At 60.6% G+C, this 450,105-nt stretch carries 434 protein-coding genes, 9 tRNA genes and 10 pseudogenes (2 of these 453 only partly in view); 250 read left to right on the top strand and 203 right to left on the bottom strand.

Annotated features, from left to right (window positions below; all coding sequences use genetic code 11):
• Both radC and map read right to left on the bottom strand, forming a co-directional pair.
• On the bottom strand, positions 1–254 hold the 5' portion of the coding sequence (radC, locus tag CUJ84_RS08230) for a RadC family protein (RefSeq protein WP_105008124.1). Its footprint begins 574 nt before the window's first position; only the first 254 of its 828 coding nucleotides appear in the window; its start codon is at positions 252–254; its stop codon lies off the left edge, out of view.
• Between the two features lie 7 nt (positions 255–261).
• Positions 262–1,098, bottom strand: a complete 837-nt coding sequence (gene map, locus CUJ84_RS08235; RefSeq protein WP_012757260.1) for a type I methionyl aminopeptidase — start codon at positions 1,096–1,098, stop codon at positions 262–264.
• A gap of 248 nt (positions 1,099–1,346) precedes the next feature.
• Here map and CUJ84_RS08240 point away from each other — a divergent pair, with 248 nt between their 5' ends.
• From CUJ84_RS08240 to CUJ84_RS08245, 3 genes are all read left to right on the top strand, one after another.
• Complete coding sequence (locus CUJ84_RS08240) at positions 1,347–2,006, top strand: TetR/AcrR family transcriptional regulator (RefSeq protein ID WP_105005833.1); 660 nt, start codon at positions 1,347–1,349, stop codon at positions 2,004–2,006.
• 130 nt (positions 2,007–2,136) lie between these two features.
• Positions 2,137–2,310: a hypothetical protein gene (locus tag CUJ84_RS38280; protein ID WP_003539039.1), complete on the top strand. Its 174-nt coding sequence runs from the start codon at positions 2,137–2,139 to the stop codon at positions 2,308–2,310.
• Positions 2,307–2,639, top strand: a complete 333-nt coding sequence (locus CUJ84_RS08245) for a DUF6105 family protein (protein WP_105005834.1) — start codon at positions 2,307–2,309, stop codon at positions 2,637–2,639. Before CUJ84_RS38280 ends, CUJ84_RS08245 begins: the two co-directional genes overlap by 4 nt.
• On the opposite strand, the gene ruvX is transcribed toward CUJ84_RS08245, so the two are convergent.
• Positions 2,576–3,070 carry a Holliday junction resolvase RuvX gene (gene ruvX / locus CUJ84_RS08250; protein ID WP_027684896.1) on the bottom strand — a complete coding sequence of 165 codons (495 nt, stop codon included), beginning with the start codon at positions 3,068–3,070 and terminating at the stop codon, positions 2,576–2,578. The genes CUJ84_RS08245 and ruvX overlap by 64 nt on opposite strands.
• A gap of 179 nt (positions 3,071–3,249) precedes the next feature.
• On the opposite strand from ruvX, the gene CUJ84_RS08260 reads away from it, so the two are divergent.
• The 4 genes from CUJ84_RS08260 (at position 3,250) to CUJ84_RS08280 (ending at position 6,230) form a co-directional block, all read left to right on the top strand.
• The gene (locus CUJ84_RS08260; RefSeq protein WP_105005836.1) at positions 3,250–3,954 is read left to right on the top strand and encodes a metal-dependent hydrolase; all 705 of its coding nucleotides are present in this window, start codon (positions 3,250–3,252) and stop codon (positions 3,952–3,954) included.
• A gap of 69 nt (positions 3,955–4,023) precedes the next feature.
• Positions 4,024–4,311 (top strand): Asp-tRNA(Asn)/Glu-tRNA(Gln) amidotransferase subunit GatC, encoded by a 288-nt coding sequence (gene gatC / locus CUJ84_RS08265; protein WP_105005837.1) that lies wholly within the window; start codon positions 4,024–4,026, stop codon positions 4,309–4,311.
• Between the two features lie 57 nt (positions 4,312–4,368).
• Positions 4,369–5,850: an Asp-tRNA(Asn)/Glu-tRNA(Gln) amidotransferase subunit GatA gene (gene gatA, locus CUJ84_RS08270; protein ID WP_105005838.1), complete on the top strand. Its 1,482-nt coding sequence runs from the start codon at positions 4,369–4,371 to the stop codon at positions 5,848–5,850.
• A gap of 104 nt (positions 5,851–5,954) precedes the next feature.
• Positions 5,955–6,230, top strand: coding sequence for a hypothetical protein (locus tag CUJ84_RS08280; RefSeq protein WP_105005839.1), 276 nt, complete (start codon positions 5,955–5,957; stop codon positions 6,228–6,230).
• A gap of 50 nt (positions 6,231–6,280) precedes the next feature.
• Here the strand turns inward: CUJ84_RS08280 and CUJ84_RS08285 are convergent, their stop codons facing one another.
• On the bottom strand, positions 6,281–6,538 hold the full coding sequence (locus tag CUJ84_RS08285; protein WP_011651684.1) for a YjhX family toxin: 258 nt from the start codon (positions 6,536–6,538) through the stop codon (positions 6,281–6,283).
• A gap of 310 nt (positions 6,539–6,848) precedes the next feature.
• Here CUJ84_RS08285 and CUJ84_RS08290 point away from each other — a divergent pair, with 310 nt between their 5' ends.
• Positions 6,849–7,358: a GNAT family N-acetyltransferase gene (locus CUJ84_RS08290; RefSeq protein WP_105005840.1), complete on the top strand. Its 510-nt coding sequence runs from the start codon at positions 6,849–6,851 to the stop codon at positions 7,356–7,358.
• 13 nt (positions 7,359–7,371) lie between these two features.
• Here the strand turns inward: CUJ84_RS08290 and CUJ84_RS08295 are convergent, their stop codons facing one another.
• Positions 7,372–7,674 carry a DUF1294 domain-containing protein gene (locus tag CUJ84_RS08295; protein ID WP_105005841.1) on the bottom strand — a complete coding sequence of 101 codons (303 nt, stop codon included), beginning with the start codon at positions 7,672–7,674 and terminating at the stop codon, positions 7,372–7,374.
• Positions 7,675–7,803: 129 nt separating this feature from the next.
• Between CUJ84_RS08295 and gatB the strand changes: the two genes are divergently transcribed.
• Positions 7,804–9,306, top strand: a complete 1,503-nt coding sequence (gene gatB / locus CUJ84_RS08300) for an Asp-tRNA(Asn)/Glu-tRNA(Gln) amidotransferase subunit GatB (RefSeq protein WP_105005842.1) — start codon at positions 7,804–7,806, stop codon at positions 9,304–9,306.
• Positions 9,307–9,309: 3 nt separating this feature from the next.
• The gene (locus tag CUJ84_RS08305) at positions 9,310–9,810 is read left to right on the top strand and encodes a GNAT family N-acetyltransferase (protein WP_105005843.1); all 501 of its coding nucleotides are present in this window, start codon (positions 9,310–9,312) and stop codon (positions 9,808–9,810) included.
• Here the strand turns inward: CUJ84_RS08305 and CUJ84_RS08310 are convergent.
• Positions 9,807–10,412 carry a hypothetical protein gene (locus CUJ84_RS08310; RefSeq protein WP_105005844.1) on the bottom strand — a complete coding sequence of 202 codons (606 nt, stop codon included), beginning with the start codon at positions 10,410–10,412 and terminating at the stop codon, positions 9,807–9,809. The two genes, CUJ84_RS08305 and CUJ84_RS08310, sit on opposite strands and share 4 nt — an antisense overlap.
• 59 nt (positions 10,413–10,471) lie before the next feature.
• Here CUJ84_RS08310 and CUJ84_RS08315 point away from each other — a divergent pair, with 59 nt between their 5' ends.
• The 3 genes from CUJ84_RS08315 (at position 10,472) to CUJ84_RS08325 (ending at position 11,994) form a co-directional block, all read left to right on the top strand.
• Positions 10,472–10,936, top strand: coding sequence for a GNAT family N-acetyltransferase (locus CUJ84_RS08315; RefSeq protein ID WP_105005845.1), 465 nt, complete (start codon positions 10,472–10,474; stop codon positions 10,934–10,936).
• A 103-nt stretch (positions 10,937–11,039) separates the two neighbouring features.
• Complete coding sequence (locus CUJ84_RS08320) at positions 11,040–11,438, top strand: NADH:ubiquinone oxidoreductase subunit NDUFA12 (RefSeq protein ID WP_018496759.1); 399 nt, start codon at positions 11,040–11,042, stop codon at positions 11,436–11,438.
• A gap of 115 nt (positions 11,439–11,553) precedes the next feature.
• Positions 11,554–11,994, top strand: a complete 441-nt coding sequence (locus CUJ84_RS08325; RefSeq protein ID WP_105005846.1) for a DUF2155 domain-containing protein — start codon at positions 11,554–11,556, stop codon at positions 11,992–11,994.
• An 87-nt stretch (positions 11,995–12,081) separates the two neighbouring features.
• Here the strand turns inward: CUJ84_RS08325 and CUJ84_RS08330 are convergent, their stop codons facing one another.
• From CUJ84_RS08330 to CUJ84_RS08355, 6 genes are all read right to left on the bottom strand, one after another.
• Entirely contained in the window at positions 12,082–13,011 is a 930-nt protein-coding gene (locus CUJ84_RS08330; protein ID WP_105005847.1) for a DUF2167 domain-containing protein, read from the bottom strand.
• Positions 13,012–13,087: 76 nt separating this feature from the next.
• Entirely contained in the window at positions 13,088–13,702 is a 615-nt protein-coding gene (gene aat / locus CUJ84_RS08335) for a leucyl/phenylalanyl-tRNA--protein transferase (protein ID WP_105005848.1), read from the bottom strand.
• 7 nt (positions 13,703–13,709) lie between these two features.
• A complete protein-coding gene (accC, locus tag CUJ84_RS08340; protein WP_027684882.1) occupies positions 13,710–15,065 on the bottom strand; it encodes an acetyl-CoA carboxylase biotin carboxylase subunit in 1,356 nt (451 codons plus the stop codon).
• A 4-nt stretch (positions 15,066–15,069) separates the two neighbouring features.
• On the bottom strand, positions 15,070–15,534 hold the full coding sequence (gene accB / locus CUJ84_RS08345) for an acetyl-CoA carboxylase biotin carboxyl carrier protein (RefSeq protein WP_027684881.1): 465 nt from the start codon (positions 15,532–15,534) through the stop codon (positions 15,070–15,072).
• A gap of 20 nt (positions 15,535–15,554) precedes the next feature.
• Positions 15,555–15,992, bottom strand: coding sequence for a type II 3-dehydroquinate dehydratase (gene aroQ, locus CUJ84_RS08350; RefSeq protein WP_011651695.1), 438 nt, complete (start codon positions 15,990–15,992; stop codon positions 15,555–15,557).
• Positions 15,993–16,254: 262 nt separating this feature from the next.
• Positions 16,255–17,013 carry a DsbA family protein gene (locus CUJ84_RS08355; RefSeq protein ID WP_027684879.1) on the bottom strand — a complete coding sequence of 253 codons (759 nt, stop codon included), beginning with the start codon at positions 17,011–17,013 and terminating at the stop codon, positions 16,255–16,257.
• Positions 17,014–17,224: 211 nt separating this feature from the next.
• On the opposite strand from CUJ84_RS08355, the gene CUJ84_RS08360 reads away from it, so the two are divergent.
• The gene (locus CUJ84_RS08360) at positions 17,225–18,382 is read left to right on the top strand and encodes a pyridoxal phosphate-dependent aminotransferase (RefSeq protein ID WP_105005849.1); all 1,158 of its coding nucleotides are present in this window, start codon (positions 17,225–17,227) and stop codon (positions 18,380–18,382) included.
• 39 nt (positions 18,383–18,421) lie between these two features.
• Here the strand turns inward: CUJ84_RS08360 and CUJ84_RS08365 are convergent, their stop codons facing one another.
• Both CUJ84_RS08365 and CUJ84_RS08370 read right to left on the bottom strand, forming a co-directional pair.
• The gene (locus tag CUJ84_RS08365) at positions 18,422–19,762 is read right to left on the bottom strand and encodes a DUF2778 domain-containing protein (protein ID WP_105005850.1); all 1,341 of its coding nucleotides are present in this window, start codon (positions 19,760–19,762) and stop codon (positions 18,422–18,424) included.
• Positions 19,763–19,968: 206 nt separating this feature from the next.
• Positions 19,969–21,804 (bottom strand): PHA/PHB synthase family protein, encoded by a 1,836-nt coding sequence (locus CUJ84_RS08370; protein ID WP_245457555.1) that lies wholly within the window; start codon positions 21,802–21,804, stop codon positions 19,969–19,971.
• A gap of 148 nt (positions 21,805–21,952) precedes the next feature.
• Between CUJ84_RS08370 and CUJ84_RS08375 the strand changes: the two genes are divergently transcribed.
• The 5 genes from CUJ84_RS08375 (at position 21,953) to recJ (ending at position 27,481) form a co-directional block, all read left to right on the top strand.
• Positions 21,953–22,366 carry a hypothetical protein gene (locus tag CUJ84_RS08375; protein WP_105005852.1) on the top strand — a complete coding sequence of 138 codons (414 nt, stop codon included), beginning with the start codon at positions 21,953–21,955 and terminating at the stop codon, positions 22,364–22,366.
• A 221-nt stretch (positions 22,367–22,587) separates the two neighbouring features.
• Complete coding sequence (locus tag CUJ84_RS08380) at positions 22,588–23,805, top strand: LL-diaminopimelate aminotransferase (protein WP_105008125.1); 1,218 nt, start codon at positions 22,588–22,590, stop codon at positions 23,803–23,805.
• A 61-nt stretch (positions 23,806–23,866) separates the two neighbouring features.
• The gene (locus CUJ84_RS08385; RefSeq protein ID WP_105005853.1) at positions 23,867–25,192 is read left to right on the top strand and encodes a homoserine dehydrogenase; all 1,326 of its coding nucleotides are present in this window, start codon (positions 23,867–23,869) and stop codon (positions 25,190–25,192) included.
• Positions 25,193–25,352: 160 nt separating this feature from the next.
• Complete coding sequence (locus CUJ84_RS08390) at positions 25,353–25,598, top strand: hypothetical protein (RefSeq protein ID WP_105005854.1); 246 nt, start codon at positions 25,353–25,355, stop codon at positions 25,596–25,598.
• Between the two features lie 80 nt (positions 25,599–25,678).
• Complete coding sequence (recJ, locus tag CUJ84_RS08395; RefSeq protein ID WP_105005855.1) at positions 25,679–27,481, top strand: single-stranded-DNA-specific exonuclease RecJ; 1,803 nt, start codon at positions 25,679–25,681, stop codon at positions 27,479–27,481.
• Positions 27,482–27,529: 48 nt separating this feature from the next.
• On the opposite strand, the gene CUJ84_RS08400 is transcribed toward recJ, so the two are convergent.
• Together CUJ84_RS08400 and CUJ84_RS08405 are read right to left on the bottom strand one after the other, a co-directional pair.
• A tRNA-Glu gene (locus tag CUJ84_RS08400) sits at positions 27,530–27,604 on the bottom strand.
• 175 nt (positions 27,605–27,779) lie between these two features.
• Positions 27,780–27,855, bottom strand: a tRNA-Ile gene (locus CUJ84_RS08405).
• Positions 27,856–28,216: 361 nt separating this feature from the next.
• On the opposite strand from CUJ84_RS08405, the gene CUJ84_RS08410 reads away from it, so the two are divergent.
• A complete protein-coding gene (locus CUJ84_RS08410; RefSeq protein ID WP_245457539.1) occupies positions 28,217–28,972 on the top strand; it encodes an FkbM family methyltransferase in 756 nt (251 codons plus the stop codon).
• A gap of 212 nt (positions 28,973–29,184) precedes the next feature.
• Here the strand turns inward: CUJ84_RS08410 and CUJ84_RS08415 are convergent.
• The 4 genes from CUJ84_RS08415 to gloA all read right to left on the bottom strand — a co-directional run bounded on the left by CUJ84_RS08415 (position 29,185) and on the right by gloA (position 31,280).
• Positions 29,185–29,259: transfer RNA gene (locus CUJ84_RS08415), tRNA-Glu, on the bottom strand.
• 73 nt (positions 29,260–29,332) lie between these two features.
• Positions 29,333–29,407: transfer RNA gene (locus CUJ84_RS08420), tRNA-Glu, on the bottom strand.
• Positions 29,408–29,605: 198 nt separating this feature from the next.
• Positions 29,606–30,673 carry a YcbK family protein gene (locus tag CUJ84_RS08425; protein ID WP_105005856.1) on the bottom strand — a complete coding sequence of 356 codons (1,068 nt, stop codon included), beginning with the start codon at positions 30,671–30,673 and terminating at the stop codon, positions 29,606–29,608.
• Between the two features lie 166 nt (positions 30,674–30,839).
• Positions 30,840–31,280 (bottom strand): lactoylglutathione lyase, encoded by a 441-nt coding sequence (gloA, locus tag CUJ84_RS08430; RefSeq protein WP_105005857.1) that lies wholly within the window; start codon positions 31,278–31,280, stop codon positions 30,840–30,842.
• 195 nt (positions 31,281–31,475) lie between these two features.
• Here gloA and CUJ84_RS08435 point away from each other — a divergent pair, with 195 nt between their 5' ends.
• Together CUJ84_RS08435 and CUJ84_RS08440 are read left to right on the top strand one after the other, a co-directional pair.
• Positions 31,476–32,054, top strand: coding sequence for a cold-shock protein (locus tag CUJ84_RS08435; protein ID WP_003539135.1), 579 nt, complete (start codon positions 31,476–31,478; stop codon positions 32,052–32,054).
• A gap of 1 nt (position 32,055) precedes the next feature.
• Positions 32,056–32,544 (top strand): DUF192 domain-containing protein, encoded by a 489-nt coding sequence (locus CUJ84_RS08440; RefSeq protein ID WP_105005858.1) that lies wholly within the window; start codon positions 32,056–32,058, stop codon positions 32,542–32,544.
• A gap of 60 nt (positions 32,545–32,604) precedes the next feature.
• On the opposite strand, the gene CUJ84_RS08445 is transcribed toward CUJ84_RS08440, so the two are convergent.
• Together CUJ84_RS08445 and CUJ84_RS37885 are read right to left on the bottom strand one after the other, a co-directional pair.
• A tRNA-Pro gene (locus CUJ84_RS08445) sits at positions 32,605–32,681 on the bottom strand.
• 184 nt (positions 32,682–32,865) lie between these two features.
• Entirely contained in the window at positions 32,866–33,078 is a 213-nt protein-coding gene (locus CUJ84_RS37885) for a hypothetical protein (RefSeq protein WP_017964110.1), read from the bottom strand.
• 305 nt (positions 33,079–33,383) lie between these two features.
• Here CUJ84_RS37885 and CUJ84_RS08450 point away from each other — a divergent pair, with 305 nt between their 5' ends.
• Both CUJ84_RS08450 and CUJ84_RS08455 read left to right on the top strand, forming a co-directional pair.
• On the top strand, positions 33,384–33,689 hold the full coding sequence (locus CUJ84_RS08450) for an ETC complex I subunit (protein WP_105005859.1): 306 nt from the start codon (positions 33,384–33,386) through the stop codon (positions 33,687–33,689).
• Between the two features lie 57 nt (positions 33,690–33,746).
• A tRNA-Arg gene (locus CUJ84_RS08455) sits at positions 33,747–33,823 on the top strand.
• A 37-nt stretch (positions 33,824–33,860) separates the two neighbouring features.
• Here CUJ84_RS08455 and CUJ84_RS08460 read toward each other — a convergent pair.
• The gene (locus CUJ84_RS08460) at positions 33,861–35,048 is read right to left on the bottom strand and encodes an IS481 family transposase (protein ID WP_425349269.1); all 1,188 of its coding nucleotides are present in this window, start codon (positions 35,046–35,048) and stop codon (positions 33,861–33,863) included.
• Between the two features lie 239 nt (positions 35,049–35,287).
• On the opposite strand from CUJ84_RS08460, the gene CUJ84_RS08470 reads away from it, so the two are divergent.
• Positions 35,288–35,863, top strand: a complete 576-nt coding sequence (locus tag CUJ84_RS08470; protein WP_105005860.1) for an AAA family ATPase — start codon at positions 35,288–35,290, stop codon at positions 35,861–35,863.
• Positions 35,864–36,093: 230 nt separating this feature from the next.
• On the opposite strand, the gene CUJ84_RS08475 is transcribed toward CUJ84_RS08470, so the two are convergent.
• The gene (locus tag CUJ84_RS08475) at positions 36,094–38,148 is read right to left on the bottom strand and encodes a right-handed parallel beta-helix repeat-containing protein (RefSeq protein WP_105005861.1); all 2,055 of its coding nucleotides are present in this window, start codon (positions 38,146–38,148) and stop codon (positions 36,094–36,096) included.
• Positions 38,149–38,898: 750 nt separating this feature from the next.
• Here CUJ84_RS08475 and CUJ84_RS08485 point away from each other — a divergent pair.
• Entirely contained in the window at positions 38,899–39,738 is an 840-nt protein-coding gene (locus CUJ84_RS08485) for an isocitrate lyase/PEP mutase family protein (protein ID WP_105005862.1), read from the top strand.
• A 320-nt stretch (positions 39,739–40,058) separates the two neighbouring features.
• Here the strand turns inward: CUJ84_RS08485 and CUJ84_RS08490 are convergent, their stop codons facing one another.
• Together CUJ84_RS08490 and CUJ84_RS08495 are read right to left on the bottom strand one after the other, a co-directional pair.
• Positions 40,059–40,349 (bottom strand): DUF982 domain-containing protein, encoded by a 291-nt coding sequence (locus CUJ84_RS08490; protein WP_018241867.1) that lies wholly within the window; start codon positions 40,347–40,349, stop codon positions 40,059–40,061.
• 140 nt (positions 40,350–40,489) lie between these two features.
• Positions 40,490–40,837, bottom strand: coding sequence for a hypothetical protein (locus CUJ84_RS08495; protein WP_105005863.1), 348 nt, complete (start codon positions 40,835–40,837; stop codon positions 40,490–40,492).
• A gap of 454 nt (positions 40,838–41,291) precedes the next feature.
• Here CUJ84_RS08495 and CUJ84_RS08505 point away from each other — a divergent pair, with 454 nt between their 5' ends.
• Entirely contained in the window at positions 41,292–41,471 is a 180-nt protein-coding gene (locus CUJ84_RS08505; RefSeq protein ID WP_003559012.1) for a hypothetical protein, read from the top strand.
• 139 nt (positions 41,472–41,610) lie between these two features.
• Here CUJ84_RS08505 and CUJ84_RS08510 read toward each other — a convergent pair whose 3' ends face one another.
• Positions 41,611–41,922 carry a hypothetical protein gene (locus CUJ84_RS08510; RefSeq protein WP_027684863.1) on the bottom strand — a complete coding sequence of 104 codons (312 nt, stop codon included), beginning with the start codon at positions 41,920–41,922 and terminating at the stop codon, positions 41,611–41,613.
• Between the two features lie 162 nt (positions 41,923–42,084).
• Entirely contained in the window at positions 42,085–42,528 is a 444-nt protein-coding gene (locus CUJ84_RS08515; protein ID WP_027684862.1) for a DUF3597 domain-containing protein, read from the bottom strand.
• Between the two features lie 504 nt (positions 42,529–43,032).
• On the opposite strand from CUJ84_RS08515, the gene CUJ84_RS08520 reads away from it, so the two are divergent.
• Positions 43,033–43,695, top strand: coding sequence for a hypothetical protein (locus CUJ84_RS08520; protein WP_245457540.1), 663 nt, complete (start codon positions 43,033–43,035; stop codon positions 43,693–43,695).
• A gap of 100 nt (positions 43,696–43,795) precedes the next feature.
• On the opposite strand, the gene CUJ84_RS08525 is transcribed toward CUJ84_RS08520, so the two are convergent.
• From CUJ84_RS08525 to CUJ84_RS08540, 4 genes are all read right to left on the bottom strand, one after another.
• Entirely contained in the window at positions 43,796–44,569 is a 774-nt protein-coding gene (locus CUJ84_RS08525) for an amino acid ABC transporter ATP-binding protein (RefSeq protein ID WP_064654243.1), read from the bottom strand.
• Between the two features lie 35 nt (positions 44,570–44,604).
• Entirely contained in the window at positions 44,605–45,759 is a 1,155-nt protein-coding gene (locus tag CUJ84_RS08530) for an amino acid ABC transporter permease (protein ID WP_105005864.1), read from the bottom strand.
• A gap of 1 nt (position 45,760) precedes the next feature.
• Positions 45,761–46,963, bottom strand: coding sequence for an amino acid ABC transporter permease (locus tag CUJ84_RS08535; RefSeq protein ID WP_105005865.1), 1,203 nt, complete (start codon positions 46,961–46,963; stop codon positions 45,761–45,763).
• Positions 46,964–47,067: 104 nt separating this feature from the next.
• Positions 47,068–48,093, bottom strand: a complete 1,026-nt coding sequence (locus CUJ84_RS08540) for an amino acid ABC transporter substrate-binding protein (RefSeq protein WP_018241875.1) — start codon at positions 48,091–48,093, stop codon at positions 47,068–47,070.
• Positions 48,094–48,456: 363 nt separating this feature from the next.
• Here CUJ84_RS08540 and CUJ84_RS08545 point away from each other — a divergent pair, with 363 nt between their 5' ends.
• Positions 48,457–49,647 (top strand): cystathionine beta-lyase, encoded by a 1,191-nt coding sequence (locus tag CUJ84_RS08545; protein ID WP_105005866.1) that lies wholly within the window; start codon positions 48,457–48,459, stop codon positions 49,645–49,647.
• A gap of 33 nt (positions 49,648–49,680) precedes the next feature.
• Here the strand turns inward: CUJ84_RS08545 and CUJ84_RS08550 are convergent, their stop codons facing one another.
• On the bottom strand, positions 49,681–50,835 hold the full coding sequence (locus tag CUJ84_RS08550) for an FAD-dependent monooxygenase (protein ID WP_105005867.1): 1,155 nt from the start codon (positions 50,833–50,835) through the stop codon (positions 49,681–49,683).
• Positions 50,836–50,862: 27 nt separating this feature from the next.
• Complete coding sequence (locus CUJ84_RS08555; protein WP_003539274.1) at positions 50,863–51,108, bottom strand: zinc-finger domain-containing protein; 246 nt, start codon at positions 51,106–51,108, stop codon at positions 50,863–50,865.
• Positions 51,109–51,265: 157 nt separating this feature from the next.
• On the opposite strand from CUJ84_RS08555, the gene CUJ84_RS08560 reads away from it, so the two are divergent.
• The 6 genes from CUJ84_RS08560 to clpA all read left to right on the top strand — a co-directional run bounded on the left by CUJ84_RS08560 (position 51,266) and on the right by clpA (position 57,132).
• Complete coding sequence (locus CUJ84_RS08560; protein WP_105005868.1) at positions 51,266–52,051, top strand: alpha/beta fold hydrolase; 786 nt, start codon at positions 51,266–51,268, stop codon at positions 52,049–52,051.
• A 128-nt stretch (positions 52,052–52,179) separates the two neighbouring features.
• Positions 52,180–53,013, top strand: coding sequence for a serine O-acetyltransferase (cysE, locus tag CUJ84_RS08565; protein ID WP_105005869.1), 834 nt, complete (start codon positions 52,180–52,182; stop codon positions 53,011–53,013).
• Between the two features lie 139 nt (positions 53,014–53,152).
• Positions 53,153–53,356 carry a DUF3126 family protein gene (locus CUJ84_RS08570; protein ID WP_003539277.1) on the top strand — a complete coding sequence of 68 codons (204 nt, stop codon included), beginning with the start codon at positions 53,153–53,155 and terminating at the stop codon, positions 53,354–53,356.
• A gap of 274 nt (positions 53,357–53,630) precedes the next feature.
• Complete coding sequence (locus tag CUJ84_RS08575) at positions 53,631–54,002, top strand: phasin family protein (RefSeq protein WP_018073447.1); 372 nt, start codon at positions 53,631–53,633, stop codon at positions 54,000–54,002.
• 276 nt (positions 54,003–54,278) lie between these two features.
• Complete coding sequence (gene clpS / locus CUJ84_RS08580) at positions 54,279–54,629, top strand: ATP-dependent Clp protease adapter ClpS (protein ID WP_017988219.1); 351 nt, start codon at positions 54,279–54,281, stop codon at positions 54,627–54,629.
• 10 nt (positions 54,630–54,639) lie between these two features.
• On the top strand, positions 54,640–57,132 hold the full coding sequence (gene clpA / locus CUJ84_RS08585; RefSeq protein ID WP_018073448.1) for an ATP-dependent Clp protease ATP-binding subunit ClpA: 2,493 nt from the start codon (positions 54,640–54,642) through the stop codon (positions 57,130–57,132).
• Positions 57,133–57,205: 73 nt separating this feature from the next.
• On the opposite strand, the gene CUJ84_RS08590 is transcribed toward clpA, so the two are convergent.
• The 5 genes from CUJ84_RS08590 to CUJ84_RS08610 form a co-directional block, all read right to left on the bottom strand.
• Complete coding sequence (locus CUJ84_RS08590) at positions 57,206–57,496, bottom strand: Dabb family protein (RefSeq protein WP_105005870.1); 291 nt, start codon at positions 57,494–57,496, stop codon at positions 57,206–57,208.
• 55 nt (positions 57,497–57,551) lie between these two features.
• Positions 57,552–57,983, bottom strand: a complete 432-nt coding sequence (locus tag CUJ84_RS08595; protein WP_105005871.1) for an HIT family protein — start codon at positions 57,981–57,983, stop codon at positions 57,552–57,554.
• A 154-nt stretch (positions 57,984–58,137) separates the two neighbouring features.
• Positions 58,138–59,328, bottom strand: a complete 1,191-nt coding sequence (locus CUJ84_RS08600; RefSeq protein WP_105005872.1) for a GNAT family N-acetyltransferase — start codon at positions 59,326–59,328, stop codon at positions 58,138–58,140.
• Between the two features lie 113 nt (positions 59,329–59,441).
• Entirely contained in the window at positions 59,442–60,161 is a 720-nt protein-coding gene (locus CUJ84_RS08605) for a glycerophosphodiester phosphodiesterase (protein WP_105005873.1), read from the bottom strand.
• Positions 60,158–60,628 (bottom strand): RidA family protein, encoded by a 471-nt coding sequence (locus CUJ84_RS08610; protein WP_105005874.1) that lies wholly within the window; start codon positions 60,626–60,628, stop codon positions 60,158–60,160. Before CUJ84_RS08610 ends, CUJ84_RS08605 begins: the two co-directional genes overlap by 4 nt.
• 136 nt (positions 60,629–60,764) lie before the next feature.
• Here CUJ84_RS08610 and CUJ84_RS08615 point away from each other — a divergent pair, with 136 nt between their 5' ends.
• The 18 genes from CUJ84_RS08615 (at position 60,765) to lpxB (ending at position 79,480) form a co-directional block, all read left to right on the top strand.
• Positions 60,765–61,601, top strand: a complete 837-nt coding sequence (locus CUJ84_RS08615) for a cell envelope integrity EipB family protein (RefSeq protein ID WP_105005875.1) — start codon at positions 60,765–60,767, stop codon at positions 61,599–61,601.
• A 182-nt stretch (positions 61,602–61,783) separates the two neighbouring features.
• Positions 61,784–62,860, top strand: coding sequence for a toxic anion resistance protein (locus tag CUJ84_RS08620; RefSeq protein ID WP_105005876.1), 1,077 nt, complete (start codon positions 61,784–61,786; stop codon positions 62,858–62,860).
• Between the two features lie 14 nt (positions 62,861–62,874).
• Positions 62,875–64,443 carry a substrate-binding domain-containing protein gene (locus CUJ84_RS08625; protein WP_105008127.1) on the top strand — a complete coding sequence of 523 codons (1,569 nt, stop codon included), beginning with the start codon at positions 62,875–62,877 and terminating at the stop codon, positions 64,441–64,443.
• Positions 64,444–64,450: 7 nt separating this feature from the next.
• Entirely contained in the window at positions 64,451–65,068 is a 618-nt protein-coding gene (locus tag CUJ84_RS08630; protein WP_105005877.1) for a 5-bromo-4-chloroindolyl phosphate hydrolysis family protein, read from the top strand.
• Positions 65,068–66,174, top strand: coding sequence for a substrate-binding domain-containing protein (locus CUJ84_RS08635; RefSeq protein ID WP_105005878.1), 1,107 nt, complete (start codon positions 65,068–65,070; stop codon positions 66,172–66,174). The genes CUJ84_RS08630 and CUJ84_RS08635 overlap by 1 nt, the downstream gene beginning before the upstream one ends.
• Positions 66,175–66,352: 178 nt before the next feature.
• Positions 66,353–67,120, top strand: coding sequence for a 30S ribosomal protein S2 (rpsB, locus tag CUJ84_RS08640; RefSeq protein WP_003559062.1), 768 nt, complete (start codon positions 66,353–66,355; stop codon positions 67,118–67,120).
• Positions 67,121–67,360: 240 nt separating this feature from the next.
• Positions 67,361–68,287 carry a translation elongation factor Ts gene (gene tsf, locus CUJ84_RS08645; RefSeq protein ID WP_018241887.1) on the top strand — a complete coding sequence of 309 codons (927 nt, stop codon included), beginning with the start codon at positions 67,361–67,363 and terminating at the stop codon, positions 68,285–68,287.
• A gap of 96 nt (positions 68,288–68,383) precedes the next feature.
• Positions 68,384–69,106 (top strand): UMP kinase, encoded by a 723-nt coding sequence (gene pyrH, locus CUJ84_RS08650; protein WP_105005879.1) that lies wholly within the window; start codon positions 68,384–68,386, stop codon positions 69,104–69,106.
• Positions 69,107–69,157: 51 nt separating this feature from the next.
• Positions 69,158–69,718, top strand: a complete 561-nt coding sequence (frr, locus tag CUJ84_RS08655) for a ribosome recycling factor (protein ID WP_027684842.1) — start codon at positions 69,158–69,160, stop codon at positions 69,716–69,718.
• A gap of 37 nt (positions 69,719–69,755) precedes the next feature.
• Positions 69,756–70,499: an isoprenyl transferase gene (locus CUJ84_RS08660; protein ID WP_018241889.1), complete on the top strand. Its 744-nt coding sequence runs from the start codon at positions 69,756–69,758 to the stop codon at positions 70,497–70,499.
• Positions 70,499–71,329, top strand: coding sequence for a phosphatidate cytidylyltransferase (locus tag CUJ84_RS08665; RefSeq protein ID WP_105005880.1), 831 nt, complete (start codon positions 70,499–70,501; stop codon positions 71,327–71,329). Before CUJ84_RS08660 ends, CUJ84_RS08665 begins: the two co-directional genes overlap by 1 nt.
• A gap of 28 nt (positions 71,330–71,357) precedes the next feature.
• Positions 71,358–72,491 carry an RIP metalloprotease RseP gene (gene rseP, locus CUJ84_RS08670; protein ID WP_105005881.1) on the top strand — a complete coding sequence of 378 codons (1,134 nt, stop codon included), beginning with the start codon at positions 71,358–71,360 and terminating at the stop codon, positions 72,489–72,491.
• A 199-nt stretch (positions 72,492–72,690) separates the two neighbouring features.
• The gene (gene bamA, locus CUJ84_RS08675; RefSeq protein WP_105008128.1) at positions 72,691–75,030 is read left to right on the top strand and encodes an outer membrane protein assembly factor BamA; all 2,340 of its coding nucleotides are present in this window, start codon (positions 72,691–72,693) and stop codon (positions 75,028–75,030) included.
• Positions 75,031–75,080: 50 nt separating this feature from the next.
• Positions 75,081–76,145 carry a UDP-3-O-(3-hydroxymyristoyl)glucosamine N-acyltransferase gene (gene lpxD / locus CUJ84_RS08680; protein ID WP_105005882.1) on the top strand — a complete coding sequence of 355 codons (1,065 nt, stop codon included), beginning with the start codon at positions 75,081–75,083 and terminating at the stop codon, positions 76,143–76,145.
• Positions 76,138–76,605, top strand: coding sequence for a 3-hydroxyacyl-ACP dehydratase FabZ (fabZ, locus tag CUJ84_RS08685; protein WP_027684836.1), 468 nt, complete (start codon positions 76,138–76,140; stop codon positions 76,603–76,605). The genes lpxD and fabZ overlap by 8 nt, the downstream gene beginning before the upstream one ends.
• Positions 76,602–77,420, top strand: coding sequence for an acyl-ACP--UDP-N-acetylglucosamine O-acyltransferase (lpxA, locus tag CUJ84_RS08690; RefSeq protein ID WP_027684835.1), 819 nt, complete (start codon positions 76,602–76,604; stop codon positions 77,418–77,420). Before fabZ ends, lpxA begins: the two co-directional genes overlap by 4 nt.
• A 3-nt stretch (positions 77,421–77,423) precedes the next feature.
• A complete protein-coding gene (locus CUJ84_RS08695; protein WP_105005883.1) occupies positions 77,424–78,305 on the top strand; it encodes an LpxI family protein in 882 nt (293 codons plus the stop codon).
• Positions 78,302–79,480, top strand: coding sequence for a lipid-A-disaccharide synthase (gene lpxB / locus CUJ84_RS08700; RefSeq protein ID WP_105005884.1), 1,179 nt, complete (start codon positions 78,302–78,304; stop codon positions 79,478–79,480). Before CUJ84_RS08695 ends, lpxB begins: the two co-directional genes overlap by 4 nt.
• Positions 79,481–79,511: 31 nt before the next feature.
• Here the strand turns inward: lpxB and gltA are convergent, their stop codons facing one another.
• On the bottom strand, positions 79,512–80,801 hold the full coding sequence (gene gltA, locus CUJ84_RS08705) for a citrate synthase (protein WP_018241898.1): 1,290 nt from the start codon (positions 80,799–80,801) through the stop codon (positions 79,512–79,514).
• 290 nt (positions 80,802–81,091) lie between these two features.
• Between gltA and CUJ84_RS08710 the strand changes: the two genes are divergently transcribed.
• On the top strand, positions 81,092–83,524 hold the full coding sequence (locus CUJ84_RS08710) for a ComEC/Rec2 family competence protein (RefSeq protein WP_105005885.1): 2,433 nt from the start codon (positions 81,092–81,094) through the stop codon (positions 83,522–83,524).
• Here CUJ84_RS08710 and lexA read toward each other — a convergent pair.
• From lexA to choX, 3 genes are all read right to left on the bottom strand, one after another.
• The gene (lexA, locus tag CUJ84_RS08715) at positions 83,505–84,224 is read right to left on the bottom strand and encodes a transcriptional repressor LexA (protein WP_027684831.1); all 720 of its coding nucleotides are present in this window, start codon (positions 84,222–84,224) and stop codon (positions 83,505–83,507) included. The genes CUJ84_RS08710 and lexA overlap by 20 nt on opposite strands.
• Positions 84,225–84,575: 351 nt before the next feature.
• Positions 84,576–85,394 carry an alpha/beta fold hydrolase gene (locus CUJ84_RS08720; protein ID WP_245457541.1) on the bottom strand — a complete coding sequence of 273 codons (819 nt, stop codon included), beginning with the start codon at positions 85,392–85,394 and terminating at the stop codon, positions 84,576–84,578.
• A gap of 10 nt (positions 85,395–85,404) precedes the next feature.
• Positions 85,405–86,343, bottom strand: coding sequence for a choline ABC transporter substrate-binding protein (gene choX, locus CUJ84_RS08725; RefSeq protein ID WP_105005887.1), 939 nt, complete (start codon positions 86,341–86,343; stop codon positions 85,405–85,407).
• Positions 86,344–86,450: 107 nt separating this feature from the next.
• On the opposite strand from choX, the gene betI reads away from it, so the two are divergent.
• From betI to CUJ84_RS08810, 17 genes and pseudogenes are all read left to right on the top strand, one after another.
• Positions 86,451–87,029 carry a choline-binding transcriptional repressor BetI gene (betI, locus tag CUJ84_RS08730; RefSeq protein WP_105005888.1) on the top strand — a complete coding sequence of 193 codons (579 nt, stop codon included), beginning with the start codon at positions 86,451–86,453 and terminating at the stop codon, positions 87,027–87,029.
• A gap of 419 nt (positions 87,030–87,448) precedes the next feature.
• Positions 87,449–88,345 carry a VOC family protein gene (locus tag CUJ84_RS08735; protein WP_105005889.1) on the top strand — a complete coding sequence of 299 codons (897 nt, stop codon included), beginning with the start codon at positions 87,449–87,451 and terminating at the stop codon, positions 88,343–88,345.
• A complete protein-coding gene (kdsA, locus tag CUJ84_RS08740; protein WP_105005890.1) occupies positions 88,342–89,187 on the top strand; it encodes a 3-deoxy-8-phosphooctulonate synthase in 846 nt (281 codons plus the stop codon). The genes CUJ84_RS08735 and kdsA overlap by 4 nt, the downstream gene beginning before the upstream one ends.
• Before the next feature lie 245 nt (positions 89,188–89,432).
• Positions 89,433–90,707: a phosphopyruvate hydratase gene (eno, locus tag CUJ84_RS08745; RefSeq protein WP_105005891.1), complete on the top strand. Its 1,275-nt coding sequence runs from the start codon at positions 89,433–89,435 to the stop codon at positions 90,705–90,707.
• Positions 90,708–90,844: 137 nt separating this feature from the next.
• Positions 90,845–91,165 (top strand): FtsB family cell division protein, encoded by a 321-nt coding sequence (locus tag CUJ84_RS08750; RefSeq protein ID WP_018241902.1) that lies wholly within the window; start codon positions 90,845–90,847, stop codon positions 91,163–91,165.
• A 145-nt stretch (positions 91,166–91,310) separates the two neighbouring features.
• A complete protein-coding gene (gene pdhA, locus CUJ84_RS08755) occupies positions 91,311–92,357 on the top strand; it encodes a pyruvate dehydrogenase (acetyl-transferring) E1 component subunit alpha (protein WP_024320711.1) in 1,047 nt (348 codons plus the stop codon).
• A 15-nt stretch (positions 92,358–92,372) separates the two neighbouring features.
• Positions 92,373–93,764: a pyruvate dehydrogenase complex E1 component subunit beta gene (locus tag CUJ84_RS08760; protein WP_105005892.1), complete on the top strand. Its 1,392-nt coding sequence runs from the start codon at positions 92,373–92,375 to the stop codon at positions 93,762–93,764.
• Between the two features lie 15 nt (positions 93,765–93,779).
• Complete coding sequence (locus CUJ84_RS08765; RefSeq protein ID WP_105005893.1) at positions 93,780–95,138, top strand: pyruvate dehydrogenase complex dihydrolipoamide acetyltransferase; 1,359 nt, start codon at positions 93,780–93,782, stop codon at positions 95,136–95,138.
• 19 nt (positions 95,139–95,157) lie between these two features.
• A complete protein-coding gene (locus CUJ84_RS08770; protein WP_105005894.1) occupies positions 95,158–95,799 on the top strand; it encodes an SGNH/GDSL hydrolase family protein in 642 nt (213 codons plus the stop codon).
• A gap of 2 nt (positions 95,800–95,801) precedes the next feature.
• The gene (locus CUJ84_RS08775) at positions 95,802–96,383 is read left to right on the top strand and encodes a GNAT family N-acetyltransferase (RefSeq protein ID WP_027684823.1); all 582 of its coding nucleotides are present in this window, start codon (positions 95,802–95,804) and stop codon (positions 96,381–96,383) included.
• Between the two features lie 16 nt (positions 96,384–96,399).
• A complete protein-coding gene (gene lpdA, locus CUJ84_RS08780) occupies positions 96,400–97,848 on the top strand; it encodes a dihydrolipoyl dehydrogenase (protein WP_105005895.1) in 1,449 nt (482 codons plus the stop codon).
• 75 nt (positions 97,849–97,923) lie between these two features.
• Positions 97,924–98,178, top strand: coding sequence for a GlsB/YeaQ/YmgE family stress response membrane protein (locus tag CUJ84_RS08785; protein WP_003539329.1), 255 nt, complete (start codon positions 97,924–97,926; stop codon positions 98,176–98,178).
• 36 nt (positions 98,179–98,214) lie between these two features.
• Positions 98,215–98,463 (top strand): GlsB/YeaQ/YmgE family stress response membrane protein, encoded by a 249-nt coding sequence (locus CUJ84_RS08790; protein WP_012757333.1) that lies wholly within the window; start codon positions 98,215–98,217, stop codon positions 98,461–98,463.
• A 46-nt stretch (positions 98,464–98,509) separates the two neighbouring features.
• Entirely contained in the window at positions 98,510–99,481 is a 972-nt protein-coding gene (gene lipA, locus CUJ84_RS08795) for a lipoyl synthase (protein ID WP_012757334.1), read from the top strand.
• A gap of 68 nt (positions 99,482–99,549) precedes the next feature.
• Positions 99,550–100,051, top strand: a pseudogene (locus tag CUJ84_RS08800) (AAA family ATPase).
• 40 nt (positions 100,052–100,091) lie between these two features.
• Entirely contained in the window at positions 100,092–100,688 is a 597-nt protein-coding gene (locus tag CUJ84_RS08805) for an AAA family ATPase (protein ID WP_105005896.1), read from the top strand.
• Positions 100,689–100,697: 9 nt separating this feature from the next.
• Positions 100,698–101,153, top strand: a complete 456-nt coding sequence (locus tag CUJ84_RS08810) for a type II toxin-antitoxin system RatA family toxin (protein ID WP_105005897.1) — start codon at positions 100,698–100,700, stop codon at positions 101,151–101,153.
• Positions 101,154–101,164: 11 nt separating this feature from the next.
• Here the strand turns inward: CUJ84_RS08810 and CUJ84_RS08815 are convergent, their stop codons facing one another.
• Positions 101,165–101,665, bottom strand: coding sequence for a CinA family protein (locus tag CUJ84_RS08815; protein WP_105005898.1), 501 nt, complete (start codon positions 101,663–101,665; stop codon positions 101,165–101,167).
• Entirely contained in the window at positions 101,665–102,882 is a 1,218-nt protein-coding gene (locus CUJ84_RS08820) for a bifunctional 2-C-methyl-D-erythritol 4-phosphate cytidylyltransferase/2-C-methyl-D-erythritol 2,4-cyclodiphosphate synthase (RefSeq protein ID WP_105005899.1), read from the bottom strand. Before CUJ84_RS08820 ends, CUJ84_RS08815 begins: the two co-directional genes overlap by 1 nt.
• Before the next feature lie 145 nt (positions 102,883–103,027).
• Between CUJ84_RS08820 and dusB the strand changes: the two genes are divergently transcribed.
• From dusB to hflX, 9 genes are all read left to right on the top strand, one after another.
• Positions 103,028–104,044, top strand: a complete 1,017-nt coding sequence (dusB, locus tag CUJ84_RS08825) for a tRNA dihydrouridine synthase DusB (RefSeq protein WP_199788795.1) — start codon at positions 103,028–103,030, stop codon at positions 104,042–104,044.
• On the top strand, positions 104,041–105,195 hold the full coding sequence (locus CUJ84_RS08830; protein WP_018241914.1) for a two-component system sensor histidine kinase NtrB: 1,155 nt from the start codon (positions 104,041–104,043) through the stop codon (positions 105,193–105,195). Before dusB ends, CUJ84_RS08830 begins: the two co-directional genes overlap by 4 nt.
• Entirely contained in the window at positions 105,192–106,643 is a 1,452-nt protein-coding gene (gene ntrC / locus CUJ84_RS08835) for a nitrogen regulation protein NR(I) (RefSeq protein ID WP_017964172.1), read from the top strand. The genes CUJ84_RS08830 and ntrC overlap by 4 nt, the downstream gene beginning before the upstream one ends.
• Positions 106,644–107,252: 609 nt before the next feature.
• Entirely contained in the window at positions 107,253–108,242 is a 990-nt protein-coding gene (locus tag CUJ84_RS08840; protein WP_105005901.1) for a potassium channel beta subunit family protein, read from the top strand.
• Positions 108,243–108,474: 232 nt separating this feature from the next.
• Positions 108,475–110,745, top strand: a complete 2,271-nt coding sequence (locus CUJ84_RS08845) for a sensor histidine kinase NtrY-like (protein WP_105005902.1) — start codon at positions 108,475–108,477, stop codon at positions 110,743–110,745.
• On the top strand, positions 110,735–112,099 hold the full coding sequence (locus tag CUJ84_RS08850) for a sigma-54-dependent transcriptional regulator (RefSeq protein ID WP_018241921.1): 1,365 nt from the start codon (positions 110,735–110,737) through the stop codon (positions 112,097–112,099). The genes CUJ84_RS08845 and CUJ84_RS08850 overlap by 11 nt, the downstream gene beginning before the upstream one ends.
• 64 nt (positions 112,100–112,163) lie before the next feature.
• Positions 112,164–113,027 carry a D-amino-acid transaminase gene (locus CUJ84_RS08855; protein ID WP_105005903.1) on the top strand — a complete coding sequence of 288 codons (864 nt, stop codon included), beginning with the start codon at positions 112,164–112,166 and terminating at the stop codon, positions 113,025–113,027.
• Between the two features lie 112 nt (positions 113,028–113,139).
• Positions 113,140–113,382, top strand: a complete 243-nt coding sequence (gene hfq / locus CUJ84_RS08860) for an RNA chaperone Hfq (RefSeq protein ID WP_003539403.1) — start codon at positions 113,140–113,142, stop codon at positions 113,380–113,382.
• Between the two features lie 77 nt (positions 113,383–113,459).
• Positions 113,460–114,785: a GTPase HflX gene (gene hflX, locus CUJ84_RS08865; RefSeq protein ID WP_105005904.1), complete on the top strand. Its 1,326-nt coding sequence runs from the start codon at positions 113,460–113,462 to the stop codon at positions 114,783–114,785.
• A gap of 181 nt (positions 114,786–114,966) precedes the next feature.
• Here the strand turns inward: hflX and mazG are convergent, their stop codons facing one another.
• Together mazG and CUJ84_RS08880 are read right to left on the bottom strand one after the other, a co-directional pair.
• Positions 114,967–115,806, bottom strand: coding sequence for a nucleoside triphosphate pyrophosphohydrolase (mazG, locus tag CUJ84_RS08875; RefSeq protein ID WP_105005905.1), 840 nt, complete (start codon positions 115,804–115,806; stop codon positions 114,967–114,969).
• A gap of 51 nt (positions 115,807–115,857) precedes the next feature.
• Complete coding sequence (locus CUJ84_RS08880) at positions 115,858–116,445, bottom strand: deaminase (RefSeq protein WP_105005906.1); 588 nt, start codon at positions 116,443–116,445, stop codon at positions 115,858–115,860.
• A gap of 268 nt (positions 116,446–116,713) precedes the next feature.
• On the opposite strand from CUJ84_RS08880, the gene cysG reads away from it, so the two are divergent.
• From cysG to CUJ84_RS08905, 5 genes are read left to right on the top strand one after another with little or no spacing between them, the layout of a single operon-like run.
• The gene (gene cysG / locus CUJ84_RS08885; RefSeq protein ID WP_105008129.1) at positions 116,714–118,150 is read left to right on the top strand and encodes a siroheme synthase CysG; all 1,437 of its coding nucleotides are present in this window, start codon (positions 116,714–116,716) and stop codon (positions 118,148–118,150) included.
• A 2-nt stretch (positions 118,151–118,152) separates the two neighbouring features.
• The gene (locus CUJ84_RS08890; protein ID WP_011651871.1) at positions 118,153–118,467 is read left to right on the top strand and encodes a DUF2849 domain-containing protein; all 315 of its coding nucleotides are present in this window, start codon (positions 118,153–118,155) and stop codon (positions 118,465–118,467) included.
• A gap of 8 nt (positions 118,468–118,475) precedes the next feature.
• Complete coding sequence (locus CUJ84_RS08895; protein WP_105005907.1) at positions 118,476–120,146, top strand: nitrite/sulfite reductase; 1,671 nt, start codon at positions 118,476–118,478, stop codon at positions 120,144–120,146.
• A gap of 10 nt (positions 120,147–120,156) precedes the next feature.
• Positions 120,157–120,669 (top strand): DUF934 domain-containing protein, encoded by a 513-nt coding sequence (locus tag CUJ84_RS08900; RefSeq protein ID WP_062943183.1) that lies wholly within the window; start codon positions 120,157–120,159, stop codon positions 120,667–120,669.
• 38 nt (positions 120,670–120,707) lie between these two features.
• Positions 120,708–121,919 (top strand): UbiH/UbiF family hydroxylase, encoded by a 1,212-nt coding sequence (locus CUJ84_RS08905; RefSeq protein ID WP_105005908.1) that lies wholly within the window; start codon positions 120,708–120,710, stop codon positions 121,917–121,919.
• On the opposite strand, the gene CUJ84_RS08910 is transcribed toward CUJ84_RS08905, so the two are convergent.
• The 3 genes from CUJ84_RS08910 to CUJ84_RS08920 all read right to left on the bottom strand — a co-directional run bounded on the left by CUJ84_RS08910 (position 121,887) and on the right by CUJ84_RS08920 (position 125,000).
• Positions 121,887–122,849: an AEC family transporter gene (locus tag CUJ84_RS08910; protein WP_105005909.1), complete on the bottom strand. Its 963-nt coding sequence runs from the start codon at positions 122,847–122,849 to the stop codon at positions 121,887–121,889. The genes CUJ84_RS08905 and CUJ84_RS08910 overlap by 33 nt on opposite strands.
• A gap of 225 nt (positions 122,850–123,074) precedes the next feature.
• Complete coding sequence (locus CUJ84_RS08915; RefSeq protein ID WP_105005910.1) at positions 123,075–124,010, bottom strand: MBL fold metallo-hydrolase; 936 nt, start codon at positions 124,008–124,010, stop codon at positions 123,075–123,077.
• A gap of 240 nt (positions 124,011–124,250) precedes the next feature.
• Positions 124,251–125,000, bottom strand: coding sequence for a cytochrome c biogenesis CcdA family protein (locus CUJ84_RS08920; RefSeq protein ID WP_105005911.1), 750 nt, complete (start codon positions 124,998–125,000; stop codon positions 124,251–124,253).
• A gap of 211 nt (positions 125,001–125,211) precedes the next feature.
• On the opposite strand from CUJ84_RS08920, the gene CUJ84_RS08925 reads away from it, so the two are divergent.
• A tRNA-Lys gene (locus CUJ84_RS08925) sits at positions 125,212–125,287 on the top strand.
• Positions 125,288–125,454: 167 nt separating this feature from the next.
• Here the strand turns inward: CUJ84_RS08925 and CUJ84_RS08930 are convergent.
• The 3 genes and pseudogenes from CUJ84_RS08930 to CUJ84_RS08940 all read right to left on the bottom strand — a co-directional run bounded on the left by CUJ84_RS08930 (position 125,455) and on the right by CUJ84_RS08940 (position 127,251).
• Positions 125,455–126,270, bottom strand: coding sequence for an oxidoreductase (locus CUJ84_RS08930; protein ID WP_105005912.1), 816 nt, complete (start codon positions 126,268–126,270; stop codon positions 125,455–125,457).
• Positions 126,271–126,344: 74 nt separating this feature from the next.
• Positions 126,345–126,480, bottom strand: a pseudogene (locus CUJ84_RS38655) (beta-ketoacyl synthase N-terminal-like domain-containing protein); the annotation flags it as partial.
• 177 nt (positions 126,481–126,657) lie between these two features.
• On the bottom strand, positions 126,658–127,251 hold the full coding sequence (locus CUJ84_RS08940) for a TetR/AcrR family transcriptional regulator (RefSeq protein WP_075223889.1): 594 nt from the start codon (positions 127,249–127,251) through the stop codon (positions 126,658–126,660).
• 99 nt (positions 127,252–127,350) lie between these two features.
• Here CUJ84_RS08940 and CUJ84_RS08945 point away from each other — a divergent pair, with 99 nt between their 5' ends.
• From CUJ84_RS08945 to CUJ84_RS08965, 5 genes and pseudogenes are all read left to right on the top strand, one after another.
• Positions 127,351–128,466 (top strand): efflux RND transporter periplasmic adaptor subunit, encoded by a 1,116-nt coding sequence (locus CUJ84_RS08945; RefSeq protein ID WP_105005913.1) that lies wholly within the window; start codon positions 127,351–127,353, stop codon positions 128,464–128,466.
• Entirely contained in the window at positions 128,466–131,582 is a 3,117-nt protein-coding gene (locus tag CUJ84_RS08950; protein WP_105005914.1) for an efflux RND transporter permease subunit, read from the top strand. The genes CUJ84_RS08945 and CUJ84_RS08950 overlap by 1 nt, the downstream gene beginning before the upstream one ends.
• 63 nt (positions 131,583–131,645) lie before the next feature.
• Positions 131,646–132,314, top strand: coding sequence for a TetR/AcrR family transcriptional regulator (locus CUJ84_RS08955; protein WP_105008130.1), 669 nt, complete (start codon positions 131,646–131,648; stop codon positions 132,312–132,314).
• Between the two features lie 121 nt (positions 132,315–132,435).
• A complete protein-coding gene (locus CUJ84_RS08960) occupies positions 132,436–132,804 on the top strand; it encodes a VOC family protein (RefSeq protein WP_105005915.1) in 369 nt (122 codons plus the stop codon).
• 136 nt (positions 132,805–132,940) lie between these two features.
• Positions 132,941–133,138 (top strand): annotated as a pseudogene (locus CUJ84_RS08965) (IS481 family transposase); the annotation flags it as partial.
• 230 nt (positions 133,139–133,368) lie between these two features.
• Here CUJ84_RS08965 and CUJ84_RS38660 read toward each other — a convergent pair.
• Complete coding sequence (locus CUJ84_RS38660; RefSeq protein WP_105005916.1) at positions 133,369–133,569, bottom strand: hypothetical protein; 201 nt, start codon at positions 133,567–133,569, stop codon at positions 133,369–133,371.
• Between the two features lie 115 nt (positions 133,570–133,684).
• Positions 133,685–133,879, bottom strand: coding sequence for a hypothetical protein (locus CUJ84_RS08975; protein ID WP_105005917.1), 195 nt, complete (start codon positions 133,877–133,879; stop codon positions 133,685–133,687).
• Between the two features lie 255 nt (positions 133,880–134,134).
• On the opposite strand from CUJ84_RS08975, the gene CUJ84_RS08980 reads away from it, so the two are divergent.
• Positions 134,135–134,338 (top strand): CsbD family protein, encoded by a 204-nt coding sequence (locus CUJ84_RS08980; protein WP_018241935.1) that lies wholly within the window; start codon positions 134,135–134,137, stop codon positions 134,336–134,338.
• 71 nt (positions 134,339–134,409) lie between these two features.
• On the opposite strand, the gene CUJ84_RS08985 is transcribed toward CUJ84_RS08980, so the two are convergent.
• Positions 134,410–134,637 (bottom strand): hypothetical protein, encoded by a 228-nt coding sequence (locus tag CUJ84_RS08985; RefSeq protein WP_105005918.1) that lies wholly within the window; start codon positions 134,635–134,637, stop codon positions 134,410–134,412.
• A 146-nt stretch (positions 134,638–134,783) separates the two neighbouring features.
• Between CUJ84_RS08985 and CUJ84_RS38285 the strand changes: the two genes are divergently transcribed.
• Both CUJ84_RS38285 and CUJ84_RS08990 read left to right on the top strand, forming a co-directional pair.
• The gene (locus CUJ84_RS38285) at positions 134,784–134,954 is read left to right on the top strand and encodes a hypothetical protein (RefSeq protein WP_199788796.1); all 171 of its coding nucleotides are present in this window, start codon (positions 134,784–134,786) and stop codon (positions 134,952–134,954) included.
• A 351-nt stretch (positions 134,955–135,305) separates the two neighbouring features.
• Positions 135,306–136,799: an FAD-dependent monooxygenase gene (locus CUJ84_RS08990; protein ID WP_105005919.1), complete on the top strand. Its 1,494-nt coding sequence runs from the start codon at positions 135,306–135,308 to the stop codon at positions 136,797–136,799.
• 19 nt (positions 136,800–136,818) lie between these two features.
• Here the strand turns inward: CUJ84_RS08990 and CUJ84_RS08995 are convergent, their stop codons facing one another.
• Both CUJ84_RS08995 and CUJ84_RS09000 read right to left on the bottom strand, forming a co-directional pair.
• Positions 136,819–137,556 carry a hypothetical protein gene (locus CUJ84_RS08995; RefSeq protein ID WP_105005920.1) on the bottom strand — a complete coding sequence of 246 codons (738 nt, stop codon included), beginning with the start codon at positions 137,554–137,556 and terminating at the stop codon, positions 136,819–136,821.
• A 362-nt stretch (positions 137,557–137,918) separates the two neighbouring features.
• Positions 137,919–138,182, bottom strand: coding sequence for a hypothetical protein (locus tag CUJ84_RS09000; RefSeq protein ID WP_158686912.1), 264 nt, complete (start codon positions 138,180–138,182; stop codon positions 137,919–137,921).
• Between the two features lie 447 nt (positions 138,183–138,629).
• Here CUJ84_RS09000 and CUJ84_RS09010 point away from each other — a divergent pair, with 447 nt between their 5' ends.
• Entirely contained in the window at positions 138,630–138,920 is a 291-nt protein-coding gene (locus CUJ84_RS09010; protein ID WP_105005923.1) for a DUF982 domain-containing protein, read from the top strand.
• 198 nt (positions 138,921–139,118) lie between these two features.
• Here the strand turns inward: CUJ84_RS09010 and CUJ84_RS09015 are convergent, their stop codons facing one another.
• Together CUJ84_RS09015 and CUJ84_RS09020 are read right to left on the bottom strand one after the other, a co-directional pair.
• Positions 139,119–139,766 (bottom strand): glutathione S-transferase family protein, encoded by a 648-nt coding sequence (locus tag CUJ84_RS09015; protein WP_105005924.1) that lies wholly within the window; start codon positions 139,764–139,766, stop codon positions 139,119–139,121.
• A gap of 304 nt (positions 139,767–140,070) precedes the next feature.
• Positions 140,071–140,898 carry a nickel-binding protein gene (locus CUJ84_RS09020; RefSeq protein ID WP_105005925.1) on the bottom strand — a complete coding sequence of 276 codons (828 nt, stop codon included), beginning with the start codon at positions 140,896–140,898 and terminating at the stop codon, positions 140,071–140,073.
• Between the two features lie 438 nt (positions 140,899–141,336).
• Between CUJ84_RS09020 and CUJ84_RS09025 the strand changes: the two genes are divergently transcribed.
• From CUJ84_RS09025 to CUJ84_RS38670, 4 genes are all read left to right on the top strand, one after another.
• Positions 141,337–141,594 (top strand): DUF982 domain-containing protein, encoded by a 258-nt coding sequence (locus CUJ84_RS09025; RefSeq protein ID WP_027684795.1) that lies wholly within the window; start codon positions 141,337–141,339, stop codon positions 141,592–141,594.
• Positions 141,595–141,699: 105 nt separating this feature from the next.
• Positions 141,700–141,870, top strand: a complete 171-nt coding sequence (locus tag CUJ84_RS09030) for a hypothetical protein (protein WP_162039352.1) — start codon at positions 141,700–141,702, stop codon at positions 141,868–141,870.
• Positions 141,870–142,136 (top strand): hypothetical protein, encoded by a 267-nt coding sequence (locus tag CUJ84_RS38665; protein ID WP_105005926.1) that lies wholly within the window; start codon positions 141,870–141,872, stop codon positions 142,134–142,136. The genes CUJ84_RS09030 and CUJ84_RS38665 overlap by 1 nt, the downstream gene beginning before the upstream one ends.
• 144 nt (positions 142,137–142,280) lie before the next feature.
• Positions 142,281–142,559: a hypothetical protein gene (locus CUJ84_RS38670; protein WP_245457542.1), complete on the top strand. Its 279-nt coding sequence runs from the start codon at positions 142,281–142,283 to the stop codon at positions 142,557–142,559.
• Positions 142,560–142,567: 8 nt separating this feature from the next.
• On the opposite strand, the gene CUJ84_RS09045 is transcribed toward CUJ84_RS38670, so the two are convergent.
• The gene (locus CUJ84_RS09045; RefSeq protein ID WP_105005927.1) at positions 142,568–144,064 is read right to left on the bottom strand and encodes an FAD-dependent oxidoreductase; all 1,497 of its coding nucleotides are present in this window, start codon (positions 144,062–144,064) and stop codon (positions 142,568–142,570) included.
• Between the two features lie 44 nt (positions 144,065–144,108).
• Here CUJ84_RS09045 and CUJ84_RS09050 point away from each other — a divergent pair, with 44 nt between their 5' ends.
• Both CUJ84_RS09050 and CUJ84_RS09055 read left to right on the top strand, forming a co-directional pair.
• On the top strand, positions 144,109–144,633 hold the full coding sequence (locus tag CUJ84_RS09050; RefSeq protein WP_105005928.1) for a MarR family winged helix-turn-helix transcriptional regulator: 525 nt from the start codon (positions 144,109–144,111) through the stop codon (positions 144,631–144,633).
• 101 nt (positions 144,634–144,734) lie between these two features.
• Positions 144,735–145,211 carry a DUF2938 domain-containing protein gene (locus CUJ84_RS09055; protein ID WP_105005929.1) on the top strand — a complete coding sequence of 159 codons (477 nt, stop codon included), beginning with the start codon at positions 144,735–144,737 and terminating at the stop codon, positions 145,209–145,211.
• Positions 145,212–145,463: 252 nt separating this feature from the next.
• On the opposite strand, the gene CUJ84_RS09060 is transcribed toward CUJ84_RS09055, so the two are convergent.
• From CUJ84_RS09060 to CUJ84_RS09070, 3 genes are read right to left on the bottom strand one after another with little or no spacing between them, the layout of a single operon-like run.
• Positions 145,464–146,105 (bottom strand): ThuA domain-containing protein, encoded by a 642-nt coding sequence (locus CUJ84_RS09060; protein WP_003539493.1) that lies wholly within the window; start codon positions 146,103–146,105, stop codon positions 145,464–145,466.
• Positions 146,106–146,123: 18 nt separating this feature from the next.
• Positions 146,124–147,224, bottom strand: coding sequence for a Gfo/Idh/MocA family protein (locus CUJ84_RS09065; protein WP_105008131.1), 1,101 nt, complete (start codon positions 147,222–147,224; stop codon positions 146,124–146,126).
• 45 nt (positions 147,225–147,269) lie between these two features.
• On the bottom strand, positions 147,270–148,469 hold the full coding sequence (locus tag CUJ84_RS09070) for an ROK family transcriptional regulator (protein ID WP_003539497.1): 1,200 nt from the start codon (positions 148,467–148,469) through the stop codon (positions 147,270–147,272).
• 201 nt (positions 148,470–148,670) lie between these two features.
• On the opposite strand from CUJ84_RS09070, the gene CUJ84_RS09075 reads away from it, so the two are divergent.
• The 6 genes from CUJ84_RS09075 (at position 148,671) to CUJ84_RS09105 (ending at position 154,681) form a co-directional block, all read left to right on the top strand.
• Positions 148,671–149,975 (top strand): ABC transporter substrate-binding protein, encoded by a 1,305-nt coding sequence (locus CUJ84_RS09075; protein ID WP_105005930.1) that lies wholly within the window; start codon positions 148,671–148,673, stop codon positions 149,973–149,975.
• An 84-nt stretch (positions 149,976–150,059) separates the two neighbouring features.
• The gene (locus CUJ84_RS09080) at positions 150,060–150,998 is read left to right on the top strand and encodes a carbohydrate ABC transporter permease (RefSeq protein ID WP_003559249.1); all 939 of its coding nucleotides are present in this window, start codon (positions 150,060–150,062) and stop codon (positions 150,996–150,998) included.
• Positions 150,991–151,839 (top strand): carbohydrate ABC transporter permease, encoded by an 849-nt coding sequence (locus tag CUJ84_RS09085; RefSeq protein WP_003539503.1) that lies wholly within the window; start codon positions 150,991–150,993, stop codon positions 151,837–151,839. Before CUJ84_RS09080 ends, CUJ84_RS09085 begins: the two co-directional genes overlap by 8 nt.
• Before the next feature lie 22 nt (positions 151,840–151,861).
• Positions 151,862–152,935, top strand: a complete 1,074-nt coding sequence (locus CUJ84_RS09090; RefSeq protein ID WP_105005931.1) for an ABC transporter ATP-binding protein — start codon at positions 151,862–151,864, stop codon at positions 152,933–152,935.
• Between the two features lie 420 nt (positions 152,936–153,355).
• Positions 153,356–153,949, top strand: a complete 594-nt coding sequence (locus tag CUJ84_RS09100) for a hypothetical protein (RefSeq protein WP_105005933.1) — start codon at positions 153,356–153,358, stop codon at positions 153,947–153,949.
• Between the two features lie 231 nt (positions 153,950–154,180).
• Complete coding sequence (locus CUJ84_RS09105; protein WP_105005934.1) at positions 154,181–154,681, top strand: GFA family protein; 501 nt, start codon at positions 154,181–154,183, stop codon at positions 154,679–154,681.
• A gap of 170 nt (positions 154,682–154,851) precedes the next feature.
• Here CUJ84_RS09105 and CUJ84_RS09110 read toward each other — a convergent pair whose 3' ends face one another.
• Positions 154,852–155,622, bottom strand: a complete 771-nt coding sequence (locus tag CUJ84_RS09110; protein ID WP_105005935.1) for an alpha/beta hydrolase — start codon at positions 155,620–155,622, stop codon at positions 154,852–154,854.
• Positions 155,623–155,815: 193 nt separating this feature from the next.
• Here CUJ84_RS09110 and CUJ84_RS09115 point away from each other — a divergent pair, with 193 nt between their 5' ends.
• Complete coding sequence (locus tag CUJ84_RS09115; protein WP_018494672.1) at positions 155,816–156,787, top strand: AraC family transcriptional regulator; 972 nt, start codon at positions 155,816–155,818, stop codon at positions 156,785–156,787.
• 218 nt (positions 156,788–157,005) lie between these two features.
• On the opposite strand, the gene kdgD is transcribed toward CUJ84_RS09115, so the two are convergent.
• From kdgD to CUJ84_RS09130, 3 genes and pseudogenes are all read right to left on the bottom strand, one after another.
• On the bottom strand, positions 157,006–157,932 hold the full coding sequence (gene kdgD, locus CUJ84_RS09120; protein WP_105005936.1) for a 5-dehydro-4-deoxyglucarate dehydratase: 927 nt from the start codon (positions 157,930–157,932) through the stop codon (positions 157,006–157,008).
• 32 nt (positions 157,933–157,964) lie between these two features.
• Positions 157,965–158,938: pseudogene (locus tag CUJ84_RS09125) on the bottom strand (mannonate dehydratase).
• Between the two features lie 65 nt (positions 158,939–159,003).
• A complete protein-coding gene (locus CUJ84_RS09130) occupies positions 159,004–159,714 on the bottom strand; it encodes a FadR/GntR family transcriptional regulator (protein WP_018069616.1) in 711 nt (236 codons plus the stop codon).
• Between the two features lie 134 nt (positions 159,715–159,848).
• On the opposite strand from CUJ84_RS09130, the gene CUJ84_RS09135 reads away from it, so the two are divergent.
• The 5 genes from CUJ84_RS09135 to CUJ84_RS09155 are packed head-to-tail and all read left to right on the top strand — an operon-like array spanning position 159,849 to position 164,964.
• Positions 159,849–161,444, top strand: coding sequence for an ABC transporter substrate-binding protein (locus CUJ84_RS09135; RefSeq protein ID WP_105005937.1), 1,596 nt, complete (start codon positions 159,849–159,851; stop codon positions 161,442–161,444).
• A gap of 20 nt (positions 161,445–161,464) precedes the next feature.
• Entirely contained in the window at positions 161,465–162,493 is a 1,029-nt protein-coding gene (locus tag CUJ84_RS09140) for an ABC transporter permease (RefSeq protein WP_003559265.1), read from the top strand.
• Positions 162,490–163,392: an ABC transporter permease gene (locus CUJ84_RS09145; protein ID WP_105005938.1), complete on the top strand. Its 903-nt coding sequence runs from the start codon at positions 162,490–162,492 to the stop codon at positions 163,390–163,392. The genes CUJ84_RS09140 and CUJ84_RS09145 overlap by 4 nt, the downstream gene beginning before the upstream one ends.
• Complete coding sequence (locus CUJ84_RS09150; RefSeq protein ID WP_017994035.1) at positions 163,379–164,224, top strand: ABC transporter ATP-binding protein; 846 nt, start codon at positions 163,379–163,381, stop codon at positions 164,222–164,224. Before CUJ84_RS09145 ends, CUJ84_RS09150 begins: the two co-directional genes overlap by 14 nt.
• Positions 164,221–164,964, top strand: a complete 744-nt coding sequence (locus tag CUJ84_RS09155) for an ABC transporter ATP-binding protein (protein WP_105005939.1) — start codon at positions 164,221–164,223, stop codon at positions 164,962–164,964. The genes CUJ84_RS09150 and CUJ84_RS09155 overlap by 4 nt, the downstream gene beginning before the upstream one ends.
• Positions 164,965–164,986: 22 nt before the next feature.
• Here the strand turns inward: CUJ84_RS09155 and CUJ84_RS09160 are convergent, their stop codons facing one another.
• The gene (locus CUJ84_RS09160; protein ID WP_105005940.1) at positions 164,987–166,039 is read right to left on the bottom strand and encodes a LacI family DNA-binding transcriptional regulator; all 1,053 of its coding nucleotides are present in this window, start codon (positions 166,037–166,039) and stop codon (positions 164,987–164,989) included.
• 188 nt (positions 166,040–166,227) lie between these two features.
• Between CUJ84_RS09160 and CUJ84_RS09165 the strand changes: the two genes are divergently transcribed.
• The 5 genes from CUJ84_RS09165 to CUJ84_RS09185 all read left to right on the top strand — a co-directional run bounded on the left by CUJ84_RS09165 (position 166,228) and on the right by CUJ84_RS09185 (position 173,281).
• On the top strand, positions 166,228–168,750 hold the full coding sequence (locus CUJ84_RS09165) for a hypothetical protein (RefSeq protein WP_105005941.1): 2,523 nt from the start codon (positions 166,228–166,230) through the stop codon (positions 168,748–168,750).
• A gap of 65 nt (positions 168,751–168,815) precedes the next feature.
• Entirely contained in the window at positions 168,816–170,075 is a 1,260-nt protein-coding gene (locus CUJ84_RS09170; RefSeq protein ID WP_105008132.1) for an ABC transporter substrate-binding protein, read from the top strand.
• Between the two features lie 11 nt (positions 170,076–170,086).
• Entirely contained in the window at positions 170,087–171,124 is a 1,038-nt protein-coding gene (locus CUJ84_RS09175) for a carbohydrate ABC transporter permease (RefSeq protein ID WP_105005942.1), read from the top strand.
• The gene (locus CUJ84_RS09180; protein WP_003539547.1) at positions 171,121–172,170 is read left to right on the top strand and encodes a carbohydrate ABC transporter permease; all 1,050 of its coding nucleotides are present in this window, start codon (positions 171,121–171,123) and stop codon (positions 172,168–172,170) included. Before CUJ84_RS09175 ends, CUJ84_RS09180 begins: the two co-directional genes overlap by 4 nt.
• A gap of 31 nt (positions 172,171–172,201) precedes the next feature.
• A complete protein-coding gene (locus CUJ84_RS09185) occupies positions 172,202–173,281 on the top strand; it encodes an ABC transporter ATP-binding protein (protein ID WP_105005943.1) in 1,080 nt (359 codons plus the stop codon).
• A 36-nt stretch (positions 173,282–173,317) separates the two neighbouring features.
• Here the strand turns inward: CUJ84_RS09185 and paoC are convergent, their stop codons facing one another.
• From paoC to CUJ84_RS09210, 5 genes are all read right to left on the bottom strand, one after another.
• Positions 173,318–175,528: an aldehyde oxidoreductase molybdenum-binding subunit PaoC gene (gene paoC, locus CUJ84_RS09190; RefSeq protein ID WP_105005944.1), complete on the bottom strand. Its 2,211-nt coding sequence runs from the start codon at positions 175,526–175,528 to the stop codon at positions 173,318–173,320.
• A gap of 253 nt (positions 175,529–175,781) precedes the next feature.
• Positions 175,782–176,765, bottom strand: coding sequence for an amidohydrolase family protein (locus CUJ84_RS09195; RefSeq protein ID WP_105005945.1), 984 nt, complete (start codon positions 176,763–176,765; stop codon positions 175,782–175,784).
• Positions 176,766–176,781: 16 nt separating this feature from the next.
• Positions 176,782–177,471: a type 1 glutamine amidotransferase domain-containing protein gene (locus tag CUJ84_RS09200; protein WP_029875230.1), complete on the bottom strand. Its 690-nt coding sequence runs from the start codon at positions 177,469–177,471 to the stop codon at positions 176,782–176,784.
• Positions 177,472–177,619: 148 nt separating this feature from the next.
• Complete coding sequence (locus CUJ84_RS09205; RefSeq protein WP_105005946.1) at positions 177,620–177,919, bottom strand: superoxide dismutase; 300 nt, start codon at positions 177,917–177,919, stop codon at positions 177,620–177,622.
• A 29-nt stretch (positions 177,920–177,948) separates the two neighbouring features.
• A complete protein-coding gene (locus tag CUJ84_RS09210) occupies positions 177,949–178,518 on the bottom strand; it encodes a flavodoxin family protein (RefSeq protein ID WP_105005947.1) in 570 nt (189 codons plus the stop codon).
• Between the two features lie 210 nt (positions 178,519–178,728).
• On the opposite strand from CUJ84_RS09210, the gene CUJ84_RS09215 reads away from it, so the two are divergent.
• Entirely contained in the window at positions 178,729–179,634 is a 906-nt protein-coding gene (locus tag CUJ84_RS09215; protein ID WP_105008133.1) for a LysR family transcriptional regulator, read from the top strand.
• A gap of 83 nt (positions 179,635–179,717) precedes the next feature.
• On the opposite strand, the gene CUJ84_RS09220 is transcribed toward CUJ84_RS09215, so the two are convergent.
• From CUJ84_RS09220 to CUJ84_RS09235, 4 genes are all read right to left on the bottom strand, one after another.
• A complete protein-coding gene (locus CUJ84_RS09220; RefSeq protein ID WP_105005948.1) occupies positions 179,718–180,611 on the bottom strand; it encodes a LysR family transcriptional regulator in 894 nt (297 codons plus the stop codon).
• A gap of 114 nt (positions 180,612–180,725) precedes the next feature.
• The gene (locus tag CUJ84_RS09225) at positions 180,726–181,520 is read right to left on the bottom strand and encodes a carboxymuconolactone decarboxylase family protein (protein WP_105005949.1); all 795 of its coding nucleotides are present in this window, start codon (positions 181,518–181,520) and stop codon (positions 180,726–180,728) included.
• A gap of 135 nt (positions 181,521–181,655) precedes the next feature.
• The gene (locus tag CUJ84_RS09230; RefSeq protein WP_105005950.1) at positions 181,656–182,639 is read right to left on the bottom strand and encodes an aldo/keto reductase; all 984 of its coding nucleotides are present in this window, start codon (positions 182,637–182,639) and stop codon (positions 181,656–181,658) included.
• 65 nt (positions 182,640–182,704) lie between these two features.
• Positions 182,705–183,085 (bottom strand): DUF2255 family protein, encoded by a 381-nt coding sequence (locus tag CUJ84_RS09235; protein ID WP_105005951.1) that lies wholly within the window; start codon positions 183,083–183,085, stop codon positions 182,705–182,707.
• Positions 183,086–183,564: 479 nt separating this feature from the next.
• Between CUJ84_RS09235 and CUJ84_RS09240 the strand changes: the two genes are divergently transcribed.
• The 4 genes and pseudogenes from CUJ84_RS09240 to CUJ84_RS38675 all read left to right on the top strand — a co-directional run.
• The gene (locus CUJ84_RS09240; RefSeq protein ID WP_105005952.1) at positions 183,565–184,305 is read left to right on the top strand and encodes an SDR family oxidoreductase; all 741 of its coding nucleotides are present in this window, start codon (positions 183,565–183,567) and stop codon (positions 184,303–184,305) included.
• 342 nt (positions 184,306–184,647) lie between these two features.
• A complete protein-coding gene (locus CUJ84_RS09245) occupies positions 184,648–185,580 on the top strand; it encodes an NAD(P)-dependent alcohol dehydrogenase (RefSeq protein ID WP_105008134.1) in 933 nt (310 codons plus the stop codon).
• Positions 185,577–186,284 (top strand): helix-turn-helix transcriptional regulator, encoded by a 708-nt coding sequence (locus CUJ84_RS09250; protein ID WP_105005953.1) that lies wholly within the window; start codon positions 185,577–185,579, stop codon positions 186,282–186,284. Before CUJ84_RS09245 ends, CUJ84_RS09250 begins: the two co-directional genes overlap by 4 nt.
• A 90-nt stretch (positions 186,285–186,374) precedes the next feature.
• Positions 186,375–186,731, top strand: a pseudogene (locus CUJ84_RS38675) (methyltransferase family protein); the annotation flags it as partial.
• A gap of 273 nt (positions 186,732–187,004) precedes the next feature.
• Here CUJ84_RS38675 and tnpC read toward each other — a convergent pair.
• From tnpC to CUJ84_RS09310, 11 genes are all read right to left on the bottom strand, one after another.
• Positions 187,005–188,624, bottom strand: coding sequence for an IS66 family transposase (tnpC, locus tag CUJ84_RS09260; protein ID WP_105005954.1), 1,620 nt, complete (start codon positions 188,622–188,624; stop codon positions 187,005–187,007).
• Between the two features lie 75 nt (positions 188,625–188,699).
• The gene (gene tnpB / locus CUJ84_RS09265) at positions 188,700–189,044 is read right to left on the bottom strand and encodes an IS66 family insertion sequence element accessory protein TnpB (protein ID WP_105005955.1); all 345 of its coding nucleotides are present in this window, start codon (positions 189,042–189,044) and stop codon (positions 188,700–188,702) included.
• Positions 189,041–189,448, bottom strand: a complete 408-nt coding sequence (locus tag CUJ84_RS09270; RefSeq protein WP_245457544.1) for a transposase — start codon at positions 189,446–189,448, stop codon at positions 189,041–189,043. Before CUJ84_RS09270 ends, tnpB begins: the two co-directional genes overlap by 4 nt.
• A gap of 254 nt (positions 189,449–189,702) precedes the next feature.
• Positions 189,703–190,167, bottom strand: coding sequence for a DUF411 domain-containing protein (locus CUJ84_RS09275; protein ID WP_105005957.1), 465 nt, complete (start codon positions 190,165–190,167; stop codon positions 189,703–189,705).
• Between the two features lie 55 nt (positions 190,168–190,222).
• The gene (locus CUJ84_RS09280; protein ID WP_105005958.1) at positions 190,223–190,510 is read right to left on the bottom strand and encodes a copper-binding protein; all 288 of its coding nucleotides are present in this window, start codon (positions 190,508–190,510) and stop codon (positions 190,223–190,225) included.
• Between the two features lie 23 nt (positions 190,511–190,533).
• Entirely contained in the window at positions 190,534–191,013 is a 480-nt protein-coding gene (locus CUJ84_RS09285; protein ID WP_105005959.1) for a cupredoxin domain-containing protein, read from the bottom strand.
• Positions 191,014–191,045: 32 nt separating this feature from the next.
• Positions 191,046–192,392: a multicopper oxidase family protein gene (locus tag CUJ84_RS09290; protein WP_105005960.1), complete on the bottom strand. Its 1,347-nt coding sequence runs from the start codon at positions 192,390–192,392 to the stop codon at positions 191,046–191,048.
• Between the two features lie 13 nt (positions 192,393–192,405).
• Positions 192,406–193,872: a TolC family protein gene (locus CUJ84_RS09295; protein ID WP_105005961.1), complete on the bottom strand. Its 1,467-nt coding sequence runs from the start codon at positions 193,870–193,872 to the stop codon at positions 192,406–192,408.
• Positions 193,869–194,096, bottom strand: coding sequence for a hypothetical protein (locus CUJ84_RS09300; RefSeq protein ID WP_105005962.1), 228 nt, complete (start codon positions 194,094–194,096; stop codon positions 193,869–193,871). The genes CUJ84_RS09295 and CUJ84_RS09300 overlap by 4 nt, the downstream gene beginning before the upstream one ends.
• A gap of 93 nt (positions 194,097–194,189) precedes the next feature.
• On the bottom strand, positions 194,190–194,603 hold the full coding sequence (locus CUJ84_RS09305; protein ID WP_199788797.1) for a hypothetical protein: 414 nt from the start codon (positions 194,601–194,603) through the stop codon (positions 194,190–194,192).
• A 153-nt stretch (positions 194,604–194,756) separates the two neighbouring features.
• Entirely contained in the window at positions 194,757–195,260 is a 504-nt protein-coding gene (locus CUJ84_RS09310) for a cytochrome b (RefSeq protein WP_105005963.1), read from the bottom strand.
• A 95-nt stretch (positions 195,261–195,355) separates the two neighbouring features.
• Here CUJ84_RS09310 and CUJ84_RS38680 point away from each other — a divergent pair.
• Together CUJ84_RS38680 and CUJ84_RS09320 are read left to right on the top strand one after the other, a co-directional pair.
• Positions 195,356–195,472, top strand: a pseudogene (locus CUJ84_RS38680) (four-helix bundle copper-binding protein); the annotation flags it as partial.
• A gap of 80 nt (positions 195,473–195,552) precedes the next feature.
• Positions 195,553–196,107, top strand: a complete 555-nt coding sequence (locus CUJ84_RS09320; protein ID WP_105005964.1) for a cytochrome c — start codon at positions 195,553–195,555, stop codon at positions 196,105–196,107.
• 143 nt (positions 196,108–196,250) lie between these two features.
• Here the strand turns inward: CUJ84_RS09320 and CUJ84_RS09325 are convergent, their stop codons facing one another.
• Positions 196,251–196,430 carry a hypothetical protein gene (locus CUJ84_RS09325; protein ID WP_105005965.1) on the bottom strand — a complete coding sequence of 60 codons (180 nt, stop codon included), beginning with the start codon at positions 196,428–196,430 and terminating at the stop codon, positions 196,251–196,253.
• A 380-nt stretch (positions 196,431–196,810) separates the two neighbouring features.
• Between CUJ84_RS09325 and CUJ84_RS09330 the strand changes: the two genes are divergently transcribed.
• The 7 genes from CUJ84_RS09330 (at position 196,811) to CUJ84_RS09360 (ending at position 202,152) form a co-directional block, all read left to right on the top strand.
• Positions 196,811–197,020 (top strand): hypothetical protein, encoded by a 210-nt coding sequence (locus CUJ84_RS09330; RefSeq protein WP_105005966.1) that lies wholly within the window; start codon positions 196,811–196,813, stop codon positions 197,018–197,020.
• A gap of 8 nt (positions 197,021–197,028) precedes the next feature.
• Positions 197,029–197,403, top strand: coding sequence for a GFA family protein (locus tag CUJ84_RS09335; protein ID WP_105005967.1), 375 nt, complete (start codon positions 197,029–197,031; stop codon positions 197,401–197,403).
• Positions 197,404–197,663: 260 nt separating this feature from the next.
• A complete protein-coding gene (locus CUJ84_RS09340; protein WP_105005968.1) occupies positions 197,664–198,956 on the top strand; it encodes an efflux RND transporter periplasmic adaptor subunit in 1,293 nt (430 codons plus the stop codon).
• Positions 198,957–198,968: 12 nt separating this feature from the next.
• A complete protein-coding gene (locus CUJ84_RS09345; RefSeq protein ID WP_105005969.1) occupies positions 198,969–199,685 on the top strand; it encodes an ABC transporter ATP-binding protein in 717 nt (238 codons plus the stop codon).
• A complete protein-coding gene (locus CUJ84_RS09350; protein WP_105005970.1) occupies positions 199,675–200,877 on the top strand; it encodes an ABC transporter permease in 1,203 nt (400 codons plus the stop codon). Before CUJ84_RS09345 ends, CUJ84_RS09350 begins: the two co-directional genes overlap by 11 nt.
• A gap of 75 nt (positions 200,878–200,952) precedes the next feature.
• The gene (locus tag CUJ84_RS09355; RefSeq protein WP_105008136.1) at positions 200,953–201,312 is read left to right on the top strand and encodes a VOC family protein; all 360 of its coding nucleotides are present in this window, start codon (positions 200,953–200,955) and stop codon (positions 201,310–201,312) included.
• A gap of 225 nt (positions 201,313–201,537) precedes the next feature.
• Positions 201,538–202,152, top strand: a complete 615-nt coding sequence (locus CUJ84_RS09360; protein ID WP_105005971.1) for a GntR family transcriptional regulator — start codon at positions 201,538–201,540, stop codon at positions 202,150–202,152.
• Positions 202,153–202,202: 50 nt separating this feature from the next.
• Here CUJ84_RS09360 and CUJ84_RS09365 read toward each other — a convergent pair whose 3' ends face one another.
• Complete coding sequence (locus CUJ84_RS09365; protein WP_105005972.1) at positions 202,203–203,015, bottom strand: ferredoxin--NADP reductase; 813 nt, start codon at positions 203,013–203,015, stop codon at positions 202,203–202,205.
• A 346-nt stretch (positions 203,016–203,361) separates the two neighbouring features.
• Here CUJ84_RS09365 and pcsA point away from each other — a divergent pair, with 346 nt between their 5' ends.
• From pcsA to CUJ84_RS09440, 14 genes are all read left to right on the top strand, one after another.
• Positions 203,362–204,090, top strand: a complete 729-nt coding sequence (pcsA, locus tag CUJ84_RS09370; protein WP_003539573.1) for a phosphatidylcholine synthase — start codon at positions 203,362–203,364, stop codon at positions 204,088–204,090.
• A gap of 9 nt (positions 204,091–204,099) precedes the next feature.
• Positions 204,100–205,080 (top strand): quinone oxidoreductase family protein, encoded by a 981-nt coding sequence (locus CUJ84_RS09375; RefSeq protein WP_105005973.1) that lies wholly within the window; start codon positions 204,100–204,102, stop codon positions 205,078–205,080.
• A gap of 39 nt (positions 205,081–205,119) precedes the next feature.
• Entirely contained in the window at positions 205,120–206,688 is a 1,569-nt protein-coding gene (locus CUJ84_RS09380; protein WP_105005974.1) for an ABC transporter ATP-binding protein, read from the top strand.
• A complete protein-coding gene (locus CUJ84_RS09385; RefSeq protein WP_105005975.1) occupies positions 206,678–207,763 on the top strand; it encodes an ABC transporter permease in 1,086 nt (361 codons plus the stop codon). The genes CUJ84_RS09380 and CUJ84_RS09385 overlap by 11 nt, the downstream gene beginning before the upstream one ends.
• Positions 207,760–208,680, top strand: coding sequence for an ABC transporter permease (locus CUJ84_RS09390; protein WP_033182623.1), 921 nt, complete (start codon positions 207,760–207,762; stop codon positions 208,678–208,680). Before CUJ84_RS09385 ends, CUJ84_RS09390 begins: the two co-directional genes overlap by 4 nt.
• A gap of 54 nt (positions 208,681–208,734) precedes the next feature.
• The gene (locus CUJ84_RS09395; RefSeq protein ID WP_105005976.1) at positions 208,735–209,811 is read left to right on the top strand and encodes a BMP family ABC transporter substrate-binding protein; all 1,077 of its coding nucleotides are present in this window, start codon (positions 208,735–208,737) and stop codon (positions 209,809–209,811) included.
• A 144-nt stretch (positions 209,812–209,955) separates the two neighbouring features.
• Positions 209,956–210,918: a galactofuranose ABC transporter, galactofuranose-binding protein YtfQ gene (gene ytfQ, locus CUJ84_RS09400; protein WP_105005977.1), complete on the top strand. Its 963-nt coding sequence runs from the start codon at positions 209,956–209,958 to the stop codon at positions 210,916–210,918.
• A gap of 230 nt (positions 210,919–211,148) precedes the next feature.
• Complete coding sequence (gene ytfR / locus CUJ84_RS09410; RefSeq protein WP_105005978.1) at positions 211,149–212,672, top strand: galactofuranose ABC transporter, ATP-binding protein YtfR; 1,524 nt, start codon at positions 211,149–211,151, stop codon at positions 212,670–212,672.
• Positions 212,669–213,682, top strand: a complete 1,014-nt coding sequence (locus tag CUJ84_RS09415) for an ABC transporter permease (RefSeq protein WP_105005979.1) — start codon at positions 212,669–212,671, stop codon at positions 213,680–213,682. Before ytfR ends, CUJ84_RS09415 begins: the two co-directional genes overlap by 4 nt.
• Positions 213,679–214,647 carry a galactofuranose ABC transporter, permease protein YjfF gene (gene yjfF / locus CUJ84_RS09420; RefSeq protein WP_105005980.1) on the top strand — a complete coding sequence of 323 codons (969 nt, stop codon included), beginning with the start codon at positions 213,679–213,681 and terminating at the stop codon, positions 214,645–214,647. The genes CUJ84_RS09415 and yjfF overlap by 4 nt, the downstream gene beginning before the upstream one ends.
• 16 nt (positions 214,648–214,663) lie before the next feature.
• Complete coding sequence (locus tag CUJ84_RS09425; RefSeq protein WP_024321968.1) at positions 214,664–215,449, top strand: FadR/GntR family transcriptional regulator; 786 nt, start codon at positions 214,664–214,666, stop codon at positions 215,447–215,449.
• 163 nt (positions 215,450–215,612) lie between these two features.
• Positions 215,613–216,974 carry a bifunctional UDP-N-acetylglucosamine diphosphorylase/glucosamine-1-phosphate N-acetyltransferase GlmU gene (gene glmU, locus CUJ84_RS09430; RefSeq protein ID WP_105005981.1) on the top strand — a complete coding sequence of 454 codons (1,362 nt, stop codon included), beginning with the start codon at positions 215,613–215,615 and terminating at the stop codon, positions 216,972–216,974.
• Positions 216,975–217,082: 108 nt separating this feature from the next.
• Positions 217,083–218,909 (top strand): glutamine--fructose-6-phosphate transaminase (isomerizing), encoded by a 1,827-nt coding sequence (gene glmS / locus CUJ84_RS09435; RefSeq protein WP_105005982.1) that lies wholly within the window; start codon positions 217,083–217,085, stop codon positions 218,907–218,909.
• 135 nt (positions 218,910–219,044) lie between these two features.
• Entirely contained in the window at positions 219,045–219,752 is a 708-nt protein-coding gene (locus CUJ84_RS09440; RefSeq protein ID WP_105005983.1) for a DUF502 domain-containing protein, read from the top strand.
• 81 nt (positions 219,753–219,833) lie between these two features.
• Here the strand turns inward: CUJ84_RS09440 and recG are convergent, their stop codons facing one another.
• Positions 219,834–221,939: an ATP-dependent DNA helicase RecG gene (gene recG / locus CUJ84_RS09445; RefSeq protein WP_105008137.1), complete on the bottom strand. Its 2,106-nt coding sequence runs from the start codon at positions 221,937–221,939 to the stop codon at positions 219,834–219,836.
• Positions 221,940–222,031: 92 nt separating this feature from the next.
• Between recG and CUJ84_RS09450 the strand changes: the two genes are divergently transcribed.
• The 3 genes from CUJ84_RS09450 to CUJ84_RS09460 all read left to right on the top strand — a co-directional run bounded on the left by CUJ84_RS09450 (position 222,032) and on the right by CUJ84_RS09460 (position 226,366).
• Positions 222,032–222,337: a succinate dehydrogenase assembly factor 2 gene (locus CUJ84_RS09450; RefSeq protein ID WP_024321973.1), complete on the top strand. Its 306-nt coding sequence runs from the start codon at positions 222,032–222,034 to the stop codon at positions 222,335–222,337.
• Entirely contained in the window at positions 222,334–225,834 is a 3,501-nt protein-coding gene (mfd, locus tag CUJ84_RS09455) for a transcription-repair coupling factor (RefSeq protein WP_105005984.1), read from the top strand. Before CUJ84_RS09450 ends, mfd begins: the two co-directional genes overlap by 4 nt.
• A 64-nt stretch (positions 225,835–225,898) precedes the next feature.
• Positions 225,899–226,366, top strand: a complete 468-nt coding sequence (locus CUJ84_RS09460; RefSeq protein WP_105005985.1) for an OsmC family protein — start codon at positions 225,899–225,901, stop codon at positions 226,364–226,366.
• A 17-nt stretch (positions 226,367–226,383) separates the two neighbouring features.
• Here the strand turns inward: CUJ84_RS09460 and CUJ84_RS09465 are convergent, their stop codons facing one another.
• Both CUJ84_RS09465 and CUJ84_RS09470 read right to left on the bottom strand, forming a co-directional pair.
• Complete coding sequence (locus CUJ84_RS09465; protein ID WP_105005986.1) at positions 226,384–227,055, bottom strand: DsbA family oxidoreductase; 672 nt, start codon at positions 227,053–227,055, stop codon at positions 226,384–226,386.
• Positions 227,056–227,120: 65 nt separating this feature from the next.
• Positions 227,121–228,923: an extracellular solute-binding protein gene (locus CUJ84_RS09470; protein WP_105005987.1), complete on the bottom strand. Its 1,803-nt coding sequence runs from the start codon at positions 228,921–228,923 to the stop codon at positions 227,121–227,123.
• Between the two features lie 284 nt (positions 228,924–229,207).
• Here CUJ84_RS09470 and CUJ84_RS09475 point away from each other — a divergent pair, with 284 nt between their 5' ends.
• Positions 229,208–229,870, top strand: a complete 663-nt coding sequence (locus tag CUJ84_RS09475; RefSeq protein ID WP_017994059.1) for an invasion associated locus B family protein — start codon at positions 229,208–229,210, stop codon at positions 229,868–229,870.
• A gap of 112 nt (positions 229,871–229,982) precedes the next feature.
• Here CUJ84_RS09475 and hspQ read toward each other — a convergent pair whose 3' ends face one another.
• The 3 genes from hspQ to CUJ84_RS09490 all read right to left on the bottom strand — a co-directional run bounded on the left by hspQ (position 229,983) and on the right by CUJ84_RS09490 (position 232,300).
• On the bottom strand, positions 229,983–230,312 hold the full coding sequence (gene hspQ / locus CUJ84_RS09480; protein WP_003539613.1) for a heat shock protein HspQ: 330 nt from the start codon (positions 230,310–230,312) through the stop codon (positions 229,983–229,985).
• 161 nt (positions 230,313–230,473) lie between these two features.
• A complete protein-coding gene (glnA, locus tag CUJ84_RS09485) occupies positions 230,474–231,883 on the bottom strand; it encodes a type I glutamate--ammonia ligase (protein WP_011651961.1) in 1,410 nt (469 codons plus the stop codon).
• 78 nt (positions 231,884–231,961) lie between these two features.
• Entirely contained in the window at positions 231,962–232,300 is a 339-nt protein-coding gene (locus CUJ84_RS09490) for a P-II family nitrogen regulator (protein WP_003579240.1), read from the bottom strand.
• A 343-nt stretch (positions 232,301–232,643) separates the two neighbouring features.
• On the opposite strand from CUJ84_RS09490, the gene CUJ84_RS09495 reads away from it, so the two are divergent.
• Positions 232,644–234,116, top strand: coding sequence for an NAD(P)H-hydrate dehydratase (locus CUJ84_RS09495; RefSeq protein WP_105005988.1), 1,473 nt, complete (start codon positions 232,644–232,646; stop codon positions 234,114–234,116).
• Between the two features lie 477 nt (positions 234,117–234,593).
• Positions 234,594–235,613, top strand: a complete 1,020-nt coding sequence (locus CUJ84_RS09500) for a DUF808 domain-containing protein (protein WP_105005989.1) — start codon at positions 234,594–234,596, stop codon at positions 235,611–235,613.
• 91 nt (positions 235,614–235,704) lie between these two features.
• On the opposite strand, the gene CUJ84_RS09505 is transcribed toward CUJ84_RS09500, so the two are convergent.
• From CUJ84_RS09505 to uvrA, 3 genes are read right to left on the bottom strand one after another with little or no spacing between them, the layout of a single operon-like run.
• Positions 235,705–236,511, bottom strand: coding sequence for a DUF72 domain-containing protein (locus CUJ84_RS09505; RefSeq protein ID WP_105005990.1), 807 nt, complete (start codon positions 236,509–236,511; stop codon positions 235,705–235,707).
• A gap of 24 nt (positions 236,512–236,535) precedes the next feature.
• Positions 236,536–236,997: a GNAT family N-acetyltransferase gene (locus CUJ84_RS09510; protein WP_105005991.1), complete on the bottom strand. Its 462-nt coding sequence runs from the start codon at positions 236,995–236,997 to the stop codon at positions 236,536–236,538.
• The gene (gene uvrA / locus CUJ84_RS09515) at positions 236,994–239,915 is read right to left on the bottom strand and encodes an excinuclease ABC subunit UvrA (protein WP_105005992.1); all 2,922 of its coding nucleotides are present in this window, start codon (positions 239,913–239,915) and stop codon (positions 236,994–236,996) included. Before uvrA ends, CUJ84_RS09510 begins: the two co-directional genes overlap by 4 nt.
• A gap of 283 nt (positions 239,916–240,198) precedes the next feature.
• Here uvrA and CUJ84_RS09520 point away from each other — a divergent pair, with 283 nt between their 5' ends.
• Together CUJ84_RS09520 and CUJ84_RS09525 are read left to right on the top strand one after the other, a co-directional pair.
• Positions 240,199–240,708, top strand: a complete 510-nt coding sequence (locus tag CUJ84_RS09520; RefSeq protein WP_018242013.1) for a single-stranded DNA-binding protein — start codon at positions 240,199–240,201, stop codon at positions 240,706–240,708.
• A 143-nt stretch (positions 240,709–240,851) separates the two neighbouring features.
• On the top strand, positions 240,852–241,397 hold the full coding sequence (locus tag CUJ84_RS09525) for a hypothetical protein (protein ID WP_105005993.1): 546 nt from the start codon (positions 240,852–240,854) through the stop codon (positions 241,395–241,397).
• 22 nt (positions 241,398–241,419) lie between these two features.
• Here the strand turns inward: CUJ84_RS09525 and CUJ84_RS09530 are convergent, their stop codons facing one another.
• Positions 241,420–242,067, bottom strand: coding sequence for a MarC family protein (locus tag CUJ84_RS09530; protein WP_018242015.1), 648 nt, complete (start codon positions 242,065–242,067; stop codon positions 241,420–241,422).
• A 236-nt stretch (positions 242,068–242,303) separates the two neighbouring features.
• Between CUJ84_RS09530 and gyrA the strand changes: the two genes are divergently transcribed.
• Positions 242,304–245,138, top strand: a complete 2,835-nt coding sequence (gene gyrA, locus CUJ84_RS09535; RefSeq protein WP_105005994.1) for a DNA gyrase subunit A — start codon at positions 242,304–242,306, stop codon at positions 245,136–245,138.
• Between the two features lie 186 nt (positions 245,139–245,324).
• On the opposite strand, the gene CUJ84_RS39175 is transcribed toward gyrA, so the two are convergent.
• From CUJ84_RS39175 to CUJ84_RS09540, 3 genes are all read right to left on the bottom strand, one after another.
• Complete coding sequence (locus CUJ84_RS39175; protein ID WP_018445350.1) at positions 245,325–245,459, bottom strand: hypothetical protein; 135 nt, start codon at positions 245,457–245,459, stop codon at positions 245,325–245,327.
• Positions 245,460–245,495: 36 nt separating this feature from the next.
• Positions 245,496–245,651 (bottom strand): hypothetical protein, encoded by a 156-nt coding sequence (locus tag CUJ84_RS38290; RefSeq protein WP_003539654.1) that lies wholly within the window; start codon positions 245,649–245,651, stop codon positions 245,496–245,498.
• Positions 245,652–245,773: 122 nt separating this feature from the next.
• Positions 245,774–246,061 carry a hypothetical protein gene (locus CUJ84_RS09540; RefSeq protein WP_105005995.1) on the bottom strand — a complete coding sequence of 96 codons (288 nt, stop codon included), beginning with the start codon at positions 246,059–246,061 and terminating at the stop codon, positions 245,774–245,776.
• Between the two features lie 136 nt (positions 246,062–246,197).
• Here CUJ84_RS09540 and coaD point away from each other — a divergent pair, with 136 nt between their 5' ends.
• The 5 genes from coaD (at position 246,198) to tgt (ending at position 250,136) form a co-directional block, all read left to right on the top strand.
• Positions 246,198–246,692 carry a pantetheine-phosphate adenylyltransferase gene (gene coaD / locus CUJ84_RS09545; protein ID WP_105005996.1) on the top strand — a complete coding sequence of 165 codons (495 nt, stop codon included), beginning with the start codon at positions 246,198–246,200 and terminating at the stop codon, positions 246,690–246,692.
• 42 nt (positions 246,693–246,734) lie between these two features.
• The gene (locus tag CUJ84_RS09550) at positions 246,735–247,307 is read left to right on the top strand and encodes a peptidylprolyl isomerase (protein WP_105005997.1); all 573 of its coding nucleotides are present in this window, start codon (positions 246,735–246,737) and stop codon (positions 247,305–247,307) included.
• 29 nt (positions 247,308–247,336) lie between these two features.
• On the top strand, positions 247,337–247,846 hold the full coding sequence (locus tag CUJ84_RS09555; protein ID WP_003559389.1) for a peptidylprolyl isomerase: 510 nt from the start codon (positions 247,337–247,339) through the stop codon (positions 247,844–247,846).
• Positions 247,847–247,922: 76 nt separating this feature from the next.
• On the top strand, positions 247,923–249,005 hold the full coding sequence (gene queA, locus CUJ84_RS09560; RefSeq protein ID WP_105005998.1) for a tRNA preQ1(34) S-adenosylmethionine ribosyltransferase-isomerase QueA: 1,083 nt from the start codon (positions 247,923–247,925) through the stop codon (positions 249,003–249,005).
• Positions 249,006–250,136 carry a tRNA guanosine(34) transglycosylase Tgt gene (gene tgt, locus CUJ84_RS09565; RefSeq protein ID WP_105005999.1) on the top strand — a complete coding sequence of 377 codons (1,131 nt, stop codon included), beginning with the start codon at positions 249,006–249,008 and terminating at the stop codon, positions 250,134–250,136.
• A gap of 220 nt (positions 250,137–250,356) precedes the next feature.
• On the opposite strand, the gene CUJ84_RS09570 is transcribed toward tgt, so the two are convergent.
• Entirely contained in the window at positions 250,357–250,605 is a 249-nt protein-coding gene (locus tag CUJ84_RS09570) for a hypothetical protein (RefSeq protein ID WP_245457568.1), read from the bottom strand.
• Positions 250,606–250,936: 331 nt separating this feature from the next.
• Here CUJ84_RS09570 and CUJ84_RS09575 point away from each other — a divergent pair, with 331 nt between their 5' ends.
• Positions 250,937–252,187 carry an acyltransferase family protein gene (locus CUJ84_RS09575; RefSeq protein WP_105006000.1) on the top strand — a complete coding sequence of 417 codons (1,251 nt, stop codon included), beginning with the start codon at positions 250,937–250,939 and terminating at the stop codon, positions 252,185–252,187.
• Positions 252,188–252,662: 475 nt separating this feature from the next.
• On the opposite strand, the gene CUJ84_RS09585 is transcribed toward CUJ84_RS09575, so the two are convergent.
• The 5 genes from CUJ84_RS09585 to CUJ84_RS09605 all read right to left on the bottom strand — a co-directional run bounded on the left by CUJ84_RS09585 (position 252,663) and on the right by CUJ84_RS09605 (position 257,662).
• On the bottom strand, positions 252,663–253,091 hold the full coding sequence (locus CUJ84_RS09585) for a DUF4864 domain-containing protein (protein ID WP_105006001.1): 429 nt from the start codon (positions 253,089–253,091) through the stop codon (positions 252,663–252,665).
• Between the two features lie 82 nt (positions 253,092–253,173).
• Entirely contained in the window at positions 253,174–254,439 is a 1,266-nt protein-coding gene (fabF, locus tag CUJ84_RS09590) for a beta-ketoacyl-ACP synthase II (protein ID WP_105006002.1), read from the bottom strand.
• A 13-nt stretch (positions 254,440–254,452) separates the two neighbouring features.
• The gene (locus tag CUJ84_RS09595) at positions 254,453–254,959 is read right to left on the bottom strand and encodes a winged helix-turn-helix transcriptional regulator (protein WP_105006003.1); all 507 of its coding nucleotides are present in this window, start codon (positions 254,957–254,959) and stop codon (positions 254,453–254,455) included.
• Between the two features lie 38 nt (positions 254,960–254,997).
• On the bottom strand, positions 254,998–255,303 hold the full coding sequence (locus CUJ84_RS09600) for a hypothetical protein (RefSeq protein ID WP_105006004.1): 306 nt from the start codon (positions 255,301–255,303) through the stop codon (positions 254,998–255,000).
• Positions 255,304–255,535: 232 nt separating this feature from the next.
• Positions 255,536–257,662 (bottom strand): calcium-binding protein, encoded by a 2,127-nt coding sequence (locus CUJ84_RS09605; RefSeq protein ID WP_105006005.1) that lies wholly within the window; start codon positions 257,660–257,662, stop codon positions 255,536–255,538.
• Positions 257,663–257,923: 261 nt separating this feature from the next.
• Here CUJ84_RS09605 and CUJ84_RS09610 point away from each other — a divergent pair.
• A pseudogene (locus CUJ84_RS09610) lies at positions 257,924–260,292 on the top strand (alpha-amylase family glycosyl hydrolase).
• A gap of 19 nt (positions 260,293–260,311) precedes the next feature.
• On the opposite strand, the gene CUJ84_RS09615 reads toward CUJ84_RS09610, so the two are convergent.
• Together CUJ84_RS09615 and CUJ84_RS09620 are read right to left on the bottom strand one after the other, a co-directional pair.
• Entirely contained in the window at positions 260,312–260,500 is a 189-nt protein-coding gene (locus CUJ84_RS09615) for a hypothetical protein (protein WP_027684703.1), read from the bottom strand.
• Positions 260,501–260,643: 143 nt separating this feature from the next.
• Complete coding sequence (locus tag CUJ84_RS09620) at positions 260,644–260,946, bottom strand: hypothetical protein (protein ID WP_199788798.1); 303 nt, start codon at positions 260,944–260,946, stop codon at positions 260,644–260,646.
• Positions 260,947–261,091: 145 nt separating this feature from the next.
• Between CUJ84_RS09620 and CUJ84_RS09625 the strand changes: the two genes are divergently transcribed.
• From CUJ84_RS09625 to CUJ84_RS09650, 6 genes are all read left to right on the top strand, one after another.
• Positions 261,092–261,487, top strand: coding sequence for a hypothetical protein (locus CUJ84_RS09625; RefSeq protein WP_105006007.1), 396 nt, complete (start codon positions 261,092–261,094; stop codon positions 261,485–261,487).
• 199 nt (positions 261,488–261,686) lie between these two features.
• On the top strand, positions 261,687–262,517 hold the full coding sequence (locus CUJ84_RS09630; RefSeq protein ID WP_105006008.1) for a metallophosphoesterase family protein: 831 nt from the start codon (positions 261,687–261,689) through the stop codon (positions 262,515–262,517).
• A complete protein-coding gene (locus CUJ84_RS09635) occupies positions 262,514–263,740 on the top strand; it encodes an ABC transporter ATP-binding protein (protein WP_105006009.1) in 1,227 nt (408 codons plus the stop codon). The genes CUJ84_RS09630 and CUJ84_RS09635 overlap by 4 nt, the downstream gene beginning before the upstream one ends.
• Positions 263,733–264,656 carry a carbohydrate ABC transporter permease gene (locus CUJ84_RS09640; RefSeq protein ID WP_105006010.1) on the top strand — a complete coding sequence of 308 codons (924 nt, stop codon included), beginning with the start codon at positions 263,733–263,735 and terminating at the stop codon, positions 264,654–264,656. The genes CUJ84_RS09635 and CUJ84_RS09640 overlap by 8 nt, the downstream gene beginning before the upstream one ends.
• A complete protein-coding gene (locus CUJ84_RS09645) occupies positions 264,653–265,489 on the top strand; it encodes a carbohydrate ABC transporter permease (RefSeq protein WP_105006011.1) in 837 nt (278 codons plus the stop codon). The genes CUJ84_RS09640 and CUJ84_RS09645 overlap by 4 nt, the downstream gene beginning before the upstream one ends.
• A gap of 26 nt (positions 265,490–265,515) precedes the next feature.
• Positions 265,516–266,781, top strand: coding sequence for an ABC transporter substrate-binding protein (locus tag CUJ84_RS09650; protein WP_105006012.1), 1,266 nt, complete (start codon positions 265,516–265,518; stop codon positions 266,779–266,781).
• Between the two features lie 71 nt (positions 266,782–266,852).
• Here CUJ84_RS09650 and CUJ84_RS09655 read toward each other — a convergent pair whose 3' ends face one another.
• Complete coding sequence (locus CUJ84_RS09655; protein ID WP_105006013.1) at positions 266,853–267,821, bottom strand: substrate-binding domain-containing protein; 969 nt, start codon at positions 267,819–267,821, stop codon at positions 266,853–266,855.
• Positions 267,822–268,123: 302 nt separating this feature from the next.
• Between CUJ84_RS09655 and CUJ84_RS09660 the strand changes: the two genes are divergently transcribed.
• Positions 268,124–270,970 (top strand): M16 family metallopeptidase, encoded by a 2,847-nt coding sequence (locus CUJ84_RS09660; protein WP_199788819.1) that lies wholly within the window; start codon positions 268,124–268,126, stop codon positions 270,968–270,970.
• Between the two features lie 14 nt (positions 270,971–270,984).
• Here CUJ84_RS09660 and CUJ84_RS09665 read toward each other — a convergent pair whose 3' ends face one another.
• The 3 genes from CUJ84_RS09665 to CUJ84_RS09675 all read right to left on the bottom strand — a co-directional run bounded on the left by CUJ84_RS09665 (position 270,985) and on the right by CUJ84_RS09675 (position 273,438).
• Entirely contained in the window at positions 270,985–271,665 is a 681-nt protein-coding gene (locus CUJ84_RS09665; RefSeq protein WP_105006015.1) for a GNAT family N-acetyltransferase, read from the bottom strand.
• Complete coding sequence (locus tag CUJ84_RS09670; protein WP_105006016.1) at positions 271,665–272,153, bottom strand: MarR family winged helix-turn-helix transcriptional regulator; 489 nt, start codon at positions 272,151–272,153, stop codon at positions 271,665–271,667. Before CUJ84_RS09670 ends, CUJ84_RS09665 begins: the two co-directional genes overlap by 1 nt.
• A 118-nt stretch (positions 272,154–272,271) precedes the next feature.
• Positions 272,272–273,438, bottom strand: a complete 1,167-nt coding sequence (locus CUJ84_RS09675) for an MFS transporter (RefSeq protein ID WP_105006017.1) — start codon at positions 273,436–273,438, stop codon at positions 272,272–272,274.
• A gap of 216 nt (positions 273,439–273,654) precedes the next feature.
• Between CUJ84_RS09675 and CUJ84_RS09680 the strand changes: the two are divergent.
• A pseudogene (locus CUJ84_RS09680) lies at positions 273,655–274,561 on the top strand (agmatinase).
• Positions 274,562–274,613: 52 nt separating this feature from the next.
• Here the strand turns inward: CUJ84_RS09680 and plsY are convergent.
• Positions 274,614–275,273 carry a glycerol-3-phosphate 1-O-acyltransferase PlsY gene (gene plsY / locus CUJ84_RS09685; RefSeq protein WP_105006018.1) on the bottom strand — a complete coding sequence of 220 codons (660 nt, stop codon included), beginning with the start codon at positions 275,271–275,273 and terminating at the stop codon, positions 274,614–274,616.
• A gap of 158 nt (positions 275,274–275,431) precedes the next feature.
• On the opposite strand from plsY, the gene CUJ84_RS09690 reads away from it, so the two are divergent.
• Positions 275,432–276,940 (top strand): winged helix-turn-helix domain-containing tetratricopeptide repeat protein, encoded by a 1,509-nt coding sequence (locus CUJ84_RS09690; protein WP_105006019.1) that lies wholly within the window; start codon positions 275,432–275,434, stop codon positions 276,938–276,940.
• A gap of 29 nt (positions 276,941–276,969) precedes the next feature.
• Here the strand turns inward: CUJ84_RS09690 and CUJ84_RS09695 are convergent, their stop codons facing one another.
• From CUJ84_RS09695 to CUJ84_RS09720, 6 genes are all read right to left on the bottom strand, one after another.
• Positions 276,970–277,497: a YidB family protein gene (locus tag CUJ84_RS09695; protein ID WP_105006020.1), complete on the bottom strand. Its 528-nt coding sequence runs from the start codon at positions 277,495–277,497 to the stop codon at positions 276,970–276,972.
• 160 nt (positions 277,498–277,657) lie between these two features.
• The gene (locus CUJ84_RS09700; RefSeq protein WP_105006021.1) at positions 277,658–277,999 is read right to left on the bottom strand and encodes a hypothetical protein; all 342 of its coding nucleotides are present in this window, start codon (positions 277,997–277,999) and stop codon (positions 277,658–277,660) included.
• 183 nt (positions 278,000–278,182) lie between these two features.
• Positions 278,183–278,863, bottom strand: coding sequence for a peroxiredoxin-like family protein (locus CUJ84_RS09705; protein WP_105006022.1), 681 nt, complete (start codon positions 278,861–278,863; stop codon positions 278,183–278,185).
• Positions 278,864–278,936: 73 nt separating this feature from the next.
• The gene (locus tag CUJ84_RS09710) at positions 278,937–282,179 is read right to left on the bottom strand and encodes an adenylate/guanylate cyclase domain-containing protein (RefSeq protein ID WP_105008138.1); all 3,243 of its coding nucleotides are present in this window, start codon (positions 282,177–282,179) and stop codon (positions 278,937–278,939) included.
• A gap of 206 nt (positions 282,180–282,385) precedes the next feature.
• Positions 282,386–284,092 carry a biosynthetic-type acetolactate synthase large subunit gene (gene ilvB, locus CUJ84_RS09715; protein ID WP_105006023.1) on the bottom strand — a complete coding sequence of 569 codons (1,707 nt, stop codon included), beginning with the start codon at positions 284,090–284,092 and terminating at the stop codon, positions 282,386–282,388.
• Between the two features lie 415 nt (positions 284,093–284,507).
• Positions 284,508–285,596 (bottom strand): LacI family DNA-binding transcriptional regulator, encoded by a 1,089-nt coding sequence (locus CUJ84_RS09720; RefSeq protein ID WP_105006024.1) that lies wholly within the window; start codon positions 285,594–285,596, stop codon positions 284,508–284,510.
• A gap of 349 nt (positions 285,597–285,945) precedes the next feature.
• Here CUJ84_RS09720 and CUJ84_RS09725 point away from each other — a divergent pair, with 349 nt between their 5' ends.
• From CUJ84_RS09725 to CUJ84_RS09735, 3 genes are all read left to right on the top strand, one after another.
• Positions 285,946–286,908, top strand: a complete 963-nt coding sequence (locus CUJ84_RS09725; protein ID WP_012757474.1) for a sugar-binding protein — start codon at positions 285,946–285,948, stop codon at positions 286,906–286,908.
• 79 nt (positions 286,909–286,987) lie between these two features.
• On the top strand, positions 286,988–288,529 hold the full coding sequence (locus CUJ84_RS09730) for a sugar ABC transporter ATP-binding protein (RefSeq protein ID WP_105008139.1): 1,542 nt from the start codon (positions 286,988–286,990) through the stop codon (positions 288,527–288,529).
• 42 nt (positions 288,530–288,571) lie between these two features.
• The gene (locus CUJ84_RS09735; protein ID WP_105006025.1) at positions 288,572–289,597 is read left to right on the top strand and encodes an ABC transporter permease; all 1,026 of its coding nucleotides are present in this window, start codon (positions 288,572–288,574) and stop codon (positions 289,595–289,597) included.
• A gap of 293 nt (positions 289,598–289,890) precedes the next feature.
• Here CUJ84_RS09735 and CUJ84_RS09740 read toward each other — a convergent pair whose 3' ends face one another.
• The 4 genes from CUJ84_RS09740 to CUJ84_RS09760 form a co-directional block, all read right to left on the bottom strand.
• The gene (locus CUJ84_RS09740) at positions 289,891–290,892 is read right to left on the bottom strand and encodes an IS30 family transposase (RefSeq protein ID WP_105006026.1); all 1,002 of its coding nucleotides are present in this window, start codon (positions 290,890–290,892) and stop codon (positions 289,891–289,893) included.
• 373 nt (positions 290,893–291,265) lie between these two features.
• Positions 291,266–293,416: a mechanosensitive ion channel family protein gene (locus CUJ84_RS09750; protein WP_105006028.1), complete on the bottom strand. Its 2,151-nt coding sequence runs from the start codon at positions 293,414–293,416 to the stop codon at positions 291,266–291,268.
• Positions 293,417–293,657: 241 nt separating this feature from the next.
• Complete coding sequence (locus CUJ84_RS09755) at positions 293,658–294,968, bottom strand: epoxide hydrolase family protein (RefSeq protein ID WP_105006029.1); 1,311 nt, start codon at positions 294,966–294,968, stop codon at positions 293,658–293,660.
• Between the two features lie 159 nt (positions 294,969–295,127).
• The gene (locus CUJ84_RS09760) at positions 295,128–295,571 is read right to left on the bottom strand and encodes a VOC family protein (protein ID WP_105006030.1); all 444 of its coding nucleotides are present in this window, start codon (positions 295,569–295,571) and stop codon (positions 295,128–295,130) included.
• Positions 295,572–295,874: 303 nt separating this feature from the next.
• On the opposite strand from CUJ84_RS09760, the gene CUJ84_RS09765 reads away from it, so the two are divergent.
• Entirely contained in the window at positions 295,875–296,822 is a 948-nt protein-coding gene (locus tag CUJ84_RS09765) for an alpha/beta fold hydrolase (RefSeq protein WP_105008140.1), read from the top strand.
• A 7-nt stretch (positions 296,823–296,829) separates the two neighbouring features.
• Here the strand turns inward: CUJ84_RS09765 and CUJ84_RS09770 are convergent, their stop codons facing one another.
• From CUJ84_RS09770 to CUJ84_RS09790, 5 genes are all read right to left on the bottom strand, one after another.
• Positions 296,830–297,720: a LysR family transcriptional regulator gene (locus CUJ84_RS09770; protein WP_105006031.1), complete on the bottom strand. Its 891-nt coding sequence runs from the start codon at positions 297,718–297,720 to the stop codon at positions 296,830–296,832.
• A 166-nt stretch (positions 297,721–297,886) separates the two neighbouring features.
• Positions 297,887–298,579 (bottom strand): DUF599 domain-containing protein, encoded by a 693-nt coding sequence (locus tag CUJ84_RS09775; protein WP_027684665.1) that lies wholly within the window; start codon positions 298,577–298,579, stop codon positions 297,887–297,889.
• A gap of 96 nt (positions 298,580–298,675) precedes the next feature.
• Positions 298,676–299,647, bottom strand: a complete 972-nt coding sequence (locus tag CUJ84_RS09780; RefSeq protein ID WP_105006032.1) for a biotin-dependent carboxyltransferase family protein — start codon at positions 299,645–299,647, stop codon at positions 298,676–298,678.
• A complete protein-coding gene (locus tag CUJ84_RS09785; protein WP_199788799.1) occupies positions 299,635–300,342 on the bottom strand; it encodes a 5-oxoprolinase subunit B family protein in 708 nt (235 codons plus the stop codon). Before CUJ84_RS09785 ends, CUJ84_RS09780 begins: the two co-directional genes overlap by 13 nt.
• A gap of 111 nt (positions 300,343–300,453) precedes the next feature.
• On the bottom strand, positions 300,454–301,233 hold the full coding sequence (locus CUJ84_RS09790; protein ID WP_105006033.1) for a LamB/YcsF family protein: 780 nt from the start codon (positions 301,231–301,233) through the stop codon (positions 300,454–300,456).
• A gap of 367 nt (positions 301,234–301,600) precedes the next feature.
• On the opposite strand from CUJ84_RS09790, the gene CUJ84_RS09795 reads away from it, so the two are divergent.
• Positions 301,601–302,125 (top strand): PAS domain-containing protein, encoded by a 525-nt coding sequence (locus CUJ84_RS09795; RefSeq protein ID WP_105006034.1) that lies wholly within the window; start codon positions 301,601–301,603, stop codon positions 302,123–302,125.
• Between the two features lie 148 nt (positions 302,126–302,273).
• On the opposite strand, the gene CUJ84_RS09800 is transcribed toward CUJ84_RS09795, so the two are convergent.
• Entirely contained in the window at positions 302,274–303,095 is an 822-nt protein-coding gene (locus tag CUJ84_RS09800; RefSeq protein ID WP_105006035.1) for a universal stress protein, read from the bottom strand.
• A 314-nt stretch (positions 303,096–303,409) separates the two neighbouring features.
• Between CUJ84_RS09800 and CUJ84_RS09805 the strand changes: the two genes are divergently transcribed.
• Positions 303,410–304,672 (top strand): MgtC/SapB family protein, encoded by a 1,263-nt coding sequence (locus tag CUJ84_RS09805; protein ID WP_105006036.1) that lies wholly within the window; start codon positions 303,410–303,412, stop codon positions 304,670–304,672.
• A gap of 57 nt (positions 304,673–304,729) precedes the next feature.
• Here CUJ84_RS09805 and CUJ84_RS09810 read toward each other — a convergent pair whose 3' ends face one another.
• Positions 304,730–305,107: a hypothetical protein gene (locus tag CUJ84_RS09810; RefSeq protein ID WP_105006037.1), complete on the bottom strand. Its 378-nt coding sequence runs from the start codon at positions 305,105–305,107 to the stop codon at positions 304,730–304,732.
• Positions 305,108–305,173: 66 nt separating this feature from the next.
• Positions 305,174–305,851 (bottom strand): hypothetical protein, encoded by a 678-nt coding sequence (locus CUJ84_RS09815; RefSeq protein ID WP_105006038.1) that lies wholly within the window; start codon positions 305,849–305,851, stop codon positions 305,174–305,176.
• Between the two features lie 273 nt (positions 305,852–306,124).
• On the opposite strand from CUJ84_RS09815, the gene CUJ84_RS09820 reads away from it, so the two are divergent.
• Positions 306,125–306,733, top strand: coding sequence for a TerC family protein (locus CUJ84_RS09820; RefSeq protein ID WP_105006039.1), 609 nt, complete (start codon positions 306,125–306,127; stop codon positions 306,731–306,733).
• Positions 306,734–306,769: 36 nt separating this feature from the next.
• On the opposite strand, the gene CUJ84_RS09825 is transcribed toward CUJ84_RS09820, so the two are convergent.
• The 3 genes from CUJ84_RS09825 to metG are packed head-to-tail and all read right to left on the bottom strand — an operon-like array spanning position 306,770 to position 309,936.
• Positions 306,770–307,594 (bottom strand): MBL fold metallo-hydrolase, encoded by an 825-nt coding sequence (locus CUJ84_RS09825; RefSeq protein ID WP_105006040.1) that lies wholly within the window; start codon positions 307,592–307,594, stop codon positions 306,770–306,772.
• Positions 307,595–307,598: 4 nt separating this feature from the next.
• Positions 307,599–308,381 carry a TatD family hydrolase gene (locus CUJ84_RS09830; protein ID WP_105006041.1) on the bottom strand — a complete coding sequence of 261 codons (783 nt, stop codon included), beginning with the start codon at positions 308,379–308,381 and terminating at the stop codon, positions 307,599–307,601.
• Between the two features lie 4 nt (positions 308,382–308,385).
• Positions 308,386–309,936: a methionine--tRNA ligase gene (gene metG, locus CUJ84_RS09835; protein WP_105008142.1), complete on the bottom strand. Its 1,551-nt coding sequence runs from the start codon at positions 309,934–309,936 to the stop codon at positions 308,386–308,388.
• Between the two features lie 234 nt (positions 309,937–310,170).
• Here metG and CUJ84_RS09840 point away from each other — a divergent pair, with 234 nt between their 5' ends.
• A complete protein-coding gene (locus CUJ84_RS09840) occupies positions 310,171–310,959 on the top strand; it encodes a sulfite exporter TauE/SafE family protein (RefSeq protein WP_105006042.1) in 789 nt (262 codons plus the stop codon).
• 31 nt (positions 310,960–310,990) lie between these two features.
• Complete coding sequence (locus tag CUJ84_RS09845; RefSeq protein ID WP_158686913.1) at positions 310,991–311,326, top strand: hypothetical protein; 336 nt, start codon at positions 310,991–310,993, stop codon at positions 311,324–311,326.
• A 113-nt stretch (positions 311,327–311,439) separates the two neighbouring features.
• On the opposite strand, the gene CUJ84_RS09850 is transcribed toward CUJ84_RS09845, so the two are convergent.
• From CUJ84_RS09850 to CUJ84_RS09865, 4 genes are all read right to left on the bottom strand, one after another.
• The gene (locus CUJ84_RS09850; protein ID WP_105006044.1) at positions 311,440–312,465 is read right to left on the bottom strand and encodes a DNA polymerase III subunit delta'; all 1,026 of its coding nucleotides are present in this window, start codon (positions 312,463–312,465) and stop codon (positions 311,440–311,442) included.
• An 8-nt stretch (positions 312,466–312,473) separates the two neighbouring features.
• Complete coding sequence (gene tmk / locus CUJ84_RS09855; RefSeq protein ID WP_105006045.1) at positions 312,474–313,154, bottom strand: dTMP kinase; 681 nt, start codon at positions 313,152–313,154, stop codon at positions 312,474–312,476.
• Between the two features lie 133 nt (positions 313,155–313,287).
• Positions 313,288–314,481 (bottom strand): D-alanyl-D-alanine carboxypeptidase family protein, encoded by a 1,194-nt coding sequence (locus CUJ84_RS09860; protein WP_105006046.1) that lies wholly within the window; start codon positions 314,479–314,481, stop codon positions 313,288–313,290.
• A gap of 71 nt (positions 314,482–314,552) precedes the next feature.
• On the bottom strand, positions 314,553–315,647 hold the full coding sequence (locus tag CUJ84_RS09865) for a septal ring lytic transglycosylase RlpA family protein (RefSeq protein WP_105006047.1): 1,095 nt from the start codon (positions 315,645–315,647) through the stop codon (positions 314,553–314,555).
• Positions 315,648–316,043: 396 nt separating this feature from the next.
• On the opposite strand from CUJ84_RS09865, the gene CUJ84_RS09870 reads away from it, so the two are divergent.
• On the top strand, positions 316,044–316,553 hold the full coding sequence (locus CUJ84_RS09870) for a hypothetical protein (RefSeq protein WP_105006048.1): 510 nt from the start codon (positions 316,044–316,046) through the stop codon (positions 316,551–316,553).
• A 116-nt stretch (positions 316,554–316,669) separates the two neighbouring features.
• Complete coding sequence (locus CUJ84_RS09875; protein ID WP_024322612.1) at positions 316,670–316,873, top strand: hypothetical protein; 204 nt, start codon at positions 316,670–316,672, stop codon at positions 316,871–316,873.
• A gap of 112 nt (positions 316,874–316,985) precedes the next feature.
• Here CUJ84_RS09875 and CUJ84_RS09880 read toward each other — a convergent pair whose 3' ends face one another.
• Complete coding sequence (locus CUJ84_RS09880) at positions 316,986–317,312, bottom strand: GYD domain-containing protein (RefSeq protein ID WP_105006049.1); 327 nt, start codon at positions 317,310–317,312, stop codon at positions 316,986–316,988.
• Positions 317,313–317,601: 289 nt separating this feature from the next.
• Here CUJ84_RS09880 and CUJ84_RS09885 point away from each other — a divergent pair.
• From CUJ84_RS09885 to CUJ84_RS09900, 3 genes are all read left to right on the top strand, one after another.
• Positions 317,602–317,691 (top strand) — tRNA-Ser (locus CUJ84_RS09885).
• A 911-nt stretch (positions 317,692–318,602) separates the two neighbouring features.
• Positions 318,603–319,328 carry a 3-keto-5-aminohexanoate cleavage protein gene (locus CUJ84_RS09890; protein ID WP_105006050.1) on the top strand — a complete coding sequence of 242 codons (726 nt, stop codon included), beginning with the start codon at positions 318,603–318,605 and terminating at the stop codon, positions 319,326–319,328.
• Positions 319,329–320,000: 672 nt separating this feature from the next.
• The gene (locus tag CUJ84_RS09900) at positions 320,001–320,225 is read left to right on the top strand and encodes an alkylphosphonate utilization protein (RefSeq protein WP_010035073.1); all 225 of its coding nucleotides are present in this window, start codon (positions 320,001–320,003) and stop codon (positions 320,223–320,225) included.
• 18 nt (positions 320,226–320,243) lie between these two features.
• On the opposite strand, the gene CUJ84_RS09905 is transcribed toward CUJ84_RS09900, so the two are convergent.
• From CUJ84_RS09905 to CUJ84_RS09920, 4 genes are all read right to left on the bottom strand, one after another.
• Positions 320,244–321,071, bottom strand: coding sequence for a transglutaminase-like domain-containing protein (locus CUJ84_RS09905; protein WP_105006052.1), 828 nt, complete (start codon positions 321,069–321,071; stop codon positions 320,244–320,246).
• A gap of 58 nt (positions 321,072–321,129) precedes the next feature.
• On the bottom strand, positions 321,130–322,050 hold the full coding sequence (locus CUJ84_RS09910; protein ID WP_105008143.1) for a transglutaminase family protein: 921 nt from the start codon (positions 322,048–322,050) through the stop codon (positions 321,130–321,132).
• A gap of 515 nt (positions 322,051–322,565) precedes the next feature.
• Entirely contained in the window at positions 322,566–322,721 is a 156-nt protein-coding gene (locus CUJ84_RS09915; RefSeq protein ID WP_018445292.1) for a hypothetical protein, read from the bottom strand.
• Positions 322,722–322,987: 266 nt separating this feature from the next.
• Positions 322,988–323,281 carry a hypothetical protein gene (locus CUJ84_RS09920; RefSeq protein WP_105006053.1) on the bottom strand — a complete coding sequence of 98 codons (294 nt, stop codon included), beginning with the start codon at positions 323,279–323,281 and terminating at the stop codon, positions 322,988–322,990.
• 347 nt (positions 323,282–323,628) lie between these two features.
• On the opposite strand from CUJ84_RS09920, the gene CUJ84_RS09925 reads away from it, so the two are divergent.
• Entirely contained in the window at positions 323,629–323,883 is a 255-nt protein-coding gene (locus CUJ84_RS09925; RefSeq protein WP_018242084.1) for a GlsB/YeaQ/YmgE family stress response membrane protein, read from the top strand.
• A 79-nt stretch (positions 323,884–323,962) separates the two neighbouring features.
• Here the strand turns inward: CUJ84_RS09925 and CUJ84_RS09930 are convergent, their stop codons facing one another.
• The gene (locus CUJ84_RS09930) at positions 323,963–324,244 is read right to left on the bottom strand and encodes a hypothetical protein (RefSeq protein WP_026188395.1); all 282 of its coding nucleotides are present in this window, start codon (positions 324,242–324,244) and stop codon (positions 323,963–323,965) included.
• Between the two features lie 219 nt (positions 324,245–324,463).
• Here CUJ84_RS09930 and CUJ84_RS09935 point away from each other — a divergent pair, with 219 nt between their 5' ends.
• From CUJ84_RS09935 to CUJ84_RS09955, 5 genes are read left to right on the top strand one after another with little or no spacing between them, the layout of a single operon-like run.
• Positions 324,464–326,356, top strand: coding sequence for a peptidylprolyl isomerase (locus CUJ84_RS09935; protein WP_105006054.1), 1,893 nt, complete (start codon positions 324,464–324,466; stop codon positions 326,354–326,356).
• 8 nt (positions 326,357–326,364) lie between these two features.
• Positions 326,365–327,381: an anthranilate phosphoribosyltransferase gene (gene trpD, locus CUJ84_RS09940; protein WP_105006055.1), complete on the top strand. Its 1,017-nt coding sequence runs from the start codon at positions 326,365–326,367 to the stop codon at positions 327,379–327,381.
• 9 nt (positions 327,382–327,390) lie between these two features.
• On the top strand, positions 327,391–328,203 hold the full coding sequence (gene trpC / locus CUJ84_RS09945; RefSeq protein ID WP_105006056.1) for an indole-3-glycerol phosphate synthase TrpC: 813 nt from the start codon (positions 327,391–327,393) through the stop codon (positions 328,201–328,203).
• A gap of 1 nt (position 328,204) precedes the next feature.
• On the top strand, positions 328,205–328,702 hold the full coding sequence (gene moaC, locus CUJ84_RS09950; RefSeq protein ID WP_105006057.1) for a cyclic pyranopterin monophosphate synthase MoaC: 498 nt from the start codon (positions 328,205–328,207) through the stop codon (positions 328,700–328,702).
• Positions 328,699–329,922, top strand: a complete 1,224-nt coding sequence (locus CUJ84_RS09955) for a molybdopterin molybdotransferase MoeA (RefSeq protein WP_105006058.1) — start codon at positions 328,699–328,701, stop codon at positions 329,920–329,922. Before moaC ends, CUJ84_RS09955 begins: the two co-directional genes overlap by 4 nt.
• Here CUJ84_RS09955 and CUJ84_RS09960 read toward each other — a convergent pair.
• Together CUJ84_RS09960 and CUJ84_RS09965 are read right to left on the bottom strand one after the other, a co-directional pair.
• Positions 329,891–330,595, bottom strand: a complete 705-nt coding sequence (locus CUJ84_RS09960; RefSeq protein WP_105006059.1) for a class I SAM-dependent methyltransferase — start codon at positions 330,593–330,595, stop codon at positions 329,891–329,893. The genes CUJ84_RS09955 and CUJ84_RS09960 overlap by 32 nt on opposite strands.
• 179 nt (positions 330,596–330,774) lie before the next feature.
• Positions 330,775–332,679 carry an adenylate/guanylate cyclase domain-containing protein gene (locus tag CUJ84_RS09965; protein WP_105008144.1) on the bottom strand — a complete coding sequence of 635 codons (1,905 nt, stop codon included), beginning with the start codon at positions 332,677–332,679 and terminating at the stop codon, positions 330,775–330,777.
• A gap of 536 nt (positions 332,680–333,215) precedes the next feature.
• Between CUJ84_RS09965 and CUJ84_RS09970 the strand changes: the two genes are divergently transcribed.
• The 3 genes from CUJ84_RS09970 (at position 333,216) to CUJ84_RS09980 (ending at position 336,666) form a co-directional block, all read left to right on the top strand.
• Positions 333,216–333,590 carry a c-type cytochrome gene (locus CUJ84_RS09970; protein ID WP_105006060.1) on the top strand — a complete coding sequence of 125 codons (375 nt, stop codon included), beginning with the start codon at positions 333,216–333,218 and terminating at the stop codon, positions 333,588–333,590.
• A gap of 343 nt (positions 333,591–333,933) precedes the next feature.
• The gene (locus CUJ84_RS09975; RefSeq protein ID WP_105006061.1) at positions 333,934–334,407 is read left to right on the top strand and encodes a (2Fe-2S)-binding protein; all 474 of its coding nucleotides are present in this window, start codon (positions 333,934–333,936) and stop codon (positions 334,405–334,407) included.
• A 12-nt stretch (positions 334,408–334,419) separates the two neighbouring features.
• Positions 334,420–336,666: a xanthine dehydrogenase family protein molybdopterin-binding subunit gene (locus CUJ84_RS09980; RefSeq protein ID WP_105006062.1), complete on the top strand. Its 2,247-nt coding sequence runs from the start codon at positions 334,420–334,422 to the stop codon at positions 336,664–336,666.
• Positions 336,667–336,914: 248 nt separating this feature from the next.
• Here CUJ84_RS09980 and CUJ84_RS09985 read toward each other — a convergent pair whose 3' ends face one another.
• Entirely contained in the window at positions 336,915–337,808 is an 894-nt protein-coding gene (locus tag CUJ84_RS09985) for a LysR family transcriptional regulator (protein WP_105006063.1), read from the bottom strand.
• A gap of 109 nt (positions 337,809–337,917) precedes the next feature.
• Here CUJ84_RS09985 and CUJ84_RS09990 point away from each other — a divergent pair, with 109 nt between their 5' ends.
• Positions 337,918–339,090, top strand: a complete 1,173-nt coding sequence (locus tag CUJ84_RS09990) for an NADH-dependent flavin oxidoreductase (protein WP_105006064.1) — start codon at positions 337,918–337,920, stop codon at positions 339,088–339,090.
• 36 nt (positions 339,091–339,126) lie between these two features.
• Positions 339,127–339,972: an SDR family oxidoreductase gene (locus CUJ84_RS09995; protein WP_105006065.1), complete on the top strand. Its 846-nt coding sequence runs from the start codon at positions 339,127–339,129 to the stop codon at positions 339,970–339,972.
• 19 nt (positions 339,973–339,991) lie between these two features.
• Here the strand turns inward: CUJ84_RS09995 and CUJ84_RS10000 are convergent, their stop codons facing one another.
• The 5 genes from CUJ84_RS10000 to CUJ84_RS10020 form a co-directional block, all read right to left on the bottom strand.
• Positions 339,992–340,426 (bottom strand): GNAT family N-acetyltransferase, encoded by a 435-nt coding sequence (locus tag CUJ84_RS10000; protein WP_105006066.1) that lies wholly within the window; start codon positions 340,424–340,426, stop codon positions 339,992–339,994.
• 65 nt (positions 340,427–340,491) lie between these two features.
• Complete coding sequence (locus CUJ84_RS10005) at positions 340,492–342,447, bottom strand: DEAD/DEAH box helicase (protein ID WP_105006067.1); 1,956 nt, start codon at positions 342,445–342,447, stop codon at positions 340,492–340,494.
• 99 nt (positions 342,448–342,546) lie between these two features.
• Positions 342,547–344,403: a CHASE2 domain-containing protein gene (locus CUJ84_RS10010; protein WP_105006068.1), complete on the bottom strand. Its 1,857-nt coding sequence runs from the start codon at positions 344,401–344,403 to the stop codon at positions 342,547–342,549.
• Between the two features lie 5 nt (positions 344,404–344,408).
• Complete coding sequence (locus tag CUJ84_RS10015; RefSeq protein WP_105006069.1) at positions 344,409–344,927, bottom strand: FecR domain-containing protein; 519 nt, start codon at positions 344,925–344,927, stop codon at positions 344,409–344,411.
• 139 nt (positions 344,928–345,066) lie between these two features.
• Positions 345,067–346,212, bottom strand: coding sequence for a citrate synthase (locus CUJ84_RS10020; protein ID WP_105006070.1), 1,146 nt, complete (start codon positions 346,210–346,212; stop codon positions 345,067–345,069).
• Positions 346,213–346,296: 84 nt separating this feature from the next.
• Here CUJ84_RS10020 and CUJ84_RS10025 point away from each other — a divergent pair, with 84 nt between their 5' ends.
• Entirely contained in the window at positions 346,297–347,385 is a 1,089-nt protein-coding gene (locus CUJ84_RS10025) for a citrate synthase/methylcitrate synthase (RefSeq protein ID WP_105006071.1), read from the top strand.
• Positions 347,386–347,430: 45 nt separating this feature from the next.
• On the opposite strand, the gene CUJ84_RS10030 is transcribed toward CUJ84_RS10025, so the two are convergent.
• The 4 genes from CUJ84_RS10030 to tpiA all read right to left on the bottom strand — a co-directional run bounded on the left by CUJ84_RS10030 (position 347,431) and on the right by tpiA (position 351,257).
• Positions 347,431–347,901: an SRPBCC family protein gene (locus tag CUJ84_RS10030; RefSeq protein ID WP_105006072.1), complete on the bottom strand. Its 471-nt coding sequence runs from the start codon at positions 347,899–347,901 to the stop codon at positions 347,431–347,433.
• 171 nt (positions 347,902–348,072) lie between these two features.
• Entirely contained in the window at positions 348,073–349,701 is a 1,629-nt protein-coding gene (locus tag CUJ84_RS10035) for a CTP synthase (protein WP_027684626.1), read from the bottom strand.
• Positions 349,702–349,845: 144 nt separating this feature from the next.
• Positions 349,846–350,355, bottom strand: a complete 510-nt coding sequence (gene secG, locus CUJ84_RS10040; protein ID WP_105006073.1) for a preprotein translocase subunit SecG — start codon at positions 350,353–350,355, stop codon at positions 349,846–349,848.
• 131 nt (positions 350,356–350,486) lie between these two features.
• Complete coding sequence (tpiA, locus tag CUJ84_RS10045; protein ID WP_105006074.1) at positions 350,487–351,257, bottom strand: triose-phosphate isomerase; 771 nt, start codon at positions 351,255–351,257, stop codon at positions 350,487–350,489.
• On the opposite strand from tpiA, the gene CUJ84_RS38295 reads away from it, so the two are divergent.
• On the top strand, positions 351,205–351,429 hold the full coding sequence (locus CUJ84_RS38295; RefSeq protein WP_199788833.1) for a hypothetical protein: 225 nt from the start codon (positions 351,205–351,207) through the stop codon (positions 351,427–351,429). The two genes, tpiA and CUJ84_RS38295, sit on opposite strands and share 53 nt — an antisense overlap.
• A 50-nt stretch (positions 351,430–351,479) precedes the next feature.
• Here CUJ84_RS38295 and CUJ84_RS10050 read toward each other — a convergent pair whose 3' ends face one another.
• Entirely contained in the window at positions 351,480–352,379 is a 900-nt protein-coding gene (locus tag CUJ84_RS10050) for a phospholipase (RefSeq protein WP_105006075.1), read from the bottom strand.
• Between the two features lie 219 nt (positions 352,380–352,598).
• Between CUJ84_RS10050 and parE the strand changes: the two genes are divergently transcribed.
• The 3 genes from parE to CUJ84_RS10065 all read left to right on the top strand — a co-directional run bounded on the left by parE (position 352,599) and on the right by CUJ84_RS10065 (position 357,376).
• Complete coding sequence (gene parE / locus CUJ84_RS10055) at positions 352,599–354,701, top strand: DNA topoisomerase IV subunit B (protein ID WP_105006076.1); 2,103 nt, start codon at positions 352,599–352,601, stop codon at positions 354,699–354,701.
• A gap of 201 nt (positions 354,702–354,902) precedes the next feature.
• Positions 354,903–356,042 carry an esterase-like activity of phytase family protein gene (locus CUJ84_RS10060; protein WP_105006077.1) on the top strand — a complete coding sequence of 380 codons (1,140 nt, stop codon included), beginning with the start codon at positions 354,903–354,905 and terminating at the stop codon, positions 356,040–356,042.
• Between the two features lie 116 nt (positions 356,043–356,158).
• Complete coding sequence (locus tag CUJ84_RS10065) at positions 356,159–357,376, top strand: AI-2E family transporter (RefSeq protein WP_105006078.1); 1,218 nt, start codon at positions 356,159–356,161, stop codon at positions 357,374–357,376.
• Positions 357,377–357,395: 19 nt separating this feature from the next.
• Here the strand turns inward: CUJ84_RS10065 and CUJ84_RS10070 are convergent, their stop codons facing one another.
• The gene (locus CUJ84_RS10070; RefSeq protein WP_105006079.1) at positions 357,396–357,854 is read right to left on the bottom strand and encodes a GNAT family N-acetyltransferase; all 459 of its coding nucleotides are present in this window, start codon (positions 357,852–357,854) and stop codon (positions 357,396–357,398) included.
• Between the two features lie 129 nt (positions 357,855–357,983).
• Between CUJ84_RS10070 and CUJ84_RS10075 the strand changes: the two genes are divergently transcribed.
• The gene (locus CUJ84_RS10075; RefSeq protein WP_105006080.1) at positions 357,984–358,406 is read left to right on the top strand and encodes a hypothetical protein; all 423 of its coding nucleotides are present in this window, start codon (positions 357,984–357,986) and stop codon (positions 358,404–358,406) included.
• Here CUJ84_RS10075 and CUJ84_RS10080 read toward each other — a convergent pair.
• The 3 genes from CUJ84_RS10080 to CUJ84_RS10090 form a co-directional block, all read right to left on the bottom strand.
• Complete coding sequence (locus CUJ84_RS10080; RefSeq protein ID WP_105006081.1) at positions 358,403–359,545, bottom strand: DUF2336 domain-containing protein; 1,143 nt, start codon at positions 359,543–359,545, stop codon at positions 358,403–358,405. The genes CUJ84_RS10075 and CUJ84_RS10080 overlap by 4 nt on opposite strands.
• Before the next feature lie 108 nt (positions 359,546–359,653).
• Complete coding sequence (locus tag CUJ84_RS10085; protein WP_105006082.1) at positions 359,654–360,265, bottom strand: flavin reductase family protein; 612 nt, start codon at positions 360,263–360,265, stop codon at positions 359,654–359,656.
• Positions 360,265–360,849 (bottom strand): nitroreductase family protein, encoded by a 585-nt coding sequence (locus CUJ84_RS10090; RefSeq protein ID WP_105006083.1) that lies wholly within the window; start codon positions 360,847–360,849, stop codon positions 360,265–360,267. The genes CUJ84_RS10085 and CUJ84_RS10090 overlap by 1 nt, the downstream gene beginning before the upstream one ends.
• A gap of 114 nt (positions 360,850–360,963) precedes the next feature.
• Between CUJ84_RS10090 and CUJ84_RS10095 the strand changes: the two genes are divergently transcribed.
• Positions 360,964–362,064 (top strand): hypothetical protein, encoded by a 1,101-nt coding sequence (locus CUJ84_RS10095; protein ID WP_105008145.1) that lies wholly within the window; start codon positions 360,964–360,966, stop codon positions 362,062–362,064.
• Positions 362,065–362,331: 267 nt separating this feature from the next.
• On the opposite strand, the gene thrS is transcribed toward CUJ84_RS10095, so the two are convergent.
• The 5 genes from thrS to CUJ84_RS10120 form a co-directional block, all read right to left on the bottom strand.
• Positions 362,332–364,317 (bottom strand): threonine--tRNA ligase, encoded by a 1,986-nt coding sequence (thrS, locus tag CUJ84_RS10100; RefSeq protein ID WP_105006084.1) that lies wholly within the window; start codon positions 364,315–364,317, stop codon positions 362,332–362,334.
• Between the two features lie 123 nt (positions 364,318–364,440).
• On the bottom strand, positions 364,441–364,968 hold the full coding sequence (locus tag CUJ84_RS10105) for a DUF1697 domain-containing protein (protein WP_105006085.1): 528 nt from the start codon (positions 364,966–364,968) through the stop codon (positions 364,441–364,443).
• Entirely contained in the window at positions 364,965–365,393 is a 429-nt protein-coding gene (locus CUJ84_RS10110; protein WP_199788800.1) for a DUF2267 domain-containing protein, read from the bottom strand. The genes CUJ84_RS10105 and CUJ84_RS10110 overlap by 4 nt, the downstream gene beginning before the upstream one ends.
• Positions 365,390–365,794, bottom strand: a complete 405-nt coding sequence (gene yidD, locus CUJ84_RS10115; RefSeq protein ID WP_105006087.1) for a membrane protein insertion efficiency factor YidD — start codon at positions 365,792–365,794, stop codon at positions 365,390–365,392. The genes CUJ84_RS10110 and yidD overlap by 4 nt, the downstream gene beginning before the upstream one ends.
• Positions 365,795–365,799: 5 nt before the next feature.
• Positions 365,800–366,246, bottom strand: a complete 447-nt coding sequence (locus CUJ84_RS10120; RefSeq protein ID WP_105006088.1) for an iron-sulfur cluster assembly scaffold protein — start codon at positions 366,244–366,246, stop codon at positions 365,800–365,802.
• Between the two features lie 307 nt (positions 366,247–366,553).
• Between CUJ84_RS10120 and folE the strand changes: the two genes are divergently transcribed.
• From folE to CUJ84_RS10135, 3 genes are all read left to right on the top strand, one after another.
• A complete protein-coding gene (gene folE, locus CUJ84_RS10125; RefSeq protein WP_003559608.1) occupies positions 366,554–367,168 on the top strand; it encodes a GTP cyclohydrolase I FolE in 615 nt (204 codons plus the stop codon).
• Positions 367,169–367,193: 25 nt separating this feature from the next.
• Positions 367,194–367,646 (top strand): phosphoribosyl-AMP cyclohydrolase, encoded by a 453-nt coding sequence (gene hisI / locus CUJ84_RS10130; protein ID WP_018242117.1) that lies wholly within the window; start codon positions 367,194–367,196, stop codon positions 367,644–367,646.
• A 116-nt stretch (positions 367,647–367,762) separates the two neighbouring features.
• Entirely contained in the window at positions 367,763–368,725 is a 963-nt protein-coding gene (locus tag CUJ84_RS10135; protein WP_105006089.1) for a patatin-like phospholipase family protein, read from the top strand.
• Positions 368,726–368,793: 68 nt separating this feature from the next.
• Here the strand turns inward: CUJ84_RS10135 and CUJ84_RS10140 are convergent, their stop codons facing one another.
• A complete protein-coding gene (locus CUJ84_RS10140) occupies positions 368,794–369,228 on the bottom strand; it encodes a CBS domain-containing protein (protein WP_018242119.1) in 435 nt (144 codons plus the stop codon).
• A gap of 91 nt (positions 369,229–369,319) precedes the next feature.
• Positions 369,320–370,111, bottom strand: coding sequence for a rhomboid family intramembrane serine protease (locus CUJ84_RS10145; RefSeq protein ID WP_105006090.1), 792 nt, complete (start codon positions 370,109–370,111; stop codon positions 369,320–369,322).
• 264 nt (positions 370,112–370,375) lie between these two features.
• Between CUJ84_RS10145 and CUJ84_RS10150 the strand changes: the two genes are divergently transcribed.
• From CUJ84_RS10150 to CUJ84_RS10190, 7 genes are all read left to right on the top strand, one after another.
• Complete coding sequence (locus CUJ84_RS10150; RefSeq protein ID WP_105006091.1) at positions 370,376–371,020, top strand: PAS domain-containing protein; 645 nt, start codon at positions 370,376–370,378, stop codon at positions 371,018–371,020.
• A 124-nt stretch (positions 371,021–371,144) separates the two neighbouring features.
• Entirely contained in the window at positions 371,145–371,756 is a 612-nt protein-coding gene (locus tag CUJ84_RS10155) for a PilZ domain-containing protein (RefSeq protein ID WP_018072182.1), read from the top strand.
• Between the two features lie 642 nt (positions 371,757–372,398).
• Positions 372,399–373,373, top strand: a complete 975-nt coding sequence (gene pip, locus CUJ84_RS10170) for a prolyl aminopeptidase (RefSeq protein ID WP_105006092.1) — start codon at positions 372,399–372,401, stop codon at positions 373,371–373,373.
• 374 nt (positions 373,374–373,747) lie between these two features.
• Positions 373,748–374,353, top strand: coding sequence for a transglutaminase-like cysteine peptidase (locus CUJ84_RS10175; protein ID WP_003559625.1), 606 nt, complete (start codon positions 373,748–373,750; stop codon positions 374,351–374,353).
• Positions 374,354–374,557: 204 nt separating this feature from the next.
• Positions 374,558–375,343 (top strand): hypothetical protein, encoded by a 786-nt coding sequence (locus tag CUJ84_RS10180; protein WP_105006093.1) that lies wholly within the window; start codon positions 374,558–374,560, stop codon positions 375,341–375,343.
• Positions 375,344–375,477: 134 nt separating this feature from the next.
• Positions 375,478–377,076: a serine hydrolase gene (locus CUJ84_RS10185; RefSeq protein WP_105006094.1), complete on the top strand. Its 1,599-nt coding sequence runs from the start codon at positions 375,478–375,480 to the stop codon at positions 377,074–377,076.
• Between the two features lie 113 nt (positions 377,077–377,189).
• Positions 377,190–377,465: a hypothetical protein gene (locus CUJ84_RS10190; protein WP_105006095.1), complete on the top strand. Its 276-nt coding sequence runs from the start codon at positions 377,190–377,192 to the stop codon at positions 377,463–377,465.
• 90 nt (positions 377,466–377,555) lie between these two features.
• On the opposite strand, the gene CUJ84_RS10195 is transcribed toward CUJ84_RS10190, so the two are convergent.
• Together CUJ84_RS10195 and CUJ84_RS10200 are read right to left on the bottom strand one after the other, a co-directional pair.
• Positions 377,556–377,993 carry a DUF1489 family protein gene (locus tag CUJ84_RS10195; protein ID WP_105008146.1) on the bottom strand — a complete coding sequence of 146 codons (438 nt, stop codon included), beginning with the start codon at positions 377,991–377,993 and terminating at the stop codon, positions 377,556–377,558.
• Between the two features lie 61 nt (positions 377,994–378,054).
• Positions 378,055–379,458: an L-serine ammonia-lyase gene (locus CUJ84_RS10200; protein ID WP_105006096.1), complete on the bottom strand. Its 1,404-nt coding sequence runs from the start codon at positions 379,456–379,458 to the stop codon at positions 378,055–378,057.
• A gap of 355 nt (positions 379,459–379,813) precedes the next feature.
• Here CUJ84_RS10200 and CUJ84_RS10205 point away from each other — a divergent pair, with 355 nt between their 5' ends.
• Entirely contained in the window at positions 379,814–380,251 is a 438-nt protein-coding gene (locus tag CUJ84_RS10205; RefSeq protein WP_105006097.1) for a VOC family protein, read from the top strand.
• A gap of 1 nt (position 380,252) precedes the next feature.
• Here CUJ84_RS10205 and CUJ84_RS10210 read toward each other — a convergent pair whose 3' ends face one another.
• From CUJ84_RS10210 to CUJ84_RS10235, 6 genes are all read right to left on the bottom strand, one after another.
• Entirely contained in the window at positions 380,253–381,452 is a 1,200-nt protein-coding gene (locus CUJ84_RS10210) for an acyltransferase family protein (protein ID WP_105006098.1), read from the bottom strand.
• A 438-nt stretch (positions 381,453–381,890) separates the two neighbouring features.
• Positions 381,891–383,525 (bottom strand): FGGY-family carbohydrate kinase, encoded by a 1,635-nt coding sequence (locus CUJ84_RS10215; RefSeq protein ID WP_105006099.1) that lies wholly within the window; start codon positions 383,523–383,525, stop codon positions 381,891–381,893.
• A gap of 52 nt (positions 383,526–383,577) precedes the next feature.
• Positions 383,578–384,306 carry an SDR family oxidoreductase gene (locus tag CUJ84_RS10220; protein WP_105006100.1) on the bottom strand — a complete coding sequence of 243 codons (729 nt, stop codon included), beginning with the start codon at positions 384,304–384,306 and terminating at the stop codon, positions 383,578–383,580.
• A 21-nt stretch (positions 384,307–384,327) separates the two neighbouring features.
• Positions 384,328–385,578: a sugar ABC transporter permease gene (locus CUJ84_RS10225; protein ID WP_199788801.1), complete on the bottom strand. Its 1,251-nt coding sequence runs from the start codon at positions 385,576–385,578 to the stop codon at positions 384,328–384,330.
• Positions 385,575–386,393 (bottom strand): ATP-binding cassette domain-containing protein, encoded by an 819-nt coding sequence (locus CUJ84_RS10230; protein ID WP_105006101.1) that lies wholly within the window; start codon positions 386,391–386,393, stop codon positions 385,575–385,577. The genes CUJ84_RS10225 and CUJ84_RS10230 overlap by 4 nt, the downstream gene beginning before the upstream one ends.
• A gap of 74 nt (positions 386,394–386,467) precedes the next feature.
• Positions 386,468–387,514 carry an ABC transporter substrate-binding protein gene (locus CUJ84_RS10235; RefSeq protein ID WP_105006102.1) on the bottom strand — a complete coding sequence of 349 codons (1,047 nt, stop codon included), beginning with the start codon at positions 387,512–387,514 and terminating at the stop codon, positions 386,468–386,470.
• 283 nt (positions 387,515–387,797) lie between these two features.
• Between CUJ84_RS10235 and CUJ84_RS10240 the strand changes: the two genes are divergently transcribed.
• From CUJ84_RS10240 to CUJ84_RS10255, 4 genes are all read left to right on the top strand, one after another.
• Positions 387,798–388,844 (top strand): LacI family DNA-binding transcriptional regulator, encoded by a 1,047-nt coding sequence (locus CUJ84_RS10240; protein WP_105006103.1) that lies wholly within the window; start codon positions 387,798–387,800, stop codon positions 388,842–388,844.
• A 327-nt stretch (positions 388,845–389,171) separates the two neighbouring features.
• Positions 389,172–389,321 carry a hypothetical protein gene (locus CUJ84_RS37890; RefSeq protein ID WP_158686914.1) on the top strand — a complete coding sequence of 50 codons (150 nt, stop codon included), beginning with the start codon at positions 389,172–389,174 and terminating at the stop codon, positions 389,319–389,321.
• A 243-nt stretch (positions 389,322–389,564) separates the two neighbouring features.
• Positions 389,565–390,329 (top strand): DUF599 domain-containing protein, encoded by a 765-nt coding sequence (locus CUJ84_RS10250; RefSeq protein ID WP_105006105.1) that lies wholly within the window; start codon positions 389,565–389,567, stop codon positions 390,327–390,329.
• The gene (locus tag CUJ84_RS10255) at positions 390,329–391,318 is read left to right on the top strand and encodes a heparan-alpha-glucosaminide N-acetyltransferase (RefSeq protein WP_105006106.1); all 990 of its coding nucleotides are present in this window, start codon (positions 390,329–390,331) and stop codon (positions 391,316–391,318) included. Before CUJ84_RS10250 ends, CUJ84_RS10255 begins: the two co-directional genes overlap by 1 nt.
• A 24-nt stretch (positions 391,319–391,342) precedes the next feature.
• On the opposite strand, the gene CUJ84_RS10260 is transcribed toward CUJ84_RS10255, so the two are convergent.
• Positions 391,343–391,735, bottom strand: a complete 393-nt coding sequence (locus CUJ84_RS10260; protein ID WP_042954308.1) for a MerR family transcriptional regulator — start codon at positions 391,733–391,735, stop codon at positions 391,343–391,345.
• A 63-nt stretch (positions 391,736–391,798) separates the two neighbouring features.
• Positions 391,799–393,214, bottom strand: coding sequence for a magnesium transporter (gene mgtE / locus CUJ84_RS10265; protein ID WP_105006107.1), 1,416 nt, complete (start codon positions 393,212–393,214; stop codon positions 391,799–391,801).
• A gap of 242 nt (positions 393,215–393,456) precedes the next feature.
• Here mgtE and CUJ84_RS10270 point away from each other — a divergent pair, with 242 nt between their 5' ends.
• The 3 genes from CUJ84_RS10270 (at position 393,457) to CUJ84_RS10280 (ending at position 395,244) form a co-directional block, all read left to right on the top strand.
• Entirely contained in the window at positions 393,457–393,951 is a 495-nt protein-coding gene (locus CUJ84_RS10270) for a peptide deformylase (RefSeq protein WP_105006108.1), read from the top strand.
• A gap of 96 nt (positions 393,952–394,047) precedes the next feature.
• A complete protein-coding gene (locus CUJ84_RS10275) occupies positions 394,048–394,557 on the top strand; it encodes a BON domain-containing protein (RefSeq protein WP_105006109.1) in 510 nt (169 codons plus the stop codon).
• 321 nt (positions 394,558–394,878) lie between these two features.
• Positions 394,879–395,244 (top strand): hypothetical protein, encoded by a 366-nt coding sequence (locus CUJ84_RS10280; RefSeq protein WP_105006110.1) that lies wholly within the window; start codon positions 394,879–394,881, stop codon positions 395,242–395,244.
• Between the two features lie 61 nt (positions 395,245–395,305).
• On the opposite strand, the gene CUJ84_RS10285 is transcribed toward CUJ84_RS10280, so the two are convergent.
• Together CUJ84_RS10285 and lipB are read right to left on the bottom strand one after the other, a co-directional pair.
• Positions 395,306–395,950, bottom strand: a complete 645-nt coding sequence (locus CUJ84_RS10285; protein ID WP_105006111.1) for a methyltransferase family protein — start codon at positions 395,948–395,950, stop codon at positions 395,306–395,308.
• Between the two features lie 306 nt (positions 395,951–396,256).
• Positions 396,257–396,976, bottom strand: coding sequence for a lipoyl(octanoyl) transferase LipB (gene lipB, locus CUJ84_RS10290; RefSeq protein ID WP_105006112.1), 720 nt, complete (start codon positions 396,974–396,976; stop codon positions 396,257–396,259).
• Between the two features lie 183 nt (positions 396,977–397,159).
• On the opposite strand from lipB, the gene CUJ84_RS10295 reads away from it, so the two are divergent.
• Together CUJ84_RS10295 and CUJ84_RS10300 are read left to right on the top strand one after the other, a co-directional pair.
• Positions 397,160–397,244, top strand: a tRNA-Leu gene (locus CUJ84_RS10295).
• A gap of 976 nt (positions 397,245–398,220) precedes the next feature.
• Entirely contained in the window at positions 398,221–398,463 is a 243-nt protein-coding gene (locus CUJ84_RS10300; protein ID WP_158686915.1) for a hypothetical protein, read from the top strand.
• Positions 398,464–399,016: 553 nt separating this feature from the next.
• Here CUJ84_RS10300 and CUJ84_RS10305 read toward each other — a convergent pair.
• Entirely contained in the window at positions 399,017–399,433 is a 417-nt protein-coding gene (locus tag CUJ84_RS10305) for a hypothetical protein (RefSeq protein WP_105006114.1), read from the bottom strand.
• 622 nt (positions 399,434–400,055) lie between these two features.
• Here CUJ84_RS10305 and CUJ84_RS10310 point away from each other — a divergent pair.
• Positions 400,056–401,321: an AAA family ATPase gene (locus CUJ84_RS10310; RefSeq protein WP_158686916.1), complete on the top strand. Its 1,266-nt coding sequence runs from the start codon at positions 400,056–400,058 to the stop codon at positions 401,319–401,321.
• Between the two features lie 11 nt (positions 401,322–401,332).
• Here CUJ84_RS10310 and CUJ84_RS10315 read toward each other — a convergent pair whose 3' ends face one another.
• The 8 genes from CUJ84_RS10315 to CUJ84_RS39255 form a co-directional block, all read right to left on the bottom strand.
• Positions 401,333–401,563 carry a helix-turn-helix transcriptional regulator gene (locus CUJ84_RS10315; protein WP_245315120.1) on the bottom strand — a complete coding sequence of 77 codons (231 nt, stop codon included), beginning with the start codon at positions 401,561–401,563 and terminating at the stop codon, positions 401,333–401,335.
• Positions 401,564–402,350: 787 nt separating this feature from the next.
• Positions 402,351–403,295: a hypothetical protein gene (locus CUJ84_RS10320; protein WP_245457547.1), complete on the bottom strand. Its 945-nt coding sequence runs from the start codon at positions 403,293–403,295 to the stop codon at positions 402,351–402,353.
• Positions 403,292–403,666, bottom strand: coding sequence for a hypothetical protein (locus tag CUJ84_RS38695; RefSeq protein ID WP_245457548.1), 375 nt, complete (start codon positions 403,664–403,666; stop codon positions 403,292–403,294). Before CUJ84_RS38695 ends, CUJ84_RS10320 begins: the two co-directional genes overlap by 4 nt.
• Entirely contained in the window at positions 403,659–404,804 is a 1,146-nt protein-coding gene (locus CUJ84_RS10325) for an SH3 domain-containing protein (RefSeq protein ID WP_105006116.1), read from the bottom strand. The genes CUJ84_RS38695 and CUJ84_RS10325 overlap by 8 nt, the downstream gene beginning before the upstream one ends.
• Before the next feature lie 364 nt (positions 404,805–405,168).
• Positions 405,169–406,323: a sulfite oxidase gene (locus CUJ84_RS10330; protein WP_105006117.1), complete on the bottom strand. Its 1,155-nt coding sequence runs from the start codon at positions 406,321–406,323 to the stop codon at positions 405,169–405,171.
• 769 nt (positions 406,324–407,092) lie between these two features.
• Positions 407,093–407,509 (bottom strand): YybH family protein, encoded by a 417-nt coding sequence (locus CUJ84_RS10335; RefSeq protein WP_064248157.1) that lies wholly within the window; start codon positions 407,507–407,509, stop codon positions 407,093–407,095.
• A gap of 302 nt (positions 407,510–407,811) precedes the next feature.
• On the bottom strand, positions 407,812–410,301 hold the full coding sequence (locus CUJ84_RS10340) for an ATP-binding protein (protein ID WP_105006118.1): 2,490 nt from the start codon (positions 410,299–410,301) through the stop codon (positions 407,812–407,814).
• Positions 410,302–410,879: 578 nt separating this feature from the next.
• Positions 410,880–411,122 carry a DUF3422 family protein gene (locus CUJ84_RS39255; protein ID WP_348632677.1) on the bottom strand — a complete coding sequence of 81 codons (243 nt, stop codon included), beginning with the start codon at positions 411,120–411,122 and terminating at the stop codon, positions 410,880–410,882.
• Between CUJ84_RS39255 and CUJ84_RS38705 the strand changes: the two are divergent.
• A pseudogene (locus tag CUJ84_RS38705) lies at positions 411,069–411,216 on the top strand (type 1 glutamine amidotransferase domain-containing protein); the annotation flags it as partial. The gene CUJ84_RS39255 and the pseudogene CUJ84_RS38705 sit on opposite strands and share 54 nt — an antisense overlap.
• Positions 411,217–411,263: 47 nt before the next feature.
• Here the strand turns inward: CUJ84_RS38705 and CUJ84_RS10350 are convergent.
• Entirely contained in the window at positions 411,264–411,518 is a 255-nt protein-coding gene (locus CUJ84_RS10350) for a nitronate monooxygenase (RefSeq protein WP_432444903.1), read from the bottom strand.
• A 230-nt stretch (positions 411,519–411,748) separates the two neighbouring features.
• Between CUJ84_RS10350 and CUJ84_RS10355 the strand changes: the two genes are divergently transcribed.
• The 3 genes from CUJ84_RS10355 to CUJ84_RS10365 are packed head-to-tail and all read left to right on the top strand — an operon-like array spanning position 411,749 to position 413,989.
• Positions 411,749–412,468, top strand: a complete 720-nt coding sequence (locus tag CUJ84_RS10355; RefSeq protein ID WP_105006120.1) for an SDR family NAD(P)-dependent oxidoreductase — start codon at positions 411,749–411,751, stop codon at positions 412,466–412,468.
• On the top strand, positions 412,462–412,965 hold the full coding sequence (locus tag CUJ84_RS10360; RefSeq protein ID WP_105006121.1) for a RidA family protein: 504 nt from the start codon (positions 412,462–412,464) through the stop codon (positions 412,963–412,965). The genes CUJ84_RS10355 and CUJ84_RS10360 overlap by 7 nt, the downstream gene beginning before the upstream one ends.
• 22 nt (positions 412,966–412,987) lie before the next feature.
• Positions 412,988–413,989: an enoyl-CoA hydratase/isomerase family protein gene (locus CUJ84_RS10365; RefSeq protein WP_105006122.1), complete on the top strand. Its 1,002-nt coding sequence runs from the start codon at positions 412,988–412,990 to the stop codon at positions 413,987–413,989.
• 120 nt (positions 413,990–414,109) lie between these two features.
• Here CUJ84_RS10365 and CUJ84_RS10370 read toward each other — a convergent pair whose 3' ends face one another.
• Complete coding sequence (locus tag CUJ84_RS10370; protein ID WP_105006123.1) at positions 414,110–416,950, bottom strand: ATP-binding protein; 2,841 nt, start codon at positions 416,948–416,950, stop codon at positions 414,110–414,112.
• 259 nt (positions 416,951–417,209) lie between these two features.
• Here CUJ84_RS10370 and CUJ84_RS10375 point away from each other — a divergent pair, with 259 nt between their 5' ends.
• Complete coding sequence (locus CUJ84_RS10375) at positions 417,210–417,863, top strand: response regulator transcription factor (protein ID WP_105006124.1); 654 nt, start codon at positions 417,210–417,212, stop codon at positions 417,861–417,863.
• Between the two features lie 20 nt (positions 417,864–417,883).
• Here CUJ84_RS10375 and CUJ84_RS10380 read toward each other — a convergent pair whose 3' ends face one another.
• On the bottom strand, positions 417,884–418,141 hold the full coding sequence (locus CUJ84_RS10380; protein WP_105006125.1) for an MEKHLA domain-containing protein: 258 nt from the start codon (positions 418,139–418,141) through the stop codon (positions 417,884–417,886).
• A 456-nt stretch (positions 418,142–418,597) separates the two neighbouring features.
• Between CUJ84_RS10380 and CUJ84_RS10385 the strand changes: the two genes are divergently transcribed.
• The 3 genes from CUJ84_RS10385 (at position 418,598) to fumC (ending at position 421,691) form a co-directional block, all read left to right on the top strand.
• Positions 418,598–419,524, top strand: a complete 927-nt coding sequence (locus CUJ84_RS10385; protein WP_158686917.1) for a DUF4331 family protein — start codon at positions 418,598–418,600, stop codon at positions 419,522–419,524.
• Between the two features lie 62 nt (positions 419,525–419,586).
• The gene (locus CUJ84_RS10390) at positions 419,587–420,183 is read left to right on the top strand and encodes a HupE/UreJ family protein (protein WP_105006127.1); all 597 of its coding nucleotides are present in this window, start codon (positions 419,587–419,589) and stop codon (positions 420,181–420,183) included.
• 77 nt (positions 420,184–420,260) lie between these two features.
• Positions 420,261–421,691, top strand: a complete 1,431-nt coding sequence (gene fumC, locus CUJ84_RS10395; RefSeq protein ID WP_404943439.1) for a class II fumarate hydratase — start codon at positions 420,261–420,263, stop codon at positions 421,689–421,691.
• 389 nt (positions 421,692–422,080) lie between these two features.
• Here fumC and CUJ84_RS37900 read toward each other — a convergent pair whose 3' ends face one another.
• Together CUJ84_RS37900 and CUJ84_RS10400 are read right to left on the bottom strand one after the other, a co-directional pair.
• Entirely contained in the window at positions 422,081–422,356 is a 276-nt protein-coding gene (locus tag CUJ84_RS37900; RefSeq protein ID WP_158686918.1) for an aldehyde dehydrogenase family protein, read from the bottom strand.
• Positions 422,357–422,739: 383 nt separating this feature from the next.
• The gene (locus tag CUJ84_RS10400; RefSeq protein ID WP_105006129.1) at positions 422,740–423,306 is read right to left on the bottom strand and encodes a VOC family protein; all 567 of its coding nucleotides are present in this window, start codon (positions 423,304–423,306) and stop codon (positions 422,740–422,742) included.
• A 1,001-nt stretch (positions 423,307–424,307) separates the two neighbouring features.
• Here CUJ84_RS10400 and CUJ84_RS10410 point away from each other — a divergent pair.
• The 6 genes from CUJ84_RS10410 to CUJ84_RS10435 are packed head-to-tail and all read left to right on the top strand — an operon-like array spanning position 424,308 to position 432,373.
• Positions 424,308–425,939, top strand: a complete 1,632-nt coding sequence (locus tag CUJ84_RS10410; protein ID WP_105006131.1) for an NAD-dependent malic enzyme — start codon at positions 424,308–424,310, stop codon at positions 425,937–425,939.
• A gap of 14 nt (positions 425,940–425,953) precedes the next feature.
• A complete protein-coding gene (locus CUJ84_RS10415) occupies positions 425,954–427,303 on the top strand; it encodes an NAD(P)/FAD-dependent oxidoreductase (protein WP_105008148.1) in 1,350 nt (449 codons plus the stop codon).
• Positions 427,293–429,023, top strand: a complete 1,731-nt coding sequence (gene poxB / locus CUJ84_RS10420) for a ubiquinone-dependent pyruvate dehydrogenase (RefSeq protein ID WP_105006132.1) — start codon at positions 427,293–427,295, stop codon at positions 429,021–429,023. Before CUJ84_RS10415 ends, poxB begins: the two co-directional genes overlap by 11 nt.
• Positions 429,024–429,033: 10 nt before the next feature.
• Positions 429,034–430,443, top strand: a complete 1,410-nt coding sequence (locus CUJ84_RS10425; protein ID WP_105006133.1) for a cytochrome ubiquinol oxidase subunit I — start codon at positions 429,034–429,036, stop codon at positions 430,441–430,443.
• Positions 430,443–431,426, top strand: coding sequence for a cytochrome d ubiquinol oxidase subunit II (cydB, locus tag CUJ84_RS10430; RefSeq protein WP_348632678.1), 984 nt, complete (start codon positions 430,443–430,445; stop codon positions 431,424–431,426). The genes CUJ84_RS10425 and cydB overlap by 1 nt, the downstream gene beginning before the upstream one ends.
• Positions 431,426–432,373, top strand: a complete 948-nt coding sequence (locus tag CUJ84_RS10435) for an AEC family transporter (RefSeq protein ID WP_105006135.1) — start codon at positions 431,426–431,428, stop codon at positions 432,371–432,373. The genes cydB and CUJ84_RS10435 overlap by 1 nt, the downstream gene beginning before the upstream one ends.
• A gap of 160 nt (positions 432,374–432,533) precedes the next feature.
• On the opposite strand, the gene CUJ84_RS10440 is transcribed toward CUJ84_RS10435, so the two are convergent.
• Both CUJ84_RS10440 and CUJ84_RS10445 read right to left on the bottom strand, forming a co-directional pair.
• A complete protein-coding gene (locus CUJ84_RS10440; protein WP_158686919.1) occupies positions 432,534–432,758 on the bottom strand; it encodes a hypothetical protein in 225 nt (74 codons plus the stop codon).
• Positions 432,759–432,778: 20 nt separating this feature from the next.
• Positions 432,779–433,003: a hypothetical protein gene (locus CUJ84_RS10445; RefSeq protein ID WP_105006137.1), complete on the bottom strand. Its 225-nt coding sequence runs from the start codon at positions 433,001–433,003 to the stop codon at positions 432,779–432,781.
• Between the two features lie 422 nt (positions 433,004–433,425).
• Between CUJ84_RS10445 and CUJ84_RS10450 the strand changes: the two are divergent.
• From CUJ84_RS10450 to tehA, 4 genes and pseudogenes are all read left to right on the top strand, one after another.
• Positions 433,426–433,842 (top strand): annotated as a pseudogene (locus CUJ84_RS10450) (transposase); the annotation flags it as partial.
• Positions 433,843–434,183: 341 nt separating this feature from the next.
• Complete coding sequence (locus CUJ84_RS10455; RefSeq protein WP_105006138.1) at positions 434,184–434,777, top strand: response regulator transcription factor; 594 nt, start codon at positions 434,184–434,186, stop codon at positions 434,775–434,777.
• A gap of 532 nt (positions 434,778–435,309) precedes the next feature.
• Positions 435,310–435,684, top strand: coding sequence for a response regulator transcription factor (locus tag CUJ84_RS10460; protein ID WP_105006139.1), 375 nt, complete (start codon positions 435,310–435,312; stop codon positions 435,682–435,684).
• A 522-nt stretch (positions 435,685–436,206) separates the two neighbouring features.
• Positions 436,207–437,121 carry a dicarboxylate transporter/tellurite-resistance protein TehA gene (tehA, locus tag CUJ84_RS10465; protein WP_245457556.1) on the top strand — a complete coding sequence of 305 codons (915 nt, stop codon included), beginning with the start codon at positions 436,207–436,209 and terminating at the stop codon, positions 437,119–437,121.
• A gap of 142 nt (positions 437,122–437,263) precedes the next feature.
• Here tehA and CUJ84_RS10470 read toward each other — a convergent pair whose 3' ends face one another.
• A complete protein-coding gene (locus CUJ84_RS10470) occupies positions 437,264–439,021 on the bottom strand; it encodes an MOSC and FAD-binding oxidoreductase domain-containing protein (RefSeq protein ID WP_105006140.1) in 1,758 nt (585 codons plus the stop codon).
• 366 nt (positions 439,022–439,387) lie between these two features.
• Here CUJ84_RS10470 and CUJ84_RS10475 point away from each other — a divergent pair, with 366 nt between their 5' ends.
• The 8 genes from CUJ84_RS10475 to CUJ84_RS10510 all read left to right on the top strand — a co-directional run bounded on the left by CUJ84_RS10475 (position 439,388) and on the right by CUJ84_RS10510 (position 448,646).
• Positions 439,388–440,551 carry an HlyD family secretion protein gene (locus tag CUJ84_RS10475; RefSeq protein ID WP_105006141.1) on the top strand — a complete coding sequence of 388 codons (1,164 nt, stop codon included), beginning with the start codon at positions 439,388–439,390 and terminating at the stop codon, positions 440,549–440,551.
• A complete protein-coding gene (locus CUJ84_RS10480; protein WP_105006142.1) occupies positions 440,544–442,100 on the top strand; it encodes an MFS transporter in 1,557 nt (518 codons plus the stop codon). Before CUJ84_RS10475 ends, CUJ84_RS10480 begins: the two co-directional genes overlap by 8 nt.
• A gap of 38 nt (positions 442,101–442,138) precedes the next feature.
• Positions 442,139–443,353, top strand: coding sequence for an adenylate/guanylate cyclase domain-containing protein (locus tag CUJ84_RS10485; RefSeq protein WP_105006143.1), 1,215 nt, complete (start codon positions 442,139–442,141; stop codon positions 443,351–443,353).
• Between the two features lie 82 nt (positions 443,354–443,435).
• Positions 443,436–444,389 (top strand): aldo/keto reductase, encoded by a 954-nt coding sequence (locus tag CUJ84_RS10490; RefSeq protein WP_199788820.1) that lies wholly within the window; start codon positions 443,436–443,438, stop codon positions 444,387–444,389.
• Between the two features lie 60 nt (positions 444,390–444,449).
• Positions 444,450–445,055, top strand: a complete 606-nt coding sequence (locus tag CUJ84_RS10495; RefSeq protein WP_105006145.1) for a TetR/AcrR family transcriptional regulator — start codon at positions 444,450–444,452, stop codon at positions 445,053–445,055.
• Positions 445,056–445,212: 157 nt separating this feature from the next.
• A complete protein-coding gene (locus CUJ84_RS10500) occupies positions 445,213–447,006 on the top strand; it encodes an acetolactate synthase 3 large subunit (protein WP_105006146.1) in 1,794 nt (597 codons plus the stop codon).
• Complete coding sequence (gene mug, locus CUJ84_RS10505; protein WP_105006147.1) at positions 447,003–447,551, top strand: G/U mismatch-specific DNA glycosylase; 549 nt, start codon at positions 447,003–447,005, stop codon at positions 447,549–447,551. Before CUJ84_RS10500 ends, mug begins: the two co-directional genes overlap by 4 nt.
• Before the next feature lie 96 nt (positions 447,552–447,647).
• On the top strand, positions 447,648–448,646 hold the full coding sequence (locus CUJ84_RS10510) for a GlxA family transcriptional regulator (protein ID WP_105006148.1): 999 nt from the start codon (positions 447,648–447,650) through the stop codon (positions 448,644–448,646).
• Between the two features lie 6 nt (positions 448,647–448,652).
• Here the strand turns inward: CUJ84_RS10510 and CUJ84_RS10515 are convergent, their stop codons facing one another.
• Complete coding sequence (locus CUJ84_RS10515; RefSeq protein ID WP_105006149.1) at positions 448,653–448,946, bottom strand: ArsR/SmtB family transcription factor; 294 nt, start codon at positions 448,944–448,946, stop codon at positions 448,653–448,655.
• Between the two features lie 379 nt (positions 448,947–449,325).
• A protein-coding gene (locus tag CUJ84_RS10520) for a 2-oxoglutarate dehydrogenase E1 component (RefSeq protein ID WP_105008150.1) crosses the window boundary here: on the bottom strand, positions 449,326–450,105 show its end. It continues 2,145 nt past the right edge of the window; only the last 780 of its 2,925 coding nucleotides appear in the window; its start codon lies beyond the right edge, outside the window — the gene reads right to left on this strand; the stop codon is at positions 449,326–449,328.

A 450,105-nucleotide genomic window follows, 5' to 3' on the forward strand; every position in this document is an offset into this window, starting at 1 on the left:
AGCAGCAGCTCGAGGATTTCGTAGTCGGCAAGCGCGGTGTCGCCCTGCTCGCGGAAGCGGTCACGCAACCGCTCGCGATGGCCGTGATAATGCTCAGGGACGGCAAGCGAAGCGGGCAGGGCCGTTCTGGCATTTGGTGCGGACGGATTCTGCGGCCATCCGCCAAAAAAAGAGCGTTCGTCGGCGGCAATGGGCTCTTGCGTCTCGAAAGGCAGCTCGTCGTCGGAAGATGTCGAAACGGGGCCTTTCGCCATCGAATCGTCACCCGTTGTGCGATGGCAGACCGGGGCGGTCGAGCCCACCCGGCGACAGCGTGAAGATCTCGCAGCCATCGGAGGTGACGCCGACGGTATGTTCGTACTGCGCCGACAGCGAGCGGTCGCGGGTGACGGCCGTCCAACCGTCAGCCAGCACCTTCACATGCGGCCGGCCGAGGTTGATCATCGGCTCGATGGTGAAGATCATGCCCTCGCGCAGCTCCGGCCCCTCGTTGGCGCGGCCGTAATGCAGGATATTCGGCGAATCGTGGAATAGCCGGCCGACGCCATGGCCGCAGAAATCGCGTACCACCGAACAGCGCTCGGCCTCCGCATAGGTCTGGATTGCCTCGCCGATCGCGCCGGTGCGGGCGCCGGGCCTGACGGCGGCAATGCCGCGCATCAGGGATTCATAGGTGACCTCGAGCAGTCGCTCGGCAGCACGCTTGACGACGCCGACCGGATACATCCGGCTGGAATCGCCGTGCCAGCCGTCGAGCACGAAGGTGACGTCGATATTGACGATATCGCCGTCACGCAGCGGCTTGTCGTTCGGAATGCCGTGGCAGACGACGTGGTTGATCGAGGTGCAGGTCGACTTGGTGTAGCCGCGATAATTTAGCGTCGCCGGATAGGCGCCGTGATCCATGCCGAAATCGAAGACGAACCGGTCGATCTCATCGGTCAGCAGGCCGGGCTTGACGATGTCGGCAAGCGCATCGAGGCAGCGCGCGGTCAGCTGGCATGCCCTGCGCATACCCTCGAATGCTTCAGCGTCATAAAGCCGGATGGCGCCCGTATTCTTCGGGGGCGCAGTAGAGGCTTCGATATAGTTCACCATTGCAGGGCCTTAGCGGAGATTATTAGATTTGTTCATAATGCAGCTATGCCGGGTTCGTCCATCACGATCAACCGCCAGGACGAGATTTCTGAACGGATCCGATCAGTCCAGCGTGCAGCTTTCCACATCCGTTCGGCGGACAATCAATGGTCCGGCTGGAATATCCACAATCTTCCCAAAGGGATAGGATTGATTGCGTGAAGCCTCCCCGCTACTCACCGATTGGTGACAGCGGGGAAGGGTCGATCATGTTGAATGAAGCCGTAAATCTTGAAAATTCACCCGGGGCCGGCGAAGAGCCGGAACGGCGCGTGCGTGATCGCGGCGCCACCGAGCGCGCAATCCTTGCCGCCGCCAAGGGGTTGCTGGCCGAGGAAGGCTTCCAGAATTTCGGCATCAATGCGGTTGCCCGCCGCGCCGGTTGCGACAAGCAGCTGATCTATCGCTATTATGGCGGCCTCGACGGCTTGGTCGAGGCGATCGGCACCGATCTCGGCACATGGGTGAAGGACCGCATCCCGGAAGACGCCGGCGGCATGTTCCTGCTCACCTATGGCGACCTGATGGAGCGGCTGTCGCTTCTCCTCCTCGACGCCTTGAGAACCGATCCGCTGATGCGCCGCATTCTCGCCTGGGAGATTTCGGAAAACACCGAACAGGTGCGGCGCCTGTCCGAAGCGCGTTCGAAGGCGCTCGCCCTGTGGCTCGAGCGCATGCGGGGCTCGCTGGCGCCGCCGAAGGGCGTGGATGCAGCAGCCGTCAACGCCGTCGTCATCGCTGCGATCCAGCATCTCGTGCTGGCGGCCGCAGCCGGCGGGCAGTGCGCCGGCCTGTCGCTGAAGACATCAAAGGACTGGGAGAAGGCGGCGACGGCGCTGAAGCGCATCGTGCGCGGCGTCTACGGCTGATACCCGCCTTATCCACAGGGGGCGGGCGCCGCGTTAACCTTAACAAATGGTTTACATTGCGTGGGGCCGGTTATCCCGACAGTGTGGCGGTGAGCAGAGATGTATGAGTAGAAGCCCCGAGTTGACTCCCATGGGAACCAAGATCGCTAAAGCCGCGTTTCTGGTGACGGCAATGATGTTTTTCGCAGTCTTGGCGCTGGATATCGCAATTCCGACGCTGGTGCTTTGCATCATGGCATTGTCGACTTGGTTGGTCTCCCTCGATCTGCCCGTGGCGCGCAAGCATGGAGGAGAGGCCGCATGAGGTGGTTTCTGATCTTCTGGGCCGGCCCCATCGTCTTTCTGGGCGGATGGTATTGGCTCTCCTATTACGACATGAGTTTCGGCATCTTCATGTTCACGCGGCAGGTCCATGACCTGACCTTCGAGATTTACGGCAAGGCGCTTGGTATTCCGCCGGAGACCATCCCGCCGCTCGTGGCCCGCGCGATCGCGGTGGACAGCCTCGTCGTATTCGCCATCCTTGGCCTGCGGAAGCGAAAGTCGATCATCGCCTGGTGGAGGGCGCGTCAGGCGTTGAATTCATCTCCATCAGACCTTGCCAGCAAGGAAAGCCTGTCGAGCGCGCCCTGAAGGATGAAGCTTGCCGCGGCCGAATCGATCCGTTCGGCCCGCTTGGCGCGCGAGACGTCCATTTCAAGCAGCGTCCGTTCGGCCGCAACCGTCGAAAGCCGCTCATCCCAATAGACGAAGGGCAGCGCCGTCTTCTGCTCCATGTTGCGCACGAAGGCGCGCGTTGCCTGCACGCGCGGGCCTGCTGATCCATCCATGTTCATCGGCAGGCCGATGATAAAGCCTGCGACCTTTTCCGATTGTGCGAAGTCCAGCAGCGCCTGCGCATCGATCGTGAACTTGACGCGGCGGATCACCGTGCGCGGCGTGGCGAAACGCCGCCCGAGATCGGACATCGAAAGCCCGATTGTCTTGGTGCCGAGATCAAGGCCGGCAATTGCCTGTCGCGGGGCAAGCGTCTCGGCCATTTCCTCGATAGTCAGCACCGTCATCGCCGTTTCATCCCGTCAAAACAAATTGAAGTCGCCGCCGCTTTTCTTTGCGGCCGCATAAGATATGTCCTTAGGGCATGACGCCGAAAAGTGTGAGCGGTTTTCGGATGACATCACGCTCTCATTCTTTGATGTGGCATCGAAACCGGTTTTGCATCACGTAATAAAGGAGACATTTCATGAAGATCACCTGGCTCGGCCATTCCGCCTTCCGCATCGAGACATCAAAGGCGAAGATCCTGCTCGACCCATTCCTCAGCTATAACGCCTCCTTTTCCGGCCAGGATATCAAGGATGTTTCTGCAGGCATCACCCACATCCTGCTGACGCATGGCCATGGCGATCATGTCGGCGATACCGTGGCGCTCGCCAAGGAAACCGGCGCCGTCGTTCTCGCCAATGCCGATCTCGCCGCCTGGCTCGGCTCCAAGGGCGTCGACAAGATCGAGATGGGTAATACCGGCGGCACGATCGCGCTCGGCAGCTTCTCGGCAACCTTCACCAATGCGCTGCACTCCTCCGCCCAGATCACCGAGGACGGCGTCTCGCATGCGCTCGGCAACGCCAACGGTCTGATGCTGCATTTCGACGACGAAGCCTCGATCCTTGCCATGGGCGATACCGACATCTTCTCCGACATGGCGCTGATCAACGAATTGCACCAGCCTGATATCGGCTTCGTGCCGATTGGCGACCGCTTCACCATGGGCGGCGCGGTGGCAGCACTTGCCTGTCGGCGCTATTTCAACTTCAAGACCGCGATTCCCTGCCATTACGGCACCTTCCCGATCATCGACCAGACCGCCGAAAAATTCGTTGCCGGCATGGAGGGATCGCAGACGGATGTGAAGGCGATCAAGCCTTCCGAGAGCCTGTCGATCTGACGAAATCCCGTTGCACACGGCGGACATGGCCTTTATAGCGGGTAGGAAAAATCCTATCCGGAGAATGCCATGTCCGTCGATCTTGCCACCGTGAAGCGCGTCGCCCGCCTTGCCCGTATTGCCGTCTCCGAGGACGAGGCAAATCGCATGGTCGGCGAGCTGAACGGCATCCTTGGCTTCGTCGAGCAACTCTCCGAAGTGAATGTCGACAGCGTCGAGGCGATGACGTCGGTTACCCCGATGGCGATGAAGAAGCGGACCGATGAGGTGACCGACGGCAGCAAGGCAGCCGATATCGTCGCCAATGCGCCCGTCACCGACCACAATTTTTTCCTGGTGCCGAAAGTCGTCGAATAAGGCTTCGCGGCCTCTTTCCGACCCTGTTGCCATTTCCAGATCTGAAGCGAAAACACAATGAGCGAACTCACCAGCCTGACCATTGCCGAAGCCCGCCAGAAGCTGCGCGCCAAGGAAATCACCGCGATCGAGCTGACCGAAGCCTATATCTCGGCGATCGATGCGGCCAATGGCCGGCTGAACGCCTATATCAAGATCACGCCGGATCTCGCCCGCGTCATGGCGAAGAACTCCGACGAGCGTATCGCTGCCGACAAGGCAGGCGAGCTCGAAGGCATTCCGCTCGGCATCAAGGATCTCTTTGCCACCGTCGGCGTTCACACCCAGGCCTGCAGCCATATTCTCGATGGTTTCGAGCCTCGCTATGAATCGACCGTCACGCAGAACCTCTGGGATGACGGCGCCGTCATGCTCGGCAAGCTGAACATGGATGAGTTCGCCATGGGCTCCTCCAACGAGACCTCGCATTACGGCGCGGTGATCAATCCCTGGCGTGCCGCAGGCTCCAACCAGCAGCTCGTGCCCGGCGGCTCCTCCGGCGGTTCGGCAGCAGCCGTCGCCGCGCATCTTTGCGCCGGCGCCACGGCGACCGATACCGGCGGCTCGATCCGCCAGCCGGCCGCCTTTACCGGCACCGTCGGCATCAAGCCGACCTATGGCCGCTGCTCGCGCTGGGGCACCGTCGCCTTCGCCTCCTCGCTTGACCAGGCGGGCCCGATCGCCCGCGACGTGCGCGATGCCGCGATTCTTTTGAAGTCGATGGCAAGCGTCGATGCAAAGGATACGACGTCGGTCGATCTGCCGGTGCCGGATTACGAAGCCGCGATTGGCCAGTCGCTGAAGGGCATGAAGATCGGCATTCCGAACGAATACCGTGTCGACGGCATGCCGGATGAGATCGAGACCCTCTGGCGCCAGGGTATCGCCTGGCTGAAGGATGCCGGCGCCGAGATCGTCGACATCTCGCTGCCGCACACAAAATACGCCCTTCCGGCCTATTATATCGTCGCTCCCGCCGAGGCATCTTCGAACCTCGCACGCTACGACGGCGTGCGCTACGGCCTGCGCGTCGACGGCAAGGATATTGTCGACATGTATGAGAAGACGCGTGCCGCCGGCTTCGGCAAGGAAGTCAAGCGCCGCATCATGATTGGCACCTATGTGCTGTCGGCTGGCTATTACGATGCCTACTACATCCGTGCCCAGAAGGTGCGTACACTGATCAAGCGCGATTTCGAACTTGCCTTCGACGCCGGCGTCGATGCCATCCTGACACCGGCAACGCCGTCGTCTGCCTTTGGCGTTGCCGATGAGAACCTCGCCGCCGATCCGGTGAAGATGTATCTGAACGACATCTTCACGGTGACGGTCAACATGGCGGGCCTGCCGGGCATCGCCGTGCCGGCCGGCCTCGACCACAAGGGCCTGCCACTCGGCCTGCAGCTGATCGGCAAACCCTTCGATGAAGAAACCCTCTTCAAGACCGCCCATGTCATCGAGCAGGCGGCCGGCCGGTTTACGCCGGCCAAGTGGTGGTAACGGACCTAACGATCCCGATAGCGGCTGCTGCCCACGAAGTGGACGGCGCCGTCGGGTTTGCCGCATGGTTGGCTAATTGACAGCCGGAACCGGGAGGAGGCCACATGCCGAAACAGGATCTTGCGCAATTGATCGAGGCAGTTGATCGCCTTGCTGCCGGCGGTTTCACCATGGGCGCGGATTGGCAGGCGGTCCACGACATCTGCCAGCACCACGAAGGCGAACAGCCGTTCGACTGGGGGCACGCCCTTTGCCATCGCATCGAGGGCGATGACTGGAATGCCGATTACTGGTATCGCCGCGCCGGCAAGAGGCGCGGTACGGGCTCGATGGCCGACGAGTGGTCGGCGATGCGGACGGAACTCGCTGCAAAGGCTTGAGGCGATACCCCTGACCGCGCCCGTTCGAGACGCGATCAGGGGTGCCACTATTACCTGTTGTTCAGCTGCGACCTGACCAGCCTCAGCCCCCTTTCGGTGATCCGGTAGGGCTGGCCGCCTGAGGACTTGATTGCCCTTAGCCGCTTCAGCCTGCGGAAGAGATCGAGGTCGACGCCGGGATAGAGCCAGCCGTCGCGGGTGAAGCAACTGACCGCCTCGATCTTCCTGTCGTCGTCGCGGGTAATTTCAATGCGGCCGCCCTGGGCCATGAGATGCAGGATGCGCTGCTCCGTGCGAGAAATGTCCATGTGTTGAGATCCGGTGTCGCGCCCGGCAGGGCGCACAAAAACGATCTGGCGCTCATTCGAACGTCAGGGCTTCGTTTTTTCGGGCCCATGCGCGCAAGCGAACTTGCGGGCAGGGCCTTTACCGGGTCTCAGGCAGGCTCAACATAAAACACCTCGATAAGGTTTATTATTCAGCCCGGAAAATTCGGTCAAGAGCGTGGTCTCAGGTCAAAACCAGTCGAAAACCTTAGTTTTGGCCGATCATCCCCTTGGAGGTACTGGTAAATTCCGCGACTCAATGGTCTAGTTGAGGGGTAACGCGGAGGTGTCGTTGATCCACATTCGCAATGCCCGCGACGGTGAAGCGGAGCTATTGAGCGAGATCGGGCTCAGGGCCTGGCAAAATGCGATGGCGTCGATCGGCGAATCGGACGCGATGATCGATGCAGCGCGCAACGCCTTTCGGAACTTCGTGGAAAACGACTGGTTGACCATCACCGTCGTCGAGCAGAACGGCCAGGTCGCAGGCTGGGCGGCGCGCGAGGGATTGGACGAAACCATCTCGGATTTCTGGATCGATCCCGCCTTCACCCGTCAGGGCCTTGGTTCGGCCCTTCTCGTCCGCATCGAAAAGGAGATCGCCGATCAGGGCCTCGAGAAGGCGGCGATGCAGACCCATTCCGGCAATAGCGAAGCGATCGGCTTCTTCCAGAAGCACGGCTACAGCATTCATTGGCTCTCGGTTGCCTACAATCCGAAGCTCGACCGTGACGTGCCCTCCGTTGGACTGACGAAACAGCTCGTTTCGGATAGCCAAGGTGGGTATGGGCTGGAATTTTGATGCTTCAAAAATCCTAAAGAAGGAGAGGGCTCCATTGCGGCAAGAAGGTCAGCACAGCAATCAGTGCGCCGTGCAGGATCAGGATCGCCGCCAGGATTGACCGGAACGGCTCCTTTCTCGTCTTGTGCCGCAGCAACTGCTGTGCAGCCAGCGCGCCAAGGCTGCCGCCGATCAGCGCAAGGATGAGAAGCGTGCGCTCGCTGATGCGCCGCCTGCCGTGGCGCGCCGCCTGCTTGTCCATGAAATAGATCGAGAACACCAAGAGGTTCAGCGCCAGAAACAGCAAGGCCGATTTGATAATATCGATCGTCGTCATCGGGGAACCCTACCGTGGCTCCGTTAACGAACGGCAAAACGGCGATGCGGACCACGGCGAAAGCCTTGCACCGGCACGCCATTTCCTTTACCTCACCAGTGGAAAAGAACAGCCTGCAAAGAGCATCAGATGACCCTTGTCGACGTCCGCACGCCTGATCCGAAACGCTTCATCCCCGGCGCCACCGGCGACTGGGAAATCATCGTCGGCATGGAAGTCCATGCCCAGGTGCTGTCCAATTCGAAGCTCTTCTCCGGCGCCTCGACGGAATTCGGCAAGCCGCAGAATTCGAACGTCTCGCTGGTCGACGCCGCCATGCCCGGCATGCTGCCCGTCATCAACGAGGAATGCGTCAAGCAGGCTGTTCGCACCGGCCTCGGCCTGAAAGCCCAGATCAACAAGCGCTCCCTCTTTGATCGCAAGAACTATTTCTATCCTGACCTGCCGCAGGGCTATCAGATCTCGCAGTTCAAGGATCCGATCGTCGGCGAGGGCAAGATCGTCATTTCGCTCGGGCCGGACCGCCAGGGCCAGTTCGAAGATATCGAGATCGGCATCGAGCGCCTGCATCTGGAGCAGGATGCCGGCAAGTCGATGCACGACCAGCACGCGACCATGTCCTATGTCGATCTGAACCGTTCCGGCGTCGCACTGATGGAGATCGTCTCCAAGCCCGACATGCGCTCGTCCGACGAGGCCAAGGCCTATATGACCAAGCTGCGCTCGATCGTGCGCTATCTCGGCACCTGCGACGGCAACATGGACGAAGGTTCGATGCGCGCCGACGTCAACGTTTCTGTCCGCCGTCCGGGCGCGGATTTCGGCACGCGTTGCGAGATCAAGAACGTCAACTCCATCCGCTTCATCGGCCAGGCGATCGAATATGAAGCCCGTCGCCAGATCGGCATTCTGGAGGAAGGCGGCAAGATCGATCAGGAGACCCGCCTCTTCGATCCGAACAAGGGCGAGACGCGCTCGATGCGCTCCAAGGAGGATGCGCACGACTATCGTTATTTCCCCGATCCGGATCTGCTGCCGCTCGAATTCGACGATGCCTTCGTCAAGGCGCTCGAAGCCGATCTGCCGGAACTGCCTGACGACAAGAAGGAGCGCTTCGTGCGCGATCTCGGCCTGTCGATCTATGATGCTTCGGTGCTCGTTTCCGAGAAGGCGATTGCCGACTATTACGAAGCAGTCGCCGCGGGCCGTGACGGCAAGATGGCGGCAAACTGGGTGATCAACGATCTGCTCGGCGCCCTGAACCGCACCGGCAAGGACATCGAGCAGACGCCGGTTTCGCCGGCCCAGCTCGGCGCCATCATCGATCTCATCAAGGCGGGAACCATATCCGGCAAGATCGCCAAGGATCTCTTCGAGATCGTGCTCACCGAGGGCGGCGATCCCGCCGAGATCGTCGAGGCGCGCGGCATGAAGCAGGTGACCGATACCGGCGCGATCGAAAAGGCCGTGGACGAGATCATCGCCGCCAATCCCGATCAGGTCGAAAAGGTCAAGGCGAAGCCGACCATGGCGGCATGGTTCGTCGGCCAGGTGATGAAGGCGACCGGCGGCAAGGCCAATCCGCAGGCTGTCCAGGCCCTCGTCAAGGCGAAGCTCGGCATCGAGGAATAAGCGGTGTATTTCGTCCGCACTGCCGGCGAGCGCGACCTGGAGAAGGTGCGCGCCCTGCTGGCGGAGAGCTTTCACGCCACCTATGACGGCCTGCATGGCAGAGCCAGGGTGGAGGATCTGATCATCCATCTCTTTTCGCCGGCGGCGCTGAAGGCGCGCCTCGTGCGAAAGGATGCCGAATTCCTCGTTGCCGACGACGGCCGCAATATCGGCGGCATGGGTTATGCGGCAATGTCGCAGGCACTGACGAAGACGGTCATGCTGCATCTCCTCTATGTCAGGCCGGCGCTGCAGCGCCAGGGCATCGGCCGCGATATCTTCGCCGAGCTCGAAACCTGCTTCCCCGATGCGGAGATCATGCGTCTCGAAGTCGAACCGCAGAATGCAGCGGCGATCGCCTTCTATCTCTCGCACGGCTTCACCGAGGTCGGCCGCAACGAGAATAGCGGAGCCGAGCAATCCGGCATTCCGGCATTGGTGTTGGAGAAGCGCTTGGTGGGTTAAGCGCCTGTATCGTTGAATGCCCTGTTGTGGTGGGTGTGGTAGGTCTGGAGCAGTTGCATCAGTCGCTCCCCGCTGACGGTAAGACGACCAGTCGTTTCGATGCGCAGTTGCCTAAGTTCATTCGTCGCACTTGCGGTATGGAATAGTGAGAACACCGGTTTGCGACCCTGAATGCCGTCTGGTCGGCACCAGACAGCGATTGTATCTCCGGTGCCTTCTGCGTCCGTTCCCGGCGATGCGGACAACAGGTTGCCCAGAACGAGAAAAATTGTTCGCAAAATCCTTTGCGCCAGCGTGGGTGCCGCCGCCTCGATGCGTGCGACTGCCGGCCACGGAATTAATTCTTGCATTAGCCGAAGATCTTTGAAGCCATTTGGGCCTATCGCAATAATCGTCTTATTGGATGAAAAGATCAGGACATAAAGATTGCAAAATAGGTAGTACGCAATTGGCGGCCCACAGAGGAGGGACAGGAAAAACGAATTCAAAGTCCTGTCGAAAATCCCGAAGCCGAAGACAATTATCACCAGTGTTGATAGTGCAATTCTAAGCCGAATATCCCTGGCGGAGTATCTGACCTCACGGATATCGCTCAAGAACATCCGTCTTTTTTCCTTCCGCAACAATCATCGTCCGATTTTTACATAGGTAGAAAAGTTTGATGCCACAAGATTTGAATATCCGTGAAGCTCGCAGGGACGACCTGCCGGCGCTGGTGGCTATGTTTTCGGCCGATGCGCTCGGCGGTCATGGCGATACCACGGAAGCTGAAGCCTTCCCGGATTATCTCAGGGCCTTCGCCGTCATCGAGGCTTCGCCCGACCAGGCGCTTTACGTCGCAGAGCGCGGTGGCGAGGTCGTCGGCACGTTCCAGACGATGGTGACGACTTCGCTCACCGGCTGCGGCTCCTCGGCGATGATTATCGAGGCGGTGCAGACACGCGCCGATATGCGCGGGCAGGGGGTCGGCGCGCTGATGATCGAATTCGCCATTGCCGAGGCAAAAGGCCGCGGTATCGGGCGGGTAGCGTTGACCTCGAATGCGATACGCAAGGATGCCCATCGTTTATATGAAAGGCTGGGCTTCAAGCCCTCGCATCTGGGCTTCAAGATGGCTTTGAAATGACCCGTGGCTGTCGTGGAATCGCTGGACAATTCGGCTTGGCGACGGCATAAGCGAGGAAACGAATTCTGGTTTGGCTCGCATCTGGCGGGCACAAGGAAAAGACATGTGGAATCTTCTGGTTCAGACCTTTACCTGGTGGAACAGTCAGACGATGGGCACGCGTTTTGCGACCTGGCGTTTTGGCAAGCGCGTCGGCGAGGATGAATTCGGCAACGTCTACTACGAAGGCGGCATGTCTTCCTACGGTCTGCCGAAGCGCTGGGTGATCTACAAGGGTTATGCCGAAGCCTCCGCCATTCCGCCGGGCTGGCATGGCTGGATGCATCATCGCACCGATGTTCCCCCGTCCAAAGAAACCTACGTCGCCAAGGAATGGCAGAAGGCACATCGTCCCAACCATACCGGTTCGCCGCAGGCCTATCGTCCGCCTGGCTCCATCGCCGTTCCGGGCGAACGTCCGCGCGTCACCGGCGATTATGACGCCTGGACGCCGGGCAACTGAGACGGCCCGACCGGGCGATCCCAAGACCCGGCTTTTGGCCACAATTGACCTTTACCCGCAGGTTGGCCGCGCTTGACCGCGGCCGTGAACTGAAAATGTCTGGAGACGGGTACACATGACGCTCTTCACGCGGAACAAGGTCCTGCGTGCCGCCGGATCGCTGCTGGCGCTCTCGGTCCTGCTTCCGCCAGTTGCGGCAAATGCCGCACGCATCGAAAATCCGGTTGCCGTCTTCTCCGGTCTCGACAAGATCACCGGCCGTATCACGACGTTCGACGTCTATGTCAATGAGACGGTACAGTTCGGCGCGCTGCAGGTGACACCGAAGGCCTGTTATTCGCGCGATCAGTCGGAAGCGCAGAAGATCGACGGTTTCGTCGAGGTCGATGAGATCACCCTCGACCGCAAGATCCGCCGCATCTTCACCGGCTGGATGTTCGCCGCCAGCCCCGGCCTCAATGCCGTCGAGCACCCGATCTACGACGTCTGGCTGAAAGACTGCAAGACGACCTCGGACGTCCCGGCTCCTGACGGCACCAAGGCGACAGCCCGCTAACACCTCTCATCACGCCTTACAGGGCCGCAGGTCTTCTCAGACGCGCGGCGCTGTAACACGTTGAATTACGCAGTAGCCTGGGTGAGCCTATGCGGTGGGTGTCTTGTTCCTGCTGAAAAGGCCCTTGGCAAAGCGAAGCGCACCGGCGAACACGATGAAGACGAGGACGCCGGCCTTTTTGAAGAAGGCGAGGGCGAGCGCCAGCAATCCCACCTTGGCGGCAATCTTGGCGCCCGCGCCCGCAGCAATCATTCCCGCCATCCCATAGGCCGCGATCTTGTCGCCTTCGACGTAGTCGGTATAGGCCATTCCCTTGTCGAACTGCACGAGCTTGGTGACGGACGGAATGACGTCCTCGATCTCCTTCAACTGAGCGAGGCCGGCGACGAAGTCGAATTGGAATACACCCTGGCGGCCGAGCACGCGCACGGAATAGTTCAGCGTGTGCTGTGCCTGCGTGTCATCGCCGAACACCAGATCACGCGCCCAATGCATGGCATGCGCCGATGTGTCGTAGTGCGGCGTGGAAGCCCAGCCGACAAGCGTGATCTTCTGAAAACCCTGCTTTTCGCGTTCGACGTTGTTTTCTCTGATGGAATCTTTGATGTTTTGCAGCAATTCGTCGTAATTCGTCGTGGCGGCGTCGACATCCGAGACGTAGCCGTCGGCGCTGTATTCCACGATTGAGCCCCAGGCCTCGACATCGGTCGGTGCGTATTTCGCCGGGAAGATCATCCCCATCGTTCCCTCCGCCGCCGCCGGAGGATTTCCCCAGATGTCGACGAGCACCCTCTTCGTGTCGGCAGGGCTGAGATAGTAGAAGTCGGCGGGCACGTTCAGCGTTGCCTTGGCTTCAGGCAGCTTGATCACGCCCTGCTGGAAATCAAGCTTCTCCAGCAACGGCTTTTCCGCGTCGGAAAAATCGGTCCTGTTCGGGAACATGTCCTGATATGGGCGTGCGCCGGCTTGACCGGCAAACAAGGTCAAAAGGATCGCGGCTGCAAAATATCGTTTCAAAATTCTATCCCCCGTTGCATTTTGCAAACCTAGCCAAATCGGCTGATAAATCAACGCATGGACGAATTGATCGCGATTAAAACTTAAGGTGCGGCGACTCCATCGCTGCAGAAAGCATCACGGCATAGTCGGCCTTCGGAACGTCGATCGCCCCGAACGTCTTCAGGTGCTCGGTGGTGAACTGGGTGTCGAGCAGGGTGAAGCCCCTTTCCCGCAGCCGGTCGACGAGATGGACGAGGCAGATCTTCGAGGCATCCGTCCGGCGCGAAAACATGCTTTCGCCGAAGAAGGCCGAGCCGAGCGAGACGCCGTAGAGGCCGCCGACCAGCTCATCGCCCTCCCAGGCTTCGACCGTATGGGCATGGCCCATGTCGAAGAGCGTCGAATAAAGTGATCTGATCGTCCTGTTGATCCAGGTGCTCGGGCGCCCGGATGTTTCCTCCGCACAGGCCGCGATGACCTCATCGAACGCGTGATCGAAACGGATCTCGAAGGATTTCTTGCGCACCGTCTTGGCAAGGCTCTTCGACACATGGAAATGGTCGAGCGGCAGCACGCCGCGCAGTTCCGGCTCGACCCAGAAGATCTCCGGGTCGTCGGCGGATTCGGCCATCGGGAAGAGGCCGATGGAATAGGCGCGCAGGAGAATTTCAGGGGTGATGCCTGGTGACTTCCTGCGCGATCCTGCCATTCCCGTCCTATGCCGCCGGTGTGTTGGCGAGGTAGTGTTCCAGCCAGTGGATGTCGTAGTCGCCGTTGGCGATATCCTGGTTGGAGACGAGATCCTGGAACAGCGGCAGCGTCGTATTGATGCCGTCGACGACAAATTCGTCGAGCGCCCGGCGAAGGCGCATCATGCATTCGACGCGGGTACGGCCGTGCACGATCAGCTTGCCGATGAGGCTGTCGTAATAGGGGGGGATCTTGTAGCCCTGATAGGCACCGGAATCGATGCGCACGCCAAGGCCGCCCGGCGCGTGGAAATGCGTGATCGTGCCGGGTGAGGGCACGAAGGTGCGCGGGTGCTCGGCATTGATGCGGCACTCGATGGCGTGACCGGAAAAATGCACTTCGTCCTGCGTCACCGAGAGACCGCCGCCGGAAGCGACGCGGATCTGCTCATGCACCAGGTCGATGCCGGTGATCGCTTCCGTTATCGGATGCTCCACCTGCAGGCGGGTGTTCATTTCGATGAAATAGAATTCGCCATTCTCATAGAGGAATTCGATCGTGCCGGCACCGCGATATTTCAGCTTCTTCATGGCGTCGGCGCAGATCTGGCCGATCTTCATGCGCTGCTCGACGTTGAGCGCCGGCGAATTCGCCTCTTCCCAGACCTTCTGATGGCGCCGCTGCAGCGAGCAGTCACGCTCGCCGAGATGGATGGCATTGCCTTCGCCATCGCCGAACACCTGGATTTCGATGTGGCGCGGTTTGCCGAGATATTTTTCCATATAGACGGCTTCATTGCCGAAGGCGGCCGCCGCTTCCGTGCGCGCCGTCGACCAGGCCTCGATCACGTCGGCCTCGCTCTTGGCGACTTTCATGCCGCGTCCGCCGCCGCCGGCCGTTGCCTTGATCAGCACGGGATAGCCGATTTCGGCGGCTGTCTTCAGCGCATCCTCTTCGGTCTTCACTTCGCCGTCCGAGCCCGGAACGACGGGAATGCCGAGTTCCAGTGCCGTCGTCTTCGCGGTGATCTTATCGCCCATGATGCGGATATGGTCCGCCGTCGGCCCGATAAAGGTGATGCCGTGAGCTTCGAGGATATCGGCGAACTTGGCATTCTCCGACAGAAAGCCGTAGCCCGGATGCACGGCATCAGCGCCGGTGATCTCGCAGGCGGCGACGATCTGGTGGATGTTGAGATAGCTCTCGCGCGAGGAGGGCGGGCCGATGCAGACACTTTCGTCGGCAAGGCGCACATGCATGGCATCCGCGTCGGCGGTGGAATGAACCGCGACGCAGGCGATGCCGAGCTCCTTGCAGGCCCGGAGCACGCGAAGGGCGATTTCCCCGCGATTGGCGATGAGGATTTTCGAAATCATGGGCATGGGCCTATTCGATGACGACGAGGGCTTGGCCGTATTCGACGGGATGTCCGTCATCGACGAGGATCTCGGTTACCTTGCCCGATTTCGGCGAAGGGATCTGGTTCATCGTCTTCATCGCTTCGATGATGATCAGCGTCTGGCCTTCCTTGACGGTTGCGCCGACTTCGATGAACGGACGCGCGCCCGGAGCCGGCGCCATGTAGACGGTGCCCACCATCGGTGCATTGACGACATTGGCCGGGTTGCGGCTGGGAGCTGCGGCAGGTGCGGCTGCGGCTGCCGCAGCAGCGGGCGCGGCAAAAGCCGGTGCCGCGATCGGCGCCTGGACATATTGCGGCGTGCCGGCGCGCGAAACGCGGATGCGCAGGTCATCCTGCTCGACTTCGATCTCCGTCAGATCCGTTTCGTTGAGAATATTGGCGAGATCGCGGATCAGTGCCTGGTCGATACCCGATTTCTTTTCAGCCATGGTGTTGCCCTGTCTTCTTCTTATGCCGTGATGTTCTTCAGCGCGTGGAGCGCCAGGATGTAGCTGTGAGGCCCGAAGCCACAGATCACGCCTTTGCATGCCGGCGCGATCATCGACTTGTGGCGGAATTCTTCCCGTGCATGCACGTTGGATATGTGGAGCTCGACGACGGGAATGGAAATAGCGCGGATCGCATCATGCAGCGCGACCGATGTATGCGTATAGGCGCCTGCATTGATGGCAACGCCGACGGCCTTTTCGTCCGCCTCATGGAACCAGTCGACGAGCGTGCCTTCGTGGTTGCTCTGGCGGAAGTCGATATCGAGGCCGAGTTCGCGGCCTGCGGCCTTGCAATCTGCCTCGATGTCCTTGAGCGTCTTGCCGCCATAAATGCCGGGCTCTCGTTTACCCAGCATGTTCAGGTTGGGCCCGTTCAGGACAAAAATCGTTTGCGTCATCGAATGTTCCGTAAAATGTACGACGGCAACCTATAGACTCCGCGAAGGCTGAATGAAAGCCCTTACGGATTAGCCAGCGGCAATCGCGCCACATTTGTCCACATGGTTGAAACACTTCGATTTTGGCGATTTGATGGGCTGCCGGGAGCTCAAGCATGTCGCGCAAAAGTGTGCAGCGGTTTTGCGACAACGACATGCGCAAACATAAATATCTAAAGCGCGAGGGGCGCAAACTGAAAGATTGCGACGCGTTTTGATTTGCTCAGCAGGCGGTCTTGCCGCAGCTGCGCATGTTCTTGACCTTGGCTTCGAGATCGTCGAGCCCGACGGCGCCCGGCACCAATTCGTTGCCGATCACATAGGACGGCGTGCCGCTGATGCCGAGAGTGGAGGCGAGCTGGTAGGTCGCCTGGACGATTCCGTCATTCGGGCTCTTTGCCATCTCGGCGCGGATCTTGTCCTCCTTGACGCCGAGCGAAGCGGCGACCGCGATCGCTGTTTCGTCAGAGGCACGGCCTTCGGTACCGAGAAGGGCGACGTGGAAATCGGCATATTTCTCCGGTGCCAGCTTGCGGAAGGCATCGGCCACCTTGTGGGCGGCGACGGAATCCGGCCCGAGGATCGGGAATTCCTTGAGGACGAAACGGACGTTCTTGTCCTTCTTCAGCATGGCCTGCATGTCGGGAAGCGCATGACGGCAGTAGCTGCAATTATAATCGAAGAATTCGACGACAGTGACATCGCCCTTGGGATTGCCGAGCGTGACGTCGTTCTTCGAATCGAAGATGTCGGTGGTGTTCTCTTCGATCGCCATATTGGCCTTCACCAGGCGCTGGGCTTCCTGCTTCTTCTGCAGCGCATCCTGGACTTCGAGCATGATCTCGGGATTCTCGATCAGGTATTGCTTGATGAATTCGCCGAACTCCTTCTTCTGCTGGTCGTCGAGCGCTGCCGCCGGAAGCGGAAGGGCGATCGATGCGGCAAGCGCCAGTGCGGTGAAGGTCTTCGGGAAGAATGCCATGATATCCTCGTCATCGGCGGTGTGGTCATCTCTTTGTCGAGAAGACCGTCGCCGGGTTAATGGACTTGAATGCGTCGCGTCAAGGTACGGTGCGTTTGGTTCTGCTCAAACCGGAATTTTTCATCCCCGCGCGGCCCTCGCGGGATTGTGATGAGCCGATTAATGCGGCAATTGTCGGGCCGTCACTGAAGAAGCCGAGCGAGAAACGATCTTGTTTTCCATATCGAAACGCAGCGAAGTCGAACCTTTTCACGCCATGGACGTCTTGGCGGAGGCGACGAAACGGCGGGCGAGCGGCCATCCCGTGATCTCGATGGCGGTCGGTCAGCCCTCGCATCCGGCACCTCAAGCGGCACTCGAAGCGGCTCGCACAGCCCTTGCCGAAGGCCGGATCGGTTATACCGATGCGCTGGGAACGGCGCGGCTGAAATCGGCGCTCGCCTGGCACTACAAGGATCGCCACGGCCTGGAGATCGATCCCACGCGTATCGCCATCACCACCGGTTCCTCGGCGGGCTTCAATCTCGCCTTCCTGTCGCTCTTCGATGCCGGCGATGCGGTGGCGATCGCAAGACCCGGTTATCCCGCCTATCGCAATATCCTCGGTGCGCTGGGTCTGAAGGTCCTCGAAGTGCCCGTAACGGCCGAGACCCATTTCACCCTGACGCCGCAAAGCCTCGAAGCGGCGCAGAAGGAAAGCGGCATGACGCTGAAAGGCGTGCTGCTCGCGAGCCCCGCCAACCCGACCGGCACGGTGACCGGCCGCGATGGGCTGAAGGCGCTTTCGGATTACTGTGCCGCCTATTCCATCGCCTTCATCTCCGATGAAATCTACCACGGGCTGACCTTCGCCGGCGAGGAGGCGAGCGCGCTGGAACTAACCGACGAGGCGATCGTCATCAACTCCTTCTCCAAATATTACTGCATGACCGGTTGGCGAATCGGCTGGATGGTGCTGCCGGAACGCCTGGTGCGGCCGATCGAACGGGTGGCGCAGAGCCTCTACATCTCGCCGCCCGAGCTCTCCCAGATCGCCGCCACGGCCGCTCTGAGCGCCGGCGCCGAGCTCGATCGTTATAAGGCGAGCTATGCCGCCAACCGCGACTTGCTGATGCGGCGACTGCCACAGATCGGATTTTCGATCGCGTCGCCGATGGACGGCGCCTTCTACGCCTATCTGGACGTCACCCGCTTCACCAATGACACCATGGGCTTTGCCAAACGCATGCTCGCGGAAATCGACGTCGCCGCAACGCCCGGTCTGGATTTCGATCCGCTGGAGGGAAATCGAACGTTGCGTCTGTCTTATGCGGGCTCGGAAGCTGAGATCGCTGAGGCGGTGGAGCGAATCGCAGCCTGGTTGAAGTAACGTCCGCTGCCGGACAAGCGGCAGTGCGCTCTCCAATCCTCAGCTGCGTCGCGAAAACAGCGACGCAAAGGTCGAAGACGGTTTGTTGTTCAGCCGAGGAACCACCACGAGCTGCTTGATGTCGCCGCGCTTGTAGGCGGCGAGGAAACGACGGTAGTCCTTGAAGGAGACACAGCCGTTGGAATCGCCGTTCTTGCCGAGCATGTAGGTGTGAGCCAGCAGGCCGACACGGTCATAGATGGCGTCCGAACCCTCGACCGGCGTCAGCCGCAGCGCTTCGACGCCATGGAAAAGGCTCTCGCGCATGGTGAGGACATAGGTGTGCGGCGGCGTCGGTCCGCGCATCTTCTTGTTCACGAAACGCGGGTTGTCGCGCATCTTGCCGAGCCCGGAATGGGCCTCGAGCCGCTCGCCATTCGGCAGATAGACAGTGCTGTTTTCGATGTCGTAGATCGCCACGCCTGCGCGCAGCTTCGGCGAGAAGACCGGCTTGTCGTAGCGCGGCACTGCGTCGTCCTCGTCATCCTCGATCGGCGAATTCGGCTGGGCATAGGCAAGCGCAGGCTCGCCAGAACGCTGCGAGCCCTTGGCGGCCAGCGCCGGTTTGCCGATCAGGCCATCAGGACGTGCCATTGGCAGCGGCACGGAACCTTCGTCCGGCGCCAGCACGAGATCGAAGGGTGGCGCGTCGTCGGCGGCAGCAACGACCACCGGTGCAGGTTCCGATGCGGGAATGGAGGCCGTTCTGACAGGAGGTGTGGTTGGCTCAACCGGAGCCGGTGCGATTTGCCGGGATCCGGCATCGGCAAGCGCAAGCAGGGCCGGGAGTTCGGCTGCGGCGACGGCCTCCTTCGAGGGAACGATGATCCGGTTGCCGTCGTCTTCTTCCGTCTCTGCCGAGGCGAGCTCGACCGGCGTTGGCGCGATCACATCGTCCTTGCGGAATTTGACGCTGTCGGAAATCGCGGCCACGACCGGCTGCTCGGCAGCCATGGCGAGCCGATTGTTTTTGGCGAGAACCGCGAGCGCCGTTGCAGCGGCGGCGGTCTTTTCGGCATGGAATTGAATGAGGCTCGCCGTCAGCGGTACCTTGGGCTTCGCATCGAAGGCGGCCAGCCGGTCGGCCTTGCCGACATGGATCAGGCGCTCATGGCGCGTTGACGGAGCCACCTTCGGCGCAGTGCCGACCTGTGCCAGGCGATCGGACGGAGAAAAGGGAGTGGCTATCGAGTGCATCGTCGCGAAGGTCGCGATCAGCCATGTGGAGGTCAGAAATCCGGCGCCGACAACACCGTAAAGGAAACCGCGAGATCTGCGCCAACGGAAAGCGGATCCGCCAAGAAGGGTGACGTCATCGAACGTCCCGACCGCACACGCCATACTACACTCGTCTTTCAAACTCGCTACGCAGGCCGGCGGCACTGACTGACTTAACTTCGCCGGGGCCGGTACAGGCGCAAATGGGCCGAATTTAGACCATCCACGACGTCCGACTGTCTCGCAAGGATGACGAATTATGGTTTCTAATTTGTTTACGCGGCGTTGCAGTTTCTCACGATGTCTCAAAAAGAGATGCGTGGGGCTTCTCAGGCGCGCTCCATCACATAACTTCCCGGCGCTTCCTCGATCGCGTTCAACGCATCGCCGCCGGGTTTGCGGGCAGGCACGCGTCTGCCGTCATGCGTCTCGATCCAGGCCTGCCAATGCGGCCACCATGATCCTGGAGTCTCCGTCGCCTGGTCGAGCCAGATCTCGTAGTCGCCCTTGGCCGGGCCGCCCGTCCAGAATTGATACTTCTTCCTATCGGGCGGGTTGACGACGCCGGCGATATGTCCCGAGCCGGTCACGACGAATTCCACCTTGCCGCCGAAGAACCGGCTGCCGAGGAAGACTGACTTGGCAGGTGCGATGTGATCCTCGCGGGTGGCGAGATTATAGATCGGGATCTTCACGTCCTTCAGCGACACGGGCTTGCCATCGAGGATCATCTCGTTCTGCGTCAGCGCATTGTTGAGATAGCAATTGCGCAGATAGAAGGCATGGTTTGCCGCCGCCATGCGGGTCGAATCGGCGTTCCAGAACAAGAGGTCGAAGGGCAGGGGATCCTGGCCCTTGAGGTAGTTGTTGACGAAATAAGGCCAGATCAGTTCCGAGGCGCGCAGCATGTTGAAGGCCATCGACATCTTCGTGCCGTCGAGATAGCCGGCCGCCTGCATATGCTCTTCGAGCGATTCAAGCTGCTCCTCGTCGACAAAGACCTTGAGGTCGCCGGCATGGGTGAAATCGACCTGGGTGGTGAAGAGTGTCGCGGTCTTGATGCGCTTGTTCTTCTCCCTGGCATGCAGCGCCAGTGTCGCGGCCAGCAGCGTACCGCCGACGCAGTAGCCGACGGCGTTGACGTCCTTCTCGCCGGTCGCTTTCTCGATTGTATCAAGCGCGAAATCGATGCCTTCGCGGGCATAGGCCGTCCAGTCCTTCTCGGCGTGGCGCGCATCCGGGTTGACCCAGGAAATGACGAAGACCGTCTGACCCTGGTCGACGCACCATTTGATGAAGGATTTTTGCGGGTTGAGGTCGAGAATATAGAACTTGTTGATCCAGGGCGGGCAGATCAGCAGCGGCCGCTTCAGCACGGTTTCAGTCGAAGCCTCGTACTGGATGATCTGGCAGATGTCGTTCTGGGCGATCACCTTGCCTGGTGTCAGCGCCATATCGCGGCCGACGGCGAATTTCGTCATGTCGGTCTGGCGAAGACGAAGGTCGCCATGTCCGGCGGCGATATCCTCGGCCAGCATCTTCATCCCGCGCACCAGATTGGCGCCGCTGGTCGCGATCGTCTCGCGGTAGAGCTGCGGATTGGTGGCGATGAAGTTGGTCGGCGAAAGCGCTGCCGTGATCTGCTTCACGTAGAAGCCGGCCTTGTGCTTGGTGTGCTCGTCGAGGCCATCGGTCTCCCACACCATCTTTTCCACCCAGTCGGTGGTGACGAAATAGACCTGGCGGAGAAAATCGAAGAACGGATTCTTCTGCCAGTCCTCGTCCGAGAAGCGCTTGTCCTTGCGGGTGTCCGGCTCGGCAGGTGTGGGATCGCCCTGCATTCGCTGCATCGAGCGCATCCAGATGCCGAAGAACGAGGACATTAGCTGCGTCTGTGCCTCGAAGGTGCGGCGCGGATCGGAAATCCAGTATTCGGTGACCTTGGAAAGCGTCTTGACCATGTCGGTCATCGGATCGACGGTGCTTTCGGTGATCTCGCCGCGTTCGCGCGGCGCAAGCCAGGCAGACGCTGCTTGTCCGAGATTTTCGAGCGCCCGGGCGAAATTCATCGCCATGGCCTCAGGATCCTTCAACAGATAGGGATCGAGATCGGTCGCGTCGAAGCCGGCCTTGCCGCCATTCTCCTGCTTGCTGTCGGTCACCATTTCCTCCGGCGGCAGCACCACTCTTTTTATCCGTTCGTTGTACATCGTGATCGAACGAGAAAACAAGTTCCACCCGCATCGGCTCATGCTATTGCTTTGTGGCTGCGACAAATTTAACAGTCGAAGCAGTCAAAACTGGATTTGAGGCATGACGAAGAACGGCATTCGGCGCATCGCAACCTTCAACCGCACCGCACTGATCTGCGCCGCGGCGGCGGTGGCCCTTGCCGGATGCAATCTGACGGCGGAACAAAAGGCCGCTGCCGCTGCCAAGCGAGCGGCGCCGACCGCCGTCGTCATGCCGGCCACCAAGGGCGAGGCGGTCGAAGGCGGCCTTGCGAAGTCACCGGACGGCTATCCGAATTTCGGCGCGCCGCTGACGGCCGCCAACGTCCAGATGAGCGACGAGCAGGCTGCCGAACTGCAGCATCAGCTGACGGCACTTTCCGCTCGGCGCAAGGCCGGCACAATCTCGGAAGCCGAATATCAGGCCAAGGTCGCCGAAATGCGGCGCCTCGCCGCCGAGCACGGCACTGATACGCTTTCCGAAATCTCCAAATAGACCTTGCCTTTCAGGCAATTTGGACGCAAAGCCTTCCGGATGGATCGGAAGATACAATTTTCCCGATAAAGCGCGTTATGCGGCCTTTCCGTCAAAGATTTGCCGCGTCGCTTGGGTCTGATGAATACGGCGTTGCGATTCTGAAGTTCGTGTCGCAGCCGCCGGGAGACGGAACGAACTTCGACTGCGGCCCGAAATGCCGCCTTTCCATGGGGAATGAGATGGAAGAGTTTCACAAAGTCCGGCGTTTGCCGCCTTATGTTTTCGAACAGGTCAACCGTTTGAAAGCAAGCGCGCGAGCGGGCGGCGCCGATATCATCGATCTCGGCATGGGAAACCCCGACCTTCCCACTCCCCAGTCGATCGTCGACAAGCTGTGCGAGGTCGTGCAGGATCCGCGCACGCATCGTTATTCCTCTTCCAAGGGCATTCCGGGCCTGCGCCGCGCCCAGGCCGCCTATTACGCCCGTCGTTTCGGCGTCAAGCTCAACCCGGATACGCAGGTGGTCGCCACCTTGGGCTCGAAGGAAGGCTTTGCCAACATGGCGCAGGCAATCACCGCGCCTGGCGACGTGATCCTTTGCCCGAACCCCACCTATCCGATCCACGCCTTCGGCTTCCTGATGGCGGGCGGCGTGATCCGTTCCATGTCGGTGGAGCCGGATGCGAGCTTCTTCGAACCACTGGAACGTGCCGTCAAGCATTCGATCCCGAAGCCCTTAGCGCTGATCCTCAACTACCCCTCGAATCCGACAGCCTTTGTCGCGACTCTCGATTTCTACAAGGACGTCATCGCCTTTGCGAAAAAGCACGACATCATCGTGCTTTCCGACCTTGCCTATTCGGAGATCTACTTCGACGGCTCTCCGCCGCCGTCGGTTCTCGAAGTGCCGGGCGCAATGGACGTGACCGTCGAGTTCACCTCAATGTCGAAGACCTTCTCCATGCCCGGCTGGCGCATGGGCTTTGCCGTCGGCAACGAGCGGCTGATCGCGGCGCTCACTCGCGTCAAGTCCTATCTCGACTACGGCGCTTTCACGCCGATCCAGGTGGCGGCGACGCACGCGCTGAACGGCGACGGCTCCGACATTGCGGAAGTCCGCAACGTCTATAAGCGCCGCCGCGACGTCATGGTCGAAAGCTTCGGCAAGGCCGGGTTCGACGTGCCGCCGCCGGCTGCCACCATGTTCGCCTGGGCGAAGATCCCGGAAAAGTTCCGTCACCTCGGTTCGCTGGAATTCTCCAAGCTCCTGGTCGAGAAGGCCGACGTCGCCGTTGCCCCGGGCATCGGCTTCGGCGAAATGGGCGACGACTACGTCCGTCTGGCACTTGTCGAGAACGAACACCGTATCCGCCAGGCTGCGCGCAACATCAAGAAGTTCATGTCGACGGCTGACGAGACAATGCACAACGTCATCTCGCTGAACGCACACCGCTAATCCAACCGTTGGGCAGCCGCGTCATGCGGCTGCCACCACACAGACATTTCAGGATCGATCCATGGCAGATGCCCTCAAAATCGGCATTGCGGGCTTGGGCACCGTTGGCGCCTCGCTTGTCCGCATCATTCAGCAGAAAAGCAACGAGCTTGCCGTCACCTGCGGACGTCCGATCACCATCACGGCGGTCTCCGCGCGTGACAAGGCGAGGGACCGCGGCATCGATCTTTCCGCCGTCACCTGGTTCGACCGGCCGGAAGAGCTTGCCGAAAAAGGCGATATCGACGTTTTCGTCGAGCTGATGGGCGGCGCCGAAGGAGCTGCCAACATCTCCGTGCGCGCCGCACTCCAGCGTGGTCTCCATGTGGTGACAGCCAACAAGGCGCTGCTTGCCTATCACGGCGTCGAGCTTGCAACGATCGCCGAGGAGAAGGGGTCGCTGCTGAACTTCGAGGCGGCAGTCGCCGGCGGCATCCCGGTCATCAAGGCGCTGCGTGAATCGCTGACGGGCAATTCCGTCTCGCGCATCTATGGCATCATGAACGGCACCTGCAATTACATCCTGACCAAGATGGAGAAGGAGGGACTTTCTTTCGCCGAATGCCTCAAGGAAGCGCAGCGGCTGGGTTATGCCGAGGCTGATCCGGCCTTCGATATCGAGGGCAACGACACGGCCCACAAGCTTTCCATCCTGACGACGCTCGCCTTCGGCAATCAGATCGCGGCCGACGACATCTATCTCGAAGGCATCACCAATATCTCGATCGAGGATATCCACGCTGCCGCCGAGCTCGGTTATCGCATCAAGCTCTTAGGCGTTGCCCAGCGCACCGATACCGGCATCGAGCAGCGCGTCCATCCCACCATGGTGCCGGTCGATTCGGTCATCGCCCAGGTCGACGGCGTCACCAATGCCGTAGCGATCGAATCCGACGTGCTCGGCGAACTGCTGATGGTCGGCCCCGGCGCCGGAGGCAATGCCACGGCCTCGTCGGTGCTTGGCGATATCGCCGATATCGCCAAGAGCCAGCCGGGCGCCCAGCGCGTGCCGGTGCTCGGCCATCCCGCAACGACGCTGGAGCCCTACCGCAAGGCGCAGATGCAGAGCCACGAGGGCGGCTATTTCATCCGCCTGACGGTGCTCGACCGCACCGGTGTCTTTGCCAGCGTCGCAACCCGCATGGCGGAAAACAACATCTCGCTGGAATCGATCGTCCAGCGCTCCAAACAGCATCTGGCGCCATCGCACCACCAGACGATCATTCTCGTCACCCACGCAACGACGGAAGAGTCGGTGCGCAGGGCGGTCGCCTCGATCAAGTCGGAAGGTTATCTCTTCGGCGAGCCGCAGGTCATTCGCATCGAACGGCCGAAAGAGGAAGGCTGAGCCTTTTTCCCGTCCCGGAGGACCTTTGCGCCGCCCTGTCCCTGCAGGGCGGTTTTTTTGTTATCTTTTCAACCTTCCGTTACGGAAGTCTATATTAACAGATACCGAAATATTGATATAACTAAACCTAAGATGGTGAGTCGTCTGGGTGGAGAATTTCATGAGCAAGGACAGCCACGCCGGGAAGGGGTATGGCTACCCGAGCGACGTGCCGCCGAACCATCCTGATTTGCCTGAGGAAATCCTCAAGCCGGCCTACCGCGAAATTCCTCAAGAGGTCTCCGATGAGGCTGATGGCGAGGAAAACACGGAAGGCCGCAACTGGGCCATTCTGCTGACGCTGTTTTCGTTCCTGCTGGTGCAGTTCGCCGGCATCGCCCTGATCATCTGGGCGGTGTTTTGGTAAAAACCCGTGTCTGCAAATCCATCGCTATGTTATCTCCGCTGCTCCTGTAGAAAGAGCAGATGAAGTCAGCGGAGTATGGCATGGCAGATCTCGTCGATCCGGTACAGCGCGCGTTTCTCGGTGTGGAGAAATCCGTGCTCGACAATCGCTGGGTGGCGCGGCTCGACCAGGCAGGGCAGAACCGCGCGCTGGCCATGTCGCAGATCCATGGATTGCCGGATCTGATCGCCCGGGTGCTCGCCGGGCGCGGCGTGACGGTGGACGAGGCGATCGAATTCCTCGATCCGACGATCCGCAGCCTGATGCCCGATCCCCATAAGCTGACCGATTGCGAAAAGGCCGCGACCCGCCTGGTGAGTGCCATTGAGCGTGGCGAGAGCGTCGCGATCTTCGGCGACTACGATGTCGACGGCGCGGCCTCCTCGGCGCTGATGTACCGTTTTCTCAGCCATTTCGGCGTCAGGGCGAATATCTATATTCCCGATCGCGTCTTCGAAGGTTATGGCCCCAATCCGGTGGCGATCAATCAGTTGATCGACAATGGCGCCCAGCTGATCGTCACTGTCGATTGCGGCTCTACCAGTCACGAGGCGCTGGCCGCCGCTGCTGCGCGCAATATCGATGTCGTCGTCATCGATCACCACCAGGTGACACATGAGCTGCCGCCCTGCCATGCCCTCGTCAACCCGAACCGCGAGGACGATCTCTCGGGGCAGGGGCATCTTTGCGCGGCCGGCGTTGTCTTCATGGTCCTGGTCGCAACGCTGAGGCTGCTGCGCGCGGCCGGCAACAAGCGCATCCTGGCGATCGACTTGCTGCAATGGCTGGATATCGTCGCACTTGCGACGGTCTGCGATGTCGTGCCGCTGAAGGGCCTCAACCGCGCCTATGTGGTGAAGGGCCTGGTCGCTGCCCGGCACCAGAGCAATGCCGGGCTTGCAGCACTCTTCCGCAAGGCGGGGCTTGCAGGCCCGGTGACACCCTATCATTTCGGCTTCCTGATCGGTCCGCGCATCAATGCCGGCGGGCGGATCGGCGATGCAGCACTCGGAAGCCGCCTGCTGACGCTCGACGACGCCGGCGAGGCAGAGGTGATCGCGCAGCGCCTCGACGAGCTCAACCGCGAACGCCAGGCGATGGAGGCCGTCATGCTGCAGGAGGCGGAAGCCGAGGCGCTCGCCGAATATGGCGACGGTGAGGGCGCCTCCGTCATCGTCACCGCCCATGAGAAATGGCATCCCGGCATCGTCGGGCTGATCGCGGCACGGCTGAAGGAGAAGTTCAAACGGCCCGCCTTCGCGATCGCCTTCGATCCCTCCGGCCGCGGCACCGGCTCGGGCCGCTCCATCAACGGCTTCGATATGGGCAGGATGGTGCGGGCTGCGGTCGACGAGGGTATCCTCGTCAAGGGCGGCGGCCACGCCATGGCCGCGGGGTTGACGGTTGAGCGCGCCAATCTCGGCAGGCTGAGGACCTTCTTCACGGAGAAGGCCACAAAGACCGTGGCCAGCCTTGTCGCCAACGAGACGCTGAAGATCGACGGTGCGATCGGCGCAAGCGGCGCCACGCTCGAACTCATCGACCGCCTGGAGGCCGCCGGCCCCTATGGCTCCGGCCACGCTCAGCCGCTCTTTGCCGTGCCGGCGCATCGTCTGCGCGACGCCCGCCTGGTCGGCGAGAAACATGTGAAGGTGACGCTGGAGGCAATGGACGGATCGCGGCTCGACGGCATCGCCTTCCGCGCCGCCGATACGCCACTTGGCAATCTTCTCATCAATTCACGCGGCGCCAGCCTTCATGTCGCGGGTTCGCTCGGTGCCGAGCATTACCAGGGCGCGCGCCGCATCCAGCTCCGCGTCACTGACGCTGCGCCGGCAAAATAGAATGGCCGCGCAAGAGGCTGGCGAATGAAGGATTAAGCGGGAAGAAAGTGGCACGCCCTAGGGGAGTCGAACCCCTCTTCCCAGAATGAAAATCTGGTGTCCTAACCGATAGACGAAGGGCGCTTCCTTCGTGGTGCGCCCTTATAGTCAGCACCTTCCGAGGCCGCAAGCGCCAAGGCGCGAAAAAATCATCGTTTTCGGCAATCTTTTGCTGTTGTGGAAAACCACCGCGCCGGATACGCCGAAGCGGAGAAAGATCGAGCCTGCGGGTTGGGTTGGGCAGCATCGTGCAAGCGATTGGTACGCCCTAGGGGACTCGAACCCCCAACCAAGCGGTTATGAGCCGCCGGCTCTAACCATTGAGCTACAGGCCCTCGCGTCGGGTGTCCTGCGCCTTGGTGCCGGAGGCCGGCACCGTAATGCCGGGGCAATGGTTCCCGCAGCACGGGTTCCGCTCTAACGCAAATCCGAGGGAGCCACGATCACTTCGGCCTGCGCGTCGTCCGGACGCCTCGGCCAGACCTCGTCGATCGGCGGTCATTACCGGGACTGCCGCTCCAAGACGCCAGATAGCCAATCCCACCGCCCCCATCATCAACTGGCGAGGTTGAAGGGATCAACGGCTATGTCGGCTTCACCTAAAGAACTAGCCTTGGTGAAATGGCCGCGCAAGGCATCAACTATCGATGATCTAGCCACTGGTTGCCAATTCACGGAGGATGGAAAAGAAGGAGCATGCCGCTCGATGAGCGGATAGCGCATGCGTTCGAGTTACCGGGAGCCTACATGCTTCATATCGCTAATATTGCGCCACCTCGGTTCAGGCTATGGACGCGCGCTTCACGAGAATGGCGCCGTGGTGAGCCCGAGCTTCGGATCCTCGATAGATTATGCCGTCGGAACCAGACTGCAATCGATATAGGTGCGAACTACGGTGTCTATTCTTGGTTCTTGACCAAGTATGCGCGCGATGTCGTCGCCTTCGAACCTCAGCCTCACATGGTAGCTTTTCTGAAGGCTGCGCTTGGTTCGTCGGTTCGGGTCGAGCAGGTCGCACTTTCCGACAGCGATGGCGTTGCAACGATGCGGATCCCCAGTGATCAGCTCATGGATGGCTGCGCCACGATTGAGGAGCAGAATACGCTTTCGACGCAAAATGTCGAAGAAATTTCCGTTCCAACCCGGCGTTTGGACAGCTATCAGTTCGGCACTGTAGGCTTCATTAAGATCGACGTTGAAGGGCACGAACTAAAAGTACTCGAAGGCGCAGAGGCTATATTGAACCGGTATCGCCCAAACCTGCTCATCGAAGCGGAAGACCGACATCGACCCAACGCTGTCGCCAGTGTGATCGACTATCTTAAGCCGTTTGGATATTCTGTATATTGCCTGAAAGATCGAAAATTTCGCTCCCTGTCGATCGACGACATCCAGAAGGGCTCTGCCGGAACGCCTTATAACTACGTCTTTTCTATCCGCGAGGATCTATAAAGAGCCTTTCGTGTGCCCCCCCGTGCTCACCACCCCGACGACCGAGCGGCTGCTAGAAGCATCTGCGCCAGGATATTTTATCGGCCGTTGAGAACGGTTTAAACGCTTCTTGAGCCGCTCTTAAAACCTGATTGGGCTTTTTCAAAGATTCCGCAACCTCGTGTCAAAATTTCGCAAAATTGCGTCCGGCTAGATTGAGACGAGAGGAATAGTGGTACGCCCTAGGGGAGTCGAACCCCTCTTTACAGAATGAGAATCTGTCGTCCTAACCGATAGACGAAGGGCGCAAACCGTTCGTTAAAATAGGCGCGCGCGCCGGCTTCTGCAAGCGGATGCGATGGCTTCTATATGGAGAGAAAGTGGCACGCCCTAGGGGAGTCGAACCCCTCTTCCCAGAATGAAAATCTGGTGTCCTAACCGATAGACGAAGGGCGCTTCCTTCGTGGTGGCGCCCTTATAGTCAGGCATTTTGAATCCCGCAAGCGGGAAATGCGGTTTTCTTTCAAAAAAATGACAAGAAATCCTGCTACGTTGCAGACGCCGATTATTGAAGCTGAATCAATAGGCTGTCGGTTATTTCTTGAATAGAACGAGGCGGCGCTGCCCTAACGTGACGCGAAAAGCGCGCGGCCGTCAGATCGCTCTTGCGGTCGTCAGCGGGGCGCGTTTGCCGCCGCAGCCCCAGTTCCAGTCGCGGGTTTTGCCGGTATCGAGGTGAACCGAATCCGTATGGCAATAGGTGCCGACGCCGCCGCGGTCCGGCAATGAGCGGATATAGGCGGCGATATCCCATTTCGTTACGCCGTCGATCTGGATGTCGGCCGCCTCGCAGCTCTTGTGCATCGATTCGTCAGCGCCGCCGACTAGGCGGTTGTGCTCTTCGTCGCGATAGCCGGAGGTGACGATAAGCGGTCGGCCGAAATGGCTTTCGACCGTCTTGATCACTTTCAAGAGGTCAGGCTTGAAGCAGCCGACCTCGACCTTGTCGTTCTGAAGATGCAGCCCGTTCGGCGCGATACGCGTCATGCCGGGCAGGGCGGCCTTGTGCAGCAGGCCGGAAAGACTGCCGAGCAGGTTCTGCTTCGGCGCGCTGTAGAGCGCATTCATCGTCGAGGCTGGAATGCTGGCCGTCGCCAACGACGCCGTTTGCACGGGCGCAAGCTGCGTGCTGCTATTCTGTGAAGATTGCTGCGGCAGCACCGGTTCTGCCGGCTGTGTGGGCGCGGGCGGCTGGCTGTAGACGCTGCTTCGCGCCGGCGCTGCACCTTCCACCGGCACATAGGCCTGCGGCTGAATGACAGTCGACGTGCTGTTGTTCTGCGGCGCCGGCTGGTGATCGGAAAAGATGCTCATCGCCTGCGCGTTGATCCGGGTCGACTGCAGGACCAGCCCGCCGATATTGGCAGGCGCTGCCGTTGCCGAACCGGCGGGCGGGGCGGCGGCATTCGGATCTTGTGCCACGACCTGAGGCGCGCCCTGGGCGCCGGAGACGTTGACGAGCCGGGGGTCCGTATAGACGGAACGTGGGGCAGGGCTTGCAGGCGTTGCCGTGGCAAACTGTGGTGCTGCGGCTTGCGCCGCCGGAACCACCGCTGCCGAATCGAGCGCCTTCTTGTCCGACGCGCAGCCGGACAGCGCCAGCACCGAGGTGGCGATCAGCAACGCGCCCGTCACGGGCATCCGCATCTGCATGTTACGCAAGCGACAGTCTCCAGTTGATGCGGAAAATCGGCGAAAAACGCTTCTCTTCCGCTTCGAGTCGCCAGGAGATTGCCTGCGGCGCAGGATCGCGGCAAGCGCCGAGGCGCCGGCCGGACCCGAAATCGAAAAAGCCGCAAGCCTCGCAAAAGCCTTGCGGCGAAAACGCTTACCAGGCGCCGGTATTGCCCATCGAAGCCCAGGGTTCGGCGGACGGAAGCGGGTTGCCCTTTTGCAGGATTTCGATCGAGATGCCGTCGGGCGAGCGCACAAAGGCCATGTTCCCGTCGCGCGGCGGTCGGTTGATGGTGACGCCGTTGTCCATCAGATTCTGGCAGGTGGCGTAAATATCGTCGACCTCATAAGCGAGGTGGCCGAAATTGCGTCCTCCGCTATAATCTTCCGTGTCCCAGTTGTAGGTTAGTTCGAGGCAGGGAGCTTTTTCGCTGCGCGCACGGTCGAGATCGTCGCGAGCGGCCAGAAAAACCAGGGTGAAGCGGCCTTTTTCGTTTTCGTGGCGGCGAATCTCCTCCAGCCCGAACAGCGTGGTGTAAAAAGCGAGCGAGGCGTCCAGGTCTTTGACGCGTACCATTGTGTGGAGATAACGCATTCTATCTACTCCTTTATTGGGGCTGGCTTTTTTCAGCGAGCCGAGGTCAGCTTCGGGCAAGACATCTTTATAAAATGTGCAGCTGGGAATAACCGAAAACTAGGACTTGCGCTTATCCGTTACCAAGATGTTAATCTTGATTTGAAGAATCAGTTAACCGTAACAGTGTGACGCGTATTCGAGGGGCTGGCGACAATGGCTGATAGGATTTCATCGAACGAATACTCCGACCTCGACGAGCTATCAGGAGAGGCGGTCGATCTTGTTGAAATCACCGGCGTCGTCAAGTGGTTTGACGTCGCCAAGGGTTTCGGCTTCATCGTGCCCGACAACGGCTTGCAGGATGTTCTCCTGCACGTGACCTGCCTGCGTCGCGACGGTTACCAGACGATCCTCGAGGGAACGCGTATCGTCGCCCTCATCCAGCGCCGTGAGCGCGGCTATCAGGCTTTCAAGATCCTCTCGATGGACCAGTCCACCGCGGTTCATCCTTCGCAGCTGCCGCCGGTACGCACCCATGTGCAGGTCACCGCGACGAGCGGGCTTGAGCGTGCGCTCGTCAAGTGGTTCAACCGCACCAAGGGCTTCGGCTTCCTGACGCGTGGCGAGGGCACGGAGGATATCTTCGTGCACATGGAAACGCTCCGCCGCTTCGGCCTGACGGAACTGCGCCCCGGCCAGGTGGTGCTCGTCCGCTTCGGCGACGGCGAAAAGGGCCTGATGGCCGCAGAGATCCATCCTGACGTTCCGAGCCCGGCCAGCCGGTCTCACTGATATGAGCAGCCTTACCCTGTTTCATGCCATCAGAAGCGCCATATTGGCGCTTTTTTTCATGGTCGCGCTGCCGGCGTTCGCTGACGAGGAGATGCGGTTCGACAAGGAGCCGCTGCTCATCCAGACCGCTGCGGGCAAGGTGCTGCATTTCACCGTCGAGATTGCCTCGACCCCTGATCAGCGCGCCCGCGGACTGATGTTTCGCAAGGTGATGGCCGATGATGCCGGCATGATCTTCGATTTCGACGAGCCGCGGCGCGTCACCATGTGGATGGAAAACACCATTCTGCCGCTCGATATGCTCTTTGCCGACGACACCGGCACGATTCGCCACATCAAGGAAAAGGCAGTGCCCTATTCGCGCGACATCATCGATTCGATGAGCGCAGTGAAATACGTCGTCGAACTCAACGCCGGCATCGTCGCCAAACTGGGAATCAAGCCTGGCGACAGGATCGTCAGCGCCACGACGACGAGGAAGGCGAAGTAGCGGCGCGCATGCGAACTGCGATGCAGCTGTCAAGGAATTCAACAATATCGGGATATTGAATGGTCGGAGTGGAGAGATTCGAACTCCCGACCCTCTGGTCCCAAACCAGATGCGCTACCAGACTGCGCTACACTCCGTGCCGTGAATGGCAGGGGAGATACACGGTTCACTTCGCCGTCGCAACCCATAAATCCAGCGTTGGCCGAAGATTCCTCGCCGGACCTGTGGATGCAAGAAAGAAAAATCTTGATGGGCCGCAGTCTGCTTACCGGGCGCACGACTCCGTTTGCCTGGCGCAATTGGCATCAGGACAAGGCTACCTTAGCCGTGAGCGATCAGGCCGATATATTGAGCGTAGCTGATGGCAAGGTAGAAGAACGCCGTGATACCAGCCCCAATCACAATGGCATTGAACTCCGCCGAACGTCTCATCATGAGTGCAAATCCACTGAAACCAACTGAGCCGTAGAAATAGTGCCGAGGGCTGGCTGCGGCAATCAGGTTGCAATCACAACATGCGACGATCGGTAACATTGCGCAATCCGGCCGGAGTCGCTTGGCCATCAAGAGATGGCTGGCTCGACACAAGGGGAAGAATACCCGCAGCCGCTTGTCCGCGGAAATTCTTTGTTCCCTAGCGCATCGGCTTGTCATGGGATGGAGTCGCCAGCGTCGTCGGGCACCGCCTTTTTCCTTGAAAAAGCGGGGATTCGCGGCTAAGCAAAATTCATCTCTTTGCGTTATCTTCAATGATGATGCAAAAGGCCCGGCACGGGTCGGCAACGAGATTGAGACCATGAAAGGCGGGCGCTGCCCGCATAGTCGGAGACGCTGCAGTCATGTCTGCCAAGATCTATCGTCCAGCCAAGACCGCCATGCAGTCCGGCAAGGCCAAGACCAATCTCTGGGTGCTTGAATACGATCAGGAGTCGGCGCGCAAGATCGATCCGATCATGGGCTACACTTCCTCGGGCGATATGCGCCAGCAGGTGAAGCTCACCTTCGAAACGCAGGAACTCGCCGAAGCCTACGCCCAGCGCAACGGCATCGAATACCGCGTCATCGCACCGAAGGATCCAGTCCGCCAGGTCGTCGCCTATCCGGACAATTTCCGCTATACCCGCACGCAGCCCTGGACGCATTGAGATTTCTGGTCCAGATATGCCGCATCCGGTCGCGCTCATGAGACGCGGCCGCCGGACGGCCCCTTAGCTCAGCTGGATAGAGCACCTGCCTTCTAAGCAGGTTGTCGCAGGTTCGATTCCTGCAGGGGTCGCCATTTTTCAAGGGTCCGTTCTGGACACATAGGTTACGGTTTATTCCTGAGACATAGGTAACACTTTTGGACCGAAAGGGTTCGGCAAAGGTTCAAGCCTGCATGTCTCATCATCGAAGTATCCCAGATCGTAATCCATAAAGCTTGTAAGCCAGATATGGTCTTCGACCTGTTTGATGCCGACGGCCTGACCGGCGAAGACCAGACTGAGATTGATCTTCTTCCGCTTGTAGCAGATGCGTCCGCATGTTGTGACGGTGACTGTCTGGTCGTGGAGCGGGTAGTCGAGATCGGGTAGGCCGCGGTAGGCGCGCGGTGAAGCGTCGTAGCATTCTGCCGGGCAGGCCATGTTGAGCGCCTGGTGGGGCCGCTCGGTGTTGAACTCCTCGACGAAGTCGTCGAAGCGGGCTTGCTGCTGCAGGAAATTGTCTCCGGCCGGCTTGGTTGTCTCAAGTTTCAGTGTCAGATGCATGCGCTCGTGGCGGCCGTTCTGCTGCGGATGGCCGGGCTTGATGCGCTCGATGTCGATACCGAGCCTGAGCCACCAGACGGCGAGCCGCGACAGATTGAACAGTCCGTTGGGGCTGGCGAAAGGCACTCCGTTGTCGGTTCTGATCGCCTTGGGCAGGCCGAACTCCTTGAAGACGCGTTCGAAAACGGTAAAGGCGTAGACTTCCTTGGTCGTGTGCAACGCTTCGCAGGCCAAAAGATAGCGGCTGGCGAAGTCGGTGATCGTCAATGGGTAGCAATAGCGCTTATCGGCAAGCATGAACTCGCCTTTGTAATCGGCGCACCACAGGTCGTTGGGCAGCCCTGGATTGGAGAGGGCTGTTCCTTCAGCCCTGTTGCGCCGCCGCCTACCGTGCTTGACCAGGCCGTTGCGGTCGAGGACGGCATGCACGGTTGAGATCGCCGGTGTGTGAACATCCGGATATAGCCGCGCCAGCCGCTCCCTGATCTTTGGTGCGCCCCAGTTGGGCTTGTCCTGCTTGGTCCGCACAATCAGCTTCTCGATTTGGAAAGGAAGCTGATTGGCGTGCCGGTAAGGCCGTCGCGATCGATCTGTCAGTCCTTCCAGACCGCTGTCGTTATAGCGGCTGATGATCTTGTGACCGGTCTTGCGGGAGATGCCGAATTCGCGGCACAGCGCCGCTATCTTCTCGCCATCCAGAACCCGCGCAACGAATTTGAGACGCTCGTCCATGCGGTTGCACTCCTGCCAAGGCACCTTCGCTCTCCTCGCAAAGGCAAAAAGTGTAACCCATGTCTCCGGTATGAACTGTCACCCCTCTCTCGGGAAGGACAAAGTGTCCATCCATGCAGCATGCCGTTCGCCAAACAGGTAGAGCGGCTTCCGTAAAACGAAGTTGCTGGGCCGTGGACCGTCTATCCGATTGGAACACGCATTTACGGCCATGTCTTCGGGCGACATGATTATCAAGGAAAACTATGTAGGTGTCGCGAAAGATGGGTGTCCGCATCGTGCTCATAGGTTTCCCGGGCGTTGGGAAGTTGACCATCGCGAAAGAGTTGAGCGCCATGGTTTCGGCAAAAATTGTCGACAACCACTGGGTCAACAACCCGATTCTGCGTCTGCTGGATGAGGATGGAACGGCCCCGCTTCCAAAGGGAATATGGGAGTTTACAGGTCGAGTTCGACAAACCGTCCTTGATGCAATCACCGCTTACGCGCCGTCCGCCAATTTCATTTTCACGCATGCCGGCTTGGAGGGTGATGAGCGGAGCCTTCGTACCTTTCAACAGATCGCCGGTGCTGCCGAAGCCTGCGACGCCGTATTGGTGCCGGTGCGATTGCTGTGTGATGAAGAGGAGCTGGCTCGCCGGGTTTCGAACCCCGAGCGACGCCAAAGGTTGAAATCCACGGATGTGGCAGCCTCGAGGGATCGCAGTCGGAGGGCGGGGGTTTTCGATCCACTCCACCCAAACACATTGGTGCTCGACGTCACTTCCGCATCACCGGGAAAAACGGCCATCGCGATCCGAGAGCATATTCTAAAGGTCCTTGGCGACCTGTCAGCCTGAAATTCGTCGGAGTTGATACTCTATTCGCGCTACGATCGTCGATACGCCTGATGGCGGGAGGTGAGGCGTTCTGACGAGCTATCGGTTTACGCAAAGCCGGCCCGAAAGGCCGGCTGACGCCTGTCGAAAAATCGCAGCGCGCGGATGGGGCTCCCTCATCCGCGCGCCGAGGTAGCCGACTTTTGCGGCCAGCGTGTTGTGGCGATCGGACGACCGCCACAACGCTATCGTTACAGGAGAAAATCGCCTGCCCCCAGGTGGACGAGGCCCTTCAGCTGAACCTCGAAGTCATGAATGCCGTCGCCGTTCATGTCGGCCTGGATAACGGTAACATCGCTCGCGGATCCGGCGTGGTCGTCATAGTGCCAAGCGAGCGCGCCAGCCTTGTGATCGAACAAGGCATTCTCCTGTGCCTGGAAATGGAAGGTACCATTGCCCGCCGCAGAGCCATTCGCATCGATCGCCGAGATGTCGATCTTATCGACGCCGTGCTGGAAGTCGGTGATGGCGTCGCGGTTCAAGCCGGACCCGGTTTCCGTCGGTGCCTTCAAGATAAACGTATCCTCACCGATGCCACCGGTCATAATGTCCTTTCCGGCACCACCAATGAGGACATCATTGCCGGCGCCGCCGTCCAGCTTGTCCGCGCCAGCCCCGCCAGTGAGAACGTTGCCGCCGCCGTTGCCGCCGGTCAGTACGTCGTTATAGCTTGAGCCGGTCAAGTTTTCGATGCCGGCGATCTTGTCACCGGTCGCTTGGCCGCCCGATGCGGCCTTAGTCGCCAAGTTGACGTTGACCGCGTCGGAGCCCGCATAGCTGGCCGTGTCATTGCCAGTACCGCCGTCGAGCACGTCCGCGCCGGCCCCGCCCTTCAACACGTCACTACCGCCGAGACCCTTGAAGGTTTCGTTGCCGCCGTTGGACTGGCCGGTTTGCGGTAGGATGTCGTTACCGTTGGTGCCGATGAATTCCTTTGTCGGCGCCGTTGGCGTTGTCGGTTGCGTCGGCGTGGTTGGCGTTGTCGGTTCCGTGGGCGTGGGCGTGGGCGTGGTTGGGGTTGTCGGTTGCGTCGGCGTGGTTGGTGTTCCCGATACCGGGCTGGAGCCCGATTCGTAGGCACCCATATCGACAGTTCCAACGACGCGAGCGTGGTCGTCCAGATCTACCGAGCTGACGCCGTACTTGGCGGTTCCGCCGTCGATCGCTGCCGAGCCCGAGGCGAGGTGGAAGTTGTCGCTCGCTGCCCCCGCGAAATGCGGGTCGATGCCGAGCTTGTTGCCGTTCGCCGTGCTCGGCATAGCGTTGCCGCCGTCGGTCCTGACCGAGGCCTGGCCGGCCGTGCCGTTGTAGGTGTCGTTGTTGGCCCAGACGACGTTGGCGTTGGTATAGCCGCCGTACGACGTGTTATCGACTGCGGTGTTGTTCTTGTTCACCGATGGGTCCGCTACGGCGATGTTGTTGACCCAGGTGTTGTTGCTCGACTGCGCGTTGCTGAGCTCGCCGCGCCAGGTGCCGTCGTTCAGCGGGTCCTGATTGTTGTGGTATGCTGTGTTGTTCTGCACCGTGACGGAGTCGCTCCAGGCAACTTGGATGCCTTTGCCGCCGTTCTCGTAGACCAGGTTGTTGTCGACAAGGGTCTTAAACGTATAGTTCGGATGACCATCCGCCTGTGTGCTCTGAAAATCGTCAATGATGATGCCGTTGCCATCGGTGTGCGCACCCGTCTTCGTGACGTTGTCGTGCGAGATGTTGTTTTGTACGATATTCCGGTAGCCGGTCGTCGAGGTATCGCCGGTGATGTTCCGGTTCTCGTAGATCGAGATGCCCGAGAACCAGCCTGACGACGCGTTATTGTAGGTCTCGTTCCCTACGATCTTGACGAAGTCAGAATAGTTGAACTGAATGCCCGACTCCCCGCTGTCGTGGACCTTGTTGTTGAGAATTGAGACGTGATGGACGTTGTTCGCTTCGATGCCGTCACCGTTGCCGCCCTTGATGTCGAAGCCTTCGATTGTCACGTAGTTGGCGTTGACACTGATCCCGGTATACGAGCCTGCGGGCGGCCGGATCAGTGCTGCGCCAGGCACTTCCGAGCGCAGCGTGATGTCGCCCGCCGCCGAGCCGTCCTTGTCGAAGTTGATGCTCTCGTTGTAGGTCCCTGGCTTCACCACCACCTCGTCGCCGGGCTTAAGGTTCGCCGCCATTGCCTCGCTGATCGTGTGAAAGGGAGACGAGGCACTGCCGTTACCGCCGCTGCTGGTCGTCGCTACGTAGTATGTCGTCATGGTCTTGTTCCTCAACCTTAGCGCTGTCTTTGCCGGTTACTATTTTTAGTTAATCAGGCGTTACGGCGGCAGGTTATAGGGCGACGTTTTGGAGGGCGCAACAGCAACGCGACAGTAAGTGCTTGAGAAACATAGCCATATTGCTGCCACATTATCCAAATCGATCCGAAGTTACGTTTTGAAATATTTGGTGAATTTCGAGTTGCCCAAATTGTGGCAAAATATATGTCTCGCTTACCGCGAATTATTCTTTCTGCAACTATAGCGAAATGCCTCTATTGAAAACATTAGAAAAACCTAGTGGGCGTGACTGGATTCCTCCCGTCAAATGCGGAATCGACATTTTTTTCTGAATTTAGCAATTTTCGGCAGCGTCGCCTTAAAGATGCCCGCCCGCAGCCCTGGATGCATTGAGATTTCTCGTCCATATGCCGCATCCGGTCGCGTTCATGAGTCGCGGCCGCCGGACGGCCCCCTTAGCTCAGCTGGATAGAGCACCTGCCTTCTAAGCAGGTTGTCGCGGGTTCGATTCCTGCAGGGATCGCCATCATTTCAAGTGTCCATACCGAAGACGAAGACATGGGTAATAGCTGGTTTCGGACTCATGTCTGGTCCAGGAGCATGAGACTGACTGAAAGGCGCCCCAAGAGCCATCGTCGCTATTCTCTCCAAAGCAAGTTCGCGGAGCGCGTTCACATTTCGTTCCCGTGGTGCTAGTCTCACCTTCATTGACGGGCGAGGGGAGGCCTTATGGATCAAAGGGGCAAATTTGAGCGACTGAAGGCGCTTCACCAGGGCGACAGGGCTTTTGTCATCCCCAACCCATGGGACGCCGGTTCGGCTCGCCTTCTCGCGAGCCTTGGCTTCGAGGCGCTCGCGACGACCAGTGCGGGTTACGCCTTTTCCAAAGGAAAATTGGATTCATTCGCAAGCCTTGGACGGGATGAGGTCCTTGAGAACGCCGCCGAGATCGTTGGCGCTGTTGTTCTTCCTGTGTCTGCCGACCTTGAAGATGGCTTCGGTGCGTCGCCAGAAACCTGTGCGGAAACCATCCGCTTGGCCTGCGAAACCGGACTTGTCGGCGGATCGATCGAAGACGCAACAGGCAATCCTGCTGCCCCCATCTACGAGCTATCGCAAGCCGTCGAGCGCATCCGTGCTGCCGCGGAGGCTGCACGCGGTCTGCCTTTCCTTCTAACAGCGCGGGCGGAGAATTATCTTTGGGAGAGACCCGATCTGGACGACACCATCGAGCGGCTGCAAGCATTTTCAGCTGCTGGGGCAGATGTGCTTTACGCACCCGGCTTGCCGGATATCGAGGCAATCAGAATCGTTTGTGCGGCCGTGGACAAGCCAGTCAACGTGGTCATGGGTTTGAAAGGACGAAAATACTCTGTTGCCGAACTGTCGAGCGCCGGAGTACGCCGCGTGAGTGTCGGCGGCTCTTTCGCGCGGGCCGCGCTGGGTGCGTTGATGCGCGCCGCTATGGAGGTCAAAACAGCCGGTACGTTTGGATATGCCGACGACGCGCTCTCCGCTGCATTCGCCAGCCAACTGATGTCACAGGAGAAGCGCCAGGACAGGCTGTGAGTTGGGCATAAACCGAAATCGAGAAGCAGAGATTTCCTCAAGGAGCCGCTGCGGCAGTTAGTCTGTCTGCAGTAGGCCGCCCCGGAGTGAACGTCACGGTGACTTTCTTCGCGCGGATGAAACCATCTAACCCGTAACAGGGCCGGCGGCCGCGGCTCGATCTGGGGGGCTCATAGAACCCGGTGCTATCCTGCACTTTCCCCAGCCCTTATACGAGGCAGGCTGCGGCTTTCCGCCATCCGTCCAAGCCCGTGTATTCGGCTTCGGCGATCAGCGTTGGCTGCGCGCCTATTGCGTCCTGCCGGATCCAGGCAGCGATCTCAGTGAACGACCGAGAGGTAGCGGATGCCGGCTTCATCAGCCGCTCTCATCAGCGCTTCCCGCGCGGCGTTTGGGGGCGTGGTGCCGCGGATGGCGTCGAGGCATGTCCTCACCGCCACGACGTACTCCTCGCCATCATCCCCAGGCCATTCGGAAATGAGCATGGTGGCTGCGTCGCCGAGGGTCCTGACGACGCTGTATTTATCTTGGCCGCTCATGAGGATCCTCAGCGCGGGAAACTGATGCGATGTGTACCGATTCATTACATTTGGTCCTTGCATCATAAACATATTAGTAACTCTGCAAGAAGTGTTCCAACCGGAGCTGCTGTATGATCATCGGCGGATGGTTCCGCAAAAACAGTCGCCAACTGAACGGGAGATCGATTCCGATTGAAGGAATTATGCAGTCGCAGAGCGATCAAGCCGATCTAGGTCAACGCACTGCGGAACAGATCCGACTTTAGCTTGGGATGCTTCTCGGACGGATGATAGGCTCCAATCAGGGCTGCCGTTACCATGATCGACACCGAAAGGAATGATGCGACGATGCTCAGCACGGGAACCGGAGACTTTCGACCCGCCCAGAGGAACACAAAGCCAGCCGCGAAAGCAAAGAACCAAAAGACCAGGACTTCGCCCATTATCCTCGCGAATACCTCCATTGCTCCAGAGGACACCGAAACCACGGTGTCCAATCCTCCAAGCCACAACAGGATGTTCATCACCATATCCGCGATGAAGGCCAATACCATCGATCCTATCAAAAGCCGTGACATCTCGTTTCTCCGTTGAAATCTTAAGTTGTTATTTTGTCAGGCGCAGCTTTCGATCGGATTATCTGGATTGTTAAAATGCTTAGGGCTATTGCCGTCTTGTCCGATTGGGCAGCAATTCGAAGCAGTGCTCACACAACCAGGCGGCCGGGAACTTGTTTTAAACACATTGCCGTCCTATTGATTCTTCTATCGAAATTGCTTGTCGAGCTTGGTTTGCGCCGTGGCGTCCCAGCTGAACTTTCCTTTCAAAATCGATTTCTGCGCCGTCCGGCAGCCGCCGGAGGGTGATTGTCATGCCGGTTGAGGGGGAATCGTCATGAACGCAGGCAATTCTTTGATCGACGCAAGCCTCCGCCAAACACCCATCGTCGCTGCCTGATATGCCTTCGGTCTTTGACCGCGGATGTCAGTGGCGGCATTCCGGCTGGGTTTTCCAGCCATTGAGGAGAATTTCATGAGCAAGACCAATGCAGAGGCACTGTTGCGCAAAGCGCAGCGCCAGGTTGCCAATACCAGCGGCGGTGGCCATCTCGGCGGCACCAACTTCGGTCAGGGCAATGATGCCAAGACCTCGTCCGGAAGCGGCAATCGCCCGGCAGGCAAGGGTCGGCCACCAGCTGGCGGCAAACGCTGACGACAGCGCCGCGCGTCCTTTAAGACGCGCAAAGGACGCTGTAGCGCTTTGAATGGCTGCATCGCGATTGAAGACAACCCCGCCAAAATGGCGGGGTTTTTGTTTGAAGGCATATGGCGGTGGAACTGCGCGGCTCTTCTCAGCGATCCAGGAAATGATCGAAGTAGATCTGGGGGATGGGGTAGGCGTAGACGCCTCTGTCGACGAAGCTGCGCCTATAGAGGCAATTTCTGAGAGCCGCATTGTAATACAGACTTCGTGGGTCTGGCGAGCCTCGTCGCCATGAGCTTGCCTCCGGCACGCAGCGTTGCAGTGCCTTATCGTATCGAGCCAGGAGGACCGGGTCGGTATCGACTCGAATGCCGCTATAGGATTGATAATTTGAAGGAGATTCTGCGGCCGAAATACAGGCAAGGCTAAGTGCAACACCAACGACTGCCATCAATCTCATCGGATTTAATTCTCCCCTGATCGATTATCGAAGTATCGAGCCGAACGTTATTGGTTCCAGTGCCTGCGGGCAAGCGGACGCCTCGTTCCGGCGTCCGCATCTGCCCGAGACGTTACCCGCATAGCTGCCGCCACAGAAATGGCGGCAGCTATGCGTCATCGATCAATCCAGGAGATCGGCGGGTACTTTACCGCCATTTTCCGAAAGCCGCTTCATCAGCGCCTTGTGCAGCCACATATTCATTTTTGCGGAATCGTTGCTGTCGCCGGTATAGCCGAGTTCGGCGGCAAGTTCCTTGCGCTCGGTCAGGCTCGCATCCATCCCAACGGCTTTCATCAGGTCGACGATCGAGCGGCGCCAATCGAGCTTCTGGCCGCTCTTCTTCACTGCCGCGTCAAGGATCGGGACGATATCGACTGTGCTTGGAGCGGTGGCCGTGGGGGCCGGCTTGCTCTGCGGGGCAGGGGCCGCAGGCGTCGGACTGGGCGCTGCCGACGGTGAGGCAGGCGCTTGCGCCGGCTCTGTCTTCGGCGCGCCGGCAGCAACGGGTTCGGCTGCTTTCGCCTCTCCGAAGATTGCATGTTTGATCTTGTCGAAAATGCCCATTCTAAACCTCCAGTTCCATCAGATGAGAACAAGCTGAAACATGGACTTCCCGCCTGATATATCCAGACGGAAGGGGAGTTATTTTTAGCAATCTAAATCGGAGGTGGAAAAGTCAATTCGGGGGAAGGGTGTAGTCGATTTGCACGAAAACGCTGCAAATGGATCAATCAAGGCCAATCGTATCACGAACTGAGATTTGCTTGCTGGCTCTAAGTTTCCTGGCGCAATGGGGGAGGAAATACTCCGTCGGCTCTCCAGCCGCTGCGAGATATGTTTGATTTTGGCACAGTCTGTCAGATAATTCGTATTTCAATAACCGTGAAACATCATCGCACGCAGCCGAACCGACTTGCCGCGCCGTGTTATGAAACATTCGTCATCCCTTCACGTTGCCTTGCCATGGACGTCCTGTAGTTGCAGGCGTCTGATCGATCGAAGGCACGCGCGTTCCTCGATTTTCGACTGCCGGGCAGATCGTTCGGCGGAATGGAAACGGAGGAAAACATGACCCATAACCCCAATAGACTCTCCTTTGCAGTGCTCGCATCCGCCTGCGCCCTCCTTGCCATGCCGGTAAGCGTTGCGCGTGCGCTCGATGTCGGCGTGTCGGTGAATGCCGGCGATGCTGTCAGCGCCGATGTCGGGGCTTCGATTGGCGGCGGGAGCGGCATCAGTGCCGATGCCAATGCTTCCGTGGGCGGCTCGAACGGCGTCAATGCCGATGCGACCGCCAATGCCGGCGGCGGCAACGGTGTCGACGCAGACGCTAACGCCCGGCTCGGTGGCGGGCGCGGCGTCGATGCCGATCTGAATGCGCGCACCGGCAGTTCCGACGGAATCGATACCAAGGCCACGGCCTCGGTCGGCAGCGGTAGTGGCGTCGATGACAATCTCGCCATCGGCGGGATAGATGAAGCTGGCGGCAATGCCACGGCTACGCCCGGCACCACCCTCAGCGCGTCGCAGGCACGTACCCTGGAGGTCTTCCGCAGCAGGCCTGTCAATGACCAGCGCAAGATGCTCGTCCGTTGCGCCGACATCTCCGCCTCCGGCGGTGATTCCGGCCTTGCCGGTCTCTGCAGTCTGCTGCAGGCGACAGCTTCCGCTGAACACAAAACCCGCCGAGCCAGCGGCTCGGCGGGTCTTTCAAAGGATGCTTCGATCTAAAGCATGTCGCGCAAAACTGTATAGCGGTTTTGCGACAACGACATGCGTAACAACAAAGACCTAAAGCGCGAGGAGCGAATCTGAAGGATCGCGACGCGCTTTAGTGCAGGATCTGGCTGAGGAACAGCTTGGTGCGTTCGTGTTGCGGATTGTCGAAGAATTCGGCCGGCGAATTCTGTTCGACGATCTGGCCCTGGTCCATAAAGATAACCCGGTTGGCGACCTGGCGGGCAAAGCCCATTTCATGCGTGACGCAGAGCATGGTCATGCCTTCCTCGGCAAGCCCCACCATGGTGTCGAGCACTTCCTTGATCATTTCGGGATCGAGTGCGGAGGTCGGCTCATCGAACAGCATGATCTTCGGGTTCATGCACAGCGACCGGGCGATCGCCACGCGCTGCTGCTGGCCGCCGGAAAGCTGTCCCGGATACTTGTTGGCCTGCTCCGGGATCTTGACCCGCTTCAGAAAATGCATGGCCACTTCCTCGGCCTGCTTCTTCGGCATCTTGCGCACCCAGATCGGCGCCAGCGTGCAGTTTTCGAGGATCGTCAGATGCGGGAAGAGATTGAAGTGCTGGAACACCATACCGACTTCGCGCCGCACCTCGTCGATCTTTTTCAGGTCGTTGGTGAGCTCGGTGCCGTCGACGATGATGCGACCCTTCTGATGCTCTTCCAGGCGGTTGATGCAGCGGATCATCGTCGACTTGCCCGAGCCCGACGGGCCGGCGATGACGATGCGCTCGCCGCGCATGACCTTCAGGTTGATGTCGCGCAGCACGTGGAAATCGCCGTACCACTTGTTCATGTTGACGATCTCGACCGCCACTTCCGTCGCGGAAACGGTGAGTTTTTTCGCTGGAGCTTCAGCCATGACTATTTTCCCTCATTCTTATCGTTTTAGCGTTCTTATCGTTTGTGGCCGGTATCGAGATGGCGTTCCATGAAGCCTGAATAACGCGACATGCCGAAGCAGAACAGCCAGAAGACGAAACCCGCGAAGATCAGACCCGTGATCGGCGTGACGGCGCTTGCCCAGTTGGCATCGGAGAAGTTCTGCTTGACGATGCCAAGCAGATCGAACATGCCGATAATGGTGACCAGCGACGTATCCTTGAACGTTCCGATGAAGGTGTTCACGATGCTCGGGATGACCAGCTTGATGGCCTGCGGCATGATGATCAGCCGGGTCTTCTGCCAATAGCCGAGGCCAAGCGAATCGGCGCCTTCGAATTGTCCCTTCGGGATCGCCTGAAGGCCGCCGCGGATCACTTCCGCCATATAGGCCGAGGTGAAGATCGACACACCGATCAGCGCCCGAAGCAGTTTGTCCACGTTCCAGCCTGTGGGAAGGAAGAGCGGCAGCATGACACTTGCCATGAACAGAACGGTGATCAGCGGAACGCCTCGAATGACCTCGATGAAGGTAACGCAAAGCATCCGGATGACGGGCATCTTCGAGCGGCGCCCCAGCGCAAGCAGAATGCCGCAGGGTAGGGAGACGGCAATACCGACAAAGGACAGGACGAGCGTCACCATCAACCCGCCCCAGAGCGGAGTGTCCACCACTTCGAGGCCGAAGCCGCCGTGAAGAAGCCAGAAGGCGAGGATCGGCAGGACGGCGAACAGAAGAATGGCGTTCAGGCCCTTGCGCGGCGCCGACGGGATGAGCATCGGAACCAGCAGCAGAATGAACAGGATCCCGACGATCGCGGGTCTCCAACGCTCATCGAGCGGATAGCGGCCGAATAAAAACTGATCGTACTTGGCGCTGATGAAGGCCCAGCATGCACCACTCCAGCCGTCAGGCTGGATGCCGCCCTGGATCGTCGTCGCGCAGAATGTGCGGTCCGGCCCGGACCATACGGCCTGGATGAACAGCCAGTTGACGAGATGCGGCACGGCCCATGCGATGAGTGCAAGAGCCAGGATTGTCAGGATCACGTCCTTCGGGGTTGCCAGGAGATTGCGGCGTATCCAGGCGACGGCTCCCCTCTCGCCGGGGGGCGGCGGTTCGGCGGAAAGGATGGACGTTCTGACGAAAGGTTTATCGGCGACCGACATCTTATCTCTCCACCAGTGCCATCTTGGCATTGAACCAATTCATGAACAGCGACGTGAGAATGCTCAAGCTGAGATAGACGATACCCCAGATGCAGACGATCTCGATCGCTTGACCGCTCTGATTGAGGATCGTGCCACCGACGGCAACGAGATCCGAGAAACCGATCGCGATGGCGAGTGAGGAGTTCTTGGTCAGGTTCAGGTACTGGCTCGTCAGCGGCGGGATGATGATGCGCAGCGCCTGCGGCACCACGACAAGTCTCGTCACGCTCGACGGATGCAGCCCCAGCGCGCCGGCTGCCTCGGATTGTCCCTTTGCAACGCCGCGAATGCCGCCGCGAACGATCTCGGCGATAAACGACGCGGTATAGAAGGACAGAGCGAGAAACAGCGACATGAATTCGGGGCCGACGACGGAACCGCCCGTGAGGTTGAATTTTCCGGCAATCGGAACGTCGAAGGTGAGCGGAAAGCCGGAGACAACGAAGACCAGCAATGGCAGGCCGACGATCAGCGCGATCGACGTCCATACGGTGTGGAACGGCTGGCCGGTTGCGGCTTGGCGTTTGTGGGCCCAACGCGCGATGATGATGGTGGCGACAATCGCAATCACCAGGGCGATGCCGACCGCTATCATGCCGGTCTCGAAGATCGGCTTCGGGAAGGCCAGCCCTCTGTTGTTGAGGTACATGCTGAACGGCAGACCCACCGACTCGCGCGGCTGCGGCAAGACGGAGAGAACGCCGAGATACCAGAAAAAGATGACCAGCAGCGGCGGAATGTTGCGGAAAACCTCGACATAGACCGTGCAGAGCTTGGCAATCAGCCAATTGTGCGACAGCCGGCCGATCCCGATCAGGAAGCCGATGATGGTCGCCGTGAAGATACCGGTCACCGCCACCAGCAAGGTATTCAGAATGCCGACGACAAGTGCACGCGCATAAGTCGAGTCACTCGAAAAGCTGATCAGCGACTGGCCGATTTCGAAACCGGCGCGACCGCGAAGAAAGCCGAAACCCGATGCCGTATTGCTGCGGGCAAGGTTCACGGCCGTGTTGTGGGCCACCCACCACACAATGCCCACGAGAATAACGATTGTTAGAACTTGGAAAAATATGCTCCGGTATTTCGGGTCGTACATTGCCGACCGGAAACTCCAGCCGGTGCCATGCAAAGGTGTCGTATCCACAGCCTCATGCGTCATGCCGCGCCAATCCCCTTGTGCCCGTTTTCGGGCTTTCTTTTTGCTTTTTTGGAAGATGGGAGGGCGGCTCGGCCGCCTTCCCGGGATTCCATGCCAAAGCTCGATTAACGAACCGGCGGTGCGTACTGGATGCCGCCCTTGCTCCAGAGAGCATTCAAGCCGCGTGCGATCTTGAGCGGGCTGCCCTGGCCGATGTTGCGCTCGAAGATTTCGCCATAATTGCCGACGCCCTTGATGACGTTGGCAGCCCAATCATTGGTCAGGCCGAGATCGGTGCCGATCTTGGTGTCGGTCTCGCTGCCGAGGAAGCGCTTGATGTCCGGATTCGGCGAATTCTTCATCTCGTCGACATTTGCCTGGGTGATGCCGAACTCTTCGGCATTGATCAGCGCATAAGCCGTCCAGGAAACGATATCGAACCATTGATCATCACCCTGACGGACGGCCGGGCCAAGCGGCTCCTTGGAGATGATCTCAGGAAGGATGACGTGTTCGTCGGGGTTCTTCAGCGTCAGACGCAACGAATAGAGACCGGATTGGTCGGTCGTGTAAACGTCGCAACGACCGGCGTCGTAGGCCGCGTTGACCTCAGGAAGGTTTTCGAAGACGACCGGATTGTACTGCAGATTGTTCGTCTTGAAGTAATCGGCGAGGTTCAATTCGGTGGTCGTGCCCGACTGTACGCAGACTGCGGCGCCGGAGAGTTCGAGAGCCGACTTCACGTTCAGGCTCTTGCGCACCATGAAGCCCTGGCCGTCATAATAGGTGACAGGACGGAAGTTGAAGCCGAGTGCGGTGTCGCGGTTGATCGTCCAGGTGGTGTTACGCGAGAGAACGTCGATTTCACCGGACTGCAGAGCGGTGAAGCGTTCCTTCGCATTTGTCGGCGTGTACTTGACCTTGGTGGGGTCGCCGAACACGGCCGAAGCGACGGCCTTGCAGAAGTCGACGTCGAAGCCGGCCCAATTGCCGGAAGCGTCAGGTGCGGCAAAGCCGGTAAGGCCGGTATTGACGCCGCACTGAACGAAACCCTTTGCCTTGACATCCGTGAGTGTCGTGGCCGAAGCAGCCGAAGCGCCAAGAGCGAAAACTGCTGCGCCGATCGTTGCGGACAGAAGCTTGTTCTTCATTTTTTCCCAACCTTTTCCGTTGTCTTGTATTTTCTTGTGGGAAGTTCCGGCCGAAAAACTCTGCCGCCTCCCCATTTTCTCGACACCCTCCCGGCGCGAGTTGTTCTATCACAGTCGCAAATGTCACCATGGTCAAGTGTCGCGGTCAATAATTGCGGCAAATTTCAGCATTTTGGTAGATTGCGCTGCGTTCGTGGGCACTTGGCTATGAAATAGGCGCCTGATTGCGGAAAAATAACGCGAAAATCGTGGCTTCCACCGCTTCGCTACGTCGCCGGCGATCAATTCCTGGGGGTTGACCTGATATGGCGGGGCGTCCAAAAGTCCGGTTTCGCGTCTCCGTCGCCAAAGGCTATTCCCGACATGAAAGACAAAGACAGCTTGCTGCAGAATGCCGGCATCAACACCCGCCTGACCCATATCGGCAACGACCCTTTCGACTATCACGGATTCATTAATCCGCCGGTCGTGCATGCCTCGACGGTGTTGTTTCCGAATGCGCGGGCGATGGAGACGCGCACGCAGAAATACACCTATGGAACGCGCGGCACACCGACGACGGATGCGCTCTGCGAGGCGATCGACGCGCTCGAAGGCTCGGCCGGAACGATCCTCGTCCCCTCGGGCCTTGCGGCCGTCACCATTCCTTTCCTGGGTTTCGTCGCGGCCGGCGATCATGCGCTGGTGGTCGATTCGGTCTATGGTCCCACGCGCCATTTCTGCGACACGATGCTGAAGCGCCTCGGCGTCGAGGTGGAATATTACGATCCGGAGATCGGCGCCGGCATCGAGGCGCTGTTCCGGCCGAACACGAAACTCGTCCATACCGAGGCCCCAGGCTCCAATACCTTCGAAATGCAGGATATTCCGGCGATCTCGGCAGTTGCGCACCGCCACGGCGCCGTCGTCATGATGGACAATACCTGGGCGACGCCGCTCTATTTCAGGCCGCTCGATCACGGCGTCGACATCTCGATCCATGCATCGACGAAATATCCGTCCGGCCATTCCGACATTCTGCTCGGAACGGTTTCGGCCAATGCCGAGCACTGGGAGCGGCTGAAGGAGGCGAACGGTGTGCTCGGCATCTGCGGCGCACCCGATGATGCCTACCAGATTCTTCGCGGATTGCGCACCATGGGCCTGCGCCTCGAGCGGCATTATGAAAGCGCGCTTGATATCGCAGAATGGCTGGAGGGCAGGGAGGATGTCGCCCGCGTGCTGCATCCGGCCCTGCCGAGCTTCCCCTCTCATCATCTCTGGAAGCGCGATTTCAAAGGCGCCAGCGGCATCTTTTCCTTCGTGCTTGCCGCCGACGGTCCCGAGAAATCCAGAGCAAAGGCGCATGCCTTCCTCGACGCGCTCAGGATTTTCGGTCTTGGTTATTCCTGGGGCGGCTATGAAAGCCTCGCTTTGCACGCCTATCTCAACGATCGCAAGGTTGCCAAGGCGCCGACGGAGGGTCCGGTCATCCGCCTGCAGATCGGCATCGAGGATGTGGCCGACCTCAAGGCCGATATCGAACGGGGTTTTGCCGCGGCAAGCGCGGTCTGATCGGACGCCTGGGGCGCCGCCGCTTGCAACGCTCTATGGCAGACGCAGCGCCCGATAGCCGTAGATCCAGTCGAGATCCGCCGCCAGGCTTAGCGGCGGCTTGAGGCCGAGTACGAGATCGCGGCCGATCCGGATCGGCCCTTTCGCATGGTAGGCGAACCGGTTGAAGGCGCCGCGATGGCGAAGCTTGGCGATGCGTGGCGCCCGATGTCGTTCGAACAGCGCTAGCGCTTCCGTCGCGGATCGGTTTGAAAGAAACGCGGCCAGTTCATAGGCGTCTTCGATCGCCATCGCCGCTCCCTGGGCGGCAAAAGGCATCATCGCATGTGCGGCGTCGCCGATCAGAACCGTTTTTCGGCCGTCCTGCCATGTCCCGGCGGTGGTCTCGAACAGCGGCCAGAACGTCAGCTTCCGGTGTTTTTCAAGCAGCGAGACGATCGCGGCATTCCAGCCGGAAAGGCGCGCCCGCAGCTGCGCCCGCTGTTCTTCCGTCGGCTCGCTTTGCCAGGCCTGCGGCGCGATATTGCCGGCAGTGATCGCCACCATGTTGAAGCTGCCAGTTTCCCTCAGCGGATAGCAGACGAGATGCGCCGAACCGCCGAGAAAAGCCGAAACGCTTGCCCGGTCGAGGAAACCCGGCGCCTCAGTTTCGGCAATCGTAAAACGGTAGGCGATATTGCCGGAAAAGCGCGGCGAGGGGCTGCCCGGAATGGATTGCCGAAGCTTCGACCAGACGCCGTCAGCGCCGATCACAACATCGGCGGCCCGCTCGAAAGGCGGCAGGGTCGAATCCATCCGCACGCCAAGGTGAAGCCGGCAGAGCGGATCGGCCGTAACCGCATCCAAAAGCGCTTTCTGCAATGTGGTGCGGTGCAGGACGCCATAGGGAGCGCCCCAGCGTTCCCGCGCGAATTTGCCGGACGGCACCGCCGCGAGCTGGCGCAGCGAACTGCCCGATATCAGCCGGATGGCGTCCGGCTCGAGCCAGACCTTTGACAGTCCTTCAAGGATACCGAGTTCGGCAAGGATGCGCGAAGCGTTCGGCGAAACCTGCAATCCGGCGCCGACGTCGGTGAGTTCGCCCGCCTGCTCGAAGATCTCCGAACTGATGCCCCGGCGCGAAAGCGCAAGGGCAGCTGTCAGCCCTGATATCCCGGCGCCGATGATGGCGGCATGTTCGACCGGCATTCTCCGTCCGATCCGGATCTGGACTGCCTACGCCGCCTTCACGTGGAAAACGCAACCGGCCGGATTGGTCTGGCTGGGCTTGAGCGCGGAATTGAAGCGATAGAGCGTCGAGCAGTAGGAACAGACCTTCTCGTTGTCGTCGCCCATGTCGATGAAGATATGCGGATGATCGAAGGGAGCCGAAGCGCCGGTGCACATGAATTCCTTGACGCCGACTTCGATAACGCGGTGACCGCCGTCGTTCTGGAAGTGGGGAATGTTGTGGCCGGCCATGTCGCTCTCCGAATGCTTTGAAATGTGCGCGAACCTTATAAGCCTTCGCCGCAAATGTGTAGAGCCAAACCGCCGCGCCGGGCACAGTTTTTAGCCACAGTTTTTGGCTTCACGATGAAAGGCTGCTCGACTATGGTCGCGCCAAAAGGAAGGCCCGATGAACCTGAATACACCCGCATTTTCAAGCTTCACCCATGATGGATTGCAACTCGCCTTCTTCGATGAGGGCGATCCGGCCGGTGTGCCGGTGTTGTTGATCCACGGCTTTGCCTCGACTGCAAACGTCAACTGGGTGCATCCGGGCTGGCTGAAGACGCTTGGCGATGCCGGCTACCGGGTGATCGCCATGGACAATCGCGGCCACGGGGCAAGCGATAAGCCGCACGATGGCGAAGCCTATCGTCCATGGGTCATGGCCGGCGATGCGATGGCGCTGCTCGACCATCTCGGCATTCCCGAAGCCAATGTTATGGGCTATTCGATGGGCGCGCGCATTTCCGTCTTTGCAGCGCTTGCCAATCCGCATCGCGTCCGTTCGTTGGTTCTTGGTGGCCTCGGCATCGGCATGACCGACGGCGTCGGCGACTGGGACCCGATCGCCGATGCGCTGCTGGCGCCCTCGCTGGACGCGGTGACGCATGTCCGCGGCCGCATGTTCCGCGCCTTCGCCGAGCAGACGAAGAGCGACCGGGTCGCCCTGGCCGATTGCATCCGCGGCTCGCGCGATCTCGTCGCCCGCTCCGATATGGCCAAGCTCGACATGCCGACGCTGATCGGCGTCGGCACCAAGGATGATATCGCCGGCTCGCCGCAGGAATTGGCGGCGCTGATGCCCAATGCCGAAGCGCTCGATATTCCGGGCCGAGATCATATGCTCGCCGTCGGCGACAGGGTTTTCAAGCAGGCGGTGCTGGCCTTCTATGCAAGGGTCGCCCATCGCTGACAACATCGTGATGCCGAAAAACCATGCTAAAAAACCATGGCGACGGCACCCATTTATGTTATTGGCGTTTTCCTCTATATATTGGCATTCCGAAAACGGCATTCCGGCTGGCAGCGAGGAGAGCGGCGATGGTCGCAAAGACTGAGATTCGTGCTTTTGACACAGGCCATCCGCTGAAGGTGATGGATCCCATCTGGGACAGCCTGCGCGAGGAAGCCCGGCTCGCCGCCGAACGGGACCCGGTTCTCGCCGCCTTCCTCTATTCGACCGTGATCAACTACCATTCGCTCGAGGAATGCGTCATCCACCGCATCTGCGAACGTCTCGATCACCCCGACATGCAGGCGAACCTGCTTCGCCAGACCTTCGAGGAAATGCTCCTCGACTGGCCTGACTGGAGCTCCATCCTGCGCGTCGATATCCAGGCGATCTATGACCGCGATCCCGCATGCCTGCGCTTCATGGAGGCGGTGCTTTATTTCAAGGGCTTCCATGCGCTGCAGACACATCGTCTGGCCCATTGGCTGCTGAACCGCGGCCGGCGCGATTTCGCACTCTATCTGCAGAGCCGCTCCTCCAGCGTCTTCCAGACCGACATCAATCCGGCCGCCCGTATCGGCAAGGGCATCTTTCTCGACCACGCCACCGGCCTCGTCGTCGGCGAGACGGCCGTCATCGGCGACAACGTCTCGATCCTGCACGGCGTCACGCTCGGCGGCACCGGCAAGGAGGGCGCCGACCGCCATCCGAAGATCGGCTCCGGCGTCATGATCGGCGCCGGTGCCAAGATCCTCGGCAATATCGAGATCGGCTATTGCTCACGCGTCGCCGCCGGCTCCGTCGTATTGAAGGCGGTGCCGCCCAAAAAGACAGTCGCGGGTGTGCCGGCCAAGGTCGTCGGTGAGGCCGGTTGTTCCGAGCCGTCGCGCAACATGGACCAGGTGATCGGCGCCGATATCTGAGCGCCGTTGGAAACAAGGATAGGAAAAGTCGGCGGGATCCGAGCGGGGAGAGCCATGAGCAAACGGCAACCTTGCCTTTACACCGCTGCATTTCCTGTGCAAGAAGCGGCCAATCAAGACCGCTTACGGAGATGACAGAGTGAAGCCAGAAGAAATCAAGAAGCTCGACGCCTATTTCAAGCGCATGTTCAATCCGCAGATGATCGTCAAGGCGCGTCCGCGCAAGGATGATTCTGCGGAAGTCTATCTCGGCGAAGAATTTCTGGGTGTCGTCTATATCGATGACGAGGACGGCGACCGCTCCTACAACTTTTCGATGGCGATCCTCGACGTCGATCTCTGATCGCGTTCGAAAGCTTCAAAAGGACCGAACGGCGCGATCCGTTGGGTCCTTTTTTCGTTTTTTCGATTCGCAACGAGAATTTATTCAAAACTTCCGGTTGCGGCATTCTGATATATTTTAGCAAAATCAGTTAAAGACGTACGTGCCCCGGCGCGCTGCCTTTGTTATGTTATTGTAATGCAACCTTTGGATGTTTTGCAACGCACAAGACTACTTGACTATTTGTGCATTGCAGCTACCCTGCGGCCACCAACAGCCCAACGGAGGATGGCTCATGTTCAACTTTGAAGACGCCAACAAGAAGAGCAAGGAAGCCGTCGACACGGCCCTGAAGACCTATACCGACACGTCTAAGGGCTTTCAGGCAATCGCCGCAGAAGCCACTGAATATTCGAAGAAATCTTTTCAGGACGCGGTGACGCATTTCGAAACGCTGGCCGGCGTCAAGAGCTTCGAGGCTGCCTTCGAGCTGCAGACGAGCTACGTCAAGGCGTATTTTGAAGGCTTTGTCTCCGAGACGACGAAGCTCAGTGAGATGTATGCCGATCTCGCCAAATCAGCCTACAAGCCCTATGAGGCACCGATCGCCGCTGCGGTCGTCAAGACCGCCAAGTCGGTGTCGGCGGCGACGCCTGCGGCTGCTTGAACTGATTTCAAAGGCGCAACCTGCGCTACATATTGAAAAATGAAGACCGGCTACGCATCTGTAGCCGGTCTTTTTGTTTCCACTTTCGCTGCAGCGCCCGCATGGGATCGACCGGGGACTTTTTTGGTCTTTCCCGTGCATGCCGGCCATTTCTTGATTGCAGTGTCTGACAGGGGGCTTAAAATCAGCCTATTATGAACTAAGTTAGTGTTTCAGATATTCGGCGGGAAAAGCACCCTCCCATGCTCCGCTGGATTGCTTGAGGAATGAATGACAATGATCGCAAAGCCGATCCGGATGCAGAACGACAGCGAAAGGAACGGGGACAACGCAAATCGAACCTCGGTCATCACGCGCACCAAGCCGAAGACCAAGAAGCCCAATCTTTATCGTGTGCTGCTTTTGAATGACGACTACACTCCCATGGAATTCGTCATTCATATTCTGGAGCGTTTTTTTCAGAAGGATCGTGAAAGTGCCACCCGCATCATGCTCCATGTCCATAACCACGGCGTCGGCGAATGCGGAATATTCACATACGAGGTAGCGGAAACGAAGGTCAGCCAGGTGATGGACTTCGCCCGGCAGCACCAGCATCCGCTGCAATGCGTCATGGAAAAGAAGTGAGGATCTGAACGTGCCAACATTTTCGCCTAGTTTAGAGAAGGCGCTCCATCAGGCACTGACCTTTGCCAACGAGCGGCACCACGAATATGCGACGCTCGAGCATCTGCTGCTCGCCCTGATCGACGATGCCGATGCGGCCGCGGTCATGGGTGCCTGCAATGTCGATCTCGACGCGCTGCGCAAGACGCTCGTCGAATATGTCGATAACGAACTTTCCAACCTGATCACCGGTTATGACGAGGATTCGAAGCCGACCTCCGGCTTCCAGCGTGTCATCCAGCGTGCCGTCATCCACGTGCAATCGTCCGGCCGCGAAGAGGTGACCGGCGCCAACGTGCTCGTCGCGATCTTCGCCGAGCGCGAAAGCCATGCCGCTTATTTCCTGCAGGAGCAGGAGATGACCCGCTACGATGCCGTCAACTATATCTCCCACGGCATCGGCAAGCGCCCGGGCGTTTCGGAAGCGCGTCCCCCGCGCGGCGCCGAGGACGAAGCCGAAAGCAGCAAGCCGACGGCGCGCGGCGGCGAGGAAGAGGGCGGCCCCAAAAAGCAGCAGGACGCGCTCAAGGCCTATTGCGTCAATCTCAACGAGAAGGCCAAGGGCGGCAAGATCGATCCGCTGATCGGCCGTCACGCCGAAGTGAGCCGCACGATCCAGATCCTGTGCCGCCGTTCGAAGAACAATCCACTCTACGTCGGTGATCCCGGCGTCGGCAAGACGGCGATCGCCGAAGGCCTTGCCAAGCGCATCGTCGAAGGCAAGGTTCCGGAAGCGCTCGCCGATGCAACGATCTTTTCGCTCGACATGGGCACGCTCTTGGCCGGCACGCGCTACCGCGGCGATTTCGAGGAACGCCTGAAGCAGGTCGTCAAGGAACTGGAAGAATATCCGGGTGCCGTGCTCTTCATCGACGAGATCCACACGGTGATCGGCGCCGGCGCCACCTCAGGCGGCGCAATGGATGCATCGAACCTCCTGAAGCCGGCCCTGTCATCGGGCGCCATTCGCTGCATTGGTTCGACCACCTACAAGGAATACCGCCAGTTCTTCGAGAAGGATCGGGCGCTGGTCCGTCGTTTCCAGAAGATCGACGTCAGCGAGCCGTCGATCGAAGATGCGATCGAGATCATGAAGGGCTTGAAGCCCTATTTCGAAGAGTATCACCACCTGCGTTATTCGAACGACGCCATTAAGTCGGCCGTCGAACTGTCGGCCCGCTACATCTCCGACCGCAAACTGCCCGACAAGGCGATCGACGTGATCGACGAAACCGGTGCGGCGCAGATGCTGCTGCCGCCGTCCAAGCGCCGCAAGCTGATCACCGAAAAGGAGATCGAGGCGACGGTCGCGACGATGGCGCGCATTCCGCCGAAGACCGTCTCCAAGGACGATGAAGCCGTGCTTGCCAATCTCGAGAAGGAACTGCGCTCGGTCGTCTACGGCCAGGATATCGCCATCGAAGCGCTTTCGACCTCGATCAAGCTGGCGCGCGCCGGCCTTCGTGAGCCGAACAAGCCGATCGGCGCCTATGTCTTCTCCGGTCCGACCGGCGTCGGCAAGACCGAGGTGGCAAAACAGCTGGCCTCGTCGCTCGGCGTCGAACTCCTGCGTTTCGACATGTCGGAATATATGGAGCGGCACACGGTTTCGCGTCTGCTCGGCGCGCCTCCCGGCTATGTCGGCTTCGACCAGGGCGGCCTTCTCACAGATGGCGTCGATCAGCATCCGCATTGCGTGGTGCTGCTCGACGAAATCGAGAAGGCGCATCCCGACATCTACAATATCCTGCTGCAGGTCATGGACCACGGCACGCTGACCGACCATAACGGCAAGAAGATCGATTTCCGCAACGTCATCCTGATCATGACGACCAATGCGGGCGCATCCGAAATGGCCAAGGCGGCGATCGGCTTCGGTTCGTCCAAGCGCACCGGCGAGGACGAGGAGGCGCTGACCCGTCTGTTCACGCCGGAATTCCGCAACCGTCTCGACGCGATCATTCCCTTCGCGGCGTTGCCGACGGCCGTCATCCACAAGGTCGTGCAGAAGTTCATCATGCAGCTGGAGGCCCAGCTTTCCGAAAGGAACGTCACCTTCGACCTGCACGAGGATGCGATCGCCTGGCTGGCGGAAAAGGGTTACGACGAGAAGATGGGCGCCCGCCCGCTTGCTCGCGTCATTCAGGATACGATCAAGAAGCCGCTCGCCAACGAAATCCTCTTCGGCAAGCTGAAGAAGGGCGGCGTCGTCAACGTCACTGTCGGCCCGAAGGAAGACGGCAAGCCCGGTATCGTGCTCGAAGCCATTTCGGAAACGGCGCCGATCAAGCCGAAGCCCGAAGCCGAGGTCGTGCATCCCGAAGGCGATGATGGGGATGACGGCGAGCTGAAGACGAAGGCGGCCCGCAAGACCCGCGCCAAAGCGGTGCCGCAGGCCGAGCCTGAGGTGCGAGACGCCCCGAAGAAGGGAAGCGCGGTTCCGAAGGTTCCACGCAAGAAGTAAGATACCGTCACCGAATTGGAAAAGGCCGCGTTCTCAGCGGCCTTTTTCGTTTTCGGATCTGCATGCGCCCTTTTCAGAGCCTGGTGTAGTCGATCTCGAGAAAGTCGGCGACCTCGGGCACCCAGCGGTCGCGCACGAAGGAAACATGCAGTGGATGGACGTTATAGACATCATGGCCAGCCTGATCGTCGAACTCCATCGAGAAGCCGAAGGTGAAATCGCTTTTCCGGCTCGTCTGCCGAAGCTGCTCGAAATTCCGCACGCTCGGGATATTGGCAAGCACCAGCGCGTCGGCGAGGAATGACTTTTCTTCAGCCGAGCCGGATTCGTGCTTGAGGCGGAATGCGACGGTGTGGCGGATCATGATCTTGTTCCAAATGATTGTCTGGTGAATTCTCTGAAATCGACAGGTGTTGACCCTACGCCAGCGCTGCCCTGATCTTTTCGGCATTGGCGGCGAGCACGGCACCGTCCTCCATCTTGCCGGAATGCGGCTTGAGGGCCGCGCCTTCATGCCGCGGGATGACGTGGAAGTGCAGATGGAACACCGTTTGCCCGGCGGCCGGTTCGTTGAACTGGGCGATGAACACGCCATCGGCGTCGAAGACGTCCTTCACCGCATTGGCGATCTTCTGGACGACTGATATCGCATGGGTGAGGGTGGCTGGATCGGCATCGAGGAGATTGCGGGACGGCGCCTTGGGAAGGACGAGCACGTGGCCCGGCGCCTGCGGCATCACATCCATGAAGGCGATGGTATGCTCGTCCTCGTAAACCCGGTGCGAGGGGATTTCGCCGCGGAGGATCTTGGCGAAGATGTTGTTGTCGTCATAAGCGGCCGGGCTGGTCATCACGAATCTCCTCGTTTTTCACAGCGCCGTGCGTCTTTTCAAACGCGCAAAGGACGCTGTCGCACTTTGAATTGCTGCATAGTTTTATCCTTAAATCGATTCCGATTTAAGGAATATGCGTCGTTGAGTGGCTGGCGCGGCCGATGCGGCGGCGTCAGTCCTCCTGCAGACGCTCGCCCTTGCGGAAAGGACTGTGCTCGGTCAACAGCTCGCTCATCTGTTCGACATCGGCGCGCTCGCGCGCGAGATAATCGCCGATCGCCCGGCGAAGGCCGGCATGAGCGACATAATGGGCGGAATGCGTCGTCACCGGCAGGTAACCGCGGGCGAGCTTGTGTTCGCCTTGCGCTCCGGCCTCGACCCGCTTCAACCCTTTCGAAAGGGCGAAGTCGATCGCCTGGTGATAGCAGACCTCGAAATGCAGGAAGGGATGGTCCTCGATGCAGCCCCAGTGACGGCCGTAGAGCGTATCGCCGCCGATGAAGTTGATCGCGCCGGCGATATAGCGCCCGTCGCGCTTGGCCATGACGAGCAGGATGTCGTCTGCCATGCGCTCGCCGATCAATGAGTAGAACTTGCGGGTGAGATAGGGCCGGCCCCACTTGCGTCCGCCAGTATCCATGTAAAACTTGAAGAACTGGTCCCAGATGCGTTCCGTCAGGTCGCGGCCGGTCAGCCAGTCGATGCTGATACCGTTTTCGAGGGCGGCGCGGCGCTCCTTGCGCAACGCCTTGCGTTTGCGCGAGGCAAGCGTTTCGAGAAATTCCTCGTGATTGGCATAGCCGTCATTGATGAAATGGAACTGCTGGTCGGTGCGGTGCAGATAGCCGTCCATCTCGAAGACGCCGATCTCTTCGTCCGGCACGAAGGTGATATGGGCCGAGGAGATGCCGAGCCGCCGCACAACCTCCTTCAGGCTTTCGGCGATCGCGCTCTGGATCGGCAGCCGCTGCAGCCCCTCGGCGACAAGAAGACGCGGGCCTGTCGCCGGAGTGAACGGGATCGAGCACTGAAGTTTCGGATAATAACGCCCGCCGGCCCGTTCGAAGGCGTCGGCCCAGCCATGGTCGAAGACATATTCGCCCTGGCTGTGGTTCTTGAGATAGCCGGGCAGGGCGCCGATCAACTCGCCGCGCTCGGTCTCGAGCAGCAGGTGGTGGCCGAGCCATCCCGTCTCTGCGTCGGCCGAACCGGATTCTTCCAGCGACGATAAAAAGGCGTGTGAAACGAAAGGGTTGTAGGCAATCGTAGCGCAGGTCTTCGACGCTCCGGAAAGCTTGGCCCAGCTCTCCGGGGAAATCGCGGTGAAGGAGCGTTCGACGCGAATGGATAGTTCGTCAGTCATGGGACAAATGCGAAGCCTGTGGGAGGATGGTTTCGGCTCTGTCTTACAGCGCCACGCGTCTCCGATTTAAGGAATTATGCAGTCTGCGCATGATCTTGGCCAAAAAGCGAGCGTCAAGCAACCACACGCGGATCGAAGCCTTCGAAGGTCATTTGGTCTGCGTTTGCAAATGTAAGCCGGCGCGCCTCTTCGTCACGCACCGTCCAGGTGATGACAGGAATGCCCTTTTCGCGTTCGCTGGTGATAAAGGGGTTCGGCAGGTCGCCATAATGATAAGAGATGAAATCGAGACCGATCTCCATCGCCTTCGCATGTGTCTTGAACGCCTCCGGCGTGTTGCCGTCGGCCGTCAGCCCGAGCGGGTAGGGTGAGCCAAGCGCCTTCAGATCGCGCAGCAGCCAGTGGTCAAAACTCATCAGCGCCACCTTGCCATCATAGCCTTCGAGCACCTCGAGAACAGCCTCGGCGAAACCTTCGTCCTCGGCCTCGCGGCCCTTGAGCTCCAGCACCAGCGGCACCTTGCCCTTGACGAGGTCGAGGAGCTGGCGCAGCGTCGGCACCTTGTCGCTCGTGCCGCCAATGGCGATCAGTCCGAGTTCCCGGGAGGTGCGCTCGCGGATGTCGCCGTGGAGGTTGCACAGGCGCTGCAGGTCCTCGTCGTGAAAGATCACCGGTACGCCGTCGGAGGCGTAGTGCAGGTCGCATTCGATCGCAAAACCCGCTTCGACGGCGCGCGAGAAGGCGGACAGTGTGTTTTCCCAGACATGCGTGTTGAGATCGTGATAGCCGCGATGGGCGACCGGCAGGTCCCTGATCCAGGCAACATTGGTCATTCTGCGATTTCCATGATAGCGTCTATCTCGACGGCGGCATTCAGCGGCAGGGCGGCCATGCCGACAGCGGCACGCGCATGTTTGCCGGCTTCGCCAAGCACGCCGGCAATCAGGTTTGAAGCGCCGTTGATGACGAGATGCTGCTCGACGAAGTCGGGCGCCGAGGCGACGAAGCCGTTCAGCTTGATGACGCGCCGGATACGGCCGAGATCGCCGCCAAGTGCCGCCTTCGCCTGGGCAAGGATGTTGATGGCGCAGAGTTCTGCGCCGCGCTGGCCCGTTGCAACGTCGACGGTCTTGCCGAGATGGCCCGATACGGCGACCTTGCCGGCTTCGAGCGGCAGCTGGCCGGAGATGTAGAGAAGATTGCCGCTGATCACATAGGGAACGTAATTTGCAGCGGGTGCTGCGGCTTCGGGCAGGGTTATCCCCATCTCAATCAGGCGCGCTGCAATTTCATCGGACATTTTCGTCTCCGCTTTTGTTGTCAATTCTTCAAAAATTATGCATCAAGACTAGAATCTTTAATATGACAGTTTCGAGCCTCGATTTGGCCGAAAGCGTTCTTATAACATCGCGACCGAGTCCAACAGGAGTTAATGAATGTTCCGATCGAGTCTTGTCGCTCTGCTTCTCGCCAGCGTTTCCGCCAATGCATGGGCGGCTGCGCCCGCGGTTAGCGCTGCGATCGCGACCGGCCTCGTCGCACATCGCGCGGTCTACGATCTGGAACTGAAGGACGCCTCGGACCGCTCCGGCATCGCCGGCATGTATGGTCGCATGGTCTATGAGTTCGACGGCAGCTATTGCCAGGGCTTCACCACCAATTTCCGCTTCGTGACGCAGATCGACACCGGCGACAGCGTGCGTGTCAGCGACCAGCAGACCAAGACCTTCGAGAACCTGAAGGACGGCAAGTTCACCTTCGACACCAAATCCTTCACCGACGAGCAGCTCGACAAGGAGGTCAACGGTGCGGCGCAGGATCAGCCTGATGGCGTCAAGGTCGATCTCAGGCAGCCGGCGAGCCGCGAGCTGCAGCTTGCTGAAAGCCGTTTTCCCACTGAACATATGCTCGATGTGATCCAGCACGCCAAGGACGGCAAGCGCTTCTTCGAGGCGCGCGTCTTCGACGGTTCCGATGACGGCGACAAGTCGCTGGCGACGACGACGATCGTCGGCAAGCAGGAGACACCGATCGCCGAGGAAGCCGATGCCGGCAATGCGGGCGCCTTTTCCAAGACGGCCTTCTGGCCGGTGACGATCGCCTATTTCAACGAGAATGCGAAATCCGATGCTTTGCCGGTCTACCGCATGTCCTTCAAGCTCTATGAGAACGGCATCACCCGCGACCTGACGATGGACTACGGCGATTTCGTCCTGACCGGCAAGCTCGCCAAGCTGGAGCTGCTCGACCGCAAGGCCGAGGTTTGCAAGTAGGCTCGCCTGTCATAAAACTGTATCATAAAATTCACTATGGTTCGGCGATCAGCGATGACTGAGTCGCCGTCTGTCGTCCTGCTTTTCGGGTCGGTGCGATCCTAGCGGGCAAGCCATTGCGATGACGTCTATCTTTTAGACCGCGTAGACCATTACGCATCGCAAGCTTGAAAGCCCGAACCATGGCCGATACCGATCTCGCGACTGTTCAAAATGCCGCCCTGCCGGTTGTTGTCGCCGATCCGGCGGAAATTGCCCGCATTTCCGGTAGCATCAATATCACCGACCGCGCCGGCATCTCGGTCTATGGTGACCGCGCCCAGCAGGCGGTCAGCGATTATGCCGACAGGATCCTGCGCGAAGTCCGCAACAAGGACCTCGGCGATGTCGGCCGCCTGCTGACCGACATCATCCTCAAATCGAAGAGCCTGGATCCGGCGTCATTGAAGGATAAGGGTTTCCTCAGTCGCATGTTTCTCTCGGCCAAGGCCCGGCTCGAACGCTTCAAGGCGGAATTCGAGGATGTGGCCGGCCAGATCGACCGGATCGGCCTCGAGCTCGACCGTCACAAGGATACGCTGAGGCGCGACATCGCGCTGCTCGACGACCTGCATGAGGAAACCCGGCAATCGATCATGCGGCTCGAGGCCTATGTCCAGGCCGGCAAGACTTTCGCCGAGCATTTTCGCAGCGTCGAGCTGCCGAGACTGAAGGCGCAAGCCGAGGCGGCGGCAACGGGCCCCGGCGGGGGCATGTTGGAGGCGCAGACTTATCAGGACAGCCTGCAGGCGCTCGACCGGCTGGAAAAGCGGGTCTTCTACCTGCAGCAGGCCCGCCAGCTCGGTATCCAGCAATTGCCGCAGATCCGCATCGTTCAGGCGGGCGACGAAACGCTGATCGAGAACCTGCAGGCGACTTCGGCGCTGACGGTTCCGGCCTGGAAGCAGAAGATGGTGATCCTGCTCGGCCTGACGCGGCAGAAATCGGCGCTCGACCTGCAGAAGGCGGTGACCGATGCCACCAACGACATGATCCGCCAGGCATCCGAGATGATGAAGGATCAGGCGATCGCCATCGAGCAACAGTCGCAGCGCGGCATCGTCGATATCGACACGCTCGCCAAGGCGAACAGGGATCTGATCGACACGATATCAGGCGTGCTGCAGGTTCAGGAGGAGGGCCGGCGAAAGCGGGCGCTCGCCGAGCAGCAGATGGAGCAGATGACGATCGAACTCAAGAAGGCGATGACCCAGGCGTGATCGGCAAGATGACGATGCGAGCACTGCTTTCAGGCCTGGCACTTCTTGCCGCTCTGCCTCTTGCCGGCTGCAATCCCTTCGGTCAGGGGCCGGATTTCTCGATCGTATCGGGGTCGGAGAACACCGTTCTACAGCCGATCGTCGAGGAATTCTGCAAGCAGAAGAACGCCACCTGCACCTTCAAATATGAAGGCACGCTCGATATCGGCCTGGCGCTGCAGAGCGACCAGGGTGTCGCGCAGGATGCGGTTTGGCCGGCCTCCAGCGTCTGGGTCGACATGTTCGACACCAAGCGCCGCGTCAAGAGCCTGACCTCGATCGCTCAGACGCCGGTGGTCTTGGGTATACGCAGATCGAAGGCGCAACAGCTTGGCTGGATCGGCAAGGATGTCTTCATGAAAGACATTCTCGCTGCCGTCGAGAGCGGATCACTGAAGTTCCTGATGACTTCGGCGACGCAATCCAATTCGGGCGCCAGCGCCTATCTCGCCATGCTGTCGAGCGCGCTCGGCAACAAACCGGTGATCGAACCCGGCGACCTCGACGACAGACACGTCCAGGAGAGCGTCCGGTCGCTGCTTTCAGGAGTCGTGCGCTCTTCCGGCTCCTCCGGCTGGCTTGCCGATCTCTACGTCGAATCCGCCGGCAAGGGCACGGTCTATGACGCGATGTGGAATTACGAGGCGGTGCTGAAGGAAACCAACGACAAGCTCGCCGCCCTGTCGCAGGAACCGCTTTACGCGATCTATCCGGCTGATGGTGTGGCCATGGCGGATTCGCCGATCGGTTTCGTCGATCATGGCCGCGGTGCCGAAGTCCAGACCTTCTTCAACGATCTGCTCGCCTATCTGAGCTCGGCCCCGGTGCAGCAGCGCATCGCCGATACCGGCCGGCGCATTCCGCTGACCGGCGTTGCCGCAAAACCGGACCCAAGCTGGAATTTCGATCCCGCTCGGCTCGTGACCGCGATCCGCATGCCGGAGGCGGGCGTCATCCGCCAGGCGCTCACCCTTTATCAGGCAGCACTGCGCAAGCCGTCGCTGACCGCGCTCTGCCTCGATTTTTCAGGCTCGATGCAGGGTGACGGCGAGGACCAACTGCAGAAGGCGATGCGTTTCCTGTTGACACCAGATGAAGCGAGCAAGGTGCTGGTGCAATGGTCGCCCGCCGATCAGATCATCGTCATTCCTTTCGACGGCAGCGTGCGCAACACCTTCATGGCGAGTGGAAACCCGCTGGAGCAGCAAGGGCTGCTGAACGAAATTTCCCGACAGAAGGCCGATGGCGGCACCAACATGTATGCCTGCGCCGAACAGGCCCTGCGGCAGATTGCCCGAACCGACAGGCTCTCGACCTATCTGCCTGCCATCGTCATCATGACCGACGGCAAGTCCGATGATCAAAGCCAGGCTTTTATGCGCGCATGGAACGCGACGGAGCCGCATGTGCCGATCTTCGGCATCACATTCGGCGATGCCGACAAGACCCAGCTCGACAGCCTCGCCAAGCTGACCTCAGCGCGCGTCTTCGACGGCGGTTCGGATCTCGCCACCGCCTTCCGCACGGCGCGAGGCTACAATTAGGACAGGCATGCGCAACTGGCTCGGCAATGACGGCAACTGGATCGTGGCGGGACTGGCGGCGGCAATCACCGTGCCGCTCTTGAGCTTTGTCGCCGGCATGCCCTTCTGGATCGCCGTCATCATAGCCCTTCTGGTCTTTGCCGGCCTCGTCATTCTGCTTGCGCCGCGCCGGCTGTTCGAAGGCCTCGATATCAAGAGCATCGGCAGCGGACGCATCGCCTTTGCCCGCGACCTGCTGGAGGCCGCCGTTCCCTTTGCCAAACGCCTGGAGACTGCAGCGGATGCGATCGGTGACAAGCGGATGGCAGCCGCTGTCCGGCATCTCGCTGAGATTGCCGCCGATGTCTTTCGCAAGGTCGAGGCCAAGCCCGAAAGCGCCAATGCCGTGCGGCGGTTCCTCTCCTACTATCTGCCGCGTGCCGCCGAGGTGGCGGAGGGTTTTGCCGTCATCGAGGCCAAGCGCGTTCCCGACCCCAAGCAACTGGAGGAAGTGCGCAGCGTGCTGGTCAAGCTCGAAGAGGCCTTCGTCCACTATGCCGACAGCCTGGTCGATGAGGAACTCGGCACGCTCGACACCGATCTGCGCCTCATTCAGGCATCGCTCAAAGAGGATATCGGACGCTGATGGCCCTTTCTCGTCGCGCCTTTGGAGTGGGACTGCTCGGAGCCGGCGTCGTCGGCACCGGCGGTTATTTCGCCGTCCGGGATCGGCCGGAATTGCAAGGCCTGCTCGGCAGCCGCACGACGTTGTTCGGCTTCGTCGGCGGTGAGAAGGAGGCCTTCCTCGCCGACCCCGACGTCGTCAGGGCGCTCGGCGGATACGGATTGACGGTGGACAGCCGCGTGGCCGGCTCCGTCGAGATGGTCCGCGAACAGGCGCTGCTGTCGCAGCATCCGCAATTCCTCTGGCCGTCCTCCTCGATCATGGTCGATATCGCCAGGCAAAACGGCATTTCTATCCGCAACGACCGCGTTGTGCTGAACACGCCCATCGTCGTCTATTCCTGGCAGCCCGTTGTCGATGGATTGATGAAAGCGGGATTGGTGACGGTGACGAACGATGGCCATCATCAGCTCGACCTCAAGGCGCTGCTTGATGCGATCCTTGCCGGATCCGACTGGTCGAAGCTCGGCGTCAATTCGCTCTATGGCCGCGCCCGCATCGTCTCGACCGATCCCAACCGCTCGAATTCCGGCTTCATGTTCGCAGGCCTGGTGCTCAGCCTTTTCAGCGGCAATGTCGCGACATCAGGCGACCTCGCAACCTTCGGCGGCAAGGTGCAGGCGATCTTCCGCAACATGGGCTTCAAGTCGCCGTCGTCAGGCAAACTTTTCGATCAGTATCTCGCAGGCGGCCTCGGCGGTGAGCCGATGATCGTCGGCTATGAGAACCAGCTGGTCGAATGGATCCTCGCCGATCCCGCGCGCTGGGACCGCATCAAGGCGAGTGCCGGCGCAAAGCCGGTGGTGCTCTATCCGCGTCCGACCGTCTATTCAGCGCATCCGCTGATCGTCGTCGACGAGAATGCCAACCGGCTGATCGAAGCGCTGTCCAGCCCGAAGCTCCAGGAACTTGCGTGGACGAGGCATGGCTTCCGCGGTCCGCTGGGGACCGCCACCGGCAACGCCGACAGCGCGATTGGCACCTTGCTGCCGGCCGAGGTCGATGCCATCCTGCCGATGCCGGACGCAGGCGTCATGCTGTCGCTGCTGCCGACGCTGGCAAGCTGAGCCAGGTTTTTTCGGCATAAGCCTTGCTTTTGCGCCAAATCGAATGTATGGGCACCGGCATTCCACACGTAAGGCATGGGATCGTCCGGGAGAAATCCGGGCTGTTCCGACCGGTGGCATCCTCGAAGAGGGTGCTGTTCGCCTTGCGGAGGTTCAACCGGAAAAGGAGTAACAAGGCATGGCATTGCCTGATTTTTCTATGCGCCAGCTTCTTGAGGCAGGCGTTCACTTCGGCCACCAGACGCATCGCTGGAACCCGAAGATGAAGCCGTACATCTTCGGCGATCGCAACAACATTCACATCATCGATCTGGCCCAGACCGTTCCGATGCTGTCGCGCGCCCTTCAGGTCGTCAGCGACACCGTTGCCCGCGGCGGCCGCGTTCTCTTCGTCGGCACCAAGCGCCAGGCGTCTGAGATCATTGCCGACAGCGCCAAGCGCTCGGCCCAGTACTACGTCAACTCGCGCTGGCTCGGCGGCATGATGACGAACTGGAAGACGATCTCCAACTCGATCCAGCGCCTGCGCAAGCTCGACGAGATCCTGAACGGCGAAGCCCAGGGCTTCACCAAGAAGGAACGCCTGAACCTCGAGCGCGAGCGTGAAAAGCTCGACAAGGCCCTCGGCGGTATCCGCGATATGGGCGGCACGCCTGACCTGATGTTCATCATCGACACCAACAAGGAAAAGATCGCGATCGACGAAGCCAAGCGCCTCGGCATCCCGGTTGTCGCCATCATCGATTCGAACTGCGATCCGGACCTGATCGACTATCCGATCCCGGGTAACGACGACGCATCGCGCGCGATCGCTCTTTACTGCGAGCTGATCTCCCGCGCCGCCATCGACGGTATCGCGCGTCAGCAGGGCTCTTCCGGCCGCGATCTCGGCGCATCCTCCGAGCTTCCGGTCGAACCGGCTCTCGAGGAAGCAGCCGAAGGCTGATGAAAGCGGGCGGATCGAAAGATCCGCCAAAGCTTACAGAGACTGGGAAAGGCCGCTCGCGACTCATCGAAGTTCGGCGGCCTTGCCTGTTTCAGGGCGAAGGCATCAGGCTCTTCGCCAGAGAAGTTTCGTTATGGCGCGTCTTCATCACGCTGTCATACATACAGGTACATTTCGTGCCTCAATCCGGTGCTGAGCCGCGCTTTACGGCCCACCGTATGAACCGACAAGAGGAAGCTAATGAGCGAGATTACGGCTGCAATGGTGAAGGAACTGCGCGAAAAGACCGGCGCAGGCATGATGGACTGCAAGAAGGCTCTTGCTGAAACCGGTGGCGACATGGAAGCGGCGATCGACTGGCTGCGCGCCAAGGGCATCGCCAAGGCCGACAAGAAGTCCGGCCGCACCGCTGCCGAAGGCCTCATCGGCGTTTCGAGCCAGGGCACCAAGGCCGTCGTCGTCGAAGTCAATTCCGAAACCGACTTCGTCGCCCGTAACGATGCCTTCCAGGAACTCGTCCGTGGCATCGCCAAGGTCGCCGTCTCGACCGACGGCACTGTCGACGCCGTTGCCGCTGCGACCTACCCGGCATCCGGCAAGTCCGTGTCCGACACCATCAAGGATGCGATCGCAACGATCGGCGAGAACATGAACCTGCGCCGTTCGACCGCTCTATCCGTCGAGGACGGCGTCGTCGCCACCTATATCCACAATGCTGTTTCCGACGGCCTCGGCAAGCTCGGCGTTCTCGTTGCGCTGAAGTCGACTGGCGACAAGGAAGCCCTGAATGCCATCGGCCGTCAGGTCGCCATGCACATCGCGGCGACCGCGCCGCTGGCGATCCGGCCGGAAGAAGTCGATGCCGCCGTCGCCGAGCGCGAGCGCAACGTCTTCATCGAGCAGTCGCGCGCTTCCGGCAAGCCTGACAACATCATCGAAAAGATGGTCGAAGGCCGCATGCGCAAGTTCTTCGAGGAAGTCGCTCTTCTCTCGCAGGCTTTCGTCATCAATCCGGATCTGACGGTCGCCGCCGCCATCAAGGAAGCTGAAAAGGCCGTCGGCGCGCCGATCGAAGTTGCCGGCATGGCCCGTCTGCTGCTCGGCGAAGGCGTCGAGAAGGAAGAGACCGATTTCGCGGCCGAAGTTGCGGCTGCCGTCAAGGGTTGATCTTCCAGCCATAATTGGGAAAACACGAAGGGCATCGCGTGACAACGCGGTGCCCTTCGTGTATCGGGCATTCACGGCAATTTACGAGGAGCCAAGATGTCTTCAGAGCCTGTCTATAAACGCGTTCTACTCAAGGCTTCCGGCGAAGCGCTCATGGGTGGCCAGGGTTTCGGGATCGATGTGACGGTGGCGGACCGCATTGCATCCGACATCGCCGAGGCACGGCATATGGGCGTGGAAGTCGGCGTCGTCGTCGGTGGCGGCAATATTTTCCGCGGTGTCGCGGTGGCGTCCAAGGGCGGCGATCGGGTCACCGGCGACCATATGGGGATGCTCGGCACCATCATCAACGCGCTGGCGCTGGCGACCTCGCTGCGCAAGCTGAACATCGATACGGTGGTGCTTTCGGCCATTTCCATGCCCGAGATCTGCGAGAGCTTTTCGCAGCGCGCAACCCTTTATCACCTGTCCATGGGACGCGTGGTGATTTTTGCCGGCGGCACCGGCAACCCCTTCTTCACCACCGATTCCGCCGCAGCACTTCGCGCCGCCGAAATGGGCGCGGAAGCGATCTTCAAGGGCACGCAGGTGGACGGCATCTATACCGCCGACCCGAAGAAATATCCCGATGCGACTCGCCTCGACCGGCTGACGCACCAGGAAGTGCTGGACAGGGGGCTTGCGGTGATGGACGTTGCCGCCGTGGCGCTCGCCAGGGAGAATTCCATTCCGATCATCGTCTTCTCGATCCACGAGAAGGGTGGTTTTGCTGAAATCTTGACGGGCGGTGGCCTCAAGACCATCGTCTCCGACAACTGATAAAGCTGCGCCGCGGTTTCGGCGCAGCCCTCGCCAGACGGGAGCATCGACATGAGTGAAGGTATCGATATCAAGGAACTGAAGCGCCGCATGGACGGCGCGATTTCCGCATTCAAGGGCGACATTGCATCGCTGCGCACCGGCCGTGCTTCGGCCAACATCCTCGACCCGGTGACGATCGAGGCCTATGGTTCCCGCATGCCGCTGAACCAGGTCGCCAACATCACCGTGCCCGAGCCGCGCATGCTGTCGGTTTCCGTCTGGGATAAATCGATGGTCAGTGCCGTCGAGCGCGGCATCCGCGAATCCAATCTCGGCCTCAACCCGATCGTCGACGGCCAGAACCTGCGCATTCCGCTGCCGGAACTGAACGAGGAGCGCCGCAAGTCGCTCGTCAAGGTGGCGCACGACTATGCAGAAAAGAGCAAGGTGGCGATTCGCCATGTCCGCCGCGACGGCATGGACGGCCTGAAAAAAGCCGAAAAGGATGGCGTCATCGGCCAGGACGAGAGCCGGGCGCAGTCAGAACGTGTACAGAAGATGACGGACGAGACGATTTCCGAAATCGACCGCTTGCTTGGCGAGAAGGAAAAGGAAATCATGCAGGTCTAGTGGATCTGTGCCTTTGCCTGGAAAGACCGGACGGGAAATGTCGGAATCTATATTTGTGACTGTGCCAGAGCATGTTGCCATCATCATGGACGGCAATGGTCGTTGGGCCAAGCAGCGTGGTCTGCCGCGCACGATGGGCCATCGCAAGGGCGTCGAGGCGGTGCGCGAGACAGTACGCGCCGCCGGCGCAGCCGGCATAAAATATCTGACCCTCTTTGCCTTCTCCTCGGAGAACTGGCGCCGGCCCGAAGCCGAGGTCTCCGATCTGCTCGGCCTGCTCAAGGCATTCATCCGGCGCGACCTCGCCGAGCTCCATCGCCAGAACGTGCGGATCAAGGTGATCGGCGACCGCCACAGCCTGCGCAGCGACATTCTCGGCCTGCTGCTGGAGGCGGAGGAGACGACCAAGGACAACACGTCACTGACGCTCGTCATCGCCTTCAACTACGGCTCGCGCGACGAGATCGCCCGCGCCGTGGTGAGCCTCGCCCGGGATGTCGAGGCTGGCCGCCTGAGGGCGCAGGATATTACACCCGCGCTGATCAATGCCCGTCTCGATACGGCAGGTATCCCCGACCCGGATCTCATTATCCGCACCAGTGGCGAAGAGCGGCTTTCCAACTTCCTCCTCTGGCAGGCCGCCTATTCGGAATTCATCTTCCTTCCGGAATACTGGCCGGATTTCAGCCCTGAGATCTTCCGCTCGGCGCTTGAGACATTCGCCTCTCGCGACCGGCGCTTCGGCGGCCTGTCGTCGCAGGCGGCTGCGGTCGGCACCTGATGCAGCAGGAATTAAAGCTCCGCATCGTTTCAGGACTGATTCTTGCGGCCATCGTTCTTGTCGCCACCTGGTATGGCGGCCTTGCCTTCCGTATCCTGGCGGTCATCATCGGCCTGCTGATCTATTATGAATGGTCGAAGATCACCGGCATCGCGCGGGATTGGATCGCCAATGCCGTCGGCTGGATCGGTGAGGCGGCGATCGCCTTCCTCGTGCTTGTCGGCAATTTCGAATTCGCTGCCGGCATGCTGGTCGGCGTCACTGCCGTTGGCATAGCCCTGGTTATCCTGCACGGCACGAGCCGCTGGTTGCCACTGGGCCTGTTTTATGCCGGCGCCACCGGCCTGGCGCTTGCCGCGATCAGAAGCGATGACCGGCCTGGCCTTTACGCCATGCTCTTCGTTTTTGCCGTCGTCTGGGCAACCGATATCCTTGCCTATTTCGTCGGCCGGGCGATCGGCGGACCGAAGCTTGCCCCGTCGATCTCGCCGGGAAAGACCTGGTCCGGCGCAATCGGCGGCGCCGTTTCGGCGGTCGCAGCCGGCGTCGTTCTCGTCCATTTTCTCCTTCCGGGCGCTGAAATCATCGCCGCCTTCGCAGCGCTTGTTCTCTCGGTTTGCAGCCAGTCCGGCGATCTTTTCGAATCGTTCATCAAGCGGAAATTCGGCGTCAAGGATTCCAGTCGTCTCATTCCGGGCCATGGCGGCGTCATGGACCGTGTCGACGGACTGATTTTTGCCTGTTTTTCGGCGTTCTTGCTTGCAGGGCTTTTTTCCCTGATAAAGGGGACCGGAATGACGTCGCTTGGCGCGGCATTGTTCGGACTCTGACAACGCGGCAGTCTGACGGAAGGCACTCATGGAAACGCTGAGCGGCATATACGCATTTTTGATGGGGAATATCGTTACCTTCATCCTCGTGCTGTCACTGCTCGTCTTCGTGCATGAGATGGGCCATTACCTCGTCGGGCGCTGGAGCGGCATTCGCATCCTTGCCTTTTCCGTCGGTTTCGGTCCGGAGATATTCGGCTTCACCGACCGCCACGGAACGCGTTGGAAGATCTCGGTGATCCCGCTTGGCGGCTATGTCCGGTTCTTCGGCGACGAGGATGCCTCGAGCAAGCCCGACACCGACACGATCGCCGCCATGTCCGAGGAGGACAGGGCGCGCTCATTTGCCGGCGCCAAGCTGTGGAAACGCGCTGCAACCGTTGCAGCTGGCCCGATCGCCAATTTTCTGCTGGCGATCGCCATCTTCACCATTCTTTTCTCGGTCTATGGCCGCACGATCGCCGATCCTGTCGTTGCCGAGGTCAAGCCTGATGGTGCCGCGGCTGCCGCTGGCATCCTTCCAGGCGATCTGTTGGTCGCCATCGATGGCGGCAAGGTCGAGACCTTCGACGATGTACGCCGCTATGTCAGCATCCGTCCGAGCCAGAAGATCGTCGTGACCATCGAGCGTGGTGGCCAGAAGCTCGATCTGCCGATGGTGCCGCAACGCACCGACATGACTGACCAGTTCGGCAACAAGGCTGAGGTCGGCCAGATCGGCATCGTTACCAACCAGCAGGCCGGCAATTTCCGCCTGCAGACCTATACGCCGCTCCAGGCGCTGCGCGAGGCTGTGCTCCAGACCCGGGATATCGTTACCGGTACCTTCAAATATATCGCCAACATCTTCAGCGGAACGATGCGCGCCGATCAATTGGGTGGGCCGATCCGCGTGGCGCAAGCCTCGGGCCAGATGGCGTCGCTTGGGATAGGCGCGGTGTTGCAGCTTGCGGCGGTGCTTTCTGTTTCGATAGGATTGCTTAACCTGATGCCGGTTCCGGTACTTGATGGCGGCCACCTGATGTTCTATGCGGTGGAAGCGGTGAGGGGGAAACCGCTGGGCTCTTCGGCCCAGGAAATTGCATTTCGCATCGGCCTGGCGATGATACTGACATTGATGGTTTTCACGACCTGGAACGACATTGGCTCGTTGAGAGGGTAAACGAGCAAGGCGAGGGTAATTACTATTTATTTACGATGTTTCAAGGCTGTAGTGGCGAATGGGTCACGCTTGCAAATGAAGTAAACAGAAATTAACGACCTGCCTTGCTTGTATGTCAAAAGCGGGTAAAACGACACACGTGACCGGAATCGGGTTCTCCTGGAACCGGGGACGAGGGAAACAAAAGGTAATGGGTGAAATGAAGGCTGGTTCAAAGTTTTTGAACGCAGTATCGGCGGTTGCGCTGTCTGCTAGTGTTGTTGCTTCGGGCGCAGGTGCTTTGACGTTCGTTTCTGCTACGGCCGCTGAGGCCGCGGTTATCCAGCGCATCGATGTGCGCGGCGCAAGCCGTGTCGGCGCGGAAGCCGTTCGGTCGAACCTCACCATCGCTCCCGGAAAGAGTTTTTCGAACAGCGATATCGATGCCTCGGTCAAGCAGCTCTACGGGACGGGTTACTTCTCCGACGTCAAGATCTCGGTTTCCGGAAGCACGCTCGTCGTCAACGTTCAGGAAGCCCAGCTCGTCAATCAGGTCGTCTTCAACGGCAACCGCAAGATCAAGGACGACAAGCTCGCGACGATCGTCCAGACCCACGCTGCCGGTCCCTACAGCGACACCCAGATTCAGGCTGACATCCAGTCGATCAAGGAAGCTTACGCGGCCACCGGCCGCAGCGAGGTCGAAGTCACGACGCAGGTCGTGCCGCTCGGCGAAGGCCGCGTCAACCTCGCCTTCGTTATCAACGAGGGTGACCGCACCAAGATCGATTCGATCAACTTCGTCGGCAATAATGCCTATAGCGCCGGCCGCCTGGCTGCCGTCATCGCCACCAAGCGTTCGAACTTCCTTTCGTTCCTGACCCGCAAGGACGTCTACAACGAAGACAAGCTCCACGCCGACGAAGAAGCGCTGCGCCAGTTCTACTACAATCGCGGCTATGCCGACATGCGCATCGTCTCGTCCGATGCCACCTTCGACGACGCGACCAACAAATACACGCTCACCTTCAACATCGAGGAAGGCCAGCGTTACGACTTCGGACCAGTGACCGTCCAGTCGACCGTCGAAGGCGTCGGCTCCGACCAGCTGCAGCCGCTCGTGCGCACCCACGAGGGCCAGGTCTACAACGCCAAGGAAGTGCAGAAGTCGATCGAGGCGATCTCCGATCAGGTGGCGTCTGCCGGTTATCCCTTTGCGCGCGTCACGCCGCGCGGTAACCGCGACCTCAACAACAACACGATCGGTGTCGAATATCTGGTCGACCAGGGCGAGCGCGCCTATGTCGAGCGCATCGAGATCCGCGGCAACAGCCGCACGCGCGACTACGTCATCCGTCGCGAATTCGACATGAGCGAAGGCGACGCCTTCAACCAGCAGATGATCACCAAGGCCAAGCGTCGCCTCGAAGCGCTCGGTTATTTCTCTTCCGTCAATATCTCCACCCAGCCGGGCAGCTCGCCCGACCGTGTCGTGGTGGTCGTCGACGTGCAGGATCAGTCGACCGGTTCGTTTGGTGTCGGCGCGGGTTATGCTGCCGGCGGCGACGGTCTGCTGCTCGAAGCATCGATCGAGGAAAAGAACTTCCTCGGCCGCGGCCAGTATATCCGCATCTCGGCCGGCGGCGGTCAGGAAGGCTCGCGCGCCTACGGCGTCAGCTTCACCGAGCCTTATTTCCTTGGCTACCGTCTGGCGGCAGGCTTCGATGTCAACCGCAGCGAAACGTCGAGCAATGACAACTACGATTACGAGGAAACCAGCGTCGTCCTGCGCGTCACCGCGCCGATTACCGAGGATCTGGCGACGACCTTCCGTTATAACTACAAGCAGATGAAGTATGATGCTGATAACAGCGATCTTTCCGATCTCTCCGCTCCGTATCAGCACCTCGTTGAGGACAGCCCGTGGACGCGTTCTTCCGTCTCCCAGACGCTGACCTACAACACCCTCGACGATACGGTCCTGCCACGCGAAGGCATCTATGCGACGGCGACGCAGGAAATTGCCGGTCTCGGCGGTGACTCGCAGTTCTACAAGCTCTACGGCAAGGCCCGTTACTACCGTCTGCTCGCCGACGATGCCGATATCATCGGTTCGGTCTCGGCTTCGGCGGGTTATGTCATCGGCTTTGGCGACCATCTGAACGTCTTCGACCAGTTCACGCTGACCAATGGTGACATTCGTGGCTTCGAAAACAAGGGTATCGGCCCGCGCGTTTCCGGGACCAACGACGATCCGTTGGGCGGTACGACTTATTTCACGGCATCGGCCGAAGCGACTTTCCCGATGCCCGGCTTCCCGCGTGACTTCAACCTGCGCGGCGCGGTCTTCGCCGACGCCGGCACGTTGTTCGGCAACGACGTTGACCTGAGGGGCGACGGCATCGACGGCGAAGACGCCTCCTTGCGCGCTTCTGTCGGTGTCGGTGTTGTCTGGCAGTCTCCCTTCGGTGCGTTGCGTCTGGATTACGCGATCCCGGTTCTCAAGGAAGACTTCGACAAGACGCAGAACTTCAAGTTTGGCATCAACAACCAATTCTGATATCGGCAGTCCGGAACTGTAAGACTCAATTCCGTTCTGGAGCATTGCCGATGGAGCAAAACGTTTTTTTTCTGCCCCATGAAGGTCTGAAGCTCGCTGAGCTGGCAGAGTTTCTTGGGGCGGACCTTGTTAATTCCGACCATGCCGGTGTTATTGTCAGGTCCGTTGCCCCCATCAGCCGGGCACGGGCAGGCGATGTCTGTTATATCCTGTCGCGCCGCAGCCGCGATGAGCTGGCGACATGCGAAGCCTCGGCGGTGATCTGCGACAAGGCGCTCGCCGATCTGGTACCCCAACATATCCCGGTCATCCTGTCGTCCAATCCGCATGCGGCCTTCGCGATGGCGGGCGGCCTATTCTATCCCGCGGCACTGCGCCCGGTCGTCGTTTCCGGTAAAAGCGAAATTGCGCCAAGCGCGGTGATCGATCCGAGCGCCAAGCTTGAAAAGGGTGTGATCGTCGAGCCGCTGGCCGTCATCGGTGCGCATGCCGAGATCGGTGAAGGGACGCGTATTGGCGCGCACAGCATCATCGGCCCGAATGTCAAGATTGGCCGGGATTGTTCGATTGCGGCCGGCGCGAGCATTCTCTGCGCGTTGCTCGGCAATGGCGTGATCATCCATAACGGCGCTCGCATCGGCCAGGATGGCTTCGGTTATGCACCGGGTCCGCGCGGCATGATCAAGATCGTCCAGATCGGCCGGGTGATCATCCAGGATAATGTCGAGATCGGCGCCAACACCACGATCGATCGCGGCGCCATGGACGATACGGTGATCGGCGAAGGCACCAAGATCGACAACCAGGTACAGATCGGCCACAACGTTCAGATCGGCCGCCATTGCGCCATCGTCGCGCAGGTCGGCATCGCCGGCAGCGCGAAAATCGGCAATGGCGTTCAGATCGGCGGCCAGGTCGGCATCAAGGGGCATGTGACGATCGGCGACGGCGTGCAGATCGCCGCCCAAAGCGGTATCATGACTGATCTTGCCGCCGGCGGACAATATGGTGGCACACCGGCGCGTCCGCTAAATGACTATCTGAGAGATGTCGCGCAAATGATGTCCAAGACGAGAGTGCGCGGGAAGAAACCTGGAGGCGAGCAAAATGACTGAGGAAGCCACGACAACGCTTTCTTCGGCTGACATCATCGAGATCATGAAACTGCTGCCGCATCGCTACCCGTTTCTCATGGTCGACAAGATCATCGAGATCGACGGCGACAACACAGCGATTGGCATCAAGAACGTCACCGTGAACGAACCGCATTTCACTGGCCATTTTCCGGAAGCTCCGATCATGCCCGGCGTTCTCTTGATTGAGGGCATGGCTCAGACCGCTGGTGCGATCTGTGCCAAGAAGGATGGCCAGCCCGGCAACCTCGTCTATTTCATGACTATCGAGAATGCGCGCTTCCGCAAGCCCGTCGTGCCCGGCGATCGTGTTGAATTCCATGTCAGGAAGCACAAGCAGCGCGGCAATATCTGGAAATTCCATTGCGATGCCAAGGTCGACGGCGCGCTTGTCGCCGAAGCCGATATCGGCGCGATGATCGTTCGTAAGGATCAGGCATGAGCACTATCGCCGAAAGCGCCCGCATTCATCCGATGGCTGTCGTCGAAGACGGTGCTGTTATCGGTGAGGGCGTCAAGATCGGTCCCTTCTGCCATGTCGGGTCGCACGTCGTCCTGCATGCGAATGTCGAGCTTTTGTCGCATGCGGTCGTTACCGGCCGCACCGTGATCGGCAAGGGCACCCGCATCTTCCCGATGGCGGTCGTCGGCGGCGATCCGCAGAGCGTGCATCATGGCGGCGAGGAGACCACGCTGACGGTCGGCGCCAACTGCACGATCCGCGAAGGCGTGACGATGAACACCGGCACGGCCGATTTCGGCGGTCAGACGATCGTCGGCGACAACAACCTCTTCCTTGCCAATTCCCATGTCGCGCATGACTGCCGGGTCGGCAATCACGTGATCATGTCGAACAACGTCATGCTCGCCGGCCATGTCGTCATCGAGGATCGCGTTATCCTGGGCGGCGGCTCGGCCGTTCACCAGTTTACCCGCGTCGGCCGTCAGGCCTTCGTCGGTGGGCTCTCGGCAGTGAGTTACGACGTCATTCCCTACGGCATGCTGAACGGCAATCCCGGGCTGCTGAGCGGCCTCAACGTCGTCGGCATGACGCGTGCCGGCGTCGACCGCGCCGTCATCCACAGGGTGCGCCGCGCCTACAAGTCGATCTTCGAAGGAACGGGCTCCGTCCGCGAAAACGCCGCCGCCATCCGCGAAGAATATGCCGATTGCGAGCAGGCGGTCCACATCCTCGACTTCATCGCCGCCGACAGCGACCGCGCCTTGTCCTCGCCGACCCGAGGACAGAAGGGCTAGTCCGTGACTCTTTCCGGCGATACCGCTGCGGGCCGGCTGGCGATCATCGCCGGCGGCGGCCTTCTGCCTTCCTATGTCGCCGAAGCTGCGCGCGCGGCGGGCGAAAATCCCGTCATCGTCGCGCTGAAGGACGAAAGCGACCGGCGCTGGGAAGGGTATGACCATGCCGTCATCGGCGTCGGCGATTTTGCAGCTCTCGAGGGCCTCTTGAACCGCTACGGCATCGGTCGTGTCGTCATGTCCGGCAGCGTGCGGCGCCGGCCGGAATGGCGCGAGGTGCGCCCGACGCTGCGCACTCTGATGAAGATGCCGGCCGTGATCCGCACCTTGCTGTCCGGCGGCGACGATACGGTGCTGCAGATGGTGATCCGGCTGATCGAGGGAAACGGCCGCCGGGTCGTCGGCGCTCATGAGATCGCTCCCGACCTTCTTGCCTACGTCGGTCCGCTTGGCGCTGCAGCGCCTGGCGAGGAAGACCGACGCGATATCAGGCGCGCAGCCGATGCCGCTGAGATGCTGGGCCGGCTCGATGTCGGTCAGGGCGCCGTCGCCATCGGCGGGCGTATCGTCGCGCTGGAGGGTCTTGAGGGCACGGACGAGATGCTGGAGCGTGTCGCGGGTCTCAGAGCCGCTGGGCGCATCTCGCCGCGCCGCCGTGGCGCACTCGTCAAACTCTGCAAGCCGCAACAGGATATTCGCGCCGACTTGCCGGCGATCGGCGTTTCCACGGTTCTCAACGCGAGGAAAGCCGGCCTTGCCGGCGTCGCCGTCGAGGCCGGCCGCTCGCTGGTGCTCGATCGCGCCGCCGTCATCAAAGCCGCCGATGAAGCTGGGCTCTTCGTCTGTGGCATCGATCGCGGCCTGCCTGCATGGGGGTTTGAATGAACGGGGCGCCGCTGAAGATCGCCGTCATTGCCGGCGAGGTGTCGGGGGATCTGCTCGGTGCCGATCTCATCGCCGCCCTGAAGCGGATTCATAGCGGACCGGTGGAACTCGTCGGCGTCGGCGGCGAAGGGCTGCAGGCGGAAGGCTTGCGATCTCTCTTCGATTTCTCCGAGCTGTCGATCATGGGCATCACTCAGGTGCTGAGCCGGCTGCCGAAGCTCTATACTTTGATCCGCCAGACGACGGCTGCCATCATCGCCGCAAGGCCTGATATTCTTCTCATTATCGACAGCCCGGATTTCACCCATCGCGTCGCAAAGCGTGTCCGCGCCGCGCTGCCCGATCTGCCTGTTGTCAATTACGTCTGTCCGAGCGTCTGGGCCTGGAAGGAATATCGCGCCACGCGCATGCTCGGCTACGTCGATCATGTGTTCGCCGTCCTGCCCTTCGAGCCGGCGGTCATGCGCACGCTCGGCGGGCCCGAGACCACCTACGTCGGCCATCGCCTGATCGCCGATCCGGCGCTGCTCGAAGCGCGGCGGTTGCGCGCCGGGCGCGCAGCCGTCGGCGGAGCGGGTAAGACGATCCTGATGCTTCCTGGGTCAAGATCCTCCGAAGTTGCCAAGCTCCTGCCGTTCTTCGAGGATGCGGCCAAAGAACTCGTCGCCCGCAACGGCCCGATGCGCTTCCTGCTGCCGACCGTGCCGCACAACGAAGCGCTGGTGAAGGGTCTCGTAGCAGGCTGGGCCACGCCGCCTGAAGTGGTGGTCGGGTCGGTGCAGAAGTGGAAGGCCTTTGCCGAAGCGGATGCGGCGATGGCGGCTTCCGGTACGGTAATCCTCGAACTCGGCCTTGCCGGCGTGCCGACGGTGTCCGTCTATAAGACGGATTGGATCATCAGTCTGCTGACCAAGCGCATCAAGGTATGGACGGGCGCATTGCCCAATATCATCGCCGATTATGCCGTCGTGCCGGAATATCTGAACGAGGTGGTCCGCGGCGCCAGCCTGGCGCGCTGGATGGAGCGGCTGTCGGCCGATACGCTCCAATTGAAGGCGATGAACGAGGGTTACGATCTCGTCTGGCAACGCATGCAGACCGAAAAGCCGCCCGGCGAGCACGCCGCCGAGATCCTTCTCGACGTGCTGAAAAAGAAAAAACCCGGTCGTTTCTAACCGGGTTTTCTTTTGGGTTCTCTTGAAGCGATCAGCGCTTCGAAACCGGGATGTAATCGCGCTTCGGTTCGCCGACATAGAGCTGGCGCGGACGGCCGATGCGCTGTTCCGGATCCTCGATCATCTCGTTCCACTGCGCGATCCAGCCGACGGTGCGGGCAAGCGCGAAGAGCACGGTGAACATGGTCGTGGGGAAGCCCAGCGCCTTCAGCGTGATGCCGGAATAGAAGTCGATGTTCGGATAGAGCTTCTTTTCGATGAAATATTCGTCGGTGAGCGCGATGCGCTCCAGCTCCATCGCCACTTCGAGCAACGGATCATCCTTGATGCCGAGTTCGCCGAGCACTTCATGCGTCGTCTTCTGCATGATCTTGGCGCGCGGATCGTAGTTCTTGTAGACGCGGTGACCGAAGCCCATCAGGCGGAACGGATCGTTCTTGTCCTTGGCGCGGGCGATATATTCCGGAATGTGGTCGACCGAGCCGATCTCGTTCAGCATGTTGAGCGCTGCTTCGTTGGCGCCGCCATGTGCGGGGCCCCAGAGGCAGGCGATGCCGGCGGCGATGCAGGCGAACGGGTTGGCGCCCGACGAACCGGCGAGACGGACGGTCGAGGTCGAGGCGTTCTGCTCATGATCGGCATGCAGGATGAAGATGCGGTCCATGGCGCGGGCAAGCACCGGATTGACCACATATTCCTCGCAAGGGACGGCAAAACACATGCGCAGGAAGTTCGAGGCGTAGTCGAGGTCGTTCTTCGGGTAAACGAAGGGCTGGCCGATATGGTACTTGTAGGCCATGGCGGCAAGCGTCGGCATCTTGGCGATCATGCGCAGGCTGGCGACCATGCGCTGGTGCGGATCGGTGATGTCTGTGGAGTCGTGATAGAAGGCCGACAGCGCGCCGACGCAGCCGCACATGACGGCCATCGGATGCGCGTCGCGGCGGAAGCCGGTGAAGAAGCGGCTCATCTGCTCGTGCACCATGGTGTGGTGCGTGACGCGATAATCGAAATCCTTCTTCTGCACGGTGGTCGGCAGTTCGCCGTAAAGCAAGAGGTAGCAGACCTCGAGGAAGTCGCCATGTTCGGCGAGCTGCTCGATCGGATAGCCGCGATGCAGCAGGACACCTTCGTCGCCGTCGATGTAGGTGATTTTCGATTCACAGGATGCAGTCGACGTGAAACCCGGATCGTAGGTGAAGGAAGCCGTGTTCTTGTAGAGGGCACCGATATCAATGACGCTCGGGCCGATCGTGCCGCTTTTAACGGCAAGGTCGACTGATTTGTCACCGATTTTTATTGTAGCGCTTTGATCCGTCATGCTGATCCTCCGAAATGGCGGTGGCGCCATAAAAGCGCCATAGGGGTTAAGCGTCCTCACCGATAGCTATATGATCGCGAGGCTAATGCCAAGTTACCGTGATGGCATTTTGTGCATTGCAGTATCACCTTTTAGGCACTGCAGCGATGAGCCGCATGCATATCGGAAGCCAATGATTCGACTGCTCTTTTGGCTCTTTCAATTTTCCCTCACTTTTCAATCGATTATTCTTGCCGGATTTGATTGGTGGTTGCATTCTGCCTGCCTGGGCGGGTGACCTTGGGCGGCACATGCAGGAGTTGACGACAGCCGAATTGCGGCCGGAAGCAGGCGCCGGCCTTGCCGACACCGCCGGTTTTTCTGCGCCTGCCGTGGTGACGCGGCCGGCAAGGACGCAGTCGGCGACACCGTGGCGCCACCGGCTGCCGGCAGCAGCCTCGCAATCGCTGCGTGCCGGCATGCGCATGCTGGGCGAAGAAGCGGACCATGGCCGCCTGCTGCTGTTCTCGCCGGTCTTCCTCGGCGCCGGCTCAGCCTTCTGGTTTCTCGCGGCATCGGACTTCCCCTTCGTTGCATCGCTGCTCTGCCTGTTGGTTCTGACCGTGGCGGTTCTCATCGCCGGCCGCAGCCGGGCGGCGTTGCGGGCAACGCTGATGGCGCTTTCGCTCGTGGCCTGCGGCATGGTCTCGGCGCAGTTGGAGAGCCGGCGGGCTTCGACCGTGATCCTCGATTCATCAGTGACGACGACGGTGACCGGCCGCGTCGAGCGGCGCGAAGGCGACGGTCGCGGGCGGTGGCGCTATATTCTTGCCGTCACCGGCACGGAGGCACCGGAGGTGAAGCGGCCGCCGGCGCGCATAACCGCGATCGCCCGCGGCGCGGACGCGCCCTTCGAGATCGGTGACATTATTACCGGCAGGGCACGACTGACGCCACCGGCAGGTCCAGCGCTTCCTGAGCTCAACGACTTCTCCTTCGGTGCTTATTTCGATGGCATCGGCGCCAACGGCTTCTTCTACGGTGCGCCGACAAAGGTCGATTTGCAGGCAGGTCCGCAGGCTGCAAGGTCGACGACGGAAGCGCTGCTCGAAGGGCTCTACCGGCTGCGCAGCGGTATCGGCGACCGCATAAGGTCGATTCTGCCCGGCGACACCGGCGCTTTCGCCGCTGCTCTGGTGACGGATGAGCGGCGCGCCATCTCGAATGAGACGACGGAGGCGCTGCGCCAGTCCGGTCTGGCTCATATCATCGCCATCTCCGGCCTCAACATGGCGCTGTCTGCCGGCATCTTCTTTGTCGGCTTCCGGATGCTGCTCAGCCTCTTTCCTGGCGTCGCCCAGGCCTATCCGACCAAGAAGATTGCTGCTGCCGGCGCGCTCATCGCCGTCACGGCCTATTTCCTGATCTCCGGCTTTGCGGTCTCGGCCGAACGCGCCTTCATCATGATGGCCATCATGTTGATTGCGGTCTTCTTCGACCGGCCTTCGATCAGCCTGCGCAATGTCGCGCTCTCGGCGCTCGTCATCCTCGCCATTTCGCCGTCCGAGGTCTTGGGTCCGAGCTTCCAGATGTCCTTTGCCGCGACATTGGCGCTGGTCTCGGGCTATCAGCTGTGGAAGGACCGGCGCGTCCGCGAAAACGCCTTCCTGAAGCTGCCGTTGTTTCGGCCCATTGTTACGGTTGCGGGTTTCTTCGGCGGCGTCTTCCTGACCTCGCTGATCGGCGGCTTCTCCACCGCGCTGTTTTCGATCGAGCATTTTCATCGCCTGACCGCCTACGGCCTGCCGGCAAACCTCGCGACGATGCCGATCATCTCCTTCATCATCATGCCGGCCGGGTTGCTGGCGATGCTGCTCATGCCTTTCGGTCTGGACGTTTTGCCTTGGAAGGTCGTCGGATTCGGCCTCGATCTGGTGATCGCGGTCGCAAAGACGGTGTCCGGCTGGGGTGGCGATATCGGCGTCGGCCGTTTGCCCGCCTGGTATTTCGCGGTAGCCGTCGCAGGCTTTCTGCTGCTGACGCTGCAACGCACCCGACTGCGCCATATCGGCACATCGATGATCGCGGTCTCGACGCTCATCCTGTTGCTTCTGCCGGTTCCCCGGCCGCCAGATCTGGTGATTTCGGAGGATGGTAGTCTCGTCGCAATCGTCGAGGCGGGGGCCATGGCGTCCAACCGTGAAAGACCGCCGGATTTCATCTTCGACCAGTGGCAGAGAGCGCTGGTCCTGCCGAAGCATGATCCGCCGAAGATGTTGGATGGTCCTGCCATCCCGCCGGAGGGAGAAGACCGTCGCGTCAGGCTTTCCCGCGATCAGCAGAACGAAGCAAGGTCGGCGATGCGGGCGGCTGCAGCTGGTGGTGAAGCAAACCGCTTTTCCTGCGTCAAGAAGGCCTGGTGCACATCAAGGCTCGGCAATGGTCATGTGGTTGCTGTCATCGACAATGCCGCCTATCTCGGTCCGGCATGCGACGCGGCCGATATCGTCGTGACGTCGGTTCGCCTGCGCTTCAACAGCTGCCGCTCAGGCGCGACGCTCTTCACCGGCGAGACGCTGCGCAGGACTGGTTCCGCCGAGTTGCGCTTCGCCGACGCCGGCCTGGAGGTCGCAACCGCATTCGATGCGTTGTCGCGGCCATGGATGCGGCATCGCGCCTATGACTGGCGCAGTAACAGTTTTGTCGAATCCCGACTGCCTGATGTCAGTGATAGCGGCGAATGAGGCCGACGAGCTTGCCCTGAACCTTGACGCGGTCGGGCCCGAAAATACGGGTCTCGTAAGCCGGGTTGGCCGCTTCCAGCGCGATCGAGGCGCCCTTGCGGCGGAAACGCTTGAGTGTCGCTTCCTCGTCATCGACGAGAGCAACGACGATATCGCCAGGACTTGCGGTGCTGCCGTTGCGAATGATCACGGTGTCGCCGTCGAAGATGCCGGCGTCGATCATCGAATCGCCTTTGACCTCGAGCGCATAATGTTCACCCGAACCCAGCATGTCCGCCGGAACGACGATGTCATGGGTGTTGTTCTGGATCGCCGAGATCGGAACACCGGCGGCGATACGGCCCATGACCGGCACGGAGACCGAGTTGCCGTTGTCGGCGACGGGTTTTGCGGGAGCAGGATTGGCGACCGGCTGCGGCTTGCCAAGGCTGCCCTCGATGACGCTCGGCGAAAAGCCGCGCCGGGGCTGGATGCTGGGGCTGTAGGCCTCCGGAAGCTTGATGACCTCGAGCGCACGGGCGCGGTTCGGGAGGCGGCGAATGAAGCCACGCTCCTCAAGCGCCGTAATCAGGCGATGAATCCCGGACTTGGAAGCGAGGTCCAGGGCATCCTTCATTTCGTCGAAAGATGGCGGGACGCCGGATTCCTTCATGCGCTCATGAATGAAAAGGAGAAGCTCCTGTTGTTTGCGCGTGAGCATCGACGTTGTGACCTCGTGATTGAAACAAATCCAGAACAGACACTATATGTTCCATATGTGTTCCGCAAGTAGCTAAATTTCCGTAAAACTGGAGGCACAAAAATCAATTTGGAATGGCGAAGAGACGGAAATTCAGAATTATTCGAGAATTTACTCAGCTAAGGCATTGTTTTTTCTAGCGATCGCTATTGAGCATATTGCGGTTCGTGAAGGATATGAAGCGGACCGGATATCGCCGACGGTGAATACGTTCACCCTGCGCTGCGTCGGTTTGGTGACGCTGGTCGGACCTTGCTGAACCTTCCGGGACAATCCCACTTAATTGCCGCGCATTCTCAGAGAGGAAGCTTTTCAGGCAAAAGTGACGTGAAAGAAATCACGGAGAACCACCGAGACCTTCTCGGGATTCTCCCAGTGCGGGTTATGTCCGAACCCTTCCATCAGGACCGATTGTGCTTTCGAGAGCGCATCTTCAAGCGCCAGCCGGTGACCCGCATCGAACAGCACATCCTCGCTACCACCGATGCAAAGTACGGGCATTCTGACCTGTGCCGCGGCCTCCGTCAGATCGAGTGTGGAAAAGCAGATCAGAATGCCATGCCAGATCTCTGCCGACATAGCTGCTGCCTCACGGCTGAGGGGGGCGAGGAAAGATGGATCGACCGGATGCGGACAGGCGTGCCAGAGATCGAAGAATGGATCGCCGGGATCGATCGGATCGCAAAGCCCAAGGATTCCGTCCGTGACCGGATCGCGCTGCGGAAAAGCCGGGCGCACCGTACCGGAGATCGTGACCAGCGCGGCAACAACGTCGGGCAGCCGGGCAGCAAGGTCGATACCGATCATGGCTCCCATCGAATGGCCAATGACCGCGAAGCGCTCAACAGAGAGAGCCGCCGTCAGCACAACGATGTCATCGGTGAAATCCGCGACGGTCATGCTTGCCCCGACCTCGGAGCCTCCATGACCGGGCAAATCCGGGATGACAAGTCGGTAGCCGCAAAGCCACGGCTCCAATAGCGAAAAGCTACGGCTGGAATCCGAGTAACCGTGCAGCAGCAGTAGCGTCGGCCCCGAGCCACCGCTATCTATATATGCGAGCGACCGCCCGTCGATAAGGCGCAGCGTGCGCTTGCGGGCCGTCCATCCGTCTTGATCGACGATGCTCATCAAAACGGGCTCACAGCGCGAGCTTGGCTTTCACCGCCCCAAGCCCCGGTTTGCCGTCGAGGGTCGTCACGCCATCCAACCAGGCATCGAGACGTCGCGGTTCGCTGACGATGGCTTTCAGGCCAGCCTCCTCCGGAGCTAAACCATCCGCCATTAGATAACCCATGCCTCTGTTTTCGAAATCGACGTCGAAAGTCAGGTTTTGCAGCAGTTTCGCGACGTTGGGGCATTCCTGATGGTAACCCCTGCGTACCTGCGTCGAGACCGTGGCTGCGCCGAAATCCGGTCCGTAGAACTTATCTCCACCGGTCAGGTATCTGATATCCAGCGCGGTATTCATCGGATGCGGCGCCCAGCCCTGGAAGACTATGAAGGCCTTGTTCTTTACGTGGCGCTGGACCTCGGCGAGCATGCCCTGTTCGCTGGATTCGACAACGTCCCAGCCGGAAAGACCGAGCGTCTGATCCTTGACCGCGTCCAGCATCAACTGGTTCGAGCCGGGCTCGATGCCGTAGAGCTTCTTTTCGAACCGATCGGGGAATTTCTGCAGGTCGGCGAAATCTTTGACACCGGCGTCCCAGACATAGGTCGGGACCGCAAAGGTGTATTTCGCGCCCTTCAGATTAGTCACGACGTTCTCAACTGAGCCGTCCTCCTTGTAGGGCTTGTAGTAGGCGACCATGGCAGGGTCCCAATAGCCAAGAAAGACGTCGAGATCCTTGTTTTTCAAGCTGAGATAGATGACGTCAATGCCGAGCAGCGAGCTTCGCGGCTCGTATCCCAGGGCCTTCAAAAGAGTGAGGCCGACGCCAGTGGTGAAGGCGAGATCGTTCCAGCCGGGCTCTGCCATGCGGATCACCTTGCAGCTTTCCGGATCGGCGGCGAAAGCCGGCATGGCTACGGCGCCGAGGAGTATGGAAAGAACGCCTGTCTTCAGATGCCGAATCATTGCATGTCCCCTTTATTGACCAATCGGTTATTTAATTGTCCCATCAGTCAATAATTGATCTTTGCGGAAGAATTGTCAATATTGAGGCAAGATGAACGGGCACGAGCATGAAACTGACTAAAATCAGCGCGATCCGGCGCAAGGAGCTACGACAGGCGGCCTTCGAGGTGCTGCAACAGGAAGGCATGGCCGGCGCGACGTTGGAAAAAGTGGCCGCCCATGCCGGTGCTTCCAAAGGCATCGTGCTGCACTATTTTCGCAGCAAGCAGGAGCTCTTCGAGCATGCGATGCGTGAGGCGAATCTTTCACTCAGTGAGGCGGTGAACGCTCGGTTGAAACAGGCGACGACGCCTTGCGAGCGACTGGAGGCGATCATCGAAGGCAATTTCGAGGAGCGTTTCTTCCGACCTTCCATCTGCCACGCCTGGCTTTCACTTTGCGCCGAGGTTCCCCGCGAGCCGCAGCTCGCCCGCATCCAGAAGGTGATCCATGCCCGCATGCGTTCCAACCTGATGTCGGCGCTGGTCCATCTTCTGCCACGCGCCGAATGCGAGGCCGTGGCGCTTGCGATCACAGCGCTGATCGATGGACTCTGGCTGCGGGCCGGTTTGCAATCGGAAGGACTGACCCGAGATATAGCCCTCAACCAGATGCGCGAATATTTGAAATATCGCATCCCACGCTGAATATCGGCGCAGTGCGCTCGGTGAGGCAAGCGCCCAGGAGTGGCTATGCAAATCTCCTTGGTGTGAACGTGATGCACCGCCCACACGAGTATGGGCTGCTGCGTTACAGGATCAAATCTTGCATTCGTTGCGTCCGCCCGACTTGGCTTGGTAGAGGGCCAAGTCGACCCCTTGTAACAAGTTTTCGACTTGAACGTTCGCGCAGCGTGCCTCGCAAAGGTTGGCGATGATACACCTTTGCGGTCGAGCATATTTCGGTTCGTGAAGGATATGAAGCGGACCGGAATATCGCCGAGACGGTGAATGCGTTCACCGTCCGATGCGTCGATTTGTGACCCTGTCGGCCCTTGCTGAACCTTCCGGGACTTGCCTTAAAGGCCGCGGTGTCACACATCTCTGCCGTGTCAGGGAGGGATATCATGAACACGCATTCCACCAAACCGCATCCGCTGGATCATGTCGTGCTGCCGGTCGTCAATATCGATCTGGCGCGCGAGAGGCTCGGCAAGCTCGGCTTCACCGTTGCCCCCGATGCGCGCCATCCCTTCGGAACGGAGAATGCCTGCGTCTTTTTTGCTGACAAGACCTATCTGGAGCCGCTCGGGATCGCGAGCGTCGAGGAGAGCGCGGCATCGGCGCGGAAAGGCAATGTCTTCACTGCCCGCTACCAGGCCTTTCGCTTCCGCTGTGGCGAGGAGGGGCTTTCGGGGCTGGCTTTCGGCAGCAAGGATGCCGGCATCGATCATCAGAACTTCGTCGGCAACGGATCGAGCGCCGGCGAGATGTTGCAGTTCACCCGGCCGATGACGATGCCGGACGGTTCCGAGAGTATTGCCGGATTCAAGCTGGCTTTTGCCGGCGACCTGCGCGCGCCCGATCTGTTCCTCTTCAACGTCGAGCGCGTCAATCCGCTGCCGGCCGACCGCGGCGCGCTGGAAACACATGCCAATGGCGTCACCGGCATTGCCGAGATCGCGCTCTGCGCGCCTGATGCCGCCGCGTTCGCCGCCTTCGTCGGCCTTGCCGTGGCGCAAGCGGCAGTCGAGAAAACCGGCTTCGGCGTCAATGTCGCGGCGTCGAACGCGAAAATCAGCCTGATGACGCCGGAAGGGCTGGAGGCCTATTTCGAGATCGCCGGCTCATCCGCCGATCGCGGCCTACGCGGCCGGGCAATCCTCTTCATCGTCGCTGATCTTGCCGTGACAGAAGCGCATTTGGCTGCTAACGGGGTGACATACACGCGCAAGAACAATCGCATTCTGGTGAAGCCCGCGCCCGGGCAGGGCACACTCTTCGCCTTCGAGGACACACGATGAGCACTGAGACGAATTCCGAAGTCAAGATCGGCGAAGGCCAAGGCCAGGTCACCTTTTCCAATACCGGCCGCCTGTCGCTGATTGCCGGTCCCTGCCAGATGGAGAGCCGCGACCACGCCTTCATGGTTGCCGGCACGCTGAAAGAGCTTTGCGCAAAGCTCGGCATCGGCCTCGTCTACAAGAGCTCCTTCGACAAGGCGAACCGCACCTCGCTCTCGGCTGAACGCGGTATCGGGATCGACAAGGGCATGGAGGTCTTTGCCGACCTCAAGAAGGAATTCGGCTTTCCTGTTCTGACCGACGTTCATACCGCCGAGCAATGCGCGGAGGTGGCAAAGGTCGTCGACGTCCTGCAGATCCCGGCCTTCCTTTGCCGCCAGACCGACCTTCTCATCGCCGCCGCCAAGACCGGCCGCGTCGTCAATGTCAAGAAGGGCCAGTTCCTCGCTCCCTGGGACATGAAGAACGTCCTGAAGAAGCTCAACGCCAGCGGCAATCCGAACGTGCTGCTGTGCGAGCGGGGCGCCTCCTTCGGCTATAATACGCTGGTTTCCGACATGCGTTCGCTGCCGATCATGGCGGCGATGGGCGCGCCCGTTATCTTCGATGCCACCCATTCCGTGGCGCAGCCGGGCGGGCAGGGCGATTCCTCCGGCGGTCAGCGGGAATTCGTGGAAACGCTAGCGCGCGCAGCGGTGGCTGCCGGTATCGCCGGCGTCTTCGTCGAAACCCACCAGGACCCCGACAATGCACCTTCCGACGGCCCCAACATGGTCTATCTCAAGGACATGCCGCGGCTGCTTGAAAAGCTGCTTGCCTTCGATGCTGTCGCCAAGGCTTGACGTTCAACAGCCTGACATGATCGTGCTATAGGCATGTCGCGAAAAAGTGTGCAGCGGTTTTGCGACAACGACATGCGGAAAGCCAAAGACCTAAAGCGTAGCAAGCGAATCTGAAAGATCGCGACGCGCTTTAGGCGAGATCCGAACACTGGTTCGAAGGCTGGAAATTGCAGCATTGTAATTTGCACGCCTTCGACTAAGACAGGTTTCGAACCGATTTATCACCCACCGAGCAGGAAGAACCCATGACTGCAATCACCGATATCATCGCCCGCGAGATTCTCGATAGCCGTGGCAACCCCACCGTCGAAGTCGATGTCTATCTCGAAGATGGCAGCATGGGCCGTGCGGCCGTTCCCTCGGGCGCCTCGACGGGCGCGCATGAGGCGGTCGAGCTGCGCGACGGCGGCAAGCGCTACCTGGGCAAGGGTGTCGAAAAGGCGGTGGAAGCCGCCAACACCGAGATCTTCGATGCGATCGGTGGCATCGACGCCGAAAACCAGATCCAGATCGACAACATCATGATCGAGCTGGACGGCACGCCGAACAAGTCGCGCCTCGGCGCCAACGCCATCCTCGGCGTGTCGCTCGCCGTCGCCAAGGCTGCTGCCCAGGCGTCCGGCCTGCCGCTCTACCGTTATGTCGGTGGAGCTTCCGCCAGCCTGCTGCCGGTGCCGATGATGAACATCATCAATGGCGGCGCCCATGCCGACAATCCGATCGATTTCCAGGAATTCATGATCCTGCCGGTCGGCGCCGATTCGATCGCCGAAGCCGTGCGCATGGGTTCGGAAGTCTTCCATACGCTGCGCAAGGAACTTGCCGCGCAGGGCCATAACACCAATGTCGGCGACGAAGGCGGTTTCGCACCGGGTCTGAAGAGCGCTTCGGAAGCCCTCGACTTCATCGTCAAGTCGATCGAGAAAGCCGGCTACAAGCCGGGCGAGGACATCTACCTCGGCCTCGATTGCGCCTCGACCGAATTCTTCAAGGACGGCAAATACGTTCTCGAAGGGGAAGGCCGTACGCTCGAATCGGGCGCCATGGCCGAATATCTGGCCGAACTCGCCGCCAAGTATCCGATTATCTCGATCGAGGACGGCATGGCTGAAGACGATTGGGACGGCTGGAAGACGCTGACCGACCTGGCCGGCAAGAAGACCCAGCTCGTCGGCGACGATCTCTTCGTCACCAACTCCGCCCGTCTTCGCGACGGCATCCGCATGGGCGTCGCCAACTCGATCCTCGTCAAGGTCAACCAGATCGGCTCGCTGACGGAAACGCTCGACGCCGTCAATACGGCGCACAAGGCGGCCTATACCGCCGTCATGTCGCACCGCTCCGGCGAGACCGAAGATTCGACCATCGCCGATCTCGCGGTCGCCACCAACTGCGGTCAGATCAAGACCGGCTCGCTGTCGCGTTCTGACCGTCTTGCCAAGTACAATCAGCTGATCCGCATCGAGGAGGGCCTCGGCCCGCAGGCCCAGTATGCCGGCCGCTCGATCATTCGCGGCTGATTGGATCTGATTTCCAATGGTTTGACCCGCGCCTTCCCGGCGCGGGTTTTTTATTGCGCGGTTTTTAGAGTCAACGAACGGTTAATCTCTGCGCGTTAGATTGAACGAATTGGTAATGCGTTCAAGAGCATGCGTGTATGTGGACAAAGCATCATAAGAAGAGAAAGATCGGTCGCTTCGTCATTCCGGCCATGACGGTCGCCTTCCTCTCCTATTTCGGTTATCATTGCATTCATGGCGATTACGGCCTGCGCGCAACGGAGACGTTCGAGCATCAGCGTGTCGCGCGTGAAAAAGAGCTTGCAGTCTTGAAGGCGAAGCGCGAACATCTGGAAAATCAGGTCGCGCTCCTCAGTGACGGCTCGCTCGACAAGGATATGTTGGACGAAAAAGCGCGTTATCAGCTCAATATGTCGCGCGCGGATGAGATCGTCATATTCAACCACTATTCCAATTAACCGGAAACAGGTTAATTAGAATTTTCGTAGTTTTTCCAATAATTTAGCGCCGAATATGAGCCATGCAATTATGGCATTGCTGCGGTCATATTTCTTCCCTATGGTACGCGCGACCAAGAAACGACAAACCCATAGGGAGGGTTGAATGGCGCCGCGAAAGACCGCGACCGTTTCCAGCCGCAAAACTGCAGCAAAACCGGCAGCCAAAGCATCGAATGGAGGTCCTGTAGCCGACTTCGATCGCAATGAAGAGCTCAAGGCCTATCGCGAGATGCTGCTGATCCGCCGCTTCGAGGAGAAGGCCGGTCAGCTTTACGGCATGGGCTTCATCGGCGGCTTTTGTCACCTCTACATCGGTCAGGAAGCTGTCGTCGTCGGCATGCAGATGGCGCAGAAGGAAGGCGACCAGGTCATCACCGCCTATCGCGACCATGGCCATATGCTGGCAACCGGCATGGAAGCGCGCGGCGTCATGGCGGAACTGACCGGGCGTCGCAGCGGCTATTCCCACGGCAAGGGCGGCTCGATGCACATGTTCTCGAAAGAGAAGCATTTCTATGGCGGTCACGGCATCGTCGGTGCCCAGGTCTCGCTTGGAACGGGTCTTGCCTTCGCAAACCGCTACCGCGGCAACGACAATGTCTCCATCGCCTATTTCGGCGACGGCGCCGCCAATCAGGGCCAGGTCTACGAGAGCTTCAACATGGCGGCTCTCTGGAAGCTGCCGATCGTCTATATCGTCGAGAACAACCGTTACGCCATGGGGACTTCGACCGCGCGCGCCACCGCACAGTCGAACTACTCGCTGCGCGGATCCGGCTTCGGCATCCCCGGCATTCAGGTCGATGGCATGGACGTCCGCGCCGTCAAGGCCGCGGCCGACGAGGCGCTCGAACATTGCCGTTCCGGCAAGGGCCCGATCATTCTCGAAATGCTGACATATCGTTATCGCGGTCACTCCATGTCCGATCCGGCGAAATATCGCTCCAAGGACGAAGTGCAGAAGATGCGCTCCGAGCATGACCCGATCGAACAGGTCAAAGCACGCCTCGTCGAAAAGGGCTGGGCTTCCGAAGACGATCTGAAGGCGATCGACAAGGATGTCCGCGACATCGTCGCTGACAGCGCCGACTTCGCCCAGGCCGATCCGGAGCCGGATGTATCCGAGCTCTATACCGACATTCTGCTCTAATCGGGGAGGGAACCCATGCCTATCGATATCCTCATGCCCGCCCTCTCTCCGACCATGGAAGAAGGCACACTGTCCAAATGGCTGAAGCAGGAAGGTGACAAGGTCACCTCAGGCGACGTGATCGCCGAAATCGAAACCGACAAGGCGACGATGGAAGTCGAAGCCGTCGACGAAGGCGTCATCGGCAAGCTTCTGGTTCCTGCTGGAACCGAAGGCGTCAAGGTGAACGCCAAGATCGCCGTTCTCCTGCAGGACGGTGAATCCGCATCCGACATGTCTGCGTCCGCTCCGGCAGCAGCGCCGGTTGCTGCACCGCAGGCCGCGCAGGAGGAAAAGCCGGCTGCCGCAACTTCGGCATCCGCACCCATTCCGGCCGAGCCGAAAGCCCAGGTGCAGAACGATCCAGAAATCCCGGCCGGCACCGAAATGGTGTCGACGACCGTGCGCGAAGCGCTTCGTGACGCCATGGCCGAGGAAATGCGCGCCGACGAAAACGTCTTCGTCATGGGCGAGGAAGTCGCCGAATATCAGGGCGCCTACAAGGTGACGCAGGGGCTGTTGCAGGAATTCGGCCCCCGCCGCGTCGTCGATACGCCGATCACCGAGCATGGCTTTGCCGGCGTCGGCGTCGGTGCCGCCATGGCCGGCCTTCGCCCGATCGTTGAATTCATGACCTTCAACTTCGCCATGCAGGCGATCGACCAGATCATCAACTCTGCCGCCAAGACGCTCTATATGTCCGGCGGCCAGATGGGTGCTCCGATCGTCTTCCGCGGCCCGAATGGTGCTGCGGCTCGCGTCGGCGCCCAGCACAGCCAGGATTATGCAGCCTGGTACAGCGCCATCCCCGGCCTGAAGGTCGTCATGCCCTATACGGCATCCGACGCCAAGGGCCTGCTGAAGGCTGCGATCCGCGATCCGAACCCGGTCATCTTCCTCGAAAACGAAATTCTCTACGGCCAGCACTTCGATGTGCCGAAGCTCGACAATTTCGTTCTCCCGATCGGTAAGGCCCGCATCCATCGTCCGGGCAAGGACGTCACTGTGGTCTCCTTCGGCATCGGCATGAGCTATGCGACCAAGGCTGTCGCCGAACTCGAAAAGATCGGCATAGACGTCGAACTGATCGACCTTCGCACCATCCGCCCGATGGACCTGCCGACTGTCATCGAATCGGTGAAGAAGACCGGCCGTCTCGTCACCGTCGAGGAAGGTTATCCGCAGTCCTCCGTCGGCACCGAAATCGCCACCCGCGTCATGCAGCAGGCCTTCGACTATCTCGATGCGCCGATCCTGACGATCGCAGGCAAGGATGTTCCGATGCCTTACGCCGCCAATCTCGAAAAGCTTGCCCTTCCGAACGTCGGCGAAGTGGTCGATGCGGTGAAGGCTGTTTGCTACAAATAAGGGGAGGGTGTTTCGATGCCGATCAATATCACGATGCCCGCCCTCTCTCCGACCATGGAGGAAGGCAATCTTTCCAAATGGCTGGTCAAGGAAGGCGACAAGGTCAAGTCTGGCGATGTGATCGCCGAGATCGAGACTGACAAGGCGACGATGGAAGTCGAAGCCGTCGATGAAGGCACGGTCGCCAAGCTCGTCGTTGCCGCCGGCACCGAAGGCGTCAAGGTCAATGCGCTGATTGCGGTTCTCGCCGCCGATGGCGAGGATGTCTCCGCTGCCGCAAGCAGTGCGGGTTCCGCCGCTCCGGCATCGAAAGCTGACGGTGCAGCCGCGCCGAAGGCCGAAGCTGCACCGGCTCCGGCCCAGTCTACTCCGGCTGCGGCACCCGCAGCCGCCGCCGCAACCGCCTCAGTTTCATCTGATGGCAGCCGCACCTTCTCTTCGCCGCTCGCTCGCAGGCTGGCCAAGGAAGCCGGTATCGATCTTTCGGCAGTCGCAGGCTCCGGCCCGCACGGCCGCGTCGTCAAGAGCGACATCGAAGCCGCCGTTGCTGGTGGCGGCGCCAAGGCCGCAGCCCCCGCCGCTGCTGCTTCCGCTCCGCAAGCCTCCGCAGCTCCGGCTGCCGCAGCGCCGAAGGGCGCGTCCGAAGAAGCCGTGCTCAAGCTCTTCGAACCTGGCTCCTACGAGCTCGTGCCGCATGACGGCATGCGCAAGACGATCGCCAGGCGGCTGGTCGAATCCAAGCAGACGATTCCGCATTTCTACGTCAGCGTCGATTGCGAGCTCGATGCGTTGCTGGCGCTGCGCGCCCAGCTGAACGATGCGGCTCCGCGCAAGGACAACGCTCCGGCCTACAAGCTCTCGGTAAACGACATGGTCATCAAGGCCATGGCGCTGTCGCTGCGCGACGTTCCGGATGCCAATGTCTCCTGGACCGACAGCAACATGGTCAAGCACAAGCACGCCGATGTCGGCGTTGCTGTCTCGATCCCCGGCGGCTTGATCACCCCGATCATCCGCAAGGCCGAGGAAAAGACCCTGTCGACGATCTCCAACGAGATGCGCGATCTCGGCAAGCGGGCCAAGGACCGCAAGCTGAAGCCTGAGGAATATCAGGGCGGCACCAGTTCGGTCTCGAACATGGGCATGATGGGCGTGAAGAACTTCGCAGCCGTCGTCAACCCGCCGCATGCGACGATCCTCGCGGTCGGCGCCGGCGAACAGCGGGTCGTCGTCAAGAAGGGCGAAATGACGATTGCCACCGTGATGTCCGTCACGCTCTCGACCGACCATCGCTGCGTCGATGGCGCGCTGGGCGCCGAGCTGCTCCAGGCCTTCAAGGGCTACATCGAGAACCCGATGGGCATGCTTGTCTAATAGCGTCGCGGAGGCGGAAATGACCAAGACCGTTCTTTGCTATGGTGACTCGCTGACCTGGGGTTATGACGCCGAGACGATCGGCCGTCATGATTACAAGAATCGCTGGCCGAGTGTGCTTCAGGCAGCGCTCGGCAGTGAGGCCCGCGTCATTGCCGAAGGCCTGAACGGTCGCACCACCGCTTTCGACGACCATCTCGCCGATTGCGACCGCAACGGTGCGCGCATCCTGCCGACGATCCTGCAAACGCATGCGCCGCTCGACCTCGTCATCCTTGTGCTCGGCACCAATGACATGAAGCCGGTCGTGGCAGGCTCCGCCTTTGCCGCATGCCAGGGCATCAGCCGGCTCGTGCGGCTGATCCGCAATCATGCCTGGCCCTTCGAATTCGATGGGCCGGAGATTCTGATCGTGGCGCCGCCGGCGATCCGCGCGACGGGCAACGTGCCCTTCGCAGCATCCTTTCCCGGCGGTATCGAGGAATCGGCAAAGCTTGCAACGCTTTATCGTGATCTTGCCGACGAACTCGGTTGTGGCTTCTTCGATGGCAATTCCGTCGCCAAGACCACACCGATCGATGGCATTCACCTTGATGCGGACAATACGCGTGCGCTCGGACGCGGGCTGGAATCGATCGTGCGGATGATGCTGGGGATCTGACCATGGCCTCCTTTATCGCCCTCCGGCAGGCCTCACGGCGGGATGCCTCGGAGCTGGCGATTCTGGCGGATATCGCATCGCGCGGTTTTGCCTCCTGGCTCTGGTTTGCCGGTGTGGAAAACGGCGTGAGCGACACGCCGCTGGAGCGGGGCCGGCTGAAGATGAGCGAGGAGGAGGCTGTCGGCGGCTGGCGGGATGCCGTCATTGCCGAGGCCTATGGCGAGGTCGCGGGTGTGGCGATCGGCCATGCGCTGGGTGAGGGGATAGGCGATATCGAGGCGACGATTCCGGCAACCGCACCGATGCTCGCCTTGCAAAAAACGGCGATCGGAAGCTGGTTCATCGGCAGTCTCGGCGTCTATCGCCATCTGCGCGGCATCGGCATCGGACGCAGGCTGCTGGACGATCAGATCGAAAGGGCGGATCGCCGGCCCGTCAGCCTGATCACCGCAAGCGACAACGAAGCGGCTTTGTCGCTTTATGGAAGAAACGGATTCCTGGAGGCTGCGCGCGCCGATGCCGTGCCGCTCTTCGAAAACAGCAAGAGACACGCGTGGGTGCTCATGACCCGCAGCGCAGCGTAACAAAGGCAGGAAACACATGGCTGAATCCTACGACGTCATCATCATCGGCTCGGGTCCCGGCGGCTATGTCGCCGCCATCCGCGCCAGCCAACTCGGCCTCAAGACCGCGATCGTCGAGCGCGAGCATATGGGCGGCATCTGCCTGAACTGGGGCTGCATACCGACCAAGGCGCTGCTGCGCTCGGCCGAGGTGCTCGACCATGCCAATCACTTCAAGGATTACGGCCTCGTTCTCGAAGGCACGGTGAAGCCGGATGCCAAAGCCGTCGTTGGCCGCTCGCGCGCCGTCTCCGCCCGCCTGAATGCCGGCGTCGGCTTCCTGATGAAGAAGAACAAGATCGACATCATCTGGGGCGAAGCGAAGATCACCAAGCCCGGCGAGATCGTCGTCGGCAAGTCGTCGAAGCCGGTCGTCGAGCCGCAGCATCCGCTGCCGAAGAACGTCAAGAGCGGCGAAGGCACCTATACCGCCAAGCATATCATCATCGCCACCGGCGCCCGCCCGCGCGCGCTGCCCGGCATCGAGCCGGATGGCAAGCTGATCTGGACCTATTTCGAGGCGCTGAAGCCGGACGTGCTGCCGAAGTCGCTGATCGTCATGGGCTCGGGCGCGATCGGCATCGAATTCGCCAGCTTCTATCGCTCGATGGGCGTCGATGTGACGGTCGTCGAAGTCATGCCGACCATCATGCCGGTCGAGGATGCCGAGATAACGGCGATCGCCCGCAAGCAGCTTGAAAAGCGCGGCCTCAAGATCTTCACCAGCGCCAAGGTCTCGAAGGTCGACAAGGCCACGAACAGCGTTACCGCCCATGTCGAGACGGCCGATGGCAAGGTGCAGCAGATCACTGCCGACCGGCTGATTTCGGCCGTCGGCGTTCAGGGCAATATCGAAAACCTCGGTCTCGAGGCGCTCGGCGTCAAGACAGACCGCGGCTGCGTCGTCATCGACGGCTACGGCAAGACCAATGTCGCCGGCATCTATGCGATCGGCGATGTCGCCGGCCCGCCGATGCTGGCGCACAAGGCAGAGCATGAGGGCGTCGTCTGCGTCGAAAAGATTGCAGGCCTGCCGAACGTTCATCCGACCGACAAGGGCAAGGTCCCGGGCTGCACCTATTGCAACCCGCAGGTCGCCTCCGTCGGCATCACCGAGGCGAAAGCCAAGGAACAGGGCCGCGACATCCGCGTCGGCCGCTTCTCCTTCGCAGCGAACGGCAAGGCGATCGCGCTCGGCGAAGACCAGGGCATGGTGAAGGTGATCTTCGACAAGAAGACCGGTGAGCTGCTCGGCGCCCACATGGTCGGCGCCGAAGTCACCGAGCTCATCCAGGGCTTCGTCGTTGCGATGAACCTCGAAACGACCGAGGAAGAACTGATGCACACGATCTTCCCGCATCCGACCGTGTCCGAAACGATGAAGGAAGCGGTGCTCAATGCTTACGGCCGTGTGCTGAACGCTTGAGAATTTCCGAAGCTGCCCTTTATGTCCGAGTGGAAAGCCATTCCGCTGGGGTGGAAAAAACGAAAGGAAATCATCATGTCTATGGAGACGCAGGCGTTGCTGGTATTTTTGCTGATCGGCCTGGTCGCAGGCTTCCTCGCAAGCCTGGTCGTCGGTGGCGGCGGGCTGATAAGATGCCTGCTGAGCGGCATCATCGGCGCCTTCGTCGGCGGTTATCTGTTCAGCGCGCTCGGCATTTCGCTGGGCATTGAAAACGCGCTGGTCGTACAGATCATCCACGCCACCGTCGGCGCCATCATCGTGGTTCTGATCGCCAGGGCGGTCGCTTGAGGCGTAACTGAGGGCCAACTTGAGGGTAGGGCAGGCATGGAAAGCGTCGGTTGGATTTCGGCAATCATCATCGGTGGGCTTGCGGGCTGGCTCGCCGGCAAGCTGATGGAAGCGCGATATGGGATTTTTCTGAACATCGTGCTCGGCATCGTCGGCTCGGTCGTCGCAAGCGCTGTCCTCGCACAATTTCATGTCGAGGTGGTCGGCGGGCGGCTCGGTTATTTCGTGACGGGTTTTCTCGGCGCCTGCCTGCTGATATTCCTTGCGCGGCTGGTGCGGCGCTAGATCCGATTGATTTGCCGCATAGGGGCGGTAGAAAGCTGAAACTGCAATGGTGACGATCCTCGATACGATCAATCCCGACGCCAAGCGCGTGCGGCATCCCGAGAAGGCGCATCGGCCTGATACGGAAGTCATGCGCAAGCCGGACTGGATTCGCGTCAAGGCGCCGACCTCCAAGGGTTATGCCGAGACGCGCGCGATCGTGAAGGAGCACAAGCTCGTCACCGTCTGCGAGGAGGCCGGCTGCCCGAATATCGGCGAGTGCTGGGACAAGAAGCACGCGACCTTCATGATCATGGGCGAGATCTGTACCCGCGCCTGCGCCTTCTGCAACGTCGCCACCGGCAAGCCGAATGCGCTCGACATGGCCGAGCCCGAGAATGTCGCCAAGGCGGTCAAGGAGATGGGCCTATCCCACGTCGTCATCACCTCGGTCGACCGTGACGACCTGGAGGACGGCGGCGCCGAACACTTCGAAAAGGTGATCTGGGCAATCCGTGCCGCCTCGCCGATGACGACGATCGAGATCCTGACGCCCGACTTCCTGAAGAAGCCTGGTGCGCTGGAACGCGTCGTCGCCGCCAAGCCCGACGTCTTCAACCACAATATGGAAACGGTGCCCGGCAACTATCTGACGGTTCGCCCCGGCGCCCGCTACTTCCATTCCGTCCGCCTGCTGCAGCGGGTGAAGGAACTCGATCCCACCATGTTCACCAAATCGGGAATCATGGTCGGTCTCGGCGAAGAGCGAAACGAAGTCCTCCAGCTGATGGACGATTTGCGCACCGCCGATGTCGACTTCCTGACGATCGGCCAGTACCTGCAGCCGACGCGCAAGCACCATAAGGTCGAAAGCTTCGTCACCCCCGACGAGTTCAAGTCCTACGAGACCGTTGCCTACAGCAAGGGCTTCCTGATGGTCGCCTCCAGCCCGCTGACCCGCTCCTCCCACCATGCCGGCGACGACTTTGCCCGGCTGAGAGCGGCGCGCGAAAAGAAGCTGCTGATCGCCGCCGAGTAAGCTTCGGCACTTGCTTTTTGATTGAACCGCGGCGATTTTCGCCGCGGTTTTTCTTTGGGAGGCCGACGATGAACATCACCTCCGGATTGAAATCGCCGCTGATCGAAGCCAACCGTATCCTGGTGATCGGCTGCCCCGGCAGCGGCAAGAGCACGCTCTCAGCGCGGCTTTCGCGAGCGCTCGACCTTGACTACATCTCCATGGATCGCGACTTCTACTGGCAACCGGGCTGGAGAAAGAAGACCGCGGATCATGGATGGAACCGGCCTCAGCTCCTTCCATCTTCGCCTGCCGCGCGCAGACGCCGTCATTTGGCTTCGGCTGCCCAGATATGCATGCCTGTACGGCGCGGTCTCGAGAACATACCGTCATTTTGGGCGCAACCGTCCCGAACTGCCTGCCGGCTGCCCCGAACGCCTCTCGCTGGATGCGCTTGCCTATATCTGGAATTTCGAGCGCGATGCCGCACCTCTGATCGAGGTAGCACTTCAGGATCACGGGCTTGCAAATTCCACCGTCATCATAAGATCGCGCAAAGCAGCTAACCGTTTCGCCGCTCTTAGCGCTTGAGTCGCGCCGGCGAAACGCACATCTGGCTCGAGGGAGTTGCATGATGGATCAGAGAGTAGACTTGCCGCCGCGTCAGCAGATCACCGATCTCGAACAGGCTGCCGAGCATATTCGCACAGCCCGCCGCATCCTCGTCATGGGTTGCTCGGGCGGCGGCAAATCCACGCTATCGCTGAAGATTGCCAAGCGCTTCGGGCTTTCCTACATTTCGCTCGATCGCGACGTATTTTGGCTTCCCGGCTGGGTGGTGCGCGACAGGGCCGAGCAGAGAAATATCATCGCCAGCCGGATTCTCGAAGAACGTTGGATCATGGACGGCACGAACCCGTCCTCCCTGGACATTCGGCTGCCGCGCACCGATCTCGTCCTCTGGGTCCGCATGCCGCGGCTTCTCTGTATCTGGGGCGCAATCAGCCGGTGGGCGAAATGGATCGGCCGCACTCGCCCCGAAATGGCGCCGGGCTGTATCGAGAAGGTCGATTGGGAATTCCTCCGCTTCATCTGGACCTTCGAGGAGAAATTTGCGCCGCGCCTCGTCGCCGGCATCGCCGCACATGGCCCTGACGTGCCGGTTCTTCAGCTAAAATCCCGCCGCCAGATGCGCGAGCTTCTTGATCTTCTCGGCCGGCCCGATTAATTGCCGCCTATGCCGCAATTCGAAACGCACCGTCCCGTACCGCACACGCCCGAGCAGATGTTCGACCTCGTCGCCGATGTCGAGCGCTATCCGGAATTCCTGCCGCTCTGTGAAGCGCTGGCCATCCGAAGCCGCAAGGAGCGCGATGGCAAGATCCTGCTCGTCGCCGACATGACGGTCGGCTATAAGGCGATCCGCGAGACCTTCACGACGCAGGTGCTGCTGAATCGGGCCGAGCAGGTGATCGAGGTCAAATATATCGATGGCCCGTTCAAATATCTCGACAATCGCTGGCACTTCGCCGAGACGCCGTCCGGCGGCTGCACCGTCGATTTCTTCATCGACTACGAGTTCAAGAGCCGCATTCTCGGCGCGTTGATGGGCTCGATGTTCGACCGCGCCTTCCGCATGTTCACCGAAGCCTTCGAGACCAGGGCAAACAGGATCTACACGCCGGCTCGATGAGCGAACCCGTGTCAGGCGGCAAGGAGCGAGCGCACCATCTCCAGCGCCGTCCTGATCGTCGCCAGCCGAACCTCGCTGCGGCCGATATCGCCATAGAGCATTTTCCGATGGATGAGCGCGCCGGAGCGCGATTTGGCGGCGAGATGCACGAGGCCGACCGGTTTTTCCGCCGATCCGCCGCCGGGACCGGCAATGCCGGTGACGGCAACGGCGATTTCGGCGCGAGAGCGGAAGAGGGCGCCATGCACCATCTGCCGCGCCGTTTCCTCGGAGACCGCCCCGAAGCGCAGCAGCGTTTCCGCCTGCACGCCGAGCATCTCGATCTTTGCGGTATTCGTATAGGTGACGAAGCCCCGGTCGACGACGGCTGATGAACCCGATATCTCCGTCAGCGCCCCGGCGATCAGACCGCCGGTGCAGGATTCGGCGGTCGAGACCATCAGCCCGGCAGCCGTGAAGTCGCGGATGATCGCTTCCGCCATCGAAACGATATCCTGAGGAAAAAGGCTCATCAAATCCGTCCGCGATAGACGACGGTCGCAGTCGCGATCGCCGCGATGCCTTCGCGCCGGCCGACGAAGCCGATCGTCTCATTGGTCGTTGCCTTGACCGAGCAACGCTCGATATCGATGCCGAGATATTCCGACAGTTTCGCCCGCATGGCGTCGCGATGCGGGCCGACCTTCGGCGCCTCGGCAATCAGCGAGACATCGGCATTCATGATCATGCCGCCGCGCTCGCGCACGATCCGGGCGGCATGCTCGATGAAGATCCGCGAAGGCGCGCCCTTCCATTGCGGATCGGACGGCGGGAAATGATCGCCGATATCGCCGGCGCCGCAGGTGGCGAGCAGCGCGTCCGTCAGCGCATGCAGCGCGACGTCGGCATCCGAATGACCTTTCAGCTTCTGGTCATGCGGAATGAACACGCCGCAAAGTGTCACGCCGTCGCCCGCTACGAGTTGGTGCACGTCGTAGCCGTTACCGGTGCGCACGTCTGGAAGCAGCGAAGTCGACAGCTTGTCGTCGGCCATGGCGATATCGTTCTTGACCGTCAGTTTGACGTTGTCGGCCGTGCCCTCGACGATCGTCACCGGAATGCCCAGCCATTCGGCGATCGAGGCGTCGTCGGTGAAATCGGTTCGTCCGCTCGCCGCCGCCTTTTCATGCGCCTCGAGGATCGTTTCGAAGGCGAAGGATTGCGGCGTCTGCGCTGCGTAGAGATGCTCGCGTGAAACCGTTGTCAGCACGGTGCCGGCGCCGTCGGCGCGTTTCAGTGTATCGGTGACCGGGATCGCCGGCAGGACCGCCTGTGCGCCGGCGTCAAGGCTCTCGGCAATGCGGTCCAGTAGCACATGATCGAAGAACGGCCGTACGGCATCGTGGATCAGAACATGGCTGATTTGCTTGTCCTTGAGGTATCTGAGGCCGGCAAGCACGGATTGCTGCCGGGTGGCGCCGCCATGCACCGTTTCGATCGGCGTCGCCGAGATGATGTGGCGGAAGGCTCTTGCAAACAGCGCCTCGTCATCGGGATGAATGACGACGACGATCTGAGTTGCCGCTTCCCATGTCATGAAGTTTTCAAGCGTATGCACGATAACCGGCTTGCCGCCGATCATGCGATACTGCTTGGGGCCTTCCGTGGAGGATCCCGCGCGCTCGCCACGGCCGGCGGCCACGATGACAATTCCAGCCGATATCGGTTGCTTAGAAGGCATTTGCAGCATAAATCCCCTAAAATATGCGGAACTGACCCGAGTGCTCTAACGTCTTGCTTTGGCCTTTTCCAGCATCTGCCCGAAAAATATCAATTCCCATCCCAGCCCCCTTGGCAAGCTAGGGAATAATGGCTAAAAATAATGCAGTTCTATTGTGTGCCCGAAAGATAATCATTTGATTTCCAAGGACCTCGCAGCGCCTTTCCGAATCGGACCCGTGTCCGTGCGGAACCGCGTTGTGCTGGCGCCGATGTCCGGCGTCACGGATATGCCCTTCCGCGAGCTTGCGTGGCGCTTCGGCGCCGGCCTCGTCGTCACCGAAATGGTGGCGAGCCGCGAGCTGGTCAATGACACGGCCGAATCCTGGTCGCGGCTGCGGGCGGCGGGCTTCCGGCCGCATATGGTGCAGCTTGCCGGGCGCGAGGCGCATTGGATGGCGGAGGCGGCCAAGATCGCCGCCGATCACGGCGCCGATATCATCGACATCAACATGGGCTGTCCGGCAAAGAAGGTGATCGGCGGTTATTCCGGCTCGGCGCTGATGCGCGATCCCGATCATGCGCTCGGTCTCATCGAGGCGACGGTCAAGGCCGTCGACATTCCGGTGACGCTGAAGATGCGCCTCGGCTGGGACGAGAATTCGATCAACGCGCCTGACATTGCGCGCCGCGCCGAGGCCGTCGGCATCCAGCTTGTGACCATTCACGGGCGCACCCGCATGCAATTCTATGAAGGTCGCGCCGATTGGGGTGCGATACGCGCCGTCCGCGAGGTGATCTCCATTCCGCTGATCGCCAATGGCGATGTCGAAACCGCAGGCGATGCGCAAGAAATATTGCGCCGCTCCGGCGCCGATGCCGTGATGATCGGCAGGGGCTGCCAGGGCAGGCCATGGCATGCCGGCACCATATCAGGTGCGCCCGCACCACAATCCCTGAAGATCGCCGAGATTGCCGTCGAGCATTACCGGATGATGCTGGATTTCTACGGCGAAGCGGTGGCGATCCGCCACGCCCGCAAGCACCTTGGCTGGTATCTCCAGCGTTTCGCCCCTGATCTGTCAGGTGCTGAAAAGGCGGAGATCATGACCTCGCGCGACCCGCGCGAGGTGGCCGCGCGCCTTTACGATGCGCTTGCGGCAAATATTGTCGACAGCCGGGAGGCGGCATGACGAAGGATATGACATCTCCGTCCGATCACGCCGGCGGGACCGTCGCCATGGCCGTGCTGAACGCCATCCAGAACCCCGTCATCATGGTCGACGAATCCGGCTTCGTCGTCTTCGCCAATTGGGAGGCGGAGGCCTTCTTCGGCGCCAGCGCCTCGCATCTGGCGCGTTACCGCATCTCGACCTTCATTCCCTTCGGCAGCCCGCTGCTCGCCTTGATCGACCAGGTGCGCGAGCGCAAGGCGCCGGTCAATGAATATCGCGTCGACCTGAGTTCACCCCGTCTCGGCCAGGACAAGCTCGTCGATCTCTATGTCGCCCCGGTGCTCAGCGAGCCCGGCGCCGTCGTTATCGTCTTTCAGGAACGCTCGATGGCCGACAAGATCGACCGGCAGCTGACGCATCGCGCCGCTGCCCGCTCGGTGACCGGTCTTGCCTCGATGCTGGCGCATGAGATCAAGAATCCGCTCTCCGGCATACGCGGCGCCGCCCAGTTGCTTGAGCAGTCTGCGATCGACGACGATCGGGCGCTGACCCGGCTGATCTGCGACGAGACCGATCGCATCGTCTCGCTGGTCGATCGCATGGAAGTCTTTTCCGACGAACGGCCCGTCGACCGCATGCCGGTCAATATCCATTCCGTGCTCGATCATGTGAAGGCCGTCGCCAAGGCGGGTTTTGCCCGCAACATCCGGGTCACCGAAAGTTACGACCCGTCGCTGCCGGCCGTTTATGCCAATCGCGACCAGCTCGTCCAGGTCTTCCTCAATCTGGTGAAGAACGCCGCCGAAGCGGTCGGCGATCGGCCGGACGGCGAAATCATGCTGACGACGGCCTATCGCCCCGGCATCCGTCTCTCGGTCGCTGGCACGCGCGAGAAGATTTCGCTGCCGCTGGAATTCTGCGTCCACGACAACGGTCCCGGCGTTCCCGCCGATCTGGTGCCGCATCTCTTCGATCCCTTCATCACCACCAAGCCGAACGGCAGCGGCCTCGGCCTGGCGCTGGTCGCCAAGATCATCGGCGATCACGGCGGCATCATCGAATGCGACAGCCAGAACAGCCGCACGACATTCCGCGTTCTCATGCCGGCGTCGAAGGACGCCTCGCTCGAGGACGCTTCTATAGCAAGCTCGACAGGACCTTCTCGATGACAGCCACGATCCTCGTTGCAGATGATGATGCGGCCATCCGGACCGTGCTCAACCAGGCTTTGAGCCGCGCCGGTTATGACGTCCGCATCACCTCCAACGCCGCTACCCTCTGGCGCTGGATTTCGGCAGGCGAGGGCGATCTGGTCGTCACCGATGTGGTGATGCCCGACGAGAACGCCTTCGATCTGCTGCCGCGCATCAAGAAGGCGCGGCCCGACCTGCCCGTCCTCGTCATGAGCGCCCAGAACACCTTCATGACCGCCATCAAGGCCTCGGAAAAGGGCGCCTACGACTATCTGCCGAAGCCTTTCGATCTCACCGAACTGATCGGCATCATCGGCCGGGCGCTTGCCGAGCCGAAGCGCAAGCCTGCCAAGCTTGAAGACGACATGCAGGACGGCATGCCGCTCGTCGGCCGGTCGGCGGCGATGCAGGAAATCTACCGCGTGCTTGCCCGCCTGATGCAGACCGACCTGACGCTGATGATCACCGGCGAATCCGGCACCGGCAAGGAGCTTGTCGCCCGCGCGCTGCACGACTACGGCAAGCGCCGCAACGGCCCGTTCGTCGCAATCAACATGGCGGCGATACCGCGCGATCTGATCGAATCCGAACTCTTCGGCCATGAGAAGGGCGCCTTTACCGGCGCGCAGACCCGCTCTACCGGCCGCTTCGAGCAGGCCGAGGGCGGCACGCTCTTTCTCGATGAAATCGGCGACATGCCGATGGACGCCCAGACACGGCTTCTGCGCGTCCTGCAGCAGGGCGAATACACCACCGTCGGTGGCCGCACGCCGATCCGCACCGATGTGCGCATCGTTGCCGCCACCAACAAGGACCTGAAGCAGGCGATCAACCAGGGCCTCTTCCGCGAGGACCTCTATTACCGCCTCAATGTAGTGCCGCTGCGGCTACCACCACTGCGCGACCGCGCCGAGGACATTCCCGATCTGGTGCGCCATTTCATCCAGCAGGCCGAAAAGGAAGGCCTCGGCTCCAAGCGCTTCGATCAGGAAGCCCTAGAACTGATGAAGGCCTATGCCTGGCCGGGCAACGTGCGCGAGTTGGAAAATCTCATCCGCCGTCTGATGGCGCTCTATCCGCAGGATGTGATCACCCGCGAGATCATCGATGCGGAACTGCGCTCCGACGTGCCCGACAGCCCGATCGACAAGGGGCCGATCCGCAGCGGCTCGATGACGATCGCGCAAGCCGTCGAAGAGAACATGCGCAGCTACTTCGCAGGCTTCGGGGACAATCTGCCGCCGCCCGGCCTCTATGATCGTGTGCTGACGGAAATGGAATATCCGCTGATCCTCGCCGCTCTGACGGCGACGCGCGGCAACCAGATCAAGGCGGCCGATCTTCTGGGTCTCAACCGCAACACCCTGCGCAAGAAGATCAGGGAACTTGGCGTCTCGGTCTACAGAAGCTCCCGCACCGCCTGAGCTCGCTCGGGGGCGCGATAAAAAGAAGGCGGCGGGCCCTCATGTTTGCCCACCGCCCACCCCTCCCGGCGTCCGCCGCCACGGTCGGGAGGAGAGGTGAGCCTATCTGAGCCAGGTCGCGGTTTATATCCAAGCAGACAAACAAAAATGCGGTGTCATTCAACAGTCACATAAGCATTTGTGAGGAATGATTTGCCGCCAGGCGAATGTCATTGAAGTTGCTGCGGTCGTCGTCGCCGTGCCTGTGGATAAGCTGTGGATATCCGGTGGACGACACGATCAATCAGCGGTCGATAACGTCGCAGATTCCAATCGCATGTTGCCTATCCGTTCCGAATCTCATCATTCTGCCGTTGCTGCCGTCGACCTCCGCCGCAAACGTCGTCGATCGCATGCCACGGGCGCTCCGACAGATGTCGTGGAGCGCCCTTTTTCTTTGCGGTCGGGGGCTGACGGCAACTGCGACATCGTGTTTTGGTCAACTTGGCGGGCTGAGCCTCGCATATCTTTGCGCATGCCATAGATTACGCGAATCGGTCGTCGATCAATCGGGCGACGCCGACCCCGGTGACAGACCGGCACATATTCATAATTTGCGGGAGTTGCATGATGGAATATCGACGTTTGGGAAAGTCGGGCCTGAAGGTGAGTGAGTTCTCCTTCGGTTCCTGGGTGACGTTCGGCAAGCAGGTCTATGGAGGCGACGCCGTCGACCTCATGAAGCTTGCCTATGACAACGGGGTGAACTTCTTCGACAATGCCGAGGGATACGAGAGCGGCAAGTCCGAGATCGTGATGGGCGAGGCGCTCAGCAGGCTTGGCTGGAGCCGTGACAGCTTCGTCGTTTCCAGCAAGGTCTTCTGGGGAGGCCAGAAGCCGACGCAGCGCGGCCTGTCGCGCAAGCATGTGACCGACGCCTGCCACGCAGCGCTCAAGCGGCTTCAGGTCGACTACCTCGACCTTTATTTCTGCCACCGCCCGGATATCGACACGCCGATCGAGGAAACAGTCCGGGCGATGCACGATCTCGTCGCCCAGGGCAAGGTGCTCTATTGGGGCACGTCGGAATGGTCCGCGCAGCAATTGACGGAAGCCTACGCCGTTGCCCGGGACTTGCGCATCACGCCGCCGACCATGGAACAGCCGCAGTACAACATCTTCGAACGCCAGAAGGTCGAGTCCGACTATCTGCCGCTCTATGACCTGATCGGCCTTGGCACCACGATCTGGTCGCCGCTCGCCTCGGGCGTCCTGACCGGCAAGTACAATAATGGTGTGCCGGCCGACAGCCGTATGAACCTGCCGGGCTACGAATGGCTGAAGGAAAAGTGGTCCAGTGATGCCGGCCTTGCCCAGCTCAAACAAGTTGGCGAACTCGCAAAGCTCGCGGACGAGATCGGGATATCGATCACGCATCTCGCCCTTTTGTGGTGCCTCGCCAACCGGAACGTCTCGACTGTCATTCTTGGAGCCTCGCGCGCCAGCCAGCTGCAGGATAATCTCGCGGCCCTCTCACACCGAGAGAAGGTGACGTCTGACGTGCTGGACCGGATCGACACGATCGTCGGAAACAAGCCCGAAGGACCACGTCGGTTCTAGAGGACAGAAGCCTCGCTCGACGGGCCAGATTAAGGCTCGTCGAGGGAAGCACGGCTTGACAATGTGACGAGACGCGTTGCATTTTCGCCACAATGCGTTGCTTAAAGGTCACGCACGGGTTTTGGACATTCGCTCCCGATCGAGTCGTTGTAGCGCTGGCTTTTTTAAGCCGGCGTTGCTTGGTTTTAGATCGGACGGCGAGGGCGGCAGGTGTCGTCCGAAGAGAGGCCGAATGACGCAGGATGGGGTATCGCCGGCGGCGGCGGGCGAGACGGTGACGACAGTGACCGATCGCCGCGCCCTTTTTGCCGTGCCCGGCCTCGTGCTCGCCGGCGGCGCGCTTCTCTGCGCCACAGCCACGCTTTTCGTGCTGCTCGGCCTGACGCCGATCGCGCCGACTTCGCATGTCGTCATCACCTCGGTGATCGTCAATTCCTTCTTTGTCCTGACGCTTCTCGCCTTGATTGCTCGCGAGGTGGCAAGGCTGCTGAAGGCGCGCACCCGCGGCCGTGCCGCAGCCCGCCTGCATATCCGCATCGTCGTGCTCTTTTCGATCGTCGCGATCACGCCGGCGATCCTCGTCGCCATCTTCGCCAGTATCACGCTGAATGCCGGTCTTGACCGCTGGTTTGCCCTGCGCACCCAGTCGATCGTCAGCTCGTCGCGCAATATTGGCCAGGCCTACATGATGGAGAATGCCAGCTACCTGCAGGGGCAGACGGTCTCCATGGCCAACGACCTCGAGCGCAACCGCGCGCTCTACAGCCTCGACAGGACCGGCTTTGCCGACCTGATGACCCGCCAGGCGAGGGGCCGCGGCCTGCTTGGCGCCTTCCTCGTCGAGCGCGACGGCTCGGTGATCGTCCAGGCCGATATCGCCACCGAAAAGCCGCTGCCGGCCATTCCGCAGGACGCGCTGGAAAAGGCGGCGGCCGGCCAGCCGACGCTGATCCCGCCCGGCGTCACCAATCTCGTCGGCGCCATCATCAAGCTCGATGCCATCCAGGGCACCTTCCTCTATACGGTGCGGGCCGTCGATCCCAAGGTCATGGGCGCCATGCGCATGATGGAGGAGAACGCCACCGAATACCGCTCGATGGAGGCCAACCGCTTCTCGCTGCAGGTCGCCTTTGCCGTGCTCTATATCGGCTTCGCGCTGATCGTGCTCCTGGCGGCGATCTGGACCGCGATCGCCGTCGCCGACCGCATCGTCCGGCCGATCCGCCTGCTGATCACGGCGGCCGACAGCGTTGCGTCGGGCAATATGGATATCGTCGTGCCGGTGCATGCCGTCGACGGCGACGTCGCCAATCTCTCGCGCACCTTCAACAAGATGATTTCGGAAATCCGCACCCAGCGCGACGAGATCCTCGAGGCCAAGGACGAGGTCGACGACCGCCGCCGTTTCATCGAGGCGGTGCTGTCGGGCGTCACCGCCGCCGTCATCGGCGTCGAGCAGGACCGCCGTATCGCCATCGTCAACAGTTCGGCCGAGACGCTGATGTCGCTGTCGGCCGACGAAATGCTCGGAAAGCAGCTGGTCGACATCGCGCCGGAGGTCGATCACGTGCTGACCGAGGCGGCGGTGCGGTATCGCGGCGATTTCCGCAAGCAGATCGCCCTGGTGCGCGGCGGTACTGTGAGGACGCTCAGCGTCCAGGTCACCCGCGAGGAAGTGCGCGACATGAGCGAATCCTACGTGATCACGCTCGACGACATCACCGATCTCGTCATCGCCCAGCGCTCGACCGCCTGGGGCGACGTGGCAAGGCGCATCGCCCATGAGATCAAGAACCCGTTGACGCCGATCCAGCTTTCCGCCGAGCGCATCCAGCGCCGCTATGGCAAGCAGATCGACCCGGGTGACCGCACCGTCTTCGACCAGTGCACGGATACGATCATCCGCCAGGTCGGCGATATCGGCCGCATGGTCGACGAATTCTCCGCCTTTGCCCGCATGCCGAAGCCGACCAAGGAGCCGAGCGACCTGCGCAATATCCTGCGCGACGCGATCTTCCTGCGCGAGATGGGCAACCATCACGTCACCTTCGAGCAGGATTTCGGCGAGCAGCCGCTGGAGGGCTTGTTCGACAGCCGCATGCTCGGCCAGGCCTTCGGAAACCTCATCAAGAATGCCGTCGAATCGATCGAGGCCGTTCCGAGCGAGGAGCGGGACGAACGCAAGGTTCTCGTCCGCGCCGCACTCGATACCGGCCGCGACCGCTTCACCGTCGACGTGATCGACAATGGCCGCGGCCTGCCGGTGGAGAACCGCCACAGCATTCTGGAACCCTATATGACGATGCGCGAGAAGGGCACCGGCCTCGGCCTCGCCATCGTCAAGAAGATCATCGAGGAACATGGCGGGCAGCTCGAGCTGCATGATGCGCCCGCCGATTTTGACCGGGGAAGAGGGGCCATGATCCGCGTGCATCTGCCACGCCTAGATCCGACGCCTGCTGCCCCCGCAGCCAATGACAAGGAAAGCGTTTATGGCCTCTGATATTCTCGTCGTCGACGATGAGCACGATATTCGCGAGATCGTTTCCGGCATTCTCTCGGATGAAGGGCACGAGACGCGCACGGCCCATGACAGCGACAGCGCGCTGGCGGCAATTTCCGATCGCGTGCCGCGGCTGATCTTCCTCGATATCTGGATGCAGGGCAGCAAGCTCGACGGCCTGTCGCTGCTCGACGAGATCAAGACCCGCCATCCGGAATTGCCCGTCGTGATGATATCAGGCCATGGCAACATCGAGACCGCCGTCTCGGCGATCAAGCGCGGCGCCTTCGATTTCATCGAGAAGCCCTTCAAGGCCGACCGGCTGATCCTGATCGCCGAACGCGCGCTGGAGAATTCCAAGCTGAAGCGCGAGGTTTCCGAGCTGAAGCGCCGCACCGGCGACGCGCTGGAGCTGATTGGCACGTCGGTCGCCGTTTCGCAGCTGCGTCAGACGATCGAGAAGGTGTCGCCGACCAACAGCCGCATCATGATCCTCGGCGCCTCTGGCTCCGGTAAGGAGCTGGTGGCGCGGATGATCCACAAGAAGTCGGCCCGCGCCAACGGTCCCTTCGTTGCAATCAACGCCGCCAACATCACGCCCGAACGCATGGAAGTGGCGCTGTTCGGCACCGAAGGCACGCCCGGCCAGGCGCGCAAGATCGGCGCGCTCGAGGAAGCCCATCGCGGCATCCTCTATCTCGACGAAGTCGGCGAAATGCCGCGCGAAACGCAGAACAAGATCCTCCGCGTGCTGGTCGATCAGCAGTTCGAGCGCGTCGGCGGCTCCAAGCGCGTCAAGGTCGATGTCCGCATCATCTCCTCGACCGCCTATAATCTCGAGAGCCGCATCGCCGAAGGATGGTTCCGCGAGGATCTCTACCATCGCCTTGCCGTCGTGCCGGTGCGTGTGCCGGCGCTGGCCGAACGGCGCGAGGACATTCCTTTCCTCGTCGATCAGCTGATGCGCCAGATATCCGAGCAGGCCGGCATCCGTCCGCGCCGCATCGGCGACGACGCCATGGCGGTGCTGCAGGCGCATGACTGGCCCGGCAACATCCGCCAGCTGCGCAACAATATCGAGCGGCTGATGATCCTTGCCCGCACCGACGGGCCGGATGCGCCGATCACCGCCGACATGCTGCCGACCGATCTCGGCGACATGCTGCCGAAAGTGTCTGCCAAGAACGACTATCACATCATGACGCTGCCGCTGCGCGAAGCCCGCGAGATGTTCGAGAAGGATTACCTGATCGCCCAGATCAACCGCTTCGGCGGCAACATCTCGCGCACCGCGGAATTCGTCGGCATGGAGCGTTCGGCGCTGCACCGCAAGTTGAAGTCGCTCGGCGTCTGATCGTTTCCGGCGCGGCCGCCGCCGCGCCGCCTCCCATATTGCTTCCCGGAAGACCAGGTTTCCCATGCCGAGAATTGCCTATGTGAATGGCCGTTACGTCAAGCATTCCGATGCCAGCGTGCATATCGAGGATCGCGGCTACCAGTTTGCCGACGGCGTCTACGAGGTCTGCGAAGTGCGCCACGGCTATATCGTCGACCTCACGCGCCATCTGAACCGTCTCGACCGTTCGCTTAGTGAATTGCGCATCGCCTGGCCGATGGGCCGGGCGGCGCTGACGCAGGTCATTCGCGAGACGTTGCGCCGCAACCATGTCCGCAACGGGCTTTTCTATATGCAGGTGACGCGCGGTGTGGCCCGCCGCGATCATGTCTTTCCGGCCGCGGGAACGCCGCCTTCACTGGTGATCACCGCCAAGAGCACCGATGCGAAGATCATCGCTGCCAAGAACGCCAACGGCATCAAGGCGATCACCCTTGTCGACAATCGCTGGGACCGCGTCGACATCAAGTCCGTCGGCCTGCTGCCGAATGCCATGGCCCGCCAGCAGGCCAAGGAGGCCGGCGCCCAGGAAGCGATCTATGTCGATGGCGACGGCATGGTGAAGGAAGGGGCGGCGACCAATGTCTGGATCGTCGATCCGGACGGAACGCTGGTGACGCGCCCGGCCGAACACGGCATTCTGCGCGGCATTACCCGCACCACTCTGATGGATGTCGCAGCCAGGTTGGGGTTGCAGATCGCCGAGCGGAGCTTCTCCGTTTCGGAGATGCTCGCAGCCCGCGAAGTCTTCCTCACTGCAGCCACAAGCATTTGTTTTCCGGTCGTTTCCGTCGATGGCCAGGCCATTGCCAACGGCCATCCGGGCAGCGTTTCGCAGAAAGTCCGCGAAGCCTTTTTCGACGTTGCGGAAAAGATTGCGATTTGATACCAAGATTTGCTGGACAGGTGGAACGAGGATGCCACCGGTCTTTGCATGGTGAGGTTGATTGATATTCTACCGGCCAGATCAGGTCGGCAATAAAGAAAGAAGCGGCGCGATGGCGGAACGTTCTCAGAATCTTCAGGACTTATTTCTCAATACTGTTCGCAAGCAAAAGATTTCCCTGACAATCTTTCTGATCAACGGCGTGAAACTCACGGGCGTTGTTACGTCTTTTGACAATTTCTGTGTTCTTCTTCGCCGTGACGGCCATTCGCAGCTCGTGTATAAGCATGCGATCTCGACGATCATGCCGGGCCAGCCCATGCAGATGTTTGAGAGCGAAGAAGCAGCGTCCTAACAGGATCAGCCGTCATTTCGACACGCGATACCAAGAACGATTCGATCATCCCTGAGGCCGCCAAGCACAGGGACGATATGCGCGCGACTGTCGTCGTGCCGGTTCTGAAATCGCGCAGTCGCGGCGGCCAGAGTGAATCGGCCTCGACCCGCACGCCGGAAAGCCGTCTCGAAGAGGCGACAGGCCTTGCCCAGGCGATCGATCTCGATGTCGTCAATGGCTCGATCGTCCCGGTCAATGATCCGCGACCGGCCACACTGCTCGGCACCGGCAAGATCGAGGAGATCAAGGCGCTGCTCGATGAGCGCGATTCCGGTCTCGTCATCGTCGATCATCCGTTGACGCCGGTGCAGCAGCGCAACCTCGAAAAGGAATGGAACGCCAAGGTCATCGACCGGACGGGCCTGATCCTCGAAATCTTCGGCCGCCGCGCCTCCACCAAGGAAGGCACGCTGCAGGTCGATCTCGCCCATCTGAATTATCAGAAGGGCCGCTTGGTCCGAAGCTGGACCCACCTTGAACGCCAGCGCGGCGGCGGCGGCTTCATGGGCGGCCCCGGTGAAACTCAGATCGAAGCCGACCGGCGGATGCTGCAGGACCGCATCATCAAGCTCGAACGGGAGCTGGAGCAGGTCGTGCGCACCCGCCAGCTCCACCGCGCCAAGCGCCGCAAGGTGCCGCACCCGATCGTGGCGCTGGTCGGCTATACCAATGCCGGCAAGTCGACGCTGTTCAACCGCATCACCGGCGCCGGCGTGCTGGCCGAAGACATGCTCTTTGCCACGCTCGACCCGACGCTTCGGCGCATGAAACTGCCGCACGGCCGCACCGTCATCCTGTCGGACACCGTCGGCTTCATCTCCGACCTGCCGACCCATCTGGTCGCCGCCTTCCGGGCGACGTTGGAAGAGGTGCTGGAAGCCGATCTCATCCTGCATGTCCGCGACATGTCCGACGCCGACAACCAGGCGCAGAGCTCCGACGTGATGCGCATCCTGAACGACCTCGGCATCGACGAGGCCGAAGCCGAAAAGCGCCTCATCGAAGTCTGGAACAAGATCGACAGGCTGGAGCCCGAGGTGCACGATGCCATGGTGCAGAAATCGGCCGGCGCCAGCAACGTGGTGGCGGTTTCAGCCGTCAGCGGCGAGGGCGTCGACACGCTGATGGAAGAGATCAGCCGCAGACTGTCCGGCGTCATGACCGTGGCAACGATCCGCCTTCCGGTCGACAAGCTGGCGCTGCTGCCCTGGCTTTACGATCATGCAATCGTCGACGGCCGCGAGGATAATGAGGACGGCACGATCACGCTCGATCTGCGCCTCTCCGAAACCGAGGCGACCGAACTCGAGCGTCGCATCGGCAGCGGCCCGAAGTCTTCAAAGGAATATTGGGAGCGGTAAGGTCGACGAGACCAGCCCCTCATCCGGCTGCCGCCACCTTCTCTCCGTAAACGGGGCGAAGGGACAAGCCGCAATGTCTCGGCTCTCGCGCACCTCTGGTATGGCACGTCCCCTCTACCCGTTTACGGGGAGAGGATTAGGGTGAGGGGCAGCCATCTGCACGAACCGGACAGGCGATAACTCACTCCTCCACGATCGCTCTCTCGATCGCCTTCGCCGCCTGCCAGATTTCCTCCATTCGCTCCAGCGTCGCGTCTTTCAGCGTCTCGCCTTCTGCTTCAAGAACCTGTTCTATATGGCTGAACCGACGACGGAATTTCGTATTCGTTCCGCGCACTGCCTGTTCCGGATCGGCCTTCACATGCCGGCCGATATTGACGACCGCGAAGATCAGGTCGCCGAGCTCGTCGCTGACCTTTGCCTGATCGCCTTCGCGAAGGGCTGCCCGCAATTCGCCGATCTCCTCCTCGATCTTGTCGAGGATCGGCTCGGGTGCTGACCAATCGAAGCCGACCTTGGCGGCGCGTTCCTGCAGCTTCAGGGCTTCCGTCAGAGCCGGGAAGCTGCGCTGCACCGAGCCGAGGAAGCCGCTGTTGAAGTCCTCGGTGATGCCGCGCCGTGAGCGCCGCTCGGCGCGCTCGCGTTTCTCCGCCTGCTTGATCTCGTCCCATTGTATCTTCACCGCGTCTGGCGTATCCGCCGCCGAGCGGGCAAAGACGTGCGGGTGGCGGCGGATCATCTTGGCGGTGATGGCGTTGACCACGTCGCCGAAGGAAAATTCGCCGGCCTCCTCGGCCATGCGGGCGTGGAAGACCACCTGCAGCAGCAGGTCGCCCAGTTCGTCGCAGAGATCGTCCATATCGCCACGCTCGATCGCGTCGGAGACCTCATAGGCCTCTTCGATCGTATAGGGCTTGATCGTCTCGAAACTCTGCACGATGTCCCAGGGGCAGCCGGTTTCGGGATGGCGCAGCGCCGCCATGATCTCGATCAGCCGCGAAATGTCTTTGGAAGGTTGCATGTTGCCTCGGTTCAGCAGGCTTCAGTTCAGAGGCCCTCAGTTCAGTGCCCCTCAGTTCAGTGGAATATTGTTGGCGCTCTTCGACGACTGGTAGCTGGTCGACAGCGCGTCGTAGCGCGCCTTGATGCGGGCGGTCTGCGCCTTCAGCGTGTTTTTCAGCATGGCCTCCTCGGTCTCGACGAGATCGGCGATGGCAAAGCTGTTCCAGAAGGCGTTTTGCCTGCGGTAGCCGCCGGGTTCAAGCCCGAAGACTTCCTTCAGGATCTTCAGGTCGTGCGGAATGGCGAAGGCGTCGCGGGAATCCTCATGGCTGAAGAAATAGTAGAAATTATCGAAGCCCGCCCAGGTGATCGCCGACATACACATGGTGCAGGGTTCGTGCGTCGACAGGAAGATCAGATCCTTGGTCGGCGGCTTGTCGCCAAGCTCATAGAAACGCTTCAGCGTATGCACCTCGCCATGCCAGAGCGGATTCTCCAGCTCGTTATTGGTCTCGGCGACGACAAGCGAAAGATCGGATTTCCTTAAGATCGCCGCACCGAACACCTTATTCCCCAGCGAAACGCCACGCTCCGTCAGCGGCAGGATATCGTCTTCCATGACCTGAAGCAGGCGGGAGGCAATGGTCTTATCAGGCATGAGGGCCCTCCAGTTTTCCTCAGTCTATCGCCTTGGCGGCGCGAGTGAAATGCGTGAAGCAGCGGTGGACGTCTTTTGTCACAGGCTTTATACTGCGCTGCAGCAAGCGGGCTGGGAATATGCGGCTTTTTGGCAGCACGGGTGACTTTTCTCAAATCACTGACGGCGCGAGCAAAAGAATACCTGCTTGCTTGGCCTTTCGAATTTCTGTTCCTTCAATCCCTTGTCGATCAAGGGCATATTCCGGCAACTTCGAAGTGGATTGATGATGCCTCCCAAGACTGAACAGCTTTCGGTATTTCCCGCCTTCTTTCGCGTGGAAGGCCAGAAGACGGCTGTCTTCGGCAATGGCGACGAAGCTTTCGCCAAGGTGCGGCTGCTGCTGAACACAAAGGCGCGGATCATTGCCTATGCCGACCGGCCGGAGGCCGATTACCACGCCTTCCTGATCGCCAACCGTATCGAGACCGTGCGCGCTGCCTTCTCCGCCGAACAGGTCGAGGGTTCAGCGCTCGTCTTCGCCGCAACCGGCAATGAAGCCGACGACCGCAGCATCGTCGATGCCGCCCGCGCTGCCAGAATTCCGGCCAATGCCGTCGATCAGCCCGATTACTGCGATTTCTTCACGCCGGCGCTGGTCAACCGCGCGCCCGTCGCCGTTGCGATCGGCACCGAAGGGGCAGGGCCGGTTCTGGCGCAGATGATCCGCGCGCAGATCGACCAGCTTCTTTCGCCCTCGCTCGGCCGCCTTGCCGGGCTGGCGACGAGCTACCGCAAGGCCGTCGAACAACTGATTCCCAGAGGCGTCTCCCGCCGGGTCTTCTGGCGCCGTTTCTTCTCCGGTGCCGTTGCCGATGCGGTCGCCAACGGCAACCTGCCGCAGGCCCGCCATGCCGCCGATCGGCTGCTGCACGCGATGGACAAGGTCGCCGGCCACGTCTGGCTGGTCGGCGCCGGTCCGGGTGCCGAGGATCTTCTGACGCTGCGCGCCCAGCGCGTGATGATGGAAGCCGATGTCATCGTCTATGACGCGCTGGTGCCGCAGACGATCGTCGATATGGGCCGCCGCGATGCCGAGCGGCTTTCCGTCGGCAAGCGCAAGGGCTGCCACTCGAAGTCCCAGGAAGAGATCAACGACCTGCTGGTCGATCTCGGCCGTCAGGGCAAGCGCGTCGTCCGTCTGAAATCCGGCGATCCCCTGGTCTACGGCCGGGCAGGGGAAGAGATGGCGGCACTGCGCGCTGCCGGCATCACCTATGAGGTCGTGCCAGGCATCACCTCGGCTTTCGCCGCCGCTGCCGATTTCGAGCTGCCGCTGACGCTGCGCGGCGTCGCCTCCTCGCTGGTCTTCACGACCGGCCATGATCTCACCGGCGACGTGCTGCCCGATTGGGCAAGCCTTGCCGTTTCCGGCGCGACGATCGCCGTCTATATGGGCCGCACGGTTGCTGCCTCCGTCGCCGAGCGGCTGATGCAGGCGGGCATTCCCGCCGAAACCACCGTTGCCGTCATCGAAAATGCCAGCCGCGCCGATCGTCGCCTGCTGCATGGCACGCTCGCCGATCTGCCCGATCTGCAGCACCGCGACGAATTAACAGGGCCTGTCATGGTCATCATCGGCGATGCGGTCGCCGGCGCCAATTTCGAACTGTCCGAGCCCCTGGTGCGCGCAAACGCCCGGCTCGAGGAACTTGCAAGGAGCTGAATATGGGTGACAAGGTTCTGACCGCCAACCGGCTGACGGACGGCATTGCCGTCTGGCTGGATGCGAATGGGAAGTGGTCCACCTCACTGCAGGAGGCGCTTGTTGCCCGTCATGCCGAGGCCGTTGCGGCGCTGGAGGCGATCGGCAAGAAATCCTATGCCGACAACGAGGTGGTTGACGTCGCCGTCGTCGACGTTCAGGAAACCAACGGCATTCTCTGGCCGCTTCGCCTTCGCGAGCGCATCCGTGCGCAAGGGCCGACCATGGAATATGCCCCGGGCTACGCTCCTGCCGATCCCGAATTCATTGCAGTCTGAGGAAGACGATGTACCGTTACGACGAATTTGACCATGCCTTTGTTACCGAGCGCGTCGAGCAGTTTCGCGATCAGGTCGAGCGCCGCCTTTCCGGCGAGCTCGCCGAGGATGCGTTCAAGCCGCTGCGCCTGATGAACGGCGTCTACCTGCAGCTTCACGCCTACATGCTGCGCATTGCCATTCCCTATGGCACGCTGAGCGCGCGCCAGCTGCGCATGCTCGCCCATATCGCCCGCACCTATGACCGCGGCTATGGCCACTTCACCACGCGCCAGAACCTGCAGTTCAACTGGCCGAAACTGTCCGATATTCCAGATGCGCTCGCCGATCTTGCCAGCGTCGAGATGCATGCGCTGCAGACCTCGGGCAACTGCATCAGAAACGTCACGGCCGATCACTTCGCCGGTGCTGCCGCCGATGAGATCGCCGATCCGCGTCCTTACGCCGAAATCCTGCGCCAGTGGTCGTCGGTCCACCCGGAATTCTCCTTCCTGCCGCGCAAGTTCAAGATCGCCGTCACCGGCGCCGAGCGTGACCGCGCTGCGATCCAGGTCCATGATATCGGCCTGCACGTGAAGACGAACGACAAGGGCGAGATCGGCTTTGCCGTCTATGTCGGCGGCGGCCAGGGCCGTACGCCGATGATCGCCAAGCTGATCCGCGACTTCCTGCCCGAGGAAGACCTGCTCTCCTACACCACGGCCATCGTGCGCGTGTACAATCTGCACGGCCGCCGCGACAACAAATACAAGGCCCGCATCAAGATCCTCGTGCACGAAACCGGCACCGAGGAGCTGACGCGCCAGGTGGAAGCCGAATTCGCCGCGCTGAAGGATACCGAGCTCAAGCTGCCGGAAAAGGACGTGCAGTCGATCGCTGCCTATTTCGCGCCGCCGGCACTGCCCGAACGCGCCGAAGGCTGGGAAAACCTTGCCCGCTGGAAGAAGGCCGATTCCGGTTTCTCCCGCTGGGTCCAGCAGAACGTGCAGCCGCACAAGAACCCCGATTACGGCATGGTGACGATCTCGCTGAAGCCGATCGGCGGCATTCCGGGCGATGCCTCGGATGCGCAGATGGATGCGATCGCCGATCTTGCCGAGGAATATGCCTTCGACGAAATCCGCGTCAGCCATGAGCAGAACCTGATCCTGCCGCATGTGGCGCTTGCCGATCTCGAAGCCGTCTATCGCGGCCTCGTCGCCATCAATCTCGCCGAAGCCAATGCCGGCCTGATCACCGATATCATTGCCTGTCCCGGGCTGGACTACTGCGCGCTCGCCAATGCGCGCTCCATTCCGCTGGCGCAGGAAATCTCCCGCCGCTTCGGCAATGCCGAACGCCAGGCCGAGATCGGCGAGCTGAAGATCAAGATCTCCGGCTGCATCAATGCCTGCGGCCATCACCATGTCGGCCATATCGGCCTGCTCGGTGTCGAGAAGAAGGGCGCCGAACTCTACCAGATCACGCTCGGCGGCTCCGGCGACGAACATACCTCGATCGGCGAGATCATCGGCCGCGGCTTCGAGCCGGACCGGGTGACCGACGCGATCGAGACGATCGTCGACACCTATCTCGGCCTGCGCCTCGACCAATCCGAGAACTTCCTCGCCGCCTATCGCCGCGTCGGACCGCAGCCGTTCAAGACTGCACTCTACGGCTCGGCCGCCGAAGCGGCATAAGGAGGGGATGATGACGAAGATCTGGAGAGAAACCGGTTTTGTCGAAAACGATCCCTGGGTGATCGAGACCGACGAGGTGAAGGCGACCGAGGAGCAGAAGCCGCTGCTCGGTCTCGACGAATTGATCGCCAGGGCCGACGAAAGCAACGATGTCGGCCTCGGCGTGCTGATCAAGCCGGCCGACGATGTGCGCCGGCTGGAGCCCTATCTCGATCGCCTCGAAATCGTCGCCGTCGCCTTTCCGGCTTTCAACGATGGCCGCGCCTTCAGCCATGCCTCGCTGCTGCGCCAGCGCCTCGGCTACACCAACGAGCTGCGTGCCGTCGGCGACGTGCTGATCGATCAGGTGCCGCTGATGCTGCGCGTCGGCATCGACAGCTTTTCCGTCACCAACGCCACGGCGCTGAAGCGGCTTTCCGAAAACCGTCTTCCCGCCATTCCCCATCATTATCAGCCGGCGGTGCGTGACGCCGAAGCCGGCAAGGGCTATAGTTGGCGCCGTCAGGCGAAGCCGGCCGCATAAGCGGCCGGTCCGCCGTTTTACGATGGCGGAAGAGTAGTATGAAGAGATTCGAAGTGGCGGTGATCGGTGGCGGTCTCGCCGGCATGATCGCCGCAATCGCGCTGGCGCGCGGCGGTCGCAACGTGGCGCTGGTGGCACCCCTCGCTCCGAAAGAGGATCGGCGCACCACCGCGCTGATGGATCAATCGATCCGCTTCCTCGACCGCCTGGCGCTCTGGGAAAAGCTCCGCCCCGCAGCCGCTCCTCTCACCAGCATGCGTATCGTCGACGGCACCGATCGGCTGCTGCGCGCGCCAACGACCACCTTCCGCGCGGCCGAGGTCGGCCTCGATGCCTTCGGCTACAATTTCCCCAACAAGGCGCTGACCGGCATTCTCGAAGAGGTTGCAGCCGGCGAGGGCAATATCACCCGTTTCACCGATATGGCCGAATCGATCGAAATATCAGCCGAGGCTGTCTCGATCCGGCTTACCGGCGGCGAGACGCTGTCGGCCGATTTTGCGGTCGGCGCCGATGGCCGCAGCTCGAAGCTGCGCGAGACCTCCGGCATTACCGTGCGCAACTGGTCCTATCCGCAATCGGCCATGGTGCTGAATTTCGCCCATTCGCTGCCGCACCAGAACATCTCGACCGAATTCCACACCAAACACGGCCCCTTCACCCAGGTGCCGCTGCCGGGAAGCCGCTCCAGCCTCGTCTGGGTGCAGGATCCCGCTGAGGCGGCGAGCCGCTCGGAATTGCTGCTTGCCGAGCTCGGCGCTCTTGTCGAGGCGCGCATGCAGTCCATGCTCGGCAAGGTTGATGTTGAGGAGGGCGTCCAGGTCTGGCCGCTCTCCGGTATGATGGCGCATCGTTTCGGCAAGGGGCGAATCGCGCTGATCGGCGAGGCCGCCCATGTCTTCCCGCCGATCGGGGCGCAGGGGCTGAACCTCAGCCTGCGCGATATCATGGCGCTTGCCGATATCCTCTGCGACCGGGCGGAATTGCCGGTGCCGGCCGACGCCGGCGAAAGCTTCGACCGCAGGCGCCGCGCCGACATCATGACGCGCACGGCAAGCGTCGATATTCTCAATCGGTCGCTGCTCTCGGATTTCCTGCCCGTCCAGATGCTGCGGGCTGCCGGCCTGCATATCCTCTCGGCCATACCGCCGCTGCGCAACATCGTCATGCGCGAGGGCATCGAACCAGGCCGCGGCTTCCGCGATATTCCGGATGCGCTACGGGAAAAGCTGAAGCGGAAGAAGGCCTGATCGGATCACGATCAGCCAGAGCGAAACCGTCACCACTGAAAGCACCGTCGTGATCAGGATCGTCGCCGAGGCGCGTTCCTGCCAGACGCCATATTGCTGGCCGATGACGAAGACGTTCGTCGCAGTCGGCAGGCAGGCAAGCAGCACGGCCGCTTGGATCCACACTGGCTCGAAACCACCAACCGCTGTCAGCGCAATGAAAACCGCGATCGGATGCAGGATCAGCTTCGCCGGCACGATATAGGAGATCTCAGCCGGGATCCGCTTCAGCGGCCGCAGCGCCAGCGTCACCCCCATGGCAAAGAGCGCGCAGGGCGCCGCCGCCTGGGCGAGGTAATCGACCAGGCGCTGAAACGCCGGCGGCTGGTCGATGTGCAAGGCGGCAACAGCAAAGCCCAGCGCCGTCGACAGGATGAAGGGATGCAGCGCGACCTTCCGCACGATATCGGCGACAAGCTGGCTTGTTGAACGCTTGTCGTCGCCGGCCGCCGCCATCAGCGCTGGCGCCACGATGAAATGCAGCGCGTTTTCGAAGCAGATGATCAGCGCCACCGGCACGGCCGCGCCTTCGCCGAGCGCCAAGAGTGCCAGGCCCGGCCCCATATAGCCGATATTGCCATAGGCGCCGGCAAAGGACTGGATGGTGCAGTTGGCGAGCGAATTGCCGCGCACGACGCGGCCGATGACGAAAAGCAGGATGAAGACCGCATAGGTCGCCGCGATATCGGTGACGATGAAATCGACGCGCGTCAGCTCTTCGATCGGCGTGCGCGAGACGAGCTTGAAGAACAGAGCGGGCAGGGCGGCATAGATGATGAAGGTATTCAGCCAGCCGAGCGCTTCGGCCGGCTGCTTGGTCGCCTTGGCGGCGATGTAACCGATCAGGATCAGGCCGAAGAACGGCAAAAGCAGGCTGACAATATCGGCCAAGAGGTCTTCCAGGGCGCGGGAGTGATCGGCGGGTCTGGATCTGACTTAAGCAATTCCAGCAAAAGTGTGTAGCGGTTTTGCGTCCGGAATTGCGCAGTAACAAGAGCAGTTCCTGCGAAACTGTGTAGCGGTTTAGCGTTCGGAAGTGCTCAAAAAACAAACCAGTAGAGCGTGGACTCATTCACGCGATGAGTACACGCTCTAAGATCCCAACCCAACAAGCGATCAGTAGTCCCAGAAGGCCGCTACCCAGCGAAAGGCGTCGCCGTCGGCCGCCACCCGGCCGACAGACGGGAACGGCAGGTGAGTGGCCACCAGCTGCTCGCCGGTATCCGCCAGTTCCCGCAGAAGACGGAGGCGAACGCGGACTGCCTCCTCGGGGTCGTGTTCGAAGCCATTGTACCAGTCGGGGTGTTCGAACCCGACCGCAAACACGGCGTCGCCGGCAAACATCAGCCTGTCGCCGCCGGACGCCAGGCGGATCACGCTGTGCCCGGGGGTGTGCCCGCCGGTGCGATGGACGACCACGCCCGGCGCCACCTCGTACTCGTCATCGAACAGCCTGAAATGGCTGTGATACTCTTTGGCGAACCGCTTGGCGGTCGCCCGAAGCGCGTCCGGGAACCCCGGCGGCATGGAGACCCGGGAAAAATCGGGCGCCTCCCAGAACTTGACCTCGGCGGCCGCCACGTGGATCCGCAGGTCCGGACGCAGCTGGTCCTTCACCCCGTCGACGAGCAGCCCGCCAATGTGGTCCATGTGCATGTGGGTCAGGACCACGTCGGTCACCGACGCAAGATCGATGCCGGCGGCCTCCAGTCGCTTGATCAGCTGCCCGGCCCGCGGCAGGTGCAAGTCGGGGTCGAGCCCCAGCCCGGCGTCGAGGAGTATGGTCTGGTCGCCGCTGCGCACCACGACCACGTTCAGTGCCCAGTCGAAGGCGTCCTGCGGCAGGAACATGTCTTTCAGCCAGGCCGCTCGGACTGATGGATCGATGTTGTGTCCCAGCATCGCGGTTGGGAGCGGTAGCACGCCATCGCTGACCACCAGCACCTCAATCTCGCCGACCTGCACCGCGTAGCGCGACGGAACCAATTCGTCGAGCCGAGGTCTGCCGGTGTGTGCAGTGTTGTCCAGGCTCATCTTTGTCTCAAGGTTCATGTTCGTCTCCTTCTGACCGCCGCCTTAAACACGGCATCGACGACGCTACATGGAGGCGTGTTTGCGATCGATTGGGTCGAGGGATAAGGGCGGGTGGGGCCGAGGGACAGGGCAAGCCATACCACGGCATAGGTGCGGGCCTCGCTTTTACTGCCGGCGGCGTGCTGATGAGGGCGGAGTCGATCAGATCAGCGAACGCGGCAAGCCTGCTGCATAGTCTGGAAATCGGCAACCCGTGGCCTAGCCGATCTGCATCAGGATCGGAAAGGTCTGCTGGAACCAGATCGCCACATTGCTGACCCATCCGAACAGGAAGGCGAGGCCGGTAAGCACCAGGAAGACGCCCATCACCTTTTCCACCGTGCCGAGATGGCGGCGGAAGCGCGACAGGAAGCGCATGAAGGCGCCGGAAAAGCCGGCGGCGATCCAGAAGGGGATGGCAAGGCCGAGCGAATAGATGGCGAGCAGCCCGGCTCCGGAGCCGACCGTCTCGCGCGAGGCGGCAACACCGAGGATGGCGCCAAGCACGGGGCCGATGCAGGGCGTCCAGCCGAAGGCGAAGGCAAGGCCCATGATATAGGCGCCCGTCAGCGTCGCCGGCTTGCCGCTGCTCTGGAAGCGCGCCTCGCGGGCAAGTACCCCGATTCGAAAGAGGCCGAGGAAATTCAACCCCATGACGATGATGATCAGCCCGCCGATCTTCGACAGGAGGTCGAGATGCTGGCGAAGCGCCATGCCGATGCTGGAAGCACCGGCGCCGAGCGCCACGAAGACGGTGGCAAAGCCGAGCGTAAAGAGCAGTGCCGAGAAGAACACACCGCGCCTGATGTCGGGTGCCACCGCAACCGCACCACCGCCGCGGAACTGCTCGACCGAAATGCCGGCCATATAGCAGAGATAGGGCGGGACGAGGGGAAGGACGCAGGGCGACAGAAAGGAAAGCGCCCCGGCAATCAACGCGCTCCACAAGGAAATATCGGCAATCGACACGCATTCTCTCCGGCTGCAATCTGCGTGATGTTCCTAGCTTTGCAGACCCGGGATTGCCAATCACCTTTTTGCGCGCGCAAGACAAGACACCCTCACGCCCGCAAGAAATGTGCCGACCGCCGGAAAAAGGCAAATTTTTCGGTTGACCGCAATGGGTCGCCTGCCTATGTTCCGCCCACTTCCAGCCGGGGTGGGCACACCCGCGGAGAGGGAGAGCGTAGCTCAGCTGGTAGAGCAACTGACTTTTAATCAGTAGGTCTCGGGTTCGAACCCCGACGCTCTCACCAACGATTTCAACGGCTTAAAACCTTTGATTGGCCAAAATATCGGCTATAATACCCTCACGCATGTCTCGCACAGTCTGAGGGGGGTAAATGACCTCGCATACGGTCTTCGGTGACAAGGTTCGAATCTACCGCGCCTGCTCATTAAGCGGACCAGGATGTCGTCGGTTTCAGACCGGCAGCCCGAGTTGTTTTCGCAGGCTCTTGTCGAATGCGGATGCAGGGACGAAGCGGCGCAGAAAACTGACTTGGCGTGCCATTTTTCCGGCCGCGTAACGCCTCTTGGGAGCGGGGTCAGTCGCAGCGGCAATAATTGCCTTGGCCACCACGTCGGGCGCGTCGCCTATTTCCATTGCTTTCTGCACGGCTACATTCATGCCAGCGCGCGCAGAGTCATATATATCGAGCACTTGATCCGGTTTGGCGAGATTGTCTTCGAACGACGTCCGGGTGTAGGCTGGCTCCACCAGCGTAACGCGAATGCCGAAGGCGCGCAATTCGTGATCGAGCGATTCGGAATAACCCTCGATGGCATGTTTGGTCGACGAATAGAGCGCGAAATAGGGAGCGGGGATGAAACCCTGTACCGAGCTCAAATTCACGATTCTGCCCTTCCCTTGGCGTCGCATTACCGGCAACACCGCGTTGGTCACACGGAAAACGCCGAAGACGTTCACGTCGAACAACGACTTAGCCTGGGTCATTGAGGACTCCTCCGCGCCACCAAGCAGCCCCATGCCAGCATTATTGACAAGAAGATCGATGCGGCCGGCCTCTGCTAGCACGTCATCAACCAATTTCGCCACCGACGCGTCGTCGGTCACGTCGCATGTCAGCATGGATACACCGTCGCTCCTCTGGGTTGCGAGGCGGCGGCTGGTTCCGAACACGCGAAAGCCCGCGTTCTGCAGGGCTGCGGCCGTTGCATACCCGATGCCGGTGGATGCCCCAGTCACCAAGGCTACGCCAAGATTGTTCTTGTTCATGGAAATCACTTCTTTCTGTGTAATGAGCTGCGTCTTGTAAAAGTCGGGTAGGCTGTCTGCGACTTACGTGCAAAAGGGAGGTCTCCGACGATATCGTCAGGCAGTCGACGGATACCTCTTTGGCCCCGCAAGCAGGGGCGACCGTGATATCCCGACATTCGCACCAAGTGGGCTGACAGCTCCCATTCCTGTGACAACGATACGACGCATCTTTCTTCCACCTGTCTTCACTGTAAAAATAGGCATGCCGTAAGCCTGTAGACGGATGATGTGGTAAGGGCCTGTTCTCTAAACATGCGGCTTATGCAGGAGCCTTAGGACACACTCACCTTGCCAGGGCGGGAGCTAAACTTCGGCACTTTTCCGCGCCAAGTCATTGAACCCGGCTTAGCCGTCAGCGACATCGTCGCCGCGCGCAATGCGCCTGACTTCGCCAGCCGCTGCGTTAAGGATGTCTAGTGAAAGGTCCTCGTCTTCCATGATCCGCGACAGCGTAACGGCGCCCACCATGAGAGACAGTATGGCCATCGCCCTGCCGCTGGGACTAGAGCTCGTGTCGCTGGCCATCAGTTCATCCAGAACCTCGAAGTGAGCCCGGATCCCGTCTTCAAATGGGCGCCTGACCTCTTTGCTCTGGCGAGCCGCGTCCGATCCCAGCGCCACAAGTGGGCAGCCTTCTGACTTTTCGCCTCTGTGGTCCGATGAAAGGTAGAACGCCATGACTGCCTCAAGGGGCTCAGAGCTGTTTGCAGCCGCTGCGGACCATCTCTGTGTGGCGCTTTCCATCGCACGCCGCGATGCTAGTGCGGCGAGGTCGTCCTTCGACGCGAACTGCTTGTAGAAACCTCCCTGGGTCAGGCCGGCCCCTTTCATCAGATCCTTCAGCCCAATTCCATCGAAGCCATGTTCTCGGAACAGACGGCTTGCGACGTTGATCACCGTTTCGCGGTTCTCCTCAGCCTGTGCCCGGCTCACTCTCATATCGATCTCCGATTAGATTTTGTTTGACATCTATAACAAAAATAGATTTAGATCGCAATCTAAATAATCCGTGTCGCCCGTCAAGAAGAGAAACTCAAAATGAAACGCAAACTTGTCCTGACTTTCGTAGGTCTGGTGGCAGCGGCCGGCGCAGCCGGGGCCCTTTTCGTGGTTTTTGAACCCACCAAGCAGGAAGCGGTGGCCGCTGATCCAAGAACAGCGTCACCACTCGTAAGAGTGGTGGAGGCAACGACCACCGGTGCGGCTGAGCGCTCTTTCACAGGCACTGTCGCTTCCCGGGTACAAAGCAACCTTGGTTTTCGTGTTCCCGGCAAAATCGTCGAGCGGATGGTCGACATGGGGCAGCAGGTGAAGCAAGGCCAGGCACTGATGCGCATTGACGAGACCGATCTCCAACTCGCGCTGACCGCAAAGCGTAATACCGTTACCGCAGCACGCGCTGTCTTGGTCCAGGCGCAAGCAGACGAAAAGCGCTATGCGGCGCTGGTAAAAAATGGCTTGGCAGCTACTCCGCAGCGTTATGAACAGGCAAAAGCAGCGCTCGACACAGCCTCTGCTCAGCTTGCTGCAGCAGAAGCCGACGCCAAAGTGGCCGAAAATGGGACTGCATACACGCTTCTTGTTGCCGACGCTGATGGAACCATAACCCAGACCCTTGGAGATCCGGGACAAGTCGTGGCAGCGGGCCAGACCGTCGTTCAACTGGCGCAGGCGGGCCCGCGCGAGGCTGTTGTCTGGCTTCCGGAGACTCTGCGGCCCAAGATTGGCTCCGAAGCGCAGACCAGCGTCTATGGAGGCGGAAGTTTAAGCGGAAAGGCCAAACTTCGGCAGATCTCGGATTCCGCCGATCCGCAAACCCGTACCTACGAGGCGCGTTATGTTCTCGAAGGCGATGCGGCTTCCGCCCCGCTTGGCTCGACAGTGACGATTAGAATTCTCGATGCTGACCGCCAGTCGGAGGTTGCTATACCAGTGGGCGCAATTCTCGATGACGGTAGTCGCACCGGAGTGTGGGTCGTCAACGGCACAACATCAACGGTGAAGTTCACCCCGGTCAATGTTCAGCAGATTGGCGAGGAGATGGTATTCGTCACGGGAATCGGAACTGGAGAGCAGGTTGTAGCACTGGGCGCGCATCTCCTCGCCGATGGCGCGGTCATCAGGATTGCCTCGCAGCAAGAGGTGAAAAAGTGATGAACTTCAATCTGTCAGCCATCGCCGTTCGCGAACGTGCCATCACCCTCTTCTTTATTGTGCTGCTGGCCGCCGCTGGCGCCTACGCCTTCGTCAAGCTGGGGCGCGCCGAAGATCCGTCTTTCACAATCAAGACCCTAACTGTTACTTCGGTCTGGCCAGGTGCCACTGCCCGTGAAATGCAGGACCTTGTCGCCGAGCCGCTTGAAAAGCGCATTCAGGAACTCACATGGTACGACCGCGTCGAGACGACAACCCGACCGGGCTACGCCTTCCTGACGGTCACCCTCAAGGATAACACCCCGGCAAGTGCCGTGGCAGAAGAATTCTATCAGGCGCGCAAGAAGCTTAGTGACGAAGCCCGCAATCTCCCTCCGGGCGTCATCGGGCCATTTGTCAACGATGAATACTCCGATGTGAGCTTCGGTCTCTATGCATTGAAGGCAAAGGGACTGCCGATGCGCGATCTCGTGCGGCAGGCCGAGGTCATCCGGCAGGACCTGCTGCATGTTCCTGGCATCAAGAAAATCAACATCGTCGGGGAACGTCCCGAACAGATTTTTGTCGAGTTCTCCTACGCGAAGCTCGCGACACTCGGCATATCGGCGCAAGATATCGCTGCTGCTTTGCAGCGACAGAACACGGTCACACCCGCCGGCTCGATTGACACAAGGGGGCCACAGGTCTTCATCCGGTTCGACGGAGCTTACAACAGTGTGCAGGCCGTTGCCGACACGCCGATCGTGGCCGCTGGCCGGACTTTGAAACTCTCCGATATCGCGGATGTACGGCGCGGTTATCAAGATCCTGCCACCTACATTATCCGCCATGAAGGCGAGCCAACAATTATGTTGGGTGCCGTAATGCAGGCGGGATGGAACGGACTTGATCTCGGAAAAGCGCTTGAGGCTCGATCCGCCGCGATCGCGGAGACACTGCCGCTGGGGATGACGCTCACCAAGGTCAGCGATCAGGCTGTCAATATCGAGGAGGCCGTCGGCGAGTTCATGCTCAAGTTCGCCATGGCGCTTGGCGTCGTGCTGTTCGTAAGTCTAGTCGCACTCGGCTGGCGCGTCGGCATTGTCGTCGCGCTTGCTGTGCCGCTCACACTTGCCGTGGTCTTTCTCATCATGCTGGAAACCGGGCGCTTCTTCGACCGCATCACGCTCGGCGCTTTGATCCTTGCGCTGGGCCTTCTTGTGGACGATGCCATCATCGCCATTGAGGTGATGGTCGTGAAGATGGAAGAGGGCATGGACCGCATCAAGGCGGCCGCCTATGCCTGGAGCCATACTGCGGCGCCAATGCTGTCGGGCACGCTGGTGACGATCATCGGGCTGATGCCCGTGGGGTTCGCAAAATCAACGGCCGGCGAATATGCCGGTAACATCTTCTGGGTCGTCGGTTTTGCCCTGATCGTATCCTGGATCGTGGCTGTTACCTTCACGCCCTACCTTGGCGTCAAGCTGCTGCCGAACATCAAGCCGGTCGAGGGCGGTCATCACGCCATCTATGACACGCCGAATTACCGTCGTCTGCGTTCCGTCATCGAGTTCGCTGTCCGCCATAAGTTCATGGTCTGCGCCGTGGTAGGCATCACCATGGCCGTTTCGGTTGTTGGGATGGGCGGCGTCAAACAGCAATTCTTCCCGACATCGGATCGCCCGGAGGTGCTGGTTGAAGTGCGCATGCCCGAGGGCACCAGCATCGAGGCGACGACATCCGCGGTTAAGAAGGTTGAAGACTGGCTACAGACCCAGCCCGAGACCAATATCGTCACAAGTTACGTAGGGCAGGGCGCACCCCGGTTCTTCTTTGCTATGGCACCGGAATTGCCGGATCCCGCCTTCGCCAAGGTCGTCGTTCTCACGCCCGACGCCCATGCGCGCGAAGAACTGAAGCACCACCTTCGTGCCGCTATTTCGGAGGGTCTTGTTCCCGAAGCTTCTGTGCGCGTCACCCAGCTCGTGTTTGGTCCGTACACGCCGTTCCCGGTCGAGTTCCGGATCATGGGGCCTGATCAGGATGAACTCTATAAGATTTCCGAGCAGGCTCTGGCGATCATGAAGACCGTTCCCGATGTCCGCCAAGCCAACCGTGACTGGGGCAACCGAACACCTGTTCTGCGATTTGTCCCCGACCAGGAAAGGCTCAATCTGATTGGTCTTTCTCCATCGGAGGCTGCCCAGCAGATGCAGATGCTGCTCACCGGCATCCCTGTCACGCAGGTGCGCGACAACATCCGCAACGTGCCTGTCGTTGCTCGAAGTGCTGGCGAAAACCGCCTCGACCCGTCACGACTTGCCGACTTTTCGCTGATGAGCCGGGATGGCCGCCAGGTTCCCCTCGATCAGATCGGGCATTCCGAAATCAGGTTCGAAGAGCCGATCTTGAAGCGTCGTGACCGGACCCCGGTCATCACTATAAGGTCTGATATCAACGAGGCGACGCAGCCACCGGAGGTTTCGCAACAGGTAATGAAAGCCCTCCAGCCGCTGATCGCATCGCTTCCCGTTGGATACCGTATCGAAATGGGCGGCAACATCGAGGAGTCATTGAAAGCCAATGTTGCGCTTGCGCAGGTTTTCCCGCTGATGATTGCTGCCATGTTGATCATCATCATCCTGCAGGTTCGCAGTCTCTCGACAATGACAATGGTGATGCTGACCGCACCGCTTGGTCTTGCCGGGGTGGTTCCGACCTTGCTGCTGTTCAATCAACCCTTCGGCTTCAACGCCATCCTCGGCTTGATCGGGCTCGCCGGCATACTGATGCGAAACACGCTTATCCTGACAGAGCAGATCAAGGAGAACCAGGCGGCAGGGCTCGACGACTACCATGCCGTGATCGAAGCGACCGTCCAGCGAACAAGACCTGTTATCCTGACTGCACTCGCGGCGATCCTGGCATTCATACCTCTGACCCACTCAGTGTTCTGGGGGTCGATGGCCTATACGCTGATCGGCGGAACGGCGGCAGGCACCGTGATGATCCTGCTCTTTCTTCCGGCCCTCTACGCCGTGTGGTTTCGGATAAAGCCGCCGAAGGTGGCAGACCATAGCCATCCGGTCCAGGATGCCGAGCCGGAACATGGGCGGGCGATGGCTGCCGAGTAAGGATCTCTGTTGGAACGCTGGATGGATAGGAATTCTGCTCGAGAAGTCGGGAGCCGCCCTAAAGTGGTGGAACTTGAAGCCGAGACGACGCGCGAACGTATCCTGGATGTGGCGGAAGAGCACTTTCGCCATATCGGCTTCCAGAAAACTACAGTCGCCGATATTGCAAGATGCCTGGGCATGAGCAGTGCAAATATCTATCGCTTTTTTCCTTCCAGGGTGGCGATAGATGCTTCGGTTTGTGGTCGGTTCTTCATGGAATCCATCAAAGTCGTGAAGTCGACCGCGTGCGTTTGTGGATCGGCTCAAACGAAGCTCGCAAAAACTTTGACGCTACTACACCAGAAGCGGAAGACAACGTTTGTCGAAGAGAAGCGCGTCCATGATTTGATGGTTGCCGCGGCGGGTGAGAATTGGGAGATCAACAAAGCTCATACTGATGAAGTTGTTGCGATCATCGAAGCGATTATTAGGGACGGTACAGTATCCGGCGAATTCGCAGCCGAGGATCCCGGGCGTGAGGCAAGAAGTATCATGACGGCCTTCACGCCATTCTACCACCCTGTGCTCGTTGAACAGGAGGTCCGGCAAGGCAACGATACTGGAGCACGTCTTCGCGACCAGATCGCGTTTTTCATCAGGGCTCTGGGCGGCTCCGCTACTGATGGGCGTCACCCCGGTAACGAGCGAGAGCTGGCTGGTACAGCATCCCTTCGCGACCTTATTCCGTAAAGGCGAATTTTATCGTGGATACAATTCTTCGCATGCCACTCCCCCAAGCGTTGCAGAACCGTAGGATGCAGTTATAACCTACTTTTTTCGGGGAGTGCCCGGTCAAAGTGTAGGAGCAGAGATGTTTGCCGTCCGCTACTTCGTGAAAGACGTGAGTGCATCAATCAAGTATTACTCAGATGCTTTCGATTTCGAACTTGTGCAGCAATACGGGCCAGCCATGGCAATATTGACGAAGGATAGTCTGACCTTGTGGTTGGCTGGTCCAGCGTCCTCTGCCGTTCAAGCGGAGAAGAAGGTCAACCCGGATATTATGCCGGGCTTTAACCGGATAGTAGTTTTGACCGACGACATCAAAAACGTCACCGCTCGAGCATTGGATTGTGGGGGGAGGGTTCGAATTGACATCGGATCTGGACCGACTGGTGAACAGTCAATACTGGAGGATCCAGATGGCAACTTGATCGAGTTATTCAGCAGTCGGCCTTGATTGCGTGACCACCGCTAATTTGCTTACGGAACCAACAGAACGCTGCCGAATGCTTTGCCGGACGCAGCAGGTCGGTGCTTCCGCCGCGTGTGCCGCTGATCAAAGAAGCGATCGCCAATGGCGAACGCATCTGGGCCATGCCTTCGAATACACCTGCGCCACTAGCGATATCGAGCACCGCACGACCAAGCCGAGGCATCCGCGGTCAAGTCGAGAGGATGAACCGAACCATCAAGGCCTCACACCCTACGAGTTCATTTGCAAAGCATGGGCTTCACAACTCGAGCGCTTCACCTTCGATCCGCTCCATCAAATGCCGGGACTAAACATCTAGGAAATTTTTTGGGGAGGCGGCCGAGGCCGGAATTGATCGCACACCACAAATAACGGGAAAATTTCCGCTTATTCGTACACGCATTTTTACGCACAGTTGAAAATTAACGCTAAACAATAAAGTAAAATCAGTGATTTATGTCATGATACAACTGACTTCTAATCAGTAGGTCTCGGGTTCGAACCCCGACGCTCTCACCATTTCTAGTCGTCAAGATAGTTGCCGCAATCTTAGATCAACAGTCGCATTAACGCGCCCTCATCCTTCACCCCATGCTGGTACGAATGGATAACCCGCCGCGCCAAATCTTCGCGCTCTGTGTCTGTTGTGATTTGTCGCACCGAGCTGATGTGGTCGAACACTCTCTGGCAGAGGGAAACTTCTTCGTCGCTCAACACGGTTTGCGCGTCGGCTATCTGGGATCGGATCATGATCGCCCTCACTTCCTTCGGATCGATAGGAGGATGGAACATCCTTTAAGCGCATGCAGGGAGACACAAGGTCGTGAGCTCTCACCCCATTGTCGTGATAGGTCCCACCTGGCAACTAGTTCTCGTTCGGCCCGCTCCACACATATGCAGAAGCCGGCTTTCTCTGGGCATTCCAGATCACTTCGTACCCTATCTTCTCAAGTGAGAGTAAAGCGCCAAGCCTTTCGTCATCCGGTAGGCTTCGCAGAGAAACGTTAAGTGCGTCCAGGCCACCTAAATTGTAGAGGTTCACGAATACATCGAGTGCCATTGTTCTTCTCCCTGTGAAACAGTATAACACAAGAGGAGAGGAATATTTGCTTTATACATAGATAAATATTTTATATATCTATTCGTTATTCACAAATTATTTATGGTTTTCTTCATTAGGGTGTGGATATTTGACATGGGCAGCGCCTTGCGTCTTTACCGCTGGAATTGAGCTTCGCGGAAATCCGCTGAGACTCAGGAACCAACTTCCACTGCCGTCCGTTTTCTTCTTATCGACAAACAGGAGAAATCGACCATGGATTGGAATCGGATCGAAGGAAACTGGAAGCAGGCGAAGGGCAAGATCAAGGAGCAGTGGGGCAAACTCACGGACGATGATCTCGACCAGATCGCCGGCAAGCGCGACCAGCTGGAAGGCAAGATCCAGGAGCGTTATGGCATCGAAAAGGACCGTATCAGACGCGACATCGATGACTGGACCGGTCGCCAGACTTGGTAGTGCCTGAACAAAAACCCGGTGAAAGCCGGGTTTTTGCCGAAGGAGCTAAGGCGGCCAAGGGCTGTCGGATGTCACGAATATCCACCAAACGCCAATAGAAGTGCACCGATCGCGATAACGGCCAGCGCCGGCCAGTTTTGCGATATTCCGAGGAACCTGAGGCCTTGGCGCCGTGGTTCCAGCGTGGTGCCCCCTTGCGGCATTTGATGCGGATCACTCGGTCTTCGACCAAGCGCCGAGGTAAAGAGAAAAAGAAGTCCGCCGATGATGAGAGCGGCTCCGGTCAGGATGGCCCACATGATGGCCTCCGCTAGCGATGAGGATGTGGGTTAAACCAGATCCGGACAGGATCGTTCCGTGAATGGCTGCTCCCTTGAACAACCTCCGCGTCGGAACCAAAAGCGCTCGCATTGAATTTGACCGCTGAGTAATCTTGGAGATCTTGATGGACGAGACACCGAAGACGGCAATCCGCGGCATGATGTTCTACGTCCTCGCTCTTCTCGTCTTGGGGGTGCTGGCGGGGCCCCTGTACACAATCTATGGCCATCCCGCCGATCCGTCTGAGCGACCAGCGGCTGAGACCATTCCGCAAAAAGCTCCAGCTCCGCAGTGAGATACGTCTTTCCAAGGAATTGATTGATCCCTTCGAGAGGAACGACCCCGGACTAGCGCCTGCCACATCCGGCACCCACCCGGTCAGGTCCTATTGAAAAGCTTGGGCTCCACAGCAAGCGACCCGCAAGTGGCAGCGAATAGGGCTTTGGAGAGCAAGCCTGAAATCCTGTCGCAAGTCCTTCCAACCAGTATGGACCTATATTTATAGGGAGAACAACCTGCGACAGAGAAAATCGGTATCTGCCCAAGGCCGATTGGATGGGCCAATTGGATGGGAAGGAAGCAGTGGGGCCAGGTCTCTGGAACCCTGGGATTTGCGTTGGAACAATTGAAATAAGGGAGTCTGCGGATGAGCGAACATGCAGTCGTGGTTGCCGGGGCAGGGCCGACGGGCCTGATGCTGGCAGGCGAGCTGGCCTTGGCAGGCGTCGACGTGGCGATCGTCGAACGCCGCCCCAACCAGGAGCTTGCCGGTACACGGGCCGGTGGTTTGAGTGCGCGCACGCTCGAGGTTCTCGATCAACGCGGCATCGTCGACCGGTTCCTTGCTGAAGGGCAGATAGCCCAAGTCACGGGATTCGCGGTGACGCGTCTGGATATCAGCGATTTTCCGACCCGGCACAATTACGGGCTGGCACTGCGGCAGAAGCATATCGAGCGCATTCTGGCCGGCTGGGTCGGCGAGTTGGCGGTGCCGATCTATCGCAGCCTTGAGGTAACGGGTTTCGCGCAGGACGATACCGGCGTCACCATTGAACTCTCCGATGGTGCCTCGCTGAGGGCACGCTATCTCGTCGGTTGCGATGGAGGCCGCAGTCTGGTTCGCAAGGCTGTCGGCATCGAATTTCCAGGATGGGATCCGACGACCGGCAACATTCTCGCCGAAGTGGAGATGGAAGAGGAGCCGCCATTGGGCATCCATCGCACCGCCCTTGGCATCTATGCCTTCGGCAGGGAGGAGTACGAAATCCACGACGGCAAGATCGTCTTTGCCAAGGAAGGTCCGATCGGCCTGATGGTGCCGGAGAAAAATGCCGGCGCGACGACCGAACCGACGCTCGGCGATCTCAAAGAAGCGCTCATTGCCGCATTCGGAACGGATTACGGACTCCATCGCGTCAACTGGATTTCGAGGTTCACCGATATGTCCAGGCAGGCAACGGCCTACCGCAAGGGCCGGGTACTCCTCGCTGGCGATGCCGCCCATGTGCATTCTCCGGTCGGCGGGCTGGGCCTCAACACGGGCGTGCAGGATGCCGTCAATCTCGGTTGGAAGTTGGCCCAGGTGGTGAAGGGGACGTCGCCTGACGCCTTGCTCGACACCTATCACGCCGAGCGGCATCCGGTTGCGGCCCGCGTGTTGCGCTCGACGATGGCGCAGGTCGCATTGCAGCGGACGGACGATCGCACCGAAGCCTTGCGAGACATCGTCACCGAGCTGCTTGGCATGGAGGAGCCGCGCAAACGCATCGCGGCCGAAATGTCCGGACTTGCTATCCATTACGACCTCGGCGAGGGGCATCCGCTGCTCGGCCGCCGCCTGCCTGACCTCGACCTGGCCACATCGGATGGTCCCGTGCGTCTCTTTGCGCTGCTCCAAGATGCACGACCCGTGTTCTTGAACCTCGGCGCGCCCGGCAGCTTCGACATCGCGTCGTGGTCGGACCGCATCAGGTTGGTCGACGCCGGATATGACGGTGCATGGGAGCTGCCTGCGCTGGGTGCGGTCTCCGCGCCAACCGCACTGTTGATCCGGCCCGATGGATATGTGGCGTGGGTGGGCAACGGGACGCAGGATGGTCTGCAAGAGGCTGTGAATAGCTGGTTCGGACCACCCGGCTAAAAGCCAAAAAAGCTCTGACCTAAGCGGCGAGCGAGATCGAACCGCAATCCGATATCGTCTTGGGATCTGGCATTGGTTTGCCGCGGCGTTCCCAGGTCCGGCGGCTGATGCCGAAAGCCTCCCAAGGGCGCGCTTGGCTGAAAGAGTTGGCGAGATAGTCAGCCCTGGAAAGCGCGCCGGCGGCACGGCGTTGCTCCTCTTTTCGAGCTCGGTCCCGCTGCCGCCGCTTTTCCTTTTGCAGTTTTGCTCTTTTCCGCTTCGGCACGTCGAAGGCACCGATGGTGCGGATATCGAGGGCGCTCCGTTCCGCGTAGCTTAAGTGCAGAGCGTGGCCGAGCGCGTCGGCGGACAACGGAGAAAAGCGCAGCTTTGTCCGCTCGTAGATGACTTCCTCTATCTCGGCTTTCCCAGCCCATGGCAGCCACCGCGCCGCCCAGCCGAGCACCACATCGACGAACTCTTCCTTGAATTCGACAAGGGCGAGGCCGGCGATCACCTCGACATAGATCAATGCGTCGTCGGCCTCGGTCACCATTTCGCCATGACGATGCCGGATCAATTTTTCGATCTCGCGCATCCGGCCCCGGAAATGGTTCCAACGGCTGGCCCGCATGCGGCGCTGGACGGCCTTGTAACCCAGCAGACAGTCGCCGACCTTGATGGCCGTAACATCCCGCGCCAGGCCCTCCGGCCGATCCGCTTTTGCAGCCCGCTTCTCCGATTGCGTCGCTTCATCTGCGCCAACAAGGCGATCCATCGATATTCCCTTACGATCTGCCTTGAGAGGCCGAAACGACTGATTGTAAAGGAAGACCGAGGGGGTGATCATCCACTTTTGGTGCTGATCACACGTCATTCTACGGATAGTCGAAGAAGCGGCAGTAGTCTCTATTCGAGCCCGACGCTTTCAGGAAGCGGGCTAAAGACATTGCAGCAGCACTCTGCGGGACGCCGCTCGACGTGCAAATATCGGCCTCAGCCGGGCCAAGCGCGGCCAAGAAGGAAAGGGTGCTCGTAATCCTTATCGATCCATCGGCGCGGGGGATTCATCGTCTATCCGCCGGCCGCGAGTAGAAGACGCGGTTGAGCCGCCACATTCACATCAGCACGCGTCTGCAATCAGCGAAAGCCGAAGAAGCTCAAAATCGCGAGCACGATAACGACAGCGCCGACAAGCCAGATCAGATTGTTCATGGGGAACCGTTCTCCTGTTTCGGATCGGGCCAACTGTGACCCGATCACATAACGGTGAAGCAGGCTTAGGAGTTCCCGACCGGTCCCATTGCTGTCGCGTGCCGCCTCAGGCGCAAAACCAATTTCCGGCTCTATGCCTTTCAATAACTGCACGAGCGAGCATTGCTCGGTCTGAACCCATCCGCGCATGCCGGGTTTGTTGAGCTATCCCGCTGATATTGAAAATCCTGGTGATCCTGCCTTGCCGGCGTTGTGCAGGAAGACGTGAACGCGGACATGCCAATCAGCATTCCCGCTACCAATGTAAAAAATCGGTTCATCTGAACGTCTCCTCGCAAGGTTGTCATGGTCGCAATCTACCATGCCAACACGAGAATATACGAAACTTCCGGCACGGTTGATCACGCTCGCTTGACCCGCAACATTCGCGCGATTGATCAATCAATCTATATTCGTGATGCGTCGACCCTCAACCGATGATCAAATACGCTTAAGTCTAATCTGATCGGGTTATTCTGTCGTTATGGAAGTAGTTGCACGACGTTAATAGCCAAATAGGCGCGATTTTGACTTGAATAAGTCGCGGTTTTTCAGTAAAATTACAGCATAAAAAAGTAATATAAATGGGAGGATACTATGTCGTCAACTCGGTTTGATCCGATTCTGCTTCATCGTCAACACTTCATCGATGAGGTCACGTGCCTCGATGAAATCTTCGATGTTCTGGACGGGTGGCCGGAGGACAAACGGGGTTTGGCATATGACACGCTGTTGAAGGCGTGCAGAGATACGGCCAACGGGCGTTTCCCGCTGAGCGCTGCGCGTGAGAATTTCCGGCGTTTTCTGAAGATGTCGGGCGTGCTGGCGAAGGTCGAGGGCGGCCCCAAATTCGAGCTGCTGATGAACGAACACATGGGCAATGCTTAGGTCGTCGACGCATAAGCGCGCAGCCATAGCCGGATTGAGGCGAGTTGGACCATAGCGGGGAAGTTGGCCTCGCGGCCGTTTCATCGCGCCGAAGTTGACGCCCAAAACAGGCAAGCAGAATGCCGCCGAGCATTGTCAGATGCTCGGCGGCATCCTGTTTTTAAACCCGCTGTCGGCTCAGCTTTATGAGCTTATGTTTCAGTTGGTCGATGGGGCGTTGATCGCAAATTGCGCGGCGAAAGCCCTGGCATAAGCGGGCCGCGCTTCGCCGCGCGCGACATAGGCAGCCAGGTTTTGATATTCGTCCAAAATGCCTGACATTCTCAGTCGCAGCAGCACCGATACCATCAACAGATCGCCCGCGCTGAACGCATCATCGAGCCAGTCGGCGACGCCTAGGTAAGCCGAGAGCTTGTCCAGCGGCGCGCGAACACGATCCTTGACCAACGGCAAGCGCTCCTCGCTCCAAGGCTTGTCAGCTTCGAATATTCTTGCCGTCATCAATTCGAGGATCGGCGGCTCGACGGTGTTAAGTGCGGCAAACATCCACGTGATCGCGCGCGCTTTGGCATCGCGATCCCTGGGCAGCAGGCCCGCATGCTGCTCGGCAAGATGAAAGACGATCGAGCCGGTCTCGAACAGCGAGAAAGAACCTTCCTCATAGGTGGGGATCTGGCCGAAGGGATGGATGGCCAGATGGCCGGGCGTCTTCATCTCTGCGAAGGAAAGAAGACGAACCTCATAAGGCTGCCCCACTTCTTCGAGCGCCCAGCGAACGCGCGTATCGCGCGCCAGTCCCTTGCCGCCGTCGGGCGATCGTTCAAAAGCTGTGATCGTGATTGTCATCGCATCCGTTTCCTTGCTTGGGCGAATTTCTTCGGCTTCCTATCGTGACGACGCATGAGCCTGCCGGAAACCGACACCGGTCTTGAACTATTTTGATTACCGGGTGCAGATCGCCAATGCCGCTTCCGATCAAAGGTCGTGAGCGCGCGGTGGCCAATTCGTCAAGGCCGCATGTCGTTGTCGCAAAGCCGCGGCACGTTTTGCGCGCCAGGCTTTGATGATCGCCTATTTCTTGGCCACAAAGCGCCGCGGCAAGCCCTGCCTGGAGGCAACTGGCTATGCGGCTGTCGGATCTCGACTGATCTTAATTTACGCCGGCATTCGCCCACTCGCATCGGAACGCCAGCATGGGCTTCGAAAACCCCTTGAACCGTCGGCGCGTTGCGTGAGCGAAGAGATCGGCGGCGCCGTATTCCCGAAAAATATTCTCCGAGACGAGGATCTGGTCGCTGGAGGCTGCCGCACAGAGACGCGCGGCAAGTTGCACGGTGGAGCCGAAGAGGTCGTTGCTATCCTCGACCGGTTCGCCGCAGTCCAGTCCGATGCGGATATGAATCGGCTCGGTGTTGCCGCCGTTGTAACGCTCGAATTCCCGCTGGATCGCCATGGCGCATTCGACGGCTGCCGTTGTCGCGGCGAAGGCTGCCATGATGCCGTCGCCAGTGTGTTTCACCTCCCGGCCTGAATTCTGGCTGAGGCATCGGCGCACGATAGAGTCATGGGCCCGGACCATTTCGGTTGCCATGCGGTCGCCGAGGCGCGATGTCATCGCTGTCGATCCGACGATGTCGGTAAAGAGGATTGCCCGGTGGCCGGGATCCACCTGAGCGGGGGATTGGCCGGGCGCCGGCTCAGGGTCATGGATTCTGCCTAGAAAAGCCTCGACCGCTGACAAGGCGACCTCGACGATCTCGCCGGCGACGAAGCCGTGCGCCTCGCGATGCACACATTGCGCGGTTTCCGCATCCGGCGCATCCACGAGGCAGAAGACGGTCCCGCGCCGCTGATCGAACCAATAGGTCAGGAACTTGACGCCGTACTTGTCCTGGATATCGAGATCCATGCGATGTGCCTGAGCAACGTCAGCCGCTGACGTTCCTTCAAGAAAGTGCCGGTCCATGAAGATAGGCATCGCGCGCTCCTCCCAGATCCGCCGCCTGCAGGATAGATCGCATTGTACGACCCGGATGAAACTCCGTCCACCTCTGGCACAATCGATGAATGATTAGAGAGGTTCTTGCTTCCAGCAAAGCATATGAGTTGCTGTAATCCTTATAGAGTATAAAAGGAAAGACTGAGTTTTAATCAGCAGGCGTGGGATGGGAAGCCCGATATTTACCATAATCAGTCGCTTAATGACTGATCTCAGGACTCCACTTCAAGCTCCATGTTCTCAAAAGCACCGGCTGCAGGGGATCTGGAGGGGACGAAGAGGAACGTCTACACTGCGAGCCTCGCTGAAGTTCAAGTCCCGTAGGGCCGCGCCTCGGCTGGTGACGCGGCCCGCCAACGGCACGCAATTTGCATCGTACCCATAAGCTCCACGGAAATTGGGAAAAGCTGTAGCAAAGTGAGACAGACGGAACATTTTCGACCGGTTGGCTTGGCCTCAATGGGGCTCGGCCATTATGCCGTTATTAACTCAGTGTGGGACGCTGCGCGCACGCTCCTGCGCGACTGGCCGGTAGACGACGGCGAAGAGTATTTCGAGGCCGTCAAATCGTGCCTGGATGCGATTATCGGCGATCTCCCGCCGGAACATGTGCGGGCGGCCTTCATCAGGGCTGCGCAGGAGGCCGGCATCGCGGTCATAGAAGCAGCGGACTGACTATCGGCCGCGCCTCGACGCCGGTACTCAGCCAGATCGTCCCGGCGCTTGACTTTTCCTGCCAAAGTTCTAACTTAGAACAAAACAGGAACATTGGAGATGATCATGACGCATACGGAACAGGTGATCGCCAACGCCCTCGCGCTTGTCGAAGCGTCCCGCGCAGCCCGCGAGCGAGATCAACAGCGACGTGCCGCCTGGCAGAGAAAGGTCGAACTCAGCCGGCCGCTGCCGCCATTGCCGCGTCCGGTTCAATTGCCGTTGGCGCTGAACTGATGCGGCCGGCAAGGATCTTGGAACCCGGTCAGGCACGCCCCGAACAAGCTGGGGCCGAACAAGCCTGGCCAGATCAAACCTGGCCCGATCAAGCCTGGGAAGTCGAAGCCGTGCTTGCCTGGCATGATGACAACGCCAAGGCGGCGATACGCTCGCTGCTCGATGACTGTAAACATCTCCGCCAGCAACTGGCGCTGGCGGAAAGCGTGATGAGCCGCGGGATGGCCCGCGGATGGGCGCCGCGATACGAGCGCGACGCTCTCTGAAACATAGGCCAGCCAGGCCCGGTGTCAGCCGCCCGCAGCGCTCGTCTCCGGATCAACTGGCTGAGCGCTTCCGCACCGAGGACGAGCCCCAGAACGAGCGGCGACGCCCCGAGTGTCGTGAGGTAGAAAGGCAGGATCGGCAGAATGGCGCCGCTGCTGGCGGCATCGAGGCTGACGATGATGAAAACCGGCAGCATCAGCCGCCAATCAAGCCGCTGCGACGTGGCACTTGCGGCGGCATCGATCGGACGCAGTTCGTCGCTCATCACATTTCTCTCTGATTGCGGCTGGGACGGTGCGCTTGGGCGGTCGCCCCGAGCGTCGACCCGCTTCGCCGGCGCCATGCGATCGTGGCGGTTTCCCGCGGCCAGGGGCCAAGCAGCGCGTCCTTTCAGACGCGCCAACGGCGCCGTGGCGCTTTGAGTTGCCGCTTATGCAGCAAGGCCGACATTTGCGAGATAGGCTTCCAGCGCCCAGGCGTGGCCAGACGCGACGATGGCGCCGACATAGCCGTCCGGACGCACGAGCACCCAGTCGCCCGATGCCAGACCGTAAGCATCACGGAAATGCCCGCCTTCGTCGATGATATCTCCGCGCCGGCCGATCCTGTGGATGTGCAGGCCTGGGCGCGGCTGCATGGCGGCTTGCTCGACCTCATAACCCAACAGCGTCCAGTGCGCGCCCTTGAACAGTTCGAACAGGCGCGTCGGCTGGCCGCCGGCACCTCTGAGCGGCGCATCGGGCGCACGGTCGCCGGCAAGCAGGCCGGCGCTCCGCTCCGGCTTTTCCAGCGCGAAAGAGGAGGAGGGGTAGCCGATATCGAGTTGATGGACCTCGCGGCCGCGCCGAATATCGCCTCGCTTCATGGCGTCGAGAAGATTGGTCGCCAGCCCGAGCATGGTGGCGGCGACCGGGCGACGCTCTTCCTCATAGCTGTCGAGCAGCGCGTCAGGGGCGCCGGCAGTGACCGCAGCCAGTTTCCATCCGAGATTATAGGCGTCCTGAACGCTGGTATTCAGACCCTGTCCGCCGGTCGGCGGATGCGTATGGGCGGCATCGCCGGCCAGGAAGACGCGGCCGAGCCGGTAGCGATCGGCAAGCCGGGCGTTCATATGGAAGGCTGACGCCCAGGAGACCGAGTGGATCTCGATGTCGTTACGGCCGGTGCGCTCCTTCACCAGGGCGGTCAAGCCTGCCGCGGAGAGATCGACTTCGCCATCGAGCGGGATGGGTCCCTGGATCTGGAACAGATCCGTTCCCGCCAGCGGGCAAATGGCGATCTGCCGCTGCATGTCGCCATCGCCGAAGCGATGCCAAGCGTCGCGATCCAATCCCTTGAGAATGACATCGGCGACGATGGCGCGCACTCCGAGCGTCTTGCCGGGAAAGCCGATATCGAGCGCATGGCGCACGAAGCTGCGGCCGCCATCGGCGCCGACGAGCCAGCACACGCGGATGGTCTCTTCGCCGGATGCGCCCTTAAGCCGCGCAGTCACGCCCGCCTCATCCTGTTCGAAGCCGATGAGTTCGCTGGCGAATTGGGGGCGATGCCCAAGTTCGAGCAGGCGCTCGCGCATCACACCTTCGGTCAGGAACTGCGGCACCATCAAGGGAAGATGATAGGGCTCGGCCGGCGTCGGCTCTTCACGCACCACGGCGTCGGATTCGCTGACGCTGCCGTCGTCACGATATTCCCGCTGCCTGGGATAGGCGCCGCCGAGCGCAACGATCCGGTCGAGAATGCCGAGATCTTCGAACACCTCCTGGCTTCGCGGCTGAATACCCTTGCCGCGGGAACCGCGGAATGGGTCGTTCAATTTTTCGATCAGGCGGAAGGAGACGCCGCGCCGCGCCAGCTCGATCGCCAGCGTCAGGCCGGCCGCACCGGCGCCTGATATCAGCACGTCGACTGTGGAATTCTCTGTCATTGATTTCTCCATATGTGTATTATGCACATAATAGGGGAATCGACATGACGTCAACAAAGAATGTGCAAAATACACATATAAGCGGAAAGCTGCGCGAACTGCATGGGGCTTTGATCGAGATCGTCAGCGTCATGAACCGCCCGCAGCGCGATGAGCAGATGGTCCGGGAGGCTGGGATTTCGCTCGATCGCGCGCTGTTTCCGCTGCTCGTCACGATAGAACGGCTCGGCCCCATCGGGGTGGTCGAACTCGCCGACCGCGCCGGGCGCGACTACACCACCGTCAGCCGTCAGGTCGCCAAGCTCGAAAGCCTCGATCTGGTGGAGCGCCGCGGAAATGCCGCCGACCGCCGCGTGCGCGAGGCGGTCATCAGCCCGAAGGGCAAGGCAATGACCGATCGCATCGACATCGCCCGCGAGCGGATGGGCCGCGCCATCTTCGAAAGCTGGGAGGAACATGACTTCAATGAACTCGTGCGGCTGATGCGGAAGTTTGCCGAGGATATCAGCGGCGATATCGGCAATGGCGCGGGAGAAACTGAGGGCGAGGGCGGACCGCAGCCGGATTAGCCTCTGAATTGTGGTAGGTGAATTCACCGCAGCCATTGCGCCGGCGCGTCTGCGATGATTTTGTAGCGTCCTGCAATCGCAACGTTTTCCGGTGATTCCCAATGTTCGATATTCTGTGGCGCGGCCTGGTGATCGGCGCCGGCGCAACCATCCTCATGGACCTCTGGGCGATCCTGCTCACCCAGTTCGGCCAGTCGGCCCCCAACTGGGCACCTGTGGGACGCTGGTTCTGGCACCTTCGCCGCGGCAAGGTCTTTCACGAGAGCATTGCCGACGCCGAGCCTTATGCCCATGAGCTGGCGCTCGGCTGGATCAGCCATTACGCCGTCGGCATCCTCTATGGGGTGATCTTCGCCATCATCATGGGCTCGCCCTGGCTGGCGGCCCCGACATTTCTTCCCGCCTGGATCTTCGGCATCATCACCGTCGGGGCAGGGTGGTTCCTGCTGCAGCCCGGCCTCGGCATCGGCTGGGCCGCCTCCAAACATCCGACCCCGAACAAGGTCCGGTGCTTCAACCTGCTGGCTCATACGGTGTTTGCATTGGGGCTCTACGGGACGGCGTTGATCTTGCGCTGAGATCGCGAGTTGCCCCTCATCCGGCTGCCGCCACCTTCTCCCCGCAGGCGGGGAGAAGGGGACATGTCGTGACCTCTCCGTTCCCCACTGGCCTCTCGCAGGGCACGTCCCCTCGCCCCGTTTACGGGGGTCCGAAGGACGGGGCGAGACGAGTGGCTCGACCCCGGTAAGGTTAGGGTGAGGGGCAGCCATCCGCACGAACTGGATTAAGTTAGGGTGAGGGGCCGCGTCTCGGGTCCAAACCGGACAGCCTTACCGCGCCGCCCAGTTGGCGCCGCGGCGGAAGATGGTCTTCATCTGGGGAACGTCGAATTCCTTGGCCTGATGGCCGAGCGAGGAATAGAAGACCCGGCCCTTGCCGTATTTCCGCTTCCAGACGACGGGCATGACGACGCCGTCGATCCAGTAGGCGTGTTCGCCGGTAAATTTCGTCGTCGCCAGAACCTCGTTCGAGGGGTCGACATGCATGTAATATTGCTCTGAGGTATAGGGAAAATCGGCAATTCCCTCCATGAGCGGATCATCGGGGCGGGTGATGTTGACGGTATAGTCGATGATGTTGCCGGGGTGAGCCACCCACTGGCCGCCGATGATGAACTGATAGTCGACGGAGTCGCGGAAGGCATCGCCCGCGCCGCCGTGATAGCCGGCGATGCCGACGCCGCTTTCGATCGCGGTCGCGAGGTTCTTGACCTCTTCCTTCTCGATCTTCGACATCGTCATGATCGGCACGACGAGGCTGAGATCATGGACGGAAGGGTCGGCAAGCGCCTCGGTGCCGTGCTCGAGATAGACCTTGAAGCCATCCTCCTCGAGCATGGTCTTGATGATTTCGGCGCACTCCTGCGGCTCATGCCCGCTCCAGCCGCCCCAGACGATCAGTGCTTCACGCATAGTCTTTCCTCCTGAAACTTATTTCGCCAGTCGTCCGTCGACGATGGAATCGGACAAGGGGGCAGGGCGCTCCGTTGCCGTGGTGATCGCGACCGTCCGGCCGGTTGCGGCGGCGGTGTGGAATGCTTCCATGACTTCGAGCACATGCAGGGCCAGATCGCCATTGGCGCGGTGCGGCCGGTTGGAGCGGATCGCATGCGCCATATCGGCAACGCCGAGCGAGCGGTAGTTGCCATCGGCATAGGGTGATGTGACCGGCTGGTCCTCGAACGAACCGCCCTTCTTCAGATATTCCACCGGTCCGCCAAACTTGTTGGGATCGGGAACGATCAGCGTGGCTTCGGTTCCGTAGACTTCGAGCGGCACATGCTTGTGGCCGGCAACGTCGAAGCTCATGGCGATTTGGACGACGGCGCCGTTGGCAAAGGCCATCATGCCGGTGACATGGGTCGGCACGTGCACGGGAATGCGTTCGCCGTTTCGCGGTTCGCTGGTGATCAGCCGTTCCGATCGCGGCGTCGTCGCAAAACCCGCCACCTGTGAAACAGGTCCGAGAAGATTGACGAGATCGGTGATGTAATAGGGACCCATATCGAGCATCGGCCCGCCGCCGACTTCGTAATAGAAGGCCGGGTTCGGATGCCAGCGCTCATGGCCCGGGCACATGAAGGTCGCCGAGCCGCCGACTGGCTGGCCGATGACGCCTTGGTCGATCAGGGTGCGCGCCGTCTGGTGGCCGCCGCCGAGGAAGGTGTCGGGGGCAGCGCCGATGCGAAGATTCCTCGCCTTGGCGGCTTCCGCCAATTTTTTCCCTTCCGCGAAATTAATCCCGAGCGGCTTTTCCGAATAGGTATGCTTGCCGGCCTCAAGCGCCTGCAGCGCCACGGCAACATGGGCCTTCGGGATCGTCAGATTGACGATGATCTCGACCCTAGGGTCGGCAAAAAGCTCCTCAACCGTCTTGACGGGAACGTTGAATTCCGCAGCCTTTGCTTCCGCCAGCTCCCGGTTGAGGTCGGCGACGCCGCGAATGTCGAGGATGGGAAAGGATGCCATCGCCGTGAGATAGGCGCCCGAAATATTGCCGCATCCGATGATGCCGATACCGACCTTGTCCATGAATTCCTCCATTGGTCTTGCCATTGATCTTGATTGTGTCGCTAGTCAGAGCGCCGGCCCCGTCGTGCTCCAGGGCGATTCGTAGAGTTCGTAGAGCGCCACCGCTGCGGCACCCTGCGCCCAGAAATCATCGGTCGAATCGTCGAAGACGAGTTCGCTCACGCCGCGCAGCGACGGCGGAATGGCAAGCGCATAAGCATCGCGCAGACTGTTGAGAAAGGGTTCGCCGAGCGCCAGGCTCGACCCCACCAGAATGACCCGCGGCGGCGCAAACAGCGTGACGATATTGGCGATGGTCAAACCAACCGCTTCGCCGGCGCGGATGGCGGCACTGATCAGCCGGTCGTCGTCGGCCTTGATCAGCGCCTGGGCATGGTTCATGCCGCGGCCGAGACGGATCGCTTCGGCAAAACGCCCATCGGCCTGCTGTTCGCCGAGGATCGCGCTTTCGCCGGCCTGGCTGAAAAGCCGGACGACGCCATTCGGTCCCATGCCGAGCACGAGGTCGCCGAGATTGTGGCTGAGGCCGCCGGCGCCGCGAAACAGGCTGTTACCGTGCAGGACCCCGAGACCCAGCGTTTGTTCGAGCGAAATCAGCACCATATCCTCAAGATCGCGGGCCTTCCCGAACCAGTGATGGCCAAGCGTGATGGCGTGGGCGTCGCTTTCGACAATGGTCGGCGTTGCCAGCCGGGTCGACATTTCGGCGGCGAAATCGACATTGGTGTCGCGAAAGATCGGGCTGCTTCTTATGTAGCCGGTGCGGTGCTCGATGACGCCGGGAAAGCCGAGGCAGACGCTGTCGACATCCTCCAGCGACAGCCCGGCATCGACGACGCAACGCCTGACCCCGTCCTCGACCAGATCGGCGATGACGCCGATCGGCTGCCGGTCGATGCGAATCGGCAAGGCGAGCTTCGACAGCACGTCGCCGCGGAAATTGGTGACGACGAAGACCATCCTGTTGGCGGCGATCTTGGCGCCCACCACGCGGGCAGCATCGGGATTGAGCTCCAGCATCACCCGCGGCCGTCCGCGCACGGCCTCATTGCGGATATCGCCTTCGTGACGCGGCAGGATGAGGCCGTCGTCGAGCAGCGAGGCGGTGATGGCCGAAACGGTCGTGGTGGAGAGTTCGGTTCGCTCGCTGATCTCTATCCGCGAGATCGGACCATGGCGCCTGATGGTATCGAGCACGTTCAAGCGATTGATCGCGCGCATTAATTCGGGATCTGCGGTCTTCATTGGAAATAGCCAGGCGATCGTTTCATTGGGGCGGAACCCAAATATTTTTAACGGGTTACGAAATAAATAGCGGGCAATTCGGCGGTCCTGTCAAGCGCGTTTGATAAAAATAGAGGCATTGGGTTGACATTGGGTCAAAGCTCCGTTGAATTAATCCGCATAGGGGAAAAATTGTGAGGATAGCCCCCTGGGAGGAAAATCATGACTTTTAGGTTCAAGAGCGCCGCTCTTCGCGGCAGGCGTATCGCATCCATGGCCGCGGCTGCCGGCATGTTGCTGGCCGGAGCAGGAGCTGCCTCGGCAACGACGGTGGTCAAGTGGCTGCATCTCGAGCTCGACCCGAAATACGTCGCGGCCTGGGAAGATATCGTCAAGAAATACGAAGCCCAGCATCCAGACGTCGATATCCAGATGCAGTTTCTCGAAAACGAGGCCTTCAAGGCCAAGCTTCCGACATTGCTGCAGTCTGACGACGTGCCGGATTTCTTTTTCAGCTGGGGCGGCGGCGTCTTGAAGCAGCAGTCCGAGACCGGCGCGCTCCAGGATGTGACGCCGGCGCTGGATGCCGATGGCGGCAAGTTGCGCGGCGCCTATAGCCCGGCTTCGGTCAGCGGCCTGACATTTGAAGGCAAGACCTGGGCTATTCCCTATAAGGTCGGTCTGGTCAGCTTTTTCTACAACAAGGACCTGTTTGCCAAGGCCGGCGTCAAGGCCGAGGACATCAAGAACTGGGCTGATTTTCTCGGCACGGTGAAGAAGATCAAGGCCGCAGGCATCGTGCCGATCGCCGGCGGCGGCGGTGAAAAATGGCCGATCCACTTCTACTGGAGCTATCTCGTCATGCGCGAAGGCGGACAGAAGGTCTTCGAAGCGGCAAAGACCGGCCAGGGCGAAGGTTTCCTCGATCCCGCGATCATCAAGGCCGGCGACGATCTCGCCGAACTCGGAAAGCTCGAACCGTTCCAGCCCGGCTATCTCGGCTCGACCTGGCCGCAGGCGCTCGGCGTTTTCGGTGACGGCAAGGCCGCGATCATCCTCGGCTTTGAAAATACCGAGGCCAACCAGCGCAAGAATGCCGGTGACGGCAAGGGTCTCGCGCCCGAAAATATCGGCCGTTTCGCCTTCCCGGCGGTCGATGGCGGCGCCGGCAAGCCGACGGATACGCTTGGCGGTCTGAACGGCTGGGCTGTCACCAAGAAGGCATCCAAGGAAGCGATCGATTTCCTCGCCTTCCTGACGAATGCGGACAATGAGCGGGCGATGGCCAAATCAGGCATGCTTCTGCCCGTTGCCGTCGGCGCCGGTGACGGCGTCACCAACCCGCTGCTTGCCGAATCGGCAAAACAGCTGGCCGCCTCGACCTGGCATCAGAACTATTTCGACCAGGATCTCGGTGCGGCGGTCGGCCGTGTCGTCAACGACGTGTCGGTGGAAATCGTCTCCGGTCAGATGAATTCCAAGGACGGCGCACAGATGATCCAGGACGCTTTCGAGCTGGAACAATAACCAGCGCCTGCAGATCCATCCTGGCGCTCCAGTGAAGAGCAGGAGCGCCAGCATTGCTGCCGACGAGATGCGAAAGCAGGACCCATGGCCAATATTTCAGTCCCATCGATAACCACTGCCGCGAGGCCGGCAAAAAGAGCCGCAAACAGCAAGAGCTCGGTCGCCCATGACCGGCTGGCGGTGCTGTTGATCTTCCTGCCGCCGGCGCTGCTGCTTTTCACGCTCTTCGTCATCATGCCGATGGGCGAGGCGGCCTGGTACAGCCTCTACAAGTGGAATGGCTACGGCACGCCGACCGAGTTCATCGCGCTGCGCAATTTCCAGGTTCTGTTTCGAAATGCGGCTTTCACCCAGGCGCTGGTCAATAACGGCCTGATCATCGTGATCTCGATCTGCATCCAGGTGCCGCTCGCCATCTGGCTCGCCACCATGCTGGCGCACCGCATTCCGGGTGTCGTCGGCTACCGCCTGATCTTCTTCCTGCCCTATGTGCTGGCGGACGTTGCCGCGGGCCTTATCTGGCGCTTCGTCTATGACGGCGACTATGGCCTGTTTGCCGCCGTTTCCAATTTCTTCGGCTTCGCCAACCCTTATGTGCTCGCCGACAAGGATGTGGCGATCTATGCCGTGCTTGGCGTCATCGTCTGGAAATATTTCGGCTTCCACATGATGCTGTTCATCGCCGGCCTGCAATCCGTCGACAAGAGCGTGCTGGAGGCAGCCGAAATCGACGGCGCCACCGGCTGGCAGAAATTCCGTTACGTCACGCTGCCGCTGCTCGGCTCGACCTTGCGTCTTTCCATCTTCTTTGCCGTCGTCGGCTCGCTGCAGCTCTTCGACATGATCATGCCGCTGACGGGCGGCGGGCCGTCCAACTCCACCCAGACGATGGTCACCTTCCTCTACACCTATGGCGTCATGCGCATGCAGGTCGGCCTCGGCAGCGCCGTCGGCGTCGTGCTCTTCATCATCTGCGTGACGCTCGCCTTCGGTTACAAAAGGATATTCATGCGCCATGACTGATATGAGCTCTTCCATCCGCATGAGCACGTCCACGCGCGTCTATCTCTACGTGTCGCTGAGCCTGATTGCCGCAATCGTGCTCGTGCCGTTGCTGACGACGGCGCTCGGCGGCTTCAAGACGCTGGGTGACCTGCGCACCAATCCCTTCGGCCTGCCGACAGAGTGGCAATGGGCGAACTATACCGACATTCTCTTCGGCGAACGCTACTGGTTGCAGATCGGCAATTCGCTTGTGATCGCGTCGCTCACCGTCCTCCTGACGCTGATTGTCTCGTCCATGGCGGCTTTCGCCTTTGCCCATGTCCGGTTCTTCGGATCGTCGTTCCTGCTCAATTATTTCCTGCTCGGCCTGATGTTTCCGGCGGCGACCGCGATCCTGCCGCTCTTCATCCGCATCCGCGATCTCGGCCTGCTCGATACCTATTGGGGCGTGGTGCTGCCGCAGGTGGCCTTCGGCCTTGGCATGAGCATCCTGCTGTTTCGAAACTATTTCCGCAACCTTCCGGAAGAATTGTTTCAGGCGGCCTTCGTCGACGGCTGCGGCTATCTCAGATTCTTCTGGCATATCTCGCTGCCGCTTTCCCGGCCGATCGTCGCCACCGTCAGCATCATCTCCTTCGTCGGCAGCTGGAACAGCTACATCCTGCCGCTGATCATGCTGAATTCGGAATCGAAATATCCCTGGCCGCTCGGCATCATGGTCTATCGCGGCGAGTACGGCACGGAGTGGCAGCTGGTGCTGGCCTTCATCACGCTGACCATCCTTCCCACCATCATCGTCTTTTTCGTCGCCCAGAGACACATCATCGCCGGTCTGACCGCCGGCGCCGTGAAGTCCTGAGCCGAACCGTTGGAGTGCAATCATGGCATCCGTTGAACTCACCGATATCAGCAAGACCTATGGCGCCGTCGACGTCATCCACGGCATTTCGCTTCATATTGAGGATGGCGAATTCGTCGCCCTCGTCGGCCCGTCCGGTTGCGGAAAATCGACGTTGCTAAGAATGATCGCGGGCCTCGAGGAGATCACCGATGGCGAGATCGCCATCGGCGGCAAAGTCGTAAACAGCATGACTCCGCGCGAACGCAACATCGCCATGGTCTTCCAATCCTACGCGCTTTACCCGCACATGACTGTCGCTGAAAACATGGGTTTCAATCTGAAGCTCGCCGGCGTTGCCAAACCCCAGATCGAGGCCCGGGTGGCCGAAGCCGCCCGCATGCTGGATCTCGCCGAGCTCCTCGACCGCAAGCCGGCCCAGCTTTCCGGCGGCCAGCGCCAGCGCGTCGCGATGGGCCGCGCCGTCGTGCGCAACCCCGCCGTCTTCCTGTTCGACGAGCCGCTCTCCAACCTCGATGCCAAGCTGCGCGTGCAGATGCGCTCGGAAATCAAGACGCTGCACCAGAAGGTCAGGACGACCTCGATCTATGTCACCCATGACCAGATTGAAGCGATGACGCTTGCCGACCGCATCGTCGTGCTCAATCAGGGCAGGGTGGAGCAAGAGGGCACGCCGCTCGAACTCTACAGGAAGCCCGCCAATCTCTTCGTCGCCGCCTTCATCGGATCCCCGGCAATGAACATGCTCGAAGGCACGGTCGACGGCGAAAATGGTGGGCCTGCTGCTCGTCTCAGCGACGGTACGGCAATCCGCATCGCGCCTGACCGCAAGGTCAAGGCCGGCCAGGCCATCACCATCGGCCTGCGCCCCGAACATCTCATTCCGGGTGTCGCCGCCGGCACGCCGCTCGCCGGCCGGACGATGCTGGTGGAACCGACAGGCGCCCAGACCCATGTGGTCTTCGATCTCGCCGGACAGCAGGTGACCGCCATCGTCGACGGCGAATACCCCGCCCGTTACGGCGCCGTCTTCGAGGCAAGCATCACCAGCGATCAGGTCCACGTCTTCGATCGCGGTACTGGCGTGGCGCTGTAGGCGCTAGAACCGGTGGGCATACGAATCCTCGGCCCAGGAGATCGCCGAAACCAGCCCGTCATCCGGTTTGCTGCCACCTTTGCCGTGGGTGATCACGATCATTTCTGAGATGAACAAGTCCGATGGTTTCGCGCACACAGGTGATGCCGATATGGCCACCTGGGCGGAATCGGCCGCAATGTGGACCGTCCTTAACGTCACCGAGCGATTGGCACCCACCGACTACGGACTGATGCCGCGGGTCTAGCCAGCTTCCGGTACTTTTAAACCACCAGCTGCGCTCTATCTGAGGATTTCCTTCTGGAAATGGCTCCGCGAACGCACGGCAACGCCACCAGCCGTGGAGCGCTGGCAATTAGCCAAAAGCAGTCAGCAACTGCGAATATTGGTGACCAATTTCGCGATATTGGAGGTCAGAGAATGCAGCAACACCACCTGGGGATTTTGATTGGTGGCAGTTCGCATGTTGGAAAATCCACACTGGCAAGGAGCTTGGCTGTCTCGCTTGGTCGGGAACTCATTTCCACCGACAAATTGGGCCGCCACCCCGGTAGACCGTGGCCGACGCTCCGTCCCCAGGTAGCTGAATATTATTCTCGTCTCTCCGACGATACAGTGCATTGGTTTTTGAAGGTTCACCACGAGAATATGTGGCCGTACATATGTCAGATCATCGAAAATCAGAGGCGGCTTTTGAAGCCCTTCGTAGTTGAAGGGTCAGCACTACGGCCAGAATATATGACGAAACTCGATCCCAACCTTGTCAGAACTGTCTTTCTGTACGCAGAAGACGACTTCTTACGTGCCCGCATGATGAAAGAAGCCGGCTACAAGGACGCCACTCAATCGGCGGCTTTGATCATCGAGAAATTTATCGAACGCTCGATCCGCGACAAGAGGGAAATGTTAGAGGCAGCGCGAGACGCCAAACTTCAGTGTGTTGATGTAGCTTACCCGGAAGCCCTTGAAGCTTTGGCCAAGGAACTCGCTGACGCCTACTCGGTGGCCAAATGAGTGATGACCACTTCAGCGCGATACCGAGCTTCGGTCACCGCTTAACCGGCGGTTGAAGCGGAAGTTATGGGCAGACGACCGAGGAGGCGTGATCGGGTCCATTCTTCTGGGCTGGCAACCCATGCCCACCAACACCGGAATTGGATCCGCCGCTCTGGAAGGCTGGACGATCAAAAGACGAAAACCTAAAAGAGATTAAGCCCAAACCCGCCTCTTGAAGGAGGAGAAAAAATGAAACGCATCGAGATGGAGGTGAGCGGCGGCTGCCAGTGCGGTGCCGTGCGCTACCACGCAACCGCTATGTTTGACAATTCGCATCTCTGCCATTGCCGCATGTGCCAGAAAGCCTCGGGCAACATCTTTGCCGCGCTCGTCGCCGCGCCCGATGATGCGCTCAACTGGACACGCGGCAAGCCGAGCGTCTGGAAGAGCTCGGAGCTTGTCGAGCGCGGCTTCTGCGCCAGTTGCGGCACGCCATTGTTCTTCCACCACCTCGAAAACGGTCGCACCAATCTGATGATCGGTTCGCTCGACGATCCGCATGCCTTCTCGCCGCTTGCCAATACCTGCACCGAGAACATGGTGGGATGGTTCGATACGATCACGGGCATCGAAAATACCGGTGCGACCGAAGACAACGGCGCCGACTGGGCCGCGGCGATCAATGAGAGCAACAACCAGCACCCCGATCACGACACCACCTCGTGGGCGGTGAGGGGGCGTGATGGCTGAGCGCTACTCCGGCGGTTGCCAGTGCGGCGCTGTCCGTTGCCAGGGCGCGTGGGCAGTAGTGTTGCCGGTGATATGGGGTCAGCGCTGCGAGTGCGACCCTGCAAGTGGGATCGTTGCACATCGATGCTACCGACCATTGCTAGGCGGGCGATAGCATCGGTTGACGAGGGCTACTTTGCTCCTGCGGCCGCTTCTATGACCGCAGCCACTTCCTTGGCGTGCGAGGCCAGCGAGGCGTGGCTCCCCTCGACCGTCGTTACCTTGGCCTTCATCCGTTCGGCAAAGAAAGCCTGTGCGTGGGGATCAAGCACGAGGTCCTTGGAGCTCAGGACGTACCAGCTTGGCTTGTCGTGCCATGCCGCGACCTCAGCAGGCGCATCGAAGGCGGTGTGATTGATCGGCATCTGGTGCGCTGCCAGATGTTCACCGATCTTCTTGGGCAGGTCGCCCGCCACTGCACTGGGGAATACTGCAGGATCGATGGTCAAGTAACCCTTTGCGTCGGGCCGAATGGCCGCCGCTCCGGGGGTTGCCGGACCGCTGGCTGCCAATGCTGTGATGGTTTCACCTTTCTCGGGCGCAAAGGCCGAGACATAGACGAGTGATGCCACCTTGGCGTTGTCGCCCGCCTCGCCGATCACCACGCCACCCCAGGAATGGCCCACCAGGACGACCGGGCCATCTTGCGCATCCAGCACCGCATTGGTGGCAGCGACATCGTCAGCAAGCGAGGTCAGTGGGTTCTTTACCGCAGTCACCTTGTAGCCCTTGGCGGTCAGGATTGCAGCGACGCCGTCCCAACTGGTTTCGTCGACGAAGGCGCCGTGGACAAGAACGATATTCTTAATTGTTTGATCCGGGAGAGCCGGCTGGGCCCACGCGGGTGCAGCACCAAGCATGGCGGTCGTCAGCATCAGGGCGGACATAAGAAGAGATTTCATTTGGAGCTCCTATAGGGCGCATCAGCGCGATTGCTTAATTCGGATAATCTGCAATGCTGTCGCCTACGCGACGGCAAGAAGACCAGGATGGCCTTGCCTTCGCGCAAACACTTGAACTGCCAGATAATTCCTCTTTGAAGACAAAACCAAACTAGGGCTTACCGAGATGGATCACCATGACCCGAGCCCCGCAATGCATGCTCCATCGTCCAAAAATGCGATCATGCTCGCCTCTCGGGTGGATCTGCTCTCCCAGATTTTGGCCATGGTCAGCCTGCATGGCGAAATCGTCTTTACAGTCGAGCTCAGCCAACCATGGGCGCTACGCTTTCATCCAGGAGCGGCTTATTTCTTCATCGTGCTCGAAGGGGGGCTGACGGTTGTGAACGATCAGGGCCATGCCTTGCAGGTGGCAACTGGCGATCTGATCATGCTGCCGCGAGGCCTTGGGCACGGCTTGAGCGATGGCGAGTGTGCAACTGAGGCTGACTTGGCAGCCCTGATGGCGGCGCAGGTTACCGCCGAAAAACTCAATGTCTCCCACGGCGGAGGCGGCCAACAGACCAAGCTTATCGCTGGAGCCTTTCGGTTCGAAAGCGCTTCCGTGCCCTGGCTCGTATCGGCACTGCCGTCAGTCATTCACATTCCAAAAGCCAGCGGCGAGACCGCCGGATGGGCCGAGGGCCTTGGCTACTTCATGATGAAGGAAGCCCAGGAGGTGTATCCCGGCGCGTCCATCATGATTTCGCGGCTGATCGACGTGCTGGTGATCAGTATCCTGCGGAGCTGGGTGCGGATCGAGCGGGGCGGCAATGTCGGCTGGCTTGGAGCGCTCGGGGATGCGCGCATCAGCCGCGCGCTCAAGGCCATCCACGACGAACCTTATCGGCGCTGGACCGTGCTCGATCTGGCTCGGGTGGCGGGCCTGTCCCGGTCCGGCTTCGCGGCGCGATTTACAGCATTGGTGAAAGAAGCGCCACTTTCCTACCACAGCCGCTGGCGGCTGACGCTCGCCTTGGGCTTGATGCGGCAGCCAGATGCCAAGGTTGGGTCGGTCGCCAGGCAAGTGGGCTATGATTCCGAAGCAGCCTTCAGCCGAGCCTTCAAGGCACAGTTTGGTTTTGCGCCCATGAATGCCAAATCGACAACTATTCAGGATCGATGATGGTGTAGATCCGGCGCAATGCATACCAGATTATAACGCGCGAATGTCCGACGTGGGGTCGGATGCCGAATGTCAGCTTCTGCTGAACTCGCCCCGATAACAGACGCGCCGCTTCCGGCCCCGTAGCGGTCGTCTATCCAAGCCGAGCCGATGTCCGTTGTTGGTGGTGTGAACCGGACAGCCGCCGGGCCACCCCGGCGGCCGACTGCCGCGATATATTATTCAGCCGCGATCCGTGTCACGCCGTTGGCCTGGACGATCTTTTCCAGCAGCACGAGCTCTTCTGGGGTAAGATCCGTCAGAGGCGGGCGCACGGGGCCCGGGTTCTGCCCGAGGACGCGAAGGCCGGCCTTGATGATCGAGACGGCATATCCCTTCTTGCGGTTGCGCAAGGCGACGAAGGGGAAGAAGAAGCCCTTCAGGATCTCATCGACCGTCGCCTGATCGCCGGTGCGCAAGGCGCCGTAAAAGCGCTGGGCAAGCGCGGGCACGAAGTTGAAAACGGCCGATGAATAGGTCGTCACGCCTGCCGCGAAATAGGCCTGGGCGTAAACCTCATGGGTTGGCATGCCGCCGACATAGACGAGACGGTCGCCAAGCAGGGTGGTGATCTCGATCACCTTGTCGACATCGCCGACGCCGTCCTTGAAGCCGATCAGGTTCGGGCATTCCTCCGACAGGCGCGCGATGCTGTCGGCGGTCAGGACGGCGTTGTCGCGGTTATAGACGATGACGCCGATGCCGACCGATTGGCAGACTGCCTTGACGTGAGCGATGAGACCCGCCTGTTCGGCAAACATCAGATAGGGCGGCAGCAGCAGCAGTCCGTCCGCTCCGGCCTTCTCGGCCGCGACTGCGATCTCGATGGCGAGCGACGTGCCGTAGCCGGTTCCCGAAATGATCGGCGTCTTGCCGGCCGATGCCTTGGCGGCCCGGATCACCTGCGGAATCTCGGCCGGATTAAGCGAGAAGAATTCACCGGTGCCGCCGGCGGCAAACAGTGCAGCAGCGTCATAACCGGAAAGCCATTCGACATGACGGCGGTACTTCGCTTCGTCGAATTTGAGTTGATCGTCGAAATGGGTCACCGGAAACGACAGGAGACCACTACCAACGGCCTTCTTCAATTCAATCGGGTTCATCATGAAGTCCTATTCTTGACGTGTTGAAAACCGGCTCACTCGCTCTCGAGCACTTGGAGAAGTGCCGCGATATAGCCGTAGCAGAAGGCAAATGCGGTGGCGGTTGGATCCTTGCCGCTGACGGTCGGCACATGGTCGGGCATCAGCATGTATTTGAAGCCCACCTCCTTGTAGATCCTGGCCGAGCGAACCATGTCCATGTCGCCTTCTTCAGGGAAGGTCTCCATGAAGGACAGCTTGCCGCCGCGAATATTGCGGAAGTGAACATTGAAGATCTTGCCGCGCTGGCCGAACCAGCGGATGACATCGTCGATTTCCTTGCCGGGATTTTCCAGCATCTCGCCGATCGAACCCTGGCAGAAATTGAGGCCGTGATACGGGTTTTCGCGCATCAGCACGAATTTCTTCAGGCCTTCCACCGTACCCAGAACCCGCGTGACGCCGCGATAGCCCGGCGGCGTATAGGGATCGTGCGGATGGCAGGCGAGCCGGACGCGGTTGCTTGCGGCGACAGGAACGACGCGTTCCAGGAAATAATCGATCCGTTCCCAGTTCTCATCTTCGGAAAGCACACCGGCAAGGCCGGGCTCGGCCTGCTGATCCGTCTTGTCCCAGCGGAAGCTCGCATTCAAAGATCCGCCGCGTCCCGGCTCATCCGGCGTACGGGGAATGCCGATCAGGTTGAGATTGTACTTCACCGCAGGAATGCCGGCGGCGGCGGTATTCTCGATCAGCTTGCAGACGGCGTCGATCTGTCTGTCGCGCTCGGGGCCGGCAAGCAGGATATCGGGATAGGAAGCCTTCTCGATCGGCTGCGAGGGCAGCGGCAACTGGATCATGTCGAGGATCAAGCCGAAGCTTTCGACCTTGTCGCGATGGCGCTCGGATCGGAGAGCGTCCAGCTGCTCGGCTTCCCCGGTGGGTCGGCATTGATATGCTTCACGCCCAGTTGCGCGAAGATACGATAATCGTCGTCGTCCCGCGCGGCGACCTGTGTTCCCAGATACATTTGAGTCTCTTCCGAAATTATCCAATGTCATATGACATAATATGAATTTCGAAGAGTGTCGAGCCCTATTGCTGCTCCGCGAGCATGCGATAACGGCGTTGGCTGGCCAGCATATGCGCCCGCATTGCCTGTCTCGCCCGCTCCGGATCCTGGTCGGCGATCGCTGACAGGATCTCGACATGTTCGGCATAGACCTTCTGGAGATAGTCGCGGTCATTGGCCTCGGGAAGCGTCGGAAATTGGCCGCGAGGAATGGCTTTTGGGCCGAATTGGCGCAAGACGGCAACATAGAATCGGTTGTTCGTGGCGGCGGCGATTGCCATGTGGAAGGCATAATCTGCCTCCACCGTCTGCTGTCCCGTCTCGATCAGGTTCGCCATTCTGCGGTTGGCTTCGCGGATCGCCGCTTCCTGCTCGGCGGTGCGGCGATAGGCGGCGATCGCCGCCGCTTCACCCTCGGCGGCCATGCGAAACTCCAGCAATTCCAGGGTTTCCGGAATGCTCTTGATTTCCACTGGTGTTAAGGAAAGCATCGAATGCGCCTTCGGATCCGCGACGAAGACGCCTTTGCCCTGGATCGGCTTGACGAAGCCAGCCGACCTCAGATCGGCTATCGCCTCGCGCACCACGGTGCGGCTGACGCCGAATGTCGCTTCAAGCTGCGGCTCGGTCGGCAGCTGGTCGCCGACGCGCAGCTTCCCCGTTTCGATTTGCGCCCGCAGTTGATCGATAACCTGTTGCGCCAGTCTTTGCCGGCCCCGGCTGAGTGTCGTCATATCGGCTCCCCCAATCCCTTCGCATCAAGTCTCTGTCGCCCGGGACTTGTCAATCTTATCGGACTTCGTTAAATCATAATACGACATACGGACGACATAATATGTTTCCTATAGTAATCCAGGGAGGAGTGACAATGAAGCATTTTTCTAAGAGCTTGTTCGTCGGTGCCGTCATCGGCGCCCTGACGATATCGGCAGCACAGCTGCAGGCCGCCACGCCGCAGGACCAGCTGGTGATTGGCACTTCGCTGGCGCAGGTTTTGTCGCTCGATCCGCAGCAGGCGACCGAAGGCAAGGCGGTCGAAATCATGTCGAATCTGTACGATCGGCTGGTTGCCAGCACGGCTGATGGCAAGATCCTTCCGCAACTGGCGGAAAGCTGGAAGATCGACGACAAGGGCATCACCTTTACGCTGCGCAAGGCCAATTTCGTCTCCGGTAACCCGGTCACCTCGAAGGATGTCGTCTATTCACTGGCGCGGCTCCTGAAAATGGACCAGGCCGCCGCCGCTAACCTCAAGCGCGTCGGCTACGACAAGGACAATGTCGAAAAGCTCGTCAAGGCCGTCGACGATCAGACGGTGCGGATCGATCTCTCCGACCAGGTGACGGCAGAGCTTCTGCTCTATCGGCTGACAACGACGACGACCAGCGTGGTCGACAGCGTCGAAGTCGAGAGCCACGCCGTCGATAACGACTACGGAAATGCGTGGATGCGAACGCATTCTGCCGGCTCCGGTCCGTTCACCCTCAATCGCTGGTCTCCGAACGAACTGGTGATCCTCGACGCCAACAAGGACTATATGGCCGGCACGCCGAAGATGCGTCGCGTCATCGTCCGGCATGTGCCTGAAAGCCAGGTCGAGCGGCTGATGCTCGAACGCGGCGATATCGATATTGCCAGCGCCTTGACCGCATCGGATCTCGCGACGTTCCAGACCAAGAAGGGCTTTGCCATCCAGCGTATTCCGACGGGCGGTTTCTACGTGCTGTCGATGAATGCCGGCAACAAATACCTCGCCAATCCGAAGGTTCGCGAAGCCATCGCCTATGGCATCGACTACAAGGGCATCGAAAAGACGATCATGGGCCCTTACGGCCGGGCGAGAAACGTTCCCGTTCCGGAGAATTTCGAATATGCCATCCCGAACCCCGATTGGCATCTCGACGTCGAAAAGTCGAAGCAGCTGCTGAGCGAGGCAGGCTTCAAGGACGGCTTTTCGCTGACGCTGAAGACCATCGCGCAAACGCCGCGCATCGATCTTGCCACCGCCATCCAGGCATCGCTTGCTCAAGTTGGCATCAAGATCGACATCCAGCAGGGCAATGGCTCGGAAATCATCGCCGCCCATCGCGCCAGGGATTTCGATCTGCTGATCCCGCAGACCAGCGCCTATATGCCGAACGTGCTCGGCTCGATGGAGCAGTTTTCCTCCAATCCCGACAATTCGAAGGAAGCCAACAATGCCGGCAATTTCGTCTGGCGCTCGGCCTGGGATATTCCGGAACTCACGGCGCTGACGGCGAAAGCATCGATGGAGCCGGACGCCAAGAAGCGTGGCGAACTCTATGTTCAGATGCAGAAGATGTTCGTCGAACAGAAGCCGGCGGTGCTTCCGCTCTTCGAGCGCTTTGAGCCGATCGTCCTCAACAGCAAGGTCGAGGGATATGTGGGGCATCCGTCTCAGCTGACGCGTCTCGAGAACGTCACCAAGGTCGAAACCCAGTAATACTCCCAGGACAGCCGATCATGAAGGAACTCTCCGTAGCCGAATTTGGCCGACGCCTGGCGCATTTGCTGGTCAGCCTGTTCATCCTCTTATGTGTGACCTTCGTGATCGGCCGTATCCTGCCCACCGATCCGGTCGGCGCGATTGTCGGCGAGCTCGCCGATCCCGCCGCCTATGCGGCGATGCGGGCGCGTCTCGGGCTCGATCTGCCGATCTACCAGCAGTTTTTCCTCTATCTGAACGGGCTGGCCCACGGTGATTTCGGCACCGCCGTCCTCACCGGCAATCCCGTCTCTTCGGATCTCGCTCAAGCCTTTCCCGCGACATTCGAACTGGCGACGCTGGCGGTGATCATTTCGACCTTCGTCGGTGTCCCGCTCGGGCTGGTCGCAGCACTCTTTCGAGATAGCTTCATCGACAAGACGGCCCGCGTGGTCGCGCTCGTCGGTCATTCGATCCCGGTTTTCTGGTTCGGCATCGTCGGGCTCGTCATCTTCTATGCCGGCCTCAACTGGGTCGGCGGGCCGGGCAGGATCGATGTGTTTTACGAGGGTCTCGTCACGCCGCGCACCGGGCTGTTGTTGATCGACAGCCTGCTGCAGGGCGAGACGGAAATCTTCTGGAATGCACTTGGCCATATCATTCTTCCGGCCGTCATTCTCGCCTACGCGGCGATGGCCTACATCACCCGCATGACACGCAGCTTCACCCTGGAGCAGTTGAGCCAGGATTATGTCATCGCGGCCCGAGCCAAGGGTGTGAGCCCGCTCGGCACGATCTGGCACCACGTCCTGCCGAACATTGCGGTGCAGCTGATCACCATCCTGGCCATTTCCTATGGCGGTCTGCTCGAAGGCGCTGTCGTGACCGAGATCGTTTTCTCCTGGCCGGGCATTGGCCAGTACATGACAAACGCCCTGATGATCGGCGACATGAACGCTATCGTCGCCGGCACCATCATTGTGGGATTCATTTTCATGTTGTTGAACTTCCTGGCCGACGTCGCTTACGCCGTCTTTGATCCGCGCATGCGGGAGGCGGCCCGATGAGCGATGTCATCCGCAGCGAAATAGAGATCCGCCCTCCAAGTGTGTCGACCCGTATCGCGGCGTCGTTTGCACGCGCCGGCCGCAAATTGGCCCACGAGCCGCTTGGTCTTGCCGGTTTCGTCATCCTTGGTCTGCTTTGTTTGATCGCGATCTTCGCGCCGCTCCTGGCGCCCTACGATCCGGTCATACAGTCGCTTGGCGATGCCTTGCAGCCTCCGAGCCTCGTGCACCTGGCAGGCACGGATGAATTCGGCCGGGACATCTTGAGCCGCCTCATCTTCGGCACGCGCATCACCATCCAGACCGTGCTGTCGATCTCCTTGATCGTCGGCCCGATCGGCCTATTGATCGGCGTCGTCGCCGGTTTCTTCGGAGGGCGCACCGATGCGCTGCTGATGCGCGCCACCGATATCGTTCTGTCTTTCCCGTCGCTGATCCTGGCTTTGGCTTTTGCTGCGGCACTCGGCGCCGGCTTGACCACGGCAATCATCGCGATCTCGTTGACCGCATGGCCGCCGATTGCGAGACTCGCGCGCGCCGAGGCCCTTGTCGTCAGAAACGCCGACTATGTGGTCGCCGCCCGCCTTTATGGCGCTTCGCCGATGCGCATTCTTCTCCTCTATATCGCGCCGATGTGCGTTCCCTCCGTCATCGTTCGGCTGACGCTCAACATGGCGGGCATCATTCTGACGGCAGCTTCGCTTGGCTTCCTCGGGCTTGGCGCCCAGCCGCCGGCGCCGGAATGGGGCGCGATGATCTCCAGCGGCCGCAAGTTCATGCTCGATTATTGGTGGGTCGCCGTGATGCCGGGTATCGCCATCCTCCTTACCAGCCTTGCCTTCAACATCGCCGGAGATGCTCTGCGCGACCTTTTGGATCCCCGCCATGCAAGATCGTGATCTGCAGCCCGTTCTTTCCGTCGAAGGATTGACCGTCCGTTTCGGCCGAGGCGCCGTACCCGCCGTCTCTAATGTCAGTTTCGACGTCGGGCGCGAACGCGTCGGGATTGTCGGCGAATCCGGTTCCGGCAAATCGACGACAGGTCGCGCGATCATGCGCCTTTTGCCGCCGGCCGCGGTGGTCTCGGCCGAACGCATGGATCTTAGCGGCGATCCGTTGCTTTCAAAGAGTGAGCGTCAGATGGGCGCGCTGCGCGGCAAGGACATCGCGCTGATCATGCAGGATCCGCGCTATTCGCTGAATCCGGTGCTTTCGATCGGTAAGCAGATCGCCGAAGCCGCCCGCCTTCACCTCGGTCTTCATAAGAAACAGGCGCATGAGGCTGCCCGCGCCATGCTGGAGCGCGTGCGCATCAGCGATCCGGAGCGGGTCATGGCGCTTTATCCGCACCAGATATCGGGCGGCATGGGCCAGCGCGTGATGATCGCCATGATGCTGCTGGCGCGGCCGAAGCTTGTCATCGCCGACGAGCCGACCTCGGCGCTTGATGTCAGCGTCCGAAAGGACGTGCTGCTGCTGCTCGATGAGTTGGTGCGCGAGAATAATTCCGGCCTGCTGTTGATCAGCCATGACATTCGCATGGTGGCAGCCTTTTGCGAACGCATCATCGTCATGTATGCCGGCCGGATCGTGGAAACGCTGACCAGTCTCGAGGAGGCGCGCCATCCCTATACCCGCGGGCTGATCGCTGCGCTGCCCGACCCGAGGAATCCGGTTCGCCGGCTTGCAGTCCTCGACAGGACGAAACTCGATCTGGAGACGGCGCAATGATCAATGTGCGTGACCTCGATGTCGTCTTTGCCTCTGGCAAGACTAGCAACCATGTCGTCAGGGGCATCAGTTTTCAGGTCAACCAGGGGGAGACCCTTGGCATTGTCGGTGAATCCGGATGCGGCAAATCGACGGTGCTGCGTTGCCTCGCCGGTATGGAGGCCGGTTGGACCGGTCACATCGAACTTGGCGGCAAACCGATCGGCAAGAAGCGCTCCCGCGAGGAGCTGAAATTTGCCCAGATGGTGTTTCAGGACCCTTACGGATCCCTGCATCCGCGCCATCGTATCGGCACCGCCCTGGCGGAACCGCTGCGCGCGATGGGCCATTCCGATATCTGGTCGAAGGTCGAAAGGGCTTTGATCCAGGTCGGTTTGCCGGCGAGCTTCGCAAACCGTTTTCCGCACGAACTTTCCGGCGGCCAGAGGCAGAGGGTGGCAATCGCCCGGGCCCTGATCCTGTCGCCGCCCATCCTGTTGCTCGACGAGCCGACATCGGCGCTCGACGTCTCGGTCCAGGCCGAAATCCTCAACCTGCTGGCCGATCAGCGCGAGGAAAAGGGCCTGACCTATCTGCTTGTCAGCCACGACCTCGCGGTCATCGCCCATATGTGCGACCGGGTGCTGATCATGAAGAATGGTTGCTTCGTGGACGAGCTCACCAAAGCGGATCTGCAGGCCGGCACCACGCATGATGCCTATGCGCGAGAACTGTTCGACGCGAGTTTTATCGAGGCTTGATATCCTCGATTGCGGTGTGGGGTCAGCGGTCCGTCGTTGCGCCAGGGATGCGGACAGCCACCACGCTACCCCTTTCGACGAGATGGCAGGCAAGCTCAACCCGCCGCCGTGGGGCAGCAAGGCCGAGCATCATGTCGCGCAGCAGATCGAGCGCGGTGGCGCCGAGTTCGCGCATCGGAATATGCACCGTCGAGAGCGGCGGATTGAGAAAGGCCGACTGCGGCAGGTCGTCTATGCCCATGACGGAGATGTCCTGCGGCACGGCATAACCCATCGCCTGCAATCCGCGCACCGCGCCATTGGCCAGACTGTCGCCCGCCGTCAGGATGGCGGTGAAGGTGAGGCCTTTCTCGCGGATAAGACGGGTGACCGACTCGGCGCCGAGTTCCGGCAGCCAGTCATCGACTTCGAGCACCAGATCGGCATCGGCTGTCAGCCCATGATGCTGCAGGGCATCGCGCCAGCCCTCAAGGCGCCGCTCGATGGTCCGTCGCCCCGGCCTCAGCATGAACAGGATGCGTTGATGCCCGGCCTTGATCAGCCGCTCGGCAGCGATGAAGGCGGCAGAACGGTTGCAGGGCGTAACACTCGAAAGCCGCATATAGGGATCGTCGCTGTTGACGAGCACCACGGGCTTTCCGAGATCGGCGGCCGCGGCCAGCATATCCTCCTCATCGACGGTCAGGATCAGCATGCCGCCGAAGCTCGGATCATCACGCATCTCGGCGACGACGCGGGCTTCATCCCCCTTGCCGGCAATGGGGCGCATCGCCAGTTCGATGCCGAGGGCGGCGGCACGCGCATTCAATCCTTCGAGCACATAGAGCGTGAACTGGTTGCGGACATAGTCGATCATCGCCGCGCCGGAGGCGACGAGCATGACCTTCTTGCCGGCAACACTTGCCGGCAGAGCGTAGCTGACCGCACTCGCCGTTTCCAGCACCAGCTTGCGAATCTCCGGCCTGACGCCCTTTTCGCCGGCCAGCGCACGCGACACCGTGCTGATCGAGACGCCGCATCGGGCGGCAATGTCGTCGAGGCGCGTGCGCCTGCCTTTTTTCTCTTCCGCCGCCATGTCTTTTCCTCGCTTGCCGCCACTATGCAAAAATCTTTCAGATTGCGCAAATGGAATGCCTATGCACAATTGTTGCCTGAGGAGTCCGCGACAAGCGGCAGAGCAGGGAGGCTTTGAAGATGCGGCTAGACGGCCAGTCCATGCGTCGGCGTATTACCCGGCGCTCCAAGGCTTGAGCAGGCTGAAATATGACCGCTGAGCAGCAATCCCATCTCCACCGCGCAACGGCGAAGGATAGCCCGATCGTCTACTGGCAGCTCGCCAACCTGTGGCAGGAGCGCTATGACGTCGCCGACCGTCCGATGGACGGCAGCATGGATCCGTTTTTCTTCGTCACCAAGACAAAGAACTTCATCCCGCATGAATATCCCTGCCGCACCGAATTCAAAAAATCCTTCTCCGGCCGGCGACCGCAACCGGCTGTCGAATTCGAGGCCGCCCGCTGGTGGCTTCCCTTTGCTTCCCCGCGTGTCGATCTCTCTGGCTTCTGGTTTCGCCCGACGCGCATCGGCTGCTGGGCGCGCACCTTCCTTGATGCCCGCTCAGTGGGAGCTGCGACGCTTCGCCTGTCGACCTGCGGCGGCGCGATCCTCTTCGTCAATGGCCGCGAGCAGGGCTTCATGGCGCCTTACCAGCGCAATCTCGAAGCCGAGCAGCTGTTCGAGGTCGATCTCGTGGCCGGCCTCAACGAGATCCGCGTCTATTTCGACGATCTCGCCGAGCGCGACGCCCGCTTCTATTTCCAGCTGGATTATGTCGAAGGACCTGAGGTTGAAACCGCCGTGCCCGTTCCCATCGCCGCCGGCGATGCGGATGCGCTGGAGGTCATCCTCGAAGGCATGCGCTTCGACCGAACTGCCTATCTCGGCGAAGATGTGACGATCCTCTTCCCCGCGCCGCTGCCGGTGGCGCTGAGCTGCCATGTCGAGATCGAAGGCGACTTCATGTCGATCGAACGCTTCGACTATGATTTCGAGCTGAAAGCGGGAGCAACCAAGCTGGAACTCGGGGCCTCGGCGGATATGCCCGCCGATTTCCGCCATTTCCGGATCACCTTCAAAACAGGCGAGCTCTCGCTCGGTCGCACGCTCGGCGTCGAGATCTGTCATCCCCAACGCCAGAGAGAAGCGCCCGCCGCCCTTGATGATCGCGTCGCCGAGGCGTTGGCAGAGGTCGCCGCCCATTCCGAGCCCGACACGGTCTGCGCTTTCGCGCGTCTCGCGCTGGGGCAGGGCGGCGAGGAAACCGAGGCGATGATCTCGGCCATGCTGCCTGTTATCGAGGATTGCCACGACTGCGCCGATTTCGTGCTGGTGCCGCTTCTCTTTGCCTATACGCGCTGGAGCGATCTGCTGTCACCTGCGCTGCGCGACAGGATCGAGCACGCCGTCCTCAATTACCGCTACTGGATGGATGAGTCCGGCAACGACGTTCAGTGGTATTTCTCGGAAAACCACGCGCTTCTCTTCCATACCGCCGCCTATCTCGGCGGCAGGCTTTTCCCCGATGCCGTCTTCGTCCGTTCCGGCCGCACCGGCGCCGAGCAGATGCGGGTCGGCGAGCAGCGTGTCCGCGCCTGGCTCGATCATTTCGAGCGCTGGGAAATGGCGGAGTGGAATTCCGTTCCCTATTTCCCGATCGATCTCAAAGGCTTGACGGCGCTGGCCGCATGCGCGCCGGATGAGACGATCCGCAACCGGGCAAACGCCAGCATCGTCCGACTGATGGAGATCGTCGCCCGCTCGGCTCATCACGGCATGCTGACCGGCAGCCAGGGCCGCTCCTACGAACATACGCTGCGCCCCGGCCGCTCGGTCGAACTCTCCGCCATTGCCCGGCTGCTCTGGGGCCGCGGCTGGTACGGCCGGCGTGTCCACGCTTTGCCGCAGCTTGCCGTCTGCATCCGCGACCACGGCCTGCGTTTTCCAGGAGCGCTTGCCGAAATTGCCGCGCACAATTCCGATGACGCGCAGGAATGGACCTTTTCTCAGGGCGAGAACCGTTTCGCTGCCCTCTATCACTACAAGACCCGTGACACCGCGCTCGGCACCATCGCCCATTATCGTCCCGGCGCCTGGGGCTACCAGGAGACGGTGCTGCATCTGCGCTTGGGCGTCCGGCCGGAAGCGCAGATCTGGATCAATCATCCCGGTGAAACCATCCAGTTCGGCTACGGCCGGCCGAGCTTCTGGGGCGGCTGCGGAACGCTGCCGCGCGTGCATCAGTATCGCGATCTGGCGATCCTCGATTTCGAGATCCATGAGGGCCAGCCGGATTTCACCCATGCCTGGTTCCCGCTCGAGGCTTTCGACGACACGGTTGTCGACGGCAATCTGGCGCTCGCCCGCTCCGGCAATGGGATTGCGATGCTGATCGGCAACGGAGCACTGGAGCCGGTAAAACAGGGCCCGACGACGGATATCGAGCTGCGGCTGGCTGGCCGCAAGGGCCGCTGGATCGTCCGTCTCTCCGATGTCGGGCGTGAGGTTGGCCTTGACGGCATGCAGGCGCGTTTCGCCACGCTTTCGGCCCGCCGCGACCAAGAGGGTGCATTGATCGTTATCGATCCGGATTATGGCCGGGTCGTCTTCGAAGAAGACGGCACCGTGCGCGCCGAAGGCCGTATTCTTCGCCCGACGGACTGGTCGGTGCGGGGAGACGCGGTACATCTGAAGATACCGGGCAGGCAGCCTCGGCGCGCGGCCTCGTAGACGACGTGTCTGGCAGGTGGAGGACCGGCCGGACGCAGGAATTGATCGATCAAGAGGAGGAAAAAATGACCAGAATGAAATCGATCGGCGCGGCTTTTGCTGCAGTTCTCTTGAGTTCTGTTGCCGCCCATGCCGGCGACGTGCGCATCATGTGGTATTCCGACGGCGGCGAAGGCGAGGTGATCAAGGACCTACTCTCGCGCTTCTCCAAGGCCAATCCCGATGTCAACGTCATCCTCGACGAGGTTTCCTATGACGTCGTCAAGGAACAGCTGCCGGTTCAGCTCGAAGCCGGGCAGGGGCCGGATATCGCCCGCGTCACCAATCTGAAGGCGCCGGCGCAGCACTGGCTCGATCTTCGGCCCTATCTCACCGATGCGAAATATTGGGAGGACAATTTCGGCGCCCAGGCCGACTGGATGCGTCCGGACGGCTCGAATGCCATCACCGGCTTCATGACGCAGCTGACGCTGACCGGCGGCTTTGTCAACAAGACGCTGTTCGAGCAGGCCGGGGTCGAAATTCCCGGCCCGAAGGCCACCTGGGACGATTGGGCGGCGGCCGCCAAGAAGGTCGCCGACAGCCAGAAGGTCTTCGCCATGGCGATCGACCGCTCCGGCCACCGCGTCTCCGGCCCGAACATCTCCTACGGCGCCAACTACATCGCCGCCGACGGCAAGCCGGCGCCGATCGATCAGGGCGCCAAGGATTTCCTCAGCCGCTTCGTCAAGTGGAACGAGGACGGCACCATCAACAAGGATGTCTGGGTGAGTGCTGCCGGCACCACCTACCGCTCCGCCGCCGAGGACTTCATCAATGGCGGCCTTGCCTATCTTTATTCGGGCAGCTGGCAGGTTTCGGGCTTCGCCCAGAAGATTGGCGACAATTTCGACTGGGTGATGGCGGGCAGCCCCTGCGGTTCGGTCGCATGCTCCGGCATGCAGGGCGGCGCCGGTCTGGTGGCCGTCAAATACACCAAGAACCCGAAGGATGTCGCCAAGGTGATGGATTACCTGGCAGGTGCCGACGTGCAGAAGGAATTTGCCGAACGCAGCCTGTTCATTCCGGCGCATAAGGGTGTTGCCGCCGGCCAGATGGACTTCAAGACCGACAATCCGCATGTGCAGGCGGCGCTGAAGGCCTTTGTCGAAGCGGCCGGCCAGACGGCGGCACCCGCCATGAAGCTGCCGGGCTGGAAGTGGTCGGACGCCTATTACAGCGCCATCGTCGCCCGCATCAGCCAGGTGATCGCCGGCGAAATGAAGCTCGACGACGCCTATGCCCGCATCGACGAGGACATCAAGGCCAAGGTCGCCGGCAACTGACGGAAGAACAGATGACGGCGAAGACGGCTTCTTCTGAACCATCGGCGAGAACCGGTCTGCGGCAGGCGCTGCTTGCGCCTGTCCGGCTTGTCATGGGGCTCGTCGACATTCCCATGCGCGGCTGGCAGAAGCTGACCGGGCTGAACGGCATGGCGGGCGTCTTCCTGGCGCCCAACATGCTGATCTTCACCGTCTTCGTGCTGCTGCCGCTGGTGATCAACTTCATCTATTCGACGACGAGCGGCAGCGCCATCTTCCTGCAGAACAGGACCTATGTTGGCGCCGACCAATACCGAATCCTCTTCGATTGCGGCAGCTATCTCGACCCTTCGACCTGCGCGGCCGACACCTTCTGGGCGGCCGTGCGCAACACCGCCGTCTTCGTCGTCTTCCAGGTGACGGTGATGCTGATCGCAGCGCTCGCAACGGCGCTGATCCTCAACCGCGAGCTTTCCAATCGCGGCTTCTGGCGCGCCGTCTTCTTCTTCCCGGTGTTGCTGTCGCCTGTCGTCGTCGGCCTGATCTGGAAATGGATCCTGCAGCGTGAGGGCCTGTTGAACTATGCGTTGAGCCCCTTCGGCTTCGAGCCGTTCTCCTGGCTCAGCGATCGTTTCTGGGCTTTCTTCTTCGCCGTCTTCGTCTCGGTCTGGGCGCATATGGGCTTTTATGCGCTGATCCTGCTCGCCGGCCTGCAGGCAATCCCGCGGGATCTCTACGAGGCGGCGGCAATGGACAGCGCCCGTCCGACCCGCATCTTCCGGCGCATCACCCTGCCGCTTCTGATGCCGAACCTCATCGTCGTGCTGGTCTTGGCGCTGATCCGCGCCGTGCAGATCTTTGACGAGGTCTTCGTTTTGACCGGCGGCGGGCCGGGCACCAGCACCATGTACATCACCCAGTATATCTACGAGACCGGCTTTGCGAGTTCGCTGCGCAATCCGGGGCTGGCTTCCGCCGCCTCGATCCTGATGGGCATCGTGCTCGTCATCCTGACGCTGGTCCAGCTCGGCGTCAGTAGCCGCAACGAGAAGAAGGGAGCACGCCGATGAGCGCAGTCTCTGCGTTTCTGCTCCGCCGCCGCGGCCGAGGCTGGCACTGGACGGATGTCGTCACCTGGATCTGGCTGATCTCAGGCGTCTTCCTGATGTTCGGCCCGGCCGTCTGGCTGGTCTTCTCCTCCTTCAAGACGCCGGCGGCCCTTGCCGAGTTCCCGCCCTCCTTCCTGCCCTATGTCACCGAACAGGCAGTGGTGCCGGGATACGACAAGCCGTTGCCGCTCTATAATGTCGCAATGCCGGATGGCAGCACGCGTGTGCTCGCTGAAGTCCGCCGCATCGGCATCATCGGCCAGATGGTCGATCCGAAACAGCCGGGCGAAATCGTCAAGGCGAATATCAAGGACCGCACGCCGGTGCGCCAGGTCGAATTCGCCGGCGGCAACTACACCGAACCTTTCCAGCGCTTCGATTTCTTCCTGTTCCTGCGCAACTCCGTCTTCGTCACCGTCGTGGCGACGGCCATTACGCTGCTCGTCAATTCCATGGCCGCTTTCGCGCTGTCGAAATACCAGTTCCCCGGCCGCACCGCCGTCATGCTGATGATCCTGGCGACGCTGATGGTGCCGCTTTCGGTCATCGTCGTGCCGCTCTATTCCGTCATCGGCACGCTGAACCTCTTCGACAGCCTGTGGGGCGTCATCCTGCCGACGGTCGCCACCCCGACGGGGGTCTTCCTGCTTCGGCAATACATGCTGACGATCCCCGACGAATTGCTCGACGCTGCTCGCATGGACAAGGCCAGCGAATGGCAGATCTACTGGCGCATCATCCTGCCGCTGTCGGCGCCGGCTCTCGCCGTGCTGGCGATCTTCTCCGTCGTCTGGCGCTGGAACGATTTCCTCTGGCCGCTGATCGTGCTGTCGCGCAAGGAACTCTATACGCTGCAGGTCGGCCTCAACGTCTATGCCGGCGAGCTCAATGTGCAATGGCACTACATCCTCGCCATGACCGTCGTCTCGATGATCCCGGTCGTGCTGATCTTCGTCTTCCTGCAGCGCTTCATCACCACGGGCATTGCCGGCTCGGGGCTCAAATAGGCCACCTTAAAAGAAGAAAACAGGAGAGTGCATGAGCGGGCTCGAGCTCAGGAACATCGTCAAGAATTTCGGCGCCGTCGAGGTCATTCGCGATGTCTCGCTTCATGTCAACGACGGCGAGTTCGTCGCTTTCGTCGGCCCTTCCGGTTGCGGGAAATCGACGCTGCTGCGCCTGATTGCCGGCCTCGATAAGCCGACAGACGGCAGCATCGCCATCGACGGCAAGGATGTTACCGCTATCAGCGCTGCCGATCGGGGCCTGGCCATGGTCTTCCAGTCCTATGCGCTCTATCCGCATATGAGTGTCAGGGAGAACCTCGCCTTTGGTCTCGAGAACACCAAGGTGGCGAAAGCGGAGATCGAAGCGCGCATCACGGACGCCGCGCGCATGCTGGAGATCGAGCCTTTCCTGCAGCGCCGTCCGGGCCAACTCTCCGGCGGCCAGCGCCAGCGCGTCGCGATCGGCCGCGCCATCGTGCGGCGGCCGGATGCCTTTCTGCTCGACGAGCCGCTATCCAATCTCGACGCCGAACTCAGGGTCAGCATGCGGGCCGAACTGGCGGCCCTTCACGCCCGCCTGAAGGCGACGATGATCTACGTCACCCACGATCAGGTCGAGGCAATGACACTGGCCGACCGCATCGTCGTGCTGAGAGGCGGCAGGATCGAGCAAGTGGGAACACCGCTGGAACTCTACAACAAGCCGGCCAACCGCTTCGTCGCCGGCTTCATCGGCGCGCCGCACATGAATTTTCTCGAAGGTGCGATTGTCGGTCACGAGGGCGGTTTCGCTGAGGTCGAAACCGTCGGCGGCCATCGTCTCTCGGTGATTGCCAAGGAGGCACGCCCGGCGGGCGAAAGAGTCAGCATCGGCATCCGGCCGCAGCATATCACCCTTGCGGATGAGGGCTCGGCGGGCAGTCTGGATACCCGCGTTACCCTCGTCGAGGAACTGGGCTCGGAGACCGTCGTCCACGCCGACGCAGCCGGGAAGAAATTGATTGCGGTCTTTGCCGGCCAGCAGCGGATGAAATCTGGCGACAGCCTGCCGCTGCACCTCGACCCCGCCGTCCTGCACCTTTTCGGCGAGGACGGCCGGCGTCTATCCTGATGTCCTTTGAGACCTCTTGTCATTTCGCCGGGACTATCACTCGCGATGAGGCAACCGGTCGATAAACTTCTCCAGTGTGATCGGATATTGCCGCACCCGCACGCCGGTTGCATTGTAGACCGCATTTGCGACGGCCGGCGCGACACCGGTCAGCCCCAGTTCCCCGACGCCTTTCGCTTTCACCGGCGATATCGCTGGATCTACTTCGTCGAGGAACACGGCCTCAAGATGAGGGATGTCGGCGTGGACCGGAACCTCGTAGCCGGCGAGATCATGATTGACGAAGAAGCCGGATCTCTTATCGACTACCATCTCTTCCATCAGGGCCGCCCCGATCCCCATCGTCATCCCGCCGATCACCTGGCTGCGCGCGGTCTTGGAGTTGAGGATGCGGCCGGCGGCGCATACTGCGAGCATGCGGCGAACGCGGATTTCGCCGGTGTAGACGTCGACGCCGACCTCGGAAAAATGCGCCCCGAAGGTCTGGATCGCGAAGCGCTTCGCCAGATCGCCGAATTCCATGGTGTCCTCGGCGACGAGATCGCCGTCGGCGGCAGCACTAGCGAGCAGCGCGCTTCGATTTCCGGAACGAACCTCACCGTCGACGAACTCTGCCTCTGCGGCGTTGAAGCCTAGACGCTGGGCGACCACCGCCCGCAGCTTCGTGCAGGCGGCATAGACGCCTGCAGTGACCGAAGGCGCGCCCTGCTGTCCTCCAGATCCCGGCGTTTCCGGAAAGCTCGAATCCCCGAGCTTTGCCACCACGCGCTCGATCGGCAAACCCATCATCTCGGCCGCCGTCTGCTGCACGATCGTATAGCTGCCGGTGCCAAGGTCCGTCATGTCGGTCTCGACCGTCAACATGCCCTGGCGATCGAGACGCACCCGCGCTCCGGCCTTTGAAATCGGTGCCCCGCGGATCGCACCCGCCATGCCGATGCCGATCAACCAGTCACCATCGCGGACTTGACCTGTCTCAGTTTTGCGCATGCTCCATCCGAAGCGTTCGGCGCCCGTGCGCAGGCATTCAACGAAGGGACGCGAGGAAAAAGGCCGATCGGCATTTTCCGGGTCCACCTGGGTATCGTTCAGGATGCGGAACTCGACCGGATCCATGCCGAGCTTCTCGGCCATCTCATCCATGGCGATCTCGAGCGCCATCAAACCGGGTGCCTCTCCCGGCGCACGCATGGCATTGCCCTCGGCCAGGTCGAGCGTCGCCAGTCGGACAGCTGTCATCCGGTTCGCCCCGGCGTAGAGCGACCGTGTCGAAAGGGTGGTCGGCTCGGTGCGGCCGCCGGCGAGATTGCCCGACCAGCTCTCATGACCGACCGCCGTCAGCCTGCCGTCGCGCGAGGCGCCGAGCCGGATTCGTTGGATCGTCTTCGGCCGATGGATCGTATTGTTGAACATTATCGGACGTTGAAGCGCGATCTTCACCGGTCGCCGCACCATTCGCGCGGCAACGGCCGCCAGCACCAGATCTGACTGCACCGTGCCCTTGCCGCCGAAGCCGCCGCCGATGAAGGGTGAGATCAGCCGAACGTTTTCGTGCGGAATGCCGAGAATGAGTCCGAGATCGCGGGTTCCCCAATTCATCTGCTGAATTGAGGTCCAACACGTCACCCGATCGCCATCCCAGGTCGCGATCGTCGCATGCGGCTCCATCATTGCATGCGCCTGGTCGGGAACAGTATAGGTCTCGTCAACCTTCACCTCCGCGGCTGCGAAAGCCTGGTCGAAGTCTCCGACCTGCGTCTCTGTCGGTCCACCAAACTCCATCTGCGGTGCAACCGGCGCGCTGTCCAGTTGCTCGGCGAGATCGAATCGGCCCGGGCTGCGCGCATAGTCGACGCGGATCATCGAGGAAGCCGCGCGTGCCTGTTCGAAGGTTTCGGCCACCACGACTGCAACAGGCTGATGGTAGTGATCGACATCGGGGGCAGCCAACATGCGCTGGACATAGAATTTTCCGACACCAAGCGGACCGGCATTGCGGTGAGTAATGATGGCCAGCACGCCGGGCGCGGCCTCGGCGCGCCGAGTGTCGATCGATGAGATCCGGCCCTTGGCAATTGCCGCGCCAAGGATATAGCCGTAGGCGGCGTTTGGTGCGACGTTGTGATATTCGTAGGCGTAAGTCGCCGTCCCAGTCGTCTTGAGCTCTGCCTCGAAGCGGTTGTGAGGCTGGCCGACAACGGTCATCCGGTCAATCGGGTTCGGTCCTGCAGGTGTGTCGAACTTCATGGATCAGCCCTCGCTTGCGCTTTCACGTCGCTGAGCGTCCGCTCCACCAACAACAGCTTGAACGGGTTCTTGACTCGCGGCTCCGCGCCTTCAGCAGTCCGTCAGCCGGTATAGTCGATGCTGGGACTCGTGCTCAGGCGCGAAGCAGTGGATCGCTCACGTGAGTAAATGGGTCACGCATCGGAAAGGATTACCGGCTCCAAATTGCAAGACCTTATGACTCTGCCTCACGAACGGGAGGTTCCTGCCGAGATCAGGCGAGCAAGCGGCCTGCGGTGAGGCGCTCCCAGTTCGCATGCGCGAACTTTGCCTTTTTGGCCGCATCGAGCTCCAGATCTTCGACAAATCGCCGCGCATCGCCTCCGGGGCGATACTGGTATGGGTAGTCTGTCGAGAACAGGATGCGGTCCACGCCGACCGCATCGATCGCCTGCCGCAAATAGGCGGGGCTGAACATGCCGCTGGCCGTCAGATAGAGATTGTTGCGGACATAGTCGAGGAATGGCCGCTGGAGTTTGGACACCCGATCCAGCATGACGAGCCGCTCGAGATAAAACAGCACCAGCTCACCCCAGTGCCCGAGGATGACCTGGAGGTTCGGGTGACGGTCAAAGACGCCGCCCAGGATCAGACGCACGAACTGGATGCCTGCCTCGAAATGCCATCCGAGGGCAAACGTGGACAGGGCGAGATCGATGGGGGCGTCGAAGCCCGCATAATAGGTGTCGCGAATGCTCGTCTGCGGGATCTGCGGGTGAATCAGAAGTGGGACATTGAGCTCCGCTGCGCTGGCGAATGTCGGCTCGAAGATCATATGATCGAGATTCTTGTCGCCGACCCGGCCGAACAGAACGGCACCTTTGCAGCCGAGTTCCTCGACGGCTCGCCGCAGCTCTCGCGCCGCCTCGTCCGGTTGCGCAAAGGAGAGAGCCGCCATCGCCTGGAAGCGGGATGGGTGAGCTGAAACAGCGCCGGCCAGAATGTCATTGGCGCGACGAGCAAGATCGACGCCGTGACGGCCGAGATTGTTGAGACCCGGAGTCGTCAACGAGAGAACCTGCACATCGACGCCGGTCTCGTCCATCAGAGCCAGCCGCTGCTCTCCAAGATCCGCCAGCCGTTCGCCGAGCAGACCCGGATTGAGCCCAAGCGTTCCGTCGTCGGCGCCGGGTATCGTGTCCCACCCATGCTTCACCTCATCGGGCAGGACATGCTCTTCGATTGCGATGATCTTCATTGGTGAATTCCTTCGGTCAGGACTTCTGGGTGAGTTGATCGACGATCGCCTGGCCGACGCCGTGTGCAGAAGCCGGGTTCTGGCCTGTGATCAGACGGCCATCAACCACCACCTTCTCCGTCCAGTTCGGCGCCGGCTGATGCAGCGCGCCTCGCTCCTTGAGGGTCGTCGCCAGCAGATAGGGCACGACCTCGGTGTACTTGACCTCCGCCTCTTCCTCGTCCGTGAAGGCGGCGAGCTTCTTGCCCGCGACCAAATGGCTGCCGTCCGAGAGCGTTGCGTTCACCAATGCAGCGGGGCCGTGGCAGACCGCCGAGACGATGCCGCCGGTTTCGTAGATATCGCGGATGACGCGTTGCACAGCCGGGCTGTCGGCAAAATCCCACATCGTGCCGTGGCCGCCGGCGAAGAAGACTGCGGAGTAGCGGGAGGGATCGAGTTCGTCGAGGATGAGCGAGTGGGCGAGCGCATCGCGGAACTCGCGGTCCTTCCAGAAGCGAGCGTTGACCGGATCGGTGAGGTCGAAGAAGTCGATCGGCGGATGGCCGCCCCGGATCGAGGCGATCTCGGTCGGGATGCCGGCCGCGCGGAAAACGTCGAGCGGATGCGTGAGTTCGACCATCGCAAAGCCGGTCGGCTCGCCGGTGTCGCCTCTGATCGGATGGCTGGTGACCACGCAAAGGATAGGCTTGATGTTATTTGCCATTGTCTTGGCTCCTCAGGAATTGAGCGAGGCCATGTCGACGACGATGCGGAGTTCATATCGCTCTTCAACATACGCTCGTAGGCTCTGCTGCGCCCGCCGAATTCGCGATCGGGCGCAAAGTGTTCCGTTGTATCGCGGACAAGGATTCTCAGGCGTTGCCGGGCGCAAACAGCGCTTCCCAGTTGAGGAAGGGGCCAAGCGGGATGACCTCCCAGTCGAGAAGCCCGGCCTTGGCCAGCGGGAATTCGCTCAGGGCCTGCTTGGCGGCTTCGACCGATTCGCATTCGGCGATGATGGCGACACCCGGACGATCCTGGCGGAAATAGATGTCGCGGATGATGCCGCCCTTGTACATCTGCCAGGCGTGTCGGGCTTCATCCGACATATGCGGCTGGTACTTTTCCAGGCTGGCGTCGGGTTGGGGAATATCGAGGCAAAGCAGTTTCATGGCAGGATTCCTTGGTTGGAAAAGATGGATCAGGCGGGTTGAAACCGGCGCACGGTCTCGGCGACGCGATGACCGAGATAGCCCGCGGTCTTAAGGTCGCTCCCGGCAGGCGTGACATCCGGCGCCTGATCAATGTTCGATTGGGTCATGACGCCAAGCCAGCTCCCGAGCCGGTTGAGGTCGTCTGTGCTGCCTGTGCTGCTGCTGTTGCCCGGCATCAGATCGAGACCGACCCAGATCATGCCGTGTTGCGCGGCAAACAGCGCCATCGATACGAGCGAGTTCAGCTTGTCGCCGTGCTGGGCTCCGGAGTTGGTGAAACCGGCAGCGATCTTGTTGCGCCACTTCAGCTCCGACCAGGCCGCTTTGGTGGAGTCCTCGAAGAACTGCTTGAGCTTGGCGCTGATGAGGCCGTTATAGGTCGGCGACCCGAAGATAATGGCGTCGCTGCGTTCCAGCGCGTACCAGTCCATCGCGCCATCCGCGACGGCGACCAGTTTCGCCTCGATTCCTTCCACTTCCCGTACGCCTTCGGCAACCGCCTCGGCGACACGCGCGGTATGGCCGTAGCCGCTGTCATAGACGATGGATACCAGCAATTGCCGTCCTTCCGTTGATGAGATAGCGCGCGAACGGCGGGCGATGTTTTGCCATATGTCCGGCTTGCTTAGGTCGCGGTTGCCACGAAATACCGTTTGCTTGGCCGGCCTTATATCGTAGAATACAGTTGACGATTAGAAATCGTTTTTCTCTTCTTTGGTTCCTGAGGTTCTCCAATCGAAGGGCCGCTCTTCGCGAGGATCCGCTTGGTGAGAGACAGGTTTGATGGAGTGCAAGTCTTTGTCGAGGCGGTCGAGACGGGCGGCTTTGCCAAAGCTGCCGAGCGATTGTCGTTGACGCGCTCCGCGGTCGGTAAGGCCATCGCGCGTCTCGAGGAGCGCCTGGGCGTCCGGTTGTTTCACAGGACCACGCGGACGCAGAGCCTGACCGAGGATGGTCAGCAATATTACGAGCGCTGTGTGCGTGCGATCGAGGAATTGCGCGCGGGCGAATCTCTCCTGGAATCCGGCCGGCGCGAGGTCGTCGGCAGGTTGCGCGTGTCGCTGCCCGTCTTGTTTGGGCGCTACTGCGCCGCGCCCATCCTGCGTGCCTATGCGCGCCAGCACGAAAAGCTTGAACTCGAACTCAGCTTCAGTGACCGCCGGATCGATTTGATCGCCGACGGCTTCGACCTGGCGGTGCGCAATGGCGTTCTAGGCAACGGAACCGCGCTCCACGCGCGGCGACTGGCCAGCCCACGCAAGGCGCTATGCGCCTCTCCAGCCTATCTTGCCGCACGAGGGGAGCCGCGTTCTCTGTCGGATCTGTCAGAACATGACACGCTGGTATTCTGGCGCAACGATCATGGCCTGATTTGGCAGCTTCCCGATGCGACCGGTGCTCTCATCGACCTGTCGGTCACGTCAAGACTGCGCTTTGACGATCTCGAAGTGATCGCCGATGCCGCCGTCGACGGCATGGGCCTGGCTTGGCTTCCCTACTGGCTGATCCATGACCGCGTGCAGGCAGGCGAATTGGTCGAACTCTGGACCGATCGGCCGAGGGCGGCGATGGAATGCTACGCCGTCTGGCCAACCACCCAATATCTGCCGTTGCGGTCGCGACTGGCGATCGATGCGCTTGCCACCGAATTGCCGAAGCGTTTCGTCGTCTGAAGCGGATCCCTTTGCGCTTTATTTCCCGCAGGAGCCGCGCAACGGTGCAAGAAAGCGGCTCGCCACTCTGTCGTCGCAGCCGCTCACGTTGAATAACGCAACGCGTTCACGAGAAGGGAAAAGGCGGGCGAAGACTGGCGTCGGCTTGGGTAGTAGAGATGGAAGCCCTCCCAATAGGGCGAAAAATCTTCCAGAAACCGGTGGAGGCGACCGGTTCCGAGATGGAGCTTGGCGATATCTTCGGGGACATAGGCAAAGCCGAAGCCGTCGAGAGCCGCCTCAAGAACGTTGTAGATCGTGTTGAAGACCAGCTGTCCGTCCACCCGAACCCTGATCTCGCGGCCGTTCTCTTCGAACTCCCAGGCATAAAGACCGCCATAGGTGGGCAGGCGCAGATTGATGCACCTGTGCTGCATGAGGTCCTTCGGATGTCTTGGAATATCGCGTGAGGCAAAATAGGATTCTGCGGCGACGACCGCGAAGCGAACATCCGGCCCGATCCTCACCGAGATCATGTCTTTGGCGATCTGTTCGCCGAAGCGCACGCCCGCGTCGTAGCCTTCGCTGACGATGTCCTGCAGACCGTAGTTCACGTCCAGTTCGAGCCTGATGTCGGGATATTGTTGGAGAAAGGTTCGAAGCTTCGGCCATATGTAGCACTGGATCTGGTAGTCGCCGGCGGTCAGCCGGACGGTTCCAGCCGGCTGGTCCCGAAGAATGTTGAGCCCATCGAGCGCAGATCCGATCTCGTCAAAAAGCGGACCGATGCTCTGCAGCATCCGTTCGCCTGCCTCGGTCGGTGAGACGCTGCGCGTCGTCCTTGTCAGCAGCCGCACGCCCAGCCGCTGCTCGAGCTGACGGAGCGTATGGCTCAGCGCCGACTGCGAGACGCCGAACTTGGCGGCGGCTTTGGTGAAACTACGCTCCCTCGCAACCACCAGGAACACCATCAGGTCGTTGATATTCTGTCGCTCCAATGATGATTCCTCCTCATAGACCGACGCCCATCATAAACGCCTGCCTATGAAATGTAGCAATCAACCCTGAAGCAGCAAGCACGCCGGACCCCTTTGTTGCTGCAGGCTGGTGCTTCACTTCGCCCGGCTGCGCAGCACCTCTCCGACAACCGACGATGCAGAAAAGGTGTTCGGCCAGCCGGCGTAGAAGGCCGTATGGGCAAGGACCTCGCCGGCTTCGTCGGCGGTCAGGCCGTTATCCATGGCGCGGTTGAGGTGATAGGTGATCTGAGCGCTCTGGCCCGATGCGATCAGCGAACTGACCGTCACGAGGCTGCGGTCTCGCGGTGCAAGGCCCGGCCGTTGCCAGAGATCGAGGAACAGCGGGTCGGTCGTGAACTGCACAAGCCCCGGAGAGATCGGACCGACATTCTTTTCGACGCCGGTGGCGCGTTGGCGCTCGGCTTCCTCGTTGAGCGGCAGCAGTTGCGGAGAGGCCGCAGGCAACTGGTCGGCCGTGATGCCCCGGTCTTTGAAGACGTCCTTGGTCGCGGCGACTGCCGACATCGCGTTCGACCAGCCCGAGTAGAAAGCCAGATGCGTGATGATCTCGGAGACCTCCGTCGAGGTCACCCCGCTATCGAGAGCGACGTCGACGTAGTGCTTCAGATCGATTGCCTGGTTTCGGGCGATTAGCACGGCCAGAGTGACGATGCTGCGATCGCGACGTGACAGTTGCGGCCGCTGCCACAGGTTTCCGAGCACGTCCTCTTCAGCGTATCGGCCAAGAGCCGGCGATACGGACTGGATATCGCTGACCGACAATGATGAAGCACTTGCCGGCATGGCTCCGCCTCCACTTCCTTCCTGGGCCATGACAGGCTCGCCCATCGTGAGCGAGATTGCCGTGGCGGCCAAAATTCGTTTCATGATGATATCCTTCCAACTCGGTTGTTCCGGCATCGCCTGGAATGGGCCTGCAACGGCGCAACGACGAAAGCCGCAATGCGCCCGTCGTCAGCTTCGAAGCAGGTTGCTGTGGTATTGCTGCCGCAGAATGTGCCGCTAGAGACCGGATCGACGCAGCATTTCTTCGGGATAACGAGCTCCCTGAATGACGATGTTGGTCTGCTCGATCTCATCGAGATCGGCCTTGTCCAAGGTGACGTTCAGCGCCCCAATATTCTCCTCGAACCGTTCGAGCTTGCGGGTGCCGAACAGCGGAACAATCCAGGGCTTCTGCGCCAGCAGCCAGGCTAGCGCGACCTGCGCCGGCGTCGCACCATGCTTCTCGCCGATCTTGCCGGTCAACTCGACCAGCTTCAGGTTGGCAAGACGCGCTTCCTCGGAGAAGCGGGGGATTCCCGCTCGGATATCGGAACTGTCGAATGTGGTGTTGAGGTCGATCTTGCCGGTCAGAAATCCCTTGCCGAGAGGGCTGAAAGATACGAGCCCGATGCCGAGTTCCTCGAGCGTCGGAATGATTTCGGCCTCCGGCTCGCGGGTCCACAAGGAATATTCGCTTTGCAACGCGGCCACCGGCTGTACCGCATGCGCACGGCGTATCGATCGGGCACCGGCCTCGGACAGACCGAACCACCGCACCTTGCCCTCGGTGATCAGCTCCCTGACCGTCCCGGCCACATCTTCCATGGGCACGTCTGGATCGACCCGGTGCTGATAATAGAGGTCGATGTGATCGGTGCGCAGGCGCTTTAGGCTGCCCTCGATGGCGCGGCGGATCTGCGCCGGCTTGCTATTGACGCCACCGCGGTGCTCGCCCGTCTCCTGATCGATGTCCCAGCCGAATTTCGTGGCGATCTTGACCTTGTCGCGAACCGGAGCAAGCGCCTCGCCCACCATCTCCTCGTTCGTCCAGGGGCCGTAGACTTCAGCGGTGTCGAAGAAATCCATGCCGTGTTCGACAGCGGTGCGAAGCAGGTCGATCATCTCGGCCCGGTCGGGAAGCTCGCGGGCCTTGCCATAGCCCATGGCGCCCAGTGACAAAGCGGAGACCTCCAGGCCCTGGCCGAGTGTGCGCTTGATCATCTTGCGTCTCCTTGCTCGAGTTGGTTTGGGTGGCTAGCGATGACGCCATGCGGATCCGACCGCCGTCAGGCAGTTTCTTCGCGCGGTGTGATCCGAACAGTTGCCGCGCGTGCTCGGGCGCTGACCATTGGCGGTAGATACTGGCTCTTGCGGTATTTGGCGCGGTAGGCGTCGTCGATGCGATCGTTGATCGCGCCGTCCACAGGCTCGAAGGCGACCGTGCGCGTCATCCCGGCGGCAATGATCTGTCCGGCCTTCTGGTGGACCGCCGCCTGATACCATCGGGACTTCTGACCATGGTAGCCGCGTACATAGAGCCCGCCATCGACAACGACCTCCCAGATCCAGGTCGGGGTGCCATAGGTGGCGCCATCTTCGCGAAACGGTGCGATTTTCAGATCGTTGGCCTGATCGATTTTGCTAAGCTCGTCATCCGACCAGTTCATCGTCGCTCTCCGCTCAGTTTGGCTACAGTCGTGGTACCGCTTCCCGATCTCATGTTCTGAATATAGAGCGCGTACCCAACCATGATTAGGCGCCGCAAATCGCATGAACTTATGAGCGTGAATCATCAATGCAGGTCACGGGTGGAGGTTCGGCCTGCGACGCAGCCTTTTGCTCTTACGGCGCTCTGCTGGAAAGGTGGCTGAAACGCACATCCGTCATCAGCTCACGTCAACGAGCGGCGTAACCCGGTGGGAGGGAACATGGCGACTGATTGCGGTATGATCGGCATTCTGCTACGAACGGCCTGTCGAAAGAGTGCTGACCGGATGGTAGCCCGGTCGCCGTCTCAAGGGACGGCAATTCTCCCTCCAAGGGTATCCGCGACACCCGAGACCGGCTTGCCGGTCGCAAAGGTGTGTCCGCTGATAACCACGTCATCGTCGGCGCACCTTCTCAACTGTTGGAAGGATGGACGACCTTGAAGCTCACAGGAAACACAATTCTCATTACTGGCGGCGCAACCGGCATCGGTTTTGCGCTCGCGCGGCGCCTTTCCGAAAAGGGCAATAACGTCATCATTTGCGGCAGAAGCGAAGCCGCGCTCCGCAAGGCACAGGAGGACGTGCCTGCGCTGATCACGCGCATTTGCGACGTTGCCAACGGCGAGAGTCGCCATTCTATGGTCGAATGGCTGAAGGCGGAGCATCCGGCACTCAACGTCGTCGTCAACAACGCCGGCGTTCAGCATCGGCGCGATTTCAATACCGATCCGGCGATCGACACTCTCGATCAAGAAGTGGCGATCAATCTTACGGCGCCGATCCATCTGATCGCTGAACTGCTCGCTGCCTTGCGGCAGCAAGAACATGCGTTCATCATCAACGTCAGCTCGGGCCTCGCTTTTTCGCCGATGGCCGATGTGCCGGTCTATTGCGCCACGAAGGCCGCGATCCACTCCTTTACGCTCAGCCTGCGCCATCAGTTGAAATCCACAGCAATTCGGGTGATCGAGGTCGCGCCACCGATCGTCGATACCAGTCTGGGCGGTGGTACGCGCAGCGAAGGCACAGCAAGCCGCATGATGGTCTCCTCGGAAGAGTTCGCTGCCGATGCGCTGGCGCAGCTTGAAGCGGATAAGGATGAGATCCTCGTCGGCATCTCCGCCGACACACGCCGGATGGGTGAAGCCCTGTTCGAGCGCATGAACAGCCGCTCCTGATGGGTGTGGATTGCAGTGACCGGTCGCGGCAATCCCTCCCGGAGATCGCTGCTCGGCCGCTAGATCTCCAAGCGGACGACGTCACACCAACGATGGTGCCAGATTCTGGCACCGTGGTGGTCTAACCTGCATCGACGTGACGGAATTCAGGAAAGCCATGGTCATCAGACTTCGCGGCGACGCCGGAAATTGCCTCCGCGGATGTCCATGCGATCCCCAAGCATCCCCGTCAAACGCGGGCAGGGAGGTCGCCTAGTCATCGAGCCGCTGGCGCTGCCCGGGCTCGCGGCGGCTGCCACTGTCACAATCGTGCCTTCAGCAAAACAGGAAGAATGGCCCACCATGAAACGCATTCAATATCACCAGTACGGCGGCCCCGATCTGATGCGGCTCGAGGAGTTCGAACTGGCTTCGCCGGGTAAAGGACAAGTGGCGGTCAAGATCAAGTTCGCAGCGATCAATCCCATCGATTGGAAGCTGCGGGCGGGACGGATGAAGATCGTTACGGGAAGGGCTTTTCCTCGTGCAATGGGGATGGATATTTCCGGGACGGTCATTTCGGTCGGTGAAGGGGTGACGCGTTTCAAGACCGGCGATGCCGTGTTCGGTCTTGCCCGGTTCAAGGAGAGCGGCGCCCTGGGAGAGGCTGTCGTCACTAAGGACAGCTTCTTGGCCAAGAAGCCCGACACCGTTTCGTTTGAGGAGGCGGCTTGTCTCGGGACGCCTGGAGCCACTGCTTGGAACGGGCTGGTCGACAAAGCGAAGCTGACTGCCGGCGAGCACGTCTTCATCAATGGCTGTACCGGTGCGGTGGGCGAAGCGGCTGTGCAGATCGCGCAGATTCTGGGCGCAAAGGTCTCGGGCAGTTGCAGCGCGGTGGCGGCGGAACGGGCGCGGGCCCTCGGCGTTCAAACCGTGTTCGACTATCGGACAACTGATTTGTCGACGGTTCGCGAGCGTTTCGATGTGGTCTACGACACGGCTGCGACGATGACGGACGCCGTGGGGCTTGGGCTCTTGCGTCAGAATGGCCGGTTCGTCGACCTCAATCCCACGCCGGGAAAATTCATTCGGTCGATATTCAACCGAAAACTGAAGGTTGTGGTGTGCACACCGAGGTCCGAGATCCTCGATAGAATCGCTCGTGCCGCCATGGACGAAAATCTTCGCCTTCCGATCGCCGAGATCGTGCCCCTCGGCGAAGCGATTCCACTCATCACGGCTCTTGAGTCCGGACGGAAGCTCGCCGGAAAAGCCCTCGTCGTGATGGAGTGAGCGTGTCACGAAGCCATCGATTATTTGACCTGATGCAAGTTCTTCGTCGTCACCGCGGAACGGTGGCCGGCTTGACGCTTGCGCGCGAGCTCGGCGTTTCGCTGCGGACCATCCGTCGTGACATCGTGACGCTGCAGGCCATGGGCGCGGATATCGATGGAGAGCCCGGGGTCGGCTACATACTGCAGCCGGGCTTCCTTTTGCCGCCTCTGTCTTTCACGGAAGAAGAGATCCAGGCGCTTGTCGCTGGCGCGCAGTGGGTTAGTCGGCACACAGACGATGCTTTGGCGCACGCTGTTCAAAACGCGCTCGCAAAAATCGGCGGTGTGCTTCCCCCCGACCTGCGACGGGGCTTGGACGACAACACGTTCTTTGTTGGTCGTTCTGAAAAAGGTTCATCGGTGCTTGATCTGGCGCAGGTCAGGCGAGCGATGCGCGAGCAGCGAAAGATCCGCATCACGCACGCAGATCAAAGCGGGGCTGTGTCCGAAAGAAACATATGGCCAATCATGCTGGGATTCATTGATTCACAGCGATTTATCGCGGCTTGGTGCGAACTGCAGGGCGACTTTCGCATCTTCCAAGCTGACCACGTCATGACCGTCAGTTTCCTGGACGATCACTATCCGGGAAACCGCCGCCAACTCGTCAAGAAGTGGCGCGCTCAGGAAAAGCATCCCCGCAAACAGAGGGATTGCGGATAGCTGATTGTTGCCTCGGCCCCCGAATTCAACCTCGCTCTGCAGGCATGCCTGCAGAGCGTTTCGAAGACTTTATAGAGATCGGAAATAATGATGGCTTATACGACTTCCTCTGACCGCCCCTTCAAGCAGAAGCGGCGAATTTGGGCCTTTTGGGTGCTGACCGTTGCCTTTGTCACCTTCCAGCTTATCGCGCATCCGGGCTTCGGACCTGAAAGCCTTTTTCTCACACTGCTCGCTCAGTTGGGAACATTGTTGATCGCTTTTGGCATAATCGGACGAATCTGGTCGACCATCTATATTGGAGGTCGAAAGAATTCCGCGCTTGTGACTCAGGGACCCTATTCGATCACGCGCAACCCTCTTTATCTCTTTTCGCTCTGCATGATCAGCGGCGTCTGCCTGGTGTTTGGAAGTCTGCTTATCACCGCAATTTTCACGCTGCTCGCCTATCTTGTGTTCAGATATACGGCGAAGCGGGAGGCTGTATATTTGTCTCACCTCTTCGCTGAGCCATATGCGGAATACGCCCGGCGCACTCCGTTGTTCTGGCCCAATTTCTCCAATTTTGAGTGGGGGCAGGCTCCGGTGATTTCCAACCGGGCGCTGCTGGTGACATCAAGAGATTCTCTCTTCACCGTCGCCATGATCCCATTTTCCGAACTGGTCGAATACCTTCGAGAAAGCGGCTTTCTAGCCATGGCTATTATTGTTCGTAAGCGGTTAGCTGATGGCGTCAGGCCTGAAGTTCCATGGCATAAGCGCCTCGAGCTCGGATACTGGCCAGCCTTTAGCGATGCGGGTCAATGTCTGGGAGAGCCAGTCGAGCGGGTCAACATTGTTCATTTTGGCCGTCTGGAGAAGCGTGGCCAGCGTCGCCCATGTCCGTCCACCGCCCTCGCTACCGGCGAATAGACTGTTCTTCCTCGTGATCGTTTGGGGCCTGATTGCGCGCTCGACGATATTGGAGTCAATTTCGATCCGGCCGTCCGTCAGGAAGCGCTCCAGTGCTTCGCGCCGGGTGAGCGCGTAGCGGATAGCTTCGGCGGTCTTGGACTTGCCAGAGACCTTGCCCAGTTCCTTTTCCCAAAGATCGAAGAGGTTGGCGACGATGGTCACCGACTTCTTCTGACGCAGCGTGGAGCGGCTGTCGGCATCCCGACCGCGGGCCTCATCTTCGATGCCCCACAACTCGGTCATCGCGACGATCGTGTCCGTTGCGGCCTTGGAGACACCGCTGATGTGAAGATCGTAAAACTTGCGGCGAAGATGCGCCCAGCACCCTGCGAGCTGGATCGTTTCATTGCTGCCGGCTTTGGCACGCGTCTTGGCCAGACTGGTATAGGCCGAGTATCCGTCAACTTGCAGGATGCCGTTGAACCCGGAGAGATGATGCGCCACGCAATCTGCGCCCCTACTATCCTCAAACCGATAGGCCACCATCGGCGGACTGGTTCCACCAAAGGGTCTATCATCGCGAGCATAGGCCCAAAGCCAGGCTTTCGTCGTCTTGCCCGAACCCGGTGCGAGGGTAGGCAATGTCGTCTCGTCGGCGAAGACCCTGTCGCCCTCCTTGACGCGCTCAAGAATGTAGTCGGCGCATATCTGCAGTTCGAAGCCCAGATGCCCCATCCACTGGGCCATCAACGATCGGCTGATCTCGACACCGTCGCGTAGATAGATTGCCTCCTGCCGGTAAAGCGGAAGGCCGTCGGCGTATTTGGAGACGGCGATATAGGCGAGCAGCCGTTCTGTTGGCAGGCCACTTTCAATGATGTGTGCCGGTGCCAAAGCCTGGATCACGCCATCGTTGCCCCGGAAGGCATATTTGGGGCGACGCGTCACGATGACCCTGAACTGAGGCGGCACGACATCCAATCGTTCGGAGCGATCCTCACCGATCAGGACCTTTTCCAGCCCCTCGCAGCCGGCCGGGATCTCTGGCTCGATCACTTCCTCGATGCGTTCGAGATGAGCGGCAAAACCCTTGCGCGGACGTGGTGCTCGTTTCGGCTTGTCTTTGGCCGCGTAATCAAGCTCGCTCTGGATTGCCGAAAGGCCGGTCTCGACTTCCTCGAAGGCAAAGGACACCTGCTCGTCATTGACGCCAAGGCGCAGTCGCTCGGAACGGGTGCCGTGTTGGGTGCGCTGCAGAACCTTCAGGATCGATGTGAGGTTGGCAATCCGCTCGTTGGCACTCTTCTCCACCGCTTCCAACCGGGCGATCTCGGCTGCCGCGGTGACAAGCCGGGCTTCCTTCGCGGCCTGTTCGCGGGCCAGCGCAAGAACCATCGCTTTCAGCGCGTCAACGTCGTCCGGCAGGTCGTGAAGGGGCAAATCCATGGGAATGAGTAGAGCACAAAAACAGCCGTTTTCCCAACCATTACAGCGGCATGATTCATCTTGCCGCAGGCGCTGTCAGCCCGTCAACAAGGGTCGCCTGACCTTGGTCGGGCGGATCTTTTTCCAATCCATTCCGGCCAGCAACGCCATGAGCTGAGAATGGTCAAGACGTATCCGTGCCGCCGATATGCCCGGCCAGCAGAAGCCTTGATCTTCCAGGGTTTTCAAATAGAGGCAGACCCCGCTGCCATCCCACCACGCGATCTTAATTTTGTCTGCCCGTTTCGACCGGAAGACGTAAAGCGCGCCATTGAAGGGATCGAGACCGCCATCGCGCACCAGCGCCATCAAAGACGCGGACCCCTTGCGGAAGTCGACTGGCTGGCACGACACATAGACCACAACACCAGACGCGATCATGCCTTGCGAACCGCCCGCAGAACCTTCACCAGGTGATCGGGGTCAAAATCGCCGCCGACGCGCACCACCATATCTGCAATGACAATATCTACCGAGCCGCTGCTTACCGTTTCAACGCGCGCGAACTTGATCTGCTTGCCCGTTTCCTCCGTCAGCGGCGCAACAACTCCCGATGCCAGTGCCTTGCGACGCCACCCATAAAGCTGCGAGGGATCCAAGCCTTCAGACCGGGCAACCGCCGAGACATTGGCCCCAGGCTGCAGCGCCGCGGCGACGATCCGCGTCTTTTCGTCATCCGACCATTCCCGGGGCTTGCGTCTTTGTCGCACGGGCTCAGCCGTCAAAACCTCAAAGGTTCGATGGTGATTCACAGTATCGCTCATAGGATTCTCCGCATGATTCATGCAGAAAATCGCTGATCAGCAGTCCGAAAGATACGTGGGATGGCCTACGCGCTTACATTGTTCCTTGAAGTGACCGTGTGAACTGCACTTCGAGGCGCGAACGGCGGCCTCTGTCCTAATAGGCTGTGACAAACCGCTCGTCAGCTTCCAGTCGGGCGCTCCCAATTCGCATGCGTGAACTTCGCCTTGTCGGCGACGCGCCGAGGTCCAGATCTTCGATAAACCGCCGAGCTCGGGCTTGATTGATCGAGGCGTCAGGCCTTCCGGGGACGAACCTCCATAAACACGTATGGCGCGCCGGTTCCCGAGGGGATCGCATAGACGTCATAGACCGCGGCCGGATCGACACCCATTCCCAATGAGCCGGACGGCATCCCCGGCACGGCCAGTCCTCGGACCGGCGGCCGCTCTCGGAGCAGGCGCTGCACGGCCTCGAGCGGAACATGTCCCTCGAGGTAATATTCCTCGACGGCAGCGGTATGGCATCCTTCCATTTCGGCAGGCACGCGAAGCCGTGCCTTGACTGCGGCAAGGTCGTCGGTGTTGTGGAGATCGACGGAATAACCTGCCTCTGCCATTGCCTTCGCCCATTCGTGGCAACAGCCGCAATTCGGGTCCTTATAGACAGTCATTTCTGCCGGAGCCGTGGCACGGGCCTTTCCGCTCAGGAACACCAGGGCAGAGCCCGCCATTGCAATGAAACTTCTTCTTCCGTGCATTGTCTGCGCTCCTCGATGTCCTGCCGCCCGGATCGACCCGGGCGGCAGGAGTTGGCTATTTTACATTGGTGACGGTCAGCTTGCCATTCACACGCTCGGCAACGAACTCGACATTCGCACCTTCTTTCAGTTTTTCGACCAGAGCCGGGTCTTCGACGCGGAAAACCATCGTCATCGCGGGCATGTCGAGGTTCTTCAGGTCCTCATGCTTGATGGTGACCTTCTTTGCCTTTGTGTCGACCTTGTTGACGACACCCTTGGTGAATTCCTCGGCGAATGCGCCGAAGGCCGCGCTGGCGCAGAGCAGGGTGGCGAGGCCGATTTTGATCATTGCAGTTTTCATGCGTGTAGCTCCTTTGTTGCAGATTATTTGCCGGCGACGGTGACGTCGCCATGCATGCCGGCTTCGTAGTGACCGGGGATCAGGCAGGCGAACTTGAACTCGCCGTCGGTGGTGAACTTCCAGACGATCTCGCCGGATTGGCCAGCCGGAAGACGGATGGAGTTGGCGTCGGCATGTTCCATTTCCGGGAACTTCTCCATGACCTTCTTGTGCTCCAGGATCTTGTCTTCCTGATCGAGCACGAATTCGTGGTCGACGGTTCCGGCATTCTTGATCGCGATCTTGACCGTCTGCCCCTTGCGGACGTTGAAGACCGCGGGAGTAAACAGCATCTTTCCGTCGTCGGTTTCCGTCATCGTGACGCGGATGGTCTGTGTCGCCTTGGCCTTGTCGCCGGGTTCTCCGATAGCCATCTTCTCGCCGTGGCCACCGGCATGATTGCCTGAGGCAAGTGCTGGCGAGGCGAGTGCTGCGAGGGCCAGTGCCATGAGATAATTCTTCATTCGTCATTCCTTTTCGATGTTGAGATTGGACCTCAGCCGTTTGTCGGCTTCGGCGTGATTTGCGTTTTCGCGTCTTTGGCCTTGGTCGCGTCCGGAAGTTCTCCGGTCCATTCCCAGGCCTGCGTTCCGGGCGGGTTTTCGTACCAGCCGGGATCTGAGTAATCGTCTGCCGAGATCCCCTCGCGGACTTTCACGACCGAGAACATGCCGCCCATTTCGATCGGACCATGCGGCCCCCAGCCGGTCATCATCGGAACGGTGTTCTCGGGGATGGGCATTTCCATTTCGCCCATGTCGGCCATGCCCTTGGTGCCCATGGGCATGTATTCCGGCTGCAGCTTCCTGATCTTTTCGGCGACCTTCGACTTGTCCGCGCCGATGAAAGTTGGAATGTCGTGACCCATGGCGTTCATCGTGTGGTGCGACTTGTGGCAGTGGATCGCCCAGTCGCCGAGATATTTGGCGTCGAACTCGTAGGCACGCATCGCGCCGACCGGGATGTCGATGCTGACCTCCGGCCACCGCGCTTCCGGCCGCACCCAGCCGCCGTCGGTGCAGGTCACTTCGAAATCGTAGCCATGCATGTGGACCGGATGGTTGGTCATCGTCAGGTTGCCGACCCGGACGCGCACTCGGTCATTCCTGGACACGACGAGAGGGCTGATGTCCGGGAACACGCGGCTGTTCCAGCACCACATGTTGAAGTCGGTCATCTCCATGATCCGCGGCACGTAGGAGCCGGGGTCGATGTCGTAGGCGTTGAGCAGGAAGACGAAGTCCCGGTCGACGCGCATGAACTTGGGATCTTTCGGATGGATCACGAAGAAACCCATCATGCCCATGGCCATCTGCACCATCTCATCGGAATGCGGGTGGTACATGAAGGTGCCGGATTTCACGAGGTCGAACTCGTAGACATAGGTCTTGCCGACTGGAATATGCGGCTGCGTCAGGCCGCCGACGCCGTCCATGCCCGACGGCAGGATCATGCCGTGCCAGTGGATCGTCGTGTGCTCGGGCAGCTTGTTGGTGACGAAGATGCGGACGCGATCCCCCTCGACAGCCTCGATCGTCGGTCCCGGTGACTGTCCGTTGTAGCCCCACAGATAGGCGGTCATGCCGTCTGCCATCTCGCGTTCGACCGGCTCGGCGACGAGGTGAAATTCCTTGACGCCGTTGTTCATCCTGTGCGGCAAGGTCCAGCCGTTGAGGGTGACCACGGGCTGATAGTCCGGACCGGAGCTAGCGTGGAGTGGCGGCTGCATGTCCGCCGATTCCATGGTCGGGGCGTCGGGCAGATCCATCGCCGACGTCTTCGTCCAGGCGGCTGTGGTGAGCAGAGCAGCGCTGGCTCCAAAAAGTTGTCGTCTGTTGAACATGGTGTGTCCTTTCTCAATGACCGAGGCCACCGCTGCTTTCGGAAGCAGCGGTGGCCTCGGTCTCTGCCGACGCCTTCGTGCCGCCGCCGCCGTAGATCGCAGGCGCCAGATCGGCTTCGGCCAGCCAGAAATCTCGCTTCGCGTTGACGGAAAGCAGGGTGGAGTTGATCTTGTCGCGGGTGTCTGTCAGCAGCTCGAAGGTGTTCGAGATCATGCCGTTGTAGGTCAGCAGGGATTCCTCCTCGACCTTGGTGCGCAGCGGCACGACGTTGTTGCGGTAGTGCCGCGCGATATCGTAGTTCGAGCGGTAGGCCTCATAGGCGGAGCGTGCTTCAGAGCGGATGTTGACGGCCTTCTCCGCCAAGAGGTTCGCCGCCCGCATGTAGGCCAGCTCGGACTTGCGCATCCGGGCCTTGCCGGTGTCGAAGATCGGGATGGCGAACTCAAGCTCGACCTGTGCAGTGGTTCGCGTTTTCTTCTCGTCGTCCTCGATTTCCCGTTCCGTTTCGAAACCGGTCAGGATTTCGAGGTCGCTGACATAGCGTGTCGCCTCGGTGAGGCCATAGGATCTGGCCGTGGCCTCAAGGTCGAGCTTGGCGATCTGCAGGTCGATGCGGTTCCTGAGAGCCTCGGCCTCGATGGTATCGCGTCTGACGACGGATTTGGGGAGCGGCGGCAGGCTGTTCGGAACCTGGTAGTCCAGATCGGAGCCCCAGAGGCCCGTCAGCCGCGTCAACTCCTCCTTGGCAAGACGGGCGGACAAGCGGGCCTTCGCCGTTTCCCCGGCGAGTTCGGCGACGAACACATGTTCACGGGCCTGGGCGCCCTTGGCCATTGCGCCTGTCTCGCCGAGTTTCTCGGCGAGTTCGGAGGCTGCATCGGCAGTCGCCTGGGCGTGCTGGAGCTGCCCGACATTCTCCCATGAGGCGACCGCACCGATAAAGGCGCGCCGGGTGTCAGCGGCGACCTGAAGCGTCTTCACCGCCGCGATCAATTGCGCCTGCCGGAAGCGGGTGTCGGCGATCGCCATGTCCCTGTTCTTCGTGGCGAGCGCCAGGATGTTCGTCGTGATCATCCCTTCGATCGTTTTGAACGCCTGCAGTTCCGGAGTTCCGATCCCGGTCGTGCCGATGGAGACGGTCGGGTTGATGAGCATCGTTGACTGCCAGGCGTCGGCGGCGCTGTCGCCAAGATCGGCATAGGCGGCCTGGAGGCCCTTGTTGTTGAGCAGCGCGATCTGGACGGCCGTCTCGACGTCGAGAGGCTTCGTTCGAGCAAGCAGGCCTTTGACCTGCGCGGCCGCCGATCGGGCCTGGTTCTGGTTCTGGATCCAGACGGTTTCTTTCGCCGTGACAGTGGCGGTTTTGTTGGCAACGGCGGTGAAACCCGCCTCCTTGCGGGAATAGTCGGCGCCTGTAACGCAGCCGCTCAAGGCGAGCGGGAATGCCAGCGCCGCGATCAGTCTTGTGGTGCCGATCATGAGCCGTCTCCATTCATGGGAGACTGCAGATCGTTCTGTCTGCGCCAGGGTTTGGGATCGACCGGCTGGCGGGCGACGTAATCTGTGATCGGCGACCTGTATGCCGCCGGAAGCGCGGACGGCTGAACGACCGCGGTGGGAAACGCCACCACGTCGGGAGGAAGCGTGGATGCGCAGCCACCGGCAACAAGCGGCAGCCCCACCACGAAAAGCGAGGGTTTCATTTTGAAATGTCCGAATAGGAGATAGCCTACAGGGCGCTCGCCCAGAAGCAGGCAAGCGTCCGACTAGACCCGATCAAGCGGGTGCGTCTCTATTCAGATATTCGGGGGACGGTTGAGGGTCGGCAGTTCGCCAAGGGTCGTCCGGTCGTCGATGAATTGCCGGATCGAGGTTACGACGGGTCCGCCGACATCCTGGCCCTCACAGATAATGCCGAGCCCGCCGCAGAAATCCTTGCAGCATTCTTGCTTGACGGGCTTCGATACGCCATCCGCGTCACCGCTGGCCTCGCCCTGGGAGTGGTCATGGACAGCCATCTTCGTCATGTCGTGGCCATCGTGATGCTGCACAGCATCGGTTTCGGACACGACCGCTGCCATTTCCGGGAGCGAGGAGCCATGCATGGCGGCACTGGCGTTCGACAGCGAGTACCCCGCCAGTGATACGATGATCACCAGCCGTATCATCACGAGCAGCCTGCTCATTGCGATTCGGTACATCTTGCCCATGCTCCTCGAACTACATGCAAAGCAGCTCGATTTCAATTGCAACTCATCTATCGTCAATGTTCGAGCCCTTTATGTGGCACGAACATCATCCCGTTCACGATCCTGGTGTTCGCCGCCAAGACCGGCCGCTATGTCGCGCTGACGCTGGCCACTCTAGAAATTCTCGGCTGACCGCTTCTGGCGCGATAACACCATGCGGTCGACCGTTTCGTCCCGGGCGACCAACGTGTGCCAGGCGGCTGCGGCGAGGTGCAGCGCGACCATCGCCAGGATAATCCTCGACCCGATCACGTGATACGGCGCAATGGCGAACGAGAGATAGCTCGCGACGAACCCCATGCAGGCCTGTCCGATGATTGCGACGTAGAAGCCGTAGTGAAGCGCCTTCGCGGCCCGCCCCGCCCATGAACCGGGCCTGTTGGCTTCGGGCGGTTGAAGGAGACGAAGAACCAGCCGCAGGCCCATCAGCAGGCCAATCACCATTCCCGCGTAGTTGTGAAGCTGGTGCTGGACAACGTCCCAATAGGATGGCGTGAGACCCATGTGGACGGCGTGATGGGTTCTCTCGATGCTACCGCCGGTCAGATATTGCACCGGCACCATGAGGGCGACGAGCCAGTGGAGTCCTATCTGGGCGAGCGAGTAGCCACTCTTCATCGATCCTCTCCGAGCGAGAGGCGCAGATTAACCGGCGACAGTTAATGCTTTCTCATCGCCCGGTTGCCAAAAGATCTGAGTCTATTGGAAGCCGGGAATGCGCCGAAATCCGCGCCCACTTTGCCAGGGACTGCAAACGGGCCGGCGATATGCAGAGCTGCGTCGACGCCTGTCGCCATTGCGCCGAGAGCTATGAGAAGATGGCCGCCTGACGGGCGCATCCGCCCTCTTGCTGCCCAGATAAAGACGGATATCCGTTGCAGCATCATGGTCACCAATCCAGGCGGCGTCGATGAGATTAACAGCTGACACCAGCAAATTCAGACTGTTCGCCTTCATGGCGGCGGTCCTGATGCTAGCAGCCGTGTCTTCGGCCGCGGAGGGCGTTGTGGCCATTCGGCAGGCGGACATGAAAGCCATGGCCGCAGCGGCAAAAACGATCTCCGGCATGTTCAAGGATTCGACGACCTACAAGGCCAGCGAGTTCAAATGGGCGGCCGACACCATCCGCGACAGGTCTGGAGGCGTTCTCTCTGCACATTTCGCGTCCCAGGCCGACAGTCGGCAGTCGAAGGCCGGACCGAACATCCTTGAGGAGCGCGACCGGTTCGACCGCATCGCCAACGACTTGCGCGACTACGCCGTCGCGCTGGATGCCGCCGCGCAGAAGAACCCAGGGCCGATGACTGCAAGCATGCGCATGAAGCCCGGAGAGGCGATGGGCGGCGGTCCCTTCGGCACTCACGTCTGCAACGAGGACGAATTGTCGACGATGGCGGCGGAACACGCGTTCCACCTCATGCTACAGACCTGCACGACCTGCCACACCCGGTTCAGGATGGAATGACGGCGGCCACTCGCGATTGGAATTGTCTGCGCCCGAATATTCATTGAGGAAAGATCGGCGGTTGGAGGCGGTCGACCCATTGTAGCGACTCGACAAAGAAAAGCCCGCGCCGAAGCGCGAGCCTAATTCATATCAGAACAGCTTTAGTGGCTGTTCTTGTGGCTTTGTTGACCAGCCTTCACATGCTGTTCATGGCTGCCGCCGCGGGTTCCGCTGGACTGCGCGTCGCGGCCGGCCGAGGCGTTGCGGGCATTCGAGTCGTTCTTGTGACTCTGCTGCCCAGCCTTGACGTGCTGTTCATGGGATCCACCTTGGTTTGCCATTCGGTTCTCCTTGGTTGTTGAACGAGGCCACGTCGACCTCAATGGGAAAACCTCGCTCCGGCGCATGCGTTCCGCATTTTAATATTTCGTGATCTCCGCTCGAAAAGAACCGGATAAGGAAGCGAACCGGGCGGGTAGGGAGCTCGCCTGCCATTGCGTTGGCCATCGGGAGAAAGCGGAAAAATCCCGATGTTCTCCAGCACCGCCGCGTCCGCTTGGCGCGGCCCGCAACCTCGATCAAAAAATGCGCATGTCGACGAAAAGGTTCCAGGAAAACAACCGCATCCATCCATGCCGGAAGGCTCAATGCGGCTTGCGGGCTCTTTCCAAATCGACGGGTCGCTCTAGCTTAAAGGGTACCTGACGAAAAGGAGAAAACCATGACCGACGCACCGAATACGGCGACCCCGGCGCGGAGAGTGTTGCGTGGCCGCCCCTACAGCATCGGCGAATTTGCCAGGAAATATCGGCTCGACGACAAGGAGGCAAAGCGCCTCTACGAGAAGTTCGGCCCGTCGGCCACCGAACTCGACCTGTTGATGGCGGCAAAGCGGCGCCTGCCGGGCCTGCCCACTAATCTCGACGCCTGACGGGCGCCATGGGGATCCGAACCGGAAGCTGCCTTTGCGGGGCAGTCGTCTACAGGGTGGAAGGCGAGCCGCTTCGCACCGGCCTCTGCCACTGCGCCGATTGCCGCAAATCGAGCGGCTCCGCCTTCGTGTTCTTCGCGGTCTGGCCGCGCCAGGCTTTTTCCCACAGCGGCGAGATCGCCACCTTCGCCGGCCGCAGCTTCTGCCCCACCTGCGGCAGCAGGCTTTTCTGCCTCAGGGAAGATGAGGCCGAACTCCGCCTCGGGTCCCTGGACACTCCACCGACCGACCTTGCGCCTAGCTATGAAGTCTGGATCAAGCGGCGTGAACCGTGGCTGCATCCCTTGCCCGGCGCGGGCCAGTTTGCCGAGGATGCGACCTGACGGGCGCCAAAGCGCGTCGCGATCGAGATCGCTTGCCGCGCTTTAGGCCTTTGGTTTGCCGCATGTCGTGATCGCAAAACCGCGGAAGGTTTTGCGCGACATGCACAGGCGCACCGAAACTTGACTTTCCTTACCAATATTTCATTTCACCCATCTGCAATTCCGTGCCAGTTCGGCGGCAATGCTAATCGCCGGTTCATCTGCGTTGTGATTATTTCGCAGCAGAGGCCGCAAGCGGCCACTGACTGATTGAGGACGACATGAACAAAATCGTAAGCGGCAGCGAAACCGGAGCAAAGACAGGCGCAGCGTCCGATCTCGCCGCGGTCCTTTCCGCATCGGGACGGCAGGGCAAGCGCAGCCGCTGGCGCGGACGCCTGCTCATCCTGCTGATCCTCATCGCCGCTGCCGCAGTCGCCGCTTATTTCTACATGGGCCGTGGGCAAAGCGAATTGAGCTATGACACCCAGCCGGCAAAACGCGGCGACCTGACAGTGCTCGTCACCGCCACCGGCTCCGTGCAGCCGACCGAGCAGGTGGATATATCGAGCGAGCTTTCCGGCACGGTTCGCGACGTCAACGTCGATTACAACAGCACGGTCAAATCAGGCGAAGTGCTCGCTCTCCTCGATACCAACAAGCTCGAGGCCGATGTGAAGAGCTCGCGCGCCAAGCTCAATTCGGCCAAGGCGAACGTCGTCAAAGCCAATGCCGATATGCAATCGGCAGGCACCTCGCTCGAGCGGCTGAAAAGTCTGGTCAGGAGCAATGTCTCCACCCAGCAGAGCCTCGACGACGCCAGCTACAAATATGATTCCGCCGTCGCCGCCAAACAGATCAATGAGGCCGAGGTCCTCGCCGCGGAGGCCGACCTGCAGCTTGCGGAAGTCAATCTCGCCAAGGCGAAGATCATCTCGCCGATCGACGGCGTCATCCTCACCCGCTCCGTCAATCCGGGCGCCACGGTCGCAGCCTCGCTTTCGGCGCCGATCCTTTTCACCATCGCCGGCGACCTGAAGAAGATGGAGCTGCAGGTCGATGTCGACGAGGCCGATGTCGGCCAGATCGCCGTCGGCCAGAAGGCGAAATTCACCGTCGACGCCTATCCCGACCGATCCTTTCCCGCCGAGATCGAGCAGATCCGCTTCGCCTCCGAAGTGGTCAACAATGTCGTGACCTATAAGGCGGTTCTATCCGTCGACAATGCCGATCTGCTGCTGCGCCCCGGCATGACGGCGACGGCCGATGTCACCGTCGAGGCCGTCAAGGACACGCTGATGGTGCCGAATGCCGCGCTGCGCTACGCCCCGGCGCAGGCGGAAAGGCGCGGCCGCGGTATTTTCGGCCTCTTCGGCCCGCCGCGCCAGCGCAACAACAATGCCGGTCCGGCGCTGAAGGGCGCTGAGCGCCGCGTCTGGCTGCTGCGCAACGGCCGCCCGGCGCCTGTTGTCATCCAGGTCGGTTCCTCCGATGGTCAGTTCACCCAGGTCGTCTCCGGCGACATCAAGGAAAACGACGCACTGGTGACCGACGCCACGACGCGTGCGAATTAGGCGGAGAGACGGATGGCAAGCCCGCCGCTCATCGAATTCAGGCAGGTCTCGAAAATCTACGGCGAGGGCGAGGCGGAGATCCGCGCGCTCGACCACGTCGACCTTGCGATCAACGCCCATGAATTCGTCGCGATCATGGGGCCGTCTGGCTCCGGTAAGTCGACGGCGATGAACATTCTCGGCTGCCTCGACGTGCCGAGCGCGGGCGAATACATCTTCGAAGGCATTCCGACCAGCGGCTTCGACCGTAGCCAGCTGACGCTGCTGCGCCGCCACATGCTCGGCTTCGTCTTCCAGGGTTTCAACCTCCTGTCGCGCACTTCGGCCGTCGAGAATGTCGAGCTGCCGTTGATCTATCGCGGCATGGCGGTGCGCGAGCGGCGCGAGCGGGCCCGCGAGGCGTTGGCGCTGGTCGGCCTTACCGGGCGCGAACATCACAAGACACAGGAACTGTCAGGCGGCCAGCAGCAGCGCGTCGCTATCGCCCGCGCCATCGTCACCGAGCCGGCACTGCTCTTGGCCGACGAGCCCACAGGCAATCTCGACACGAAGACCAGCGTCGAGATCATGGATCTGATGACGCGGCTGAACCGCGAGCAGGGCATCACCATCGTCATGGTCACCCACGAGCCCGATATTGCCGCCTATGCCCAGCGGCTGCTGCGTTTCGTCGACGGCAAGCTGGAGACTGAGGTCGAGCACCGGAGGAGGGCGGATCATGTTCTTTGAGACGCTGAAGCTGGCGCTGCGGGCCATCAGCCGCAACATGCTGCGCTCGTTCCTGACCGTGCTCGGCGTCGTCATCGGCGTTGCCGCTGTCATCGCGCTGGTGACGATCGGCAACGGCACCACCGCTCAGGTCTCGACCGAACTGTCGCGGCTCGGCACCAACATGCTGTTCGTCCGTCCCGGCCAGTTCGGCCCCGGCCGGGCGAGTTCGGAGGCCAAGCGCTTCAGCGTCAAGGACGTCGCGGCCATCCGCGACCAGATCGGCGGCCTCAGGGCCGTGGCGCCGCTCAACCAGTCCACAGCGACCGTGATTTTCGGCGGCCAGAACCATTCGACCAGCGTCTCCGGCACCACCAACGATTATTTCATCGCACAGGACTGGGATCTGGCGCTCGGCCGCAATTTCCTGCCCGCCGAGGAACGCGGCCAGGCGCGCTGCATCATCGGCGAGACGGTGCGCTCGCAGCTCTTCGGCAGCGCCGACCCCACAGGCCAGCAGATCCGCGTCGGCAAGGTCTCATGCCCCGTCATCGGCGTGCTTGCCAAGCGCGGCCAGTCCGGCATGGGCAATGACCAGGACGATGTCGTCATCATGCCGGTCAAGGTGTTCCAGCGACGCATCAGCGGCAACAGCAACGTGCCGCAGATCATCATCTCTGCGCGCGACGGCGTCTCCACAGCCAAGGTGCAGTCCGATGTCGAAAATCTCCTGCGCGAGCGCCGCAAGATCGTGCCCGGCCGCCAGGACGATTTCAACGTCAACGACATGACTCAGATCGCCGAGGCGATGACCGGCACGACGACGCTGCTGACCGGCCTGCTCGGCGCCGTCGCGGCGATCAGCCTGCTCGTCGGCGGCATCGGCATCATGAACATCATGCTGGTCTCCGTCACCGAGCGCACCCGCGAAATCGGCATCCGCCTGGCGATCGGCGCGCTCGAAAACCAGGTGCTCACCCAGTTCCTGGTCGAGGCGGTGGCGTTGTCGCTATTCGGCGGCATCACCGGCATCGTCCTGGGCTTGAGCCTCGGCTTCGGCGCCGTGACGCTGCTGAAAGTACCCTTCGTCTTCAGCCCCCTGATGGTCGCCGTCGCCTTCCTGTTCTCCGCGGCAATCGGCATGATCTTCGGCTATTTCCCGGCGAGAAGGGCGGCGCAGTTGAATCCCATCGAGGCGCTGCGGCACGAGTGAAAAAGGCCGTGGCAAAGCGCATGATGTCTCTCTACTCTTGTCAATCGAATGCAAGCGCTATCGGAGGCTGGCATCATGCCGCTCAACAGACTGGTGATCTACGCTGGGAATGTCGAGGAAACGGCGCGGTTTTATGAGAAGCACTTCGGTTTCAAGGCGACCAGCCTGCCTGGCGACAGGATCATTGAACTGGTCGCTCAGGACGGCGGTGCGAATATCATGCTTCATCAGGCCGCCAAGGGACAGCGGAGCGGTCAATCCGCCGTCAAGTTGGTCTTCGACGTGGAGAATGTCGAGGCTTTTTGCAGGCGTTGCGCGGAGAATGGCCTCATGTTCGGTACCATCCATAAAGCCGATGGCTATCTGTTCGCCAATGCAAAAGACCCCTGTCAAAATTCGATCTCGGTTTCCAGCCGGGCTTTTCGCAAGGGGTGACCGAGGGGTAGTGCCGGCCTGATGACGTAGGCGAGGCGGTGTGCCTCAGCAGGCCGGGGCGGGTGGCACGAGCCTTTGCGGCGCAGACGTCAATGTCTTGCCGGTTTTCGGCAGCCTCACCTATGTTATCTATCTGTTCGTATTCTGATATTTCAATGCCGACTTGTCTTCTGTTTTTGACCGTGTCACTATGTGATATATCAGATTTGGCGACGGAGTTCCGTATTGCAGACTTCACAGAGCCATCTTGCTTACCTCGCGCTGGAACATCTGATCGTGACGCTGGCGCTGAAGCCCGGCGCGCTCGTCACTGAAAAGCAGCTGATCGATATGGCGGGCCATGGGCGTACGCCGGTGCGCGAGGCGATCCAGAAGCTTGCTTGGCAGGGGCTGATCCTGGTGAAGCCGCGCGTCGGGCTGCAGGTGGCCGAGATCGCGCCTGAGGATCATGGCAATGTCATGCAGGTGCGCCGCGAGCTGGAGCCGATCGCGGCAAGCCTCGTCGCCGAACACGCGAGCGACGAGCAGCGCGCGCGCCTCACCGACTGCGCCCGCGCGATGGAGGAATGCGCCGTCGGCGGCGATCTCGCCGGCTTCTTTGCCGCCGACAAGGCCTTCGACGAAATCCTTGAAGATGCCTGCCCGAACGGCTTCATCACGGCAGCACTCGGCCCGGTGCAGACGCATTCGCGTCGCCTCTGGTACTCCAAGGCAAGCCCGGAGCGCATGGATCGCTCCATCTCGCTGCACGTCGCCGTCATCCGCGCTATCCATCAGGGCAGGCCGGATGAAGCGCGCACCACCATGGCGGTGCTGATCGATTACCTCAGCCAGACATAGAAACGGCCCCGTTTCCGGAGCCGCTGTCAGATCGGATTGTCGCAAAAACGTCAGCCGACGAAAGCGCGCTCTATGACGAATTCGGCAGGCTTGCTGTTGGCGCCTTCATCGAGGCCGGCCTTTTCGAGCAGTTCCTTGGTATCCTTCAGCATCGCCGAGGAGCCGCAGATCATGCCGCGGTCGATTGCCGGGTCGAGCGGCGGCACGCCGAGATCGGTGAACAGCTTGCCGGAGGAGATCAGGTCGGTGATGCGGCCGCGATATTCGAAATCCTCGCGGGTGACTGTCGGATAGTGGCGCAGCTTGTCGCCGACGACTTCCTTCAGCAGCTCGTCATTCTGAATCTCGTGCACGAGGTCGAAGCCATATTTCAGCTCGGCGACATCGCGTGTCGTATGGGTGAGGATGACCTCCTCGAACTTTTCATAGGTCTCAGGATCGCGGATCAGGCTGGCGAAAGGCGCAATGCCCGTTCCAGTCGAGAACATGTAGAGACGACGGCCGGGCGTCAGCGCGTCGAGCACCAGCGTGCCCGTCGGCTTCTTGCGCATCAGCACCTGGTCGCCCGCCTTGATCGCCTGCAGATGTGAGGTGAGCGGACCGTCCGGCACCTTGATCGAGAAGAATTCAAGCTCTTCGGCCCAGGCGGGGCTCGCGATCGAATAGGCGCGGAAGACCGGTTTGCCCTCGACCATCAGGCCGATCATCGCGAATTCGCCGGAACGGAAACGGAAGCCCTGCGGCCGGGTCATCGTGAAGCGGAAGAGCCGGTCGGTATAGTGTGTGACATCGAGCACCGTCTCGGCATAGACGCCGGCGGGGATGGACTGGGCGAAGTCTTCGGTCTTTGCAGGCGCGTTCATTTCGGTAGCGGATCCCGTTTGGTCGGATGAACAGTCGGATGCGAGCGAGATATTACAAATCGGGCCGGAATTAAAGGCATTCCATTCCACGCGACGCTTCTAAAGGGAAATATGCATGTCATTGTCAGGATTCAATGGCTGGCGGGGAATGTCGTATTTCCCGCTGGCGAAGCCCGGCAAAGGATGCATATTAGAGCAGCACGCCGGAAACGGATGCCGGTTTTCGGCAAAAACGGTGCGACAACAAAGACCTACGGCGTCGAACCCGATTCAGCAACAGGGTTCGGCGATGGTGGCGAAAAAAATATGCTTGCCGGGGCGAGCGCGATAGGGCGGTCGGGGGAATATGAAGATTTTCAACTACAAGCGTGTTCCTTATGCGGAGATGCGCGCCTTTTCCGTCCATATCCTGACGGCATCCGGCTCCTTCCTTGCCTTTCTCGGCGTCGTTGCCGCCGCCGAGCACCGCTTCATCGACATGTTCTGGTGGCTGGGCCTCGCCCTTCTCGTTGACGGCATAGACGGGCCGATCGCCCGTAAGGTGCGTGTCAAGGAAGTGCTGCCGAACTGGTCGGGCGATACGCTCGACAATATCATCGATTACGTCACCTATGTGCTTCTGCCGGCCTTCGCGCTCTATCAGAGCGGCATGATCGGCGAGCCCTGGTCCTTCGTCGCCGCCGGCATGATCGTCGTCTCCAGCGCCATCTACTATGCCGATATGGGCATGAAGACGGACGAGTATTTCTTCTCCGGCTTCCCCGTCGTCTGGAACATGATCGTCTTCACGCTGTTCGTCATCGATGCCAGTGCCACGACGGCGCTCACCGTTGTCATCGTCTCGGTGGTGCTGACCTTCCTGCCGATCAATTTCCTCCACCCGGTTCGGGTCAAAAGGCTGCGCCCGCTCAACCTCGGCGTCTTTTTCCTGTGGTCGGCGCTCGGAATTTTTTCGCTGCTGGTGCATTTCGACACGCCCGAATGGGCGCTCATTCTCTTTATCGTGACCGGAGCCTATCTTTACGTCATCGGCGCGGTGCTGCAATTCTTCCCCGCCCTTGGACGCGAAGCTTAGGATAGGCAGATGACCAAAACGCAGGCTGTTTCATTTTCGAGGACGGGCGGGCCGGAGGTTTTCGACTATGTCGAGATCGATCTTCCGCCGCCGTCGACGGGCGAAGTGCAGATCAGGCAGGCGGCAGTCGGGCTCAATTTCATCGACGTCTATTTCCGCAACGGCACCTACAAGACCCCGCATTTGCCCTTCGTCACCGGCAAGGAGGGCGCCGGCACCGTGACATCGGTCGGCCCCGGCGTCGAGGATTTCAAGGTCGGCGACCGTGTCGCCTATGCCGGCGCCGATGGCGCCTATAGCGCTGAACGCAATATCGAGACGCGGCATCTGGTGCAGGTGCCTGACGGCATCGAGCTCGAAACGGCAGCAGCGATGATGCTGAAGGGCATGACCGCCGAATATCTCTTGAACCGCACCTTCAAGGTCGGCCCGCAGACGGTCCTGCTGTTCCACGCTGCTGCCGGCGGCGTCGGTCTGATCGCCGGCCAGTGGGCAAAGGCGCTCGGCGCCACCGTCATCGGCACGGCGGGCTCGGAAGACAAGATCGAGCTGGCGCTCGCCCATGGCTACGACCATGTGATCAACTATAAGAGCGACAGCTTCGTCGACCGTGTCCGCGACATCACCGGCGGCAAGGGCGTGGATGTCGTCTACGATTCGATCGGCCGCGATACTTTTCCACAGTCGCTTGACTGCTTGAAGCCTCGCGGCCTTTTTGCCTCCTTCGGCCAATCCTCCGGGCCGATCGAGAATTTCACCCTCGCAATGCTGGCGCAGAGGGGCTCGCTCTTTGCGACGCGGCCGACGCTCTTCACCTATATCGCCGCGCGCCAGGAACTGATCGACAGTGCGAAAGCGCTATTTGATATTGTGCAAAGCAACAAAGTGCGTATCAATATCAATCAAACCTATCCGCTGCGTGAGGTTGGGCGGGCTCATGCGGATCTGGAAACAAGAAAAACAACAGGAACGACGCTGCTGATTCCATGAGATCCGAACGGACCGGTTGGCAGAAGAAATGAGGGGAACGTGTCGCCATTGAATGTGCCGGATTCCGGCGCGTTATTATCGGTCCAGAAGCTGACGAAGTTCTTCGGTGGCTTTGCAGCCTGCAATGAAATCGATCTCGATATCGCGCCGGGCGAAATTCATGCGCTTCTCGGCGAAAATGGTGCAGGCAAATCCACGCTGGTGAAGATGCTGTTCGGCGTTCTCGAGCCGACGGGCGGGCATATCCTCTGGCAGGGCCAGCCAGTCGCGATCGCATCGCCAGGGGAGGCCCGCAAGCTCGGAATCGGCATGGTCTTCCAGCATTTTTCGCTGTTCGAGGCGCTGACGGTTGCCGAAAACATCGCCCTGTCGCTTGATCACGCCATCCCGATCGACAAAATCGCCGAGGAGGCGAGGGCGCTGTCGGTCGCCTACGGCCTGCCGCTCGATCCGCATGCCCATGTCGCCGATCTCTCGGTCGGCGAGCGCCAGCGTATCGAGATCGTCCGTGCGCTGCTGCAGAACCCGAAGCTCATCATCCTCGACGAGCCGACCTCGGTGCTGACGCCGCAGGAGGCCGACAAGCTGTTCGAGACGCTGTTCAAACTGCGCGCCGAGGGGCGTTCGGTTCTTTATATCAGCCACCGGCTGGAGGAAGTGCAGCGCATCTGCGATCGCGCCACCGTCCTGCGCCATGGCCGCGTGACCGGCGCCTGCGATCCGAAACGGGAAACGCCGGCCTCGCTCGCCCGCATGATGGTCGGCAGCGAAGTGGCGAGCGTGACGCATCCGGAGCGTAGCGACAAGGGCGAGGTCCAGCTTGCCGTCGCCAACCTTTCCGTCGCCGCGCGCACGCCCTTCGCCATGCCGTTGCGCGATGTGTCGATGGCGGTCCGCTCGGGCGAGATCCTCGCCATTGCCGGGGTCGCGGGCAACGGCCAGAGCGAGCTCTTCGACGCATTGTCCGGGGAATATCCCGTTGTTTCGGTCGATGCGATCGTCATTCGCAAGAAGCACGTGGGCAATCAGGGCATTACCGCCCGCCGTCTGCTCGGCGCCGGCTTCGTGCCGGAGGAGCGCCATGGCCATGCCGCCGTCTCCGCCATGAAACTGTCCGACAATCTCGTCCTTGCCCGCAACCAGTCGGACCGCAAAGCGTTTCTGGGCTGGCTCGGCATCATCCGCCACGCGGCAGTGAAATCCGCCGCAAGGCGCATTTCAGAGGCCATGGATGTCCGCAAGAGCGGCGATGATCCGGCCGCCGGCTCCCTGTCCGGCGGCAACCTGCAGAAGTTTATCGTCGGGCGCGAGCTCGACCGTCAGCCGGCAGTACTCGTTGTCAACCAGCCGACCTGGGGCGTCGATGCCGGGGCTGCAAGCCGTATTCGCCAGGCACTCGTCGATCTCGCAAGAGCTGGTTCGGCTGTCGTCGTCATCAGCCAGGATCTCGACGAGATCTTCGAAGTGGCGACCGATATTGCCGTCATCTGCGAAGGCCGTCTCTCCCGTCCGTTCCCGGCCGGCGAACTGACGCGGGAAAGGATCGGACTGCTGATGGGCGGACTGCACGAGAGCAGCTCTCCCCCGGAGGCGCCGCATGCGCATTGAACTTGAAAAACGGCCCGACGTCTCGAAGCTCTTCGCCTTCGTCTCGCCGCTGCTTGCCCTTGTCCTGACGCTGGTATTCGGCGCCATCATGTTCGCCATGCTCGGCAAGAACCCGGTCGAGGCACTCGACGCCTTCTTCATCGAGCCGCTGCTCGAGGTCTGGTCGCTGCACGAGCTGGCGATCAAGGCCGCGCCCCTGATCCTGATCGCCGTCGGCCTGGCCGTCTGTTATCGCTCGAACAACTGGAATATCGGCGCCGAAGGCCAGTTCACCATCGGCGCCATCACCGGCTCCTATCTGCCGATCGTTTTTTACGACTGGCATTCGCCGCTCGTGCTGCCGCTGATGCTGATCCTTGGTGCGCTCGGCGGCGCGCTTTTCGCCGCCATTCCGGCGCTGCTGAAGGCGCATTTCAACACCAATGAGATCCTGACGTCACTGATGCTGGTCTATATCGCCCAGCTCTTCCTTGACTGGCTGATTCGCGGCGCCTGGCGCGATCCGAATGGCTTCAACTTTCCAGTCTCGCGCGATTTCGCGCCAGAAGCGGTGCTGCCGGCGATCTGGGAGGAATCGGGCCGAGCCCATTGGGCCTTCATCTTCGCCATTGTCGCCGCAATCGGCGTCTGGTTCATGCTGCGCTATACGCTGAAAGGCTTCGAGATCGTCGTGCTCGGCCAATCGGAACGGGCAGGGCGTTTTGCCGGCTTCTCGTCGAAGAAGATGATCTGGTTCAGCTTTCTGTTCTCGGGCGCTCTTGCCGGCCTTGCTGGCATCAGCGAGGTTTCCGGCTCGATCGGCCATTTGCAGCCGGCGATCTCGCCGGGCTATGGTTTCACCGCCATCATCGTCGCTTTCCTCGGCCGCCTCAATCCGCTCGGCATCATCGCATCCGGCCTGGTGCTGGCGTTGACCTATCTCGGCGGCGAGGCTGCACAGCTTTCGCTCGGCGTTTCCGACAAGGTCACCCGCGTCTTCCAGGGGCTGCTGCTCTTCTTCGTGCTGTCTTGCGATACGCTGATCTATTACAAAATCCGCATTGTCTGGTCGCGGCTAAGGGGCAGGGTGGCATGAGCATCTTCGAAGCCATTCTGCTGACTGTCATCACCGCCTCGACGCCGCTGGTCATCGCCGCACTCGGCGAACTGGTGACCGAGCGCTCAGGAGTTCTCAATCTCGGCGTCGAAGGCATGATGATCATGGGCGCTGTCGCCGCTTTTGCCGGCGCGCAGATGTCGGGTTCGCCCTATGTCGGCATTGTCTGCGGCATTGCGGCAGGCGCGCTTTTCTCTCTGCTGTTTGCCTTCCTGACGCTGACGCTGGTGGCGAACCAGGTAGCAACCGGACTGGCGCTCACCCTTCTCGGCCTCGGCGCCTCAGGCATGCTTGGCGAAGCCTATGTCAGCGTGCCCGGCATTCGGCTGGGAGAGATCGTCATTCCGGTCCTGTCGGATATTCCGGTCGTTGGCCACGCTCTCTTCAGCCAGGACCTGATCTTCTACCTGTCGATCGCGCTCGTGGTCGGCGTCAGCTGGTTCCTGTTCCGCAGCCGGACCGGGCTGAAGCTCAGGGCGATCGGCGACAATCACGGTTCGGCCCACGCGCTCGGCATTCATGTCATCCGCACGCGGTATCTGGCGGTGATGTTCGGCGGCGCCTGCGCCGGACTTGCCGGCGCGCAGCTTTCGCTCGTCTACACACCGCAATGGGCCGAGAACATGTCGGCCGGCCGCGGCTGGATCACGCTGGCGCTGGTGGTCTTCGCCTCCTGGCGGCCGTGGCGGGTCTTTGCCGGCGGTTATCTCTTCGGCGCGGTCACTATCCTGCAGCTTCATGCGCAGGCCTTCGGTCTCGGCATTCCCTCGCAATTCCTCTCGATGCTGCCCTATGCCGCGACTATTGTGGTTCTGGTCATCATTTCCCATAATCGGCGCACGACGTTGATCAACACGCCTGCGTCGCTCGGAAAAGCCTTCGTGCCGGAGCGATAAAGCAACAATTCAAAGACGAGTTTCCGCAATAACTTCAAACCAACAGGGGTCATCATGAAGAAGTTAGCATTCACACTTGCCGCCTCGGCTGCCGCCGTGATCGGCATCTCTTCCGCCGCTCAAGCCGCGGACAAGACGAAGGTCTGCTTCGTCTATGTCGGTTCGCATACCGACGGCGGTTATTCGCAGGCCCACGATCTCGGCCGCCAGCAGGTCCAGGCCGAGTTCGGCGACAAGATCGACACGCCTTACCTCGAAAACGTACCGGAAGGCCCGGATGCCGAGCGCGCCATCGAGCGCCTTGCCCGTTCCGGCTGCAAGCTGATCTTCACGACGTCCTTCGGCTTCATGGATGCGACGGTCAAGGTCGCCGCCAAGTTCCCGAAAGTCAAGTTCGAGCACGGCACCGGCTACAAGGCCGGCCCGAACCTTGCGACCTACAATTCCCGTTTCTATGAAGGCCGCTACATCCTCGGCCAGATCGCCGCGAAAACCTCGAAGAATCACGGGGCGGCCTACATCGCCTCCTTCCCGATTCCTGAGGTCGTGATGGGCATCAACTCCTTCGAGCAGGGCGCCAGGTCGGTCGATCCGAGCTTCAAGCTGAAGGTCATCTGGGTCAACACCTGGTTCGACCCCGGCAAGGAAGCCGATGCCGCCAAGGCGATGGTCGACCAGGGCGTCGACGTCTTGACGCAGCACACCGACACGACCGCGCCGATGCAGGTTGCCGAAGAACGCGGCATCCACGCCTTCGGCCAGGCCTCCGACATGATTGCCGCAGGCCCGAAGGCTCAGCTGACGGCAATCGTCGACACTTGGGGGACCTACTACTCCAAGCGCGTTCACGCTCTCCTGGATGGCACCTGGAAGTCCGAGCAGAGCTGGGACGGCCTGAAGGACGGCATCCTGAAGATGGCGCCCTATACCAACATGCCCGATGACGTGAAGAAGATGGCCGAGGAAACCGAAGCCAAGATCAAGTCAGGCGAACTGCATCCCTTCACCGGACCGATCAACAAGCAGGACGGCACGCCCTGGCTGAAGGCCGGCGAGAAGGCCGATGACGGCACCCTGCTCGGCATGAACTTCTATGTTGAAGGCGTCGACGATAAGCTGCCAGGCAAATAGTCCCGAAGCCATCTCGCAAATGCGAAGAGCGCCCTCGTGGGCGCTCTTTTTTTGCTGCAATGCATCCCAAGATTCCGATTTACAAAAGTAATACTATATGATTTTTTGACCCTGCGCCGCGAGATGCGGCATTGGGAGGAAATCATGAAATTGAAGACTGCACTTTTGAGTGCCACGATTCTGGCTGCCTGCATGTTCGGTTCGGCTTCGGCCGCCGGCCTTACGGTCGGCTTCTCGCAGATCGGCTCGGAATCGGGCTGGCGTGCGGCTGAAACGACCGTGACCAAGGAGCAGGCCAAGAAGCGCGGCATCGATCTGAAGTTTGCCGATGCGCAGCAGAAGCAGGAAAACCAGATCAAGGCTTTGCGCTCCTTCATTGCTCAGGGCGTAGATGCCATTCTCATTGCTCCGGTCGTCGAAACCGGCTGGGACGACGTTCTCAAGGAAGCCAAGGAAGCCAAGATTCCGGTCATCCTTCTCGACCGTACCATCAAGGCTCCCGACGATCTCTACCTGACGGCTGTTACGTCAGATCTGGTCCATGAAGGCAAGGTCGCAGGCGACTTCCTGGTCAAGACCGTCGGCGACAAGAAGTGCAATGTCGTTGAACTTCAGGGCACCACCGGTTCGTCGCCGGCCATCGCCCGCAAGAAGGGCTTCGAAGAGGCCCTTGCCGGCCATGACAACCTCAAGATCGTTCGCAGCCAGACCGGTGACTTCACCCGCACCAAGGGCAAGGAAGTCATGGAAAGCTTCCTGAAGGCCGAGAATGGCGGCAAGGATATCTGCGCTCTCTACGCCCATAACGACGACATGGCCGTCGGCGCCATCCAGGCGATCAAGGAAGCCGGCCTGAAGCCCGGCAAGGATATCCTCGTCGTCTCCATCGACGCCGTGCCTGATATCTTCAAGGCCATGTCCGAAGGCGAGTCCAATGCCACGGTCGAGCTAACGCCGAATATGGCAGGTCCGGCCTTCGATGCGCTCGAAGCCTATCTGAAGGACAAGAAGGCTCCGGCCAAGTGGATCCAGACCGAGTCGAAGCTCTACACGCCTGCCGACGAGCCGATGAAGGTCTACGAAGAGAAGAAGGGTCAGGGCTACTGATCTGATGTGACACTGCTGCATAATTCCTTAAATCGGAATTCGATTTCGGGATAAATCATGCAGCAATTCAAAGCGCTACAGCGTCCTCCATGCCTCTCGAAAAGACGAGAGGGCGCTGTAGAACCGCACCGGCCCGTCATGGACCGGTGCGGAACTGCCTTTGCCGCCTTGGGACGTCATGTCCGGCCGCGGCGCGGCTTTTGCCGTCAATATCAGGAAAACAGACCCTTATGATTCACGATTTCGAGAACGTTCTCGCGGCCTCCGGAATATCGAAATTCTTTCCTGGCGCGGTGGCGCTGGATAAGGTCGATTTCACGCTCCGCAGAGGCGAGGTGCACGCATTGCTGGGCGAGAACGGTGCCGGCAAGTCGACGCTGATCAAGTGCATCACCGGCGCCTATCATCGTGACGAGGGCAGCCTGACGCTCGACGGCCAGGAAATCAATCCGGCCAATACGCTTGCCGCCCAGAAGCTCGGCATCGGCACGGTCTATCAGGAGGTCAACCTCCTTTCCAATCTGAGTGTCGCCGAAAACCTCTTTCTCGGACGCCAGCCAAGGCGTTTCGGCATGACCGACGTGCGTGCGATGAACCGCAAGGCGCGCGATCTGCTCGCCGGCTACGGCGTCGATATCGACGTCACTGCCGAACTCGGCCGTTTCTCCGTCGCCGTCCAGCAGGTGGTTGCCATCGCCCGTGCCGTTGATCTCTCAGGCAAGGTGCTGATCCTCGATGAGCCCACGGCAAGCCTCGACAACCAGGAAGTCGCGCTGCTCTTCCGCATCATCGAAGACCTGAAGAAGCGCGGCCTGGGCATCGTCTTCATCACCCATTTTCTCGAGCAGGTCTATGCGATCAGCGACCGTATCACCGTGCTGCGCAACGGCAAGCTCGTCGGTACCCGCGACGCCGCCGATCTGCCGCGCCAGGGCCTGATCGCCATGATGCTCGGTCGCGAACTGGCGCATGTCGAAGAGACTGTCAGGGAACGCAGCCTTGCTGCCGGCGACGTCCGATATCATTTTGCAGGCTACGGCAAACGCGGCAAGGTCAAACCATTCGACCTTGAGGTGCGCGCCGGGGAGGTGGTTGGCGTTGCCGGACTGCTCGGCTCCGGCCGAACCGAAACCGCCGAACTGCTTTTCGGCATCGAGCATGCCGACAGCGGCAGCGCGACGATCGACGGCCAGCCGGTCACGCTTTCGAGCCCGCGCGCCGCGATCGCAAAGGGTTTCGGCTTTTGCCCCGAGGACCGCAAGACCGATGGCATCATCGGCGACCTGTCGATCAGGGAGAACATCGCACTTGCGCTCCAGGCCCGCCGCGGCTGGACGCGGCCGCTGTCGCGCGCAGAGCAGAACACGCTTGCCGACCGCTACATCAAGGCGCTCGATATCCGCACCACCGATCGCGAAAAACCGATCCGGCTGCTCTCCGGCGGCAATCAGCAGAAGGCGATCCTCGCCCGCTGGCTGGCGACCAATCCGAAGTTTCTGATCCTCGACGAGCCGACCCGCGGCATCGATGTCGGCGCCCATGCCGAGATCATCCGGCTGATCGAAGAGCTTTGCGCCGGCGGCATGTCGCTGATCGTGATTTCCTCGGAACTTGAAGAACTTGTCGCCTATAGTTCACGTGTCATCGTACTTCGCGACAGACAGCATATCGCGGAACTGACAGGCGAGCGCATCACCGCTGCCGGCATTGTCGAAGCCATTGCCGCCGCCGAACACAAGATGGAGGATGCATGAGGTCCTCCCTGAAAGCGCTGGCATATCGCCTGGCGCCGCAATTGATTGCGCTCGTTGTCATTCTTTTGTTGAATTTCATTACGTCACCGCAGTTTTTTAATGTTGTGGTTCAGAATGACCGGCTTTATGGCAGCCTGATTGATGTGCTGAACCGCGGCGCGCCTGTGGCGCTGCTGGCGATCGGCATGACGCTGGTCATTGCCACCAAGGGCATCGACCTGTCCGTCGGTGCGGTCATCGCGATCTGCGGCGCCGTCGCCGCATCGTCGATTGTTTCAGGAAATTCAGTTTCTTATACCATTATCCTGACACTTGCGATTGGGCTTGCCTGCGGCGTCTGGAACGGGTTCCTGGTGGCAGTCCTCAATATCCAGCCGATCATCGCCACGCTGGTGCTGATGGTGGCCGGCCGCGGCATCGCCCAGCTGATCACCGAAGGCGCCATCCTGACCTTCAACGATGATGGGCTCACCTTCTTCGGCAGCGGTTCGCTGGCTCTCCTGCCGATGCCTGTGGTCATCTGGCTTCTCGTCGGCCTGCTCGTCATCTTGCTCGTCCGCCGCACGGCGCTCGGCATGCTGATCGAGGCCGTCGGCATCAATCGCCGCGCCAGCACGCTCTCCGGCATTCAAACGCCGGTGCTGCTGATGGCGGTCTATATGCTGAGTGGGATCTGCGCCTCGATTGCGGGCATCATCGTCGCAGCCGACATCAAGGGCGCCGATGCCAACAATGCCGGCCTCTGGCTGGAACTCGACGCAATCCTCGCCGTCGTCGTCGGCGGCAATTCGCTTCTCGGCGGTCGCTTCAGCATTCTCGGATCGCTGATCGGCGCGATGATCATCCAGGCGGTGAATACCGGCATCCTGTCCGCCGGCTTCCCGCCTGAGTTCAACCTGATCATCAAGGCCGTCATCATTATCGTCATCCTCGTCATCCAGTCGCCGGCGGTGCAATCGCTCGCCATCTTCGCCAGCCGCCGGCAGGGCGGTAGGGAGCAGCCGAAATGAACTCCAAATACCTGCCGCTGCTTGCGACCATCGTCATCTTCGTGCTCGCCTATGCCGGCTGCGCGCTGCAATATCCGAACATTCTGTCGACGCGCGTCATCGGCAATCTTTTGACCGACAATGCCTTTCTCGGCATCGCTGCCGTCGGCATGACCTTCGTTATCATCTCGGGCGGCATCGATCTGTCGATCGGCTCGGTCATCGCCTTTACCGGCGTCTTCCTAGCAGTGATCCTGCAGAACACCTCGATCCATCCGCTGCTCGCTTTCGCGCTGGTGCTCGTCATCACGACTGCCTTTGGCGGTATCATGGGCGCGATCATCCACTATCTCGAAATGCCGGCCTTCATCGTCACGCTTGCCGGCATGTTCCTGGCACGTGGCATGGCCTTCGTGCTCTCGATCGACAGCATCCCGATCGATCACGAATATTATTCGACGCTGACGAGCCTCTATTACCGTCTGCCCGGCGGCGGGCGGCTGACGCTGATCGGTGGCATCATGCTTCTGGTCTTTGCCGTGGGCATCTTCATCGCCCAGCGCACCCGCTTCGGCACCAACGTCTATGCACTCGGCGGCGGTCCGCAGACAGCGCGGCTGATGGGCGTGCCGGTCGCCCGCACGACAATCCAGATCTATGCGCTGTCGGGCTTTCTGGCGGGCCTTTCCGGGATCGTTTTTTCGCTGTACACCTCTGCCGGATATTCTCTTGCAGCAGTCGGCGTCGAACTCGATGCCATCGCGGCGGTGGTCATTGGGGGGACGCTGCTGACCGGAGGAGCGGGATTCGTGGCGGGAACCTTAATCGGTATCCTGATCCAGGGGCTCATTCAGACCTACATCACCTTCGACGGCACGCTGTCGAGCTGGTGGACAAAGATCCTGATTGGCCTTCTGCTGTTTGCATTCATCCTGATGCAGAAAGCGATCCTGTTCGTTTCCAGTCTGAACAAGAGGTACGCCTGAGGGGGAGACGGATCGCTTGCGCTACAAATTGGACGAGACACGCAAGACGGGGCGCAGAACCCGGACGAGCCATGCCCAGGTCGTCGACGAACTCGGCAAGGCGATCGTCGCCGGCACCTATCCCGTTGGCTCGATCCTGCCTGGCGATACGGAACTGGCGCAGCGTTTCAAAGTGTCCCGCACCGTCTTGCGCGAGACGATGAAGACGCTTGCCGCCAAAGGCATGGTCGTCGCCAAGGCGCGGGTCGGCACGCGCGTGACCGAGAAGAATCTCTGGAACATGTTCGACAGCGAGATCATCGCCTGGCACTTCGACAACGGCGTGACGGAAGAGTTTCTGCTGCAGCTCTACGATATTCGTCTCGCCTTCGAACCCTTCGCCGCCGGTCTCGTCGCCGAGCGGGCGAATGCCGAGGAGATCGAGATGTTGCGTGGGCTGGCGCTCGAGATGGCGGCGGCCGGTCATACGGCCGACAGCCTGGCACTCGCCGACCTTCGTTTTCACCTGGCGATCGCCGAAGCCTCGCACAATCCCTTCATGCGGACACTGGGGAGCCTCATCGAAGCAGCCCTCGTCGGCATGTTCCGCATGAGCACGCCGCCAACCGAAAACGGCTTCGCCAATATCGCCGACACCCATATGCGGATCGTCGATGCGATCGTTTCCGGCGATAACGCCGCCGCGCGCCGCGCGATGGAGGACGTCATCCTGGATGGCCGCGTTCATGTGCATGAAGCTTTCGCGGCCCGCGGGTCCGAGACTGTCACAGGGCCGATTTCGGCCGCAATTTCACCTTTGTGAGGCTTTGCTTATCGACAGCGCCACGCGTCTTTTCGGGAGCCGCAAAGGACGCCGCAGCACTTTGAATGGCTGCATAATTTATCCTCAAATCGATTCCGATTTGAGGAATTATGCAGTATGAGGCGATAAAGCCGCCTCATGGCGCGGATTCGCGGAGCAAATCATGGAACGCACTTGTCTTGCCGTCATCCTTGCCGCCGGTGACAGCACGCGGATGAAATCCTCGAAATCGAAGGTGCTGCATCCGGTCGCCGGACGGCCGATGATCGCCCATGTGGTCGAGGCGGTTGCCTCCGTGGGCATCTCGTCCGTCGCACTTGTCGTCGGCCGTGACGCCGAGGACGTGGCAAAGGCGGCAAGCGTCGCCGGCGTCAGCATCGAATCCTATCTGCAGAAGGAACGCCTCGGCACCGGCCACGCAGTCTTGGCAGCGCGTGAAGCGATCGCGAAGGGCTACGACGATATCCTCGTCACCTATGGCGATGTGCCGCTCCAGACCGACGGACCGCTGAAGGCTGCCCGCCAGGGCCTTGCCGATGGCAGCGATGTCGTCGTCATCGGTTTCCACACCGACCGCCCGACCGGCTACGGCCGCCTGCTCGTCAAGGACGGCGAACTCATCGCCATCCGCGAGGAGAAAGATGCGACCGATGCCGAGCGCACCGTCACCTGGTGCAACAGCGGGCTGATGGCGATCAACGGCAGCAAGGCGCTCGATCTTCTCACGCGCATCGGCAATGCCAATGCCAAGGGCGAATTCTATCTGACCGATCTCGTCGAGATCGCCCGTTCGCTCGGCGGACGTGTCACTGCCGTCGATGCTCCTGAGATCGAGATGACCGGCTGCAATACCCGTGCCGAACTCGCCGTCATCGAGCGTTTCTGGCAGGAGCGCCGCCGTCACCAGATGATGCTTTCAGGCGTCACCATGATCGCGCCGGAAACGGTCTTTCTGTCCTACGATACCGTCATCGGCCAGGATGCGCTGATCGAGCCGAACGTCGTTTTCGGTCCCGGCGCGGTGATCGACAGCGGCGCCGTCATCCATGCCTTTTCGCATATCGAAGGCGCGCATGTCAGCGAGAGCGCGACCGTCGGACCCTTTGCGCGGCTGCGGCCGGGTGCGGATCTCGGTACCGGTTCGAAGGTCGGCAATTTCTGCGAGGTCAAGAACGGCAGGCTCGGCGAGGGCGCCAAGGTCAACCACCTGACCTATATCGGCGATGCCGTCATCGGCGCCGGCAGCAATATCGGCGCCGGCACGATCACCTGCAACTATGACGGCGTCAACAAGAGCGAGACGGTGATCGGCGAAAACGCCTTCATCGGTTCCAACTCCTCGCTGGTCGCGCCGGTGACGATCGGCGATGGCGCTTATATCGCCTCCGGCAGCGTCATCACCGTCGATGTTCCGGCCGACGCACTGGCGCTCGGCCGCGCCCGGCAGGAGATCAAGCCCGGCCGCGCGACGCTGCTGCGTCAGCGTGCGCTCGCCATCAAGGCGGCGAAGAAGGCGAAAGCCTGACCGGCCGTGCGTAACCGGCGGAAATTGAAAGTGACTGCCGAGGTGATTGAGAAATAAGCAGGAATCGTTAGGACTGGCCTCATTGTTGAGGCCTAGTGGGGATGTTGCATGTGTGGAATTGTGGGGATCGTCGGAACTGCGCCTGTTGCCGGCCGCCTGGTCGATGCGCTGAAGCGTCTCGAATATCGCGGTTACGATTCCGCCGGTGTCGCCACCATTCATGATGGTGTGATGGATCGCCGCCGCGCCGAGGGCAAGCTGTTCAATCTGGAAAAGCGCCTCGACATCGAACCGCTGCCCGGCACCGTCGGCATCGCCCACACGCGCTGGGCGACCCATGGCGTTCCCAACGAGACCAATGCCCATCCGCATTTCGTCGAAGGCGTGGCCGTCGTTCATAACGGCATCATCGAGAACTTCTCCGAGCTTCGCGACGAACTGACCGAGGAGGGTTCGGTCTTCGAAACCCAGACCGACACCGAGGTGGTCGCCCATCTGATGGCGAAATACCTGCGTGAAGGCCTGGAGCCGCGCGCCGCCATGCTGAAGATGCTGAACCGGGTAACCGGCGCATATGCGCTGGCCATCATGCTCAAGGCCGATCCCGGCACGATCATGGCCGCCCGTTCCGGCCCGCCGCTTGCCGTCGGCTACGGCCGCGGCGAGATGTTCCTCGGCTCGGATGCGATCGCGCTGTCGCCCTTCACCAACGAGATCACCTATCTCGTCGACGGCGATTGCGCCATCCTCACCCGCGACGGTGTCGCGGTGCTCGATTTCGCCGGCAAGCCGGTCAAGCGCGCCCGGCAGATCTCGCAGGCGACCGCCTATGTCGTCGACAAGGGCAACCACCGCCATTTCATGGAAAAGGAAATCTACGAGCAGCCGGAGGTGATCTCTCACGCTCTCAGCCACTATGTCGATTTCGCCGAGAACACGATCGGCGCCAATGCCGCCGCGATCGACTTCAAGGCGGTGACCGGACTTGCGATCTCGGCCTGCGGTACTGCCTATCTCGCCGGCCTCGTCGGCAAATATTGGTTCGAGCGTTATGCCCGCCTTCCGGTCGAGATCGACGTCGCCTCCGAATTCCGCTACCGCGAAATGCCGTTGTCGCCGTCGCAGGCCGCACTCTTCATCTCGCAGTCCGGTGAGACCGCCGATACGCTGGCATGCCTGCGCTATTGCCGCGACAACGGGTTGAAGATCGGCGCGGTCGTCAATGTCCGCGAATCGACGATTGCGCGTGAATCCGACGCCGTCTTCCCAATCATGGCCGGCCCGGAAATCGGCGTCGCCTCGACCAAGGCCTTCACCTGCCAGCTTGCCGTGCTGGCAGCGCTGGCGATCGGCGCCGGCAAGGCGCGCGGCACGGTGAGTGCTGACGAGGAGAGGGCGCTGGTGCGCCATCTCGCCGAAATGCCGCGCATCATGAGCCGGGTGCTGAACCTCATCCAGCCGCAGATGGAAAGCCTGTCGCGCGAGCTGTCGAAGTGCAAGGACGTGCTTTATCTCGGCCGCGGCACCAGCTTCCCGCTTGCCATGGAAGGCGCGCTGAAGCTCAAGGAAATTTCCTATATCCATGCCGAGGGTTATGCCGCCGGCGAATTGAAGCACGGACCGATCGCGCTGATCGACGAGAACATGCCTGTCATCGTCATCGCCCCCTATGACCGTTTCTTCGAAAAGACCGTCTCGAACATGCAGGAGGTCGCAGCCCGCGGCGGCCGCATCATCTTCATCACCGATGAGGCCGGTGCAGCCGCCTCGAAACTGCCGACCATGGCGACGATCACCCTGCCTGTGGTCGACGAAATCATCGCGCCGATGATCTTCTCGCTGCCGATCCAGCTGCTCGCCTATCACACCGCCGTCTTCATGGGCACCGATGTCGACCAGCCGCGCAACCTGGCGAAATCCGTGACCGTGGAATAGGCCTGCAACGTCGGGATCGTCGCGCCGAAACATATTGTGCGACGCCCCGAATTCTGGCAGTTTTGGTCTGCGGACAAGGGGGAAGGGCCGGCGTACCGGCCTGTCCACGACTGAGATGGAGATCATCAGGAAACGATGACCGACAACACCCCCAGAATGCCGGTCGCGACCCGGCTGAGGAATAATTTTCTCGCAGGGCTGATCATCTGCGCGCCGATCGCGATCACCATCTGGCTGACCTGGACCTTCATCCACTGGTCGGACAGCTGGGTCAGGCCCTATATTCCGGCGCGCTGGAATCCGGAAAGCTATCTCAATTTCGCCATTCCCGGTTTCGGTCTGCTGACCGCCGTTATCCTGATCACCGTCGTCGGCTTCCTCGGCAAGAACCTCATCGGCCAGAGCATCGTCCGGTTCGGCGAATCGATCGTTCAGCGCATGCCGTTGGTGCGCACGATCTACAGAAGCGTGAAGCAGATTTTCGAAACCGTGCTGAAGGAACAGGCGAACTCCTTCAAGAAGGTCGGCCTCATCGAATATCCGGGTCCCGGCCTCTGGGCACTGATCTTCATCGCTACCGACGCCAAGGGCGAAATCGCTTCGAAGTTCAATGCCATGGGCCAGGATATGGTCGCCGTCTTCCTGCCGCCGACGCCGGTGCCGACAGCCGGCTTCCTCATCTTCGTGCCGCGCGAGAAGATCGTCATGCTCGACATGTCGCCGGAAGACGCCGCCAAGTTCCTGATTTCAGGCGGGCTCGTGGCGCCCGAACACAAGCCGGCCGATGCCAAGCAGAAGCATTTGCCGCGGCCGAAGCCGGTTGCGATTTCCAAAGCGGATTGATGCATGTTGCCCAAAGGTGTTCAGCGGTTTTGGGGTAACGACATGCATAGAACAAAGACTTAAAGCGCGCTGCAGCGCACTTTATCCAGCCCTGAGAAACCGGATCGCCTCGTCGCGGCGGAAAAGATAGAGCAGGGTGCGGATCGCCGTTCCCCTCTCCGTGGTCAATTCCGGATCGCGCTCGATGAGGTAAGCCGCATCCTTGCGGGCGATCTCCAGCAGGTCGGCATGCGCCTCGAGGCTGGCGATGCGAAAGCCCGGCGTGCCGGATTGCCGTGTGCCGAGCAATTCGCCTTCACCACGCAGCTTCAGGTCTTCCTCGGCAATACGGAAGCCATCCTCCGTCTCCCGCATGATTGAAAGCCTGGCATGGCCGGTCTCGCCGAGTGGTCCCTTGTAGAGCAGGATGCAGGTCGATGCCTCGTCGCCGCGTCCGACGCGGCCGCGCAGCTGATGCAGTTGCGCCAGGCCAAAGCGTTCGGCATGTTCGATCACCATGATCGTCGCATCCGGCACGTCGACACCGACCTCGACGACGGTCGTGGCGACGAGCAGCCGGGTCTCGCCGTTCTTGAATGCCATCATCGCTGCATCCTTCTCCGGTCCGCTCATGCGACCGTGGATGAGGCCGATACCGGGGCCAAGTGCTGAGATCAGCGTTGCGTGCCGTTCCTCGGCCGACATCAGGTCGAGCTCCTCGGATTCCTCGACCAGCGGGCAGATCCAGTAGGCCTTCTTGCCCTCGGCGATCGCGCTTTGCAGTCGGCCGACGATTTCGCCGGTCCGTTCCATCGGCACGGTGATCGTCTGGATCGGCTTGCGGCCGGCCGGTTTTTCGGTGAGCTTGGAGACGTCCATATCGCCGAAGGCGGCGAGCACCAGCGTGCGCGGGATCGGCGTCGCCGTCATGACAAGCATGTGCGGCGAGAGGCCCTTGGCCGTCAGCCGCAGCCGCTGATGCACGCCGAAACGGTGCTGCTCGTCGACGACGGCAAGCATCAGGTTGGCGTAGGTGACGCTGTCCTGGAATAGCGCATGCGTGCCGATGACGATCTGGGCAGCACCCGAGGCGATTCGCTCCAGGATTTCCTCCCGTTCGCGTCCCTTGGTGCGCCCGGTCAGCACCTCGATGCCGAGCCCGGCAGAGGCGGCGAATTTCGAGATCGTCGCGTGGTGCTGCCGCGCCAGGATTTCGGTCGGCGCCATCAGCACGGCCTGGCCGCCGCTCTCGATCACCGCCGCCATCGCCATCAGCGCCACCAGCGTCTTGCCGGAACCGACATCGCCCTGCAGCAGCCGCAGCATGCGCTCGTTGCCGGCCATATCCTTCAAAACCTCGGCGATCGCCTCGTTCTGGCTTGATGTCAGCGAGAAGGGCAACGCCTTCAGGATCTTGCTGCTGATGGCGCCGGTCGCAGTGACCGGCTGGCCCGCTACCTTGCGCAGCCTCTGCCGCACCAGGCTCAGCGACAGCTGGCCGGCGAGGAATTCGTCATAGGCAAGCCGCCGCCGGGCAGGGGCCCGCGGGTCGATATCCCCAGGATCGCGCGGCTCGTGCAGCATGTGGAAACTGTCGCGGATCGACGGCAGGCTCTGTTTCTCGGTCAAGGCCAGGTCGATCCATTCCGGTAGCTCGGGAAAACGCGGCAGGCCGGCGTCGATGATCTTGCGCAGCGTCTTCGGCGAGAGCCCCGCCGTCAGCGGATAGATCGGTTCGACCAGTGGCAGGCTCTCCGCCTCGTCGGCCCTGACGATATAATCGGGATGCACCATCGAGGCGCGACCGTTGAACCAGTCGATCTTGCCGCTGACCGTCACCTCCGCGTCAACAGGCAGCTGCTTTTCCAGCCACGCTGCCTGTCCGCGGAAGAAGACCAGCGTCAGCTCGCCGGTCTCGTCATGCAGGAAGACGCGGTAGGGGATATTGCTTTTGCCGCCCGGCGGCACCTGGTGGCGGTCGACGCGCGCCGTGATCGTCACGATCGCGCCCTGCGGCGCGCGAGCGATTCCCGGCTGGTTGCGCCGGTCGATCAGCGAAAAGGGCGCGTGGAAGAGCAGGTCGATCACCCGGCAATCCTCCAGCGTCTCGCGCCCGAGCAGCTTGACCAATAGGTCGGCGATCTTCGGGCCGACGCCCGGAAGGCCCGAAATAGGGGAAAACAGAGGATCGAGAATAGCGGGGCGCATGCGGCCAAAATGCGATGAACAATGCGGCCTTGGCAAGGCTGACAAGCCGCTTTCCAGGGTCTATAGAGGCGCATCAACAGGAAGGTAATGCCATGACAGGTGTCACGCTCACGAGTGCCGGTCTCGACCCGCGCCGCCGCAGAATCCTTTTCCGCTGCTGGCATCGCGGCATCCGCGAGATGGATCTGGTCTTCGGCCAGTTCGCCGAAGCCGAGGTCGCGACTCTGTCGGAAGCCGAACTCGATGAGTTCGAGACGATCATGGCGGAAGAGGACAATGATCTCGTCCGCTGGATCATGGGAACATGGCCGGTGCCTGAGCGTTTCAAGACACCGATGTTTGCCCGCATCGCCGCCTATAAGCCCGATTTCGACAAGCCCCTCAGGACGCCGGAATGATCCCTGGTTTCGATGCGAAGAAGCTTGCGGCCATTGCCGAGCCGCTGACGATCGGCAATGTGCCGGCAGGTCTTGAGACGCTGCTGCTCGCCGAGCTCGCCCGAACGGGAGAGCCGGTCGCCTATGTCATGTCCGACGGCCATCGCATGGCCGATCTCGAACAGATGCTGGGCTTTGTCGCCCCCGACATTCCGGTTCTCACCCTGCCGGCCTGGGATTGTCTGCCCTATGACCGCGTCTCGCCAAGCGCCGACACCTCGGCCCGCCGGCTTGCCGCACTCGGCGGCCTCATCGCCCATCGCAAGAAGCCGCATGCGGCAATTGTGCTCGTCACCGCCAATGCCATGCTGCAGAAGGTGGCGCCGCAGGATATCATCGAAAGCCTGACTTTTTCGGCCCGTCCAGGCAACCAGCTGCGCATGGACGATCTCGCCGGTCGTCTGGAACGCAATGGCTTCGAGCGCGTCGCGACCGTTCGCGAGGTCGGCGAATATGCTGTGCGCGGCGGGATTCTCGACGTCTTCGTGCCCGGTTCGGAAGAGCCGGTCCGCCTCGATTTCTTCGGTGATACGCTGGAGAGCATCCGCAGCTTCGATCCCGCCAGCCAGCGCACGACCGGGCAGGTGCGCTCCCTCGATCTTAACCCGATGAGCGAAGTGACGCTGACCCCGGATACGATCAGCCGCTTCCGCAAGAATTACCTCTCCGCTTTCGGCGCGACCACACGCGACGACGCGCTCTATCTTGCCGTCTCCGAAGGCCGCCGTTACCCCGGCATGGAGCACTGGCTGCCGCTTTTCTACGAGAAGCTCGATACCGTCTTCGACTATTTGAGCGGCTTTCGGATCGTCATCGACCATACGGTGCGTGAGGCAGCCGAAGAGCGCTCCAAGCTCGTTTTCGACTATTACGACGCCCGCCTGAATTCCGGCCAGCCGGCCAAGGGGATGACACAGGGCACGCCCTACAAGCCGGTGACGCCGGGCCAGCTCTATCTCGACAGCAAGCTTTTCGTCAAAACCCTCGACGCGCTGGGTGCGATCCGCATCAGCCCCTTCAACGAGCATGAGGGCGAGGCGCGGCGGGTCGTCAATGTCGACGCCCGCCAGGGCCAGCGCTGGGCCCGTTCGAATGCTGAGGGCGGCGGCGATGCCGAACGCATCAACATCTTCGACGTCGTCGTCAAGCATATTGCCGACCGCCGCGCCGCCGGCGCCAAAGTGCTGGTCACCGCCTGGACCGAAGGTTCGCTGGAACGCCTGCTGCAGGTGCTGAACGAACACGGCCTGGAAAAGGTCAAGCCGATCGAGGCGCTGAAGGATGTCGGTTCGCTGGCGAGAGGCGAGGCGGCGGCCGCCGTGCTCAGTCTCGAAGCCGGCTTCGAGGCCGGCGACCTCGTCGTCATCGGCGAGCAGGACATCCTCGGCGACCGCATGGTCCGCCGTTCCAAGCGCCGCAAGCGCGCAGCCGATTTCATCTCGGAAGTTGGGGGCCTCGACGAAGGCTCGATCGTCGTCCACGCCGAACACGGCATCGGCCGCTTTATAGGGCTGAGGACCATCGAGGCCGCTGGTGCTCCGCATGCCTGCCTCGAACTGCAATATGCCGACGAGGCCAAGCTGTTCCTGCCGGTCGAGAACATCGATCTGCTTTCGCGCTATGGCGGCGAGGGCACCGAAGCCCAGCTCGACAAGCTCGGTGGCGGCGCCTGGCAGATGCGCAAGGCCAAGCTCAAGAAGCGCCTGCTCGACATGGCCGATGCGCTGATCCGCATCGCCGCCGAGCGCCTGACGCGCCATGCGCCGATGCTGACGACGCCTGAAGGCCTTTACGACGAATTCGCCGCCCGCTTCCCCTATGACGAGACCGAGGACCAGGATAACGCCATTGAGGCGGTGCGCTCCGATCTCGGCGCTGGCCGGCCGATGGATCGCCTCGTCTGCGGCGACGTCGGTTTCGGCAAGACCGAAGTGGCGCTGCGCGCCGCTTTCGTCGCGGCGATGAACGGCGCCCAGGTCGCCGTCGTCGTGCCGACGACGCTGCTTTCCCGCCAGCATTTCAAGACCTTTTCCGAGCGTTTCCGCGGTCTGCCGGTGCGCATCCAGCAGGCCTCGCGCCTCGTCGGTGCCAAGGAGCTGGCGCTGACCAAGAAGGAGGTGGCGGAAGGCAAGACCGATATCGTCGTCGGCACCCATGCGCTGCTTGGCGCCGGCATCAAATTCGCCAATCTCGGCCTGCTCGTCATCGACGAGGAGCAGCATTTCGGCGTCAAGCACAAGGAGCGGCTGAAGGAGCTGAAGAGCGACGTGCACGTGCTGACGCTGTCGGCAACGCCGATCCCGCGCACGCTGCAGCTTGCCATGACCGGCGTGCGCGAACTATCGCTGATCACCACGCCGCCGGTCGACCGCATGGCGGTGCGCACCTTCATCTCGCCCTTCGACAGCCTGGTCATCCGCGAGACGCTGATGCGCGAGCATTATCGCGGCGGCCAGAGCTTCTATGTCTGCCCCAGGCTTGCCGACCTCGAGGACGTGCATGCCTTCCTGCAATCGGATGTGCCGGAGTTGAAGGTCGCCATCGCCCATGGCCAGATGCCGGCCGGCGAACTCGAAGACATCATGAACGCCTTTTATGAAGGCCGCTACGACGTGCTATTGTCGACCACCATCGTCGAATCCGGTCTCGACGTGCCTACAGCCAACACGCTGATCGTTCACCGCGCCGATATGTTCGGCCTTGCGCAGCTCTATCAGCTGCGCGGCCGCGTCGGTCGCTCGAAGGTGCGCGCCTTCGCGCTCTTCACCCTGCCGGTCAACAAGGTGCTGACGGCCACCGCCGAACGCCGTCTCAAGGTGCTGCAGTCGCTGGATACGCTTGGCGCCGGCTTCCAGCTGGCAAGCCACGACCTCGATATTCGCGGCGCCGGCAATCTGCTCGGCGAGGAGCAGTCCGGCCATATCAAGGAGGTCGGCTTCGAGCTCTACCAGCAGATGCTGGAAGAGGCGGTTGCCGAGGTCAAGGGTGTCGACGAGATCCACGACACCGGCTGGTCGCCGCAGATATCGGTCGGTACGACGGTGATGATCCCGGAAGGCTACGTGCCCGACCTGCATCTGCGTATGGCGCTCTACCGCCGCCTCGGCGAAATCACCGAGCTCAAGGAAATCGACGGCTTTGGCGCCGAGATGATCGACCGCTTCGGGCCGATGCCGATCGAAGTCCAGCACCTGCTGAAGATCGTCTATATCAAATCACTCTGCCGCACCGCCAATGTCGAAAAGCTCGATGCCGGCCCGAAGGGCGTCGTCGTGCAGTTCCGCAACAAGGAATTCCCCAACCCGGCAAACCTCGTCGGTTATATCGGCAAGCAGGGTACGATGGCGAAGATCCGCCCCGATCACAGCCTGTTCCTGACCCGCGACCTGCCGACGCCGGAAAAACGCCTGCAGGGCGCTGCTGTTATCATGACGCAATTGGCGGAACTCGCGAAATAGAGCAATTCCAGCAAAACTGTGCCGCGGTTTTGCGTCCGGAATTGCGTGGAAAAGGGAGATAGAGATGGGAACATACGGCGCAACGATCGCCTGGCAGCGCAACGGCGAAACTTTCACCGACAATCGCTACAGCCGTGCCCACCGCTGGACCTTCGACGGCGGCATCGAGGTGAAGGCATCCTCGTCCTCGCATGTCGTTCCGCTGCCCTATTCGGCCGAGGATGCCGTCGATCCGGAAGAGGCCTTCGTCGCCTCGCTGTCCAGCTGCCACATGCTCTGGTTCCTGTCGATCGCAGCGAAACAGCGCTTTTGCGTCGACAGGTACACCGATGCCGCCGAGGGCATCATGGAGAAGAATGCCGAAGGCCGCCTTGCCATGACCGTCGTGACGCTGAGACCGCATGTCGTTTTCAGCGGCGAAAAGCAGCCCTCCTTGAGCGAACTCGAAGCTCTGCATCATCGCGCGCATGAAGAATGCTTCATCGCCAATTCGGTGAAAACCGAGGTGCGCTGCGTTCCGGTTCTGGGTTGAAGCTGGGGCCGTCGACGTCAGTTGAGGCCTGATCGCGCCTCGGCCTTCGCCTTGGCGATGTCGCGCAACGCGTTTGCCAACACGTCAGGCATCTGGGCGCCGCTGACGGCATATTGCTGATCGAAGATGAAGAATGGCACGCCGTTGACGCCCATCTCCTGCGCTGCCTTGATCTCGGCGACGATCAGATCGCGATCGGCATCGGAGGCAAGCAGCGAGGCGATGACCGAACGGTCGAGGCCGGCCTTTTCGGCGATATCGAGCAGCACGGTGTGGTCGCCGACATTGCGGCCTTCCTCGAAATTCGCCTTGAACAGGGCGGCAACGACCCTGTCCTGCTTCTCGCGGCCTTCGATCATCGCCCAGTGGATCAGTCGATGGGCGTCGAGCGTGTTCGGGCCGATCTTGATCGCCTCGAAATTGAAGGCGATGCCGACTTCGCGGCCGTAATCAGTGAGCATCTTGTGCGCCTGCGCCACGCGCTCCTCGCCGCCGAGCTTCTCAGCCAGCGCCTTCTTCTGGTCGACGCCTTCCTTGGGATAGTCGGGATTGAGCCGGTACGGCCGCCAGTTGATGTCGACGCCGATCTCGTCTTGCACCTCGGCGATGGCGAGCTCCAGCCGCGCCTTGCCGAGATAGCACCAGGGGCAGACGACATCCGAGACGACGTCGATGGTGATACGCTCCATGAGGATTTTCCTTATCTGTGCGTCTCCCAAGGGAGACATTCAAGCCGGGGCGGTCCGGCTGCTTCTTATTGGGCGCTCGTATCCCACCATAGCGGCAGCTGGTAGCCGTAGAGCGGCACGGTGTCGGGATGGCCGATGCGTTTGCTGCGCGCCACCCATTGCTGACCCATATGATAGAGCGGCAGCACGTAATGGCTGGAAAGCAGCAGCCGGTCGTAGGAGCGCACCGCCGCGGTGAAATCCTCAGCCGAGCGCGCCCTGAGCAGGTGATCGATCAAGGCATCGAGATCGGGGTCGGCGGCGCCTGCGAAGCTGTCGCTGCCCTCGCGGGTCTTCGCGGCTGAAGACCAGCGGCCGAGCTGTTCGTTTCCAGGCGATAGGGAGGACGTGTAGGACTTCATGATCATGTCGTAGTCGAAGCTGTTCGTCCGGCTCTGATACTGCGAATCGTCGACCGTGCGGATCGAAGCGGCGATGCCGATGGTCTGCAGCGAACGCTGATAGGCGACGGCGAGCTTCTCCTGGTCGGCATTCTGCGTCATGATCTCGAAGGCGAGTTGGCGGCCGGAGCCATCGAGCATCTTGCCGCCCTGGATCGTATAGCCGCCCAGTTTCAGTTGCTCGACGGCCTGCTTCAGCACATTACGGTCGCGGCCGGAGCCGTCAGTGACCGGCAGCTTGTAGGTGCCGTCGAGAATCTCCGGCGCAATTTTGTCCTTGATCGGCCCGAGCAGGGCAAGCTCGGCCGCATTGGCGGGAACCCCGAAACTCGACAGCTCGGAATTCTGCCAGAAGCTCTGGGTGCGTTTGTAGGCGCCGGAATAGAGATTCTTGTTCGCCCATTCGAAATCGAACACCAGCGACAGGCCTTCGCGCACCTTGGGATCGGCAAAGATCGGCCGGCGCGTGTTGAACACGAAGCCGAGCATGCCGCTTGGCAGTTTTGGTGTGAACACGTCCTTGACCACAGCCCCCGAGGTGACGGCGGGGAAATTATAGGCATTGGCCCAATGACCGGGATTGCCGTCGGGATAGATGTCGACATCGCCCTTCTTGAAGGCCTCGAACAGCGTCGTATCCTGCAGGAAATACTGGACGGTGATCTGGTCGTAATTGTCGGTGCCGACCTTGGCGGGAATGTCCTTGCCCCAGTAGTTCGGATCGCGCTCATAGGTGATGCTCTCGCCGGGCTTCACCGTCTTCACCTTGTAGGGACCGGAGCCGACCGGCGGCGTCAGCGACGAACGGTCGAAGGTTACCGGATCGATCGCATGTTTCGGCAGCACCGGGAATAAGCCGAAGATCAGCGGCGTCTCCCGGTCGGCCTTCTCGTTGAAGGTGAAACGCACACTGCGCTCGCCGACCTTCTCCATCTTGGCGACGACGTTGAGGCGGTTGGCGAAGGGCACACGACCCTTGTCGCGCATCAGCTCGAAGGTGAACATCACATCCTCGGGCGTCACCGGCTGGCCATCGGCCCATTTCGCCTTCGGATTGAGGTTGAACTGAATGAAGCTCCGGTCGTCGTCCCATTCGACCGTTTCGGCGAGCAGGCCGTAGAGCGTGAAGGGCTCGTCCCTGGAACGCTGCATCAGCGATTCGTAGACGAGATTGCCGTAGTCCGGATCCCACATGCCGCGCGCCGTCGTGCGCATGCTCTTCAGGATGAACGGATTGAGGCTGTCGAAGGTGCCGACGACGCCGTAGGTGATCTTGCCGCCCTTTTTCACGTCGGGATTGACGTAAGGGAAGTGTTTGTAGTCCGGCGGCAAAGCTGGCTCGCCGTGCATCGCGATGCCATGCAGCGGCTCGGCGGCGACAGTGCCGCACAGCAGCGAGAGGACGAGGGGGACGACGATCCGGAGCATTCGGCAATCCTTGATCCGTGAAAACGGGCATGATTCACCGCGGAGATTATCATGGGGTCGATCGATTCCAACACGGAGCGGCGATTTCTTTGGCATCGCGACGAAATGCACCTCAAATTGCCAAAGAAATGCTGGATATCTTGAACGCTGCGATGTAACAGGTGAACCCGAAGTTTCGGGGTCATGCATTTGCCTTATTTTTTTAAGAGGTGGAGTGCCGAACGACCCGATGGTTGGGGCGGCAAGACGCTGCCCCGAACGGATATCAGGAGACGGAATTCGTTATGATGTTCAAGTCTGAAAAGAAAATGCGGGCAGCACTGTCCGTTCTGGCGGTGGTGTTCGGCGCTTCGGCTCCGGTCTCCTCCTTCGCACAGGATGCGGCGGCGCAGGCTCCGGCCGATGCCCCGGCACAGGCCGCAGGAGCGCCGAAGCTCGGCTGGTACAAGACCTGCAGCAAGCAGGAAGACAACGACATCTGTGTTGTCCAGAACCTGATCCTCGCCAATGGCGGCCAGCTCGTTACGGCCGTCGGCCTGATCTCGGTTTCCGGCAAGATCAACCGCAAGCTCCTGCAGGTCTCGGTTCCCACGGCACGCCTTGTTCCTCCCGGCGTCATCATGCAGATCGACGGCGGCAAGGGCCAGAAACTCGACTACGCTGTCTGCCTGCCGGACAAGTGCACCGCCGAAATTCCATTGACCGACGCGATGATCGCCAGCCTCAAGAAGGGCAGCGACGTAATCTTCACCTCGATCAACTTCCGCCGCGCTCCGAACCCGATCAAGATTTCGCTTGAAGGCTTCACCGGTGCTTATGACGGCGAACCGGTTTCCGAATCCAAGCTCGCTGAAAGCCAGCGCAGCCTGCAGGACAGCATGCAGAAGAAGGCCGAGGAAGCTCGCAAGAAGCTGGAAGACGCCCAGAAGGCAGCCAAGGCGCAGTAATCCTGCCATCATCTCTAAACAGAAACCCGGCCTTGCGCCGGGTTTTTTGTTGCGCAAAAAAAGGCCTCGCCGGGAGAAGCGAGGCCCTGATTCAACGATCGGCGTGATTGAGTTAGTGGGCGAAGCTCATCTTGGGTTTGAACTGCCCTGACGGGGCCTGATCGAAAATCTGGTAGATCTGCGGGTTGCGAAGCGGCGTGCCGCTTTCGTCGTTCATCAGGTTCTGCTCGGAGACATAGGCGACATATTCGCTTTCGTCATTTTCGGCGAGCAGGTGATAGAAGGGCTGGTCTCTGCTCGGGCGCACCTCGGCCGGAATGGAATTCCACCATTCCTCCGTATTCGCGAACTCAGGATCAACGTCGAAGATGACGCCGCGAAACGGAAAAACCTTGTGCCGAACCACTTCGCCGATACTGAACTTTGCTACTCTTTCTTTCATGGTACGACTTCCTTTCATCACCAAATTTGGTGATTGGTGCCGCGCAAATCAAGATTTTGCGCGCCGTTCGTCACATGAACGCCATATCCTCGCCATTTGCCGTCCATGACCTGGGAGGCGAAAGCCCCGGCGGGCCGGGACTTTCTGTGTTTAGAGCCCGATCAGGCCGAATAGTACATGTCGTATTCGACCGGGTGCGGCGTCATTTCGAAACGCATCACCTCAGCCATCTTCAGTTCGATGAAGGCATCGATCTGATCGTCGTCGAAGACGCCGCCGGCTGTCAGGAACTTGCGGTCCTTGTCGAGGCTTTCGAGCGCTTCGCGCAGTGAGCCGCAGACGGTCGGGATCTTCTTCAATTCCTTCGGCGGCAGGTCGTAGAGATCCTTGTCCATGGCCTTGCCGGGATGGATCTTGTTCTTGATGCCGTCGAGGCCGGCCATCAGCATGGCGGCAAAGGCGAGGTAGGGGTTGGCGGTCGGATCCGGGAAGCGGACTTCGACGCGCTTGGCCTTCGGGTTGGAGCCGAACGGAATGCGGCAGGAAGCCGAGCGGTTGCGGGCCGAATAGGCAAGCAGCACAGGGGCTTCGTAACCTGGGACGAGACGCTTGTAGGAGTTCGTCGACGGATTGGTGAAGGCGTTGATCGCCTTGGCATGCTTGATGATGCCGCCGATATAGAACAGGCAGCTCTCGGAGAGGCCAGCATATTCGTCGCCGGCAAAGGTCGGCTTACCGCCCTTCCAGATCGACTGGTGCACATGCATGCCCGAGCCGTTGTCGCCGAAGATCGGCTTCGGCATGAAGGTCGCCGTCTTGCCATAGGCGTTGGCAACCTGGTGCACGACATATTTGTAGATCTGCATCTTGTCGGCGTTGCGCACCAGCGTATCGAACTTGATGCCGAGTTCGTGCTGGGCGGCAGCGACTTCATGGTGATGCTTTTCGACGACGACGCCCATTTCGGAGAGCACCGTCAGCATTTCCGAACGCATGTCCTGGGCGCTGTCGACCGGGGGAACCGGGAAATAGCCGCCCTTGACGCGCGGGCGATGGCCGAGGTTCCCGGTCTCGTAATCGGTGTCGTCATTCGACGGCAATTCGGTCGAATCGAGCTTGAAGCCGGTATTGTAAGGATCGGCCTTGTACTTGACGTCGTCGAAGACGAAGAATTCGGCTTCCGGGCCGACGAAGACCGTATCGCCGATGCCGGATGCCTTGAGATAGGCTTCGGCCTTCTTGGCGGTGCCGCGCGGATCGCGGTTATAGGCCTCGCCGGAGACCGGATCGAGGATATCGCAGACGATGACCATGGTCGACTGGGCGAAGAACGGGTCCATATGCACCGTTTCGGTGTCGGGCATCAGCACCATGTCGGACTCGTTGATGGCCTTCCAGCCGCCGATCGAGGAGCCGTCGAACATCACGCCGTCAGCGAACATGTCTTCGTCGACGCAGACCACGTCCATCGTCACATGCTGCAGCTTGCCCTTCGGGTCGGTGAAACGCAGATCGACGAACTTTACGTCGTTCTCCTTGATCTGCTTCAGAATTTCGCTTGCGGTCGCCATTAATGAGTTTCCTCCGATTTGCGATGACGGTGTAGGTCGGCGATGACGGTAACGGACTTTGCGCGATTGGCAAAGTGGTCAGATGGCATCGATGCCGGTCTCGCCGGTGCGGATGCGGATAACCTCTTCGATATTGGAGACGAAGATCTTTCCGTCGCCGATGCGGCCAGTCTGCGCCGCCTTGCGGATCGCATCGATGACGGCCTCCGCGTTCTCGTCGGCCAGTACGACCTCGACTTTGACCTTCGGCAGGAAATCGACGACGTATTCAGCTCCGCGGTAGAGTTCCGTGTGGCCCTTCTGACGGCCGAAACCCTTGGCTTCCGTGACCGTGATACCCTGCAGGCCAACTTCCTGAAGGGCTTCCTTCACTTCGTCCAGCTTGAAAGGCTTAATGATCGCTTCGATCTTTTTCATGAGAAAATGTCTCTCCGCTTCTCTTGTTATGGCAGGAATTTTCCCGCTCGCGGGATATGATGCAGATATCGTGCCAGTTTGAAATCCATCTTATCGAAAAAAGACGTCGATTCTGTCAAAACCGGCGCGTTTGCAGGGAATTCCATGTCGTTTTGGGGGCAGAACAGGTGAAAAAACATTGTCTCTGATCAAAATCACATCCGAAACAGAAAAAGTCAGGTATTTTCGCAACTGCGAATACACATCTCAAGGCGATGAAAATATAGGCAAATGCTTAAATTGCGTCCTCATCTTTGGTATTTCAGGCGGTTGTTTTTTAGGCGTTTTTTGATTGAATAGGGTGATGATCAAACATCTGTCCGACCTTCTTCTCACGCCTGCCGAAATGGCCGCCGTCGATACGGCTGCGGCCGCATCCGGCATCGACTCCTTCGGCCTGATGGAGAGGGCAGGTGCCGCGGCCGCGGCCGCGGCTCTGCGCCTTCATCCCGGAGCGTTGCGCTTCGTCGTCTTCTGCGGACCCGGCAACAATGGCGGCGACGCCTATGTCGCAGCGCGTCATCTGCAGGAGAGCGGGGCGAGGGTGGCGCTCTTTCACCTCGGCGATCCCTCCAGGCTGAAGGGCGATGCCGCCCGTGCCCAAGCCGGTTGCGTACTCCAGGGGCAAAACCTCGACCTCTATCGGCCCGAAACCGGCGACATCGTCATCGATGGCCTGTTCGGGGCGGGGCTTGGCCGCGAGGTGCCGGCCGATGTGCGCGCGCTGATCGGCCGCGTCACCGAGGCCGCTATTCCCGTGCTCGCCATCGATCTGCCCTCCGGCCTCGATGGTCGTACCGGCAAGGTGCTGGGTGCTGCCTTCCGGGCCCGCGACACCATCACCTTCATGACCCGTAAGCCCGGCCATCTGCTGATGCCGGGCAGGGAGCTTTGCGGTGAATTGGAGGTCTTCGACATCGGTATCCCCGCCCGTATCATCAGGGCTGAGGCGGGCGGTGTCATCGCCGAGAACACACCGGATGCCTGGAAGCGCGTATTGCCGGCCGAGCAGCTGGAAACCCACAAATACAAGCGCGGTCATCTGGTCGTCTTCTCAGGCGAGGCCGACAAGACGGGTGCTGCGCGCATGTCGGCGATCTCGGGCCTGAAGGCCGGCGCCGGCCTGGTGACGATCGCATCCCCCCGCGCGGCGACGGCCGCCAATGCTGCGCATCTCACCGCCGTCATGCTGCATGCCATCGACGACGAGGTCGACCTCGGCGACTGGCTCTCCGACAAGCGGCTGCAGACCTTCGTCCTCGGCCCCGGTTTCGGCATCGGCGCCAGGGCGCGCGGCTTCGTCTCGGCCCTTGCCGATCGCCATCTGGTGCTCGATGCCGACGGCATCTCCTCGTTCAAGGACGATCCACAACAGCTGTTTGATCTTTTCCGGGGTGAGCCGCGTCTGGTGCTGACGCCGCACGAAGGCGAATTCGCGCGGCTCTTTCCCGATATCGGCGGCGACGACGCGCTCGGCAAGGTGGACAAGGCCTTGGCCGCCGCCCGCCGCGCCAATGCCGCGATTATCTACAAAGGCGCCGATACCGTCATCGCCGCGCCAGACGGTCGTGCGCTCATCAATACCAACGCTCCCGTCTGGCTTGCCACCGCCGGTTCCGGCGACGTGCTTGCCGGTATCATTGGTGGATTGCTCGCCCAGGGCCTGCCGGCCTTCGAGGCCGCGGCTGCCGGCGTCTGGCTGCATGGCGAGGCAGGTCAACGCGCCGGCAAGGGGCTGACGGCAGAGGAGCTTGCGGCCGAAGTATTGCCGCTTTAGAGCGCCGTGCGTCCTTACGGACGCACGAAGGACGCTCCAACTCTTTCAATCCTCGCATCGTGCTTTCCGGCAATCGATTCCGATTTCGGGCCGATGCGCTAGCGCCTCCGCACGGGCCGGGATTGATGAGCGCGGACGTCGCGGATCCGGCCATCTGACGGATCTGCCCGCCGCTGGCCTCCTGCACCTCGAACGCAGAAGTAGTCCGCATCGTCACCCGACATGTGTGGCCGTGGCGCAGGCTGGGTTGTTTTACAATTGTAAATGCGGCCAGAGTGTTCTGTCGCAGTTTCGCAGAAACGGGAACGGGCAGGTCTGTCCTCCGTTGGACGAGGGCGGGTTGACCCCGATGCCGGCTGAAGAACGGCCATTGTCGTCGCTGTCCTTGCGTGCATCTTCCCGGCGGAGTATGCCACGTCTCGTTGACGGGCTTTCCGTTTTTTGCTGCGTAAGTCTGTCTTCTCAACGGAGGCTCGAATGAGTATTGGCCTGATCGCCCTTCTTGATGATATCGCGGCATTGGCCAAGGTGGCTGCGGCGTCGCTCGACGATATTGCTGGCCAGGCTGCCAAAGCAGGCGCGAAAGCGGCTGGCGTCGTCATTGATGATGCCGCAGTCACGCCCCGCTACGTCACCGGATTTTCGGCAGCACGCGAATTGCCGATCATCGGCAAGATCACGCTCGGCTCGCTGAAGAACAAGCTTCTGATCCTGCTTCCGGCAGCACTGATCCTGAGCCTTGTCGCACCGCAGGCGATCACGCCGTTGCTGATGATCGGCGGGCTTTATCTCTGCTACGAGGGGGTGGAAAAAGTCTACGAACTGGTGCTGCCGCATGCAGCCCATGCCCATGAATCGTCACTCGAGACGACAAGCCTCGATGCCAAATCGATGGAAGACGAGAAGGTTGCCGGCGCAATCAAGACGGATTTCATCCTGTCGGCCGAAATCATGGCGATTACGCTCGCCGCGGTGCCGTCAGGCAGCATGTTCACGCAGGCCCTCATCCTTGCCGTCGTTGGACTGGGGATCACGATCATGGTCTATGGCGGCGTGGCGCTTATCGTGAAGGCCGATGATCTGGGTCTGATGCTGGCGCGTGTGCGGACGCCATCTCCGATGGGCGCCTTCTTGCGTTCGATCGGGAAGGGGCTTGTCACAGGCATGCCTTATTTTCTGAAAGTGCTCGGCATCGTCGGAACTGCCGCCATGATCTGGGTCGGCGGCGGCATCATCGTTCATGGCCTCGAAGCCTATGGCATCAGCGGCCTTGCGCATCTGATCCATGATGCCGGTGAGGCGACGGCGCATGCAGTTCCCGTTCTGGCATCGGTGCTGCGCTGGGTCGTCGAGGCCGCAGGCGCGGGCATCGTCGGTATCGTCGCCGGCTTGATCGCAATTCCGGTCACAGGCTACGCAGTCTCGCCGATATGGCGGTACCTCAAATCGCTCCTGCCGCGCCGGCGGAAAGAGGCGCTGGCGGACGGGAAAAAATAAAGCCAGAGTCCATCGACGAGCAAGGCGTCATATCCAGCCTCATGGAATGCGTGACCGACGATGTGATACCCACAATGTCACGATGCCTCGCCTATTTCGCCAGCGCCTGCTGCAGGGCGATCGCCCCGTGCGGCGCATTGACCTTGCCCTCATGGATCATGAAAGCGAAGACGTCGCGTGGCTCGGTCTTCACCTTGCGATCTCCATCGATCAGCGGCAGATCATCAGGAACCTTGCCCTCGGCCCAGGTTTCCAGCCGGCCTGCCCAGGCCTTCAGGTCCTTTTCCGGGTAGCAGGTCGGAATATCGTCCGAGCCCTTCTGCAGCCTGATATAGACGAAATCGGCCGTCACGTCGGCGATCATCGGATATTCGAAATGTTCAGCGCAAACAGGAGCCACGCCGTATTTCGAAAGCAGCGCCACGAACTCCGGCACCTTGAAGGAATCGTGCCGTACCTCGACCACGTGGCGCAGCGTCAGCCCGTCCTGTTTTGCCGGCAGCAGCTTCAGGAAGGCTTCGAAATCGTCTGCATCGAACCTCTTCGTCGGCGCGAACTGCCAGAGCAGCGGCCCTAGATGATCGCCGAGTTCGCTAATGCCCGATGACAGAAACCGCTCCATCGATTCACCGGCTTCGCCAAGCACCCGCCGATTGGTGACGAAACGCGTCGCCTTCAGCGAAAAGATGAAACCGTCGGGCACGTCAGCCGCCCATTTGGCGAAGACCGCAGGCTTCTGCGTGCTGTAATAGGTGCCGTTGACCTCGATGACCTTCAGCTGGCGGCTGGCATAATTCAGCTCGTCCTTCTGTTTCAGGCTCTCGGGAAAGAAATGCCCGCGCCAGGGCTCGAAGGTCCAGCCGCCGATGCCGGTGCGGATAGTGCCGGATTTCGTCATGTCGTCCTCCCCATTTGCAGCCGCTCAGGCCGCATTGATCTCTTTCGTCATGTCGACGAGCGTCCATCCTGGCCGATAAGGGTTCGGCCGGCGACCCGTTTCCTGAAACCCGAAGGCGCTGTAGAGCGCGATATTCCGCTCCATCCGCGCATTCGTGTAGAGCCGGATCTCCGGCACGGCCCATTCCCGTGCCTTGCCCTCCAGCCAGCGCAGCATCGCCAGTCCATGCCCGGCACCCTGAAACGCCGGCGAGACCGCGATGCTGAACAGCATGAGGTGATCGGAATGCTGCTCGACGACCACCAGGCCAGCCGTTTGCCCGCCGATCTCGCAGAGCCAGACCTCGCCGCGTTCGATCCGCGGCGTGTAATCCTCCGTCACCGGCATCGGCGGAGCGCCGAACAGTTCGCTATAGGGCCGATAAGCGGCTGACGTCAGCGTCGCGATCGTTTCCAGATCATCGGGCGACGCTGGCCTCATCGTCATTCTGCCGCAACCGCCTTCTTCGCCGGCCGCCGTTCCAGCAATTCCTTCAGGAACTGTCCGGTATAGGACCGCTTTTCCTTGACGATCGCTTCCGGCGTACCGGTTGCGACGATCTCACCGCCGCCGTCGCCGCCTTCGGGGCCGAAATCGAGCACCCAGTCGGCCGTCTTGATGACTTCGAGATTGTGCTCGATCACCACCACCGAGTTACCCTGATTGACCAGTTCGTGCAGCATTTCGAGCAGCTTGGCGACGTCGTGGAAATGCAGGCCGGTCGTGGGTTCATCGAGAATGTAGAGCGTGCGCCCCGTCGAGCGTTTCGACAGCTCCTTGGCAAGCTTGACGCGCTGCGCCTCGCCGCCCGAGAGCGTATTCGCCTGCTGGCCGACCTTGATATAACCGAGACCGACATCCTTCAGCGATTGCAGCTTGTCGCGCACGGCAGGCACGGCCGCGAAGAAATCGACGCCTTCCTCCACCGTCATGTCGAGCACCTCGGCAATCGACTTCTGCTTGAAGGTGACATCGAGCGTCTCTCTGTTATAGCGCTTGCCGTGGCAGACGTCGCAGGTGACGTAGACATCGGGCAGGAAGTGCATCTCGATCTTGATGACACCATCGCCCTGGCAGGCCTCGCAGCGTCCGCCCTTGACGTTGAAGGAGAAGCGGCCCGGCTGATAGCCGCGTGCCTTCGCCTCCGGCAGACCGGCGAACCAGTCGCGGATCGGCGTGAAGGCGCCGGTATAGGTCGCCGGGTTCGAGCGCGGCGTGCGGCCGATCGGCGACTGGTCGATGTCGATCACCTTGTCGATATGCTCGAAGCCGTCGATGCGATCGTGATCGGCCGGGTTTTCACGCGCGCCCATGACGCGGCGTGCTGCCGATTTATAGAGCGTCTCGATCAGGAAGGTGGATTTGCCGCCGCCGGAAACGCCGGTCACCGCCGTGAACACACCGAGCGGGATCGACGCCGTGACGTTCTTCAGATTGTTGCCGCGCGCCCCGACCACCTTGATCTCGCGGCCCTTCTTCGGCTTGCGGCGCTCGTCGGGAACGGGAACGCCGAGTTCGCCGGAGAGATATTTGCCGGTCAGCGAGTTCGGACTGTCCATGATGTCCTGCGGCGTACCATGGGCGATGACCTCTCCGCCGTGAATGCCGGCCGCCGGGCCGATATCGACGACGTCGTCGGCCGACAGGATCGCATCCTCGTCATGTTCGACGACGATGACGGTGTTGCCGATGTCGCGCAGGTGCTTCAGCGTGTCGAGCAGCCGGGCATTGTCGCGCTGATGCAGGCCGATCGACGGTTCGTCGAGCACGTAAAGCACGCCCGTCAGCCCTGAGCCGATCTGCGAGGCAAGCCGGATGCGCTGGCTCTCGCCGCCCGACAGTGTGCCGGAATTGCGCGAAAGGCTGAGATATTCCAGGCCGACATCGTTGAGGAAGCGCAGCCGGTCACGGATCTCCTTGAGGATGCGCACGGCGATCTCGTTCTGCTTGGCATTGAAGCTTGCCGGCAGTGTCTCGAACCAGTCACGGGCGACGCGGATCGACATACCAGTCACTTCGCCGATATGCAGCGTGTCGATCTTCACCGCAAGCGCCTCTGGCTTCAGGCGGAAGCCGTTGCAGGCCGGGCAGGGGGCCGCCGACATGAAGCGCTCGATGTCCTCGCGCGCCCAGGCGGAATCGGTCTCTTTCCAGCGCCGCTCGAGATTGGTGATGATGCCCTCGAAATTCTTCTGGGTCGTATAGGAGCGGGCGCCGTCGGCATAATGGAACTCGATCTTGTCGTTGGTGCCGTTGAGGATGACGTCCTTGGCCTCGTCGGAAAGATCGTTCCAGCGGGTGCCGAGCTTGAAGCCGTAATGTTTGCCGAGCGCTTCCAGCGTCTGGTTGTAGTAGGGCGAGGTCGACTTGGCCCAGGGCGCGATCGCCCCGTCGCGCAGCGTCCGCTCCGGCTCGGGCACGATCAGATCCGGATCGATCTTCTGCTGGGCGCCGAGGCCGTCGCAGGTCGGGCAGGCGCCGAAGGGGTTGTTGAAGGAGAACAGCCTGGGTTCGATCTCGGGAATGGTGAAGCCGGAGACCGGGCAGGCGAATTTCTCCGAAAACAGCACGCGTTCATGCGTCTCGTTCAGCGACTTGTTGGCCGAGCCGCCGGCCGAGGTCTCTTCCGGCGGCAGCGGCTTGTCGGCGAATTCGGCGACCGCCAGCCCGTCGGCGAGCTTTAGGCAGGTCTCCAGACTGTCCGCCAGCCGCGCCGAGACATCCGAGCGCACGACGATACGGTCGACCACCACGTCGATGTCGTGCTTGTATTTCTTGTCGAGCACCGGCGCCTCGGCGATCTCGTAGAACTGGCCGTCGACCTTGACGCGCTGGAAGCCTTTCTTCATCAGCTCCGCCAGTTCCTTCTTGTATTCGCCCTTGCGCCCGCGCACGAGCGGCGCGAGAATATAAAGACGGGTGCCCTCGCCGAAATCGAGGATGCGGTCGACCATCTGGCTGACGGTCTGGCTCTCGATCGGCAGGCCGGTCGCCGGCGAATAGGGAACGCCGACGCGGGCAAAGAGCAGGCGCATATAGTCGTAGATCTCGGTCACGGTGCCGACCGTCGAGCGCGGGTTGCGCGAGGTGGTCTTCTGCTCGATCGAGATCGCCGGTGACAGGCCGTCGATCTGGTCGACGTCGGGCTTCTGCATCATTTCGAGGAATTGCCGGGCATAGGCCGATAGGCTCTCGACATAGCGCCGCTGGCCCTCGGCATAGATCGTGTCGAAGGCGAGCGAGGATTTGCCGGAACCCGACAGCCCGGTCATGACGATCAGCTTGTTACGCGGCAGATCGAGATCGATGCTCTTGAGATTATGCTCGCGCGCGCCGCGGATGGAGATCGTCTTCAGTTCGCTCATCGTCTCTGCTTTGGTTTTCTGGATGACAGCCCTTATTTAGTGATGCCGACGGGCGAGTCGAGGCTGAATATCCGCAAGGGCTCAAGGTTTTCGATTCTGTTGACAGGATCATACGGATAAACTAGAACAAATAAAGAACAAAATTCCTGATGAATGCATGCGGCTTTCTGATGGATAAACATGTGGATTAAATGCCGCCCATGCGCATCGGCGGTCCGTGATGGTTTAAGGTGCGCCGATCGATTAAACGCCGCCGGGCAGGGCGGCAGGCAGGGTGAGAAGTATGGCTGGAAGCGTGAATAAGGTAATTCTGGTTGGAAACGTCGGTGCAGACCCCGAAATCCGCCGCACTCAGGATGGCCGGCCGATCGCCAATCTTCGTATCGCGACCTCGGAGACGTGGCGCGATCGCAATTCCGGCGAGCGCCGTGAGAAGACCGAATGGCACACTGTCGTCGTCTTCAACGAAGGTCTCTGCAAGGTCGTCGAGCAATATGTGAAGAAGGGCGCCAAGCTCTATATCGAAGGCCAGCTGCAGACCCGCAAGTGGCAGGACCAGCAGGGCCAGGATCGCTACAGCACGGAGGTGGTGCTGCAGGGCTTCGGTTCGACGCTGACGATGCTCGACGGCCGCGGTGAAGGCGGCGGCGCGAGCGGCGGCCGTGGCAGTGCCGCTGGCGGCAACGATTATGGCGACGATTACGGTGCCCCGGCACCCTCCTCATCGCCGAGCCGCGGCGGTGGCGGCGGCGGCAACTTCTCGCGGGATCTCGACGACGATATCCCGTTCTGATCGGCAGCCTTTCCTGGCTTTGTGAAAGACATGAGAGAGCATGATGCCTTGGATGGCGTCATGCTCTTTTTCTTTGATTTCGCGGCAGATGATTCAGACCGCATCCGCCTGAATGATTTCGCACCATTTTGGGGAATTTCTGAATGAGCTGCCACATCTTTAAGAAACCTTCCGGTACGCGCCTCCGACTTTGGTTGGACCAGGCCCCGCCGTCGATGGATTCAACTCGATGCCATCTGTGGGAGAGTAAAGTTTTTGTCAGCGGAGAAGGCACTCCTCATCGGAAGAGCGTTGCAGCGGAAATAGCTCGGCCGGTTGGAGGCCTAACTGTATATGGTCTGCTGTCAGTCACCCTGGATCAGTCCATTAAAACGCAAGGTCTGCAGGTGAATGTCCCAATTGAACGTACCAAAGGAGAGAGTTGGTCCCTATCACTTGCTCCAAGTTACGACAAAGTGCTTACCGGATTTGCCGCGGAATACATTCCGGGCCTTTTCAAGGGGATAGAGGATCTTAGTGAGGGTGCATTACCCAGTTTTGGAATTCTCTCTTTTGATCGCATGGCACATTCGGACATAGGTTCGTCGATAGATATTTTTCGCGAGTTGACGAGAGCTATCGTGCGCGCTTTGGCTATGAAGCAGGTTCCTGAAACACCGGATGAGGCGTTCGCACTTCTCGAAGCTTAGATTGGAGGGCGCTCAAGTTTTTTCAATGCGGCGTCGCGCTGATGAGATTGAGCGCCGATTTCGCGCCGTCGACGACGAATTGTGCGGCGAGGGCGGCGAGGATGACGCCGAGAAGCCGTGTGAGGATCGCCCGGCCGGTGACGCCGAGGAAACGGTCCAGCCGTTCAGCGACGAGCAGCATGAGGAAGGTCAGCAACAGATTGGCGGCAAGGACGCCAATCAGTTGCGCCTTTCCGACGGATGTCGCCAGCGTGCCGGCAAGCAGGATCGTCGCCGAGATCGCGCCCGGGCCGGCGATCAGCGGCAAGGCGAGGGGAAAGACGGCGATATTCTCGATATGATCCTTGGTGATCGCCACCTCGGTGGCCTTCTCCTTGCGGTCCTGGCGCTTCTCGAAAACCATCTCGAAGGCGATCCAGAAGAGCAGCAGCCCGCCGGCGATGCGGAAGGCGCCGATCGAAATCCCGAGCACGCTGAGCACGCCGGCGCCGAACAGCGCGAAGACGGCGAGGATGATGAAGGCGATGGTCGAGCCACGCAGCGCCACCTGCGTGCGCTCACTGCGGCTCATGCCTGTCGTCAGGCCCAGAAAGATCGGTGCGAGCCCCGGCGGATCGATGGTGACGAGCAGCGTCGTGAAGGCGTTGATCAATTGGTCGGCGCTTGCCATCGGCTCTCCGGAACCCCATATGAGTGCGTGGTTTTTATGATTGTGAAGCGGGGATTCCGATTTGGCAAATATCCCGCGGCGGCCCGCGGCGGATTTGTCCGGTCCGGCCGCGCAACTTGCATGTTTTACCGTCTTTAAGCCGCAAAAGCCTGTTCAAAACGCGCTGTGAAATTGGCGCGGGAACAGGCTTTCCGCTATAAATCTTCAAGTGATTCTAGAAGAGATCGTGATCTGTTTTGACTGAGCAAACACCCCCCGGCGGCGGGAAGCTCCCGCCAGGCATCGAGCCCATCTCCATCATGGAGGAAATGCAGCGGTCGTATCTCGATTACGCCATGAGCGTCATCGTCAGCCGCGCGCTGCCCGACGTGCGCGACGGCCTCAAGCCCGTGCACCGGCGCATCCTCTACGGCATGTCCGAGCTTGGCATCGACTGGAACAAGAAATACGTCAAATGCGCCCGCGTCACCGGTGACGTGATGGGTAAATTCCATCCGCACGGCAATTCCGCGATCTATGATGCGCTCGCCCGCATGGCGCAGCCCTGGTCGCTGCGGCTGCCGCTGATCGACGGCCAGGGCAATTTCGGCTCGGTCGATGGTGATCCGCCGGCGGCCGAACGTTATACCGAATGCCGCCTCGAAAAGGCTGCCCATTCGCTGCTCGACGATCTCGACAAGGAAACCGTCGATTTCCGCGACAACTACGACGGCACGCTCTCCGAGCCGGTCGTGGTGCCCGCCAAGTTCCCGAACCTGCTCGTCAACGGCGCCGGCGGCATCGCCGTCGGCATGGCGACCAACATCCCGCCGCACAATCTCTCCGAAGTCATCGACGGCTGCATCGCACTGATCGACGATCCGGCAATCGAGCTGCCGGAACTGATCCAGATCATTCCCGGCCCCGATTTCCCGACGGGCGCGAAGATCCTCGGCCGTGCCGGCATCCGCTCGGCTTATGAGACCGGCCGCGGCTCCGTCATCATGCGCGGCGTCGCTGCCATCGAGCCGATGCGCGGTGACCGCGAGCAGATCATCATCACCGAGATTCCCTATCAGGTGAACAAGGCGACGATGATCGAGAAGATGGCCGAGCTGGTGCGCGACAAGCGCATCGAAGGCATCTCCGATCTGCGCGACGAATCCGACCGCCAGGGGTATCGCGTCGTCGTCGAACTGAAGCGCGATGCCAATGCCGAGGTCATCCTCAACCAGCTTTATCGCTATACGCCGCTGCAGACGTCCTTCGGCTGCAACATGGTGGCGCTGAACGGCGGCAAGCCCGAACAGCTGACGCTGCTCGACATGCTGCGCGCTTTCGTCTCGTTCCGCGAAGAAGTCGTTAGCCGGAGAACGAAATTCCTGCTGCGCAAGGCGCGTGACCGCGCCCACGTGTTGGTCGGTCTCGCCATTGCCGTCGCCAATATCGACGAGGTCATCCGCGTCATCCGCCAGGCGCCCGATCCGCAGTCGGCCCGCGAAGAGCTGATGACCCGCCGCTGGCCGGCGGCAGATGTCGAAAGCCTGATCCGTCTGATTGACGATCCGCGCCATCGCATCAATGACGACCTGACCTACAATCTGTCGGAAGAGCAGGCGCGCGCCATCCTCGAACTGCGCCTCGCCCGCCTGACGGCCCTTGGCCGCGACGAAATCGGCGACGAACTCAACAAGATCGGCGAGGAAATCAAGGATTACCTCGATATTCTCTCCTCGCGCGTCCGCATCCAGACCATCGTCAAGGACGAACTTCTCGCCGTCCGGGACGAGTTCGGCACGCCGCGCCGCACCGAGATCGTCGATGGCGGCCTCGAAATGGACGACGAGGACCTGATCGCCCGCGAGGACATGGTCGTCACCGTCTCGCATCTCGGTTATATCAAGCGCGTGCCACTCACCACTTACCGCGCCCAGCGCCGTGGTGGCAAAGGTCGCTCCGGCATGACCACGCGCGACGAAGATTTCGTTAGCCGGCTATTCGTCGTCAATACCCATACGCCAGTGCTGTTCTTCTCCTCGCGTGGCATCGTCTACAAGGAGAAGGTCTGGCGCCTGCCGATCGGCACGCCGACCTCGCGCGGCAAGGCGCTGATCAACATGCTGCCGCTCGCACCCGGCGAGCGCATCACCACGATCCTGCCATTACCCGAGGACGAGACGAGCTGGGACAATCTCGACGTCATGTTCTCGACGACGCGCGGCACGGTTCGCCGCAACAAGCTGTCGGACTTCGTCCAGGTCAACCGCAACGGCAAGATCGCCATGAAGCTCGAGGAGGAGGGCGACGAAATCCTCTCTGTCGAGACCTGCACCGAAGATGACGACGTGTTGCTGACGACCGCGCTCGGCCAGTGCATCCGCTTCTCCGTCGACGACGTCCGGGTCTTTGCCGGCCGCAACTCGATCGGCGTGCGCGGCATCACGCTTGCCGGCGGCGACCGCATCATCTCGATGACCATCGTGCGCCATGTCAACGCCGAACCTTGGGAACGTGCTGCCTATCTGAAGCGCGCCGCCAACGACAGGCGCCTGACGACGGGCGAGGCCGAGGAGATCGCGCTGGTCGGCGAGGAAGTCACCGAAGAGGGACAGCTGAGTGACGAGCGTTACGAGGAGCTGAAGCTGCTGGAGCAGTTCGTCCTCACCGTTTCCGAAAAGGGCTTCGGCAAGCGTTCGTCCTCCTACGACTTCCGCATCTCCGGCCGCGGCGGCAAGGGCATCCGCGCCACCGACACGTCGAAGACTGGCGAGATCGGCGAACTGGTCGCGGCCTTCCCTGTCGATGACGGCGACCAGATCATGCTGGTCTCCGATGGCGGCCAGTTGATCCGTGTGCCGGTCGGCGGCATCCGCATCGCCAGCCGCGCCACCAAGGGCGTTACCATCTTCTCGACGGCCAAGGATGAGAAGGTCGTCTCGGTGGAGCGCATCAGCGAGCCGGAGGAGGATGAGACGGAGGAGGCTGTCGACGTTGCCGAAGGCGCGCCTGCTACTGATGAAGGTGCTGCCGATGAAGGTGGCGACGAGGCGCCGATTGCCGATGGTGATCCGACCGGGCCTGTCGAAGAGTGATCAAATGAACGGGGCGGCTTCGAGCCGCCCTTTTCTTTTCAGGCCGCCCTTTTCTTCTCAAATCCGAAATGGATTGAGATCACGCCCAAAGAAAAAAGCCGGAGGCTGGATGCATCCGGCTTTGAATAGCCCCGGCGACCGAAGGGTGCCGCTCAAGGGTGGGAAGAGGGTGGTAAGAAAGGAATGTCAGAACGCTCTATGTTTTTCGTTCAGAGCCTTCACCTCTTCGCCTTCACGCCGGAGCGCAGAAATCGTCGAGGCCACAGACACGATGAACATCACGCTGATGAGGGCGGTGAGCACTGTCAAGATCGTGAACATAGGCATTCCTTTCCTGGGGAGTTGCGTTCTCGCCCCTCAGTACTGGCCCAGTACGGCCGTCCGGGCCGAAGCATAGGGTCCATAAACCTTGGACGTATCAACCTTCTGATCATAGAGAGCGACAGTTGCGGTCAGCATGCCCGTGACCATTACCATCCAGAGCACGTTAATCATCGTAATCTTGCCGGGCATTTTTAATCCTTCCGCGCCGCTCTATGTATCGGTTGAATGAACGCATCCGTCTGTAAATGGTTCCGCCGGATGTTGATCGGGTGTTTACCAATGGCGATCTGAAGCGACCTTGAATGTCTCGTTCATCTGGCATTCAGATTCGAAGCTCGTTTTTCGCGCAGCCGGCCCTGGGCGCGCACGATCGCCGCATGCTCGGCAAGCTCCGGCCGCACCCAGCTCATCTCGTATCGATCGGCGAAATAGCCATAGGCCATCTCGGCGGCGAGGGAGGAAACGACGGCAAGTGCAACGAGCACGATCAGCATGGACCTGGTCTTTCGGGGAGCGCCGGATGCCGGAATGGCATCGGCGGCTTTGATGATCGGAATTAAGCAGATCCTGTCTGAAACGGTCTTGAACGCGCCATTCATCCGCCGTTTAACCGCCCGGCGCCTAACGTCCTTTACGTGTCTGAAAAGACGCGCGGCGCTCTAGCCGGAGCTGGGCAAATCACTTGCGGCAAGGCGTCATCCGTGACAAAAGGCGTCAAACCAACGGTCGGGCCACATGACGACAGCTTTCTATCCGGGGTCCTTTGACCCGATCACCAATGGGCATGTGGATGTTCTGGTCCAGGCGCTCAACGTCGCCGAAAAGGTGATCGTCGCGATCGGCATCCATCCCGGCAAGGCGCCGCTCTTCTCCTTCGAAGAGAGAGCCGAGCTGATCCGCCGTTCTCTGGCTGAAGCGCTGCCCGGCAAGACCGGCGACATCACCGTCGTCGCCTTCGATAATCTGGTCGTCGATGCCGCCCGCGCCCATGGCGCCACGCTGTTGATCCGCGGTCTTCGCGACGGCACCGATCTCGATTACGAAATGCAGATGGCCGGCATGAACAGGACGATGGCGCCCGATCTCCAGACGATCTTTTTGCCGGCGGGTACGGCCTCGCGGCCCATTACCGCCACATTGGTCCGCCAGATCGCCGCCATGGGCGGCGATGTCAGCGCTTTCGTGCCGGCCGCCGTCTTGCAAGCCCTCACATCCAAGCGCCCAAACTAGCAAGCGCAAAGACCAGGCGGAACCCGCCGCAATGGAGCTCATATGAAACTCTTTTATCTCGCATTTGCCGGCGTGTTGTACCTCGCCTCCTTCGCGGGGGATGCCTTCGCCCAGTCGGCCGATCATTATCTCACCGTCCAGTTGAAGGATGGCCCCGTCGTCATCCAGCTCATGCCTGACGTGGCGCCGAAGCATGTCGCCCAGATCGAGGCGCTGGCTAAGAAGGGCGAATATGACAACGTCGCCTTCCACCGCGTCATTGACGGCTTCATGGCGCAGACCGGCGACGTCAAATACGGCAACATGGAAAAGGGCTTCGATGCGAGCCTCGCCGGCACCGGCTCTTCCGACTTGCCGGATATTCCGGCCGAATTCTCCAAGACCCCGTTCGTGCGCGGCACGGTCGGCATGGCCCGATCGCAGGATCCGAATTCCGCCAATTCGCAGTTCTTCATCATGTTCGCCGACGGCTCCTTCCTGAACGGCCAGTACACCGTCGTCGGCAAGGTCGTCTCCGGCATGGAGAACGTCGACAAGATCAAGCGCGGCGAAGGCCAGAACGGCGAAGTTAAAAGCCCGGACCGGATGATCAAGGTCACCCTGGGCAAGAAGTAAGTTAAGAGAGAAAACTAGAGGAGAAGATAATGGCCGAGATCAAGGATCCCGAAAACACCGTCATTCTGGAAACCACCAAGGGCAAGGTTGTCATTCAGCTTTTGCCGCAGGTCGCCCCGGAGCATGTCGCCCGCATCAAGGAACTCGCCCGCGAGAAGGCCTATGACGGCGTCGTCTTCCACCGCGTCATCCAGGATTTCATGGCCCAGACGGGCGACGTCGAATTCGGCAAGAAGGGCTCGGAAACCTTCAATCCCGGCCGCGCCGGCATGGGCGGCTCTTCGAAGCCGGATCTGAAGGCCGAATTCTCCGCGACCACGCATACGCGCGGCACTTGCTCGATGGCCCGTTCGCAGAATCCGAACTCGGCCAATTCGCAGTTCTTCATCTGCTTCACCGACGCGCCCTGGCTGAACAAGCAGTATTCCGTGTGGGGCCAGGTCATCGAAGGTATGGACAACGTCGACAAGATCAAGCGCGGCGAGCCGGTTTCCGATCCGGATTCGATCGTCTCCATGCGGGTTGCCGCCGACGTCTGATTGTGATTTCTGCTGAAACCCGCCCTTGCGTGTCAACCGCGCGGGGGCGGGTTTCGCTTTGCCTGAAAGTGCCCTGATGCGCGTAGACCTTTTCGATTTCGAGCTGCCGGATGAACGCATTGCGTTGAGGCCCGCCGAGCCACGCGACAGCGCGCGCCTGCTCGTCGTCGATCCGAATGCGGAAAGCCACCTGTCAGATCATCGCGTCGGCGACCTCACGTCCTTCCTGCGGGCTGGCGACGCGCTGGTCTTCAATGATACCAAGGTCATTCCCGCCCAGCTCGAGGGCATCCGCTATCGCGACGGCGCCGGCGGCCAGCAGGTGTCGGCAACGCTGCACATGCGCACTGGCCCCAGCCGCTGGAAGGCCTTCGCCAAACCCGGCAAGCGTATCAAGGAGGGCGACCGCATCGCCTTCGGCCATTCCGGCGAAAGCTGTTTCCTCGGTTCGCTCGATGCCACCGTCGAGGAGAAGGGCGAGGCCGGCGAGGTGACGCTGCTGTTTGATCTCTCAGGCCCGGCGCTCGACGAGGCGATCGCCGCCGTCGGCCATATTCCGCTGCCGCCCTATATCGCTGCCAAGCGCCCCGAGGACGAGCGCGATCGCGCCGATTACCAGACGATCTATGCCCGCGAGGAGGGTGCCGTCGCCGCCCCCACCGCCGGCCTGCATTTCACGCCTGGTCTATTCGAGGCGCTTGATAGGGCCGGAATCGAACGCCATTTCGTCACGCTGCATGTCGGCGCCGGCACCTTCCTGCCCGTCAAGGCCGACGATACCGCCGATCACCGGATGCATCTGGAAAGCGGCACCGTCAGCGCTGCGACGGCCGCGCGGCTGAACGCCGTCAAGGCAAATGGCGGGCGCATCGTCTGCGTCGGCACGACCTCGCTGCGTCTCATTGAAAGTGCGGCGGAAGAGAGTGGCGAAATCCGCGCCTGGAGTGGCGCCACTGGCATCTTCATCACGCCGGGTTACCGCTTCAAGGCCGTCGACATGCTGATGACCAATTTCCACCTGCCGCGCTCGACGCTCTTCATGCTGGTCTCTGCCTTTTCAGGCCTCGATACCATGCGCGCCGCCTATGACCACGCCATTCAGACGGGCTACCGCTTCTATTCCTATGGCGATGCCAGCCTTCTCTTCCGGAAAGACTAGATGACCGACACCTTCCAATTCACGCTTGACAAGACCGATGCCGGCGCCCGCCTCGGCCAGGTTTCCATGCCGCGCGGCGAGATCCGCACGCCGGCCTTCATGCCGGTCGGCACCGTCGGCACTGTGAAGGCCATGTATCTCGACCAGGTGCGCGAGACCGGCGCCGACATCATCCTCGGCAATACCTATCACCTGATGCTGCGCCCGACGGCCGAGCGCGTCGCCCGGCTCGGTGGCCTGCATAAGCTGATCCGCTGGGAACATCCGATCCTGACGGACTCGGGCGGCTTCCAGGTCATGTCGCTGTCCGGCCTGCGCAAGCTCGACGAAAGGGGCGTTACCTTCAAGTCGCATGTCGACGGCAGCCTGCACCACATGTCGCCGGAGCGCTCAATAGAAATTCAGGGGTTGCTCGGCTCCGATATCCAGATGCAGCTCGACGAATGCGTGGCATTGCCGGCCGAGCCGAAGGAGATCGAGCGCGCCATGGAAATGTCGCTGCGCTGGGCCGAGCGCTGCAGGGTCGCCTTCGGCGAGCAGCCCGGCAAGGCGATGTTCGGCATCGTCCAGGGCGGCGATATTCCGGCGCTGCGCATCCGTTCGGCCGAGGCGCTGAGCCAGCTCGACCTCAAGGGGTATGCGATCGGCGGCCTTGCCGTCGGCGAGCCGCAGGACGTTATGCTGCAGATGCTGGAAACGACGCTGCCGGTACTTCCTCTGGAAAAGCCGCGTTACCTCATGGGCGTCGGCACGCCTGACGATATCCTGAAATCGGTCGCCCGCGGCATCGACATGTTCGACTGCGTCATGCCGACCCGCTCCGGCCGCCATGGCCTGGCTTTTACCCGCCGCGGCAAGGTCAATATCCGCAATGCCCGCCATGCCGAGGATATGCGCCCGCTCGACGAACAGTCGAACTGCCCGGCATCGCGGGACTATTCCCGCGCCTATCTGCACCATCTCGTCCGCTCCAACGAAGCGCTCGGCGGCATGCTGCTCTCCTGGCACAATCTCGCTTATTACCAGGAACTGATGCAGGGCATCCGCAAGGCGATCGCCGAAGGCCGCTTCGCCGATTTCATGGCGGAAACGCAGGAGGAATGGGCGAGGGGTGATCTCCAACCCGTGTAGAGCATGTCGTGCAAAACCGTGCAGCGGTTTTGCGATAACGACATGCGTAAAAACAAAGACCTAAAGCGCGAGGAGCGAATCTGAAAGATCGCGACGCGCTTTAGTGCCCCTCGGTTAATCAGCGAGCAGCCGTGCAGCTCCCGACATCAGCCGGCTTGACGCGGCCGGCCTGAAGATCGCTCCAGTGCGGTATTGACAGGTCAGGACCTCCGATCGATGCCTAAAACGTAGCATGGTCCACTTTGATGAGCCGTCCGCTTGAAAGGATGCTCACCATCTTATTCTTGTTGACATAGGCCAGGCTGGCATCCAGCCGGCAGAAGAACCGCTTGCTACCGTTCGAAACGACCCAGCCGTAGTCGCCGGCCTTCCCCTCGCTGAATTTGCCGATGGCATAATTCTGCCCTGCAAGCTTGGAAAAGGATTCCGCCTGCGCAATGCCCGGCATGACGGCAAAGCCGATCACCACGGCGGCGACCGAACGTCACAAGGTGGAAAACCTCTTCGCCAAGCTCAAAGACTGGCGGCGCAGGCCCGATAGGACCTATGCGCTCACACCTTCTTCTCAGCTATCTACATCGCAGCAACAGTCATCTTCTGGCTCTGATTAACGAGTCCTGGGCCTCGCCGCGTACGAAAACAATGCTCTCTCAATGCACGCCCAAATCTCCCCCTTACCTTTCGTTGAAAAACACATCGTAAGGTGCATCCAAAAGATGCGCCCCATCATCCTGGCGGCGTCCTCGACGCCGCCAGGATGATGGGGTTGCCAGCTAGGTGTCGCGTTTGCGGAGAATGTGATGAAGAGCTTTGGAGCGATGCTGGCGGGCTATGGGGGCTTTGGTCCGGGCTTCAATTTTCTGCGCATTGCGCTAGCATTCTCCATTGTTTTCTATCACGTTCTCACCAATTCCGGCCACTGGGCGCTGGCGCACGGCCCAGTGCTGTGGTTCCTTGAATACAGCCTGGTGCCGATGTTTTTCGCCCTGAGCGGCTTTCTGATCACCGGCAGCGCCCAGCGTCTCAGCCTAGAAAATTTCCTGCTCAATCGCGCCTTGCGCATCGTTCCGGCGCTCGCGGTCGATATTCTGGTGTGCGCCTTCATCATTGGTCCGGCCGTTACCACGCTGCCGCTCGGCGAATATTTCACCGATGCGGGCTTCTTCGCCTATATGCTGAACATTATCGGCTGGGCGCATTTTGAACTGCCAGGTGTCTTCTCAGGCCACCCCGTGCCGCAGGTCAACGGCGCACTGTGGACCATTCCCTGGGAGATCAACTGCTACATCATCATGTCGGTCATGATGGTCACAGGTGTGGTGCGACGGGCAGTGGCAACCGTCCTGCTGCTAGCGGTCTTTGTCGTCGCGGGCCTTGCAGTCGAGTATTTAACGTTTGCGGAGGCAGGGGACGTCTCTGGCCTACATACGCTCTTCGTCGGCCGAGGCGCCCAACTCATCACGGCCTTCCTGTGCGGAATCCTTGCCTATCAGTTGCGCCACAGGATCCCGATGAGCAGGATGCTGTTTGCTGCCTGCATTGCCGTTGCGCTCACCGCCATGCTCCTGCTCGAAATGAGTGCAACCGAAAGTGTCGCAAATCGCCTAGTGCTGATGCCTGTCCTTACCTACATCACCATCTATGCCGGCCTGTCGCACCTGACACTGCCGAAGATTCTGGAGGGCGGCGATTATTCGTATGGCGTCTATCTCTACCACGTGCCCTTCATTCAACTCGCTATCATGCTCGGGCCGCCGATCCTCGTCGGCACGGTAGTCGGCATTGTCATGCTGATTTTGATGGCAGGCACTATCGTCCTCTGCGTCGCCGCAGTCTCCTGGCACTTGATTGAAAAGCCAATCCTGTCCCTCAGGAAGCGCTATTCGCTGGCGGCTAGGATGATCGCGGCAGGTGAGGACCGGGCAGTATCCGGAGCAAAACCGGCGCCTGCGCCAACATCGAACGGAACGGGAGCTTGCGTCTCGCACGCGCATCAGCCTTTGCCGGCCAGTGAATTTCCTGGTTATGGCCAAAACTCTCAAGCTCAATAGACCTGCACGGCAGAAACTGATTTCGGCTCAGCTTAAGGTGACGTAAATGCAAGTGTTATACGGGCGAACCAAGGGCGGACTGAACTCGAAGCTCCATGCCGTCTGGGATGATGACGGCCGGCCGATCATCATGCTGCTTTGAAGGCCAGCTGAGCGACCACAAGGGCGCCTGGTCGTGCTCAACGCGTTGCCAAGCGATTGCCTCATCGCCGATAAGGGCCTACGTCTGCACCTGGCTCCGCCAAGAGCTCCTCGACAGGGCATCGAGCCCTGCTCCCGCTCTCAAAAGCCGGAACAAAGGGTACCTACGACAAAGTCCTCTGTCATCACGGACACAAGGTCGAGAATTTATTCGTCAAACTCAAGGATTGGAGGCGCATCGCAACACGCTATGACCGATGCGCCCACGCCTTCTTTTCTGCAATCTGCATAGCAGCTTCTGTCATCTTCTGGCTGTGACTAACAAGACCTGATCCTAGATACCCTTGCTGTCGGTATTCGGCACGATCTGCACGCCGTTGATCCTGTAGCTGCCGTCCGGCTGGCGCATGATCTGGTAGATCGCTGTCCAGTCCTTGCCGTCGCGGCCTGAGATCAGCACCTCGTGATAGATCAGCGCGCCGTCGTCGATCGAGCGGCTGCGCCCGAAGGCGTAATTGCCGGGATGATAGACCGGCTCGTAGCTCTTCTTCACCATGGCGAAGAACAGGTTCTTGTCGGGATACATCGCCTTGATGCCGGGGGCGGCGAAGGAATAGGCGGTCTCGGCATCGTCCTTGAGGAAGGCCTTGATCTGTTCCTCGATCATAGTCCGCGTCGTGTCGATCGGATCTTCGGCGCGGGCCGACACGGAGGAGAGGGCGGATGCGGCACACAGGATGAGAACTGCGAAGAAGGCGCGCATGGATTGATCTCCGGCTCTGTCAGGGAAACGATCCCCCGACAGGCGGAAGTGTAGGCGAATTCTGGCGCAAGAAAAGCGGACTTTACGACCAGCGCCGAAAGAGGGCGCTGGCATTCACCCCACCGAAGCCGAAACCGTTGGTGATCGCATAGTCCATTACCAACGGCCGCGCTGTCTTGCCGACGATATCGATGCCGTCGGCGGCGGGATCCGCATGCTCCAGGTTGCGGGTCGGCGGCGCGATCTGGTCGCGCAGCGCAAGGATGGTGAAAATCGCCTCCAGCCCGCCGGCGGCTCCGAGCAGATGCCCCGTCGCCGATTTCGTCGCGCTGACGGCAATGCCGCCATTGCGGCCGAAAACCGTGCCGATCGCCGCGATCTCACCCCTGTCGCCGACCGGTGTCGAGGTCGCATGTGCGTTCAGATGCCGGACCTCCGAAGCCGGGATCTTCGCCTGCTTGAGTGCCGCCTCCATCGCCCGGCGGGCGCCGTCGCCGTCTTCGGGCCCTGAGGTCATGTGGTAGGCGTCCGCCGCCGTGCCGTAGCCGACGAGTTCGGCGAGCGGTGTGGCGCCACGGGCAAGCGCATGCTCCAGTGTTTCGATGACCAGGATGCCGGCGCCTTCGCCCATGACGAAACCGTCGCGGGCCGTGTCGAAGGGCCGAGATGCCAGTTCCGGCGTCTCGTTGAAGCCGGTGGAAAGGGCACGCGCAGCTGCAAAGCCGCCGAGGCTCACCTTGTCGATGCAAGCCTCGGCACCGCCGCAGATCGCCACATCCGCTTCACCGGAGCGGATCAGCCGCGCCGCATCGCCGATCGCTTGGACGCTGGCCGCGCAGGCCGTCACCGGAGCACCCAGCGGCCCCTTGAAGCCGTAGCGGATGCTGACCTGGCCGGCGGCAAGGTTGACGAGGAAGGACGGCACGGTGAAGGGCGACAGCCGCCGCACGCCGCGCGTTTCGCCGATCCGCACCGCTTCGGCGATCGCCGGAAAGCCACCGACCCCCGACGCGATGATCGTTGCCGTGCGCTGGCGCTCGCCTTCGTCGGTCGGCATCCAGCCGGCCTGTATTACTGCTTCTTCCGTCGCCGCCATGGCGAAGTGGATGAAGCGGTCCATCTTCTTCTGGTCCTTGGGCGTGATGTAACGGTCGGGATCGAAACCGGCCTCAGCATCTTCCGCGATACCGGGAACGATGCCGCCGACCTTGGCCGAGAGTTCGCCGACGATATCCTCCGCCAGCACCCCCAGCCCCGAACTGCCATCGAGAAGGCGCTTCCAGGCAGGTTCGACGCCGGTGCCGAGTGGCGAGACAAGTCCCATGCCGGTGACAACGATGCGATCCATTTCCTTTTCCTTTCTATCCGTCGATTCCGAGATACCAGGCGCGCATGCGGGCGATGCGCTCGTGCACCTCATCATCGGCGGCGGGACCTGCAAGCAGGCTGGTGTTTTCGGGTGTCACTTGTTCGCCGGTGCGCGCATCGACCAGCATCGTCTCGCGCTCTGTGCCGGAAGCCGCATCGCCCAACAGAAAGGCGAGGTCCTCCTGGGGGATGTGCCGGCTTCCCCAGGAAAACAGCGTCATCAGAACAGGAAAGAAATCACGGCCCTTGTCCGTCAGCAGATATTCGTAGCGGGCAGGGCGCTGATGGTAGAGCCGCCGTTCGAACAGCCCCTTTTCCGTCAGATGTTTGAGCCGCCGCGTCAGGATGTTCGGCGCCACGCCGAGGCTTTTCTGGAATTCGTCGAAGCGCGAAAGCCCCTGGAAGGCGTCGCGCAGGATCAACATGCTCCACCAGTCGCCGACGCTGTCGAGCGCGCGCGCCGCCGGGCATTTGACATCGCTGAAGCTTGTTCGCTGCATGGCTGCTGTCACTATAGCAGTGACTATCATCATGCAAGTTACTTTCTGGCGTCGCCCTCGAAAATGCGGGCGAGCAGAATGGCGGTGACGAGCATGCCGGCCGCCACGAAGATCGTATCGCCCGGCGTGCCGATATAGAGCGGCCCGACATTGGCAAAGAGCAGGAAGGCGACGAGGAAATTCGCCCAGCCCCAGACGACATTGGCTGTCGGCGAGCCAAGCTTTGCCCCTTGCGCGAATGGGATGCGAAACGGCCTGCCACTGACGCCGTTGACGAAATGCGGGACGCCGTTGGTCAGAAAGGCCGCGGCGATGAAGTGGGCGATATAGGCGATCCAGGGCAAAGGCTTCTCCGTTGCGGCACGAGTGGGGTCAACGGAGAATGTGGCCGGGAATTTCATGCCGGCAAGAGGAGGCTAAAGCATGTCGCGCAAAAGTGTGCAGCGGTTTTGCGGCAACGACATGCGTAAAAACAAAGAGTTAAAGCGCAAGGAGGGAATCTGAAAGATCGCCACGCGCTTTAGAAACGCACGTGGTGCGGCAACCCGCCGCCGAATAGCGACGGGTCTGGCCGGGTCAGATCAGCACGAAATCCTTGAAGTGAAGCGCCGGAGAATTGTCGAGATCGGCGACATGGATTGCCGCACCCGCGGCACTTCCATCCGCATCAAAGGATAGAATGCCCCTAGTCTGGTCGTAGATCAGTCTATCGTCAGCTTCGAGCGCTTTCGTTCCGACAACGAAATTCTCATCCGAAAATCCGGATAGGCTGAGTGCGGCGAAAATCGAATGGTCGAGCAGCAGCTTGTCGCCGGCCGCCGAGGAGAAATCCCGGATCTTGTCGATGCTCACATTGTCGGGCTTAACGTCGAAAACGAAGGAATCGGCCCCTCCGCCGCCGGTCAGAATGTCTGCGCCGGCTTTGCCGATCAGCTTGTCGTTGCCGAGCCCGCCGCTCATCTGGTCGGCGCCCTTGCCGCCATTGAGACTGTTGCTGCCGTCGTTGCCGGTCAGCACGTTGGACGTGTTGTTGCCCGTCGCGCTGAGATTGGCCGTTCCGGTCAAGGCAATGTTCTCGATCGTTCCGGCCGTGCGCTTCAGATCGGCCAGGCTGAAGGAAGTCGAAGCCTTGACGGTGTCCTTGCCGGATGCCCCTGTTTCATCGGCAAAATCGCCGGCATTGTCGACCACATAGGTATCGTTGCCGGCGCGCCCCGACATGTGGTCGGCGCCCGTGCTTCCATCGAGGATATTGTTGCCGGAATTGCCGGTGAGAACATTCGCCAGGCCATTCCCGGTGCCGTTCAGATTGGCGGTGCCGGTCAGCGTCAGATTCTCGACGTTTCCGATCGTATGCGCCGTATCCTTGAGGCTGAAGCTGATCGACGACATGACGGTATCGGTTCCGCTACCCCGGCTTTCGTCAACGATTTGAGCGGGGTTGCTCACGGTGAATATGTCATTGCCGGTGCCGCCATAGATATGGTTGGTTGCCGGCGGCGGCGTGCTGGCGCTGCCGCCTTCGATGTCGATGATAACGGGATGGTCGACGACATCAACCGTCAGGGACGAGACATCACTGAGGCTTTTGATCGCCGTCGTTCCGATCAGCGGGTCGAAGACCTTCACGGAGCCGAACGAGGCGCCGAGATTGACTTTGACGGCCGTTTTTGCAGCCTGAATCGCGGTATCGGTGGACTGGTTCCAGATATCGGGCTCGTTCCAGATGGTGATCTGGTAGCTTCCGTCCGATTTTTCCGTCAGCAGGCTACGGGCCGAGGACGGCAGGCCGTCGATCGAATAATTGAGGGTCCCCGTGCTGAAGCTCGCCTTCGCAGCGCCGTCGTCCGCAAGGATTTCGGTCAGATTGTGGATCGCCGTCGCAGCCGGCTTGGCGGAATAGTCGAGATGAAAAAGGCCGAAATGCTTTTCCTGATTCGTGCCCTGCGGATCGGAATAGGCGTCCAGCAGCTCGTAGATGAACGTCTGTTTCGATCCGAGTGCGGCGCCGTCCATCAGCGTATTGAGCAGGAGCTTTGCCTGCGTCGCTTCGCTGACGCCTTCCCAGCCGCCATTGGTATCGGCGGTCAGCGAGGTGTGGTAACCGGTTTCGGTGATCGCCAGCGGCTTGCCCGGATCGGCAGCGCGCTGAACGCCGGATTCTCGGGAAAGCCATGAATATGGCTGGTCGCCATCCTTGGCATAGGTGTGGATCGTCGTGTAGTCGGAGGCGGAAGCGACCGTATATCCGGTAAAGCCGAGAACGGGGATGTTTTTCAACAAGGGATCGGCGTTGACGGCGGCAGACAGGTCCTTCTGGTAGGCGACCGCTGCGGCCTGGCCGCTCAGGCCATGGTAGCTGACCGGCCAGTTGTTGACCTCGTTCGGACCTTCGATTCCGACCACCGATCCGGGGTGGGCCTGCACGAAATCATGTAGCCGCTGGGCGATGGTGGCGGGGTCAACTTCCCGCTGGGCGCTGAAGACGAATTGCACGCCGGCCTCGGCCGTATCGCCGAGATGCGTTTGGCCGTTGGGATCGGAAGCGGAGTTGGGGGCGTGATCGCGGACTGTATCAAAACCAAGATAGTCGAGAGCCTTAACAACTTCTCCGACACTGGAATATTTTCCGTCGGTGTAGTCGATATGCGTGTCAATTCCAAAGGAACGAATAATATCGTTTATTATAACGGCTTGAGCCATAAGTTCTTCTCCCAGTTTACGAGGGAATTGGCGATGGGAATGAATCCCTATTTGTTGATGCCAATTCGATTTAATACACGAGGAGGGTCGTGCGGCGCGGTCTCGTTAACCATGATATGTTGTTGCGAATGTGGCCCGTTTCGGATTGTATTTATTATGAAATCTGCGCTTGCATTTTTTCGTCCGGCCGGCTGATCATGCCCGAGTGGGACGGCCCATAGGCAGAGTCTGGCGAAATCCGACATGGATTTGGAGGATCCGATGACCGTCAATGTTCAATTCCGGTTTCGCAGCGGCTTGCCCTCGATGGCGTTCGACAATGTCCGTCTCCGCGGCAGTTGGGACGAGCAAGGCCGCCCCTCGAACGAGTGGACGTCTGTTCCTATGCAGCGTTCTCGTGACGAGGATGGCTATGATGTCTTTGTCGTCAGGGTTCCGTTTCCCGATGATGAGATCGGCACGCATTTTCGCTGGGGGGTCGAACTGGATCGACTTGGCGCTTCAAGCCTGTGGGCGATCGCCGCCGAATTGGATGACGAAGCCTCGACGCGTCGCGAACGCTCTTTCGATCTCCAGCAGGGGACGGCGCAGACCTATTATCTGACATGGATCGGCCGTCTGGGGCGAACCGGGTTGAAAGGCGCAACAGTGCAGACGGCATTCGCTTTTCAGTCTGGGCGCCGAATGCCCGGGAGGTCTTGCTCGTGCTCGCCGATCCCGCCATTGGCTACATCGCCGATGACGGCACCGGAGCGGTCGCAACCATCAGGATGCGAAGGACCGTTGATGGATTCTGGAGCGTTGAAACCGGCGAGGACCACGGCCTTTCCGATTTCGACAGCATGGTCGGCACGCCCTACATGTACCGCGTCACCAGGGATGATGGATCGCTCGCCTACCGCACCGATATCTGGTCCCTCATGCAGATCGGCGCGGGAGACTTCGATCCCGATGGAGCGATCTATCACGGATCGCCGGCGGCATTGGACGGACCGCAAAGCTGTTCGGTCGTCTGCGATCCTAAGCGGGTGGTGCTGCCATCGGGAGAGGAGGTTAACGCCGATGCCTTCTGGGCTGATGAATTCGCCGGCGGTCGAAAGCTTCCCGATCGGCTCGAGGATCTGGTGATCTATGAACTGCATGTCGGCGCACTCGGTTTCGGCAAGCCTGCGCCCGGTACGCTCGATGATGCTATTGCCTTCGTCGAGCATCTCTCGGCACTCGGCGTCAACGCAGTGGAATTGCTGCCGATTGCGGAATTCGAGACGCGGGCCAACTGGGGCTACGGCACCTCGCATTTCTTTGCCGCCGACCAGGGGGCGGGCGGCACCGACCGGCTCAAGATGTTCGTCAAGGTCTGCCACCAGCGCGGCATCGCCGTCATCCTCGATGTCTGTTACAACCACTTCGATCCGGATGGCGAGCGGGCGCAATGGGCCTATGATTCCAACGATCACACCCACAATATCTACTATTGGTACGAGGGACGTCCCGAGGACTATGCCGATCCCAGGGGCGGCTACATCGACAACATTTCGACGGGATGGGCGCCTCGCTTCGATGAGGAAGCCGTCCGCCAGCTTTTCATCTCGAGCGCTGCATTTCTCGTCTCCGTCTGCCATATCGATGGTTTTCGTCTCGATCAGACAAGTTCGATCCATCAATATCCGGTTCTGCATGCCGATGGCCGGCGCGCCGATCGCGCCGCTGCCTTCGGGGCCAAGTTTCTAAAGCAATGGACCCGCACGATGCGGCTGATCAAGCCGCAACTTTTCCTGACGGCCGAGGATTATTCGGACTGGTCGGCAATGACGGAGCCGAGCCTGACCGGCGACGGGCTCGGCTTCGATGCCACCTGGTACGGCGATTTTCATCACAACCTCGTCGAATACCACGGCGGCGCGCAGGCGCAGCTGTTGAAGAATGCCGGTTTCGGGGACAAGCGGGCGCTGACCATGTCGTCTCTTGCCGGCGCTTTGCAGACGAGCGCGCGATCCAAGGTGGTCTACAACCAATCGCATGACGATTGCGGCAATCGTGAAGGATCGGCACGAACCGCGGTTATCGCGGTCAATTTCGCACCTGTTGTCGGTGAGACCCGGGCGTGGGCGGAGGCGAGATCGAGGTTCGCAGCGGCGATGACGCTGCTGTCACCTGGGACGCCGATGTTTTTCATGGGCGAGGAGATCGGCGCCCAGAAGCCCTATCGCTACAATGATTTCCTCGAAAACCGGGAGAATATTCTCGGCGAAGCGGAAGGCAGCGGCGCAGGGATGGTCAGCTGTTATCGCGATCTGATCGCGCTCAGCATCCATCAGGATGCCATTCGCTCGCGCAATATCGCCATTCCGCTGGTTCACGACGAAAATCGGGTGATTGCCTTTCATCGATGGGATGACGGCGAGGATTTTCTTGTCGTGGGGTCGCTGAACGACACTCCCTTCGAACACGGCTACCGGCTGCACAGCGAACGCCTGGGGGATGATCTCTGGGAGGAGATCTTCAATACCGATGCTCACAAATATGGCGGCTGGAACGTCGGCAACGGCGGCGGAAGAATTAGAGCCACGGCGGGCGCGCTCGATGCCGTGCTGCCGGCATCAGGCGTTCTGGTCTTTCGCAGGCTGTGACGCGCCACGCCCGGAACGGTCAGACGAAGCCGAGCGGCAGATTTTCGACTTTCCTGTCATTGCCGTAGTCGCGCTCATGCGGCGAGCGACGGCGCCCGTCGCTGCGAGCGGAAAGGTCGATGCGGTTTTCGGCGAAGATCCCATCGGGCCAGGTGCCGGTGTCATGGCAATCGGCGTCGATCTTGGGGGCAAGAATTTTCAGGATCATCAGGGTTCCTCCACGGCGCACCATCAACACTCGAAAAGGCCGTCTGGTTCCGTTTATAAACTCCGAATTATTAATAAATTAACCATAAAACTTAAGGGCAAGTGTATCGCCGCATCGATCCCGTCATTCTCGCAAGGGTGACATTAGTGGACGACTGATGACGAGGACATCGACGCCAGCATCCCCTCGGTCGCCCGGATCAGCCGCGCTGTGCGCGCCATCACTTCGGCTCCGGCCTCTGTCTCGGCAATCGCGGTTGCCATACTGTCCAGTCCGTCCGCCACCTGGATCAGCCTCGGCAGCATATCTGCGCGTCCGACCGCCTCGGTCGATCTGGCGAGCTTACGCAGCGTCTCCGAATAGCTCGATATCAAAGCGAGTTTCTCGTCTGCGGGAATATTGGAGAACGAGCGTTTCTCGGAAGGCGACAGCGGCAATTTCGGCATGGATGCGACCTGTTGAACTGCGTGTGAACTCGCATCGCCGCTTTTTGTTCCGAGCCGACCCATTGTGCCGAGGGCCGATCGCTTGCTTTGAAATGGAACTCCGGAGCTTGCTTGCCGTTGAGATGCATGAACACAGGAGGTTTCCATGCAGTTGATCGATACGCGAGTGACACAGGCCGGCGACATTTTCACCGTAGAATTTTTGGGCGAGGGAGGAGAATCGATTTCCGTCAAAATTGATAATTCTCACGGCGAGCTCGACGATACGACGGCGGTCGATCACGCCAAGGTCATGATGGTTCAGCTGACCTCTTTTGCCGACCGTGAAGCAGATGGCAGCATCAACCGTTACGATGCATTGAGCAACGGCAATTTCGACGAAGGCAGCAAGGGTTTGATCGGCCAGCCGAGTGCGCGTTCGACCGGCGACAGGCAAACGCTGGAGGAGGAGCTCAACGAGGGCCTCGAGGACAGCTTTCCTGCAAGCGACCCTGTCTCGGCAACGGTGTCGTCCATTCCCGCCAACGCGCCACGGCACTGATTTCACCGCGATCCTAATTCCAAATGCAGGCGAAGGCTGCCCCGGCTCCGGCGGGCAGCCTTCTTCTTACATGACAGATTGATGTCAAAACTGAGAAACAGCTGAAAACTTCAGCTGTGTGATTGACATGGGAGCCTTCTAGAGAGGGCACGAGAAGGGGGCGCGGGTGACGCGCTGCCGACGTCTCGGAGACGCGCCCATGAAAATCATTCAGATCACCGACACCCACTTCAGCCCAGACAAGCCGCATTTCAACGGCAACTGGGCGCCGCTTCTGACCTGGATCGAAGAGACCGGCGCAGACCTGATCGTCCATACCGGCGATCTCACCATCGACGGCGCCGACAAAGACGCAGACATCACCTTTTCGATGGATCTGATGCGCCAGGTATCGATCCCGATGCTGATCGTCCCCGGCAATCACGATGTCGGCCACCTCAAGGGATCGGACCAGCCCGTCAATGCCGAGCGGCTGTCCCGCTGGCGCAGCCTTGCCGGCGACGACCGCTGGCTGGAGGATGCGGCCGGCTGGCGTTTCATCGGATTGAACTCATTGCTTCTCGGTCATGAGGATGACGAGGAGGAGGCTCAGTTCGAATGGCTCCACCGGGCGCTCTCCGACAGGGCAGGGCGGCGCGTCGCACTCTTCGCGCACAAGCCGCTCTTCGTCGATGCACCCGACGAAGGCGATACCGGATATTGGAGCGTTCGCCCGGCTCAGCGCCGGCGGCTCTATGATCTGATATCAGCCCATGACGTGGCGCTGTTTGCGAGCGGCCACCTCCACTGGGCCTGGCAGGGTCGCTTCGACAATACCCAGCTGACATGGGGTCCGTCGGCCGCCTTCATCATCGACAAGATGGAGCGCGAGATGCCGGGCGAACGCCTGATCGGTGCGGTCGTCCACGAATTCGATACGGCGGTTGAAAGCACGGTCGTTGCCGTTCCCGGCATGACCGCATATGTGCTGGACGATGTCGTGCACGAGGTCTATCCCCAGGCGGTGAAGCAGCGGGAACCTGTCGAATGAGCGCGCTCTCGCTTCGCGGCATCACCAAGGCTTTCGGCGGCAACCAGATCCTCGATGGCGTCAGCCTGGATGTCGCCGACGGCGAATTCATCGCGCTGGTCGGCCCTTCCGGCTGCGGCAAGAGCACGCTGTTGCGCGTCCTTGCCGGCCTCGACTATGCCGACCGCGGCGAGATCCTGATCGGCGGGCAGGACATGTCCGGCGTTGCCGCCGCCGACCGCAACATCGCCATGGTCTTTCAGTCCTACGCCCTCTATCCGCATCTGACGGCCTCTGAGAATATCGCCGTGCCCTTGGCGATGCGCCGGCTGTCGAGAATGCAGCGGCTGCCCTTCATTGGGTCGTTGACGCCGGGCCAGCGCGCCACCCGCGCGGCGATTGCCCGCGACGTCAGGGATATGGCGACATCGCTGAAGATCGACCACCTGCTCGACCGCAAGCCCGGCCAGATGTCGGGCGGCCAGCGCCAGCGCGTGGCGCTCGCCCGCGCCATGGTGCGCCAGCCGAGCATCTTCCTGATGGACGAGCCGCTCTCCAACCTCGACGCCAATCTGCGCGTCTACGCCCGCGGCGAGATCGTCGACCTGCATCGCCGCGCCGGCGTGCCGACGCTCTATGTCACCCATGACCAGGCTGAAGCGCTGTCTATGGCCGATCGCGTCGCCGTGATGATGGGCGGAAAGCTGCTGCAGATCGCCAGCCCTGAGGTCATCTACGACGATCCCGCCCATATCGAGGTCGCCCGCTTCATCGGCCAGCCGCGCATCAACCTGCTGCCGGCCTTTGCCGAAGGCGGCGTCATTCTCTGCGGCGGCCTGCGCCTGGCGCTTGAAAATGCACCGGACAGAAAGATGCCGGTCACCATCGCCATTCGCCCCGAATTCGTCTTCCTGTCCAAGAACCGGCATGACGGCCTTGCCGCCCGGATCGAACGCGTCGAATTCCTGGGCTCCGAAGTCATCCTCCATTGCCGGCTCGAAGCGATCGGAGAGACTGTCGTTGCCAAGGTTCAACCGTCGGAAGCCTCCGGCCTTGCTGCCGGCGATCCGGTCGGACTGCGGCTTTCACCCGGCCGCACCCTGATCTTTGCCGAGGACGGCAGCCGGCTACCCGGCGGCGTTGCTGCTGGTGATGCCGGGCTCGGCGCCGCCGATGCCGGGCTCTCCAACAGCGATGCCGGGCTCGCTGCAAGCGATGCCCAGCGGGAGAGGGCGCATGGCTAGCATCGTCTCCATGGCCGTGCCACACGATGCCGCCGTTGCGCATCGGCGCAGCGAGGCCCGCATCGCCTGGATGCTGGTGCTGCCGGCGATGGCCCTGCTGTTCCTCTTCGTACTTCTGCCGGTCGCAGCCGTCATCGTGCTCGGCTTCACCGATTTCGAACTCGGCTACGGCAAGTTCCGTTTCGTCGGCTTCGAGAATTACGCGCACCTGATCAGTGACCGGACGTTTCGCAAGTCGCTCTGGAATACGACGGTCTATACCGCGATCGTCGCACCTGTCTCGATCCTTCTCGGCCTTGGCATCGCCATGCTGATCGAGAGCGAGACCAAGGCGCGCAGCTTCTTCCGCACCGCCTATTTCCTGCCGGTCGCCTCCTTGATTGTCGCCATGGCGACCGTCTGGCAATATATGTTCCACCCCACAATCGGGCCGGTCAACGCATTGCTCGCCCTCGTCGGGCTTCCCGGCCCGAACTGGCTGGGCAGTTCCGGCACGGTGCTTTACAGCCTCTCGATCATCGGTGTCTGGCAAGCGGCCGGTTTCAACATGGTGCTGTTCCTCGCCGGACTGACGGCGATCCCGCGCGAGCTTTACGCGGCCGCCGAAGTGGATGGGGCCAGATCCTCCCTCGACCGCTTCTTGCTGGTGACCTGGCCGATGCTTGGGCCGACGACGCTCTTCGTCATCACCATCAGCATCACCAATTCAGTCAAGGTCTTCGAAACGGTGAAGACGCTGACCGACGGCGGCCCGAACAAGGCGTCGGAAGTGCTGCTCTTCACGATCTACCAGGAAGGCTTCGTCTATCTGCGCGTCGGTTATGCCTCGGCGATGACGGTGGTCTTTCTGCTGATCCTGGTGGTGCTGATGTTCTTGCAGTACCGCGTTCTCGATCGCCGGGTGCATTACACATGATGACCAGCGCTCTTTCCCTCGGCAGGATCATCCGCCTGACCCTGCTTTCCCTCGGCGCGATCATCTTCCTGTCGCCCTACGTCTTCATGATCTCGACGGCAGGCAAGGCCCAAAGCGACATCTTCACCTCGTCGCTGTCGCTGATCCCGGCGCACCTGACCTATGTCGAGAATTTCACCAAGGCCTTGAGCCGGGTGCCGATGGCGCAGCTCTTGTGGAACGGTGTCGTCGTCTGCGGGCTGATCTTCTTCTTCCAGGTGCTGGTGGCGATCCCTTGCGCCTACGCCATGGCGAAGCTGCGCTTCGGCGCTGCCCGCGCCATGATGGTGCTGGTGATGCTCGGCCTGCTGGTGCCGATCCATGCGACCGCGCTGCCGCTCTATGTCGCCTTCGATCGCGCCGCGCTGCTCAACAGCTATGCCGCCCTTGTCGCGCCCTTCACCATTTCGGTCTTCGCGATCTTCATGTTCCTGCAGTTCTTCCGCGCCATGCCTGACGATCTGATCCATGCAGCGCGTCTCGATGGCATGTCGGAACTCGGCATCGTCGCCCGCGTCATCGTGCCGAATGCCTGGCCGGCGGTCACCGCCTTCGCCATCTTTTCGGTCGTTGCCCATTGGAATGATCTCTACTGGCCGCTGATCGTCATCAGCAAGCAGGACTACGCCACGCCGCCGCTCGGTCTGATGTATTTCCGCGCCGCCGAGGCCGGCGACGACTACGGCGCGCTGATGGCGGCGACCCTCATCATCACCCTTCCCCTCGTCATCGCCTTCCTGCTCGCGCAGAAGCGCTTCGTCGAGGGCATCACCATGACCGGTCTCAAAGGCTGACCGGTTTCAACCCAGGAGAACGAGCGATGAAACATATCACCCAGCTTCTCGCCGCAGCGGCCGTCTCGATGGCAATCGCGCTTCCCGCGCACGCCGAGACGACGTTGACGGTTCATTACCCGATGCCGGGCTTCTTCAAGGACGTGATGGACACGATCTCGAAGAAGTTCATGGAAGAAAATCCCGCTATCAAGATCCAGTTCGCCAGCCCGTCGGCCACCTATGAAGAAGGCATCCAGACGATCCTTCGCCAGGTCGGCACCAGCGAAATGCCCGATATCACCTTCATCGGCCTCAACCGCCTTCGTATGCTCGACGAACGCGATGTCGCCGTCGACCTCGGTCCGCTCGTCCAGAAGGACGGCAACATGGCCGAGCAAGGCTTCTCCGACACGATCCTCAAGCTCGCCCAGGTCAAGGGCAAGCAGGTGGGCCTCGCCTTCGCGACCTCCAACCCGATCATGTATTACAACGCCGATCTCGTGAAGGCGGCCGGTGGCGACCCTGAAAATCCGCCGAAGACCTGGGATGAAGTCATCGCGCTCGGCGGCAAGATCAAGGCGCTCGGCAATGGCGTCGATGGCATCGATTTCCGCTGGCAGGGCGACGACTGGATGTTTTCGGCACTGCTCTTCGGCGCCGGCGGCAAGATGCTGAGCGATGACGAAAGCAAGGTCGCCTTCAACGGTCCGGAAGGCCAGAAGGCCGTCGAGGTACTGCATCGCCTGGTTACTGAAGGCGGCATGCCTGTTTTCACCAAGGCCGCCGGCGAACAGGCTTTCGCAGCCGGCAAGGTCGGTTTCGAGTTCCAGACGACAGGCGCGCTGCGCAACACGATCAAGAATGTCGGCAACAAGTTCGATCTGCGCACGGCAAAGATCCCGCTGATCGATCCGGTGAACGGACATCTGCCGACCGGCGGCAACGCCGTCGTCATCCTAACGCATGACGCCGCCAAGCAGGATGCTGCCTGGAAGTTTGCCAAATTCGCCGCCGGCCCTTACGGCGCCTCGGTCGTCGTGCCCGGCACCGGCTATGTCCCGAACAACGAGCTCGCCGCGAAATCGGCCGATTATCTCGGCGACTTCTACAAGCAGAACCCGCTGTTCCAGGCAGGCCTCAGCCAGATGCCGGTGATGATCCCGTGGTATGCCTTCCCCGGCTCGAACGGCGTCAAGGTCACGCAGACGATCGTCGACAACCTCTCGCGCATCGTCGACCAGTCGGCCGAACCGAAGGAAGCGCTCGACGACGCAGCCGCCGATGTCGAGGACATGCTGCCGCGCAGCTGATCGCCTTCCTTACTGGGAATAGGGCAGGGCCGCCACGCCGAGCGTGTGGCGGCCTTCCTGTTTCGCAAGCGTTAGATGGCGCGCACCGTGCCGCCGCGGCGCAGCGTATAGGCGACATCGAGATGGCGGGCAGGGGCGGCATTCTCCGCCATGTCGAGCAGCAGCGAGGCGGCCGTCGCGCCCATGCTGGCATCCGGCATTTCGATGGTCGTCAGCGGCGGATCGATCAGCCGGCCGATGGCGATGCCGTCGAAACCGGCGACTGAAACATCCTCAGGCACCGACAGCCCCTCGCGCTTCAGCGCGCCGATGACGCCGAGCGCCAGCAGATCATTGGAGGCGATGATCGCCGTCGGTGCAAGCGAGCTCATCGTGACGCCAAGATCGAGCTGGTCATAGCCGCTGACAAAGGGGATCTGCACGGCATCGAGGGGTGTCAGCCCGTTCTCGGCCATGGCGTCGAGATAGCCGCGGTAGCGAAGATGGGCGCGGTCGGAGGCGGCAAAATTGCCGGAGAGAAACAGAATGCGGCGATGGCCCGTGCCGATCAGGAAGCTTGCGATCTCGCGGCCCGCGCCGCGATTGTCGGCGGTGACGGCCGCCGGAAACTGCGCCGTCGGCAGGTTGTTGAGCAGCACGGTCGGCGGGAGCTTCGCAAGCAGCGCCTTGCTGGTCGAGGGGTCACAGACGGTGAGGATCAGCCCGGTCGGCCGGTCGTTCAAAAGTGCGGCGACGGCATCGGCCTCGCGCGCCGGATCGTAGTTCGACTGGGCGATCAAGACGCCATGGCCGGCCACCAGCATGCGGTTCTGGATGCTCGACAGCGACGAGGCAAAGACCGGATTGGTGATGCTCGGGATCAGCACGCCGACCACGGGCCTGCGCCCGAGCCGGCCGGCGGAGTGATAGCCGAGTTCAGCGGCCGCGCGGCGCACCTTGCGCACCATCAGGTCGCTGGCGGGGCCGTTGCGGTTGAGAACACGGCTTGCGGTCGCCAGCGAGCATCCTGCCCGGAACGCGACCTGCTCCAATGTCGCCATCGAAAGCGCCTCCTGGTAACAGCATCGAGGCGCAATCCTTTAGGCGGGTTCGATGACAATGGTCTGACACCTAGAGCATGATGCCGACAAGTGTGAGCGGTTTTCGGACGACATCATGCTCTAACTCTTTAATTGAGAACAGGATTCAGATTTTAGGCCGACCGGGCCTAAAATCATCGTGTTCTAGGCAGAGTTATCGACTTCTTATTTATTCACACACATGGAAGTTGCTGGGGAATGCAACCTGTGGAATAGTCAGATTGACGCCATCTACCCTCTTCATTCTCATCACCTGGACAAGAATGTCTCACAAAAAAATGGAATGCTCCACGGTGTGGTGGTTTTGTGCGACGGTCTCGCTTGTCGCAAACTTCGCGTTGCCAGCCTATGCGGACACCCCGTCCGTGCCCTGGCCACAAACGCAAAGCGACATGCAAGCCGAGCCCGATGTGCATTTTGGCACGCTCGCCAACGGTATGCGGTTTGCGATCATGCGCAATGTCACGCCGCCCGGACAGGCAGCTATCCGCTTTCGCATTGGCTCCGGTTCGCTCGACGAAAACGACGACCAGCAGGGCCTGGCGCATGTTCTCGAGCACATGGCCTTCAAGGGTTCGACACATGTCGCCGAAGGGGAGATGATCCGTATCTTGCAGCGCAAGGGCTTGGCCTTTGGACCGGACACCAACGCCCATACCTCTTATGACGAGACCGTCTATGCGCTCGATCTGCCCGAGGTCGATGCAGACACGGTTTCGACGGGCCTGATGCTGATGCGAGAAACGGCGAGCGAGCTTAGCCTCGATGCCCGCGCTTTCGATCGCGAACGCGGCGTCATCCTGTCGGAAGAGCGGCTGCGCGATACGCCGCAGTATCGCGCGTCACTCGGAATCATGAATTCGCTGCTCGCCGGCCAGCGCGCGACCATGCGCGCGCCGATCGGTAAAGCTGACATCATCAGCAATGCGCCCGTGGACCTCGTCCGTGATTATTACCGCGCCAATTACCGACCTGATCGGGCAACGCTGATAGTGGTGGGCGATATCGACCCCGCCGCCATGGAAATCGAAATCCGGCAGCGCTTCGGCGACTGGAAGGCGGTGGGTCCTGCGCCGACAAAAGTGGATCTTGGCGCGCTGGAGACGAAGGGCGAAAGCGCCGAGGTCATCGTCGTTCCCGGCGGCATGACCAGCATACAGATCGCCTGGACCCGTCCCTTTGACGCCGTGCCTGACACCTTCGCCAAGCGCCGCGCTGAGCTTATTGAGGATCTCGGTTTCCTGGTGCTCAAACGTCGGGTGAGCGCCATCGCCAGCAAGGCGAATGCTCCTTTCATCAGTGCGGACGTCGGCTCACAGGATCTCCTCGATTCCGCCCATGTCGTCCTGATCGCGGCGAATTCGGAGCTGGACAAATGGCAGGCGGCGCTCACGGCCATTGACCAGGAACAGCGCCGGATCCAGGAGTTCGGCGTTGCGCAGGCGGAGATCGATCGCGAAATCCGCGAATATCGCTCGGCCCTGCAGGCTGCTGCGGCCGGAGCCGCGACGCGGATGACCACCGACATTGCTTCCATGCTGGCTAGGAGCGTCGATGACGATCAAGTCTTTACCTCGCCCGCCGAAGACCTCTCGATGTTCGAGACGATGACGAACGGCGTCACGGCGGACGAGGTCAATCGGGCCCTGCAGCGTGCTTTCTCCGGCAACGGTCCGCAGGTCGTGCTACAGGCGGACCAATCACCTGAGGGCGGAGCCGACACGGTTCGGCAAGTCTATGACGCGTCAAAGGCCATTGCCGTCTCGGCACCATCCAGTGCAACTGACGTCGCCTGGCCCTACACGCATTTCGGCGAACCGGGCGCTGTGGTCGAACGCCGTGCGGTTGAAGATCTCGGCTTGACCATGGTGCGCTTTTCCAACGGCGTACGGCTTACCGTCAAGCCAACCAAGCTGCGTGCCAACGAAGTGCTGGTGCGCGAAGATATCGGCCGCGGTCGGTTGGACCTGCCGCCCGACCGTTCCGCCGCGATCTGGGCATCTCCGGCCGTCGTGCTGTCCGGCGTAAAGGCCTTGGATTACCAGGATATACAGAAAGCGCTGACGGCCAACATTGTCGGCGTCGATTTCTCGGTCGGCGACAGTTCCTTCAGGTTCGACGGTCGTACACGGACTGAAGATCTTGCGACGCAGCTGCAGCTGATGAGCGCATATACCTCCGATCCCGCCTATCGCCCCGAGGCGTTCAAGCGTGTGCAGCAGGCCTATTTGAGCGGCCTCGATCAGTATGACGCGTCGCCCGGCGGCGTTGTCAGCCGCGATTTCGCAGGTCTCGTGCATTCCGGCGACCCGCGCTGGACCTTCCCCGACCGCGCGCAGTTGTCCGCCACCAAGCCAGACGATTTCGAGGCTCTGTTCCGGCCCATGGTTTCCAATGGCCCGATCGACATCACCATCGTCGGCGACGTAACGGTGGACGACGCAATCCGGCTGACGGCTGAAACCTTCGGCGCTTTGCCGCCGCGCCCGGAGACGGCGTCGAGCAACGATCGGGACGACGTGCATTTTCCGGCGACGACCGAGAAGCCCGTTTTGCAGACCCATAACGGCAGGGCGGATAATGCCGCCGCCGCGGTAGGAGCTTCCATCGGCGATTTGCTCTCCGATCTGCCGCGGTCCTTCACCGCCAATATTGCCACCCAGATTTTCCAAAACAGGTTGATCGACCAGTTTCGCATTGCAGAAGGAGCAAGTTATGCCCTGCAGGGCGATGTTGAACTTTCAAGGGAAGTTCGCGGCTACGGCTACGCATATTTCTACGTTGAGACCGACCCGGCAAAGGTTGCGCGCTTCTATGCACTTGTCGACGAGACCGCCAATGATCTGCGGTCGCATGACGTTTCCGAAGACGAGCTCGCGCGCGCCCGGGAACCCATCATCGAGACATTGAAGCATCAGCAGCAGAGCAACGAATATTGGATCGCATCCCTGCACCACGCTCAGGCGGATTCGCGTCGTTTGGACCGGATACGCGATAGTCTCAGCGGCTACGGCAGGGTCACCGCCGGTGATATCCGCGCCTTTGCCGCGGCCTATTTGAGCCCGGAAAAATTCTGGAAATTCGAAGTGCTGCCGGCGGTGGTACGATAGGTGGTGAGCACCGCTCAGGAACGGCGTTTGACCACGCGCATGTTCATTTCCGAGCGAAGAGCGAAGCCCTGCGTTTCGTAGAGGGAAATGGCCGAGGTATTCGCCGCATACGCATGCAGATAGGCCGTGTCGCCGGTGGATGCGATTTCGCCGGCGACGAAACGGAAGAGCAGGGTGCCGAGGCCGCGCCCCTGGAAATCGGGATGGGTGCAAAGCCCGCTAAGCTCGGCAAAGCCAGTCTGCCGCATCCGCTGCCCGGCCATCGCCACCAGGCGGCCCTCGCTTCTGATCCCCCAGAAGCTGCCGAGGCTCTGGGCTCGCAGGGTGAACGGCCCGGGTTTGGTCAGTGTCGCCAGCGCCAGCATGTCGGCGGCATCGGTCTCCGTCAGGGGCTCGATGCGCGGATCTGAAATCCTCTCATGGGGCCGCTCGGCCACCATCTGGACCACCGATGCCTCTGTGACGACGGCTAAGCCCGGTGGAATGGCGATCGGTCCCGCCTCGACGAGGATCATGCTCCCCTCCGGCGCCGGCAGCTCCTCCAGGGCGTCGAGGCTTTCCGGCGCATCGTCGGCGGACGCCGCGAAGGGGACGATGGACGGCGGGTACCGCCGTGCCTTTTCACTGCCTTCTGCGAGATCGGCATGTGCGGTTTCCAGCGCGCTCCAGATCGGCCGGTCGAGAATATGTTTCATCATGTTTCCTCCTTGACAGGGCTGCGGCGCGCAAGCGGCGCCACCGCAAGCCCGTCCTCGATGGCGGCCAACTGTTCGAGGATCGGTCCGTCGAGATCGCCGCAGAGATCGGCAACAGCGGCGGCGATGCGTGGCCAGATCACCTTCTTCGAATAATCGACGAGGTCCTGTCCCTTGGCGGTCAGCGAGACCAGTCTGCGACGCTGATCGTCCGGCGCCGGCTGCATGTCGACGTAACCGAGTTCGAGAAGCTGGCCGGTGGTCCGGGTTGCGCCGGGCTGGGTGATGCCCACCGCCTGCGCAAGCTCGCCGATCGTCAGCGGCCCGGCCCGGTCGATTGCAGCAAGGAACGGATACTGGCCCGCCTGGATGCCGAGACCGGCCTCGTCGATGACCTGCTGCGTATCGGCCTGCAGTCTCTCTCCGATGCGCCGCAGCCGGCTGCCCATGCACAGAAACCCCAGCGTCCGGACCACATCCTCGACCATGCCGACTCCCCATTTGTATTGGATGTTATATAACGTGTTATAGATTAAATGGCAAATTCTGCTGCGAAAGAGGTCGGCAGATGAGGACAGGGCAAGGCGGCCCGAGCAAGTGCCTCGATCAGCCCCGCCATTTCCTAGCCATCAGCAACACCGCCAGCACGGAGCTGAGCAGGCCAAGGGACAATGGCAGACCCTGATGTCCGATCAGTTGCATCGCCAGTCCTGTCGCGGGTGAGCCGACAATGCCGCCGATGCCCCATACCAAGGCGAAGGCCGCGTTACCGGCGATCAGGGCCTGGCCGGTGAAACGCTCGCCGAGCTGGATCAGCGACAGGGTGTAGATCCCGAACGAGACCCCGCCCCAGACGAAAAACAGCGGCCAGATGAGCCACGTGGTGAAGACCGACGGCAGCAGCAGGCAGCCGGCCAGGCAAGCCAGGATGCAGAATAACATCATCCGCGTCGAGCCGAACCGCTCGGCCACGCGCCCGAGCAAAATCTGCAGCACGGCATTGCCGGCGATGAAGCAGGTGATGAGCGACGCGATGCGTCCCTCGGCGCTGCCGAGTGCTGCGCCATAGACCGCGAACAAGGAAAGCAGGATCTGCTCGAAGGCGGCAGCCGTGAAAACCGCAAACAGCAGCAGCGGCGCCAATGCGAAGAAGCCGCCGACCGATGTTGCCTCGCCTTCGTCAGGCATCTCGGGCAGGCGAGGGGCGACGGCAAGCACGATCAGGCCGCAGAGAAGAAAGGCCGTGATGCCGATCATGAAGGGCGGCCATCCCTCGCTGCCGGCGAGGCCGAGCGACAGCGGGCCGATGGCGAAGCCACCCGAAACGACCGATGAATAGAGGCCCATGATCCGACCCCGGCGTGGCGCCGGCGTGATCGAAATCAGCCAGGTTTCGCTGATCACGTAGAGCGGATTGGCGAAGAAGCCGAGCAGGAAGCGCAGCGGCATCCAGGCCGAGATCTCCTGCATCCAGGCAATCGTAATCAGGGTGAGGGCGGCCAGGATCGAACACAGGATCGCCAGCCGCGCCCCGCCCACACGCCGCGACAGCGCCGGTATGAAGGGCGCGGATAGGATAAAACCCAACGGCGTCATCGCCGCCGACAGGCCGATCAGGCCCGATGTCGTTCCCTGCCGCTCCAGGATGAAGCTGAGCAGCGGATAGGTCAGCCCCTGTGCCACGGCGAATACCATGACGGTCGCGATGATGCCCGCCATCGCGGCCCATGGGATCCGATCCGCGCGCGCTGATGTGATGCTTTCGGCAGTCATGCAGATGTCCTCGTCAGACCGTATGGTTTGAGGGGCCGGGGAGCCTCAACGTCAAAGAGGATGAATTCTGCAGGAGCCGGGGAGCGTCGTACTTAAGTTTTCCCAAAAAGTTCTCAAAAACGTCCAAAGGGACTAAACAGGTCAGCATCGCATTTTGCCCCGACCGCAAGCCCTCACCACCGCAATTTCAGCCGGACATCATCGGGACTACAGCAAATGACCGCCTCACTTTCCTTTCTCGGCCTTCCCGATCGCCTCGCCGATGGGCGTTTGCCCCGTGTGGTGATCTTCGCAGCCGCTCACGGCAGCACCTATCCCGGCAAGGACAGCAGCGGCTACGCTCTGGCCGCTGATGCCATCCGCGCTGCGAGCCAGGACGATGCCCCGCTCGTCGAGCACTGGGATTTCAATCTCGGCGGCCCGCTGTTCGACGGCAGGCCGGTTTCCTGCATCGACGCCGGCGACATCCCAACCACCCTGCATGACAATGCCGGCAACCGAGCCCGGATCGAGGCGAAGACGCGCGATGTCCTGTCAATGCCCGCCGTTCCGATCCTAGTCGGCGGCGATTGTTCCGTGACCATTCCCTTCCTCGCCGGCTTTGCGGATCACGGGCCGGTCTGGATCTTGCAGATCGACGCCCATATCGACTGGCGCGACGAGGTGCATGGCGAGCGTCACGGCTATTCGAGCCCTATGCGTCGGGCGAGCGAGATGCCGCATGTCGTCGGCATGGTCCAGGTCGGCCTCCGCAGCGTCGGCAGCGCACGCCTCGCCGACATCGAAGCGGCGCGGGGCTACGGCAGCCGCTTCGTGACCGCCCGCGAAATTCACGCCGAGGGGGCCGAAGCCGCTCTCCGGCATATTCCTGAAGGAGCGCGGGTCATCGTCACCCTCGACTGCGACAGCCTCGATCCCAGCATCGTGCCGGGCGGCGCGTACGCCCGGCGGCCTCACTTACACTGAGGTGATCGACCTAATCGCGGGCCTCGGCAGGCGGGCCAGAATCGCAGGATTCGACCTTGTCGAGCTCTATCCTCCTGCCGACATTGATGGCCTCTCGGCTCTGACCGCCGCGCGCCTTCTGGTCAATGCGGTCGGCGCCATCGTCCGGCAAGATTGAAACCCTGCTTCCTCTGGTAGCAAGCAGTGCATGGTGCGGTGCGTTTTCGCTTCTAGGCGACCTTGCCCAGACGAGGCTCCGTCCCGGCCAGTAGCCGCCGAATGTTGGCGCGATGGCGGGCAATCACGTAAATGCCGCCTGTGATCACCAACAGCCGATAGGGCAGCGGCTGCTCCAAGCCGCAGACGAGAGTGATGGCCGTCAACGCCGCCAGCATCGAACTCAGGGAAACAATCCGGAAGGCCGCCAGCGCAACGCCAAAAACCGCCACAGCGCCCAAACCTACGGGCCATGACATCGCCAGCAACACGCCAAGCCCCGTGGCAACCGACTTACCTCCGGTAAAGGTGAGCCAGACCGAACGGCCATGCCCTAACAACACGGCAAGTCCCGCCAGGCAAACAGCCCAAGGCTCTAAGCTTTGCGGATCAAGCGCTGTCGGTGGCGTGCCCGATGAGACTGTCGAGAACCAAGGGTAAAACCAGCGGGCAAAGACGACTGCTCCCACACCTTTCAGGACATCGACCAGAAGCACCACCAATGCAGGCCATTTGCCGAGCGTTCGCAATACGTTCGTTGCTCCGGTGGATTTGGAGCCATGATCCCGGATATCGATGCCCTTGAGCAGTTTGCCCGCCAGATAGCCCGAGGGTGTGGAGCCGAGGAGATAAGCGATCGCCAATCCAACCGCACCCCCTATCCAGAAAACCATGGGAGTCACCTCGATGCACTATTTTCAGGCAGCCATCATTTGGTCGTCACCGCCATCAGCCATTGGCACATGATTTACACTGCTCGCGTCCGCGATGCCACGCGGCCTAAGCGGACGAACAGTTCCATCAAAGCTTTAAAGACTCTAGGATGCGCCTCATGCAGGGATCGCGTTATGCCTTTGGACCATTCGTGCTTGATCCGACTAAGGGGACGCTTCTTCGGAACGATGATCCCGTTGCCGTCGGCCACCGCGGAGTAAAGCTGCTTGCAGCGCTTGTCGGGCGGCCCGGCGAAATCTTGGGGAAGGCCGAGTTGATGGATGCGGCGTGGCCGGGCAGGGCGGTCGAGGAAGGCAACCTCACCGTCCAGATCGCGCAGCTGCGCAAGTTGCTCGGTCCGACCGGCGACGGCGGCGAATGGATCTCCACGGTGCCGCGCGTGGGCTACCGCTTCACAGGGGCCATCAACCAGCTTGGCGGCGTGAAGCGAAAAGCTTTGCCGCTGCCTGACAAACCATCGATAGCAGTGCTGCCGTTCCTGAATATCAGCAACGATCCCGAGCAGGAATCCTTCGCGGACGGGCTGACCGAGGACCTGATCACCGACTTGTCCAGAATGCCGGGCCTGTTCGTCATCGCCCGCAGCTCGGCCTTCGCCTATAAGGGAAAGGCCAGAGACGTAGGCGAGATCGCCGAGGAGCTCGGCGTGCGCTACCTGCTGGAGGGAAGCGCAAGACGCGTAGCAGGGCACGTGCGCGTCAACGCCAAGCTGGTCGATGCGGCAAGTGGCGATCATCTATGGGCGGAACGCTTCGATCGCAGCCTCGACGATATCTTTGCCGTTCAGGACGAGGTCACCGGCAAGATCGTCGAAGCGCTGCTCGGGCGGCTGCGCGCAGCACCATCGCGCAATCGGCCCAAAAATCTCGAGGCTTACGATCTCTGCGTGCGGGCGCGCAGGCTGATGGATGATACGCCGCAGGCGGCGCGGGAAGCGCATCTGATGCTGACGCGCGCGATTTCCCTCGATCCCGACTATGCCGAGGCCTATCGCTGGCTTGCCATGAACCACTGGATGGGAGAGGTGCATTCCGGCGGACCAACGCAACCCACCCGCAGCCTTGCTTTGGAGCTGGCACGCAAAGCGGTCGCGATCGATCCCAATGATGCCGGCTGCCGCTGGATTTTGGCTTACCTGCTTGCCTATGAGCGTAGCTTTGCCGAAGCGGATGCGGAATTCGCCAAGGCGATCGAAATCGATCCGAACGAGGCCGACACCTTTGCGGCACTATCCGACATTGCGGTCCTGGCCGGGCGGGTCGGGGAGGGCCTTGAGCATATCGCCAAGGCCTTCCGGCTGAACCCGTTTCCGGCAAGCTGGTACTATCTGACGCTAGGCCAGGCGCAATATGCCGCCGGCCAATACGTAACCGCCGTCGAGACGCTGCGCAGGGACGAGACCTTTCGGACAAGCTCACGCCGTTTCCTGGCGGCAAGTCTTGCCCAACTCGGCCGGCTCGACGAGGCGCGCGCCGAGGCCGAACTGTTCCTCGTCGCCAACCCGCATTTTTCAACCCGCCACTGGGCGGAGACCGAGCCATTCCGCGACGCTCGGACGCTTGAGCATTTTATTGACGGCTACCGCAAGGCGGGACTTCCGGAGTGACGCCGGCGCGCCTCGAAGACGGCTCGATGTTAGACGGTGCCGGGCCGCGCGGTCGATTGGCTCGCGAAAGACAAAAAATCCTCTTCGGCGGTGGGCAGTTTTCCGTTTGGGGTCAGGTCGTCGACAGCCTTGGGAAGATCGCGCTTCAGTCGCCCAAGAATCTCTTGATGAGAAAGGCCGGTATTGGCAGCGATCTCGTTGAGAACCTCCGGACCTAGTGCTTCCGCGAGCTGGCCGTCATCGATGTCGGCATTCGGACCGGGCTGTACCCACGACTCCACCTTGTCACCGTGACCATTCTGCTGAAACGTCTTCAGCAGGTCGCCCAGACCGCCGCTGACGATACCGCCGGATGTCAGCCCGCCGAGAAGACCGCCGAGACCGCCCGAGCCGCCCAGTCCGCCGAGAAGGCCCCCCAGCCCGCCGGGCTGCTGGTTTCCTGCGCCAGCCTGCTGAGGGTTCTGGATGCCCCGCAGGAGCTCCCCGATCTTGTCTCTGTTTTGGTAGCCGGCAACGGCAAGCACGGCGAGAAGCGCCTTCAATTGACCGCTCATCATGATGAATCCTCCTATGGTGCCTATGCAGCGCGGCGCGCTGCATGGACGCAATGTCCAGCGTGCTCAAAGGTTCCGCGCCGGTTTGGAAACAGGGCCGCGCCGTCCGCATTCGTTCGCGGCCTCGAAGACCCTGCCGTCCGCCTCATTGCTCAAGCAGCGGTCAGATTTCCGGGCAGCCGCGCCGGTTTGCAAAGGTCATTCGTTCCGGTCCACGGCGCGTCATCCCTTGCACAACGATACTGCGGGGAGACATGCGCACGATCTGCGCCCTGCGAAGTCCTTCGCCGCGTGCGATGTCGAGAGCGTCGTCTGGATCGCATCCTCGCGGTCCGCGCCGGTCATATCCGTCATATCGGTCACGGTCGCGATCACGGTCGTAAACGCCAACGCCACCGGGGCCGACACGCAACTCCAATTCCTGCGCCGCCGAGATCGTTGGCGAGATCGTTAACCCAGTTATCGCGGCCAAGCCGACCAGTACGAACTGAAGAGATTTCCGCATGAGTTCCTCCCACGTTGCTGTGCCATCGTAACGACAACATCGACGTGCGAGTTTTGTTCCTTGAGATGGGGCCCGCGCTGCGGGTGTCAGTCAGTCGGTATCGTTACAGCGTGATAGCCTGCGGAATTGTTGCAGCGCCATTGCGCCTGAAAAGACGCACGGCGCTGCAAGAGATCACTCGCTTCAAACAGCCATATTCGACGCTGCCGACATCACTTCCCGAGGGGCGGGACCGCCGAACATATGGCGGCCATCCTCCTCGACTTCCGTGAAACACCAGCGGACGATACCATCCCGATCGAGCAGGAATTCGCCGACGAGTTGGCCATGGCCGGTGGCGATCATCTGCTTGTCATCCTCGGTGAATTCATAGCCATCCGCCTTGTCGAGAAATTCCACCGCCGCCATCAGGTCCATGGGCGCTGGGAGCTCGTCCGGCATGTCGATGCGCATCGACGTCACCGCACTCATGCTGATTTTGTGCGGCCAGTCATTCTCGGCCTCGGTAAACTGAAGATTCGGCAGGCCGAAGGCCCTGTGCGATACCCGTTCCGGGTCCGAGGCCGCCAGCAGATTGGGAAGCGGATGGTAGCGGAAATAGAGGCGAGCGCGGTCGATCGGCGTGTTGACGACGGTCAGGCTGTCGATACCTTTCTCCTGCAAGGCATCGGTGAGTTCGGCCATGGCGGCAATCTGCCGGCGACAGAAGGGGCAATGCAATCCGCGGAACAACCCGACGAGCACCGGCTTCTGGCCGCGAAAATCGTCGATGGCGACCTTGCCCTGGCGGGTGATGGCATCCAGCACCACGTTCGGCGCGCGATCTCCCGGCTTTAATGGTCTTGCGGCGTGGTTCTCCTGCATGTTTCGTTCCTCCTTTTATGTTCTTGAATCGATTGCTTAATCGATCTTCGGCGATCACTGCAACGAGGACAAGTCAATCGAGAAACGGCAGGACGACGAGCGTGCCGGGATCGAGGTTGTGGCGGATGCACACATCCTGTGCCAGCGTGAAATATCGTTCCGCCTCGTCCATGTCGTCATGCTCAAGGCTGAGTGTCGCCAAGCCATCATAGCATGGAAAGAGCAGTTGCGGTTCATCAATTTCCTTCGCAACCTCAAGGGCTTCCTCGTAATACTTACGAGCTAGCTTCGGCTGCCCGTGGCATTGATGAATTTGGCCCAGCACGATCAGCGGCACGGAGAGATGGTCGCGCTGATCGAGCGCCCGGTCGATTTCGACGGCCCTTTCTGCAGCCGGTACACCCTCGGCAGCGCAGCGATCGGTGAAGGTGCAGCAGGCAACTGCGAGGTTGGCGAGAAGCCGCGCCTGGAAGCCGAGATCGCCGATACGGGTCGCGACCTCCAGTCCGCGCCGGCAGATCTTGATGGCGTTGGCCGGATCGACAATCGTGTAGAGAACGCCGAGATTGGAATAGGCGCGACAGGCAGCACTTTGCAGGTCGGCCTTTTCGGCGACGGAGAGGCTGCGCTCCACTTCCTGCACGGCCTCGCGGCGACGTCCGAGCCGCGCAAAGGCTGCACCCTTGGTGTTCAGCGCCTCCGCCATCGCTCGCGCTGTCTCCCGTCCGGCCTCGGTCGTCCCGTCGATCGGCAGCGTTTGCAGGCATTGCAGCGCCTGCGTCGCCCACTCGGCGGCCGCGGCCTGATCCCCCATGCGGAAGGCCAGATGGCCGCGCTCCTGCAGGACATGCGCACGTTCGACCGGCGCATCGATTGTTGCGATTATCGCTTCGGCTTCGGCCAAATGTGTCTCCGCTTGATCGCGGCGCCCGGCATCGAGATGCAAACGGCCGACCTTGCGCAATATCCGCGCTGCGGCGATAGGGTTGTTGTTGCGGTGGATCGCAAGCGCTCGCTGATAATGGTTCAAGGCAACGTCGCGGAGGCCGGCGGGACCGCAGAGATCGGCAAGACGCTCCAGCAGCGCGAGTTGCTCTGGTGTCACCTCCGCCTCGTTTGCGAGGGCCGCAAGGGCCTGACGGTAGAGGCGCATCGCATCGTCATTGGCGTAGGTTTTGCGCGCCAGATCGCCCGCCGCCATCAGATAGGTGGCCCCCTTGGCCTTTTCGGTGGTCAGGCTGAAGTGATGGCCGAGCTGCGCCAGATGCTCGGGCCGGTCGGGTACTGCGCCATATTGACGTTCCAGAACCTGACCGATCCGTTGATGAAGCTCCATGCGCCGTTGCAGCAGGAGATTATGGTAGATGACGTCGTGCATCAGCGTCTGGCTGAAGCGATAGCCCGGCGATTGCCCGGCATCGGGCCCGCGCAATTCCTCGATGATATTGGCATCGCAGAGATGATCCAACGCAGCATCGATGGCGGCCGGGTCCGTGGCGACGGTGCGGAGCAAGGCGGTATCGAACTTCGGGCCGACCACAGCCGCCTCTTGCGCCAGCCGTCTGATGTCCTGGGGCAGACGATCGACGCGGGCAAGCAACAGGGCTTGCAGATTCACCGGGATATCGACATCTGTGTCTTCCGCTGCGACATGCCAGCGCTGACCGTCATTGTGCAACGTGCCCATGTCGATCAGCGCCCGGAGGATTTCTTCGATGAAAAGCGGATTGCCGCCGGCGCGGTCGAGGATGCGCTTGCGCATCGTGACCGGCAACTTGCCATGATCCTCGCCGAAAAACGCAGCAAGCAGCTTCTGCCCGTCGGCCGCAAACAGTGGGGCAAGACGCTGCACGGTGACGCTGACACGATTGGAGTCCAGTGGGTCGGTCTGCGATGTCGGCCGGTAGATCGCAAGCAGCATCAACCGGCTGCGCTCCAGCCGGTCCATCATGAAGCGAAGCACTTCCAGCGAGGCGGCGTCCGCCCAGTGCAGATCCTCGATGACAAGCAGCAGAGGACCTTGCGCCAGCCGCCGCTCGAAGACGGTGCGGACAGCATAGAAGATCTGCCGCCGCAACTGCTCCGGCTCGATGTACCGCAAAGCGCCGTCGGGATCGCCGAGACCGAGGACATGCAGAAAGAGCGGCAAAAGTCCCTCGACATCCTCCTGCGTCAGATCGAGCGCGCGGAACCCCGTTGCCAGCAATTGCCGCGCCCTGTCGAGATCGTCTCGCTCGCCGATGCCATAGGCGCTGCGCACGACCGCGCCGAGCGTGCCATAGGATTGTTCGCCGAGCGGAGAGCAGGTCGCTTTGCGGATGGCGAGGCCCTGGAAGCGGGCAGCACTGCCGGCAATTGCAACGAATTCGTTGACCAGCCGCGACTTGCCGATGCCGGCTTCGCCGATCAGGCGGACAAGTTGCGCCGCACCGCCGCAGGCAAGGTCGAGGCATGTTAGCAACCGCGACATTTCCGTATCCCGTCCGATCATCGGTGCCTGAAGGCCGAGACTTTCGAGCCCGCGCGCCGTATGCGGCGCTTCCGACAGCCCTGTCAGCCGATGGACAAGGACGTTTCCGCTTTTGCCGCGCAACGCCTGCGCGCCGAGACTCTCGAAGGCAAAAGCATGGCGGGTGAGGCGATAGGTCAGCGGCCCGACAAGGATATCGTTTTCGCCGGCCATGGATTGCAGGCGTTGGGCGGTGTTCACCGTGTCGCCGGTCACGGAATAGGATTTTGCACTGACCGCACCGAAGCCGCCGGTAACGACAGGGCCGCTATTGATGCCGATATGCAGACGCAGCGGCACGCCGGCGCGTGCGTGCCAGCGCTCGCCGACCTGCGTCGCCCGACCGATCATATCAAGTGCGGCACCGAGCGCCCGGACCGGATCGTCCTCATGAGCGACCGGCGCGCCGAACAGCGCCAGCAGCGCATCGCCGACGAACTTGTCGACGAAGCCGCCATAGGCTTCGACTGCCTGGGTCATCTCTTCGAACAATTCGTTCTGCAGCACCCGCATGACTTCAGGGTCGATCTGCTCGCTCAACGTCGTGAAGCCGCAGAGATCGGCAAAGAGCACGGTTACCGGCCGCCGGTCGGCGTCGCCCTCCGATTTAGACAGTACCGCCTCGATCTTCGGCTTCGACGCGGGTTGCGCTGCGCCCGGTATCGACGCACCGCATCGGGGGCAGAAGGCAAAATCGGGCTGACAAGGATGGCCGCAGGCAGCACAGGAGAGTGGTTGCTTTGCGCCGCATCGCGGACAGAAAGCAAAACCACTCTGAATATCGAACCCGCAGCCGCTGCACTCCATCGGACGCATCTCACGAAACCCCGATGTACGGCTATTTCAGCCGCAACCAGCAGGCCTCAGACAGGGGACAAGCATGAACCTGCTGCCCCAGGCCCGCAAGCACTAAACAAGCGGCGGATCTGGCGACAGCTTTGGCAGCTTGAGAACGGTGATCTGCGGGCTGCAGGACCGCACGGCTTGCTTTTGGTGTGTTCGATCATCGGCCGTCACTGCGGATGGGCGTCGGCGAGCCTCGCAACCCGGCAGTGAAGGAGCACCGGCCGGTCCGCGTCGATCATCTCCTCGATCCTGGCATCGAGTTCGCTCGGGCTCTCGCAGTGAAGGCCGACAGCGCCATAGGCTTCGGCAAGCTTGGTGAAATCGGGCAGCGAAGCCGAATAAGAGCGCGATCGACCACTGCCATCCGGTACTTGACCCCATTCTCGCGTCATGCCCGGATGCTCGTCGCTCAACATGAAGATCTTGATCGGCGCTTGATGCTGTATCGCCGTCGACAGCTCTTTCATCGTCGTTTGCACCGAAGCGTCGCCGGCAATGCCGATGACAAGGCGGCCGGGATTTGCGATCTGCGCCCCCAGCGCGGCAGGAAGACCGAAGCCCATCGTCCCCAATCCCCCTGAGGTAATCCAGCGATTGGGTTTGTCGAAACCGAAGAACTGCGCCACCCACATCTGCTGACCGATCTCCGTGGCGATGATGGGGTCGTGCGGCTTTGTCAGCGCATGCAGGCGCTCCAGGGCATGTTGCGGCATGATTGCATGGTCCAGCCGTTCGTAGGAAAACGAATGGCGGGCTCGCCAATGATCGATCTGCGTCCACCACGCCCGCAATCGCTTCTGGTCGGGCATAGTGGAGAGCGACCGCCAGGCATGGATCATATCCGCCAGCACATGCGCGGCGTCGGCCTGAATGCCGATGTCGACGAGAATGCGTTTGTTGATCGACGACGCATCGATATCGATCTGGATCTTCTTCGAGCGAGGCGAAAACTCCTGGGCACGCGAGGTCGCAAGGTCGTCAAACCGCGCGCCGATGGCGATCATCAGGTCGCAATCGCCAATTGCCATATTGGCTTCATGCGATCCGTCCTGTCCGGCAACGCGCAGCCAGTTCGGCCCGGTGGCGGGGTAGGCTCCAAGTCCCATGACGGTGGAGGTGACGGGAAAGCCAGTGAGGTCGGCGAGTTCGCGCAGCAATCGCGACGCCTCCGGTCCCGAATTGATGACGCCGCCGCCGGTATAGATGATGGGCCGTCGGGCTTCGGCCATCAATGCGACCGCCGCCCGGATCGCGTTCTGATCGCCTTGCATTGCGGGCTGGTAGCTCGGCAGGGGAGATACCTTTTCAGGTGCAACGTAGGTGCCGCTGGCGAAGAGCACGTCCTTCGGCATGTCGACGAGAACAGGGCCGGGTCGACCCGCCGCCGCAATCCGGAAAGCCAGATGGATCGTTTTGGCCAGATCGTCGATGTGGTTGACCAGGAAATTGTGCTTTGTGCAGGGGCGGGTGATGCCGACCGTATCGCATTCCTGAAAAGCGTCCGTGCCGATCAGATTTGTCGGCACCTGACCGGAGAGGCAGACGATCGGAACGGAGTCCATAAGGGCATTCTGCAGCGCCGTGACCGCATTTGTAACGCCCGGTCCCGATGTCACCAGCATGACGCCAACTCGTCCCGTCGAGCGGGCATAGCCTTCGGCTGCGTGTCCGGCGCCTTGCTCGTGGCGCACCAGGAAATGTTTGATGTCCTCTTGTTGGAAGATTTCGTCATAAATCGGCAGCACCGCTGCGCCGGGATAACCGAAAATGTGTTCGACACCGTTGTCGCGCAGCGCTTGCAGAACGATCTCGCCGCCGTTCATGCGACGATCAGAGGGGTTGTTTAGAGAAGAGTTGGCTGTCTCGCCGGTCATATCTGGGTTCCGTCGTGAGTGAGGTGATCGGTGCGACGGGGCATAAAAAAAGGCCCCGTCAGGGACCTGTTTTCGGCGCATGGGTGGCTATTGCCGGACGATCAGACCGTCCTGCCCATGCGCGATATCACCACTACGAGAACCATTGCGATTTTCATGGCCGATAGAGCTAGCTCCAAATCTACACGTCGTCAACGTTGCCTCTGCGTAGATTGTATCTGTGGTTGAGAATATTTGAGATCGGTTGGGTAGCCAGCGACGAGGCAAGGGCAGGGGGCAACCCGTTCGCAACCTATCGACAAGGCAAACTCTGCCCGTACGATCGCACTAAGCGATTTCGACCACGTCTTCCGGTGCGCCCCGATCAGGGTTTCCGAGCTAGCCGCCGGCGTCGGTCCCGGCGCGAACCCAAGTTCTATGAAGAGGTATGTGCGCCATCCAGGATCTGCCGCGCCTCGGCCCGCGGCGCGGCGACGGAATGACGCTTGACGAGCGAGCATTCGAGCTTCGCAATGGGATAGCGCTTGCCGGGCACACTTTCCGGGTTGAGATGTTCGATCGCCCATTGCCCCATGGCAAGATGCGGAAGGACCGAAGTCGTCAGCGGAGGGACGAGATGTCGTGAAATTTCTTCGTCGTCATAGCCCACCACCGACATGTCCTGGGGAATGCGAAGCCCTGCATCCTTGAGCGCCTCGTAGCACCCGATGGCAGTGCGGTCGTTCTGGCAGAAGATCGCGGTGGGCGGCTCTTTCAGAGCAAGCAGTTTCATCGTGGCGGCATAGCCGGCACCGGCCGACCAGTCGCCTTCAATGACCAATTCCGGATCGAAGGGTATATCGGCGGTCGCCAGCGCGCGGCGATATCCCGTCAGCCGGTCCTGCGCAGCCTGCATCCAGATTTCGCCGGTGATCGTCGCGATACGATGGTGTCCATGCATGATCAGATGCCGGGTGGAACTCTGCCCTCCCGCGATCTCGCTCGGCACCACGGCGGGAAAGGCATGGTCCGCCGTATAACAGTTCAGCAGGACCGTCGGGATGTTAAGCTTGCAGACATAGGAAGGAAGCTCCACCTGGCGGGTATAGATCGTCATATAAATGAGCGCCGATATGCCTCCGCTCGTCAACGCCTCGATTGCCTTCGGCTCCATGACGGGATCACTGAGCGTCTGGGCTACCAAAAGGACATTGCCGGCGTTCCAGGAGGCTTGCCGCGCGCCTTCGATCGCAACGATCGCTTCCGGGCTGGTGGCGAGTTGATCCACGGCGAAACCGATGACGTTGTCCAGTCCGGAATAAGAGGCCTTCGTCGTATAGGTCTTCTCCATGTAGCCGAGCGCGCGCGCCGCCTCCCATACACGATCGCGCGTCTGCTGTGAGATACGGGTGCCGGGCGTGTTGTTGAGGACGAAGGAGACGGCCGCCTGCGAGCAGCCAGCCGCCGCGGCGATGTCCATCATCGTCACGCGCGCAGGCTTATTTTGGGTCTTGGGTTTTCGCATTCGTGGAAACTGTCTCTCTCGGGATAATAGGGTAGGGTGGATTGATCGTCGTTTCTGATAATTAATATTAGCATCTATCTGAAAGCGCTGGCAATTGCATGAATTACTGCAACACTATCAGTTATTGGCCATTGCCAGTACAAAATTGCCATCCTGGCCACTGCGTGATGAAATGTTTTGATCTGCATTGATAATACTATTTACTAATTAAATTTCTTGTATACCGTCAGGGAGCGATCGGAACCTATGCCACTCGTCGCTTTGCGACGGCCCTAGGAGGGGGCGCGCATCCGGCCGGCCGTAAATCGGAAACGGGCCCGTGCAACTGCGGCCCCTCGGGAGGTGTATTATGAAACAGCTGAAACGCAATGCAGCCTTGTTCTTCGCCGGGTTGATGCTGAGCGCGGCGCCGATTGCCGTATCGCATGCTGCCGACAAACCGACACTTGCATTTGTCGTCAACGGCGCATCCGACTTCTGGAAAGCCGCAGAAGCGGGCGTGAAGAAGGCGCAGGGCGAGATGCCAGACTACCAGATGGAGCTGAAGTACCCTGAGCAGGCATCTGTCGCCGTTCAGCAACGGCTTATGGAAGACTTGGTCAGTGCCGGCGTCAAGGGGGTCATGGTCTCGGCGGTCGATCCCAAGACCCAGACGGACGGCTTGAACAAGATCGGCTCGCAGACTGCTCTCTTCACGACCGATAGTGACGCGCCGCAGACCAACCGCGTCGCCTATATCGGCTCATCGAATATCGACGCCGGCATGCAGGCCGCCGAAATCGCCAAGAAAGCGATGCCGGACGGCGGCAAATGCATCGGCTTCGTCGGCCTGCTCGGCGCCGACAATGCCAAAGAACGCATTCAGGGCATGAAGGACGGCCTGAAGGGCACGAAGATCGAGCTGACAGATGTACGCGGCGACGATATCGACCAGACGCGCGCAAAGAAGAACGTCGAGGACGCGCTGGTGGCCAGCCCCGACGTCACCTGCATGGTCGGCTTCTACTCCTACAATACGCCGCGCATCTATGAGGCGCTGCGCGACGCCGGCAAACTCGGCCAGATCACCGTCGTCGGCTTTGATGACGATCCGATCACGCTCGGCGGCGTCAAGGAAGGCACGATCGCCGCGACCGTCGTGCAGCAGCCGTTCGAATGGGCCTATCAGGGCATGAAGCTGATGGCGGCCTATCTCAAGGGCGACAAATCAGGCGTTCCCAGCAACGGCTTGATCATCATCCCGACGGTAATCATCGGCAAGGATGACGTTGACAAATATGCCGCCAGCCTCAAGGCCATGTCTGGAAAATAGCCCTCCTTCGCGGCGGCAGCACTTGCCGCCGCCGCGAAAGACGTCTCATGCCGACAGCATCAGCAGCCATGGACAGGCGATGAACCACAGCTCCGACATCCCGTCACCGGACGCGCTTGCAACGCCGTTCCTTTCGCTTTCCGGCGTTGGCAAGACCTATCCAGGCGTCATTGCGCTTGAGGGCCTGTCGATCGACATCATGCCGGGCGAGGTCATCGGCCTCGTCGGCGAGAACGGGGCCGGAAAATCGACGCTGATGAAGATTCTTGGCGGCGTGATCGCCCCCGACCGAGGCACGATCCTGCTCGACGGCGCAGAGCTTCGTTTCCTCACTGTGGAATCGAGCATCGCATCCGGCATCGCCTTTGTGCACCAAGAACTCAATCTCTTTGAGAATCTCGACGTTGCCGCCAATATCTTCCTGGGCCGCGAACCGCTGAAGGCGGGGCCTTTCAAGCTCGTCGATCGCGATCGGCTGCGAGACATGGTGAAGCCGCTTTTGAAGCGGGTAGGGGCTCATTTTTCCACCGACACACCCGTAGCATCGCTTTCCCTTGCCGAGCAGCAGATGGTGGAAATCGCCAAGGCGCTGTCCATCAACGCTAGGCTCGTCATCTTCGACGAACCCACGTCCAGCCTGCCGCTGGCCGAAACCGAGCGGCTCCTGAGCATTATCAAATCGCTGAAAGCAGATGGCATCAGCGTAATTTTCATCTCGCATCGCCTCCACGAGGTCGAGCGCGTCGCGGACCGGGTCGTAGTCCTGCGCGACGGCACGCTTGTGGGCACGCTCGCCAAGAAAGACATCGGCCACGACCAGATGGTCAAGCTGATGATCGGACGGGTGCTTGCTGCCCGGACCGCAAAACCGCAGCGCTCGCCCGGCTCGGTTGCGCTGAAGGCAAGCGGCGTGCGCACCGAGGCCTATCCCGGCCGTCCGGTTGATCTGGAAATCCGGTATGGAGAAATCATGGGGCTTGCAGGGCTCGTTGGGTCGGGCCGCACAGAGCTTGCAAAAGTACTCTTCGGCATCGACCGAAGCTATGGCGGAGCCATTCTGCAGGATGGGCGGCAAATTGCGGTCAGGTCTGCCCGGGACGCCGTCGCTCGTGGCATTTTCCTGGTGCCGGAGGATCGCAAGCGCAACGGCATTCTTCTTGATCTCCCGATCGCCCAGAACATAACCCTTGCCGATCTCCCCAAGCTTTCCAGCCGCTTCATGCTCTCCGCTGAGCGGGAGAGGGCGGCGGCCGAAAAGCAGCGCGTTCGCCTTGGTATCAAGGCGCCCTCCGTTTCGACGCGAACCGGCACTTTGTCCGGCGGCAACCAGCAGAAGGTGGTGCTTGCCAAATGGTTGTCGATGAGCCCGAGGGTGATGATCTTCGACGAGCCGACGCGCGGCATCGATATCGGCGCGAAGAACGAGATCTACGGCCTGATGCGAGCGCTTGCCGATGCCGGAGTGGCGATCCTGATGATCTCCAGCGACATGGAAGAGGTGATCGGCGTTTCTGACCGCATCGCCGTCATGCATGAGGGCCAGATCGCCGGCATATTGGAAGAGGACGAAATCAGCCAGGAAAGCGTCCTTTTGCTTGCTGTCGGCAAAAGGGTAAAATAGCGGCTGCGGCCAATATAAATAAGTATCGGGGATGGATCTCGAATGATCAAAAAAGATCTCGGACTGCTGCTTTTGATCGTCGTCGTCGGCATCGTCGTCGCCATCATCAATCCGCGCTTCCTGCTGCCGATCAACCTGGCCAACACTGCCAACCTGATCGGCCTGTTCGGCATCCTGTCGATCGGCCAAGCCTTTGTCATCATTACCGGCGGTATCGAGCTTTCCGTGGGCTCGCTCGTAGCACTTCTCGGCGTGCTCTTCGTCGATTTCATCGCGGTCCAGGATATGTCATGGATGCTGGCGCTGCCGTTCATTCTCGCGCTCGGCGCGGTTATAGGTGCCGTCCACGGCTGGCTGATCACCCGGCTCAACCTGCAGCCCTTCGTCGTCACCCTCTGCGGCCTCCTGATTTATCGTGGGGCAGCACGCTTCTATACGGCCGACGGAACGGCGGGCTTTGCTTTCGGCCAAAATTTCCCCGACCTCGAATTCCTGACCGCTGGGCGGTTTTACGGCGTTCCCAACACCTTCATCGCACTCGTCATCATTGCCGTGGTCATGTGGATCATGCTGCATCGCTCTGTCTTCGGGCGTTATCTTTACGCGATCGGGAAGAACGAGGAGGCGGCCCGCTATTCCGGTATCCGTACCGGCCGCATGGTCATGTCGGCCTATGTCATCTGCGGGCTGCTTACGGCACTTTCGGCGATTTATTTTGCCATGTACACGCGCTCGATCTCGCCGGCGAGCCATGGCCAGTTCTACGAACTCTACGCGATTGCCGCTGCCGTACTCGGCGGTTTTTCGCTCCGCGGCGGCGAGGGGTCGATCGTCGGCGTCGTGCTGGGAACGGTCCTGCTCCAGGAGTTGCAGAATCTCGTGAATCTACTGGGTATACCCTCGTCGTTGAATTTCGCTGTCATGGGGGGCGTGATCCTCATCGGCGTCCTGATCGACCAACAATGGCACGCGATCCGCGCAAAGCGCCGCCTTGTCTTTGCCGCCCGGCAGACCGAAACCCGTCTTTCGAACGAAGGCAGTTTGCCAGTCGTTGCCAATCAGGACTAGGTCAGTGGATGTGGGGCGGCCACGCGTATCGTGACCTTGCCCCGTTGAAATAATCCGTTTCAGGAGGGCAGCATTCAGCCAGCTTCCGCTGAACTCACGGAAGAACGTTAGGCTATACCGTCCACGTTTCTGGGCGATAACCTCGACATTGACGCCGGCCGTCCGCCAGCGAGCGATCTTGCGGCGTTCAGACCCGGGGAGTGTGACATTCTAACTTTGCAGAAACAGGACACTTCAACTTTGCGGTGGAGAATCTACGCCAAGTGCAACATGGGCGTGTGAAGGGTAGGGGATTAGCCGCATTCACGCAAATGCGCCATGAAGACCTCCGCCGGTGTTTTGTAGCCCAAGCACTTTCTTGGGAGCGAATTCAGGTGATGGGCGAGGTCGACGAGCTGCTGCTGAGCGACGTTGGACAAATCCGTATCGCCTGGCATGAAGCGTCGAATGCGCTTGTTGGTGTTCTCGACAGCGCCTTTTTGCCAGGGCGAATTGGGATCGCAGAACCAGCTTCTGGCGCCGATCCCATCTTCCAAAGCCCTAAAGCCGCGAAACTCGGTACCGCGGTCGAAGGTGAAACTCTGGCGGGCGAAGGCCGGCAAAGGTGCGAACGCATCGATGATCTTGTCAATGATTGGCCGCGAGTGCCGGCTGCGGTTCTTGATCATCACGGTATAGCGGCTCTTGCGCTCGACGAGCGAGGTGACGTTGGTCTCTCCGAGTTCACGCCGGAAGATCAGGAGATCGCCCTCCCAATGCCCGAACTGTGATCGATCATCAATAAAATCAGGGCGTTGGGAGATTCTGCAGTCAAGCGGGATCAAGCCGTCGCGTGACTTGCGTGCGCCGCGGCGCCGGCGCCTGCGACGTCGTTCCGGCAGGTGCTGATACAGCCCGAGCGGATAGTCTTCCTTGCAATAGATGAAGCGATAGATCGTTTCCGGGCAAATACGGACGGGGCTGACGCCATCTGCGAGAAGCCGGCCAGCGATCTGCTCGGGTGACCAACGCGCCTTCAGCCGGTCGATGACGAGGTCGCGCAGATGCGGATGGCGTCTGAGTTTGCGCAACCGTCGTCGGCGCTCCTTGCTCATGTCGTTGGCGATACCGCTGTAATAGCCGCTATATTCCGGAAAGTCGTGATCCTGGAACGTATTGCGCTTAAGCTCGCGATAGATCGTCGAGCGATGACGGCCGAGCTGGTGGGCAATCTCCGAGACGGGAACCTTGCGTTCTCTGAGGTGAAATAGGCGTCTGCGGTCAGGCAAGGTGAGCTGCGAATAGCAAAGGGACATGCATATATCTCCAAGGCGAAGCCATTGTTTTTATAAGCATGTCGCACTTGGAAATAGAATGTACCCCGCTACATGCATGTATCGCATAAGATAGATTATGGAACAAGAAGATGCCGTTTAATTACAATGGCATACCTTCGTCATCCATCTCATGGGCCCACTCTTTTAAGATCGGCCGCTCGAATTTGCGTCTTGACGATCCAGCACATCGACGAGTTCACCTGCGGACGTGCCCTCATGGAACAGCTGATCCCAGCCAACAGACTCTTTCGAAACCTGTGTCTCGGACGACGAGCGCTTGGCGAAAACGTCCGGGTCGAATGTGTTGCCTTGACGGGATCCGCCGAAAAGCTCGCCTGTCCGTTCACCGTTGCTATTCCTCAAGTGTCGAGATGACTTTCGATGGTCTTTGCAGCTCCGAGGCGGCTGCAGTTGCCGCGGCATCGGCGGGACCGCCGGAAACATGAACCGTCGGCGTTGCAAACTGGATGCCTTTTTCCGCGAATGTCTTCTTGAGCATGGCGAGCGCCTTTCGGCGAACGCCGAACTGTTCGCCGGGTTTCGTCATGAACTTCAGCCGAATCTGCACGCCGTAGTCCGCCATCTGCTCGATCCCTTGCATTTTCAAAGGCTCGATGATGTTAGGCCCGAGTTCGGCATCCTCCAGAAGCTCAACGCCGATGCGCTTGATGGTCTTGCGGACCTCCTCAAGATCGCTGTCATAGTTCAGGGTGAGCGTAATGATATCGATGACCCAGTCACGGCTGAGGTTTTGCACCGCGCCGAGTTCACCGAAGGGAACGATGGTGACCGGACCGCGATGGTGTCTTAAGCGGATCGATCGCAGCGAGAAACCTTCGACCGTCCCTTTATATTTTGCCGCCTGGATGTATTCGCCGATGCGAAAGGCATCGTCGAACAGATAGAAGACGCCGGAGATGATGTCCTTGACGAGTGTTTGGGCACCGAAGCCGACGGCTATGCCGACGACACCAGCGCCCGCCAGCAGCGGTCCGATCTGAATGCCAACGGCATCCAGGATCATCAGGAAGCCGACGGCGCCGATCGCCAGGAACAGTACATTGCGAAGAATGGGAAGGAGGGTATTCAACCGCTGACGCCGGCGCGCGTCGGGTCCCTCCTGATGTCCCGCCTGCACGCTTCGCGACGCCATCGCCATCTGACTGTCGATCAGAGTGCTTGCGAGCTTCCAGATAACATCGGTCACCAGCAGCACGATAACGATGCGGATTCCTGCGCGGATCAAACGCGTGGTCACCGTTTCGGCCGCGGCAAGATCACTGAGATTGACATTCCACGCACGGGCAATGAGCAGCGCAGCGACCACGATGAGGCCGTTGCGCAGCGTTTGCATGATGACAACGGACCATCCAACGATGGCCGGATCATCGACCGCCTGCCCCTCCCCGGATTGAATAATGCGGCGAATGATATCATGAGCCACCGAAACGGTAAGCGGCAGAAGCGTGATGACGACTACTGTCCAGAATGCCCCGCGGAGACCGGAAACCCATAACAGCCACGATAGCAGGATGCTCGCGCTGAAGCCGACACAGACCAGCCGGCTCACGGGCGGCCCGTCGGAACGAAAGTGCCGCAGCCAGATCATAACGATCAAAGCGATTGAAACGACACCAAGCCATGCTGCGGTAAAGAGATCGGCCAAGATGGGTGAAGCCCGGATCGTCCCGATCACTTCGATGGTGGCCCAGCCAGCCGCCAGCACTGCGACGATTCCGAGGAGCCAGTAGTACCAGAACCAGGCAAGCGAGGTGACAAGCGTCAGAAGCCGCATATGCGGCAGGCGGGCGCCTGGCGCGATGACAATACGGCCCACGAGCACACCAAGGCGCACCATGAGCGCGGCCGATAGTAGGATGAGCGCGATATCGCGAAACACGGCAGGCCATGGAAAGAGGATAAACGCGCCGAGACTTCCAATCAGGTAACCGACCAACGCGAGAAGACCCATTGAAAGCCGGGCGGCGTGGAGCTTGATCCGTTGCCGGACGGTGCCGGCGGGCGCATTCAGCACAAAATGGAGCAGCCCTCGCCCCGACCACCAGGCAAGGCGCTGCGCAACGAACCCGCCTGCGACGAAGAGTATGACCGCCAAGATCAGGCCGACAGGTTCGATACGATCATCCGTTTGGAAGACCTGGATCGCCGATTGGATCTGCCCGGGAAGGGTCGGAACGGCATCGACGAGTGTGAGCAACCTCTGGCGCAAATCCTGTAGCGACGTGGCAATCGACGTCGGTGCCGCCTCTTGCGAGACTGCTACCGGCTGCGCCGTTTCCTGATTGCCGGGGACGATCCGATCGACCAGCGCTCGTCCGGAATCATCATTCGGCAATTCGATAATAACCCGGATCGGCGCAGAGGAATTGGTCGGCTCAGCCGCCGAGGCGGGGTTTGCACTCGCGAGCAGAAGCGTTGAAAATACCACCGTCAGGAATGCGCACACTCTGCGGAGGGGATGACGGTCGTCGTTGATGCGCATGTAGCCGTGGTCCCCACGACGGTGTCGTCGCTTTTGCTGGGTTGGTCGAAACTTCGGACTTTGTGAAGCGTTGCACGACCAACGTCAATCGACGAACCGGTCTTGGGGACGCTGACTGCGAACCAAAGGCCAGGCGGCGCTAGAGCATTTCCGTTTTTCTTCGAATCACGGAAATGCTCTATCTCTTTGTTTTCACGCAATTCCGGACGCAAAACCGCTACGCACTTTTGCTGGAATTGCTCTAAGACCGCAAGCTTCTGAAGGCCTCCCTGATCTCCTGACTGAAGAGTTCTGGCTCCTCCCAGGCGGCGAAGTGACCGCCTTTGGAGGCGCGATTGTAGTAGATGAGTGTCGGATAGGCCTTCGACAGCCAGTGCCTTGGCGGCTTGTAGACCTCGCCGGGGAACACTGTGACCGCGACCGGTACTTTGACGGCCGTGAGCTTGGCGCCCGACATGACGTTTTCCCAATAGATCCGACCACTCGAGGGGCCGGTGTTCGTCAGCCAATACAGTGTGATGTTGTCGAGGATCGCATCCTTGCCAAGAGCCTGTTCGGGATCGCCGCGTGTATACACCCAGTCGGCGATCTTGTCGTAAAGCCAGGCGGCGAGGCCGACTGGAGAATCCGCAATACCGTAGCCGACCGTCTCCGGCCGTGTACTCATGATCGCTGCGTAGCCGAAGCCGTTGTTGAGGAAGTCCCGGGCCTCGTCGAAGACGACCTTCTCATCCTGAGACAAGCTATCCGGAGCCGGCCCTCCATTTTTGAGAGCCTGCGCTGCGTCCGCTGGAAACGTCGTGGCACGCTCGACCCTGTTGACGTGGATCGCGAGTAGCCCATCGGGCGCCTGGCGACCCAAAGCGTCGCTGATGATCGCGCCCCAGTCGCCGCCTTGCGAGACATAGCGATCATAGTTCAGTCGCTTCATCAGCACGTGCCAGGCAGCCGCTATCCGCTGGGGGTTCCAACCTGTTGCTGGTGGTTTCCCGGAGAAACCGAATCCTGGAATCGAAGGGATCACCAGATGGAAGGCATCATCAGCCCTGCCGCCATGCGCCGTCGGATCCGTGAGCGGCCCGATGACATTAAGCAGCTCGAAGACCGAACCTGGCCAGCCGTGAGTCATGATCAGCGGCAGCGCGTTTTCATGACGGGAGCGGACATGGATGAAATGGATGTCCAGTCCATCGATATTGGTGAGAAACTGCGGAAAACTGTTCAGCCTGCTCTCTGCCTTCCGCCAGTCATAGAACGACTGCCAGTAGCGCACCAGCTCCTTCAGCCTGTCGGGCTGCACGCCCTGCGAACGATCCATGACGGTTTCGCCGTCGGGCCACCGGGTCTCGTCAAGCCGCCGCCTGAGATCTGTAAGCGCCGCGTCGGAGATATCGGCCTTGAACGGTCGGATTTCCCCGGAGGCGGTGACGACGACATCAGCGGCGTCGGACACGCGTCGAAGAAGAACGGCGGATATGCCGGCCGCCGCACTGCCCACCAGCAGCGAGCGTCGCGATAGATCCCCGCGTTTCAAGGAGTTCAGCAGCGCCATGATACGTGTCCTTTCATGACCTCGGCGGCGGCGCTCTGGATCGACAGAAGGCTTGCGGCCAGAGCTGATATAATGAGGTGGTTCAATGTCACGACACTATCCTTCCTGGGGTGCTGGGGAGGGAACCGATGGCCCTGCCCCGCCTCAATGCCGAAAACGTCAGGCCGCGTCCGCGCCGGAACGAAAGATCAGAAACTTGTTGCCTTCGGGATCTCGAAAATAGGCACAGTAAGGACCCGTGCCGTTCTCGCCACGTGGACCAGGAGCCCCTTCGTCCGAGCCACCTGCTGCCAATGCCGTTGCATGGGCTTCGTCGACCTTGGAACGGGACGGAGCTTCGAAAGCAATCATTCCACCGTTGCCGACGGTGGCAGGGCGGCCATCGAACGGCTTGATGATGCCGAATTCGAGCGTGCGATGACCGTAGTAGATGGCTCGGTTGGGCTGGACGAGGACTCGTCCGATCCCGAACACGGCCAGAAGCTTGTCGTAGAATACCGACGCGGCATCCAGATCATTCGTGCCGACAGTGGCGTGGCCCGGGAGGCTGCGGACCTTGTCGGGGGCGGCCGCAACTTGTCTGCTTTGGGTAATGTCGTTCATATCAGTTCTTCCTTATATTGTCGCGGCCGACGCTCTGCCTTCCGCACACAAACGCCAACGAGCTGTCTCAAATCGGCGGCTGGTGGATATTTGGGCGGGTCGACGGCCGACCGGCACCTTGGGAAATTGAGAGGCACCCTCTCGTTCAGCTGTCAGTCTTGGGCAGCCGGGTTGCAGCGCTGCCGCCGTAGAGAGGGTTCCTCTCACTTTCTCCGGCTACTGCGAGCTGACGCCATGCTCAATTATGTCAGCAGACAGCCGGCTTTTGGGCTTTGGCTGACCGCCGTTCAGAAAGGACATCCTATGTCTAAGGACAAAACCGTAAATGCTACATCAGTCGCGGCAACTCCCGCTTCCCACTCGTCCAAAGCCTTCGCTTCTACGCAAGCCGCGCACGACGCCGTCGGCTTCATCGAGATCGACGAAGTCCTGACGCTGAGGAGGATGGCTGTCAGCGCGCGCGCGCCAAAAGGCACCGTGCTTCTCCTGCATGGGTTTCCGGAAACACTGACGGTGTGGAACGACGTCGCGACAACGCTTGCTCACGACTACGACATCCATGCCTTCGATTGGCCAGGCTACGGGCAGTCGTCGCGCCCGGCCTCGGAACGGTTTTCCTATGCGCCGAGGGCGTACGCCCAGGTGTTGAAGGCCTATATCGAACGGGCAGGCATCGATCGGTCGAAGCTCGTGATCTACGCGACTGACATCGGTGCCCTCCCCGTCCTGCTGCTTGCTCTCGACGAGCCGACGATCGCCAGGCAGATCATCGTCGGAGACTTCGCGCCGTTCGACCGGCCGCAATATATGTGGGAGAACCTGCAGAACCTCAAAGCCGAGCCGACCGCCTCGCCGACCCGTGCCTACATGAACAAGACGAGCGACGAGATCCTCCAGAACGTGCACAGGCGCGGCCTCTCTCCCGCTGAACAATTCGATCTGCCGGTTGACGTCCAGCAGGACATGACCCGTTCGTGGAGCCTTGACGGGATGACTTCAGCGGATGCCTTCGCCCATTACTACGCAAATTTCACCGGCGATCAGCATTATCTTGAGGCCAACCTCACCCGGCTGAAGACGCCCGTGAAGGTGATCTGGGGTGAGAAGGACATCTACATCGCAAGGGAGATGGGCATCGAGTTCGCCGGCAAGATCGGTGCAAAAGTCGATATCCTCTCAGGTATCGGCCACTTCCCGCATCTTCAGAATTCGAAACAAACGGTTGAAGAGATCAGCGCATCATTCAGATAATGTTTGATTATCTTCGTGATAACGCGCGCAGCCGCGGCAATGACCAGTCGACGAAAGCCCGTACCTTCAAGGCGAGAAGCCCCTGTCGTGCATAGACGATATGAATGGGCTGTGGTGGCCCGTCGAAATCGCTAAGGATGGGGACGAGCGCGCCAGATGCCAGCTCGTCGGGAACCTGATAATCGAACAGCCGCGCGATCCCCGCCCCGCCGATGGCCGCCGCAACACAGTTCGCCGCCGTATTCACCTCCAGCCGGTTGCGGGGCACCGCCTCAATCGGCGTGCCGTCGACGTCGAAGGTCCAGAAGAATGTCCGCTTGTTGAAGATGATCCCGTCGCGATCGATGAGATCGCCGGGACGCTCCGGCATGCCATGCCGCTCGAGATAGGCAGGGCTCGCGCAGGTCATCAGGCGGAATTCCCCGACCTTGGCGGCATGGAGCGAGCTGTCGGCGAGCTCGCCGAGACGGATCGCGATATCCACCTGCTCGGACACGAGATCGACCGTGCGGTCGAGCGACAATAGGTTCAGCGATACCTCGGGATATTTGTCCATGAAGCTCAGAGCAACGGGCAGCACGTAGCGGCTCCCGTATTCGATCGGCATCGTGATCGCCAGCACGCCTCTGGGCGTCTGGTATTCCCCGGACGCCCTTCGTTCGGCCTCCTCCAGATCCGCCATGATCTTTCGGGCGGCGTCGACATAGTCGCGCCCCGCGTCGGTGAGCTGAAGATTGCGGCTGGTGCGAACGATGAGGTTCGCCCCAAGATGGCGTTCAAGTTCGGCCACCTTGCGACTGACGCTGGGTAAAGGCGCGTTGAGCTTCCTGCTGCCGGCAGAGATGCTTCCGGCGTCGACGACGGCCAGCAACATGCGCATCGCTTCGAGACGATCCATCGTACACCGCCAATAAGATATCGCTTCTGTTCAGCCCAACTTAAGGCTCGGCTTTAGAACAAGATGATTTTAGGCCGGGTCGGCCTAAAATCTGAATCCTGTTCTACATTATAGAGTTAGAGCATGATGTCGTCCGAAAACCGCTCACACTTTTCGGCATCATGCTCTAGTCAAGCAGCTTCCGTATGGCCATCATCCCCTTTGCAGCATCCGACCATGATTGACGCCAGATCAACACGCCGACGCTGAGGATGGTCGCAACAGCGAAGGGGATTGGCCCGAGGAACCAGAAGGCGGCTGCGAAGGTGAAGTAGTAAGACCGGACACCGACGCTGAACGATCGAAGAGCCGGGTTCAAAACCAGGGTCAGGGCATTCGTCCAGCCGCCGATGTCCCTCTCCTCATCCCGGGATGGGCTCGCCCCGATCGCCGCCAGGCAATAGTTGATCTGCCGGACCGCCCAGATGAAATCGGATAGTCCCCGCAGCAGCGTGGCCATGATCAGGAGGACCTTGCACTGGAAAAACCACGCCGGATCCTGGGCCGCAAACATCGCGATCAGGCCCCCACCCGATCCATAGTTCGGCTCCATGAACAAGGCGCCGCTGAGCCCGACGATGACGATGAGATTGGCGGAGCCGAAGAAGGATGCTGAATTGATCGTGTGCCCGAGGATCGCGGCGTCGCCGATGAAATTGTTGTCTCGCGTCAGCACCTCCCGCATCCAGGCGGCGCGAACGCGCACCATATCAACGGAAAGGCTATCGTTCCTTCTCGGCCACCCCGCAGCCATCAAAGGCTCGACCGCCACCCAGACGAGAAGGAAGAAAACGATCGCCGCGACATTCAGAAAATCCATGGTGCCCCCGAATTCTATCTGGATTTTCTGAACACTACTTCGAGCTAACGGCAGCTCCAAGCGTCTATCGCCGCCCTGCCCTTCAGATCGACACGCCTATATAAGGGCGTTCCATGGTCCGTCGCGGACCGCCGCGAGGTAACGGGACAAAGTCGCAGCCCGAAGCCGAATGTGCTCGATCGCCTGTTGTGGTGTCACGGCCAGGAAACCGACGTGGTCGCGTGGGCGTAGCTGGACGAAGGCGTCCAGATCCGAATCCACCACCGTTGCGATCTTGGGATAGCCTCCGGTCGTCTGGTGGTCGGCCAGCAGAATAGTGGCGACGCCGTCTCCGGCCACCTGCACCGAGCCCCGCACGATCGCTTCCGACGGCATGTCCAGCGCGACGCTTGGCGCAAGCGAGGGACCCTGGAGGCGTACTCCCATGCGGTCATAGGCATCGCTCAGGCGGAAAGGCGATGAAAGGAAATTCGACAAGGTTTCTTTCGAGAAGAACCGATCCTGTGGACCGACCACCACACGCAGCTCGGATCGCGGTCTTGCGATGACCGGACATGTGATCGGACCATTTCGATCATCCCGCACGTCCGGATCAGCTATAGTGAGCGTCTGTCCGGCTGCAAGGCGCCCGCCGCCGAGGCCGGAGAGACTGTGGGTCGACATGCTGCCCAGCCAGGTCTTCGCCTCGATATGACCGGCGAAGGACAGATACGTCCAGCTTCCCCAGTGTCCCGGACGGATCGCCAGCCGTTCCCCGGCCCTCAACGTGGCGACCATCCATGCGCCGCGCTTGTCGCCGGCATGCTCTACGATGAAGCCTCCTCCGGCGACGGCGAATGTAACATCCCCCGACAGGCAGTCGAGAACCAGGCCGCCCATGGAGACTTCGATTGCCGGCTGACCGGCAGGATTGCCGACGGCGGCGTTGGTGGCTGCAAACGAGGTCCTGTCCATCGGACCGGAGGCCGGAACGCCATACCGCATCAATCCGTGACGTCCTTCGTCCTGGACCGCGACGTGAGGACCCGCGAAGTTGACTGCAAGGACAGCTTCGCTCATGCGGGGCACCTCGCGTCGAATTCGGCCCTCGATATGCGGCGGAAACGCACCGCGTCGCCGACGTCGAAAAGGAACGGACGGTCGTTGGAAGCGGCGTCGAGGATCTTCGTCGGCGAGCGGCCGATGATCCACCAGCCGGTCGGCATGGCGAGCGTGCTCACCAGGCACTGCGGACCGGCGATCAGCACGCTTCCAGCGGCGATGCCGCGAACAGGCGCCGGCTTCCTCGGCTGTTGAATGGCTTTGGGCACGCCTGCAAGGTAAGCGTAGCCGGGAGCGAAGCCGTACATGAAGACGCTGTAGTCGCCGGAGAGATGGGCGGATATAACGTCTTCCGGCGACAATCCGCTTGCCTCGGCGACGGCGGCAAGATCGGGCGCGAGATCAGGATCGTAGCAGACTTCGACTTCGCGCATTGCTCCAATCGTCTCTGGAACCTTAGCCCCCAGACGCTCAGCAATGGCCGCCTCCGTCGTGCGGTGATCGGCCACGAGCGGATCGAAGCATACGAGAATGCTTGCATAGGCCGGAACGGCTTCGACGAATCCTGGAAAGGGTGCCGCCTTCAAGGCGGCGTCCAGCTTGACGACCCGATCGTGGATCCGTCTATCGATGGTCGTGCCGAATTCAACGAGCACCGCGTGCCCGCCCACCGGGCGGTAGTTCGGAACGATGCCGGACGATGCGGACGGGTCCTGTGACAAATCAGTCGGCACCTTCGATCAGAATGAAGCCCGCATCCGCGGCGCCTGCCCGAAGCGCCTTGGCTTCCGGATCGGTGACGGCAGCCTGGGCGATAAGATAGCCTTTGGCCATCACCTGTTTTCCTTTGTCGGTTGGAGGAATGGTGCCACCTCGATGCCTGCCTTTTGCAATTCCCTGCGCACGTGGACGGCCATGGCGAGCGCTCCCGGGCTGTCCCCGTGAACGCAGATTGAGTGCGCATCGAGAGGGATCGGAACGCCGTCTACCGTCGGCATGAGGCCGCTGGACAGGTACCCGATCAATCTCGATGCCGCCTGTGCGGGATCATCGATCATCGCTCCCGGTAAGTTGCGCGGAACGAGCCGACCCGTGGAGAGGTAGCCGCGGTCGGCAAAAATCTCGCTGAAGACGGTCATCCCGGCATCGAGGGCCGCATGCTCCAGCTCTGTCCCGGAGATCGCCAGTATGGCAAGTTCCGGCGAGACCGCTCGGGTTGCGCGGATGATGGCGTCGGCGACCGGCCGTTCGTCGGCCGCCCAATTGGCGAGTGCGCCGTGTGGTTTGATGTAACGGACTCGGGCGCCTGCCAGAGCCGCAGCTCCCATCAGCGCTCCTGTTTGCGTCGCGACAAGCTGCTCCACCTCCCGGATGCTCAAGGGGATCAGGCGTCGTCCGAAGCCCTCGCGATCTGCAAAGCCCGGATGGGCTCCTACGACGACACCTCGCTCGCTTGCGAGCGCAAGCGTCTCCACCATGGTCGCCGGATCTCCGGCATGGCCGCCACATGCGATGTTCGCACTGGTGACGACGTCAAGGATCGCCTTGTCGTCGCCCATGCGCCAAGGTCCAAATGCCTCCCCCAGATCAGAATTGAGATCGATTTTCGTCATGATTTCCGTCAACCCTTCGCACCGGTCTTGTCAGCTTCGTCGCCTTCTGGAGCGTCGAAGCCGAGGTGGAGCACACCTTCGCCATACGCGTCAAGAAAACGACGCTGCTGGCTGCGCGTGGCGAGCTTGTGTGGCGGTCTCGGGCCGCCTTTCGCGCGGAGCTTCGGTGGCAAGCTTACCATTCATCCGGCACAGATCGAACCCATCAAGCGTGGGTTCCTGCCAAGCAAGGAATGCTTAAATCGATTCCGATTTGAGGAATTATGCAGTAAGATCGGCGGCGAAATGGTCGAGCGCGTCGTATTCTCTCAAGAGCCGGGGTGACGTGATCGACCGGCAGCAATGGCGCGCAGACTGGGGATGCGGAATGAACCTTGTCGACAGAGCTTTCGGAACGTCCGAATTTTCTTTTGCCGAAGAGCCTGGCATTTTCACCTGGGAGTTGGCGACCGACAAGGTTTATGCGGATTCGGCGCTGGCAAACCTCTTTGGGCTTGATCCGGAACAGACCCTCACGGGGCTGCCGGTCATACGATACCTCGACCGGATTCACCCGGACGACAAGCCGTCTGTGGCCAAGGCGATTTCAGAATCGGTGATCACAGGAAATCCATATCGCTGTGACTATCGGGTATTGGACCGAAGCGGGCAAATAGTAGCCGTGGCTGCCTTTGGTCGGTGTTTCAGGGATGAAGCCGGAAACCCGTCGCAATATGCGGGCATCGTCTACCCGACGAATGATCACGTCCAGCAAGACCAATTAACTGCTCACTGCAGCGAGGCACTGAAAATTGCGCGGTCATCCGGCCTGCAGGCGACGGCCGATGCGCTTGAAGCGATTCTCAAAGAGCTTGCCAAGCCGATGCCTTCAGACACCGTGCAGGTTCATTGATTCCTTCCCAAGTGTTAGTTGTCGCATCAGACTTTCGGTGATGGCAACGATCTGTGCGAGCCGTTGATACTTGACACCCGCAGAGGGCGCTCTTCTCCGGGCAGTGATCGATGTTACGGTCATCGGCAACGCGCCGCGCGCACCGCAGTTAGTGGCAAAGGACAGTGGGCATTTCGAGGCGTGTCAACAGGGACCGTGTGATCCCTCCCAAGATGAATTCGCGCAGCCGCGAATGGCCGTATGCGCCGGCGACCAGCAAATCTGCCTTGCGTTCCAGGGCTGCACCTTGAATGACGCTGGCTGACGAGTCTCCCTTCGCCTGCACGGCTGCGATTTCGACGGCAAGACCAGCCTTCCGAAGCGCAGCCGCAAGGTGATCTCGACTGCGCTCGTCAATCTGCTTGTCATCGGTGACGGAAATCAGCACGACACGCGAAACCCGTTCAAGCAAGAACCTGGCGCCCGCCAGTGCCCGCGCGACAGTGGCTCCTCCATCCCAGGCGACGGCAACAGCATCGATCCGGCTGCAGAAATTGTCTGTGGGAAAAAGCAGGAGCGGTCGACCGCTTTCAAACAGCACGCTCTCGATCAGCGGTCTCATCAGTTCAGATGCTTCCAAAATGGAAAGATCGTATGCGCGCGACAGCTCGGCAAGAGTTTGTGCGACAAACGGCTGCCTGACATCGAATGGCTGGATCTCGACCTCGACCTCGGCTTTTTTCGCATAATCACGGAGCGTCTGCCCGAGAACGGTTCCATTGTCTTTACTCAATCGCTCCGCCTCCGCACGCATTTTGTCGACGTCAAGGAGTGATGGAAATCGCGGCTGAACGGGTTCGATCCTGATCTGCGGTATACTTGCCGTCAAACCGGCCTTTTGGTGAAGGGAAACATCGACAGCATTCTGAAGGAGCGAGAAGGAGCTTGCGTCTGGATAGGTGGCCAGCGGTAAATGGAATTGCGCTTTCATGGCTGAAGTCCTCCCAATGGTTGGAGGTATCATAGCGTAAAGGCGTCTCCCGCGCTTTGATGAAGATCAAGGTCGTTCCACCGCGAAAGCGCGACCGTGATATTGAACGTCCTCATGAGGAAGGAAGCGGAATTCATAGGGCGAAGCGGCAAAGATCTATGCTAAGCGATGAAGTGCGATCAGCGATTGAATATCAGCACTTCGCGGAGCAGACCCGTCCGGACGCCGCCGGGCAGCAGCTTGCGGATGAACAGCAGTGGCATATACGGCGCAGCTGCCTTCGATGAATCGGCCGGCGCGCCTGGACCCATCGGATGATGACATCATTGGTGACGACAGAAGCATTCCAGCGCCTCAGTCTGGCACTTGCAATCGGCATTCTTGTCGGTATTGAGCGCGGCTGGCAGGATCGTGAGGCTGCTCCAGGCAAAAGAGTAGCCGGTATCCGCACCTATGGCCTGTCAAGTTTCCTCGGCGGCTTCTGCGGTTTTCTGCAGCCTCTGACAGGGCCGATTCTGCCGACAGCTATCTTTATATTCTTTTGCATCACCGTTCTCCTCTTCAGCCTCATGCAGGCGGCACAAGAAGAGGATTACAGCGCCACCGGCACCATTGCGGCCCTGGCGGTTTTTGCGTTGGGCTTTGGCGCGGTCGTGGCGGATATGACGGTAACGGCCGCAAGCGCTGTGGCCATAACGGCCCTTCTTGCAGCGCGGGAGCCGTTGCATGGATTTCTTCGCCGTTTGACCTGGCTTGAACTCAGGGCCGCTCTGATCCTTTTGACGATGACCATCGTCATCCTCCCTATCCTTCCCAATAGGCCGATTGATCCTTGGCAGACAATCAATCCTTTCGAGCTTTGGATGATGACAATCCTGGTGGGAACCGTTTCCTTTACCGGTTATATCCTCATCAGGCTGAGCGGCGCCCGCGCCGGAATACTGCTGACGGGGGCCAGCGGTGGCATCGTTTCCTCGACGGCCTTGACGCTTTCCTTCGCCCGTCAGTCGAAGCAGATGCCTGGCCTCTCGCCACTCCTCTCAGCGGGAGCAATGCTGGCGGGAGCCGTTTCTCTCGCCCGCGTGCTTTTGATTTGCGGCGTTATAGCACCGGCAGTTTTCAGGGAGCTTGCTCCATCACTCGCTCCGGCTGCTGCCACCCTCGCCATAGCAGGCGGCTTCGCCGCATTGCTGCAACGTCCGGATGACGGCACCGATTTTTCACCCCGAAACCCGCTCGAGGTGATGGTCGTGCTGCGCTTCGCACTCCTTCTCGCCGTCGTGACAGTCCTGACGCGAATGACCTTGATCGGCTTTGGAACTCAGTCGTTGATCGCCCTTGCATTCATCACAGGACTGGGCGATCTCGATGCGATAACGCTTGCCGTTGCGAAACTGTCATCCGTCCAGGTGCCTGCAGACGCGGCCGCTCGAGCCATAGCGGTCGCCGCTTTCGCCAATCTTCTTGCGAAAGCCGTTCTTGCAGCAAGTACGGGGAGCATCGCTTATGCGGTTCGTTTTGCGATCGCAGGCGGTGTCGCGACCTTGGCCGGAATTGCCGGCTTGGTTTTGGCATGAGCGCATCGGTGCCTGGAACGATATTCGTCCGCATCAGGCAGTCACCATCAACGATCGTCACAGCGGTCTCGCCTCGGAGAAATGACCGGCAAATCCCGCAAGCATGGCCCCGAGCGGAAGACGCCGAACCAGTCTGGCTGCAATGAAGGTTGCGCCGATTGCCGCGGCAAGTTTCAGCCAGGGATAGTCGCCGAGCTGGACATGCGCGCTTGCGTCCACCGATGTGGCCTTGGCTTTCAACGCCGCTTCCGCATCCTCGCGCAGCACGCCTATGCGGGCATTCAGCAGTCTGACCTCATGCTGCAGGGCGTTCAGGCTCTCGTCGGCCTTTTCACGCGCGGTCTGCTCAGCGGCATCGGCAAAGGGCGGATCACCTTCCGCGATCAGTTCGTCGGGGTCAGGCGGAAGGCCGTGGCGGTTGATGGATGATTGCATGGACATGTCCTCGAATAGGTGAGCGAGAGGAAATAAGGCCCGGCATTGCGGCCGGGCCCCATAATATCAGTGGTCGCGCCGGAAACCCTGGCTCTGGTGAGATCCGCCCTGGGATTGGGTTTGGGACTGGCCTTGGGATTGGCGATTGGTTTCGTCCGGTGACGCGGTGCCGGGGTCGGGGAAGGTATAGGCACGCACCTTGGCGCTTCCATGCGTGGTGTCGCGCATTGCCACAGGGCGCGCATCGTCTAATGCACTCTCGGACACGGCGAGATCTTCCGACGATTTGCCGCCGGAGGGTTGGCCGGCAAACCCGGTATTGGATGCGCCTTGCTGCCTGTTTTCCAATGACCAGAGGTCGGCCCGCTCATCCATGTCGATGCTGCCCTCGTCGTCCAGAATATCGTGGACGGTCTCATAAAGCGCGTCATCGATATCATTGACCTGGACGAGGAAGCCGCCTCGCCGCAGCCCTTCTGCGTAGACCGCGCGATCCTCGTCGGGGAAAAAGAAGTCTGCCAAAGCGTCGAAGAAGCCGCTACGGTCGTCGCTCATCGCGCCGGCATTTTTTCCATCTGCCTCATATCCGGGCATCAGCCTTATTCTCGCAACCGGCACGCCCGCGTCTTCAAGGCGGGAGACGGCGGATTCGGCCTCCGATCGGCTGTCGAAGAATGAAGTAAGGCTGCTACCGCCTGTCGGGCCTGAGAAGGCCGGGTTGGTATCGTTGTAAATGCTGCCCATGGGACTCTCCTCTCGATGTCTGGATCCAGCCGCCAATGCGAAGTTGGCCGATATCTGGTTTCCTGACTTGAAGAACCGGTGGCTGAGTTGAATGTTCCAAGGGAATGGCAATGGGAATGACGATGCTCCGCCATGTCGCCCGCGGTTCCATAACGCTGCCGCCTGCCATCAGATACGCAAAGTCGCAAATTGCGCCGTTCGCGAAATCCCTCAGCGGTTGACGTCAAACCTTCGAGACGCTAGCACGGCTTTGACGCATTGGGGATAATTCATATGGACATGTTTACGGCAGCCGGTCTGACGGCTTTGCTGCAGGTCATCGCTATCGACCTCGTTCTCGCCGGCGACAACGCCGTGGTTATCGGTCTTGCCGCTGCCGGCCTCGAGGCCACGCAACGCCGCAAGGCGATTATCGTTGGCATTCTGGCCGCGACCGTTCTGCGTATTCTCTTTGCCAGTGTCGCGGTCTATCTGCTGGCAATCGTCGGCCTGCTGCTGGCCGGCGGCCTCCTGCTGCTCTGGGTCTGCTGGAAGATGTGGCGCGAGCTTCGCGCCGGCCATGGCGAGAACCACGAAGCCGCAGGTGCCGAAGGCGCGCCGAAAAAGACCTTCTTCCAGGCGGCGACCCAGATCGTCATCGCCGACGTTTCGATGTCGCTCGACAACGTTCTGGCCGTTGCCGGTGCTGCGCGCGAACATCCGAGCGTGCTGGTCATCGGTCTCGGCCTGTCGATCGCGCTGATGGGCATTGCCGCAAACCTGATCGCTCGGTTGCTCACCAACCATCGCTGGATCGCCTATGTCGGTCTGCTGATCATCCTCTATGTCTCGCTCGACATGATCCACCGCGGTGCCGTCGAGGTTCTGCCCTACATGCAGTGACCCTGCATGTCGTGACCGGGCATGCAGTAACGAGGCTCAGGCCTCGATCCTGACCTCGGTCTCGAAGCTCATCTGGTCATACGCCGGCACCACATGGTCCGGCGTCTCAGCCATCACCACGTCGTAGTCGAGCGGCGTGTGCATATGCGTGAGGATCGCCTGTTTCGGCTTCAGCCGGCCGATCCAGTCGAGCGACTGTTCCAGCGACAGATGGCTCGGATGGTAGGTATATTGCAGCGCGTCGATGATCAGCATGTCGAGATTTTGTAGCTTCTCGACGGTCTGCGGCGGGAAGTCGCTGATATCGCTGCAATAAGCCACATCGCCGATCCGGAAGCCGAGCGAGTGGATGTCGCCGTGCTGCTGGATATGCGGGTGGAAGGCGATCGTGCCTCCGGGGCCGCGGATTTCCAGGGGTTCGTCGAGGTTTTCGATGACGATCGGCAGCACGATCGGCGGATAATTGCTGCCCGGCGGCGTTTCCAGGCAATAGCCGAAGGCTTCCCGCAGCCTGTCCATCGTAAATTGGTCGGCAAAGATCGGCACCCGGCGGCGGGTATTGTGAAAATAGCCGCGCAGATCGTCGATGCCGTGAATATGATCGGCATGCGGATGGCTGTAGAGCACGGCGTCGACATGGTCGGCCCCTGCCCTGATCATCTGCTCGCGGAAATCCGGCCCGGTGTCGATGACGACGGTGGTCACCCCACCATCCGGTGCGAATTGCTGCACCATGAAGGCTGCGCGCGTGCGCCGGTTCTTCGGATTGTCGGGATTGCAGGCGCCCCAGTCGCCGGTGATGCGCGGCACGCCCGGTGACGACGAACAGCCGAGAATGGTGAAACGCCGCCGGTAGAGCACGCCGCTAGATCCTCGGCATCTTCGAGAACAGCCGGAAAGCGTTCTCTGTCGTGATCCGCGCGACCTCTTCGTAGGAGAGGCCGATCGTATCGGCGAGCACCTCTGCCGTGTTGACGACGTAGGACGGCTCGTTGCGCTTGCCGCGCCAGCGCTTCGGCGCCAGATAGGGCGCGTCTGTTTCCACAAGCAGCCGCTCATGCGGGATCATCCTGGCGATCTCGCGCAGCTCTTCCGACTTCGGGAAGGTCAGGATGCCCGAGAAGGAAATGTAGCCACCGAGTGCGACACCGGTCTTGGCAAGCTCCGGGCCGGCGGAGAAGCAGTGAAGAATGAAGGGGAAGGCCCCCTTCCCGCTTTCCTCGGTCAGGATGTCCGCCATGTCCTCGTCGGCACTGCGGCTGTGGATGACGAGCGGCAGCCGGGTCTCGCGCGCCGCCGCAATATGCCGACGAAAGCCGGTCTGCTGATCCTCAGGCTTCTGCGTGTCGTAGAAATAATCGAGGCCGGCCTCACCGATCGCCACCACCTTCTCATGGGCATTGGCGAGACGCACCAGCTCTTCCGTCTGGATGTCAAGCTCTTCGTCGGCATTGTTCGGATGCGTGCCGACCGAGCAGAACACCGAGGGATATTTCTCCGTGATGGCAAGCAGCGTCTCGAGCTTGCGCACTCGCGTCGAGATCGTCACCATCTGCGCAACACCAGCCGAATGGGCGCGCGCGACGATCTCGTCCCGCTCCGCCTCGAAGTCGGCGAAATCAAGATGGCAATGCGTGTCGATCAACACGGCCTCAAGCCTCCGGAGCCACGTAGCGCGGGAAGACCGGCGTCGGCGCTTCGAGCGCCGTTCCGGCAACCAGACGGCCGGCTTCGCCGAGGGCAGCAAAATCGCGCTTGTCTTCGGGTGCCGCGACCAGATCGAGCAGCTTGCCTGATGATTCCGGCATGAAGGGCTGCAGCAGGATGGCAATCTGGCGCACGACTTCGGCAGTCACGTAAAGCACCGTGCCCATCCGCTCCGGATCGGTCTTCTTCAGCGCCCACGGCGCCTGGCCGGCGAAATAACGGTCGGTCTCGGAAACGACCGATATGATCGAGGCGAGCGCCCGGTGGATCTGCTGCTTGCCCATATCCTCGCGGGTCGAGGCGTACAGCGCGTCGACCTGTGCCAGCATCGCCTTGTCTTCGTCGCTGAGCGCCCCGCATTCCGGGATCTTGCCGTCGCAATTCTTGACGATCATCGACAGCGAGCGGCTGGCGAGATTGCCGATGCCGTTGGCGAGGTCGGAATTGATGCGGGTGCCGATCGCCTCTTCGCTATAGCTGCCGTCCTGGCCGAAGGACACTTCGCGCAGGAAGAAGTAGCGCACCTGGTCGAGGCCGAAATGGTTCACCAGATTGACCGGATCGACGACGTTGCCGAGCGACTTCGACATCTTCTCGCCCTTGTTGAGCAGAAAGCCGTGGGCAAAGACCCGCTTCGGCAGCGGCAGCTTCGCCGACATCAGGAAGGCCGGCCAGTAGACGGCATGGAAGCGGATGATGTCCTTGCCGATGATGTGCACGTCGGCCGGCCAGTATTTCGCCCGCGGGCCGTTCCTGTCCTCGATATAGCCTGTTGCGGTGATGTAGTTGGTCAGCGCGTCGACCCAGACATACATGACGTGGGCCGGATCGTTCGGCACCTTGATGCCCCAGTCGAAGGTCGTGCGCGAGACCGAAAGGTCCTTGAGGCCCGACTTGACGAAGGAAATCACCTCGTTGCGGCGCTCGGCCGGACCGATGAAGTCGGGGTTCGCCTCATAATGCGCAAGCAGCTTCTCCTGGTACTCGGAGAGCTTGAAGAAATAGCTTGCCTCTTCCACCCACTCGACGGGCGTGCCCTGCGGCCCGTAGCGCACGCCGTCGGCGCGCAGTTCGGTCTCGTTTTCCTGGTAATAGGCCTCGTCGCGCACCGAATACCAGCCGGCATAGCTGTCCTTGTAGATGTCGCCATTGTCGGCCATCAGCTTCCAGATGTTCCGCGACGTCTCGTGATGACGCTCCTGCGTGGTGCGGATGAAATCATCATTCGAGGCGTTGAGCAGTGTCGCCATCGCCTGGAATTCGCCGGAGTTGCGGTCGGCGAGCGCCTGCGCCCTGATCCCCTCGGCGCGCGCTGTCTGCTGCATCTTCTGGCCGTGCTCGTCGGTGCCGGTCAGGAAGAAGACATCCTTGCCATCCAGGCGCTGATAACGCGCCATCGCATCGGTCGCGATCAGCTCGTAGGCATGGCCGATATGCGGCTTGCCGTTAGGGTAGGAAATCGCGGTGGTGATGTAGAAGGGTGTCTTGTCTGTCATGGCGGCCAATGTCCGGCTAACTCTATAAAAATGGTCAGCCGCTCTTAGCGCATGTCACCGTCAAGCGAAACCTCAACTTTCCAGCTATCGATGATTTCCCAGACGCTGACGTGGTGAACTTGACTCGGCTTCTGCCGCCATCTACCCGTCTTGGGAAAGAGGGCGGGACAAGAACGAAGTGTCAGTTTTCATCTACCGGATTTGTCGTGGCCCCGCGCAGTCGGGGGCGCTTGCTTGACATTCGAGCCGCTCTATTCGCTTTCCGGCCTGGTCGTCGGCGCCCTCGTCGGCATCACCGGCGTTGGCGGCGGTTCGCTGATGACACCCCTGCTGGTGCTGCTCTTCGGCGTCCATCCCGCCACCGCCGTCGGCACCGATCTTCTCTATGCGGCGATCACCAAGACGGCAGGTACGGCCGTTCACGGCATGCATGGGCGGGTCAACTGGAAGATCGTCGGCAGCCTCGCTTTCGGCAGCGTGCCGGCCGCCCTGCTGATGCTGTGGCTGCTGGCCGGCGTGGATCGCAAAAGCATCGGCGTGACCAATACCATCACCACCGCGCTCGGCTGGCTTCTGGTCATGACCGCGATCATGCTGGTCTTTCGAGGTCCGATCCTCGAATTGGCGCGCCGCGCCATCGGCGACCGCACGCCGCCGAAGCCGACGACCATCCTCGCCCTCACCGTCATTCTCGGATTCGTTCTCGGCGTCCTCGTCACCTTGACCTCGGTCGGCGCCGGGGCGTTGGGTGTGACGATCCTGCTGATCCTCTATCCCAGGCTCGATGTGCGCGAGATCGTTGGTTCCGATATCGTCCATGCGGTACCGCTGACCTTGATCGGCGGCACGGGCTATTGGCTGATCGGCGAGATCGACTGGCCGATGCTGCTTGCCCTGTTGATCGGCTCTATCCCCGGCATCATCATTGGAAGCCTTCTGGCGCCGAAGCTGCACGAACGCACCATCCGCATCGTCCTTGCCGCCACGCTTGCTGTCGTCGCATTGAAGCTGTTGACCGGCTGATCAGGTGCAGACTGATAAACGGGGATAATGCATGTCAGAAAATCACTTCGATCCTATGCTGGAAGACCTGAAGAAACGGTCCGTCGACAGGCGTCTCGAGGCGGATATATTCGACGCTTCAGCTTTTGAGGCCTTGAAGGACCATCTTTGGCGAAAGGCGAAAGGTCTCAAGCGCAAGTCTTCCATCTCAAAGCAGGTTTTGTTCATCCTTCGGTCCGCCGCCGCCACGATACGAAGCCGGGCAGGATACCTTCCCAACGTGCACGAGCAGCTTCATTGGGCCAGCCATTTTGAGTTAATACTCGATCGACTGATAGCCGGTGAAAGGCTCGATGAGCGCCAACCCGGCGTCCCCCGCATCGTATAACGAACCATCGCTCAGTTGATGGGTTCACGGCCTAAACACGTGTCGCGCAAAAGTGTGCAGCGGTTTTAGGATAATGACATGCATAAAAATAGAGACTTAAAGCGCGTCGCGCTTTAGAGGCCTGGCTGCTTGATATCGGCGAGAATGCTGATGATCGTCTGCTTGCGGTCGAGATTGTAGCCATCGGAAACGGTGAGCCGCTCGGTGATTTCGGAATAGAGGCGCGCCAGCCGCTCCGCCGCGGCGATCTGCCCCTTGCCCGCTGCCGCGCGCGCCCGGTTCATGATGTCGTCGCCGACATGGCTGACGAAGAAATCGAATATCGTGTCGCTTTCCCGACCCGAAAGCGCGTCGGCCAGCCGATGCATTGCCTTGCGTGCTGTCGGTCCCTCGGCGGAAAGCATCTCGTCATAGGCGGCGATGATCTCGCCGCCGCCGTAGTTCAGGAGTTTGAGCGCCTCGCCGACGCTGCCCTTGGCGGCCGAAAGCACCGCCCCGCCTTCGCCTGATATGCCGAGATGGGCAAGGGCCGCGAAGAGTTCATCGTCGGCAAGCGGCGCCAGCTTCAGCGGCAGGCAGCGCGAGCGGATGGTCGGCAGCAGCCGTCCCGGCGCATGCGAGAGCACCAGGAACAGCGCCCGCTTCGGCGGTTCTTCCAGGATCTTCAGGATGGCGTTGGCGGCATTGCGGTTCATGTCGTCGGCCGGATCGATGATGACGATCCGCCAGTTGCCGGTGCCGGATGTCTGCGAGAAGAATTTGCCGGCGCGGCGCACCTCGTCGACTGTTATCGCCGATTTCACCTTGCCGGTCTTTTCGTCCACCGGCCGGGCAAGGTGCAGGAGATTGTGCGAGGCGCCCGACGCGATCTGCCGGCTGACGGGAGAGGCAGGATCCGGATCGCCGATCGTTTCCGGCGCTGTCTCGGGATCGGAATGTGAGAGCACGTGATTGGCGAAGCGGAAGGCGAGCGTCGCCTTGCCGATGCCTTCCGGCCCCTCGATCAGGATGGCGTGATGGCCCTTGCCGGACCGGTAAGACTGCGCAAGAAACGCCTCCGCCTCCTTATGCCCGAACAGCCTGGTATTTTCCCCCGGCCAGATGGCGCCGTCGAGCAGTCCGGGCCTTTCCTCACTCATACTGGGCCTCACTCATGATGTGCGGCTTCCGGCATTCGGGCACGGCCTGCGGGCGATAGCAGCTGTTTGACGATCGCCAGGATCTCGGCGCCGATCGTCTCTTCCGGCTGCATGGCGTTGACCACGTGGCAGCGCTCCGGCTCGCGGGCGGCGATATCGAGAAAAGCCTCGCGCCGTTTCTCGTGCGTTTCCAGCCGCTCCTTTTCGAAGCGATCGGGAGCATCGGCCGCAGCGCGCTTTTGCGCCCGCTCCAGCCCGACCTTGGCGGGGATATCGAGGATCACAGTGCAATCCGGCATGACACCGTTGATGGCGATGCGCTGCAGCGTCTCGATGAAATCGGGCTCGAGATTGCCGGTGACGCCCTGGTAGACGCGGGAGGAATCCATGAAGCGGTCGCAGAGCACGACCTTGCCTGATGCAAGGGCCGGCCGGATCACCTCTTCGACATGGTCGTTGCGGGCCGCGGCAAACAGGATCGCCTCCATCCGCGTGCCGAAGGCTTCGGCAGCCCCCGACAACAGCACATGGCGCACAGCTTCGGCGCCCGGCGATCCGCCTGGTTCGCGCGTCACCAGCACGTCGTGACCTTCGCCCTTCAGTGCCTCGGCGAGGCGGCGGATCTGCGTGGATTTCCCAGCGCCTTCCCCGCCTTCAAACGTAACGAACAATCCCGTACCGGATGACAATGACAACTTCCCGCATTCCAGGCGCCGCACGCGCCCTGCTCCTTCTATCTATCCGAAGATATCAGGGAGGAAAACCTTTCGCCGCGGCGACATATTCACCTTTCCCGGCAAATTGCATGAAAGGACCGGGCTTTTAGCCGGGCGCGGACTTGTCCCAGAGCCAGGAGAAGAACAGCGATTCGCCGAGTTCCAGCATGGCGTCGACCGCCCGGCTGCTGAGCGAGCCCTCGCCGACCGCCTGCACGGTATAGAGTGGCACTTCCCTGAGCAGCCGGCTGCCGGCGAAAATCCTGAGCGTGCCTGCCTGGGTATCCGGCTTGACCGGCGCCGTCAGCGGCCAGCGATAGATGATGCGCGCCGACAGCCGGTCGGGATTGCTGATTGGGATATAGACGCTGACCGGCGCCTTGGCGACGAGATCGACGGTGCGCGCCGTGCCGCCATAGACGCTGGCGGCACCGATCACTTCCTTCTCGCCGAAGATTTGCCGGTTCTCAAAGGCCGTCAGCCCCCATTCGAGCACCCGCTTGGCCTCCTCCGTCCGCTCCTTGTCGGAAGCGATGCCGGCAAGCGCCACAAACAACCGCCGGCCGTCGCGCTCAACCGACGCGACGATCGAATACCCCTCGCCCTCGGTAAAGCCGGTCGCCAGCCCATCAGCGCCGAGATCGAGCCCGAGCAGCGGATTGCGGTTGCGCTGGAAGATCTTGTTCCACTCGAAATCCGGCTGGACGAAATAGGGATAGAGGTTCGGATAGGTCTGCTGGAGGGCGGCGGCAAGCGTCACCATCTCGCGCGCCGTCACCTTGCTCTTGCCGTCGGGAAGGCCGGTGGAATTGCCGAACTCTGCCTTTTCCATGCCGAGCTCGCGGGCGCGGCGCGTCATCGACACGGCAAATTGCTGCTCGCTTCCGGCCATGCCTTCGGCGAGGATGATGCAGCTGTCATTGGCGCCCTGGATGGCGACGCCCTTGATCAGGTCCTCGACGCGCACGCGCGATTTCAAGCTGGCAAACATCGTTGCCGTCCGCGACGGCGCGCCGCCGGTGCGCCAGGCATATTCGGAAACGGGATATTCGGTATCGAGCGTGATCTGGCCCTTCGTCACCGCCTCGAAAACGAGATCCATCGTCATCAGCTTGGCGAGCGAAGCCGGCGAAAAGCCCTGGTCCTCGTTCTTGGCGAGAAGCACCGTGCCGGTGGCAGCCTCGATCATATAGGCCTGCGCCGCCTTGGTGGCAAAACCGGCGGCACCGCCATCGGCTGCAAACGCGCCGGTGGCGAACGGCATCAGGCATGCAAGCAGGCGAAGCGCGGGCTTCAGCATCGCAATTTCCATTTATGGAGCGGCTTATGTCGGCAGGTTAGAGCGAGGGGGAATCCGATGCAATGCCATGCTCAGCGCGCGGCGAATTTGGCCTGATGACGCTTGGCCGCGGCAAGGATCGAATCCTGCGTCAGCCCGTCATTGCGCACCATCACCGCATCGAAGGCGAGATCGACGGTCACCGTCTTCACCTCTTCGTTCTGGTAGCCGAGCGCCAGTGAATTCTGAGGCCGCTCATAGGGCATCGGACCGATCTCCGGCAGCACGACCATCTGGTCCATCGCCTGCGCGCCATTGTTGAAGGACGGCGCTGATGGCGCGACCAGAACATGGGCAGCCGGTGCCGGAGCGGGTGCTGCGTTGTAGCGTGCGCTCGGCGTCGAGCCGGCATAGGAGGTTGCCGACATCGGCACCGGCACGTTGGACGGCGTCTCGTAGTCTTCCGAACTCTGCAGCTGGTCGCGGGTGATCTTGCGACTGTTGGAGGCGACCATGACGCCGGTTGCGATCTGGCCTTCCGGATTGACGCCGGGAATACGGCTGCCCTTCGGCGAATAGGAGGCCATCAGATAGGGCATGTCGTGGCCGTCCATGCGGGCGCGGCCGACATATTGCACGCGCACCTTGCCGGTGCCGCTGTGCTGCAGGTCCAGCATGTCAGCCGTCTTGTTGGAAAGGTCGATGATCCGGCCTTCGTGATAGGGGCCGCGATCGTTGACGCGCACGATGACGGAGGAACCACTTTCGAGATTGGTGACCCGCGCATAGCTCGGCAGCGGGAAGGTCGGATGCGCGGCGGAAAGATGCATCTGGTCGTAGACTTCGCCGTTCGCCGTCAGGCGCCCGTGAAAGGCCGAACCATACCAGGAGGCGACGCCGACCTTGTTATAGGCGAAGTCTTCCTTCGGGTAGTACCACCTGCCCTTCACCTCGTAGGGGTTGCCGACGATGTAGCGGCCGCCGCCCTTGGGGATATTGTTGCCGGTGGCGACCCGTGGGCTCGCCTTCACGCCATATTCGGATTCGGAGAAATATTCTTTGCCGTGGGATTTTTTCTTCGGCACTGCCTGTGTCGTGCCGCAGGCCGCAACCGTTGCACACATCGCCGAGATCGCCAGCCACCGTGCTGTCGTTGCGAAAGACGCCGCCCCGTATTCCAGTTTCATGTGCCCCACGCCGCTCAAAGATCGTTATGGTTAAGGAACCCTGCCCCATCCTGGGGCAATACCGCCTTATTCCCGCCCGCCTAACGAGGCTTTAATCTTGTTAAGTTCGTGGCAATTTTACGAACGATTTCGCAGCGATAGCGACAATTCTAATAATTATGGTTTATAAATCACTAACGCGAACCCTCCCCGCCTGCCCTTCCGCCGCCGCAATGAGGCCTGAAATCATCGTGCCGATGCGGGGCATATGGTGAACATCCGGGCGCTTCCGGACGCCCCAAAAGCTCCATATTGAAACACGGTCTGCGCGTATTTCACGAGCGGCAGCACGGCACTACCTTGCCCATCCCGGCGATATGACGCTATGCACTCTCATCGCGGGTTGGGGGCATAAGAATGGGCCGAAAATTCATAAGCTTGATCTTGTTGATGGTGATATCAGCTTCATCGACCGTCGGCGCCGACGCGGAGGAAATTCCAGCCTATTGGCGCAAGACGATGACCAATGATCCCCAGACGAATTTTTATCTTGCCGAGAGCCTGAAACCCTTGCCGAACAAGGATGCCGAAACCCTCAAGGTGCTCCGGCTGTCGCTGATCGCCGGCAACCTATGCCTCGGCGCCGCCATCGACACCAAGACAGGCGATGCCTTTTTGCGGCGGGCTGGATATAATCACATCCGCGGAAAGGTCTGGGACGAAGCCACCTTCCTCGCCGACGACTGGTTCAAATATTTCAACTACCGCTCCCTCGCCCATCTCTGCGCTGGCATCGACTATATTTTCGGGCCGGAGGGAAAACTGGTGCCCAATCTGGTAAAGCCCGGCAATGGTGAACCGAAGGGATCCTACGATCTCCAAAATCCCTACCTGCGGCTTCCACCCCTACGCAAGCCGAATGGGTAGGTCACCTGGCCGACTGGATGTGATGCAACGCGGATCGCGTATTTGACTCTTCGTGGCTGTATGGGAACGAAATGGCCGCCACGGGCTTTGAAGGTTTAGACCTTTGGAGGATCACCATGAACGATGAAACCCTGACGCAGCTCGACACGGTCAGCCAACAGTTGCATGTCCGATCTCGCGCGCTTTCCCAGCCAGATGAAGACAACGACATCGCAATCCTGATGTCGGCACTCGCGGTGACGATGGAGGCGGTTCGTTCTCTCTGCGAGGATATGAACCAGCTCAACGGTCCGAAGGGCCTTGGATCTGACGGGGGCTAGCTCTCTCATGTCTCCCGCGCAATTCCTCATGTCTCCGGCGCAATTCACGGAAAGCGTGCGCCGGGGAAAGTGATACGCGCGAAACACTTCTTCCACATCAGTGGACCGCCACCTACGCTGCCGGTGGACGATACCGAATCGACTTCGCCTTTTCCAAGGCTTCGATCGTATCCTCGACGCTGAGCAGGACAGTGGTCTCCATGGAGCTGAGCGCGCCTCCTGCACCGATAGCAAGCGCGACTGCCGCCATCGATACGTTATCGGGCGCCTCCCACAGATTCCAACCATCACGCTCGCCGAAGGCGTACCAGAATCCATGGAGCTTTCCGCCAACGGATTCAATGTAACTACGTGCCGCCTCTCGGCGATCCTCGGGGTTTTCGATCATCCGCGCCCACGTCTCGGGCGTATAGCTAAAGCGCGTGAGATATATGGCCATGGTTTGCTTCCTCCCCGGCACAACACAGTAAGCGCTCAAGCCGGGGCGAACGCGAGTCATTTCCAATGTGCGGAACAGGCCGCTCTGCCTGTTTCGTTTCGCAAAGAGGCAGAGACTTATGCGCCGGAACTGCGATCGGCGAAGATACCGGCAAATGCTGCAGAGCAAGTTGACGCTGCTATCAAAGCTGCTAAAAAGCCTGCCATCGAGTGATTGGGTAGCAAATCGGCCGCAATGTCCGGTTGGTAGAAATCAACAGAATGTTGATGTCTCAACCTTTCAATCAGATGGAAGAGTGTCCGAGTGGTTTAAGGAACCGGTCTTGAAAACCGGCGTGCGGGAAACCGTACCGTGGGTTCGAATCCCACCTCTTCCGCCATCTTATATTGATTTTGTTGGATAATTTCCGCTTTCTGCCCGGGAGTTGTACGCTTATCATAACCCTGATTCTCGTATGAAAAACCGCCAGCTGGTGAGGCCGGCGGCGGGCTATGGTAGGGCTTCCGTTTTACGGTCGCCCCGATGATCGACTGGACGGATCGGCCAAGCAACTAGGGCCCTCAGAGCGCGTGTCGTACTTCTCGTCGTACCGTGGTTATTGGGCCTTCCTCACCTAGCCCTAAATCAGCACCCCCTAATCCTTGCGAAAATTCACGAGGCGCATAAATTCAATCTATCAGATGGCTTTTGCTGGTGACCACGGATGTACTGGCACCGTGCTGATGCAATCAAAGAAGGTCGGCGCGAGCATTCGCCCGACCTTTCTTTTCATCCAAGACCGTTCTGTGGCCACTGCCCCGACACCTTAATTTCCTGGCAGCACAGCTGGTCAGAGGTTGGCTTTCTCTGAAGTAATCGGTGAGCCTCACGCCTGCTCCTTTGCGTCGCCGATGAGATGATGTACAGGCTGCGGCAGGACGCGACTGCCATTAACTTAAGAATGGGGTCGGGCGGCAGATTGACGTCACGTCGCTGCCACGAGATCACGTGGCCGTCCTCTGAGCCGGCGTCGCAAAGACGTCCCGACATGACACGGCAACCTTGCAGGGCTAAAGTCACCCCGAGTTAGGTTTGCTTCAATCCTCCAATTGAGCCGCTTTAGGCTCTCGGCGTTCGCGCAGCTTGTTCCTGGGCCGAAAGCAGCCGCCGCCTATCCCGGCTGATTTGATATCACTGGGGCTGCAACAGCAAGGGAAACGGCCGTGATAGCGGCGCCCTCAAGGTTCTTCGAATTTTCCAGATTTTGGTATACCCAGTGTCTTAAGCGGCCAACAAGCGCGAGGCTCCTTTATGATCGTTCAAGCTTGCATCAACGGCGCACGGTCGAGGGATTTCCATCCGCTCCTTCCGCTGACGATCGATGCCATGGTGCGCGATGCCGCCGCTTCGGTCGCTGCGGGCGCCGCGGAGCTCCACATTCATCCGCGCGGAGCCGATGGCAAAGAGAGCCTTGCCGCCGTCGACGACACGGTCGGTGCGATTCGCCGTGTCTGTCCAGGAACGCTGATCGGCGTTTCCACAGGCGCCTGGATCGAAGGCGATCGGGAGAAAACGCGGGAAGCCATCCGCCGCTGGTCTGTCCTGCCGGATTATGCGTCAGTGAACCTGTCGGAAGACGATGCGCCTGGTGTCATCCAGCTGCTCCGGCAAAAGGGCGTCGGGATTGAAGTCGGGCTGGCATCAGTCGCCGATGCGGAGCGCTACACCAGCCTCGGAGATCATAAGCGGGTCTTTCGACTGTTGATCGAGCTCGACGACGAACAGGACCTGCAGCGCGCATGTGATATCAGGGATGGCATTATCGAGGTGCTCGAGCGCAGCCGCGTCAATCGGCCGATCCTTCTGCACGGTTTCGACGGGACTGTCTGGCCCTTCGTCAGATCGGCGCGCGAGCGACACTATTCCACCCGCATCGGCCTTGAAGATGGCAAGCACCTTCCAGATGAAACAATTGCGAGTGACAATGCCGCATTGGTCGCTGCGGCCGTTGCAATCTTCCGCGGCCAATCGAACTGATCCCACTGTCGAATTTTCGCCGTCGCCGGTCCACTTGATCCCGGCCGACTGATCGTTGCCCGCGAGCTAGAACTATGACAACCGGAATAGAAGCTTTCCGATTTTCGGAATTCGGCGCGCCTGATGTCCTCTGCCGAACGCGCGGTTCGATTATCCTCATTCCGTGATGCCGCACGCGCCGATGCGAATGTTCATTCAGTAATTCGACCAAGGAAGAATGTTCACGAAAAATACGAATATATCAGGACGCCAACGGAACCCCAGAAGATAAGCGGTGCCAGTATCATCCCCGCGACGATAATCTTAGTCACATCAAAAACTCCGCAAACTCCGGCCCGGCGCAAAACCTATTGCAGCGGCCGAAGCGTTGGTATGGGCATGAAGTCCGGGACAGGTCGGACCTTGGTCTGAGCTTCACCGCGGCGGACGAGTGCCGGGCTCATTTATCCCCGCGCGCTGGGTGCCGCCGGTAAGGGATCGCTGGCTGCGTTCGGTATGCCTGTGCGTGAGTTGATTAAAGAAGGGTCGCGTAGGGCTGAAGATCAGCCTGGCCGGCCCCTTCGCATTGACTATCCCATGCCAACATGATTTCCCGTCCAGGATCACGGCAGCGCCACGCGTCCTTTAGGGCGCGCAGAGGACGCTGTGGCACTGAATGGCTGCGGAGACATTATGGCCGACGACATCATCGTAAAGGACAGCAACGGAAGCCAGCTTCACGACGGCGATTCCGTGACGCTGATCAAGGACCTCAAAGTCAAGGGAACCTCGGAAACGCTGAAGCGTGGAACCCTGGTCAAGGGCATTCGCCTGACCGACAATCCGGGTGAGATCGAGTGCAACACCAAGCAGGTCAAAGGCCTCGTACTGAAAACAGAGTTCCTGAAGAAGGCATAGGATCTCCCTCGCCCACCGTCAGTCGTCCTTGAGTGCCTCCTGCGGCACTTCCTCGGTGATCACCTCGAAACGGGAAAGCGTTGCCGGGCCGAAGGCCGTCGACATCGCGACGTCGGTGGCGTCGCGGCCGGTCCCCATGAGTATTCTACCAATGCGCGGCGTGTTGTGGCGGGCGTCGACCGTATGCCAGTGGCCGCCGAGAAAGACCTCGAACCAGGCGCTGAAATCCATCGGATTGGGGTCGATCGGAACGCCGATATCGCCGAGATAGCCCGTGCAATATCTGGCTGGGATATTCATGCATCGGCAAAGCGCGATGGCGAGATGGGCAAAATCGCGGCAGACGCCCGCCTTGTCGGTGAAGCCGCCATGCGCGGTCCTGAGGACGTCAGCCTTCAAGTAATCGAAGGTGATGTGGTCATGGACGAAATCGCAGATCGCCTGGACGCGCGCCCAGCCGAGCGGCGTCGATGAGAACGTCGCCCAGGCGAAATCTGCAAGCCTATCGGTGTCGCAATAGCGGCTGCCGAGCAGGAAGACCAGCACATCGTCTGGCAGGTCACTGATCGCGTGCTGGACGGCATCGTCGGGAACGATGTCGGGCTGGCCGCTGTCGTAGATCTCGAATTCCGTCGAGATCGTCGTCAGGCCCGGCGGGGCGACGATCCGGCTGCAGGCATTGCCGAACACATCAGTATAGCTCCATGCCTCGATGGGCTGGTCGAATGTCAGGATCTGATCGCTGAGAAGATCGGCACGACGGGAGGGGTGGATGTTGAGGACGAGCAGCATCGGCGTTGGCTGCATGCATTCGTAGCCCAGATGAAACCCGGCGCGTATCTTCATTGTGGCTTCCTTGTCGCGTCTCCGCTTTGGCAGCGGTGAGTAGAGAACGCTGATCGCGCTACCCGGTTCCCGCAAGATCGGGACTGTCATCGCGTGGCTGGCCAGATTGCCTCGTGGTGACGTTCACCTGCACCGTCATGCTGTCGAAATCCTTCCCATCCCCGTCATAACTGCCGCTCAACGGGACTGCCTGGCGCGGATCGCGGGCAACGGCGACACGAATAAGATCGCGGTTACCGACGATGCCGTTGGTCGGATCGAACTCAGTCCAGCCGGCGCCGGGAAGATAGATCTGGCACCATGCATGCGTCGAACCGCCGCCGAGCACGGTGGAGCCGTCCCGGTCGGGAACATAGACATAACCCGTGACGAACCGCGCCGCGAGACCGAGGACGCGTGCCGCCTCCATCATCAGCAGCGCAAAATCCCGGCAGGTGCCGGAACGAAGCTGCAAGGTCTGCACCGGCGTCTGCGTCCCATGTTCCTGGCGCCGCGCATAGACGAAGCTTTCCCGAATGGCGTAACAGAGCGTCATCAGCAGGTGGCCGGTCTCCGTCGGACGCCCAAGGCGCACGAACTGGCGCGCCCAGCGTCCGACCTCGTCGTTCGGATCGGGATAATGGCGCTGCATCGCCGGCGTCAAATCGGCAATCTCATCCTTGTCATAGGAGAATGGATAGGTCAGGGCTTCGTCGTCGACCTTAAGATCCAGGGCGACCTGCGGCGTATGATCGAGCGTGATCCAGGTTTCGAAACGAAGCTCGGACGCCGGCCTCGAAATATCGACAAGCGCCACGCAATTGCCGAAAACATCGTGGATCCAGCGCACATGGCTTTCCTCAGGATAGATCGTCAACGACGCTTCGATCAGCCGCTGGTCGAAACTGTCGCGCGGTCGGAACATCAAGCGATGCTCGCCGAATTCGACTTCCCTGACGTAACGATAGGACGTGATGTGGCGAACGGAGAAAATCGTCATGAGCCGCCGCCCGGTAATCTGTTCACTTTGCTGCTCCAAGACGGCGATGCCGCCTCTCCTCTGCGGAACCGCCCTGCCCGCTTTCAGGCTCATCCCGATTTCTTGTCATATAAGCACATTCGAAAGATTGCTATTGTATCTTCAACCGATCGACGGCGGGACCGTCCAACCTAAGAGGATAACATGCATATCATCTGGGACGTTCTGACCCTTCTGCTGACAATTGGCTCGCTTTATGGCGGGCGCGAATACCGGATTATTCGCGCCCGTGCCCGTGCTCAGAACTGGGGCAACTTCTGACCTGATCCCTATCATTGATTCGATCCGGATATCTCTGATTCGTTTCAGAACCATGGATCGCATCGGATCGCTGCCGGTCGCGGTTACGTCGAATGACGTAACGCCACACGCTTAAGAAAGTGCTTTATTAGCTGAGACGGAGTCTATCCGTCCATTCTCCCTGTTATTCTAAGCCCGCCTCACCCCAGGCGGGCTTTTTTATTCCGTCGCCTGCGTCACTTCTTGGCGCCGGCGGAAAGCACCCGATGGGTCGCGTTGTCCATGGCGTGGCTCGCTTCCTGTCCATCCTTCTTCAGCCCGTATGCGGTATTGCCGCAGCCGGAAAGTGTCAGCAGGCAGATGCAGGCGATGGCGATTGCAGCTTTTGGCATCAAGTGTTTTCCCCGGTTGAATGGCGATTCAGAGCATGATGCCGAAAAGTGTGAGCGGTTTTCGGACGACATCATGCTCTAATTCTAAATTTTGAACAGGATTCAGATTTTAGGCCGACTGGGCCTAAAATCATCCTATTCTAGGGAAAATGATGCACTCCTCGCCAAAATCAATCCGCAGGAGATAAGCGCGAACAGGCGGTATGGAACTCCATGACGTGGATCGACGTTAACGGGAGCTATCCAACCGGGGTTAACGACATGGATTACCAGATTGCCTTCGCCGCGACGGTCGCAACAGCATCCTTCCTCTTCTTCATGTTGATCGTCCACCGGACCTGATTGCTAGCCGGCGGCGCCTTGAGGCGCTCGATCACTTGACCAGCGCCGACCCATGCTGCAGCCCGCCCGTTTGCCATCCGGAGAGATGGCAGCACCAAGTGCTGCTGCGCCTGCAGTCGGCGTTGATGAGGCGGCATAGACCGGAAGGCCTGGAGAGCATAGATTGCAGAAGATCCGTCAGCAAACACGGGAAGGGTGCAGAAGAAGAGTTTCGACATCCGAAAGTATTACGACAAAGCAAAATGTACCGAATTTTAATTAATTGCCAGGCTTAACTATCTGTTAACAATATAGTTGCGCTCCGTCCGCTTCCGCTTATGCTTTAAGCAAAAGGGGAGAGGAAAGATGTTTAGCAAAAGCCTGATCATGCCTTTCGGATTCGCAATGCTCGCCATTGCCGGCCTCCTGTTCCAGATTGCCGCCCACGCGTTGAACTCTCCGGTCACCTTGCTGCAGCCGTGAGTCACATAAGTTGCTGAACCCGCAAGCAATCTCAGTAACCGGGAGTGGAACTTCCTTTCGTTTCGTGCATTCTGTGACTCGTTTTGCCAGGAGGGAGATAACCATGGAAGACGCAGGCGTGGGTTGGATTGCAGCCATCATTATCGGCGGTGTCGCCGGATGGCTGGCGGAAAAGGCCATGCGCAGCAGCATGAGCCTACTCATGAACATATTGCTCGGCATCATCGGCGCTATTGTCGCCAACTGGATCCTGGGTCTGTTGCACATCCAGCCGCTCGCCGGTTGGCTGGGTTATCTGATCACGGGTTTCGTCGGTGCCTGCATCTTGATCGCGATCGGGCGCGTCATCCGACGCTGACGATAGCTTTTGCTGTCCTCGGAAATATTGAAAGCCGGGCGTTCACGACGTCCGGCTTTTTTTCACCCGATATTCCCGTTCAACGGCGGCTGAGCAGGCCGAACACGTAGGCAATGCCTGCCGTCACCGCGAGTGCCATGAGCGGTTCTTCTCGCACCTTGTCGCGCAGTTGCTCCGTCATCAGCGAAGCCTCGTCGGTTACCGCCGACTTCGCCCCCTGCCCCAGCGCCACCACGCTTTCCGTCAGCCGGGAGAGATCGTTGCGAAGGGCTGCGACCTGCGCCGACAGATCGTCTGCTGCTATGTCAGCCTTGACGCGCGCAGCGGTGGATTCGGCGGAAGCGGTTTTCAATTCTGCCATGGTCTGCTCCTGTTTCATGGGATGCCGCTTCAACGAAATGGCGGCCAAAAAGGTTCCGCCGGAGCCGATCTTTTGTTCGCCGCAAAGCTGCTGCCGCGCTGCCGTCGGTCCGCGCAGCTTTTCGCGTGACAAACCCTTCATTTCCTGTCGGGTTTGTTTTAAGGAACGTCGAATGTCTGCCCGCGCGCGGGTCAATGATACTGCGAGGTTTGCGTTTCTATGTTCCATATCCTGAGAAGGGCCGCTCAGACCTGGGTCGCCAAGCTGCTGATGCTTCTGCTGGTCGCGTCCTTCGGCATCTGGGGCGTCTCCCGGTCGCTGATAACGGGCAGCAACAGCACCACGGTCGTGACCGTCGGCGATCAGCATGTGGACGTCAACGAATTCCACCTCGCCTATCAGCGCCAGGTGGCAAGCGTCAGCCAGCAGTTCGGCACGCGCCTCACCCCCGAGCAGGCCCGCGCCTTCGGCATCGAGCAGCAGGTTCTCGCCCAGCTCGTCGCCGGCGCCTCGCTCGACCAGCTCGCTGAAGACATGAACCTCGGCCTGTCGCAGGATCGCCTCGCCCAGCTGATCGCCGACGATCCGGCTTTCAAGGCCGTCAACGGCCAGTTCGACCGCGAGCTTTTTGTCTCGCGTCTTCGCAATGCCGGCATCCGCCAGGACGATTACATCAAGGAGCGCAGCAAGGTCGCTGTCCGCAGCCAGGTGGTCGATGCCATCTCCAACGGTTTCACGGCCCCGAAGACGCTGGTCGATGCCCTGAAGCTCTATGGCGATGAAAGCCGCAGTATCGACTACCTGCTGCTGACCAACGCCAATATCGAGCCGATCAAGGCGCCTGCCGACGACGTGCTGGCGACCTGGTTCGATGGCGTCAAGCAGCGCTACCGGGCGCCTGAATACCGCCAGCTCGTTTATCTCAAGCTGCAGCCCGCCGATATCGCCGATGCGGCGACCGTCACCGACGACCAGATCCACGAAACGTTCGACAAGAGCAAGGATACCTATCGTACGCCGGAAAGCCGCACCATCGAACAGCTGACCTTCACCAGCAAGGATCTTGCCGCCGCCGCCGAAACGGCGCTGAAGAGCGGCACCAGCTTCGACCAGCTGGTTTCCGACCAGGGCAAGACGGCAAGCGATGTGCTGCTCGGCGAGTTCACCAAGGACAAGGTTCCCGACCAGGCCGTTGCCGATGCGGCCTTTACGGTTTCGCGCGATGGCGGCACGACGCCTGTCGTCGATGGCTCCTTCGGCCCCGTCATCCTGCGCGTCACCAACATCAAGCCGGAAACGACGAAGAATTTCGACGAGGTGAAGGAGGATATCCGCAAGCAGCTGGCGCTCTCCAACGCCTCTCAGGAAGTGATCAACGTTCACGATCGCATCGAGGATCTGCGCGCGGGCGGTTCCACGCTCGAGGATATTGCCGGCCAGCTGAAGCTCACCGCCGTGGCCGTCGACGCCGTCGATATGACCGGCGCCGACAAGGACGGCAAAGAGGTCAAGGATATCCCAGCCAAGCAGCAGCTGCTCGGCGAAGCCTTCAAGACCGAGGTCGCCGTCGATGCGCCGCCGCTGCCGATCGGCAACGACGGCTATGTCTGGTTCAACGTCCGCGAAATCACGCCGGACCGCGAGCGCCCGGTGGCCGAGGTGCGCGAAAAGGCCGTCGAGGACTGGACGGCGGAGCAGCAGAAGGCAGAACTCGCCAAGAAGGCCGGTGAATTGAAGGCCGAAGCGGCCAAGGGCACCGCACTTGCCGATATCGCAACACCGCTCGGCATCGCCGTCGAGAGCAAGAGCGGCGTCACCCGCTCCACCGATGATGCGGTCCTCGGCCGGGCCGGCGTCACCGCCGCCTTCTCCGGCCCCGTCGACACGGTCGCAAGTGCTGTCGGCGCCGATCCCTCGACGCAGATCCTGCTGAAGGTCACCGAGGTCAACACCCAGCCGACCGGCGATGTACTGAACAACCGTGATGCCCAGATCACCGCCATGGCCAATGCCGCCGGCGATGATATTCTCGATCAGATGGTCAACCTGCTGCAGACGCAGTACGGCGCGCAGATCAACCAGACCCTCGCCGAACAGGCGACGGTCCGCTAGGAGGCTCTATGACCGATCTCAAGCCGTTCCTGGCCAAGGCCGCAAGCCGCGAGCCGCTGACGCGTGAGGAGGCTCGAGCCGCCTTCGACATCCTGATGTCGGGCCAGGCGACGCCCTCGCAGATCGGCGGCTTCCTGATGGCGCTGCGCGTGCGCGGCGAAACCGTCGATGAGATCGTCGGCGCCGTTACCGCGATGCGCTCGAAAATGCTGACCGTCGAGGCGCCTGCCGATGCGATCGACATCGTCGGCACCGGCGGCGATGCCAGCGGCACCTACAACATCTCGACGCTGGCGGCGCTGATCGTCGCAGGCGCCGGTGTTCCTGTCGCCAAACACGGCAACCGGGCGCTGAGTTCGAAATCTGGCGCAGCCGACAATCTGGCCGCACTCGGCGTCAAGCTCGACGTCGGCCCGGAGATCATCTCCCGCTGCATTGCCGAGGCCGGCGTCGGCTTCATGTTCGCGCAGATGCATCATTCCGCCATGCGCCATGTCGGCCCCTCAAGGGTCGAGCTCGGCACGCGGACGATCTTCAACCTGCTCGGGCCGCTCTCCAATCCGGCCGGCGTTCGCCGCCAGCTGCTCGGCGTCTTCTCACCGCAATGGCTGGTGCCGCTTGCCGAAGTCATGCGCGATCTCGGCTCCGAATGCGTGTGGGTCGTCCATGGCGACGGCCTCGACGAGATCACCACCACCGGCGTCACACAAGTGGCGGCACTCGAAGACGGCAAGATTCGCACCTTCGAACTTTCGCCCGCCGATTTCGGCGTCAGCCCTTGCGTGCTTGCCGATATCAAGGGCGGTGACGGTGTCGCCAACGCCGCGGCTCTTCGCGAGGTGCTCGGCGGCGCCAAGAATGCCTATCGCGATGTCTCGCTCGCCAATGCTGCCGCCTCGCTCGTCATCGCCGGCAAGGTCGAGACGATCCGCGACGGCATGACGCTGGCTACGCAGTCGCTGGATAGTGGCTCCACCGCGCTCGCCCTCGACAAACTCATCGCCGTTTCCAACGATATCGACTAGGATTGCCCGATGACCGATATCCTGAAGAAGATCGAACTCTACAAGCGCGAGGAGATCGCCGCCGCCAAGGCGACAGTGTCGCTTGCCGATCTGAAGGCGATGCAAGCCGGTCAGTCCGACCCGCGCGGCTTCCACAAGGCGCTCATTGCCAAGCGTGATGCCGGCCGCTTCGGCCTGATCGCCGAGATCAAGAAGGCCAGCCCCTCGAAGGGCCTCATTCGCCCCGATTTCGATCCGCCGTCGCTGGCGAGCGCCTATGAGGCTGGCGGTGCCGCCTGCCTTTCGGTGCTGACCGACAGGCCGAGCTTCCAGGGCGCGCCGGAATTTCTGACAGCCGCCCGCGCTGCCTGCACGCTGCCGGCGCTGCGCAAGGATTTCATGTTCGAAACCTATCAGGTGCACGAGGCCCGCGCCTGGGGCGCAGACTGCATCCTGCTGATCATGGCCTCGCTGTCGGACGATGAAGCCGAACGCCTGCAGGACGAAGCCTTCGGCCTCGGCATGGACGTGCTGGTCGAGGTCCACGACGCCGAAGAGATGGAGCGGGCGCTGAAGCTTTCTTCGCCGCTCGTCGGCATCAACAACCGCAATCTCCGTACTTTCGAAGTCGGCCTGACCGTCAGCGAGACGCTTGCCCCCATGGTGCCGGACGACAGGCTGCTGGTGGGCGAAAGCGGCATCTTCACCCATGCGGATTGCAAGCGCCTGCAGGCCGTCGACATCAATACCTTCCTCGTCGGCGAAAGTCTGATGCGCAAGGACGACGTGGCGGCCGCCACCCACGCGCTGCTCTTTGGCGAAGCCGCCATCGCGGCCGAATGATATGAGCGGCGCCGAGCCCGGTCTGACCCATATCGATGCCTCGGGCGAGGCGCATATGGTCGATGTCTCCGATAAGGCCGAGACGGTGCGCATCGCCACTGCCGAGGGCCATGTGAAGATGACGCCGGAAACACTCGCTCTCATCCGGCAAGGCAATGCCAAGAAGGGCGATGTGATCGGCACCGCGCGCCTTGCCGGCATCATGGCGGCAAAACGCACCGCCGATCTCATACCGCTCTGCCATCCTCTGATGCTGACGAAGGTCACGGTCGAGATCCAGGAAGATGCCGCCCTGCCCGGCCTGCGCGTTACGGCGACCGCCAAGCTGACCGGCAAGACCGGTGTGGAGATGGAGGCGCTGACTGCCGTCTCGGTCGCTTGTCTGACCATTTACGACATGGCCAAGGCGGCCGATAAGGCAATGGAGATCGGTGGCATCCGGCTCCTTGAAAAGTCCGGCGGAAAATCCGGCGATTTCCGTCATCCGGAGGCAAGATGAACCTTCTCCCGGTCGCCGAGGCTCTGAACCGTTTGCTCTCTCGCGCAAAGCCCGTCGCAGCGTCCGAGACGCTGCCGCTTGCCGAGGCTGAGGGCCGCGTCCTGGCAGTCGATCTGACCGCCGGCCTCACCCAGCCACCCTTCAATGCCTCCGCCATGGATGGCTATGCGCTGCGCCGCGAAGACGCGCCGGAGCCGGGCGCCGAGCTGAAGGTTATCGGCACGTCTTCCGCCGGCCACGGCTTCGAGGGAAGCGTCAGCCAGGGTGAAGCCGTCCGTATCTTCACCGGCGCGCCTGTTCCGCCGGGCGCCGACAGCGTCCTGCTGCAGGAGGATGCGGAGAAGATCGAAGGCGGTATCCGAACCAATTTCCCCGTCCGGCAGGGCCAGCATGTGCGTCCGCGCGGCCAGGATTTCGCCGAAGGCGAAGCCGTTCTGTCGGCCGGCACCGTGCTCGATTTCTCGCGGCTGACGGTCGCTGCCGGCATGAACCGGCCCGATGTCGAAGTGCTGCGGCGCCCGCTGATCGCCATCCTCGCAACCGGCGACGAACTGCTGCCGCCCGGAAGCACGCCCGGCCCTTCGCAGATCATCGCATCCAATACGTTTGGTATTGCAGCCCTTGCCCGCAAAGCCGGCGCCGATGTGCTCGATCTCGGTATCGTGCCTGACGACAAGGCCAAGATCAGCGGGGCGATCGACACGGCGCGGGACGCCAAGGCCGATGTGATCGTCACGCTCGGTGGCGCTTCGGTCGGCGACCATGATCTGGTGCAGGCCACGCTGATCGAAGCCGGCATGCAGCTCGATTTCTGGCGCATCGCCATGCGCCCCGGCAAACCGCTGATGGTCGGCAGCTTCGGCGAGACCCATGTGCTCGGCCTGCCCGGCAATCCGGTCTCGAGCCTCGTCTGTTCGCTGCTCTTCCTGGAGCCGCTGATCCGCAGGCTTGCCTCCCTGCCGCCGGTGCGGCGCGAGGCAAAGGTGGAGGCGGCCGTCACTCTGCGCGCCAACGACCACCGGCAGGACTATATCCGGGCGAAGCTCTCGAAATCCGCCGCCGGCCACTGGCTCGCCGAACCTTTCGGCAAGCAGGATTCTTCGATGATGAAGGTCTTCGCCGAAGCCGACTGTCTCGTCATCCGCCCACCGCACGCGCCAGAGCTGCCGGCCGGAGCGCCTTGCCCGGTCATGCTGTTGCGGCCGGACCTTCTGGCATAATCTCGCCTTCAGCTTTGCCGGAGAGCGCAAAGACGCCCGCCGGCACGGCACCGCCGCCAGTGCCCACGCCGAAATCCGCAACCGCATGGGTGGCGATTCGCCTGAGTTCACCCTGCGGCAGGTAGGCCCGCTCGGGATCGCCGATCAGCACCTCGATGCCAGAGGCCTGGCAACGCCGCAGAAAGGCCATGACCCCCAGGGCAAGTGAGGGGTCGTAGAACAGATCGCCGACAACGAGGAGATCTGTCTCTGGTGGCAGCCCCTCGATGATATCGGCGACCCGGGCCACAATGTTCACGCCGTTGATCGCTGCGTTGAGGCCGATCGCGGCAATGGCATTGGCATCGATGTCGACCGCCGTCACCGCGGCAGCTCCAGCCTTTGCCGCCGCGATAGCGACGAGCCCTGAGCCGGCGCCGAGATCGAAGACACGGCGGCCCGCGATCGTTTCCGGCTGGTCGAGCAGATGGCGGGCTAGCACGGCGCCGCCGGCCCAGGGATAAGCCCAATAAGGCGGCGGATCGGCCTCTCTGCTACCGGCAAGCCGCCAGAGCCCGCTCGCAGGCCCTGCCGTATGAAGACAGATCTCGGGGATCGAGGGAACGGGTGATATAGGCAGGTTGGCACGGATGAAGGCGGCCGGATCGGGTTGCGACATGCCCGGGCGTTTCATCGTCGTCTGCTCCTGCCGGCGCTGTAACGGCGTCATCGTTTTTAATAGCAAGAGCAAGCCGCCGTTGTGGAATTACCCGCCATTGATGCACGCCACGATTTAGGTGAAATAATGAAGCCCAGCCAGGCTTTTCGCAAGGAACTGAACGGCTATTCGTGATGAGGCGTGCCATATGCCATTCAAGAACGCAACACTGGCCGCTGAAGCGAGACCGTCTTAGGAGCCTCGGCGCGTGCGAGATCTGCCAGAAACTGCTCCATCAGCAGGGAATCACCAAACCGACGATAGTTGCGCTCTGTTTCAAGCGAGAAGTCGGGCTTTGCTTTGACCAAATTGGCCATGGTCGCCTTGGCCTTGTCCAGCTCTGAGCGACCAGCTTGCAATGCGGTTTGAATGAGCAGGCAGTTCGAATCCTGCGGCGCACGGATCAGGCACTCTTGGATAACGCTCGCAGCTTCATCGCTACGACCAGCCGCATAAAGCGCCTGACCATGGACATAAGCATAATATTCCGGAGCTATGGGATGAAGACGGCGGGCACGCTCGGCATTGCGTAATGCCCCATCGTAGTCACCAAAACGAACTTGGGCCTTTGCGAGCGCCATCATGCTGTCAGGATCGTTCGGATTGAGTTCCACCGATCGGTGTCCAGCTTGCAACGCACCGGCGTAATCACCGCTTGCAGCCAAGCCGTAACTCAACACCTGATATCCCATCGCCAAATTTGGATCGAGTCGGATGGATTGACGCGCCTCACTCAAACCAATCTCAAGGTCTCTGTCTGTGGCGTGACCGCTGACGTTTTGCGTGACATCGAAAATATAGGTCATACCGAGATTGGCGCGCGCCACGGCATAAGCCGGATCTAGTTCCAAAGCCCGTTGGAAAAGACCTCGGGCGGAAAGAAGCCCCTCGGCATCTTTTGAATCGTGCGTGAAGCGAGCACGTGCCTGAAGAACCAGATCGTAGGCCTGCAGATCCTTGGTTGGGCGTTTCATCGCCTCTGCAGCTTCAGACTTGCGTACAAAGGAGACAAGGTGGGCCACGATCTCGGATGTTAATTCGCTTTCGACCGTGAATATATCATCGATATGGCGGTCGTAGCTGCGCGACCAGAGGTGAGCTCCACTATAAACGTCAATAAGTTGAGCCGCGACGCGGAGTTTATCACCCACCCGCCGCGCGCTACCTTCAACGACGTACGCCACACCCAATTTCTCGCCGACCTTGCGAATATCGGCTTCCTGGTTTCGCATTGCATAAGTGGAGTTGCGGGCAATCACCTGAAGCTCAGAGTTTCGGGCAAGTTCCGTCGTGATGTCTTCCGTCAGTCCATCGGCAAAATAGGCCTGCGTTGCCTCGCCGCTCATATTGTCGAAAGGCATAACAGCCACGGACGGCCGAGGATCCGGCCGTTCACTGCCGGCAAGCACCGAAAGCTCCGCCGGTATCCGGCCGATCATTGCCGCGAGAGGAAGTGGCTGGATTGCAATTCCGGTGAGCACGAGCGAGGCAGCCCCAAGACAATAACCAAGGCGAGTGCTCACGTGCGGGACAAGGGCCGCGTACCCGCCCCATCTGCTTCTCCTTTGTCCCGCGCGCCTGACCGCATAGACTTCGAGTGGTTCAGGAAGGTTTTTCGCATATCGACGTCCAATGCGGAAAAACTTGTCGCCTCGACCCCGGTCAGCGCTCAAGACCACTGCCCCACTAACAAAGATACTGCCAGGATCTGCCATTGCCTCGAGGCGCGAAGCGACATTCACCCCATCGCCGTACATGTCACCATTGTCTTCGATGACATCACCTAGATTGATTCCGATCCGAAATTCGAGGGGCCGCGCATCGAAGCCGTTCTGAATCTCCACCGCCGCATTCAACGCTTCGTTGACGCTCGGGAATGTAGCGAGGAAGCCATCGCCAGAGTTTTTGAATGTTCGGCCGCCATGGTGCTGGACCGCTGGATCGATCACGTCGTCAAACACGGAACGCAACTCTGCATACGTCGTCGTTTCGTTTTCCGCCATGAGCCGACTGTAGCCGACAATGTCCCCGGCGAGAATCGCTGCGAGCTTACGTTGCATCGCGGAACTTTCTGTTCGCATCTCTGTCTCGTTCCACTGCCAATCGCTCTTCCGGGTGGAAGATCCCACTATGGGCAGTGAAGAGCGATAGCAAAGAATGAACGGCTGGATTAGCCGTCGCTGCTCGCATGAAGTTATGAATGCCGTTTCTAAATAGGCGAACTTCCGCGCTGCAACCGATGTCTGCAGAACCTCTCCGAGGGAAGCTGAAGCTTCACTGATTGCATGCTGCGGCAGCATCAACAGGGTCGAGTCCTGTTGGTGCAAAGCAAGCCAGACAACCCTCGTCGACGATCGTTGGCAGTCGGGCATTTATGAACCTCATTTCTAACATCATGCAGATAGTACCGCCTAATGCTCCCTGCTGAGGCGAGGTAACGTCCCCAACCAACCGCCGCCTCCAGTGCCATGTCCGCAGAAGATGAGGCGTGGCTTGGGTCTAGGGTCTTCAGCGCGGCCAGCCGGCAAGGGTGCTGGCGCGCGCTACTCAACCGTCCTTTCAGGGCTTCGACAGCCTCTATTCGGGAAGAACACGCATGACAAAAATTTTGGCTTCTGTTGTGGTCTCCACCTTGATCCTTGTGTCGGCGACGGCTCCTGCGGCAGCGGAGGGAGATGTCGCCTTGGGACAAAAAGCGTTTCAGCGCTGTTCCGCCTGTCATTCGACCACGGACCAGAAAAAGGCTGGGCCGGGGCTCGGTGGCGTTGTCGGGCGCACGGCCGGCGCTGCGGAAGGCGTCCGCTATTCGGCGGCCATGAAGGCGTCGGGATTGGTATGGGACGAGGCGACGTTGGACCGGTTTCTAGCAGCGCCTCGCGAAGTTGTACCAACCACCACAATGACCGTCGGCGTACCCAAGCCTGAGGATCGGCTAAACATCATCGCTTACCTGAAGTCCCTGTCGGAGTAACGGCGAACCTCGTGGCTGAGCGAGCCGGCGATCGATGAGCACCCAACCCGGCTGATCATCGCTGACCCGTCTTGGGTTGACGTGTCTGTGTGTGCTTTTGCCTCGCATTCAGAAGCCGCCTTTCTAACGTCGTGCAGGTTTTGCCAACTAATTTGGCGCCGCCGGACGAGCTAACGTTGCCGCGGAGAGCAGGCTCTTGGTCACGGCGTCTCATCATCCTGGAGGTTGCAGGCGGTACTCCCGCTGCCGTCGCTCTCCTCGGAGATCGACGGTTCTAACCGTTAGCTGAACAATCTCAGTCAACGAGCACATCCATTATGAAACATCGGAGAAACGACCAGTCATGATCACACTGAATATCAACGGTAATCAGCACGAGGTCGATGCCGACCCGGAGACACCCATCCTTTGGGTTCTGCGCGACACGCTCGGCATGACCGGGACCAAGTTCGGCTGCGGCGCCGCGCTTTGCGGCGCGTGCACGATACATCTGGATGGTGAGGCTGTCCGTTCCTGCAGCACCCCTCTCTCCGCTGCCGAGGGCCTGAATATCACCACCATAGAAAAAGCGACCGACGGCAGCGACCGTGTCGGCGCCGCTGTGCACGCAGCGTGGGTCAAGCACGATGTAGCGCAGTGCGGTTATTGTCAGAGCGGTCAGATCATGAGCGCCACGGCGTTCCTGGCATCCCTGCCCTCCGGTTCGCAGCCGACTGCCACGGAGATCGATTCGGCAATGGAAGGCAATATTTGTCGTTGCGGAACTTATGTCCGCATCCGCGCCGCCATAGCCGATGCTGCCAGCAATCTCGTCTGAAGGAGACGTCATATGTTGCCGAACATGGATTACAGCGAATTACCGCGTGTGCTGCAGCACATGCTGGAACGGGGTCGTTCAACGCCGGGCCAGGCGTTGCGACGCCGCAGCTTTCTCAAGCTGACGGGGACCCTCGGTCTGGCTGTCGGGATTTTCCCCCATTTGGCCGCGGCCCAGTCCACCGACGCGGGTGAGGCGCTCACCGCTTTGAAGCCGACCGAGCAGCCTTCTGCATTTGTTCAGATTGCGCCAAATGGCGAGGTTATGGTCACAATCAACCGGCTCGAGTTCGGTCAAGGCGTCCAAACGGCATTGCCGATGATCCTGGCCGAGGAGCTCGACGCAGATTGGAAGCTAGTACGCAGCCAGCTCGGCACCAATGACATGGCCTATGTCGATCCGCTCTTCGGCATGCATCTTACCGGCGGTTCGAACACCATCAAGAACAGCTTTATGCAGTATCGCGAGCTGGGTGCCCGCGTCCGCGCCATGCTACTCGCAGCCGCGGCGGACCGCTGGAAGGTGGATGTTTCGACGCTGCGAACCGCGGCCGGTGTGGTTCTGGCTCCCGATGGCCGCAAGCTCGGTTATGGAGAACTTTCCGAAGCGGCCATGGCCCTGCCCGTGCCCCGGAAAATAGCGTTGAAGGACCCGAAGGATTTCCGCATCATCGGCCAGCCCACCCAGCGTCTGGATGCACAAGCCAAGAGCAGTGGCCAACAGAGTTTTGGCATCGACTTCAAGCTGCCGGGACAATTGACGGCCGTGGTGGCTCGCCCTCCAGTCTTCGGAGCCAAGATAGCCTCCCTGGACGACAGCGCAGCACGTTCAGTAAAGGGCGTGAAAGCTGTTTTGCGTGTACCGCTGGATCGCGGTGCAGAGGGTGTGGCCGTGGTGGCCGACGGATATTGGCAGGCGTCTCAGGGTCGCAACGCCCTTAAGGTGGAGTGGGACACATCGGCTGTCGAAAAGGTCGATAGTGAAAAGCAACTTGCCCAGTTTCGCGAGATCGCCAATCGCCCCGGCCCGCGCCAGTTTGATGCCGACATGTCGCCATTGGAAACCGCACCCTTGAGTCTGGAAGCCGAGTTCGTGTTCCCGTATCTCGCCCACGCGGCGATGGAACCGCTGAACTGCACGGTTCGGCTTTCCGACGATCGTGCCGAGATCTGGATGGGGAGCCAAAGTGCGGGGCTAGACGCCGGCGTTGCAGCAAACGTGCTCGGCCTCAAGCCGGAACAGGTCGTGGTGAACGTGCAAACATCGGGTGGTGGCTTCGGCCGCCGCTTTTCCAGCAGCAGCGACACGGCGATGGAGGCCTGCCAGATAGCCAAAGCTGCCAGGGCGGCGGGGCTGAACGCGCCAGTGCGCACGCTCTGGAGCCGCGAGGACGATATGAGGGGCGGCTACTACCGTCCAACGCATCTTCACCGCGCTCGCATCGGCTTCGACAAAGAGGGCAATGTGCTGGCCTGGGACCACACCATCGTCGGCCAGTCCATACTGACGGGAACCGTCTTCGAGAAGTTCCAGGTGAAGGACGGCATCGATGCCGCCACGACCGAGGGGATGCGGAGCCCCTACCCGCTTCCCATGCGCCTGACTGTACATCATCCTGTTGCCAACGTGCCGGTTCTGTGGTGGCGCAGCGTTGGCTCCACCCATACGGCTTTCGTGATGGAGACCTTGCTTGACGATATAGCGAGAGCCACCGATCAGGATCCGGTCGCATATCGCATGAAGATGTTTGGCGATGAGCATCCTCGTCATCGCGATGCACTGCAACTCGCCGTAGACAGGAGCGGTTACGGCAGTAGGGCATTGGCAGAAGGCCGGGCCTGGGGTGTGGCCGTGCACGAATCCTTTTCATCCGTGGTGGCCTACGTGGTGGAAGCCTCCGTCGTCGACGGGCAGCCCAAGCTGCATCGGGTTACGGCGGGAGTGCACTGCAATCTGGCCGTCAACCCTCGGACTGTGGAAGCGCAGGTCCAGGGCGCGGCGATCATGGGCTTGTCGACATGCCTTGCGGGCGCGGAAATCACGCTCAAGGACGGTATTGTGGAGCAAGGCAACTTCAGCGAATTCACGGTGGCAAGGATCACGGATGTGCCGGAGTTCGACGTTAACATCGTACCAAGCGCGGATGCACCGACAGGCATGGGCGAACCCGGCCTGCCGCCTTTGGCGCCGGCATTTGCCAATGCCATCTCGCGTTTGACGGGCAAGCCAGTCCGACAGATGCCTTTCAACCTCGCTTAGAACCTGGCTCGGACGAGAGCCTGGCCCGGTCCTGTGTGCCGCTGAATGCAGCGGGCCGCACAGGGCCGCGATGTTCCTGTCGCGTGGCGTCTTGACAATATTGGAGCTAAGACTTCGCGGTCAGCGATGACCGCGCGGATCACCAGCAATCAGGACAGGCGGGACCTCACATCTATCGGGCAACCGCGCGACTGAGGTCAATCCCCCAATCCAACGCAACCATCTTCCGGATAGGCCTGGCAGGAGCGTCAGCCTTTGAAACGAAGCGCCTCGACGAGGAGCGCAAACGCCGCCGTATGCTGACGTCTGCTTGGGTAATAAAGGTGATAGCCAGGGAACGGCTGACACCAATCGTCGAGGACTCGGATCAGTCGCCCGTCTGCAATATATTGTGAAACCTGACTTTCGAAAGTGTAGGCAAGTCCGAGCCCATCCAAAGCAGCGGCTTCCAGCATCAAACTATCGTTGATGATGAGCGGCCCGTTCATTCTGACCTGAAGCTCCTCGCCTTCGCGCTCGAACTCCCAGGCATACAATCCACCTCCTGTGGTTTGCCGGTAGCTGATACCCCGGTGGTCGCCGAGATCGCGGGGCGTTATCGGGATTGTGCGGTTCTGAAAGTAGGACGGCGATCCGACGACTGCCATGCGAAGGTCAGGGCCGATCCTGACAGCAACCATGTCTTTTTGAACCTGTTCCCCAATACGAATACCGGCGTCGAACCGGCCGGCCACGATATCCGTCAGGCCCTCGTCAAGAATGACCTCCATTTCAATATCCGGGTATTCCGCCAAGAACGTTGTCATGACCGGCCACAGCACGCTCATGGCGGCATATCGAAACGTCGTGATGCGGATAGTGCCCGCCGGCTTGTCACGAAGTGAGGTGACGGCTGCGATCTCTCTTTCGATGTGTTCGAAGGCAGGGCGGAGGCTCCGAAGCATACGCTCTCCGGCATCGGTCAGCGACAAGCTTCGTGTAGTGCGTGAGATCAGCCGCACCCCTAGCCTCTGCTCCAGCATCCTGACTGAGTAACTAACGGCAGACTGGGAAAGTCCCAGCTTGGCGGAGGCACGCGTAAAGCTTCCGGCTTCGGCAACGGCGATGAAGGCTGCAAGCTCGCTGAAATCACCGTGCCTCATTTATCTCTCTCATTTCTAACTTCATGCAGATTATACCAACTAATCAAAGTTTGTCTTCATTGCTACCTGTCATTTCACAAACCGCTTGGACGGCATGCAAGAGAGACGAATGATGATGGAAGCCACCCCCGCACTATTTGAACCCTTCGTTTTCGCCAGTGGGATCACGCTTCGAAACAGGGTCGTCATGGCTCCGATGACGACGTGGTCAGCCAATGACGACGGAACAGTCTCGGATGAGGAAGTGTCCTACTATCGACGCAGGGTGAACGGCGTTGGCCTCGTTCTAACCGGCTGCACGCATGTCTCGCCCAACGGCATCGGGTTCACGGGCGAATTCGCTTCTTATGATGACAGCTTCATACCAAGCCTCCGGCGTCTGGCCGAGGCGGCCAAAAGCGGCGGTGCGCCAGCGATTCTTCAAATTTTTCACGCCGGCAGCAAGGCCGTGCCGGCGCTTGTTCCGGACGGAGACGTTGTCAGCGCCAGTTCGCTGCAAGTTTCAGCCGGTCCTTTCAATCCAGGCGGCGGCACGACGCGCGCACTGAGCCACGACGAAATCCTTGATGTGATTTCTGCTTTCGGCGAAGCAACCCGCCGCGCTATCGAAGCCGGCTTCGATGGGGTCGAACTGCATGCGGCCCACGGCTTTCTGATCCAGAACTTTTACTCGCCGCTCCACAATTATCGCGACGACGAATGGGGAGGCTCGCTGGAAAAGCGGATGCGGTTTCCGCTCGCCGTGGTCCGCAACGTGAGGCGGGTGATAGGCACACACGCGACGCGTCCGTTTCTTCTGGGATACCGGGTCTCGCCCGAAGAACCTGAAGAGGGCGGCCTTCGTATTGAAGACACCCACGAACTCATCGAGCATCTGATCGACGGCGGCGTCGACTACATCCATGCTTCGCTGACGAGCGTACTCGAAGCCCAACCACTCGAAGCCATCGCCGATCGTCCCATCGCTGAACTGATCGCCGCCACGGTAGCGGGGCGCGTTCCGGTTATTGCCGCTGGCCAGATCAAGTCACCCCAACAGGCGGAAAGCGCCCTTCATCTGGGCCTTTCGCTTGTGGCTGTAGGCCAAGGACTGGTGATAAACCCGGAGTGGGTCGAACTTTCACGCAGTGGCAATGAGAAGCTGATCGAGAACGAGATCAGGACCACGACAATCCCGGAAATTGCCCTTCCGGCCAAACTCTGGGGCGTCATCGAGGCGGCCACCGGCTGGTTCAACATCAACGATGATCACGAAGAGCAGCGGCAGAAGGCCACCGCATAGTGCATCGGCACACAATCTCGCATGAAGGAAAATTCGATGAGTAAGGTTTGGTTGATCACAGGCGCCGGGCGCGGCATGGGCCTGGATTTCGCAAAGGCGGTTCTGGCTGCAGGCGACAAACTCGTTGCAACCGGCCGCAATCCGGAACGCGTTGCCAAGGCGATTGGCCAGTCGGAAAATCTGCTCGTCGTCACGCTGGATGTAACCAAGCCGACTGAAGCGGACTCTGCCGTTAAGGCTGCACTCGAACGCTTCGGTCAGATCGACATTTTGGTCAACAATGCCGCAAACTTCTATTCAGGCTATTTTGAGGAACTGACGCCGCCTCAGATCGATCTGCAACTGGCTAGTAGTCTCCTCGGCCCCATGAGTGTCACCCGCGCCGTCCTGCCGGTGATGCGCCGGCAGGGGTCCGGCAAGATCATCTCGATCTCATCGACGGCCAGCCTGCTGGGCTTTGAGTTTTGCAGCGCTTACTCTACCGCGAAGTTTGCCCTCGATGGTTGGATGGAATCGCTGCAGCCCGAAGTGGCGCCGTTTGGTATCGAAACGATGATCGTCAATCCGGGCTTCTTCCGCACGGAATTGCTGACTGACGAATCAACCCAATATGCTCCGGCGTCTGTCAGCGACTACGACGAAAGACGCGCCCAGCACCTGGCATTCTGGAAGTCCGCCAACGGCCAGCAGAGCGGCGATCCCGCAAAACTTGCCCAAGCGCTGATCACCCTGGTCAACCAACCGGAGCTGCCCCGCCGGTTCATCGCCGGAGCTGATGCTGTTGGCATGGTGGAACAGAAAATCGCGCTGCTGCAGCAACAGATCGACGCCTACCGGGAGCTTTCAAGTTCGCTTGCCTTTGACGTGAAATCCCAAGCCTGAAACGACGCTTTGCTGATGCTCAGTAATTCTTCATGGCAAGATGCGGCATGCCACCGTCAAGAAATTCCGCGCCATAGGCAACGAAGCCGAAACGCTCGTAAAGCGGCAGCTTGTCCGCCTGCGCAGTGAGATAGAAGCGGTTGCCGCGGGCGCCGCGATGCAGTTCCATCGCCCGCCCGATCATATCAGCCGCAATGCCGCGGCCGCGCCATCGGCCGGCAACCGCAACCCGGCCGATCTTCACATGTTCCTCGGCGTAAATGACCCGCAGGGTGCCGGAGACTTCGCCCGCCGTGACGGCGACAAGATGATGGGCGTTGAGATCGTCGGCATCGAATTCCTCGGGTTCGGGAACCTTCTGCTCATGCACGAAGATAGCGCGCCGCAGCCGGAAGGCCTCATTGCAGAGCGTACTGAAAACCGGGACGCTGAGGATCGCCGTTTCCATCACCATCCTTGCCTCCCTCAGGGATACGGCCCAAAGCCCTCCGCCGGACCAGCGAAGGGCTGCCGGCAAAATCAGCCGGGCTTCTTCTTTGAAAACTTGTTCTTCGGTGCGCCGCCGCCCTTGCCCTCATATTTGGGGCCTTCGGATCTGGCGCCTTCGAATTTCGGCTTGTCGGACTTCGGCCCATCGAAAGGGGGTTTGCCCGGCTTCTTGCTCCAGGGCTTGCTATCCCGTCTTTCCCCACCGCTATTGTCGGCCGCGACATATCCGCCGCCCGGACCCTTGCCGAACTTGTTCTTCGGCCGCTCGCCGCGGAACGAATCATCCGGCCGCTCGTCGCGAGATGGCTTGCCGGCATAGGGTTTTGGCGCAGGCGCCCGGCTGAAATCCGGCGTGCCGGAAAGCCTGGTCACGCGGATGCCGCGTTCGAGCGCCTTGTTCGGACCGATCGCCGCCAGGAAGCTTTCGGCGCTCGCCGCAGCGATCTCCACAAAAGTTTCCTCGGGCTGCATCTTGATCGCGCCGATCTCGCGCTTCGTCACATTGCCGTTGCGGCAGAGCATCGGGATCAGCCAGCGCGGCTCGGCATTCTGCTTGCGCCCAACCGAGACGGAAAACCAGACGCTGGCGCCGAAATCCTCGCGCGGTCCCTTCTGCGCCGGCTCGTAGGGCTCGGCATTGTCGCGGCGCTTGCGGCTGCGGTCGTCCTGCACTGTAACTTCGATCAGATCTTCCGGCGCCGAATGATTGGTGCGGTAAAGACGTAAGAAAGCGGCGGCGAGCTTTTCGGCGCCGTGGCTGGCGAGAAGCTGCTGTACCAGCCCCTGCTCTTCCTCCTGCGGCGTTTCGTTGAAGATCGGATCGGCGAGCAGCCGCTCGTCGTCGCGCTCGCTCACTTCCTCGGCCGAGGGCGGCCGCGCCCAGGCAGCCGAAATACCGGCATTCTCGAGCAGGCGCTCTGCCTTGCGCCGTGCATTCAGCGGCACGATCATGGCGCTGATGCCCTTGCGTCCGGCCCGACCGGTTCGGCCGCTGCGGTGCAGCAGCGTGTCCGGATTGGTCGGCAGGTCGGCATGGATGACAAGATCGAGCCCCGGCAGGTCGATGCCGCGGGCGGCAACGTCGGTCGCGATGCAGACGCGGGCGCGCCCGTCGCGCATCGCCTGCAGCGCGTGGGTGCGCTCGTTCTGCGTCAGCTCGCCGGAAAGCGCCACAACGGCGAAATTGCGGTTGTTGAACCGCGCCGTCAGATGGTTGACGGCGGCACGCGTCGAGCAGAACACGATGGCATTGGTCGCCTCGTAATAGCGCAGCACGTTGATGATCGCATTCTCGCGGTCGCTCGGGGCAACCATGAGCGCGCGATATTCGATGTCGATATGCTGCTTTTCCTCGGCCGCGGTGCTGATGCGCACGGCATCGCGCTGGTAGCTCTTGGCAAGCTTGGCGATCGCAGCCGGCACCGTTGCCGAAAACATCAGCGTCCGGCGTTCGTCCGGCGCCGCATCGAGGATGAATTCGAGGTCTTCGCGGAAGCCGAGATCGAGCATCTCGTCGGCCTCGTCGAGCACGGCGGCCTTCAGTTCCGACATGTCGAGCGCCCTGCGGCGAATATGGTCGCAAAGCCGGCCGGGCGTGCCGACGACGATATGGGCGCCGCGTTCCAGCGAGCGGCGCTCGCTGCGGATGTCCATGCCGCCGACGCAGCTGACGATCACCGCGCCGGTCATCTCAAAGAGCCATTCGAGCTCGCGCTTCACCTGCAGCGCAAGCTCGCGCGTCGGTGCGATGACGATGGCGAGCGGGGCGCCGGCATTACCGAAGCGCTCTCTGCCCTCAAGCAGCGTCGGCGCCAGCGCCAGGCCGAAGGCGACGGTCTTGCCGGAGCCGGTCTGGGCCGAGACCAGCGCGTCTGAAGCGGCAAGGGCCGGATCGAGCATCGCCTTCTGCACCGGGGTGAGTTCGGCGTATCCGCGCTTCTGCAACGCCTTGGCGATCGCCGGGACGACGCCGTTAAATTCTGTCATGGATTCGATCTTTCGGAGCTGTCAGGCGCGTTGCTGCGCCATGGCCGGAGCCAGCCGGCGGGGTATTTGCGCCGTTCCTAGCCGCTCCCGCGGCGATTGTCAAAGCGTACGGCTACGCCACAGCCAGACGTCGATGCGGCTTGCCCGGCCGCGCAGCGCCGTTTCCAACGGTCCCTCCATGCGGCCGGACTGCGCGAGCAGGCTATCGGGGCCGGCAGCGCGGACGATTTCGGCGCTCAGCGCCAGTTCGACGCCATGGCGGGCGGCCACCTCCATCAACCGGCTGCCGACATTGATGGTGTCCCCCGCCGCCGTAATCTGCTGCCGGTCGCCGGTGCCCAATCGCGAGGCGACGATCGGGCCGCAATGGGCGCCGACCTTGAAGCCGATCTTCTTCGGGGCAAAGCCCGCATGCGCTTGAAGCCAGGTCCGTGTGCGCTCGCAGAGGCTGACCGCGCAGGCAGCGGCGCGGGCGGCATCGTCATCGGCAGGCTCCGGCAGGCCGAACAGGATCATCGCGCCGTCGCCCATGAAGCTGGTGATGGCGCCGCCGTGGGCCCGCGCCTCCTCGTCGACCAGTTCGAAGAAGCCGCTCAACATCTCGCTGACCGCCACCGGCCCGACATTTTCGCTGAGGCCGGTGAAGCCCGAGAGATCGATGAAGATGACGGCGGCGTTCTGGCGAACCGGTTGTGCGAGGAAATTCGGATCGCGCGCCAGCCACTCGCCGAGGCCGGGCGCTTCGATGCGCTGCAGGAGCGCGCTCTGCTCGGCGAAATGGCGGGCGCGGCCGCGGTCGAGCCAGAGCTCGGCCGCCCCGAAGATCAGCGCCGGCGGCAGCGCTGCAGCGATCGGCAGCGCCGCACTCAACCAGTAGCCATGCGCAAAGGCCGACAGGTTGATCATCGCCCAGACGATCAGCGTCAGCACGATGATGACATAACCTGCAGCACTGCGGCGCCAGGCAATCAGCGAAACGAGCACGAGCGTCAAACCGACCGCAATGCCGGCATCGATCAGCCTTATCCTATGGTCGCGCACCATGCCGTCGCCGGTGACGAGATGGGTGATAGCCGTCGACATTACCTCGACGCCCGGCATGACGGGATCGAACGGCGTCGGGAAGACGTCGCCGCCGCCGGTCACCGTCGAACCGATGACGACGATGCGGCCAGTGACCGCATTCGCCGAAAGCTTGCCATCCAGCGCATCGGCGGCGCTGAAGGTGGCGATGCTGCCATGCCCGCCATAAAAGGTCACCGGCAGGCGCTGGCCGATATCGGTGGGAATACGCAGCTTTCCGAGCATGATGGCATCGGGTTCGATGGTGGGATCGACGCCGAGCGCCACCGACGCGACACGCAGTGGAAAAGCCGGATCCAGCCGGTCTGCGGAACGCGAGATCAGCGGAATGTAGCGCGGCGTGCCGGTCTGGTCGGTTGCGACATTGACGATGCCGACCGCAGCTGCCTCGGCAAAGCGCGGAAGCGGCAACAGCAGCTGGTTTGCCTCAGGGATGGCGGCAAGCGGATCGCCTGCCGCATCCGTGACCCGCTGGCTGCTTTGCGCGAAAGTGGCTGCGGCCGCAATTACGCTCAGCCCCTGGCGAAGGGCAGCAGTCAGCGCCGCATCACCCGCCTCCGGCCCCGGATCGACGAGCAGAATGTCGATCGCCAAAGCCTTGGGCTTCAACGCGGTGATCGCGCCGGCAAGGCGCGCAAGTGTCGCCCGATCGAGCGGATAGCCGTGCGCCCCAGCGGTGCGGTCGTCGATCGCAATGATCGAGACGACGGGAGGCGGTGTTTTCGCCCCGACGATGGCGCTGCGGATATCGGCAAGCGAGGCTTCCATCCGGTCGAGAAGGCCGCTTCCGGCATTGAGATTGGTATAGCCGAGCGCAGCCGCCCAAAGACCGGCGAGCAGCAGCGCGATCACGGTCAGCAGACGATGGTTCATGGGATTTATTGGCCGAGGCGGGCAAGAAGGGCGGCGGCACGCGGCGCCGGCCAGCGGCGCACGACGAGGGGTTCCGTTCCGCCGGTAACGTCGACGCCCTCGCCCGGCGACAGCACCACCGCCTCACCGGCCGGCCGGCGGACTGCGACGCTACCTCTGACGACCAGCACCGAGGTCTTGCCGCCTGCGACATCGACAGCCCATTGGGTGCCGCGCACGGCAGCGATCGCCTGCGGCGTCACGACCTGGAAACCGCCCGCGTGCTGACTGCTGTCGACATCGACGAGGATGGCCTTGCGCCGCAGCGACGCCGAATCAGGGCTGCCGTCGCGGTTGCGGTCGACGAGGCTGTAGGCGGCTCCGGCCTCTGCCGTCACCGTGACGCCGCCTGGACAACTGAGCACCTGGCGGGCGCCGGCATCACGCGATACCGTGCAGCCGGCAGACTGCGCAAAGGCCGCCTCATGCGGAATGAGGCCGACAGCGAGTGCGGCGGCAAGCAGGCTGCGAAGCGTCGTATTCATGGAAAGTCCCCTTGACCGTGCGGAACAGCTCTTTTCGAAAGCGCCCGCCAACCGTCTTCTTCCATGTGAGGCATGATAGCCGAATTCAAATATTTCCCTAGGCAAAAAAAGCAAACCGGCGCAATCGCCGGCGGAATTCTTACGTTCTACTATCCGTTTCAAGCACCGGTCCGGCATAACGCGCCCGCGGCCGGATCAATTCACCGCTGTCGATCTGCTCCATCGCATGCGCAAGCCAACCGGCGGAACGGGCAAGCGAGAAAATGATGATCGGCGCCTCCCTCGGGAGATCGAAGGCAGCGGCCATTGCGGCAAGCGCGAAATCGACGTTGACCTTCTCGCCGACCATCTCCTCGCCGGTTTCCCGGACCTCGGCAAACTGCGCCGGCAAGTCAAAGTGCGAAAGCAGCGCCAGAGCCCTGACATCGCCGTCGGGATAGAGCGGATGACCGAAGGCCGACAGGCGATTGCCCTGGGCGAGCGTGCGGCGGATCGCCTGCTCGGCCCCAAGGGCGGAAGTGTTCTCGATCAAGGCGTCGACGCCCTGCCAGGCGGCGCCGTGCAGCGGCCCTGTCAGCGTCGCCAGACCGGACAGCACGGCGGCCGAAAGGGCCGCACCCGCCGATGCCGTGACCCGCGCCGCAAAGGTCGAGGCGTTGAGTTCGTGATCGGCAAGCAGCACCAGCGCGCGACGCAGGCAATCGGCAGCATCCCGCCGCTGCCAGCTTGCCGCAAGCCGCAAATGCAGCGGCTGGTCGAAAGATCCCGGCGCCAGCGCATCGGCGACGGTACGGAGAACGCCACTTGCTTCACGGCGAAGTGCTGCCTGCGAGCGGCCGAGCGACGGCAGATCCGATGTCACCCGCCCTGCCAGCGCCAGGAATGCCGCCTGAAGCGACGGAGCGGCATGTCCGGTCCCGCTGCCGGAGGAGAGTGTTTCCGCGCCGTTCCAGAGCAGCGCCGCCGTCTGCTCCAGCGTCGCGACTTCAGCGAAACCGGCGGCATCCTTTCCGCGATAGAAAAGGCGTCCGCCGATGATGGTGGAAATTGCCGAGGAAAGAACCGGATCGCCCCAGCGGATCGCCTCGGCGGCGACCGTTTCGGTCTTGCGGCGGCCGGCATGGCGTTCGGCAAGCCGCTGCACGTCGGAAGCCTGGTAGAGGCTGCGGCGCGGGTCGGTGGGATCGGGCTTGGCGCGGATGCGCCCGCGACTGACATTGGCGTAAAGCGTCTGCGGCTTGGTCTTCAGCGCCTGCAGCGCCTCTTCGGCGGTCAGCCACGACATCGGAACCTCATATTGATCAATTGCATCAAGATTGACGTCAATGAGACTAGGTCGGATCATCCGTGTCGTAAAGGAGAAAACAACATGAAAAATGGCTTGGAAGACGTCATAGCCGCCGAAACGCAGCTCTCGGATGTCGATGGCGAAGCGGGACGACTGATCATCCGCGGCGTATCGCTGGATCATTTGGTCGCTGACGGCACCTATGAAGGCGTCGCAGCCCTGTTGCTGGACGGGCTGATGGAGCGAAGCTTCAATGAAGTGGAATTGCGCGACTGGCTGGCGCAAGCACGAACTGGAGTGTTCGACCACATCGAGTCGGCCGATGCCGCCCTGCTCGCCCTACCTCCGGTCGATGCGATGCGGGCGCTGATCGCCCGGCTGCCCGACGGCGAGGATTTTGACACCGCGCTCGGCCTTCTGGCGGCGCCTGCGGTTTTTCTGCCGGCCGTTCTGCGCCTGCAACGCGGTGAAAAACCGATCGCGCCCGACGCCTCGCTGACACAGGCCGCCGACATCCTGCGCATGCTGACCGGAAAATTGCCGAACAGGGAGCAGACAGCGGCACTCGACGCCTATCTCGTGACGATATCAGACCATGGCCTCAATGCCTCGACCTTCGCGTCGCGCGTCATCGCCTCGACGCAGGCTGGCCTCACCTCTTCGGTGCTGGCGGCGCTGAGCGCCCTGAAGGGGCCGCTGCATGGCGGTGCACCCGGTCCCGTGCTCGACATGCTGGATGCGATCGGCACGGCCGAGAATGCTTACCCGTGGCTCGGCGAAGCGCTTGATCGCGGCGAAAGGCTGATGGGCTTCGGCCACCGCATCTATCGCGTCCGCGATCCGCGCGCCGATGCGCTGAAGGGCGCGCTGAAGCCGCTGATATCAACCGGACAGGTAAACAGCGCCCGCAGCGCGCTGGCGGAAGCCGTGGAGGCTGCTGCATTGGCGATCCTGAAAGTGCGCAAGCCGAACCGGCCGCTCGATGTCAACGTCGAATTTTATACTGCGCTGCTGCTCGAAACGCTCGGCTTTCCGCGCGAGGCCTTCACCGGCGTCTTCGCGATCGGCCGCACCGTCGGATGGCTGGCGCATGCGCGTGAACAGGCGCTCGACGGCCGGCTGATCCGTCCACGTTCGGTCTATATCGGGCCGCTGCCGGCCGCTGCCTGAAAGTTGAATTCGCCGGCCGGCAGGGCATGTCCTTGCCGGCGATCCTCAGCCGCCGACGAAGGCGGCAAGTTGGTTGAGCGTCAAACGGCAACCTTCCTCATTGTCTTCGAGGCGAATGCCAGAGGGGATGTTGTCGCAGACCATCGTCACATCGGTGCCTCCATCGGCGGGCGACAATGTCGTGCTGACCGTCATCTCGCCGGAAAAACCTTCATTGTCGGAATCGAAGACCGTAGCCCAGACGATGCTTTCGTCAGGCACGAGCCGCGCAAAACGGCCCTGGAATTTGTCGGTCTTGTCGGAGGTCTTGCCCGGCTCCGACGCCTCGTCATCGGGATAGACGAGCGACATGCTGAAGGCGCCGCCTTCCCTGCCCTCGAAGGCATGGACGATGCCCTTCATCGAACCCGGCGGAAGCCAGGTGGCGACAGCATCTGCATCGAGGAAGGCGCGGTAGATGTGCTCGCGCGGTGCTGCGATGAAGCGTGAGACGGTCGTGCTGCGTGAAGTGGCCATGCCGGCAAGATAGCTCGAGCACGGATGTTATCCAGATCGCGCCAGAGCAATTCCAGCAAAAGTGCGCAGCGGTTTTGCGTCTGGAATTGCGTGAAAACAAAGAGATAGAGCATTTCCGTTACTCGAAGAAGACGGAAATGCTCTAACCGCGCGATCTGGTCTTGGCTTTCGTCAGACGAGGCGGCTTTGTTCCGTCGCCGCTTCGATGAAGCTCGCAAACAGCGGATGCGGATCGAGGGGCCGGCTCTTCAGTTCCGGGTGGTACTGCACGCCGATGAACCAGGGATGATCGGGATATTCGATCGTCTCCGGCAGCACGCCGTCCGGCGACATGCCGGAGAAGACGAGGCCGCAGTTTTCGAGCCGGTCCTTGTAGTCGACATTGACCTCGTAGCGGTGGCGGTGACGCTCGGAAATATCGGTGGAGCCGTAGATATCCGAGATCTTCGTGCCCTTCTTCAGCGCCGCCTTGTAGGCGCCGAGGCGCATCGTGCCGCCGAGATCCCCGGCTGCGGTGCGCTTCTGCAATTCGTTGCCCTTGACCCATTCGGTCATCAGGCCAACCACCGGCTCTTTCGTCGCGCCGAATTCGGTCGAGGACGCACCGGCCACGTCGGCGAGATTGCGCGCCGCCTCGATGACCGCCATCTGCATGCCGAAGCAGATGCCGAAATACGGCACCTTGCGCTCGCGGGCAAAGCGGGCAGCGTGGATCTTGCCTTCCGAACCGCGTTCACCGAAGCCGCCGGGCACGAGGATGCCGTGCACCTTTTCGAGATAGGGCGCCGGATCTTCCTTTTCGAAGACCTCGGATTCGATCCATTCGAGGTTGACCTTGACGCGATTGGCGATGCCGCCGTGATGCAGCGCCTCGATCAGCGACTTATAGGCATCCTTGAGGCCGGTATATTTGCCGACGATCGCAATCGTCACCTCGCCCTCCGGCGTGCGGATGCGATTGCAGACCTCTTCCCACTGGTCCAGCCGCGGCTTCGGCGCCGGCTCGATGCCGAAGGCGGCAAGGACTTCGTCGTCCAGACCTTCCTTGTGGTAGGCGATCGGCACATCATAGATGTTGGCCACGTCGAGCGCCTGGATAACGGCGGACGGGCGAACGTTGCAGAACAGCGAGAGCTTGCGGCGTTCGGCTTCCGGAATTTCGCGGTCGGCGCGCACCAGCAGGATATCGGGATGAATGCCGAGTGCCTGCAGCTCCTTGACCGAATGCTGCGTCGGCTTGGTCTTGAGCTCGCCTGCCGCCGGAATATAGGGCATCAGCGTCAGGTGGACGTAGACGGCGGTGCCGCGCGGCAGGTCATTGCCGAGCTGGCGGATCGCCTCCATGAACGGCATCGCCTCGATGTCGCCGACCGTGCCGCCGATCTCGCAGATGACGAAATCGTAGTCGTCATTGCCCTCGATAACGAAATCCTTGATCTCGTTGGTGACGTGCGGAATGACCTGCACCGTCGCGCCGAGATAGTCGCCGCGCCGTTCCTTGTCGATGATATTCTTGTAGATGCGGCCGGTGGTGATGTTGTCGGTCTTGGTCGCCGAACGCCCCGTGAAGCGTTCGTAGTGACCGAGATCGAGATCGGTTTCCGCGCCATCGTCGGTGACGAAGACCTCGCCGTGCTGGGTCGGGCTCATCGTGCCCGGGTCCACGTTCAGATAGGGGTCGAGCTTGCGAAGCCGAACCCGATATCCACGGGCCTGCAGCAACGCTCCGAGAGCCGCGGCCGCAATTCCTTTTCCGAGAGAGGAAACCACGCCGCCAGTGATGAATACGTATCGCGCCATGGGATTCACCGGATACCTTTTCAAAAACGATTCCACCAGCCCCAAAAATTCTTTTCCGGAACTTTCGGAGCGTGGCGCAGGAATCTGAACAAAAGAAAACCGGCAGACCCTGGGGCCTGCCGGCGGTTTATGTCGAAGCCCGGTTTACTGTCCCGTCGGGACGCCGGAAGGCTGAGCCGGCGCAGGCGTGGCCGGAGCTGCAGGCGCAGTCGTCGCCGGAGCGGTGGCAGCCGGAGCCTGAGTTGCCGGAGCAGTCGTTGCCGGCGCTTGAGCGGCGGGAGCCTGCGGTGCGGGCGTCGCCGCCCCGCTGCTTGGTACGCCGTTGCCGGCCGGTTGACTTGCCGGAGCCTGTGCGCCGCCGCCGAGCGAATCGAGAATGCCGTTGCCCTGGCCGCCTGTTGCCGGAATCCGGTCGAGAATATCGCTCGGACGGCCCTCGTAACGCGTCAGTATGCCGAGGCCGAGCGAGGTCAGGAAGAACAGGGTTGCAAGGATCGCGGTGGTGCGCGTCAGTGCATTGGCCGTACCCCGGGCCGACATGAAGCCGGAACCGCCGCCGATGCCGAGGCCGCCGCCTTCAGAGCGCTGGATGAGCACGACGCCAACAAGGGCGAGCACGATCATGAGATGGATGACAATCAATACTGTCTGCATGGGTCCAGTCCTGCCCGCCTGAAGACGGACATAAGTAAGAATTCTGGCGGCTCTTTACATGAGGCTTTCATCTATTCCAAGCCCTTCGGCTCGGAATAAACCCGGGAATAAACCCAGAAATAAAAAATGCCTCAGGCGAGCAGCGCCTCATAGGCCCGGTAGATGGCGAGGAAGTCGGCCGCTTTCAAGCTCGCTCCGCCGATCAGCGCGCCGTCGACATTGGCGATGCCCATCAGTTCATGGGCATTGGCCGGCTTGACTGAGCCGCCATAGAGAAGACGCATCTTGCGGCCTTCATCGCCGAAGCGGGCCACAAGCTCTGCCCGCATGAAGGCATGCGCCTTTTCGACATCACCTGATGTCGGCGTCACACCGGTGCCGATCGCCCAGATCGGCTCGTAGGCGATAACGGTATTTTCGGCCGTCGCGCCATCGGGAACGGAGGCGGAAAGCTGGCGTTTGATAACGTCAAGCGCCTGGCCTGTCCGGCGTTCATCCGCCGTCTCGCCGATGCAGATGATCGCCGTCAGCTCTGCGGCGAAGGCCGCCTCCGCCTTGGCGCGCACCAGATGATCCGTTTCGGCATGGTCGGTGCGCCGCTCGGAATGGCCGACGATGACGTAGGTGCCGAAACAATCGGCAATCATCTCCGCCGAGATGTCGCCGGTATGCGCACCCGACGGATTCTGATGGCAGTCCTGAGCGCCAATCGCCAGCGGGCTGTCGGTGCACAGCGCCGTCGCCACGTAGAGCAGCGTCGCCGGCGGGCAGATCAGCGCTTCGACCTTGTCGGCCAGCGGCGAGCGAACACCCTCGGCGATCGTCTTGATCTGATCCAGGGAGGCACGCATGCCATTCATTTTCCAGTTCCCCGCCACAAGCGGGCGCACATCAGGTGTCATGCTGGCCTTCCACAATCTGCTTATGCCTTGGGCAATATCAAAAGCTTGCAGCAAAGAAAAGCATCATGCCCTTGACGTAAGGGGAATCTCTGCGATCCCGCGCATATTTCTGCCGAATATCGTTCGCTACAGCGCCGCGCGTCTTTTGAGACACGCAAAGGTAGTATTTTGAATTCATGCATCGTGTTTCTAAAAATAGTCTCCGAATTTCCGACCGATGCGCTAGCCGGCAAGAATCCAGTTCACCACCCTGCGCCAGTCGATCATCCGGATCGGTGTCCCGTGATTGCCGGTCTGAAACAGCGTGAAACGCGCCGGATATTTTGCCTTGTGCAGGCTTTCGAACAACGCCTGCTGGTCGGAGGCGGCATAGACCGGGTCGCGGCTGCCATGGGCGAACCAGAGCGGCAGCTTTGCCTTGTAGAAGGCGCTCTTGATGAAATCCGGATCGGTGACCCCGCTCATGATCAGCATGCCCTTCAGCCGCTTGACGCTGTCGCCATCGCGCGCGATGCCCCAGCAGACCTGGCTGCCCATGGAGGCACAGGAAAGGATGATCGGCCGGCCGGGTGATTGCACGCTTGCATAGCGGATCAGGCCGGCGATCGCCGCAACGCCGCTGCTGTCGAAGCTCTTGACGGTCGGCGAATAATAAACGCCGCCATTGCCGGCAACGAGGTTCTTCAGCCGGTTGAAATTGCCGCCGAAGCTGTAGTCGTTGGCGCCGAGCCGCCGGTCGCCGTCGCGCCCATGGATGAAAATCACCGTGAAAGCAGCACTCTGAGCCGGTCCCACCCTGGTGACATCGAGCTTGATGCCGTCGAGAGACAGTGTTTCGTCCGCTTGAGCCTTGCGGATGCCGAGCGCCACATATTTCTGCTGCACCCGTTTTTGCGGGATCTGGTCGCGGCCGTTGATATCGCGCGTCTCGTCATAGTCGATGACCTCGGAGGCGCCGTCATCGCCCGTCTGCAGCACGGTCTGCTTCGAAAACAGATCGTCCTTGAAGGGCGCCAGCACATCGGCTGCCTGTACCGGGCCGACAGCGGACAGCATGGCCGCAGACAAGAAAAACGCCGCAATTGCGGTGATGATGGTGCAATGACTTGTGGACATTCGCATTCGGATGGTTCCTGAAGCCTGCCGCCGCTTGCCATTCCGCGCCCGGCAACGCAAATCATTTGGGAAAAACCCGCCAAAACAGGCGGTGTCGCGTATAGAGGTGCTTTCTGGCAAAATCTGCCTGATTCGCAAACGTGGCATGAAATGCGGTGATTTTGGGTCGGCGGCGGATGCCCGCCCAAGCCAGACCTAAGACAGGATGAAGATCTGAACGGCTCCATGGACGATAGCAACGACCTCTTTTCCGGAATGCCCCTCTCTGAAAAACGCGAGGAGGCGCAGAAGCCTGCCGCTCCGGCCGAGCGGCCGCCGGTGACGGCTGCGCCCGTCGCCGCCGCAGCACCCCCTGCTGCTGGAGCCTCAGCGCGTCCGGCGCCCGCCGCCTCGAACTCGGATGATTACGGCGCCTCGTCGATCCGTGTCCTCGAAGGCCTCGAGCCGGTGCGCATGCGTCCTGGCATGTATATCGGCGGCACCGATGAAAAGGCGCTGCATCACCTGTTTGCCGAAGTCATCGACAATGCGATGGACGAGGCGGTCGCCGGGCACGCCAATTTCATCGAGGTCTATCTTGACCTCGAGGGTTATCTCACCGTCTCCGACAACGGCCGCGGCATCCCGGTCGAGAACCATCCGCAGGTGCCGGGCAAGTCGACGCTCGAAGTCATCATGACCAAACTGCATGCCGGCGGCAAATTCGACGGCAAGGCCTACGAGACCTCTGGCGGCCTGCACGGCGTCGGCGTTTCGGTCGTCAACGCGCTCTCCGACGACCTCGAGGTCGAGGTAGCGCGAAACCGCAAGCTCTACCGCCAGCGCTTCTCCCGCGGCCTGCCGCAGGGCGGTCTCGAAGAGTTGGGTGACGTTCACAACCGCCGCGGCACCCGCGTGCGCTTCCATCCCGACCCCCAGATCTTTGGGGATCACATGAAGTTCGATGCCGCCCGGGTCTTCCGCATGGCGCGCTCGAAAGCCTATCTGTTCGGCGGCGTCGAAATCCGCTGGAGCTGTGAGGCGGGCGTGCTGCCCGAAGGCTCCGAGGTCCCTGACAAGGCCGTCTTCCACTTCCCCGGCGGCCTGAAGGACTATCTCCAGGCGACGATGGGCAAGGAGTTCACCGTCACCCGCGAGATCTTTGCCGGCAAGACGGAGAAGGTGAGCGGCCACGGCTCGATGGAATGGGCGATCACCTGGTATGGTGGCGATCCGCAGGTGCATTCCTATTGCAACACCATCCCGACGACCGAAGGCGGCACACATGAAGCGGGGCTGCGCATCGCGCTGACCAAGGGCCTGAAGGCCTATGCCGAGCTGACGCAGAACAAGCGCGCCGCGCAGATCACCACCGACGACGTGATGATCTCGGCGGTCGGCATGCTGTCGGTCTTCATCCGCGAGCCGGAATTCGTCGGCCAGACCAAGGACAGGCTTGCGACCGTCGAGGCGCAGCGCATCGTCGAGAACGCGCTGCGCGATCCCTTCGACCATTACCTTGCCGACAATCCGAACGAGTCGGCCAAGCTGCTCGACTGGGTGATCGAGCGCGCCGAGGAACGCCTGCGCCGCCGCAAGGAAAAGGAAGTCAACCGCAAGACGGCGGTGCGCAAGCTGCGCCTGCCCGGCAAGCTTGCCGACTGCTCGCAGAACACCGCCGTGGGTGCCGAACTCTTCATCGTCGAGGGCGATTCGGCAGGCGGTTCGGCCAAGCAGGCGCGCAACCGCGCCAACCAGGCAATTCTGCCCCTGCGCGGCAAGATCCTCAACGTCGCCAGCGCCGGTCGCGAAAAGCTCGGCGCCAACCAGCAGCTTGCCGATCTGGTTCAGGCGCTCGGCTGCGGCACGCGCTCGAAATACCGCGACGAAGACCTGCGCTACGAGCGCATCATCGTCATGACCGATGCCGACGTCGACGGCGCCCACATCGCCTCGCTGCTCATCACCTTCTTCTATCAGGAGATGCCGGAGCTGGTGCGTGGCGGCCATCTCTTCCTCGCCGTGCCGCCGCTCTACAAAATCACCCAAGGGGCGAAATCCGCCTATGCCCGCGACGACAATCATCGCGCCGAGCTGATGCAGACGGAGTTCAAGGGCAAGGCCAAGGTCGAGATCAGCCGCTTCAAAGGTCTCGGCGAAATGATGCCCGCGCAGCTCAAGGAAACCACCATGGATCCGTCCAAGCGCACCTTGCTCAAGGTGCTGATCGACGAGGTGGATTTCGAAGGCACCCGCGCCGCCGTCGACGATCTGATGGGCACCAAGCCGGAAGCCCGCTTCCGCTTCATCCAGGATCGCGCAGCCTTCGCCGAGAACCTCGATATCTAGGGTATAACATCGAGCGCGCCAAACGGTCGGATAGACACGGGTTCGGCGCGCCGCATTTTAGCATTCACGATTTCACGGAACTGACGAAGAACCGTAACAACTCCGTCAAACAACCGGCGCATGAAGCGGACGGCGCGCCTTCCCCTCGGGGAGGAGCTGCGCCCGTTTGAACCGTTTTCAACCCCTTGCCGGATATTTGTCATGACCAAGCGTTTTCTCGCGGCTGCCGCTTTCGTTCTCCTGTCCAGCACCGTCACCGTCAGCGCCACCGATATCGGCGCCACCTTCGAGACCGCCTGCCCCTTCGGCGATTGCGCCGCCGGCATTTCGCTCTCCTATCTCGGTGAATTCGTCATCCCCACCGGCCACATGGAAAACGGCGTCGAATTCGGCGGCATTTCCGGCCTCGATTTCGATGCCGCCACCGGCCACTATCTCGCCATCAGCGACGACCGCTCGGAAAGAGGCCCGGCCCGCTTCTATGAACTCGACGTCGATGTTGACGCATCCGGTCTCAAGGGCGTTTCGGTCGTCAAGCGGGTGACGCTGAAGGACAAGAACGGCGAGCCCTTCACTGCCCGGACCGTCGATCCGGAATCGATCCGCCTCGGCAAGGACGGCATCTATTGGGGCAGTGAAGGCGACGGCAAGGCGCTGCTTCCGCCCTTCGTCCGCGTTGCTGCGCCCGACGGTTCCTTCATCCGCGAGTTCAAACTGCCGGAAGGCGTTGCCCCGACGGCAGACAAGTCGACCGGCATCCGCGACAACCTCGCCTTCGAAGATCTCGCCGTCACTCCCTCCGGCGATGTGTTCGTCGGTGTCGAAGCCGCCCTCTACCAGGACGGCCCGAACCCCTCGCTGACGTCAGGCAGCCTCTCGCGCATTATCCGCTACGGCGGCGCCACCGGTGAGCCGAAGGCCGAGTATGTCTACCCGGTCTCGCCGATCCCGCAGGCCGCCACCAAGGCCGACGGCGGCAATGACAACGGCATGTCGGAGATGCTTGCCCTCGACGATCACCGCCTGCTTGCCGTCGAGCGGAGTTATGCCCAGGGCTTCGGCAGCAGCATCAAGATCATGATGATGGATCTGGCCGACGCAACCGATGTATCCGCCATCGCGTCCCTCGCCAAAAGCGACCAGCGTGTCATCCCCGCCCGCAAGAGCCAGGTCCTCGATTTGAGGGCGATCGGCCTCGTTCCCGACAATATCGAGGCCATGTCGCTCGGCAAGGCCAAGGACGGCACCGACGTCCTCATTCTCGGCTCCGACAACAATTTCTCGACCAGCCAGAAGACGCAATTCTACGCCTTCAAGATTCTCAGCCGTCCGCAGCAGTAAGACGCCCGGGTCTGAGGGTCGAATAGCGACGCTTTGTATACGCTTTCATGGTGCGGACCTTGAAACCGCCGGGTTGATGGCCCATAACCAGAGTACAAGAAAAAGAAGAGGCGCGCGTGGGTGTGTTCGACCGTCAGAAAAGCAATCATGAGCCGCGATGGCTCGGATCTTCAGCGCAGACGCGCACGCCGCTGATTCCCTCCATTTCGGCGGCGCGCTGGCTGCTGGTCCTGGTCGTCGCTGCCGGCGTCTATTTCTTCTACGGCTTCCTCGTGCCGGTGCTCGCAGCCCTCGTCATCGGCTTCGCCAGCTGGCCGCTCTACCGCAAGCTTCTTGCCCGCGTCGGCGGCAATACGACGATCGCCGCGACCATCGCCATCATCATGATCATCACCTTCCTGGTCATCCCGATCGGGCTTGCGGTGACCTATACGACGGGCGAAGTGCGCACCTGGGTCACCTGGGCAATCCACGCCAACCGCGCCGGCGCCCCGACACCCGACTGGATCGTCGCGCTGCCTTGGGCGGGCGCCTATCTCGATGAAGTCTGGACCAAATATATCGGCAGTCCCGGCGCCCTGGGCGAAGTCATCCAGGCGGTCAGCGGCGCCAATATCGGCAACATCTACCGCGCCGTGCTGGCGGCCGGCGGCGGCGCCTTCCACCTGCTGCTGACGCTGCTCTTCATGCTGATCGCGCTGTTCTTCGTCTATCGCGACGGTTTCTCCTTCTCCAAGCAGATCGATATGCTCGGCGAGCGCATCCTGCCGAACCGCTGGGAGCGCATTTCCCGCGTCGTGCCGGCGACGATCAGCTCCACCGTCATGGGCATGACGCTGATCGCGATCGGCGAAGGCATCGTGCTCGGCCTTGCCTATTGGATTGCCGGCGTGCCCTCGCCGGTCACGCTCGGCGTTCTGACCGGCGTGATGGCGCTGATACCGGGCGGTGCGCCGCTATCCTTCACGCTGGTCTCCATTTATCTGCTGGCGAGCGGCTCGCATGTCGCCGGCATCGGTCTCTTCGTCTGGGGTACGGTCGAGCTCTTCATCGTCGACAAGACGCTGCGGCCGAAACTCGTCGGCGGTCCGATCAAGCTACCCTTCCTGCCGACCTTCTTCGGCCTCGTCGGTGGCGTCAAGACGATGGGTTTCCTCGGCCTCTTCATCGGCCCGGTGCTGATGGCGCTGATCGTTGCCATCTGGCGCGAATGGATCCACGAGGCCCGCAACGCCGACAAGAGCGAAACCGGACCGCAGATCATCATCGACGAACCGGCCCCACCGCCAGTTTCCGGTTCGCCGAAAACCATGCCGCGCGTCGCCGAAGGCTGAACATATCTTCGCAGACCGGTTACCCCAGCCGCTTTTCCATGAACAGGCTGAGCGGATCCGCCAGGTAAGCGCCGAAAGGCTCGATTTCCCGATATCCGTATTTGCGGTAGAGCGCGATTGCCTCGGGCTGGTAGATGCCGGTTTCGAGCCGGATCGCCGTCAGCCCCTTTTCCCCTGCGATTGCTTCGAGCGCATTCATCAGGCCGCTGGCGATCCTCAGCCCCCTCGCCTCGGGATCGACGAACATGCGCTTGATCTCCGCCGTGCCGTCGCCGGCGTCGACTAGCGCGCAGCAGCCGACGATCACCGCGTCGCTGCGCGCGACGAGGAAGCTCACCGAAGGTTTCTCCAGCACGGAGAGGTCGACCAGATGGTTGCTTTCCGCCGGATAGAGCGATTGTGCATAGGCATCGGAAAGATCGAGAAGGCGGATGACGCCCTGCTGGCGCGGCGGCTCCAGGGCGATGGTCACGGACATGCTGACTTCCTCTGCTGGCGCGGGGCACAATTTTTCCCGACATGACGAAGAGTTAATGCCGTTGCCTTCATTCGGTTGGAATTGCGCCTTCTAAGACGATGATATGCTCAATAATCAAGGAAGCAGAATATGCAAGCGGTGCTGATCGCGATGACCATTCTTGGCTGCGACGATTCCATCAGCCAGTGCAACTATGTCGCGACGGTCGATAAACGCTGGGAAACCGTTGCCGCTTGCGATGCGGAAGCCGAACGACGGCTGAAGACATATGTGAATGTCAACTATCCCTCGGTGATCGCGGTGTGCGAGGCGCCGAAAGTCATCGCCGCCGCTGAGCCGCCGAAGCCGGCGCCCGTGCCTGCCGCTGCGCCCGAGGTTGCTGTCGCCGCGCCCGAGGAACCCGCAGGACGGATCGCCGGTTTTGCCGAAGGCATCGCCGGGCAGGTCCGCGCCCATCTACCCTCGGGCAAAAGCGTCAGGGACACACTCACCAAACCCGTGCATTTCGTCTCCGCCAGCTATTCCTGGGTGGTGACGCGGCTCGCCGATTAGGCCGCAGCAAGCGCCGCATAGACGCGGGCCGATTGTCGCTGCTCGTTAACGTGCAGCTTTTCCACCATGTCGAGAAGTTCGCCGATCGCGCCATGCACGTCGTGATGACGGAATTTTTCGAGAAGACGGCCGCAGACATTGCCGAGCACGCTGCCCGGCGCCTTTCTGGCGGCGTCGCGCCACAACATCGTCGCCTCGACGAATATCACGCTGATATCCCTTGGCAGGCCGGCGGACTCATAGAGCGCACGCACGGCATGCATGCGCCCGGTTGCCAGGATCGAACGCACCCGGCGCTCGCCGCAGCCCGTCAGATCGACGATCGCACCGGCGAAGAAGTCCACCTTGCCGGCGCAGAGCGCATGCATCAGGAAGGATGGCGTCAGCCGGCCGTTGAGGCGCAGATGCTGGACGAGGTCGGGGATTTCGCGTGGGGCGATATCGCCGGCGATCGAAACGATGGCAGCCTCGGTCGCCTCGCGGCTGATGCGCTGAAGCCGCTGCAGGCCGATCGCCGCCTGCGCCAGCGGCAGCCCGATCAACGCATTGCTGACATGCTGGGTGAGCAGCTGGCGGGCATCGGCGGGAAGATCGCTGCGATCGAGAAGCAGGTTGCGGATATTGCAGCAGTCGCCGAGCCGTTCGGCGATGCGTTTCAACGACAGGCCGGAGATCACAGCGCCGTCATTCTCAAGCAGGCAGAGCAGTTCTTCCTCGTCGCCAACCTCCGCAAGCGCGGCGGAAACCGGACGCGTCACATGCGCCCTCGCCGCAATCAACATGCGGGTGGCGCCGTTGCCGCGCGCGGCAAGGTCGACGAGATCGGCATCGCTCAAAAGTGGCGAACAGGTCACCGCGTGGCAGGCGACCTCGGGCTGGTCTTCGGCAAGCGAAAGAATCAGGTTGCGCGGCGCATCGGGCGACCAGGCAATCGCCTCGGCAAGTGCAAGCCGCACGCGCGGCGACGGATCGTCGAGAAGAAAGGTCATCGCCATTTCGGCCGCCGCCCGCTCGTCCGCGGACATTTCGGACTGCAGATAGGCGCGCCCGAGTGCGTTTGCGGCCCGGGCCCGGTCACCGGTCTTGGCCGTTTCGATCCAACGAAGAAAAGCTTCTACGATCACGCGACGCCCCAGCACTTGAACGCGATTCCCTCGCGCTCCATTCAATGCTGGGACCGTAGCGGCAAAAGGTTTAAGATTGGTTCACCATATTTCTTAAGCCTTTGTACGCTTTGCCGGTTCGGCTCAGCCTTGCTGCGGCTTCGGCCGGACCATCTCGAAAACATCGCTGCCTTCGCTGTAATCCATGTAGCCCATGCGGGCGACAGGCCGGGCGATCGACATGTCGAGGCGGCCGTCCCTGACGATCGCTTCGTCGATGCGGATGCCGACCACTTCGCCGAAGACCAGGACGTTTTCGGACGGTTCCCCCGACAGCGTCTTCGGCTCGATGATCTCGGTGACCTTGCATTCGAGCACCGCGAAAGCCTCGCCGACATAGGGCGCGTCGATCAGTTCGGCCTGCTTCGGCGTCAGGCCGGCAAAATCGAATTCGCTGTGGCCGTAGGGCAGCGCCGCCGAGGAGAGGTTCATCTTCTCGGCGAGATCGCGGCTGACGAAATTACAGGTGAAGACGCCGGTCTCGGCCGCATTGCGCTGGCTGTGTTTGCGTCCGGCGGAAGAAAACATCACCAGCTTCGGCCGGTCAGCAACGGCGTTGAAAAAGGAATAGGGCGCGAGATTGATCGATCCGTCCCTGCCCTTGCTGCCAATCCAGCCGATCGGACGCGGCGACACGATCGCTTTGAACGGATCATGCGCGAGCCCGTGCCGGTTGCTCTCGGTGGTGTAAAACATCAATCGTCTCCGCCGACCCAGGTCACCGTATCGGCAAGTTCCGGCCGCGGCCGCTCGATTGCCGGAAATGTGGTCGAGCCGATATGGATGAAGCCCGCCACCTTTTCATCCGAACCGACGCCGAGCAGCGGATAGGCGCGCTCGTCATAGGCGAACCACTCCGTCAGCCAGTTGGCGACATAACCACTGGCGTTGGCGGCGAGGATGACGTTGAAGCAAAGCGCGCCGGCCGACATCAACTGCTCCCATTCCGGGATCTTGATATGCGGTCCGGCTTTGCTCACGACGGCGACGACCACGGGCGCGCGGGTGAAACGGCTGCGCTCGACCTGGATCATCTCTTCGGAAAGGTCGGTCTTTGTCTGAAGTGCCAGCGTCAGAAGCTCCTCGCCGAGACGAACGCGCTGCTCTCCGCGATAGACGATGAAGCGCCAGGGGGCGATCTTGCCGTGATCGGGAACACGCGAGGCAAGCCGCAGGATCTCCTCGATCTCGGCCTTCTCGGGGCCTGGTTCGCACATCTGGAAAGCGGGGATGGAGCGGCGCACGGCGAGGTAGTCAATCAGCTTGATATCGGATTTCATGCGGGAGAGGCTCTCATTATTTATGCTGCGGCAAAGGGTGGGTCTTGAATTTGCCATCGCGTTGGTCTTGAAGTGGCCTTTGCGATTTCAGAAGTCAATCGGTTCACGAAACAGATGTTTGGCATTTTGCCTTTTGCACGCATCGGCCTTGCCATTGCCCTGATCATACTGACGCCCTTCGGCGCCAGCGCTCAGGATGCCTTCAAGGGATTCAAACAGCTTGAATCGACGCCGAAAATGCCGAAGCTCGATGCCTTCATCGCGCCCGGCGCGGCGCCCGAAGGGGTCAAGCTGCGCGACGTCCCGATGGAAGCGAAGCTGACGGCGGATGGCAGGCCGGTCGAGGAAGGCCTCTCCTGGTACGTCTTCAGCCCGATCGCCGGATCCGACGGCAAGCTGCCGCTGATCGCCAGCGCCAAGGGCGGACCTGCCGCCTTCCAGCTCGCTCCGGGCGATTATTTCGTCAACGTCTCCTTCGGCCGCGCCGGCGTCACCAAGAAACTGACCGTGCCGGCTGAAGGCGAGGTCGACAAGCAGGTGATGGTGCTCGATGCCGGCGGCCTGCTGCTCAATGCCGTCTCCGGCACCGATGCCCGCATCCGCCCCGACCAGTTGAGCTTCTCGATCTATTCCTCGGAAGTGCGCGACGATGGCGAGCGCGGCCTCGTCATGGCCGATATCTCGCCGAATACCGTCGTCCGCCTCAATGCCGGCACCTATCACATCGTTTCCGAATATGGCAGCGTCAACGCCGTGATCCGCGCCGACATCCAGGTCGAGGCCGGCAAGCTAACCGAAGCGACGATCCAGCATCGCGCCGCGCAGATCACCTTCAAGCTGGTCTCCGACGCTGGCGGCGAAGCGATCGCCGATACGGCATGGTCGATCCTGACAGCGGCTGGCGACAGCGTCGGCGAAAGCGTCAGCGCCTTCCCCACCATGGTTCTCGCCGAAGGCGGATATTCCGCCGTCGCCCGCAACAAGGACAAGATCTACCAGCGCGATTTCACCGTCGTCGCCGGCAGGAACACCGATGTCGAGGTTCTGATGAAGGACCAGCAGCCGCAGCCTCCGGCGGATGCTGCCCGCACGGTTCAGCAAGTACCTGTGGGCACACCGACACCGCCGGGCGTCCAGCCGGCTCCGGTGCAGCCGCTGCCCTCTTACGAACAGCTCGTGCCGCAGCAGGGCGGTGACGACACCAGCCTCGATTGATTTTGCCGCGCGCGGTTTCGGCTCAGCCGAGACGTTTGGAGCGCGCGCTTCGGCGGCGCCACCGAGGAAACAGCCTCGTGATCGCGGTCCAAAAGCCCCGACTGTGCAGATCGGGAGCGTATCGGGCGCGTTCCGTCATTGGCATAGGGAAATTTTTTGAAGCGCGCTGCGGTCGGGTGATCCGTTCCCCGATCATGGTGGTCTAGTACAGATCTTGATCGGATTTCCGACAGCGCCGAATCCGGCGCTGTCCAATCCCGGCGATTTTCAGGCCGCCTTGGCTTTTTTTGCTTCGGCCTTGCGACGAATGTCGGGCGGTGTCGCTTCGAGGGCAAGGCTCTCGACGGCGGCGTCGAGCCCCATCGAAACCTGTTCCTGGCTGCCGAGGCGGCGGATATTGACCGTGCGCTCCTCGGCCTCCTTCCTGCCGCAGACGATGATGACAGGAACCTTGGTGACCGAATGTTCGCGGACCTTGTAGTTGATCTTCTCGTTGCGGAAGTCGGTTTCGACGTTGAGACCGGCCTCGCGCAACGCCTCGGCCACTTCAAGCCCGTAGGCGTCGGCTTCCGAGGTGATCGTTGCGACCACCACCTGAAGCGGCGATACCCAAAGCGGCATGTGGCCGGCAAAGTTCTCGATCAGGATGCCGAGGAAGCGCTCCATCGAGCCGCAGATGGCGCGGTGGATCATCACCGGCTGCGTCTTTTCGGAGTTGCTGTCGATATAGAAGGCGCCGAAGCGTTCCGGCAGGTTGAAGTCGACCTGCGTCGTGCCGCACTGCCATTCGCGACCGATCGCATCCTTCAGCGTATATTCGAACTTCGGCCCATAGAAGGCGCCCTCGCCCGGCAAGATGCCGGTCTTGATGTTGTTCGACTGCTGCTGGATCGTCTCCAGCACGCCCATCATCACGCTTTCGGCGCGGTCCCAGAGATCGTCCGAACCGACGCGCTTGTCCGGCCGGGTCGAGAGCTTGATGGTGACTTCATCGAAGCCGAAATCCTTGTAAACCGAAAGGATCAGGTCGTTGATTTTCAGGCATTCGGCGGCCATCTGCTCGTCGGTGCAGAAGATGTGCGCATCGTCCTGCGTGAAGCCGCGCACGCGCATCAGCCCGTGCAGCGCGCCCGACGGTTCGTAACGGTGGACATTGCCGAATTCGGCAAGCCGGATCGGCAGCTCGCGGTAGGATTTCAGCCCGTGCTTGAAGATCTGGATATGTCCGGGGCAGTTCATCGGCTTCAGCGCGAAGACGCGGTCGTCATCGGTGTCGTCGCCGGCAACCGTTACCTTGAACATGTTGTCGCGATACCAGCCCCAATGACCGGAGGTTTCCCACAGTGACTTGTCGAGCACCTGCGGCGCGTTGACTTCCTGATAGTCGCCGGCAAGCCGGCGGCGCATGTAGGCGACCAGCGTCTGGAATACGCGCCAGCCCTTGCCGTGCCAGAAGACGACGCCGGGACCCTCTTCCTGGAAATGGAAGAGATCCATCTCGCGGCCGAGCCGGCGATGATCGCGCTTTTCGGCTTCGGCAAGCATATGCAGATAGTTGTCGAGCTCCGACTGCTCGGCGAAGGCCGTACCGTAGATGCGGCTCAGCATCGGATTGTTGCTGTCGCCGCGCCAATAGGCGCCGGCCACCTTCAGCAGTTTGAAGGCGCTGCCGATCTGGCCGGTCGAGGCCATGTGCGGGCCGCGGCAGAGGTCGAACCAGTCGCCCTGATAGTAGATCTTGAGATCCTGCCCTTCCGGGATCGCGTCGACGAGTTCGACCTTGTACTGCTCGCCCTTGTCGGCGAAGACCTGTTTCGCCTTGTCGCGCGACCAGACCTGCTTGGTGAAGGCGGCGTTGCGGGCGATGATCTCCTTCATCTTCTTTTCGATTTTCGGCAGATCGTCGAGTGTGAAGGGCTCGTTCTTGGCGAAGTCGTAATAGAAGCCGTTTTCGATGACCGGGCCGATCGTCACCTGGGTACCGGGCCAGAGTTCCTGCACCGCTTCGGCCATGACATGCGCCGCGTCATGGCGGATGAGTTCGAGCGCGCGGTCGTCATTGCGGGTGATGATCTCGATCCTGCCGGTCGTCACGGGATCGGAAAGGTCGCGCACGGTGCCGTCGATCGCAACGGCGACCGCCTTCTTGGCGAGCGATTTGGAAATGGATTCGGCGACATCCCGGCCGGTTGCGCCGGCATCATAGCCGCGCACGGAACCATCGGGAAATGTCAGGGAAATAGCTTGGGACATCGAAATTCTCCTTGTCCAGTCCCGCCAACGAATGCGGGTGGTTGACACGAACGCGCCTCCGCGGAGCTGAATGCGCAGCCGCCTGATAGCCAGAATTCCTGTCTGAGTAAAGAAAAAGCGGGGTTATATAATCATTTCGGTCAGGCCGCACACGGTGTTCCAGTTGCGCATCGTGCCGACGCCGAGCCGCTTGGTCGTCAGCGCCGAAAGCAGCTTGGATTGGCTCGGCTTGCCGGCAAAATCGATCCAGAGATCGCCGCCGACGACGGCGATGCGCTGTCCCTCCGTCATCAGCGGTTTCAGCGCCTCTACCTTCTTGGGATCGACCGGCAGCCGCATCACCCGGACGATCACCTGGTCGCCGTTGCCGTCCTTGAAAGGATTGGTGCTGCAAAGCGCCATCCAGGTGCAGTCGCTGCGAACGATGATGTCGACATGTTTGCCGAACTTTTCTTCGAAGCCCTCTTCCAGGGCCACCTCGAGTTCGTGCGGCCGCATCTCGTCGGCCTCGAAGACAAGATTGCCTGTGGAAACCAGCGTGCGCGGCTCGCGATAACCGAGTTCTTCGGCAAGTGCGCGCAAATCCTGCATGACGACGCGGCGCTCAGGCGTCAGGACAATGCTGTGCAGAAGGGCGATGAAGGTGCTCATGGCCGCCAGAACTCCTCTGCCCCATCTGGCAGGGTCTTCAACACCCTGTCGAATGCGGCGGCGTCGACATGCTTTCGAACCGCCATCGCCACGTCTCGGATGGCGGTGTCGGGGGCAAAATTATGGTCACTGCGCAGTGACTGCACCTCCCGCGTCATCGCCACACGATCCTCGAAAGAGCGTTTGGCCTCGTCGGGATTCCAGTCGGCGACGAAGATCGCCCGCAGCACCGGCGGCAGCACATCGGCAAACCGGAGCGCGTCTGCGACATCGAGGCGGCGGCGGAATGTCTGAAAGACCCCTTGGGTCATGGTGTAGACCACATTGCGGCTGTCGATCAGCGTATCGGCTCTCACATCATCGAGATAACCGTCGAAGTCTTCCGATGCGCGCCTGTATTCGCCGGGCATCGTCATGGCGCTCACCCTTTCTTGCGTCCGAGGGTGAAATAGCGCCACGGGGTCCACCAGCGGAAGCCGTCGCCAAGAATTTCCGGCACCTGGTCGAGGCCGCTGGTGCCGCCTGGGCCGCAGCGACCGACGCGAAACAGCGTCATCCAGCCGCCGGCCCAGAGGCCATGGCGGGCGATCGACTCGTAGCCATATTCGGAGCAGGTCGGGATATGCCGGCAGGAATTGCCGACAAAGCCGGACAGCGTCAGCTGGTAGAGGCGGATAACACCCATGCCGAGCAGGCGGTCGGGAGTCTTGCGGAACGGACCGGCATAATTGCGGGAAGTGCGCGCCGCCTTTTCACGCGGCTTGTCCGACACGGCGGCACCGCCGTCGTCCTCATCGTCAGCCTGCCGAGCGCAGAACTCGCACATGTCAGTTACGCCTCGACAACTTCCGCCCGTTTTGCATCGATCTGCCCGATCGCGTCAACGACCGCATCGAAGGTCAGCATCGTCGAGGCATGGCGGGCCTTGTAGTCCCGCACCGGCAGCAGATAGCGCATGTCTTCGAACCGTCCATGGGGGCCCGCCCCGTCCGCCTTCAACATGGCGAGCATGTCCTGGCGGGCCTGCCGCAATTCGTCCGAAGTGGCGCCGACGACATGGCGGGCCATGATCGAGGACGAGGCCTGGCCGAGCGCGCAGGCCTTCACGTCATGGGCAAAGCCGGTCACGGTGTCGCCATCCATCTTCAGCCAGATCCGCACCTTCGAGCCGCAGAGCTTGGAATAGGCCTGGGCGGTCGCATCGGCATCATCAAGCGTGCCGGTCAACGGAATATTGCCGGCGAATTCGAGGATTTTGCTGTTGTAGATATCGTCCATGCTGGATTTCCGCTCCAAAATCACTGCGGATCGGCCTTTATGGGGGCGTTATTGTCATCAAAACAAAAAACACACCGTGTCGTCTGAGGATACTTACATACGATGGCCGTCTTCCTATATGTATGTCGTTCGAAGGCCATTAAAATGCAATGGCCTCGTGTAAGTTTGATTGGGAAACCGTGCCGGACGGGCTGAACTTGCCCTGAAAGCCCCGGAGCCTGCCAAAGGTGCATGAATTCCCGCATGGGATTGACCAGTGGCGATTCCGACAGATGGGTCCGCGGTGCGGACCAGGAGACCATTGTTCATGGACGCCATCGTAAAGAATTTTCCGCAGACGAACCGAGACTCGGATCGCCCCTCCCAGCAGGAGGCGGAGGAAGCCGTTCGCGTTCTGCTGCGCTGGGCCGGCGACGACCCGACGCGTGAAGGCCTGCTCGAAACGCCGGCCCGCGTCGTCAAATCGTACCGCGAACTCTTTTCCGGTTACGACATGGCGGCGGAAGACGTGCTCGGCCGCACCTTCGAGGAGGTCGCCGGTTACGACGACATGGTCCTCGTCAAGGACATCCCGTTTTACTCGCATTGCGAACACCACATGGTGCCGATCATCGGCAAGGCCCACGTCGCCTACATGCCGGACGGGCGTGTGCTCGGTCTGTCGAAGATTGCCCGTGTCGTCGAGATCTATGGCCGCCGCCTGCAGACGCAGGAAACGATGACCGCGCAGATCGCCCGGGCAATCGACGATACGCTGCATCCGCGCGGTGTCGCCGTGTTGATCGAGGCCGAACACATGTGCATGGCGATGCGCGGCGTTCAGAAGCAGGGCTCGACCACGTTGACGACCACCTTTACGGGAACGTTCAAGACCGAGCCGGCCGATCAGGCCCGTTTCATGACCATGGTGCGGAGCCGCTGATACCGGCTCCCTCAGGAGGGCCGCGATGAGTCAACTGATCTTCAATCAACCATCCGAGGACAAGTCGGCGTTGGAAGACGCCGGCGATTTCACGCCGCGTTTCGACGACCGCGGCCTGATCACCGCGATTGTCACCGATGCTGGCGATGGCGAGTTGCTGATGGTGGCGCATATGAATGCCCAGGCATTGGCGCTGACCATCCAGACCGGCACGGCGCATTATTTCAGCCGTTCGCGCGGCAAGCTCTGGAAGAAGGGCGAGACCTCGGGCAATCTCCAGACGGTGAAGGAAATCCGCACCGATTGCGATCAGGACGCCATCTGGCTGAAGGTCGAGGTCGCCGGCCACGACGCCACCTGTCACACCGGCCGCCGCTCCTGTTTCTACCGGACGATCACGCTTCAGGACGGAAAGCCGATGCTTGATATCGTTGACGACGAGCTTCAATTCGATCCGCAGGATGTCTACGGAAAATAACCCGAATTCGCCGCCATTTGCTCCTTATTGCGCCAGAAACCGCTTCTATATACCATTTGGAAACTGATCGGGCACACTATCGGAAATCACGTGTTCTGCTGGGAGGGGAGAGCGCCATGTTGAGCTGGAGTCTGCATCGTCAGAGCTCTGAAGGCGAGGGTTCTGGTTCCGGCATGTCGACCACGCTCGATATGCTTCCGCCTCCGGCGCCTCAAAAGAAAATCAAGATCGCGCTCGCGCTCGGCGGCGGCGCTGCCCGCGGCTGGGCCCATATCGGTGTGCTGCGCGCACTCGACGAGGCAAAGGTCGAGATCGGCATGATTGCCGGCACCTCGATCGGCGCGCTGGTCGGCGGCTGCTATCTCGCCGGCAAACTCGATGAACTCGAAAGTTTCGCGCGCTCGCTGACGATGCGCCGTATCGCAAGTCTCCTCGACCTCACCATCGGCGGCAGCGGCCTGTTCGGCGGCATGCGGCTGACCAAGCGCATGCAGGAACATCTCGAAGGGCTGAACGTCGAGGATCTCGACCGGCCGTTCGTCGCGGTCGCGGCCGAGGTCAATACCGGCCATGAGGTCTGGATTGCCAATGGTTCGCTGATTACGGCGCTGCGCGCCTCCTATGCCCTGCCCGGCATTTTCGAGCCGGTGCGCAGCAATCACCGCACGTTGGTCGATGGCGCGCTGGTCAATCCCGTCCCTGTCTCCGTCTGCCGCGCTTACGAGCAGCCGCTCGTCGTCGCCGTCAATCTCAATTACGATCTCTACGGCCGCTCGGCCGTCGTCCGGCATAATGCCAGCCTCTCTCCGCAGGAAGTGCAGAAGCAGGAAGAGGCGCCCTATGCGCGCCTCGGCATGACCGGCGTCATGGTGCAGGCCTTCAACATCATCCAGGACAGGATCGCCCGCGCCCGCCTTGCCGGCGACCCGCCGGATATTTCGCTGCAGCCGCGTCTCAGCTATATCGGCCTTTCCGAATTCCACCGGGCTGGCGAGGCGATCGAACGCGGCTACGAGGAAGCCAGAGCCCGGCTCCCCGAGATCAAGCGCATGCAGGAAGTCTACGCAAGCAACCCCTGATGCACGTCGTCCAAAAGCGCGTGGCGGTTTGGGACGACGACATTAGTCTTGCGAGGCAGGCGAAAACCTCAGCCGGCGATATAGGCCTTGATTTCCTCGGCCTCACGCTCGACTTCGGCGATGCGCGATTTCACCACGTCGCCGATCGAAATGATGCCTGCAAGCTTGCCATTGCTTTCCACCGGCACGTGACGGAAACGGCGGCTGGTCATCAGCTCCATCAGCTCGTTGACTGTCGTCTCCTCATGGCAGCGGTAGACCTTCGCGGTCATGACCTGGGCCAGCGACTGGTCGAGGCCTTCCTTGCCGTGTTTGGCGATCGCATGCACGAGATCGCGCTCGGTGAACATCCCCGAAATCCGGTTCTCCATGCCGACGACGACGATGGCGCCGATCTTCTTCTTGCTGAGGATGGCGGCCGCCTCGGCGACGGTGGTGCTCGGCCCGGCAGTGATGACGTCCCTGCCCTTCAGGTCGAGAATTGCTTTGACTGAACTGGTCATTCGAACCTCCTATGTCCGTGAAACACTTGTCACAGGCATCCGCGGCGGTTTCTCCCCCCATCGCGGATAGGTAGATCGTGCACTGCCCGGCTCAGGATTGCAACATATCCTTCTCGGTTCCGTCAGGTTCCATCACCGGCGGGCGCGGCGCCCGGTCGAACAGTGAAAACAGCAAGAAGCCGAAGACGAATCCGCCGATATGCGCATCCCAGGCAATCGCCTGGTCGCTGTCGCCGACGAGCGGGATGCCGACGGCGATCAGCGCGTTACCGACCAGCCAGAGCAGCATGAAGATGATGACGGTGCGGCTCTTCAGCGCTCCGACGATGGAAAGCCGGGGATTGAGATGCGCCGGCGCCATCGGCCGCCGTTCGGCCGGAAAGGCGAATCGGCAGGCGGCGCCCATCAGCCCGGAGATGACGCCTGACGCGCCGATCAGCAGCGACACGTCCCCCCAGTTGAGCACCGCGTGCAGGGCGGCGGACGCGACGGCGGAAAAAACCCAGAAGAGCACGAAACGCAGCGTCCCGATGCGACGCACGACCGGCGCGCCGAAGGCCATCAGCCAGAAGGCGTTGAAGAGAATATGCTGGACGCTGCCGTGCAGCAGCGAATAGGTGACAGGCGTCCAGAACAGCTCCGGCCCCTGCTGCGACAGCGGAATCACATAGCGGGCGGGAACGAAGCCGAAGGTGAAAAACAGCCAGTTCAGCGCATCGTCGGAGAGCAGGAGTTCCTGCACCACATAGATGACACCAAGCAGGCAAAGACTGAAGAACAGTGCCGGTGGGAGGTTGAAGACCGGTTCGCGCGGTGGCCGTGCCGGCGGCTGGACCTCGGGAGGTTCGGGCGCCCTATGCGGCTCGGCCGTCTGCTCATTCATCTGTGTTTCGCCTCGTTGAGGCCACAGCCATACAGGAGCGACTGTCAAAAAAAAAGCCGTCCGAAGTGTCGGACGGCATACCGGGAGCTCCAGGAAAAGACCTCGACCCGGGCAGGTTGTGCTGAACTTCGAAAGTCGAAGCGATGGCAGGACAGTGTCACGACAGGCACCGCATCTCAACCGAAACCATCTCTTAACCTTAACCGCCGTGATTTGGCATGAAATCCGCAAGGTAGAGTCTGTACGGGCAATGACTGCCCGAAAATGCTCCGGAATGGGACAGGTTGGTGTGAAATGCGTGTGCAAACGACCATCGAAATTTTTGACTATTGGAACCGTATCCGCGGCGCTGCCGATGCGCCGCTGAAATCACAGGTCGAACCCTCAGCCGTCCCCCACCTGCTCCAGAGTCTGTTCATTCTGGAGAGGCGCGAGGGCGGAGACATCGGTTTCCGGCTCGCCGGCACCCGCATCTGCGATCTCTTCGGGCGTGACCTGCGCGGCGAACGTTTTTCGTCTCTCTGGGCAAATGGTCAGATCGCCGACATCGAACGCACGGCGATGGGCGTCATGGACCATGCCATGCCGGCCCTGTTCAATGCCACCGGCTACAGCACCGTCGGTCATCAGGCCTCCTTCGAGATTATCATGATGCCGCTGCGTTCGCCGGACGGCGCCTGCGACAGGCTGCTCGGCGCGATCGCGCCGGCAGTAGCCGCGAGCTGGCTGGAGATCGTACCGCTCGAATTCCTGGCGCTCGACCGCAGCCGGCTGCTGCCCGGAAAGTTCGACAAGCCAGCACCGGCCAAACTGCGCCCCATCAATAGGATCGTCGCTGGCAAAAGCATCCATTTCGGGCGGGTCATGCGCCGCATGGTGTCACAGCTGCTGAGCGTGGAGGCTCGCTGACGGTCCCATTTTAGGACATCTGATATACTCGTTTTCCGCTATGTCGGGACTGGGCGAAACAACCTTCTGTTAATGGATTGTGGGTAAAGATCGGTCTCTGCGATTTTCATGAAGAAGCCCTTTGATGCACTCGTTCCAGCCAGCTCAGACGCAACGACCTGCGCCGCGCCCTGAACAGGGCGTTTTCCAGCGCGTGCCCATCAATATGCAGGGCCGGCTGATGCTTGCGAACTATGAGGAATTCGAATGCATGGTGATCGACATGTCGCCTGGCGACATGTACGTCACCTGCCCCGGCCGGCCGCGCGCCAACGAACGCGTCGTCGCCTATATCGACCATCTCGGCCGCGTCGAAGGTTATGTCCAGACGATCGATGGTCGTGGCTTCACCATGTCGATCAACGCCACCGATCGGAAACGCGAGAAACTCGCGGCCCAGCTCACCTGGCTTGCCAACAAGCATGAACTCGGCCTGCCCGAGGATCGCCGCCACGACCGTCTGACGCCGCGCGACACGAAGACCGAGCTGACGCTCGAGGACGGCACGCGTTATTCCTGCCGTATCATGGACCTTTCGCTGTCGGGCGCTGCCGTCGACGTCGAGATGCGCCCTTCGATCGGAACGGCCGTGCGCCTCGGCAACATGCGTGGTCGAGTCGTACGCCACTTCGTCGAAGGTGTGGCGATCGAATTCCTGTCGATCCAGTCCCGCGAGACGCTGCGGGAATTCCTTTAGAGCCTTTCCTGGTCAGATTGAAGCATTCTGTTGGCTCAAACGGAGTCGGATGGTCGACCGGCCGGCGCACGTCGTAGCCCAGTTCTACGGCCAAGCCGGCCGGTCGATCAGCCGGCCCGTTTCAGCCAACCCGAAGGGCCGCGCATCTTTCCGCCAGGGCAGAGGCGATCGGCTCGAACGTACCTTGGGGTATGCCCTTCGCCAATCGCCTCTGCCCTGACGAAAACCTGCTTCCGCAGAATGCTTCAAGCTGACCAGAAAAGGCTCTAACCGCTGCTGAAATAGGCGCTGCCCTGCCGCGGATTCCGTGGCGGCTGCAATTCTCGACGGACTTCCATCGAACGCGATTGCCAGGTCCGGTGCGCACCCGGTCAGGTCGTGTTGAAAAGCCTGCCTTCACGGCAACAGCCTTGCAAGCGGCAACAAATCTGGCTTTGGAAAGCCAGCGCGAATTCATGTCGCAAGTCGTTCCACCCAGTCGGTTGACATATTATGTGTGGAACAAGCTGCGACACCGATCGGCATCCAGTTCGGTCGCCCAAAATTGTGCAGTGTTTTGCGTCCGGCAGTGCTTCGCCCTCGCCCGTCTTCCCCTCGTCTGCGATATGACGGATAAGGTTCGCTTCGACCGCAGGCGCACCGATGTCAGCTCTCTATCCGGAAATCGAACCTTATGATCATGGTCTGCTCGATACGGGCGACGGCAACCTGATCTACTGGGAGGCCTGCGGCAATCCGACGGGCCGCCCGGCGCTGGTGTTGCATGGCGGCCCTGGCTCCGGCTGTTCGACCACGGCGCGCCGCCATTTCGATCCCGATGCCTACCGAATCATTCTGTTCGATCAGCGCAATTGCGGCCGCAGCCTGCCGAGTGCTGCCGATCCCGAAACTGATCTCTCCCTCAACACCACCTGGCATCTCGTTGCCGATATCGAACGGCTGCGGGCCTGTCTTGGCATCGACACCTGCCTGCTTTTCGGCAATTCCTGGGGTTCGACGCTGGCGCTCGCCTATGCCGAAACCCATCCGGAGCACGTCGCCGCGATCGTCCTGTCAGGCGTGACCACCACCCGGCGCTCGGAAATCGACTGGCTCTATCGCGGCATGGCGCCGCTCTTTCCGGAGGAATGGCACCGTTTCCGCCAAGCGGTTCCCCCAGGCAGCCAGGAGCGAGACGAGGACATGGTTGCCGCCTATCATCGTCTCCTCAACGATCCCGACCCGGAGACACGCCTCAAGGCGGCGCGCGACTGGCATGATTGGGAGGCGGCCTCGATTCTGCTCGCCGATCCCCAAGGCCTGCCGCGCCGCTGGGCCGATCCGGCCTATTTGCTGACGCGGGCCCGCATCATCACCCACTACTTCAGCAATGACGCCTGGCTGGAGGACACCCAGCTTTTGAAGAACGCCGCGCGCCTCGCCGGCATCCCCGGTATCCTGCTGCAAGGGAGGCTCGACATCGAGGCGCCGCTCGTCACTGCCTGGGAATTGGCCCGCGCCTGGCCGCAAAGCGAGCTCAGCATCCTTGCGCATGCTGCCCATTCCACCGCAAATCCCGATATGAGCGCGGCAATTGTCGCTGCCACCGATCGATTTCGCGATATCCAGCAAAAATAATTTCACGCCGGAATCGGGGATCTGAGCGATATTCTGCTTTTGAATCGGCCGAATCGGCCCATTCCGGCGGCATCGCCGGCCGGCTGTGCGCTGCCGCAGATCGCCAGCCGGCAGCTGAGATTTACCCGGCTCAACGAAAATCCTTAACATGAGGACGGCAACGCAACCTTTTCACGGGCGAAAGCCTTGTTGCGTGGATTACAATTTTAATCGATTTCGAGACAAATCCGCGTCAAATTTTATGCGCATTCGAATCTGTTTTTAGTCAAGTTTTCTCGGCATTTGAATCAACTAAGCCTTTAATTCTATTGCGTAATTTTGCGTGAGATAAAAACGTCTGTGCCATTGTCACCTCAACTTACGGGGAGACGGCAATGACAACTGCGAATATCCTGAAAGGCGGCCTTCTGGCCGGCGCCATCATGATGGCAATGGCGGGTTCGGGACAGGCGATGCCCGCCAGCATGGTACTGGCAGGCAATGCCAGCCCGCCGATCGGACACTACGAATTCTGCAAGGCGAATCCGACGGAATGTGTCGAAGTCGGCGGCGATGCCGGGCCGGCCATTCTCACCGAGGATCGCTGGAAGGAAATTCTCAAGGTCAACTACACCGTCAATTCGACGATCCAGCCGATGACGGATGAGCAGATCTACGGTGTCGAAGAGCGCTGGGCCTATCCGCGCACCGTCGGCGACTGCGAGGATTACGCGCTGCTGAAGCGCAAGATGCTGATCGACGATGGTTTCTCGCCGTCCGACACGCTGATCACTGTCGTGCTGCAGCCGAATGGCGAAGGCCATGCCGTGCTGACCGTCCGCACCGATCACGGCGACTTCATCCTCGACAACATGCGCAATAAGGTGCTGCTGTGGTCGGATACCGAATACACCTATCTGAAGCGCCAGTCCGCCGACGATCCGGCCCGCTGGTCGAAGCTTCAGGACGGCCGCGCTGTCGCGGTCGGTAGCGTCAAGTAAGAACAGCCTGCCGGCCAATGCCGGCTGCTGCCTGCGGCCCGGTCAGTCCCCGCATCCCGTCCCCGACCGGTGCCCAAGAGCCGTTCCCGCTGTCCCGGGAACGGCTCGCCCCTTTTCAAGCCCTACCTCACCAGCATCTTAGCGAATTGTTAACCCTACCGGTCCGATCATGGCGATGAGATTCATCATCGGCACCGGCGGCTCATGTTCTTCCTGCGGCGGACCGAAACCCGAAGAACCGCCATGAGCCATGCCGCGCACAGCGCACCCGACGAGCAGCCGCTTCTTTCCATGGGGTTCCTCCTCCGCACGATGGCGGTGATCTCAGTCCTGGCGGTCCTGACTGTTGCCATCAGCATCGGCGGCCGTTGGTTCGGCAGGCATATCTCGCTTGCCGGCAACACCGACAGCACGGTTGAAATCAAGCTGGCCATCGGCCGCGACATCGTGAAATTCCCCGAGAATGCCATCCGCTTCCCGAGTCAAAGGCACGAAGGCGCCGCCGAGCGCGTCGATCTCTACCTCGCATGGCCTGAGATGCAGGGCTACGGCAAGGAAAACCACCTTCGATTCGACGATATCGCCCAATCCTCCGGCCTGATCTTCCTGCAGATCACCCAGAGCACCATGTCGCGCGACATGTCCGGGCGGCTGGAACCGATCTATTTGCATCTGCTCGAAGGCCCGGCCGAGCCCTTCCGCGACGGGCTGACGCTGCATCGTCTTCGCGCCGATGCGGGTTACGGCGATGAAGTGCTGCTGACGGCGCCCGTCAAGGGCGGGCAGGATTACGTCGTGCGCTGCATCTTGCCTTCAGCCCCGGATAAGGCTGCGGGCGGAGATTGTCAGCGCGATATCAAGGTCGGTAGGGATCTCAGCGTTCTCTACCGTTTCTCAAGCAGCCATCTCGACGACTGGGAACATATTGATGCCGCTATCCGCACCTTTGTGGAAGCCCGTCTTGTGAACCGTTCTGCGACAAGTCCCTAAAATGCTCTCCGGACAGCGAAATAAACGATTCATCATAAACGGATTGGTAACGCCCAACCGGTAATTTTAGAAGACGAGCTGTACGGCGGGAGGTGTGCGGTTCCTGCCAAAATCTGAAGTGCCAAATATCTGAAATGCAAGCGAAGAGTGGAATAGTGTCAAGGTCAGTCTCCTCCGTATCATCGTCCCGATCCGGCAGTTTTTTCGCAAAGCTGCTGGCGATCCTTTCGGTGGCCGTCACGATCGTCCTGGTCGATTCGGTGAATGCCGACGCGGAAGCGGCAAATCCGAAATATGCAGGCATCGTCGTCGACGCCAAGACCGGCAACGTTCTCTACAGTGAGAATGCCGACCGGCTGCAATACCCCGCCTCCCTGACCAAGATGATGACCCTCTACATGACCTTCGAGGCGTTGGAGCAGGGTCGCATCCGCCTCGATACGCCGGTCCCCTTCTCCGCCCATGCGGCAGCTCAGGCGCCGACCAAGCTCGGCGTGCGCGCCGGCGGCACGATCACCGTCGAGCAGGGCATTCTCGGCCTCGTCACCCTGTCTGCCAATGATGCCGCAACTGCGCTCGGCGAAATGCTGGGCGGCGGCAGCGAGGATCGCTTCGCCCAGCTGATGACCGCCAAGGCGCATGCGCTCGGCATGACGCGCACCACCTATCGCAACGCCAACGGCCTGCCGAATACGGCGCAGATGACGACGGCGCGCGACCAGGCCCGCCTCGGCATCGCCCTTCGACAGCATTTCCCGCAATATTACGGCTATTTCTCCACCCGCGCCTTCAAGTTCGGCAGCCGCACGATCCGCAGCCACAATCGCCTGGTCGGTTCAGTACGCGGCGTCGACGGCATCAAGACCGGTTACACGCGCGCTGCCGGTTTCAATCTGGTGAGCTCGGTGCAGGTCGACGGCAAGTCGATCGTCGGCGTCGTGCTCGGCGGCGCCTCGACGCCTGCCCGCGATGCCCAGATGCGCAATCTGATCGCCAGTTACCTGCCGAAGGCATCGAGCCGCGGCGGATCGTCGGCACTGATCGCCCAGGCAGCCCCTGCCCCGGCGATGATCGAGACACCCGCTCCCGTCCAGCCGCAGAAGGCCCAGCAGAAAGCCCAGCCGCAAATTGCCCAACTGCAGGTCGCAAAGACGATCACCGCAGCGCAGCCGCCGATCTCAGCCGCAGCCGATCTCAGCCTGCCGCACAAAGGCCCGCTGCCGGATGCGCGCTATCAGGTTGCCGAGACCGAAGTCGCCTATGCCGAGACCGCTCAGCCGAAATCCGACAATCCACTGGTGGCGCAGCCGATGCCGGCGCCGACCAAAGTCAAGACCATGACCTTCAAGCAGCAGGCATCGGTCACCGTACCGACGCCGGCACCCGCCTATATGCCGCCGGAACAGGGCGATACTTCGGTCGATGAGGTCACCACCGCCTCGACCACTCCCTCCCCGGCTCGTGCTGCTTCAACCAGCGACGGTCCGACCGGCTGGGTCGTGCAGGTCGGCGTCTCGCCGAGCCGGCAGATGGCCATGGATCTTCTGGAAAGCGCCAAGAGCAAGGGCGGCAAGGCTCTGGCCTCGGCGAAGCCCTTTGCGGTCGCCTATGCCGCTGGTGGTGACCAGCTTTATCGCGCCCGCTTCGGCGGCTTCGATGACCAGCGCGATGCGGTCAATGCCTGCAAGGCCTTGAAGAAGGCCGGCATCAAGTGCTGGGCGGCTGCCCAATGAGCTATTCGATGCTGCCTGCAAGATGGCCGGCGGCATCGGTGACGGCCGGAATCGGTGTTTGCGTTTCCGGCCACCGTTCTTGAACTCGATCAGTATTGCGTACGGGGAAAACAATGGCGATCAATGAGAATGTTCCGGGAATGCCTTCAGACCGCCGCACGGTGGCCAAGGGGCGCTCATCTCTGCATCCGCTGCACGAGGCGGCCTTGCGCCTTGCCGAGATCGGCCTGCAGCGGCCGAAGGCGAAGTCTCCGAAGACCCGGGATCTCATCAATCTGCTGCTGTGCCATGGCGCCCGCGCCTGGCGTTACTCTCAGCCCGAAGCCCGCATCCATCTGCATGTGACCTCGCCGGACGGCAGCGCGCCGGTGCAACTGCGCCTGCGCTGAACTGCAGAACGCCGCGCGTCCGAAAAGACGCGCGGAGAATGTTTAATCCGCGCATAAACCTTTCCGGAAACCGGCTCCGATTTTCGGGAATTAGAGCAGACCAAGGTCCGTAAGCTCGCGGCGGAGATCCGCGGGCATTTCCGCAACGCCGGCGCCAAGGCTTGTCAGGTCGCGCGGCACGTCATCCTCAGTGTAATAACGCCAGCCCTGGAACGGACGCTTCGGCTGCACGGCCGTCTCGATGACCTCCGGGCCGAGCATCAGGCGGCAGCGCGAAATCCCCTCGCCGTCGGTGAATGTCTCGATGTCGAGCAGCTTCTGCCTCGCCTGCACCTGCCCCTTGATCACCCAATAGAGCGAGCCGCCGTCAAGCAGCTCCTCCATCCGTTTCGGCGCCATGCGCGTCGTGTGCACCGAATGCGGCTCAAGGCCGGCGGCGATGGCGCGCAATGAGCGTTCCGCCACCCATTCGCGCAGATCGTCTATCGAGTCGGCGCCGACACAGAGTTTGATGAGATGCAATGCCATGCTGCCGTTGAAATCCTTTTGGCAGCGAGCGTCAAGCTTCAAGCATCAAGCATCCACAAACTCAGCATTCGACGACGTTGACGGCGAGCCCCCCGGTCGAGGTTTCCTTGTATTTCTCGCTCATGTCATGCCCGGTCTGGCGCATTGTTTCGATGCAGGCGTCGAGCGGCACGAAATGCTGGCCGTCGCCCTTGATGGCGAGCGAGGCTGCCGTGACGGCCTTGACGGCGCCAAGCGCGTTGCGCTCGATGCAGGGAACCTGCACGAGGCCCGCGATCGGATCGCAGGTCATGCCGAGATGATGTTCGAGCGCGATTTCGGCGGCGTTCTCGATCTGCTCCGGCGTTCCGCCCATGACCGCGGCAAGGCCCGCGGCAGCCATCGCCGCCGCCGAGCCCACCTCGCCCTGACAGCCGACCTCGGCGCCCGAGATCGAGGCATTGTGCTTGATGATGCCGCCGATGGCGGCAGCCGTCAGTAGATAGTCGCGGATGCCATTCTGGTCCCAGTCCTCGTGGAAATGCTCGTAATAGCGGATCGTTGCCGGAATGACGCCGGCCGCGCCGTTGGTCGGCGCCGTGACGACGCGCCCGCCGGCCGCATTCTCCTCGTTGACGGCCATCGCATAGACGCTCAGCCAGTCGTTGGCGAGCAACGGGTTGATGCGGTTGCTGCGCCATTCCTCTTCCAGCTTGTCGTGAATCCTGCGCGCGCGCCGCTTGACGTTGAGACCGCCCGGCATGATGCCCTCGACCTTGAGGCCGCGCTCGATGCAGGAACGCATCGCCTCCCAGATGCGGTCGAGCCCCTGATCGAGCTCCTCGGGGCTGCGCTGACTTTCTTCGTTCGCCCGCTTCATCTGCGCGATCGAAAGCCCGGAGCGCTCTGCCATCTCGAGCATCTGCTTGGCGGTGGAGAAGGGATAAGGTACGCGCGTGCCGCCAACCGCGTTCTTCTTCGCCCGCATCTGCTCCAGCTCGGTGTCGGTGACGACGAAGCCGCCGCCGACCGAATAATAAATGCGCTTGACGAGCAGCCGGCCGTCCCTGTCATAGGCGGAAAAGACCATGCCGTTGGCATGCCCCGGCAGCGGCTGTTTCTTGTCGAAGATCAGGTCGGTTTTCGGCTGGAACTGATAGCCGGGATGGCCTTCCGGCGTGATGCGGCCGGTGCGCTCCACCGTGTCGACGATGCCGTCCATTTTGTCGGGATCGACGCTGTCGGGCGCCTCGCCCATCAGCCCGAGAATGACAGCCCTGCCCGTGCCGTGGCCGATACCGGTATGGGCGAGCGAACCGTGCAGGCTGACCTTGATGGCTGTGACCTGTGCGCCGGATGACGGGCGCGGCCATTCGTTCGACAGGATCAGCTCGAGAAACCGGTTGGCCGCCGACATCGGACCCATCGTGTGCGAGCTCGACGGCCCGACACCAATCTTGAAGACATCGAATACCGAGAGAAACATGGGTGCGCCTTCTGAAGATGAGCATGCAAGCTTAAGCGAGGTCGGTTTCGAATCCGTGCAGCACACCGACATCGCATGGAGCCGGTGCGACATTCCGGCTGTACACTGGAGCGCCGAGTGTCCAATAGGACGCGCAGGCACTTTGAGTGTGCGCATAATCCTTCACGAAAATCGAATCCGATTTTCGGAGTCATGCGCTGAACCAAGTGTCCGCCTTGCCACTCATTGCTGCATTCAATGAAGCCTATGCGGAGGAAGAACTGGTGGTTGCCTTATCTTGACAGTCTGCTCCGACTCCCAATGTCCTGCTGACGTCGATACTAGACGACACCTTGTAGATTGGGAGATTGGACACATGGCGCTCAAACGGATGGACAACGTGGGAATCGTCGTCGATGACCTCGAAGAGACGATTGATTTCTTTCGCGACCTCGGCCTCGAGCTCGAAGGGCGGGCCATGATCGAAGGAGAATGGGCTGGACGTGTGACAGGACTGGGCGATCAGCACGTCGAGATTGCCATGATGCGCACGCCTGATGGCCACAGCCGGCTCGAGCTCTCCCGCTTCCTCAGGCCGCCTGCCGTTGCGGATCACCGCAATGCCCCGGTGAACGCTCTGGGCTACCTCCGCGTCATGTTCGCCCTTGATGACATCGACGAGACGCTTGAGAGGCTCAGCAAGCGCGGCGCGCAGCTCGTCGGCGAAGTCGTGGACTATCAGGACACCTATCGGCTCTGCTACATCCGCGGGCCTGGAGGGCTTCTCATCGGACTCGCCCAAGAACTTAGCTGAACTATGCGCGAAGCTTCTCGTCGCGTTCATCTTGAATGACCGTGCCGTCTGCTCCATCCCAGGGTTCGGGCGTCGTCGAGATTTGTCGTTGATCGGCCATGGTTGAAGTTGCGCCGCTCTGCAGGCGCTTTTCGATCTGTTGCAGGTTGAGGATCGCGCGGTCCATTTGATCAGCCGGAGTCTCGCGCGAAACCATCCGCGAGCGATTATCCTGCCATAGCAGGACCAGCCGCCGCCGACCGGGAACCTCGATCGTCTCGTGGATGAACCATGCCCCGACTGCCGCAACGAAAAGCGTTACCACGATGAGCGCCGGTTCCGGCAACAAGGCACCAAAAGTCAGACGCGCCAGGAACATTATGGGGACATGAAAAAGGTAAAGTGAAAAGCTGATCTTCCCTAGAAACCGTACTGGTGCGGCTGCCAGGACATGGGCAGCGATGGGCGGCTGTCGAGCGACGAGCGCGACAATGACGGCCGCAGCCACCGCACTTTGCAGGCTCCAAAATTCAGGGGAAAAGCCCGACAAGATATGCCTGTAAGTGAAGAACACCGCCAGAAGGAAAAGCGTTAAAATTCCTGTGAGGGCAGATGGAATCCATCCTTTCCAGTAGGAATGCATCACCCCGGCAATTGCGCCGAAAAGAAAGTAAGGAAGCTTGGAGACGAGCATTATTCCCGGGCCTGGCAATTCAACCAGGCCATCCACGATGACGACCACCGCGAGGCCGACAATCACGCCGCTATAGCGCTGCGGTTGGGCCAGGCAAAGCCACAGGACAGGAAAGAGCAGGTAGAATTGGATCTCGGGTGGTATCGACCAGAAAACACCACTCGAGCCGAGAAGAAAGACATGACGCGCAAAATCTGTGACGCCAACGATAGGCTGAACAAAATCCAGATTTTGCATGATCGACAGCATCGCCACGAAAACGACGGCCGCCAGGTAAACTGGATAGATGCGAGCAAAGCGGCTCACAAGAAAATCCAACACGTTTTCTCTCGTCACCGGCCGTGAGCCGTAGAGATGAGCCATCAGGAAGCCACTCAGAGCAAAAAACAAACCGACAGCTTCGTCGCCCAGCGTCACGAGATGCGGCGCTGTGATTGGAAAGATAAAGCCAATATGGGCTTCAACGACCAGAAGCGCAGCGACACCGCGCAGGCCATCGAGACTGGGAATGTAATCCGGCCGGCTCATGGGTCACTTTTGAATCAGGTTTTCAGTCATGAACAATTGGCTATCACGACTTTACAAGCGGTTAACGCGGCGCCCTGCTCGTGCGCTTCTAGACTGGTGTGGCACTACCAGAGCGGGATTGTTTTGGTCGGAATAGGGATTCCCTTTGCTGTGCAAATCAGATTCACCGTTCTGGCCGGTGAAGAAGGCCGGCCTGGATGGCGAGACCTTTTTCGGATGATCTTCGTGAGCGCGTTGTTGGTGCGGTGACACGTGGTTGTCGTGCCAGACGGCGGGCAAAAGCCGCGGGCGACTGCGGGAGACCACCGGGTCACGCCCGAAGAGTGCCAAAACTACTTCAGCGAAGTCGGATGTGAACGGACCTAAAACAATCCCCGCTCTAGCCGGTGTATTTGCCGGCGGCGACTTCGCGACCGCCGGGGCGGCTTTGAGCAAAACTCAATTATCTTTCAGCCCTCTGGCCAGCTTCTGCAAGTCAGCAAAGGCCGAGTAGCGTTTGGCATGAATCTCCGCCAACACGCCCACCGCCGGCCTATAAACATGCGCGGGACTGCAGAGCCGTTTCATCGCCGAGACTACGTCCGGAAAGGCACCGCCTGCCACCGCTCCAAGGATAGCCGAACCAAGCAGAACCGGCTCTTCCGATACGGTCCCCACCACCGGCGCGCCACAGGCGTCGGCAAGTATCTGTCGGACCAGTTCATGCTGCCCCGCACCGCCGCTGATGACGACGTTCTCGATATGCGCACCGGACTGAGCTTGGGTCTCGATGATCTGTCGCAGACCGTAACCGATGCCACAGAGCCCTGCCACATACAGCGCCACGAGATTGTCGAAATCGCGTTCCATGCCAAGGCCTGCGATCACCGCTCGGGCATGCGGATCGGCAAAAGGTGCGCGATTGCCAAGAAATTCTGGAACGACATGCAGGCCCCTCGCCAGACGTACGGCCTCCGACGTGGTGCCGGCTTTTTCAAAGGCGGCGTTTGCGATCAGGACCGGCAGCGGCACATGTCGTTGTTCTGCCATCCCATGCGCTTCGACTGCGGCGGGATGAAACGCCAGCAGTTGATCGATCGCGGCACCGGCAGCGCTTTGTCCCCCTTCATTGAGCCACATGCCAGGCACCATGGCTGAATAATACGGTCCCCAAACACCCGGCACGAAGACGGGCTCGATGGTCGAAGTCATGGTACAGGACGAGGTTCCGAAGACATAGGCGAGATTGGCACCCGGGCGGCCACCAATACCAACGGTGCCGATGCCGCCAGCGTGAGCGTCGATCATACCAGCGGCGACTGGAGTTCCTGGCAGCAATCCCAAGGCCCTCGCAGCCTCCGCCGTCAGTCCCTGCCCTAGCGGTGTTCCTGGCTCGACGATGCGCGTGCCAATCCGGGCGAAGCCTTCGTCGGCAAGTGACCTGAGACCGATCTCTTGAAAATAGGTCCGGTCCCATCTTTGCTCGTGGGCAAGATAGGTCCATTTGCAGGTCACGGTGCAGGTGGAACGCGCAAGGTCGCCGGTTGCCTTCCAAGTAAGGAAATCGGCGAGGTCGAAAAATTGCCACGCCGCATCGAAGGTTTCCGGACGATTCTCCTTTAGCCAAAGGATCTTCGGCGTCTCCATCTCGGGCGAAATCCGCCCGCCCACATATCGCAGGACATCGTGCCCCATATCGTTGATCCGTTCCGCCTGGGCGACAGCACGGTGGTCCATCCAGACGATAATGTCGCGGTTGGGATCCTCCGATGCACCGACAGCGAGAGGGCGGCCGCCCTCGCCGAGGACGACCAGCGAGCATGTCGCATCAAAACCAAGACCAATGATCGCCGCCGTATCCACCCCGGCAGCCATGACCACCTCGCGGATAACAGTACAGACGGCATCCCAGATTTCAGTACTCGACTGCTCGACAATGGTGCCGGCTTCCCGGAAGAGGGAAATGTCGCGCTTGGCCACCGCCAGCAGCCGGCCCGCCAGATCAAAGAGCCCGGCACGCGCGCTTCCAGTGCCGACGTCGACGCCGATGAGATAGCGTGAGGCGGGCGCTGTGGTGTTCGCTGCGTCGATCATGATGTTGGCTCTTGCATATGTTGGGATGTTGGGAAGATGCCGTCGGCGTCGATTAGAGATCGACGCTGTTGGGCAGGATGACGAGGTCGCGGATGGTGACGTTGCGAGGGCGAGACAGCATGAAGAGCACGGCATCGGCCACTTCCTTCGGCTGCATCAGACTGCCATTGGCAAGCGCTTCCTCCATCTTGGCCTTCGGCCAGTCGTCGAGCAGAGCGGTGACCACCGGACCAGGCAGAATTGCGCCCACGCGTACCCCATCCTTTGCGACCTGTCGGCGGGTCGAATGAACAAAAGCCTGAACTGCGAATTTCGACGCCGTGTATATGGGCTCCCAGACAACCGGCACGACACCGGCAATCGAACTGGTGAACAGGATGTCGCCCGACTTTTGCGCGATCATGTGCGGCAGCACCGCGTGAACCGAGCGGAAGGCGGCGTTGATATTGAGGTTGAGCATCCGGTCCCAGGCATCCGGATCGCCTTCCGCGACCGGACCGCCAATATAGCCACCGGCATTGGCATGGAAGATGTCGAGACTGCCGGCGACCTCGAGAATGCGCGGCAGAATGCCGGACAATTCCTTACCGTCGAGCAGATCGACCACCAGCGGCTTGGCTCGGTCTCCGAGTTCCGAGCACAGCGCTTCGAGCTTGTCCTTGGCCCGGTCGATCAGCACTACGGTTGCGCCTTCCGCCAGCAGGGTACGGGCGCATTCCAGACCGATGCCCGATGCGGCGCCGGTGATTGCGGCAACTTTGCCCTTCATGAGTTCAGCCATGAGATTTCCTCCAGTTTATTGTTAGGCACGGCCATGGCTGACACGCGAACGGCGCGCAAGCGAATCGACGATGACAGCAATCGCCAGCACCGCGCCGGTGATCATGTAGCGCAGGGACGAATTGAGATTGAGCAGGGTAAGGCCATTGGAGATCGCCTGGATGACAATGATGCCGAGCAGGGCCGAGTAAGCGCTGCCACGACCGCCAAACAGGCTTGTCCCGCCGATGACGGCTGCCGCGATCGCATTCAAATTGACGTCGCCGGTGCCGGCCTGCTGGCTGGACGATGCCAGGCGAGATGCCGAGAGGATGCCACCGAGGGCGCCCAGGGTCGAGCACAGCATGAAGGCGCTCAGGTAGATGCGACGGACATTGATACCCGAGCGGCGGGCCGCTTCACGGTTTCCGCCGACGGCGAACATCGACCGCCCCCACTGCGTCTTCGTCAGTGCATAGTTCAAGATGACGGCCAGCGCGACGAACAGGCCGAACATCCACGGCACGCCGCGGCCGAGGTTCAGATAATAAACAGCGAATTCCAGAGCGACCGTCAGCACGGCCACCTTGACCAGGAGATTACTCAATGGTCGCGAGGAGAGATTGACCGATTGCCTGCGTTTGCGAATGGCAAAGCCGGCAATGACCATGACGAGACCCGGCACCAATGCCAGAATATGTGACATCCAGTCCGGCATCACCAGGATCTGACCGAAGCGCACCAGGGGTGAGGCATAGGGAAGATTGATGCTTCCGGTCGCGCCAAGGATATAGAGCTGCAAACCCAGGAGTGCGAGTAGGCCTGCAAGCGTGGCAACGAAGCTCGGCATGCCCAGCCGGTTGTACATCATGGCGTAGAGCGCGCCGACAAAAGCGCCGGTGACGAGCGCCGCGAAGATCGCGACGATGACAGGCAGACCCGAATTGACCCAGAGCACACCGATGATAGCCGATGACAGGCCGCTCATCGAGCCGACAGACAGGTCGATCTCGCCCAACAGCAGGACGCAGACGATGCCGAGCGAGATGATGCCCACCGTCGCGCAATCGAACAGCAGATTCACGAGATTGTTCGGTGCCAGGAAGATCGGGTTGAGAATGCTGAAGACCGTTGAGATAACGATCAGCCCCACCGCCACCGGCAGCATGCCGAGATCGCCGGAGCGAACGCGATTAACAAAACTCCTGAGCATGCCGGCCAGGCCATCATCATGTTTGACCCTGATGTCGCCGCGGTCGAGCGCCTGATCCTTGTTTGACATATTCTCGCTCATGCGATGCTCCCGCTGCTTTCGTTGTGGCCCATCTTACGATCCAGGCGGCGCGACACGGAGTTTTCCGTGGCTCCGGTGATGGATGCGACGAGTTCCTGATTGGATGCGTCTGGAGTGAAGATGCCGTTGTTGCGCCCGAGGCGCAGGACAACGATGCGGTCGGCAACCGCACGCACATCTTCCATGTTGTGGCTGATGATGATGACGCCCAACCCGCGATCACGGACGCGTTCGATGAGGTTCAGCACCTCTGCTGTCTGCGCCACGCCGAGAGCCGCGGTCGGTTCGTCGAGCATGATAATTTTCGGGTCGAGAAGCAGGGATCGCGCGATGGCAACTGTCTGGCGCTGGCCACCCGACAGCGAAGCAATCGGCTCTCGCACCGATGGAATGCGCGCCGCCAGCTCTTTCAAGAGCGTCCAGGCGCGGACCTCCATCGCGATTTCATCGAGATTCCACGGCGACAGTTCATGGCCCAGGAAAAGATTGGCGACGACGTCGAGATTCTCGCAGAGGGCCAGATCCTGGAACACTGTGGCAATGCCGAGTTCAAGGGCACGGCTTGGACTGTCGAGCGACACTTCCTGGCCACAGAACTCGATTTTTCCGGACGACGGCTGGTGCACACCTGCCAGAACCTTGATCAGGGTCGACTTGCCGGCGCCATTGTCTCCGACGAGAGCAACGACTTCGCCGGCGCGCACTTCCAGATCAATATCGCTCAGCGCCGACACTGCACCAAAATTCTTTGAGATATTGGTGAGCCGGAGAATGGGAGTGCCTTTCTCCGGGTTCGCCCTGTGTTCTTGCACCATGGTTTGACGCTCTTTTTAGGTTCGGGGGTATCTCCGGCCACGCCTTGGCGCGGCCGGAGATCTTGGGAGAACTATTACTTGGTAATGCCGAGCTTCTTGCAGCCTTCGGCGTATTCACCGGTGCAGACCTCTTCAGGAGTCTGGATCTTCTTGTCGAAGATTTCTGCCTTGATGTTGTCTGCCGTCACGACGGCCGGCACGAAGAGTTCGGACGGCGTGTCGTAAAGCGAGGTCTTCGCCTTCGGCTTTTCGCCCTTCAGAAGCTGTACCGCCACCTTTGCGGCAGCGGCAGCCACGATTTCCGACGGTTTGGAAATCGTGTTGTACTGGTCGCCGGAGATGATCAGCTGCAAGGCCGCGATCGTCGCGTCATTGCCGGTGATGGGCGGAACAGGGTTTACGCCTGCAGCCTTGAAGGCAGCGATCGCGCCGCCGCCCGTGCCGTCATTGGCGGCGACAACACCCTTGATATCTGCGCCAAAGCGGGTGATCTGACCGGCGGCCCATTCCTGGGCCTTCGGCGGCGCCCATTCCGGCGTGTCGAATTCCGCAAGTGTCTTGTAGCCGGAATCCTTCAGGCCCCGATGGATACCGTCACGGATAAGACCCGCCGCCGCGTCGGTCGGAGAGCCATTGATCTGCAGCAGCCCGGCGCCCTCTGCAACGCCGCCTGCCTTGAGATGCTGAACCAGCGACTCGGCGATGGCATGGCCGATGCCTTCATTGTCGAAGGACACGTAGAAATCCGCCGGCTTGGCAGGGATCGGACGGTCATAGGCAATGACCTTGACGTCCTGGGACTGTGCGATCTCGACGAGCGCAGCCGCAGCGGCCGAGTCGACCGGGTCGATCACGACAACCTTGGCGCCCTGGGCGATGACCGAATTGAACTGCTGCTGTTGAAGCGCCGTATCGGCATTGGCATTTTGGTAGATGACCGTGCATTTCGCGCACAGCTTCTCCATCTCCGCCTTGAACCCAGGATAGTCATGCTTCTCGTAGCGCGTCGACGCCTGGTCCGGCATCAGGAATGCGACCGTAGCGGCCTCCTGCGCATAGGCCGAACCGGCAAACATGGCGGCGGCAGCAACCGACACCATCATCATTGAACGGAATTTCATGTTTTCCTCCTTTTTGAATGCATAAACCCGTGCCGAGAGGCGCGTTCCGGTTTCATGCCCAAGCCTCTCCTCAAGCCGTGCTGCAGAGGCAGCAAAGCGTGCATATCACCGCCCTCGGCGACCAAGTCGACGCGGGTCATGATCGTGGATTTTCCCGGACACCTCCCGGTCGACTCTCCACAGCCAACCAAATTCATCGATTGAGCAACGTTGCTCAATCGATGAAGCAACAATTGCCACCTTCCTTCAATAATGTCAAGCTGCGATCGAAGTGGAGATATCAGTGAATCAGGACAGGCCGATAAAAAAGACCACGATCTATGATCTGGCCGAGCTTGCGGGAACGTCGGCCAGCGCTGTCAGCGCCGTGCTGAACGGGAACTGGAAGAAGCGCAGAATCAGCAGCCAATTGGCGGAGAAAATCACCCGGCTAGCGGAGGAGCAGGGTTATGCCATCAACATGCAGGCCAGCCTGCTTCGACGAGAGAAGTCGAAAATCATCGGCATGATCGTGCCCAAATACGACAACCGCTATTTCGGATCAATTGTCGAGACCTTCGAAACCATGGCACGCGAGCGGGGTCTTTTCCCGATCATCACCTGCACACGCCGCGACCCTGAACTGGAGGTCGAAGCGGCCCGGACCATGCTTTCCTATCAGGTCGAATGGCTGGTCTCGACCGGCGCCACGGATCCCGACCGCATCAGTGATATCTGCGGGGCCGCGGGCGTCGGAAGCCTCAATCTCGATCTGCCTGGCACCAAAGCGCCTTCCATCATTTCCGACAATTTCACCGGCGCCCGAGAATTGACGCGGCGCATTCTCGTCAACAGCGAGCGCAAGTTGGGCGCGGCTCGCCCGCTTCTCTTCATCGGTGGCCGAGGCAGCGATCACAACACAGTGGAGCGCGTGCGCGGCTTTCGCGCGGCCCATGCCGATATCGGTGTAGCGGTCGACGAGAGGCATATCCTGACCTGCGGATACGCTCCGGAAAAAGCCGAGATGTCTCTTCAGGCGCTGGCCATGGCAGAGCGTGAGCTGCCGAGCGGCATGTTCGTGAATTCTACTATTTCGCTCGAAGGCGTCATGCGTTGGATCAAGCGCTCCGGGCACTATGTCAATCACACCCCGGTCATAGGCTGCTTCGACTGGGACCCCTTTGCGGCACTGCTCGGCGACGAGATCGAGATGGTGCGGCAGGACGTCCAGGGCATGCTGAACGCCGTATTCGAGGTCATCGACCATGGAGCCAAAGGCGCCTCGCTGATCGAGATCCCGCCTATCTTTGTGGATAGCAACTATGCACTTATCAATGATCCAACGGCGTGAGAGGCATCGAGCCGTACCGGCGTCAGAGACGTAGTTCCGTCTTCTTTGTTTGGGATGAGCCGGCTTAGCCATGTGAGCGAAGCATGATCAGCGGCTGGAGAGCGCGCTCGCTAGCGGATCGATGCAGTAGCGGGCGTTCTCGCGTTAGAACTGTTTAGTGACCCGCAAACAGTTTCGCCGGTCATGATATTGATTTCCGTTGCTAGCCGGCCCCCCTGCCTCAACCGTCACCTGCCTGCTCACCCATTGGACGGGGGCGATATCCATCGTCCGCGACCGCGGTACGCCAACTTCTCCGGGCGGCAAAGCACTGGAGCAATTGCTTCCATGGAATTGGAAACCGAAGGCCCTGAACGATCGAGCGGCCTGACCGGCGGTATGAAGGTCCTTCGCGGGACGATGGATGAAGTGAATTCGGTGCAAGCAAGGGTGTGTCATGCGACGCGGGTGGGGATGATTGAGGCGCTGGAGGGATAGCGCCGTCCTTTTCTCCTTCTTTGGGTTCCATCCCTAATCCCCAAGCTGACGGATGACCGCATTGTTGTCATTAGTTCCAGAAGATGCCAGTCCGCTGTCCACCAAGCCTTGTCGTTTCCCGACGGCTCGATTATGCCGAACTGCCGCATGGCCAAAAGCCCGCGTAAAGCCGCCGAACTCGGCCATACGGCATAATCCGACTTGCGGCATACTGGCTGCGTTCATGCGGAGACTGAATCACTGATGACGACGGCGGACTATATCGCTCTGGCCTTCTTTGCCTTTGTCTGGATGGGCTATTCCTGGCTGCTGCACGGCCGCACCTTCTTCGGGCGCACCAGCCTGACCCATGCGATGACCGAACGGCGCCGGGAGTGGATCTATAATTCGCTGCGCCGCGACCTGAAGATGATCGATACGCAGATCATGGCCGGTCTGCAGAACGGCACCGCCTTCTTCGCTTCGACCTCGATCTTCGCGATCGGCAGCTGCTTTGCTTTGCTCGGCGCGACGGAGAAAGTCGACGCCGTCTTCGCCGACCTGCCCTTCGTCTTCCATGGCGGCCATGCCGTCTTCGAGATGAAGGTCGGCGGGCTGGCAGCGCTTTTCGGCTATGCCTTCTTCAAGTTCGGCTGGTCCTACCGACTGTTCAACTATTGCACCATTCTCTTCGGCTCGATCCCGATGATGCGCGACAGCGAGCGCGACATCATCGCCGCCGAGCGGGCCGCCGAACGCGTCATCCGCATGAATGTCATTGCCGGCAGCAATTTCAACGAGGGCCTCAGGGCGATCTTCCTGTCGATCGGTTATCTCGGCTGGTTCATCAACCCTTATGTCTTTATGCTGACGACGGCGATCGTCATCTTCGTGCTGGCACGGCGGCAATTCTTCTCGGAGGCGCGACTGGCGATCATGGATGCCGGCCCGCCATCAAATCTCCACCTTTCTGCTATTCGCCGCGATATGCCGTCGAGCGACGGACGTGATTTGCCCGAGGGACTTTGATGAGATTGCCGGCAACGGAAACCGATGCGGCGGCAAGGCCACCGCGCATCGGTCTATTGGATACGGCGCGCGGCGTCGCGCTGATCGCCATGGCGAGCTACCATTTCAGCTGGGATATGGAGTTCATGGGCTATCTCGCGCCGGGCACGGCCGAGACCGGCTGGCTGAAGATCTATGCCCGGGCGATCGCCACGACCTTTCTCTTCATCGTCGGCATCAGCCTGGTGCTCTCGAGCAAGCCCGAGATTCGCTGGCCCTCCTTCTGGAAGCGCTTCGGCATGATTGCCGCGGCAGCCGCGGTGATCTCGATCGCCACGCGCATCGCGATGCCGGACGAGTGGATCTATTTCGGCATCCTGCATTGTATCGCGGTGCTCACGCTTATCGGCATCGTTTTCTTGAGACTGCCGCTCGCCTTCACCCTCATCGCCACGCTTGCGCTCTTTGCTGCCTGGATCACCGATAATTTCGGCCCGCCCGGCCTGCTGCGCTCATCCTTCTTCGATCCCCGATATCTCGCCTGGATCGGCCTTGCGGTGATGCCGGAACGGTCCAACGACTACGTGCCGCTGTTTCCCTGGGCAACGCCCTTTTTCGCTGGATTGAGTATCGCCTCGATCGCCATCAAAACCAGGCTGCTGCACCGGCTTGCCGCCATCGGCACCGGCTCCTGGTGGCCGGCAAGGCTTGGCCGCCACAGCCTTGCCTTTTACCTCATCCACCAGCCGGTGTTGATCGCTATCGCCTATGGGCTGTCCCTCGTCGTCCCACCGCAGGCGCCGGATCCGGTTGCGACTTACCTAAGGCAATGCAACTCCGCTTGCGTCATGCAGCAAGGCGAAGCGCTCTGCCGCAGCTTCTGCCAGTGCACGCTGGAGAAATTGCAGGCGCAAGCCCTGTTCACGCCGCTTCAGGCGGGCGCGATCGATATACAAAACGACGAGCGGGTCCAGACGATTGCCGCCGAATGCAGCGCCGAGGCTGAATGAATTCAACCGACAATACAGGGGTGATCAAGTGGTGACGCCGATTTCGGCGAGGCGGCCGAGGCAGGTCTCTTCGATAGCGTCGAGTTCCGTCAGCGTGTCGTCGATATCCTTGCGCTTCTGGCGCAAGTCGTCGCGCTTTTCATCGACGCGCTTCATCAGGAGCTTCAGCTGGCCAAGTTCGCCCGGCGGCTCCTTGTAGACCTGGATGATCTCGCGGATTTCGGCGATGGTGAAGCCGATGCGCCGGCCGCGGAGGATTTCGGCGATGAGCCGCCGGTCGGCTTGCCGGAACAGACGGGTGCGCCCGCGTCGCTCCGGATGGATCAGTCCCTCATCCTCGTAGAAGCGGAGCGTGCGCGTCGAGACCCCGAATTCGCGCGTCAGCTCCGTTATGCTATAAAATTTGTTCACCGGCATGTCTTCCCCGTCATCACAGGCGATAATATTGACTTTTACGTAATAGTCAATTTCGGCAGCCGGTCAGATGCCGAACCACCATGTGGCGATGCCGAGAAACGCGAAGAAGCCGGTACAGTCCGTCACCGTCGTGACGAAGACGGAAGAGGCGATCGCCGGGTCGGCCCCCATCTTGTCGAGCAGCAGCGGCAGCAGGATGCCGGCAAGAGCTGCCGCCATCAGGTTGATGATCATCGCCGCCGCAATCACCCCGCCCAGCTGATAGTCGTGGAACCACGTGCCGGCGATCGCGCCCATGATGGTCGCAAAGACGATGCCGTTCAGGATGCCGACACCCGCCTCCCTGCGGATGATGCGGCCGGCATTGTAGATGTCGATATCGCGGGTGGCGAGCGCGCGTACCGTCACCGTCATCGTCTGCGTGCCGGCATTGCCGCCCATCGAGGCGACGATCGGCATCAGCACCGCAAGCGCGATCATCTTCTCGATCGAGGCGTCGAACAGGCCAATCACGCTTGCCGACAGCATCGCCGTGCCGAGATTGATCAAAAGCCACAGGAAGCGCGAACGCACCGTCGAGAGCACATTGTCCGACAGCTCTTCGTCGCCGACGCCGCCGAGGCGCTTGATGTCCTCATCTGCCTCCTCGTGGATGACGTCGACGACGTCGTCGATGGTCAGCACGCCGACCAGCCGGCCGTTTTCGTCGACGACGGCGGCCGAGAGAAGGTCGTACTGCTCGAAGAGCTGGGCGGCCTCCTCCTGGTCCATCTCGGCCGGAACCGGATGGTTGGTCTCGCGCATGATCTGCTCGATCTTCGTCTGCCGCTTGGTGCGCAGGATCTGATCGAGATCGACGGCGCCGAGCAGCTTGAAGGTCGGATCAATGACGAAGATCTGCGAGAAGGAATAGGGCAGATCCTCCTCGTCGCGCATGTAGTCGATCGTCTGCCCCACCGTCCAGAATGGCGGCACAGCGACGAATTCCGTCTGCATGCGGCGCCCGGCCGAGCTTTCGGGATAGTCGAGCGCCCGGCGCAGCCGCACCCGTTCGGTGAACGGCAGCTGGGCGAGGATCTCCTCCCGGTCCTCCTTGTCGAGGTCCTCGAGAATGTAGACGGCATCGTCCGAATCGAGCTCGCCGATCGCGGCGGCGATCTGCGCATTCGGCATCTGGTCGACGATTTCACGGCGGATCGCCTCGTCGACCTCGGTCAGCGCCGTCATGTCGAAATCGTCGCCGAGCAGGCGCACCAGCGCCAGGCGCTGATCCGGCTGGATCGATTCCAACAGGTCGCCTATTTCCGATTCATGCAGACGGGCAACGTTCTGGCGCAGGAACAGCGTATCGCGGTCGGCGATCGCAGCGCCGACGAGCGCCAGGAAATCGCTGCGGACATTGCCGTCCTCGTCGTAGATATCGGCGTCCTCGTCATCGGGACGCCTGCGAATGCGGTCTTCCTCATCGGTCGTCGTCATCTGCCGCCCTCGCATCTGGTTCGAATTTCAACGACTGCCGCGCCGCATTCGCAAATGTCGGCCGAAAACACATTATCAACAAGCGGATAAGCGAATCCCGCGCGAGGCTCCCGCAGCCGGAATTCTTGGCTCCTGCTAGCCCAAAGCACCCGTGTCGTAAAGCGGCAAACCGTGCTTGGTGATGACAATGCCTGCGGCCGGCGATAGTTTCCTCACCCGTCCAAGCAGAGGAAGCCTGCCCCATGCCCATCCGTCCGATTCTGCGCTATCCACATCCGGGCCTGAAGACTGTCTGCGCGCCGGTGACGGCCTTCGATTCCTCGCTCGCCGCGCTTGCCGACGACCTGCTGGCGACGATGCGCGCAGCCCCTGGCGTCGGCATCACCGCCGCCCACATCGGCGTCTTCAACCGTGTCACGGTGCTGGAACTCGACAAGGCCGACGGCGTGCGCCTCTACGTCAATCCTCATATCACCTGGTTTTCGAAGGAGACGATGAGCCATACTGAAGGCAGCGTCTCCATGCCCGGTGCGACCGACGAAGTCACGCGCCCGCGGGCGATCCGCTTCCGCTATCAGGATGCCGAAGGCGCCGTGCACGAGGACGGTGCCGAAGATTTCCTTGCCGTCTGCATTCAGCACGAGGTCGACCAACTCGATGGCATTTTCTGGCTGCAGCGCCTCTCACGGCTGAAACGCGACCGTCTCGTGAAGAAATGGGAGAAGGCGCAGGGCTGACAATCACGGCTGACAAATCCCCGTCCGCACCGAACCATTCGCCGCTGCCGGCGTTTCCAGCAAAGAAACCCAGCAAAGAAACAAGGAGCGACTGCAATGGCAAGGATCCGTGACAAGACCCCGATTTACCGGGAAAAGCCTGAGCTTTCCCGTGAAGAGGATTATCGCGACCTCGAAGAACGCAACCTCGATGAGGGCTGGCCCTATGCCGACGGCAGCGGCGCCGACCCCGCCAACCGCCCTTATGGCGAGACCGCGGCCAATTTCGACAGCGATCCCAACAGGGGCTTCCGGGTCGACGGCACCGATGAGGACGGCAACGAGAATCGCCTGAAGGATTCGCTGCGCGCCGATACCATCGACCGCGATGAAAGCGACGACCTCGAAGCGCGGGTGAACGACAATCTCGAAAACATTCCTGAGGTCGACCTCGACAGTATCGAGGTTCATGCGGATGGTCACGTCGTCACCCTGGAAGGGTCGGTGGAGACGATCGGCATCGCTCGGAAGGTCGAACTCGGCGCGCTTTCGGTCGATGGCGTCCGTCACGTCCGCAACAAACTGCAGCTGACCGGTGTCGATGCGCATATCCCGAACGAGGACTGACTTCACGCAAAAGGCATAGATCACTAATGGGAAACTGGCTGCCGCCTCCCGTTAGTGACCCTTCCCAACATTACCAAAAGTTAACAATTTACGATTGTAGCACCAGCTGTCTTATTCGTGAGCTCAATTGCCCATTTTTGTTAGGCGGCTTCTGTAACGCGAACGTCAATTTCGTTGACAACACTGTGATTTCATTTGGACAAAAGGTCGCGGGCACGTCGCCATATTATCACAAAATTGCCTGAATTGGGGCGCGAACTCGTGTGTGCCGAGGGTTAGTTTATGTTGTCGAATTCAACAGTAGATTGAGGAGATAGACCCATGCGCATCAAATTTGCCCTTGCCGCGTCCCTGTTCGCCGTCAGCCTTGCAGGCGCTGCCTTCGCCCAGCCGACCTATTCCGACGATTACACCAACGACAGCGACGGCTTCGCGCCGAGCCCGACGTCGAAGCCGGCCCCGGTGCACTACAGCAGCCGCAAGGCCCCGTCCTATTCCAACGACTACACCAATGACAGCGACGGCTTCGCACCGAGCGCCATGGCCGCCCCTGCCGTCGACAAGACCGCAACGGCCAGCATCACGCCGCTGCCTCCATGCCATAGCATGATCGGCCCGAAGGGCTCCCATACCAAGGGTGCCGACAGCGGCGCTTCCCGCACCGAAGCATGCCGCGCAACCCATTGATCCGATAAAAGAAAGGGCCGGAAACCGGCCCTTCTCTTTTTCAATCCATCTCTATGTCGTCTTAGAATACGAACGGAACGAGCCGGTAACGGGTCGTGGCCATGAAGGCCTCGTAGGCAGGATCCTGCTTGAGCAGACGCTCCTCCGCCAGGAGGCGGAAACATTGGGCGGTTAGGGCCGTCGCATAGATGGCAAAATTCCAAATGCTCGGATGGGCCAGGAAGAAGCCGATGTGTGTCATCAGATAACCCGCATACATCGGATGGCGGATAAATTTGTAAGGCCCGCCGATCTTGACGCCGCGATTGGCCGGCACGAGGCCGAAGCTTCGCAGCAATGTCAGCTTTGCCGATATCTGCAGGACAAAACCGAGTGCCATCGCGGTCCCGCAGAACGCGAGCGGCGCTAGCGACTGTGTCGCGGAGGGCGCGGCAAGCAGCGGGGAGGTCGTCCCGATGGCGGTGACCGTCCAATCAAAGAGGCGCAGCGACGCATTTCTCGTCGGCCGACGGGTCAGGATGAGGAAGACGGCAGCGCTCTCCGAAACGATCAGCAGGCAATCGATGATCGCCCGATTGTCCTGCATCTGCGGCAGGACACGCATGACAATCCCGACGAAGAAATAGCCGATGAGAACCTTCTCGATAACATCGAGAGCGAAATGCACATCGAGGAATGACCAGCTTGCCGCTGCTTTTTTTCTCATTGTCCTCGGACTTCCATATTCACACAGCTGCGGTGTCGTATATATCTTCAATCGCTAATTATAGGTTAAAACATTGACTCAGATCTGACAGTGAAGCGATGGCCGAGTCTCACGGCAGAATGCGCCCGGCGAGCGTTTCGCCGAAGGAAAATGGTGGGTCGAGAAGACTCGAACTTCCACGGATTCCTCCACAGCGACCTCAACGCTACGCGACCGCCAAATCTGCCACGAAGCATTGTTTCACTTAAGAAAAGTCCGAAACCAGCCTATCTTTCCGATACAAATTGCGCCGGTCGCCGTGATCAGTCAGGTTTCGCCCGTCGTTTCGCCGAAAACCGCCTCGAAGGCGGCGCGCAGCCGGATATCGACATCAGCCATCATCACAGGCAGGCCAAGATCGACGAGGCTGGTCACGCCATAGGCTGATATCCCGCAGGGCACGATGCCGCCGAAATGATCGAGATCGGGATCGACGTTCAGCGACAGTCCGTGGAAGGTCACCCATTTCCGCAGCCTTATGCCGAGAGCGGCGATCTTGTCCTCAGCCATCGTCCCATCGGTCAGCAACGGCTTTTCCGGCCGGCGCACCCAGACGCCGACGCGATCTTCACGTCGCTCACCGCGGACATTCATCATGTCGAGCGTGCGGATGACGACATCTTCAAGGGCGGCGACGAAGGCGCGCACATCCTGGCGCCGCCTTTTCAGGTCAAGCATGACATAGGCGACGCGCTGGCCGGGTCCATGATAGGTGTATTCACCGCCACGCCCTGTCGCAAAGACCGGAAACCGGTTCGGCTGGACAAGGTCCATCGCATTGGCGCTGGTGCCGGCAGTATAGAGCGGCGGATGTTCGACGAGCCAGACGAGTTCATCACCGCCATCTGATATCACCGCCACCTCCCGCTCCATCGTCTCCACCGCCTCCTCATAGGGAACGAGGCCATCGGCGATGCGCCAGCGTACCGGCCGGGTTCCGAGTTGGGGAAGCATGGAGAATTCGAGATCGGTGCGAAGCATGGCCATTCCTTGCCGCTCTCCCCGAAATGCCTGTGAAAAAAGGGGCGGCAGGACAGCTATATGGACCCGTTTCAGGGCCAATTCAAATGCTGTGAGCGGTTTTCAAAAAAACTGTCATATCGCCCTTGTGCACCCCAGATGCTTTTGCTACATGCTGCCCCGCCGACGCAAATCGGCACCTACCACGATGCGGTCGTGGCGGAATTGGTAGACGCGCAGCGTTGAGGTCGCTGTGGGGCAACCCGTGGAAGTTCGAGTCTTCTCGACCGCACCATCCCCTTCTTGGGGCGTTGTTTTTATTGATTGTTTTGTCTTGCCAACGAATCCTTTGTGTCCCAGTACGTGGCCCAGTTTGTGTCCCATACCTTTCGGCTCTCACGGTCACTTGAATCTTCAAAAAAATTGATGATTGTTTTGGCTGGTTCCGGTCACAGCTCGTTTTCTTGCGACTGCCAACAACAGAACTGAGAGCCACAGGCGACGGAGCGAATTCTTCCCTGTCAGCGGTCCCACTTTTTCATGGCGCCGCCGTCCTTACTCGAATTAATCCATTCGCTCAGCGATTCTATTCTCCTCGCTGACTGACGGCTTTCTCGCAGTTGGAGTGCCGCGTGGCCTGGCCGTCCCTACGAACTTTCCGTCCTCGCGTTTGTTCACACCGCCCCACCGGTGAGTCGACACTCGTTCGACCATGCGTCTCCGAAAGGGAAGCGACCCTAGAAGCCTACCTAAAAGCTGCACAAACTCCATGCTCACTATGTAAGCAAAATGATCAGGAGTCTAATGGATTCAGGTCCACATACCGGGGAATATGCGGCCCTCTCCAGCGTGACGACCGGTGCCGCGTCGTAACCCTGACCATCCTGGAGCTTTCCAGGTTCGTGGAAGCGCCGACGTTGGTTTCTCCAGGTTGGCGGTGGAGCCTACCTGCGGCCGCGCTGGCGGCAGGGGCTCCTCGACCTGACGACGACGCGGCCCTGCCTGCCCAAGTGTCTGAGCTTCGCCGCAGAACTGTTCGCCGCTCTCGCGGCGCGCGGCCATCGCGCCGGGATCGCACCGCCGTGCGAGGTCTTCGTCCGCACGAAAGTGGATCGACGGCAGACCGCGGAGGGACCGGAGTATGGGGTCGGTGAAAAACTCTGCACCGTTCTGCCCCACCGTCGCTTATGTCGGGCGCTTCCCGGTGGGTCTGGCGATCGTCGAGATCTGCGAATACCGGCCCGATGCACTACGTTGGATGCGGCCGCTTCGTGTCGGAGTCCGAGTATGTGCGGCTTTCTCCGGCGGAGCGCGGCGGCCACACCTTGCGGCGCATGATGCATGTGGCGGCGGGCCGCTTGAAGCTGATCGCGTATTCGCCGGTCTTCAGCGACGACTGGCGGCTGGAATGGACGGAGACGCCGAGCTCGGCGCTCGAGCGTCGCCTGGACACCATCATCGACGACATCGAAGCCGCGGCTCGAAATTTCGACCGAGACGCCGGCCCGACGTAAGAGCTGGTGTGCGGCGGCCGCCTTCGGCACCAAACTGCTCGTCGGGTTGCGAAGGAGCAGTCCCCGCCCCTTGGATGAAACGCGAGGCGAAAAGAATCTTCCGTGTTCGACGCCCACCTCTTGTGAATTCGGATCGGGAAAAGGTAAAAAGCGACTGCTGACGCTTCACCGCTTCGAACGACGTTAAAGGACCGGGTCCTCTCTCGAAGGATTTTCTCGAGCTTGTAGGCGCCTGCTTTGGGCCGTGAGAGCAACGCCTGACGCTCGCGGGTCGCTTCTGAAGACGCCGTCAGGACGCGCTTCTGGTGAGACGGCCTGAACTCCGCAGCATCCTCGCAATGTTTGGTGGACGATCATAAAAGTGCTTCTGGGCTTCCTCCGGCTGACTGTCACCCTCGCGCGTGGCGCGGGTGGGACCGCTCCACCCGGACCGGATCAGCGTCATGAACGCCTCCGCGGTGGGCGAGAGCTGTTTCGGCGCCGCTCGTGCTTCGCGGACACCGTCTTCATCCGCATCTCGAGGCACTGCCTTCGTGCCACGGGTTCCCCATTTCTACGAAAGGGATCGGAAAGGCGGTCCATCCCGAAGCCCTTCGATCGGGGAACGGTATTTTGTCCGCCTGTAGAAGAGCGCGCGATCGATGACGGCCGATGCCGGCGACGCGATATCGATCCAATTAACGAGCGTTATCAGACCGTACTGCGGGAGGGGTTTGCTGTAGCAGATGCCAACGCTTATCTGGAATGCGCGCAACGCGACGCTATCGTTGAGACCGCCGTCGAGGTCGTGCGAATCCAGGACGACGAAGCGAGCGCTGCTCCGCTCCAGCTCGGAGATCGTCGCGTTTGCGCTCTCGGTTAAGACGACGGTCGCCCCTAGCTCGACGAAGAGCGCGCGGAGCTGCGCGGCCGTCTCTGGCTTGTGCTGTATGATGACTCGGTATCCGGCAAGCGGCTGCGGCGATGACAATTTCGGACCCTGTGTAGCGTGGTGGGATAAGCATGAATCCTAGCTTCAGGTTTCAGTCGCGTTAACATCATGTCCGAGAAGAAATCGTCTGCCTGCGCTGCTAGGTCAGGCCATCGATTGGAACTGCCTTGGTTGGGAGCCACGTATGAAGCGCGCTTCTACGGCACTTCCAAGCCGCGCGACGTTTCGTCTGTAACGAAGAGGCGCAGCCCCGGCGATCGAGGGTGGAGTGATCCTTCTCGCTCCGCTCCGCTAGACCCGGCGGCCCATTCGGATCCTTCTCCTTGGATTGTTGACAGCAGCCCCTCGAACGAACACTGTGCTCACCACATGAGCACTACGTTCATGATTCTCAATTGGAGTGGGAATACGATGGCAATTCTACGATACGGCGAACCTGACAAGAATTCTTCATTGCGGTCCATATCGGCCCGCGCTCGCGCCTTGCGATCGCTGTCGGTCGGATTGCGACTTCCATGTCCTGGCACGTGCTCTCACGAAATATCGGTTGGGAATCCACGAGGCCGCTGCGCTGAGAAAGCGATCTGGGGGAATTTCCGTTGGGGGCCCTTCACTAGATGACATCCCCGGCTACGCGTCCTTGAAACCTTGGGCGCGTTCATTGACCGAGGACCTGGCAAAAGAACGCTCCGGCGAGATCGGGTGGCAGGACGTCGATCGCGGTCTTCTGATCTATGGCCCTCCTGGAACAGGAAAGACCTTCTTCGCCACGGCGCTTGCGCGGTCCTGCGGCCTTCCGCTGGTCACGGCGTCGGTGTCAAAATGGCAGTCGGCCGGCCACCTCGGCGATCTCCTTGCGGCGATGAAAGCGACCTTCGAAAAAGCCCGCTCTCAGCAGCCCTCGATCTTGTTCCTGGACGAGCTGGACTCGATCGGTGACCGGACCAGGTTCAAGGGGGAACACGGAGTCTACTCGACACAAGTCGTCAACTACCTGCTCGAATGTATCGACGGCGTCGAGGGACGAGACAAGATCGTCGTGGTCGCGGCGACCAATTTCCCGGAGGCGATAGACCCGGCGCTCCTTCGAAGCGGACGCATCGAACGTCACGTGCGACTCGATCTGCCGGATGCGGACGAGCGCGCCGACATCCTCCGCTTTCATCTGGGATTTGCCTGCATCTCGGACGAGCTGCGGTCATTGGCCGCCGATCTGGACGGATGGACGCCCGCCGATCTGGAACGATTGGCGCGAGACGCGAAGCGTCATGCCCGAGCCAAGGAGCGACCGACCAGATTAGCCGACCTCGCGGATGCGCTTCCTCCGCTGCGAACGCTATCGGACGAGACCGTCGCGAGGGTATCGATACACGAAGCGGGTCACGCCGTCGTCACGCTGCTGCTCTGGTCGGACATGAAGGTCGCTCTATCTGTGCGGAGGAACTACAGGCCTACCGCGTCGACCGAGCGGCTTGGCCACGCACGATTTTTCCACCCCGACCCCGAAGTGCATACTCGCGAATCCATGGAAAATCTGATCTGCGGGGCCCTCGCGGGCGCGGCGGCCGAAGAGCTGGTACTGGGGGCGCACTCCAACGGTGCCGGGGGGAGACAGGGCAGCGATATCGAATACGCAACCCGTTTTGCGACCCTGATCGTGGCGTCGTACGGAATGGGCGAAAGTCTGCTGTTCGCGCTCGAGGAAACGAAGATCGAGGCGAGCACGGCGCGTCGCCTGCCCAGTCCCATGCAATCCGAAATCAGCGGTATTATGCGAAAGCAGTTCGACCGGGCGAAAGCTCTTCTCTCCCAGCACGTCACGATCCTGAAATCGCTCACGGATAGTTTGCTTGAGAAAGAGAACCTCACCGCCGACGAGGTCGCGACGCTCTTCCGGGGGGGTGCGTCGACCATTCTCAAGCGGTGAGACAGACCGTCTCACCGATCTGGGCGTACCATGGCGACTGCCGGCCCGTGGCCGGCGTTGCCGTCGATGAAAACCACCCCTTGCCCCTCGAGGGCGTCCCTCACCTTTTCGATCGCGTCGACCAAGACGTTGGATTCGCCCTTCTCTAATCGAACAATGATCTGACGGCTGACGCCCGCCAAGGCCGCCAGCTCGTCCTGGCTAAGTCCTGCCAGGGCGCGGGCCGCCCTGAGCGCGCTCATGATTTCCGACGTCGAATCCATACGCCGAGCAGGCGACAAATAGCGCGAATTGTCAACAATTAGGATAAAGGATTCGCGCCGTTGCGCGGAGCTCTCACGTGGGTCGTCGGCGCTTCAATTTCTCCCTCGGTCGTCCCTCGTTCACCCGTTTGCGGGACAGAGGATGTCCGTGCTCCGAGCGTTGTTCAGACGGAGGTTCGCCCGCGCTCTCGTTCCCTGATGGCGGTGCCTTCGTCGGGTGCTGGAGGCCTTTCTCAAAAGGAGGCTCGTTCAAAGCGGATCTCCCACGTCCGTGCGCGCCGACATTCTACACCCCGCCCTTGATATTGGCCAGCAATCACGGTGGAGGCGCTCGACCTCGTGCATCCATAAAGGCGTGGCAAGATAGTCGCGCGAGCCCCGCCCAGCGCCACGTCACGGCTCGTTGACCACGACGTTGCCACGCCTCTGGCAGCCATGGCAGGTCCCGCTCCGCTCCCCCATCTACGAGTACGCCTGGGCATTCGTCCGGCGGAATAGTGGGTGCGGATCAGATCGGAAATGCGGCCGCTCCGGCGCCCATGGCCGGCAGGTTCGGGCAGAAGAGAGGAGCAAAGCCCGCGGGGCGTGTCTTTCGAATGTCGATATGGCTGGCAGAACCGCATCTTTTCGGGATTGCCGCCGAGCAGTAGGTTCTAGTCATGGCAGACTCACTCCGTTCGCTCGGTTGCCTTGAGTAGCATCTTTGGACGCCGGCAGAACTATCGGTCCGCTTTATCCGCTTTGAGCTGTGGCGCGCCGCGGATGTTTAAGGCCGGTTAGACGCCGCATCGCAAAGGTGCCATTTCATCTGGTACCCGTAGTCGTTCTTGTGACCATAACACCAGCCGAACGTGTCAAGCATGGCACCAATTTCTTCCCGCCTCGCGCACGCCGTCTGCGTCTCAGGACTGTCGGGATTGGTGCTGCCGCGGCATTCGCCGTTCTCCACATGCCACTGGCTAATGATCCGCTCCGGCGCCTGGGCGCCTCTGTCCGTCGCGAGCACCTTGCTGTTTTCGGATTCGATCTGGCTCGTTGCCGGATTCCAGACAATCGCAAACTCAGCCATCCCGGACGAGGTCTTGCCTCTTTCACGGCTTCTTGCGAACCACTCGATGACGCCGGATACGTCACATTTCTCCCCACATACTGCCGCCTCGGATCCGGGCTTGACGCTGTAGATTCGCTCCGGCCATCGCAGTGCGAACGTCGCCTTGTCCTTCATGACGGCGTCGCGGTCGACGACCCTGCCGTAGAATGTCACCTGGTCCTCATAGGCCTTGCGCATAAAGGCAAGCGCCGTCGAGTTATCGCGAGACCAGGCCTCATGATATCGCCGAATAAAATCGAGGGCATTGTCCCTAGATGTGCTTGGTGCAGTCGCCGTGGCCCCGGCCTTTGCACTCGGGCTGGAGACTGGCTTATCGACCGGTTCGGAGGATGGGACTGTCTGTGCCGTCACGGTATCGTTGGACGTGATGATGTTCCAGTCGCGCATCTCGGCCGTCGTCAGATACCGCATGTCCGAGCTCTCTATAGAGAGGCTGAGCCTGAGCAGGTTCGGGCTCACTCCCATATCGGAGAGGTAGCCGATGATCTCGCCGGTCATTATCTGCACCGTGGTGACCGCTGTCTTGCTGTCGAGTGCTGCGTCGTCCGAGAATGAAGCCTGATGGACGCCGATCGAACCAGCTTCGGCCGAGCGCTTCACGCCTCCGATAAATGCGAGGGCGCATGCCGAGGCGCACTGCGTCGATCGGATCTGAACGGTGTTTGCCGACAACGCACGGATCGCTCGTCCGATCTTGATTGCAGCGACGACGCTTCCGCCATTGGAGTCAAAGCTATGACGCTCGGCTGATACTGGGAGTATTCGGCGACGAGTTTCATTGGATCGTCAGAGGGCTCGAACTCGCCCTTGATGACCAGAAGCCGTCCGCCATCATTCAGAGACAGGCGCTCGTAAGTGATCGCCGCAGCCGCATCTTCGAAGCCCACGCCCACCAGGGCCGCGGCGACGATAAGAATGGAGAAAGCTTTTGCGATAAAGCTAATCAGTCGCGGCTGGGAGTCATCAATCACAGCAGACTATCCTGACGTAGGTGTTTCCGATGGTGACCATCGAGTCCTTGGCGATGAGCCCATGGCCCTTGAGGGCAGTGGAAACATCCTTCGCCTCCTGCTCCCCATAAAGGTCGTGCAATGTAACGGCGAACCAGCCATTGGCAGCCAAGTGCACGCTCAATGGCACAGGCGACCCCTTCACGAATTCCTGGGCGTCTGGCAACGAATTGAAGCTTTTTATCTGAACATAACGTTGTTCGCCGGAGTCCTCATCGAACTGGCTGACGTGGACCCACGAGTAGTGCATGAAGCCGACCAGCCCGGCGACGGAAACCTTGTACCAATCGCCGCGGATATCGAGAATGTCGACGGATGTGCCGTTTCCAGCATCGCCGATCGCCTTGGCGTCGGCGTCCGCGGAAAGCTTGACCGGAGCCCTGCCCTTGGGATGTCGGACAGTGCCATCTCTTGCGAGAGGAACCTCCAGCGACGGATCGGCCTTCGCCTCGACACCGCGCGGTACCGGAGCATCTCGCGCGATGTCGCGAGGTTCTACCTTTGTCGACAGATCAGGTGACTGCGAGCCGGTCGTGACCCGATACTTCGCCATCTCGCTTCCTGAAAGGTAGCGAATGTCGTTGCTGTCGTAGGAAAGGGAGAGCTGGAGAAGCGTTGGATCGACGCCCATCTCCGACATGTATCCAATGACGTCCGCAGTGGTATCCTGTACGGCGGAGACGGCGTCGTTGATCTTCATGCCCTGCGTGTCGTTGAAGGATGACTTGTGGACGCCGATCGAGCCCGGCTGTGCGAGACGGCTGACGCCTCCGAGGAACGCGAGCGAACAGGCCGAGGCGCACTCTGCTTGTCGCACCTGAATTGTCGAGAGCCCGAGCGAGCGAATGAGGCGGCCCAGTTCGATAGCCTTGGCTACATTGCCGCCGGGACTATCAAAGCCGATGACGGACGGGTGTTCGCGCGCGACAATCTCCCTGAAGCGCGCGAGATCGTCGGTGTACTCGAACGCGCCGCTAACGGTGACGAAAGCCCACCCGGCGTCTGTGTGATGAGCGGCATATTCCAGCCCAGCATTTGCTTGACCTACCGCGGCCCCAAGGAACATCGCTACAGCAGCGACCGGAAACTTTACCGACATCTGACGCACCCCAACTCAGGAGATCAAATGCACAGTCCACTTCAGGTCGCAAGTCAGCTTTTAGTTAGTTGTAGATAAGGGTAAATGGGCGACGATGATCATCGGCAAGCTGGATGCTAACGAGGGCCACGATAGCCACTTCCCGACGCGCCGGGCCAACCACAAGCCGCCATCCCTGGGCTCACACGCCGGACTTCCGACTAGGAATGCAACACGATGACTGTCTCGCGTCATCGGAGGGCGAAATGACAACGCCGCAAGTCGAGCGTAGGACCACAGCCGTCGTGGTTTACCCAGTTCTATCGTGTCGGCAAAAAGACCGTGACGCCCTTCCCATGCGCCCGACATAGTGGCAGCGACGTTCTCAAGAGATGCGGATTCGGCGTGTCACCTGGCCATTGCTTTCCCAGTATGTGTGCTTTTTGGCGATTAAGGGGTCGTCCATTGCCGGTTGAATCTGCCCAGTGGTACTGATCGCGCGTGAGGTCACGGTGTGTTCTCCAGGAGAGGGATTTGCCCAATCCAAGGACCAAATTTTCCATGCGTGATCGGCTTCCTCACTGTGATCAATGATCGCTGGTTTCCATGGCGTTTGATCGATTTGCACTTCGACCCGGTCGATTGGCGCCCCCCAGGCCGCGCCGATAATGCGGTAACCTGTGTCTGTCCGCGTGACTTTGGCAGGCGCGGACTTTATCAGGGCTCGGCCGACGGAAGTCTCAGCCCAAACCGTCTCCCCGTCGTGCTCTTCCTCCCGGATGGTGACATAGTCGCGGGCCATCAGCAGGCTCATAAAACGGGAGTCGCGAACCTCGATTTCCTTCAGCCACTTGACGTTGGCGATGCCGTACCAGCCCGGAGCGATCAGCCGCAGCGGGAAACCATTGGGCGCTGGCAGGGTCGCGCCGTTCATTTCATAGCAGAGTAGATTGTCCGGGCTCATTGCATCGGCGAGCGACATGCTACGAGCGAAGTTCTGTTGCATCTTGATGTCGCGTATTTCGATGTCGCCCCTGTCGGCACCGAAGAAGACAACCTCGATGCCATTATCAAGGACGCCGGCTTCCTGGAGGATTGGCGCAAGCGGCGTGCCTGCCCAGCGGGCATTGCCGATGCCGCCCGTGAAAAATGGGAACCCGTGGTTACCCGAGCATTCCACTGTAAAAACGACCTCCTGTCGCGGTCGCGCCTTGATGTCGGCAAGCGTCAGTTTAAACGGCTTCTTGACCAGGCCGCCGATATCGAGGGACCACGATTTCTCGTCAATCGTCGGTCGATTGAAATGCGCGATGCTGAAGAACTTGTCATTTGGAGTTATGAAGCTATCCAAGTCTTCCCAGACGAGCTGCGTCTGGATAACGGCAGGATTGGGATTTTCCGCCGGCTGATCTAGCCACGGAATAACCTTCGCGCCCGCCTGCGTCGGAAAAGCGTTGACCCCCGAAGCGTACAGACCCGCGATTCCGGCGAGTACCGCACCTCCCTGAACGATAAATTCCCTGCGTTGAAGATCAAGCATGTTCTTCCCTCCCGGATGTCATCCGGAACGGGCTGCAATGCGTCTTGGGCCATAGTCTGAAGGACGGATATGCGCACGAAGTTCACACCCCACCCGGAGATGCCCCGGACGAAGTCAAGCGTCAGCTTCGCATATCAATTATGCAGCACCGGACGACTTCTACTTTGCCTCGTATATGCGCGATTGCGAAAATAGTCCAGAGTTGTGGACGTAGAATCCTGACGGAAACTCAGAATAATCGGCCAGATGCTGCCACGGCGCTCGGGACGTTGCCGTGCTATCTAGCTCCCATGCCTGACGCGACTACGTTGTTGAATCTGGCCTGATCCAAACCTCATTGATGCTGCGTCCTCTCCGGCCTGAGGACCGACAGTTTCGATTTGGGAAAGGATTTCCCGCTCCCTCGACAGGCAATAAGAGGTGTCCCGCCTGTGCGAACGGGTGAGCCATCAAAAAATCGATAACGACATGATGCACCATTTTTTGGACTGATCGAACCAACAATTGGATCATCTGGTTCGCCAAGCGGCGCTCCGGTATCACTGCTGTGTTTGGAATCATCCCGGTCGTTCGGCATATGGGGCGGCGAAAGAAGACGTCGGGAACGAGGAGCGGTGCCGCGAAGCGCGCAAGGCCGTCGACGCGGCGAAGGTAGGCGTCGAAGAGCGCGGGCCGGCGTCGTGGACGGACGGAGACCCGGAAATCGGCATATGGCCCGGACGACAACGTTCGCATAGTGGTATCGGGAACACACGCGCGGCGGCCGAAGCTATTTGCTGCTCGTGTCCGCCATGTCGGCGTGCCGATGGACGAGTTTCCATTCGCCGTTTTCACGACGGAAGACCTCCGTGACGCGTAGGGACATCGGAACCTCTCCTTCCTTGCCCTCCATGCGCACTTTGGCATGTTGAAGACCCGTCCAGAACGAGAGATCGCCACTCTCCGCCGATTGGATCACCTCGAAATGTCCGGAGCTGCCCTCCTTGAAGGAGGATGCACCCTTTTCGTTGGCGGCGTTCACGTTCGTTGCACCCGAAATCCGATCGCCGGACGGCGGGAAGAAGGTCGCCGGATCGTGCGACGTCGAGATGTCGATCAAGGTGGCCGGGTTGCCGTTGATGTAGTCGAGGGAAACGCTTTCGCGGCGTTTCATGAACTCTTCGAAAGATTCGTCCAAGGCTGGCATGTCGTTCTCCTCCGTTTCGCTTGAAACGCGAGTGAAGAGGAGTTGTTCACCGACATCACCGCGGAAACTACTCCATTGCGAGTATCTTCCGGAAGAAAGGGTCGAAGACGGCCGTCACCCGGTCGAACTCCGTTTCTCGGAGAACCTTGCGTTTCGCTTCGCCGTAGGTGGCGATCATGATGTCCTCGAGGTCAACACCCGTCTCGCCCCCGTCGCTACGATGGTTTGGGCGTCGTCAGGTAACCCCGCGGTCCGCCAGCCGCCCCGTCGGTCGCAAGTCCACTCAAGACGTCGCTCGTCCGTCACCTCCGTCTTCGGTAGCGGGCTCCATCCTGACCCGCGTCGCGCGAGGCCTGTCGAGGCTGATGGCGTTCATCGCCTATGCGGCCCTTAATCGTCCGGCGAGCTTCCTGGAGAGAGATGAAAGTAGGACCGGAAGGGATCTCGAGCCGCGCGGCGTCGGTCTTTAGCAGGTACCTGATGAAGATGTCCCGTAGTTCGACGAACTTCTGGGCGTTCGGGTGGATCGTGAGCTTCTTTAGTTCGTCTCGTATGGGCTGATCGGCGAGGCCGGTTACCAAGGCGGTCTGCTCGAGGTAGACGCTCGATGTGAGAACCATTTCGAGGTGTGCCATGCCGCTTTCCTTGATCGCAACGCGGTCGGACAGCTCGACATCTTCCGCGTTGGGATCGAGCGTCTCGATCAGTCCGCGCTTGTAGAGCCTCCTGAGTGTCCGGAGCGTGATGTCCTCTGGAACGCCGCACTGATCGAAGTACGCGCAGAGGTCATCGGCGAGCCAATGCCGATCATCGGACTCTCCCGCCTTCGAGGCGTTCAGCTTCTGACGCAGCACCCAAAGGGAATAGAATGGCAGGAGCGGCGATCCGGGCTTGGTCTGCTCGGTCACGAACACATTGGTGACGAAGTCGTTCTCGATCTCGCTGAGGCGGTCGTACTCGCCTTTTATAAGGGCCCTGTGCGTCCTGAGACGATCCGCCGTCACGCTGGGACCGCCGAAGCTCGACCTGATGATGTCGTCGACCTTCAGCTCGGGGGACACGAAGATTCGCTCCGCCAGCTTCAGCATCCTTCGGATGTCGAAATTGCCGAGTCGACCGATCAAGCCTGTGACATAGTCGTTGTCGACGAAAACCTTTTCGACGGTGTCCGCCATAACTCGGATGTCATTGATCTGAACACGGAAACCGCGTCTCGAGAAATACGCTTCTGTGGCGGGCTTCTCACCCTCCAACTTCTTCTTGATGAACGTAACGCGCCGCGAAATGATCTGTTTGGCGTCCGGGACGGGCAGGTAAAAGCTGCGCGATGTGTAGCTCTGCAAGGCCCCCGCTTTCGAAAGGCGCCATACCGACCGATCAGTGATCGGGACGATGTTAAAAACCGGGGCTGCGCTCTCCAACGAGTGCGCCAACTGGTAAACCTTGTCCTGAATCTCGAGCGGGAATTGGTCGGTATTGTCGAACACCAGGCAAGGCAGAAGCCCGTGACCTTTCACGGCCCGATTAAGGAGAAGCCGGACATACTCGTCCGGCTGGGATTCCCGTCGGGTCTCGATGAGCCTGCCGAACTCAATCTTGAACGCGTTCTTGTCAGACTCGTACAGGTGCCTCAGCGGCCCCTTCGAGAGGCGCTGGTAGTCATTGAAGAAGATACCCTGGAGCTCTTCATAGTCGGGTGCGGCGCCGGTCGTGATCCCCATCTCCAGCGCATTCCGGAGCTGAAGGATGCACCAGTCGATGGCGTTGGCGGGGGAGCCGGTGCTTTCGGCGAGGTCCACGCGCGCGAGCAGGCATTTCTTCCGGAGAGGCGGAGGAAGAATATCTCCGAAGAAGCGATCAATGAAAGTGGACTTGCCGGACCCCTTGTTACCGATCAGCAGTACGGTCTCGGCACGCTGCGCGGCCATGGCCCTTTCGATCTGGTCTTGCAGCGCGCCGCCGCGATTTGTGGCGATCGCAGAGACGTTGTTGAGCACGTTCTGGATGATCTTTTCGAGTTCGAGATCGGCCTTATGGCTCTCGGCGGTCTCGACGAAGCAGTCCCGCAGCATCTCCTTGTCCTGGTCGTTCGATAGGCGGGAGAAAAACTGCGCGAATAGCTCCGCGGCGTCGCTTGCCATCGGGTCTCGGGCGCGCATCTTAGCCTCGTTCGGCGGGTACACCGTGTATTGCTGCTCGGCTTGCGAAACCGTGTACCCCTCGGCGTCGTTCAGGTGGGCGAGATGCCGTTTGTCCAAGACTGCTCGCGGCGAGATCAGTTCGGTGAACGGCACGAAATATTCCACGACTGACTTCCAAGAGGGAAACAAGATCCCCTTTCCCTTTAGAGGCGGACGTCCATCGGTGCGGGAGGCGCGGAAGAAGAGCCATGTCAGTCCATCCGTCAGGACCGCGGTAGGCACGCCCTGCTCGGTCGCATAGGCAAGAGCCTGCCGTATTCCGTCCTTCATGGGTTTGGCAACCGGGCCGTCGAGAGCGATCGTCATCTTGTCGTTCGACTTCGTCTCCGGCGCGAGCAGTCCCGCCTTCTTGGCCTCGATGACGAAGAGATTTCGGCCCGAACCGGTTCGCACCAGATAGTCGATGAAACCGCTACCTGTCGGAGGCTCGGTGAAGATGGCGTCGCGTTCCCAGCCAAGCACGTCGAGAAGGATTCGATCCAGCGCCTTGAAGCGTGTATCCGCTTCGTTCGGACCCGACCGTAGTGCTCCGACGATTTCCGCCTCGATCTTCTGAAGTCTTTCGAAAGCGTCGTCGGATACATTGGTCACGTGCGGTCCTCATCCCCAAATCATCCACAACTTAAAGAGTAGCTACGCCCAAGTGATTCTGTCGAGGGGCCAACCTGGTCTTGTGGACGAATGCGGGGCAACGACGTCCGGCTGCGCCTACCGCTGGGTATGTCAATCTAGCCCTTCCCTCGGTTGCCGCCATCTGGTTCGTCGTGCTTGGACTGATCGTCACAACGATAGGCGACTTGTCGGAGGTCGTCCATGAACCGGTGCGCGGCCGCCCGGTCGACTCGGGTTTCCGTCGTCGTCGACGAAGGCAAGATCGTCATCCGAAAAGCTTTCGGAGAGCATCCGGGCCCGAATAGAAATGGTTTCATGCGAACCGACGCGAGAGCTACAAGACCTCTATCTTCAGGCTGTGAAAGTCGGCACGAGGAGACGTCGAGCGCTTGTTCGTGTTCGAAGACAGTGCGTCGATTGCGACGCTCGCCAAGACGATAGAGAAAGACGAACATCAGCCCACAGCCTCGCCGTTAGTGCCGCGTCTTTGAAAGCGAGTAGTTCGTCGGGCCCGGATCACGGCATTTTGACCGCGCGGCTATGCGACATCGAACCTTTTAAGGGCGGGGCGCACATGGGCCCAGAAACACAAGAGCTCCCCGTAGGGAGCTAAGCGTCTCGTATCCCAAAACTGAAATCTCGTTCAGCGAGCGAATCCGGTCCAGGACGATCTCGTAATAGGCGGTCGTCGCACCGAAGCGGTAGAGACTCGCCGCCGCGTCTGCTTCAGTTCGGCCGCGAGTTCGCTGATTTCGTCGAGCAAGGAACTGCTCTGGCTGGAGGAGTTTGCCGCCCCTTATTACGCATTCAAGGACGTCGGCGCCCAGATCACGGTCGCGTCTCCGCGGGGGCGGGCAGCCGCCTATTGATCCCAAGAGTGATGAACCCTGCAATCATAACCCCTCGGCAAGATTTTGATGGTTCTGACCTCGCGTGACCGCCTAGGAGACACCGGCAGGAAACCCGGCTTCGCTCATTCGCCTTCCTTTACATGTTTGGCCAGTTTCTGTTCGAGCGGCTCGAGGAGGTGACATGTGTGAGAAGAAATTGACGTTGACCATTGCGTTCGTCACCGCCCGGATCGCGCCCAACGCCTCACGAAGCTGATCGACGCTCAACTGCGCGGCCGGAAGAGAACCCAATCCCCCTGCCTTGCAGACGGCGATCACCATGTCGACCGCCGTCGCGCCGGTCATGGGAGCCTGCACTAAGGTGTTGCCTCGGCCGAATGCCTGACATGCCACCATACGAACGTATCGGCGACACCTTGGTACAATAGCTGACGCAGCCCTTTTGCCGGATGCTCTCGGCAGATTTTGGCGTCGAACCCGAGCCAAACACAAAACGGAATCATTCCGTCGGATATTCGCGCTCTCCTGACCAGGAGAGTCGACGACAAGCCGTTTCGCAAACCCGGAGGCAGGACATGAGCAAGACCGTCGTGATCACAGGAGCATCGCAGGGCATTGGCGCAGGATTGGTGAAAACCTTCATGGAGCGTCGCTACAACGTCGTCGCGACTTCGAGACGGATCAGCGAAACCGCTGGGTTCGACCGTTCGGGCGGGCTACAACTCATCGACGGAGACGTCGCGGATCCGGAAACAGCCGAGCGCGTGTCTCGAGTGGCGATAGAGCAGTTCGGCTCTATCGACGCACTTGTCAACAATGCCGGGATCTTTCTGACAAAGCCCTTCCTGGAGTTCACGCTCGACGACTTCCGTCAGCTTACGTCGACGAACGTCGAAGGATTCATCCACTTCACCAAACACGCGGTTCGCCAGATGCTCCGACAGAAGTCTGGGGGTAGCATTGTCAGCGTGACGACGTCGCTGACGGACCATCCCATCGCCGGCGTGAACGCCTCGGTGGCGATGATCACCAAAGGCGGGATCGACGCGGCGACGCGAAACCTCGCCATGGAGTTTGCCACGGAGAACATCCGCGTGAATTGCGTCGCACCAGGAATCGTCGATACTCCGATGCACGCGAAGGATTCCAAGGACTTCCTTAAATCCCTGTCGCCCATGGGCACGATTTCACCTGTCCAGGCGATCGTCGACGCCGTCGTCTTCCTAACGGAAGCGGCTCATGTCACCGGGGAGGTGCTGCACGTCGATAACGGCGCACATCTGGGCAAATGGTGAGCGCCGCGGCCGCTCGGAGTAGCGATCCAGAACTCCGCCTGAAAGAACTGAGCATCGAGCTCCCCCCAGCTCCGACGCCGTTCGGCGCCTATGTCGAAGCCGTCCAGTGCGGTTCATTGCTGTTCGTGAGCGGCATGCTTCCCGTGATCGGGCACGATGCGAAATACCTCGGGCGGGTGGGAAGCGAGCTGTCGGTTGCCGAAGGCTACGATGCCGCGCGAACGGCCTGCCTCAGCGGGCTTGCTGCGGCCAGGGCACATCTCGGCACGCTCAACTCCGTTCGCTCGATCGCCAAACTCGGCGTCTACATCGCGTCAAATGCGGACTTCCGAGAGCATCCCAAAGTCGCGGACGGCGCCTCCGAGCTCCTTCTCCAGGTTTTCGGGGCCGACAAGGTCCCTCCCCGCATCGTTCTGGGTGTCGCCAGCATACCGCTGGGGATGCCGATCGAAGTCGAACTCGTATTCGAGCTCGAAGCCACGCGAGAGTCTCGCTAACCCCCTACACATAGAGGCAATCATGAAAATTCAGTCAGATCGAAATCCCGAGTTCGCCTCGACCTCCGTGGCCGGAGCATCGAAATTCCTGACCGCGGCCGCCGTGCTCATGCTCCCCGCGCTGGCGCTCTCCGGACAGCCGGCGGCTCTTGCCAAGGCGGACCGGCCGGACAAGACGAGCCCGCAGGAGACCGCGGCTCAAACGGAGGTCCGAATCGACAAGCGCACGACCGCATACTGGCGCGTGACGTTCGACAATCCACCGTTCAACATTTTCGGTCCGGAGACGATCCCGCAATTCGAGAAGGTGGTTTCGGAGATCGAGAACGACCCGAACCTCAAGGTCGTAGTCTTTGATAGCGCCGTGCCTGGGTTCTTTCTGACCCATTACAACTTCACGCCGCCCCTCGCAGAGTCGACCGGTCTGCCTTCCGGACCAACCGGTCTGCATCCCCTTCCCGACATGCTCGTGCGCATCAGCAAGTCGCCGGTCGTTTCCATCAGTCTCATCCGCGGCCGTGCGACGGGCGTCGGCAGCGAGCTGGCGCTAGCAAGCGACATGCGCTTCGCAAGCCGCGAAAAGGCGATTCTCTCCCAATGGGAAGTCGGCGCGGGGCTGGTTCCAGGCGGCGGACCGATGGCGAGGCTCCCCAGACTGATGGGTCGCGGACGAGCGCTTGAAGTGCTGCTGGGATCCGATGATGTGAACGGCGATCTCGCCGAGAAGTACGGCTACGTCAATCGCTCGCTTCCGGACAGCGAACTGGACGGCTTCGTCGACGCCCTTGCCACGCGCATTTCGGGATTCGACCGCCAGGCCATCGCGGACACGAAGCGGCTTGTCGATTTCGCGAGCCTTCCCTCCGATCCCGAAATCGGCGCCGGGTGGGATGCCTTCATCACGTCTGTTCTGCGTCCGTCGACGCAGGTGAAAATCGGAAAGCTCATGAAAATGGGCCTGCAGACCAATCCTGACGTCGAAGCCCGTCTTGGTCACTACACGCAGACCTTGGCCGACAAGTAGGCCGAACCTGTGCTCGCGGGAAGATCCGGCAGGTCGAACGCGGGTACCTTCGAATTCCAAATCGCTGCGTGGTCCGCATCATCTCCGACGGGCAACAGGTATCACTTGGTCGTAGAAGGCCTACCTGTATCGATCGAGCAGCTCCTTCGCGCGCAATAATTTTGGGTATGCGTGTCCTTCAGTGAAACGTTCGAATACGGGTAAGACGAATTTGCGGGCGTTGTCCGCGTCTTCGCCGTCATCTTTGAGAGACTCGACGAGATTGATCCCAGCGGCGAGCTGCCAGTAAATGGCGTCTTGTCGGGACGCTTGCTGCATAGCTTGCCGGAATAGGTTTCCGACAAGTGAGGGTGGGCTTAAGCCTTGATCCCTGAGGATCTCCCCCTTTTTTCGCAGTATTTCCGGAATCATCCAGCGGTAGCCGTTCTCCTCCGAGAAGCTGAATGCATTCCCAATCTCATTCAGACCTTCGTTGAAACGGCCCATGGTCCGCATTGCGGATGCAAGTTCGCAAAGGAAAAACGGATAGAAGAGGAGATACGCCGCATCATGCATCTCGCGCAGACCGGATCGGAGGGCTTCTACCCCTTCGGCCGGTTCGCGTGATCTGGCCGCCACGCTTCCTCTGACGCACTGCCCGACGGCATGAAAAGGGCGCAAACCGTGCTGGTATGAATGTTCGCGCAGTTCTTCGCCCCACTCCTTTGCTCGGTGCAAGTCATCGATGCTCAATGATACGAATCCGGCGGCCCATGCGAGCGCGACACACAGCACGAAAGGCTGCCGCGTTTGCCGCGCTTCCTTGATTGAGTCCTCCGCCAACCTGACCGCGGAGTCCAATCGACCTTGCGAAATCAAGTTGACGGTATTGTGAGACATGGACGACGTCCGCATGTCCGCACCCAGTCGCAGCATATCTATCCGGCGAGTTTGAAAGGGTGAATGTTTTGCCGCCCAATCGAGCCGCTCTGAAGCCTCTCGGTGCTGGCCCAGATAGGTCTGGGGAATTCCCACCAACCATGCCGCCGTCGCACGCGCGTGCTCGTCCTTTTCCTTGACGACTTCCTCATACTCGCGAGCGAAGGTCAGCGCATCGTCAAGCGCCATGGAGCGCGCGGAAAACAGCCATAATGCGCAGGTGACGCGCTCGATATAGTCGAAGTCATTGAATGTCTTTGCGAGCGCCAAGGCACCGATGAGAACCTCCTTGCCACGATGGCTCATGCCATGGGTGTAAATCAGCGCGAATCCCAGGGCGCACCGCAGCACCATCTCCGTACGGGTTCCGCTTTCGTCTCCGATAGAGTTGAGCGCACGCTTAGCCCAATCGCCTGCTTCCGATACGATGGATATCGCAGTCCAGAAATCGCTGGTACTCGCAGCAAGTTTCGCTCCGAGAACTCCGTCACCTTCCTGGGAGAGAGCCCAGCCCAGGGCGGCGCGAAGGTTGTCGATTTCACGCCGATAGGGGGCGATGTTCTCGATCGCGCCCTGAAGACGGTGTTTCTCTGAGAACGGGTGAAAGAACTTGAGGAAGAACTTGACAAACCTACGCATTGCACGTCGGAAGTCGTCGCGGGCTCCAAGCTTTTCCAACGCATACACTCGCACGGTTTCAAGAAGGCGCCAGCGAGGAGCAGCTTCGGATCCTTCGAAGGTTACCAGCGACTTTGAGACGAGATTGGAAATTCCTAGGGCAGCTTCCGCCTCAGGCTCACTGCTGACTGCCGTTGCTGCCTCCAGGGTGAAGCCGGCGGGGAAAATTGCCAGGTTGCAGAGGAGCTCGCGCTCGTTTTGAGGCAGCAGTTGATAGCTCCAATCCAGAGCCGCACGCAGCGTCTGGTGGCGGGGCAGCGCCGTTCGGCGGCCCCCCGTCAAGAGCACGAAGCGATCATCCAATCGGCCGGCGATCTGCTGTATTCCCAAGGTCGCAGCGCGGGCGGCAGCAAACTCGATAGCTAGCGGAATCCCATCGAGACGGCGACAAATTCCCGCAATGGCCGACAGTTTTTCTGCGTCCGGCGTAAAGTCCCACTGCAAGGCTCGGGTACGCGCCACAAAAAGTTGAATGGCACTGTGTTCGACAATGTCGACACTGGCTTCCCCGACTGGCACCTCCAGCGGAGGGACCCGGTAGGCGTACTCCCCTTCGATCCGAAGAAGCTCTCGGCTAGTCGCGACCACCGTCACGTTTTGGCAAGTACGGACGATTGCCTCCACAACCGCCGCAGCCGCATCGATCAGATGTTCGCAGTTATCGATGACCAGCAACATCTTTCTGCCGCCGATGGCCCGTGCGACCAGATCCGCGGAAATCTCCTCACTTTGAAGGTGGAGATCGAGCCTCTGAGCGACAGTAGTGCACACAAGCGCTGGATCCGAGACTCCCACAAGTTCGACAAAGAACGCGTCACCGTCATAGGAAGGAAGCAGATGACGGGCGATCTCGGACGCCAGCACGGTCTTGCCGATCCCTCCTGGCCCGGTCAACGTCACAACCCTGTACGCCGATGTCAGCGTTAGAACCTGCGCAATTGCCGCTTCGCGCCCGATAAGGTCGGACGCCGATGCGGGAATGTTCGTGAGGTAGGGACGGTCGGCAGACCGCAAACGCACAGGAGGCGTCGAAGCTTCTGCAGCGCGGTGGCTCGACCAGTCGCCAAGTAGTCGGTATCCGCGACCCGGAATAGTTTTCAGTAAGTTGCGGTCCTTGCCTAGCGCCTTCCGAATGGCTGATATGTGGACCTGAATCGTGTTTTCCTCGACCACGATGCCCGGCCAGACACGTTTCATCAGGTCGTCCCTGGACACGATGTCGCCGGCAGAAACGACCAGCGTTTCCAAAATGTCGAAGGCGCGGCTGCCGATTGGAACTGGCGTTCCTAGCGCTCGTAACTCTCGCGTCGCGAGGTCCAACTCCCAGCCACAGAACTCGAAAAGACTTTTCTCGATTTGTCCCAAGCGATCTAATCCGTTTCGCGATGTCCCTAGTAATTGGGGCCAAAGAACTCCAAGACTGCAAGCGAAAATGATGACAGTCGATGTCAGCTCGGCAGCATTTCTTCAGATCTTTTCAGATTCTTTCAAGCCACTTAAGTCGATTTGAAGACCACGATTCGCTAGACATGCACCATCAGCATATCGCGGCCTTAGTCGCCGTACGCGCATTCTATTTCTGGCAACGTTTAGATTTCCCGCTGAAAGAACGATGGAGAATAGCATGTACAATCCCGATTTGATTCATGGAGCTCCGCGTACCGTTAAGGCCGATCAACAGGAAGCCCCCGTCGTCTTCGTGGTCAGCGATGACAATGCGATCAATCAGCTTTTGGGCAGCAGAGCCTCTTCTCAAGGATGGCAGACGACCATCTACGGTTCGGCCACCGAGTTTTTCGCGTCCGAGAGCATTACGAATTGCGGCTGCGTCGTTCTCGACGCTGGGCTGCCAGACCTGACCGGATCCGCGCTGACACGCCTCATTTGCCTTAGCGCAGCCCGTATGCCCGTAATTCTTCTTACCGCGCCTGGCGATCCAGCCATGACGATCGAAGCGACCAAGTTTCATTTTACCTTCACACCGAAACCGTCGGACGTCACGGGGCTTGTCGATCAAATCAGCTTCGCCATCGGAACGTCGATCAAGACCAGCGGCCTCGAAAGCCGATACCGGACGCTTTCGCTTCGTGAGCGTCAGGTCATGGGCTTCGTCGTCGAGGGACTGCTGAACAAGCAGGTCGCCTACAGATTGAACATCAGCGAGATTACGGTGAAGGCCCATCGTGGAAAGGTAATGCGAAAAATGAGCGCTCGCACGCTCCCCGAACTGGTCAATATGGCTGCGAAGATTGAACTTGATCTGCAACCTGTCCACTAGCTGCGGGCCAATCTCGGTGTTTAATCGCTTTCCGTCCACTTCGCGAACCGAGTAGCCTGGCCTCGATAGTTGCGGTGTTCGTCGACTAGCCGCCAGACGAGGCCGTCCTTCATCCAGAACCCTGTACCGGACTTTCTAACGCGAAGCCCTCGGTAGTTCGCGATGTAACCATTGGAAGCAACGGCGTCGAGCAATCGCTGCTGTTCTGACCGCTCTGAAGCCTCGGCCGACAGACGAGACGGTAACGTTGTGAACTCGTTCCAAGGGTATTCGAACAGCTTTTGGGCCGTTCGGTTAGCCCCTTCGTGGACGCCGCATTCACTCTTTCGTGTGCCTCGGCGGTCGGCACCGTTACGAGAACTGCGCCGATCATGAGAAGCGTTTTATGCATCGAGCGCCCTCTGTTTCCTGAACGCGCCAGGACGGTACCGGGTCGTTAGACCCTGCGTAATTGTACTTGTTGGTCATTGATTAAGCTTCGATTTGAACCATCGCAGTGCGTGGGTTGGCCGCGATCGACACCATCGTATTGGAAATACCAAAGTCCAATATTTGTGGCGCCAGGCGACGGTTAAGCTACGACCAGTTGAAGCCGATCGCGATACACACGCCTCATCGTAGCCAGTTGTTGCGTAAGCTAGGGCCATGTAGCACGATCAATAGCCGAGGACGTTGGGACGATGTCACACCATTATTCAGGCCCGGACTTCGGATTTCCGAGGGGCGACCCACGATTGGATCTCACTGACATCTATGCCTTCCCCTCGCCTGTCCGCGAGGATACTTCGGTTTTTGTGTTGAACGTGCACCCTTCGGTCACTCTGACCAGCCTAGAGGCCACGACCATGGAACCCTTCGCGCCCAATGGGCTATACGAAATCAAAATCGACATAGACGGCGATGCCATAGCCGATATCGCCTATCGGGTGCGGGTGACGCCGCTGCCTGGAGGGGCGCAGACCGCGACGGTGCGCCGAGTTACGGGACCCCTTGCTGCCGGCACCGACGATGGTGGAGAAATCATCTTCGTAGGCGTACCTGTTTCGACAGGTCGTGATGCAGGGGTTGCAGAATCCGACGGTTATCGCTTCTTTGCAGGATGGCGTAGCGAGCCGTTTTTCTTCGACACCCTTGGTGCCGTGAACGGTCTGCGGTTCACGGGGGATGACTTCTTTGTGGACAAGAACGTATGCAGCATCGTTTTGGAAGTGCCGAACTCCGCACTGGGTTTCCAACCCATTCATCTGTGGGGTCGCACACTGGAGAATAAGAACGAGCGCTGGTTGCAGGTCGAGCGCGGCGCGCGGCCCCAGCAGGCAGTCTTCCTTCCCGGTGAGCAGAAAGAGGCTTACCTTGCGAGCGAGCCCGCAGAGGATAGCAGGTTCGTTTCGACGTTTGCGCACGCGCTGGAGCACACTGGCGGATACCGTCCTGATGAAGCAGAGCGCGTGGCAAGGACTTTGCTCCCGGACATCATGTTCTACGATCCTACACGGCCAGCTTCGTTTCCTGAAAATGGACGATCGCTCACCGATGATGCAGCGGACGCATTCATGGCCATTCTCACGAACGGCAAGCTCACGGGGGACGGGGTCGGGCCCCATGCCGACCTGCTGAGAGAGTTTCCCTATCTCGGGCCGCCGCACGGCGCCCAAGTCTAAGAGGACTGGATCGCAACGTCCTCTTCTCGAACTTGTATCGAACACTACTAAGGAGCATCAATATGCGGTTGTTTGTGATTGTCGCAGCTCTCCTTCTGATCCCGGTGACGGCGGCTTCGGCACATATGGCGCTGGCTTCGGCTTCGCCTTTCGAAGCGGGGATCGCGCACCCCCTGTCCGGCCTCGATCACGTGGCAGCCATGGTAGCGGTCGGAATCTTGGCCGGAGTCAAGGGCGGTCGTGCGCTTTGGCTATGGCCGCTGACATTTGTCGGACTGGCGGTATTAGGTGGAATGCTTGGGTTTGCGCATGTCTGGCTGCCCTTCGTCGAGCTTGGCATTCTCGTGTCCGCTGTCATGCTGAGCCTCATGGTCACCCTCGCCATAGCTCCCAAGTTATGGACCGGCGCTGCGTTGGTCGGCGGCTTTGCTCTTCTCCATGGTCATGCCCACGGAAACGAGGTTGCTCACTCCGTCTATGGGCTGGAATTCGCGGTCGGATTCTCGGTCGCTACTCTGGCGCTGCATGTAGTTGGCATCGGTCTCGCCCTCGCGTGGAAGCGTGTGGTTTCGACACGCGTCCGCCGCCAAGGCATTCCCCTAGGGCGCCGCCGTCAATGGCCGTTGGATTGTGTCGCAATCAACCTGCGCACGCCTTGATAGGCGACAGCAATGCGTCGCCGGTCACCGCGTACAAACGGAGAATCGCTATGGAATCGACGTTAGAGACACCCAAGATGGCCCGCCTCCCGATTGGAATCGACGCGACCGAAAAGCGGAGCGAGTTTGACTCAATGGGGCGTATCGACGTTCCTGGTGACCGTTACTGGGGAGCTCAGACGGAACGCTCGCTTCACCATTTCGACATCGGCGATGATCGCATGCCGAAGGCTATTTATCATGCATACGGCTATGTGAAGAAAGCGTGCGCGCTCGTAAACGCCGCTGGCGGAAGGTTGCCTGGCTGGAAACGAGACGCGATCGTTCAGGCAGCGGAAGAGGCAATTGCGGGGAAGCTTGACGACCACTTCCCGCTTTTTGTTTGGCAGACGGGATCCGGCACGCAATCGAACATGAATGTCAACGAAGTTCTATCGAACCGAGCGATTCAACTTCTCGGAGGCACACTTGGCTCGCAGAGTCCGATAGGACCCAACGATGACGTCAACATGGGCCAGTCGTCCAACGATACGTTTCCGACAGCGATGCACATAGCTTCAATCCATGCGATCGACCGTTCACTCCTGCCGCAGGTTGAAAAGCTTGCCGAGATCATCGAACGGAAGGCAGACAAATGGATGGATGTCGTGAAGGTGGGCCGCACCCATCTTGAAGACGCCGTTCCTCTGACTGTCGGCCAGGAATGGTATGGTTGGGCCGGCCAAATTCGAGCAGCCATCGCTGAAATCAAAGCCGGTCGAGAAGGCCTTTATGAACTGGCGATAGGCGGTACGGCCGTTGGCACCGGGCTCAACGCACCGAAAGGCTTTTCTCAGGACGTCGCCACCAAGATAGCCGAGTTGACCGGAAAGCCATTTAGAACTGCGCCGAACAAGTTCGCGGCACAAGGTTCGCTCGATGCCATGGTGCGGGCTCACGCCTCGCTGAGAGGGTTGGCCGTTTCCCTGATGAAGGTCGCAAACGATATGCGGTGGTTGGCGTCGGGACCGCGCTGCGGCTTGTCGGAGCTTGTTCTCCCGTCAAACGAACCGGGCTCGTCGATAATGCCCGGAAAGGTGAACCCGACGCAGTGCGAGGCCATGGTGATGATCTCGATCCAGGTGCTGGGCAACGATACAGCGGTCGCCATTGCGGGAAGCCAAGGCAACTTCGAGCTCAATGCCATGCGCCCGATCATTATCAAAAACTTCCTACATTCGGCGCGAATTCTTGCCGATGGCTGCCAGAAGTTTCGCGAATTCTCGGTCGAAGGGACGGAGTTAAACACTGCGAAGATCACCTCCTACGTCGATGGAAGCGTGATGCTTGTCACAGCGCTATCGCCTGTGATCGGTTACCAGAACGCAGCGCATATTGCCGAGCGGGCGATATCTGAAGGAACGACCCTCCGAGAAGCGGCGCTGTCCTCGGGCAAGGTCGATGCCGCGCTGTTCGATAAGATGATTAGACCCTTGGAGATGGTCGGCACCGGCTTGGCTGGAGCGTAACTCGGGGGATGCGGTCCTAAGCCAGCTAAACGTAGTCTCGGATCGTCACCCCGCTCCAAAGGACTGGGTTCAGTGGTGGAGCCGTCCCGGCACTGAAGGCTTGCGCCGGGGTCTTAAACCAACCTCGCCGTATTGATTAAGGACGCCAAAGGCCAAATCCTTCCAGCCAGCGAAATTGTGGTAGCTGACTGGCACTCGCATCGGAACCGTTGACGCCGACCATTCCACCGCGACTTCGCCGACAAAGCGCTGGGCCGCATCGCCATTGCGCGTGAAGATCGAAACCGGGTTGCCCTGGTGATGGTCGCTCGGGTAGTACAGCGCCTCCTCGAAGGTCTCCGCGCGGACGATCTACAGGACGGGACCGAAAATCTCTTGCTGGTAGCTTTTCATCGACGCTGTCGTTTAATCGACAGGGTCGGCCAAAGGAAAAAGCCCTTCTCGCAATCGGTTAAGCCTATGCTCCGACCATCGATGACGACATCAGCTCCCTCGTCGATTGCCATCTGGATATAGCTCTCGACCTTGCGCTTGTGTTCGCCGGTGACGACCGGACCCATTTGCGCGCCAATATCAGAGGCGGTTCCAACTCGGAGCAGGGGATCTCCAGCAGCAGGCATTCGCGTAGCGCATCGGCCGACCCCCGCGAGCACCGGCATCGCCATGCAGTGGCCGGCGGCCAAAGAACCCCGCAAGGGCGTACGCAACCACCTGATCAAGATCGGCGTCGGGCAAGACCACCGCCGACGTTGTCGCGTCACCCAGGTCAAGATGGGCTTGCACTTGCCCGGTGTTCGGATCGTAGACCGGCCTGGTAACGGCACCGGCGCGCGAGGTGCGCTGGCCGTTGAAGTGGTGCCTGCTCGTGCGCAGGGGTCTCCTTATGCCAGTACGCTCCAAACGTGAAGAACTGAGTCCTTCGACTTACTCTGCTGAAAGAAAAACGCAGATCGAGGCCGCTGCTCGAATCCAGTACGCGTACCGAACGCCGTCCTTTCTCCTCAGACCGGCTGTCGACGGCAAAAACGTCTCGGAACTTCGAGGAGACCTAAACTCGGACGCTCGCTGAGCTTCGGTGCCACACCGCCTCGCTGAGCTGGGGCGTGAACTGGTCATCGCCAAGGAGACCGGGCAAGCGGGTTGTAATTTCCTGGATGGTCCATTCGTTACCGTCTGGATCGGAAAACGAAATGTAGGACGCGTAGCTTTTCCGCTGCGGATTCACGCCCGGAGCAATCCCACGTCCATCCGCGTGATGAAATATGCCGCCAATGTCATGGAACGGTTCGCCAACCTCGATACCACGCCTGATCAGATCCCTTCGAGTGGCCTCCACATCTTGAACGACAAGGTGCAGCCCCCGTGAAGACCCGGCTTCCGCCTTGCTGATGTTCTTCCCGAACATGACTGAGCACTCTGAACCTGGCGGGGTGAACTGGATGACGCGGTAGTCGTCGCCTTGGAAGTCTATGTCCAAACGCCAGCCTAGTTGCGAGTAGAACGACTTTGTACGGTCGATGTCCGAGACGGCAATGACAGCCAGTTCGAGCGCCATCGAAACACCTGGAGCGGCGGGAAGAACTTTTTCGCCGACAGATAGCGTTTCACTGTCCATGACAAACCTCCGAATATGGCGTCGGCAAGAGCGATGGTTGCGACTACTCCCGCTGAGCATAGGGGTATGTCGGGCTGGTGCCATTGCACTTAGGTATCGAGCATCGCTGCGAACGGCGAACGCTGGCGAAGTGCAGCGTCTTGCGTCAATGACATCGGGCCTCATGGAGCGATATGGAGCGCTTCGAGGTTGACGGGGCAAACGCCGCTGGGTCCTTCCTCGGATCTTACAACCTGCCTGAAAGAGACGTCGATGACGTATGGGACCCGATCGCACTACACACGGCGCCCGGCATCCCTAAGCACAAGCGCTCTACGGTCGGCCTCGTGACAGCCGGCGTCGAGATTGACGTTCTGGGGGTCGGTTTCGACGAGTTCACTTCGAAACAGCGGCAGGAGGTCTGCACCTGTCATCCGCGCGGATTGAAGTTCAAGCAAGGAATCCTTTAGTCGTTCTGCATGGGGACGATCCGAAAGCCGGAAACGACATTTGGAAAGGCGAAGGCTGACGTGCTCTCCAAGATGGATCCGACCTACAAACGGATCGATTTCGCAGCATCTATCCTGTCGTCCAGATGGACCAGTTAAGGTTCGCGCCTCCAAAATCTACGAGCCGCGGGCTCAAGCGTTTGGCCCCACTCCGGACATTGGGCACCGGCTCGAAGCAAAACGCAGCCGGAGTGGTGCTTGAGGATGGTGTCGTGGCCAACGTTCTGAAGTCACGATCCCGCAAATCGATACCTTTGTACGTGTTGTCGATATCTGATCCGAGGCCTAACCTTCTCACGGGTTCTACTCGCAACCGTGTCCAACGCGGCGCTTCAAGAATTCGTACTTGATGAGCCGGATGAGCTTAACGTCACGTGAGACGGTCTGTGAGCTTTTATTCGTAGTACAGGTAAACGTGTCCTGATCCAAAATCCTGGTTCAGGGGTGACGCTGCGAGGCGTCAATCATCGCCGGTCTTTAACCGTATTTCACCGTGAACCAAGGAGCTTGACCATGGCTGTAGAAGCTATGTCCAAGGGCTATGCGCTGCTGCGCAACCCCCATTCAAACAAAGGCACCGCCTTCACGGATGAGGAGCGCGACGAATACGGCCTCGAAGGCCTGCTCCCTCCGACGCCCACGTCACTCGAAAGTCAGGTCGCCCGAATTCACACCCAACTCGCGGCCCTTGAGAACGACCTGCAAAAGTACCTTCTGCTCTCGGACCTGCAGGTTCGAAACGAAACGCTCTACTACGCAGTGCTGATGTCAGATCCAGCGGGCTTCATGCCGCTTGTATACACGCCTACTGTTGGCGAGGCCTGTCAGAAATTTGATCACATCTTTCATTCCGCGCGTGGCGTGTACGTTCCGATTACCTTAAAGGGCCGCGTCAAAGAATTGCTCTCGAATTGGCCCCAGAAGGACGTCCGCTTTATAGTGGTGACCGACGGTGAGCGGATCCTCGGGCTCGGCGACTTGGGCGTGGGGGGGATGGGCATTCCTATCGGCAAGTTGTCGCTCTATACCGCTTGCGCCGGCGTGCCTCCGGAGCTTTGCCTTCCCGTGACACTCGATGTAGGGACCAATAACGCCTCGCTTCTCGAGGACCCGCTTTATCTCGGGCTGCGCCACGACAGGGTGCGTGGGGACGAGTATCACGCGTTCATCGATGAATTCGTCCAAGCCGTAGTAGAACTCTTCCCAAGATGCTGCATCCAATGGGAGGACTTCGCAAACTTCAACGCCATCCCAATCCTCTCAAGATATCGCAACAAGGTTTGCACCTACAACGACGACATCCAGGGTACGGCATCGGTCGCCCTTGCGGGCATATATGCTGCCCTCCGGATCACCGGTGGAAAGTTGACCGACCAGAAGTTTCTTTTCCTTGGCGCAGGATCGGCGGCGACCGGCATCGCGGAGTTGATTTCTCAAGGGATGGCGATGCAGGGGCTGTCTCTGGAAGCCGCTCGGAAACGCATCTCCCTATTCGACGTCGAGGGGCTTCTGGTCTCCTCGCGCGAGGTGAAGGAATTCCAGAAGCCGTTCGTCGTTGACCACGAGCCCGTGTCGGACTTCGTCGAAGCCATTAAGGTACTGAAGCCAACAGGGATAATCGGCGTCAGCACCGTGCCGAAGCTCTTCAATCAGAACGTCATCGAGACGTTGGCTTCGATCAATGAGCGGCCAATAATCTTTCCGTATTCCAATCCGACGTCACGCTCTGAGTGCACCGCCGAGGAGGCCTACACCTGGTCCAAAGGTCGGGCCGTCTTCGCGAGCGGGAGCCCCTTCCCGCCACTGCTGGTCGAGGGACGCCGTTTCGTGCCGGGTCAGGGGAACAACGTCTATATCTTCCCAGCGATGGGGATGGCCGTCTATGCGACAGAGGCCAAGCGGGTCACCGACGAGATGTTCATTATCGCGGCAAAAGCAGTGGCGGAACAGGTCGGTCAGGACAGTTTGGACGTCGGGTTGATCTATCCTCCACAGAGCAAGATCCTCGAGGCTTCTCTACATGTCGCGGCGAAGATCGCAGAGTATATTTTCGACAAAGACCTCGCGGGCGTCGGGCGGCCCGCGGACATCGGCAAGCTGATTACCGGCAAGGTGTACAAGCCGGTTTATCGACCCTTGAATTGAACGAGGGCTCGATCATGGGCATCCAATGCACTCCCGTACCATCCCGTCCTCGCGTCGTAGTCGTCGGCGCCGGCTTTGGCGGGCTCTCTGCGGCGAAGAACCTGAGATCGGCACCCGTTGACATTACTTTGCTGGACAGACGGAACTTTCATCTTTTCCAACCCCTGCTCTATCAGGTCGCGACTGCCTCGCTTTCGCCGGGGCAGATATCCTGGCCGGTTCGAAGCGTATTTGCAGGGCAGAAGAACGCACGCGTGTTGATGATGGAGGTCAACGCAGTCGATGTCGACGCCCGGACAGTCACGGACGGGAAGACCATCGTACCATACGACTATCTCGTGCTCGCGACGGGCGCTACGCATGCCTACTTCGGCCACGAGGCTTGGGAGCCGTTCGCGCCGGGGCTGAAGACGATCGAAGACGCGAGATCGCTTCGTGAAAAGCTTCTCTATGCATACGAGACCGCGGAGAGAACGTCCGATCCAGATGAGAAGCGTCGGTGCCTTACGACGGTCATCGTGGGCGGTGGCGCAACCGGCGTCGAAATGGCTGGAGCCGTCGCGGAACTAGCACACAGGACCCTGCTCGGAGAATTCAGAAGCATCGACCCGCAGTCGATGAGGATCGTGCTTGTCGAGGCGAGCCAGAGGCTGCTGCCGGCCTTTCCATCGGGACTTTCACAGAAATGCCTGGCATCGTTGAGGGCGATGGGCGTCGAAGTCCGTCTGAAGTCACTCGTTACCGAGTGCACTGGAAAAGGCGTTTCTGTGGGCGACGCCTGGATAGATGCGGCAACGGTGATCTGGGCGGCTGGCGTGCAGGCCTCAGACGCAGCAAAGTGGCTGAACGTCGAACGCGACCGATCCCATCGTGTCGTAGTCGAAAGCGACCTCACCTTGCAAAGCAGGCCCGACGTCTTTGTAATTGGGGACACCTGCCTCGCAAGGCTCGACGGCAAGCCGGTTCCCGGAACCGCACCCGCTGCCAAACAGATGGGCACGTATGTAGCCAGGGTCATCAAGGCGCGCGTCGCCAACACCTCCCCGCCGCCGCCCTTCACCTATCGTCATCAAGGGGATCTGGCCGTAATTGGCCGAGGTTCGGCGGTGGTCCGCGTAGGAAAAGTGTCGATGTCCGGATTTGCCGGATGGCTCTTCTGGTGTCTCGTGCACGTGATGTTCCTCATCGGCTTTCGGAGCAAGAGCTCGGTCGCGTTCGACTGGTTTTGGAGCCTCGTCACACGCCAGCGCAGCGCCCGCCTGATATCAGACGGAGACGCCAATCCTATCAGCAGCTCGACATCATCGAATGTCCAACCATGGACTCGAAAAAACAGCAAGCAAGGAGGCGACCATGCCGCATAGGGCAGCAGACATCATCACTGAAGTCCTGCATTCCATCGGCGTCCGCCGAATTTACGGCGTTGTCGGCGACAGTCTCAACGGAATGACGGAGTCCATGCGGAACCGTGGCGACATCGATTGGGTCCACGTCCGACACGAGGAGGCCGCTGCGTTCGCGGCTGGCGCGGAGGCCCATCTCACGGGCCAACTCGCTGTCTGCGCAGGAAGCTGTGGCCCCGGCAATCTCCACCTGATAAACGGGTTGTTCGACGCGCATCGATCCCGCGTCCCGGTCCTCGCCATCGCGGCGCAGATACCGTCTACGGAGATAGGTCGCGGGTATTTTCAGGAAACTCACCCCGACCAGCTTTTCAGCGAGTGCAGTCACTACTGCGAGCTCGTATCGAATCCGCAGCAGCTTCCTGGAATACTCGAAACCGCCATCAGGACAGCTATCGGGAGACGAGGCGTTGCCGTCGTCGTGATTCCGGGAGACATCGCGCTTGCCAATTACGAAGCCCCGATCTCACAGCCGGAAGCCCTCAATATTCCCGAGCCGGTAGTCGTCCCGGCAGATCAAGACCTCGATAAACTCGCGGCCCTTCTTGCTAAGAGCGACCGGACAACCATCCTATGCGGACGGGGATGCAAAGGCGCCCACGCAGAAGTGCTCGCCCTCGCGGAGCGTCTGAAGGCGCCGATCGTCCACGCGCTCGGTGGCAAGGAATACATCGAGTACGACAATCCATACGACGTGGGCATGACAGGCTTCATCGGCTTCTCTTCGGGTTACACCGCGATGCTTGCCTGCGACACGCTACTGATGCTGGGCACAGACTTCCCTTATCGCCAGTTCTATCCAACCGACGCCAAGATCGCCCAGATCGACCTACGTCCTGAAAATCTTGGGCGCCGGGCGCCTCTCGAAATAGGTTTGGTGGGAGACGTCAAAGCGAGCGTCGCAGGGCTACTTCCCAAGCTTGAACGAAAAGCGGATATGGCGCACCTCTCCGACAGCCTGAAGAACTATGAGAAAGCTCGGAAGGGGCTGGATGACCTCGCGTCGGGTAAGCCCGGTCGCAAGCCTATCCATCCTCAATACCTTGCTAAGCTCGTTAGCGATCTCGCATCAGAAGACGCCGTCTTCACATTCGACGTAGGCACACCGACGGTTTGGGCGGCACGGTATCTGAAAATGAACGGTCGCCGGCGCATGATCGGGTCGCTCGTCCATGGGTCGATGGCCAACGCCCTTCCCCAGGCGATCGGCGCTCAAGCCGCCTATCCCCGCAGGCAAGTCGTCAGTCTTTCTGGAGACGGCGGGTTTGCGATGATGATGGGCGACCTCTTAACCCTCTCGCAGCAAAAGCTTCCGGTTAAGATCGTTGTCTTCAATAATTCCGTGCTTGGATTCGTCGCACTCGAAATGAAGGCTGCCGGTTTTCTCGAGGCGGGCGTCGACCTCGCAAACCCGAATTTTGCTGCCGTGGCGAACGCTGCCGGCATCCACGCCATCCGTGTGGAGGATCCGGGCGAACTCGAAGGCGCACTCGAAGACATCCTCGCCCATGACGGCCCCGCCCTGCTCGACGTGGTCACGAACACCGAGGAGCTCTCGATGCCTCCAAAGATAGAGGCCACGCAGGTGAAGGGCTTCGGTGTCTGGGCTTTGAAGGCGGTTTTGAACGGTAGGGGCGATCAGCTCGTCGATCTTACCGTATCCAACTTCTTGCGACGCTAAGGAGGCCGGCATGGAGATCACAGCCCTGCTTCTTTCGCGAGTTCAGTTCGCCGGGACGATTTCGTTCCACATTATCTTTCCCGCCTTCACGGTCGGGTTGGCGGCGTACCTCTGCTTTCTCGAAGGAATGTCTCTAAAGACCGGCATGTCGGTCTATCGGCGCCTGTTCGAATTCTGGCTTCGCGTCTTCGCGATCGCGTTCGGTCTGGGTGTCGTTACTGGCATCGTGATGGCCTTCCAGTTCGGGACAAACTGGAGCGAACTGTCGCGAAGGACAGGATCAATCCAGGGTCCGCTTCTGGGATATGAAAGCTTCACCGCTTTCGCGCTCGAGGCGTCGTTCTTCGGCGTGCTGATGTTCGGCAGAAATAGGGTTCGTCCTGGCTTTTACTTCTTAGCCTGCTTTATGGTTGCCTTCGGGACGACGATGTCTTCCTTCTGGATCATGGTCAACAATAGCTGGATGCAATGGCCGGTCGGCTTCGTTGTCCGTGAAGATGGCGTCTACGAGCCGACTGACTGGATCGCCATCATCTTCAGTCCGGTAGCGTGGGTCCGTTTCCCTCATATGCTTCTCGCCGCCTATCTGACGTCGGCTTTCTGCGTCGCCGCGACCGGCGCTTGGCATCTTCTCCGCGGAAGATTCAAGTCCGAAGCAGGTGTGATGCTCCGTACAGGGCTCGGGTTGGCAGCCATTCTTGTACCCATCCAGATCGGCTTCGGACACCTGACTGGCGACTACGTTCACGACAAGCAGCCGGCCAAGTTCGCGGCGATCGAGGGACGTTGGAATGACGAGCAGCCGGCCACCGAAGTCCTGATCGCCTGGCCGGACGAAGAGACGGAGCAGAACTACTTTCAGGTCGGCGTCCCCTACCTTGGAAGCCTCATTGGCTCGATGAGTTTCACATCAAAGGAAGTTGGGCTCAGGAGCTTCCCAGTCGAGGACCGGCCTCGCGTACTCATTCCCTTCTTTGCCTTCCGTATCATGGTCGGTTGCGGGCTGCTCATGCTGTTTCTTGCCTGGGTCGGGACGGCCTGTTCATGGGCGGGCAGGATCGAGCAGCAACGCTGGTTGCTCTGGGGAACTTTCTGCAGTTTCCCCGTGGGTTTCATTGCCACGCTGACCGGGTGGTTTGTCGCCGAGGTCGGAAGACAGCCATGGACGGTGTATGGCGTCCTCCGGACGGCGGAGGCGGCGACGCCATTTCTCGCAAAGTCGCAGGTTGCTTTCAGCCTTGCGCTGTTCGGCGTGGTTTACTCGATCCTCTTCGTCTTTGGCTCGATTTACATCTACGTCCTTCTCAAACGTGGACCCATCCAAGGGCTCAGACCAAACGACGTCGTCGGTAACCCCAAGCGGCCGCTCTCCGAATCTCATGATGCGGCGATGGCAGCAACACAGGAGCGATTTCCGTGATGGAGTTCTGGGTGGCGGCCCTCGCCCTGACGATCTTTCTCTACGTGACGCTGGATGGCTTCGACCTGGGCGTTGGCATGCTGTTCGCCTTCGACAGGAACGACAGCAGCCGCAGCCACATGATGTCGGCGATCGCGCCGGTGTGGGATGGCAATGAAACCTGGCTCGTGCTGACCGCAACCATTCTGTTCGGCGCGTTTCCCCTCATCTATTCGATCCTTCTTTCGGCCTTTTATCTTCCCCTCATCGTCATGCTCGTCGCCTTGATCTTCCGAGGGGTCGCTTTCGAATTTCGAACGAGAAGCGGATCGCTGCGGGGGATCTGGGATTTCGCGTTCGCGGGGGGCTCGTTCCTTGCAACCTTCATTCAGGGAGCGACGATCGGAGCGCTCGTGGAGGGTCTGAAGGTCGTTGGACACCAATACGCAGGTGGGCCGTTTTCTTGGCTTTCCCCGTTTGCGATCCTTTGCGGGGTGGGCCTATGCATCGGGTACATGCTCCTGGGAGCGAGTTGGCTGACTTACAAGACAGAAGAAGGCGTTCAGGCCCTCGCGTTTCGAATGCTGCCAAAGCTGCTCACTGGCGTGCTCATATTTCTGGCCGCCGCTGTCGCAGGCGCGATAATCATCGATCTCGATCTCATGAGCCGCTGGGCGGAACGGCCTGTGATCTTTATCTTCCCGGTAATTGGAGCTCTAGCATGCGTAGCGCTCGCCGTTGCGATCAAATGGCGGATTGAATTACTGCCCTTTCTCTCCTCGGTTGCCATATTCGGCGCTGCGTTTGGAACGCTCGGCATCTCGTTCTATCCCTACGTCATCCCGCCATCCGTAACCATTGTCGAGGCAGCCGCGCCTGCATCCACCCTCGCCTTTATGTTCTGGGGCGCCGGCGTGTTCGTACTGCCGATCACCATCGTCTACACCCTCCTCGTGTACTTCATATTCAAGGGCAAAGTGACGCCCGAACAGGAGCACTACTGATGCAGAACATACTCGTGACGACGACTCACGCCCTGGCTCCCATCTGCTTCTGCATCGCCCTCGGTTGGATGGCTGGCAAGCTTGAGATGATGCCTGTCGAATACGGTCGCGCGCTGGCTCGCTTCGTCGTTCTATTCGCGCTTCCGATTGCATTGTTTCTGGCCGCGGCTAAGGCCAATCCGGCCGACATCTTCAATGTCAGAATTCTGCTTTCCTTGCTCGTAGGGTTCGGTCTGACTTTCCTCGTCGGTTGGTTCGGAGGGCATCTGCTTTTCAAGCATGGCGAGGCCGACAGCGCGCTGCAAGCTCTGGCTTGTTCGTTCCCCAACATCGCATATTGTGGTCCTCCGGTGCTGGTGGCGTCGGTCGGATCGTCCGCGCTCCTCATGGTCGTATCGGGGAATCTTATCGTCACCTTGATCGTGGTTCCGATCGCGCTCGTCGTGCTGGCGCGAAGCGCTACCGACGACCAGCACAAGATCGGCATAGCCCAAGCGCTCTGGAACGCAGTGAAGCAGCCATTGATTTTCTTGCCGATTGCGGGCGCCTGTGTCGCCGCGATTGGCGTCAAGGTCCCCGAACTGGCTGCGACGGCCGCCAACGAGATTGGTGTAGCCGCGGGCGGCGCTGCCCTGTTTGCGCTGGGACTGACCCTGTCGGGCATCCAGTTCCACCTCAACAGGGAGGTGACGTTCAACGTGCTGGTCAAGAACGTTCTGCAGCCGGTCGTTATCTTCGGCGCGGCTTACCTTGTGGGACTGCGAGGGCCATTGCTCGCGCAGACCTTTCTGCTTGGCGTGCTTCCAACCGCGACCGAGGTCTCGGCGATCGCCGTTTCAAGGAACGTCTACCGGGATAGCGCGGCCGGCAGCACGCTGGCAAGCGTCCTCGCGAGCATATTCACCATAGCGGCTGGCGTATCGGTTGCCGTCCTCTTGGATGAGTAACCTCGGGGATCCCAAGCTCCTGCAAGGTCGCGTTGCGAGCGAATGGCCGATTGAACTGACCCTGCAGGATGTATCGTCCCACCTGAACGCCCCGTATTTATGCTGAGACGCAACGGTCGCCGCTTCGAAGTCATGATCGTCGTCTCACCCGCGACCGAGATCAGTTGCGTGGAAACGCCACGTCGAGAAGCTCCCGCAGGCATTCACCGTCCGACACACCATCCTGAAACAAGCGGATAAGCTCGCGAGCGCCGGCGAGCGCGGCGCTGCTGTTTCTATCGAGTTGTCGGGCTGCGCAATAGTTTCGGAGTACCGCGCGTAACATGACGACGTCGCTGGTCTCCAACGGCCGCTTTGCCGTTCGATAGTCAATTGCCTGGAACATCATAACCCCTAGCCACAAAATCACCCAAGTTCCGCAATGCGGAATACTGCACGCATTTTGGCCCGCTCCAAGGTTGTTAGCTGGTCTGGCTGAGCGCCATGGCGTGCTCCCGGTACCCAGACTCGCGCCGGACTGACCGGGTGTCTGATCAAGGCCAGGGTCACGACGATCGCCATCATTGCGATGAGGATCGCGAAGATGGGAAGGGCACGCCCCACCTCTGGCTTGTCGTCACGATAGGTCATTGCACGCTCCTACTGAACCGCAGTCGATATGCGAGCTGCGAAAGTTGATAAGCGTGAGTATGTCTGCGGACCGCCGTAGGCGCAGTTGTCCATTGGTATGTGCGATACCTTGGTATCGCCAATACCATCATGCAGTAGCCCGCTTGGGCTCGCTAACGCAGTCTTCGCTTGGGGTGTGTCTGGCAAGCTCCACGAGCCATCGCCTCCATTGAGCCAGCGTGGACCGAGCGGGCGGATGCTCCGGCATCCAACGCAGCCTCCTCACTTGAGCGCCCCGAGGCAATAGCTTGCCAGAAAAGACCGCGCTCCTCACGCTGCCACGCCGACCGACGGCCTGGGGAGCGCTGTTTATTTCGTGTGCACCTGTCCGGCGCACGCTTCGGGACCTTCGTCGATGAAGGAAATCATCGCTTCAGTGGACGCATGCGGGAGAGAGCGGGCGGCGCGTCGTTTCCGCCTTAATCGCCACGGCGTTTGCCCAGGAAAAGCCTGGAGGGTGCTAGCACGCAGTGGCGCAGCTTAGCTGACCAGGCCAGGCCGTAGGCCCCGAAACTTGCCCATCTCATGGACAATGCCCACAACGATGTGCTGGCCTACAATGACCTTAGGCCAAGCTCCACTCCACTAAATCCCATACAGGTCTAAACGGCGAGATCAAACGACGCACCGAGGCCGTCGGGACCTTTCCCAACGAGGATGCCATCATGGGTCTCGTCGGCGCTCTCTTGCTCGAACAGGACGACGAATGGGCGGTCCAGCGATCCCGTTAAATCACGCTGGAAACTATCGCTAAAATGAGCGATAATCCCGTTATCAGCTTGCCTGCCGTGGCCCGCTAATATTCCCTCCGGCCGAGGCGGCATACGCCGTGGATGGCCTAGAGGTACACCACGCTACGGGACCGATCAGCTTGACGGTGACGCGAGTGAACCGATGTCAGTAATCAGTGCGCAAACCAATACCTTTGGATGATGGAAATCTAGCATGATTATGGTGCTATACTAAGCCGTGCACTGAGGTTCGAATGCTGATTAAGACTTCGCACCATCGCGCAGCCTGAAAAGCAGGGCGGGTTCTGACGGTAGCGGCAGAGGAGGATGTCTTGCATAACATCAACCTTCCTACGGGTCGATGCCTATCGGCGCCGAGTGCGTTGTCGGATCGATCGCGTCCCGTCATCATGATCATTGACGACGATGATTCCGTGCGGGAATCGCTTGAATTGCTTGTCCGCTGTGCAGGATGGATACCTCTGTCGTTTGCATCTGCGCAAGACTACCTGTCGCATTTGCCACGACAACTCCCGAGCTGCCTGGTTCTCGATGTCAATATGCCCGGCTTGGACGGCCTCGACCTACAGGCGGCTCTCACCAGCAGGGGAAGCCGGGTTCCAATAGTCTTTATATCAGGCTTTGGCGACATCCCCATGACCGTTAAGGCGCTGAAGGCTGGAGCTTGCGACTTCCTGACCAAGCCGATTGATCCAGGGGCATTGCTTGCGGTGATTAGAACGGCAATCGCTCAGAACGACTTCATCCAAAAGGAAGAAAATCACCTCGCCCAAATACGCAGCCGACACGGTTCTCTGACGCGCCGCGAAGGGGAAGTGATGGCACTGGTGGTGGCTGGGCTGCTAAACAAGCAGGTCGCTCATGAACTGGGTATCAGCGAGATCACTGTGAAGGCGCACCGAGGCCAGGTGATGCGAAAAATGGACGCCCGTTCCCTTCCCGATCTTGTGACCATGGCGGCTTTGTTGAACGGCAAGAGCTAGAGTTAGGCGGTCTGACACCGGCGCTAACGCGTGTCGAGAGACAAGAGCTTCGACTGTTGCAGAAACGTTTACCTCAATCCGCTACCAACGTATCGGACACACCATCGTACAATATCATCCTTCCTTCTTTCGCCTGATAGTGCCCTCACCCAATCTCGCGGACCGAGCATGCCTTTTCCGAAGGTCAAGGGACCGTCGAAGAACTCTGCGCGCTCAGAGAGCCGGCTAGAGAAGCGAACGTCGCTGCGGGGTGGGACGCCCTTATTCCCTCGGTTCAACGGCCCGCGCCCCAAAAAAGGAATAGGAAAAACTAATGGCGATGGATCGCCCAAAAGATCCGGACGTCGATGCGAGGCTTAATCACTATGAGGTGATACTCGGCCAACACTTGACAAACCGATCCGTCACGCACACCCGATACCATCGTACCATATACTCTGGGTTGTCTGGGGTCTATGTGTGTTGGTGCGCATAAGACATTCAGACGTGCTTGCAGATAAAGGAAGGCTCGGCCCCGATTTTGGAGGTGGCGATGGTGTATCCGCGGGCGCTCATATCCGTGGTGGACGATGATGTATCGATACGCGAATCTCTCCCGGTTTTGCTTGGTTCTCTGGGATACGACGTCGACACATTTTCATCTGCAGACGAATTTCTGCGCTCCCCTCGGATCGATGAGATTGATTGCCTCATCCTGGACATCGCAATGCCCGAGATGTCGGGACCGGAACTATTTCAATCGATGATCGCTAGCGAGCGCGCTATTCCGGTCGTCTTCATCACGGGCGTCGAAGACGAACGCCTTCGAAGCCGACTCATTTCGATGGGAGCGATCGACTGCCTGTACAAGCCTCTAAGCGTTGATGACCTTTGTCAGGCAGTCGCGTCTGCGCTCCCTTTCCGATAAGTGCCGGTCTTGCGAAGACGACGCCGCATCTTGTGACCGTTGATGGATTCCGGGAATTGGAAGTCCCCACGATGACCTGACAAGGTGGCGTTAAGCGGCGGCAAGCCGGATACTGTTGGCCTGTCTCAAGGCGCCTGCAAAGGGTACAACTCAACCGTTTTGCCGAAGCCTCTGACACCATGGTGCAATAGACCGATGCTCGGTTCGGTGAGAGGCTCCCGCCCTCTGGAATTTGCAGGAGAGCCTATGACTGCATTATCGCATTACACCCGCAGAAACGTTCTCGCTGGGGTGGCTTCGGCCACGGTGCTGAGCGTTCTCGCATCGCGCGGCTCCAGCGCTGCAGGGCTCGTCCCAGGCATTCGTTCCTTCAGATTCATGGCTTCTCAAAAGGAACTGGAAGAATTATGAGTTCTGCCCGGTTCTCGTAGGCGATCATTACTCTCAGAGGAGGCAGAGTTGAGGAAGTTCTTGAGCGCTCGAGGTTTGGCTTCGACCGAGGGGGCGGCGTATTTTCCAAGAGTGCAAGCAAGTTATTTTGGGTGCGTCCTGGGCCTATCCGGGCTGGCAACAAACTGGCGCCTAGCCGCGGAGTTGTGGAGGCTTCCAGCGATCATTGGCGAGGCGCTGTACCTTTGTGCCGGCTCAATTTGGGTCGTGTTCACTCTCCTTTTCATCACCAAATGGGCGCTTGCGAGAGACGAAGCTCTCGCTGAATTTTCCAACCCCGTGCAAAGTTGTTTCGTCGGCCTTCTCGGAGTGTCGTCAATGCTGATTGCTCTGGGTGTCCTGCCCTATTCCTGGCCGGCGGCGGCGACGCTATTTGCATTTGGGGCGATGTTCACGGTGATCTTCGCAGTCTGGTTGACGGGATCTTTGTGGGAGGGGAACCGCGATCCGGTGTCGACAACCGCGGCTCTCTATCTCCCGGCCGGCGCCGGATCTTTCGTGACCGCTATCGCCTCAAGCGCGTTCGGTCACTCAGACTGGAGTCAACTTGCGTTCGGCGCGGGCTTCTTCTCCTGGCTAGCCATAGAGTCGGTGGTTTTGCACAGGCTTCTCACGAACAAGGAGCTCCCCGAGTTGCTTCGTCCAATGTTGGGCATCCAACTGGCACCGCCTGCGGTCGGGTGTCTTGCATACCTCAGTGGCACGGTTGGGCATCCGGATCCGCTGTCGCACGCCCTCTTTGGATATGGCTTACTTCAATTTCTGGTGCTCGTTCGACTGGTCCCTTGGATTCGGCGGCAGCGCCTAGATCTATCCTATTGGGGAATAACGTTTGGGCTCACAGCGCTCACCAGCGCCTCGATGAAGATGGCGGCGCGGACCGATGGCCCTCTGCTAGGCATGATGGCGCCATGTCTTCTGATCATTTCGAGTGTGATCGTGCTTGCCATCTCGGTCGGAAGCGTTCGATGGCTCGTAAAGCGATGAACGCTGCGAGAACCGAGGTTCTCGATGGGAGTTAGTGTATCAAGGGCGCGGCTTTCAACTCGGCAACGCCCAGGGATTCGCTGCATCATATCCCGGTCCTCGCTGTCGTCACCTCCTCTGCCGCCCCCATCGCACGCAAACTTTAAAGATCTAAGATGATATCGTTTTTTGGCTTCGAACAACAGATGAGGACGTTTCCTTTAGAGGCCTTATCCAACGGCTGGGGCTCGTAGGCGACATCGCCCGAGATCATTGCTGTCTCGCAAGTATGGCAGACACCGGTGCGACAAGACCAGCGCACAGGGACATCGCAGGCTTCCGCAAAATTCAACAGGCTGTCGAAGTTTGAACTCCACGCTACGGTGAGGCCGCTACGGGCGAACGCGACCAGTGGTCCTGCGCCCCTATCTCCTGGCGGCTGATGCGGGCGACGCCCCTCAATCGCCGCAATGCCGGGCGTGATCGAATGCTCGGGGCCGAATGCCTCGGTTTGGATGCGGCTCGCATCTATCCCTGACGTACGGAGAAATTCGGTGAGGTCACTCATGAAACCGGAAGGGCCGCAAATACAGTAGTCGGCGTCGATTGGAAGAGACAAGGATTCAACGACGTCTGAGTTCAATCGGGACCTCCGGTCGTAGTCGCGCCCAATCACGTCCGCAGACGCCGGCGAGCTGTAGCAGATCACGCTGTGCGCATGCGACATTGCTGATAGCAACCGGCGCGTCCTGTCGCCAAATGGATGCTGCAGACCACTTCGTGCGCCGTAGAGCCACCAAACCTCTCGCTTAGCTTCCTCAGCCGCCAAGGCATCAAGCATTGCGAGCACCGGCGTCACACCAATACCCGCGCTCATTAAGACTACCGGCCCATCGCCTTGGGGGAGGACGAACGCGCCACGGGGGGCGCTTAGGCCAATGACGTCGCCCACGGCAAGTTTGTCGTGGATGTAGCCGCTGGCGCTACCGCCGACTTCGCGTTTCACGCCAATGGACAAACGTCCGCCGTCCGGTCGACTTGATAGGGAGTAGCTTCTCAGCAAAGGAAGAGAACCGGTCCGCCTCAACTCGATTACAACAAACTGGCCAGGAAGGGCCTCGCCAATAGAAAGTCCATCGATGGGCTCCAACTCCAGAGAGACGACGTCACTGCTCGCCGGCGTCTTCCGGCTTACGCGGAATTCACGAAATCCTACCCACGTCGGGTCAGGTTGCGGGTTCGCGGCCAGACCAGCGTTCGCGCCGGAGTTCCCGCTGAGGCCAGCTTCCTTCAATTTTTCGAATGACCGCCTCCAGCCGAGACTTAGTGCGGGATTGTCGATCGCGAGTTCGAGACGATCGATTGGATGGTCCGGCTTATACAGTAGGGCATCGACCTCCGAGATCGTCAGTCGGTGGGAGCCTGCGGCGACCATTTCGATGGTGTCTCCCGACTGGACCAGTCCCTCCTCCAAGACTCGCATGTAGAAGCCAGGGCGACCATGGGCGACCAGTAGCGCCGCCATCTCGGACACCTCCATACGGATGCCAAGCCGGTAGCAAGTCACGCGTGGTTGCGAGACTTCGAATAACGCCTTCCCGATCCGAAATCGGTCACCGATGCATGTTTCCGCGTCAGACAACCCCTCCACCGTAAGGTTTTCGCCGAACTGGCCGAAGACGAAATCTCTTCGACCAAGGAAACGCTGCCAATACTCGTAGGACTCGATTTGGTACACGTAAACGGCACGGTTCTCACCACCGTGTCCCGCCAAGTCGCCCTGACCGTCGCCGTCGATATTCAGGTGCCTCGCCATCCGGGGTTCGGTAACGGGCTCTTTCCAGATGGCCGTCCTGACCTGTTTGCCATGCCACGATATGGTCCGAGGCAGGCCTACGTTTAATGATAATAGCCGGGGCATCGTGTCACCTCAAACAAGCTCGTTGCCCAAGAAGGCCGAGCGCGCAGCGCGCCCATCGAACCATCCGGCAGCGTCATGAGCTATCATACAATGGTATCGTCGATACCTAAGTCCTGTGGCGCCCGGCGTCCCAAGCTGGTCTCCTACCCACGTCCAGTGTGAGCAAAAACGAATAGCAGCACCAGTAGAATTTCATGGATACAACCTAGTCGATACGCTACGTGTCGTTTATATATGGGTCACAGGTTTCGGCTGCCTGTAGGAGTGTTCAAGCGATCTCGGAAAAATGCGCGCGTGGTGTCCGACGGAAGCAGCGAAAGAAATGTGTAACAGCGGACCTCGGGTCCCCACAGGACGGATGAAGTTATGGCTTGGTCGAGGAAAAAGAACCAGAGTTTGAGTGCCGAGAACAATGTAGCGCCTCTTGTGCCAAACGCAGGAGGTGCCGCGGGTGCGGCTACTGCGGTGGCGGCTTCCCGCAACAAGTCATCGCTGATCGTCCCTGGATTGGCCATCGTGATTGCACTCGGCGCGATTGTCGCAGCCGGGTCAAACTGGGATTCATGGGTCGCCGCACGAAGTGTTCAATCGACGGACGACGCCGCAGTTTATGCAGATGTGTCGTCGGTGAGTTCGCGGATCGGCGGAACGGTGGAGCTAGTACCGGTAGCAGACTACACGCGCGTTAAGACTGGTGATCTTCTATTTTCGATCGATCGGAGGCCGTATGAAGTGGCACTCCGTTCCGCCGAGGCGAAGCTTGTGGCCGCGCGCGCGCAACTCGAAGACAATTCGACGCAACGCACTTTCCAGTTCACCCAGATTGACGTGGCCACCGCACAACGGGAAGCGTCCGAGGCTGACAAGGTCCAGGCGGATAAGGAGCTGCAGCGTCAGACCCGTCTGGGCCTGGACGGGCGCGCGAGCTCTGTCCAGAACTTGGAGAAGGCTGCCGCGGCATTCGAACGAGCTACGGCAAACTCCAAAACGGCCAAGGCAAACGTGGATGCGCAACGAGTGAAGCTCGATGTTCTCGCGAGGCAGCGGGAAGTGCTGCAGGCGAATGTCGATCTGGCGGAAGCAGACGTCGCCGCACGGCGGCTAGATGTCGGGTATACCACCGTTCGGGCACCCATCGATGGCATTGTTGCCCGGCGCAATGTCCAGCTCGGCAATTATGTAAGTGCTGGTACGAGCCTCATCTCGATCGTCCCCCTCCCCAATGTGTACGTCCTCGCGAACTATAAGGAGAACCAGCTATCGAGGGTTCGCGACGGGCAATCAGTCAAGGTCACGGCGGACCTTCTTCCCGGAGTGACGTTTCACGGCGTCGTCTCGAAGATTTCGCCCGCTAGCGGTTCGACCTTCGCCCTGCTTCCTCCCGATAACGCCACCGGCAATTTCACAAAGGTTGCTCAGCGCCTGACGGTTCGCATCGAGCTCGACGCAACGCAGCCACACTTCGAGAGGCTTCGGCCCGGAATGTCGGTAATCACGAAGATCGATACAAAGGCAGACGGTAATGAGTAGGATCGGCAACAGCAGCGACCTGCCGCGGCAGGGTTTCGTCGCCGTGGGAGTGGTTCTCGCGTCGATATTGACTGCGTTCGATGTCCGCACGGCGAATATTGGACTTGCTGACCTGCGCGGGGCCTTTGGGTTAAGCTTCGACGAGGGTGCGTGGTTGAGCACGTTTGCAACGGCTCCTCAGATACTGCTCGCCCCGAGCGTCGGCTGGTTGATAGCAGTCTTCGGCGTCAGGCGCGTGATGACCGTGCCCGTGGCGCTTTACTCGACAGTGTCGATCCTCATTCCATTTCAGCATTCGTTTGAAACGCTTGCGGTTCTGCACGCGCTGCGAGCCGTGGTGCTCGGAATGTTCGTCGGCGCCACGTTGATGATAGCGTTTAAGAACCTTGACCGCAGATATTGGATATTCGCGCTGGCATTTTACGTGCTTCGAATACCGTTCGCACAGAATCTAGGTCTCTACACGGCCGGGAGCTACAGCCAGACTATAGGGTGGCAATGGCTATACTGGCAGGGCGCCTTGATCGCTCCGATGGTTGGAATCCTGTTTTGGTGCGGCGCAAAGACGGTCGTGACGGATCGGGAGCTACTGAGCCGTGCAGATTGGGGTGGGATGGCGCTCTTTGGCGTAGCGCTCACCACGCTCTACTTCGCATTGGACCAAGGAAACCGATTGGATTGGTTTCGATCCGGAATAATTGTTTCTCTGATGATCGCCGCCAGCTTTCTGGTCCTCATATTCCTCTGGCATGAGGCGCGCGTCGTGCATCCGTGGGCGCATATTTCCGTGCTCTTCTCACGGAACGTGGCCCTCGGCTTCGCTGCAATCGCGTGTTTCATGACTACTAGCTTGGGAAGCTCGCTTCTTGAGCCCAACTTCCTCGTTTCGGTCACGCGATTGCGCCCCGAGCAGGTAGGCGACTTTTCGGCACCGTTGGCGATCGCACTGCTACTAATAGCCACCGGCACTGCAGTTGTGCTGGTCAGGACCATAAAGCAGCGGGCGACTCTGATACTCGGTTTCTCGTGTTTCTTGATGTCTGCTTGGTTGGGCACCGAACTGACGAACCTGTGGTCGTTGCCGGAGTTCCGACTTGTAGTCGTTCTCCAGACGTTTGGAGAGGAGCTGGTATTCCTTGCAGCCGTCGCCACGCTCTTCAGCAACGTAAACCCGGCACGGGCTGTATCGCTCACGGCTTATGTCCAGGTCATGCGACTGATCTGTTCCGAGACCGTAGCGACGACGATGACGACTTGGATCCGGCAGCGCGAGCAGTTGCACTCCAACCTCATCGGTCTTCACGTCACCGGCACGACGCCCGGATGGAGTTCAATGCTTGCCAGTCTTGGTTCTGGCCCTTCGAGCAGTTCGGCGTCTGCGGACGCCTTGAAGCGAGGATTGGGTGTCTTGGCTTCGACGGTGCAGCGAGAGGCCAATGTTCTAGCCTACATCGATGGCTTTTGGGTCACGTTCGCTGCGGCCGTCGCTGGACTGGTTATTGTCTCTCTCATGGCCCCCTCTCCCGCGCACCCACTCACAACCCGCTGAGATCGCAGCGCCGAGCCTAAAGCCTATTGAGACTTGCGATGAAAAATAACAGAGTCGCCTGGCTGATGCAGTCGGGTATTGAAGGGATGACCGAAGCCGATTTGCTGTCGGGCTTCTGCACGCGTTGCGCAGTGTCTCGTGTCCCAGTGGAACGAGCCAGTGCCGTGATTGAGGCGCTGCACCCCATGTACGAGCGTCGTGCTCTCAGGTGGGACGCCAATAACGCGCTCGAGAGAATGTCTGAGTTCGGAATGGGCACCGGTGGAAGCCTTGCGATGAATTGGGAGCGGACGGCATTCTTTCATCTACGCACGACCGGTGACATCGAAGTCAGGAGACGCTTCTCCCGCGGTGATGCGGCAGACTTTTATCTGCTCGATTCCATGAAAGCGGATGGGTTCACTGATTTTGTGGCTCTGGCTCATAGGTTCGGGGGCAACGGGACGATAGGAGAGATCGACTGCTTCTTTTCGCAGGTCGCGACGCGCGCACCCGGCGGGTTTTCGGAAGCGGATCTGAACGCGCTCAAAGCACTTGTTCCCTGTCTAGCGCTTGCGACGAAATGCGTGGCGATGAGCGGCGTCGCACGAACGATCGCCAAAGTCTATCTCGGTGAGGATGCTGCACAACATGTGTTGCACGGCGAAATGCGTAGAGACAGAGCTGATCGAATTGCCGCCGCGCTCTGGTTTTCGGATCTTGCGAACTTCACGCGTATCTCAGACCTGTCCGATCCGGACGAGATCATTCCGATGATCAACGACTACGCTGAGGCTGTCATCTCGTCCGTGAAGACGGCTGGGGGTGAAGTGCTCAAACTGATGGGCTATGGCACTCTCGCGATCTTCGGAGGAGCTACCGCACAGAAGGCTTGCGAAGCCGCGCTACGCGGCCGGTTCGTACTTGAAAGGGAGCTCGTTGATCTGAACGCGCGTCGCAGGATCGAGGGACGCGCGGTCACCGAAGTCTATCTGGGTCTACACTTTGGCGATGTGTTCTACGGAAACATTGGCGGTCGCGAGCGATTGGATTTCACGGTCATCGGACCGGCCGTCAACGAGGTTAGCAGAATCAACTCCCTATGCCGATCGCTAGACAGGAAGCTATTGGTATCGTCGCAGTTTGCCTCAGCGCTTAACCCGGACCAGGGAAGCATCCTGCTTTCACTCGGCGCACACACCCTGCGAGGGGTGAGCCGTCCTCAGGAACTTTTCACAATTCCACAGTGCGAACACGCGATGGCGACGGCCTGATCAGGTCGACGTGGATTTAACGTCGGTACCGATGGGCAAAGAAGCTTATCGCACCGATGATCTCTTAACTAAGGAGCAAGAAATGCAAGAGATAGCAGAGCCTCGGGACCGCCGCATCCCCCTCTTGGATGGCCGAGGCCATATTCCAGTCGTAGGCTTCGGGACATTGATACCAAACCCAGCGGCGACCAAAGAAGCGGTCAAGTTAGCCATAGAAAGCGGCTTCCGTCATTTCGACTGCGCGGAGCGTTATCTAAATGAGCATGTCATCGGCGAAGCTCTGCAGGATGCGCTAAGTACCGGCGTGGTTGATCGTGAGGACCTTTTCATTACCACGAAGCTGTGGAACACCAATCACAGACCAGAGCGGATTGAAGCCGCATTCAACGGAAGCCTTCGCAGACTGCAGGTGGACTATGTTGATGCATACCTCATACATACGCCGTTTGCCTTCCAACCTGGAGATGAACACGATCCACGGGACGAGCATGGCAGCGTCATCTACGATGATCAGGTAAGCCTGATCGACACATGGCGCGCACTGGAAGCGCTTGTTGACGGCGGAAGATGCAGGGCGATCGGTCTCTCTGACGTCACACTGCCGAAATTGAAGCTCATCGTCGAAGCCGCGAGGATAAAACCCGCCATCGTTCAAGTGGAATCGCACCCGTATCTCCCTGAATGGGAAATGCTCGATTTTTGCAAGCGAGAGGGAATCGTCCTCCTCGCCTTCGCACCTCTAGGCCATGGCATGGAACCGAACCTCCTTCAGGACCCGGTGATCCAAAACATTGCCGCTCGCCTTGACATGACGCCGGCCCAGGTATCGCTTGCGTGGGCTGCTCAGCGAGGAACCGCTTTTCTAACGACGTCGGTCACTCCGAGCCGCATCTCGGAAAACGCCAACCTCCTCCCCATTCCCGAGGAAGCGCTGCTCGAGATCGACCAGAAGATCAAGATCGAAATCCGCTTCAATTCGGTCGTCGATACTGGCGTTCCAGGTTTCATCCCGCGCGTGCGACCATCGAACCGTTAGATCAGAACGGCGGACGTTTCGCTGTTGATCAGCACCTTCAACCTGAGTTACCCCTGAACGATGACCAGTTTTACCAAATCTGTCGCCAAACCTCGCAAATCCGTTGGAGCCCGTCGCAATCCCGAGGCGGAGGCGGCGGTGCTTGCGGCGGCGCGCGACCTGGTCTCCGAGAAGGGGTATACCGGATTCTCCGTCGAGGAAGTTGCGCGCAGGGCCGGATCGGGAAAGACGACCATCTACCGGTGGTATCCGACGAAGGCCGACCTTTTCATCGCGATCTATACGGCTGAGCGCCACGCTTCAGTTCCAGTCCCAGATACTGGCGACCTCTTGGACGACCTGGAACAGTACACCATCAGCTTGTGGCGCTTCTGGGCGTCGCATCCGGCCGGCGCGGCATTGAAAAGTCTGATCGCCGAAGCGCAGGGCACAACCGAGGCGCTGGAGGCCTTGCGCCACCGGTTCCTCCCCGCCCGCACAGCCGATGTTCGGCAGATGTTGAAAAAGGGCGCGGAGAGAGGTCAGATCCGCGAAGAAGACGTGGACGACAAAGTGTCGCTCTGGGTTGGCCTGAGCTGGCTCAAACTGCTGGTGAACGAACTGGATCAGGAGTCGAGCGTTAGGCGTCTAATGGCGCAGATCACGGGCATCCGCTCCACTGGATGATGTTTGACGCGTCGGCCGGCCTTAACCGAGCGTGGCAGCAATGGACGTGCATCTGTCCGTTTTCGCTCTCAACAAGAAAATCCGGACATGCTTGAATTCTCTATACTCTCGTGGACGTGAAGCGGAAGAGCTTCTTCATATAGAGTGGAATTCAAGGATGAGACCCAACGAATATGCTATGCCGCGTGCGCTCGATGAAATTTCGGGAGCGGAAATGGTCGTTCGAGCGCTCGCAGATCAAGGCGTCGAAGTGCTTTTTGGATACCCCGGCGGTGCGGTGCTGCCGATCTATGACGCGATGCTTGACGAGCCAAGGCTGCGTCATATTCTGGTGCGGCACGAACAAGGTGCGGCCCATGCAGCAGAAGGTTACGCGCGCTCCAGCGGAAAGCCGGGCGTCGTGCTCGTGACCAGCGGGCCGGGAGCGATTAACACGGTTGTTGGGATTGCGGACGCGCTTATGGATTCAATCCCCCTGATCGTGATCACAGGACAGGTGCCTACGCATCTCATAGGCACGGACGCGTTCCAAGAGGCCGATATCATCGGCATTACAAGATCGTGTACAAAGCACAGCTATCTGGTCAGAAGCATTGATGAACTCCCTCATGTGTTACACGAGGCCTATCGTATTGCGACCACTGGCAGACCGGGACCCGTCGTCATTGACGTTCCAAAAGATATCCAGGTGAAGACCGGCAGATATTTCGGCCCAGCGGACGCTCTACCGTTGCATCGCTACGACCCGCAGACTAAGGCAAATCCCGTACTCATAGACAAGGCGGTAGCCTTACTGGCTGAGGCACGACGGCCCATCATCTACAGCGGTGGGGGCATAATCAATTCGGGCCCTGTTGCGAGCCAGCGGCTCAGAGAGTTCGCGGCATTAATGGGCGCCCCCGTCACATCGACGCTAACCGGTCTGGGTGCGTTTCCCGCTTCCGATCCGCTGTGGATTGGAATGCCGGGAATGCACGGAGCGTACGAGGCAAACCACGCGATGCATGACTGCGACGTGATGTTTTGTGTCGGCGCCCGATTCGACGATCGAGTCACGGGTCGGCTGGATGCTTTTTCTCCCGGCTCGCGCAAGATTCATGTCGACATCGATCCTTCCTCGATCGGCAAGGTAGTTCAGGTCGATGTCGGGATTGTTGGTGACGCCTGCTCGGTTCTTGACGACTTGATTGCTGCCTGGCCGCGGACGTCGAGCAAAGACCGCCAAGACCAACTCAGGCCCTGGTGGGACAAGATCGACATGTGGCGATCGCGTAACGGCTTCGGCTACCGACGGTCCGAGGAAGTGATCAAGCCACAGCATGCCATCGAGCGATTGCGTGCCCTAACCCTTGACCGGGACGTCTACGTCACGACCGAAGTCGGACAGCACCAGATGTGGGCAGCACAGTTCTTCAGTCTCGAACAACCGAACCGATGGATGACTTCGGGTGGGCTCGGCACTATGGGCTATGGCCTCCCCGCAGCGATTGGGGCGCAACTCGCACACCCGACGAGTACAGTGATCGACATTGCGGGAGAAGCGTCCATCCTGATGAACATGCAGGAGGTGTCCACGGCGGTGCAGTACAAGCTCCCGGTGAAGATCTTCATTTTGAATAACGAGTACATGGGGATGATCAGACAATGGCAGGAATTGCTCCACGACGAGCGCTATAGTCACTCCTACTCGGAGAGCCTGCCAGATTTTGTGAAGTTGGCGGAGGCCTACGGAGCCAAAGGGATTAGAGCCGAAACGCCCGCGGAACTGGATCAGAAGATCCTCGAAATGCTTTCCCACCCCGGTCCCGTAATCTTTGACTGCAGGGTTGAAAAGACCGAGAACTGCCTGCCAATGATCCCTTCCGGCAAGCCCCATAACGAGATGATCCTTTCGGACGAGGCGGTCGACCTAGGTTCGGTCATCACTGGGGACGGTCGCGCGCTGGTATGAGTAGACCGGGACCCCAGTTCGAAGCAGTCCTCGCGGCGTCCTCCGCGGGGCTTTCGGATGTCTTGGCGCCTCACCTCTCCGTAGTTTTCTGCGGATTGAACCCGGCGAACTCTGCTGTCCGGGACGGCCATAATTTTTCATCGCCGAGCAATCGGTTTTGGCGCGTGCTCCATTTTTCCGGCTTCACGCCGTGTCTGCTGCGCGCTGACCAAGAGCGGCAGATATTGGAATACGGCTGCGGTGTCACCGCGTTCGTATCTCGCGCGACAAAAAGCGCCGCCGAACTTCGTCCCCAGGACTACGCTTCCGCCGCTCCGGACTTCGAGCGCAAGATCGCGGCTTTCCAGCCGGCGAGGCTCGCGTTTCTCGGGAAGCGGGCGTTTGCTAGCCTCTTCCAAACTCAAAGATTAGAGTGGGGTCGACAAACTGTGAAGTTCGGCGGCGCAGAGATCTGGGTACTGCCCAATCCCAGCGGGCTGAACCGGTCGTTTTCGTTGCACCGGCTTGTCGAAGAATACACTCGGCTCCGCGCGAGCTACGAGTAAAGCTGTCCCAAAGTCCAATTGCTCGAAGCCACAATCGCAGTCACGGTTGGTGCAGGAGAGTTCAACAACTGTGGTGCCGATGTAAGGGGGCGTCCCATGCGCATAGCAATACTAGCCATGCCCGGCGTTCAGATGTTGGACGTCGCGGGACCGATGGACGTATTTTCCGAAGCGAACAAGCTAATCAATGGCAGGTCCGGGTACGAGCTCAGTGTCGTGGGGCGTGACAGGGAGCCGGTCGTCGCGTCCAATGGCGGGCGTCTGCTCCCGGATCGGACAATTGGAGAACCGCTGGACGGGTTCGACACGCTTGTAATCGCCGGCAGCCCAAGCGTCCAAGACTTCGAGGCTGACCTCGCCCTAATCGAATGGGTTAGGAGCGAATCCGCCCATGTTCGCCGGTTGGCCTCGATATGTACGGGAGCTTTTCTGCTGGGAAGCGCGGGTCTCCTGAACGGTCGACGGGCCACGACCCACTGGAATTCGACGACCCGGCTGAGAAAAATGTTCCCCACGATAGATGTACAGCCGAACACAATTTTCATCAAGGACGGGAGCGTCTACACCAGTGCCGGCGTGACGGCGAGCATGGATCTGGCGCTTGCCTTGGTTGAAGAAGATTTCGGTCGCGGTGTTGCCTTAAGGGTCGCGAAAGAGCTGATACTCTTTCTACAGCGTCCCGGTGGGCAGTCGCAATTCAGCGTGCATCTTGAGGCTCAGGTCTCCGAACTTGGCCCTATCCGCGACGTAATCCAGTGGATAGCAGAGAATATTGCCGACGACCTCACTGTCGCTACGCTGGCGTCCCGCCTTGGAATGAGCGCGCGCAACTTCGCCCGCACATTCAAACGCGAGACAGGCATGACACCTGGTGATTACGTCGACGCCGTTAGGGTGGACACAGCAAGGAGAATGCTTGAAGAGGGCGACGTGCCGTTGAAGAGAGTGGCAGCGTTGTGCGGCTTCAACGATCAAAGCGCCTTTCGCCGGGCTTTTATCCGTCGCATCAATGTCACGCCGGTCGAATACCGGAGCCGCTTTCGCCGAGGCGCCAACCACGCGCCAAAAGAAATCGCCGCTGCCTTGGGAGTGTGATGCAAGTCAAATTTCTGTCGCGATTTGCTTTATGAAGCTCGATATTGCTTTCTCGTCACGACGGTAAAACCTCCACTGCCCGACCTTCTTGGAGCTCAGTAGACCGGCCTCTGTCAACGCTTTAAGATGCCCGGAGACCGTCGACTGAGGCATTCCGTCGCGCTGGAACTGGTTTGCGCAGACCCCGAACTCTAAAGGGTACTCCTGCGGCCCAAAATACCTTTCGGGATCCTTCAGCCACTTTAAAATGTTCAGTCGTGTCGGGTGTGCCAGCGTCCTTATGACGATCGCGGAATCCATATCTTCGTTCCTGAGTTTCATTGTCATTTACAGCGGCGATGAACCGCTTTTGGGAAAATATCTGCCGCCGGAAGCCGCGCTAACGCGTCTCGACCGGCGGGCCAGACAGGCCTCCCTGCCCGTGCGAAACAGTGTTTCCAACCGGGCGGCCCGAAACCAGTTCCGGTAAACAATAGTCGGCAGACCCCACCTGCAAGAACGTCCATGCCATCGATCTTCGCCGCCGACACATGACCGTAGTCCCTGTAGCTGTTGTAACCTATTTTGTAGGATCAAATGCAGCACGTATTCCGACGACTCTCGCTTCCTAATAGCAGCGTATTCTCATCATCTCTTTGATATTCAGGTGCCTTGCGACAAGGCCTTCGATTTTGACACCTCAGACAGCGAAAGCTTCGTCCATTATCGCCTGAAGTTCGGCGGCATGGCGTGACATTTGTCCGGTTGCGGTCGAGGCTGAGGCCGGACGGCCGACATAACTCGGCCGTAGAGCCACTCCACGTCCCTGGCCTGACGACCACTCCACGTAGGGTTCGACGAAGGACCAGGCGCCCATATTCTTCGGCTCCTCTTGGCACCACCATATTTCGGCGTCTCCGAACCGATTCAGCTCAAGGGCAAGCGCCTTGGCGGGGAACGGATAGAGTTGCTCGAGCCTCAGAATGTAGACGTCGCTGACCGCGCGCTTGCGTCGCTCGGCCTCAAGATCAAAATAGATCTTGCCTGAGCACACAAGAACTCTTCGGACCGATGAAACCTCGACCAGGTCACCGTTGCCTTCCGCATCGTCGCGAAGGATTCGCCTAAACGACGATCCCGGACCGAAGTCGCTGAGATCGGAGCGGCACCGTTTATGCCGCAACAGGCTTTTCGGCGTCATGAGGATGAGGGGCTTACGAAACGGCCGGGCGATTTGTCGTCTGAGCAGATGAAAGTAGTTGGCGGGAGTAGTGCAGTTAGCTACCTGCCAGTTGCCCTCCGCCGAGCTTTGGAGATAGCGCTCCAGGCGTGCCGATGAATGCTCTGGCCCCTGGCCGTCATATCCGTGCGGCAATAGGCAGACCAAGCCTGACATGCGCAGCCACTTCCTTTCGGCCGACGACAGGAACTGATCGAAAATGACCTGCGCGCCGTTGGCGAAATCTCCGAACTGCGCTTC

The organism is Rhizobium leguminosarum, from assembly GCF_002953715.1.
GTDB lineage: Bacteria > Pseudomonadota > Alphaproteobacteria > Rhizobiales > Rhizobiaceae > Rhizobium > Rhizobium leguminosarum_V.

What these genes read in the sequence shown, in the direction of transcription:
- CUJ84_RS10215 (WP_105006099.1), bottom strand. Translation starts at nt 383,525, where the DNA reads ATGATCGACGCAGCGAACACCACAGCGCCCGCCTCACGCTATCTCATC.
- CUJ84_RS08485 (WP_105005862.1), top strand. Translation starts at nt 38,899, where the DNA reads ATGGATCAAAGGGGCAAATTTGAGCGACTGAAGGCGCTTCACCAGGGC.
- CUJ84_RS09505 (WP_105005990.1), bottom strand. Translation starts at nt 236,511, where the DNA reads ATGACGAAATCCGGCACTATCCGCACCGGCATCGGCGGCTGGACCTTC.
- lpxB (WP_105005884.1), top strand. Translation starts at nt 78,302, where the DNA reads ATGAACGGGGCGCCGCTGAAGATCGCCGTCATTGCCGGCGAGGTGTCG.
- CUJ84_RS09310 (WP_105005963.1), bottom strand. Translation starts at nt 195,260, where the DNA reads ATGAAGAGTGGCTACTCGCTCGCCCAGATAGGACTCCACTGGCTCGTC.
- CUJ84_RS10030 (WP_105006072.1), bottom strand. Translation starts at nt 347,901, where the DNA reads ATGGCCACTTCACGCAGCACGACCGTCTCACGCTTCATCGCAGCACCG.
- CUJ84_RS08720 (WP_245457541.1), bottom strand. Translation starts at nt 85,394, where the DNA reads ATGAGCATCGTCGATCAAGACGGATGGACGGCCCGCAAGCGCACGCTG.
- CUJ84_RS09955 (WP_105006058.1), top strand. Translation starts at nt 328,699, where the DNA reads ATGAACCTTCTCCCGGTCGCCGAGGCTCTGAACCGTTTGCTCTCTCGC.
- rpsB (WP_003559062.1), top strand. Translation starts at nt 66,353, where the DNA reads ATGGCATTGCCTGATTTTTCTATGCGCCAGCTTCTTGAGGCAGGCGTT.
- CUJ84_RS09900 (WP_010035073.1), top strand. Translation starts at nt 320,001, where the DNA reads ATGGCCGACGACATCATCGTAAAGGACAGCAACGGAAGCCAGCTTCAC.
- CUJ84_RS39175 (WP_018445350.1), bottom strand. Translation starts at nt 245,459, where the DNA reads ATGTTCACGATCTTGACAGTGCTCACCGCCCTCATCAGCGTGATGTTC.
- CUJ84_RS38280 (WP_003539039.1), top strand. Translation starts at nt 2,137, where the DNA reads ATGGGAACCAAGATCGCTAAAGCCGCGTTTCTGGTGACGGCAATGATG.
- CUJ84_RS09475 (WP_017994059.1), top strand. Translation starts at nt 229,208, where the DNA reads ATGATGTTCAAGTCTGAAAAGAAAATGCGGGCAGCACTGTCCGTTCTG.
- CUJ84_RS08940 (WP_075223889.1), bottom strand. Translation starts at nt 127,251, where the DNA reads ATGAGAGTGAGCCGGGCACAGGCTGAGGAGAACCGCGAAACGGTGATC.
- CUJ84_RS10015 (WP_105006069.1), bottom strand. Translation starts at nt 344,927, where the DNA reads ATGAATACGACGCTTCGCAGCCTGCTTGCCGCCGCACTCGCTGTCGGC.
- CUJ84_RS09100 (WP_105005933.1), top strand. Translation starts at nt 153,356, where the DNA reads ATGCAGCAACACCACCTGGGGATTTTGATTGGTGGCAGTTCGCATGTT.
- CUJ84_RS09660 (WP_199788819.1), top strand. Translation starts at nt 268,124, where the DNA reads ATGTCTCACAAAAAAATGGAATGCTCCACGGTGTGGTGGTTTTGTGCG.
- CUJ84_RS09925 (WP_018242084.1), top strand. Translation starts at nt 323,629, where the DNA reads ATGGAAGACGCAGGCGTGGGTTGGATTGCAGCCATCATTATCGGCGGT.
- eno (WP_105005891.1), top strand. Translation starts at nt 89,433, where the DNA reads ATGACTGCAATCACCGATATCATCGCCCGCGAGATTCTCGATAGCCGT.
- CUJ84_RS09365 (WP_105005972.1), bottom strand. Translation starts at nt 203,015, where the DNA reads ATGAACGCGCCTGCAAAGACCGAAGACTTCGCCCAGTCCATCCCCGCC.
- CUJ84_RS09675 (WP_105006017.1), bottom strand. Translation starts at nt 273,438, where the DNA reads ATGACTGCCGAAAGCATCACATCAGCGCGCGCGGATCGGATCCCATGG.
- CUJ84_RS09665 (WP_105006015.1), bottom strand. Translation starts at nt 271,665, where the DNA reads ATGAAACATATTCTCGACCGGCCGATCTGGAGCGCGCTGGAAACCGCA.
- CUJ84_RS08525 (WP_064654243.1), bottom strand. Translation starts at nt 44,569, where the DNA reads ATGGCTGAAGCTCCAGCGAAAAAACTCACCGTTTCCGCGACGGAAGTG.
- CUJ84_RS08615 (WP_105005875.1), top strand. Translation starts at nt 60,765, where the DNA reads ATGTTCCGATCGAGTCTTGTCGCTCTGCTTCTCGCCAGCGTTTCCGCC.
- CUJ84_RS10285 (WP_105006111.1), bottom strand. Translation starts at nt 395,950, where the DNA reads ATGAGAAAAAAAGCAGCGGCAAGCTGGTCATTCCTCGATGTGCATTTC.
- CUJ84_RS09970 (WP_105006060.1), top strand. Translation starts at nt 333,216, where the DNA reads ATGACAAAAATTTTGGCTTCTGTTGTGGTCTCCACCTTGATCCTTGTG.
- CUJ84_RS09325 (WP_105005965.1), bottom strand. Translation starts at nt 196,430, where the DNA reads ATGGCAAACCAAGGTGGATCCCATGAACAGCACGTCAAGGCTGGGCAG.
- CUJ84_RS09200 (WP_029875230.1), bottom strand. Translation starts at nt 177,471, where the DNA reads ATGGCAAATAACATCAAGCCTATCCTTTGCGTGGTCACCAGCCATCCG.
- CUJ84_RS09330 (WP_105005966.1), top strand. Translation starts at nt 196,811, where the DNA reads ATGACCGACGCACCGAATACGGCGACCCCGGCGCGGAGAGTGTTGCGT.
- CUJ84_RS09905 (WP_105006052.1), bottom strand. Translation starts at nt 321,071, where the DNA reads ATGAAGATACGCGCCGGGTTTCATCTGGGCTACGAATGCATGCAGCCA.
- aroQ (WP_011651695.1), bottom strand. Translation starts at nt 15,992, where the DNA reads ATGACGCAAACGATTTTTGTCCTGAACGGGCCCAACCTGAACATGCTG.
- CUJ84_RS09575 (WP_105006000.1), top strand. Translation starts at nt 250,937, where the DNA reads ATGAAGAGCTTTGGAGCGATGCTGGCGGGCTATGGGGGCTTTGGTCCG.
- CUJ84_RS09965 (WP_105008144.1), bottom strand. Translation starts at nt 332,679, where the DNA reads ATGCAACGTAAGCTCGCAGCGATTCTCGCCGGGGACATTGTCGGCTAC.
- CUJ84_RS09850 (WP_105006044.1), bottom strand. Translation starts at nt 312,465, where the DNA reads ATGAGTGAGGAAAGGCCCGGACTGCTCGACGGCGCCATCTGGCCGGGG.
- CUJ84_RS08775 (WP_027684823.1), top strand. Translation starts at nt 95,802, where the DNA reads ATGGCCTCCTTTATCGCCCTCCGGCAGGCCTCACGGCGGGATGCCTCG.
- CUJ84_RS08880 (WP_105005906.1), bottom strand. Translation starts at nt 116,445, where the DNA reads ATGCCTGATAAGACCATTGCCTCCCGCCTGCTTCAGGTCATGGAAGAC.
- CUJ84_RS09775 (WP_027684665.1), bottom strand. Translation starts at nt 298,579, where the DNA reads ATGGATTTTCTGAATGTCGCGGCGATCGTTTTCTTCCTTCTCGTCTGG.
- CUJ84_RS08390 (WP_105005854.1), top strand. Translation starts at nt 25,353, where the DNA reads ATGAGCAAGGACAGCCACGCCGGGAAGGGGTATGGCTACCCGAGCGAC.
- CUJ84_RS08915 (WP_105005910.1), bottom strand. Translation starts at nt 124,010, where the DNA reads ATGAACCTTGAGACAAAGATGAGCCTGGACAACACTGCACACACCGGC.
- plsY (WP_105006018.1), bottom strand. Translation starts at nt 275,273, where the DNA reads ATGGTTTTCTGGATAGGGGGTGCGGTTGGATTGGCGATCGCTTATCTC.
- CUJ84_RS09175 (WP_105005942.1), top strand. Translation starts at nt 170,087, where the DNA reads ATGACGGCGAAGACGGCTTCTTCTGAACCATCGGCGAGAACCGGTCTG.
- CUJ84_RS08575 (WP_018073447.1), top strand. Translation starts at nt 53,631, where the DNA reads ATGTTCAACTTTGAAGACGCCAACAAGAAGAGCAAGGAAGCCGTCGAC.
- CUJ84_RS10455 (WP_105006138.1), top strand. Translation starts at nt 434,184, where the DNA reads ATGATCATTGACGACGATGATTCCGTGCGGGAATCGCTTGAATTGCTT.
- CUJ84_RS08660 (WP_018241889.1), top strand. Translation starts at nt 69,756, where the DNA reads ATGTCGGAATCTATATTTGTGACTGTGCCAGAGCATGTTGCCATCATC.
- CUJ84_RS09890 (WP_105006050.1), top strand. Translation starts at nt 318,603, where the DNA reads ATGATCGTTCAAGCTTGCATCAACGGCGCACGGTCGAGGGATTTCCAT.
- CUJ84_RS10515 (WP_105006149.1), bottom strand. Translation starts at nt 448,946, where the DNA reads ATGGATTCCGCGATCGTCATAAGGACGCTGGCACACCCGACACGACTG.
- CUJ84_RS09130 (WP_018069616.1), bottom strand. Translation starts at nt 159,714, where the DNA reads ATGACGACACTCAGCCGGGGCCGGCAAAGACTGGCGCAACAGGTTATC.
- CUJ84_RS08905 (WP_105005908.1), top strand. Translation starts at nt 120,708, where the DNA reads ATGAAGAGATTCGAAGTGGCGGTGATCGGTGGCGGTCTCGCCGGCATG.
- trpC (WP_105006056.1), top strand. Translation starts at nt 327,391, where the DNA reads ATGACCGATATCCTGAAGAAGATCGAACTCTACAAGCGCGAGGAGATC.
- fumC (WP_404943439.1), top strand. Translation starts at nt 420,261, where the DNA reads ATGGCCCGCCTCCCGATTGGAATCGACGCGACCGAAAAGCGGAGCGAG.
- CUJ84_RS08790 (WP_012757333.1), top strand. Translation starts at nt 98,215, where the DNA reads ATGGAAAGCGTCGGTTGGATTTCGGCAATCATCATCGGTGGGCTTGCG.
- tgt (WP_105005999.1), top strand. Translation starts at nt 249,006, where the DNA reads ATGACCGACACCTTCCAATTCACGCTTGACAAGACCGATGCCGGCGCC.
- paoC (WP_105005944.1), bottom strand. Translation starts at nt 175,528, where the DNA reads ATGAAGTTCGACACACCTGCAGGACCGAACCCGATTGACCGGATGACC.
- gatC (WP_105005837.1), top strand. Translation starts at nt 4,024, where the DNA reads ATGTCCGTCGATCTTGCCACCGTGAAGCGCGTCGCCCGCCTTGCCCGT.
- CUJ84_RS08710 (WP_105005885.1), top strand. Translation starts at nt 81,092, where the DNA reads ATGCAGGAGTTGACGACAGCCGAATTGCGGCCGGAAGCAGGCGCCGGC.
- CUJ84_RS08435 (WP_003539135.1), top strand. Translation starts at nt 31,476, where the DNA reads ATGGCTGATAGGATTTCATCGAACGAATACTCCGACCTCGACGAGCTA.
- cysG (WP_105008129.1), top strand. Translation starts at nt 116,714, where the DNA reads ATGCCTCCCAAGACTGAACAGCTTTCGGTATTTCCCGCCTTCTTTCGC.
- CUJ84_RS08855 (WP_105005903.1), top strand. Translation starts at nt 112,164, where the DNA reads ATGCCGAGAATTGCCTATGTGAATGGCCGTTACGTCAAGCATTCCGAT.
- lipB (WP_105006112.1), bottom strand. Translation starts at nt 396,976, where the DNA reads ATGGCCATGCTTCGCACCGATCTCGAATTCTCCATGCTTCCCCAACTC.
- CUJ84_RS08900 (WP_062943183.1), top strand. Translation starts at nt 120,157, where the DNA reads ATGACGAAGATCTGGAGAGAAACCGGTTTTGTCGAAAACGATCCCTGG.
- kdsA (WP_105005890.1), top strand. Translation starts at nt 88,342, where the DNA reads ATGAGCACTGAGACGAATTCCGAAGTCAAGATCGGCGAAGGCCAAGGC.
- secG (WP_105006073.1), bottom strand. Translation starts at nt 350,355, where the DNA reads ATGCAGACAGTATTGATTGTCATCCATCTCATGATCGTGCTCGCCCTT.
- kdgD (WP_105005936.1), bottom strand. Translation starts at nt 157,932, where the DNA reads ATGATGAACCCGATTGAATTGAAGAAGGCCGTTGGTAGTGGTCTCCTG.
- CUJ84_RS10280 (WP_105006110.1), top strand. Translation starts at nt 394,879, where the DNA reads ATGCGCATCAAATTTGCCCTTGCCGCGTCCCTGTTCGCCGTCAGCCTT.
- lexA (WP_027684831.1), bottom strand. Translation starts at nt 84,224, where the DNA reads ATGCTCACGCGCAAACAACAGGAGCTTCTCCTTTTCATTCATGAGCGC.
- CUJ84_RS09690 (WP_105006019.1), top strand. Translation starts at nt 275,432, where the DNA reads ATGCAGGGATCGCGTTATGCCTTTGGACCATTCGTGCTTGATCCGACT.
- CUJ84_RS10195 (WP_105008146.1), bottom strand. Translation starts at nt 377,993, where the DNA reads ATGGCATTGCATCTCATCAAACTCTGTGTCGGCGCCGACTCGATAGAC.
- CUJ84_RS08490 (WP_018241867.1), bottom strand. Translation starts at nt 40,349, where the DNA reads ATGTTTATGATGCAAGGACCAAATGTAATGAATCGGTACACATCGCAT.
- CUJ84_RS09595 (WP_105006003.1), bottom strand. Translation starts at nt 254,959, where the DNA reads ATGCAGCGAACAAGCTTCAGCGATGTCAAATGCCCGGCGGCGCGCGCG.
- CUJ84_RS08950 (WP_105005914.1), top strand. Translation starts at nt 128,466, where the DNA reads ATGAACTTCAATCTGTCAGCCATCGCCGTTCGCGAACGTGCCATCACC.
- CUJ84_RS38670 (WP_245457542.1), top strand. Translation starts at nt 142,281, where the DNA reads ATGGCGCCGCTGCTGGCGGCATCGAGGCTGACGATGATGAAAACCGGC.
- CUJ84_RS10135 (WP_105006089.1), top strand. Translation starts at nt 367,763, where the DNA reads ATGTTGAGCTGGAGTCTGCATCGTCAGAGCTCTGAAGGCGAGGGTTCT.
- CUJ84_RS08325 (WP_105005846.1), top strand. Translation starts at nt 11,554, where the DNA reads ATGACGCTCTTCACGCGGAACAAGGTCCTGCGTGCCGCCGGATCGCTG.
- CUJ84_RS08505 (WP_003559012.1), top strand. Translation starts at nt 41,292, where the DNA reads ATGAGCAAGACCAATGCAGAGGCACTGTTGCGCAAAGCGCAGCGCCAG.
- CUJ84_RS10075 (WP_105006080.1), top strand. Translation starts at nt 357,984, where the DNA reads ATGCAAGCGGTGCTGATCGCGATGACCATTCTTGGCTGCGACGATTCC.
- CUJ84_RS08995 (WP_105005920.1), bottom strand. Translation starts at nt 137,556, where the DNA reads ATGGATCGCCTTGTTGGCGCAGATGAAGCGACGCAATCGGAGAAGCGG.
- CUJ84_RS09355 (WP_105008136.1), top strand. Translation starts at nt 200,953, where the DNA reads ATGCCGCTCAACAGACTGGTGATCTACGCTGGGAATGTCGAGGAAACG.
- CUJ84_RS09305 (WP_199788797.1), bottom strand. Translation starts at nt 194,603, where the DNA reads ATGGGCAAGATGTACCGAATCGCAATGAGCAGGCTGCTCGTGATGATA.
- CUJ84_RS09815 (WP_105006038.1), bottom strand. Translation starts at nt 305,851, where the DNA reads ATGGGCAGCATTTACAACGATACCAACCCGGCCTTCTCAGGCCCGACA.
- CUJ84_RS08820 (WP_105005899.1), bottom strand. Translation starts at nt 102,882, where the DNA reads ATGCTGCAAATGCCTTCTAAGCAACCGATATCGGCTGGAATTGTCATC.
- tsf (WP_018241887.1), top strand. Translation starts at nt 67,361, where the DNA reads ATGAGCGAGATTACGGCTGCAATGGTGAAGGAACTGCGCGAAAAGACC.
- CUJ84_RS10095 (WP_105008145.1), top strand. Translation starts at nt 360,964, where the DNA reads ATGTTTGGCATTTTGCCTTTTGCACGCATCGGCCTTGCCATTGCCCTG.
- CUJ84_RS10275 (WP_105006109.1), top strand. Translation starts at nt 394,048, where the DNA reads ATGGCAAGGATCCGTGACAAGACCCCGATTTACCGGGAAAAGCCTGAG.
- CUJ84_RS09010 (WP_105005923.1), top strand. Translation starts at nt 138,630, where the DNA reads ATGTCGTCAACTCGGTTTGATCCGATTCTGCTTCATCGTCAACACTTC.
- CUJ84_RS09490 (WP_003579240.1), bottom strand. Translation starts at nt 232,300, where the DNA reads ATGAAAAAGATCGAAGCGATCATTAAGCCTTTCAAGCTGGACGAAGTG.
- CUJ84_RS10470 (WP_105006140.1), bottom strand. Translation starts at nt 439,021, where the DNA reads ATGCCCCGGCTATTATCATTAAACGTAGGCCTGCCTCGGACCATATCG.
- CUJ84_RS09870 (WP_105006048.1), top strand. Translation starts at nt 316,044, where the DNA reads ATGGGCCGAAAATTCATAAGCTTGATCTTGTTGATGGTGATATCAGCT.
- CUJ84_RS08410 (WP_245457539.1), top strand. Translation starts at nt 28,217, where the DNA reads ATGCCGCTCGATGAGCGGATAGCGCATGCGTTCGAGTTACCGGGAGCC.
- CUJ84_RS09740 (WP_105006026.1), bottom strand. Translation starts at nt 290,892, where the DNA reads ATGTCCCTTTGCTATTCGCAGCTCACCTTGCCTGACCGCAGACGCCTA.
- CUJ84_RS10460 (WP_105006139.1), top strand. Translation starts at nt 435,310, where the DNA reads ATGGTGTATCCGCGGGCGCTCATATCCGTGGTGGACGATGATGTATCG.
- CUJ84_RS08840 (WP_105005901.1), top strand. Translation starts at nt 107,253, where the DNA reads ATGGAATATCGACGTTTGGGAAAGTCGGGCCTGAAGGTGAGTGAGTTC.
- CUJ84_RS10410 (WP_105006131.1), top strand. Translation starts at nt 424,308, where the DNA reads ATGGCTGTAGAAGCTATGTCCAAGGGCTATGCGCTGCTGCGCAACCCC.
- CUJ84_RS09845 (WP_158686913.1), top strand. Translation starts at nt 310,991, where the DNA reads ATGTCAGAAAATCACTTCGATCCTATGCTGGAAGACCTGAAGAAACGG.
- CUJ84_RS10255 (WP_105006106.1), top strand. Translation starts at nt 390,329, where the DNA reads ATGAGATTGCCGGCAACGGAAACCGATGCGGCGGCAAGGCCACCGCGC.
- CUJ84_RS09020 (WP_105005925.1), bottom strand. Translation starts at nt 140,898, where the DNA reads ATGCCTATCTTCATGGACCGGCACTTTCTTGAAGGAACGTCAGCGGCT.
- CUJ84_RS10510 (WP_105006148.1), top strand. Translation starts at nt 447,648, where the DNA reads ATGCGCATAGCAATACTAGCCATGCCCGGCGTTCAGATGTTGGACGTC.
- lpxA (WP_027684835.1), top strand. Translation starts at nt 76,602, where the DNA reads ATGAGCACTATCGCCGAAAGCGCCCGCATTCATCCGATGGCTGTCGTC.
- poxB (WP_105006132.1), top strand. Translation starts at nt 427,293, where the DNA reads ATGCCGCATAGGGCAGCAGACATCATCACTGAAGTCCTGCATTCCATC.
- CUJ84_RS09230 (WP_105005950.1), bottom strand. Translation starts at nt 182,639, where the DNA reads ATGATCAAGCGCACACTCGGCCAGGGCCTGGAGGTCTCCGCTTTGTCA.
- yidD (WP_105006087.1), bottom strand. Translation starts at nt 365,794, where the DNA reads ATGTGCGAGTTCTGCGCTCGGCAGGCTGACGATGAGGACGACGGCGGT.
- CUJ84_RS08280 (WP_105005839.1), top strand. Translation starts at nt 5,955, where the DNA reads ATGCCGAAACAGGATCTTGCGCAATTGATCGAGGCAGTTGATCGCCTT.
- CUJ84_RS08475 (WP_105005861.1), bottom strand. Translation starts at nt 38,148, where the DNA reads ATGACGACATACTACGTAGCGACGACCAGCAGCGGCGGTAACGGCAGT.
- parE (WP_105006076.1), top strand. Translation starts at nt 352,599, where the DNA reads ATGGACGATAGCAACGACCTCTTTTCCGGAATGCCCCTCTCTGAAAAA.
- CUJ84_RS08985 (WP_105005918.1), bottom strand. Translation starts at nt 134,637, where the DNA reads ATGTGGGCCATCCTGACCGGAGCCGCTCTCATCATCGGCGGACTTCTT.
- CUJ84_RS09635 (WP_105006009.1), top strand. Translation starts at nt 262,514, where the DNA reads ATGAGCGCGCTCTCGCTTCGCGGCATCACCAAGGCTTTCGGCGGCAAC.
- CUJ84_RS10375 (WP_105006124.1), top strand. Translation starts at nt 417,210, where the DNA reads ATGTACAATCCCGATTTGATTCATGGAGCTCCGCGTACCGTTAAGGCC.
- CUJ84_RS09000 (WP_158686912.1), bottom strand. Translation starts at nt 138,182, where the DNA reads ATGCGCGGATGGGTTCAGACCGAGCAATGCTCGCTCGTGCAGTTATTG.
- CUJ84_RS09920 (WP_105006053.1), bottom strand. Translation starts at nt 323,281, where the DNA reads ATGTCGAAACTCTTCTTCTGCACCCTTCCCGTGTTTGCTGACGGATCT.
- CUJ84_RS09750 (WP_105006028.1), bottom strand. Translation starts at nt 293,416, where the DNA reads ATGCGCATCAACGACGACCGTCATCCCCTCCGCAGAGTGTGCGCATTC.
- CUJ84_RS09615 (WP_027684703.1), bottom strand. Translation starts at nt 260,500, where the DNA reads ATGATCCTGAAAATTCTTGCCCCCAAGATCGACGCCGATTGCCATGAC.
- CUJ84_RS10415 (WP_105008148.1), top strand. Translation starts at nt 425,954, where the DNA reads ATGGGCATCCAATGCACTCCCGTACCATCCCGTCCTCGCGTCGTAGTC.
- CUJ84_RS08930 (WP_105005912.1), bottom strand. Translation starts at nt 126,270, where the DNA reads ATGAACAAGAACAATCTTGGCGTAGCCTTGGTGACTGGGGCATCCACC.
- CUJ84_RS10490 (WP_199788820.1), top strand. Translation starts at nt 443,436, where the DNA reads ATGCAAGAGATAGCAGAGCCTCGGGACCGCCGCATCCCCCTCTTGGAT.
- glmU (WP_105005981.1), top strand. Translation starts at nt 215,613, where the DNA reads ATGGAACGCACTTGTCTTGCCGTCATCCTTGCCGCCGGTGACAGCACG.
- CUJ84_RS09880 (WP_105006049.1), bottom strand. Translation starts at nt 317,312, where the DNA reads ATGGCCATATATCTCACGCGCTTTAGCTATACGCCCGAGACGTGGGCG.
- CUJ84_RS10010 (WP_105006068.1), bottom strand. Translation starts at nt 344,403, where the DNA reads ATGAACCATCGTCTGCTGACCGTGATCGCGCTGCTGCTCGCCGGTCTT.
- CUJ84_RS09670 (WP_105006016.1), bottom strand. Translation starts at nt 272,153, where the DNA reads ATGGTCGAGGATGTGGTCCGGACGCTGGGGTTTCTGTGCATGGGCAGC.
- metG (WP_105008142.1), bottom strand. Translation starts at nt 309,936, where the DNA reads ATGACAGACAAGACACCCTTCTACATCACCACCGCGATTTCCTACCCT.
- CUJ84_RS09640 (WP_105006010.1), top strand. Translation starts at nt 263,733, where the DNA reads ATGGCTAGCATCGTCTCCATGGCCGTGCCACACGATGCCGCCGTTGCG.
- CUJ84_RS09065 (WP_105008131.1), bottom strand. Translation starts at nt 147,224, where the DNA reads ATGGACAAGGTCGGTATCGGCATCATCGGATGCGGCAATATTTCGGGC.
- CUJ84_RS08665 (WP_105005880.1), top strand. Translation starts at nt 70,499, where the DNA reads ATGCAGCAGGAATTAAAGCTCCGCATCGTTTCAGGACTGATTCTTGCG.
- CUJ84_RS08515 (WP_027684862.1), bottom strand. Translation starts at nt 42,528, where the DNA reads ATGGGCATTTTCGACAAGATCAAACATGCAATCTTCGGAGAGGCGAAA.
- glnA (WP_011651961.1), bottom strand. Translation starts at nt 231,883, where the DNA reads ATGGCGACCGCAAGCGAAATTCTGAAGCAGATCAAGGAGAACGACGTA.
- CUJ84_RS09090 (WP_105005931.1), top strand. Translation starts at nt 151,862, where the DNA reads ATGGCATCCGTTGAACTCACCGATATCAGCAAGACCTATGGCGCCGTC.
- CUJ84_RS08315 (WP_105005845.1), top strand. Translation starts at nt 10,472, where the DNA reads ATGCCACAAGATTTGAATATCCGTGAAGCTCGCAGGGACGACCTGCCG.
- CUJ84_RS09620 (WP_199788798.1), bottom strand. Translation starts at nt 260,946, where the DNA reads ATGCCGAAATTGCCGCTGTCGCCTTCCGAGAAACGCTCGTTCTCCAAT.
- CUJ84_RS09820 (WP_105006039.1), top strand. Translation starts at nt 306,125, where the DNA reads ATGGACATGTTTACGGCAGCCGGTCTGACGGCTTTGCTGCAGGTCATC.
- CUJ84_RS08245 (WP_105005834.1), top strand. Translation starts at nt 2,307, where the DNA reads ATGAGGTGGTTTCTGATCTTCTGGGCCGGCCCCATCGTCTTTCTGGGC.
- CUJ84_RS09630 (WP_105006008.1), top strand. Translation starts at nt 261,687, where the DNA reads ATGAAAATCATTCAGATCACCGACACCCACTTCAGCCCAGACAAGCCG.
- CUJ84_RS08610 (WP_105005874.1), bottom strand. Translation starts at nt 60,628, where the DNA reads ATGTCCGATGAAATTGCAGCGCGCCTGATTGAGATGGGGATAACCCTG.
- CUJ84_RS10325 (WP_105006116.1), bottom strand. Translation starts at nt 404,804, where the DNA reads ATGTCGGTAAAGTTTCCGGTCGCTGCTGTAGCGATGTTCCTTGGGGCC.
- CUJ84_RS08805 (WP_105005896.1), top strand. Translation starts at nt 100,092, where the DNA reads ATGATGGATCAGAGAGTAGACTTGCCGCCGCGTCAGCAGATCACCGAT.
- CUJ84_RS37885 (WP_017964110.1), bottom strand. Translation starts at nt 33,078, where the DNA reads ATGTTACCGATCGTCGCATGTTGTGATTGCAACCTGATTGCCGCAGCC.
- CUJ84_RS38290 (WP_003539654.1), bottom strand. Translation starts at nt 245,651, where the DNA reads ATGCCCGGCAAGATTACGATGATTAACGTGCTCTGGATGGTAATGGTC.
- CUJ84_RS09205 (WP_105005946.1), bottom strand. Translation starts at nt 177,919, where the DNA reads ATGAAACTGCTTTGCCTCGATATTCCCCAACCCGACGCCAGCCTGGAA.
- CUJ84_RS09500 (WP_105005989.1), top strand. Translation starts at nt 234,594, where the DNA reads ATGAGTATTGGCCTGATCGCCCTTCTTGATGATATCGCGGCATTGGCC.
- CUJ84_RS10050 (WP_105006075.1), bottom strand. Translation starts at nt 352,379, where the DNA reads ATGCGAATGTCCACAAGTCATTGCACCATCATCACCGCAATTGCGGCG.
- CUJ84_RS10205 (WP_105006097.1), top strand. Translation starts at nt 379,814, where the DNA reads ATGGCGCTCAAACGGATGGACAACGTGGGAATCGTCGTCGATGACCTC.
- CUJ84_RS08890 (WP_011651871.1), top strand. Translation starts at nt 118,153, where the DNA reads ATGGGTGACAAGGTTCTGACCGCCAACCGGCTGACGGACGGCATTGCC.
- glmS (WP_105005982.1), top strand. Translation starts at nt 217,083, where the DNA reads ATGTGTGGAATTGTGGGGATCGTCGGAACTGCGCCTGTTGCCGGCCGC.
- tnpB (WP_105005955.1), bottom strand. Translation starts at nt 189,044, where the DNA reads ATGATCGCGTCTGGTGTTGTGGTCTATGTGTCGTGCCAGCCAGTCGAC.
- CUJ84_RS10445 (WP_105006137.1), bottom strand. Translation starts at nt 433,003, where the DNA reads ATGACCTATCGTGACGACAAGCCAGAGGTGGGGCGTGCCCTTCCCATC.
- CUJ84_RS08945 (WP_105005913.1), top strand. Translation starts at nt 127,351, where the DNA reads ATGAAACGCAAACTTGTCCTGACTTTCGTAGGTCTGGTGGCAGCGGCC.
- CUJ84_RS10475 (WP_105006141.1), top strand. Translation starts at nt 439,388, where the DNA reads ATGGCTTGGTCGAGGAAAAAGAACCAGAGTTTGAGTGCCGAGAACAAT.
- CUJ84_RS08320 (WP_018496759.1), top strand. Translation starts at nt 11,040, where the DNA reads ATGTGGAATCTTCTGGTTCAGACCTTTACCTGGTGGAACAGTCAGACG.
- pip (WP_105006092.1), top strand. Translation starts at nt 372,399, where the DNA reads ATGTCAGCTCTCTATCCGGAAATCGAACCTTATGATCATGGTCTGCTC.
- lipA (WP_012757334.1), top strand. Translation starts at nt 98,510, where the DNA reads ATGGTGACGATCCTCGATACGATCAATCCCGACGCCAAGCGCGTGCGG.
- CUJ84_RS09605 (WP_105006005.1), bottom strand. Translation starts at nt 257,662, where the DNA reads ATGGCTCAAGCCGTTATAATAAACGATATTATTCGTTCCTTTGGAATT.
- CUJ84_RS38665 (WP_105005926.1), top strand. Translation starts at nt 141,870, where the DNA reads ATGCGGCCGGCAAGGATCTTGGAACCCGGTCAGGCACGCCCCGAACAA.
- CUJ84_RS08630 (WP_105005877.1), top strand. Translation starts at nt 64,451, where the DNA reads ATGCGCAACTGGCTCGGCAATGACGGCAACTGGATCGTGGCGGGACTG.
- CUJ84_RS09795 (WP_105006034.1), top strand. Translation starts at nt 301,601, where the DNA reads ATGAACCTTGTCGACAGAGCTTTCGGAACGTCCGAATTTTCTTTTGCC.
- CUJ84_RS10175 (WP_003559625.1), top strand. Translation starts at nt 373,748, where the DNA reads ATGACAACTGCGAATATCCTGAAAGGCGGCCTTCTGGCCGGCGCCATC.
- CUJ84_RS08365 (WP_105005850.1), bottom strand. Translation starts at nt 19,762, where the DNA reads ATGGCGTGTGCGGTCGGGACGTTCGATGACGTCACCCTTCTTGGCGGA.
- CUJ84_RS10500 (WP_105006146.1), top strand. Translation starts at nt 445,213, where the DNA reads ATGAGACCCAACGAATATGCTATGCCGCGTGCGCTCGATGAAATTTCG.
- tpiA (WP_105006074.1), bottom strand. Translation starts at nt 351,257, where the DNA reads ATGACACCTGATGTGCGCCCGCTTGTGGCGGGGAACTGGAAAATGAAT.
- CUJ84_RS09165 (WP_105005941.1), top strand. Translation starts at nt 166,228, where the DNA reads ATGACCGCTGAGCAGCAATCCCATCTCCACCGCGCAACGGCGAAGGAT.
- CUJ84_RS09320 (WP_105005964.1), top strand. Translation starts at nt 195,553, where the DNA reads ATGAGATTAACAGCTGACACCAGCAAATTCAGACTGTTCGCCTTCATG.
- CUJ84_RS08625 (WP_105008127.1), top strand. Translation starts at nt 62,875, where the DNA reads ATGCGAGCACTGCTTTCAGGCCTGGCACTTCTTGCCGCTCTGCCTCTT.
- CUJ84_RS09050 (WP_105005928.1), top strand. Translation starts at nt 144,109, where the DNA reads ATGACGTCAACAAAGAATGTGCAAAATACACATATAAGCGGAAAGCTG.
- yjfF (WP_105005980.1), top strand. Translation starts at nt 213,679, where the DNA reads ATGAACTCCAAATACCTGCCGCTGCTTGCGACCATCGTCATCTTCGTG.
- coaD (WP_105005996.1), top strand. Translation starts at nt 246,198, where the DNA reads ATGACGACAGCTTTCTATCCGGGGTCCTTTGACCCGATCACCAATGGG.
- CUJ84_RS08510 (WP_027684863.1), bottom strand. Translation starts at nt 41,922, where the DNA reads ATGAGATTGATGGCAGTCGTTGGTGTTGCACTTAGCCTTGCCTGTATT.
- CUJ84_RS08440 (WP_105005858.1), top strand. Translation starts at nt 32,056, where the DNA reads ATGAGCAGCCTTACCCTGTTTCATGCCATCAGAAGCGCCATATTGGCG.
- CUJ84_RS09935 (WP_105006054.1), top strand. Translation starts at nt 324,464, where the DNA reads ATGTTCCATATCCTGAGAAGGGCCGCTCAGACCTGGGTCGCCAAGCTG.
- CUJ84_RS09995 (WP_105006065.1), top strand. Translation starts at nt 339,127, where the DNA reads ATGAGTAAGGTTTGGTTGATCACAGGCGCCGGGCGCGGCATGGGCCTG.
- CUJ84_RS09495 (WP_105005988.1), top strand. Translation starts at nt 232,644, where the DNA reads ATGATCAAACATCTGTCCGACCTTCTTCTCACGCCTGCCGAAATGGCC.
- CUJ84_RS09800 (WP_105006035.1), bottom strand. Translation starts at nt 303,095, where the DNA reads ATGAAAGCGCAATTCCATTTACCGCTGGCCACCTATCCAGACGCAAGC.
- recG (WP_105008137.1), bottom strand. Translation starts at nt 221,939, where the DNA reads ATGCGCCCCGCTATTCTCGATCCTCTGTTTTCCCCTATTTCGGGCCTT.
- CUJ84_RS08555 (WP_003539274.1), bottom strand. Translation starts at nt 51,108, where the DNA reads ATGGCCGGCCACAACATTCCCCACTTCCAGAACGACGGCGGTCACCGC.
- recJ (WP_105005855.1), top strand. Translation starts at nt 25,679, where the DNA reads ATGGCAGATCTCGTCGATCCGGTACAGCGCGCGTTTCTCGGTGTGGAG.
- CUJ84_RS10400 (WP_105006129.1), bottom strand. Translation starts at nt 423,306, where the DNA reads ATGGACAGTGAAACGCTATCTGTCGGCGAAAAAGTTCTTCCCGCCGCT.
- CUJ84_RS08980 (WP_018241935.1), top strand. Translation starts at nt 134,135, where the DNA reads ATGGATTGGAATCGGATCGAAGGAAACTGGAAGCAGGCGAAGGGCAAG.
- CUJ84_RS09790 (WP_105006033.1), bottom strand. Translation starts at nt 301,233, where the DNA reads ATGACGAAAATCGATCTCAATTCTGATCTGGGGGAGGCATTTGGACCT.
- CUJ84_RS09390 (WP_033182623.1), top strand. Translation starts at nt 207,760, where the DNA reads ATGAGCATCTTCGAAGCCATTCTGCTGACTGTCATCACCGCCTCGACG.
- CUJ84_RS08845 (WP_105005902.1), top strand. Translation starts at nt 108,475, where the DNA reads ATGACGCAGGATGGGGTATCGCCGGCGGCGGCGGGCGAGACGGTGACG.
- CUJ84_RS09700 (WP_105006021.1), bottom strand. Translation starts at nt 277,999, where the DNA reads ATGCGGAAATCTCTTCAGTTCGTACTGGTCGGCTTGGCCGCGATAACT.
- queA (WP_105005998.1), top strand. Translation starts at nt 247,923, where the DNA reads ATGCGCGTAGACCTTTTCGATTTCGAGCTGCCGGATGAACGCATTGCG.
- CUJ84_RS09450 (WP_024321973.1), top strand. Translation starts at nt 222,032, where the DNA reads ATGACAGGTGTCACGCTCACGAGTGCCGGTCTCGACCCGCGCCGCCGC.
- hflX (WP_105005904.1), top strand. Translation starts at nt 113,460, where the DNA reads ATGCGCGCGACTGTCGTCGTGCCGGTTCTGAAATCGCGCAGTCGCGGC.
- CUJ84_RS09280 (WP_105005958.1), bottom strand. Translation starts at nt 190,510, where the DNA reads ATGAAAACTGCAATGATCAAAATCGGCCTCGCCACCCTGCTCTGCGCC.
- CUJ84_RS10360 (WP_105006121.1), top strand. Translation starts at nt 412,462, where the DNA reads ATGGTGAGCGCCGCGGCCGCTCGGAGTAGCGATCCAGAACTCCGCCTG.
- CUJ84_RS09160 (WP_105005940.1), bottom strand. Translation starts at nt 166,039, where the DNA reads ATGGCGGCGGAAGAGAAAAAAGGCAGGCGCACGCGCCTCGACGACATT.
- CUJ84_RS09760 (WP_105006030.1), bottom strand. Translation starts at nt 295,571, where the DNA reads ATGAACGACATTACCCAAAGCAGACAAGTTGCGGCCGCCCCCGACAAG.
- accC (WP_027684882.1), bottom strand. Translation starts at nt 15,065, where the DNA reads ATGCCCATGATTTCGAAAATCCTCATCGCCAATCGCGGGGAAATCGCC.
- CUJ84_RS08605 (WP_105005873.1), bottom strand. Translation starts at nt 60,161, where the DNA reads ATGACCAATGTTGCCTGGATCAGGGACCTGCCGGTCGCCCATCGCGGC.
- CUJ84_RS09765 (WP_105008140.1), top strand. Translation starts at nt 295,875, where the DNA reads ATGTCTAAGGACAAAACCGTAAATGCTACATCAGTCGCGGCAACTCCC.
- CUJ84_RS10365 (WP_105006122.1), top strand. Translation starts at nt 412,988, where the DNA reads ATGAAAATTCAGTCAGATCGAAATCCCGAGTTCGCCTCGACCTCCGTG.
- CUJ84_RS09085 (WP_003539503.1), top strand. Translation starts at nt 150,991, where the DNA reads ATGACTGATATGAGCTCTTCCATCCGCATGAGCACGTCCACGCGCGTC.
- CUJ84_RS09300 (WP_105005962.1), bottom strand. Translation starts at nt 194,096, where the DNA reads ATGAAACCCTCGCTTTTCGTGGTGGGGCTGCCGCTTGTTGCCGGTGGC.
- CUJ84_RS09990 (WP_105006064.1), top strand. Translation starts at nt 337,918, where the DNA reads ATGATGATGGAAGCCACCCCCGCACTATTTGAACCCTTCGTTTTCGCC.
- CUJ84_RS09295 (WP_105005961.1), bottom strand. Translation starts at nt 193,872, where the DNA reads ATGATCGGCACCACAAGACTGATCGCGGCGCTGGCATTCCCGCTCGCC.
- CUJ84_RS08895 (WP_105005907.1), top strand. Translation starts at nt 118,476, where the DNA reads ATGTACCGTTACGACGAATTTGACCATGCCTTTGTTACCGAGCGCGTC.
- aat (WP_105005848.1), bottom strand. Translation starts at nt 13,702, where the DNA reads ATGGCAGGATCGCGCAGGAAGTCACCAGGCATCACCCCTGAAATTCTC.
- betI (WP_105005888.1), top strand. Translation starts at nt 86,451, where the DNA reads ATGAAACTGACTAAAATCAGCGCGATCCGGCGCAAGGAGCTACGACAG.
- CUJ84_RS08520 (WP_245457540.1), top strand. Translation starts at nt 43,033, where the DNA reads ATGACCCATAACCCCAATAGACTCTCCTTTGCAGTGCTCGCATCCGCC.
- CUJ84_RS08635 (WP_105005878.1), top strand. Translation starts at nt 65,068, where the DNA reads ATGGCCCTTTCTCGTCGCGCCTTTGGAGTGGGACTGCTCGGAGCCGGC.
- CUJ84_RS09335 (WP_105005967.1), top strand. Translation starts at nt 197,029, where the DNA reads ATGGGGATCCGAACCGGAAGCTGCCTTTGCGGGGCAGTCGTCTACAGG.
- CUJ84_RS09720 (WP_105006024.1), bottom strand. Translation starts at nt 285,596, where the DNA reads ATGCGAAAACCCAAGACCCAAAATAAGCCTGCGCGCGTGACGATGATG.
- CUJ84_RS09275 (WP_105005957.1), bottom strand. Translation starts at nt 190,167, where the DNA reads ATGCACGGAAGAAGAAGTTTCATTGCAATGGCGGGCTCTGCCCTGGTG.
- pcsA (WP_003539573.1), top strand. Translation starts at nt 203,362, where the DNA reads ATGAAGATTTTCAACTACAAGCGTGTTCCTTATGCGGAGATGCGCGCC.
- clpS (WP_017988219.1), top strand. Translation starts at nt 54,279, where the DNA reads ATGATCGCAAAGCCGATCCGGATGCAGAACGACAGCGAAAGGAACGGG.
- CUJ84_RS09385 (WP_105005975.1), top strand. Translation starts at nt 206,678, where the DNA reads ATGCGCATTGAACTTGAAAAACGGCCCGACGTCTCGAAGCTCTTCGCC.
- mug (WP_105006147.1), top strand. Translation starts at nt 447,003, where the DNA reads ATGAGTAGACCGGGACCCCAGTTCGAAGCAGTCCTCGCGGCGTCCTCC.
- CUJ84_RS09540 (WP_105005995.1), bottom strand. Translation starts at nt 246,061, where the DNA reads ATGAATGGCGCGTTCAAGACCGTTTCAGACAGGATCTGCTTAATTCCG.
- CUJ84_RS09440 (WP_105005983.1), top strand. Translation starts at nt 219,045, where the DNA reads ATGACCGACAACACCCCCAGAATGCCGGTCGCGACCCGGCTGAGGAAT.
- CUJ84_RS09395 (WP_105005976.1), top strand. Translation starts at nt 208,735, where the DNA reads ATGAAGAAGTTAGCATTCACACTTGCCGCCTCGGCTGCCGCCGTGATC.
- mgtE (WP_105006107.1), bottom strand. Translation starts at nt 393,214, where the DNA reads ATGACGACGACCGATGAGGAAGACCGCATTCGCAGGCGTCCCGATGAC.
- pdhA (WP_024320711.1), top strand. Translation starts at nt 91,311, where the DNA reads ATGGCGCCGCGAAAGACCGCGACCGTTTCCAGCCGCAAAACTGCAGCA.
- CUJ84_RS08470 (WP_105005860.1), top strand. Translation starts at nt 35,288, where the DNA reads ATGGGTGTCCGCATCGTGCTCATAGGTTTCCCGGGCGTTGGGAAGTTG.
- CUJ84_RS38295 (WP_199788833.1), top strand. Translation starts at nt 351,205, where the DNA reads ATGCCATTCATTTTCCAGTTCCCCGCCACAAGCGGGCGCACATCAGGT.
- CUJ84_RS09105 (WP_105005934.1), top strand. Translation starts at nt 154,181, where the DNA reads ATGAAACGCATCGAGATGGAGGTGAGCGGCGGCTGCCAGTGCGGTGCC.
- cydB (WP_348632678.1), top strand. Translation starts at nt 430,443, where the DNA reads ATGGAGTTCTGGGTGGCGGCCCTCGCCCTGACGATCTTTCTCTACGTG.
- CUJ84_RS08285 (WP_011651684.1), bottom strand. Translation starts at nt 6,538, where the DNA reads ATGGACATTTCTCGCACGGAGCAGCGCATCCTGCATCTCATGGCCCAG.
- CUJ84_RS37900 (WP_158686918.1), bottom strand. Translation starts at nt 422,356, where the DNA reads ATGGCGATGCCGGTGCTCGCGGGGGTCGGCCGATGCGCTACGCGAATG.
- CUJ84_RS09550 (WP_105005997.1), top strand. Translation starts at nt 246,735, where the DNA reads ATGAAACTCTTTTATCTCGCATTTGCCGGCGTGTTGTACCTCGCCTCC.
- ytfQ (WP_105005977.1), top strand. Translation starts at nt 209,956, where the DNA reads ATGAAATTGAAGACTGCACTTTTGAGTGCCACGATTCTGGCTGCCTGC.
- CUJ84_RS09695 (WP_105006020.1), bottom strand. Translation starts at nt 277,497, where the DNA reads ATGATGAGCGGTCAATTGAAGGCGCTTCTCGCCGTGCTTGCCGTTGCC.
- CUJ84_RS09810 (WP_105006037.1), bottom strand. Translation starts at nt 305,107, where the DNA reads ATGCAATCATCCATCAACCGCCACGGCCTTCCGCCTGACCCCGACGAA.
- pyrH (WP_105005879.1), top strand. Translation starts at nt 68,384, where the DNA reads ATGTCTTCAGAGCCTGTCTATAAACGCGTTCTACTCAAGGCTTCCGGC.
- CUJ84_RS10000 (WP_105006066.1), bottom strand. Translation starts at nt 340,426, where the DNA reads ATGGTGATGGAAACGGCGATCCTCAGCGTCCCGGTTTTCAGTACGCTC.
- CUJ84_RS09180 (WP_003539547.1), top strand. Translation starts at nt 171,121, where the DNA reads ATGAGCGCAGTCTCTGCGTTTCTGCTCCGCCGCCGCGGCCGAGGCTGG.
- CUJ84_RS09015 (WP_105005924.1), bottom strand. Translation starts at nt 139,766, where the DNA reads ATGACAATCACGATCACAGCTTTTGAACGATCGCCCGACGGCGGCAAG.
- CUJ84_RS08380 (WP_105008125.1), top strand. Translation starts at nt 22,588, where the DNA reads ATGGAAGAGTTTCACAAAGTCCGGCGTTTGCCGCCTTATGTTTTCGAA.
- CUJ84_RS10025 (WP_105006071.1), top strand. Translation starts at nt 346,297, where the DNA reads ATGAAAAATGGCTTGGAAGACGTCATAGCCGCCGAAACGCAGCTCTCG.
- CUJ84_RS10390 (WP_105006127.1), top strand. Translation starts at nt 419,587, where the DNA reads ATGCGGTTGTTTGTGATTGTCGCAGCTCTCCTTCTGATCCCGGTGACG.
- CUJ84_RS09170 (WP_105008132.1), top strand. Translation starts at nt 168,816, where the DNA reads ATGACCAGAATGAAATCGATCGGCGCGGCTTTTGCTGCAGTTCTCTTG.
- cysE (WP_105005869.1), top strand. Translation starts at nt 52,180, where the DNA reads ATGGTCGCAAAGACTGAGATTCGTGCTTTTGACACAGGCCATCCGCTG.
- CUJ84_RS09655 (WP_105006013.1), bottom strand. Translation starts at nt 267,821, where the DNA reads ATGGCGACATTGGAGCAGGTCGCGTTCCGGGCAGGATGCTCGCTGGCG.
- ntrC (WP_017964172.1), top strand. Translation starts at nt 105,192, where the DNA reads ATGACAGCCACGATCCTCGTTGCAGATGATGATGCGGCCATCCGGACC.
- CUJ84_RS09225 (WP_105005949.1), bottom strand. Translation starts at nt 181,520, where the DNA reads ATGAAACGAATTTTGGCCGCCACGGCAATCTCGCTCACGATGGGCGAG.
- CUJ84_RS09860 (WP_105006046.1), bottom strand. Translation starts at nt 314,481, where the DNA reads ATGCTGAAGCCCGCGCTTCGCCTGCTTGCATGCCTGATGCCGTTCGCC.
- CUJ84_RS09910 (WP_105008143.1), bottom strand. Translation starts at nt 322,050, where the DNA reads ATGACGATTTTCTCCGTTCGCCACATCACGTCCTATCGTTACGTCAGG.
- CUJ84_RS10260 (WP_042954308.1), bottom strand. Translation starts at nt 391,735, where the DNA reads ATGCCGGTGAACAAATTTTATAGCATAACGGAGCTGACGCGCGAATTC.
- CUJ84_RS10335 (WP_064248157.1), bottom strand. Translation starts at nt 407,509, where the DNA reads ATGCCAGCCTTGGACGAATCTTTCGAAGAGTTCATGAAACGCCGCGAA.
- ilvB (WP_105006023.1), bottom strand. Translation starts at nt 284,092, where the DNA reads ATGACCGGCGAGACAGCCAACTCTTCTCTAAACAACCCCTCTGATCGT.
- CUJ84_RS10140 (WP_018242119.1), bottom strand. Translation starts at nt 369,228, where the DNA reads ATGACCAGTTCAGTCAAAGCAATTCTCGACCTGAAGGGCAGGGACGTC.
- moaC (WP_105006057.1), top strand. Translation starts at nt 328,205, where the DNA reads ATGAGCGGCGCCGAGCCCGGTCTGACCCATATCGATGCCTCGGGCGAG.
- CUJ84_RS08815 (WP_105005898.1), bottom strand. Translation starts at nt 101,665, where the DNA reads ATGAGCCTTTTTCCTCAGGATATCGTTTCGATGGCGGAAGCGATCATC.
- CUJ84_RS09930 (WP_026188395.1), bottom strand. Translation starts at nt 324,244, where the DNA reads ATGGCAGAATTGAAAACCGCTTCCGCCGAATCCACCGCTGCGCGCGTC.
- CUJ84_RS09585 (WP_105006001.1), bottom strand. Translation starts at nt 253,091, where the DNA reads ATGCGCGCCTTCTTCGCAGTTCTCATCCTGTGTGCCGCATCCGCCCTC.
- CUJ84_RS08310 (WP_105005844.1), bottom strand. Translation starts at nt 10,412, where the DNA reads ATGTTCTTGAGCGATATCCGTGAGGTCAGATACTCCGCCAGGGATATT.
- CUJ84_RS10085 (WP_105006082.1), bottom strand. Translation starts at nt 360,265, where the DNA reads ATGTTTTACACCACCGAGAGCAACCGGCACGGGCTCGCGCATGATCCG.
- CUJ84_RS09030 (WP_162039352.1), top strand. Translation starts at nt 141,700, where the DNA reads ATGACGCATACGGAACAGGTGATCGCCAACGCCCTCGCGCTTGTCGAA.
- CUJ84_RS09975 (WP_105006061.1), top strand. Translation starts at nt 333,934, where the DNA reads ATGATCACACTGAATATCAACGGTAATCAGCACGAGGTCGATGCCGAC.
- CUJ84_RS09415 (WP_105005979.1), top strand. Translation starts at nt 212,669, where the DNA reads ATGAGGTCCTCCCTGAAAGCGCTGGCATATCGCCTGGCGCCGCAATTG.
- CUJ84_RS09150 (WP_017994035.1), top strand. Translation starts at nt 163,379, where the DNA reads ATGCAAGATCGTGATCTGCAGCCCGTTCTTTCCGTCGAAGGATTGACC.
- CUJ84_RS09725 (WP_012757474.1), top strand. Translation starts at nt 285,946, where the DNA reads ATGAAACAGCTGAAACGCAATGCAGCCTTGTTCTTCGCCGGGTTGATG.
- CUJ84_RS08355 (WP_027684879.1), bottom strand. Translation starts at nt 17,013, where the DNA reads ATGGCATTCTTCCCGAAGACCTTCACCGCACTGGCGCTTGCCGCATCG.
- CUJ84_RS09980 (WP_105006062.1), top strand. Translation starts at nt 334,420, where the DNA reads ATGTTGCCGAACATGGATTACAGCGAATTACCGCGTGTGCTGCAGCAC.
- folE (WP_003559608.1), top strand. Translation starts at nt 366,554, where the DNA reads ATGGACGCCATCGTAAAGAATTTTCCGCAGACGAACCGAGACTCGGAT.
- CUJ84_RS10495 (WP_105006145.1), top strand. Translation starts at nt 444,450, where the DNA reads ATGACCAGTTTTACCAAATCTGTCGCCAAACCTCGCAAATCCGTTGGA.
- CUJ84_RS38285 (WP_199788796.1), top strand. Translation starts at nt 134,784, where the DNA reads ATGGACGAGACACCGAAGACGGCAATCCGCGGCATGATGTTCTACGTC.
- CUJ84_RS08535 (WP_105005865.1), bottom strand. Translation starts at nt 46,963, where the DNA reads ATGACGCATGAGGCTGTGGATACGACACCTTTGCATGGCACCGGCTGG.
- CUJ84_RS09705 (WP_105006022.1), bottom strand. Translation starts at nt 278,863, where the DNA reads ATGCAGGAGAACCACGCCGCAAGACCATTAAAGCCGGGAGATCGCGCG.
- CUJ84_RS10235 (WP_105006102.1), bottom strand. Translation starts at nt 387,514, where the DNA reads ATGAAATTCCGTTCAATGATGATGGTGTCGGTTGCTGCCGCCGCCATG.
- CUJ84_RS10120 (WP_105006088.1), bottom strand. Translation starts at nt 366,246, where the DNA reads ATGGACGATATCTACAACAGCAAAATCCTCGAATTCGCCGGCAATATT.
- CUJ84_RS09270 (WP_245457544.1), bottom strand. Translation starts at nt 189,448, where the DNA reads ATGAATCATGCGGAGAATCCTATGAGCGATACTGTGAATCACCATCGA.
- CUJ84_RS09135 (WP_105005937.1), top strand. Translation starts at nt 159,849, where the DNA reads ATGAAGCATTTTTCTAAGAGCTTGTTCGTCGGTGCCGTCATCGGCGCC.
- CUJ84_RS10060 (WP_105006077.1), top strand. Translation starts at nt 354,903, where the DNA reads ATGACCAAGCGTTTTCTCGCGGCTGCCGCTTTCGTTCTCCTGTCCAGC.
- CUJ84_RS10005 (WP_105006067.1), bottom strand. Translation starts at nt 342,447, where the DNA reads ATGACAGAATTTAACGGCGTCGTCCCGGCGATCGCCAAGGCGTTGCAG.
- CUJ84_RS08375 (WP_105005852.1), top strand. Translation starts at nt 21,953, where the DNA reads ATGACGAAGAACGGCATTCGGCGCATCGCAACCTTCAACCGCACCGCA.
- CUJ84_RS09865 (WP_105006047.1), bottom strand. Translation starts at nt 315,647, where the DNA reads ATGAAACTGGAATACGGGGCGGCGTCTTTCGCAACGACAGCACGGTGG.
- ytfR (WP_105005978.1), top strand. Translation starts at nt 211,149, where the DNA reads ATGATTCACGATTTCGAGAACGTTCTCGCGGCCTCCGGAATATCGAAA.
- CUJ84_RS10230 (WP_105006101.1), bottom strand. Translation starts at nt 386,393, where the DNA reads ATGGTGCAAGAACACAGGGCGAACCCGGAGAAAGGCACTCCCATTCTC.
- CUJ84_RS09915 (WP_018445292.1), bottom strand. Translation starts at nt 322,721, where the DNA reads ATGCCAAAAGCTGCAATCGCCATCGCCTGCATCTGCCTGCTGACACTT.
- thrS (WP_105006084.1), bottom strand. Translation starts at nt 364,317, where the DNA reads ATGTCCCAAGCTATTTCCCTGACATTTCCCGATGGTTCCGTGCGCGGC.
- frr (WP_027684842.1), top strand. Translation starts at nt 69,158, where the DNA reads ATGAGTGAAGGTATCGATATCAAGGAACTGAAGCGCCGCATGGACGGC.
- CUJ84_RS10070 (WP_105006079.1), bottom strand. Translation starts at nt 357,854, where the DNA reads ATGTCCGTGACCATCGCCCTGGAGCCGCCGCGCCAGCAGGGCGTCATC.
- CUJ84_RS09340 (WP_105005968.1), top strand. Translation starts at nt 197,664, where the DNA reads ATGAACAAAATCGTAAGCGGCAGCGAAACCGGAGCAAAGACAGGCGCA.
- CUJ84_RS10180 (WP_105006093.1), top strand. Translation starts at nt 374,558, where the DNA reads ATGTTCTTCCTGCGGCGGACCGAAACCCGAAGAACCGCCATGAGCCAT.
- rseP (WP_105005881.1), top strand. Translation starts at nt 71,358, where the DNA reads ATGGAAACGCTGAGCGGCATATACGCATTTTTGATGGGGAATATCGTT.
- CUJ84_RS09345 (WP_105005969.1), top strand. Translation starts at nt 198,969, where the DNA reads ATGGCAAGCCCGCCGCTCATCGAATTCAGGCAGGTCTCGAAAATCTAC.
- hisI (WP_018242117.1), top strand. Translation starts at nt 367,194, where the DNA reads ATGAGTCAACTGATCTTCAATCAACCATCCGAGGACAAGTCGGCGTTG.
- CUJ84_RS08810 (WP_105005897.1), top strand. Translation starts at nt 100,698, where the DNA reads ATGCCGCAATTCGAAACGCACCGTCCCGTACCGCACACGCCCGAGCAG.
- CUJ84_RS08595 (WP_105005871.1), bottom strand. Translation starts at nt 57,983, where the DNA reads ATGACCAGCCCGGCCGCTTATGACGACAACAACATCTTCGCCAAGATC.
- CUJ84_RS09195 (WP_105005945.1), bottom strand. Translation starts at nt 176,765, where the DNA reads ATGAAGATCATCGCAATCGAAGAGCATGTCCTGCCCGATGAGGTGAAG.
- CUJ84_RS09285 (WP_105005959.1), bottom strand. Translation starts at nt 191,013, where the DNA reads ATGAAGAATTATCTCATGGCACTGGCCCTCGCAGCACTCGCCTCGCCA.
- CUJ84_RS08600 (WP_105005872.1), bottom strand. Translation starts at nt 59,328, where the DNA reads ATGACTGACGAACTATCCATTCGCGTCGAACGCTCCTTCACCGCGATT.
- uvrA (WP_105005992.1), bottom strand. Translation starts at nt 239,915, where the DNA reads ATGAGCGAACTGAAGACGATCTCCATCCGCGGCGCGCGCGAGCATAAT.
- CUJ84_RS10270 (WP_105006108.1), top strand. Translation starts at nt 393,457, where the DNA reads ATGCCCATCCGTCCGATTCTGCGCTATCCACATCCGGGCCTGAAGACT.
- gatB (WP_105005842.1), top strand. Translation starts at nt 7,804, where the DNA reads ATGACCCTTGTCGACGTCCGCACGCCTGATCCGAAACGCTTCATCCCC.
- CUJ84_RS10190 (WP_105006095.1), top strand. Translation starts at nt 377,190, where the DNA reads ATGGCGATCAATGAGAATGTTCCGGGAATGCCTTCAGACCGCCGCACG.
- CUJ84_RS10220 (WP_105006100.1), bottom strand. Translation starts at nt 384,306, where the DNA reads ATGGCTGAACTCATGAAGGGCAAAGTTGCCGCAATCACCGGCGCCGCA.
- fabF (WP_105006002.1), bottom strand. Translation starts at nt 254,439, where the DNA reads ATGGATCGCATCGTTGTCACCGGCATGGGACTTGTCTCGCCACTCGGC.
- CUJ84_RS09070 (WP_003539497.1), bottom strand. Translation starts at nt 148,469, where the DNA reads ATGAAGACCGCAGATCCCGAATTAATGCGCGCGATCAATCGCTTGAAC.
- CUJ84_RS08760 (WP_105005892.1), top strand. Translation starts at nt 92,373, where the DNA reads ATGCCTATCGATATCCTCATGCCCGCCCTCTCTCCGACCATGGAAGAA.
- CUJ84_RS08850 (WP_018241921.1), top strand. Translation starts at nt 110,735, where the DNA reads ATGGCCTCTGATATTCTCGTCGTCGACGATGAGCACGATATTCGCGAG.
- trpD (WP_105006055.1), top strand. Translation starts at nt 326,365, where the DNA reads ATGACCGATCTCAAGCCGTTCCTGGCCAAGGCCGCAAGCCGCGAGCCG.
- CUJ84_RS08770 (WP_105005894.1), top strand. Translation starts at nt 95,158, where the DNA reads ATGACCAAGACCGTTCTTTGCTATGGTGACTCGCTGACCTGGGGTTAT.
- CUJ84_RS08260 (WP_105005836.1), top strand. Translation starts at nt 3,250, where the DNA reads ATGAAGATCACCTGGCTCGGCCATTCCGCCTTCCGCATCGAGACATCA.
- fabZ (WP_027684836.1), top strand. Translation starts at nt 76,138, where the DNA reads ATGACTGAGGAAGCCACGACAACGCTTTCTTCGGCTGACATCATCGAG.
- CUJ84_RS08560 (WP_105005868.1), top strand. Translation starts at nt 51,266, where the DNA reads ATGAACCTGAATACACCCGCATTTTCAAGCTTCACCCATGATGGATTG.
- CUJ84_RS10150 (WP_105006091.1), top strand. Translation starts at nt 370,376, where the DNA reads ATGCTCCGGAATGGGACAGGTTGGTGTGAAATGCGTGTGCAAACGACC.
- CUJ84_RS10440 (WP_158686919.1), bottom strand. Translation starts at nt 432,758, where the DNA reads ATGTTCCAGGCAATTGACTATCGAACGGCAAAGCGGCCGTTGGAGACC.
- CUJ84_RS08830 (WP_018241914.1), top strand. Translation starts at nt 104,041, where the DNA reads ATGACGAAGGATATGACATCTCCGTCCGATCACGCCGGCGGGACCGTC.
- CUJ84_RS09735 (WP_105006025.1), top strand. Translation starts at nt 288,572, where the DNA reads ATGATCAAAAAAGATCTCGGACTGCTGCTTTTGATCGTCGTCGTCGGC.
- CUJ84_RS08975 (WP_105005917.1), bottom strand. Translation starts at nt 133,879, where the DNA reads ATGGCACTCGATGTATTCGTGAACCTCTACAATTTAGGTGGCCTGGAC.
- bamA (WP_105008128.1), top strand. Translation starts at nt 72,691, where the DNA reads ATGAAGGCTGGTTCAAAGTTTTTGAACGCAGTATCGGCGGTTGCGCTG.
- CUJ84_RS09625 (WP_105006007.1), top strand. Translation starts at nt 261,092, where the DNA reads ATGCAGTTGATCGATACGCGAGTGACACAGGCCGGCGACATTTTCACC.
- CUJ84_RS08450 (WP_105005859.1), top strand. Translation starts at nt 33,384, where the DNA reads ATGTCTGCCAAGATCTATCGTCCAGCCAAGACCGCCATGCAGTCCGGC.
- CUJ84_RS08385 (WP_105005853.1), top strand. Translation starts at nt 23,867, where the DNA reads ATGGCAGATGCCCTCAAAATCGGCATTGCGGGCTTGGGCACCGTTGGC.
- CUJ84_RS09985 (WP_105006063.1), bottom strand. Translation starts at nt 337,808, where the DNA reads ATGAGGCACGGTGATTTCAGCGAGCTTGCAGCCTTCATCGCCGTTGCC.
- CUJ84_RS09375 (WP_105005973.1), top strand. Translation starts at nt 204,100, where the DNA reads ATGACCAAAACGCAGGCTGTTTCATTTTCGAGGACGGGCGGGCCGGAG.
- CUJ84_RS10185 (WP_105006094.1), top strand. Translation starts at nt 375,478, where the DNA reads ATGCAAGCGAAGAGTGGAATAGTGTCAAGGTCAGTCTCCTCCGTATCA.
- CUJ84_RS09710 (WP_105008138.1), bottom strand. Translation starts at nt 282,179, where the DNA reads ATGGAGTGCAGCGGCTGCGGGTTCGATATTCAGAGTGGTTTTGCTTTC.
- CUJ84_RS10200 (WP_105006096.1), bottom strand. Translation starts at nt 379,458, where the DNA reads ATGTTTCTCTCGGTATTCGATGTCTTCAAGATTGGTGTCGGGCCGTCG.
- CUJ84_RS09055 (WP_105005929.1), top strand. Translation starts at nt 144,735, where the DNA reads ATGTTCGATATTCTGTGGCGCGGCCTGGTGATCGGCGCCGGCGCAACC.
- CUJ84_RS09510 (WP_105005991.1), bottom strand. Translation starts at nt 236,997, where the DNA reads ATGACGATGAGGCCAGCGTCGCCCGATGATCTGGAAACGATCGCGACG.
- CUJ84_RS10330 (WP_105006117.1), bottom strand. Translation starts at nt 406,323, where the DNA reads ATGCTTGATCTTCAACGCAGGGAATTTATCGTTCAGGGAGGTGCGGTA.
- CUJ84_RS10425 (WP_105006133.1), top strand. Translation starts at nt 429,034, where the DNA reads ATGGAGATCACAGCCCTGCTTCTTTCGCGAGTTCAGTTCGCCGGGACG.
- CUJ84_RS10355 (WP_105006120.1), top strand. Translation starts at nt 411,749, where the DNA reads ATGAGCAAGACCGTCGTGATCACAGGAGCATCGCAGGGCATTGGCGCA.
- CUJ84_RS08495 (WP_105005863.1), bottom strand. Translation starts at nt 40,837, where the DNA reads ATGTCACGGCTTTTGATAGGATCGATGGTATTGGCCTTCATCGCGGAT.
- CUJ84_RS09470 (WP_105005987.1), bottom strand. Translation starts at nt 228,923, where the DNA reads ATGCTCCGGATCGTCGTCCCCCTCGTCCTCTCGCTGCTGTGCGGCACT.
- gloA (WP_105005857.1), bottom strand. Translation starts at nt 31,280, where the DNA reads ATGCGTTATCTCCACACAATGGTACGCGTCAAAGACCTGGACGCCTCG.
- CUJ84_RS09245 (WP_105008134.1), top strand. Translation starts at nt 184,648, where the DNA reads ATGAAACGCATTCAATATCACCAGTACGGCGGCCCCGATCTGATGCGG.
- CUJ84_RS10090 (WP_105006083.1), bottom strand. Translation starts at nt 360,849, where the DNA reads ATGAAATCCGATATCAAGCTGATTGACTACCTCGCCGTGCGCCGCTCC.
- CUJ84_RS08620 (WP_105005876.1), top strand. Translation starts at nt 61,784, where the DNA reads ATGGCCGATACCGATCTCGCGACTGTTCAAAATGCCGCCCTGCCGGTT.
- CUJ84_RS08530 (WP_105005864.1), bottom strand. Translation starts at nt 45,759, where the DNA reads ATGTCGGTCGCCGATAAACCTTTCGTCAGAACGTCCATCCTTTCCGCC.
- CUJ84_RS08545 (WP_105005866.1), top strand. Translation starts at nt 48,457, where the DNA reads ATGAAAGACAAAGACAGCTTGCTGCAGAATGCCGGCATCAACACCCGC.
- CUJ84_RS10480 (WP_105006142.1), top strand. Translation starts at nt 440,544, where the DNA reads ATGAGTAGGATCGGCAACAGCAGCGACCTGCCGCGGCAGGGTTTCGTC.
- CUJ84_RS09755 (WP_105006029.1), bottom strand. Translation starts at nt 294,968, where the DNA reads ATGGCGCTGCTGAACTCCTTGAAACGCGGGGATCTATCGCGACGCTCG.
- CUJ84_RS09145 (WP_105005938.1), top strand. Translation starts at nt 162,490, where the DNA reads ATGAGCGATGTCATCCGCAGCGAAATAGAGATCCGCCCTCCAAGTGTG.
- tnpC (WP_105005954.1), bottom strand. Translation starts at nt 188,624, where the DNA reads ATGGATTTGCCCCTTCACGACCTGCCGGACGACGTTGACGCGCTGAAA.
- hfq (WP_003539403.1), top strand. Translation starts at nt 113,140, where the DNA reads ATGGCGGAACGTTCTCAGAATCTTCAGGACTTATTTCTCAATACTGTT.
- CUJ84_RS10350 (WP_432444903.1), bottom strand. Translation starts at nt 411,518, where the DNA reads ATGACCGGCGCGACGGCGGTCGACATGGTGATCGCCGTCTGCAAGGCA.
- CUJ84_RS08370 (WP_245457555.1), bottom strand. Translation starts at nt 21,804, where the DNA reads ATGGTGACCGACAGCAAGCAGGAGAATGGCGGCAAGGCCGGCTTCGAC.
- CUJ84_RS10105 (WP_105006085.1), bottom strand. Translation starts at nt 364,968, where the DNA reads ATGAGCACCTTCATCGCCCTTCTGCACAGCATTGTCCTGACGCCTGAG.
- CUJ84_RS10035 (WP_027684626.1), bottom strand. Translation starts at nt 349,701, where the DNA reads ATGGCGCGATACGTATTCATCACTGGCGGCGTGGTTTCCTCTCTCGGA.
- CUJ84_RS09115 (WP_018494672.1), top strand. Translation starts at nt 155,816, where the DNA reads ATGCATGCTCCATCGTCCAAAAATGCGATCATGCTCGCCTCTCGGGTG.
- CUJ84_RS08750 (WP_018241902.1), top strand. Translation starts at nt 90,845, where the DNA reads ATGTGGACAAAGCATCATAAGAAGAGAAAGATCGGTCGCTTCGTCATT.
- CUJ84_RS09960 (WP_105006059.1), bottom strand. Translation starts at nt 330,595, where the DNA reads ATGAAACGCCCGGGCATGTCGCAACCCGATCCGGCCGCCTTCATCCGT.
- gatA (WP_105005838.1), top strand. Translation starts at nt 4,369, where the DNA reads ATGAGCGAACTCACCAGCCTGACCATTGCCGAAGCCCGCCAGAAGCTG.
- mazG (WP_105005905.1), bottom strand. Translation starts at nt 115,806, where the DNA reads ATGCAACCTTCCAAAGACATTTCGCGGCTGATCGAGATCATGGCGGCG.
- lpdA (WP_105005895.1), top strand. Translation starts at nt 96,400, where the DNA reads ATGGCTGAATCCTACGACGTCATCATCATCGGCTCGGGTCCCGGCGGC.
- CUJ84_RS09525 (WP_105005993.1), top strand. Translation starts at nt 240,852, where the DNA reads ATGAGCTGCCACATCTTTAAGAAACCTTCCGGTACGCGCCTCCGACTT.
- CUJ84_RS09520 (WP_018242013.1), top strand. Translation starts at nt 240,199, where the DNA reads ATGGCTGGAAGCGTGAATAAGGTAATTCTGGTTGGAAACGTCGGTGCA.
- CUJ84_RS10250 (WP_105006105.1), top strand. Translation starts at nt 389,565, where the DNA reads ATGACGACGGCGGACTATATCGCTCTGGCCTTCTTTGCCTTTGTCTGG.
- CUJ84_RS37890 (WP_158686914.1), top strand. Translation starts at nt 389,172, where the DNA reads ATGGAATTGGAAACCGAAGGCCCTGAACGATCGAGCGGCCTGACCGGC.
- CUJ84_RS08590 (WP_105005870.1), bottom strand. Translation starts at nt 57,496, where the DNA reads ATGATCCGCCACACCGTCGCATTCCGCCTCAAGCACGAATCCGGCTCG.
- accB (WP_027684881.1), bottom strand. Translation starts at nt 15,534, where the DNA reads ATGGCTGAAAAGAAATCGGGTATCGACCAGGCACTGATCCGCGATCTC.
- CUJ84_RS08765 (WP_105005893.1), top strand. Translation starts at nt 93,780, where the DNA reads ATGCCGATCAATATCACGATGCCCGCCCTCTCTCCGACCATGGAGGAA.
- CUJ84_RS08735 (WP_105005889.1), top strand. Translation starts at nt 87,449, where the DNA reads ATGAACACGCATTCCACCAAACCGCATCCGCTGGATCATGTCGTGCTG.
- CUJ84_RS10145 (WP_105006090.1), bottom strand. Translation starts at nt 370,111, where the DNA reads ATGAATGAGCAGACGGCCGAGCCGCATAGGGCGCCCGAACCTCCCGAG.
- lpxD (WP_105005882.1), top strand. Translation starts at nt 75,081, where the DNA reads ATGGAGCAAAACGTTTTTTTTCTGCCCCATGAAGGTCTGAAGCTCGCT.
- CUJ84_RS09185 (WP_105005943.1), top strand. Translation starts at nt 172,202, where the DNA reads ATGAGCGGGCTCGAGCTCAGGAACATCGTCAAGAATTTCGGCGCCGTC.
- CUJ84_RS09140 (WP_003559265.1), top strand. Translation starts at nt 161,465, where the DNA reads ATGAAGGAACTCTCCGTAGCCGAATTTGGCCGACGCCTGGCGCATTTG.
- map (WP_012757260.1), bottom strand. Translation starts at nt 1,098, where the DNA reads ATGGTGAACTATATCGAAGCCTCTACTGCGCCCCCGAAGAATACGGGC.
- CUJ84_RS09075 (WP_105005930.1), top strand. Translation starts at nt 148,671, where the DNA reads ATGACTTTTAGGTTCAAGAGCGCCGCTCTTCGCGGCAGGCGTATCGCA.
- CUJ84_RS09465 (WP_105005986.1), bottom strand. Translation starts at nt 227,055, where the DNA reads ATGGAGCGTATCACCATCGACGTCGTCTCGGATGTCGTCTGCCCCTGG.
- CUJ84_RS10225 (WP_199788801.1), bottom strand. Translation starts at nt 385,578, where the DNA reads ATGAGCGAGAATATGTCAAACAAGGATCAGGCGCTCGACCGCGGCGAC.
- CUJ84_RS09155 (WP_105005939.1), top strand. Translation starts at nt 164,221, where the DNA reads ATGATCAATGTGCGTGACCTCGATGTCGTCTTTGCCTCTGGCAAGACT.
- CUJ84_RS10485 (WP_105006143.1), top strand. Translation starts at nt 442,139, where the DNA reads ATGAAAAATAACAGAGTCGCCTGGCTGATGCAGTCGGGTATTGAAGGG.
- CUJ84_RS09875 (WP_024322612.1), top strand. Translation starts at nt 316,670, where the DNA reads ATGAACGATGAAACCCTGACGCAGCTCGACACGGTCAGCCAACAGTTG.
- CUJ84_RS09290 (WP_105005960.1), bottom strand. Translation starts at nt 192,392, where the DNA reads ATGTTCAACAGACGACAACTTTTTGGAGCCAGCGCTGCTCTGCTCACC.
- CUJ84_RS08240 (WP_105005833.1), top strand. Translation starts at nt 1,347, where the DNA reads ATGTTGAATGAAGCCGTAAATCTTGAAAATTCACCCGGGGCCGGCGAA.
- CUJ84_RS09235 (WP_105005951.1), bottom strand. Translation starts at nt 183,085, where the DNA reads ATGAACTGGTCGGATGACGAGCTTAGCAAAATCGATCAGGCCAACGAT.
- CUJ84_RS09530 (WP_018242015.1), bottom strand. Translation starts at nt 242,067, where the DNA reads ATGGCAAGCGCCGACCAATTGATCAACGCCTTCACGACGCTGCTCGTC.
- hspQ (WP_003539613.1), bottom strand. Translation starts at nt 230,312, where the DNA reads ATGAAAGAAAGAGTAGCAAAGTTCAGTATCGGCGAAGTGGTTCGGCAC.
- mfd (WP_105005984.1), top strand. Translation starts at nt 222,334, where the DNA reads ATGATCCCTGGTTTCGATGCGAAGAAGCTTGCGGCCATTGCCGAGCCG.
- CUJ84_RS09645 (WP_105006011.1), top strand. Translation starts at nt 264,653, where the DNA reads ATGATGACCAGCGCTCTTTCCCTCGGCAGGATCATCCGCCTGACCCTG.
- CUJ84_RS09650 (WP_105006012.1), top strand. Translation starts at nt 265,516, where the DNA reads ATGAAACATATCACCCAGCTTCTCGCCGCAGCGGCCGTCTCGATGGCA.
- ruvX (WP_027684896.1), bottom strand. Translation starts at nt 3,070, where the DNA reads ATGACGGTGCTGACTATCGAGGAAATGGCCGAGACGCTTGCCCCGCGA.
- choX (WP_105005887.1), bottom strand. Translation starts at nt 86,343, where the DNA reads ATGATTCGGCATCTGAAGACAGGCGTTCTTTCCATACTCCTCGGCGCC.
- CUJ84_RS09110 (WP_105005935.1), bottom strand. Translation starts at nt 155,622, where the DNA reads ATGAAATCTCTTCTTATGTCCGCCCTGATGCTGACGACCGCCATGCTT.
- gltA (WP_018241898.1), bottom strand. Translation starts at nt 80,801, where the DNA reads ATGACGGATCAAAGCGCTACAATAAAAATCGGTGACAAATCAGTCGAC.
- CUJ84_RS10020 (WP_105006070.1), bottom strand. Translation starts at nt 346,212, where the DNA reads ATGTCGTGGCTGACCGCCGAAGAGGCGCTGCAGGCGCTGAAGACCAAG.
- CUJ84_RS08540 (WP_018241875.1), bottom strand. Translation starts at nt 48,093, where the DNA reads ATGAAGAACAAGCTTCTGTCCGCAACGATCGGCGCAGCAGTTTTCGCT.
- CUJ84_RS09805 (WP_105006036.1), top strand. Translation starts at nt 303,410, where the DNA reads ATGATGACATCATTGGTGACGACAGAAGCATTCCAGCGCCTCAGTCTG.
- CUJ84_RS09060 (WP_003539493.1), bottom strand. Translation starts at nt 146,105, where the DNA reads ATGCGTGAAGCACTGATCGTCTGGGGCGGCTGGAGCGGGCATGAGCCG.
- CUJ84_RS08960 (WP_105005915.1), top strand. Translation starts at nt 132,436, where the DNA reads ATGTTTGCCGTCCGCTACTTCGTGAAAGACGTGAGTGCATCAATCAAG.
- CUJ84_RS10155 (WP_018072182.1), top strand. Translation starts at nt 371,145, where the DNA reads ATGCACTCGTTCCAGCCAGCTCAGACGCAACGACCTGCGCCGCGCCCT.
- CUJ84_RS10315 (WP_245315120.1), bottom strand. Translation starts at nt 401,563, where the DNA reads ATGAGCGCGCTCAGGGCGGCCCGCGCCCTGGCAGGACTTAGCCAGGAC.
- CUJ84_RS09350 (WP_105005970.1), top strand. Translation starts at nt 199,675, where the DNA reads ATGTTCTTTGAGACGCTGAAGCTGGCGCTGCGGGCCATCAGCCGCAAC.
- CUJ84_RS10435 (WP_105006135.1), top strand. Translation starts at nt 431,426, where the DNA reads ATGCAGAACATACTCGTGACGACGACTCACGCCCTGGCTCCCATCTGC.
- CUJ84_RS09770 (WP_105006031.1), bottom strand. Translation starts at nt 297,720, where the DNA reads ATGGATCGTCTCGAAGCGATGCGCATGTTGCTGGCCGTCGTCGACGCC.
- CUJ84_RS08295 (WP_105005841.1), bottom strand. Translation starts at nt 7,674, where the DNA reads ATGACGACGATCGATATTATCAAATCGGCCTTGCTGTTTCTGGCGCTG.
- CUJ84_RS09045 (WP_105005927.1), bottom strand. Translation starts at nt 144,064, where the DNA reads ATGACAGAGAATTCCACAGTCGACGTGCTGATATCAGGCGCCGGTGCG.
- CUJ84_RS08550 (WP_105005867.1), bottom strand. Translation starts at nt 50,835, where the DNA reads ATGCCGGTCGAACATGCCGCCATCATCGGCGCCGGGATATCAGGGCTG.
- CUJ84_RS38660 (WP_105005916.1), bottom strand. Translation starts at nt 133,569, where the DNA reads ATGATCCGATCCCAGATAGCCGACGCGCAAACCGTGTTGAGCGACGAA.
- CUJ84_RS09080 (WP_003559249.1), top strand. Translation starts at nt 150,060, where the DNA reads ATGGCCAATATTTCAGTCCCATCGATAACCACTGCCGCGAGGCCGGCA.
- CUJ84_RS09555 (WP_003559389.1), top strand. Translation starts at nt 247,337, where the DNA reads ATGGCCGAGATCAAGGATCCCGAAAACACCGTCATTCTGGAAACCACC.
- CUJ84_RS09730 (WP_105008139.1), top strand. Translation starts at nt 286,988, where the DNA reads ATGAACCACAGCTCCGACATCCCGTCACCGGACGCGCTTGCAACGCCG.
- CUJ84_RS08785 (WP_003539329.1), top strand. Translation starts at nt 97,924, where the DNA reads ATGTCTATGGAGACGCAGGCGTTGCTGGTATTTTTGCTGATCGGCCTG.
- CUJ84_RS10210 (WP_105006098.1), bottom strand. Translation starts at nt 381,452, where the DNA reads ATGAGCCGGCCGGATTACATTCCCAGTCTCGATGGCCTGCGCGGTGTC.
- CUJ84_RS09460 (WP_105005985.1), top strand. Translation starts at nt 225,899, where the DNA reads ATGGGAACATACGGCGCAACGATCGCCTGGCAGCGCAACGGCGAAACT.
- CUJ84_RS08990 (WP_105005919.1), top strand. Translation starts at nt 135,306, where the DNA reads ATGAGCGAACATGCAGTCGTGGTTGCCGGGGCAGGGCCGACGGGCCTG.